Source organism: Pararobbsia silviterrae (assembly GCF_003628125.1).
Classification (GTDB): domain Bacteria; phylum Pseudomonadota; class Gammaproteobacteria; order Burkholderiales; family Burkholderiaceae; genus Pararobbsia; species Pararobbsia silviterrae.
This window is the reverse complement of sequence record NZ_RBZU01000005.1, coordinates 1-461,373: the sequence shown is the minus strand read 5'-3', so window position 1 is coordinate 461,373 and position 461,373 is coordinate 1. Positions and strand designations below refer to the sequence as shown.

The 461,373-nt window shown below is 65.0% G+C and carries 373 protein-coding genes, 10 tRNA genes, 1 other RNA gene, 10 pseudogenes and 1 riboswitch (1 of these 395 only partly in view); of the genes and pseudogenes, 146 read left to right on the top strand and 248 right to left on the bottom strand.

From position 1 onward, the window contains the following. From D7S86_RS14570 to D7S86_RS14555, 5 genes and pseudogenes are all read right to left on the bottom strand, one after another. A protein-coding gene (locus D7S86_RS14570) for an aldo/keto reductase (RefSeq protein ID WP_121087542.1) crosses the window boundary here: on the bottom strand, positions 1-295 show its 5' portion. Its footprint begins 578 nt before the window's first position; 295 of the gene's 873 nt are visible here — the first part of the coding sequence; its start codon is at positions 293-295; the stop codon falls past the left edge of the window. A 141-nt stretch (positions 296-436) separates the two neighbouring features. Then, a complete protein-coding gene (locus D7S86_RS14565) occupies positions 437-2,041 on the bottom strand; it encodes a rhodanese homology domain-containing protein (protein ID WP_240648163.1) in 1,605 nt (534 codons plus the stop codon). Between the two features lie 114 nt (positions 2,042-2,155). Continuing rightward, a pseudogene (locus tag D7S86_RS30210) lies at positions 2,156-2,617 on the bottom strand (cysteine dioxygenase family protein); the annotation flags it as partial. A 347-nt stretch (positions 2,618-2,964) separates the two neighbouring features. Then, complete coding sequence (locus D7S86_RS14560; RefSeq protein ID WP_158601955.1) at positions 2,965-3,423, bottom strand: heme-degrading domain-containing protein; 459 nt, start codon at positions 3,421-3,423, stop codon at positions 2,965-2,967. 83 nt (positions 3,424-3,506) lie between these two features. After that, positions 3,507-5,042 (bottom strand): MFS transporter, encoded by a 1,536-nt coding sequence (locus D7S86_RS14555; RefSeq protein ID WP_121087539.1) that lies wholly within the window; start codon positions 5,040-5,042, stop codon positions 3,507-3,509. A gap of 469 nt (positions 5,043-5,511) precedes the next feature. Between D7S86_RS14555 and D7S86_RS14550 the strand changes: the two genes are divergently transcribed. Further along, on the top strand, positions 5,512-5,994 hold the full coding sequence (locus D7S86_RS14550; RefSeq protein ID WP_121087538.1) for a nucleoside deaminase: 483 nt from the start codon (positions 5,512-5,514) through the stop codon (positions 5,992-5,994). Here D7S86_RS14550 and D7S86_RS14545 read toward each other — a convergent pair. Beyond that, positions 5,979-7,034, bottom strand: a complete 1,056-nt coding sequence (locus D7S86_RS14545) for an isopenicillin N synthase family dioxygenase (RefSeq protein WP_121087537.1) — start codon at positions 7,032-7,034, stop codon at positions 5,979-5,981. The two genes, D7S86_RS14550 and D7S86_RS14545, sit on opposite strands and share 16 nt — an antisense overlap. Further along, positions 7,031-7,885, bottom strand: coding sequence for a sugar phosphate isomerase/epimerase family protein (locus tag D7S86_RS14540; RefSeq protein WP_121087592.1), 855 nt, complete (start codon positions 7,883-7,885; stop codon positions 7,031-7,033). The genes D7S86_RS14545 and D7S86_RS14540 overlap by 4 nt, the downstream gene beginning before the upstream one ends. 213 nt (positions 7,886-8,098) lie before the next feature. Between D7S86_RS14540 and D7S86_RS14530 the strand changes: the two genes are divergently transcribed. The 3 genes from D7S86_RS14530 to D7S86_RS14520 all read left to right on the top strand — a co-directional run bounded on the left by D7S86_RS14530 (position 8,099) and on the right by D7S86_RS14520 (position 10,987). Continuing rightward, positions 8,099-8,467, top strand: a complete 369-nt coding sequence (locus tag D7S86_RS14530) for a MarR family transcriptional regulator (RefSeq protein WP_121087535.1) — start codon at positions 8,099-8,101, stop codon at positions 8,465-8,467. Positions 8,468-8,523: 56 nt separating this feature from the next. Further along, a riboswitch (guanidine-I (ykkC/yxkD leader) is annotated at positions 8,524-8,649 on the top strand. A 144-nt stretch (positions 8,650-8,793) separates the two neighbouring features. Next, entirely contained in the window at positions 8,794-9,813 is a 1,020-nt protein-coding gene (locus D7S86_RS14525) for an ABC transporter substrate-binding protein (RefSeq protein ID WP_121087534.1), read from the top strand. 208 nt (positions 9,814-10,021) lie between these two features. After that, the gene (locus tag D7S86_RS14520) at positions 10,022-10,987 is read left to right on the top strand and encodes a magnesium and cobalt transport protein CorA (protein WP_121087533.1); all 966 of its coding nucleotides are present in this window, start codon (positions 10,022-10,024) and stop codon (positions 10,985-10,987) included. A gap of 38 nt (positions 10,988-11,025) precedes the next feature. On the opposite strand, the gene D7S86_RS14515 is transcribed toward D7S86_RS14520, so the two are convergent. From D7S86_RS14515 to D7S86_RS14505, 3 genes are all read right to left on the bottom strand, one after another. Continuing rightward, positions 11,026-12,531, bottom strand: a complete 1,506-nt coding sequence (locus D7S86_RS14515) for a SulP family inorganic anion transporter (protein ID WP_158601954.1) — start codon at positions 12,529-12,531, stop codon at positions 11,026-11,028. Positions 12,532-12,827: 296 nt separating this feature from the next. Then, the gene (locus D7S86_RS14510) at positions 12,828-13,424 is read right to left on the bottom strand and encodes a carbonic anhydrase (protein ID WP_240648149.1); all 597 of its coding nucleotides are present in this window, start codon (positions 13,422-13,424) and stop codon (positions 12,828-12,830) included. 835 nt (positions 13,425-14,259) lie between these two features. Continuing rightward, positions 14,260-14,715 (bottom strand): hypothetical protein, encoded by a 456-nt coding sequence (locus D7S86_RS14505; protein WP_147432332.1) that lies wholly within the window; start codon positions 14,713-14,715, stop codon positions 14,260-14,262. A 371-nt stretch (positions 14,716-15,086) separates the two neighbouring features. Between D7S86_RS14505 and D7S86_RS14500 the strand changes: the two genes are divergently transcribed. After that, positions 15,087-15,599 carry a plasmid fertility inhibition factor family protein gene (locus D7S86_RS14500; protein WP_240648148.1) on the top strand — a complete coding sequence of 171 codons (513 nt, stop codon included), beginning with the start codon at positions 15,087-15,089 and terminating at the stop codon, positions 15,597-15,599. A gap of 209 nt (positions 15,600-15,808) precedes the next feature. Here the strand turns inward: D7S86_RS14500 and D7S86_RS14495 are convergent, their stop codons facing one another. Further along, complete coding sequence (locus tag D7S86_RS14495; protein ID WP_121087530.1) at positions 15,809-18,391, bottom strand: penicillin-binding protein 1A; 2,583 nt, start codon at positions 18,389-18,391, stop codon at positions 15,809-15,811. 359 nt (positions 18,392-18,750) lie between these two features. Here D7S86_RS14495 and D7S86_RS14490 point away from each other — a divergent pair, with 359 nt between their 5' ends. From D7S86_RS14490 to D7S86_RS14480, 3 genes are all read left to right on the top strand, one after another. Further along, on the top strand, positions 18,751-19,431 hold the full coding sequence (locus D7S86_RS14490; protein ID WP_121087529.1) for a PspA/IM30 family protein: 681 nt from the start codon (positions 18,751-18,753) through the stop codon (positions 19,429-19,431). Beyond that, positions 19,428-20,618: a tetratricopeptide repeat protein gene (locus D7S86_RS14485; RefSeq protein ID WP_121087528.1), complete on the top strand. Its 1,191-nt coding sequence runs from the start codon at positions 19,428-19,430 to the stop codon at positions 20,616-20,618. Before D7S86_RS14490 ends, D7S86_RS14485 begins: the two co-directional genes overlap by 4 nt. A gap of 603 nt (positions 20,619-21,221) precedes the next feature. Further along, positions 21,222-22,871 (top strand): methyl-accepting chemotaxis protein, encoded by a 1,650-nt coding sequence (locus D7S86_RS14480; protein ID WP_121087527.1) that lies wholly within the window; start codon positions 21,222-21,224, stop codon positions 22,869-22,871. Between the two features lie 183 nt (positions 22,872-23,054). On the opposite strand, the gene D7S86_RS14475 is transcribed toward D7S86_RS14480, so the two are convergent. The 3 genes and pseudogenes from D7S86_RS14475 to D7S86_RS14465 all read right to left on the bottom strand — a co-directional run. Next, complete coding sequence (locus D7S86_RS14475; protein WP_121087526.1) at positions 23,055-24,407, bottom strand: MATE family efflux transporter; 1,353 nt, start codon at positions 24,405-24,407, stop codon at positions 23,055-23,057. A gap of 376 nt (positions 24,408-24,783) precedes the next feature. Next, positions 24,784-26,949, bottom strand: a complete 2,166-nt coding sequence (gene glgX / locus D7S86_RS14470; protein ID WP_121087525.1) for a glycogen debranching protein GlgX — start codon at positions 26,947-26,949, stop codon at positions 24,784-24,786. A 321-nt stretch (positions 26,950-27,270) separates the two neighbouring features. Next, positions 27,271-28,188 (bottom strand): annotated as a pseudogene (locus D7S86_RS14465) (LysR family transcriptional regulator); the annotation flags it as partial. 340 nt (positions 28,189-28,528) lie between these two features. On the opposite strand from D7S86_RS14465, the gene mscL reads away from it, so the two are divergent. Next, positions 28,529-28,972 carry a large conductance mechanosensitive channel protein MscL gene (mscL, locus tag D7S86_RS14460; RefSeq protein WP_121087523.1) on the top strand — a complete coding sequence of 148 codons (444 nt, stop codon included), beginning with the start codon at positions 28,529-28,531 and terminating at the stop codon, positions 28,970-28,972. Positions 28,973-29,045: 73 nt separating this feature from the next. Here the strand turns inward: mscL and D7S86_RS14455 are convergent, their stop codons facing one another. From D7S86_RS14455 to D7S86_RS14445, 3 genes are all read right to left on the bottom strand, one after another. Then, a complete protein-coding gene (locus D7S86_RS14455) occupies positions 29,046-30,644 on the bottom strand; it encodes an ATP-binding response regulator (RefSeq protein WP_121087522.1) in 1,599 nt (532 codons plus the stop codon). Positions 30,645-30,734: 90 nt separating this feature from the next. Then, positions 30,735-31,184 (bottom strand): response regulator, encoded by a 450-nt coding sequence (locus tag D7S86_RS14450; RefSeq protein WP_121087521.1) that lies wholly within the window; start codon positions 31,182-31,184, stop codon positions 30,735-30,737. 19 nt (positions 31,185-31,203) lie between these two features. Further along, entirely contained in the window at positions 31,204-33,093 is a 1,890-nt protein-coding gene (locus D7S86_RS14445) for a sensor histidine kinase (RefSeq protein WP_121087520.1), read from the bottom strand. A gap of 220 nt (positions 33,094-33,313) precedes the next feature. Here D7S86_RS14445 and D7S86_RS14440 point away from each other — a divergent pair, with 220 nt between their 5' ends. Continuing rightward, positions 33,314-33,730, top strand: a complete 417-nt coding sequence (locus tag D7S86_RS14440) for a hypothetical protein (protein WP_121087519.1) — start codon at positions 33,314-33,316, stop codon at positions 33,728-33,730. Positions 33,731-33,813: 83 nt separating this feature from the next. Here the strand turns inward: D7S86_RS14440 and D7S86_RS14435 are convergent, their stop codons facing one another. Beyond that, a complete protein-coding gene (locus tag D7S86_RS14435; protein WP_158601953.1) occupies positions 33,814-34,572 on the bottom strand; it encodes a FadR/GntR family transcriptional regulator in 759 nt (252 codons plus the stop codon). A 60-nt stretch (positions 34,573-34,632) separates the two neighbouring features. Here D7S86_RS14435 and D7S86_RS29535 point away from each other — a divergent pair, with 60 nt between their 5' ends. Further along, on the top strand, positions 34,633-34,824 hold the full coding sequence (locus tag D7S86_RS29535) for a hypothetical protein (protein WP_158601952.1): 192 nt from the start codon (positions 34,633-34,635) through the stop codon (positions 34,822-34,824). A gap of 11 nt (positions 34,825-34,835) precedes the next feature. Continuing rightward, positions 34,836-35,045, top strand: coding sequence for a dodecin (locus D7S86_RS14430; protein WP_121087517.1), 210 nt, complete (start codon positions 34,836-34,838; stop codon positions 35,043-35,045). Here D7S86_RS14430 and D7S86_RS14425 read toward each other — a convergent pair. Then, positions 35,042-37,441, bottom strand: a complete 2,400-nt coding sequence (locus tag D7S86_RS14425; protein WP_121087516.1) for an AsmA family protein — start codon at positions 37,439-37,441, stop codon at positions 35,042-35,044. The two genes, D7S86_RS14430 and D7S86_RS14425, sit on opposite strands and share 4 nt — an antisense overlap. A 402-nt stretch (positions 37,442-37,843) precedes the next feature. Between D7S86_RS14425 and D7S86_RS14420 the strand changes: the two genes are divergently transcribed. Genes D7S86_RS14420 through D7S86_RS14410 form a run of 3 tightly spaced genes read left to right on the top strand, consistent with a single transcriptional unit; the run spans position 37,844 to position 41,109 of the window. Then, complete coding sequence (locus D7S86_RS14420) at positions 37,844-39,580, top strand: EAL domain-containing protein (RefSeq protein ID WP_158601951.1); 1,737 nt, start codon at positions 37,844-37,846, stop codon at positions 39,578-39,580. Then, complete coding sequence (locus D7S86_RS14415) at positions 39,573-40,238, top strand: ABC transporter ATP-binding protein (protein ID WP_121087589.1); 666 nt, start codon at positions 39,573-39,575, stop codon at positions 40,236-40,238. Before D7S86_RS14420 ends, D7S86_RS14415 begins: the two co-directional genes overlap by 8 nt. A 37-nt stretch (positions 40,239-40,275) precedes the next feature. Continuing rightward, on the top strand, positions 40,276-41,109 hold the full coding sequence (locus D7S86_RS14410) for an ABC transporter permease (protein ID WP_121087514.1): 834 nt from the start codon (positions 40,276-40,278) through the stop codon (positions 41,107-41,109). Here D7S86_RS14410 and D7S86_RS14405 read toward each other — a convergent pair. The 5 genes from D7S86_RS14405 to D7S86_RS14380 form a co-directional block, all read right to left on the bottom strand. Continuing rightward, on the bottom strand, positions 41,030-43,018 hold the full coding sequence (locus tag D7S86_RS14405; protein ID WP_121087513.1) for a hybrid sensor histidine kinase/response regulator: 1,989 nt from the start codon (positions 43,016-43,018) through the stop codon (positions 41,030-41,032). The genes D7S86_RS14410 and D7S86_RS14405 overlap by 80 nt on opposite strands. Continuing rightward, complete coding sequence (locus D7S86_RS14400) at positions 43,018-43,497, bottom strand: response regulator (protein WP_121087512.1); 480 nt, start codon at positions 43,495-43,497, stop codon at positions 43,018-43,020. Before D7S86_RS14400 ends, D7S86_RS14405 begins: the two co-directional genes overlap by 1 nt. Next, complete coding sequence (locus D7S86_RS14395) at positions 43,490-45,919, bottom strand: ATP-binding protein (protein WP_240648146.1); 2,430 nt, start codon at positions 45,917-45,919, stop codon at positions 43,490-43,492. Before D7S86_RS14395 ends, D7S86_RS14400 begins: the two co-directional genes overlap by 8 nt. Beyond that, positions 45,916-46,602 carry a biliverdin-producing heme oxygenase gene (locus D7S86_RS14390; RefSeq protein ID WP_121087511.1) on the bottom strand — a complete coding sequence of 229 codons (687 nt, stop codon included), beginning with the start codon at positions 46,600-46,602 and terminating at the stop codon, positions 45,916-45,918. The genes D7S86_RS14395 and D7S86_RS14390 overlap by 4 nt, the downstream gene beginning before the upstream one ends. Before the next feature lie 597 nt (positions 46,603-47,199). Then, complete coding sequence (locus D7S86_RS14380; protein ID WP_240648145.1) at positions 47,200-47,709, bottom strand: DUF6013 family protein; 510 nt, start codon at positions 47,707-47,709, stop codon at positions 47,200-47,202. 242 nt (positions 47,710-47,951) lie between these two features. On the opposite strand from D7S86_RS14380, the gene D7S86_RS14375 reads away from it, so the two are divergent. The 4 genes and pseudogenes from D7S86_RS14375 (at position 47,952) to serB (ending at position 54,288) form a co-directional block, all read left to right on the top strand. Next, positions 47,952-50,291 carry a hybrid sensor histidine kinase/response regulator gene (locus D7S86_RS14375; protein ID WP_158601950.1) on the top strand — a complete coding sequence of 780 codons (2,340 nt, stop codon included), beginning with the start codon at positions 47,952-47,954 and terminating at the stop codon, positions 50,289-50,291. 453 nt (positions 50,292-50,744) lie between these two features. Then, the gene (gene motA, locus D7S86_RS14370; protein ID WP_121087507.1) at positions 50,745-51,614 is read left to right on the top strand and encodes a flagellar motor stator protein MotA; all 870 of its coding nucleotides are present in this window, start codon (positions 50,745-50,747) and stop codon (positions 51,612-51,614) included. A 2-nt stretch (positions 51,615-51,616) separates the two neighbouring features. Continuing rightward, a pseudogene (motB, locus tag D7S86_RS30750) lies at positions 51,617-52,666 on the top strand (flagellar motor protein MotB); the annotation flags it as partial. Between the two features lie 782 nt (positions 52,667-53,448). Further along, a complete protein-coding gene (gene serB / locus D7S86_RS14360) occupies positions 53,449-54,288 on the top strand; it encodes a phosphoserine phosphatase SerB (protein ID WP_121087505.1) in 840 nt (279 codons plus the stop codon). A 106-nt stretch (positions 54,289-54,394) separates the two neighbouring features. Here the strand turns inward: serB and D7S86_RS14355 are convergent, their stop codons facing one another. From D7S86_RS14355 to bktB, 3 genes are all read right to left on the bottom strand, one after another. Then, complete coding sequence (locus D7S86_RS14355) at positions 54,395-55,585, bottom strand: cystathionine beta-lyase (RefSeq protein WP_121087504.1); 1,191 nt, start codon at positions 55,583-55,585, stop codon at positions 54,395-54,397. 137 nt (positions 55,586-55,722) lie between these two features. Beyond that, a complete protein-coding gene (locus D7S86_RS14350; protein WP_121087503.1) occupies positions 55,723-56,283 on the bottom strand; it encodes a hypothetical protein in 561 nt (186 codons plus the stop codon). 12 nt (positions 56,284-56,295) lie between these two features. Beyond that, positions 56,296-57,480 (bottom strand): beta-ketothiolase BktB, encoded by a 1,185-nt coding sequence (gene bktB, locus D7S86_RS14345; protein WP_121087502.1) that lies wholly within the window; start codon positions 57,478-57,480, stop codon positions 56,296-56,298. Positions 57,481-57,798: 318 nt separating this feature from the next. Here bktB and D7S86_RS14340 point away from each other — a divergent pair, with 318 nt between their 5' ends. After that, on the top strand, positions 57,799-58,125 hold the full coding sequence (locus D7S86_RS14340; protein WP_121087501.1) for a hypothetical protein: 327 nt from the start codon (positions 57,799-57,801) through the stop codon (positions 58,123-58,125). Between the two features lie 118 nt (positions 58,126-58,243). On the opposite strand, the gene rimO is transcribed toward D7S86_RS14340, so the two are convergent. From rimO to D7S86_RS14265, 14 genes are all read right to left on the bottom strand, one after another. Further along, positions 58,244-59,608, bottom strand: a complete 1,365-nt coding sequence (rimO, locus tag D7S86_RS14335) for a 30S ribosomal protein S12 methylthiotransferase RimO (protein WP_121087500.1) — start codon at positions 59,606-59,608, stop codon at positions 58,244-58,246. Positions 59,609-59,879: 271 nt separating this feature from the next. Continuing rightward, a complete protein-coding gene (locus D7S86_RS14330; protein WP_147432330.1) occupies positions 59,880-60,584 on the bottom strand; it encodes a hypothetical protein in 705 nt (234 codons plus the stop codon). 337 nt (positions 60,585-60,921) lie between these two features. Next, positions 60,922-62,076, bottom strand: coding sequence for a multiple monosaccharide ABC transporter permease (gene mmsB / locus D7S86_RS14325; protein WP_121087498.1), 1,155 nt, complete (start codon positions 62,074-62,076; stop codon positions 60,922-60,924). Positions 62,077-62,104: 28 nt separating this feature from the next. After that, positions 62,105-63,640: a multiple monosaccharide ABC transporter ATP-binding protein gene (gene mmsA, locus D7S86_RS14320; protein ID WP_121087497.1), complete on the bottom strand. Its 1,536-nt coding sequence runs from the start codon at positions 63,638-63,640 to the stop codon at positions 62,105-62,107. Positions 63,641-63,729: 89 nt separating this feature from the next. Further along, a complete protein-coding gene (chvE, locus tag D7S86_RS14315) occupies positions 63,730-64,791 on the bottom strand; it encodes a multiple monosaccharide ABC transporter substrate-binding protein (RefSeq protein WP_121087496.1) in 1,062 nt (353 codons plus the stop codon). Positions 64,792-65,500: 709 nt separating this feature from the next. Next, a complete protein-coding gene (locus D7S86_RS14305; RefSeq protein ID WP_121087494.1) occupies positions 65,501-65,968 on the bottom strand; it encodes a GNAT family N-acetyltransferase in 468 nt (155 codons plus the stop codon). Between the two features lie 237 nt (positions 65,969-66,205). Continuing rightward, positions 66,206-68,800: an ATP-dependent chaperone ClpB gene (gene clpB, locus D7S86_RS14300; protein WP_121087493.1), complete on the bottom strand. Its 2,595-nt coding sequence runs from the start codon at positions 68,798-68,800 to the stop codon at positions 66,206-66,208. A gap of 162 nt (positions 68,801-68,962) precedes the next feature. Beyond that, the gene (locus D7S86_RS14295; protein WP_121087492.1) at positions 68,963-69,478 is read right to left on the bottom strand and encodes an Rrf2 family transcriptional regulator; all 516 of its coding nucleotides are present in this window, start codon (positions 69,476-69,478) and stop codon (positions 68,963-68,965) included. 430 nt (positions 69,479-69,908) lie between these two features. Beyond that, the gene (locus D7S86_RS14290) at positions 69,909-70,391 is read right to left on the bottom strand and encodes a molybdenum cofactor biosynthesis protein MoaE (protein ID WP_121087491.1); all 483 of its coding nucleotides are present in this window, start codon (positions 70,389-70,391) and stop codon (positions 69,909-69,911) included. A 49-nt stretch (positions 70,392-70,440) separates the two neighbouring features. Beyond that, positions 70,441-70,698, bottom strand: a complete 258-nt coding sequence (gene moaD, locus D7S86_RS14285; protein ID WP_121087587.1) for a molybdopterin converting factor subunit 1 — start codon at positions 70,696-70,698, stop codon at positions 70,441-70,443. Between the two features lie 37 nt (positions 70,699-70,735). Beyond that, the gene (locus D7S86_RS14280) at positions 70,736-72,100 is read right to left on the bottom strand and encodes a molybdopterin molybdotransferase MoeA (RefSeq protein WP_121087586.1); all 1,365 of its coding nucleotides are present in this window, start codon (positions 72,098-72,100) and stop codon (positions 70,736-70,738) included. A gap of 335 nt (positions 72,101-72,435) precedes the next feature. Beyond that, positions 72,436-73,929 carry a threonine synthase gene (gene thrC, locus D7S86_RS14275; RefSeq protein ID WP_121087490.1) on the bottom strand — a complete coding sequence of 498 codons (1,494 nt, stop codon included), beginning with the start codon at positions 73,927-73,929 and terminating at the stop codon, positions 72,436-72,438. A 2-nt stretch (positions 73,930-73,931) separates the two neighbouring features. Continuing rightward, positions 73,932-75,263 (bottom strand): homoserine dehydrogenase, encoded by a 1,332-nt coding sequence (locus D7S86_RS14270; RefSeq protein ID WP_121087489.1) that lies wholly within the window; start codon positions 75,261-75,263, stop codon positions 73,932-73,934. A gap of 11 nt (positions 75,264-75,274) precedes the next feature. Continuing rightward, positions 75,275-76,531 carry a pyridoxal phosphate-dependent aminotransferase gene (locus tag D7S86_RS14265; protein ID WP_166444127.1) on the bottom strand — a complete coding sequence of 419 codons (1,257 nt, stop codon included), beginning with the start codon at positions 76,529-76,531 and terminating at the stop codon, positions 75,275-75,277. 192 nt (positions 76,532-76,723) lie between these two features. Here D7S86_RS14265 and D7S86_RS14260 point away from each other — a divergent pair, with 192 nt between their 5' ends. From D7S86_RS14260 to D7S86_RS14210, 11 genes are all read left to right on the top strand, one after another. Next, the gene (locus D7S86_RS14260; RefSeq protein WP_240648143.1) at positions 76,724-77,101 is read left to right on the top strand and encodes an Mth938-like domain-containing protein; all 378 of its coding nucleotides are present in this window, start codon (positions 76,724-76,726) and stop codon (positions 77,099-77,101) included. Positions 77,102-77,105: 4 nt separating this feature from the next. Further along, positions 77,106-78,791 (top strand): glycosyltransferase family 39 protein, encoded by a 1,686-nt coding sequence (locus D7S86_RS14255; protein ID WP_121087486.1) that lies wholly within the window; start codon positions 77,106-77,108, stop codon positions 78,789-78,791. Beyond that, positions 78,788-79,159 carry a DMT family transporter gene (locus tag D7S86_RS14250; protein ID WP_121087485.1) on the top strand — a complete coding sequence of 124 codons (372 nt, stop codon included), beginning with the start codon at positions 78,788-78,790 and terminating at the stop codon, positions 79,157-79,159. Before D7S86_RS14255 ends, D7S86_RS14250 begins: the two co-directional genes overlap by 4 nt. 58 nt (positions 79,160-79,217) lie before the next feature. Next, a complete protein-coding gene (locus D7S86_RS14245; RefSeq protein WP_121087484.1) occupies positions 79,218-80,360 on the top strand; it encodes a DegT/DnrJ/EryC1/StrS family aminotransferase in 1,143 nt (380 codons plus the stop codon). Then, positions 80,357-81,439: a glycosyltransferase gene (locus D7S86_RS14240; protein WP_121087483.1), complete on the top strand. Its 1,083-nt coding sequence runs from the start codon at positions 80,357-80,359 to the stop codon at positions 81,437-81,439. The genes D7S86_RS14245 and D7S86_RS14240 overlap by 4 nt, the downstream gene beginning before the upstream one ends. Continuing rightward, complete coding sequence (locus D7S86_RS14235; protein WP_121087482.1) at positions 81,436-82,461, top strand: formyltransferase; 1,026 nt, start codon at positions 81,436-81,438, stop codon at positions 82,459-82,461. The genes D7S86_RS14240 and D7S86_RS14235 overlap by 4 nt, the downstream gene beginning before the upstream one ends. Continuing rightward, a complete protein-coding gene (locus D7S86_RS14230; RefSeq protein WP_121087481.1) occupies positions 82,458-83,498 on the top strand; it encodes a bifunctional UDP-4-keto-pentose/UDP-xylose synthase in 1,041 nt (346 codons plus the stop codon). The genes D7S86_RS14235 and D7S86_RS14230 overlap by 4 nt, the downstream gene beginning before the upstream one ends. A gap of 7 nt (positions 83,499-83,505) precedes the next feature. Further along, on the top strand, positions 83,506-84,396 hold the full coding sequence (locus D7S86_RS14225) for a polysaccharide deacetylase family protein (protein ID WP_121087480.1): 891 nt from the start codon (positions 83,506-83,508) through the stop codon (positions 84,394-84,396). Between the two features lie 152 nt (positions 84,397-84,548). Continuing rightward, positions 84,549-85,010 (top strand): peroxiredoxin, encoded by a 462-nt coding sequence (locus D7S86_RS14220; RefSeq protein WP_121087479.1) that lies wholly within the window; start codon positions 84,549-84,551, stop codon positions 85,008-85,010. A gap of 138 nt (positions 85,011-85,148) precedes the next feature. Then, positions 85,149-85,607 (top strand): hypothetical protein, encoded by a 459-nt coding sequence (locus D7S86_RS14215; protein ID WP_147432329.1) that lies wholly within the window; start codon positions 85,149-85,151, stop codon positions 85,605-85,607. Positions 85,608-85,629: 22 nt separating this feature from the next. After that, positions 85,630-87,504 (top strand): PhoH family protein, encoded by a 1,875-nt coding sequence (locus D7S86_RS14210; protein WP_121087477.1) that lies wholly within the window; start codon positions 85,630-85,632, stop codon positions 87,502-87,504. 75 nt (positions 87,505-87,579) lie between these two features. Here D7S86_RS14210 and D7S86_RS29125 read toward each other — a convergent pair whose 3' ends face one another. After that, on the bottom strand, positions 87,580-88,692 hold the full coding sequence (locus D7S86_RS29125) for a leucine-rich repeat domain-containing protein (protein ID WP_147432328.1): 1,113 nt from the start codon (positions 88,690-88,692) through the stop codon (positions 87,580-87,582). Positions 88,693-89,114: 422 nt separating this feature from the next. Between D7S86_RS29125 and D7S86_RS14205 the strand changes: the two genes are divergently transcribed. Next, complete coding sequence (locus tag D7S86_RS14205) at positions 89,115-90,467, top strand: NlpC/P60 family protein (RefSeq protein WP_420813244.1); 1,353 nt, start codon at positions 89,115-89,117, stop codon at positions 90,465-90,467. An 18-nt stretch (positions 90,468-90,485) separates the two neighbouring features. Here the strand turns inward: D7S86_RS14205 and D7S86_RS14200 are convergent, their stop codons facing one another. Then, positions 90,486-91,868: a replicative DNA helicase gene (locus tag D7S86_RS14200; protein WP_121087475.1), complete on the bottom strand. Its 1,383-nt coding sequence runs from the start codon at positions 91,866-91,868 to the stop codon at positions 90,486-90,488. Between the two features lie 719 nt (positions 91,869-92,587). Here D7S86_RS14200 and D7S86_RS14195 point away from each other — a divergent pair. Then, on the top strand, positions 92,588-92,845 hold the full coding sequence (locus tag D7S86_RS14195; protein ID WP_121087474.1) for a hypothetical protein: 258 nt from the start codon (positions 92,588-92,590) through the stop codon (positions 92,843-92,845). Positions 92,846-92,974: 129 nt separating this feature from the next. Here the strand turns inward: D7S86_RS14195 and rplI are convergent, their stop codons facing one another. The 14 genes from rplI to D7S86_RS14125 form a co-directional block, all read right to left on the bottom strand. Then, a complete protein-coding gene (gene rplI, locus D7S86_RS14190; protein WP_121087473.1) occupies positions 92,975-93,427 on the bottom strand; it encodes a 50S ribosomal protein L9 in 453 nt (150 codons plus the stop codon). 24 nt (positions 93,428-93,451) lie between these two features. Then, the gene (rpsR, locus tag D7S86_RS14185) at positions 93,452-93,733 is read right to left on the bottom strand and encodes a 30S ribosomal protein S18 (RefSeq protein ID WP_121087472.1); all 282 of its coding nucleotides are present in this window, start codon (positions 93,731-93,733) and stop codon (positions 93,452-93,454) included. A gap of 2 nt (positions 93,734-93,735) precedes the next feature. After that, positions 93,736-94,035, bottom strand: coding sequence for a primosomal replication protein N (gene priB / locus D7S86_RS14180; protein WP_121087471.1), 300 nt, complete (start codon positions 94,033-94,035; stop codon positions 93,736-93,738). Positions 94,036-94,055: 20 nt separating this feature from the next. Beyond that, complete coding sequence (gene rpsF / locus D7S86_RS14175) at positions 94,056-94,430, bottom strand: 30S ribosomal protein S6 (RefSeq protein WP_121087470.1); 375 nt, start codon at positions 94,428-94,430, stop codon at positions 94,056-94,058. 127 nt (positions 94,431-94,557) lie between these two features. Further along, positions 94,558-95,412 (bottom strand): proteasome-type protease, encoded by an 855-nt coding sequence (locus tag D7S86_RS14170; protein ID WP_121087585.1) that lies wholly within the window; start codon positions 95,410-95,412, stop codon positions 94,558-94,560. 142 nt (positions 95,413-95,554) lie between these two features. Continuing rightward, complete coding sequence (locus D7S86_RS14165) at positions 95,555-96,355, bottom strand: transglutaminase family protein (RefSeq protein WP_121087469.1); 801 nt, start codon at positions 96,353-96,355, stop codon at positions 95,555-95,557. Positions 96,356-96,373: 18 nt separating this feature from the next. Next, the gene (locus D7S86_RS14160) at positions 96,374-97,480 is read right to left on the bottom strand and encodes an alpha-E domain-containing protein (RefSeq protein WP_121087468.1); all 1,107 of its coding nucleotides are present in this window, start codon (positions 97,478-97,480) and stop codon (positions 96,374-96,376) included. Between the two features lie 15 nt (positions 97,481-97,495). Continuing rightward, positions 97,496-98,911 carry a circularly permuted type 2 ATP-grasp protein gene (locus tag D7S86_RS14155; RefSeq protein WP_121087467.1) on the bottom strand — a complete coding sequence of 472 codons (1,416 nt, stop codon included), beginning with the start codon at positions 98,909-98,911 and terminating at the stop codon, positions 97,496-97,498. A gap of 200 nt (positions 98,912-99,111) precedes the next feature. Then, on the bottom strand, positions 99,112-100,200 hold the full coding sequence (locus D7S86_RS14150) for an asparaginase (protein ID WP_121087466.1): 1,089 nt from the start codon (positions 100,198-100,200) through the stop codon (positions 99,112-99,114). A 105-nt stretch (positions 100,201-100,305) separates the two neighbouring features. Continuing rightward, positions 100,306-101,232 carry a CysB family HTH-type transcriptional regulator gene (locus tag D7S86_RS14145; RefSeq protein ID WP_121087465.1) on the bottom strand — a complete coding sequence of 309 codons (927 nt, stop codon included), beginning with the start codon at positions 101,230-101,232 and terminating at the stop codon, positions 100,306-100,308. Between the two features lie 51 nt (positions 101,233-101,283). Beyond that, complete coding sequence (locus D7S86_RS14140; protein WP_121087464.1) at positions 101,284-102,360, bottom strand: sulfate/molybdate ABC transporter ATP-binding protein; 1,077 nt, start codon at positions 102,358-102,360, stop codon at positions 101,284-101,286. A 6-nt stretch (positions 102,361-102,366) separates the two neighbouring features. Continuing rightward, positions 102,367-103,302 (bottom strand): sulfate ABC transporter permease subunit CysW, encoded by a 936-nt coding sequence (cysW, locus tag D7S86_RS14135; RefSeq protein WP_121087463.1) that lies wholly within the window; start codon positions 103,300-103,302, stop codon positions 102,367-102,369. After that, the gene (gene cysT / locus D7S86_RS14130) at positions 103,299-104,174 is read right to left on the bottom strand and encodes a sulfate ABC transporter permease subunit CysT (protein ID WP_121087462.1); all 876 of its coding nucleotides are present in this window, start codon (positions 104,172-104,174) and stop codon (positions 103,299-103,301) included. The genes cysW and cysT overlap by 4 nt, the downstream gene beginning before the upstream one ends. 7 nt (positions 104,175-104,181) lie before the next feature. Beyond that, complete coding sequence (locus tag D7S86_RS14125) at positions 104,182-105,258, bottom strand: sulfate ABC transporter substrate-binding protein (RefSeq protein WP_121087461.1); 1,077 nt, start codon at positions 105,256-105,258, stop codon at positions 104,182-104,184. A gap of 227 nt (positions 105,259-105,485) precedes the next feature. Between D7S86_RS14125 and lexA the strand changes: the two genes are divergently transcribed. The 7 genes from lexA to D7S86_RS14090 all read left to right on the top strand — a co-directional run bounded on the left by lexA (position 105,486) and on the right by D7S86_RS14090 (position 111,086). Continuing rightward, positions 105,486-106,145 carry a transcriptional repressor LexA gene (gene lexA, locus D7S86_RS14120; protein ID WP_121087460.1) on the top strand — a complete coding sequence of 220 codons (660 nt, stop codon included), beginning with the start codon at positions 105,486-105,488 and terminating at the stop codon, positions 106,143-106,145. Positions 106,146-106,322: 177 nt separating this feature from the next. Continuing rightward, positions 106,323-106,787, top strand: a complete 465-nt coding sequence (locus tag D7S86_RS14115) for a hypothetical protein (protein ID WP_147432327.1) — start codon at positions 106,323-106,325, stop codon at positions 106,785-106,787. A gap of 860 nt (positions 106,788-107,647) precedes the next feature. Further along, positions 107,648-108,331: a biuret amidohydrolase gene (gene biuH, locus D7S86_RS14110; protein ID WP_121087458.1), complete on the top strand. Its 684-nt coding sequence runs from the start codon at positions 107,648-107,650 to the stop codon at positions 108,329-108,331. Between the two features lie 194 nt (positions 108,332-108,525). Further along, positions 108,526-109,206, top strand: coding sequence for a cysteine hydrolase family protein (locus D7S86_RS14105; RefSeq protein WP_121087456.1), 681 nt, complete (start codon positions 108,526-108,528; stop codon positions 109,204-109,206). Then, the gene (gene hpxZ / locus D7S86_RS14100) at positions 109,203-109,649 is read left to right on the top strand and encodes an oxalurate catabolism protein HpxZ (protein WP_121087454.1); all 447 of its coding nucleotides are present in this window, start codon (positions 109,203-109,205) and stop codon (positions 109,647-109,649) included. The genes D7S86_RS14105 and hpxZ overlap by 4 nt, the downstream gene beginning before the upstream one ends. A gap of 254 nt (positions 109,650-109,903) precedes the next feature. Then, positions 109,904-110,899, top strand: coding sequence for a tRNA dihydrouridine(20/20a) synthase DusA (gene dusA / locus D7S86_RS14095; protein ID WP_121087452.1), 996 nt, complete (start codon positions 109,904-109,906; stop codon positions 110,897-110,899). Between the two features lie 111 nt (positions 110,900-111,010). Beyond that, positions 111,011-111,086: transfer RNA gene (locus tag D7S86_RS14090), tRNA-His, on the top strand. Between the two features lie 117 nt (positions 111,087-111,203). On the opposite strand, the gene D7S86_RS14085 is transcribed toward D7S86_RS14090, so the two are convergent. After that, positions 111,204-111,389 carry a hypothetical protein gene (locus D7S86_RS14085; protein ID WP_121087450.1) on the bottom strand — a complete coding sequence of 62 codons (186 nt, stop codon included), beginning with the start codon at positions 111,387-111,389 and terminating at the stop codon, positions 111,204-111,206. 118 nt (positions 111,390-111,507) lie between these two features. Between D7S86_RS14085 and D7S86_RS14080 the strand changes: the two genes are divergently transcribed. Together D7S86_RS14080 and D7S86_RS14075 are read left to right on the top strand one after the other, a co-directional pair. Next, positions 111,508-112,050: a FlxA-like family protein gene (locus D7S86_RS14080; protein ID WP_121087449.1), complete on the top strand. Its 543-nt coding sequence runs from the start codon at positions 111,508-111,510 to the stop codon at positions 112,048-112,050. A 374-nt stretch (positions 112,051-112,424) separates the two neighbouring features. Continuing rightward, positions 112,425-113,522: a sensor domain-containing diguanylate cyclase gene (locus D7S86_RS14075; protein ID WP_121087447.1), complete on the top strand. Its 1,098-nt coding sequence runs from the start codon at positions 112,425-112,427 to the stop codon at positions 113,520-113,522. 324 nt (positions 113,523-113,846) lie between these two features. On the opposite strand, the gene D7S86_RS14070 is transcribed toward D7S86_RS14075, so the two are convergent. The 6 genes from D7S86_RS14070 to D7S86_RS14045 all read right to left on the bottom strand — a co-directional run bounded on the left by D7S86_RS14070 (position 113,847) and on the right by D7S86_RS14045 (position 120,587). Further along, complete coding sequence (locus D7S86_RS14070; protein WP_121087445.1) at positions 113,847-114,845, bottom strand: NADP-dependent oxidoreductase; 999 nt, start codon at positions 114,843-114,845, stop codon at positions 113,847-113,849. A 68-nt stretch (positions 114,846-114,913) separates the two neighbouring features. Beyond that, positions 114,914-115,357 carry a PaaI family thioesterase gene (locus tag D7S86_RS14065; protein ID WP_121087443.1) on the bottom strand — a complete coding sequence of 148 codons (444 nt, stop codon included), beginning with the start codon at positions 115,355-115,357 and terminating at the stop codon, positions 114,914-114,916. 10 nt (positions 115,358-115,367) lie between these two features. Further along, positions 115,368-115,670 carry a Dabb family protein gene (locus tag D7S86_RS14060; RefSeq protein WP_166444126.1) on the bottom strand — a complete coding sequence of 101 codons (303 nt, stop codon included), beginning with the start codon at positions 115,668-115,670 and terminating at the stop codon, positions 115,368-115,370. A 113-nt stretch (positions 115,671-115,783) separates the two neighbouring features. After that, on the bottom strand, positions 115,784-116,422 hold the full coding sequence (gene pncA, locus D7S86_RS14055) for a bifunctional nicotinamidase/pyrazinamidase (RefSeq protein ID WP_121087439.1): 639 nt from the start codon (positions 116,420-116,422) through the stop codon (positions 115,784-115,786). A gap of 69 nt (positions 116,423-116,491) precedes the next feature. After that, positions 116,492-118,576, bottom strand: a complete 2,085-nt coding sequence (locus tag D7S86_RS14050) for a 3-hydroxyacyl-CoA dehydrogenase NAD-binding domain-containing protein (protein WP_121087437.1) — start codon at positions 118,574-118,576, stop codon at positions 116,492-116,494. A 340-nt stretch (positions 118,577-118,916) separates the two neighbouring features. Beyond that, positions 118,917-120,587, bottom strand: coding sequence for a 3-(methylthio)propionyl-CoA ligase (locus tag D7S86_RS14045; protein ID WP_240648159.1), 1,671 nt, complete (start codon positions 120,585-120,587; stop codon positions 118,917-118,919). A gap of 166 nt (positions 120,588-120,753) precedes the next feature. Between D7S86_RS14045 and D7S86_RS14040 the strand changes: the two genes are divergently transcribed. From D7S86_RS14040 to D7S86_RS14020, 5 genes are all read left to right on the top strand, one after another. Continuing rightward, positions 120,754-122,331 carry a protein adenylyltransferase SelO gene (locus D7S86_RS14040; RefSeq protein WP_121087433.1) on the top strand — a complete coding sequence of 526 codons (1,578 nt, stop codon included), beginning with the start codon at positions 120,754-120,756 and terminating at the stop codon, positions 122,329-122,331. A 234-nt stretch (positions 122,332-122,565) separates the two neighbouring features. Then, a complete protein-coding gene (gene msrB / locus D7S86_RS14035) occupies positions 122,566-122,970 on the top strand; it encodes a peptide-methionine (R)-S-oxide reductase MsrB (protein WP_121087431.1) in 405 nt (134 codons plus the stop codon). Between the two features lie 180 nt (positions 122,971-123,150). Next, entirely contained in the window at positions 123,151-123,681 is a 531-nt protein-coding gene (locus tag D7S86_RS14030; RefSeq protein ID WP_121087429.1) for a septation protein A, read from the top strand. Next, entirely contained in the window at positions 123,678-123,968 is a 291-nt protein-coding gene (locus tag D7S86_RS14025) for a BolA family protein (RefSeq protein ID WP_121087427.1), read from the top strand. The genes D7S86_RS14030 and D7S86_RS14025 overlap by 4 nt, the downstream gene beginning before the upstream one ends. Positions 123,969-123,978: 10 nt before the next feature. After that, complete coding sequence (locus tag D7S86_RS14020) at positions 123,979-124,773, top strand: peptidylprolyl isomerase (RefSeq protein WP_121087425.1); 795 nt, start codon at positions 123,979-123,981, stop codon at positions 124,771-124,773. On the opposite strand, the gene D7S86_RS29120 is transcribed toward D7S86_RS14020, so the two are convergent. Further along, positions 124,767-124,970 carry a hypothetical protein gene (locus D7S86_RS29120; RefSeq protein ID WP_147432326.1) on the bottom strand — a complete coding sequence of 68 codons (204 nt, stop codon included), beginning with the start codon at positions 124,968-124,970 and terminating at the stop codon, positions 124,767-124,769. The two genes, D7S86_RS14020 and D7S86_RS29120, sit on opposite strands and share 7 nt — an antisense overlap. Between D7S86_RS29120 and D7S86_RS14015 the strand changes: the two genes are divergently transcribed. Next, the gene (locus D7S86_RS14015) at positions 124,969-125,493 is read left to right on the top strand and encodes a nucleoside deaminase (RefSeq protein WP_121087423.1); all 525 of its coding nucleotides are present in this window, start codon (positions 124,969-124,971) and stop codon (positions 125,491-125,493) included. The genes D7S86_RS29120 and D7S86_RS14015 overlap by 2 nt on opposite strands. Positions 125,494-125,677: 184 nt before the next feature. On the opposite strand, the gene purL is transcribed toward D7S86_RS14015, so the two are convergent. Next, positions 125,678-129,721 carry a phosphoribosylformylglycinamidine synthase gene (gene purL, locus D7S86_RS14010; RefSeq protein ID WP_121087421.1) on the bottom strand — a complete coding sequence of 1,348 codons (4,044 nt, stop codon included), beginning with the start codon at positions 129,719-129,721 and terminating at the stop codon, positions 125,678-125,680. Positions 129,722-129,990: 269 nt separating this feature from the next. Between purL and D7S86_RS14005 the strand changes: the two genes are divergently transcribed. The 3 genes from D7S86_RS14005 (at position 129,991) to pgi (ending at position 134,975) form a co-directional block, all read left to right on the top strand. Then, positions 129,991-131,307, top strand: a complete 1,317-nt coding sequence (locus D7S86_RS14005; protein ID WP_121087419.1) for an FAD-dependent oxidoreductase — start codon at positions 129,991-129,993, stop codon at positions 131,305-131,307. 63 nt (positions 131,308-131,370) lie between these two features. Further along, positions 131,371-132,984, top strand: coding sequence for an NAD(P)H-hydrate dehydratase (locus tag D7S86_RS14000; protein WP_121087417.1), 1,614 nt, complete (start codon positions 131,371-131,373; stop codon positions 132,982-132,984). A 362-nt stretch (positions 132,985-133,346) separates the two neighbouring features. Then, positions 133,347-134,975 (top strand): glucose-6-phosphate isomerase, encoded by a 1,629-nt coding sequence (pgi, locus tag D7S86_RS13995; RefSeq protein WP_121087415.1) that lies wholly within the window; start codon positions 133,347-133,349, stop codon positions 134,973-134,975. A gap of 77 nt (positions 134,976-135,052) precedes the next feature. On the opposite strand, the gene D7S86_RS13990 is transcribed toward pgi, so the two are convergent. Then, a complete protein-coding gene (locus D7S86_RS13990) occupies positions 135,053-135,742 on the bottom strand; it encodes an ABC transporter ATP-binding protein (protein WP_121087413.1) in 690 nt (229 codons plus the stop codon). 76 nt (positions 135,743-135,818) lie between these two features. Here D7S86_RS13990 and D7S86_RS13985 point away from each other — a divergent pair, with 76 nt between their 5' ends. Then, entirely contained in the window at positions 135,819-136,472 is a 654-nt protein-coding gene (locus D7S86_RS13985; RefSeq protein ID WP_420813247.1) for an arylesterase, read from the top strand. A gap of 265 nt (positions 136,473-136,737) precedes the next feature. Continuing rightward, complete coding sequence (locus D7S86_RS13980) at positions 136,738-137,091, top strand: hypothetical protein (protein ID WP_121087584.1); 354 nt, start codon at positions 136,738-136,740, stop codon at positions 137,089-137,091. Positions 137,092-137,215: 124 nt separating this feature from the next. Here D7S86_RS13980 and D7S86_RS13975 read toward each other — a convergent pair whose 3' ends face one another. From D7S86_RS13975 to D7S86_RS13965, 3 genes are all read right to left on the bottom strand, one after another. Continuing rightward, on the bottom strand, positions 137,216-139,138 hold the full coding sequence (locus tag D7S86_RS13975) for a SurA N-terminal domain-containing protein (RefSeq protein ID WP_121087409.1): 1,923 nt from the start codon (positions 139,136-139,138) through the stop codon (positions 137,216-137,218). A 181-nt stretch (positions 139,139-139,319) separates the two neighbouring features. Then, positions 139,320-141,113: an ABC transporter ATP-binding protein gene (locus tag D7S86_RS13970; protein WP_121087407.1), complete on the bottom strand. Its 1,794-nt coding sequence runs from the start codon at positions 141,111-141,113 to the stop codon at positions 139,320-139,322. Then, complete coding sequence (locus D7S86_RS13965; protein ID WP_121087406.1) at positions 141,103-142,845, bottom strand: ABC transporter ATP-binding protein; 1,743 nt, start codon at positions 142,843-142,845, stop codon at positions 141,103-141,105. Before D7S86_RS13965 ends, D7S86_RS13970 begins: the two co-directional genes overlap by 11 nt. A gap of 757 nt (positions 142,846-143,602) precedes the next feature. Here D7S86_RS13965 and D7S86_RS29530 point away from each other — a divergent pair. Further along, entirely contained in the window at positions 143,603-143,770 is a 168-nt protein-coding gene (locus D7S86_RS29530) for a hypothetical protein (protein WP_158601948.1), read from the top strand. A 138-nt stretch (positions 143,771-143,908) separates the two neighbouring features. On the opposite strand, the gene D7S86_RS13955 is transcribed toward D7S86_RS29530, so the two are convergent. The 7 genes from D7S86_RS13955 to tig form a co-directional block, all read right to left on the bottom strand. Continuing rightward, a tRNA-Asp gene (locus D7S86_RS13955) sits at positions 143,909-143,985 on the bottom strand. 78 nt (positions 143,986-144,063) lie between these two features. Further along, a tRNA-Val gene (locus tag D7S86_RS13950) sits at positions 144,064-144,139 on the bottom strand. 46 nt (positions 144,140-144,185) lie between these two features. Next, positions 144,186-144,458 (bottom strand): HU family DNA-binding protein, encoded by a 273-nt coding sequence (locus D7S86_RS13945; protein WP_121087402.1) that lies wholly within the window; start codon positions 144,456-144,458, stop codon positions 144,186-144,188. Between the two features lie 319 nt (positions 144,459-144,777). After that, complete coding sequence (lon, locus tag D7S86_RS13940; RefSeq protein ID WP_121087400.1) at positions 144,778-147,201, bottom strand: endopeptidase La; 2,424 nt, start codon at positions 147,199-147,201, stop codon at positions 144,778-144,780. Positions 147,202-147,364: 163 nt separating this feature from the next. Then, positions 147,365-148,636, bottom strand: a complete 1,272-nt coding sequence (gene clpX / locus D7S86_RS13935; RefSeq protein ID WP_121087398.1) for an ATP-dependent Clp protease ATP-binding subunit ClpX — start codon at positions 148,634-148,636, stop codon at positions 147,365-147,367. Positions 148,637-148,858: 222 nt separating this feature from the next. Beyond that, on the bottom strand, positions 148,859-149,482 hold the full coding sequence (clpP, locus tag D7S86_RS13930; RefSeq protein WP_121087583.1) for an ATP-dependent Clp endopeptidase proteolytic subunit ClpP: 624 nt from the start codon (positions 149,480-149,482) through the stop codon (positions 148,859-148,861). Positions 149,483-149,819: 337 nt separating this feature from the next. Beyond that, positions 149,820-151,175 (bottom strand): trigger factor, encoded by a 1,356-nt coding sequence (gene tig, locus D7S86_RS13925; protein WP_121087396.1) that lies wholly within the window; start codon positions 151,173-151,175, stop codon positions 149,820-149,822. A 745-nt stretch (positions 151,176-151,920) separates the two neighbouring features. Between tig and D7S86_RS13920 the strand changes: the two genes are divergently transcribed. Continuing rightward, positions 151,921-153,090, top strand: a complete 1,170-nt coding sequence (locus D7S86_RS13920) for a glycerate kinase (protein WP_121087394.1) — start codon at positions 151,921-151,923, stop codon at positions 153,088-153,090. Positions 153,091-153,323: 233 nt separating this feature from the next. On the opposite strand, the gene D7S86_RS13915 is transcribed toward D7S86_RS13920, so the two are convergent. Together D7S86_RS13915 and D7S86_RS30195 are read right to left on the bottom strand one after the other, a co-directional pair. Then, entirely contained in the window at positions 153,324-154,163 is an 840-nt protein-coding gene (locus tag D7S86_RS13915) for a squalene/phytoene synthase family protein (RefSeq protein ID WP_121087392.1), read from the bottom strand. 372 nt (positions 154,164-154,535) lie between these two features. Beyond that, a pseudogene (locus tag D7S86_RS30195) lies at positions 154,536-155,399 on the bottom strand (IS3 family transposase); the annotation flags it as partial. 68 nt (positions 155,400-155,467) lie between these two features. Between D7S86_RS30195 and D7S86_RS13900 the strand changes: the two are divergent. Beyond that, a complete protein-coding gene (locus D7S86_RS13900) occupies positions 155,468-156,517 on the top strand; it encodes an IS110 family RNA-guided transposase (RefSeq protein ID WP_121087387.1) in 1,050 nt (349 codons plus the stop codon). 206 nt (positions 156,518-156,723) lie between these two features. Here the strand turns inward: D7S86_RS13900 and D7S86_RS13895 are convergent. From D7S86_RS13895 to D7S86_RS13875, 4 genes and pseudogenes are all read right to left on the bottom strand, one after another. Next, positions 156,724-157,014, bottom strand: a pseudogene (locus D7S86_RS13895) (transposase); the annotation flags it as partial. Between the two features lie 198 nt (positions 157,015-157,212). Beyond that, complete coding sequence (locus D7S86_RS13890) at positions 157,213-158,328, bottom strand: NHL repeat-containing protein (protein ID WP_147432325.1); 1,116 nt, start codon at positions 158,326-158,328, stop codon at positions 157,213-157,215. A gap of 76 nt (positions 158,329-158,404) precedes the next feature. After that, positions 158,405-158,875 (bottom strand): NlpC/P60 family protein, encoded by a 471-nt coding sequence (locus D7S86_RS13885; protein WP_240648141.1) that lies wholly within the window; start codon positions 158,873-158,875, stop codon positions 158,405-158,407. Positions 158,876-159,191: 316 nt separating this feature from the next. After that, positions 159,192-160,601, bottom strand: a complete 1,410-nt coding sequence (locus tag D7S86_RS13875; RefSeq protein WP_121087582.1) for an MFS transporter — start codon at positions 160,599-160,601, stop codon at positions 159,192-159,194. 95 nt (positions 160,602-160,696) lie between these two features. On the opposite strand from D7S86_RS13875, the gene D7S86_RS13870 reads away from it, so the two are divergent. Next, positions 160,697-161,587, top strand: a complete 891-nt coding sequence (locus D7S86_RS13870; protein WP_121087379.1) for a LysR family transcriptional regulator — start codon at positions 160,697-160,699, stop codon at positions 161,585-161,587. A gap of 196 nt (positions 161,588-161,783) precedes the next feature. Here the strand turns inward: D7S86_RS13870 and D7S86_RS13865 are convergent, their stop codons facing one another. The 3 genes from D7S86_RS13865 to D7S86_RS30680 all read right to left on the bottom strand — a co-directional run bounded on the left by D7S86_RS13865 (position 161,784) and on the right by D7S86_RS30680 (position 163,530). Continuing rightward, complete coding sequence (locus tag D7S86_RS13865) at positions 161,784-162,524, bottom strand: tyrosine-type recombinase/integrase (RefSeq protein WP_240648140.1); 741 nt, start codon at positions 162,522-162,524, stop codon at positions 161,784-161,786. Positions 162,525-162,877: 353 nt separating this feature from the next. Then, a tRNA-Leu gene (locus D7S86_RS13860) sits at positions 162,878-162,964 on the bottom strand. A gap of 362 nt (positions 162,965-163,326) precedes the next feature. Then, positions 163,327-163,530: a hypothetical protein gene (locus D7S86_RS30680; RefSeq protein WP_420813246.1), complete on the bottom strand. Its 204-nt coding sequence runs from the start codon at positions 163,528-163,530 to the stop codon at positions 163,327-163,329. 351 nt (positions 163,531-163,881) lie between these two features. Between D7S86_RS30680 and ompR the strand changes: the two genes are divergently transcribed. After that, on the top strand, positions 163,882-164,607 hold the full coding sequence (gene ompR / locus D7S86_RS13850; protein ID WP_121087375.1) for an osmolarity response regulator transcription factor OmpR: 726 nt from the start codon (positions 163,882-163,884) through the stop codon (positions 164,605-164,607). Positions 164,608-164,640: 33 nt separating this feature from the next. Next, positions 164,641-166,044, top strand: coding sequence for an ATP-binding protein (locus tag D7S86_RS13845; RefSeq protein WP_121087373.1), 1,404 nt, complete (start codon positions 164,641-164,643; stop codon positions 166,042-166,044). A gap of 52 nt (positions 166,045-166,096) precedes the next feature. Here D7S86_RS13845 and ispF read toward each other — a convergent pair whose 3' ends face one another. Together ispF and ispD are read right to left on the bottom strand one after the other, a co-directional pair. Then, positions 166,097-166,579, bottom strand: a complete 483-nt coding sequence (ispF, locus tag D7S86_RS13840) for a 2-C-methyl-D-erythritol 2,4-cyclodiphosphate synthase (protein WP_121087371.1) — start codon at positions 166,577-166,579, stop codon at positions 166,097-166,099. Between the two features lie 64 nt (positions 166,580-166,643). Then, positions 166,644-167,450 carry a 2-C-methyl-D-erythritol 4-phosphate cytidylyltransferase gene (gene ispD / locus D7S86_RS13835; protein ID WP_121087369.1) on the bottom strand — a complete coding sequence of 269 codons (807 nt, stop codon included), beginning with the start codon at positions 167,448-167,450 and terminating at the stop codon, positions 166,644-166,646. Between the two features lie 136 nt (positions 167,451-167,586). Between ispD and mfd the strand changes: the two genes are divergently transcribed. Continuing rightward, entirely contained in the window at positions 167,587-171,132 is a 3,546-nt protein-coding gene (gene mfd / locus D7S86_RS13830; protein WP_121087367.1) for a transcription-repair coupling factor, read from the top strand. A 36-nt stretch (positions 171,133-171,168) separates the two neighbouring features. Here the strand turns inward: mfd and D7S86_RS13825 are convergent, their stop codons facing one another. Beyond that, entirely contained in the window at positions 171,169-171,912 is a 744-nt protein-coding gene (locus tag D7S86_RS13825) for a hypothetical protein (protein WP_147432324.1), read from the bottom strand. Positions 171,913-171,964: 52 nt separating this feature from the next. Between D7S86_RS13825 and D7S86_RS13820 the strand changes: the two genes are divergently transcribed. Together D7S86_RS13820 and argE are read left to right on the top strand one after the other, a co-directional pair. Continuing rightward, a complete protein-coding gene (locus tag D7S86_RS13820; RefSeq protein WP_121087364.1) occupies positions 171,965-172,204 on the top strand; it encodes a hypothetical protein in 240 nt (79 codons plus the stop codon). A gap of 307 nt (positions 172,205-172,511) precedes the next feature. Further along, positions 172,512-173,741, top strand: coding sequence for an acetylornithine deacetylase (gene argE / locus D7S86_RS13815; protein ID WP_121087362.1), 1,230 nt, complete (start codon positions 172,512-172,514; stop codon positions 173,739-173,741). 90 nt (positions 173,742-173,831) lie between these two features. On the opposite strand, the gene D7S86_RS13810 is transcribed toward argE, so the two are convergent. The 4 genes from D7S86_RS13810 to D7S86_RS13795 form a co-directional block, all read right to left on the bottom strand. Beyond that, positions 173,832-174,650, bottom strand: coding sequence for an ABC transporter permease subunit (locus D7S86_RS13810; RefSeq protein ID WP_121087581.1), 819 nt, complete (start codon positions 174,648-174,650; stop codon positions 173,832-173,834). After that, positions 174,650-175,564 (bottom strand): ABC transporter permease subunit, encoded by a 915-nt coding sequence (locus D7S86_RS13805; RefSeq protein ID WP_121087360.1) that lies wholly within the window; start codon positions 175,562-175,564, stop codon positions 174,650-174,652. The genes D7S86_RS13810 and D7S86_RS13805 overlap by 1 nt, the downstream gene beginning before the upstream one ends. Next, on the bottom strand, positions 175,561-176,712 hold the full coding sequence (locus tag D7S86_RS13800) for an ABC transporter ATP-binding protein (protein ID WP_121087358.1): 1,152 nt from the start codon (positions 176,710-176,712) through the stop codon (positions 175,561-175,563). Before D7S86_RS13800 ends, D7S86_RS13805 begins: the two co-directional genes overlap by 4 nt. 116 nt (positions 176,713-176,828) lie before the next feature. After that, complete coding sequence (locus tag D7S86_RS13795) at positions 176,829-177,926, bottom strand: polyamine ABC transporter substrate-binding protein (protein WP_121087580.1); 1,098 nt, start codon at positions 177,924-177,926, stop codon at positions 176,829-176,831. Positions 177,927-178,487: 561 nt separating this feature from the next. On the opposite strand from D7S86_RS13795, the gene D7S86_RS13790 reads away from it, so the two are divergent. The 3 genes from D7S86_RS13790 (at position 178,488) to D7S86_RS13780 (ending at position 182,129) form a co-directional block, all read left to right on the top strand. Next, positions 178,488-179,795, top strand: a complete 1,308-nt coding sequence (locus tag D7S86_RS13790) for an Nramp family divalent metal transporter (RefSeq protein WP_121087356.1) — start codon at positions 178,488-178,490, stop codon at positions 179,793-179,795. A 337-nt stretch (positions 179,796-180,132) separates the two neighbouring features. After that, complete coding sequence (locus D7S86_RS13785) at positions 180,133-181,794, top strand: phospholipase A (RefSeq protein WP_240648139.1); 1,662 nt, start codon at positions 180,133-180,135, stop codon at positions 181,792-181,794. A 119-nt stretch (positions 181,795-181,913) separates the two neighbouring features. Continuing rightward, entirely contained in the window at positions 181,914-182,129 is a 216-nt protein-coding gene (locus D7S86_RS13780) for a DUF1289 domain-containing protein (protein WP_121087354.1), read from the top strand. A gap of 35 nt (positions 182,130-182,164) precedes the next feature. Here the strand turns inward: D7S86_RS13780 and D7S86_RS13775 are convergent, their stop codons facing one another. The 4 genes from D7S86_RS13775 to D7S86_RS13760 all read right to left on the bottom strand — a co-directional run bounded on the left by D7S86_RS13775 (position 182,165) and on the right by D7S86_RS13760 (position 187,728). Beyond that, a complete protein-coding gene (locus tag D7S86_RS13775; RefSeq protein ID WP_121087352.1) occupies positions 182,165-183,757 on the bottom strand; it encodes an ABC-F family ATPase in 1,593 nt (530 codons plus the stop codon). Between the two features lie 287 nt (positions 183,758-184,044). Beyond that, complete coding sequence (locus tag D7S86_RS13770) at positions 184,045-184,974, bottom strand: ABC transporter permease (protein ID WP_121087350.1); 930 nt, start codon at positions 184,972-184,974, stop codon at positions 184,045-184,047. A gap of 67 nt (positions 184,975-185,041) precedes the next feature. Then, positions 185,042-186,148 (bottom strand): ABC transporter permease, encoded by a 1,107-nt coding sequence (locus D7S86_RS13765; protein WP_121087348.1) that lies wholly within the window; start codon positions 186,146-186,148, stop codon positions 185,042-185,044. Between the two features lie 5 nt (positions 186,149-186,153). Next, the gene (locus D7S86_RS13760; RefSeq protein ID WP_121087346.1) at positions 186,154-187,728 is read right to left on the bottom strand and encodes an ABC transporter ATP-binding protein; all 1,575 of its coding nucleotides are present in this window, start codon (positions 187,726-187,728) and stop codon (positions 186,154-186,156) included. Between the two features lie 323 nt (positions 187,729-188,051). Between D7S86_RS13760 and D7S86_RS13755 the strand changes: the two genes are divergently transcribed. Next, positions 188,052-188,993, top strand: a complete 942-nt coding sequence (locus tag D7S86_RS13755) for a LysR substrate-binding domain-containing protein (protein ID WP_121087344.1) — start codon at positions 188,052-188,054, stop codon at positions 188,991-188,993. A gap of 5 nt (positions 188,994-188,998) precedes the next feature. Here D7S86_RS13755 and D7S86_RS13750 read toward each other — a convergent pair whose 3' ends face one another. Further along, a complete protein-coding gene (locus D7S86_RS13750; RefSeq protein WP_121087342.1) occupies positions 188,999-190,393 on the bottom strand; it encodes an 8-oxoguanine deaminase in 1,395 nt (464 codons plus the stop codon). A 258-nt stretch (positions 190,394-190,651) separates the two neighbouring features. Between D7S86_RS13750 and uraH the strand changes: the two genes are divergently transcribed. Further along, entirely contained in the window at positions 190,652-191,005 is a 354-nt protein-coding gene (gene uraH / locus D7S86_RS13745) for a hydroxyisourate hydrolase (RefSeq protein ID WP_121087340.1), read from the top strand. 17 nt (positions 191,006-191,022) lie between these two features. Further along, a complete protein-coding gene (locus D7S86_RS13740) occupies positions 191,023-192,216 on the top strand; it encodes a urate hydroxylase PuuD (protein ID WP_121087338.1) in 1,194 nt (397 codons plus the stop codon). 42 nt (positions 192,217-192,258) lie between these two features. Here the strand turns inward: D7S86_RS13740 and D7S86_RS13735 are convergent, their stop codons facing one another. The 10 genes from D7S86_RS13735 to D7S86_RS29115 all read right to left on the bottom strand — a co-directional run bounded on the left by D7S86_RS13735 (position 192,259) and on the right by D7S86_RS29115 (position 200,169). Continuing rightward, complete coding sequence (locus tag D7S86_RS13735; RefSeq protein ID WP_158601945.1) at positions 192,259-193,008, bottom strand: PipA/GogA/GtgA family type III secretion system effector; 750 nt, start codon at positions 193,006-193,008, stop codon at positions 192,259-192,261. Positions 193,009-193,154: 146 nt separating this feature from the next. Continuing rightward, positions 193,155-193,703, bottom strand: coding sequence for an ureidoglycolate lyase (locus D7S86_RS13730; protein WP_121087334.1), 549 nt, complete (start codon positions 193,701-193,703; stop codon positions 193,155-193,157). Positions 193,704-193,855: 152 nt separating this feature from the next. Further along, a complete protein-coding gene (alc, locus tag D7S86_RS13725; protein ID WP_121087332.1) occupies positions 193,856-194,869 on the bottom strand; it encodes an allantoicase in 1,014 nt (337 codons plus the stop codon). Between the two features lie 133 nt (positions 194,870-195,002). Beyond that, on the bottom strand, positions 195,003-195,527 hold the full coding sequence (uraD, locus tag D7S86_RS13720) for a 2-oxo-4-hydroxy-4-carboxy-5-ureidoimidazoline decarboxylase (protein ID WP_121087330.1): 525 nt from the start codon (positions 195,525-195,527) through the stop codon (positions 195,003-195,005). After that, positions 195,524-196,477, bottom strand: coding sequence for an allantoinase PuuE (gene puuE, locus D7S86_RS13715; RefSeq protein ID WP_121087328.1), 954 nt, complete (start codon positions 196,475-196,477; stop codon positions 195,524-195,526). The genes uraD and puuE overlap by 4 nt, the downstream gene beginning before the upstream one ends. Before the next feature lie 209 nt (positions 196,478-196,686). Further along, positions 196,687-197,628: a muramoyltetrapeptide carboxypeptidase gene (gene ldcA / locus D7S86_RS13710; RefSeq protein WP_121087326.1), complete on the bottom strand. Its 942-nt coding sequence runs from the start codon at positions 197,626-197,628 to the stop codon at positions 196,687-196,689. Positions 197,629-197,698: 70 nt separating this feature from the next. Continuing rightward, entirely contained in the window at positions 197,699-198,211 is a 513-nt protein-coding gene (gene tadA / locus D7S86_RS13705) for a tRNA adenosine(34) deaminase TadA (RefSeq protein ID WP_240648137.1), read from the bottom strand. A gap of 146 nt (positions 198,212-198,357) precedes the next feature. Beyond that, positions 198,358-198,567, bottom strand: a complete 210-nt coding sequence (locus D7S86_RS13700) for a DnaJ family domain-containing protein (RefSeq protein ID WP_121087322.1) — start codon at positions 198,565-198,567, stop codon at positions 198,358-198,360. A 199-nt stretch (positions 198,568-198,766) separates the two neighbouring features. Next, complete coding sequence (locus tag D7S86_RS30190) at positions 198,767-199,924, bottom strand: NAD-dependent epimerase/dehydratase family protein (RefSeq protein WP_240648136.1); 1,158 nt, start codon at positions 199,922-199,924, stop codon at positions 198,767-198,769. Between the two features lie 65 nt (positions 199,925-199,989). After that, complete coding sequence (locus D7S86_RS29115; protein WP_147432323.1) at positions 199,990-200,169, bottom strand: hypothetical protein; 180 nt, start codon at positions 200,167-200,169, stop codon at positions 199,990-199,992. Between D7S86_RS29115 and D7S86_RS13690 the strand changes: the two genes are divergently transcribed. Next, positions 200,168-201,100, top strand: coding sequence for a LysR family transcriptional regulator (locus tag D7S86_RS13690; RefSeq protein ID WP_121087320.1), 933 nt, complete (start codon positions 200,168-200,170; stop codon positions 201,098-201,100). The two genes, D7S86_RS29115 and D7S86_RS13690, sit on opposite strands and share 2 nt — an antisense overlap. 56 nt (positions 201,101-201,156) lie before the next feature. On the opposite strand, the gene D7S86_RS13685 is transcribed toward D7S86_RS13690, so the two are convergent. Next, a complete protein-coding gene (locus D7S86_RS13685; protein WP_121087318.1) occupies positions 201,157-201,612 on the bottom strand; it encodes a PaaI family thioesterase in 456 nt (151 codons plus the stop codon). A 191-nt stretch (positions 201,613-201,803) separates the two neighbouring features. Further along, positions 201,804-202,856, bottom strand: a complete 1,053-nt coding sequence (locus D7S86_RS13680; RefSeq protein WP_147432322.1) for an acyltransferase family protein — start codon at positions 202,854-202,856, stop codon at positions 201,804-201,806. 225 nt (positions 202,857-203,081) lie between these two features. Here D7S86_RS13680 and D7S86_RS13675 point away from each other — a divergent pair, with 225 nt between their 5' ends. Beyond that, on the top strand, positions 203,082-207,578 hold the full coding sequence (locus D7S86_RS13675) for an Lhr family helicase (RefSeq protein WP_121087314.1): 4,497 nt from the start codon (positions 203,082-203,084) through the stop codon (positions 207,576-207,578). A 151-nt stretch (positions 207,579-207,729) separates the two neighbouring features. Here the strand turns inward: D7S86_RS13675 and D7S86_RS13670 are convergent, their stop codons facing one another. Continuing rightward, on the bottom strand, positions 207,730-209,031 hold the full coding sequence (locus D7S86_RS13670) for an L-fuconate dehydratase (protein WP_121087312.1): 1,302 nt from the start codon (positions 209,029-209,031) through the stop codon (positions 207,730-207,732). 173 nt (positions 209,032-209,204) lie between these two features. Here D7S86_RS13670 and D7S86_RS13665 point away from each other — a divergent pair, with 173 nt between their 5' ends. From D7S86_RS13665 to D7S86_RS13650, 4 genes are all read left to right on the top strand, one after another. Continuing rightward, positions 209,205-209,966, top strand: coding sequence for a GntR family transcriptional regulator (locus D7S86_RS13665; protein WP_121087311.1), 762 nt, complete (start codon positions 209,205-209,207; stop codon positions 209,964-209,966). Between the two features lie 217 nt (positions 209,967-210,183). Then, entirely contained in the window at positions 210,184-211,695 is a 1,512-nt protein-coding gene (locus D7S86_RS13660) for a sugar ABC transporter ATP-binding protein (protein ID WP_121087309.1), read from the top strand. Between the two features lie 19 nt (positions 211,696-211,714). Further along, complete coding sequence (locus D7S86_RS13655; RefSeq protein ID WP_121087307.1) at positions 211,715-212,740, top strand: ABC transporter permease; 1,026 nt, start codon at positions 211,715-211,717, stop codon at positions 212,738-212,740. Between the two features lie 117 nt (positions 212,741-212,857). After that, a complete protein-coding gene (locus tag D7S86_RS13650) occupies positions 212,858-213,799 on the top strand; it encodes an ABC transporter substrate-binding protein (protein WP_121087305.1) in 942 nt (313 codons plus the stop codon). Positions 213,800-214,310: 511 nt separating this feature from the next. On the opposite strand, the gene D7S86_RS13645 is transcribed toward D7S86_RS13650, so the two are convergent. Then, positions 214,311-215,960, bottom strand: coding sequence for a sensor domain-containing diguanylate cyclase (locus tag D7S86_RS13645; RefSeq protein WP_158601944.1), 1,650 nt, complete (start codon positions 215,958-215,960; stop codon positions 214,311-214,313). Between the two features lie 256 nt (positions 215,961-216,216). Then, positions 216,217-217,563, bottom strand: coding sequence for an SGNH/GDSL hydrolase family protein (locus D7S86_RS13640; protein ID WP_121087578.1), 1,347 nt, complete (start codon positions 217,561-217,563; stop codon positions 216,217-216,219). 111 nt (positions 217,564-217,674) lie between these two features. On the opposite strand from D7S86_RS13640, the gene D7S86_RS13635 reads away from it, so the two are divergent. After that, complete coding sequence (locus tag D7S86_RS13635) at positions 217,675-218,616, top strand: LysR family transcriptional regulator (protein ID WP_121087300.1); 942 nt, start codon at positions 217,675-217,677, stop codon at positions 218,614-218,616. Between the two features lie 103 nt (positions 218,617-218,719). Here the strand turns inward: D7S86_RS13635 and D7S86_RS13630 are convergent, their stop codons facing one another. Beyond that, a complete protein-coding gene (locus D7S86_RS13630; protein ID WP_121087298.1) occupies positions 218,720-219,457 on the bottom strand; it encodes a GntR family transcriptional regulator in 738 nt (245 codons plus the stop codon). A 213-nt stretch (positions 219,458-219,670) separates the two neighbouring features. Between D7S86_RS13630 and D7S86_RS13625 the strand changes: the two genes are divergently transcribed. The 6 genes and pseudogenes from D7S86_RS13625 to D7S86_RS30525 all read left to right on the top strand — a co-directional run. Continuing rightward, positions 219,671-220,078: a RidA family protein gene (locus tag D7S86_RS13625; RefSeq protein ID WP_121087296.1), complete on the top strand. Its 408-nt coding sequence runs from the start codon at positions 219,671-219,673 to the stop codon at positions 220,076-220,078. 51 nt (positions 220,079-220,129) lie between these two features. Further along, positions 220,130-221,149: a taurine ABC transporter substrate-binding protein gene (gene tauA, locus D7S86_RS13620; RefSeq protein ID WP_121087294.1), complete on the top strand. Its 1,020-nt coding sequence runs from the start codon at positions 220,130-220,132 to the stop codon at positions 221,147-221,149. Positions 221,150-221,170: 21 nt separating this feature from the next. Next, positions 221,171-221,950 (top strand): taurine ABC transporter ATP-binding protein, encoded by a 780-nt coding sequence (locus tag D7S86_RS13615; protein ID WP_121087292.1) that lies wholly within the window; start codon positions 221,171-221,173, stop codon positions 221,948-221,950. Beyond that, on the top strand, positions 221,947-222,837 hold the full coding sequence (locus D7S86_RS13610; protein WP_121087290.1) for an ABC transporter permease subunit: 891 nt from the start codon (positions 221,947-221,949) through the stop codon (positions 222,835-222,837). The genes D7S86_RS13615 and D7S86_RS13610 overlap by 4 nt, the downstream gene beginning before the upstream one ends. Continuing rightward, positions 222,834-224,396, top strand: coding sequence for an FAD-dependent oxidoreductase (locus tag D7S86_RS13605; protein ID WP_121087288.1), 1,563 nt, complete (start codon positions 222,834-222,836; stop codon positions 224,394-224,396). Before D7S86_RS13610 ends, D7S86_RS13605 begins: the two co-directional genes overlap by 4 nt. Positions 224,397-224,411: 15 nt before the next feature. Further along, a pseudogene (locus tag D7S86_RS30525) lies at positions 224,412-224,564 on the top strand (4Fe-4S dicluster domain-containing protein); the annotation flags it as partial. A gap of 12 nt (positions 224,565-224,576) precedes the next feature. On the opposite strand, the gene D7S86_RS30520 reads toward D7S86_RS30525, so the two are convergent. The 6 genes from D7S86_RS30520 to guaB all read right to left on the bottom strand — a co-directional run bounded on the left by D7S86_RS30520 (position 224,577) and on the right by guaB (position 230,936). Next, entirely contained in the window at positions 224,577-224,777 is a 201-nt protein-coding gene (locus tag D7S86_RS30520; protein WP_338069179.1) for a hypothetical protein, read from the bottom strand. Positions 224,778-224,879: 102 nt separating this feature from the next. Further along, complete coding sequence (locus D7S86_RS13595; protein ID WP_121087284.1) at positions 224,880-226,127, bottom strand: type II toxin-antitoxin system HipA family toxin; 1,248 nt, start codon at positions 226,125-226,127, stop codon at positions 224,880-224,882. Then, positions 226,120-226,524 carry a helix-turn-helix domain-containing protein gene (locus D7S86_RS13590; protein WP_240648134.1) on the bottom strand — a complete coding sequence of 135 codons (405 nt, stop codon included), beginning with the start codon at positions 226,522-226,524 and terminating at the stop codon, positions 226,120-226,122. Before D7S86_RS13590 ends, D7S86_RS13595 begins: the two co-directional genes overlap by 8 nt. A 487-nt stretch (positions 226,525-227,011) precedes the next feature. Continuing rightward, positions 227,012-228,622: a glutamine-hydrolyzing GMP synthase gene (gene guaA / locus D7S86_RS13585; protein ID WP_121087282.1), complete on the bottom strand. Its 1,611-nt coding sequence runs from the start codon at positions 228,620-228,622 to the stop codon at positions 227,012-227,014. A 33-nt stretch (positions 228,623-228,655) separates the two neighbouring features. Beyond that, entirely contained in the window at positions 228,656-229,318 is a 663-nt protein-coding gene (locus D7S86_RS13580; protein ID WP_205962805.1) for a hypothetical protein, read from the bottom strand. 157 nt (positions 229,319-229,475) lie between these two features. Continuing rightward, positions 229,476-230,936 carry an IMP dehydrogenase gene (gene guaB, locus D7S86_RS13575; RefSeq protein ID WP_121087280.1) on the bottom strand — a complete coding sequence of 487 codons (1,461 nt, stop codon included), beginning with the start codon at positions 230,934-230,936 and terminating at the stop codon, positions 229,476-229,478. 177 nt (positions 230,937-231,113) lie between these two features. On the opposite strand from guaB, the gene D7S86_RS13570 reads away from it, so the two are divergent. From D7S86_RS13570 to D7S86_RS13560, 3 genes are all read left to right on the top strand, one after another. Next, positions 231,114-232,103, top strand: coding sequence for a DMT family transporter (locus tag D7S86_RS13570; RefSeq protein WP_121087278.1), 990 nt, complete (start codon positions 231,114-231,116; stop codon positions 232,101-232,103). 186 nt (positions 232,104-232,289) lie between these two features. Next, positions 232,290-232,973: an AzlC family ABC transporter permease gene (locus D7S86_RS13565; protein WP_240648155.1), complete on the top strand. Its 684-nt coding sequence runs from the start codon at positions 232,290-232,292 to the stop codon at positions 232,971-232,973. Continuing rightward, complete coding sequence (locus tag D7S86_RS13560; RefSeq protein ID WP_121087274.1) at positions 232,970-233,299, top strand: AzlD domain-containing protein; 330 nt, start codon at positions 232,970-232,972, stop codon at positions 233,297-233,299. Before D7S86_RS13565 ends, D7S86_RS13560 begins: the two co-directional genes overlap by 4 nt. Positions 233,300-233,369: 70 nt before the next feature. Here the strand turns inward: D7S86_RS13560 and D7S86_RS13555 are convergent, their stop codons facing one another. Both D7S86_RS13555 and D7S86_RS13550 read right to left on the bottom strand, forming a co-directional pair. Next, positions 233,370-233,732 carry an RnfH family protein gene (locus D7S86_RS13555; protein ID WP_121087272.1) on the bottom strand — a complete coding sequence of 121 codons (363 nt, stop codon included), beginning with the start codon at positions 233,730-233,732 and terminating at the stop codon, positions 233,370-233,372. After that, positions 233,719-234,156: a type II toxin-antitoxin system RatA family toxin gene (locus tag D7S86_RS13550; RefSeq protein WP_121087576.1), complete on the bottom strand. Its 438-nt coding sequence runs from the start codon at positions 234,154-234,156 to the stop codon at positions 233,719-233,721. The genes D7S86_RS13555 and D7S86_RS13550 overlap by 14 nt, the downstream gene beginning before the upstream one ends. A gap of 100 nt (positions 234,157-234,256) precedes the next feature. Between D7S86_RS13550 and smpB the strand changes: the two genes are divergently transcribed. Then, the gene (gene smpB, locus D7S86_RS13545; RefSeq protein ID WP_121087270.1) at positions 234,257-234,703 is read left to right on the top strand and encodes an SsrA-binding protein SmpB; all 447 of its coding nucleotides are present in this window, start codon (positions 234,257-234,259) and stop codon (positions 234,701-234,703) included. Positions 234,704-234,916: 213 nt separating this feature from the next. Here the strand turns inward: smpB and D7S86_RS13540 are convergent, their stop codons facing one another. The 3 genes from D7S86_RS13540 to ppsA form a co-directional block, all read right to left on the bottom strand. Continuing rightward, positions 234,917-235,879 carry an SPFH domain-containing protein gene (locus D7S86_RS13540; protein ID WP_420813241.1) on the bottom strand — a complete coding sequence of 321 codons (963 nt, stop codon included), beginning with the start codon at positions 235,877-235,879 and terminating at the stop codon, positions 234,917-234,919. An 18-nt stretch (positions 235,880-235,897) separates the two neighbouring features. Then, positions 235,898-236,308 carry an NfeD family protein gene (locus D7S86_RS13535; protein WP_240648133.1) on the bottom strand — a complete coding sequence of 137 codons (411 nt, stop codon included), beginning with the start codon at positions 236,306-236,308 and terminating at the stop codon, positions 235,898-235,900. A 408-nt stretch (positions 236,309-236,716) separates the two neighbouring features. Further along, positions 236,717-239,107 (bottom strand): phosphoenolpyruvate synthase, encoded by a 2,391-nt coding sequence (gene ppsA / locus D7S86_RS13530; RefSeq protein WP_121087267.1) that lies wholly within the window; start codon positions 239,105-239,107, stop codon positions 236,717-236,719. A gap of 326 nt (positions 239,108-239,433) precedes the next feature. Here ppsA and ppsR point away from each other — a divergent pair, with 326 nt between their 5' ends. Then, positions 239,434-240,249, top strand: coding sequence for a posphoenolpyruvate synthetase regulatory kinase/phosphorylase PpsR (ppsR, locus tag D7S86_RS13525; RefSeq protein WP_121087265.1), 816 nt, complete (start codon positions 239,434-239,436; stop codon positions 240,247-240,249). Positions 240,250-240,383: 134 nt separating this feature from the next. Then, entirely contained in the window at positions 240,384-241,304 is a 921-nt protein-coding gene (locus tag D7S86_RS13520) for a LysR family transcriptional regulator (RefSeq protein ID WP_121087263.1), read from the top strand. A 44-nt stretch (positions 241,305-241,348) separates the two neighbouring features. Here D7S86_RS13520 and D7S86_RS13515 read toward each other — a convergent pair whose 3' ends face one another. The 16 genes from D7S86_RS13515 to rpsB all read right to left on the bottom strand — a co-directional run bounded on the left by D7S86_RS13515 (position 241,349) and on the right by rpsB (position 257,257). Next, complete coding sequence (locus D7S86_RS13515) at positions 241,349-242,137, bottom strand: TrmH family RNA methyltransferase (RefSeq protein ID WP_121087261.1); 789 nt, start codon at positions 242,135-242,137, stop codon at positions 241,349-241,351. Beyond that, positions 242,134-242,877, bottom strand: a complete 744-nt coding sequence (gene rnhB / locus D7S86_RS13510) for a ribonuclease HII (RefSeq protein WP_121087259.1) — start codon at positions 242,875-242,877, stop codon at positions 242,134-242,136. The genes D7S86_RS13515 and rnhB overlap by 4 nt, the downstream gene beginning before the upstream one ends. Continuing rightward, positions 242,877-244,040: a lipid-A-disaccharide synthase gene (lpxB, locus tag D7S86_RS13505; protein WP_121087257.1), complete on the bottom strand. Its 1,164-nt coding sequence runs from the start codon at positions 244,038-244,040 to the stop codon at positions 242,877-242,879. The genes rnhB and lpxB overlap by 1 nt, the downstream gene beginning before the upstream one ends. Before the next feature lie 8 nt (positions 244,041-244,048). Further along, on the bottom strand, positions 244,049-244,837 hold the full coding sequence (lpxA, locus tag D7S86_RS13500; protein WP_121087255.1) for an acyl-ACP--UDP-N-acetylglucosamine O-acyltransferase: 789 nt from the start codon (positions 244,835-244,837) through the stop codon (positions 244,049-244,051). Next, the gene (gene fabZ / locus D7S86_RS13495) at positions 244,834-245,301 is read right to left on the bottom strand and encodes a 3-hydroxyacyl-ACP dehydratase FabZ (protein ID WP_121087253.1); all 468 of its coding nucleotides are present in this window, start codon (positions 245,299-245,301) and stop codon (positions 244,834-244,836) included. Before fabZ ends, lpxA begins: the two co-directional genes overlap by 4 nt. A 14-nt stretch (positions 245,302-245,315) precedes the next feature. After that, positions 245,316-246,401, bottom strand: a complete 1,086-nt coding sequence (lpxD, locus tag D7S86_RS13490) for a UDP-3-O-(3-hydroxymyristoyl)glucosamine N-acyltransferase (RefSeq protein WP_121087251.1) — start codon at positions 246,399-246,401, stop codon at positions 245,316-245,318. Between the two features lie 91 nt (positions 246,402-246,492). Then, entirely contained in the window at positions 246,493-247,077 is a 585-nt protein-coding gene (locus tag D7S86_RS13485; protein WP_121087249.1) for an OmpH/Skp family outer membrane protein, read from the bottom strand. A 33-nt stretch (positions 247,078-247,110) separates the two neighbouring features. Continuing rightward, positions 247,111-249,459 (bottom strand): outer membrane protein assembly factor BamA, encoded by a 2,349-nt coding sequence (gene bamA / locus D7S86_RS13480; protein WP_121087247.1) that lies wholly within the window; start codon positions 249,457-249,459, stop codon positions 247,111-247,113. Between the two features lie 110 nt (positions 249,460-249,569). Beyond that, the gene (gene rseP / locus D7S86_RS13475) at positions 249,570-250,943 is read right to left on the bottom strand and encodes an RIP metalloprotease RseP (protein ID WP_121087244.1); all 1,374 of its coding nucleotides are present in this window, start codon (positions 250,941-250,943) and stop codon (positions 249,570-249,572) included. A gap of 12 nt (positions 250,944-250,955) precedes the next feature. Then, positions 250,956-252,185, bottom strand: coding sequence for a 1-deoxy-D-xylulose-5-phosphate reductoisomerase (locus D7S86_RS13470; protein ID WP_121087242.1), 1,230 nt, complete (start codon positions 252,183-252,185; stop codon positions 250,956-250,958). Positions 252,186-252,201: 16 nt separating this feature from the next. Next, complete coding sequence (locus D7S86_RS13465; protein WP_121087240.1) at positions 252,202-253,017, bottom strand: phosphatidate cytidylyltransferase; 816 nt, start codon at positions 253,015-253,017, stop codon at positions 252,202-252,204. Between the two features lie 6 nt (positions 253,018-253,023). Continuing rightward, complete coding sequence (locus tag D7S86_RS13460) at positions 253,024-253,818, bottom strand: isoprenyl transferase (RefSeq protein ID WP_121087238.1); 795 nt, start codon at positions 253,816-253,818, stop codon at positions 253,024-253,026. A 43-nt stretch (positions 253,819-253,861) separates the two neighbouring features. Then, complete coding sequence (gene frr, locus D7S86_RS13455; protein ID WP_121087236.1) at positions 253,862-254,422, bottom strand: ribosome recycling factor; 561 nt, start codon at positions 254,420-254,422, stop codon at positions 253,862-253,864. Between the two features lie 42 nt (positions 254,423-254,464). Continuing rightward, positions 254,465-255,178, bottom strand: coding sequence for a UMP kinase (gene pyrH / locus D7S86_RS13450; RefSeq protein ID WP_121087234.1), 714 nt, complete (start codon positions 255,176-255,178; stop codon positions 254,465-254,467). A gap of 214 nt (positions 255,179-255,392) precedes the next feature. After that, positions 255,393-256,274 carry a translation elongation factor Ts gene (gene tsf, locus D7S86_RS13445; protein ID WP_121087232.1) on the bottom strand — a complete coding sequence of 294 codons (882 nt, stop codon included), beginning with the start codon at positions 256,272-256,274 and terminating at the stop codon, positions 255,393-255,395. 230 nt (positions 256,275-256,504) lie between these two features. Continuing rightward, a complete protein-coding gene (rpsB, locus tag D7S86_RS13440) occupies positions 256,505-257,257 on the bottom strand; it encodes a 30S ribosomal protein S2 (RefSeq protein ID WP_121087230.1) in 753 nt (250 codons plus the stop codon). On the opposite strand from rpsB, the gene D7S86_RS29815 reads away from it, so the two are divergent. The 4 genes from D7S86_RS29815 (at position 257,207) to D7S86_RS13420 (ending at position 263,313) form a co-directional block, all read left to right on the top strand. After that, the gene (locus D7S86_RS29815) at positions 257,207-257,590 is read left to right on the top strand and encodes a hypothetical protein (protein ID WP_166444123.1); all 384 of its coding nucleotides are present in this window, start codon (positions 257,207-257,209) and stop codon (positions 257,588-257,590) included. The genes rpsB and D7S86_RS29815 overlap by 51 nt on opposite strands. A gap of 113 nt (positions 257,591-257,703) precedes the next feature. After that, positions 257,704-258,516 carry a type I methionyl aminopeptidase gene (gene map, locus D7S86_RS13435; protein ID WP_121087228.1) on the top strand — a complete coding sequence of 271 codons (813 nt, stop codon included), beginning with the start codon at positions 257,704-257,706 and terminating at the stop codon, positions 258,514-258,516. After that, the gene (locus D7S86_RS13430) at positions 258,513-261,104 is read left to right on the top strand and encodes a [protein-PII] uridylyltransferase (protein WP_121087227.1); all 2,592 of its coding nucleotides are present in this window, start codon (positions 258,513-258,515) and stop codon (positions 261,102-261,104) included. The genes map and D7S86_RS13430 overlap by 4 nt, the downstream gene beginning before the upstream one ends. Before the next feature lie 379 nt (positions 261,105-261,483). Then, a complete protein-coding gene (locus D7S86_RS13420; protein WP_121087224.1) occupies positions 261,484-263,313 on the top strand; it encodes a pseudouridine synthase in 1,830 nt (609 codons plus the stop codon). A 273-nt stretch (positions 263,314-263,586) separates the two neighbouring features. On the opposite strand, the gene def is transcribed toward D7S86_RS13420, so the two are convergent. The 4 genes from def to smc form a co-directional block, all read right to left on the bottom strand. After that, positions 263,587-264,123 (bottom strand): peptide deformylase, encoded by a 537-nt coding sequence (gene def / locus D7S86_RS13415; protein WP_121087222.1) that lies wholly within the window; start codon positions 264,121-264,123, stop codon positions 263,587-263,589. Beyond that, positions 264,120-266,174: an NAD-dependent DNA ligase LigA gene (gene ligA / locus D7S86_RS13410; RefSeq protein WP_121087220.1), complete on the bottom strand. Its 2,055-nt coding sequence runs from the start codon at positions 266,172-266,174 to the stop codon at positions 264,120-264,122. The genes def and ligA overlap by 4 nt, the downstream gene beginning before the upstream one ends. Before the next feature lie 320 nt (positions 266,175-266,494). Further along, positions 266,495-267,907 carry a cell division protein ZipA C-terminal FtsZ-binding domain-containing protein gene (locus D7S86_RS13405; RefSeq protein ID WP_121087218.1) on the bottom strand — a complete coding sequence of 471 codons (1,413 nt, stop codon included), beginning with the start codon at positions 267,905-267,907 and terminating at the stop codon, positions 266,495-266,497. Positions 267,908-268,019: 112 nt separating this feature from the next. Continuing rightward, entirely contained in the window at positions 268,020-271,538 is a 3,519-nt protein-coding gene (gene smc / locus D7S86_RS13400) for a chromosome segregation protein SMC (protein ID WP_121087216.1), read from the bottom strand. A gap of 305 nt (positions 271,539-271,843) precedes the next feature. On the opposite strand from smc, the gene dapC reads away from it, so the two are divergent. The 7 genes and pseudogenes from dapC to D7S86_RS30505 all read left to right on the top strand — a co-directional run. Continuing rightward, complete coding sequence (dapC, locus tag D7S86_RS13395) at positions 271,844-273,058, top strand: succinyldiaminopimelate transaminase (RefSeq protein ID WP_205962809.1); 1,215 nt, start codon at positions 271,844-271,846, stop codon at positions 273,056-273,058. Positions 273,059-273,276: 218 nt separating this feature from the next. Beyond that, a complete protein-coding gene (dapD, locus tag D7S86_RS13385; protein WP_121087210.1) occupies positions 273,277-274,107 on the top strand; it encodes a 2,3,4,5-tetrahydropyridine-2,6-dicarboxylate N-succinyltransferase in 831 nt (276 codons plus the stop codon). A 3-nt stretch (positions 274,108-274,110) separates the two neighbouring features. Further along, entirely contained in the window at positions 274,111-274,515 is a 405-nt protein-coding gene (locus D7S86_RS13380; protein WP_121087208.1) for an arsenate reductase, read from the top strand. A gap of 16 nt (positions 274,516-274,531) precedes the next feature. Further along, positions 274,532-275,671, top strand: a complete 1,140-nt coding sequence (gene dapE, locus D7S86_RS13375; protein ID WP_121087206.1) for a succinyl-diaminopimelate desuccinylase — start codon at positions 274,532-274,534, stop codon at positions 275,669-275,671. 24 nt (positions 275,672-275,695) lie between these two features. Then, positions 275,696-276,589: a 50S ribosomal protein L3 N(5)-glutamine methyltransferase gene (gene prmB, locus D7S86_RS13370; RefSeq protein WP_121087204.1), complete on the top strand. Its 894-nt coding sequence runs from the start codon at positions 275,696-275,698 to the stop codon at positions 276,587-276,589. Positions 276,590-276,626: 37 nt separating this feature from the next. Then, positions 276,627-277,517, top strand: a pseudogene (locus D7S86_RS30515) (phospholipase D-like domain-containing protein); the annotation flags it as partial. A gap of 372 nt (positions 277,518-277,889) precedes the next feature. Next, positions 277,890-278,423: pseudogene (locus tag D7S86_RS30505) on the top strand (phospholipase D-like domain-containing protein); the annotation flags it as partial. Positions 278,424-278,514: 91 nt separating this feature from the next. Here the strand turns inward: D7S86_RS30505 and D7S86_RS13355 are convergent. Beyond that, positions 278,515-278,994, bottom strand: a complete 480-nt coding sequence (locus tag D7S86_RS13355; RefSeq protein ID WP_121087202.1) for a glutathione peroxidase — start codon at positions 278,992-278,994, stop codon at positions 278,515-278,517. 69 nt (positions 278,995-279,063) lie between these two features. Between D7S86_RS13355 and D7S86_RS30675 the strand changes: the two genes are divergently transcribed. Then, positions 279,064-281,136 (top strand): ATP-binding cassette domain-containing protein, encoded by a 2,073-nt coding sequence (locus tag D7S86_RS30675; RefSeq protein ID WP_240648131.1) that lies wholly within the window; start codon positions 279,064-279,066, stop codon positions 281,134-281,136. A 5-nt stretch (positions 281,137-281,141) separates the two neighbouring features. Here D7S86_RS30675 and radA read toward each other — a convergent pair whose 3' ends face one another. Together radA and alr are read right to left on the bottom strand one after the other, a co-directional pair. Beyond that, positions 281,142-282,521, bottom strand: a complete 1,380-nt coding sequence (gene radA / locus D7S86_RS13345) for a DNA repair protein RadA (protein ID WP_121087200.1) — start codon at positions 282,519-282,521, stop codon at positions 281,142-281,144. 70 nt (positions 282,522-282,591) lie between these two features. Then, on the bottom strand, positions 282,592-283,662 hold the full coding sequence (gene alr / locus D7S86_RS13340; RefSeq protein WP_121087198.1) for an alanine racemase: 1,071 nt from the start codon (positions 283,660-283,662) through the stop codon (positions 282,592-282,594). A gap of 145 nt (positions 283,663-283,807) precedes the next feature. Between alr and lplT (D7S86_RS29110) the strand changes: the two genes are divergently transcribed. Both lplT (D7S86_RS29110) and thiD read left to right on the top strand, forming a co-directional pair. Beyond that, on the top strand, positions 283,808-285,115 hold the full coding sequence (lplT, locus tag D7S86_RS29110) for a lysophospholipid transporter LplT (protein ID WP_147432321.1): 1,308 nt from the start codon (positions 283,808-283,810) through the stop codon (positions 285,113-285,115). Positions 285,116-285,168: 53 nt separating this feature from the next. Then, complete coding sequence (gene thiD, locus D7S86_RS29105) at positions 285,169-285,981, top strand: bifunctional hydroxymethylpyrimidine kinase/phosphomethylpyrimidine kinase (protein ID WP_240648129.1); 813 nt, start codon at positions 285,169-285,171, stop codon at positions 285,979-285,981. A 474-nt stretch (positions 285,982-286,455) separates the two neighbouring features. Here thiD and D7S86_RS13330 read toward each other — a convergent pair whose 3' ends face one another. Genes D7S86_RS13330 through tsaB form a run of 4 tightly spaced genes read right to left on the bottom strand, consistent with a single transcriptional unit; the run spans position 286,456 to position 289,775 of the window. After that, the gene (locus tag D7S86_RS13330) at positions 286,456-287,583 is read right to left on the bottom strand and encodes a DUF1853 family protein (RefSeq protein WP_121087196.1); all 1,128 of its coding nucleotides are present in this window, start codon (positions 287,581-287,583) and stop codon (positions 286,456-286,458) included. After that, a complete protein-coding gene (locus D7S86_RS13325; protein WP_121087194.1) occupies positions 287,532-288,551 on the bottom strand; it encodes a uracil-DNA glycosylase in 1,020 nt (339 codons plus the stop codon). The genes D7S86_RS13330 and D7S86_RS13325 overlap by 52 nt, the downstream gene beginning before the upstream one ends. Further along, positions 288,538-288,993 carry a ribosomal protein S18-alanine N-acetyltransferase gene (rimI, locus tag D7S86_RS13320; RefSeq protein WP_121087193.1) on the bottom strand — a complete coding sequence of 152 codons (456 nt, stop codon included), beginning with the start codon at positions 288,991-288,993 and terminating at the stop codon, positions 288,538-288,540. The genes D7S86_RS13325 and rimI overlap by 14 nt, the downstream gene beginning before the upstream one ends. A 32-nt stretch (positions 288,994-289,025) precedes the next feature. After that, a complete protein-coding gene (gene tsaB / locus D7S86_RS13315; RefSeq protein ID WP_166444129.1) occupies positions 289,026-289,775 on the bottom strand; it encodes a tRNA (adenosine(37)-N6)-threonylcarbamoyltransferase complex dimerization subunit type 1 TsaB in 750 nt (249 codons plus the stop codon). Between the two features lie 193 nt (positions 289,776-289,968). Here tsaB and D7S86_RS13310 point away from each other — a divergent pair, with 193 nt between their 5' ends. Then, positions 289,969-290,235: an acyl-CoA-binding protein gene (locus D7S86_RS13310; protein ID WP_121087571.1), complete on the top strand. Its 267-nt coding sequence runs from the start codon at positions 289,969-289,971 to the stop codon at positions 290,233-290,235. A gap of 520 nt (positions 290,236-290,755) precedes the next feature. After that, positions 290,756-292,189, top strand: a complete 1,434-nt coding sequence (locus tag D7S86_RS13305; RefSeq protein ID WP_420813240.1) for a DEAD/DEAH box helicase — start codon at positions 290,756-290,758, stop codon at positions 292,187-292,189. Between the two features lie 410 nt (positions 292,190-292,599). Here D7S86_RS13305 and D7S86_RS29100 read toward each other — a convergent pair whose 3' ends face one another. Beyond that, complete coding sequence (locus tag D7S86_RS29100; protein ID WP_147432320.1) at positions 292,600-292,878, bottom strand: hypothetical protein; 279 nt, start codon at positions 292,876-292,878, stop codon at positions 292,600-292,602. Positions 292,879-292,928: 50 nt separating this feature from the next. On the opposite strand from D7S86_RS29100, the gene aceA reads away from it, so the two are divergent. Next, positions 292,929-294,248 carry an isocitrate lyase gene (gene aceA / locus D7S86_RS13300; protein ID WP_121087570.1) on the top strand — a complete coding sequence of 440 codons (1,320 nt, stop codon included), beginning with the start codon at positions 292,929-292,931 and terminating at the stop codon, positions 294,246-294,248. A gap of 462 nt (positions 294,249-294,710) precedes the next feature. Here aceA and D7S86_RS13295 read toward each other — a convergent pair. The 3 genes and pseudogenes from D7S86_RS13295 to D7S86_RS13290 all read right to left on the bottom strand — a co-directional run. After that, positions 294,711-295,142, bottom strand: a pseudogene (locus D7S86_RS13295) (universal stress protein); the annotation flags it as partial. A 695-nt stretch (positions 295,143-295,837) separates the two neighbouring features. Next, positions 295,838-296,005, bottom strand: coding sequence for a hypothetical protein (locus tag D7S86_RS29525; RefSeq protein ID WP_158601943.1), 168 nt, complete (start codon positions 296,003-296,005; stop codon positions 295,838-295,840). Positions 296,006-296,577: 572 nt separating this feature from the next. Continuing rightward, positions 296,578-297,003 (bottom strand): gamma-glutamylcyclotransferase family protein, encoded by a 426-nt coding sequence (locus tag D7S86_RS13290; RefSeq protein WP_121087569.1) that lies wholly within the window; start codon positions 297,001-297,003, stop codon positions 296,578-296,580. Between the two features lie 712 nt (positions 297,004-297,715). Here D7S86_RS13290 and D7S86_RS13280 point away from each other — a divergent pair. Together D7S86_RS13280 and D7S86_RS13275 are read left to right on the top strand one after the other, a co-directional pair. Beyond that, a complete protein-coding gene (locus tag D7S86_RS13280; protein WP_121087183.1) occupies positions 297,716-298,510 on the top strand; it encodes an AraC family transcriptional regulator in 795 nt (264 codons plus the stop codon). Beyond that, positions 298,510-298,767 (top strand): hypothetical protein, encoded by a 258-nt coding sequence (locus D7S86_RS13275; protein ID WP_121087181.1) that lies wholly within the window; start codon positions 298,510-298,512, stop codon positions 298,765-298,767. Before D7S86_RS13280 ends, D7S86_RS13275 begins: the two co-directional genes overlap by 1 nt. Positions 298,768-299,338: 571 nt before the next feature. Here D7S86_RS13275 and D7S86_RS13270 read toward each other — a convergent pair. The 7 genes from D7S86_RS13270 to D7S86_RS13240 all read right to left on the bottom strand — a co-directional run bounded on the left by D7S86_RS13270 (position 299,339) and on the right by D7S86_RS13240 (position 308,569). Then, positions 299,339-300,499, bottom strand: coding sequence for a porin (locus tag D7S86_RS13270; RefSeq protein WP_121087179.1), 1,161 nt, complete (start codon positions 300,497-300,499; stop codon positions 299,339-299,341). 716 nt (positions 300,500-301,215) lie between these two features. Continuing rightward, positions 301,216-301,830: a polyhydroxyalkanoate synthesis repressor PhaR gene (gene phaR / locus D7S86_RS13265; protein WP_121087177.1), complete on the bottom strand. Its 615-nt coding sequence runs from the start codon at positions 301,828-301,830 to the stop codon at positions 301,216-301,218. A 142-nt stretch (positions 301,831-301,972) separates the two neighbouring features. Continuing rightward, positions 301,973-302,722, bottom strand: coding sequence for a 3-ketoacyl-ACP reductase (locus D7S86_RS13260; protein WP_121087175.1), 750 nt, complete (start codon positions 302,720-302,722; stop codon positions 301,973-301,975). A 127-nt stretch (positions 302,723-302,849) separates the two neighbouring features. Next, a complete protein-coding gene (locus D7S86_RS13255) occupies positions 302,850-304,031 on the bottom strand; it encodes an acetyl-CoA C-acetyltransferase (protein ID WP_121087173.1) in 1,182 nt (393 codons plus the stop codon). 23 nt (positions 304,032-304,054) lie between these two features. Beyond that, on the bottom strand, positions 304,055-306,085 hold the full coding sequence (phaC, locus tag D7S86_RS13250; RefSeq protein ID WP_121087171.1) for a class I poly(R)-hydroxyalkanoic acid synthase: 2,031 nt from the start codon (positions 306,083-306,085) through the stop codon (positions 304,055-304,057). Positions 306,086-306,456: 371 nt separating this feature from the next. Further along, positions 306,457-307,272, bottom strand: coding sequence for a peptidoglycan editing factor PgeF (gene pgeF / locus D7S86_RS13245; RefSeq protein WP_121087169.1), 816 nt, complete (start codon positions 307,270-307,272; stop codon positions 306,457-306,459). Positions 307,273-307,432: 160 nt separating this feature from the next. Further along, entirely contained in the window at positions 307,433-308,569 is a 1,137-nt protein-coding gene (locus D7S86_RS13240; protein ID WP_121087167.1) for an RluA family pseudouridine synthase, read from the bottom strand. 65 nt (positions 308,570-308,634) lie between these two features. On the opposite strand from D7S86_RS13240, the gene D7S86_RS13235 reads away from it, so the two are divergent. Continuing rightward, positions 308,635-309,453, top strand: a complete 819-nt coding sequence (locus D7S86_RS13235; RefSeq protein ID WP_121087165.1) for an outer membrane protein assembly factor BamD — start codon at positions 308,635-308,637, stop codon at positions 309,451-309,453. A gap of 221 nt (positions 309,454-309,674) precedes the next feature. Here the strand turns inward: D7S86_RS13235 and D7S86_RS13230 are convergent, their stop codons facing one another. After that, positions 309,675-310,139 (bottom strand): Lrp/AsnC family transcriptional regulator, encoded by a 465-nt coding sequence (locus D7S86_RS13230; protein ID WP_121087163.1) that lies wholly within the window; start codon positions 310,137-310,139, stop codon positions 309,675-309,677. A gap of 272 nt (positions 310,140-310,411) precedes the next feature. On the opposite strand from D7S86_RS13230, the gene D7S86_RS13225 reads away from it, so the two are divergent. The 7 genes from D7S86_RS13225 (at position 310,412) to D7S86_RS13195 (ending at position 318,585) form a co-directional block, all read left to right on the top strand. Next, positions 310,412-311,041 (top strand): LysE family translocator, encoded by a 630-nt coding sequence (locus tag D7S86_RS13225; RefSeq protein WP_121087568.1) that lies wholly within the window; start codon positions 310,412-310,414, stop codon positions 311,039-311,041. 605 nt (positions 311,042-311,646) lie between these two features. After that, positions 311,647-312,729: an ABC transporter ATP-binding protein gene (locus tag D7S86_RS13220; protein ID WP_166444128.1), complete on the top strand. Its 1,083-nt coding sequence runs from the start codon at positions 311,647-311,649 to the stop codon at positions 312,727-312,729. Then, complete coding sequence (locus tag D7S86_RS13215; RefSeq protein ID WP_121087159.1) at positions 312,719-313,645, top strand: carbohydrate ABC transporter permease; 927 nt, start codon at positions 312,719-312,721, stop codon at positions 313,643-313,645. Before D7S86_RS13220 ends, D7S86_RS13215 begins: the two co-directional genes overlap by 11 nt. Further along, entirely contained in the window at positions 313,642-314,505 is an 864-nt protein-coding gene (locus tag D7S86_RS13210) for a carbohydrate ABC transporter permease (RefSeq protein WP_121087157.1), read from the top strand. The genes D7S86_RS13215 and D7S86_RS13210 overlap by 4 nt, the downstream gene beginning before the upstream one ends. A gap of 243 nt (positions 314,506-314,748) precedes the next feature. Next, the gene (locus D7S86_RS13205) at positions 314,749-316,083 is read left to right on the top strand and encodes an extracellular solute-binding protein (protein WP_121087155.1); all 1,335 of its coding nucleotides are present in this window, start codon (positions 314,749-314,751) and stop codon (positions 316,081-316,083) included. A gap of 209 nt (positions 316,084-316,292) precedes the next feature. Continuing rightward, entirely contained in the window at positions 316,293-317,804 is a 1,512-nt protein-coding gene (gene arfA / locus D7S86_RS13200) for an arabinosylfuranosidase ArfA (RefSeq protein ID WP_121087567.1), read from the top strand. A 43-nt stretch (positions 317,805-317,847) separates the two neighbouring features. Further along, a complete protein-coding gene (locus D7S86_RS13195; protein ID WP_121087566.1) occupies positions 317,848-318,585 on the top strand; it encodes a FadR/GntR family transcriptional regulator in 738 nt (245 codons plus the stop codon). Positions 318,586-318,648: 63 nt separating this feature from the next. Here D7S86_RS13195 and D7S86_RS13190 read toward each other — a convergent pair whose 3' ends face one another. The 3 genes from D7S86_RS13190 to D7S86_RS13180 all read right to left on the bottom strand — a co-directional run bounded on the left by D7S86_RS13190 (position 318,649) and on the right by D7S86_RS13180 (position 322,458). After that, positions 318,649-321,132, bottom strand: coding sequence for a DNA repair helicase YoaA (locus tag D7S86_RS13190; protein WP_121087154.1), 2,484 nt, complete (start codon positions 321,130-321,132; stop codon positions 318,649-318,651). A gap of 150 nt (positions 321,133-321,282) precedes the next feature. Next, the gene (locus D7S86_RS13185) at positions 321,283-321,498 is read right to left on the bottom strand and encodes a DUF465 domain-containing protein (protein ID WP_121087565.1); all 216 of its coding nucleotides are present in this window, start codon (positions 321,496-321,498) and stop codon (positions 321,283-321,285) included. A gap of 57 nt (positions 321,499-321,555) precedes the next feature. Continuing rightward, positions 321,556-322,458, bottom strand: coding sequence for a colicin transporter (locus D7S86_RS13180; RefSeq protein ID WP_240648128.1), 903 nt, complete (start codon positions 322,456-322,458; stop codon positions 321,556-321,558). A gap of 121 nt (positions 322,459-322,579) precedes the next feature. On the opposite strand from D7S86_RS13180, the gene D7S86_RS13175 reads away from it, so the two are divergent. Further along, entirely contained in the window at positions 322,580-324,925 is a 2,346-nt protein-coding gene (locus D7S86_RS13175) for a Tex family protein (protein WP_121087563.1), read from the top strand. 186 nt (positions 324,926-325,111) lie between these two features. Here D7S86_RS13175 and D7S86_RS13170 read toward each other — a convergent pair whose 3' ends face one another. The 19 genes and pseudogenes from D7S86_RS13170 to ndk form a co-directional block, all read right to left on the bottom strand. Continuing rightward, complete coding sequence (locus tag D7S86_RS13170) at positions 325,112-326,425, bottom strand: MFS transporter (protein ID WP_121087152.1); 1,314 nt, start codon at positions 326,423-326,425, stop codon at positions 325,112-325,114. Between the two features lie 136 nt (positions 326,426-326,561). Further along, entirely contained in the window at positions 326,562-328,460 is a 1,899-nt protein-coding gene (locus D7S86_RS13165) for a potassium transporter Kup (RefSeq protein ID WP_166444124.1), read from the bottom strand. Between the two features lie 158 nt (positions 328,461-328,618). Then, on the bottom strand, positions 328,619-329,185 hold the full coding sequence (locus tag D7S86_RS13160) for a phosphoribosyltransferase (RefSeq protein ID WP_121087150.1): 567 nt from the start codon (positions 329,183-329,185) through the stop codon (positions 328,619-328,621). 16 nt (positions 329,186-329,201) lie between these two features. After that, entirely contained in the window at positions 329,202-330,542 is a 1,341-nt protein-coding gene (locus D7S86_RS13155; RefSeq protein ID WP_121087561.1) for an adenylosuccinate synthase, read from the bottom strand. Positions 330,543-330,679: 137 nt separating this feature from the next. Next, entirely contained in the window at positions 330,680-331,828 is a 1,149-nt protein-coding gene (locus D7S86_RS13150; RefSeq protein ID WP_121087560.1) for an ATP phosphoribosyltransferase regulatory subunit, read from the bottom strand. A gap of 219 nt (positions 331,829-332,047) precedes the next feature. Further along, complete coding sequence (locus tag D7S86_RS13145; protein WP_420813239.1) at positions 332,048-332,236, bottom strand: DUF2065 domain-containing protein; 189 nt, start codon at positions 332,234-332,236, stop codon at positions 332,048-332,050. A gap of 18 nt (positions 332,237-332,254) precedes the next feature. After that, positions 332,255-333,181 (bottom strand): protease modulator HflC, encoded by a 927-nt coding sequence (hflC, locus tag D7S86_RS13140; protein ID WP_121087146.1) that lies wholly within the window; start codon positions 333,179-333,181, stop codon positions 332,255-332,257. A gap of 9 nt (positions 333,182-333,190) precedes the next feature. Beyond that, on the bottom strand, positions 333,191-334,654 hold the full coding sequence (gene hflK / locus D7S86_RS13135) for an FtsH protease activity modulator HflK (RefSeq protein WP_121087559.1): 1,464 nt from the start codon (positions 334,652-334,654) through the stop codon (positions 333,191-333,193). Between the two features lie 248 nt (positions 334,655-334,902). Further along, a pseudogene (hflX, locus tag D7S86_RS13130) lies at positions 334,903-335,973 on the bottom strand (GTPase HflX); the annotation flags it as partial. Positions 335,974-336,085: 112 nt separating this feature from the next. Continuing rightward, the gene (hfq, locus tag D7S86_RS13125) at positions 336,086-336,322 is read right to left on the bottom strand and encodes an RNA chaperone Hfq (protein WP_035930711.1); all 237 of its coding nucleotides are present in this window, start codon (positions 336,320-336,322) and stop codon (positions 336,086-336,088) included. A 194-nt stretch (positions 336,323-336,516) separates the two neighbouring features. Then, positions 336,517-337,854: a ribosome biogenesis GTPase Der gene (gene der, locus D7S86_RS13120; RefSeq protein WP_121087144.1), complete on the bottom strand. Its 1,338-nt coding sequence runs from the start codon at positions 337,852-337,854 to the stop codon at positions 336,517-336,519. 162 nt (positions 337,855-338,016) lie between these two features. Then, positions 338,017-339,189 (bottom strand): outer membrane protein assembly factor BamB, encoded by a 1,173-nt coding sequence (gene bamB / locus D7S86_RS13115; protein WP_121087142.1) that lies wholly within the window; start codon positions 339,187-339,189, stop codon positions 338,017-338,019. Positions 339,190-339,334: 145 nt separating this feature from the next. Beyond that, the gene (locus D7S86_RS13110) at positions 339,335-339,964 is read right to left on the bottom strand and encodes a YfgM family protein (protein ID WP_121087140.1); all 630 of its coding nucleotides are present in this window, start codon (positions 339,962-339,964) and stop codon (positions 339,335-339,337) included. A gap of 172 nt (positions 339,965-340,136) precedes the next feature. Next, positions 340,137-341,477 carry a histidine--tRNA ligase gene (hisS, locus tag D7S86_RS13105; protein WP_121087139.1) on the bottom strand — a complete coding sequence of 447 codons (1,341 nt, stop codon included), beginning with the start codon at positions 341,475-341,477 and terminating at the stop codon, positions 340,137-340,139. 18 nt (positions 341,478-341,495) lie between these two features. Continuing rightward, positions 341,496-342,788, bottom strand: coding sequence for a flavodoxin-dependent (E)-4-hydroxy-3-methylbut-2-enyl-diphosphate synthase (gene ispG, locus D7S86_RS13100; protein WP_121087137.1), 1,293 nt, complete (start codon positions 342,786-342,788; stop codon positions 341,496-341,498). Between the two features lie 88 nt (positions 342,789-342,876). Then, the gene (locus tag D7S86_RS13095) at positions 342,877-344,175 is read right to left on the bottom strand and encodes a helix-turn-helix domain-containing protein (RefSeq protein WP_121087135.1); all 1,299 of its coding nucleotides are present in this window, start codon (positions 344,173-344,175) and stop codon (positions 342,877-342,879) included. Next, positions 344,168-344,932 (bottom strand): hypothetical protein, encoded by a 765-nt coding sequence (locus tag D7S86_RS13090; RefSeq protein ID WP_121087133.1) that lies wholly within the window; start codon positions 344,930-344,932, stop codon positions 344,168-344,170. Before D7S86_RS13090 ends, D7S86_RS13095 begins: the two co-directional genes overlap by 8 nt. Continuing rightward, on the bottom strand, positions 344,929-346,080 hold the full coding sequence (rlmN, locus tag D7S86_RS13085) for a dual-specificity RNA methyltransferase RlmN (protein WP_121087557.1): 1,152 nt from the start codon (positions 346,078-346,080) through the stop codon (positions 344,929-344,931). The genes D7S86_RS13090 and rlmN overlap by 4 nt, the downstream gene beginning before the upstream one ends. Positions 346,081-346,207: 127 nt before the next feature. Then, positions 346,208-346,633 carry a nucleoside-diphosphate kinase gene (ndk, locus tag D7S86_RS13080; RefSeq protein WP_121087131.1) on the bottom strand — a complete coding sequence of 142 codons (426 nt, stop codon included), beginning with the start codon at positions 346,631-346,633 and terminating at the stop codon, positions 346,208-346,210. A gap of 543 nt (positions 346,634-347,176) precedes the next feature. Here ndk and D7S86_RS13075 point away from each other — a divergent pair. Continuing rightward, on the top strand, positions 347,177-347,881 hold the full coding sequence (locus tag D7S86_RS13075; protein ID WP_121087129.1) for a Bax inhibitor-1/YccA family protein: 705 nt from the start codon (positions 347,177-347,179) through the stop codon (positions 347,879-347,881). Between the two features lie 412 nt (positions 347,882-348,293). Here the strand turns inward: D7S86_RS13075 and rlmD are convergent, their stop codons facing one another. From rlmD to ffs, 11 genes are all read right to left on the bottom strand, one after another. After that, positions 348,294-349,610, bottom strand: a complete 1,317-nt coding sequence (gene rlmD, locus D7S86_RS13070) for a 23S rRNA (uracil(1939)-C(5))-methyltransferase RlmD (protein WP_121087127.1) — start codon at positions 349,608-349,610, stop codon at positions 348,294-348,296. Positions 349,611-349,904: 294 nt separating this feature from the next. Beyond that, a complete protein-coding gene (locus tag D7S86_RS13065; RefSeq protein WP_121087125.1) occupies positions 349,905-350,681 on the bottom strand; it encodes a 3'-5' exonuclease in 777 nt (258 codons plus the stop codon). After that, positions 350,678-351,754, bottom strand: coding sequence for an RNA polymerase sigma factor RpoS (gene rpoS, locus D7S86_RS13060; protein WP_121087123.1), 1,077 nt, complete (start codon positions 351,752-351,754; stop codon positions 350,678-350,680). The genes D7S86_RS13065 and rpoS overlap by 4 nt, the downstream gene beginning before the upstream one ends. A 13-nt stretch (positions 351,755-351,767) precedes the next feature. Next, positions 351,768-352,700 carry a peptidoglycan DD-metalloendopeptidase family protein gene (locus tag D7S86_RS13055; protein WP_121087121.1) on the bottom strand — a complete coding sequence of 311 codons (933 nt, stop codon included), beginning with the start codon at positions 352,698-352,700 and terminating at the stop codon, positions 351,768-351,770. Positions 352,701-352,705: 5 nt separating this feature from the next. After that, on the bottom strand, positions 352,706-353,902 hold the full coding sequence (locus D7S86_RS13050) for a protein-L-isoaspartate(D-aspartate) O-methyltransferase (protein ID WP_121087556.1): 1,197 nt from the start codon (positions 353,900-353,902) through the stop codon (positions 352,706-352,708). Further along, positions 353,899-354,657 (bottom strand): 5'/3'-nucleotidase SurE, encoded by a 759-nt coding sequence (gene surE / locus D7S86_RS13045; RefSeq protein ID WP_121087119.1) that lies wholly within the window; start codon positions 354,655-354,657, stop codon positions 353,899-353,901. Before surE ends, D7S86_RS13050 begins: the two co-directional genes overlap by 4 nt. 71 nt (positions 354,658-354,728) lie before the next feature. Further along, positions 354,729-355,952 (bottom strand): CaiB/BaiF CoA transferase family protein, encoded by a 1,224-nt coding sequence (locus D7S86_RS13040; RefSeq protein ID WP_121087116.1) that lies wholly within the window; start codon positions 355,950-355,952, stop codon positions 354,729-354,731. A 26-nt stretch (positions 355,953-355,978) separates the two neighbouring features. Continuing rightward, positions 355,979-356,575, bottom strand: coding sequence for a recombination mediator RecR (gene recR / locus D7S86_RS13035; protein ID WP_121087114.1), 597 nt, complete (start codon positions 356,573-356,575; stop codon positions 355,979-355,981). Between the two features lie 36 nt (positions 356,576-356,611). Next, positions 356,612-356,938, bottom strand: a complete 327-nt coding sequence (locus D7S86_RS13030; protein ID WP_121087112.1) for a YbaB/EbfC family nucleoid-associated protein — start codon at positions 356,936-356,938, stop codon at positions 356,612-356,614. Positions 356,939-357,006: 68 nt separating this feature from the next. After that, positions 357,007-359,649 (bottom strand): DNA polymerase III subunit gamma/tau, encoded by a 2,643-nt coding sequence (dnaX, locus tag D7S86_RS13025; protein WP_121087110.1) that lies wholly within the window; start codon positions 359,647-359,649, stop codon positions 357,007-357,009. 119 nt (positions 359,650-359,768) lie between these two features. Continuing rightward, an RNA gene (gene ffs / locus D7S86_RS13020) (signal recognition particle sRNA small type) lies at positions 359,769-359,867 on the bottom strand. 641 nt (positions 359,868-360,508) lie between these two features. Between ffs and trxA the strand changes: the two genes are divergently transcribed. From trxA to D7S86_RS12970, 9 genes are all read left to right on the top strand, one after another. Further along, positions 360,509-360,835 (top strand): thioredoxin TrxA, encoded by a 327-nt coding sequence (gene trxA, locus D7S86_RS13010; protein WP_121087106.1) that lies wholly within the window; start codon positions 360,509-360,511, stop codon positions 360,833-360,835. 183 nt (positions 360,836-361,018) lie between these two features. After that, a complete protein-coding gene (rho, locus tag D7S86_RS13005; RefSeq protein ID WP_121087104.1) occupies positions 361,019-362,281 on the top strand; it encodes a transcription termination factor Rho in 1,263 nt (420 codons plus the stop codon). 239 nt (positions 362,282-362,520) lie between these two features. Then, positions 362,521-363,363 (top strand): M90 family metallopeptidase, encoded by an 843-nt coding sequence (locus D7S86_RS13000; protein WP_121087102.1) that lies wholly within the window; start codon positions 362,521-362,523, stop codon positions 363,361-363,363. A gap of 204 nt (positions 363,364-363,567) precedes the next feature. Next, positions 363,568-363,831, top strand: coding sequence for a type B 50S ribosomal protein L31 (locus tag D7S86_RS12995; protein WP_121087100.1), 264 nt, complete (start codon positions 363,568-363,570; stop codon positions 363,829-363,831). Positions 363,832-364,070: 239 nt separating this feature from the next. Beyond that, positions 364,071-364,547, top strand: coding sequence for an RbsD/FucU family protein (locus D7S86_RS12990; protein WP_121087098.1), 477 nt, complete (start codon positions 364,071-364,073; stop codon positions 364,545-364,547). 133 nt (positions 364,548-364,680) lie between these two features. Then, entirely contained in the window at positions 364,681-366,435 is a 1,755-nt protein-coding gene (locus D7S86_RS12985) for an ArnT family glycosyltransferase (RefSeq protein WP_121087096.1), read from the top strand. A 38-nt stretch (positions 366,436-366,473) separates the two neighbouring features. After that, positions 366,474-367,898, top strand: coding sequence for an MATE family efflux transporter (locus tag D7S86_RS12980; RefSeq protein WP_121087094.1), 1,425 nt, complete (start codon positions 366,474-366,476; stop codon positions 367,896-367,898). A 202-nt stretch (positions 367,899-368,100) separates the two neighbouring features. Then, positions 368,101-368,613 (top strand): ComEA family DNA-binding protein, encoded by a 513-nt coding sequence (locus D7S86_RS12975; RefSeq protein ID WP_121087092.1) that lies wholly within the window; start codon positions 368,101-368,103, stop codon positions 368,611-368,613. Between the two features lie 65 nt (positions 368,614-368,678). After that, entirely contained in the window at positions 368,679-369,104 is a 426-nt protein-coding gene (locus D7S86_RS12970) for a YidB family protein (protein ID WP_121087090.1), read from the top strand. Positions 369,105-369,106: 2 nt separating this feature from the next. Here D7S86_RS12970 and D7S86_RS12965 read toward each other — a convergent pair whose 3' ends face one another. From D7S86_RS12965 to gltX, 7 genes are all read right to left on the bottom strand, one after another. Next, positions 369,107-370,648, bottom strand: a complete 1,542-nt coding sequence (locus D7S86_RS12965; protein ID WP_121087088.1) for a methyl-accepting chemotaxis protein — start codon at positions 370,646-370,648, stop codon at positions 369,107-369,109. Positions 370,649-370,927: 279 nt separating this feature from the next. Continuing rightward, a tRNA-Asp gene (locus D7S86_RS12960) sits at positions 370,928-371,004 on the bottom strand. 81 nt (positions 371,005-371,085) lie between these two features. Continuing rightward, positions 371,086-371,161, bottom strand: a tRNA-Glu gene (locus tag D7S86_RS12955). A gap of 52 nt (positions 371,162-371,213) precedes the next feature. Next, a tRNA-Asp gene (locus tag D7S86_RS12950) sits at positions 371,214-371,290 on the bottom strand. Between the two features lie 81 nt (positions 371,291-371,371). Then, positions 371,372-371,447: transfer RNA gene (locus D7S86_RS12945), tRNA-Glu, on the bottom strand. A 204-nt stretch (positions 371,448-371,651) separates the two neighbouring features. Further along, positions 371,652-371,727, bottom strand: a tRNA-Ala gene (locus tag D7S86_RS12940). Positions 371,728-371,853: 126 nt separating this feature from the next. Next, the gene (gene gltX, locus D7S86_RS12935; protein ID WP_121087555.1) at positions 371,854-373,248 is read right to left on the bottom strand and encodes a glutamate--tRNA ligase; all 1,395 of its coding nucleotides are present in this window, start codon (positions 373,246-373,248) and stop codon (positions 371,854-371,856) included. A 522-nt stretch (positions 373,249-373,770) separates the two neighbouring features. On the opposite strand from gltX, the gene D7S86_RS12930 reads away from it, so the two are divergent. Next, positions 373,771-374,706, top strand: coding sequence for a patatin-like phospholipase family protein (locus D7S86_RS12930; protein WP_121087086.1), 936 nt, complete (start codon positions 373,771-373,773; stop codon positions 374,704-374,706). Here the strand turns inward: D7S86_RS12930 and D7S86_RS29520 are convergent. The 12 genes from D7S86_RS29520 to D7S86_RS12865 form a co-directional block, all read right to left on the bottom strand. Next, complete coding sequence (locus tag D7S86_RS29520; protein ID WP_158601942.1) at positions 374,703-374,852, bottom strand: hypothetical protein; 150 nt, start codon at positions 374,850-374,852, stop codon at positions 374,703-374,705. The two genes, D7S86_RS12930 and D7S86_RS29520, sit on opposite strands and share 4 nt — an antisense overlap. Further along, positions 374,846-375,967: a hypothetical protein gene (locus tag D7S86_RS12925; protein ID WP_158601941.1), complete on the bottom strand. Its 1,122-nt coding sequence runs from the start codon at positions 375,965-375,967 to the stop codon at positions 374,846-374,848. Before D7S86_RS12925 ends, D7S86_RS29520 begins: the two co-directional genes overlap by 7 nt. A gap of 575 nt (positions 375,968-376,542) precedes the next feature. Next, positions 376,543-377,220 (bottom strand): C40 family peptidase, encoded by a 678-nt coding sequence (locus D7S86_RS12915; protein ID WP_121087080.1) that lies wholly within the window; start codon positions 377,218-377,220, stop codon positions 376,543-376,545. 676 nt (positions 377,221-377,896) lie between these two features. Further along, entirely contained in the window at positions 377,897-379,504 is a 1,608-nt protein-coding gene (locus D7S86_RS12905) for an ABC transporter ATP-binding protein (protein ID WP_121087078.1), read from the bottom strand. After that, a complete protein-coding gene (locus tag D7S86_RS12900) occupies positions 379,501-380,586 on the bottom strand; it encodes an ABC transporter permease (RefSeq protein ID WP_121087076.1) in 1,086 nt (361 codons plus the stop codon). Before D7S86_RS12900 ends, D7S86_RS12905 begins: the two co-directional genes overlap by 4 nt. Position 380,587: 1 nt before the next feature. Beyond that, the gene (locus D7S86_RS12895; RefSeq protein ID WP_121087074.1) at positions 380,588-381,631 is read right to left on the bottom strand and encodes a microcin C ABC transporter permease YejB; all 1,044 of its coding nucleotides are present in this window, start codon (positions 381,629-381,631) and stop codon (positions 380,588-380,590) included. A gap of 18 nt (positions 381,632-381,649) precedes the next feature. Continuing rightward, positions 381,650-383,509 (bottom strand): extracellular solute-binding protein, encoded by a 1,860-nt coding sequence (locus D7S86_RS12890; protein WP_121087072.1) that lies wholly within the window; start codon positions 383,507-383,509, stop codon positions 381,650-381,652. A 134-nt stretch (positions 383,510-383,643) separates the two neighbouring features. After that, positions 383,644-384,561, bottom strand: coding sequence for a serine O-acetyltransferase EpsC (gene epsC / locus D7S86_RS12885; RefSeq protein WP_121087071.1), 918 nt, complete (start codon positions 384,559-384,561; stop codon positions 383,644-383,646). Positions 384,562-384,806: 245 nt separating this feature from the next. Beyond that, positions 384,807-385,775, bottom strand: a complete 969-nt coding sequence (locus D7S86_RS12880; protein WP_121087069.1) for a nucleoside hydrolase — start codon at positions 385,773-385,775, stop codon at positions 384,807-384,809. Positions 385,776-385,813: 38 nt separating this feature from the next. Then, positions 385,814-387,088 carry a NupC/NupG family nucleoside CNT transporter gene (locus D7S86_RS12875; RefSeq protein WP_121087067.1) on the bottom strand — a complete coding sequence of 425 codons (1,275 nt, stop codon included), beginning with the start codon at positions 387,086-387,088 and terminating at the stop codon, positions 385,814-385,816. A 161-nt stretch (positions 387,089-387,249) separates the two neighbouring features. Then, on the bottom strand, positions 387,250-389,103 hold the full coding sequence (locus D7S86_RS12870; RefSeq protein ID WP_158601940.1) for a tannase/feruloyl esterase family alpha/beta hydrolase: 1,854 nt from the start codon (positions 389,101-389,103) through the stop codon (positions 387,250-387,252). A 193-nt stretch (positions 389,104-389,296) separates the two neighbouring features. After that, complete coding sequence (locus D7S86_RS12865) at positions 389,297-390,430, bottom strand: OpgC domain-containing protein (protein ID WP_121087063.1); 1,134 nt, start codon at positions 390,428-390,430, stop codon at positions 389,297-389,299. A 301-nt stretch (positions 390,431-390,731) separates the two neighbouring features. Here D7S86_RS12865 and D7S86_RS12860 point away from each other — a divergent pair, with 301 nt between their 5' ends. The 3 genes from D7S86_RS12860 to D7S86_RS12850 all read left to right on the top strand — a co-directional run bounded on the left by D7S86_RS12860 (position 390,732) and on the right by D7S86_RS12850 (position 394,067). Continuing rightward, positions 390,732-391,997 (top strand): type II toxin-antitoxin system HipA family toxin, encoded by a 1,266-nt coding sequence (locus tag D7S86_RS12860; RefSeq protein WP_240648121.1) that lies wholly within the window; start codon positions 390,732-390,734, stop codon positions 391,995-391,997. Between the two features lie 13 nt (positions 391,998-392,010). Beyond that, positions 392,011-392,325, top strand: coding sequence for a helix-turn-helix domain-containing protein (locus D7S86_RS12855; RefSeq protein WP_121087059.1), 315 nt, complete (start codon positions 392,011-392,013; stop codon positions 392,323-392,325). A 131-nt stretch (positions 392,326-392,456) separates the two neighbouring features. Continuing rightward, complete coding sequence (locus tag D7S86_RS12850; protein ID WP_121087057.1) at positions 392,457-394,067, top strand: FMN-binding glutamate synthase family protein; 1,611 nt, start codon at positions 392,457-392,459, stop codon at positions 394,065-394,067. A 114-nt stretch (positions 394,068-394,181) separates the two neighbouring features. On the opposite strand, the gene D7S86_RS12845 is transcribed toward D7S86_RS12850, so the two are convergent. Further along, positions 394,182-396,617 (bottom strand): phosphoketolase family protein, encoded by a 2,436-nt coding sequence (locus D7S86_RS12845; RefSeq protein ID WP_121087055.1) that lies wholly within the window; start codon positions 396,615-396,617, stop codon positions 394,182-394,184. Positions 396,618-397,144: 527 nt separating this feature from the next. Here D7S86_RS12845 and D7S86_RS12835 point away from each other — a divergent pair. Continuing rightward, positions 397,145-397,498, top strand: coding sequence for a BON domain-containing protein (locus D7S86_RS12835; protein WP_121087051.1), 354 nt, complete (start codon positions 397,145-397,147; stop codon positions 397,496-397,498). A gap of 20 nt (positions 397,499-397,518) precedes the next feature. On the opposite strand, the gene D7S86_RS12830 is transcribed toward D7S86_RS12835, so the two are convergent. Together D7S86_RS12830 and D7S86_RS12825 are read right to left on the bottom strand one after the other, a co-directional pair. Next, on the bottom strand, positions 397,519-398,838 hold the full coding sequence (locus tag D7S86_RS12830; protein WP_121087049.1) for a sensor histidine kinase: 1,320 nt from the start codon (positions 398,836-398,838) through the stop codon (positions 397,519-397,521). Positions 398,839-398,866: 28 nt separating this feature from the next. After that, a complete protein-coding gene (locus D7S86_RS12825; RefSeq protein WP_158601939.1) occupies positions 398,867-399,787 on the bottom strand; it encodes a BMP family ABC transporter substrate-binding protein in 921 nt (306 codons plus the stop codon). Between the two features lie 560 nt (positions 399,788-400,347). On the opposite strand from D7S86_RS12825, the gene D7S86_RS12820 reads away from it, so the two are divergent. Then, on the top strand, positions 400,348-400,656 hold the full coding sequence (locus tag D7S86_RS12820) for a DUF4148 domain-containing protein (protein ID WP_121087045.1): 309 nt from the start codon (positions 400,348-400,350) through the stop codon (positions 400,654-400,656). On the opposite strand, the gene D7S86_RS12815 is transcribed toward D7S86_RS12820, so the two are convergent. The 4 genes from D7S86_RS12815 to D7S86_RS12800 form a co-directional block, all read right to left on the bottom strand. Beyond that, the gene (locus D7S86_RS12815; protein WP_121087043.1) at positions 400,644-401,774 is read right to left on the bottom strand and encodes a mandelate racemase/muconate lactonizing enzyme family protein; all 1,131 of its coding nucleotides are present in this window, start codon (positions 401,772-401,774) and stop codon (positions 400,644-400,646) included. The genes D7S86_RS12820 and D7S86_RS12815 overlap by 13 nt on opposite strands. A gap of 17 nt (positions 401,775-401,791) precedes the next feature. Then, positions 401,792-402,808, bottom strand: coding sequence for a carbohydrate ABC transporter permease (locus tag D7S86_RS12810; RefSeq protein WP_240648120.1), 1,017 nt, complete (start codon positions 402,806-402,808; stop codon positions 401,792-401,794). A gap of 1 nt (position 402,809) precedes the next feature. After that, entirely contained in the window at positions 402,810-403,712 is a 903-nt protein-coding gene (locus D7S86_RS12805; protein WP_121087041.1) for a carbohydrate ABC transporter permease, read from the bottom strand. A gap of 110 nt (positions 403,713-403,822) precedes the next feature. After that, complete coding sequence (locus D7S86_RS12800) at positions 403,823-405,151, bottom strand: ABC transporter substrate-binding protein (RefSeq protein ID WP_121087553.1); 1,329 nt, start codon at positions 405,149-405,151, stop codon at positions 403,823-403,825. Positions 405,152-405,555: 404 nt separating this feature from the next. Between D7S86_RS12800 and D7S86_RS12795 the strand changes: the two genes are divergently transcribed. The 3 genes from D7S86_RS12795 (at position 405,556) to D7S86_RS12785 (ending at position 407,757) form a co-directional block, all read left to right on the top strand. Then, positions 405,556-406,320, top strand: a complete 765-nt coding sequence (locus D7S86_RS12795) for a FadR/GntR family transcriptional regulator (RefSeq protein WP_158601938.1) — start codon at positions 405,556-405,558, stop codon at positions 406,318-406,320. Positions 406,321-406,383: 63 nt separating this feature from the next. Further along, a complete protein-coding gene (locus D7S86_RS12790; protein WP_121087037.1) occupies positions 406,384-407,301 on the top strand; it encodes an IclR family transcriptional regulator in 918 nt (305 codons plus the stop codon). A 3-nt stretch (positions 407,302-407,304) separates the two neighbouring features. After that, positions 407,305-407,757, top strand: a complete 453-nt coding sequence (locus D7S86_RS12785) for a MaoC/PaaZ C-terminal domain-containing protein (RefSeq protein WP_121087035.1) — start codon at positions 407,305-407,307, stop codon at positions 407,755-407,757. A gap of 28 nt (positions 407,758-407,785) precedes the next feature. Here the strand turns inward: D7S86_RS12785 and D7S86_RS12780 are convergent, their stop codons facing one another. The 5 genes from D7S86_RS12780 to D7S86_RS12760 form a co-directional block, all read right to left on the bottom strand. Continuing rightward, entirely contained in the window at positions 407,786-408,649 is an 864-nt protein-coding gene (locus tag D7S86_RS12780) for an amidohydrolase family protein (RefSeq protein WP_121087552.1), read from the bottom strand. Positions 408,650-408,663: 14 nt separating this feature from the next. After that, positions 408,664-409,905, bottom strand: a complete 1,242-nt coding sequence (locus tag D7S86_RS12775) for a CaiB/BaiF CoA transferase family protein (protein ID WP_121087033.1) — start codon at positions 409,903-409,905, stop codon at positions 408,664-408,666. Next, the gene (locus tag D7S86_RS12770; RefSeq protein ID WP_121087031.1) at positions 409,902-411,050 is read right to left on the bottom strand and encodes an extracellular solute-binding protein; all 1,149 of its coding nucleotides are present in this window, start codon (positions 411,048-411,050) and stop codon (positions 409,902-409,904) included. The genes D7S86_RS12775 and D7S86_RS12770 overlap by 4 nt, the downstream gene beginning before the upstream one ends. Continuing rightward, a complete protein-coding gene (locus D7S86_RS12765; RefSeq protein WP_121087029.1) occupies positions 411,047-412,177 on the bottom strand; it encodes a Gfo/Idh/MocA family protein in 1,131 nt (376 codons plus the stop codon). The genes D7S86_RS12770 and D7S86_RS12765 overlap by 4 nt, the downstream gene beginning before the upstream one ends. Positions 412,178-412,351: 174 nt before the next feature. Continuing rightward, positions 412,352-412,699: an L-rhamnose mutarotase gene (locus tag D7S86_RS12760; protein ID WP_121087551.1), complete on the bottom strand. Its 348-nt coding sequence runs from the start codon at positions 412,697-412,699 to the stop codon at positions 412,352-412,354. Between the two features lie 235 nt (positions 412,700-412,934). Here D7S86_RS12760 and D7S86_RS12755 point away from each other — a divergent pair, with 235 nt between their 5' ends. Genes D7S86_RS12755 through D7S86_RS12740 form a run of 4 tightly spaced genes read left to right on the top strand, consistent with a single transcriptional unit; the run spans position 412,935 to position 419,540 of the window. Next, positions 412,935-414,443 (top strand): efflux transporter outer membrane subunit, encoded by a 1,509-nt coding sequence (locus tag D7S86_RS12755; protein ID WP_205962804.1) that lies wholly within the window; start codon positions 412,935-412,937, stop codon positions 414,441-414,443. Then, positions 414,443-415,513 (top strand): HlyD family secretion protein, encoded by a 1,071-nt coding sequence (locus D7S86_RS12750; protein ID WP_121087027.1) that lies wholly within the window; start codon positions 414,443-414,445, stop codon positions 415,511-415,513. The genes D7S86_RS12755 and D7S86_RS12750 overlap by 1 nt, the downstream gene beginning before the upstream one ends. A 47-nt stretch (positions 415,514-415,560) precedes the next feature. Further along, positions 415,561-418,416 (top strand): ribosome-associated ATPase/putative transporter RbbA, encoded by a 2,856-nt coding sequence (rbbA, locus tag D7S86_RS12745; protein ID WP_121087025.1) that lies wholly within the window; start codon positions 415,561-415,563, stop codon positions 418,414-418,416. After that, a complete protein-coding gene (locus D7S86_RS12740; protein ID WP_121087023.1) occupies positions 418,416-419,540 on the top strand; it encodes an ABC transporter permease in 1,125 nt (374 codons plus the stop codon). The genes rbbA and D7S86_RS12740 overlap by 1 nt, the downstream gene beginning before the upstream one ends. A 27-nt stretch (positions 419,541-419,567) precedes the next feature. On the opposite strand, the gene D7S86_RS12735 is transcribed toward D7S86_RS12740, so the two are convergent. The 17 genes from D7S86_RS12735 to cysS form a co-directional block, all read right to left on the bottom strand. Further along, entirely contained in the window at positions 419,568-421,289 is a 1,722-nt protein-coding gene (locus D7S86_RS12735; protein WP_240648119.1) for a glycoside hydrolase family 44 protein, read from the bottom strand. Then, on the bottom strand, positions 421,282-422,454 hold the full coding sequence (locus tag D7S86_RS12730; protein ID WP_121087020.1) for an alginate O-acetyltransferase AlgX-related protein: 1,173 nt from the start codon (positions 422,452-422,454) through the stop codon (positions 421,282-421,284). The genes D7S86_RS12735 and D7S86_RS12730 overlap by 8 nt, the downstream gene beginning before the upstream one ends. A 4-nt stretch (positions 422,455-422,458) precedes the next feature. Next, complete coding sequence (locus tag D7S86_RS12725; protein ID WP_121087018.1) at positions 422,459-423,868, bottom strand: MBOAT family O-acyltransferase; 1,410 nt, start codon at positions 423,866-423,868, stop codon at positions 422,459-422,461. A gap of 115 nt (positions 423,869-423,983) precedes the next feature. After that, positions 423,984-424,724, bottom strand: coding sequence for a cell division protein FtsQ (locus tag D7S86_RS12720; RefSeq protein ID WP_240648118.1), 741 nt, complete (start codon positions 424,722-424,724; stop codon positions 423,984-423,986). A gap of 58 nt (positions 424,725-424,782) precedes the next feature. Beyond that, a complete protein-coding gene (locus D7S86_RS12715) occupies positions 424,783-425,433 on the bottom strand; it encodes an SGNH/GDSL hydrolase family protein (protein ID WP_121087016.1) in 651 nt (216 codons plus the stop codon). 44 nt (positions 425,434-425,477) lie between these two features. Beyond that, the gene (locus D7S86_RS12710) at positions 425,478-429,587 is read right to left on the bottom strand and encodes a cellulose biosynthesis protein BcsC (protein WP_147432318.1); all 4,110 of its coding nucleotides are present in this window, start codon (positions 429,585-429,587) and stop codon (positions 425,478-425,480) included. A gap of 19 nt (positions 429,588-429,606) precedes the next feature. Beyond that, a complete protein-coding gene (bcsB, locus tag D7S86_RS12705; RefSeq protein ID WP_121087012.1) occupies positions 429,607-432,057 on the bottom strand; it encodes a cellulose biosynthesis cyclic di-GMP-binding regulatory protein BcsB in 2,451 nt (816 codons plus the stop codon). Positions 432,058-432,097: 40 nt separating this feature from the next. After that, positions 432,098-434,587, bottom strand: a complete 2,490-nt coding sequence (gene bcsB, locus D7S86_RS12700; RefSeq protein WP_147432317.1) for a cellulose biosynthesis cyclic di-GMP-binding regulatory protein BcsB — start codon at positions 434,585-434,587, stop codon at positions 432,098-432,100. Continuing rightward, the gene (gene bcsA, locus D7S86_RS12695; RefSeq protein ID WP_121087008.1) at positions 434,584-436,845 is read right to left on the bottom strand and encodes a UDP-forming cellulose synthase catalytic subunit; all 2,262 of its coding nucleotides are present in this window, start codon (positions 436,843-436,845) and stop codon (positions 434,584-434,586) included. Before bcsA ends, bcsB (D7S86_RS12700) begins: the two co-directional genes overlap by 4 nt. Before the next feature lie 156 nt (positions 436,846-437,001). Next, positions 437,002-437,811 carry a BcsR/BcsP family cellulose biosynthesis protein gene (bcsR, locus tag D7S86_RS12690; RefSeq protein WP_121087006.1) on the bottom strand — a complete coding sequence of 270 codons (810 nt, stop codon included), beginning with the start codon at positions 437,809-437,811 and terminating at the stop codon, positions 437,002-437,004. 118 nt (positions 437,812-437,929) lie between these two features. Continuing rightward, positions 437,930-438,367 carry a cellulose biosynthesis protein BcsD gene (bcsD, locus tag D7S86_RS12685; RefSeq protein WP_121087004.1) on the bottom strand — a complete coding sequence of 146 codons (438 nt, stop codon included), beginning with the start codon at positions 438,365-438,367 and terminating at the stop codon, positions 437,930-437,932. Between the two features lie 1,215 nt (positions 438,368-439,582). Continuing rightward, a tRNA-Ser gene (locus tag D7S86_RS12675) sits at positions 439,583-439,676 on the bottom strand. 227 nt (positions 439,677-439,903) lie between these two features. Next, on the bottom strand, positions 439,904-441,154 hold the full coding sequence (locus tag D7S86_RS12670; RefSeq protein WP_121087000.1) for an aspartate kinase: 1,251 nt from the start codon (positions 441,152-441,154) through the stop codon (positions 439,904-439,906). A gap of 122 nt (positions 441,155-441,276) precedes the next feature. Continuing rightward, on the bottom strand, positions 441,277-442,854 hold the full coding sequence (tilS, locus tag D7S86_RS12665; protein ID WP_420813245.1) for a tRNA lysidine(34) synthetase TilS: 1,578 nt from the start codon (positions 442,852-442,854) through the stop codon (positions 441,277-441,279). Between the two features lie 121 nt (positions 442,855-442,975). After that, positions 442,976-443,947: an acetyl-CoA carboxylase carboxyltransferase subunit alpha gene (locus D7S86_RS12660; protein WP_121086996.1), complete on the bottom strand. Its 972-nt coding sequence runs from the start codon at positions 443,945-443,947 to the stop codon at positions 442,976-442,978. Positions 443,948-444,063: 116 nt separating this feature from the next. After that, positions 444,064-444,840, bottom strand: a complete 777-nt coding sequence (locus D7S86_RS12655) for a DNA-3-methyladenine glycosylase family protein (protein ID WP_121087548.1) — start codon at positions 444,838-444,840, stop codon at positions 444,064-444,066. Positions 444,841-444,863: 23 nt separating this feature from the next. Beyond that, entirely contained in the window at positions 444,864-446,264 is a 1,401-nt protein-coding gene (cysS, locus tag D7S86_RS12650) for a cysteine--tRNA ligase (protein ID WP_121086994.1), read from the bottom strand. Between the two features lie 265 nt (positions 446,265-446,529). Here cysS and D7S86_RS12645 point away from each other — a divergent pair, with 265 nt between their 5' ends. The 4 genes from D7S86_RS12645 (at position 446,530) to D7S86_RS12630 (ending at position 449,379) form a co-directional block, all read left to right on the top strand. After that, positions 446,530-447,324 carry a tetratricopeptide repeat protein gene (locus tag D7S86_RS12645; RefSeq protein WP_240648117.1) on the top strand — a complete coding sequence of 265 codons (795 nt, stop codon included), beginning with the start codon at positions 446,530-446,532 and terminating at the stop codon, positions 447,322-447,324. Between the two features lie 54 nt (positions 447,325-447,378). Continuing rightward, on the top strand, positions 447,379-447,954 hold the full coding sequence (locus D7S86_RS12640) for a peptidylprolyl isomerase (RefSeq protein ID WP_121086992.1): 576 nt from the start codon (positions 447,379-447,381) through the stop codon (positions 447,952-447,954). Between the two features lie 86 nt (positions 447,955-448,040). Further along, complete coding sequence (locus D7S86_RS12635; RefSeq protein WP_121086990.1) at positions 448,041-448,535, top strand: peptidylprolyl isomerase; 495 nt, start codon at positions 448,041-448,043, stop codon at positions 448,533-448,535. A gap of 94 nt (positions 448,536-448,629) precedes the next feature. Further along, positions 448,630-449,379, top strand: coding sequence for a UDP-2,3-diacylglucosamine diphosphatase (locus D7S86_RS12630; protein WP_121086988.1), 750 nt, complete (start codon positions 448,630-448,632; stop codon positions 449,377-449,379). 24 nt (positions 449,380-449,403) lie between these two features. Here the strand turns inward: D7S86_RS12630 and D7S86_RS12625 are convergent, their stop codons facing one another. The 3 genes from D7S86_RS12625 to D7S86_RS12615 all read right to left on the bottom strand — a co-directional run bounded on the left by D7S86_RS12625 (position 449,404) and on the right by D7S86_RS12615 (position 457,810). Further along, a complete protein-coding gene (locus tag D7S86_RS12625) occupies positions 449,404-455,688 on the bottom strand; it encodes an NEL-type E3 ubiquitin ligase domain-containing protein (protein ID WP_158601936.1) in 6,285 nt (2,094 codons plus the stop codon). Positions 455,689-455,996: 308 nt separating this feature from the next. After that, positions 455,997-456,779: a serine O-acetyltransferase gene (gene cysE, locus D7S86_RS12620; RefSeq protein ID WP_121086984.1), complete on the bottom strand. Its 783-nt coding sequence runs from the start codon at positions 456,777-456,779 to the stop codon at positions 455,997-455,999. A gap of 227 nt (positions 456,780-457,006) precedes the next feature. Continuing rightward, positions 457,007-457,810, bottom strand: coding sequence for an RNA methyltransferase (locus D7S86_RS12615; RefSeq protein ID WP_121086981.1), 804 nt, complete (start codon positions 457,808-457,810; stop codon positions 457,007-457,009). A gap of 239 nt (positions 457,811-458,049) precedes the next feature. On the opposite strand from D7S86_RS12615, the gene D7S86_RS12610 reads away from it, so the two are divergent. From D7S86_RS12610 to D7S86_RS12595, 4 genes are all read left to right on the top strand, one after another. Then, positions 458,050-458,853 (top strand): inositol monophosphatase family protein, encoded by an 804-nt coding sequence (locus tag D7S86_RS12610; protein WP_121086979.1) that lies wholly within the window; start codon positions 458,050-458,052, stop codon positions 458,851-458,853. A 65-nt stretch (positions 458,854-458,918) separates the two neighbouring features. Next, positions 458,919-460,220 carry a lysophospholipid transporter LplT gene (gene lplT, locus D7S86_RS12605; RefSeq protein WP_121087546.1) on the top strand — a complete coding sequence of 434 codons (1,302 nt, stop codon included), beginning with the start codon at positions 458,919-458,921 and terminating at the stop codon, positions 460,218-460,220. Positions 460,221-460,415: 195 nt separating this feature from the next. Beyond that, positions 460,416-460,874, top strand: coding sequence for a hypothetical protein (locus tag D7S86_RS12600; protein WP_121086977.1), 459 nt, complete (start codon positions 460,416-460,418; stop codon positions 460,872-460,874). Between the two features lie 3 nt (positions 460,875-460,877). Next, a complete protein-coding gene (locus tag D7S86_RS12595) occupies positions 460,878-461,261 on the top strand; it encodes a hypothetical protein (protein WP_121086975.1) in 384 nt (127 codons plus the stop codon). The last annotated feature ends 112 nt before the right edge of the window (positions 461,262-461,373 follow it).

Genomic DNA, 461,373 nt, shown 5'->3' with positions numbered 1-461,373 from the left:
GACCATGACGCGTGAGCCCGCCCTTGGTCGCGATCAACAATCCGTCGTACGGATGCAAGACTTCGCGGATCAGGTCTTCGCTCGTGTTCGGGCCGTAGCTGTCGGCCGTGTCGATGAAGTTGACGCCGAGCTCGGGCAGACGCGCCAGCGTCGCGCGCGCGGCGGCCGGATCGGCCGGATCGCCCCAGATGCCCTTGCCGGTGATGCGCATGGCGCCGAAGCCGAGACGATTGACGCTGATATCGCCGCCGATCTTGAACTGCCCCGATGCGGCAGCCGAAACGGTTTGACTCATGATGCGGGCTCCTTGAACACAGTCGTGCCGCGCCGCCCCGATGGCGCGCGGCGAAGTCGGTGACACGATGCGGGCCTCGATCGTACGCGCAAAGCGCACACGCGTCAGACAGCGGCGCGCAACACTGAATTCAGCGGCGCTTCAGATCACGCGAAAGCCATGCGTGCCGTCACGTTCGAGCTGCGCGACCAGGCCGTATTCCCAGTCGAGATAGCCCTGCATGGCCTCGCGCGGATTGTCGGTGCCTTCATACGGACGCCGGTAGCGATCGATGCGCGGCGACGCGAGCCGCGTCTCGCCCGATTCGAGCGGCAGCCCCTGCGCGGCCCATGCGGACGTGCCGCCCGCGAGCACGTCGACGGGCTTGCCCGTCAACGCGGCGAGCTCAGGCGCCGCGTAGCGCGCGAGCGTGCTGCTCGCGCACGTGAGCACATAGCACCGCGCGGGTGGAATCGTCGCGAGCGCATGTTCGAGATCGGCGCGCAGCACGAACCAGGCGCCCGGAATATGCGCGCTCACGTAGCGCGCGCTGGTCGTCAGATCGAGCACGGCGATATCGCCCGGCGGGCTCGCATCGAGCAGGCGCGAGAGTTCCGCGGGCAGCACTTCGCGTACGGGCGGCGCCGGCGGCCGGGGCGCGGCGCGCGGCCCCGTTTCGCTGAAATCGCGCGCGTCGAGGCCGTCGATCACGTAGACGTCGTGGTTCATCTGCGCGAGCCACGACCCCGTCATGTTCGCGCGCACGCCATCGTCATCGACGAGCACGACGCGCGCGCCGCGCACGGGCACGACGACCTCCGTTTCCTGGACGAGTTGTCCGCCGGGCGCACTCTGCGCCTCGGGCAGATGGCCCGCCTCGAATTCCTCGGGGGTTCGGACGTCGAGCAGATACGTCGTGCGCGCATCGTCGGCGAACCACGTCTTCAGGTCGGCCGCGGACGCGCGACGCACGCCGGCCCGATTCGCGACCGTGCGCGCCGCAGCGGCGGCCGTATCGCGCGTCGCGGTTTCGACGGGTCCGAAACGGCGCGCGCTGCCGCGTTCGAGCGTCTGCCCCGCGAGTGTCCAGCCGATCGTGCCGTTACGCAGCGCCGCGACCGGGTTCGGGATGCCCGCGTTGACGAGCGATTGGGCGCCGATGATGCTGCGCGTGCGTCCCGCGCAATTGACGATCACGCGCGTCGACGGATCGGGCGCGAGCGCGCCCACGCGCAACACAAGTTCGGCGCCCGGCACCGAGATGCCGGTCGGGATGTTCATCGTCGCGTATTCGTCGAAGCGGCGCGCGTCGAGCACCACGACGTTCTCGCCGCGATCGATGAGGTCCTTGACCGCCTCGGCCGGCAGCGACGGTGTATGACGTTGCGCTTCGACGAGTTCGCCGAACGCCTTGCTCGCCGAATTGACGTCGCGAAAGAGCTCGCCGCCCGCCTGCTCCCAGCCTCGCAGACCGCCCTCGAGCGTGGCGACATCGGTATAGCCGAGTTCGACGAGCTTGCGCGCCGCGCGCTGCGCGAGCCCCTCGCCGTAGTCGAATACGACGATCGGAACGGTCAGGCGCGGCAGTCGCGTGTGGACATCGAGTTCGAGGCGCGACAGCGGCAGATTCGACGCGAACAGCGGATGGGCCTTCGCGTGCGGATCTTCCTCGCGGACATCGAGGATCGCGATCTCGTGACGCGCGACGAGCGCGGAACGTATCGATGCGTAGCTGCGCGTGCGGACCGGCGCATGATCGGTCGTGATGTTCCAGATGTTCGGCAAGGTCGTATTCGAATAGCCGGACACGAAGCGTTTCGGATGTCCGGCGAGGTCATAGGTCGAGCGCCGCACACCGCCGATGTTCGCGCCGTAGACGTGAATGCTGATCGAATCGCGGTCGTCGTAGGCGTTACGCACGAAATGGATGTCGCCGACAGACGGCGATACGGCCTCGACGTCGCCGCGTTCGAGGCGATGCGCGGCACCGGCTTCGCGCAACGTGCCGTCGGGTGCGCGCGTGTAGGGCTGCGAGAGTTCGGCGCCGCGCAGCACGCCGATCAGGCCCCAGACTGTGTGGTCGTGAATCGGCGTCTGCTGGCCCGGCCCCCAGACAAAACTCACGACGGAAAAACGCCCGCCCGTATCGGCGTGCAACAGGTATTGGCAATAGCGTGCCGGATCGGCCACCGCATAGTCGGGCGGGAGCCAGTCGTCGTCGGCGAGCAGCGCGCGCAGCAGATCGGCGCCATGACGCAGGATGTCGGACTCCGATCGCGCGTCATCGAGTAAGGCGCCGAAGCCGGTGACGAAGTGTCGGAGTCTTGCGAGATTGGAGGTCATGGCGAGTATCGCGTGGGGATCGATGCGCGTCGGTGCGCGTCGGTGCGCGCATGCCGCCGTCCGCCCGGGGACGCGGCCATGCTCAACGGCGCGCTCAGCCGCAGTGTCGCCCAGACGCACGATCGCGCAAAGCGCCAAATGCGATGACCTTAGCTCGGATCGTCATGTACGAAGGCGGCTCTCGCGTCGCGGGCTTGCACGCGCCCGTCGACGTTTGCCCTTCGCGCCTGCCTCCGCGACTCGCTGTCGGCCCCCGATCGCGCGCGTACCCTGCTCTCGCATACGCATCGCGCGCCGGACGGCCTGCGACGCCCGAGCCTGCCTGAGGCCCGACCTCGCGACGCCGCTTACGCCGGATACCGCAGGCGCGTGAGCGCCGCGATGACCGTCGCGTGATCGAGATAGCCGGGCAAGCCCGACACGGTCACCACACCGACCGGGCCCAGCCCCGCGACGAGAATCGGCACCGCGCCGCCGTGTCCCGCGAATTCCTCTTCGGGCACGGCCTTGCTGTCGTGAATCGATGTGCCGCGTTCGGCTTGCTCGCGATTGATCCGGAACGAGGACTTCGCGAAACGCCGCACGCTGTTGCGCTTGCGGCGGATCCACTCATGGTTGTCGGGCGTCGTGCCCGGCAAGGCGAGGCTGTAGACGGTCCGCTCGCCGACGAATATGTCGAACGCGATCGGCAGCTCGCGCGCCAAAGCGTCCTCGCGCAGCAGATCGCCGAGCGCGATCGCATCGCGATGCGTGAAGCGTTCGAAGGTCAGCGCGGCTTCCTGCGCCGCGACATCTTGGGAAGCCATCGTTTGGGTCGTCTCGGGAATCGTTGGAGTCATGGCAGTCGGTCGAAAAACGGCGTCGGGCGCCGGATGCGGAAAGGTTCGGATCAGTCGAGGACCTGCGGCGGCGCGGCCTTCGCATTGAGCGTCATATCGGGGATCTTGCGCACGAGCAGGATCGCGGCCGTCATCGCGACCGCGACGCAGAGCACGCCCGTATGAATCGAGCCGACGAGCAATTGCCGGCCCATGCCGAGCAGTTGCGGCCCGTCGAACCCGGCTTGCGCGAGGTCGGTCAGCAAGGAGGCGCGCGTGCCCGCATCGACGAGCACCTGCGGATCGCCGAGCCGCGCGCTCCAGTGCGCCGCATTGGCGGCGCCGGTCAGATTCGCGAAGGCATCGGCGACGCCGCTCGCGTAGCTTCGCGCGACGATCGAACCGACCGCGGCCGTGCCGATCATGCCGCCGACCATGCGGGTCGACTGCATGAGGGCGGTCGTGATGCCGAGGTTCGCGCGTCCCGCGATCTCCTGGCCGAAGATATTCATGTTGTTGAGCACGAAGCCGAGCCCGACGCCGCCGCAGGCGAGCGCGATTTCGAGCACCGCGAGCGGCGTGTAGCGATACGTCATCGCGACGCCGAGACACGCGATCAGCAGCAGCGTGAAACCCGCGCTGAGGATCGACACGGGCTTGCGCAGATGCACGACGATGCGCGTGTTGAGCAGGCTGCCGCCCGCGATGCAGACCGGCAACGGCGTCGCGAGCAGACCGGCCTGCTGCGGCGACAAGCCGAAGCCGCCCTGCAACAGCAAGGGCGCGAAGAAGATCAACGAAAACATCGAGACGCCGGCAAGCGTCGACAACGTGAACAGCACGACGAGCTTGCCGTTCTCGAACAGACTCATCGGCACGATCGGGTGCGGCGCGCGCCGCTCGCAGGCGACAAAGGCGATCGCGCTCGCGACGGTCACCGCGAGCAGCACGAGGTTGCCCGTGTCGAGGCCGCGCCGCGGCACGTTCTCGACACAGAGCTGCAGTGAGGCGAGCGCGACGGTCAGCAAGGCGGCGCCGAGCCAGTCGATGCGAACCCGTCCTTCATGCGCGCGCCGGAAGTACGGCAGGTAGCGGACCACGCAATACAGTCCCGCGAGGCCGACGGGCAGATTCACGAGGAACGTCGAGCGCCAGCCGTATTGTTCGCAGAGAAACCCGCCAAGCGACGGACCGGCGGCCGTGCCGATCCCATACGCGCCCGCGAGCACGACTTGCCAACGCACGCGCGCGCGCGGATCGGGAAACAGGTCGGGGATCGACGCGAACGCGGTGCCGACCATCATGCCGCCGCCGACGCCCTGCAAACCGCGCGCGATCACGAGCAGCAGCATCGACGGCGCGATGCCGCACAGCACCGAGGCGATCGTGAACGTCACGATCGCCGCGACGACGAACGGCTTGCGACCGAAATAGTCGCCGAGGCGGCCGAAGATCGGCACCGTCACGACCGACGCGAGCAGATAGGCGCTCGCCATCCACGCGTAGTATTCGAAGCCCTGGAGTTCGGACAGGATCGACGGCAAGGCCGTGCTGACGACGGTCTGGTCGAGCGCGACGAGCATGTTGACGAGCCCGATGCCGAGCATGGCCAGCAAGGAATCGCGGAACGGCCTGGCGTGCGCCGGGGAGGAAGACGAGGAGTCCGTCGAGGGAGGCGTCGAAGCAGTCACTGGGCCGGGTCGAAATGCGGTGAGGCGGTTACGCGGGTTGTCGGAGCGGAGGTGCGCCGGGCCGCGAGGCCCGGCGCGACGATTGTACTCAATCGGCGCACCCCGCGTCAGCGTAGGTGTCGACCCGGCGCGGCGCGCGGCCCCCGTGCAGATGCGGATCGGGCCTGAGGTTGTACACGGCGTCAACGCGGGCGTCGGCCCGGCGCCGCGCGCGATCATGCGCCTTCGTGCATCACATCGTCCGCGATCGCGCGCGCCTTTGTGAACGCTTCCCGATATTGGCGTGCGATAGTCGGACGTCCGGCGGCCCGCGCGGCGCGTGCCCCGGTCCGACCCGCTTCTATCAGACCCACTTCCGTCCGACCCACTTAAAAGGAACGTTCCGATGTTCGAACAACGATTTCTCGATCAAGCGGTACAACTCGCGGTCGACAACGTCCGCGAGCACGGCGGCCGGCCGTTCGGCGCCGTCATCGTGCGCGACGGGCAGATCGTATCGACGGGCGTCAATACCCTGCTCGCGAGCGGCGATCCGACGGCCCATGCCGAGCTGCTCGCGATTCGCGCGGCCGCGCAGGCAACGGGCGCGCTGCGCCTGACAGGCTGTACCGTCTATGCGAGCGGGCAGCCGTGTCCGATGTGCATGGGCGCGCTGCATCTCGCGGGCGTCGACGCGGTCTTCTTCGCGTACTCGAAGGAACACGGCGCGCAGTACGGCGTCGCGTCGCTCGCGCTCTACGACGAGGTCTGCAAGCCGATCGAGCGCCAGTCGTTGCCGATCGTCGAGCGTGCAGCCTCATCTGGGCTCGCCAGCCCCTACGACCTGTGGCGCGAACTTCAGGCCTCCGCCCCTCAATCGTCCGTATAGCGTGCCTGCTGCCCGAAGCTCGCGAGCGCCTTCGCGCCGTCGGGCAGCGCGAGATCGCCGCGCGCGAGCCGCGTTTTCAGATAGGTGAAGCTCTGCGCGGTCTGCGCGAACAGATGATCGCCGGCCGCGATCGGCGCATAGCGCGCGGCCGCCTCGGGGGTCGCGAACTGGGGCAACGGCGCGACGACCGTCGAGTAATCGCATGCGAAGAACAGCGGAAACGAATACCGCTCCTCGGCGACCTTGCGCACGCGATGCGAGGTCGCGACGTAGGTGCCGCCGGTCCAGACTTCGAGCATGTCGCCGATATTGACGACGAACGCATTGTCGATCGGCGGCGCGTCGATCCACGTCCCTTCCCCGTTCATGACTTCGAGGCCGGGCGCGGTCGGCATGAGGATCGTGAAGCATTCATAGTCCGTGTGCGCGCCGATGCCGGGCCGGTCTTGCGCCGATGCGTCGAACGGATAGTGGATCAGCCGGAGCTGGCTCGGCGGTTTCGTCAGATAGCGTTCAAAGTACGTCTCGGGCAAATCGAGCGCGAGCGAGAAGCCGCGGAACAAGGTTTGCCCGAGCGCGAACGCGGCCGCGTAGTACGCGTCGACGGCCGTGCGAAAACCGGTCTGGTCGGGCCAGAGATTCGGTCCGAGCATCGGCGTGCCGGCCACGACGTCGGGGTCGTCCGCGGCGAGATCGCGGCCCGTGTCGAACGCCTCCTTGCGATCGCGCTTGCCGTTCGCGAAAACTTCCTCGCCCTCGGGCACGTAACCGCGATGCGCGATCGACGCCCCGATCGAATGTTCGATGTAGTACCGCATCTTCCAGTCGTGCGGCGCCGCGAAGAAGCGCTTGGCCGCATCGACGAGCGCGGCCTGCTCGGCGCGGGTGACGCGATGGCCGGTCACATAGAAGAAACCCGCCGCGCGCGCGGCGCGATCGAGTTCGCGCGCCGTTGCAAGGCGCGTATCGAGCGCGTCGCTATAGAGTCCGCTGACGTCGACGACCGGCAGGCGGTCGAATCCCGTGTGTCGATGGTTCATGCTGCGTGACGCTCCGAAAGAAATTGCGCGAGATGGCGGCGCTCTTCGCGACCCATCCAGGTGTTGACGTCCCAGAGATCCGCGACGGGCGCGTTCGTGAACGGCAGCGTGTGCAGATAGCCGTCGGGGCCGAATTCGGGCGTCATCGTCGTGACCGTATAGCCGCGCGCGATCTGCGAGGCCCAAAGCGCTTCCCACATGCGCTGATGCGATGCGAGACACGCCGCATATTCGGGCGCGGCCGGATGCGGCACCTGCGGTCCTTGCGGATAGCCGACGCGCGCGTGGATATGGTGGGCGTGCGGCGCCAGCGCGTCGATGACGTCCCATTCGCTCTCGAGCAGCCGCTCGCAGACCGACACCCAATGACTGAAATCGCAGGTGAGCTTGAGCGTCGGCACCGCGCGCGCCACCTCGGCCGTGATCCACGGGTTGAAGAACGAGCGGCCCCGGTGCGTCTCGAAGCTGCAGACGACGTCGTGTTTTTCGGCAAGACCGACCGCGCGCTCGAAGAACGCGCGCTGCGTTTCCGCCGGCCACGCGTCGCATCCGGCCATCACGTTGAAGAAACGCGGCCGCAAGGGCTTGCCCCACACGATCTTCGCCTCGAGATCGCGCAGATGATCGTCGGGCGTCGCGGACCGCTCGGGCACATAGCTGCCGGCCGTCGTGATCTCGGCGATCAGCGGCATGCCCAGGGCCTCGATCGATCGGGCAAACCGCTCGCGCTCGGCGCCTTGCGCGGGCACGGGCGCCTCGATGCCGTCGAAGCCCGCGGCACGCACGAGCGGCGCCGCGTCGTCCGGACCGCCGTCGAAGCCCCAGAACGTTTTGTATAGTTCGAGTTTCATCGCGATTTTTTGTGTGTAAAAGTGCATGCAAGATTACATGCAAAAGAGCGCAAAGATGAAGCGTGTCAAAAATCACGAGCCGATCGACGGCCGACATCCCGCGCGGCGGATCGGATCGCGTCCGACGCGCCCCGTGTGCCGTCCGTCCACCGCGCTCGATTTTCGGGTGCGTTTGCACATAAACTGTGCGGGCTTCCTCTTGGTGGTGAATCGATGAAGAAAAAAATCGCCCGTCACAAAGGGCAAGCGATCGCGCGCGCGATCCTCGATATGGACTTGCAGTGGTCGGCCTCCTTCGAGGATCTGGGACTCCACGACCTGAACTACAGCGACTTGTTTTGCCGGATGTGGATCGACGATCAGGCGTCGTTTCCGAAGACCGCGCTCTATGAGTTCATGCCCGGCGTGAGCCGCCGCACGGCGGTGCGTTACGTGCAGGCGCTCATCGACGCGGGCCATCTTTTCGAGGCGAGCGCCGAGCACGATCGGCGCGTCAAGTTCGTCTCGCTCGCGCCCGATATCGCGCACCGCCTCGAAGGGTTCCTCGGCTATGTGCACGACCGGTTCGCGGACCTCGGCTGACGCGCATTGGCACGGTTATCGCTTAACGCTGCGGCGAGAGGTGCGGCGGAGTCGCATCTTAGGGGTGCTAGGGTTCCGGTTCGCGAGAATGTCTGGTCCGAGAGCAGCCCGGCACGGCGCGCAGTCCCGTTCGGAACGGACCGCGCAGCCGCGCTACACGGCGGGATAAAAGCCCGGGAGATCGGCGATCGCGACGGCGGTCGTGCCTCTCCATGGCTGGCTTGAGTCTCCCGCACCCCGCTCAGGATCCGGTCATGACATCGAAGCGCCCATGCGCGTCGATGCCTTTGCTACTCAAATACTCAACCGGTCTCCTGGAGAACACCATGAAACGTCTTGAATCCTCGCTTCGCCGTGCTCCGCTGCGCGCGCGTCATGCCCTCGCCGGCGTCGCGGCCGCACTCGTGCTGGGTCTGAGCGCGGCCCCGGCCAGCGCGGCCGCCCCGCTCAAGATCGGCTATAGCGACTGGCCCGGCTTCGTCGCGTTCCAAATCGCGCTCGACAAGGGCTGGTTCAAGCAGGCAGGCGTCGATGTCGATTTCGAATGGTTCGATTACTCGGCCTCGCTCGACGCATTCTCGGCCGGCAAGCTCGACGCGGTCGGCGCGACGAACGGCGATGCGCTCGTGACGGGCGCCACGGGCGCGAAGAACGTGATGGTGCTGCTCACCGACTATTCGAGCGGCAACGACATGGTCATCGCGAAGCCTTCGGTCAAGAGCGTCAAGGACCTCAAGGGCAAGAAGGTCGGCGTCGAAGTCGGACTCGTCGATCATCTGCTGCTCGACACGGCGCTCGAAAAGAACGGCCTCAAGGAGTCGGACCTCACGCTCGTCAATGCCAAGACCAACGAGCTGCCGCAGGTGCTCTCGTCGTCGAAGGACATCGCGGCCGTCGGCGCCTGGCAGCCGAACGCGGGCGAAGCACTCAAGCGCGTACCGGGCTCGAAGGCGATCTTCACGTCGGCCGACGCACCGGGGCTCATCTATGACGCGATCACGGTCAACCCGGCGAGTCTGTCGGCGCGCAAGGCCGATTGGCAGAAGGTGCTCAAGGTCTGGTACCAGTGCGTGGCCTATATCAACGACCCGAAGACGCAGCCCGATGCGGTCAAGATCATGGCAGCGCGCGTCGGCCTGACGCCCGAGCAATATCTGCCGCTGCTCAAGGGCACGCATCTGCTCGACGAAGCGGCCGCGAAGAAGGCCTACACGAAGGGCGCGGGACTCGACTCGGTCTACGGATCGAGCACGAATGCCGACAGCTTCAATGTGCGTAACGCCGTCTACAAGCAGTCGCAGGACGTCAACGCCTATCTCGATCCGTCGCTGACGAACGCGAACTGATCGTCACACGGTTCGCGCCATGCGCGACGAGGCCGAGGGTCGATGCGGGACGATCGACGCTCGGCCTCACGATCCCCCGGCCGCGCCATCCCCTTTGCTTGACGATCCCCCCTCGTCACGGCCGCCTTTGCCGGCTGTCACGCCGATGTACGCGCGGTTGGCTACAATCCGAGACGCCTGAACTCCCGCACGTCTCGAGAGCCACGACATGATCATCAATTCCGTTGCGTACCGGCATGGCAAGAAGATCGGCGATGTCCCGATCGAAGACATCAGCGAAGTGCTCAAGGAGCCCGACACCTTTGTCTGGCTCGGCGTGCTCGACCCGAAGATCGAGCAGCTCAAACAGATCCAGCAGGAGTTCTCGCTGCACGAGCTCGCGATCGAGGACGCGCTCCAGGCCCATCAGCGCCCGAAGATCGAGTCGTACGGCGACACGTTGTTCATTGTCATGAGCACGGCGCAACTCGTCGACGATCTGCCCCAGTTCGGCGAAACGCATATCTTCCTCGGCCGCAACTTCGTCGTGTCGGTCCGACATGGCGCCTCGTCGTCGTATCAGCACGTGCGTGCGCGCTGCGAGTCCCTGCCGGCGTTGATGACCAAGGGCCCCGCGTTCGTCGCGTACTCGATCATGGATTTCATCACCGATCATCTCTACGAAGTCGCGGACGAAATCCAGACGCGCTTCGAGACGATCGAGGCGTATCTGTTCACGGACCAATACGATCGCGAGACGATCAACCGTCTCTACCGGATGAAAGCCGAGATGCTGCATCTGCGCTCGGCCGCATCGCCGATCGACGAAATCTGCCGTCAGATGGAGCGTTTGCACGAAGACCTCGTGCCGAAAGACCTGCGGCCCTACTTTCGCGATATCGCGGACCACGCGCTCAAGATCGTGTCGATTCTCGACAGCGTGCGCGAAATGATGACGACCGCGATCCAGATCAATCTCGCGCTCGTCACGTTTTCGCAGAACGAGACCGTCAAGCGGCTCGCCGGCTGGGGCGCCATTCTCGCCGTCCCGACGCTTGTGTTCAGTCTCTACGGCATGAATTTCAAATGGATGCCCGAGCTCGATTTCAAGTACGGGTATCCGGTCGCGGTCGGCGGCACGATCGCCGCGTGCCTCTATCTGTTCCGCAAGCTCCGCAAATCGGGCTGGGTCTGATCGCGCGCGGCCCCGGTGCGTGCCGGGGCCGCGCGGATTCAATGCGCCGTGCCCTCGTCCCCGCTCGCCTCGAGTTCGAGGTTGCGCAATTCGACGACGATGTTGCGGTCGAGCGCGTCTTTCAGAAAAGCCGATAGCGTGCGACGGATATCGGGGTCGAGATAGCGCGCGCCTGTCGCGTCGATGATCAGCACACCGCCGTTCGGCACGCGCGCCAGATGTTGTTCGAGCGAGACCTTCGCGAGGAACGACAGGTCCTTGTGAAAGCGCAGCAGGACATGATTGCCGTGCGCGGTCATCGAGATCGATTCGCGCCGATGCGATTCGAGCGCGACGGCCGCGCTGACCGCGACGCCGATCGCAATGCCGATCAGCAGATCGGTCATGAGCACGCCGAGCGTCGTCGCGACGAACGGCAGCCAGTGCGCGACACCCGCGCGCCACGCGCCGAAGAACAGGCGCGGCGAGGCGAGCTTGTAGCCCGTGTGAATCAGAATCGCCGCGAGGCAGGCCAATGGCACGAAGTTGAGCACGTCGACGAGCAGAAACAGACTCAACAGCAGCAGGACCCCGTGAATGATCGCGGCGAGCCGTGTCGCCGCGCCCGCATGCACGTTGGCCGAGCTCCGCACGATGACCGACGTGACGGGCAACGCGCCGACAAAGCCCGCGAGCAGATTGCCGATGCCTTGCGCGCCGAGCTCGCGATTCGGGGGCGCCGTTTCGCGGCGCGGATCGAGCCGATCGACCGCGGCCAGGCTCAACAAGGTTTCGAGGCTCGCGACGATCGCGATCGTGACCGCCATTTCCCAGACTTCGGTCCGCCCGAGCGCGGCGAGCGCGGGGAGCGAGATCGCGCGCCCGAGCGCTTCGGCCGAATCGATCGCCGGCAGCACGATATGCGCTTGCGGTGCAATCGCGAGCGACGGCGCCCACGCCGAGGTGATCAGCGAGTATCCAATCCCCCAGACGACCGCGAGCAGCGGACCCGGCACCGCGCGCACGACGCGATGGCGCTGGAGCGGCGGACTCGCCCAGACGAACAGCAGCATCAGCGCCACGCCGGCGACGATCGCCGGCCCGGCGGACCCTGCGTCGAGGCCCGGCAGCGCGACGCCGGTCGCATCCGCGTGTTTGGGCACGCGTCCGAGCGCCACGGGCGTTTGCTGGAGGATCAACAGCAGACCGATCGCGGCGAGCATGCCGTTGACGACCGACGTCGGCACATAGGCGGCAAGACGGCCCAGACGCAGCACGCCGAACGCGATCTGAAGCAGGCCCGCGAGCATGACGGCCGTCATGAACGACGGAAACCCGCCCGCGAGTTCGGTCGCTTCGACGACGATGACGACGAGCCCGGCAGCCGGACCGCTGACGCTCAGACGCGAGCCGCTGAACACGGCCACGACTGTGCCGCCGATGATGCCCGCGAGCAAACCGGCTAACGGGTCGACGCCCGAGGCGCTCGAGATGCCCAGACACAACGGCAAGGCGACGAGAAATACGACGATCCCCGCGAACGCGTCGTGGCGGAGCGTCGTCATCCAATCCGCCCAGCGACGGCGGGAAAACGGCGAAGTCGACATAGGATGTTCCATGCAAGAGGGGGTGAGGAAGGACGATGCGTGCGATCCGTCGGGGCGTCGATGCGTCGCGACGTTCGTGCGGTCGCGCGGTCGTGCGTCGGGGCGTCGGTGAGTCGTGCCGTCGGAGCGTCGAGACATCGGTGAGTCGAGATATCCGTGAATTGAGATATCCGTAAATCGAGGCGCCGACGATTCGAATGCCGATCGCGTGGACGCCGATCATCCGACGTCGTCAGGACGTTGCGGCTCGGCGTTCACGGATCCGACGAGAGTTCGCGCAGCAGCCCATCGCGAAGCCCGTAGACCCAGCCGTGCAGCTTCGGCGACCGACGGGCTCGGCCGAGCACCGGGTATTGGCGAATCACGTCGACTTGAGCATGGACATTGAGCTCGACCAGGCGATTGATGCGCGCGTCGAGCGTCGGATAAGTCTCGAGATCTTTTCGATGAAAATGTGCGAGCCGCCGTAACGGTTCGATACGCGCATTGAGCTGAGGCGTCGATGCGTTTTCGGCGAGCAGCGCCGCGCGTACGCCGCCGCAGCCGTAATGGCCGCAGACGATCACATGCTTCACTTCGAGCACGCAGATCGCGTATTCGAGCGCGCTCGAACTGTTCGTTCCCGTCCCGATCATGTTCGCGATATTGCGCAACACGAAGAGTTCGCCCGGCGATGCATGCGTGACGGTTTCAGCCGGCACGCGGCTATCCGAACATCCGATCCAGAAAAAGGTCGGTTTCTGCGCATGCGCGAGTTTCTGAAAATAATCGGGATCGCGTTCGCGCGATTCGTTCGACCACGCGAGATTTTCGACAAGCAGACGTTTGGGGGAATGGTTTGAATGGGGCAATCGTCACTCCGGTATATCGATCCGCGGCATCGATCGAGGATCGAGTTAAGGCGGTCATGCGCGCATTGACATCGATCGCGATATTCGAGCGACCGGCCCATGGTCGGCGCATGACAGACACATGACAAACGAGTCCGATTAGAGAAGCCGCGCCGATCGAAGTGCCACGGCATGCGTGCGACAAATTGCCACACCCTTGCTTGAATCGATTCGCTCTGCTCAACGCATCACATACAAAATGTGCGTATGTCACGCACATTTATCGTGGCATGCGTCGGCACATACGAATTTTAAGAACGCGGCGGACCGGATATTTCCAGACATGCGCACCCATTCGCGTTGTGATTGAAAGCGCGCGCATCCGAATACGCGTAGACGCGCGAAATAGTCGAATTACGGGAATAAAGAAATCGAGCGCGACGCGGCAGGACTCAATCGCCCATGCGACGATTCAATCGCGGCACATTGAAATGAGACATGAAAATCGTGCGGGGATGCGCGGTCGATGACACGACGCAAGCACGGTGCGAGACAACGCGCGCGACGGACATCGCTTGTATTCGAACATCACGTCGATTCGAACCGTCATCGCGTTCGCGCGGCGAGCGGTGAGGCTCGCCCCGCGCTTGAGCGATTCCGCTCAATGGAAGATCAGATACAAAATCACGAGCACGATCAGCGGTACGCCGAGAAACCAGCCGAGTATGTAGGGCATGGCAAACCTCCTGCGGGTTCATGCGCCGCCTGGCTCAGGCGTGGGCGCGGTACCCTCGGTTCAGCATGCCATGTGCCCGGCCGCGCGAGTGGCGACGCGCGCGGCGTGACCGCTTCGGCCTTACTGGCGCTCCATCTTCCAACCCTGCGCCGTCTTGCAGAACAGCGGGAGCCAGCTTTGGTCCTGGCTCTTGGCCGTGACGGTCACGGTCGCATGGCGGCAATGCATGCCCTTCTCGTCGGCGTTGTCCTTGGGCGTGATCGTCGCTTTGATGGGCACGGGGTTCCCCAGCCCTTCGTTGGTCCATTCGGACGATTGCCCGTCCGCATTGTTATCGAGCGCCGTATGCAAGGCCTGCTGGAGCGAAGCGACATCCTTGTCGCGCATGAACGTGATCGGCGAACTGTGCATGAAGCCGAGGTTCTGTGCGGACGCGGTGCCCGCGAACGCAAGCGCGGCGAACGCAAGCGCGGTGACCGGTCGGGCGCTGCTTCCGGTGACCTTTTTGGCGACCTTTCCGGCGACCTGAAAAACACACGAACCGATGCGGGACGACAAGGAAAGACGGCGGGACATGACGGCTCCTGAAGGGGCCGCGCAACGCACGACAGACGTGCGGCGCGAGTGGCAAGATGGCATACCGGCAACGCCGGACATGCGCGGAGATCGATAGCGCGATCGGAACCGATGCGTCGTTCACGACATGCGCAGCCTGCCAGAAGCGCTCCGGACGAGCAACCCGGCATCGCCGCGTGGCATGCCGTGCGAGGCCGACAAGGCGGATCTTGGCCAACGCGCCGTCTATCGGCGTCATGTCACCGAATCTTCATACGATGACGCTCGCTTCGAATACGCGCTCGCGCAATAATTCGCAACGCCTGACCATCGCGGGCCTTGTCTGAACGATACTTGTCGTCAATCAACACACTTTGTCGCTGCGTACCTCGATGGATTTTGTGCACCTCAATACGCCCGAAAGCGATTCGCCGCTCGCGTCCGCCGATGCGTCGGGAATCTGGACGGTCCCCCTGCCCGAGCACCCGCCCTTCGCGTTCGTGCACCTCAAACGCGTCTTTACCTTGCCCGACAGCCGGCACGTGGTGGTGCTCGTCGATGCGAAAGCCTTGCTCGCCTGTGCCGATCGCGATCCGACCGATTACGTGCTGCCCGCGCCTCAGTATTGGCAACAGGGCAAGGTCAAAGGCCTGCGTGAATTTCTCGAACCCGGACAGACCCGCATTCCCGAGATGCCCTACGTGCTGTTCAGCACGCGCCGCGCGAAAGGGCTCGCGGGCTGGCTCGGTCTGGCCTCCGAAGGGGTCGTGTCGTTTCGAAACGGCCAGCACCGCGCGCGCTATTTGACCCACGCGGGCGCGATCTGCTTCCCCGTCGAGGTCCACGAGACCGAGGCCGAGGCACTGCGCAAATGGTGCGGATGGGTCGGCGCCGGACGGCATTGAACGGCCGCCGAGCACGGCGGCACACCGGTATCGACAGGCCTAGAAACGGTACACCCCCGGACCTTGCGGGTCGCGGGCGCGTGACCGGAAGACTGCCTCAGCGAGCGGCCAGGTAGGCCGCTCGACGCTCGCCCAAGGTGGGCCACCCGACGCGGGCCGCTCAAGGTCGGCCACCCCACTTTGGGCCTCCCAACGTGGGCCGCCCCGTCCTACCGGTGCTTGAACAGATCGAGAATCTCGTTCGTTTCGCTCGCGCTGACGGCCGGCGGCTGCTGGATCGGCTCGTCGGGGTTCGGACCGGGTTCCGCGCCGACGGGCGCGCTCGCGGCGGCTTCGGGACCCGATGCGCCGAACGGATTCGCATCGTCGAGACCGATGCTCGTGATGAAGCCATTGCCCGGCGTGAAGTTCGACAAATAGAGCTCGTCGTTCAGCGTCGACACGCCGTCGGGCGCCGGTTCGACGTACTGCGGCACGCCGCGCAGCGCGCGCCCCATGTATTGCACCCAGATCGGCAACGCAAGCTGCGCGCCGAATTCGCGCGAACCGAGGCTCTTCGGCTGGTCGTAGCCCATCCAGGCGACCGCCACGAGCGAATGCTGGAATCCGGCGAACCATCCGTCATGCGCTTCGTTCGTCGTCCCGGTCTTGCCCGCGAGGTCGGTCCGGTGCAGCGCGTTCGTGCCCGCGCCCGTGCCGGCCTGCGCGACCGAGCGCAGCAGGCTCGTCATGATGTAGTCGTTGGCCGCCGAGATCGTGCGCGGCGCGTTCTGCCCCGCCACGACCGGCTGCGCCTTCGACAGCACATTGCCATGGACGTCGCCGACGCTGCTGATCAGATAGGGATTCACGCGATAGCCGCCGTTCGCGAACACGGCATACGCCGAGGCCGACTGCAACGGCGTCACGAGACCCGCGCCCAGCGCCATCGGCAGATACGGCGGCGTCTTGTCGGCGTCGAAACCGAAGTTCCGCGTCACGTAGTCTTGCGCGTATTTCGTGCCGACGAATCCGAGCAGCCGGATCGAGACGAGATTCTTCGATTTCTCGAGCGCGAGGCGCAGCGGCATCGGGCCGTCGGGCTGATCGTCGTCCTTCGGATCCCAGGCGTCCTGACCGGGGCCGGCGGGCGGGAAATGCAGCGGCGCATCGTTGACGATCGTCGCGGGACCGACGCCCTTCTCGAGCGCCGACGAATAGATGAACGGCTTGAAACTCGAGCCCGGCTGGCGCCACGCCTGCGTCACGTGGTTGAACTTGTTCTTGTTGAAGTCGAAACCGCCGATCAAGGCGCGGATCGCGCCGTCCTGCGGCGTCAGCGACACGAGCGCGCCTTCGACCTGCGGAAGCTGCGTGATCGCGAAACCGCCCTTGCCGTCCGGCGCGAGCCGGATGATCGCGCCGGGACGCAGCTTGAGGCCCGTGCCCGCCTTCGGCGACATCGCGGCCGCCGCGAACTTGAGTCCGTCGCCCTGAACCGTGACGACGTTGCCGTCCGACAGCTCGGCGTCGACCGATTTCGGCGTCACATTCGTGACGACGGCGGCCACGAGTTCGCCGTTGTCGGGATGCGAATTGAGCGCCTCGTCGATCGCGGCGTCGCGATCGCTCGAATCCGCGCCGTTGAGCGGCGGCAAATCGATGAAGGCCTCGGGACCGCGGTAGCCGTGGCGGCGCTCGTAGTCCATGATGCCCTTGCGCACGGCTTCGTAAGCGGCTTCCTGGTCGCCCGAGTCGATCGTCGTCGTGACCGTGAGGCCGCGCGTATACGCATCTTCCTTGTACTGCGCGTACATGATCTGGCGGACCATTTCGGCGATGTACTCGGCATGCACGGTGTACTCGGTACCGGCCGTCTTCGTGTGAATCGGCTCCTTGATCGCCTGGTCGTACTGGTCCTGCGTGATGTAGCGGAGATCGAGCATGCGCTTGAGGATGTACGCCTGGCGGATCTTCGCGCGCTTCGGATTGACGATCGGGTTATAGGCCGACGGGGCCTTGGGCAGCCCGGCAAGCATCGCGGCCTGCGCAAGCGTGATGTCCTTGAGATCCTTGCCGAAATAGACGCGCGACGCCGCCGCGAAACCGTAGGCGCGTTGTCCCAGATAGATCTGGTTCATGTACAGCTCGAGAATCTGGTCCTTGCTGAGGGCCGACTCGATCTTGTACGCGAGCATCATTTCGTAGACCTTGCGCGTGTAGGTCTTTTCGCTCGACAGGAAGAAGTTGCGCGCGACCTGCATCGTGATCGTGCTCGCGCCTTGCGCGTTGCCGTGATGGAGGACGTCTTCGACACCCGCGCGCAGGATGCCGACGAAGTCGACGCCGCCATGCTCGTAGAACCGGTAGTCCTCGATCGCGAGCACCGCCTTCTTCATGACGTCGGGAATGTCGTTGAAGCGCACGATGCTGCGGCGCTCTTCGCCGAACTCGCCGATCAGCACCTGATCGGCCGTGTAGACGCGCAACGGCACTTTCGGCTGATAGTCGGTCAGCGCATCGAGCGACGGCAGGTTCGGCCGCATGACGATGAACATATATCCGACGAGCAAGGCGCCGATCGCGACGCACGCCGCGACAAGGCCGACGAATCCGACGAACAGGGTCAGCGCGAGCGGCCGCCGCGCGGGCCGTGCGCCGTCACCGCCGCGCGGGCCATTACCGTTGCCGTTGCCGTCGTGGCCGTCATCGTCGGCGCTGGGGTCTTCGATATGACGTGCGTCGCCGAGATTGCGAAAGCTCGGCTCACGCGTGCGATCGCCTCTCGAGGGCGGTTGATTCGAATTGGCCATGGGCTGTGTCGATCTCGTTCTCAGCGCAGAGCGGTGCGCGGCCCGCGCGGCGCGCGCAAAAGACGCGCACCCAGCGACACGGGCAAAGGCGCCAGTGTAATCGAAAGCGCGCCGCCCCCGTCCCGACGATGGCCGGCGACCTTCATTTTCGTTTAAGTCTGGCTTGCCTATACTGCGTTCGCATTTCGGATGACGGGACGCACGGACGGTCGGACGCCGTTGCCCGGAGGTCCGCACGCGGGAGTTCCGACACGCGATCGACATCCGGCGCAAGGGTAAGCGGCCATGCCGCGCGCGCCGCCGGACCGTCATGCCGCTGGTGTAAGATCAGTTCACAACTTGTCAATCATGGAGTCACCATGTCGCTTCTGGATACCATCTCGCGCACGGTCAAAGGTCTGCTCAACGATGCGGCCGAATCGGTTCAGGATCCGTCGCGCGATGCTCGGCAAATCGTGCGTGAACTCGATGGCAGTATTGGCACGGCCGAGAACTCGCTGATCGAAATCGAGGCCCAGGTCAGCACGCAGCAAAGCAAGCGCGATCTCGCGAACGAGAAGGCCGCGAAATACGCGGATGGCGCGAAACGCGCGCTCCAGTCCGGCAACGAAGCGCTCGCGCGCGAAGCCCTCGCGGCCCAGAGCAACGCCGAGAAGGAACGCGACGCGCTCAACGCCGAACTCTCGAAGCTCGAACCCTCGCTCGATCAGCTCAAATCGCAGATCGCCGAAATGCGCACGCGCCGCAACGACCTGCAGTCGCGCTCGAATATTCTGTCGGCGAAGCAGGAAATCGCGAAGGCCAAGGATACGGCGGCCACGGCGCTCGGCGGCATCGGCGGCAAGAATCTTGCTGACGACTTCAACAAGCTCGAAGAGAAGGTGAATCTCGCGAACGCGCGCTCGGACGCCCGCCTGAATACCGCGGACCAGTCGAGCGGCAAGGCGCTCGACGACAAACTCGCCGCGCTCGGTGGCGGCCCGTCGGTCGACGACCGGCTCGCCGCGCTCAAGAAAGAACTCAATCTCCCGTCGCAATGAAAAAGCTGATTGCCGCCGCCCTGCTCGCCGCCGCGAGCGTGACCCAGATCGCGTGGGCGGCTTCGCCATCCGTCAAGGACGTCGAGGCCGCGATTCGCGCGGGCAACTACGCACAGGCCGAGACGATGTTGTCGGATGTCGTCGACGCACATCCGAACAGCGCGCGCGCGCACTACCTCTATGGGCAGGTGCTCGATCGCAACGGCAAGGCCGCTCAGGGCCTGGCCCAGATCGAACAGGCGCGCACGCTCGATCCGTCGCTCAAGTTCACCGATGCCGCCGAGTTCCGTGCGGTCGAGCGCCACGTCCAGGCCGACGCGGACGCGACGGGCGGCTCGGTCGCCCAGCGCCCGTCGGCGGTCCAGGGCAATGCGTTCCATCGTAACGATGCCACCGCGATGCAGGACACCGGCGCGGTCGCACCGGTCGAGCATCATGGACTCGGCGCAGGGGTCTGGATGATTTTCGTGCTCGTGCTGGCCGCCGTCGCCGGCGTGCTCGTCTGGACCGTGCGCCGCGCGAAAAGCAAAGGCGACGGCGAAGCCAAGGAACAGCGTCTTGCGCAGTTGCGCCGCTCGACCGAGGTGCTCAACACGATTCGCTCGCTGAAGCTCGATCTGCGCTTGTCGACGGCGCCGGGGCATGACGTGCTGACGGGCGAGGCCGAGGCGCTCGAAGCCGAGGCGCTCGACACGGTCGCCGCGCTCAACGGCGGCAATCCGGTGCCCGACTATCGCGTCGAAGATCTCGAACGCCGGCTCGCGAGCCTCAAGGCGCGCGCCGAGGGCCGTCCCGATCCGAATGCGACGCCCGCGCCCGGTGCCTACAGCGATGCGCCGTCGCGTTATGCGCAGGAGGCCGAACGATTCGGCAACGCGCCGTATCCAGGCGGACCGGCCGGAGCGCCGCCGCAGACGGTCATCGTCCAGCAGCCGCCGAGCAACGGCGGCGGATTGCTGACGGGCGTGCTGCTGGGCAGCGTGCTCAGCGGCGGCTTCGGCGGCCGCGATCGCGTCATCGAGCGCGACGTGATCGTGGACGACGACGACGAACTGCGCCGCCGCGGTGGCAACAACGTGCCGGACCCCGGCATCGATTTCGGCCAAGGCGGCAATGACTGGGACAGCGGCGGCGGTGGGATCGATACGGGCAGCGGCGGCGACGGCGGCTGGACCGACAATAGTTGAGGCTTGCATGAGTTGAGGCTTGCATGAGGCCCCGGTGCCATCAGATCTGCGCGCGGCACCCGGGATTTCACGCGTCGCGACGTCCGTGAATACCCGACCACGACGTTGCGCAGCGTATACATAAAAGCGGCGTGAGATAGCCGGTCCGATCCGCGCAAGGCGATCGCATCCCGCTCGCAAGCCGCGCGACACCTGAACATATCCCGACGATTCCGTCGCCTGCCGCACGACGTGACGCGTCCATCGCTCCGTCCCCTGCCCGCTCCCGCGCTCGTTCTCTGCCTGTCCGGTCGATCGACCGTCTCCGAAGCTCGGTCGTTTGCGGTCGCGCGCAACGCGGACAACCGGTATCGCCCCTCGATTTCACCTCGCCACACAGACCCTGCTGTTTAGTTAAACGCCCACAGCATCTCGCGCGCGGCCAATACAGGCGCCTCAAGTCGCGCCCAAACAGTCCGTAAACACGCCTGAATGGTTGAAAAATGCGCGCAATGGTTCAGTCGAATCGCACGCATGTACGTACGGGACTATGCCGCACGATCCGCTCGGTCTTGAGGCGGTGCGGCAACCCGGCCCAGACGGCTCGAACCGCGAGACATCGAGATGCTGAAAAATCTGACGATCAAGACCCGCCTTGCTGTAGCCATCGGCGTACTCGGTGGCCTGTTGATCCTGACGGGCCTGCTCGGCATTGCCGGGATGCGCTCGGCGAACCTGGCTCAGCGCGACACCTACGAAAACGCGATGCGCTCGACGCATGAACTCGGCGTTTCGGATACCTATCTTGTTCGAGGTCGCGCCATCGTCGATCGCGCCGTGCTGCGCCCCGATTCGCCCGACGTCCCGGCGACGATCGAGCGCGCCGAGCAGATGGTCGCGAAGTCGACCGACGCATGGAATGCCTATCTGGCGCTGCCCCAATCGGCCGAGGAGAAGGCGCTGGCCGACACGATGGCCGCACGCCGGACCGAATACTTCGAAAGCGGATGGAAACCGTTGATCGCGGCGCTCAAGGCCAAGGACGGCGACGCCGCGGCCGACCTCACGCTCAAGAAACTGCCTTCGCTCTACAGCGCTGTGACGACCGCCGGCGCGGCGCTCGAACAGTATCAAGACACGTCGGCGAAGGCGAACTACGATGCGTCGCAGGCGGCGTATTTCCGCTTGCTGACGGTCTGCTCGATCAGTCTCGTGCTGGGTTCGCTCGCCGCCGTCGTGAGCGGGATCTCGTTACGGCGTTCGATCGCGCGTCCGATCGAAGACGCGCTATCGCAATGCGAGGCCATCGCGACCGGCGATCTCACGCGCGACATCGAGATTCATTCGAATGACGAAATGGGGCAATTGCTCGAGGGCTTGCGCAAGATGCAGGACGGTCTGATCTCGACGGTCAGCACCGTGCGCGGCGGAACCGAATCGATCGCATCCGCGACGGGGCAAATCGCCGCGGGGAATCGCGATCTCTCGCAGCGCACCGAGGAACAGGCGGCCTCGCTCGAGGAAACCGCCGCGAGCATGGAACAGCTGACGGCGACGGTCCGGCAAAACGCGGAGAACGCGCGCCAGGCGAGCGGGCTCGCCGATACGGCGTCGTCGGTCGCGCGGCGCGGCGGTTCGGTCGTCAACGAAGTCATCACGACCATGACCGAGATCCACCAGAGTTCGGGCAAGATGGCCGATATCATTGCCGCGATCGAAGGCATCGCGTTCCAGACCAATATCCTCGCGTTGAACGCGGCGGTCGAAGCGGCGCGCGCGGGCGAACAAGGCCGGGGTTTCGCGGTCGTGGCGAGTGAAGTCCGCAATCTCGCGCAACGCAGCGCGACGGCGGCCAAAGAGATCCGCGAGTTGATCACCGAGTCGGTCGATCGCGTCGCGACGGGTTCGGATCTCGTGTCTCAGGCCGGCGCGACGATGACCGAGATCGTGTCGGCGGTCCAGCGCGTCACCGACATCATGGGCGAAATCTCGGCGGCGTCCGACGAGCAAAGCCGCGGCATCGAACAGGTCAACCGCGCGGTCACGCAGATGGACGAAGTCACGCAACAGAACGCGGCCCTTGTCGAACAGGCGGCCGCCGCGGCCTCGTCGCTGCAGGACCAGGCCGTGCGGATGCGCGAAGTCGTCGCGGTGTTCCGGATCAACGCCGAGGCCGCGCTGGCGGCGCGGCCGGCCGGCGCGGTCGTGCGGGCCTTGCCGAACGGCGCGGCGCGTGGCCGGTACGACGCCGATCGCCCGGCGCGCGCGGCCTAGGCCGACACGCCACACGCGAGGAAAGACCGACCCCCACGCGCGCTGAGGCGCATGCGACGCATCGGGCGTTTGCATTGTGCGGATCGCGCGCTTGTGTGCCGTCGGGCCCGCTTGCGTTCACGTATTCCCGCTTGTTCCCGCTTGTTCCCGCTTGTACTTGCTTGGACTCGCTTGACGCCCCGCTCAAGCGGGCGTGGCGCCGCCCGTATCGCGGCGCAGATGCTGGCCCATCCAGCCGCGCCGATGCCAGCGGACGAAGTTGCAGCAGCCTCGCGTGCATTCCTCGACGGTCATGCCGATCCAGATGCCGAGCAAGCCGTAGCCGAGATGCACGCCGATATACCAGCACAGCGGCAGACCCACGAACCAATTGAAAATGATGCCCATCGACGCGGGGAATTTCGCGTCGCCCGCGGCGCCCAGCGATGCGGCACAGACGACGTTCGCGCAGCGGCCGATTTCGAGAACGAAGCCGATCGCGGCGATCTGCACGCCGAGATGGATGACCGCGGGGTCGGTCGTGAACAGCCCATAGAGCGTTCGCGCATTCAGATAAACGAGCGTGGTCCAGACGAGCACGCCGAGAATCGCATAACGCAGGCTCGCGAGCACGCGCGAATAGGCCTGGTCGAACGCGCGCGCGCCGATCCGGTTGGCGGTCAGGATCTGCGTCGCCTGCCCGATCGACAGCGACCAGAACATGATGCAGGTCGAGATCTGCAGCGCGTACGTGCGCGCCGCGAGCGATTCGGTGCCCATACGGACGATCATCGTCGTCAGCGCGAGCTGGAACGTGTTGAACAGCACGGGTTCGAGCGTCATCGGAATCGCGGTCGACAGCACGGGACGCAGCATTTCGCGGAAGCGTGCGCGGGTGTTCGCGTTGAGCGCGAGCCGCACGCGCATCTTCCGGTGCACGCAGTATCCGAGCACGATGACGTTGACGATGTAGTTCACGCATGCCGCCGCGAGCACGCCGTGCACGCCGAGATGCGGCGCGCCGAACCAGCCGAACGCAAACGTGCAGTTCAACGTGATGCCGAACAGATTGCCGACGGCGAACCCCATCATGCTCCAGCGCGTCATGCCGATCGACGCGGCGATCGCCGCGTATGCGACGCGAAAGCCCATCGCGAACAGCACGATCCAGTAGAGACTCAGATACTCGCGCGCATAGTCGGCCGTCTCGCCCGTGAGCCCGAGCCAGTCGCCGATCCGGTTCTGCAGTGCGAAGACCGAGCCGGCCGCCACCGCGCCGAGCCCGATATTCGTCGTCAGGATGAACATATAGGCGTCGCGCGCGCGCTTGCGATCGCCCGCGCCGACATACCGTGCCGCGACCACGCCGCCGCCCTGCGCAATCAGCTTGAGCACGAGCACCAGAATAATCAGCAAGGGATTGATGGCGCCGAATGCGCCCGCGGCCGAGTCGGAAATCCGGCTCAGAAAAAACATATCGATAAACGCCACGCCGTAAATCATCACCATTTCGGTGCCGATCGGCCAGGCGACAGACCAGAACTTCAGCTTGTTCACTTCGTTGAACCCCGTGTGGACCCGGTCTCCGCACAGACCACGTCGACGGCATGGCGCGTGGCGGTGAATCCGGCTGACGAAATTCTAGAACAAAGCTTTTAACGATTGCATGGCGATTCGAAAATAAAGGCGATTAATTCGGTTTGAATGATCGAATGATTGTTTTCGATTTATCGCGGAATCGGATTCGGCAAATCGTGAATCGCGTTAGAACTGGTCAGATCGATCTGATCATGTCGAAAGACGCCCGCATCGCGCGCCGCCCGCGCGATGCGCGGCGCGCGAGCGTGCGCGTGCGCATCAGTCCGGATGCGCGCACGTCCGCCCTCACCTCTGCCCGCGTGTCGCCCCGTAGGCCTTGCTCGGACCGCACGCACTACTCGGTCAACGCGCCTTCGAGCCGCCGGAAGATCCGTGCGGTCTCGCCGCGCGCATGGAGCGCGAACAGCAACAGCGAACGCCCCGTGACCTGGTAGACATCGCCCGCGTCGAATTCGGGCAACTCGTCGCGCACGGGTGCGTTCGTGTCGATCAGACAGGTCCATTGGTCGCTGCCGGGGATATCGGGCAACACGAAATCGACGACATCGTGGTGCGCGTTGAACACGAGCAGCAGCGTCGCATCCGAGGCGGGTTTGACGATGCCGCTCGCCTGCGCGCGGCCATCGATGACCATGCCGAAGCAGCGCATCTGCGCATCGCCCCATTGTTCGCTCGTCAGCGTCGAGCCCGTCGGGTCGAGCCATTTGACGTCGGTCACGTCGAGCCGCGCGTTGTATTCGCCGGTCAGAAAGCGATTCCGGCGCAGCACGGGCAGCGTATCGCGCAGCGTCGTGAGCTTGCGTACGAAGTCGGCGAGCGCGCGGCCGTCCTCGTCGATGCCGGCCCAATCGACCCAACTGATCGCGTTGTCCTGGCAGTACGCGTTGTTGTTGCCCTGCTGGGTGCGGCCGAATTCGTCGCCGGCAAGCAGCATCGGCGTGCCGGCCGAGAGCAGCAAGGTCGCGAGCAGGTTGCGCTTCTGACGTTCGCGCAGCGCACGGACCTCGGCGTTGTCGGTCGGTCCTTCTTCGCCGCAGTTCCACGACTTGTTGTCGGAGTGGCCGTCGCGGTTCTCCTCGCCGTTCGCCTCGTTGTGCTTGTCGTTGTACGAAACGAGATCGTTGAGTGTGAAACCGTCATGCGCACAGACAAAATTGAGGCTCGCCCAGGGTCGCCGGCCGCGCCGGTTGAACTTGTCGCCCGACGCGGTCAGCCGCGTCGCGAGATCGGCGCTCGTGCCCTCGTCGCCCTTCCAGTACGCGCGCACGGTATCGCGGAACTGGTCGTTCCATTCGGCCCATCCGGGCGGGAAGCCGCCGACCTGATAGCCGCCGGGTCCGCAGTCCCACGGCTCGGCGATCAGCTTGACGCTCGACAGGATCGGGTCCTGTCGGCAACTGTCGAGAAAGCCGCCGCCTTCGTCGAAGCCGTCGGGTTCGCGTCCGAGTATCGTCGCGAGATCGAACCGGAAACCATCGACGTTCATTTCGGTGACCCAGTAGCGCAGGCTGTCGGTCACCATCTGCAGCACGCGCGGATGCGAGAGGTTCAGCGTGTTGCCCGTGCCCGTGTCGTTGATGTAATGGCGCGGGTCGTCGGGCACGAGCCGGTAGTACGACGCGTTGTCGATGCCCTTGAACGAGAGCGTCGGACCGAGCTCATTGCCTTCGGCCGTGTGGTTGTACACGACGTCGAGGATGACTTCGAGGCCGGCTTCGTGCATCCGGTCGACCATGTGCTTGAATTCGTTGACGCTACCGTCCGAGTAGAACTGCGGATCGCTCGCGAAGAAGCCGATCGTGTTGTAGCCCCAGTAGTTCGCGAGACCGCGATCGAGCAGATGACTGTCGTTGAGAAACGAATGCACGGGCATCAGTTCGACGGTCGTCACGCCGAGGCCGCGGATATAGTCGATGACCGCCTTGTGGCCCAGGCCCGCGAACGTGCCGCGTTGCTTGACCGGCACGAGCGGATGCGCGCGCGTATAGCCGCGCGCGTGCAGTTCGTAGACGATCGTGCGGTCCCACGGGACGCGCACGCGCGCCGGGTGCTCCCACGTGAACGCGGTATCGACGACCTTGCATTTGGGCACATGGCGCGCGCTGTCGCGTTTGTCGAACGACAGATCGCCCTGCTTGTGGCCGATCGTGTAGCCGAACACGGACGGATGCCACTTGAGCGCGCCGACGTGGGCTTTCGCGTACGGATCGAGCAACAGCTTGTTCGGATTGAAGCGATGGCCGGCGCTCGGCTCGTACGGACCATGGACGCGATATCCGTAGACCGTGCCGGGCCCGAGATCGGCGACGTAGCCGTGCCAGACTTCATCGGTAAATTCGGGCAGTTCGATGCGATCCGTTTCCGTGCGTCCGTGCCGGTCGAACAAGCAAAGTTCGACTTTCGTGGCATGCGCCGAAAACAAGGCGAAATTGACGCCCTTGCCGTCCCACGTGGCGCCGAGCGGAAAAGGCAGGCCTTCTGCGAGCGTAGACAGCGGCATAGGTGAGCCCCGATGCGCGGACGAAGTGCCGCATACGCGCGTATCAAGCAGATTGCGTGCCCAAGGCAGGCGAGCGTGCTATTCGGATGCCTCGGACGACTGTGGCGTACCCGTTTCGAGGGGCGCGGATTCGGCCGCGGCAGCCGGCGTACCGGTCGTCATATCCGCCGTCGCCCCCATCATGGCACCCATCGCCGCTGCACGATGACGCGAGCCCGAACGCGCGCGGACCGCCGCACCCGGCGGCGCGCCGTCGAGCGCCGCCTCATAGGCCGCGACCGCGTTGGCGATGGCGCCGGGGCGCGCGCACGGCAGACTGCAGAGTTCGGCATCGTCCGCGATCATCGCCTCGGTGACCTCGGCACGGATCAACTCGATCCAGGCGCGGATCTTCGCATCGAGATATTGGCGCGACGGATAGAGCGCATAAACCGACAGCGCGGGCAGCGAAAAATCGGGCAACAAGCGCACGAGCGAGCCGTCGCGCAAGCTTTCGAGCGCCGTGAACGCGGGCAGCAGCCCAATGCCCATGCCGTCCTCGAGTGCGATGCGCAACGACTCGGCGCTGTTCACGCGCAAGGGCCCGCGCACCGTGACGGTCTGCTCGCCCTCGGGGCCCGTGAACGGCCAGCGATCCGTCGAGACGACCGCCGCCGATTGCAGTTGCACGCAGTCGTGATTCGCGAGATCCGCGACGCTCGCCGGCGTGCCGCGTCGCGCGAGATAGCGCGGCGACGCGCACACCACGGTCCGCGATTCGCCGAGTTTCTGCGAGATCAGCCCTGAATCGGGCAGTTGCGACGAGACGATCATCGAGACGTCGAGTCCCTCTTCGAGCAGATCGGGCATGCGCTGCGACAGCGTCAGATCGACGAAGACTTCGGGATAGCGTTCGTGATAGCGCGCGATCGCCGCCATCAGGTAATGCCGCGCGAGGCTCGACATCGCATGCAGTCGCAGCGTGCCCGCCGGGCGCGCCTGCGCATGCCGAGCCTCGGCTTCGGCCTCGTCCACGTAGGCGACGATCTGCTCGCACCGATGCAGGTACCGCTCGCCGGCTTCGGTCAGCGCGAGCCGCCGCGTGGTCCGGTTCAGCAGACGCGTGCGTAGATGGGTTTCGAGGTCGGAAATCGAACGCGAGACGTGGGCGGTCGTCGTCGCCATGAGTTGCGCCGCCGCCGTAAAGCTGCCCGTTTCAACCACGCGCATGAATACGCGCATGTTCTGCAGGGTATCCATCCCCGTGCCCTCTTCGCATCGATGTAACGCATTTTTTCAGTTTTTGTAATAACCCGCAACGCCTTATCCAGCGGACTCCGCCGGACGTCTGACCGACGCCACGCCGATCCGGGATCGCGCGCGTGGCTCGAACGGCCCGGGGCGGACCGTCGGGTGCGCTGCGCGCCGACAGCCGGGCGCGCGCGACGCCCCGCGCGAAGACCCATTTGCCTATCCGGGCGACTCGCGGCATCCTCCACTCTGAACACCACATCAGGTTGGCGGTTTTCGCTCGACGGCGAACGGCCAGGAATCGGTCCTGATCGGTCTTAAATCGGTCTTATCACACAGGGAGTTTCGAATGAGCATGCTGGAGGAGTTCAAGAGCTTTGCGATCAAGGGCAACGTCATGGATCTCGCGGTCGGCGTGATTATCGGCGGCGCGTTCTCGGGCATCGTGAACTCGGTCGTCAAGGACCTGATCATGCCGATCGTCGGCGTCGTGACCGGCGGTCTCGATTTCTCGAACAAGTTTGTCCGGCTCGGCGAGATCCCCGCGACCTTCAAGGGCAACCCGGACTCGTACAAGGATCTTCAGGCCGCCGGTATCGCCGCGCTCGGCTACGGCAGCTTCATCACCGTCGTCATCAACTTCATCATCCTCGCGTTCATTATTTTTCTGATGGTGAAGTTCATCAACAAGCTGCGCGAACCCGCACCGGCCGCGGCCGCCGCACCGGCCGCGCCGACCGAAGACGTGCTGCTGCTGCGCGAGATTCGCGACAGCCTCAAATCGCGTCCGTAACGGTTATCGGCCGCGCTTTTCAGCCACGGGTCTCAGCTGCGGGTCTCAGCCTCAGTGATCGGCCGCGCATCCCTCAACCGCGCGCCGCGGCGCTGAGCGCGGCATCCGCGAGCAACTGTTCAAGTTGCTGGATGCTCACGGGCTTGGTCAGGTGCGCGGAAAACCCCGCGTCGAGACAGCGCTGGATATCGTCGTCCATGCCGTAACCCGTCAGCGCGGCCGCCGGCGCGTCGGAACGCGAACGGTACGCGCGAATGAAATCGATCCCGCTGCCGTCGGGCAAGCCGAGGTCGCTGATCACGAGATCGAACGTGCGACGTTCACAGGCGGCGCGTGCGTCATCGAGCCGGCCGAACGTCTCCACGTCGTGACCGTAGCTCTCGAGCAATCGCGTCATGACTTCGGCGGTGTCTTCGTGATCCTCGATCAACAGAATCTGCAGCGTACGGGTTGAGGCCTGTGCGGGGTCGTCGTCGGTGTGATGCATGGTCAGGGGCTCCGGCGCGAGCGGCAGTCTCAGCGTGAAGCGCGCGCCGCGCCCCGTGCCTTCGCTGAACGCGACGACGCGGCCGCCGTGCGCATCCGCAAGCGCGCGCGTGATCGCGAGGCCAAGCCCGAGACCGCCAAACGTGCGCGAGATGGCGTCCGAGCCCTGCTCGAACGCGTTGAACAACTTCGGCAGGCGTTCGGGCTCGATCCCGATGCCCGTGTCCTCGACTTCGATCTCGATGGCCTCGCCGCGCGCCGACGGCGCGGCCTCGCGTGTGCGCAACGTCACCGCGCCCGCCTCGGGCGTGAACTTGGCCGCATTGCGCAACAGATTCCAGAGCATCTGCTGAAGCCGCGCGCGATCGGCCGTGACCCAGTGACGGCGCGCGGCGAAGTCGGTCGTCACGGTCAGACACTTGCGGTCGATCTCGTCGCGAAACAGCGCGAGCACGTCGCCGATCGTTTCATGAACGTCGACGGATTCGAGCGCGAGCAGCAGCTTGCCGTTCGCGACGCGCGTGAGGTCGAGCAGATCGTCGATGAGCCGTGCTTCGAGTTCGATATTGCGTTTGATGAGCCGCACATCCGCGCGCACATGTTCGGGCAAGCCCTCGATGCGTTCGAGCATCGTCGCGGTCGCGAGCACGGGCGATAGCGGCGTGCGGAGTTCATGCGAGAGCATTGCGAGAAACCGATCCTTCGCGCGATTGGCCTCCTCGGCCGCATGGCGCGCAACCTGCTCCGAGGCGAGCAGCCGTTCGCGCTCGTCCTCGCGCGCGCGCAGCAGTTCGGCCTGGGCGAGCGCCTCGCGCAGGCGCGTCTGGTCGAGCACGCGCGCGACGGCTTCGGGCAGATAGTCGAGAAACGCACCGGTCTTCGGTACGACATCGGCGACCCCCGCGCGCAACGCTTCGATCACGCGCGACTCGTCCGTGAATCCGGTCAGCAGGATGGCCGGCATCGGGCGCAGATGATCGACGACGCGGCGGAAGAACTCGAGCCCGGTCTCGGGGCCGCCGAGCTGATAGTCGATCAGCAGCAGATCGGGCCGATCGTCTCGCACGATCGCATAGGCCGAGTCGGAGTCGGCGACCGCGCTGACCCGATGTCCGGCACGCGCGAGGATGCGCCGGGCGAGTTCGAGCAGGCCGGCATCGTCGTCGAGCATCAGCACATGGGCCATGCCATGCGGGGCGGCGGTCAAGGTGGCGTCGGTCTGGATCACACGCTCGCTCGGGCGGCTCGGGTCGGTGGGAGACGGGGCGATGCGCGTTCAGGGGCGCACGGGCTGGGGAAGCTTGACGACCTGAAGGAAGAATCCCAGACGTCGCACGGCCTCGATGAACGCATCGTACTCGACGGGTTTGGTCACGTAGACATTGCAGCCGAGCTCGTAGCAGCGCTCGATCTCGCGCGGGTCGTCAGTCGTCGTCAACACAATGACGGGCAGCGCCGCCGTGCTGGGCGCAGCCTTGAGCCGGCGCAGCACCTCGATGCCGTCGATGCGCGGCATCTTGAGATCGAGCAGTACGACGACGTTCGAGAGCGGCCGGCCATCGGGATGGACGGGATCGTTGAAAAACCAGTCGAGCGCCTCCTGACCATCCGCGAATCGCGTAAAACCGTTCGTAATGCCGGCGCGGCGCAGATTGCGCTCGACAAGCGTCGCGTGTCCGTCATCGTCCTCGATCAGGATGATACCGACCGTCTCGCCGTTCTTCATGAATCGTTCCTCAGGTGGATTAAGCCGTACCGACACCGCCCGCGCGCCCCGGATCGCCGACGCCGGGCGCGTGCGAAGCGTCGGGCGCCGTTGCGTCGGGCGCCGTCGCGTCGGGCGTCGCGATGCGTCGCACTGCCGATGGATCGCGCGGCGCCTCGGCGGGCAACTCGACGAAGAACGTCGACCCCACATTCTCGCGCGATTCGAGCCATACGCGGCCGCCGTGTCGCTCGACCATACGGCGCACGAGCGCCAGGCCGATCCCCTCGCCCTTCGCGACATTGCCGTGCAATCGTTGAAATGCGTTAAACATCTTCGGCAAATACGCGGCGGGGATGCCGAGGCCATTATCGCTTACATAGAACACGTGAGTCAGCCGACGGGGCGAATCGAGCGCCGAATTGGGCCCTGAGTCGGATTCCGAATCGCGCTCGGGCGCGCCGCGCCCCTCCGCGGGCGATGTTTCGCGTTCGGCGGCCGATGTGGCCACATGCGGGTCGTCGAGCGCGCCCGGGTATCCGCGTGCGTGCGCCGCCGAGGGCGGACGGCCGCCCGATACGATCGGCGCGATCTGGACACCGATCTCGATACGGCCCGGCCGCTGCCGGTCGAGGTAGTTCAGCGCGTTGCCGATGAGGTTCGCGAAAATCTGCTCGATCGTCGTTTCGTCGCCCCAGACCGAGGGCAGCGGATGCACGATGATCTCCGCGTTGCGTTCCCGCATGGTCTGGCGCATCGAGTTGACGACGCGCTCGACGATCGCGTCGACGCGGACCTGCCGCCATTGATAGTCGAGACGGCCGACGCGCGACAGGCGCAGCAGCGCATCGACGATATTGGCCGCCCGCGTGACCGCATTCTGCAGAAAATGCAGCGACTCGGCGAAATCGCCCTCGACGAGATGCGCGACGCGGGCGCGTTGCGCGTCGGTCATCGACGACGTCGCGATCTGTTCGCGCAGATTCGCGCTCGATACGCGCAACTCCTTCGAGAAGCCCTGAAGATTCACGAGCGGCGAGCGCAGATCATGCGAGACGCCATAGACGAAGGTCTCGTTTTCGCTCGTCTGCGCGATCAAATGCTGATTGACCTCGACAAGCTGAGCGCCGCGCTCGCGCAACTCGCCCGACAACTCGCGATGCTCGCGTTCGACGGTGTTCAGCCGCACGCTCGTGTCGTGGACGATCGCATCGAGCGTTGCGATCTCGTCCTTGCCCGACATCGGGCGTGAGAGCGTCCGTCCGTCGGCGACCCGCTGCGCGTTGTCGCCGAGCGCCGAGAGTCGCAGGCTGATATGGCGCGTGAACAAATAGGCCGACAACACGGTGATCAGGATCGAACCGATCGCGGCCAGGATCAATCCGGACTTCTGGAGATCGCGCAAATGCTCGAGCGTGCGCCCGCGGCTATCGTGCAGCGCATCTTCCTCGGCGCTAAAGCCGTTGATCGACGTACGCATGCGGTCGAGCACCGCATCGCCTTCGTTCGCCGCGCGCAGCATCGATGCGGGCGAACTCGACGCATGCGCGCCGACGCGCGCCGCATAACCCGCCACCCACGCGCGATATTGCTTCGCCAGCGCGCCGACCGTGCTAAGCCGCGCGAGCTGGAGCGGGTCATCCGCGACAAGCGCCGAGAGACTCGTGAGCCGGCGATCGAAATCGCTCCACGGGCCCGGATCGCGTAACGCCTTCGCCGATCCCGTGACCGCCGCGCCATAGACGAGCGACGATTCACGCAGCAAGGGATCGAGCAGCGTGGCGGCCTGGTCGATGACCTGACGGCTGTGCAATTCCCAGACTTCGGTACGTGTCGCGTCTTGCTGCTTGTCGAGCAGTAACGCGAGCACGCCGAGTTCGAGCACGCTCGGAATGGCAATCAGCAGCAGACCTTTCGTCAGTAGATTCATGCAGGCGATTGACCGGAGGATGACAGATTATCGGCAATGGCCTTCAAGAGATCAATGAAGGGGTCGGGTCCGGTGCGTGCGCGCGTATCGAGGAGCGTACGCGCCCCAATACATTCGCACTCGACGCGATTTTGCTTGTGCTATAAAGAACCGGTGACGTGGCGCCCGCCCGATGCGGGCCTGATGGTGTTCTCGTTCTCTGCCGGTGCGAGGTCCAGCAATGTCGATCCCGAACAAGCGTCGGCGCGAGAGCGCCGGCGACAGTTATTGGCTCGCCGTCAAGCGCTGCGAGCCCTTTGGCCAGCTCAATTCGAAGCTCGCGCGCGCCCGCGCCCATGACGAACCGGTGCTCTACGCGCATATCCTGCCCGGGCTCGATGTCCTGCTCTGCCCGGTTCGCGGCGCGCAGCCCCCTTATCCGGAAATCGCCGAACTCCGCCGCGCCTGCCTCGACTCGATCGAACACGCGCTTGAACAGTCGATTCACGGCCTCGAAAGCGGCGGGTATTGGTATGAGTTGAACGGGCTCGGATTCCTGATTTTCGCGAGTTCGGCGCGCAAGCGCATCCTGTCGGAGTTCGGCGCGTCGGGCAGCACGGGACAACTCGCGCCGTCGGCGCCCGACGACGCACCCTGATGTGATCCTGATTCGTCCCTGATTCGGTCTCGAAGTCGCCCCGATTCGCCATGCGCGATTCGGACCCGCGCCGCAGCGCGGTCTCAGTTGTCCTGCGGGATCTGGCGTGCGGCATGCGCCGCCTCGGGATCCCAGCGCTGGACGTCGATGCCGAGCCGTTCCTCGATATTGTTGGCGGCACGGTCGACGAGCGCCCGCATCGCGGCGTCGGCTTCGACCGGGTCGCCGGCCTCGATCGCCTTGACGACGCGCTCGTGCGCGTTGACCGCGGCGAGCGTGATCCCCGGATTCGGGCTCACGATCTGGATCATCGTTGCGATCGACGCGCGCACGATGATTTCGAGCTGGATGAAAAGCTGGTTGTGGCTCGCGCGAATGATGCCGACGTGCAGATCGAGGTCGTGCGCCGAAAATTCGCGGCTCGTCGACGGCCACGCGTGCATCCCGTTGATCGCCGCGCGCAACGCGGCTTTCTCGGCGGGGGTCGCGCGCTCGGCGGCGAGCGCGGCGGCACGCGGCTCGATCACCGCGCGCAAATCGAGCAGATCGCGCAGGAATTCCTGATCGGGCGTCGCCGCGAAACACCAGTCGATGACGTCCTTGTTGAAAATCTTCCAGTCGCGCTCGGGCAGGATGCGCGTGCCGAGCCGCGGCCGCATTTCGAGCATGCCCTTGACGAGCAGCATCGACAGCGCCTCGCGCATCAACGTGCGGCTCACGCCGAAGTTCAGTGCGAGTTCTTCCTGCGGCGGAAGAATTTCGCCGTATTGACCCCCGACGATATTCATCGCGAGGCGATCGGCCACCTGCGCGACAGTGGACGTATTTTCAGCTTTACTCATATTGAAGCGGTACCGGCGAGGATTTTCGGCGAGAAGCGTTGGGCGTAAGCATAGCCGGGCATGAACATTCGCGAAATCGAGAAATACACAAAAAGACATAAATCCGACGTCGCGCTCGCCCTTTTTACCGATCGGCCGTGCCGAATGCGGCACGCGCCGTGCGGCGAAAAGCCGAATGCGGTGCCCATGGCCGCTTCCGGCGTGCGTGAGCCGCGCACGCTCAAACGCGCGTTCAAGCGCATCACTCAATAGGAGACATCGTCATGAGTGAACATGTTTATAAATCCATCGAAATCACCGGTTCGTCCGCGCACTCGATCGAGGACGCGGTTCAAACCGCGATCGCGAAAGCGAGCAAGACATTGCGCCATTTACATTGGTTCGAAGTCGTCGAAACACGCGGCAGCATCGAGCAAGGCAAAGTGGCGTTCTGGCAGGTCTCGATCAAAGTAGGCTTGCGGCTCGAGGATTAGCGGCCGGCGGCGCGCGGGAGGGCCGCCGATGCATTGCCCGCCTTGCCCTTGCCCGGCGGCGGCTCGGTCACGCCGGGCGGCGGTGCGCTCGGCGCAGTCCGCATCCGCGCGAACATCTGCGCGCACGGCGAGTCGCCGACGTTGCTCGGCGCAAGTAAAGGAATCAGCGCCGCGAACGGATTCAGCAAGGCGAGACCGACCACCGCACCGCCGCGCAACGCGAGCATCGGAATGTCGACGCCGACCTTCGGCTTTGCGAACGTCCCGCCGACATAGAGCGGCGAGCGCAACGAGAAGACACGGAAGCCCTTCGTATGCGGGTGGATCGTCAGGTCGAGCACCTCGTCGCGAAGGTCGACCTTGCCGTCGACGTTGATCAGCGCGTCGTCCGTGTCGAGCGCGAATACGCGCGGATCGACCGTGCCGTTCGTAAATACGAGATCCGCCGCCGCGCACTGGATATGTGTCGTCTTGTCACCGAACACCTTGTCGTAGACGACATTCGCGACATTGAGGCCGGCCGCTTCGAGCAGCGTATTGCTGATCTGGCCGTCGTTGACGAGGACCTTGACCTCGCCGTTCGAGGTGGCCGCCAGACGCGCGGGCGAGTTGCCCGTGGCCGATAGCGCGGCGTCGCCGTTGACTTCCCCGAGGCTCGTTTTCATCGGTTCGAACGTCGGAAACAGTTGTTTGAGCCGCAGATGGCGCGCTTCGATCGCGAACCGGCCCGCGAGCGGATCGGCCGAACCGTCGAGGTGCAACGTGCCCGCGATCGAGCCGCCCGCCACGCCGAAACGCAGCGGATCGAGCGTGAGGACGCCGTCGTCGAGCAGCAAATGCGCGTAAAGATCGTTGATCGGCAGCGCCGCGCTGCGGATGATCCTGCGCCCCGTGAAGCGGACGTCGGCATCGAGCGTTTTCCAGCGATCCGTATGGAACGCCTCGACGGGCAGCACCTTGCCGACCGGCTGCGAGGTCGTGTCGCCGCGCTGGAGCCGGCTCGCGCGCGAGTCCGCGCCGACCAGCGGTCCGAGGTCCGAGAACTGGAGCAGATTGGAGACGAGCGTGCCGGTCAGCATCGGCCGCGGCGACTGATGCCGATAGACGAGCGTGCCGTTGATGTCCGACCCGCCGATGCGGCCCGTGAAATCCTCATAGCGAAACAGCGGTTCGCCCTGGAGCCGCGCGATCAGATGGCCGTCGGTCGCGTACGGCGGCGTTTCGGGCAGCGCGACGCCCGTGATGTCGTAAAGCCGCGCGATGCTGCGGCCTTGTAGCCAGAGCCTCAGATCGAGCGCGGCGAGATGCGCGGGATCGCTGAGCGTACCGACGAGCGCGATCCGCGTGTCACCGATCGCGAGATCGACGGCGATCGGATACGGACGCCGCGCGTCCTGCAAAGCCAGAATGCCGCCGAGTTTGCCCTCGCCGTGCACCGCGTCTTTCTTGTACGTGCCCCGCACAGTCCATGCGAGTGCGTAGACCGGTTCGCCGTTTCGGCGTTGGCCGCTACGCTCGTGCGTCTCGCCGGGGCCCGCGTCGGCCGCGGAGTCCGGCATCGGCCCCTTTGCCGCCGTGGCGTCCGAGGATTGCGCCGCCGCGGCAGACGATGCCGCGGCCGCACTCGCGGTCCCGACCTCCGCGCTCGACGCCACGGCCTGAGCCGACGATGCGCCGAGCGGACCTTCGGCCGCCGACGCCGCGGAGGCTTGATCGGCGAGCTTGGCCGCGCCTTTCGCGCCGAGCACTTCGGCCGAGTGCGCGTGCGACGCCTGCGACTGTTCGCGTATCGCTTCGCCGATCGGGACCGGCTGTCCGAGCGTATCGACCGAAGCGTCGAGCTTGAGCGCATGTTGGGCGTCCGCCAGCGCAATCGTGGCGCGCGCGAACGCGATATCGTGCAAGTCGAGCTTCCACTCCGAGGGCGTGCTGTCGGACGGAAGGCGGAACGTCCAGTTGTTCGTGCCGTCCTCCTGTCGTTCGAGATCGATCGCCGGCGCGACGAGGTCGATCGTCGGCACGACGATCCTCCGCGCCAGCAAGGGCAAGACTTCGACCTCGAAATCGATCTCGTCGAGTGTCGCGAACTGCGGATGCGCGGCCCAGTCCGGATTGCCGATCGTGATCTGTTTCGCCGAGAACCGTGGCCAGGGGATCCAGGCGCGCCATCCGGTCTCGCCGACCGGTCGGCGCCAATCGAGCCGCAGGTCGCCGTGAATCGCGAACGGACGGCTGATGGCGGCCGAGACCTTGTCGTCGACCCAGGGCCGCGCGCGATTCCAGTCGAATGTGACGAACACGATGACGACCATCGCGACCAGCAGCACGAGCCCCGCGAGCGCATACGCGACCGTGCGGGTTGAAGCGTGGACGATGCGACGAACCGGCGTCGTCATGCAGACATTCCTTTGAAATAAAGCTTTAAAGCAAAACTTTGAAACAAAGCTGTTAAGTGGAGCTTTGATGCGAAGCTTTGATGCGAAGCCATGCGGCGAAACATTGAAGCGTCGACGCGATCGGGTGTCCGGCATCGCCGAACGCCGCGCCGGCCGATGTGTGCGGTCCAGCAAATCCCGGACCCACATGCGATGCGGTCCGCGCGGGTTGGATCGACGTCGGGTCCGCTTCGCATCTACTCGGGTCAGCGTCGGATCTGGAGCCGATCCGGGGCGCATCGTTTCTGAGCGCCGCGCGCCCCATGCTATGCTCGCACAGCCCGCGAACGCAATCCGTCGCGCCGGCGCGTGCCCCATGCCGGGGTCCCGCGCGCGGCGCCGTACCCGCCTCTCACAGACAGCGTGAAGTCCCAAACGTCCGATCTCGCGGCCAGCGCCGCGCACGGTAGTGCGCGGCGTTCGCGTACCCTGTTCACGATCGCGTGCGCGCTCGCCACGTTCGTCGTCTTTATCGCGCTCGGCGCCTGGCAGGCCCGGCTCGAACTGAACGCGCGCCGTTCGGACGTCGCGCACGACGTCATTTCGAGTATCGAGTCGATGGTCGATCGCGTGTCGAGCGAGCACGGTCGCCTCGTGCGGCTCGCGGGCATGCCGTGCGACGTCGCGCGGATCGAGCTCGAGACCTCGGAGACGTTCATTCCGTATATTCGCAGCGCCGCGCTCGTCAAGGATGGCGTGATCTATTGCTCGTCGTCGTTCGGTCCGAATACCGTCCACCTCAGCACGTATCTCGGCGAATTCAGACGCGACGGGCCGTCGTACCGGCTCGTACCGGGCACGGTCGCGCATCCGGGGCGCGCGACGCTGCTCGTGTTCTTTCCGTCGACGACACCCGATCCGCTCGGCGCGGGCGTGCTGTTCTATATCGACGGCGTCTATCTGTCCGACGTGCTCCGTGACGATAGCCACCTCGGCATGGACCGCATCGTGCTGCGCAACGGCCGCGCGGCGCTTACGCTCGACGGCATGACGTCGAATGTCGATGCCGAGCCGCCGACGCTGTCGTCGTCGCGCTATCCGATCGATGTCGTCGTCGACGCCGCGCCCTCGCTCACCCGCAGTGTCTATCGCCGTCAGCTCGTGATCTTCGGACCGATCGGCCTGGCCTTCGCCGCGCTGCTCGCCTGGCTCATGGCGAATTCGCTCGCGCCTCGCCGTCTGCTGCTGCGCGCGGTGCGCACGGGGCTTGCGCGCGGCGAATTCGAAGTCCGCTACCAGCCCGTGATCGACCTCGCGAACGGCGCATGCATCGGCATCGAAGCGCTCGTGCGCTGGGCGCATCCGCGCTGGGGCGACGTGGGCCCGGCGGCATTCATCGGCATCGTCGAAAACGATCCGCTGATCGTGCCGATGACGCATAGCCTCGTCGAACGCGCGCTCGACGATCTGCATACGCATCGAGTCCCGCCCCATCTGCATCTCGCGATCAATCTGTCGCCGCGCCATCTTCAGAATCGACAAGGGGTCAACGAACTCACGCGTCTGCTCCGCACGCACGCGCGCGGGCGCGGCGTGATCGCCGAGGTCACCGAACGCCAATTGTTCGACGACCGCCGCGCGGCGCTCGCGTCCTTCGAACAATTGCGCGCAATCGGCGTGCGCTTCGCGCTCGACGATTTCGGCACCGACCGCAACACCTTGAGCCCGCTGCAGGCGTTCCACTTCGACTTCCTCAAGATCGACCAGGGCTTCGTCGCCGAACTCGAATACGGCCGGACCGATCTCGTGCGCGGGATCGTCGCGCTCGCGCGGCAGATCGGGCTCACCGTGATCGCCGAAGGCATCGAGTCGACACGGCAGCACGAGCGGCTGCTCGAACTCGGCGTCGAGTTCGGTCAGGGTTATCTGCACGGCTATCCGATGACCGCGGCGCGGCTCGCCCGCTGGCTCGTCGCGGAACCGCGCGGCGATGGTGGTGATGGCGGCGACGGCCTCGATACGTCCTCGCCGACGGACGAACGCACGGTCCAACCGGATAGCGCGGCGTCGGGCGAGGCATCGGCCACGTCCACGTCCACATCCACGTCTACGACATCGATCCCGTCGGATGCCGCCCGGCGGCGCGCGCACGATGCTTGAAGCCGTCCAGCTCTCGCGCACCGACGACGTGACGGGGACCACGCTGTTGCATCCCTGCGATCTCACGCTCGCGCGCGGCGAGCGGCTCGTCGTCACGGGACCGTCGGGCTCGGGCAAGAGCGTGCTCATGCGCGCCCTCGCTTGGCTCGACCGACCGCAAGGCGTGCTGCGCTGGCATGGTCATGCGATCGACCGCGCGCGCGTGCCCGCGTTTCGCGCCGCGGTCGCCTATGTGCGCCAGCGGCCCGCGCTATTCGACGGACGCGTCGAAGACAATCTGCGCGTGCCGTTCGAGCTGCATATCCATCGGCATCGCCGTTACGAACGCGAACGCGTGCTCGCGTATCTCGCGCACGCGGGCCGTGATGCGACGTTTCTCGAACAACGCGCCGACGATCTCTCGGGCGGAGAACAGCAGCTCGTCGCGCTCGTGCGCACGTTGCAGCTCGCACCGTCCGTGCTGCTGCTCGACGAGCCGACGGCATCGCTCGATCCGCAGACGACGCTCGCCGTCGAAGCGATGATCGACGGCTGGTTCGAACATACGCCTCAGGCGGCATTCGCGTGGGTCACGCACGATCTCGCGCAAGCGCGCCGCGTCGGCCGCCGTTTCGCGACCGTTCACGCCGGCGTCTTCGCAACGTCGCCGCCGCCATGATCCGCTCGCCGGCATCGAACCCTCGCGAGGCACGCGCATGACCCCGTCGCGCTATGTCGATCTCTCCTACGCCGATGTCGCGATCGCCGCGGCCTTGATCGTATTCGACGGCGCGCTCTCGGTCTGGCTCAAGCTCGGTCTCGTGCGTACGCTCGCCGTCGCGTCGGTGCGTACCGTCGTGCAACTGCTCGCGATCGGCTTCGTGCTGAGCTGGGTGTTCGGTCATCCGCAATGGCCGATCGCCGTGGCCGTCATGATCACGATGACGGTCATCGCGGGGTGGTCGGCAAGCGGCCGCGGCGCGCGGACCTACCGCGGCCTGCGCATCGACGCGCTCGCGGCGATCGGCCTCAGCGGATGGGCGGTCGCGACGATCGGACTCGTCGTCGTGATTGGCGTGCGTCCGTGGTACACGCCGCAGTACGCGATTCCGATTCTCGGCATGATTCTCGGCAACAGCCTGAGCGCCGTGTCGCTCGGGCTCGAACGGATGACCGAAGAACTCACGGCGCGGCGCGCGCAGGTCGAAACCTTGCTCGCGCTCGGCGCGACGCGGCGCGAGGCCGCGCTCGCATCGGCGCGTATCGCGGTGCGCGCGGGCATGATGCCGACGCTGAACCAGATGACGGTCGTGGGACTCGTAAGCCTGCCGGGCATGATGACGGGTCAGGTGCTCGCGGGCCAGCACCCCGAGCAGGCGGTCCGGTATCAGATCGTCATCATGTTTCTGCTGGCGGCGGCCTCGGCGGGCGCGACCGTGCTCGCGGTCGTGTTCGCGAGCGCGCGGCTGTTCACGTCCGACCACCGCTTTGTTGCGTCGCGACTTGTCGAGCGATCGCGCGCAGCATCGCTTCGAGCCGATCGACGTTGACGGGTTTGGTCAGATGGTCGGCGAAGCCCGCGTCGCGGCATCGGCGCACGTCTTCGTCCATGCCGTAGCCCGTGACGGCCACGCCGGGCACCCCGGGTTGCCGCGCGGTCCAGGCATGCATGACATCGAGGCCCGATCCATCCGGCAGACCGATATCGCTGATCAAAAGATCGAAGGGACGATCGCCTGCGAGCTCGATCGCGCCGTGTACCGTGTCGGCGACGCTCACCTGGTGACCGAGCGCGGAAAGCAGATCGGCCATCGCGCTCGACGTGAACGCGTTGTCCTCGACGAGCAGCACGCGCAGCGACGACGACGACTCGGGCGCGGCCTCTTCGCCAGCCGCCCGATCGTCGACGGGCCCGGCATCGAGCAGCACGGGCAACGTCAACGTGAAACGCGCGCCGGCGCCGCGTCCCTCGCTATGCGCCGACAGCGTGCCGCCGTGCTTCTGGGCGAGCGTGCTGGCGATCGCGAGGCCGAGTCCCAGGCCGCCGAACCCCTTCGAAATCGTTTCGTCGGCTTGCTCGAAAGCCGAGAAGATGCGCGGCAACGCTTCGGCGCTGATGCCGATTCCCGTGTCCGATACCACGACGGACACACATTGAGGATCGGGCCGGCACACCGTCACCTCGACGCGCCCCCCCTCGGGCGTGAATTTGACGGCGTTGCGCACGAGGTTCCAGATGATCTGCTGGAGTCGCGCGGCATCGCCCGAGACGCGCGTGCCCTCGATCTCGAAGCGCGTCGAGATATGCAATCGTTTCGCATGCATATCGGCCGACGACATCTCGAGCGCCGACATCAGCACTTCGTCGAGCGAGACGGCTTGGAAGTTCAGGCTCAGCTTGCCGCGCGCGATGCTCGTGAGATCGAGCAGGTCGTCAATGAGCCGCGCTTCGAGTTCGACGTTGCGTCGAATCACATCGAGCGTCGCATTGACGCCGTCGGGCAACGGCCCTTTCATCTCGATCAGACGCACGGCCGCGAGAATCGGCGTCAGCGGCGTGCGCAGCTCGTGCGAGAGCACCGCGAGAAAATGATCCTTCGCGCGGTTCGCGGTTTCCGCCTGTTCCTTCGCGAGACGCAAGGCATCGGCGGCGAAGCGCGCCTGCGTCGCATCGCGAATGATCTTCGAAAAGCCGAGCAAGGTGCGTTCGCCGCCGGCGCGCAGGTCGTCGCTGAGAATCGCCGTCGTCGTGCCGGCCGCGAAGAACGACTTGCCGTCCTTGCGCCAGAGCCAGCGGTCGTCCGAACTCGTGCCCACGCGCCGCGCCTCGTCGAGCTCGCGTTCGAACGCACCGGCCTCGATATCCTCGCGACTGAAGAAGATGCGCGCGGACTGGCCGAGCACCTCGGCGCTCGTGTAGCCGAGAATGCGCTCGGACGCCGCATTCCATGTCCGCACGCAGCCGTGCGCGTCGAGCGTCATGACCGCATAGTCGCGCAGCGCGTCGACGAGCAGCCGGAAATGGGTCTCCGTTTCGTGCAGCGTGCGTTCGATGCGGATCCGTTCGAGCCGTACGCTGCGCTCGTTGAGCGCACGCGCGACGACCGCGGGCAAGCGCGACAGACGCTGCTTGAGCACATAGTCGGTCGCGCCGCGCTTGAGCATGTCGACCGCGTGCTCTTCGCCGAGCACGCCCGACACGAAGATGAACGGCACATCGGGCGCGCGCGCACGCGCGATCGCGAGCGCCTCGGTCCCCGAAAAGCTCGGCAATACGAAATCCGCGAGGATCAGGTCGAGCCGATCGTTGCCTATCGCTTCGTCAAGCGCGCGCGTGAAAGCCGCCTCGTTGTCGACGAGCGTCGTCTCGGCGTGATATCCGCCGCGGTCGAGCGCGCTCAACGTGAATTCGGCGTCAAGCGCGCTGTCTTCGACGAGTATCACGTGCAGCGTGGTCATCAGTCGGCGCTCGCGAACGTGTCGAAGCCGTCGCGGCGCGCGCGCGTCGAGCCCGGCGGCGGCTCGTTGACGACCGCCCAGAACACGCCGAGATCGGCGATCGCGTCGACGAACTCGCGAAACTCGACGGGCTTCACGACATACGCGTTGACGCCGAGTTCATAGCTGCGCAGCAGATCGCGCTCCTCGCGCGAGGTCGTCAGCATGACGACCGGGATGCGCTTGAGCGACTCGGTGGCGCGGATCGTCTGCAGGACTTCGAGTCCGTCGACCTTCGGCATCTTGAGATCGAGCAGGATCACGGCCGGGTTGCCGGGCGGCCGGTTCGACCATTGCGCGGTCTGGCACAGATAGTCGAGCGCCTCGGCGCCGTCGCGCAGCACGATGACTTCGTTGGCGAGCCGGCTTCGCTCGAGTGCAACGAGCGCGAGATCGAGATCGTGCGGGTTGTCTTCGACGAGCAGAATGGGCTTAAGCATGGCTGGAATAAGGTCTGAGCGATCCGATCGCGTCCGGTGACAAGGCGGCCGGATCCGCGGGGCCCGCGACCGGCAGCGAGAAAAAGAAGGTCGCGCCTTCGTCGACCTTGCCTTCGGCCCAGGTCCGGCCGTCGTGCCGCTCGACGATACGCCGCACGTTCGCGAGGCCGATCCCCGTGCCTTCGAACTCCTCGATCCGATGCAGACGCTGGAATACGCCGAACAGCTTGTCGACGTATTTCATATCGAAGCCGACGCCGTTATCGCGGACGAACACGACCTGATCGTCGCCCACGCGCTGCGCGCCGAGTTCGATGATCGCGGGCCGTCGCGTGCGCGAATATTTGAGCGCGTTCGACACGAGACTGCGCAGCACGATCTGCAGAAACGCCGCGTCGCCGTGCACATGCGGGAGCGCGGCGACGCGCCATTCGACTTCGCGGCCTTCGAGATCGCGCGCGGCTTCGGCGATCAGCGCCTCGACAAGGCTCTGAAGATCGACCTCGGTCACGCGCAAGGCCGCGCGGCCGAGTTGCGAGAAGCTCAACAGGTCGTCGACGAGCGCCCCGGCGAAACGCGCCGACGACAGCACGTTCGACAAGAAGCGCTGGCCGCGCTCGCTGAGCCGTTCGCCCTCGAATTCGCCGAGCAGGTCGCCGTAGCCGACGATATGTCTCAACGGCGCGCGCAGATCGTGCGAGACCGAGTACGAGAACGCTTCGAGCTCCTTGTTCGCGCGGCCGAGTTCGGACGCGAGCGCGGCCATCTCCTCGGCGCGGCGCAACACGAAGCCGAGCAGCGCCGTGCGGAATTCATGGGCCGTATCGATCTCGGCCGTGCGCCAGCGCGTCGAGCGTCCGCGGATCGTCTCGTGCCAGGTCGCGAAGCTGCGTCTCGGCGAGATCTTATGCGGCGCACCGCTGCCGTCGGATGCCGACGCCTCGCGCTTCACGGGCTCGCCGGCCCATGCGACGTCGAACCGCGCTTCGGGCCGGAACCAGATCACATAGTGCCGGTACATCTGAGACATCGAGACAGCGAGCATGCCGCTCGCGCGCGCGTGGATGTCGGGAAAGGTGTCAGGCAGCGCGGCGCCAAGCTCGTAGGTCGAAAACACCGGCGTCGGCGCGTGCTCGGCCAGCCAGTCGACGATCGCGAGCACGTCGCTCGCGGGCGGCGTCTGACCGAGCAGCGTCACATGGCCTTCGACGGCGATCGCCGCCCCGCCCGACGCGCCCAGCTTGAGCAACGTCTCGGCGTGGGCGGCCAGGCCGTCGGCCACGATCGTGTGCTCGGCCATCGACGCAAGCAGCTCGACAAGCGTGTGACGCAGCGTTTCGCGGTAGGCCGCGTCCTCGCTTTCCTCCTTTGCTTCGATCTGCAGCGAAAGCATGTGCCCGAGGTGCTCGCACAGCATGCGCGCGCCGAAGTCCGGATGCCGCGGCGCGCGGTCGTGACACGAAATCATGCCCCAGAGCTCGCCGCGCACGATGAGCGAGACCGACATCGACGCGATGGTCCCCATATTGCGCATGTATTCGACGTGCACGGGCGACACGCTGCGCAGCACCGACGCGCTCAGATCGGTCGGCGCGCGCGTCATGGGATTGAGCACGGGGACGAGCGGCACGGGCACGTAGTTCGCGTCGGCGATGAGCCTCAGATGCGTCTTCAGATAGAGCGCGCGCGCCTGGGCCGGGATATCCGAGGCCGGGAAATGATGATGCAGATAGCGCTCGTAGCCGTCGTCGGCGTCCTCGGCCAGCACGACACCGTGTCCGTCTTCGTCGAAGCGGTAAAGCAGCGCGCGTCCGAATCCGCTGATGCGCCGGATCTCGACGACGGCGCGCTCGGCCAGAACCTCGACCGACGGCGCATCCTGGAGGCTCGTCACGAAGCCGCGCACGAGCGGATAGATCGACGCGAACGCACCGGTCCGCGTGCCGTTGCGCCGTTCGAGCTCAAGGACGAGCGCCGTCCCGTTTCGATGCAGCACGAGTTCGAAACGCTCCGCGCCGATCAGCGCCTCGCCGAGATACAGCGGCACCGTGCCGAGCGGCACATCGGGCGCGCGACGCGCAAGCGCCGCCGTCACGCGGTCGGCGCAGTCGTGCCCGAGGATCGCGTCGAGCGGCGCGCCGAGCACGGTGTCGACCGGTGCGCCGACGAGCGCATCGAGATTGGCGCTGACCTGGATCACCCGCATCGTCGTCTCGTCGACGACCAGCAGATAGCCGTGCGGCTGGATGCCGCCCGGTGCGTGAATGGGCTCGCGCTCGCACGCGCTCAGATCGGACGCCGTCATGGGCTCGGACGTCGCATGGCCCGCGCCCGTGCGGTGCGTCTTGCGCCCCTCGCCGTCCGCATGGCCCGCATCCGGCTGCCCCACGCCATGCTGATGGCCCGCATCCTCGACCGTCATGCTGCTCCTTCGACACGCCACGATTCGTCACGCGTCACGCCCGCCTGCGCCATCCATGCGTGCAGACGCACGAACGTCTGCAGCGCCCCTTCGGCCGCATGCGCATAGGCGGCGGGATCGACGAACTCGACGAGCAACGCGCGAAACGCGTTCCACATGCTGCCGGTACGCGGCCCGTATCCGGAAAAATAGCGCACGCCGTGGTCCGGCGTGAGGCCGAAACGCGCCGAAAAATGCGGCGCGAGAAATTGGCCGCCGAGCGTGGCGCCCTCGATGACGTACCACGAACCCAGCCATGCGGCCGTGCTGTCGCGTGTCGACCGATTGTCGGCGAACGGCGCGGGCGCGGCCTCGCCCCCCGCGCTCTCCCCTGCGACCGGCGCGCCGGGGTACGTGCGCGCCAAGGTCAGCGGGTCCGCATCGGTGACCGGACGACCGAGCGCCTGCAAATCGTCGCGCAAGGCGGCGGTCTTGCAGCGCGCATCGAAGGCCGCGACCAGCGGCGCGGGAATGCGCGCGCGCGCACGATGCTCCCATGCCGCGATAAAGCCATGGAACGCCGAAATCAATGCGCCATAGTCTTCGAGCGTCAAATCGTCGCGCATCAGATCGAGCGCCGCTTCGAGGCGGCGGTGCGCGTCTGCCGTTCTGGACTTCAACAGCGGCATCAGGGTGTCGTGCATCGGCAATCCTTGATTCGCACGCTCAGCCGTGCGGTCGGCGCACAGGCGCTTCGATCGATCGGCATGCGCGCGGTACGCATGGAATCACGCCGCGCGCATGAAGGCCGACGCCACGCGGCACGGAAAAACGTGCCGGTTTCGCGTAACTTTCACCGTGCGGCGTGTCGCGTCGACCGCGCATGCGCCCCGCAAGACGACGCCGTCACCGGCGACGCTGCAGCTTCTGCGAACGCTCGCGCGCCGCGCGGACCCGCGCGGACCCGTCTACACACGGCGCGCGCAGCCCCACGCGGAACGCCATGCGCGCGACATGCCAGCGACATGCCCGCGATATGGCCTCGATATGGCCGCGCACCGTTGCATCCTCATCGCGGTCGACTTGGGATGAAGCTAAGCACGCATCGTGCCGGGAGATCGAACCGACGGAATCGGGCAACGAAACGGGACCGCGTCAAGCGAGCCGGCTCCATCAGACCGGCTCAAGCGAAGCGACGCGAGCGCAGCGATGCCCGCGGGCCGGCTCACTCGGCTCAGCGGCGGCGCGCCGACGCAATGCGGCTCGCGAGGCGCCGCTACGCGAGCCACGTATCCGTGCGCTCAGGGCTTCGCGCTGACGGTCACCTGTGTACCGTCCTTCAGCGTCAGCGTCTTGGGCTTGCTATTGAGCGCGAGCGAGAACCGGACGACATCGCTCGACGCGGTGACCGGCGGACACGCGCCCGACGCGTTGTCCTGTTTCGGCGACGCTTGCGGCGTCAGCGCATCGAAGCTCAACTGGACATTGGCCGTTCCCGAGGCGTCGACGACGGGGGCGAGACGCACGCGCGTCTGGCGCAGCAATGCGCCGTTTTCGTCGAGCGGCCAATCGTGCCCCGACGCGCACTGCCCCGGCAGCGACACCGCGCCGCCGGGCGGCGTGGTCTTCCACGTATAGTCGTCGGTCTGTCCGGACGCGATCTGTCGGGTCGCCTGACTGTTGCCGTACACCTTGGAATTGACCTTCACGGTGTACGCGACCTTGTCGTCGGGCGATGTCTTTGCGCTTGCCTGCTGGACGCCGCCCGCCAGGACGGCGAAGCACGCAAACGTCATCAGTACGGTTCTCATCCGATGTCTCCTGAGGCGGGGTCGCGAAGCGAACCACGGAGCCGATGGAATTCGCAGGATCGGACGGCAGACGGACCACGACGCGGCCGCGCGCGCGTGCCCGCGAACCGCCTCGAACGAGCCTCGAACGCTGCGAGCGGCCCGCGCCGGCGCGGACGTTCGTCCACGCGGGCCGCCACTCCGATAATATGCTCCCAGCACAAGTCGCGCCAACCCGCGCCGCGTCATCCGGATCCCGATCAGTGAAAGCCCCCATCGTTTTACGCCACGGCCTATGGCCGTATGTTCTTGCGATCCTCGCGACCGCCTTGATGGGCGCGACGCGATGGCTGCTTCAACCCGCGCTCGGCGCGCACGCGCCGTTGCTGCCGTTTCTGTTCTCGCTCGTCGTTGCCGCCTGGTTCGGCGGCCTCGAAGGCGGCCTCGCGGCCACCGTGCTCGGCGCGCTGACCGGCATGCTGCTCTTTATGGCGCCGGGCATGTCGCTGCGGCTCTCGCACGCGAACGACATCGTCTTCGTCGCGTTCTTCCTGCTGATCGGCACGGCGATCTGCATCGTCATGGATGCGCTGCGCACGACGCGCGAGCGACTGATCCGTTCGACGGCCCTGCTCGAAGAGGAAGTCCGCGAGCGACGCCGCGTCGAACTCGACGCGCGGCGCCGACGCGACTGGCTCTCGGCCACGCTCGCGAGCATCGGCGAGGCCGTCATCGTGACGGACCTCGAAGGCACGCTGCAACTGATGAATCGCGAAGCCGAGGCGCTGACGGGCTACCGCACCGACGAAGCGCTGGGCCGCGAGTTCGACGCGCTGGTGCGTTTCGTCGACGGACACACGCGCAAGACCCTGCTGAGCCCCGTCGTACGCGTGTTGTCGGGCGCCGCGCCGCGCGCGCCCGACGCGCCCCCGGCCTGGCTCGAAGCGCGCAACGGCGTGACGCTGCCGATCGAGGAGAACGCCTCGCTCGTGCTCGACGACGAAGGCCGGCCCGCCGGCGTCGTGATCGTCTTTCGCGACGTCACGCAACGTCAGCTTGCGGAAACGCGTTTGCGCCAGAGCGAAAAGGATCTCGCCGATTTCGTGGAGAACGTCGCGGTCGCCCTGCTGCGCATCGATATCGACGGCACCGTCGTGCAGGCGAATCAGGCCATGCTCGACATGTTCGGCATGCGGCGCGATGCCCTGCTCGGCCGGCCGTTCTCGGAGATCTGGGCAGACCGCGCGAGCTTCAAGGTGCTGATCGAACGCTTGATCGCCGGCGAGACCGTGCGCAATTTCGAAGGCACCTTGCGCGCGCAGAACGGCGAAGCCCGCGCGGTGCTGCTCGACGCGAATGCGCATCACGAAGGCGTGCGCTTCCAGTACGCGCGCTGCGTGATTCGCGACATCAGCGACCGCAAGCGCGCCGAGGAGGTCGCCGCGCGTCTGCTCGACAACCTGCGCACCGCCGACCGCAAGAAGGATGAATTCCTCGCGGTGCTCGCGCACGAATTGCGCAACCCGCTCGCCCCGATCCGCGCCTCGCTCGAAGTCCTCGAACGCGCCACCGAGCGCGCGACGTTCGACAAGGCACGCGCGATCATGGTCCGGCAAGTCGATCAGATGTCGCGGCTCGTCGACGATCTGCTCCAGATCTCGCGGATCACGCACAACCGTCTCGAGCTGCGCAAGGATGCGATCCGCCTGGGCGAGACGCTCGATATCGCGATCGATACGGCCCGGCCGCTGATCGACCAGCGCCAGCATCAGCTCGACGTACGGCTCGCCGATACCACGCTCGCCGTCTACGCCGACCGCGCGCGGCTGGCCCAAGTGTTCTCGAATCTGCTGAACAACGCGGCGAAATTCACGAAGCCCGGCGGCCGGATCTCGGTCGACGTCGAGCGCGATCCCGCGAATCCCGAGACGGCGACGGTCACGATCCGGGATAACGGCATCGGCATCGCCGCCGATATGCTCGCCCGCGTGTTCGAGACGTTTTCGCGCGTCGAGCCGACGAGCGACGACATCGTGCCCGGCGGCCTCGGCCTCGGCTTGTCGCTCGTCCAGCAACTCACGCGGCTGCACGGCGGCAGCGTGATGGCGCACAGCAACGGACTCGGCACGGGCAGCACGTTCGTCGTGCGGCTGCCGCTCGTCACGCCGGATGCGTTCGCGTTGCCGCGCGCGCTGCCCGGCGACGCCAGAGGGCGAACGCTTCGCGTCCTCGTCGTCGATGACAATATGGACGCCGCGCAAGCACTGGGCGCGATGCTCGAACTTGGCGGCGACACGATCGAACTCGCCTACGACGGCCAGGCCGCGCTCGAGGCGATCGAGCGCTTTCGGCCCGATGCGGTATTTCTCGATATCGGCCTGCCGCGGCTGAACGGGTATGAGGTCGCGCAGCGCACGCGCATGCGCGACTGGGGCGCGCGCGTGCTGCTGATCGCGCTCACCGGATACGGCCAGCAGAAGGACGTCCGGCTCGCCGAGGAATCGGGCTTCGACCATCACCTCGTGAAACCCGCCGATCCGGCGGCGATCGACGCCCTGCTCGCCGCCTTGCGCCGCTCGGCGCCGCGCGTCGCGGCAAGCTGACGCGTCCTTTCGTGTTGTTTCGCGTCCGCCGGCGGGCGCGATGCGCGAACATCGCGCAGTTCGCAGCGGCGCCACGCGCTCGATGCAAACGAGCGCCGCGCGCCGTTGACTTCCGGACGGACGCGTCCGTCCTTGAATCCGCCGCCTTCGAATCACACCCGTGCAATCACGCGCCCCTGAAGCGGCCGCCTCTGAAGCACGGCCGTTCACCACGGTGTCCTGAAACACCGCACCGCGCCCCGCGCCGCAGGCGGATCCGCGGGCTCGTCCCTACCGAAAAGCAGTGCATCGGCCGCGTTCGAGCAAACGTTTCCGAATGCCTGTTCGAAAAAACGCGCGAATACGTCAAAATGTCGCCCTTTCGCGGGTCCGCGACTATCAAGTCGGCCTCAAGACGACCGTAAACAGGCATAAGCGTTTCACTCAGACTTTCCATCCCTCAAGGATCATTCCATGTTCGTCATTCTTGGCTGGATCATCGTGGCCGGCTGTGTTATCGGGAGCTACGTGCTCGAAGGCGGCCACGTGCTGGCGCTGATGCAGCCGTTCGAAGTCATGTGTATCTTCGGCGCCGCCGTCGGCGCGTTCGTCGTGAGCAACCCGAAGAAGACGCTGGGCTCCACGCTCAAGGCGATTCCGACCTGCTTCAAGGGCAGCAAGTACGACAAGGAAAAGTACTTGCAGATCATCGCGCTGCTCTATGAGCTGCTGCAGAAGTCGCGCAAGGAAGGCATGCTGAGCCTTGAGGCCGACGTCGAAGCACCCGCCGAAAGCCCGATTTTCCAGAAATACCCGGTCGTGCTCGCGGACCATCATCTGCTCGACTTCATCGTCGACTACCTGCGGATGATGTCGAGCGGCAATCTCGCCGTGCACGAAGTCCAGGATCTGATGGACGCCGAATTGCAGACGCACCATGCCGAAGTCTCGGTGCCGGGCGTCGCGATCCAGACGATGGCCGACGGCCTGCCCGCGTTCGGGATCGTCGCGGCCGTCATGGGCGTGGTCCACACGATGGGCTCGATCGGCGTGCCGCCGGCCGAACTCGGCGAGATGATCGCTGCGGCGCTGGTCGGAACGTTCCTCGGGATTCTGCTTTCGTACGGCTTTATCGGACCGCTCGCGAGCGTGCTCAATGCGAAGGCCAAGGAAGCCGGCAAGCCGTTCGAATGCGTGAAGTGCGTGCTGCTCGCGTCGATGGGCGGCTATGCCCCGACGGTCGCCGTCGAATTCGGCCGCAAGGTGCTGTTCTCGTTCGACCGCCCGAGCTTTGAAGAACTCGAAGAAGCCGTGAAGGCAACGAAGACTCCGAAGGCTGCCTAACCATGCCTCCTCCGAAAAAGAAAGAAGGCGAGACCGAAAAGATCTCGCTGCTGATCCTGCGTCGGCGCGGCGGCCATGGCGATCATGGACACCACGGCGGCGCATGGAAGATCGCCTATGCCGACTTCGTGACGGCGATGATGGCGTTCTTCCTGTTGATGTGGCTGCTCAACTCGACGAACAAGAGCGACAAGCAAGGGATTGCCGACTTCTTCAACCGCCCGATTTCGGTGGCCTTCGACAAGGGCAATTCGTCGAGCGCGTCGGCCAGCATCATCAACGGCGGCGGCACCGACCTCATGTCGAAGACCTCGGCCGAAGTCAACCACGGCGACGAATCGAAGCAGCAGAACGCCGTGCTCGTGCCGAACGCGACGGTCCAGAAGTCGTCCGACGATCAGGACTCGAAGACGCCCGGCATGATCATGCCCGCGACGGATCCGAACGCGCCGAGCAAGCCGTCGGCCGACGACGCGGCCCGCCTCGCGCAACTCAAGGATCATCTCGACAAGATGATCGAGATGAACGCGAAGCTCGCTCAGTTCAAGGACCAGATCCGCATCGACATCACATCCGAAGGCCTGCGCATTCAGATCGTCGATGCGCAGAACCGGCCGATGTTCGAAACGGGGCGTGCCGAACTGCAGCCGTACGCGAAGGAAATCCTCGATCAGATCGGCCTCGCGCTCAACGACGTGCCGAACCACATTTCGATCGCCGGCCATACCGACTCGGCCGCATATGCCGGGGCGCTGTCCGGGTATTCGAACTGGGAGCTGTCGTCCGAGCGTGCGAATTCGGCGCGGCGCGAACTCGGCATCGGCGGCCTCAAGGAACTCAAGGTGCTTCAGGTTCGCGGGCTCGCCGACGCGTTGCCGCTCGACAAAAACGACCTCGCCGCGCCCGTGAACCGGCGCATCAGTATCGTCGTGTTGAACAAGAAGACCGAGGATGCGTTCTATCGCGACGGCGGCCGCCTCGATATGGCAACACCGCAAGCGCCGGGCGCCGACAAGCCGAATCCGGCTACGACCGCGTCCGAAGGTCCCGCGAAGTCGCTCGTGAACAACCATACGTCGAGCCCTGACGGCGGTTCGCCCGACAACGTCGCCGCGTCGCCCGAAGCCGTCGTCGCGCGGATCCGGGAGGCGGTCGATACGGCCGATCCGGCGCCGCGCTCGGGGATCACGCAAAAGACGGGCTCGACCGCGTCGCTGAAGTTGGTGCCGAACAACGCGGCGAACACCGGCGCGAATAACGGGACGACGAACGGAGCGGCCGGTACCGGAACGGGTACGGGCGCGAGTCACGGCGCGAACAATGGAGCCAACAACGGGGCCAACAACGGGGCCAACACCGCCACGGGTCCGAACGCGGCGCCGGGCACGAGCGGCATGAACGCGACGGCAACGTCGACAGGTGTCGCGCATTCGTCGGGGACGTCCGCGCAATCGGGCGCGGCGCCGGCGGGCACCTCGGTGTCGGCCGCGATCAAGACGAGCGCGGCCGGTGCGATCGCTCCACCCGTGCAGACGAGTGCCTCGGGACAGATCGCGTTGCATCCCGCGACCTCGACCAACGCGGCGCAAAACACGCCGCCCGCGCCAACGGATCACAATACGGCGGACTTCGGGCGCGCTCAGTAGCACTGTCGTCGCGCAGTCTCCCGAGCGCCCATCGCGTATGCGTGGGCGCTCGCCTTGTTCGATTTCCCGACTGTCCCGACCCCGTTGCGACGCGCTTCGGCGGCCCGTCCGTCGTCCGGGCGCGCCGAGCCTATACAATGACGGCCCTGACGCGTCCGCGCACTTCCGAACTCCACGCCTGACTTTCGATGAACCTCGTCATCCAGAGCGCCTCGCCGCTCGAAGCTCCGCATCTCAAGCCTCTGCTCGCGCTCGCGCGCGGCGCATCGGGCGGACTCGTCGACCCGTGCACGCTACGCATCGTCGACGCGCCCGTCTCGCAACGGCCCGATATCGCGGTCTATTGCGACACGCATCGTCTCGACTACGCGTACGTCGAACCGCGCGCGCTCAATGCGTTCGGTCTGGTGGCGATGGACATGGATTCGACGCTGATCACGATCGAATGCATCGATGAAATCGCGGATTTTTGCGGTCTGAAGGCCGAGGTCGCGGCGATCACCGAAGCGTCGATGCGCGGCGAGATCCGCGACTTCAACGAAAGCCTCACGCGCCGCGTCGCGCTGCTCAAGGGACTCGACGCGAGCGCGCTCGAAAGCGTCTATGCCGAACGTCTCGACCTTTCGCCGGGCGCCGAGCGCATGCTCGCCGGCGCGCGCGAGGCGGGCCTCAAGACGCTGCTCGTGTCGGGCGGATTCACGTTTTTCACGGAGCGGCTCAAGGCGCGTCTCGGCCTCGATTTCACGCGTGCGAACACGCTGGAAATCGTCGACGGCAAGCTCACGGGACGCGTGATCGGCGAGATCGTCAACGCGGAAGTCAAGGCCCGCACGCTGCTCGAGACCTGCGATGCGGTCGGCATCGCGCCGAGCCGGGCGATCGCAATGGGCGACGGTTCGAACGACCTCAAGATGATGGCGGCGGCCGGTCTATCGGTCGCGTTCCGCGCGAAGCCCGTGGTCCGCGAGGCGGCGTCGGTCGCGTTCAATCACGTCGGACTCGACGGTTTGCTGAACCTGTTCGTCTGATACCGAGGGGGCTGCGACCCGCCGAGCGCGGTCTCGGGACGAGGTATCGCCGGGTACCACCCCCGCTCGATCGGGAGTCGTCGCGCCCGCTCGCCGCCCGCGGCGCTCAGCCCGCGAGGTGTTGCGTCAGACTCCGTTCAATATCGTCACGCAGATCGCGCGTGTCTTCGAGACCGACGAAAAATCGCACGAGCACGCCATCGTACGGCCACGACGTCGCCGTGCGCATCGAACGGATGTCGTACGGAAGCGCGAGGCTCAGCGCCCCGCCCCAACTCCATCCGAGCTTGAAAAAGCGCAAGCCTTCGACGAAGGCATCAACCTGCGCGCTCGTATACCGCGCGTTCAGAACAATCGAGAACAAACCGCCCGCGCCCGTGAAGTCACGCGCGAAATGCGCATGGCCCGGACAGCTCGGGAGCGCCGGATGCAGCACGGCTTCGACTTCGGGACGCGTCGCGAGCCAGGTCGCGAGCGACAGCGCGCTGCGGTCGTGGGCCTCGTAGCGCAATTGCATCGTCGGCAGACTGCGCAGCACGAGCGCACAGTCGTCGGCTGACACGCCGATCCCGAACAGCATGCGCGCGCGCTTGAGTTCGGTATGCAGCGCGCTGTCGCGCGTGATCGTCGCGCCCATCATGACGTCGCTGCCGCCCGACTGATATTTCGTGAGCGCCTGAACCACGATGTCGATCCCGTGCTCGAGCGGTCGGAACGCGATGCCGGCCGCATAGGTGCTGTCGATCGCAGTGACGACGCCTTTGGCGCGCGCCACACGCGCGATCGCGGGAACGTCGGGCACCTCCATCGTGACCGAGCCCGGTGCCTCGATCCAGATCAGTTTCGTGTTCGGTTGAATCAGATCGGCGATGCGCTCGCCGATCAAGGGATCGTAGTACCGGACCGAGACGCCGAAATCGCGCGCGTACCAGTCGCCGAGATCGCGATTCGGCGAATAGACATTGTCCGGAATCAGCACGTCGTCGCCGGGACGCACGAATGCGAGATAGACGTTCGTGATCGACGACAGGCCCGACGGATGCAGCAGCGTGTATTGCCCGCCTTCGAGCGCCGCAAGCCGTTGTTGAAGCGCCATCGATGTCGGCGTCGCATGCAGGCCGTAGCGCCATTGCGAATCGTCGCGCCAATTGAGTGCGCGCATCGACGCCAGATCGGGAAACAGGATCGTCGACGCGCGCGCGACCGGCACCTGGACCGCGTTCCAGCCCGGCGTGATCCGGTCTTCAGGATGAACGGAAAGCGTTTGGGGATGGATCTTCGGACCAGCTTCGGACATGGCGCGCGCAGTGCGTAGGAGGACGGGACAGGCGTGCGAGCATAGCACAGCCCCTTCACACGGCCGTTTAGGATGCCGCGGTCGCCCCGGCGCCGCGACGTCGTTCGAGCGTCGCCGCGACCGATGCGTCGACGTCGCTATGGCGCCGCGGGCGAAACCGGGACGCGATGGAGGTCGATCGTCTCGGTGACCGATTCATCGACGTTGCTCCAGACTCCGTTGAAGCGGCCGTCGGGCGTGAGCTTGCCGACCCATTGCCCCGAGATCCGCGTGCCGTCGTCGGATTCGTCAAGTTCGACGACGCCTTCGCCCGCATCGCCCGCGACCAGCACGACCTGCCCCGTGTCGCGGAACATGTATTCGCCGTGCAGACCGCCCGCGTCGTCGGGATCGGTCTTCTGACCGAGATGAAGGACGATCGCGCGCTTGCCGAGCGTGCCTTCATAGCGCGGCAGCGAGGCGAACGCGGGGTTCGAATGCAAGGTGACGGACGGCGGCGGCAACGGCGCGCCCGGGGCATTCGCCGACGACGCCGACGCGGCACAACCGCCGAGGCCGGCGCCGAGCGCGAGTACGCCCAGCGCGATCAGGCTCGCGCCCGCGAAAACGCGGCGCGATGTCCATGCGACCCGGCGCGTTGGGGATGCCGGGGATGCGAGTCCTGCATGCGCCGGGGCGCCGTCGAGCCGTCGTGCCATCCGGGTATCCGCTCAAATGCGTTCGAAGATCGCGGCAATACCCTGCCCGCCGCCGATGCACATCGTCGCAAGTGCGTAACGGCCGCCGATACGCTCGAGTTCATGGAGCGCCTTGACCGCGATGATCGCGCCTGTCGCGCCGACCGGATGGCCGAGCGAAATGCCCGAGCCATTCGGATTGACCTTCGCAGGATCGAAACCGAGCTCCTTCGCGACCGCGCATGCTTGCGCCGCGAACGCCTCATTCGACTCGATCACGTCGATCTGGCCGATCGTCAGCCCCGCGCGTTCGAGCGCCTGCCGCGACGCGGGGACGGGACCGATGCCCATGTACTTCGGATCGACGCCGGCATGTCCATACGAGACGAGCCGCGCGAGCGGCTTCAGGCCACGCTGTTCGGCCGTCGCGCGCGCCATGAGCACGAGCGCGCCCGCGCCGTCGTTGATGCCCGATGCATTGCCCGCCGTGACCGTGCCGCCTTCCTTGCGGAACACCGGGCGCAGCTTGCCGAGATCGGCGGCCGTCGTTTCGCCGCGCACATGCTCGTCGGTATCGAACACGATGTCGCCTTTGCGGCCCTTGAGCGTGATCGGCAGGATCTGGTCCTTGAAGTAGCCCGCTTCGATCGCGCGCGCCGCGCGGCGATGCGATTCGACGGCGAGCGCGTCCTGCGCGTCGCGATCGATGCCGTAGCGTTCGGCGACGTTCTCGGCGGTCACGCCCATATGGATCTTGTCGAACGGGTCGTGGAGCGCGCCGAGCATCATGTCGACGAGCGCGGCGTCGCCCATGCGCGCGCCGAAGCGCGCGGCCGGCGCGATGTACGGTGCGCGGCTCATGCTTTCGGCGCCGCCTGCGACGGCGATCGAGGCGTCGCCGAGCATGATCGTCTGCGCGGCGCTGACGAGGGCCTGCAGACCCGAGCCGCACAGGCGATTCAGCGTGAGCGCCGGCGTTTGCTGGCTGATGCCCGCCTGAATCGCGGCCACGCGCGCGAGATACATATCGCGCGGCTCGGTGTTGATCACATGGCCGAAGACGACATGGCCGACTTCGTCGCCGTTGACCTTCGCGCGCGCGAGCGCTTCGGTGACGACGCGCGCGCCGAGTTCGGTCGGTGCGATGTCCTTGAGACTGCCGCCAAAGTCGCCGATTGCGGTACGTACGCCGCTTACCACCACCACTTCGTGTGTCATTGTGTCTCCCTGGATCGATCCGGTCGCGCGTAACGGGGTGTTTCCGTTTGCCGCTTCGGACAGATCCGCACGGTATCATCGCGCTTCCGCTTTTTGAAGTCCGGCAGGAGAATCGAGATGTCCATGCAATCGCGCGAGCGCCGTGCGCGCCCTATTTCTTGCACACGCGCGTCTTTCAGAATTCGTGCGGGCGGACTGGCCGCGCTGCCCGTGGCGCTGCTTGTCGGCGCATGCAGCAGCGCACCGGTTGTCGTCAAAACAGAGCCCGTGAGCGAGATTCGGACAAGCCTGCCCCCCACGCGGAGCACGGCTGACAACATGATCCGGCTTGACGCGCAGTTGCGCTCGGGATGCTCGACCGTCACGAATATCGACCGACCGGACGGCGAGCCCGATGCGGACACGCCGCAGACGTGGACCGCGCACACGTGCCGAGGCGATCTCGTTTATACGGTGACGAGCACGGCGGGACCCAACGGTCCGGTCGTCGCGGTCACGCCGGCGGGCGGCGCCGTCGACGTGCCGGCCAATCCGAACTTCAAACCGGCCATGCCCGATGACGCCGACGGCGGCAAGGACGCCGCAGGCAGTGCGGCGGATGCCGAGAACGATGCGCCATCGGACAACGAAAAGCCGGTCAAGTAGTTCGCTGAAAAGCGCGTGACCGGACATCGCGTGACGAGACGCCGCGTGACGGCGCACCGGACCTCGGACACAAGTGTCGAGGAGCCGCGCGCGGCTCGGCCGGCGCGGCCAAGCGAGGTTAGACCGTACCCCAGAGGTCGTGGCCGTCGGCGCCCGTGATCTTGACGGACACGAATTCGCCGGCCTTATAGCGCTTCGAGGGCTTCGACGGCGGATCGATATAGACGACGCCGTCGATTTCGGGTGCGTCGGCCGCGGAGCGCCCGACGCCGCCGTCCGCATTGACTTCATCGACGAGGACCTTGAGCGTGCGACCGACCTTGCGCTTGAGGCGTTCGGCCGACACGGCCTCGGCGACTTCCATGAAGCGCTCGCGGCGTGCTTCGCGGACTTCGTCGGGCAACGCGCCGTCGAGTTCATTGGCGGTCGCGCCTTCGACCGGCGAATACGCAAAGCATCCGACGCGATCGAGTTCGGCTTCGCGGACGAAGTCGAGCAAGGTCTCGAACTGCGCCTCGGTCTCCCCCGGAAAGCCGGCGATAAACGTGCTGCGAATCGTCAGATCGGGGCAGATCTCACGCCACGCCTTGACACGTTCCATGACTTTTTCGGCGTTCGCGGGACGCTTCATGCGCTTGAGGACATCGGGGTGCGCATGCTGGAACGGCACGTCGAGGTAAGGCACGACGTGGCCTTCGTTCATCAGCGGGATGATCTCGTCGACGTGCGGATAGGGGTAGACGTAGTGCAGACGGACCCACGCGCCATATTGCTTGGCGAGTTCACCGAGCGCCTGGACGAGTTCCGTCATGCGCGTCTTGAGCGGGCGGCCGTTCCAGAAGCCGGTTCGGTATTTGACGTCGACGCCGTAGGCGCTCGTGTCCTGCGAGATCACGAGCAGTTCCTTGACGCCCGATTTGAAGAGGTTTTCGGCTTCGAGCATCACGTCGGCGACGGGGCGCGACACGAGGTCGCCGCGCATCGACGGGATGATGCAGAACGTGCAGCGGTGATTGCAGCCTTCCGAAATCTTGAGGTAAGCGTAGTGGCGCGGCGTGAGTTTGACGCCGGCGGCCGGCACGAGATCGACGAACGGATCATGCGGCTTGGGCAAGTGCGCGTGGACGTGCTGCATGACCTCGCCCATGGCGTGAGGACCGGTCACGGCGAGCACCTTCGGGTGCACTTCCTCGATGAGACCGCCGCCGCTCGCGCTTTTCTTCGCGCCGAGACAGCCCGTCACGATGACCTTGCCGTTCTCGTTGAGCGCCTCGCCGATCGCGTCGAGGCTTTCCTGGACGGCTTCGTCGATAAAACCGCAGGTATTGACGACGACGAGGTCGGCGCCTTCATAGCTGCCATGGATCGAATACCCCTCGGCACGCAGTTGGGTAATGATCTGCTCGGAGTCGACAAGCGCTTTCGGGCAGCCGAGCGAAACAAAGCCGACCTTCGGCGCGGCGTTCGGAGGGGTCGCAGACATGGGGGACGTGCTATTCGGACTGAAACCGCGAATTGTAGCGGTTTGCGGGTCCGCGTGCGCGTAAGTCGTTGAATTCGATGGACTGATCTCGCACGGCTACCCCACCCCATATATCGGGGTCAGAGATCATGAACCGGGGCAGCGCAATCGAAGATCCGGGCCGATCACACGGGGTGCGGACCGATGTGCGCGCCCCGCTGTCCCCATTTCGCGCCGCTTCGGCGCAGGCTCGCATTCGCCCGTATCGTTGCGCGCGTAGCCGGCGTGAGCGTCATACCCCGAAATCGGTCGAGATCCATTGCCAGACGGACTTCCAGCCGAAAAGCGCCCCGACCACGATGGCGATGCCGCCCCCGGTCCACAGCACGCGATTGACGGCATCCTTGAGTTTCGATAGCCCGTCCTCCGTGACGACCATGCGACCCGTGAGCTGGGTATCGAGCTCCTTCATGCTGCTCGTAAGCCGAGTATCGAGCTCCTTCACGCTGCTCGTAAGCCGAGTATCGAGCTCCCGCATGCTGCCCGAGAGCCGGGTATCGAGCTCCCGCATGCTGCCCGAGAGCCGGGTATCGAGCTCCCACATGCTGCCTGAGAGCCGGGTATCGAGCTCCGTCATCCGATTCGACAAGTTCGTCTCGAGCCTGTCCATCCGCTCGGTCATCCGTTGTTCGGAACCGCGACAAAACTCGGTGATTCGCATCTCCGACTCACGACGCGATTCCGACATGCGAATCTCCGACTCGCGGATGAATTCCGTGAGTCGAAGCTCGGATTCGCGCGTACGGTCGTTGACGCGGACTTCGACGTCCTTGATCTGCGCTTCGAGCTTGGTGTGCCCCATCGACAATGCGCCGACGTCACGATGAAGCTGCGCGAGTTGCGTGTAGACGGCAAAAGCAAAGTCGGTCCCGACGACACCCGCCGGTTGTCGCGCGTCATCGGTTGAATCCGACGCCGAGTCAGGCATATCAGTCATCGCGTAGGCTCCCGGCGCGGTCATGAACACGTGAGCCGTGGCGGAGCGACACGGAATCGCGACGTCCAAGGCGCGGCAGCGCGGTCGGCATGGCGTGAGCTTCGCATGGTGCCGGTCGGATTTTCGATATCCGAATGGGCTAGGCAGGGGTGCGCTGACATGGGCATGAGACCACCTTGCGAGATACAGAATGATGAAGACGATCATACTGTCCGCTCGCCGCGCCCGTCTGCATCACGGGCGCGCACCCCGCGTCAGACAACGCCGTCCGATACGTCGGCCGTTGTCTGTCGGATTTGTTGCCGGGCGCGCATGGCGCGCGCCCCTTCGCGCCTCGTCAGGCGCGATTGCGGTTGTAGACGTCGAGAAACACCGCGGCCAGCAGGACCATACCCTTGATGACCTGCTGATAGTCGATGCCGATACCCATGATCGACATGCCGTTGTTCATCACGCCCATGATGAACGCGCCGATCACCGCGCCCACGACCTTGCCCACACCGCCCGACGCCGAGGCGCCGCCGATGAAGCACGCCGCGATCACGTCGAGTTCGAAGCCGAGGCCGGCCTTCGGCGTCGCCGTGTTCAGACGCGCCGCGAAAATGAGGCCCGCGACCGCCGCGAGCACGCCCATGTTCACGAACGTCAGGAACGACAGGCGCGGCGTGTTGACGCCCGACAGACGCGTCGCCTTCTCGTTGCCGCCCAGTGCGTAGATCCGGCGACCAATCGTCGTGCGATTCGTGACGAATTGATAAATCAGGATCAGCGCGGCCATCAGGATCAGCACGTCAGGCAAGCCCTTGTACGTCGAAAGCAGCCAGCACAGATACGCGACGGCCCCCGCGAACAGCACGTTCTTCAGCGCAAAGAATGCGACCGGCTCAACGTCCATGCCATGCGCGAGCGCCTTGCGGCGCTTGCGCAGGTCGGCCGCCACCAGTCCCAGCGCGAGGAGCAACCCCACGATCAAGGACAGCACGCGGAAGGTCGTGCCTCCGAACGGGTCCGGCAGAAAGCCCGTGCTGATCCGCTGGAAATTGAGCGGGAACGGACCGACCGACTGGCCCTGCAGCAGCGCGAGCGCGAGACCCTTGAACACGAGCATCCCGGCCAGCGTGACGATGAACGACGGAATCCGCGCATAGGCGACGAACCAGCCTTGAATCGCGCCGATCAATGCACCGACCAACAGCGACACGATGATCGTCGGAATCACGGGCCAGTCGTACTGCACGATGAGCACGGCGGCCAGGCCGCCGATAAACCCGCAGACCGACCCGACCGACAGATCGATATAACCGGCCACGATCACGAGCAGCATGCCCAGCGCCATGACGACGATGTAGCTGTTTTGCAGCACCAGATTCGTGATGTTCAGCGGCTGCATGAGCACGCCGCCGGTCTCGAACTGGAAGAACGCCATGATGACGACTAACGACAGCAGCAGGCCGTAGTCGCGCAGATTGGTCTTGAGAAAGCCGAGTTTCATTAATTGGCCTTGATTCGATGAAGAAATGTCACGCATGGCCGGCACTCACAATGGCGCGCATGATGCGCTCTTGACTCGCCTCGTTCCGATCGAGTTCGGCAACGAAACGCCCTTCGTTCATGACGTAGATCCGATCGCACATGCCGAGCAACTCGGGCATTTCGGAAGAAATCATCAGGATCCCTTCGCCCCTGCGCGCGAGTTCGTCGATGATCGTGTAGATCTCGTACTTGGCCCCGACGTCGATGCCGCGCGTGGGTTCATCGAGAATCAGCAAGCGCGGCTTCGTGAACAGCCATTTGCTCAGCACGACCTTCTGCTGGTTGCCGCCCGAAAGATTGACCACGCGTTGCTCGATACCCGAACTCCGGATGCGCAGCGATTCGCGATACTGACGCGCCACCTTGGCCTCGGCGTTCTCGTCGATCACACCGCGCTCGGACACGTCCGCCAGGTTGGCCAGCGTCACGTTCTTGCGGATTTCCTGCTCGAGAACCAGACCGCTTCCCTTCCGGTCTTCGGTCACGTACGCGATGCCGTGCTGGATGGCCTTGCCGATCGTCGACACGTCGACCGTCTTGCCGTCGATCAGGACCTCGCCGCTGATACGCCGGCCGTACGCGCGTCCGAAGATGCTCATCGCGAGCTCCGTGCGGCCCGAGCCCATCAGGCCCGCGATGCCGACGACTTCCCCCTTGCGCACATTGAAGTTGATGCCCTTGATGACTTCGCGCTCGCTGTACTGTTCGTGATATGCGTGCCAGTCGCGGACTTCGAAGATCACTTCGCCGATCTGCGGCTGGCGCTGCGGGTAGCGATGTTCCATATCGCGCCCGACCATGCCGCGAATGATGCGATCCTCGCTGATTTCGCCCGAGGCGCAATCGAGCGTTTCGATCGTGCTGCCGTCACGAATCACGGTGATCTGATCCGCGACCTGCGTGATCTCGTTGAGCTTGTGCGAAATCAGAATGCAGGCGATGCCTTGCGCCTGAAGTTCGAGCAGCAGCTTGAGCAGCGCCGCGCTGTCGGTCTCGTTCAGACTCGCCGTCGGTTCGTCGAGGATCAGCAGCTTCACGCGTTTGGACAGCGCCTTCGCGATTTCGACGAGCTGCTGCTTGCCGACGCCGAGCTTGCCGACGGTCGCATCGGGCGACTCGTTCAAACCCACGCGCCGCAACAATTCGCGCGTGCGCTGATGCGCGACGTGCCAGTCGATGACGCCTGCATGCGCGAGTTCATTGCCCAGAAAAATGTTCTCGGTAATCGAGAGCATCGGCACGAGCGCCAATTCCTGGTGAATGATGATGATGCCGCGTTCTTCGCTGTCGCGGATGTCCGCGAACTGCTGCAGTTGCCCTTCGAAATGGATTTCCCCCTCATAGGAGCCATGCGGATACACACCGCTGAGCACCTTCATGAGAGTGGACTTGCCCGCGCCGTTCTCACCGACGACGGCATGGATTTCTCCAGCCTTGACCGCCAGATTGACGTTATCGAGTGCTTTCACACCGGGAAACGTCTTGGTGATGTTGCGCATGGACAGGATCGTTTCGTCCGCCATGCAGTCTCCTGATTCCTGATTACAGAGTATGTCAACGGGCCCGCTCGCCAAAACGCTTGACGTCTCGGCGAGCGGGCCCGGGTGCCGATTTACTTCAGTTGCGATTCCTTGTAGTAACCGCTGTCGACGAGCACCGGCTTCCAGTTCGATGCGTCGACCAGGACCGGGCTGAGCAGATACGACGGCACGATCTTCACGCCGTTGTTATACGTCTTCGTATCGTTGACCTCGGGCTGCTTGCCTTGCATCATCGCGTCGATCATCGCGACCGTCACCTTGGCCAGGTTGCGCGTGTCCTTGAAGATCGTCGAGTATTGCTCGCCGTGCAGGATCGACTTGACCGACGGCACTTCGGCATCTTGACCGCTGACGATCGGGCACGGTTGTTGAGCCGTGCAGTAGCCGACGCCCTTGACCGACGACAGGATACCGATGCTCAGGCCGTCATACGGGCTCAGCACGGCGTCGAGCTTCGCATTGCCGTAGTAAGCGGACAGCAGGTTGTCCATACGGGCTTGCGCAACGGCGCCGTCCCAACGCAGCGTGCCGACCTTGTCCATGCCGAACTGCTTGCTGCGGACCACGAGCTTGCCGCTCTTGATATACGGGTCCAGCACGCTCATCGCGCCGTTATAGAAGAAGTAGGCGTTGTTGTCGTCGGGCGAGCCGCCGAACAGTTCGATATTGAACGGGCCCTTGCCTTCCTTGAGGCCGAGCTTGTCGACAATCGATTGCGCCTGCAGCACGCCAACCTTGAAGTTGTCGAACGTCGCGTAGTAGTCGACGTCGGGCGAGTTCTTGATCAGGCGGTCGTATGCGATGACCTTGACACCGGCGTCATGGGCCTTCTTGAGCACGTCGGTCAGCGTCGTACCGTCGATCGCGGCGATCACGAGCACCTTCGGCTTCTTCGTGACCATGTTCTCGATTTGCGCGAGCTGGTTCGGAATGTCGTCGTCGCCGTACTGCAGATCGGTCGCGTAGCCTTCCGCTTTCAGAGCCTTGACCATGTTATCGCCGTCGGCGATCCAGCGCGCCGACGACTTCGTCGGCATCGACACGGCAACCAGCCCCTTATCATCGGCATGCGCGAGACTGATCATCGGCAGTGCCATGACTGCAACGAGGGTCTTGAGGAAAAGGCGTTTCATCGGTGTGTCTCCTTTGATGTCTGCATGTGTGCCGTTCTGGCCGCAGTCCAGGCAGGCGTCTTGTTGAAAAACTGCGGTTTGATATCCACGCTCCGGTCAGGCGCGCATGTCACTCGTTTTGATGGCGGAATTGAACTCGGCCGATTCGCGTTTCTGCTCGCGGGCAATTCAAGCGCATCCCCATCTTCTATTTAAATAAATCATGCATGGACGATGCGGCATTCAGGCAGTTCGATTTCGTCGCTGGCAGCGCCATTAAACGCGATGAACCCTGAGTAGCGCACGCCATGGCGTCAATCAAAAATCGCGCTGAGGCGCGCTCGGACGCCATTGAAATGCGTCCGCGGCCGGCAAGGTCCGCTCGCCGCGGGCACGCTCGACGACGCCTTCAGGCGCGTCGAACGGAGAATGGCGATGGCCCGACGCGACGCCGTCGATCCGGCGCCCGTTAATGTCATGCGTGTCCCCCGACACGGCCTCGCTCATTTTGATAATTGTCCTCATGTGCGTTGGCGCCAAGTCTAAGGCCCGCGTCAATAGGCGTCTAATAGTGAAAAACCGGGTATTGATATCATTTTCGGTAAGGCGCATCGCGCAATCCAGACCGCTCCGGCGTTCGCGGCCCATTCGCGTCTGCAACACCTTGTATGAATTGCTACCGATCGCGCTCGAACCGTGCATATGTTGGGATTTCTTGCCGATTCTTCATTTATTCATCGACGGGGCGCGTCATCTGGCGGATCGAACCTGCGGACGTGCGCACGTTGATCGGACGATAACCGAGACGTTCGTAGAGCCGTGCCGCCGGGTTGTCGACGAAGACGCGCAGGATCAGCGTGCGGCGACGGCGCGTGCGCGCGATGTCGTGGGCCGACTGCAGGGCGAAGGTGCCCGCGCCGCGATTGCGATGCGTCGAGACGATATGGATGTCATGGACATAGAGCGCATCGGCATCCTGGTCGATCCGCAGCACGCCGATCGCCATGCCGGCCCATTCGATCACGTAGTTTTCCGAACTATTCCAACTGGCGAGAAACAGGTCGCTGCGCCAGACGAGTCCATGCCGCTTGTAGTAGCCGAGCATATTGCTGCGCGTCAGCGTATGCGCGAACTCGAAGTCCGCGGGCGTCGCGCGGCGCAAGAAGAAGTCGTTGTCGTAAGGCAGCGCGGCAAACATCGGCGGAACGCGATGAGATTCGGTTCGAGGCGGCTCGGAAACGTTCGAGATCGATGCCGGGGGGCGACTCGCACATTACAACGGCTCACACGGTCGTGCAATGGCGTGCCATCCGGCGCTCGAGGAAACCCCGGCTTAGCGCGATCACGGGAGCGCGTAAAGCGGATCCGCCAATAAAAAAGCCCCGGCGGTATGCCGGGGCTTTCGATACCCGTCGCGCGAACGCGACACATCCACTCAATGCACGACGCGCTCGAAAGCGAACTTGCCTTCGTGATAATCGACCGGAATCACATCCTTCGGGCCGAATTTGCCGGCGAGAATCAACTTCGCCACCGGATTCTCGATCTCCTGCTGAATCGCGCGCTTGAGCGGTCGTGCCCCGAATAACGGGTCGTATCCGACACGCGCGATCTGCGAAAGCGCCGACTCCGACACATCGAGCTGCATGTCCATCTTCGCGAGCCGTTCGACCAGCCGCTTGAGCTGAATCGACGCGATCGATTCGATATTCGCGCGATCGAGCCCGTGGAACACGACAACCTCGTCGATACGGTTCAGGAATTCAGGCCGGAACTGCTGCTTGACCTCTTCCCAGACCGCATCGCGAATCGCGTTCTGCGGCTCGCCGACCATCGACTGAATCATCTGCGCGCCGATATTCGACGTCATCACGATGACCGTGTTCTTGAAGTCGACCGTGCGTCCCTGCCCGTCCGTCATGCGTCCGTCGTCGAGCACCTGCAGCAGCACGTTGAAGACGTCCGGGTGCGCCTTCTCGACTTCGTCGAGCAGGATCACGCTATACGGCTTGCGACGCACGGCTTCGGTCAGATACCCGCCCTCCTCGTAACCCACGTAGCCCGGCGGCGCACCGATCAAGCGCGCGACGCTGTGCTTCTCCATGAATTCGCTCATGTCGATCCGGATCAGATGCTCTTCCGAGTCGAACAGGAACGACGCCAACGCCTTGCACAGCTCGGTCTTGCCGACGCCCGTCGGTCCGAGAAACAGGAACGAACCATACGGCCGGTTCGGATCGGACAGCCCCGCGCGCGAACGACGGATCGCATCGGCCACGGCCGTGATCGCCTCATCCTGACCGACCACGCGCTCGTGCAGCCGCTCTTCGATCTTGAGCAGCTTGTCGCGCTCGCCCTGCATCATCCGCGCGACCGGAATGCCCGTGGCGCGCGAGACGACTTCGGCAATTTCCTCGGCGCCGACCTGCGTACGCAGCAAACGCGGCTTGGCCGAATGCTGCTCCTGCGTTTCGGCGTTCGTGACGTCCTTGAGCCGCGCCTCGAGTTGCGGCAGCTTGCCGTACTGGAGCTCGGCGACCTGCTCGAGCTTGCCCTGGCGCTGCAGGCGCACGATTTCCGCGCGAACCTTCTCGATGTCTTCCTTGAGCGCCGCGCTGCCCTGCACGGCGGCCTTTTCGGCCGTCCAGATCTCCTCGAGATCCGCGTACTCGTGGTCGAGCCGATCGATCTCGTCCTCGATCAATTGCAGACGCTTTTGCGACGCTTCGTCCGTTTCCTTCCGGACGGCCTCGCGCTCGATCTTGAGCTGAATCAAGCGCCGGTCGAGCTTGTCCATCGCCTCGGGCTTCGAGTCGATTTCCATCTTGATCTTCGAGGCCGCTTCGTCGATGAGGTCGATCGCCTTGTCCGGCAGGAACCGGTCGGTGATGTACCGGTTGCTGAGCTCGGCGGCCGCCACGATCGCCGGATCGGTGATCTCGACACCGTGATGCAGCTCGTACTTCTCTTGCAGACCACGCAGGATCGCAATCGTCGCCTCGACCGACGGTTCGTCGACGAGCACCTTCTGGAAGCGGCGTTCGAGCGCGGCATCCTTTTCGATGTACTTGCGGTATTCGTCGAGGGTCGTCGCGCCGACGCAGTGAAGCTCGCCGCGCGCGAGCGCGGGCTTGAGCATATTGCCCGCGTCGAGCGCGCCCTCGGCCTTGCCCGCGCCGACCATCGTGTGAATTTCGTCGATGAAGACGATCGTCTGCCCTTCGTCCTTCGCGATGTCGTTGAGCACGGCTTTCAGGCGCTCTTCGAATTCGCCGCGGAATTTCGCGCCCGCCAGCAGCGCCGCCATGTCAAGCGAGAGCACGCGCTTGTTCTTGAGCGTCTCGGGCACTTCGCCGTTGACGATGCGCTGCGCGAGACCTTCGACGATCGCCGTCTTGCCGACGCCCGGTTCGCCGATCAGCACCGGATTGTTCTTCGTGCGGCGCTGGAGAATCTGGATCGAGCGGCGAATCTCGTCGTCGCGTCCGATCACGGGGTCGAGCTTGCCCGCGCGCGCGCGCTCGGTCAGATCGATCGTGTATTTCTTGAGCGCCTCGCGATTGCTTTCCGCGTCCTGGCTGTTGACGGGCTGGCCGCCGCGCACGGCTTGAATCGCCGCCTCGAGCGCCTTGCGCGCAAGACCATGCTGACGCGCGAGCTTGGCCGTTTCGCCCTTGTCCTCGGCGAGCGCGAGCAGGAACATCTCGCTCGAGATATAGCTGTCGCCGGCCTTCTGGGCTTCCTTGTCGGCCTGATTCAGCAGACCCGAGAGCTCGCGGCCCACCTGGACGTTGCCGTCGTTGCCCTTGACCTCGGGCAGGCGCGCGAGCGCTTCCTGGAGTCCGGCCTGCAACGCTTGAACATGCACGCCCGCACGGGCGAGCAACGACCGCGCCGCCCCGTCGGTCTGCGCGACGAGCGCGGACAGCACGTGAGCGCCTTCGATGTATGGGTGATCGCGGCCCGCCGCAAGGCTTTGCGCGTCCTGCAGTGCTTCTTGAAACTTGGTCGTCAGTTTGTCGATTCTCATGAACCCCTCCGATTCATCACTGCAATCAAATTAGGGGTTTTGGAGTGCTTTTCAAGCGATGACCGGTAAAAAAATCGGGGAACGAACAAGGCCGAGACGCGGCGGCCCGGCGCACGATCGCGCGCGCCGGGTTCCGCTCGATCCCGTATCGAAGCGCCGACGCTATCCGAGCGCGGCTTCGGCGACGGACGTCTCGGTATGCCGGATCACACGGATCGGCGTCATACCGAGCAGCGTCGAGAGGGCCGCCGACGGCTCCGAAATCTGCGCGAGCGTGTGATTGTCGAGTTCGCGCAGAAACGCGTCCCGCGCACGCGCGAACACGTCCTTGAGCTGACACGACGGCGCGATCACGCAGGTCTGCTCGACATCGCCGGCGGCGGCATCCGAGCCATGCCGCGCGAAACATGGCGCCAGCGCGAAATCCGACTCGGTTTCGCGCACGATGCGGCCGATGGTGAGATGCGTCGAGTCGGGCGCGAGGCGCAGACCGCCCTTGCGTCCGCGCACGGTTTCGATCCAGCCCAATTCGCCGAGGCGCTGGGCGATTTTCATTAAATGATTTTTGGAAACGCCATAGGCCTCGGCGATTTCCTGGATGGTTGCGAGACGGTCGCGTCGAACCGTCAGATATAAAAGGACGCGCAGCGAATAGTCTGTGTAATCGGTTAGTCGCATCGGGATCACCGTGGTTCCGACATGGGATCGCCGCGCCCCCAGCACGACGATCGCTCCGCGTATAGCACGCCGGCTGGTGGCCTGGGCGCGCGCCACGAAACCGCGGGTCGGCGGCTTCGTCGCACTACATACGCAGCATGTCAAAGTTAAGGCCGGGATTATTACGCGGATTTTGTTTTTGCGCTGCCTAAACAAAAATATGCGAATGCTTAACCTAATATTTTCACTAAACCCCAGAATAAGGGTTTTCCCGAATGGTCGACACAGATTATTTTCAGACCTTAAGACGCATTAAGGCATCATTTCCCAAATCATGAAGAAATGAATATCAAAAGTTTTCAATTAGCTTAATTGCGTCATGCGCATTGCGCATCAATCGGTGATTCGAATCGATTCAAATCGTTTGGCCCGACGCACCCGGTGCGGGCAATCAGGGCCGCGGCGGCGACGCGTTCATCGATACGACGCCCCAACGGGCAAGTGCAGCGTCGTCGGTTTCGCGCGCATCGACCCAGCGTGCGCCGGCGGACGTCGTTTCCTTTTTCCAGAACGGCGCCGCGGTCTTCAGATAATCGATGATGAACTCGCAGGCCGCGAACGCTTCGCCGCGATGCGAGGCCGTCACGGCCACGAGCACGATCGGGTCGGTCGGCAGCAATACGCCGACGCGATGGATCACGAGCGCATCGATGAGCGTCCAGCGCGTGCGCGCGGCCTCGACGATCGTCTCGATCGACGTCTCGGTCATGCCCGGGTAATGTTCGAGCTCCATCCGCGACACGTGCTCGCCGTCGTGAATGTCGCGCACGGTGCCGACAAAGCTCACGAGCGCGCCGACGGCCGCGTTCGCGCCGCGTAATGCCTGTGTTTCGACGCCAAGGTCGAATTCGGCGGTCTGGATGCGTACGGTCATCTCGATGCCTCGCTGCGCGCCAGGTTCCGTGTGTCGCCGAACATCGCGCTCAACCGCCGGTCACGGGCGGAAAAAACGCGACCTCGCAGCCTTCGGTGATTCGGGTCTGCGCGTCCGTCATCACGTGATTGCAGGCCATGCGCAACGCACGGCCCTCGGCGAGCGTCTCGCTCCACGGTTCACCGCGCGTACGCAGCCATGCGCGAACATCACCGACCGTGGCGATCGTGTCGGGCACGACCACGCGCTCGTCGCTGGTTCCGAGCGCCTCGCGCACACTGGCAAAGAATTTGAGCTGGATATGCATCGTCATGCGTGCGCGGCGGCTCGCCGCGCGCCGGTCTCTAGTAAAGGAGCTCCGCGAACGGCAAAAACCGGACGACCTCGCCGGCCTCGATTCGATGATTCGGCGGGTTATCGATCAGTCCATCGGCCCAGACCGTCGAGGTCAGCACCGCCGAACTCTGGTTCGCGAACAGATCGAGCCCGCCGTCGGCCCCGATACGCGCGCGCAGATACTCGTGCCGCCGTTCAGCCTTTTTTTGCGAAACATTGCAGCGGATCCACGCGCCGCGCGGTTCGAGCTGCGCCGCGCCCTGCAGCTTGAGCACAAACGGCCGCACGAACAGGATGAAGCCGATGAAACTCGACACCGGATTACCGGGCAGGCCGATGAAATGGACCGATCGCCCCTCGGCGTCGCGCGTCCCGTCGCTCGCATCATGGTTCGTGCCGCTCGTACTGTTCGTACTGTTCGTACTGTTCGTACTGTTCGTACTGTTCGTACTGTTCGTACTGTTCGTGCCGCTCGCCTCGCTCACGGCCTCGACGCCGGACACGGGCGCCGCGCTACGGTCCTGGATCTCGCCGAACGCGAGCGGCTTGCCGGGCTTCATCGCGATCCGCCAGAGATCGATCCGGCCCTCGGCCTCGACGGCAGCCTTGACGTGGTCCTCCTCGCCGACCGACACGCCGCCCGAGGTCAATACGAGGTCGTGCCCCCGCGCGGCCTCGCGGAGCACCGCGCGCGTCGCGTCGAGCTTGTCGGGCACGATGCCGAAGTCGGTGACCTCGCAGCCGAGATTGCGCAACAGCGTCGTCAGCGTAAAGCGGCTCGAATTGTAGATCGCACCGGCCCGCAGCGGCTCGCCGGGCATCGTGAGTTCGTCGCCGGTGAAGAAGATCGCGACTTTCGGCCGACGGTAGACCGTGAGCGTCGCGCGGCCGACCGACGCGGCGAGACCGAGCGCCTGTGCGTCGAGACGGTGCCCGGTGGTGAGAATCGCCGCGCCCGCGCGGATATCGGCGCCTTGCCGATTGATGTTCGCCCCGCTCTGCGCACGTTCCGCGAACGTGACCCAGGCGCCGTCGGTTTGCGTGTCTTCCTGAATCACGATCGTGTCGGCGCCCGCGGGCAGTTGCGCACCCGTGAAGATCCGTGCGGCCGTGCCGGGCTCGAGCGGCTGCGGCGGCTGTCCGGCCGCGATCCGCTGCGAGATCCGCACGCGCGCGCCCGCCTCGGCGACGTCGGCCGCTCGCACGGCATAGCCGTCCATCGCGCTGATATCGGCGGGCGGCACGTCGAGCGGCGATATCACATCGGCCGCGAGCACGCGCCGGTTCGCCGCCAGCGTATCGACGGTCTCGGTCGCGGCGAACGAACGCGCGGCGGCGAGCAACTGCTCGCGCGCCTGCGCGGGCGTCAGCATCGCGGCGCTGACGGAACGGTCCACGGGAGTCTCGGCATTCATGAAGTCAGGGTCATCGACAGAAGCCATTGCACACGCATGCATCAAACCATCGAGCCCGCCGCGTGCGGCTGCGGCGATTCGCGCGGCCGCGACGACGAGCCCGTTCACCGCACGCCGCCATCGGGGCCACGGCGCCCGCGACGGCTACGACGTCCGAGGCAACCACAACAACGTCCGCGGCTTCTCCAACATCGGCGGCATCCGCAAACGACACGGCCAGGAAACGCACATCTGCGCGTTCCCTGGCCGTTCGGATTCGAGGCAATCCCGCCGCGCGCGGATTGCCGTCATTGTCACGCAGTATGCGCGACGATGTAGTCCTTGACGCGCTGCGCATCGGCCGGCAAGACCTCGAAGCGCTGCGGCAAGGCCTCGAGCCCTTCAAACGCCGGCGGACGCACCGCTTCGCGATCGAGCGCTTCGCGGATCGTCTCGCCGAACTTGATCGGCTGCGCCGTTTCGAGCACGACCATCGGAATGCCGGGTTCGAGATACTGACGCGCGACCGACACGCCGTCGGCCGTATGCGTATCGATCATCGTCGCGTAGCGATCCCAGATGTCGCGAATCGTCGAGATCCGCACGGCATGCGTGCTGCGTCCCGAGACGAAACCGAACTGCGCGACGCGCGCGAAATCGCCGCTCTTCGCGAGATCAAAGCCGCCTTGCGTCTCGACATCGTGAAACAACGCGCGCACGCGCGCCGGGTCGCGCCCGAGCAAATCGTAGATGAAGCGTTCGAAGTTCGACGCCTTCGAGATGTCCATGCTCGGACTCGTCGTATGGAACGTCTCGGCCGCGCCGCGCACACGATAAACGCCCGTGCGGAAAAACTCGTCGAGCACGTCGTTCTCGTTCGTCGCGACGACGAGCCGGTGAATCGGCAGGCCCATCATGCGCGCGATATGTCCGGCGCAGACGTTGCCGAAGTTGCCCGACGGCACCGTGAACGAGACCTTCGGCCAGTCGGCGAGCGCGGTCGATGCGTCGACGTGCTGCTCGCGCGTCGCCGCGAAATAGCCGCGGAAGTAATAGACGACCTGGGCGACAACGCGCGCCCAATTGATCGAGTTGACCGTGCCGATCGCATAACGCGCCTTGAACGCATGATCGTTCGAGACGGCCTTGACGATGTCCTGCGCGTCGTCGAAGACGCCTTCGACGGCCAGATTGAAGATGTTCTCGTCCTGCAGGCTGTACATCTGCGCGGTCTGGAACGCGCTCATCTTGCGGTTCGGCGACAGCATGAACACACGCACGCCGTGCTTGCCGCGCATCGCGTACTCGGCGGCGCTGCCCGTGTCGCCCGACGTCGCGCCGAGAATATTCAGATGCTGACCGGTCTTCGCGAGCGTGTACTCGAACAGATTGCCGAGCAGTTGCATCGCCATGTCCTTGAACGCGAGCGTCGGACCGTTCGAGAGCTCGAGCAGCGACAGCGGCGCGCCGTTCTCGACGCCGAGCGCGTGCAGCGGCGTGATCTCGGCCGCGCGTCCGGCATGCGCCGCATCGCCGCCGCGCGCATTCGCGTAGACGTCGGCGCGATAGGTCCGGCGCACGAGCGCATGCAGTTCATCCTCGGGGATGTCGTCGCAGAACTTGCGCAGGACTTCGAACGCGAGATCCGCGTACGACAGCGTGCGCCAGCGCGCGAGTTCGTCCGCGCTCACGCGCGGATATTCGCTCGGCAGATAGAGTCCGCCGTCCTTCGCGAGACCGCCGAGCAGGATGTCGGAAAACGTGTGACGCTCGCCTGCCCCGGCGCCTCGGGTCGAAATGTAGTTCATGATCAGTTCATCGACTCCATGCGCAGACGCGTGACCGCGCCCTTGACCGTGTCGAGCGCCTCGATCTTCGCGATCGCGTCGTTGATGTTCTTCTCGACGGTCTCGTGCGTGAGCAGCACGATGTCCGTCTCGTTACGTCCAGCCGCGCCGACTTCCTCGGATTCCTTCTGAAGCAGCGCTTCGATCGAGATATCGCGGTCCGCGAGAATGCGCGTGATGTTCGCGAGTACGCCCGTGACGTCCGCGACGCGCAGCCGCAGGTAGTAGCTGCTCGTGATCTCGTCGATCGGCAGGATCGGCGTGTCCGACAGACTCTCGGGCTGGAACGCGAGATGCGGTACGCGATTGTGCGGGTCGGCCGTATGCAGCCGCGTGACGTCGACGAGGTCGGCCACGACGGCCGACGCCGTCGGCTCGGCGCCCGCGCCCTTGCCGTAATAGAGCGTCGAGCCGACCGCGTCGCCTTGCACGACGACCGCGTTCATCGCGCCCTCGACGTTCGCGATCAGACGCTTCGACGGAATCAGCGTCGGATGCACGCGCAGTTCGATGCCGCTCGCCGCGCGACGCGCGATACCGAGCAGCTTGATCCGGTAGCCGAGTTCCTCGGCATAGCGGATGTCGATCGAGTTCAGCGCGCTGATGCCTTCGACGTGCGCGCGGTCGAACTGCACGGGCACGCCGAACGCGATCGCGCTCATGATCGTGACCTTGTGCGCCGCGTCGACGCCTTCGATATCGAACGTCGGATCGGCTTCGGCATAGCCGAGACGCTGCGCGTCGGCCAGCGCGGTCGCGAAATCGACGCCGCGCTCGCGCATCGACGACAGGATGAAGTTCGTCGTGCCGTTGATGATGCCCGCGATCCACTGAATCCGGTTCGCCGTGAGGCCTTCGCGCAGGGCCTTGATGATCGGCACGCCGCCGGCGACGGCCGCCTCGAACGCGACCATGACGCCGCGCGTGCTTGCCGCTTCGAAAATTTCGCTGCCGTGCACGGCGAGCAGCGCCTTGTTCGCCGTCACGACATGCTTGCCGTTGCGAATCGCGCGCAGCACAAGCTCGCGCGCAATGCCCGTGCCCCCGATCGTCTCGACGACGATATCGACATTCGGATCGTCGACGAGCGCGGCGCTGTCGGCATCGACGGGCACGCGCGCCGCGTCGTCGCCGAGCCCGGCGCGCGCCTTCGCGACATCGCGCACGGCGATTCGCGTGACCTCAATGCCGCGCCCCGCGCGGCGCTTGATTTCTTCTTGATTGCGTTTGAGGACGTCATACGTCCCCTTGCCGACCGTGCCGAAACCCAGCAGGCCAATTTTGAGTGATTCCATCGAACTTGAGTCTATTGGTTTGAAGCGACGACTGCGCGCAACGGCCGGGCATGACGCTTCCGGTAACCGTCGAGGAACCGTGCGATGCGATTGATCGATTCGGTCAGGTCGTCGACATTGGGCAGGAACACGACGCGGAAATGGTCGGGACGCGTCCAGTTGAAGCCCGTGCCCTGCACGAGCAGCACGCGTTCTTCGAGCAGCAGTTCGAGGATGAATTGCTGGTCGTCCTCGATCGGGTACATGACCGGATCGAGTTTCGGGAACATATACAACGCCGCCTTCGGCTTCACGCACGTGACGCCCGGAATGGCCGTCAGCAGTTGGTGAGCCAGCTCGCGCTGCCGGTACAGGCGCCCGCCCGGAACGATCAGATCGTTGATGCTCTGGTGGCCGCCTAATGCGGTCTGTATCGCGTATTGCCCGGGTACGTTCGGACACAGCCGCATCGACGAGAGGATGTTCAGCCCCTCGATATAGTCTTTCGCGCCGCGCTTGTCGCCCGACACGATCATCCAGCCCGCGCGATAACCGCAGGACCGGTAGGCCTTCGAGAGGCCGTTGAACGTGATGGTCAGCACGTCGTCGGCGAGCGCGCCGATCGACGTATGCGTCTCGCCGTCGTAGACGATCTTGTCGTAAATCTCGTCGGCGTAAATGATCAGTTGGTTGCGGCGCGCGATCTCGATGATTTCGAGGAGCACGGACTCCGGATAAAGCGCACCGGTCGGATTGTTCGGATTGATGACGACGATCGCGCGCGTATTCGGCGTGATCTTGCGCCGGATATCGTCGAGATCGGGCAGCCAGTCGTTCGATTCGTCGCAGACGTAATGCACGGGCTTGCCCGACGACAGCGAGACGGCCGCGGTCCACAGCGGATAGTCGGGCGCCGGGATCAGGACTTCGTCGCCCTCGTTGAGCAGCGCCTGCATCGACATCACGATGAGTTCCGACGCGCCGTTGCCGATGTAGATATCGTCGAGATCGACGCCCGCGATCCGCTTCTCCTGCGCGTAATGCATGATCGCCTTGCGCGCGGCGAAGACCCCCTTCGAGTCCGAATAGCCCGACGACGCGGGCAGATTGCGGATCATGTCCTGGACGATTTCGTCAGGCGCCTCGAAGCCGAACGGCGCGAGATTGCCGATATTGAGCTTGATGATCCGGTGACCTTCTTCTTCGAGACGCTTGGCGTGGTCGAGCACGGGACCGCGGATGTCGTAGCAGACGTTGAGCAGCTTGTTCGACTTGAGGATGGGCTTCACGGGCAGGCACCGGTTAAAATCGTGGTCCGAGCGATTATGACACGCTTCGCCGCCTCGTCGGCCCGCCGCGTCGGTCCGTCCGTTTGGATCGCCTTGCTGGATCGCCTTGCTGGATCGTCTTGCCGGGTCGTCTGTTTGAGTCGTCTCGCCGGCCCGTCTTTCGCGGGTTATCGCCTCTTTGGGATTTTTGCCTTGAAACTGAGCCAGGAAACGTCACCGACGACCAACACCATCACCGCCCACGGCGACGGCTATGTCGACATCAATCTGCAGCGCCATACCGGCAGTGTGATCGTCGCGCCCGAGGGCCCCGTGCGCGCGTGGCCCGTCGAGGCATTCGAATCGCTGACGCCCGAACTCTTCGAGATGCTCGCCGACGGCGCACCCGAAGTCGTGCTGCTCGGCACGGGCTCGAAGATCCGATTTCCCCATCCGCGCCTGACGGCCGCGCTCATGAAGCGCGGCATCGGCGTCGAGGCGATGGACAGCGGCGCCGCGTGCCGCACGTACAACATCCTCATGCAGGAAGACCGCCGCGTGGTCGCCGCGATTCTCGTCGAGGCGTCCTGACCCCATGTTCGATACGACTGAACGTCAGTTCCTGTCGCGCGGGGCGCTGTTCCTGCTGCTCGTCGCCTTCGCGGTCCTCTGGTTCGCCCCGCTCGACTACCGTCATCTCGTGCCGAGCGACGAAGGCCGCTACGCCGAGATGGCGCGCGAAATGTTCGTCACGCACGACTGGATTACGCCGCGCTACAACGGACTCAAATATTTCGAAAAACCGCCGCTGCAAACCTGGGCGAATGCGCTGACGTACGCGATGTTCGGCATCGGCGCCTGGCAGGCGCGACTCTACACGGCGCTCACGGGCTTTGTCGGCATCCTCGTGCTCGGCTTCACGGGCACGCGCGTGTTCAATCGGTCGGTCGGATTCTTCGCGGCGCTCGCGCTCGCGGCCTCGCCGTACTGGTTCAGCATGGGGCACTTCGACACGCTCGACATGGGGCTGTCGTTCTGGATGCAGGTCACGCTGTGCACGCTGCTGCTCGCGCAGCGCGCGCACCTCGCGCCGTGGAAGCAGCGATTCTGGATGTGGGCGTGCTGGGCGTCGATGGCGCTCGCCGTGCTGTCGAAGGGCCTCGTCGGCGTGATCCTGCCGGGCGCGGTGCTCGTGCTCTACACGCTGATCGCGCGCGACTGGGCGCTCTGGAAACGGCTGTACCTCGGCAGCGGCCTCGTGATCTTCTTCGCGATCAGCGTGCCGTGGTTCGTGCTCGTCGAGCAGCGCAACCCCGGATTCCTGAACTTCTTCTTCATCGTTCAGCAGTTCGAGCGCTATCTGACGCCCGCGCAGAACCGGCCCGGTCCGATCTATTACTTCGTGCCCGTGCTGCTGATCGGCTTCCTGCCGTGGCTGTCGCTCACCGGGCAAAGCGTGCGATACGCCGTGCGGCTGCAGCGCCAGAACAACGGCTTCTCGCCGGTTCTGCTGCTGCTAGTCTGGGCGGCTTTCATTTTCCTTTTCTTCAGCGTTTCGCATTCGAAGCTGCTGTCGTACGTGCTGCCCGTCGCGCCCGCGATCGCGTTGCTGATCGGACTCTATCTGCCGCACGTCGAACGCCCGCAGCTCCATCGGCACTTCGTCGCCTACGCGGTGCTGCTCGTGGTCGGCTGCTTCGGCGCGCTCGCCTTGCTGCGCGCCGGCGACGCGCGCACGCCGAACGCGCTCTACCGGGCCTATCTGATCTGGGTCTACGCGGCGCTCGTCGTCGGGCTGCTCGCGATCGGACTCGCGCTCGTGCGGCTGCGCGCATCCCGCACTGGCGCAACCGGCCCGGCGCTGGTAATCTTCGCCGCCGCCTGGGTGCTGCTGATCAGCATCGCGGGCAATGGTTATGAAGTGTTTGCCGTACAACGATCGGGCGCGCAGCTTGCGCCGGCCATCCGCGCCGCGCTCGCGAAGTTGCCGGCCGACACCCCGTTCTACGCGGTCCGGGGGCTCGATCACACGATTCCGTTCTATGCGGGCCATACGACGATCATGGTCGAGAGCGCCGATGAACTGGCCTACGGCGTGTCCGTCGAACCGCAGAAGTGGGTCCCGACCGTCGACGCCTGGAAGCAGCGTTGGAACGCGGATCACGCCGCGCTTGCGCTGATGTCGCCGGAAACCTATACCGAGCTTGCAAAGGACGGTGTACCGATGACCGTGATCGCGCGCGACAGCCGGCGCGTCGTGGTCGAAAAACCGAATTCATGAACCCGATTTCCCTGACCTGTATCCTGATCGGCGTCGCGCTCAATGCCGGCGCCCAACTGCTGCTCAAGGCCGGCGTGCGCGCGGTCGGCCATTTCGACTTCACTGTCGCGAACATCGTGCCCGTCGGCTGGCGCATCGCCACGCAGTGGCCGATCATCGGCGGACTCGCCTGCTACGTGATCAGCGTCGGCGTCTGGATCGTCGGCCTGTCGCGCGTCGACGTGTCGATCGCCTACCCGATGCTGTCGCTCGGCTACGTCGTCAATGCGTTCCTCGCGTGGTATCTGTTCGGCGAAGTGCTGACGGCCCAGCGCCTCGCGGGCATTGCGATCATTCTGATCGGTGTCGTCGTGCTCACGCGCAGCTGACGCTGCGCGCGCCCCGGGCCTCGCCCGTCATTACTCATCAGAAGCAGACTCGGAAACCATGAGCGAGCCATTCATTCCTTTCGTGAAACCCGATATCGACGAGGAAACCATCGCGGGCGTCGTCGATGTGCTGCGCTCGGGCTGGATCACGACGGGTCCCCAGAATCAGAAGTTCGAGGCGGCGCTGTCCGACTACGTCGGCGGCCGCCCCGTGCGTACGTTCAACTCGGGCACGGCGACGCTCGAGATCGGCCTGCGCATTGCCGGCGTCGGTCCCGGCGACGAAGTCATCACGACGCCGCTCTCGTGGGTCTCGACGAGCAACGTGATCTATGAGGTCGGCGCGACGCCTGTGTTCGCCGACATCGACCCCGTCACGCGCAATATCGACCTCGACCGCCTCGAAGCCAGCATCACGCCGCGCACGAAGGCCGTGATCCCGGTGTTTCTCGCGGGCCTGCCCGTCGATATGGACCGCCTCTACGCGATTGCGCAACACTACCGGCTGCGCGTCATCGAGGACGCCGCCCAAGCATTCGGCGCATCGTGGGGCGGCAAGCGCATCGGCGCGCTCGGCGACATCGTGTCGTTCAGCTTCCACGCGAACAAGAACCTGACGTCGATCGAAGGCGGCGCGCTGGTCCTCAACAACGCCGACGAAGCGCGGCTCGCCGAGAAATATCGGCTCCAGGGCGTCACGCGCACGGGCTTCGACGGCATGGAAGTCGACGTGCTCGGCGGCAAATTCAATCTGACCGACGTCGCCGCGCGCGTCGGACTCGGACAGCTCGCGCGCATCGCCGAATTCACGGCGCGCCGCCGTGTCATCGCGCGCCGCTATTTCGACGGCCTGCGCGACGGCGCGGCCGTGCGCGCGGGGGTCGAACTGCCCGTCGCCGACTTCGAAAACTCGAACTGGCACATGTTCCAGATCGTGTTGCCGCTCGAGAGGCTCCGGATGACGCGCGCGGACTTCATGAGCGCGCTCAAGGATCGCGGCATCGCGAGCGGCGTGCACTATCCGCCGATCCACCTGTTCAAGCTCTACCGCGAGCGCGGTTTCGGTCCCGGCATGTTCCCGCATACCGAGCGTGTCGGCGCGTCGATCGTGACGCTGCCCTTGTTCACACAGCTCAGCGACGCCGACGTCGATCGCGTCGTCGCTGCCGTCAACGACATCTGCGAGCGCCGCACGTCATGACCGCCACTCTGCATCCCGATGTCTCGATCGTGATCCCGATCTTCAACGAAGAGGCGGGTCTGGGCGCGTTGTTCGCGCGGCTCTACCCGGCGCTCGACGCGTTGTCGTGCAGCTACGAGATCCTGTTCGTCAACGACGGCAGCCGCGACCGCTCGGCGGCGATGCTCGCCGACCAGTGCCGTGTGCGCCCCGACGTCACGCGCGTCGTGCTGCTCAACGGCAACTACGGCCAGCACATGGCGATCCTCGCGGGTTTCGAGCAATCGACGGGCGAGATCGTCGTGACGCTCGACGCGGATCTCCAGAATCCGCCCGAGGAAATCGGCAATCTGATCGCGAAGATGCGCGAAGGGTACGATTACGTCGGCACGATCCGGCGCCAGCGCCAGGACACGTTCTTCCGCCGCAAGGCCTCGCGCGCGATGAATCGCCTGCGCGAACGCATCACGCGGATCAAGATGACCGATCAAGGCTGCATGCTGCGCGCGTACAGCCGCCGCATCATCGAGACGATCAATCGCTGCGGCGAGGTCAATACGTTTATCCCGGCGCTCGCCTACACGTTCGCGCAGAATCCCGTCGAGATCGAGGTCGCGCACGAGGAGCGCTTCGCGGGCGAATCGAAGTATTCGCTCTACAGCCTGATCCGGCTGAACTTCGACCTCGTGACGGGCTTCTCGGTCGTGCCGCTCCAGTGGTTGTCGTTTATCGGCGTCGTGCTCTCGGCCGGCTCCGCGAGCCTGTTCCTGCTGTTGCTGATCCGGCGCTTCATCGTCGGCGCCGAAGTTCAGGGCGTGTTCACGCTGTTCGCGATCACGTTCTTCCTGCTCGGCGTGATCCTGTTCGCGCTCGGCTTGCTCGGCGAGTACATCGGCCGGATCTACCAGCAGGTCCGCGCGCGGCCCCGCTACCTGATCGCGGCGGTGCTCGACGAACGCGCCTCGGCGAACGCGCAGCATGGCGCGCAGGCGATGCACGACACACACGAAGCGCCCGGCGCATTCGACCCGGCCCGCCCTCGCGACGCGGATGCCGCCAACGCGCCGTTCACGTCGCCGCGCAGCGGGAGCCGCCCATGACGGCCGTCGTCGATGCTTCGGGAGCCGCGGCTTCCGAGATCGCCGCTTCCGGTGTCGCCGCGCCGCGCGCGGTCGTCTTCGCGTACCACAACGTCGGCGTGCGCTGCCTCGAGGTGCTGCTTGCGCGCGGCGTCGACGTCGCGCTTGTCGTCACGCACGAAGACAATCCGAGCGAGAACATCTGGTTCGGCAGCGTGCGCGCCGTCGCGGCCGAACATGGGATCCCGGCGATCACGCCGGCCGATCCGAAGTCGTCCGAACTGTTCGACGCCGTGCGCGACGCGCGGCCGGATTTTATTTTTTCGGCGTATTACCGGCACATGCTGCCCGTCGAACTGCTCGCGCTTGCGCCGCGCGGCGCGTACAACATGCACGGCTCGCTGCTGCCGAAGTACCGGGGCCGTGTGCCCGTCAACTGGGCCGTGCTGCACGGCGAGACCGAAACCGGCGCGACCCTGCACGAGATGACGGCCAAGCCCGACGCGGGTGCGCTGATCGGCCAGACCGCGGTGCCGATCCTGCCCGACGACACGGCGGGCCAGGTATTCGACAAGGTCACCGTCGCAGCCGAGCAGACGCTCTGGAACGTTCTGCCCGCGCTGCTGGCGGGCCACGCGCCGCGGCTGCCGAACGAACGCGAGAAAGGCAGCTATTTCGGCGGACGCAAGCCCGAGGACGGCCGCATCGACTGGGCACAGCCCGCGCAGCAGGTCTACAACCTCGTGCGCGCCGTGGCGCCGCCCTATCCGGGCGCGTTTACCGACCAACTGAGAGACGACCCGACGAGCCAAACAAACCCGCCCGGCGACGCCGGCGCGACGATGCGTTTCGTCGTGACGCGCGCGCGCCTGTCGCACGCGGACGTCCGTCATTTGCAGCCCGGCTTGCAGGTAGAGGATAATGCGCTCCTTGGCGTATGCGGCGACGGCCGTGCGATCGTGATCCACGAACTCCAGCACGCGGGCCGCGTGATCGACGCAGCCGCATTCGCCCGCCTTATTCACTCTCCTCGACATTCATGAAAAAAGTCCTGATCCTCGGCGTCAACGGCTTCATCGGCCATCATCTTTCCAAGCGGATCCTTGAAACGACCGACTGGGAAGTCTATGGCATGGACATGTTGACCGACCGCCTGGGCGATCTCGTCGAGCATGAGCGGATGCACTTTTTCGAAGGTGACATCACGATCAACAAGGAGTGGGTCGAATATCACGTGCGCAAGTGCGACGTGATCCTGCCGCTCGTCGCGATCGCCACCCCCGCGACGTACGTCAAGCAGCCGCTGCGCGTGTTCGAGCTCGATTTCGAGGCCAACCTCCCGATCGTGCGTTCGGCCGTCAAGTACGGCAAGCATCTCGTGTTTCCGTCGACGTCGGAAGTCTATGGCATGAGTCCCGATGCCGAATTCGATCCGGATTCGTCGCCGCTGACCTATGGTCCGATCAACAAGCCGCGCTGGATCTACGCGTGCTCGAAGCAGCTCATGGATCGTGTGATCTGGGGCTACGGCATGGAAGGCCTGAACTTCACGCTGTTCCGCCCGTTCAACTGGATCGGCCCGGGCCTCGATTCGATCTACACGCCGAAGGAAGGCAGCTCGCGCGTCGTCACGCAGTTCCTCGGCAATATCGTGCGCGGCAAGAACATCAGCCTCGTCGACGGCGGCAATCAGAAGCGCGCGTTCACCGATATCGACGACGGCATCAGCGCGCTGATGAAGATCATCGAGAACAAGGACGGCGTCGCGAGCGGCAAGATTTACAACATCGGCAACCCGACGAACAACTTCTCGGTCCGCGAACTCGCCGACATGATGCTCAAGCTCGCGCGCGAGATCCCCGAATACGCCGAGACGGCCGGTCAGGTGCAGCTCGTCGAAACGTCGTCGGGCGCCTACTACGGCGAGGGTTACCAGGACGTGCAGAACCGCGTCCCGAAGATCCAGAACACGATGGACGAACTTGGCTGGAAGCCCGCTTCGAGCATGGATGTCGCGCTGCGTAAGATTTTCGAGGCCTACCGCGGCCAGGTCGCGGAAGCCCGCGCGCTCGTCGACTGACGCACGCATGGCCCGCATCGCGCTCAAGATCGACGTCGACACGCTGCGCGGCACGCGCGAGGGCGTGCCGAACCTCGCCCGCATGCTCGAACGCGCGCGCGCGCGCGCGACGTTCCTGTTCAGCCTCGGCCCGGATCACACGGGCTGGGCGCTGCGCCGCGTGTTCCGTCCGGGCTTTCTGAAGAAAGTGTCGCGCACGTCCGTCGTCGAGCACTACGGGATCAAGACGCTCATGTACGGCGTGCTGCTGCCGGGCCCCGATATCGGGCGTCGCGCGGCATCGCAGATGCGCGCGATCCGCGACGCGGGTTTCGAATGCGGGATTCACACGTGGGACCACGTGCTCTGGCATGACAACGTTCGCGAGCGCGACAAGGACTGGACCGTCGATCAAATGACCGCGAGCTACCGGCGCTACGCGGAAGTATTCGGCGCGCCGCCGCCGACGCACGGCGCCGCGGGTTGGCAAATGAATCCGTACGCGTTCGAGCAGATCGATACATGGGGCATGCTCTATGCGTCCGACGGTCGCGGTCACGGTCCGTACCGGCCCTGCATCGACGGCGAGCCGCTGCGCCACATCCAGATGCCGACCACGCTGCCGACGTTCGACGAAGTGCTCGGCGTAGACGGCATCGACGAATCGAATATCGCCGATCGATTGCTCGCGCTGACGGCCGACGATCGCGATCACGTGTTTACGCTGCACGCGGAACTCGAAGGACAGAAGCTCGCGCCGTCGTTCGAGCGCCTGCTCGACGGATGGCGCGCGCAAGGTCATCAACTCGTCGCGATGGCCGACTATCATGCTGCGCTGGATCCTGCGCAAGTGCCTCACGCCGAAATCGCGTGGGGCGAAGTACCGGGCCGCTCGGGCGAACTCATCGTTCAGCCCTGAACGGCGCACGGCGGGCGCCGTTCGATGTCGCGACGCCCCGCCTCGATCGGCGCGCGCCGAGACATACGACGGCGTGCAAGCCGGTTCGCGGCCGAGCGTCGATCGCATGTCGGTGCCGCGAACGCTCAACAAGAAACGACCAGGAGACCACGGTGTCCGTTGCAGTCAACCAAGCCGTACCCGACTTCACCGCCGATGCGACCGGCGAAGCTTTTAGTCTGTCCGCGCATCGCGGCCGCGCGATCGTGCTTTATTTTTATCCGAAAGACAGCACGCCGGGCTGCACGACCGAGGCGATGGGCTTTCGCGACCGGTACGACGCCTTCGTCGACGCGGGTGCCGATATCGTCGGCGTCTCGCGCGACAGCCTGCGTTCCCACGAGAATTTCAAGTCGAAGCTCGACCTGCCGTTTACCTTGATATCGGATGCCGACGAAGCGCTGTGCGCGTTGTTCGGGGTCATCAAGATGAAAAAGATGTACGGCAAGGAAGTGCGCGGCATCGAGCGCTCGACTTTCCTCATCGACGGCAACGGGGTGCTGCGGCACGAATGGCGCGGCGTCAAGGTGGCCGGCCATATCGACGAGGTCTTCGAGAGCGTCTCGGCGTTGTAGCTGTGGTCGTGGGGTGTTGCGGGTTGTCGTGAGTTGTCGTTTTTACGCTGCGGCGGCTCGCGTACCCGCGCTGTACATCGCCGATATGGAGCGTTATAGTCGTTCGCAATGATGGACTGTCAATCCGACTCTCTCTTGATGGACCGTGGTGCAGGTGATGCCGGCACCGCCCTGACTATCCTCCGCAGCGCCGCTTTTTCCGTGACGGGAAAGCGGCGTTTTGTTTTGGCGCGGACGCCGCATCGCACGCATCGGATTCCGATCGGCACCGAACTTGCGTCTATCGTGTCGCGCGACGCGCTGCAGACCGATATCCGCTGCAAGACGGGCCACGATATCGGTCGCGATATCGATCCCCGTTGGGCTCGATATCGCGCGTCAGGCACGCGACGATGGCAACCCATTTCAACGACGTTCGAATGGCGGTATCAGGGCGCGCGTTTCGTGGCGGGAGCACGCGATTTCCGTGTCACTTTCTTGCGTAATCGAGGGGCCGATGACGAGTTAGGCGAAAAGGCGGCAACCACAAGAGCGACGCCGTTCCGGCCCGCCTTGCGCGCGACGCGCGACGGGCGACCGGTCGGTGCAACAAGCTGACCCATATTCCTGAGGGAACACCATGCCTTTGCCTACCCTGCCGAGCAAGCTCGGCGACATGCTGTCCGCGGACGAGTACACCGCCAAGGCCAAGCCTGCCGCGCGTGGTACCCGGAAGCCGAACCTGGTTGCGGTCCCGACGTCCGCGCCGCCTGAAGACGACGCGGACGCTGCGGCGCCCGTCGCGCGCGGCAGCAAGGGCAAACAGACGGCCGCGTTGCTGACCCCGGCGCCGAGTCTCGTCGATGACACGGCGCCGCGCGGCGCTCAGCGCGAAACGTCCGACGCCGATGCGTCCGATGCGTCTTCTCCACGCAGCAAGACGGCCCGGGCCCGCACGGGCCGCCCGGCCGCGCCCTCGCCCGCCACGGCCGACGACGCGTTGACGCCGGTCCACGCACGCGGCGAAAGCGCACCGGCCACCGAGCGTGCATCGGCCGCGCAGGCTCCTGCAACGACAACCGGGAAACGCGCGACGCGCGGCAAACAGGCTCAGACGTTGCCGAGCAAATTGTTCGTGCTCGATACGAACGTGCTCATGCACGATCCGTCGAGCCTCTTCCGCTTCGAGGAACACGACGTCTATCTGCCGATGATGACGCTCGAGGAACTCGACAATCACAAGAAGGGCATGTCCGAAGTCGCGCGCAATGCGCGCCAGGTCAGCCGTACGCTCGACGCGCTCGTCGCCGATTCGGGGAACTCGCTGACCGAAGGCATTCCGTTGTCGCGGCTCGGCAACCGCGAAGCGGCGGGCAGCCTGTTTTTCCAGACGACGCTCAACGACATCGCGCCCGTCGAAGGCCTGCCCGAAGGCAAGGCCGACAATCAGATTCTCGGCGTCGTGCGCGCATTGCAGGCTCAACAGCCCGAGCGCCAGGTCGTGCTCGTGTCGAAAGACATCAATATGCGGATCAAGGCCCACGCGCTGGGTCTGCCCGCCGAGGACTATTTCAACGACCAGGTTCTCGAAGACAAGGACCTGCTCTATCCGGGCGTGCTGTCGCTTCCGCTCGATTTCTGGAGCAAGCACGGCAAGGGGATGGAGAGCTGGCAGGATACGAAGACCGGCACCACGTACTACCGCGTGACCGGGCCGCTCGTGCCGTCGATGCTCGTCAACGAATTCGTCTATCTCGAACCGCGTAACGGCGAACCCGCGTTTCACGCGCAAGTCCGCGAAATCAACGGCAAGACGGCGCTGCTGCAGACGCTGCGCGACTACGGTCATCACAAGAACAACGTCTGGGGTATTACGGCGCGCAATCGCGAACAGAACTTCGCGCTGAACCTCCTGATGAATCCCGAAGTCGATTTTGTGACGCTGCTCGGCTCGGCCGGTACCGGCAAGACGCTGATGGCGCTCGCCGCAGGGCTCGCGCAAGTGCTCGATGACAAGCGCTACAACGAGATCATCGTGACGCGCGCGACCGTGCCGGTCGGCGAGGACATCGGCTTCCTGCCGGGCACCGAGGAAGAAAAGATGCAGCCATGGATGGGCGCATTCGACGATAACCTCGAAGTCCTCCAGAAGACCGACGATGCGGCCGGCGAATGGGGCCGCGCCGCGACGCAGGAGCTGATCCGTTCGCGGTTGAAGGTCAAGAGCATGAACTTCATGCGCGGCCGCACGTTCGTCGACAAGTACGTGATCATCGACGAAGCGCAGAATCTGACGCCGAAGCAAATGAAGACGCTCGTCACGCGTGCGGGTCCGGGCACGAAGATCATTTGCCTGGGCAATATCGCGCAGATCGACACGCCTTATCTGACCGAAGGCAGTTCGGGGCTGACCTATGTCGTCGATCGCTTCAAGGGTTGGCGGCACAGCGGTCACGTGACGCTCGCGCGCGGCGAACGGTCGCGGCTCGCCGACTACGCGTCCGAGATTCTCTGATCGCGAGTCGCACAAAGAGACGGCAAGATGCCGCCTCGAAGGCCGGATCGCTGACCGGTTTTCGAGGCGGCATTGTTATTTCTGACGCGCCGACGGTGCCGCGTTGACGCGTATCGTCAGCGGTCGGAGCTGCATCGGATGCGATGTGCGCCTGCGCGCGCGTCCATCGATCAACGGATTCCCATCCAAGTTGACGAGGCGGGAGATTCGCACGCGTTGAGGTCGAATCGACGTTACCCGCGAGGTCCAGGCATTCGCAATAAACGCGGGAACCTTCGCGATTTTATTGTCGCGTAGACGCATGACCTGCAAACCCACCGGCAATGTCGTCCCGATTTTTTCTATTTTATTATTATTCGCATTCAAGTATTTTAAAAATCGAGGGTAACGAGGAATCTCGGAAAGTTGATTATTCGTGACGGATAACCAACGAATGGAGTCGGGCAATCGCTCGGGCAAGCGGACCAGCGCACAATAGTTTGCACTTAGCTGCTCGAGACGGCCTGGCATTCGCTCAGGAAGCGTTTCAAGAATCTCGTTATGATCAATATAAAGACTCTTTAGTTTTCGGGGCAAACGATCGGGCAAATTCGACAGCAGATTGTTGGCGACGTTCAAAGTCGTCAATTTACTGGGAAGCACACGATCGATGCCGATTAATATATTCGACGATATATCAAGCGTTCGCAACGTATCCGGCAACGTTCGATCGACATATTGAATGAGGTTGCTTTCCAGCTTCAGCGATTCGAGGCCGTCCGGCAGGTTTCGAATGTGGCGAATGCGATTCCGCGACAAATCGAGCGTCCGCAAACTAGCGGGAAGATTGGGCGGAATCCGCGAGAACGCATTCGAAGACGCATCGAGTTCGCGAATAGAGGCGGGTAAGTGATCCGGAAGGGTTCGCAGCCGATTTCTCGCGACCTTCAACGACACGATGTGTGCCGGAAGTTGAGGAAGACCATCGATATCGAGCTCACACAAATTCAATTCGCGGAGGTTCAAAACCGAACACCAGGCGATTTTGCACGAGATAACTTGCTGTTTGCGCTGTGTCACAAATCGTTGCGCGTCCCGCGGCACGATCGCCGCGTCGCGCCCGGTCGAGATCCGTGCGATCGAGGATGGGATGGGTTGCATAGCGATCGGTAGAGGTTTTGAGACGTTTAGGCGTTGAAAGCGGCGCATGCGTGGCGCCTCGACCGCAAGGCGAACCGGTCGTGAAACCGAACGGAAGTCAGGATTCCGGACCGATGGCGTCCAATGTGTCGAGGGCCTCTCGCGCCGCTCGGATCCGTCCAATTCGCTTCGTCGAAAGCCCGCGCGGCGATCCGCGTCGAGCGCCGTGATTAGAGCTGCGCACGTATTTCCGCATTTGACTGTTCCGCTCGCGTGCATCGGGAATGCCCCGGCCGTCGCAATCGCTCAATAGATCGGGCCGGGACGCGCGACGCCATGATTCCTCAATCACGACACAGACTCACCGCCGTTCAACAAGTTAAAGTGCTTCCTGAGCTTTATGATTTAAGTCTATGATAGGCGCACTTCTTTATTCGAGGGCCGCGCATATCGGGCTGCCCTCGCCTGTCATGCTTCGAGTCTGGCCACTGTTGATCGTCGTCCTCGTACTCGCCGCATGTTCGAGTACGCCGACGCGTCGCGAAAGCGCGCCGCCGATTTCGACGTCCCATGAATGGAAGCCACCGTCGTCGCTGCCGGCCTTTATCGACCATAGCGTCGGCGAGGAAGAGATTTCGATTCAGGCCATGAGCCTCGTCGGCGTGCCGTATCGTTGGGGCGGAAATACACCCGACTCGGGCTTCGATTGCAGCGGCCTCGTCCACTATGTCGTTGCACGCGCCGCGCGCGTCGATCTACCGCGCACGACCGCCGACATGAGCCTCGTCGGCGAAGCCATTCGGCCCGATGAAGTCGCGACGGGCGATCTGATTTTCTTCAATACGACCGGACGACCGCATTCGCATGTGGGCATCTATGTCGGCGGCTATCGTTTCGTCAATGCCCCCTCGACAGGCGGCACGGTTCGCATCGACTACATTTCGAATCCCTATTGGGCCAAACGCTTTGACGGCATTCGGCGCGTGGCCGGAAACCATCGGAGCGCAACGCCGTTTGACGCGCCGCAATGGGTCGCGTCGACGGCGCCCGATCCCAATGCATCCACGTTGAAATCGGCCTCCTCCGCGCCGGCGCTCGGCGAGGATGCCCCTTCGTCGGCGAATTCGGCGCGCGCCGCCGCGACGCGCGAGTCGCCGGCCGTCGTTCAGCGACCGCTCGTCGACGTGCAGCCTGGGAGCACCGGGTATGCATCGGTCGAGCCGACGACGACTGAGGGCCACAAGATCGCGATGCCGGTCGAAACCTCCACGGCCCCCGTTGCAGACGCCCATGCGCGCCGCATCGATGCGGGCGACACAGGCGTCTCGAACGCATCACCCGAGACGAACACACAAGGCGCCGGCGTCCAGCGCGTGAGTTTCAGCGCAGCGGGCGCTGCCGCGCGTTCCTCGCATACGGCAACGGGATCGGATCCCCTCGAACCGCCCCCGCCTTCGCGTGCCGATGCGCAAACGCAGGCTGCGGCCGAGCATGCATCGCCGGTCACCGATCCGATTGCAGCATTCGCCGAGCATCCGGATGCCGTTCGACATGCGACCGAGGCCGGAACCGCCGGGAATATGGGGACCGATGACCGCGCGGAGGCAGTCGGTGTGCGGCGCGCCCCGGGATCGGCTTCGAACACAACGGTCTCGAACCCCGAGGCCTCGAACTCAGCGGCCGTGGGCGCGACGAGCGCCGAAGCGCGAGAAACCGCAGCGGGCGCCGCCTCACGCGGCGCAACGGCACGCTATGACGCGCCGGCCGGCGGGACGCGCCCGAGCGCGGAGCCGGCCGCCGCTGCCACTGACGATCCGATTGCGCGCTTCGCGAACGGAAACTGACGGGTTTCGCAGCGAAAACTATTCGGCGCCGAAGAATGCGTTCGGGCCCGCGAAATTATCGAACTTCGTGTACTGACCGAGGAAGGTCATACGCACCGTTCCGATCGGACCGTTACGCTGCTTGCCGATGATGATTTCGGCCGTGCCCTTGTCCTGCGTGTCCGGGTTGTAGACCTCATCGCGATAGATGAATAGGATCACGTCGGCATCCTGTTCGATGGCGCCCGACTCGCGCAGATCCGACATCACGGGCCGCTTGTTCGGCCGCTGTTCAAGGCTCCGATTGAGCTGCGAGAGCGCGATGACCGGCACGTTGAGCTCCTTGGCGAGCCCCTTGAGCGAACGCGAAATCTCCGAAATTTCTGTCGCGCGGTTCTCACCCGGTGAGGTGCCGCTCATGAGCTGCAGATAGTCGATCACGATCAGTCCGAGCTGCCCGCATTGCCGCGACAAGCGCCGCGCGCGCGAGCGCAACTCCATCGGATTGATACCGCCCTGCTCGTCGATAAAGATCTGCGCCTCGCTCATTTTCTGCATCGCATGCGTGAGCTTCGGCCAGTCCTCGTCGATGAGCTTGCCCGTGCGCAGCCGGTGCGCGTCGAGGCGCCCGACCGAACCCATCATCCGCATCGCAAGCTGCGTCCCGGGCATTTCCATCGAAAACACCGCGACCGGCAAGCCGTATTCGACGGCGACGTATTCCGCGATATTCATCGAAAACGACGTCTTGCCCATCGACGGCCGGCCCGCGACGATGATCAGTTCGCCGCCATGCATGCCCGACGTCATCCGATCGAGATCGACGAAGCCGGTCGGCGTGCCCGTCACATCGCTCGGATTGTCCTGGTGATAGAGCGTGTCGATGCGCTCGACGACTTGCGAGAGCAACGGCTTGATCTCGAGGAATCCCTGCGCGCCGCGCGATCCGGCCTCGGCGATCGCGAAGACCTTGGCTTCGGCTTCGTCGAGGAGTTGACGGACTTCCTTGCCCTGCGGATTGAACGCGTCGCCCGAGATTTCGTCGGCGACGGTCACGAGTTTGCGCAGCACGGCGCGGTCGTGAACGATTTCCGCGTAGCGGCGAATATTTGCCGCGCTCGGCGTGTTTTGTGCAAGCGCATTCAGGTATGCGAGGCCGCCGACGTCTTCGGCCTTGCCTGCCGAGCTCAGCGACTCAAAGACCGTGATCACGTCGGCCGGGCGCGTCGCCGCGATCAACCTGCCGATATGCTGATAGATCAACCGGTGATCGAATCGATAGAAATCGCTTTCGTGGATGAAATCCGCGACGCGGTCCCACGCTCCGTTGTCGAGCAGCAGACCGCCGAGCACCGACTGCTCGGCCTCGACCGAGTGTGGGGGAACTTTGAGCGATTCGAGTTGAGGATCTTTGGCGTTCATGGGGGTGATTATCGACGATCGAGCGGCACTTGTGAGCGCCGCGTGCATGCCATTCAGGCGAGGCGCCTACGTCGGGTTGCCCGGACCGACGTACCGATCGGCCCCCCGGCCCTATCCACGCGCGTCCGCCGGTTCTCCGGTTCTCCGGTTCTCCGGTTCGCAGGTTCCTCAATCCTCAGGCTTCTGCCTATTCGGCCACCGTGTCATCCGCCTGCCGGGCCGGCGCTGACCATCCGTTGAAATTCGAGACAAACGCTCGACCTAGACTGGGCGCACCCCTTTTTCGGAGATGCGTCATGCCCGATAGTGGCCTCACGATCGCCACCCGAAGCTTCCCCGCCCCGCCGCGACCGATCTCGACCCAGCGTGTGACGCTCAACGTGCCGTGCGAACCGAAACAGGATCGCTACAGCCAACCTGCGCCGTGCGTGCCCGTCGTCTGTACCACCGTCAACACCGCGCCACCGTGGCGCCCCGACGCGAGGCGCTCGGTGCCGGAACCGCGCCCCAGGTCCGACGAGCGAGTCAATGGCCAAGGCGAATCGGTCTCCGCGGCATCCGTCAGGCACATCCCCGCCGACACCGCGACACGCGTTACACCTCGCCGGCCTCCAAACCGAACCAACTCGGCCGCCTCGCGCGCGAACTCGGTCGCACGCGAGGCGACACACAGTCTCGAGCACGCGACCAGCCGTCATGCGCTCGGTCAAGGCGACCTCGTGTCCGTTCGTATTCCCTGGCCGGACGGCGTTCAACAAATCCTGATCAGCGCGCAAGCGACGCAGGGCCGCGCAACGGCCTCGATGATCTCGCGCAGCGGCGGCTCGACGCATTCGATTCCGTTCACGGCCGGCGTGCCCCATGTGCTCGAAATCGGCTCGCCGGGGCTCGAACGTCATCCCGAAGCGGTGCATATCCTGCTCGTCGGTCTCGAATCGGACACTGTGGTCGAGATCGATTCAGCGACATTTGCGTGATCGCATCCTGCACCTCACCGCGACTCGCGCGTGCCCAACAAAAAAACCCGCTTTCGCGGGTTTTTTTAAGTCGAAACGACGCGCGAGCGCGTCGTTTCGTCGGGCGATCCCGCCGAAAGCGGGTCTCGCTTAGGCGTGTTCGCCGGCGACTTGCACGGTGATGTCGACAACGATATCCGTGTGCAGCGCGATCTGAACGGTCTGTTCGCTGACCGTCTTGATCGGGCCGTTCGGCAGACGCACTTGCATCTTCTCGACCGCGAAGCCGTTCGCCTTCAGGGCTTCGGCGATATCGAAGTTCGTGACCGAACCGAACAGACGGCCGTCCACGCCAGCCTTCTGGCTGATCGTCACGGTCGAACCCGCGAGCTTTTCGCCTTGTGCTTGCGCTGCGGCGAGCTTCTCGGCCGCTGCCTTCACGCGCTCGGCGCGCTCGGCTTCGAACTGAGCGAGGTTTTCCTTCGTCGCGCGCTTGGCGAGACGTTGGGGGATCAGAAAGTTACGTGCGTAGCCGTCCTTGACCTTCGCGACTTCGCCGAGGTCGCCCACATTCGCGACCTTCTCCAACAAAATGACTTGCATTCGAATTCTCCGAAAGATCGACGCTTAGGCCTTGTGCAGGTCCGTGTACGGCAGCAGGGCCAGGAAACGAGCACGCTTGATGGCGGAATCAAGCTGACGCTGATAGTGCGCCTTCGTGCCCGTCAGGCGTGCCGGCGTGATCTTGCCGTTTTCGCCAATGAAATCCTTCAGCGTTTCGATGTCTTTGTAGTCGATCTGCTCGACACCAGCAGCCGTGAAACGGCAGAACTTCTTGCGCTTGAACAGCGGGTTCTGCTGCTGACGGCGACGGTCGAACTTTTTACCTTTACCAGCGGGACGCGGCATGATCAGTCCTCTTCAATCTCTAGCAATTCTGTGATGTGAAATACCAAGCTTTTGGCGTTGCGATTGCGTGGGGCCAGGAAACCCGCCAAGCGCGCCGAGTCGCCAAGTGCGAGAACCGCGATCCTTCCGCTGATCTCGCCGGCGGCCAGCGCCGCAAGCGTCATTTCAATCTGGCGCGCGACACCCGCCTCGAACACCGTACCCCGGTGCGCCAATGTGCAATTCACGATTGGCACGCCGGCCGGCGTATATCGGAGCGGCTCGCGTTCGACGAGATGCGCGTCGATCTCCAGCCTGTTCAACGCCCTGCCCGGTGCCCGGCTTACGCCGAAGCGTCGCTCGTTTGTGCCGCGGCGGCCTTCTTGGCCTCTTCGCGCGCCACTTCCTTCATCATCGGCGACGGAGCGGTTTCAGCCTTCTTCGTCTTCGTGATCAGGTGACGCAACACGGCATCGTTGAACTTGAACGCGTGTTCGAGTTCGTCCAGGGTGGCCTGGTCGCACTCGACGTTCAGGCACACGTAATGAGCCTTGGCAAGCTTGTCGATCATGTAGGCCAACTGGCGACGGCCCCAGTCTTCAACGCGGTGGATCTGACCGCCGCGCGACGTGATGGTCGTCTTGTAGCGCTCGATCATCGCGCCGACCTGCTCGCTTTGGTCGGGATGCACGATGAATACGATTTCGTAATGACGCATAACCTCTCCTTGTGGATCGTAGCCACCCGAGCGTCGGTTCGGTGTGGCAAGGGGAAAACGCGGGATTATAGCGACAAGTCGCCGGACAGGCAAGTCTGATCAACGAAGGCGCGAACGGCGCCCTATCTCAGAGCGGTCCCTGAACGCGGACCTTCGCCTGAGCCACCGATTGCACGGCGAGCGGCTCGTGAACGATGCCCGGCCACGACGCGCGCGGCGGCAGCGCGGTCACCGACGCCGAGGGCAAGGCCTCGATCGTCGACCACTCGGGATCGGGGATCTCCGAGAACACCTGGCGCAGACGCGCGCCCCAGGTCGAATGGATCATCTGGAAGTACGCGTTGTCGTTGTCCATCGAAACGAATCGCGTCACGCGCAAAGCATCGCGCTCGTAGACGAGCAGATCGAGCGGCAGCCCGACCGACAGGTTCGAGCGCAGCGTCGAATCCATCGAGATCAACGCACACTTGGCCGCCTCGTCGAGCGGCGTCGACGGCGTCAGCACGCGGTCGATGATCGGCTTGCCGTATTTGGCCTCGCCGATCTGCAAATACGGATTGACCGACGACGCCTCGATGAAATTGCCGGCCGAATAGACCTGGAACACCCGCATCGGCTGCGTGCCGATCTGGCCGCCGATAATGAAGCTGCAGTTGAATTCGACGCCGAACTGCTGGAGCGACTCCGCATCGCGCCGATAGACCTCGCGCACGGCCTCGCCGACGACGCGCGCGGCGTCGTGCATCGAGTCCACGCTCCAGAGGCTGGCCGCATGGCCGGCGGCCGGCTCGCCGAGCACCTGGCACACCGCCTGGGAAATCGCGAGATTGCCGGCCGACATCAATACAATCACACGCTCGCCGGGATTCTCGAACACCGACATTTTCCGGAACGTGCTGATCTGGTCGACGCCTGCATTCGTGCGGGTGTCCGACAAAAACACCAGACCGTCGTTCACGCGCATTGCCACGCAGTAGGTCATGTCCTTCGCCTTCGTATAGCTTGATTCGAATCCCGGATTGTAGCCGCAGGCCGGCGCGCGTCTGTCGCGCGCGCGCCTCAATCGACGATACGCGCTTTGCGCACGCACGCGTGCGACGGTTGCCGGGCGAACGACTCGCGCCCTACTGAAGCGTGTCGGCGTTGACCCGGACCGAAACCTGCAGACGCTCTTCGCGACCGCCGATGCGCGTGCCGCGCACGGGTGCGGCCGCTTCGTAATCGCGGCCCTGCGCAACGCGGCAATACCGCCCGCCCGCGAACTCGCTGCGCGCCGCGTCGATGCTGATCCAGCCGATCTTGTCGAGCCACACATCGACCCATGCGTGACTTGCCGCCTGCGGCGTATCGCCGCCGTCGATATAGCCGCTCACATAGCGTGCGGGAATCCCGCGCGCACGGCAGCACGCGATCATCAGATGCGCGTGATCCTGGCTGACCCCCTTGCCGGCCGATAGCGCATCCGCGGCCGTGCTCGCGACGTCCGACGTGCCGGGCTCATAGGCCACGCGCGCGCGGATCCGGTCGGCAAGCTCGATGAGTCCCGCCGGCCGGTCAAGCGCACCCGTCTCCTGCGCGAGCGAGCGGATCGCCTCGTTCGCTTCGGTCAGCCGCGTCGCGCACGTGAAGTGTTCGAGCGGCACGGCGCCGACGACATCGCCAAGCCGCCCGTCGTGCAGCGGCATCGTATCGACCTCGCCGCTCACGCGCAGCCGAATCTCGCGATGCGGCCGCGTGAGTACGAGCGTGTGCAAGGTGTTGCCGTACGCGTCGACCGACGTATCGAGCTTGCCCGGCGCTTCGACGTGCCAATGCAAGATCAATTGCGCGTTCGCGTTCGCGGGAGTCAAGCGCAATTGCTGGATCGAATACTGAACCGGCGATTCATACCGGTAGGTCGTTTCGTGTTGAATAGCCAGACGCATGGACGCCTCCCTCAATATTCAATAGACCGGCAGCATCAGGAAAGTACGGGAAATCGCGTTGCCGAGTTCGTAGACGCGCGCGAGAAACTGCGTCAGATAGGCATGCAGGCCCGACTCGAGAATCTGGTCGATATCGGCGTACAGCAATTCGGCGCGCAACTTGCCCGCCGAGCGCTCGCACGCGTTCGACGCCTCGGTGCGCAACAAGGCGAGGTTGCTGCACACCGCGTCGAGCGAGGCGAGCAGCGAGCGCGGCATGTTCGGGTTCAACATCAGCAATTCGACGACGCGCTCGGGCGTCACGACATCGCGATAGACCTTGCGATAGATCTCGAGCGCCGACACCGAACTGAGCACCGAGGTCCAGTAATAGAAGTCCTCGAGCTGGCCCTCGCGCTGGACGTCGCGCGCGACATCCCTGCGCTCGTGGCCGACTTGCGTCTGGACCTGAACATCGCCCGCTTGCGTGTCGAACTGCGCCTGGGTCTGCGCCTGCACTTGAGCCAGCACTTGCGCGGCATGCTGGCTCGCCTGAGCCTGCATTTGCGCCTCGGCGTTTTCCGCGTCGAGGAACCGCACGTCGAGGATCCGCGCCGTGTTGTCGGCACGTTCAAGCACGGTGCCGAGCTGCGTGAACACGAACGCATCGTCCTGCAACGCCGTGCCGAGCGTGACGCCGCGCGACAGATGCGAGCGGAACTTGACCCACTCGAACAACGAGTTCGCGTCCGACGACAGCTCGCCGTTCGCGAGGCGCTCGACGTATTCGAGCCACGTGAAATTGATCGTCTCCCAGGCCTCGGTCGTCAGCACGCCGCGTACGGCGCGTGCGTTCTCACGCGCGGCCTGCAGACAGGCGTAGATGCTCGACGGGTTGTCGGGCGCGGCGGCCAGGAAATCGAGGACGTTCTCGCGCGTCGGCCCGCCCTTGTCCGCATAACGCGCGTCGAACGCGGGTTCGAGTTCCGAGATCCGGAGCACCGCGCGTTGCGCGCGCTCCTCATGCTTTGCGCTCTGCGGCAACAGCAGCGTCTTCAGATTGATGTCGAGCATGCGCGCGGTGTTCTCCGCGCGCTCCATATATCGCGCCATCCAGAACAGATGGTCGGCCGTGCGGCTCAGCATGGTGCGCCCTCGTCGTTATTCGATCATCCAGGTGTCTTTGGTGCCGCCGCCTTGCGAGGAGTTGACGACGAGCGATCCCTCCTGCAACGCGACGCGCGTGAGGCCGCCTTGCGCCATCGTGACCGTCTTGCCCGAGAGCACGAAGGGCCGAAGGTCGATATGGCGCGGCGCGATGCCCGACTCGACGAAGGTCGGACAAGCCGACAGCGCGAGCGTGGGTTGCGCGATATAACCGGCCGGCCGCGCAAGCAGCCGCTGCCGGAAGTTCTCGATCTCCGCGCGTGTCGACGCGGGGCCGACGAGCATGCCGTAGCCCCCCGCGCCATGCACTTCCTTCACGACGAGCTCGGGCAGATGATCGAGCACGTACGCGAGATCGTCGCGCTTGCGGCACTGATAGGTCGGCACGTTGTTGAGGATCGGCTTCTCGCCGAGATAGAACTCGATCATGTCCGGCACGTACGGATAGATCGACTTGTCGTCGGCCACCCCGGTGCCCACGGCATTCGCGAGCGTCACGCGGCCCGCGCGATAGACCGACATCAGGCCCGGGATGCCGAGCGCCGAATCGCCGCGGAACGCGAGCGGATCGAGGAAGTCGTCGTCGATACGCCGATAGATCACGTCCACGCGGCGCGGTCCGTGCGTCGTGCGCATGAACACGGCGTTGTCGTCGACGAACAGATCCTTGCCTTCGACGAGCTCGACGCCCATCTGCTGCGCGAGGAACGTGTGTTCGAAGTACGCCGAGTTGTACATGCCCGGCGTCATCACGACGACGGTCGGGTCGTCGACGCCGGCCGGCGCGACCGAGCGCAGCGTGTCGAGCAGCAGATCCGGGTAGTGCGCGACCGGCGCAATCTTGTTCTGCACGAACAGCTCGGGAAACAGCCGCATCATCATCTTGCGGTTCTCGAGCATGTACGAGACGCCCGAGGGCACGCGCAGATTGTCCTCGAGCACATAGAAGTCGCCGTTGTCGCCGGCCCGCACGACATCGACGCCCGCGATATGCGCGTAGATATCGAGCGGCACGTCGACGCCCTGCATCTCGGCACGATACTGCGCGTTCGTATAGACCTGGTCCGCCGGTATCACGTTGGCCCGCACGATGTTGCGATCGTGATAGACGTCGTGAATGAACATATTGAGCGCCTTGACGCGCTGCCGGAGCCCTTCCTCGAGCACGGTCCACTCGTGCCTCGGAATGATCCGCGGGATCATGTCGAACGGGATCAGCCGCTCGGTCCCGGAGTCCGCGCCGTAGACGGCGAACGTGATGCCGACTCGCCGAAACACGAGATCGGCCTCTGCTCGCTTGCGGGCCATGGTCGCGTCGGACTGTCGTTTAAGCCAGTCGTCGAAGCGCCGGTAATGCGGCCGCACACCCAGGGCCGCGTCGTTCTCTTGCATCTCGTCGTAGAACCGCATGGAGTCCTTCCTGCGCCGTTGCGTCACAAGGAAAAAGCAAACCGTATGCCAATACGTCGAGCGATGTTTCGGTGCAGATCATTGTGATGCAACGCACCGAAAACGAACAGTCCTTTGAACTCAGGGTTACCTTGCAGTGCATGACGATGCGCGACGGTGCGGCACGCGCCGCGTGCCGTCGGGTTTGCCGGCGCGATGCACTAGAACGTGTCGAACGCGCCCTGCAGTTCGTCGACGCCGCGCAGGCCGCTCGCCAGCGCGACCATGAGTAATACGCGCGCCTTGAACGGCGACAGCGAGCCGGCGCTCACGAATCCGAGCCGGTCGTCCGACGCGGCCCCGTTATGCAGCACATGCCCCGCGCCGACGCGCGATGCGCGCACCACGGCGACGCCTTGGTCCGCGGCGTCGGACAATCCCGCGAGCAGACGATGATGGATCGACCCGCCGCCCGTCCCCGCGACGACGATGCCGTTCGCGCCGCTCGCCACGAGCGCATCGACCGCAATCCGTGTGACACCCGCGTAACTTGTCACGATATCGACATCGGGCAGCGCGCCGTCGATCGCATAGGGCGCGACCTGGATCTCGCCCGGCGATGACGCGGACGACGCGGCCCGAGCCGCGTCCGCCTCGCGCACGCCGAGACGAAACGGCGTGGCCACCGTATGCAGACGTTCGCCGCGCCGCTCGAACTCGATCTGGGCGTCGTGGATCCAGCCGAGCGGTCCGGTCTCGGGCGAGGCGAATGCATCGATCGAAAACGTGCTCGTCTTCGCGACCTCGCGCGCCGAGTGAATCCGTCCCGCGAACACAACGAGCACGCCGCGTCCGTGCGCGGCGGGCGAGCCCGCGACCCGCACGGCTTGCAGCAGATTCAGCGGGCCGTCGGCCGAGATCGCCGTCGCAGGCCGCATCGCGGCGGTCATCACGACGGGTTTCGGCGACTTGACCAGCAAATGCAGGAAATACGCGGTTTCTTCGAGCGTGTCGGTGCCGTGCGTGACGACGACGCCGTCGACGTCGTCGCGCGCGAGCAGCGCGTCGATGCGCTGCGCGAGCGCGAGCCAGAGCGCGGTGCTCATGTCCTTGCTGTCGATGGAGGCGACGGGTTCGCTTTCGATGCGCGCGAACGTGTCGAGTCCGGGCACGGCCTCGAGCAGTTGCGAGACGGGCAGCGCGCCGGCCTGATAACCGGTCGTCTGGGTCGCCGTGGGCGCCGCGCCGGCGATCGTCCCGCCGGTACCGACCACGACGATGCGTGGCAATGGGAAGGTCGAGGAGGTCATGCGCGGGATTCTATCGAAGGCGACTCCGAAAATCCCCGCGCGAGCAAAATTTCGCGTTGCGCGCACGCGGGCTCGCGTGCGCGCCGTCCGGCGATGTCAGCTCAATCAAGCCGCTTCGCGAAGCTGCAAGGCGATGTCCGATTCCTTGAGTTGCGGCGCGAACATCTCGATGAGCTTGTACGCGTAGGCGCGCAGGAACGCGCCCTTGCGCAGCCCCACGCGCGTCGTGTTCGCCTCGAACAGGTCGCCCGTCTCGAGCCGCACGAGCTCGGAATCCTTGCGCTCGTCGAACGCCATGGCGGCAACGATGCCGATGCCCATGCCGACCTCGACGTAGGTCTTGATCACGTCGGCGTCGATCGCGGTCAGCACGACGTCGGGCACGAGGCCCGCGGCGGCGAACGCGGCGTCGATATGCGAGCGCCCCGTTAGATCCTGGTCATACGTGATGATCGGAAACGCCGCGAGATCCTCGATCGTGACGGCCTCGAGCGAAGCGAGCTTGTGGCCCTTCGGCACGACGACCTCGTGATGCCACGAATAGCACGGGAACGTCACGATATCGGGGTAGCGATCAAGTGCTTCGGTCGAGATCCCGATGTCGGCCTCGCCGTCGACGATCATCTGGGCGATCTGCTGCGGCGTGCCCTGACGCAGCGCAAGGTGCACCTTCGGGAACACCTGCTTGAACTCACGAATCACGCGCGGCAGCGCGTAACGCGCCTGCGTGTGCGTCGTGGCGAGCACGAGGTGACCCGCATCGTGTTCGGAGAACTGACGCGCGACGCGGCGCAGATTCTCGGCGTCGAGCAACATGCGCTCGATCGTCTTGTGGACCGCCTTGCCCGGTTCCGTGAGACCCGTGAGGCGCTTGCCGCGACGCACGAAAATATCGACACCGAGTTCGTCCTCGAGATCCTTGATCTGTTTGGATACGCCCGACTGCGACGTGTAGAGCACGTTCGCGACCTCGGTCAGATTCATGTTCTGACGCACGGCCTCGCGAACAAAGCGCAATTGCTGGAAGTTCATGACGACGTCCTTGCGTTTGAGTAATTGTGAGGGTTCGGTTGTCGTCGCGCGTCAGCCGCGCGCCGATGCCGGAAAAACACGCAGCTCGCGCGGCACGGCCGTAACGCCGTCGCCCACCCCAAGCTGCAATCCATGCCACGTCTGCCGGTCGAGCTCGGCTTCGAGCACGCCGCCGGCCGGCGTGCGGAGTTCGATCCGGACCTGGCCCCCGAGCGGCAGCACGCGCTGCACGTCGACGACGATGCCGTCGGCATGCGTGGTGTCCGCGTCGCCGCGCGGGAACAGCAGCAGATCGTGCGGACGGACGTACGCCAGCGCGGGGCCCTCGAACGCCGCATCGGCCGCGATCGCACGATGCGCGCCGTCGGCAATGAAGCCGCTGCGTTCGACATGTCCCTTGAGCTGGTTCGCGGCGCCGAGGAATTCGTAGACGAACGGCGTCTGCGGCCGATCGTAGACGTCCTGCGGGCTGCCGACCTGCTCGACCGCGCCGCGATTGAGCACGACGATCCGGTCCGCGACTTCGAGCGCCTCTTCCTGATCGTGCGTGACGAACAGCGTCGAGATATGGAGTTCGTCATGCAGACGACGCAGCCACGAACGCAGCTCCTTGCGGACCTTCGCGTCGAGCGCGCCGAACGGCTCGTCGAGCAGCAGCACCTTCGGTTCGACCGCGAGCGCGCGCGCCAGCGCAATACGCTGCCGCTGCCCGCCCGACAGCTCGGACGGATAACGCTCGGCCAGCCAGTCGAGCTGCACGAGTTCGAGCAGTTCGTGAACCTTCGCGCGGATCGTCTGCTCGGACGGCCGCTCCTTGCGCGGCTTCACGCGCAGGCCGAATGCGACGTTCTCGAAGACCGTCATATGGCGAAACAAGGCGTAGTGCTGGAAGACGAAGCCGACCTCGCGCTCGCGCGCGCCGACATCGACGACGTCGCTGCCGTTGAGCACGACCTGTCCGGCGTCGGCGTGTTCGAGCCCGGCGATCACGCGCAGCAACGTCGTCTTGCCGCAGCCCGACGGTCCGAGCAATGCCACGAGTTCGCCCGCGGGAAAATCGAGCGACACGTCATTGAGCGCGACGAAGTTGCCGAACTGCTTGCGTAGATTGCGAACCTTGATGCTCATCTGGACTTACTCCGGAACGGCAGGCGAAGCCGCGCGCGGCGCGGCGCTTTCGCCGGATTGCTGATCGAGCTTGCGCTCGGCGAGCAGCTTCAGGCCGAGCGTCACGAGCGCAAGCAGCGCGAGCAGCGACGCCACGGCGAACGCGGCCGCGAAGTTGTACTCGTTGTAAAGAATTTCGACATGCAGCGGCATGGTGTTCGTCGAGCCGCGGATATGACCCGAGACGACCGACACCGCACCGAATTCACCCATCGCGCGCGCGTTGCAGAGAATCACGCCGTAGAGCAGCCCCCACTTGACGTTGGGCAACGTGACGCGCCGGAAAATCTGCCAGCCCGAGGCGCCGAGCACGCGCGCGGCCTCTTCCTCGTCGGCGCCCTGCGCCTGCATGAGCGGAATCAGCTCGCGCGCGACGAACGGAAACGTGACGAACACCGTCGCGAGCACGATGCCCGGCACGGCGAAGATGATCTGCACGTTGTGGCTGTCGAGCCAGGGTCCGAGCCAGCCTTGCGCGCCGAACAGCAGCACGTAGACGAGCCCCGCGATGACGGGCGACACCGAAAACGGCAGATCGATCAGCGTGATCAGCAGGCTCTTGCCGCGAAACTCGAACTTCGCGATGGCCCACGACGCCGCGAGTCCGAACACGACGTTGAGCGGCACCGCGATCGCCGCGGTCAGCAGCGTGAGCTCGATCGCCGACACGGCGTCCGGGTCCGCGAGCGCGCTCAGATAGAACGCGACGCCCTTCGAAAATGCCTGCACGAACACCGACACGAGCGGAACGACGAGAAAGCCCGCGAGAAACAGCAAGGCGACCGTGATCAGCGTATAGCGGACCCAGCGCGGCTCGGTCGTCGGATGCAGACGCTCGGCGCGCGCTCGCGCGGCCGAGGCGTCGAAAGCGCGCTTGTCGCGCGCGGCCAGATCGCCGTTCATGCCTGAAGAACCTCCACACGGCGGGTGGCGCCGGCGGCGCGGCTGACGCGATGCTGAAGCCACCATTGCAGGGTATTGATGCCGAGCAGCAGCACGAACGCGACGAGCAGCATGACGACGGCGAGCGCGGTCGCGCCCGCGTAATCGTATTGCTCGAGCTTCGTGATGATCAGCAGCGACGTGATTTCCGACTTCATCGGTACGTTGCCGGCGATGAAGATGACCGAGCCGTACTCGCCGAGCGCCCGCGCGAACGCGAGCGCGAAGCCGGTCAGCAGCGCCGGCGTCAACGCCGGCAGGATCACGCGCCGGAACGTTTGCGCGCGGGTCGCGCCGAGGCACGCGGCCGCCTCTTCCTGCTCGCGTTCGAAATCTTCGAGGATCGGCTGCACCGTGCGCACGACGAACGGCAAGCCGATGAACGTCAATGCAATCAGCACGCCGAGCGGTGTAAACGCGATCTTGATGCCCAGCGGCGCGAACCACTGTCCGATCCAGCCGTTCTGCGCGTAGATCGCCGCGAGCGACACGCCCGCAACGGCCGTCGGCAACGCGAACGGCAGATCGACGATCGCGTCGATCGCGCGCTTGAACGGGAATTCGTAGCGCACGAGAACCCACGCGACGAGAAAACCGAACACCGCATTGATCACCGCGCCGATCAGCGCCGCGCCGAACGTCAGCCGGTACGACGCGATCACGCGCGGCGACCAGACCGCCGCCGCGAACTGCGACCATTCGAGCGTCGCCGCCTTCGCGAACATCGCGGCGAGCGGAATCAGCACGATCAGACTCAGATACACGATCGTGACCCCGAGCGTGAGCCCGAAGCCGGGCAACGCGCTGGGTTTGCGGAATGTCAGGCTGGCCATCGCGAACTTACTTCGGTAGGTAAATCGAGTCGAACACGCCGCCGTCCGCGAAATGCACCTTCTGCGCGTTGGCCCAGCCGCCGAACGTATCGTCGACCGTGTAGAGCTTGAGCTTCGGGAACTGCTTGGTCAGCTCGGCGGGCACTTTGTCCGAACGCGGACGATAGAAGTTGCGCGCGGCGATTTCCTGGCCTTCCTCGCTATACAGATATTGCAGATAGGCTTCGGCGACCTTGCGCGTGCCGCGCTTGTCGACGACCTTGTCGACGACCGCGACGGGCGGCTCGGCGAGAATGCTCGCCGACGGCACGACGATCTCGAACTTGTCCGAGCCGAATTCCTTGAGCGCGAGGAACGCTTCGTTTTCCCAGGCGATCAGCACGTCGCCGAGATCGCGCTGAACAAAGCTCGTCGTCGCGCCGCGCGCGCCCGAATCGAGCACGCCCGCGTTCTTGTAGAGCGCGCCGACGAAGGCCTTGGCCGTGTCGGCATTGCCGCCCGGCTTATGCAGCGCATACGCCCATGCCGCCAGATAGTTCCAGCGTGCGCCGCCCGACGTCTTCGGGTTCGGCGTGACGATCGACACGCCCGGCTTGATCAGGTCGTCCCAATCCTTGATGTGCTTCGGGTTGCCCTTGCGCACGAGGAACACGATCGTCGACGTATAGGGCGCCGCATTGTCGGGCAGCTTCTTCTGCCAGCCCGGATCGATCGAGCCTTTGGCGGCGATCGCATCGATGTCATAAGCCAGCGCGAGCGTGACGACGTCCGCCTGCAGGCCATCGATGACCGAGCGCGCCTGCGCGCCCGAGCCGCCGTGCGACTGACGGAACGTGACCGTCTCGCCGGTCGTCTGCTTCCAGTGCTTCGCGAACGCCTGGTCGAATTCCTGGTAGAGCTCGCGCGTCGGGTCGTACGAAACGTTCAGCAGTGTCGTGTCGGCATGTGCGGGAACCATCGCCAACGCACCGCATGACGCGACGAGCAGCGCGGCGGCCGTCTTCTTGATTGCCCCGCGAACGGATTGCCACCGGCCGGCGATCCCGTGACCGATCTCTCGTGCGTGCCCCAGCGTGTCGACCATCGATGCCCTCTTATGGTTGTGAATGCGAGGGCTGAGTGTATCGATGCCTACAAATAGCTAAAACGAATTATTGATTATTCTTTTATGGCCATTTTGATATATAGAAAAAATATAGCGATATTCGAAGAGAAAGCTTGATATCTTTTCGACACTGTATAAAACTACAGCCATCTGTTCATCCATACAGTGCCACGCAACGCCTGCCTGGCAGTGCTTTCATTGACACCATGGTCAAATTAACCGCACGACAACAGCAGGTATTCGATCTCGTCCGCCGGGCGATCGAGCGTTCAGGTTTTCCGCCGACGCGGGCCGAGATCGCGGCGGAACTCGGATTCAGCTCGGCGAACTCGGCCGAGGAGCATCTTCGAGCGCTGGCCCGCAAGGGCGTGCTCGAACTCGCGGCCGGCGCCTCGCGCGGGATCCGGATCAAGCCCGAGGCGCTCGACGATTTCGACAGTCCTCATCAGTTCACGCTGCCCCATCCCGCGATTCAGCAACTGTCGCTGCCGCTGATCGGGCGCGTCGCCGCCGGCAGTCCGATCCTTGCTCAAGAGCATGTGCAGCAGCATTACGCGGTGGATCCGAGTTTGTTCAGCGCGACGCCCGACTATCTGCTCAAGGTCCGTGGGATGTCGATGCGCGACGCGGGCATTCTCGACGGCGACCTGCTGGCCGTGCAGCGCAAAAACGAGGCGCGCGACGGCCAAGTCGTCGTTGCGCGTCTGGGTGACGAAGTGACGGTCAAGCGCTTGCGCCGTCATCCGAGCGGCATCGAGCTCGTCGCCGAAAATCCCGACTTCCCGTCGATCATGGTTGCGGCCGGACGCGAAGATTTCGAACTCGAAGGCATTGCCGTCGGGCTTATCCGTTCGGGCGACTTTTAACCCACTTTCGAGCGAACGATCATGATGATCATCCCTACATCGCTGCACACCGATACCGCACCGAACCGCGCTCCGCGCATCGTGCGTGGCACGCGGCTCGTGCAGTCGCTCGTTCGCTCGCTGGTCCGGACATGCATACGCACGACGCGCCGGTCCCAACGTTCACCGATCGCGCGGATGGCATCGACGCGCGCACGTGCCGCACGCTCGGCCGTTCAGGCGGCCGTGCGCTCGGTCGTGTCGCCGACCGCTGCGCTGTCGAGTCTCGGACGCGAACCCCGTGACGGGCTGCACGAGCCGCGCATCGAAAGCATTCATGGCGGGGCGCGGCGCGCGCGGGTCGCCAATGTCGATCACGTCGTGAGTCGCGACACGCGTGCGCCGATCGACGCGCGCACGACGGGCACGGGCCGCGGCCTGTCGGGTCTCGCAGGCGCGAGCCGGGCACGCGCAACGACGGCACCGCCCCCCCGACACGCGTCGATGCCACGGGCGCCCGCCAGCATGGCCAAGCTCCAACACCCGGTTCGCATCTATTCGACGCCGTCGCGGACTGTCATGGTCGGCACACTCGCCGAAGTCGCGCGCATGCTCGATATCTCGATCGAGCGCGAACGCGCACGCCTCGCGCCGCAGAGCTAGGGCACGACGGCGGATACACGGAACACACCCGCGACACCGAATGACCTCCTTGATCGGCAACGTTTCTTTTGCACATTCCCGAAGAGTCTGAGTGAGAGGTTCGCCTGGCGGGCTGCCTGAACGGCTCGCTTGAGGGCCAGCCTGAGAGGTCCACCTGAGGGCCTGCGCTCGAGGTCTAGCGCCTGCGTGGGAGGTCTGCCGGGGGGCTACATGAGCGCGCCTGCGTGAAAGTCCTGTCTCGGGGCCCACCTGAGCGCCTGCGTGAGAGATCTGTCTGTGGGCTTGCCTGAGGGGGCTTGCCTGAGGGGGCTGTTTGAGGGGGCTGTTTGAGGGGACTGCCTGCTGCATACGCGTGATCTGCGTTCCCGATCGATGTTCCACATGTAACGCCCATTCCGTAACGGCCCTCCCGGTCCGCGGTTTTTCGCCGCGCGCCACCCTCTGCGTCCCGCTATCCCTCCATCGATCTGCGCCGTTGCTGTGCGCACGGCACCAATCGGTATCCATCGCGATTCGGGACGGCACCATGAAGTCCCATGGATCGGCCGTGCACGCGCGTGCTTGCGTGTGATCCGCATCCGTCGGCGACGGGTCGCGACACGCTGTGCACGGGCTCGAATCTCAGGCGTGGCCGGGGTTGTGCCCGATTCGCCGTCGCCGCGTACCCGCCCGTCACGCATCGCGCATCGCCGTTGGCATATGCCTTGCATCGGATGCGCGCAATCTTGTACACAACTTTTGCACCACGATGCAGCAGACTTCGCGTCTTGCCGCGTGCGCGAGCGTGTCGCGCACGCTCGACACGACTGGCCTGCCCGAGCCGAGCCCAACCCATCATCACTAACGAAGGAGTGTTGTCGATGCCTCTCGCACCGGTCGCTGCCGACCCCTACGCCTGGCCATACGACGGCGAGTTCGCGCCCCATGACACCGCGCTGATCGTGATCGATATGCAGACCGACTTTTGCGGCGTCGGTGGCTACGTCGACTCGATGGGCTACGACATCGCGCTCACGCGCGCGCCGATCGAGCCGATTCGCGCTGTGCTTTCGCGCATGCGGACGCTCGGATTCACGATCATTCACACACGCGAAGGCCATCGGCCGGATCTGTCGGATCTGCCCGAAAACAAGCGCTGGCGTTCGCGGCGCATCGGCGCCGGCATCGGCGACGCCGGTCCGTGCGGAAAGATTCTCGTGCGCGGCGAACCCGGCTGGGAAATCATTCCCGAGCTCGCGCCGCTTCCGGGAGAAATCGTGCTCGACAAGCCCGGCAAGGGTTCGTTCTGCGCGACCGATCTCGAACTGATCCTGCGGACCAAGGGAATTCGCAATCTGATTTTGAGCGGCATCACGACCGACGTCTGCGTTCATACGACGATGCGCGAAGCCAATGATCGCGGCTTCGAATGTCTGTTGCTCGCGGACTGCTGCGCGGCCACCGACCCGTCGAATCACGCGGCGGCGCTCCATATGGTCAAGATGCAAGGCGGCGTGTTCGGTACCGTATCGGATTCGCACGCATTGCTGGGATCGCTCGGTTGAGCGCCGGTTTGCCGGCATGACACGCAACACGCATGTCGCGGCGTTTGCCGCGCCTATCGCGAAAGCAAGGCCGTAGCCAGATGGACGGCACGCGGGCGCCGGCTGTAGCGGCACTCATCGTCACGCGCGCCGTCAAACCGATTTCTGTCCGTGGACCGCTTCGGCGGTCCGGTTATCGCCAGAGGAGCCGCGCCATGATCACCATCGACGCCCTGCCGTACGAATTCCGCTTTGAACCCGAATCGACTGCCATTGTGTCGATCGATATGCAGCGCGATTTCATCGAACCCGGCGGGTTCGGCGCCACGCTCGGCAACGATATTCGCCATGTCGCCGCGATCGTGCCCAAAGTCGCCGCGCTGCTGGCCTGGGGCCGCGCGCTCGGCCTCACGATCGTTCATACGCGCGAAGCGCATCTGCCCGATCTGTCGGACTGTCCGCCCGCCAAGCGATTGCGCGGCAATCCGAAGATCCGCATCGGCGATCCGGGGCCGATGGGACGTCTGCTCGTGCGCGGCGAACCCGGCAATCAGATCGTGCCGCAGGTCGCGCCGCTGCCCGGCGAACTCGTCGTCGACAAACCCGGCAAAGGCGCGTTCTACGCGACCGCGCTCGGGGCGATGCTCGAAGCGCATGGCATCAAACGGCTCATCGTTTGCGGCGTGACGACCGAAGTCTGTGTTCAGACGACGTTGCGCGAAGCGAATGACCGCGGTTATGAATGCCTGCTCGTCGAGGATGCCGCGGCGAGTTACTTTCCGCAGTTCCATGCACAGACGCTCGAGATGCTGCGCTCGCAAGGCGGCATCGTCTGCTGGACGGCCCCGCTCTCGACGCTGTTGCCCGTCACACTTGAAATGGAGGTTCGTTCATGAATTCGACCGTTGAGCCCGTATCGGCGTCCGATCGCGCCGTCGGCGCGGGCAGCGTCGATCTCGCCCAAGTCGCGGCCGAAGTGCGCGCGGCGTTCGACGCCTACGAGGCCGCCCTCGTGCGGCACGACAACGCCACGGTTTGCGGGTTCTTCTGGGAGAGCCCCCAGACGATCCGCTACGGTGTCTCCGAACATTCGCACGGCATCGAAGCGATCCGCGCATATCGCGCCGATGCGGCGCCCGTCCACCCGCAGCGCCGGCTTCGCCAGACGACGGTCGTCGCCTATAGCGCGGACAGCGCAAGCGCCTGCACCCAGTTCCTGGCCCCCGACACGACGCTGATCGGACGCCAGTCGCAGATGTGGATCCGTTTTCCCGAAGGATGGAAGATCGTGTCCGCACACGTCAGCAATGTGAAGCCGGACCGGTTGACGGTCTACTGACACGCGCCGCGCGCAGTTGAACGCCTGCCGAACAACGACCCGTGGCGACCGCGTTCGGGGGCCTGCGGTCGCGGTACTCACCGGGCGCGTTGTCACTGGGCGCCTTGTGGTCATCTCGTTGCGGTCATCTCGTTGCGGTCACTGAGACCACGCTGGACCACACGGAATCGCAATGGCCCGCGCGGAGCGGGCGCTGGACATATCCCGTATACTGTCGGGTTCGCGCGTCCCGCGCCCGTTTCGACTTGTTAGGTATGACCTCAAACCCGCGGCTCAGTCCCCGGCGCGTCACCGTTGCGCCGATGATGGACTGGACGGATCGCCACTGCCGCTATTTCCATCGCCTGATCACGCGGCACACGTGGCTCTACACCGAGATGGTGACGACCGGCGCGCTGCTGCACGGCGACGTGCCGCGTCATCTCGCGTTCAACGACGAAGAGCATCCGCTTGCGCTGCAGCTCGGCGGCAGCGAACCCGCCGATCTCGCGAAATGCGCGGCCCTGGCCGAACAATGGGGCTACGACGAAGTCAATCTGAACTGCGGCTGCCCGTCCGAGCGCGTGCAGCGCGGCGCGTTCGGCGCCTGTCTGATGGCTGAACCGCAACTCGTCGCCGATTGCGTCAAGGCCATGCGCGATGCCGTGTCGATTCCGGTCACGGTCAAGCATCGAATCGGCATCGACGAGGTCAGCGAATACGCCTTCGTGCGCGACTTCGTCGGGACCATCGCGCAGGCCGGCTGCGACGTCTTCATCGTCCATGCGCGCAACGCGATTCTCAAAGGCCTGAGCCCCAAGGAAAACCGCGAAATCCCGCCGCTTAAATACGACTACGCGTATGCCCTCAAGCGCGACTTTCCGTCGCTCGAGATTCATATCAACGGCGGCGTCCAGACGCTTGACGAGGTCGAACAGCATCTCGCGCATGTCGACGGCGTGATGCTCGGACGCGAGGCCTATCACAACCCGTGGCTGCTCGCGGATGTCGATCGGCGCTTCTACGGCGCGCCCCCGACGACGCTCACGCGCGCGGATGTCGAGACCGAGATGGCCGCGTATGCTGGAAGGCGGCTTGCCGAAGGGCAATACATCGGCGGCATTACGCGTCATATGCTCGGGCTGCACAAGGGCGAATCGGGCGCGCGCGGCTGGCGTCGTACGCTGTCCGATAACAAGCGGCTCTCGAAAGGCGACCTGTCGGTGTTCGACGAAGCACGCCGTTTTCTCGGCGCCGACATGCCCGCGTAAAAAATTTCGCGATCGATTGCAAAGAGCACTAGCAAAACCTCAATCGAGTTTGTATAATCGCTTTCTCTTTGACGAGCCCTACCCGGGATCGCAAAGAAACGTAGGACAGTGGTGGCCGTAGCTCAGTTGGTAGAGTCCTGGATTGTGATTCCAGTCGTCGTGGGTTCGAGTCCCATCGGTCACCCCATCAGATACAGTTCTCCGTGAGAGTGGATGCTCCTGTTTCCAAGGAAATCGGGATTTTTCCAGCGAAGGCAGAGAACGCGATACCCGCAAGGCCCAAACGCCTCGCGGGTTTTTGCGTTTACAGCCCCATTTTTTGATAACAGGTTCGGAAACCGATATCGGCGTTCAGCATCCGCTCATCGGACTGCCCCTCTCGGAGCTTTTTTCGCCCGTCACGCGCGCGTGCGCGGCACCCGCTTGCCCACATCGCCAGCCGATCGAACGGTTTCTCGCGCACAGCCCGCTTCATCTGCATCTCGTGCATCTCGCGCTTCCCACGTGCATCCCGTGCATCCTGCGCAATTACCGAGCCTTACCGATTCGCTTCGATTCAATACACACTGTTACGATCGCCCCAAAGACCAAACATACGGGGTGTCCGAATGACTTCATCGATCAGTTCGACCAGCAACTCGACCAGCAGCTCGACCACGACGACAAAACCGGCGTCGAGTTCGAGCGGCGTCCAATCGCAAATCGCCACGCTTCAGAAACAGTTGCAGACGTATGAGAAGCAACTGACCGAAGCCGAACAATCGTCGTCGTCCTCATCGGAAACCGGCAACGTTCAAGTGCAATTGCTGACCAGCGAGATCGCGAGCACCGAAGCGCAGATCGCGCAACTCCAAAGCCAGGCCACACAAGCCGCCCAGGTCAGCCAGACCAGCGCGTCGAGTCAGTCCGGCCAGATCAATGCCGCGCGATCGGGCTCACAAGGGTCGTCGTCGAGCGCGCAACAGGGGCAGTCCGTCAACGGATCGAGCGCGGCGAACGCACTCAAGCAGTCGCAGCAAAGCGACGCATCGAAAAACAAAACCGCATCGGACAGCACGCAGAGCAGCGACGCGAACAGCTCATCCGATACGTCGAAGAAAAAACCCAACGACGTCACCCTGCTCGGCAACTCGATCGACACGACCGCGTAACGGAATCATGGCTGCCTCGCACCGTGCGAGGCATCGATCGTCCGCCGCCATCGTGTGCCGATGCGCACGCCGCGCGCCCGATGCCGTGACTCCGCCTTCAGTCGGTTTTGATTCGGCCTCGACTCGATCTTGAGCCCGCCTTGAGACGACCTTGAGTCGGCTTTGACCCGACCTTGAGCCGGCCACCCGGCCGTCTTCGCCCCATCTTCGAAACCGCGCCTCAATTTGCGCGCAGACCTGCCGTTAACCTCTTCAACAGCACGCGTGTGCCGGCCGCGCCAGCCCCAAGCGCAGGCCAGCAACGGGGTCACAGAACATAGATAGCGCCATTCCGCGGGGCATTGCAGCCCCTGCGTCAGGCGAATGCTCGAGCCATGAACGAACCCACGGAATCGGTGTTGGCCGACAGGCTGAGGCTGCTGGTCCAGACGGTCCAGCGCAACGAGACGACGCTCAAACGTTTTCAGCGCATCGAACTCGCACTGATCAGCGCACAAGGGATCGACGCTTACTTCGACACCCTGTTCGGTCGTCTGCCCGTGGACTTCGCCTTGTCATGGGTCGGCCTCTGGCTCGATGAAAACACCAAGCTCGTCAGCGAATTGTTCGGACAGGATGCGTTGCGCGACGTCGCGAATCAGTGCCTGAAACTGGGCAACCGGCGCGACCCGGGCCTCGTCGACGCGCTCGATCGCGGCGAACCGTGGCTCGGCATGCCCGACCACGGCAATCTCGGCGGGACGCTGCTGTCGATGTTCACCCCGGCCAACGTCGAAAGCATGATCGTGCTGCCGCTGCTGCACCAAGACGCGACGCTCGGCTTTCTCTGCCTCGCGAGCGACGACCCCGACCGTTTCGCGCGCGGCATGGCGACCGATCTGCTCGAACGCTTTGCGACGGTCGCCGCGGCCAGTCTCGACAATGTGGGCCATCGCGAACGTCTGAAGCGCATCGGCCTGACCGATCCGCTGACCGATCTCGCGAACCGCCGGTACTTCGACGAACGGCTGCGCGGCGAAGTCATGCGTTCGGCGCGCCATGGCGCGCCGCTCGCGTGCATCTTCTTCGATATCGATCACTTCAAGCACATCAACGATCTGCACGGCCACTCGGCCGGCGATCGCGCGCTGATTGCCGTGGCGCGCGCGGCGCGTCGCCAGATGCGGCTCGCCGACACCCTGTCGCGCTACGGCGGCGAAGAGTTCGCCGGCCTGCTGCTGCATGCGGATCGAACCGGCGCGCTCGCGGCGGCCGAACGCATTCGCAAGGCCGTCCAGGAACTCGACGTCCTCGACGATCAGGGCGGCCGCATGGTCTTGACGGTGTCGGTCGGCATCGCGATGCTGCGCGCCGTCGACGGCGCCAACTCGATGAGCAGCGCGGTCGCGCTCGTCGCGGCCGCCGATCGCGCGATGTATCTCGCGAAACACAATGGCCGCAATCGCGTCGAGATCGTCGATATCGCGCCTTGAGGCGCGTTAGCGGTCAGGTCGCCTTCACGGCCTTCGTGGCCTTCACACCTTCGCGCGGCAATCTCGCCGCGGCGGTCCACGGCGTCCATTCGACAGCCACGCGGCCGCACGGCGACACGTAACGGCTTCCAAGGCACGGCCCCGCGACCGCAACGCGCGCGCGTGACGACTTCCGAACCACACCCACTCCGCCTCAACGCCCGCGCGTGACGACCTCCGAACCACGACCCCGCGACCTCAACGCCCGCGCGTGTCGACTTCCGAGCCAAGACCGCGGGCCCGCACACGCCGCTCCTGCCAACGCCCCGGCCTTGCGCGCGGCCCTCAGATCAGCTTGACGAGCTGCTTGCCGAAGTTGCGTCCCTTGAGCAGGCCGATAAACGCCTCGGGCGCACGTTCGATCCCTTGGGCGATCGACTCGCGATATTTGAGCGTCTTCTGCGCGACCTGCGTGCCGAGATCCTTGAGCGCCTCGGGCCACACTTCCATGTGTTCGCTGACGATGAACCCTTCGAGCTTGAGCCGCGAAACGAGCAGCAACTGCGGCTGCTTGATCGGCACGGGTTCGCCGTCATACCCGGCGATCATCCCGCACAACGCGATCCGGCCGAATGCATTCATGCGCGCGAGCACGGCATCGAGCACCGCGCCGCCGACGTTCTCGAAGTAGCCGTCGATGCCTTTGGGCGCCGCGGCCTTGAGATCGTCGCGCAGATTGTTCTGCTTGTAGTCGATGCACGCATCGAAGCCGAGTTCGTCGACGACGTAGCGGCATTTCTCCTCGCCGCCCGCGATGCCGATCACGCGGCAGCCCTGCGCTTTCGCAAGCTGCCCGACCGCGCCGCCGACGGCGCCTGCGGCCGAACTCACGGCGACCGTATCGCCGGCCTTCGGCACGATGATGCGGTTCAGGCCGTACCATGCCGTCACGCCCGGCATGCCGACCGCGCCGAGGTAGGCCGAAAGCGGCACGTGCGTCGTGTCGACCTTCTTGAGCGCGGTGCCGTCCGACGTTCCGTACTCCTGCCAGCCGAACATGCCGACGACCTTGTCGCCGACGGCGAAGCGCGGATGCTTCGTTTCGACGACCTCGCCGACCGTGCCGCCGATCATGACTTCATCGAGCGGCTGCGGCTGCGCATACGACTTGCTCTCGCTCATGCGCCCGCGCATATACGGGTCGAGCGACAGATAGTGATTGCGCACGCGGACCTGTCCGTCGGCGAGCGGCGCAAGCGGCGTCTCGACAAGTCTGAAGTGGCGCGGCTCGACTTCCCCTTCGGGGCGCGCGGCGAGCACGATCTGGCGATTGATCTCGGTCATCGGTGTCTCCCTGTCCTTGCTTGAAGAAAGGTGTGTTGTTGTTCTGTACCCGCGGCGCGCGTCGTCGATCAGGGCGCGTCTCCGCCGGGTTCGGCCTGCTCGACGATCGTGCGGCCGACCGCGAGCTTGCGCAGATATTTGAAGGTGCCGAGCGCCTTCGCGACGAACGCGCCCGACGCATCGCGGACCTCGCCCTCGCAGAACGCCATCGTGCTCGACTGATGCATGACGCGCCCGTGCGCGCGCAATTCGCCGCGTCCGGGCTGCATGAAGCTCGTATTGAGCTCGACGGTCACGACGCCCGACGGCTCGCCCGCGCTGCGCGCCGCGAGCGACAGCGCGACATCGAGCAGCGTCATCGTCAGGCCGCCGTGCGCGACGCCCCAGGTATTCGTATGCATCGGCTCGAGCGACAGCATGACTTCGCTGACGCCGTTGTCGGCGCGCACGAGCTTGAGTCCGAGCGCGTCGATAAAGGGACTACGGACCGGAAATTCCACGAACTGTGTCATCGGCGCTTACTCAGATCACGTAGTCGACGCATTGGCGCGACTCGCGCACCTTGCCGATAAACGCCTTGGCCTTCTCGTGTTCGGGATGCACTTGATAGGCGTCGAGCGCGGTCTGATCGTCGAACGTCGACACGAGCACGACGTCGTAGGTCGATTCCTCGCCGGGCGCCGCGAGGCCGACTTCGAACTCGCGCGTCCCCGGTGCGACGTCGCGACAGTTCTCGAGCAACTCGCGCATCTTCTTTGCGTTCTGCGCGCGCGTGCCGCCCTCTGCCTCGTCTTTAAGCTTCCACATCACGATATGCCGAATCAATCTGTCACCCTCTCCATGCATTGGATCGACGTTGCCGGCCTCGGCCGGCAACCCACGGCGCGAACGCGAGGTCCGCGCGCGACCGCTAGCCTATCAAACTCCGCGCGACGCCCTCATGCGAGCGCATGCCCGAGCACTTCATCGACAAGCAATCGCTCGACGCCGAGATCGGTCAACTGAAGCCATGCGGCTTCGAGCGATCCGTCGAGATCGATCGGCCGGCTCGCATCCTCGATCACGAATGCTTCGAACCCGCACGCGCGCGCATCCAGCGCGGTCCAGGCCACGCAGTAATCGGTCGCGAGACCGCAGCAATAGACGCGCTTGACACCCGTCTCGCGCAAATAGCCGGTCAGACCGGTCGGCGTCGTCCGATCCGCCTCGACGAATGCCGAATAGCTGTCGACGTTCGCATGATGGCCCTTGCGGATGACGAGTCGCGCATGCGCGATATCGAGCGCCTCGTGCAGTTGCGCGCCCTGCGTGCCCTGCACGCAATGCGCGGGCCACAGCACCTGCTCGCCGTACGGCATATGCGCGCGCGAGAAAGGCTGGCCGCCCGGATGATTGACGGCAAACGACGCATGGTTCGCCGGGTGCCAGTCCTGCGTGAGCACGACATGCGAAAAATGGGCGGCAAGCCGGTTGATCGGCGCAATCACTTCATCGCCGTACGGCACGGCCAGCGCGCCGCCCGGCATGAAGTCGTACTGCACGTCGACGACCAGCAACACATCGCTCGACGGTCGCATCGGCACTCCTTGGATCGGTGGAAAACGGGTCGGATCTTCGCGCCGCGCAGTCGACCCGGATCGTTCCGATCAACCGTTGAACCGGCGCCCCTGCGCCGCGAGTTCAGTCAGCAGCGTCGCGGGCTTCGACCAGAAGGTGTCGCCCGTAGCCGCAGCATACCGCTCCATGGCCTGTTTGACATGACCGAGCCCGACCATGTCGGCATAGAGCATCGGGCCGCCGCGGAACAGCGGAAAGCCATAACCCGTCAGATAGACCATGTCGATATCGGAGGCCTTCGACGCGATGCCTTCCTCGAGAATCTTCGCGCCTTCGTTGACGAGCGCGAACACGAGGCGCTCGACGATCTCCGCATCCGCGAGCGTGCGCCGCGCTTTGCCGGTCTCGGCCGAGTACGCGACGATCATGTCGTCGACGCGCTTGGACGGATGCGCGGTGCGGTCGCCCGCCTGGTAGTCGTACCAGCCGCCGCCGGTCTTCTGCCCGAAACGGCCGTCCTCGCACAGACGATCCGCGATCTTCGAGTAGACGAGACTCGGGTTCTCGATCGAACGGCGCTTGCGGATCGCCCAGCCGATGTCGTTGCCCGCGAGATCGCTCATGCGGAACGGGCCCATCGCGAAGCCGAACTGCTCGATCGCCTTGTCGATCTGCTCGGGCAAACCGCCCTCTTCAAGCATTTCGAGCGCCTGGCGCACGTACTGCTCGACCATCCGATTGCCGATAAAGCCGTCGCAGACGCCCGACACGACGGCCGTCTTGCGAATCTTCTTCGCGAGCACCATGACCGTGGCCAGCACGTCCTTCGCCGTCTTCTCGCCGCGCACGACTTCAAGCAGCTTCATGACGTTCGCCGGGCTGAAGAAATGCATGCCGACGACGTCTTCGGGCCGCTTCGTGAACGCCGCGATCTTGTCGACGTCGAGCGTCGATGTGTTCGACGCGAGAATCGCGCCGGCCTTCGCGATCGCATCGATCTTCTCGAACACCTGCTTCTTGACCGACAGTTCCTCGAACACGGCTTCGATGATCAGATCGGCCGATTTGAGATCGTCGAACGACAGCGACGAGCGAATCAGCGCCATGCGCGATTCGAGTTGCTCCGCCGTGAGCTTGCCGCTCTTGACGTTGCGTTCGTAGTTCTTGCGGATCGTTGCGAGACCGCGATCGAGCGCGTCCTGCTTCGTCTCGACGAGGACGACGGGCAGGCCCGCGTTGATGAAATTCATCGTGATGCCGCCGCCCATCGTGCCCGCGCCGATGACGCCGACCTCGCGAATCGGGCGTGCCGGCGTATTCGACGGCACGTCGGGGATCTTCGATGCCGCGCGCTCGCCGAAGAACGCATGCCGCAACGCACGGCTTTCCGGCGATTCGAGCAGTTCCGCGAAGCATTCGCGCTCACGCACGAGACCCGCGTCGAAACCATGCTGCTGCCCATGTTCGACGGATTCGATGCACTTGCCCGGCGCCGGAAAATGCTTGGCCGCCTGCGCGATCTGCTCACGTGCTTGCGCGAAGACGGCATGCGCGTCGCCCGCGGCGATCTCTCGCTCGCGCACGCGCGGCAGCGCACCGCGCGCGGCGGCCTGGCGCGCGAACGCGACGGCGCCCGCGATGAAATCGCCTTCGACGATCTCATCGAACAATTGGCCGCCCGCGAGCTTCGACGCCGCGACCGGCTCGCCGCCGACGATCATCTTGAGCGCGATCCCGAGGCCGATCGCGCGCGGCAGGCGTTGCGTGCCGCCGGCGCCCGGCAAGAGACCGATCTTGACTTCGGGCAGCGCGACCTGCGCGTCGGGCGTCGCGACACGATAGTGCGCCCCGAGCGCGAGTTCGAGGCCGCCGCCCATCGCGAGCTTGTTCACCGCCGCGACGACCGGCTTCGTGCTCGATTCGACCGCCGCGATGACGGTATGGAGATTCGGTTCCGCGATCGCGGCCGGCGTATTGAACTCGGTGATGTCGGCGCCGCCCGAGAACACCGAACCGCCGCCGGTCAGCACGATCGCGACGACCTGCGCGTCGTCCTGCGCGCGGCGCACCGCCTCGACGATGCCGCTGCGCGTCGCATGATTGAGGCCGTTGACCGGCGGGTTTTCGAACGTGACAAGCGCAACGCCATCCTGGACTGCATACGACACGGCCATCTGTCTTCCTCCATGCCCCTTAGGCACAAGATCCCGCCCGGCGGCGGGTGAATTCGCATTCGATGATGGACCGCGGATCTCCGCCCGCTTGGCCGCCTCCCTGAACGCCTTATTGAACGGGGCCAAGCATAACCAGAAAAGCACGATCGTTCAATTGCCATTTTCCCCCGGGGTGTTCGTATGGCATCGACCGGTCACCCGGCGCATGCTCGCCTGGCGACCACGCGCCGCCGCGCGGCGTCCGAGTCGGCCTTGCCGGCGATATCGGCGCGCCGCGGCTCAGAGGCCGGCCCCGCCTAACGCCGCCTCGCTGCGGCGCTCGATCGCACCGCCCGCGCGATCACTGCGCCGCACCCGCGTGCTGGACCAGGTAGTCGGCGAACCGTTCGCGCAGCTTGAGTTTGAGGATCTTGCCGGTCGCCGTATGCGGAATCTCGTCGATAAAGACGACCTCGTCGGGAATCCACCATTTCGCGACCTTGCCCTCGTAGAAGCGCAGCAATTCGTCGCGCGTGACGGTCGCGCCGGCCCGCCGCACGACGACCAGCAGCGGACGTTCGGCCCATTTGACATGATGGGCCGCGATGCAGGCCGCCTCGGCGACGTCGGGGTGCGCGATCGCGATGTTCTCGACATCGATCGAGCTGATCCATTCGCCGCCCGACTTGATGACGTCCTTGCTGCGATCGGTGATCTGCATATAGCCGTCGGGATCGATCGTCGCGACGTCCCCGGTCGGAAACCAGCCGTCGCGCAACGCCGATGCATCGTGGTTCATGTATTGCGAGCAGACCCAGTAGCCGCGCACATAGAGGTCGCCGAACGCCTGGCCGTCCCAGGGCAATTCGCGGCCGTCGCCGTCGACGATCTTCATATCGATGCCGAAGATCGTATGGCCCTGCTTGCGCAAGGTCGCGCGCTGTTCGTCGGGCGAGCGCGCGGCAATGCTTGCATTGAGCTTGCAGACCGTCGCGAGCGGCGACGTCTCCGACATGCCCCAGGCATGGATCGCCTGCACGCCGTACTGCTGCTCGAAGGTATCCTGCATCGCGGGCGGCAGCGCCGAACCGCCGACGAGCGTGCGCTGGAGCGTCGAGAAGCGCAGGCCCGAGCGCTCCATATGCATGAGCAGCGCGAGCCAGACCGTCGGCACGCCTGCGGTAAACGTCACGCGCTCGCCTTCGATGAGTTCGTAGATCGACGCACCGTCGAGCGCGCGTCCGGGCAGCACGAGCTTGGCCCCGACCATCGCGCCCGAGTACGGAATGCCCCACGCGTTGACGTGGAACATCGGCACCACGGGCAGGATCACATCGCGCGACGAGAAACCGAGTCCGTCGGGCGTCGCGCTGCCCATCGCGTGCAGCACGTTGGAGCGATGCGAATAGAGCACGCCCTTCGGATGTCCGGTCGTGCCCGACGTATAGCAGAGCCCGCAAGCCGAACGCTCGTCGAGTTCGGGCCATGCATAGTCGCCGTCTTCGGCGTCGAGCAGGTCCTCGTAGCAGAGCGTCGGCGTTTTCATCGGGGGCACGAACGCACGCTCGGACATCGCCACCCAGTGCCGCACCGACGGACACTGCGGCGCGAGTGTGTCGACGAGTTCCGCGAACGTGACGTCGAACAGCACGACGACGTCCTGTGCATCGTTGACGATAAAGGTCAACTGCTCGCAAAACAGGCGCGGGTTGATCGTATGCACGACGGCGCCGCTGCCCGAGACGCCGTAATACGCCTCGAGATGGCGATACGTATTCCACGCGAGCGTGCCCACGCGATCGCCGGTCCGCACGCCGAGCCGCGCGAGCGCCTGCGCGAGCCGGCGCGCGCGATGCTCGCAATCGCGCCACGTGTAGCGATGAATCGCGTTGTCTTCGACGCGGCGCGTCACGATCTCGGCATCGCCCGAATGCCGCGCCGTATGTTTGAGGATTTCGGAGACCAACAGCGGCAGATCCATCATCCGGCCCGCGAGCGGGTTCAGGGTCTGCGGGCGGTCCATCGAGGGCATCGTTGTCATCGTTGTGGTCTCGGTCAGATCCGCGCAGCCGGCGACCCGGCTCCGCGGCGGTCCGGTTCTCCGGACCTGGGGCCCGCGCGGCGTCGGCACGCGCGGGACAAGCGACTTACAATAGCCAGTCCGTTGTCGCCGCTTGAATACTCGTTTTCCCGAAGCCATGTCCGCTCAGTCCGCCGCTCCGTCCTCCTCCGGTTTCGATCTCGGCCATGATGCGCGCAAGACCGCGCACGCCGAAACCGCCGTTTCACCGTCGCTCGACTGGGCGCCTCACGCCGCGCACGGATTCGCGAGTCTCGGCACGGCGTTCTCTACGCGGCTGCCCGCGACGCCCTTGCCCGCGCCCTACCTCGTGGGCTTTTCGCGCGAGGCCGCGGCGCTGATCGGCCTCGGCGCCGATGCGGCCGACCGGCCCGACTTCGTCGAGACGATGACGGGCAATCGCACGCGCGACCTTGCGCCTGAGGCGTTGCCGCTCGCGTCGGTCTACTCGGGTCATCAGTTCGGCGTCTGGGCCGGACAGCTCGGCGACGGCCGCGCGCTGCTGCTCGGCGAGCGCACCGGCCCCGACGGCATCCAGGAAATCCAGCTCAAGGGCGCGGGGCTCACGCCGTATTCGCGCATGGGCGACGGACGCGCGGTGCTCCGCTCGTCGATCCGCGAATTCCTCTGCTCGGAAGCCATGCACCATCTCGGGATCCCGACGACGCGCGCGCTCTGCGTGACGGGATCGGATGCGCCCGTGCGGCGCGAGACGATCGAAACCGCGGCGGTCGTCACGCGCCTGGCGCCGAGCTTCATCCGGTTCGGCCATTTCGAACACTGGTTCGCGGACGACCGGCCCGATCGCATTCGCGCGCTCGCCGATCACGTGATCGATCGTCACTACCCCGCGTGCCGCGACACGGCCCAGCCCTATCTCGCGATGCTCGGCGAAGTCGTCGAACGCACGGCGCGCATGATCGCGCACTGGCAATCGGTCGGCTTTTGCCACGGCGTCATGAACACGGACAATATGTCGATCCTCGGCCTCACGATCGACTATGGCCCCTACGGCTTCATCGACGGCTTCGACGCCAACCACGTCTGCAATCACAGCGATGCGCAAGGGCGTTACGCGTATCAGGCGCAACCGCAGGTCGCCTACTGGAATCTGTTCTGCCTGGCTCAGGCCATGCTGCCGTTGTTCGGCGAAGGCCAGCACGCCGTCGAGGCGGCCCAGCAGGTGCTCGAAACGTACCGGACCCACTTTCCGCGCGCGCTCGACGCGCTGCTGCGCGCCAAGCTCGGTCTGCACGCCGTACGCGACGACGACAACACGCTCGTCAACGATCTGTTCAAGGTCATGCACGAGAATCGCGCGGATTTCACGCTGACATTCCGCCATCTGTCGCGCGTATCGCGTGACGATGCAAGTCAGGATGCGTCCGTGCGCGATCTGTTCATCGATCGCGCAGCGATCGATCGCTGGCTCGACGCCTACCGGCTGCGCCTGCGACTCGAAACGCAGGACGATGCGGCGCGCGCGGCCGCGATGGATCGCGTGAACCCCAAGTTCGTGCTGCGCAATCATCTCGCCGAAACGGCGATTCGCCACGCGCGCGAAAAGGACTTCAGCGAAGTCGCGCGGCTGCTCGATGTGCTTCGGCATCCGTTCGACGAACAACCGCAGTACGAAGCCTATGCGGCACTGCCACCGTCGTGGGCGAGCACGCTCGAAGTGAGTTGCTCGTCGTGAGGCGTGAGGCGCGCGGTCCTGCCATGGTCGCATTGCGCACGCGTGGTGCTCGGGTCCCTGGCTGTCTTGTTATTTCGACGCGCAGCCCGCACATAGGCACGACGTGCGCCGCACACGCGATAGACAGACAGCCGATCGACGCCCATGCGCCGCACGCCATCAAGCATCCGATGAAGCACACCGTCAACCGCGCGACGCACGACGCGCGGCCATGCCCCTAACGAGAGACCCATCATGAGCCAGACACCGATCAAGACCGACGCCGACTACAAGCGCGACCTGTCGGACATCGAATACCAGGTCACGCGTCACGCGGCGACCGAGCGCGCGTTCACGGGCCGCTATTGGGATCACTGGGAAAACGGGGTCTACAAATGCGTGTGCTGTGGCGCGGCGCTGTTCGAATCGAATCATAAATTCGATGCGGGCTGCGGCTGGCCGAGCTTCGATCGTCCGCTGAACGGCGAGCTCATCGACGAGCATCGCGACGTGTCGCACGGCATGGTCCGCGTCGAAGTCCGCTGCAAAGTCTGCGACGCGCATCTCGGCCATGTGTTCCCCGACGGCCCGACCGATACGGGCGACCGCTATTGCATCAATTCGGCTGCGCTACAATTCGAGCCCGGCAGCCAGAAATAAGATCGTCGCGCACAGCCCCGAGGCCGGCGCGTGACGATCGCGCCGGCGTGGGACGGATCCGCGCCGGCGTCCCGATTGCGGGACCCGCGACCTGCGTGTCGTCCGGTCCCGGCTCGGCGCGCAGGACATCGCGCGTCGGACCGATCCCCCGGACGTCTGGCCGCCGTTACCGGACACTGCATGAAACTTCTATTCGATTTCTTCCCGATCATCCTGTTCTTCGTCGCGTACAAGCTGACGAACATCTACACCGCCACGGCCATCGCGATCGTCGCTTCGCTCGCGCTCATCGGCTGGGTCGCGTTCCGGCACCGCAAGGTCGATCCGCTCCAGTGGGTCAGTCTGATCGTGATCGTCGTGCTCGGCGGCGCAACGCTCGTGCTGCACGACGACGTCTTCATCAAATGGAAACCGACCGTCGCGTACTGGCTGTTCGCGATCGCGCTCGGCGTTTCGCGATTCGGCTTCGGCAAGGACCTGCTCAAGACGACGATGGGCAAGGAACTCGTGCTGCCCGAACCCGTCTGGACGCAACTGACGATCGCATGGGTCGCGTTCTTCGCGCTGCTCGGCGTCGTCAATCTCGTGATCCTTTATCACTTCTCGACGGACGTCTGGGTCAATTTCAAGTTGTTCGGCGGCATCGGGTGTATGGTCGTGTTCATCATTGCGCAGAGCTTCTGGCTCGCGCGCTATCTGAAGGAAGAATGACCATGCCCGCGATCTCAGCCGACGTCATCGAAGCGCGCCTGAAGGCCGCGCTGACCCCGTTGCACATCGAAGTCGAGGACGACGGCGCGCGTCACGCGGGCCATGCGGGCGCGGCCTCGGGCGGTCACTTCAATGTCACGATCGTGACAGGCGCGTTCGCCGGCAAGACCCGCGTGGCGCGACATCGCCTCGTGTATGATGCGCTGGCCGATGCGATGCGCAACGGGATTCATGCGCTCGCGATCGCTGCATACACCCCCGAAGAATTCAACAATCTGCCTCGTTAGGAATCACGTCATGAGCTTCAAGAATGTCCGGCTGTGGATCGGCACGGCCGCTGTCGTCATCGCCGCGGGTGCTGCCACGTCCGCGTTCGCGCAAAACATCGCCGTCGTCAACGGCAAAGCCATTCCGAAGGAACGTGTCGACGCGCTCGTCGCCGAACTCGTGCGTCAAGGCCAGACGGATTCGCCCCAACTGCAGGCCGCCGTGCGCGAAGAGCTCGTCAATCGTGAAGTGATGATGCAGGAAGCCGAGAAGCGCGGCATTCCGAACGACCCGAGCGTCAAGGCCCAGATGGCGCTCGCCTCGCAAAGCGTCGCGATCCGCGCGCTGATTCAGGACTTCGTCAAGAACAACGCGCCGACCGACGCTGAACTCAAGGCCAAGTACGACGAAGCGATCAAGCAAGTGCAAGGCAAGGAATACCATCTGCACCATATCCTCGTCGACAACGAACAGCAGGCGAAGGACATCATCGCGAAGCTCAAGGCCGGCGGCAGCTTCGAAGACCTCGCGAAGCAATACTCGAAGGACACGGGTTCGGCCGAGCATGGCGGCGATCTCGACTGGGCGAATCTGCAGAGCTACGTGCCGGAATTCGGCGACGCCGCGCAGAAGCTCCAGAAAGGCCAGATCACCGACACGCCCGTGCACTCGCAATTCGGTTGGCACGTGATCCGACTCGACGACGTGCGTGACGTCAAGGTTCCGTCGTTCGACGAAGTCAAGACGCAGCTCGCCCAGCAAGTGCAACAGGAACGGTTGCAGCAGTGGGAACAAAGCCTGCGCGCGAAGGCCAAGATTCAGTAAAGCGCACCGGATGGCCCGGCGATGTCCGGGCAACCGAAGAAAGGCAGCGGCCATCCGGCGCGCTGCTTTTTTTTCGCCAGCGCGATGCGTCGGATCGCGGCCCTCTGATGACCACCATATGCGCCGCTCGCGCGCAGTGCGCGCAAAGCGTTGGACAATGGCGCTTTTCCGACTTCGATCTCGCGAAGGCTCATCATGACCGCTTCCCCCGCTCACGCGCGCCCCACGCCGGCCGGCCCCGATCCGACGCATGAACAGATGATCCGGCACCTGCGGCGCACCGGCGAGATCGCCGAACGCGCGGTGCGCTTCGGCCACCATCCGTTCGGCGCGATCCTCGTCGCGCCCGACCATGAAACCGTGCTCATCGAACAAGGCAATGTCGACACGGTCAATCACGCCGAATCGGTGCTCGCGCGCGCGGCCGCGGCGAGTTTCTCGGAAGCCTTTCTTTGGGAATGCACGCTCTACACGAACGTGGAGCCGTGCTGCATGTGTTCGGGCACGCTCTATTGGGCGAATATCGGCCGGCTCGTCTATGGCGCCGACGAGAAGGATCTGCTCGCGGCGACCGGCGATCACGACGAGAACCCGACGATGTCGCTGCCGTGCCGGACCGTCTTCGATCACAGCCAGAAGGCGATCAAGGTCTTCGGCCCGTTCCCCGAACTGCGCGACGAGATCGCGCGGATGCAGGACGCGTTCTGGGGCGATCGTTAAGCGCCGTGCGAGGGGCGACACGCGTCATGCGATAACCCGGTGTCGGCCCCCGTGATCCGGCGCCTCTACTTCACGGTCAGCGCCGAAGGCCCGGCGCCACGTATCGAACCCGCATGCGCCGGCCTTCATGACCGGCACATGCGCTCAGCCGCGCTTAACCGTGCTCAGCCGTACCTAGGCGTACTTAGCCGACCCACTTCCGCGCGTTGCGATAGATGCGCATCCACGGGCTGTCGCCGTTCCAGTCGGCCGGATGCCAGCTCATCTGCGCGGTCCGGAACACGCGCTCGGGGTGCGGCATCAGCGCCGTGAAGCGGCCGTCGGGCGTCGTCACGCCCGTGAGGCCCTTGGCCGAGCCGTTCGGATTGAACGGATAACGCTCGGTGATCGCGCCGCGATTGTCGACATACCGCAGCGCGGCCGCGACGTGCGCCGCATCGCCTTGCGCCGAGAAGTTCGCATACCCTTCGCCGTGCGAGACGACGACCGGGATCTCCGAACCGGCCATGCCGTCGAAGAAAATCGACGGCGACTTCTCGACGACGACCATCGACACGCGCGCCTCGAACTGCTCGGACTGATTGCGCGTGAACTTCGGCCACGCCTCGGCACCCGGAATCATCGACGCGAGATTGCTCATCATCTGGCAGCCGTTGCAGACGCCGAGCGCGAACGTATCGGGCCGCGCGAAGAACGCGGCGAACATGTCCGCGAGCACGGCGTTGAAACGGATCGTCTTCGCCCAGCCCTCGCCCGCGCCGAGCACGTCGCCGTACGAGAACCCGCCGCACGCGACAAAGCCCGCGAACTCCGAGAGATTCGCGCGGCCGTTGAGCAGATCGCTCATATGGACGTCGCGCGCCTCGAAGCCCGCGCGATCGAACGCATAGGCCTTCTCGATATGCGAATTGACGCCCTGCTCGCGCAGGATCGCGACCTTCGGCCGCTTGCCCGTCGCGATGAACGGCGCCGCGATATCGGCCGTCATGTCGAACGAGAGCTTCGGCGTCATGCCCGGATCCGCCGCGTCGACGAGCGACTCGAACTCGCTGTCCGCGCAGGCCGGGTTGTCGCGCAGGCGCGCGATGCGCCACGAGACTTCGGACCACGCCTGCTGAAGCTCGACGCGCGTGGCCGAGTAGATCTTCTTCGCATCGCGATAGATCTCGATGTCGTCGGCCTCGTTCGGCTTGCCGATCACATGGCTGCAGGTGCTGAGGCCATGTTCGCGGAGCACGCCGAGCACGGCGTCGCGATCGGCCGCGCGAACCTGGATCACCGCGCCGAGTTCTTCATTGAACAGCGCGCGGATCGTGCGGTCGTCGCGGCGGCCCGAGGTCTGCTTGGCCCAGTCTTTCGCGTCGCCGTAGTCGGACTCGTGCGTCGCGTCGAGCGTCAGCATATCGACGTTCAGCGAGACGCCGACACGCCCCGCGAACGCCATTTCCGCCACGGTCGCGAACAGGCCGCCGTCCGAGCGATCGTGATAGGCAAGCAGCTTGCCGTCGCGATTGAGCGACTGGATCGCGTTGAAGAAGCGTTTGAGATCTTCGGGATCGTCGACGTCGGGCGTCGTGTCGCCGACTTGCTGCGTCACGTGCGCGAGGATGCTGCCGCCGAGCCGATGCTTGCCGCGGCCGAGGTCGATCGCGATCAGGACCGTGTCGAGCTCGCGGCTCAATTGCGGCGTCAGGTGGCGGCGCACGTCGGCGACCGGCGCGAACGCCGAGATGATCAGCGACACCGGCGAGACGACTTCCTTCGCCACGCCCTCGTCGTTCCACTTCGTGCGCATCGACAACGAATCCTTGCCGACCGGGATGCTGATCCCGAGCGCCGGACACAATTCGAGGCCCACGGCCTTGACGGTGTCGAACAGCGCGGCGTCTTCGCCGGGGCTCCCGCAGGCGGCCATCCAGTTCGCCGACAGCTTGAGCTTGTCGAGCGACGCGATCGGCGCCGACGCGATATTCGTGATCGCCTCGCCGACGGCCATGCGGCCCGACGCGGGCGCATCGATGACCGCGAGCGGCGTGCGCTCGGCGATCGTCATCGCTTCGCCGCGATAGCCGCTGAAGTCGAGCGACGTGATCGCGCAGTCGGCCACCGGCACCTGCCACGGCCCGACCATCTGATCGCGCACCGACAGCCCGCCGACCGCGCGATCGCCGATGGTGATCAGGAACGACTTGCTCGCGACCGTCGGATGGCGAAGCACGGCAAGCGCCGTATCGTGCAGCGAGAGGCCCGTGACATCGACCGGCCCGAAATTCGGCCGGATGCGCTTGACGTCGCGGTGCATGCGCGGAGTCTTGCCGAGCAGCACGTCCATCGGCATATCGACGGGATCGTTGCCGTCGGGGCTCACCAGCTTGAGCTGCTGCGCGTCGGTCGCGACGCCGACGACCGCGACCGGGCATCGCTCGCGCGCGCAGATCGCCTCGAACGTGGCCAGACTGTCGGGCGCGATCGCAAGCACATAGCGTTCTTGCGCTTCATTACTCCAGATTTCACGCGGCGCCAGACCCGATTCCTCGAGCGGCACGCGCGTGAGCTCGAAACGCGCGCCCTTGCCGGCGCCGTCGACGAGTTCGGGGAACGCGTTCGAGAGCCCGCCCGCGCCGACGTCGTGGATGCTCAGAATCGGGTTGGCCGCGCCCATCTGCCAGCAGACGTTGATGACTTCCTGCGCGCGACGCTCGATCTCGGGGTTGCCGCGCTGCACGGAGTCGAAATCGAGCTCGGCCGTGTTCGCGCCGGTCGCCATCGAACTCGCGGCGCCGCCGCCCATGCCGATGCGCATGCCCGGGCCGCCGATCTGGATCAGCAGCGTGCCGTCCGGCAGATCGTTCTTATGCGTGAGGCCCTCGGCGATATTGCCGATGCCGCCCGCGATCATGATCGGCTTGTGATACCCGCGCACGGTGCCCGCGACGTTCTGTTCGTAGACACGGAAATACCCGCCGAGATTGGGCCGGCCGAATTCGTTGTTGAACGCGGCGCCACCGAGCGGCCCGTCGATCATGATCGACAAGGGCGACGCGATGCGGTCCGGGCGTCCGTAGGGCTTGGCCGCGGCCTGCGCGCTCGGGTTGCGCTGCGCGAGCGGGATCGACGCGTCGAACGCCGATTCCCATGCGTTGTTGAGCTCCGACAGCGCGAGGTTCGACACCGAGAAGCCGACGAGCCCCGCCTTCGGTTTCGCGCCGCGGCCCGTCGCGCCTTCGTCGCGGATTTCGCCGCCCGCGCCCGTCGAGGCGCCGGGGAACGGCGAGATCGCGGTCGGGTGATTATGCGTCTCGACCTTCATCAGCGTGTGCAGCACGCCGTCGGCGCGCGCATACGCGCGGCCATGCTCGGCCGCGCCGGCCGGATACCAATGCTCGGCCGGCCCGCCTTCCATGACGGCCGCGTTGTCCGAGTAAGCGACGATCGTGCCCTGCGGGTGCTGCTCGTGCGTGTACTTGATCATGCCGAACAGCGACGTCGATTGCGGCTCGCCGTCGATCGTCCATTGGGCATTGAAGATCTTGTGGCGGCAGTGTTCGCTGTTCGCTTGCGCGAACATCATGAGTTCGACGTCGGTCGGATTGCGCCGCAGTTGCGTGAACGCGTCGACGAGATAGTCGATTTCATCGTCGGCGAGTGCGAGGCCCAGTTCGACGTTGGCCTGTTCGAGCGCCGCGCGGCCCTTGCCCACGACGTCGACCGTTTCCATCGGCCGGCCCGGCAGCGCATCGAACAGATGCGCGGCTTCGTCGCGGCTCGCGATGACCGACTCGGTCATGCGGTCGTGGAGCGCCGCGGCGAGCACCGCGCGCGTTTCGGCCGGCACGGCCTTGGTCTTGCCGATCAGCTTGCCGAGGCCGGCCTTCAGCGTGATCGTGTATTCGACGCCGCGCTCGATGCGGCGCACGTTCGACAGCCCGCTGTTGTGCGCGATATCGCTGGCCTTGCTCGCCCACGGCGAGATCGTCCCGAGACGCGGCACGACGAGAAACGACTCGCCGCCCTTCAGATGCGGCACGAACGGCGTGCCGTACGACAGCAAGGCATTCAGGCGGTCGCGCTCGGCGTCCGAAATCGGCGTCGCGCTGCTCACGAAGTGCACATAGCGGCCCTCGACGTCCGCGACTTCGGGATCGAGGGCTTGCAGCGTCGCCAACAGGCGGGTCTTGCGGAATTCGGAGAGGGCGGATGCGCCGGCGAAGTACGAGAAGTGAGCCATGGGGTGCGAGCTGGGTCGATGCGGCTGAAAAGACGGGCGCCCTGTCGCAGCGCGGCGAAGCGCCGTGCGCGGCAGTCTGAAGAGACCGCGATTATACCGTGTGATATGTAACAGGGTGACCCCGGCCTGCGCGCGCGGGTGCGGCGCGCGTTTGCGCAACGCTTCCGGCAAAGCGGCTTCCGCGCTATGATTGCGCGCTTTGCTGCGGTGTCCCGACGCCCGGCCGGGTCATCGAACGCACTGCCGAATTCCGGCTTCCCAGACTCTCCATGGACGTAATCGTTATCGGCGGCGGCTTGACCGGCGTCACCACTGCCTATCAGCTGCGCGCCGCGGGGCACCGCGTCTGCGTGATCGAGCGGCACGCGACGGTTGCGCAGGAGGCGAGCTTCGGCCAGGGCGGCCTCGTGCTGCCGACCCCGCTCGACGTCTGGTTCGGTCCGGGACTCGGCTTCGGCATGCGCCAGATGCTGTTCGGCTCGCGCAACGGGATGATCTATCAGCCGGGCCTCAGCGCGAGCGCGCGCGGTTTCGTGCGCCAGCTCAACCTCGCGCGCGATCCCGAACGATTCGCGATGCAATGCGGCCGGCTGCGCCCGCTCGTCGACCTCTCGCGGCGCACGCTCGCCGAAATGGAAGCCCGCCACGCGATGGACTTCGAGCAACGCGACGGCGTGCTGCATCTGTTCCGCACGCCGCGCGAGCTCAAGCAGGCCGCACCGGCGCTCGCGCTGCTCGCGCAGTTCGACTATCCGCACCAGATCCTCGACGGCGAGACGTGCCGCACGATCGAACCGTCGGTGCCGCCCGGAGAGGCGCTGGCGGGCGGCGTGTTCTTCCCGTACGAACGCAGCGCGAATTGCCCGCTGTTCGCCAAACAGATCAAGACGCTGCTCGACGAACACGACGTCGAGTTCGCGCTCGGCCGCTCGGCCGAGTCGATCCGCGTCGAGGCCGGCCGCGTCGTCGTCGAACTCGCGTCGCGGACCGATGAGACGTCGGGCGCGCGCGGCGGCGTCGAGTCGATTGCGGGCGATGCGCTCGTGCTCGCGGCCGGCGCGAATACGCAGACCTTGCTCGGCCAGGTCGGCATCCGCGTGCCGCTGTATCCGGCGCGCGTGCACGCGTTGACCGCGCCGATCGGCTACGAAGAGCACGCGCCGCACGTCACCGTCGTCGATTACGAAAGCCGCGTGACGATTTCGCGCCTGCACAACCGCATGCGCTTCGCGAGCGCACCGCTGCTCCAGGGCCGCGGCAAGACCGCGCGTCCGACGCCGCCGAAGCTGCGCCGGCGCGCGATCGATACGCTCGGTCAAGCCGGCCACACCTGGGTGCCCGGCGCGGCCAAGCTGTCGGCCATGCGCGAGTGGGACGGCATCGCGCTGATGTCGCCCGACGGCCTGCCTATCACGGGTGCGACCACGCACCCGCGGTTGTTCGTCAATGCGGGACACGGCCCGGCCGGCTGGGGACTCGCGTGCGGCACGGCGAAGATCGTCGCCGACCTCGTCAGCGGACGCGCGTCCGACGTCGATTCCGACAGCCTCGCCGCGCTGTCGCCCACGCGCTTCCAGCACGGCTGAGCTCGCGCGGATCTTGCGCGGCGCGGCCGATACAATGCGCGCACGCCCTTCGATCCGCCGACCATGACCGATCTCTACGTTTCGACGCGCGATCGCGCGCTGCCGCTCTACACCGTCGAGGCGCTGCGCGCGGCCGAACGCGATGCGCTCGCGCAGCTGCCGCCGCACACGTTGATGGCGCGCGCGGGCGCCGCCGCCGCGCAGTTCCTCGCGCAGCGGCTGGCCGCCGTCGATGCACGGCATCGCAGCGTCTGGTTCGCCGCGGGACCGGGCAACAACGGCGGCGATGCCCTGATCGCGGCCGCCGAACTCAAGCGGCAAGGCTTTGCGGTCGGTGTCGCGCTGCCTGTCGAATCGAAACCCGACGATGCGCGCTGGGCGCTCGCAAGCGCGCGCGCGGCCGGCGTGCGTATCGACACGGCGCTGCCCGCCTCGCTCGACGAATGCGCGTGGCTCGTCGACGGCGTGCTCGGCATCGGTGTCGAGCGCGCGTTTCCGGGTGACGACGCCTCGCCGTTCAACGCGCTCGCGCACCGGCTCGAGTCGGCGCGTACACGCGGTCTGCCGATCCTTGCGCTCGATGTCCCGAGCGGACTCGACAGCGATACGGGGCAGGCCGTCGGCGGCGGCACGCCCGTCATCGCGACGCACACGCTGACGTTCATCGCCGCGAAGCCCGGACTCTTCACGGGCCGCGGACGCGACTACGCGGGCGAGGTCAGCGTCGCGCCGATCGGCCTCGACGCATGGCGGCGCACACCCGCCCCCGGTCCGGATCGCGCCCCCGATGCCGACGCGGATTTCGCCGCGCCCGGCACCTTCCTGAATGCGCCCGAGCGCTTCGCGCCGCATCTGCCGCGGCGCCATGCGAGCGCACACAAGGGCACGTTCGGCACGCTCGCGGTCGTCGGCGGCGCGAGCGGCATGATGGGGGCGCCGATTCTCGCCGCGCGCGCGGCGCTCTATGCGGGATCCGGCAAGATTCACGTCGCGTTTCTGGGGCCGGACTTCCCGCCTTACGACCCGCCCCACCCCGAGCTCATGCTCGGCGAATTCGATGCGCTCGCGCTCGAACGCATGAGCGCGATTGCGATCGGCTGCGGCATGGGATCCGGCGACCTTGCGCATCGCGCACTGCTGCGCGTGCTTGCGCTCGATATCGCGAAGGTCGTCGACGCCGACGCGCTCAACGGCATCGCGCAGCACGCCGACGCCGCGACGCGGCTTCGCGAACACGCGACGCACGCGGTCCTCACGCCGCATCCGCTCGAAGCCGCCCGGCTGCTCGGGACCGACGTCGCGAACATCGAACGCGACCGGGTACGGTCGGCCCGCACGCTCGCGACGCGGTTCGGCACGACGGTCGTCCTCAAGGGCTCGGGCACGGTCATCGCGTCGGGCGACGCGCGCCGCGTCGCGATCAATCCGACCGGCAACGCGGGCCTGGCGACGGGCGGCTCGGGCGATACGCTCGGCGGCATGATCGGCGCGCTGCTCGCGCAACGCATGCCGGCGTTCGAAGCCGCCTGCGCGGGCGTGTTCCTTCACGGACGCGCGGCCGATGCCTTGACCGAGGAAGGCCAAGGCCCCGCGGGCCTCACGGCCGGCGAACTCGCACCCGCCTTCCGCCGGCTGTTCAATACGATGCTCGCGGCGCCGGTGCGCGATCCCGGCTAAGCGCCCGCATCTGCCGCGCCGGTATTCGACACGACTGGCCACAGCGCACCGTCGTGCCCGGCACATTTGCGCGACATCCGTTAACGTGGCGGACGTGGCCGATGCGCGTCGTCCCGGGCTCCCGCTATTCGGGTCGGATTCGCTGGAGGCTGTCATCCACCCTCGCTATACTCCATGACTTATCGCCCGCTTCACTCCGGACTGTCCGCATGGATGCACCGGTCGGCGCCGCCAGGACCGCGCTTCGTCGCGCGGTGCGCGGATCGCGCTCCGACCCCGGAAATGCCTGTCGTTGCCCAAGCGGTGATGCGCACGGCCGGCATGAAGCCTTCCTTCGTTGTGTCTTGTCTGACTGAGCTGCCATGACTCTGAAATCACTGCCCGCCTGGACCGCGCTCGAAGCGCACTATCAACAGATCCGCGACAAGCATCTTCGTGAGTGGTTCGCAGAAGACAAGCAAGGCGGCGCCTCGCGCGCCGAACGCTTCACGATCTCGGGCGCGGGGCTCGGTTTCGATTTCTCGAAGCACCGGATCGACGACACGACGCTGTCGCTGCTCGTCGATCTCGCGCGCGCGACCGGCGTCGAAGCGCGTCGCGATGCGATGTTCGCCGGCGATATCGTGAACCCGACCGAACATCGCGCGGTCCTCCATACCGCGCTGCGCTCGCACGACGTGAACGCGCCGTTCGCGAAGGAGATCCAGGCCGAGCGCGCGAAGATGGCCGTGTTCGCGGACAAGGTCCGCAGCGGCGCGTGGACCGGCCACACGGGCAAGCCGATCCGCCATATCGTCAATATCGGCATCGGCGGCTCGGATCTCGGCCCGAAGATGGTCGTGCACGCCCTCCATCAGTTCGCCGACCCGAAGATCAAGACCTATTTCGTCTCGAACGTCGACGGCGCCGATCTGCAACGCGTGCTCGAACAGATCGATCCCGAAACGACGCTCGCGGTCATCGTCTCGAAGACGTTCACGACGCAGGAAACCCTGACCAACGCGATCTCGCTGCGCGACTGGTTCACGAAAAACGGCGTCAAACAGGCCGATCTCGCCAAGCATTTCGTGGGCGTCTCGTCGAACGTCGCCGAAGTCGTCAAGTTCGGTATCGCCGAAGACAACATCTTCCAGATGTGGGACTGGGTCGGCGGCCGCTATTCGCTGTGGTCGGCCGTCGGTCTGTCGATCATGCTCGCGGTCGGGCCGAACCATTTCGACCATCTGCTCGCGGGCGCCGAGCGCATGGACCAGCATTTCCGCGAAGCGCCGCTCGAACGCAATCTGCCCGTCATCATGGGCCTGCTCGGCGTCTGGTATCGCGACTTCTTCGGCTCGCAAAGCCAGCTCGTCGCTCCGTACTCGGAATCGTTACATTTCCTGCCCTCGTATCTCCAGCAGCTCGAGATGGAAAGCAACGGCAAATCGGCCCAGTTGAACGGCGATACCGTCGACTATCCGACGGCGGCCGTGATCTGGGGCGAGCCCGGCACGAACGGTCAGCACGCGTTCTTCCAGATGATCCATCAAGGACCGACGCTGATCCCGATCGACTTCATCGCATTGCTGACGGCCGAGCATCCGCTGCCGCACCATCACGATCGCCTGCTCGCGAATTGCTTCGCGCAGAGCGAAGCGCTGATGCTCGGCCGCACGTTCGAGGAAGCGCAGAAGATCGCGGGTCCCGACAAGCCCGAACTCGTGCCGCACATCGTGTTCCCGGGCAATCGTCCGAGCACGACGATCCTGCTCGACGAACTCAATCCGCAGGCGCTTGGCGCGCTGATCGCGCTTTACGAGCACAAGGTGCTCGTGCAAGGCTCGATCTGGAACGTCAACTCGTTCGATCAATGGGGCGTCGAACTCGGCAAGATTCTCGGCAAGGTCGTCGAGGCCGACCTGATCGCCGACGCGCCCGTCGATCCGGCCAAGCATGATTCGTCGACGACCGCGCTGATCGCACGGGCGCGCGCGAAAGCGGGCCGCAAGTAAGACGTCCTTGGGCCGCTTCAAGCGGCCCTAAACGACTGGGCGACTGGGCGACTGAGCGGCTTGGCGGCTTTGTCGGCTCAGCTCGCGCGATGCACGCGGCCGGCCTCGATCGTGATCGTCGTCTCGCAGCGGCGCGCGAGGTCGGTGTCGTGCGTGACGAGCACGAGCGTCGCGCCCGTCGCGCGATTGAGTTCGAACATGAGATCGATGACGGCCTCGCCGTTCGCGGCATCGAGGCTGCCGGTCGGCTCGTCGGCGAACAGAATCGCGGGCCGCGTCACGAAGGCGCGCGCGAGTGCGACGCGCTGTTGTTCCCCGCCCGATAGATGCTTCGGATAGTGCGACATCCGCGTGCCGAGGCCGACGCGCTCGAGCCCGTCGCGCGCACGCGCGACCGCATCCTGCGTCTCGCCGCGCAATTCGAGCGGCAGCATGACGTTTTCGAGCGCCGTCAGATGCGGCATCAACTGAAACGACTGAAACACGAAGCCCACGCGACCGCTGCGCAGCGCCGCGCGGCGATCCTCGTCGAGACGCGTGAGATCCTCGCCGAACAGGCGGACCGTGCCGGCCGTCGCCGTATCGAGTCCCGCGAGCAAGCCGAGCAAGGTCGACTTCCCCGACCCGGAAGCGCCGACGATCGCTACACTGCTTCCTGGCATCACGACAAAGCCGATGTCGTCGAGGATCGTCAGTTCACCGTCGGCATCGCGGACAACCTTACGCAAACCTTCTACTGCAATGATTGGATCGAACGTGTTGTGCATGGTGTCGAATCGGTGGACCGCGTTGCGGCGCGGCGTCCGCCAGGACGCTCCGGCGTATCGGGCGTATCGGGCAGGCATGCGCCTGGCCGCGCGGGTTGCCTGGATCGTACTCGCATGTCTGTCGGGCCATGCCCTCGCCGCCAATACGGCAGCCGCGGCATCGGCCGCATCGCCGTCGATCGTCGTGCTCGGCGACAGTCTGTCCGCCGAATACGGCATCGATCGCGACACGGGGTGGGTCGCCTTGATGCGCAAACGGCTTGCCCAGTCGGCGCTGAATTATAGCGTCGTCAATGCGAGCATCAGCGGCGAGACGACCGAAGGCGGCTTGTCGCGACTGCCCGCCGTGCTCGCGCGCGCGAAGCCGTCGCTCGTCATCGTCGAACTCGGCGCGAATGACGCGCTACGCGGCGTGCCGCTCGCCACGACGACCGACAATCTGCGCAAGATCATCGAGGCCTCGCAAGCCATCGGCGCAAAGGTCGTCGTCATCGGCATGCGGATCCCGCCGAATTTCGGTCCCGACTACGCGCAGAAGTTCTACGACACGTTCGGCGCGCTCGCGAAGCAGTATCACGCGGGGTACGTCCCGTTCCTGCTCGACGGCATCGCGGACCAGCCGAGCCTGTTCCAGGCCGATCAGATCCATCCGACCGCCGCGGCCCAGCCGCGCCTGCTCGACAATATCTGGCCGTCGGTCAAACCCCTGCTCGACGGACGTCCGTCGTAAGCCGTCGCACGCATGCGAGCCGGCGGACCCTCGATCCGTCGGCTCGTTCATGCGCAAGCCATTCACATCGACGTCGTCTCTTGCGCGTGCGCGCCGTTCGGGCACCCCGTTTGCTGAACAGTGGCGCTTGGAAAGCACAAGTCCCGATACCGTGCCCGTCTGCGTGAACGCTGCCTCGCCTGTCGAGGCCCGCGCCATGCTGGGCGCCACGTACGGTCCCTGGAACGGCGCGACGTCCTCGCCGCGCTCCGATGAAGGAGATGATGTGAAATATTTACCACTACTCGCAACGACTACAGCCGCCGCCTTGCTCGCGGCCTGCGCGGGCCAGCCGATGCAGCCCGGCGTCCAGAGCGTCGGAACCAGCCAGAAGACGCCGCCCGTCGTCACTCAATGCATTGCCCAGGCCTGGGCGGACAAGACCCAGCAGCCGATCACGACACAATCGGTGCTCGCGAACAACGCGGCGGCCGACGTGCTGTTGCCCGGGCAGCCTCCGGGTGGTGCGGGCGCGGTCGTTCGACCCGCCTGGAGCGGAAGCGGCACGTGGGTCGGCTTGCGTCAGGGCAATGGCGCCGATACGAGCGCCGCGTCCAGCGATATCCAAGCCTGCCTCTGACCCCGTCTGCGCTCCGCTGCGCGACGCGCCGCGCAAACAAAAAGCCCCCGGCACACGGTCGGGGGCTTTGTTCTATTCGATCGCGGGCCACACGCTCGGCACGTCGTCGTGCGAGCGTCCCGGCTTAGTTCGAGTCGTCCGATGCGGCCGGCAATTTGTAGATCTTGACGTCCGAACGCGTGCGCAGCGACGCGAGATAGGCCTGCACATCGGCCTGCCCCGAAACCTGCGACAACTGCTGCTCGGCCGCCGCGAGACGTTGCGTATCGGGCGCCGGCGGCGTATTGACCGCATTCAGGCGATAGATCGCATAGCCGTCCTTGCCGAGATCGACGCCGACATAGCCCGGCGTCTTGTTCGGATCGAGCTTGAAGATCGCGTCGATGGCCGCGGGCGGCAGGCCTTGCGCGTCGCCGCGCGAGACATTGACCGGCGTGCCGAAGCCATCCGCCGACTTCGATTTCTCGAACTCCGCGAGCTTCGCCGCACCGTCCTGCTTCGCGAGCTCGGCCGTCTTCTGCGCGACGACCTTGTCGCGAACCGCATCCTTGACCTTGTCGAAGTCCGGCGTGGCGACCGGCGCGTACTGCGTGATCCGCGCCGAGATCAAGGTGTTGTCGCCGACATCGACCGCCTGCGTGTTGTGTTTCTTCACGAGCGAGTCGTCCGCGAACAAAGCCGTCAAAAACTTCGGATTGTTCAGCGGATCGGTCGGCTGCAGCGCGGGGTTCGGCGTGCGCGTCACCGTGGCCGTCTTGATCGTCAGATGGAATTTGTCGGCCGCCGGCTGCAGGCTGTCGGCCTTCTCGTAGACCATATTCGTGAACGGCTCCGCATCCTGCGAGTAGAGCTTTTGCGCCTGCTGGGCCTTGAGCGTCGCGAGGATCGAAGCCTTGACCTCGTCGAACGACTTCGTGCCGGCGGGCTTCGCGTCGGTCACCTTGATGATGTGGTAACCGAAGTCGCTCTGCACGAGATCGCTGATCTGATTTGGCTTGAGCGCGAACGCCGCGTCCTCGAACGGCTTGACCATCGCGCCGTGACCGAACCAGCCGAGATCGCCGCCCTTGTCGGCCGAGCCCGGATCCTGCGAATTCTGCTTCGCGAGATCGGCGAACTGGTCGGGATGCGCGCGCACTTGCGCGAGGATCTGCTCGGCCTTGGCCTTGGCTTTCGCGCGATCGGCTTCGCTCGCATCCTTGGCGACCGTGATCAGGATATGGCTTGCGCGAATCTGGTCGTCGGTCTTGTAGTTCTTGATGTTGTCATCGTAGAACTGCTTCGCGTCGGCGTCGCTCGGCTGCGTCGCCGCGGCGAGCGCGTCGCCGTTGAGCACGACGTACTGGATCTGAGCCGACTCGGGCGTCTGGAACTCGAGCTTGTGCGCGTCGTAGTACTGCTTGAGTTCGTCGTCGCTCGGCTGCGCCTTCTGCTGATAGCTGATCGGATGGAACGCGAGGCCCTGGACCGTGCGCGTCTGTTCGGACAGCGCGGTCAGATGCGTGGCGAGCGCCTTCGGCGTGAAGGCCGACTTGCTGATGCTCTCCGAGATTTGCGAGTTCGCGAGTTCGAAGCGCACGCGCGCATCGAGCTGATCGGGCGTCATGCCTTGCGCGGCGAGCAGCTTCACGTACGCGTCGGTATCGACACGGCCGTCGGGGCCGCGCAGTTGCGCGATCGCCGGAATGTTGAACAGCGCGCGCTGAACGGCCGCGTCGGGCACCGTCAGGTTTTCGCGGCGCGTTTCATCGGTCGTGATGCGTTGCTGTACGAGGCTGTCGATCAGCGAGGCGCGCATCGCCTCGGTGTCGAACATCTTCGGATCGAAGCTCGAACCGAGCATCTGCCGCATGCGGTCGAGCTGTTCGCGCTGCGCGCCGTCGAATTCCTGAATCGTGATCTTGCGGCCGTTGACGCTCGCGACGTTCGCGCTGTTGTCAAAGAAGCCGCGAAACCCCTGAATGCCGACCAGCCCCAACCCCGGGAGGATGAACAGCGCGAGGAACACCTGCATCAAACGCTTGTGGTTACGTATGAAATCCAGCATGGATTGCGAAATGGACTCGTCGGAAAAACGCAGATTCTACCGCACGCGAACTTCAAAATCGGCAACGCGGCGGACCGGGATTCACCCGATATCGAAACCGCGCTGCGCCGTGCCCATGCGCGGCCGCCTAAACCCTTGATCAGACGACGATTTGCGGGTTTGCGCGCGCAGCGCGCAAACCTTATTCCTGAAGTTGCTGAAGCAAATAGAGACGCTGGTAGATGCCCTGCTCGATCGTCATCAGCGCGTCATGCGACCCGGCTTCGGCGATGCGGCCGTGATTGAGCACGATGATCCGGTCCGCGTTGCGGATCGTCGACAGCCGGTGCGCGATCGAAATCAACGTGACCTTGCCGCGCAGCGCATCGAGCGCGCGCTGGACGATCTGTTCGGTTTCGCTGTCGATGTGCGAGGTCGCCTCGTCGAGCAGAAGGATCCGCGGCTTGCCCGCGAGCGCCCGCGCGATCGCGATCAATTGCTTCTGGCCGCTCGACAGACGCGTGCCGCTCTCGCCCATGTCCGTGTCGTAACCGCGCTCGAGCGACAGGATCAGATCGTGCGCATGCGCGGCGCGCGCGGCGTCTTCGATCGCCTCGTCCGAGAGCCCGCGCCCCATGTCGATGTTCTCGCGCGCCGACGCGGCGAGCAGAAACGGGTCCTGCGGCACGAGTCCGACGCCCGCGCGAAACGCGGCGTCGCCGATCGTCGAGAGCGGCGCGCCGTCGATCTCGATGCGGCCGGCCTGCGGCGTATAGAAACGCAGCAGCAGCGCAAGCAAGGTCGATTTGCCGCTGCCCGTATGGCCGACGATGCCGTGAAAGCTCCCTGGCGCGATATCGAGCGTCAGATCGTGGAGGATCGGCAGCGCCGCGTCGTAGCCGAAACGCACGTGCGAGAAATGCACCTCGCCGCGCGAAATGACGGCGTCGCCGTCGGGCATCGGGCCGCGTGACTCCTTGAGCAAGGCATTCACGCGCGCCGCCGCGACGACAGCCTGCTGCAATTGACTGAATTGCAGCGTGATCTGGATCAGCGGCTCGACGACGCGCGCCACATAGCTGACGAACGCATAGAGCACGCCGACCTCGAGGCCCGCGAACCGGTTCGTGCCGAAGGCGTAGATCACGACCGTCAGGATCGCGACGTTGAGCAGATCGAGCGCGGGCCGCAACAGCCATGCGTTGACCCGGAGCTCGGCGAGCCGTGCACGGTAGTGCGTGCGGTTGGTCTGCGCGAAGCGCTCGCCGAAGCGTCGTTGCGCATTGCTCGCCTGGAGCACGCTCATGCCCGCGATCGATTCGGCGATCTGCGCGTTGATCTCGCTGCGCAGTTCGCGTGCGCGCGCGACCGACGGCGCGCTCCATCGCTGATAGACGAACACGATGACGACGACGGCCGGAAACAGCGTGAGCACGACGAGCATCAGACGCCAGTCGAGCCACGTCATCGCGATCATGGCGCCCGCGACGACGATGCAGCTGTCGAGCATCACAAACAGCACCTGCACGTAGAGGGCCTTGACCGATTCCGTGTCGTTCGTCACGCGGCTCACGAGTTGCCCCGTGATCGCCTTGTCGAAGAACGCCATCGGCAGGCGGATCACGTGCGCATAGACCGCTTCGCGCAGGCGCTGCACCGAGCGCATCGCGACGCCCGCCAGACGCGTGAGCTGCAGATACCGAAGCGTGGCGGCCGTCCATCCGACACTCAGGGCGAGCGCGAGCAGACCGACCATCGCGGGCCAATCGAGGCGGTGCGGCAGCAAGTAGCGGTCGATAAACGTTTTGCCGAGCAGCGGCGACATCGCTTCGAGCAGCGCCGCGACGATCAGCCAGACCGTTCCGCGGATCAGGTGGGCATGTTCGGGCGCGGCGGCCGTGCGCAGCAGCGCGAACGCATCGCGGCGCTCGGCGTGCGCGCGCTCGGCCGGCGGCGGCGCATTGCGGTCGTCGGTCAGCGTCGAATCAGAGGGCATCGAGGCTGGCCTCCAGTTGCTGATAACGCCATTGACTCGCGTACCAGCCGCTGTGCGCGACGAGTTCGCGATGCGTGCCCTGCTCCGCGACGCGGCCTTCGCGAAGCACGGCGATCTGATCGGCGTCGGCGACAGCCGACAAGCGGTGGCTCACGATGACCACCGAGCGGCCACGGCGCGCCTCGCGCAGATGATCGAGGATCTGCGCCTCGGTATGCGTGTCGACGGCCGAGAGCGCGTCGTCGAGCAACAGCAGCGGCGTATCGGCGAGCAAGGCGCGCGCGATCGCGACGCGCTGACGCTGACCGCCCGACAACGCCACGCCTTTTTCGCCGACCGGCGTGTCGTAGCCGAGCGGCAAGCGCAGGATGTCGTCGTGAACCGCCGCGAGTCGCGCGACGCGCTCGATTTCGGCGCGCGTCGCATCCGGCTTGACGAGCGAGATGTTGTCCGCGACCGATGCCGAAAACAGAAACGGCTCCTGGGGCACCCAGCTCATGACACCGCGCAAGGTCTCGAGCGTGTATTCGTCGATCGACACCCCGTCCCAGGCGATCATCCCCATCGTCAACGGATACTGCCGCAGTAACAGACGCAACAGCGTCGACTTGCCCGAACCGGTCGGTCCCACGAGACCGATCGTCTGGCCGGGCGGCAAGGCGAGCGACACCTCGACCAATGCGGGCGCGGCCTGTTCGGGATAGGTGAAGCTCACGCGGTCGAACGCGAGCGCATCGGCGCCGATCGACGCACGCGTGCCGCGATCCTCGACGCTCGGCGGCTCGGCCAGAATGGGACCGAGCCGCCCCCAGGCCGCGCGGCCGCGTTCGAGCAACGACAACACCCAGCCCGCCGCGAACATCGGCCAGATCAGTTGCCCGAGGTACATGCTGAAGCTCGTCATCGAGCCGATCGTGAGCCTGTCGTGCCAGACGAGATACCCGCCGAATCCGAGCGTGATGACGGTCGACGCCGTCAGCGAGAGACCGACGACAGGCTCGAACGCGGCTTCCCAGCGCTGGGCGTGAAGACTGCTGCGGGCCGCGCCCGCGGCGAGGCGCGCGAGTTCGCGGCTATTGCGATCTTGAAGACCGAGGGCGCGCATCGTCCGCACGCCGCTGAGCGTCTCCTGAACATGATTGTTCAGGGCGCTGAAGCGGCCCAGCGAATCGTGCCACGCGTGGTGAATATGGTTCGAAATGCGCCAGAACCCGAACGCCATGAACGGGAACGGCACGAGCGCCGCGAGACCGAGCCGCCAATCGATGCCGGCGGTCATCATCGTGACGACGAGGATCAGCGTCATGCTGCCGTCGAATCCGGCGAGCAGCGCTTCGCCGGCCGCCATTTCGATCGCATCGATATCGTTGGTCGCGCGCGCCATCAGATCGCCGGTGCGGCGGCCGTGATAGAAGCCTGCACCCTGGTTCGCGAGCGTGTCGTAGAGCCGCGTGCGCAACGTCACGCCGAGCCGGTAGGCTGCGGTGAACAAATGCAGCCGCCAGCCGACGCGCAGGAAATAGATCGCGAGCCCCATGCCGAAGAGCCACGCGAGTTCGGGCAACAGCGCGGTGCCGCTCAGACGATGCGCGATGAGCTGATCGATGATGTGTCCGACGCGGCGCGGAATCAGCACGCTCAAGACCGCGACGCCGGACAGCATGATCGCCGACAGCAGGTAGGACCGCCAATGCTCGCGCACAAAGCCCGCCAGCAAGCGAGATAAGCTCATCGATAAACCCGCCTTGTTTCGCAGAGTGTATTCGCCGCACGCGCACGCGCGGTATGCACGATCTGCACGCACGATAGGCATGCAGCTCGCGATGATATCGCGCGGCGCACGAAGGCGGTGTGCAGCTTGCGCTGCCGACTCGCGCGCACCCGCATCAGGTCATCGGATTGATCCGCGTCGCCGCGACGATCGCCTCTCTGATTCATTTTCATTGAGATTCAATCATCCCTCTTCGCTCGCGATTCAAGTCGTTGCGAAATACGATGACCGTGCCGCACTTGACCGAACGCGGCTCGCTGAAGCGCGCCCCATGCAATTCGCGCAGGTCCGATTCAAGCAGGTCATGCGGGTCGACGGATTTCCGCCGCATCCGGACATTGTGTTGTGCTGCGTGTGCGAGATCGCCTTGTCAGACCGCGCGCGTCGCTTGTTCGCCGAGGATGGGGCAGCCGCTCGGGATCAAATGGCATTGCATCGTTTTGTTATATCGCACTCTATTTTCACGACTGAAAGATGATATATGGCCAGCAAAAAACCGAACGAAACCACAACGAAACGCGTCGCGACAACGGCGAGCAAGTTACTGCGCGATCCGAAAAGCGCCCCCGGCGTCAAATCGATCGCCGGCTCCGCGTTGACGCAAAAGGTCACGCAGCGCGCGGAAAGCGCGGCACTCTTCTTCGTTGAATATGATTTGCGAAAGGAGCGGAATTATCAACCGCTGCTCGACGAGCTGGCGCGATTCAATGCCCGTCGCATGCTGAAGTCGAGTTGGTGCTTGCGCCGCGCCGACACGACGTGCGCCCACCTTCGCGAACACTTCGCGCGCTTCGTCGACGGCGATGACGGCTTGATCGTGTCGCAAGTGTCGGACTGGGCCGCGCTCCAGGCGCTCGATACGCCGAACGCGCTCGCGAGCCGGTAGGACATCACCGAACGGCCTCGGTCGAGGTCGAGATGGCCGATGCATGCGTGTCGCGTGCCCGACTCGAGTCATCGTCCATACGCGCTGCGTTCGCGCAAAAGAAAAGACCCGTTGAAACTCAACGGGTCTTCATATTTTTGGCGGAGTGGACGGGGCTCGAACCCGCGACCCCCGGCGTGACAGGCCGGTATTCTAACCAACTGAACTACCACTCCCCGCATACTCGAACGCTCGCCGTCACGTTCGCGGCGCGCAGAGAAGACGGCGCACGCATGATCGGCAATCGACAGAACTGGTGGGCGCTGAGAGGCTCGAACTCCCGACCTAAGCCTTGTAAGGGCTCCGCTCTACCAACTGAGCTAAGCGCCCGTTCCGTCGCTTTTCCGGCGCACATGCATCGGCGCCGAAGAGCTCGCTAGTTTAGCGCATCCTTCAATGCTTTGCCAGGACGAAACTTCGGGACCTTCGCGGCCTTGATCTTGATGGTCTCACCCGTGCGCGGATTGCGACCCGCGCGCGCCGTGCGCTTACCGACTGCAAACGTGCCAAACCCCACGAGCGTCACGGTGCCGCCTTTCTTCAAGGTCGACGTCACGCCCACGATCACCGCATCCAGCGCACGCCCCGCCGCAGCCTTCGAAATATCGGCTTGCGATGCGATGTGATCGATCAACTCGGTCTTATTCATTTAAAGCCCTCTCAATCTGTTTATTGGGCAGTTCGGTTTATATAAAAACACACTGGTCCGGTGTGTCGAAGTATGGTCCGGCGATAGTAAGCCGGCCGATCAATTAGACAAGTCTGAAACCGCTTGTGTCAAGCGGGTTTCCGCCTAGATCGAGGCCGCATGCGGCTTCCGGGAGACTGTCCTATTACGTTTCTTTTCGCGCATTCTTGACGCATTATTTTTGATCGGATGACGCAAATGGATATGTCATGCGTAAGACAGCGTAAAAAGAAAAACCGCGCAGAAGCGCGGTTTTGTATGACTGCGGGAGCGTCCCGAATCAGTGCTTGATGAAGTCGGACGCCGCCGTCCCGGATTCGGCGACGGGTGCCGCCTTCGCCTCTTCCTTGACCTCGTCTTCGGGCAGCGGCTCGGGCAGACGTTCGAGCGCGAGCTCGAGCACCTTGTCGATCCAGCGGACCGGCACGATTTCCATCGCGTTCTTGACGTTGTCCGGAATCTCGGCGAGATCCTTGACGTTCTCTTCAGGAATCAGCACGAGCTTGATACCGCCACGGTGCGCGGCCAGCAGCTTTTCCTTGAGACCGCCGATCGGCAGCACTTCGCCGCGCAGCGTGATTTCGCCGGTCATCGCGACATCCGCCCGCACGGGGATCCCCGAGAGGGCCGACACGAGCGCCGTCGTCATCGCGATACCCGCCGACGGACCGTCCTTCGGCGTCGCGCCTTCGGGCACGTGGATGTGGATGTCCTTCTTCTCGAACGCCTCATCCGCGATACCGAGCCGGCGCGCACGCGAACGCACGACCGACCGCGCCGCCTCGACCGATTCCTTCATCACGTCGCCGAGCGAACCCGTACGCGTAATGCTGCCCTTACCCGGCATGACCGCCGCTTCGATCGTCAGCAGATCGCCGCCGACCTCCGTCCATGCGAGACCCGTGACCTGTCCGACCTGGTTTTGCTTCGCAGCGAGACCGAAGTCGTACTTGCGCACGCCGAGGAAGGTGTCGAGATTGCCGCCGTCGACCGTGATCGAACCGTCGGCCTTCTTGAGCAGCAGCATCTTCACGACCTTGCGGCAGATCTTCGACACTTCGCGTTCGAGCGAACGCACACCCGCTTCGCGCGTGTAGTAGCGAATGATGTCGCGGACCGCTTCTTCGGTGACGTCGATCTCGCCATCCTTGAGGCCGTTGTTACGCTTCTGCTTCGGCAGCAGATACCGCTGCGCGATGCTGACCTTCTCGTCCTCGGTATAGCCCGAGAGGCGAATGACTTCCATCCGGTCGAGCAGCGGCGGCGGAATATCGAGCGAGTTCGACGTCGCCACGAACATCACGTCCGACAGATCGAAGTCGACTTCGACATAGTGATCGGCGAACGTATGGTTCTGTTCGGGATCGAGCACCTCGAGCAGCGCCGACGACGGATCGCCGCGGAAATCCTGTCCCATCTTGTCGACTTCGTCGAGCAGGAACAGCGGATTGCGCACGCCGACCTTCGTGAGGCTCTGCAGGATCTTGCCGGGCATCGACCCGATATAGGTCCGGCGATGGCCGCGAATCTCCGCTTCGTCGCGCACGCCGCCGAGCGCCATGCGCACGAACTTGCGGTTCGTCGCACGCGCGATCGACTGGCCGAGCGAGGTCTTGCCGACGCCCGGAGGCCCGACGAGGCACAGAATCGGCGCCTTGACCTTGTCGACGCGTTGTTGGACCGCGAGATATTCGAGGATCCGTTCCTTGACCTTCTCGAGACCGAAGTGGTCCTCGTCGAGCACCTTCTCGGCGTTCGACAGATCGTTGTTGACCTTGCTCTTCTTGCGCCACGGCAAGCCGATCAGCGTGTCGATGTAGTTGCGCACGACCGTCGCTTCGGCCGACATCGGCGACATCAGCTTGAGCTTCTTGAGCTCCGAATCGGCCTTCTTCTTGGCTTCCTTCGGCATGCGCGCGGCCGTGATGCGCTTCTCGAGTTCTTCGAGATCGGCACCGTCCTCGCCCTCGCCAAGCTCCTTCTGGATCGCCTTGACCTGCTCGTTGAGGTAGTACTCGCGCTGGCTCTTCTCCATCTGGCGCTTGACGCGGCCGCGGATGCGCTTCTCGACCTGAAGGATGTCGATTTCCGCTTCGAGTTGCGCGAGCAGATGTTCGAGACGCTCGATAACCGGCAGCATCTCGAGGATGTGTTGCTTCTGATCGAGCTTGAGCGGCAGATGCGCGGCAATCGTATCGGCCAGACGACCCGCTTCATCGATGCCCGACAGCGACGTCAGGATCTCGGGCGGAATCTTCTTGTTGAGTTTGACGTACTGGTCGAACTGCGAAACGATCGCACGGCGCAGCGCCTCGGTCTCGGCGCTGTCGGCCTGATCGGGTTCGAGCGGCATGACTTCGCACGAGAACTGCGACTCCTGGTCCTCGATCGACAGCGTACGCGCGCGCTGCAGCCCTTCGACGAGCACTTTGACCGTGCCGTCGGGCAGCTTGAGCATCTGGAGAATGTTCGCGACGCAACCGACTTCGTACATGTCCTTGTCGGTCGGTTCATCCTTGGCGGCCGTTTTCTGCGCGACAAGCATGATGTGCTTGCCGCCTTCCATCGCGGTCTCGAGGGCCTTGATCGACTTGGGGCGACCGACGAACAGAGGAATCACCATGTGCGGAAAAACAACCACATCGCGCAGCGGCAGCAGCGGCAAGGTGATGCGTTCCGGCGGCAAAAGTTGGGTTCCTGACATTTTCATTTCCCCATGAAGTGGAATCTGTTTGTGACCAAGTGAGGCCATCCCTATGGAGTTCAAGCACCCAATTGATAAAAATCTATCGACAAAAATATTTCGACCTAAGGAAAAAGCCGTTCACGTCACCATGAACGGCTTTTCCGACAAGCTCGCTGACGTGTCAATTCGACCCGGAGACCTTCGGGGCCTCCTCATAAATCAGCAGCGGCTTACCGTCGCCGTCAATCGCGTTCTCGTCGATCGTGACTTTGCTGACCCCCTTCATCGTGGGTAATTCATACATCACATCAAGCAGCGCCTGTTCGAGAATCGAGCGCAAACCGCGTGCCCCCGTCTTGCGGCGGATGGCCTTGCGCGCGATCGCCTGCAACGCCGCCGGCCGAATCTCGAGTTCGACATGCTCCATCGCAAACAGCTTGTGATACTGCTTGACGACGGCATTCTTCGGCTCGATCAAAATCTTCACGAGTGCCGCCTCGTCGAGCTTGCCCAGCGTCGCGACGACGGGCAGACGACCGATCAGTTCGGGAATCAGGCCGAACTTGATCAAATCCTCGGGCTCGACATCGCGCAGCACCTCGCCTGAATCGCGCTCCTGCCGGCTCTTCACCGTCGCGCCGAAACCGATCCCGGTCTTCTCGGTGCGGTCGATGATGACCTTTTCGAGACCGTCGAACGCGCCGCCGCAAATGAACAGGATATTGGTCGTATCGACCTGGATGAAATCCTGATTCGGATGCTTGCGGCCGCCCTGCGGCGGCACCGACGCCATCGTGCCTTCGACCAGCTTGAGCAGCGCCTGCTGGACGCCTTCGCCCGACACGTCGCGCGTGATCGAGGGGTTGTCCGACTTGCGGCTGATCTTGTCGATCTCGTCGATGTAGACGATGCCCTTTTGTGCTTTATCGACCTCGTAATTGCAGTTCTGAAGCAATTTTTGAATGATGTTCTCGACGTCCTCGCCGACATAGCCGGCTTCGGTCAGCGTCGTTGCATCGGCAATCACGAACGGAACGTTGAGCAAACGCGCGAGCGTTTGGGCGAGCAGCGTCTTGCCCGAACCGGTGGGTCCGATCAGCAGGATATTGCTCTTCGAAAGCTCGACTTCGTCCTTGCGATCGAGGTGTTTGAGTCGCTTGTAGTGGTTATAGACGGCCACCGCGAGGATCTTTTTCGCGCGCTCTTGCCCGATCACGTATTGATCGAGAATCTCGCGAATCTCCTGCGGGCTCGGCAGATCCGATTTCGCTATGGCAGCCTCGGCCCCCGCGCTCACCGCCTCGTCGCGAATAATCTCATTGCAGAGGTCGATACACTCGTCGCAGATAAACACCGAAGGGCCCGCAATGAGTTTTTTGACCTCATGCTGGCTCTTGCCGCAAAACGAGCAATACAGCAGCTTTTCACTGCCGGAAGTTTTTTTGTCCGCCATAAATATTTACGCCTCAGGACGCTCGTCTACATCATACGCCGATTCATTGAACGCACACATTCAAGGCCGGCCGGCCCGTGCGGTCATCGTGACACGCATGGGCCATGCGAATAAGGGCGCAATACAGGGCATCGCGATCGCATCGGCGCCGCCGATGCGTCGCACAGTCAGGCCCGCAAGGCAGACATCGTTGCCCGGCAAGCCGCTGCGCGATATCCGCGATCAGGCCCGCTTATTGATGACCTGGTCGATCAGACCGTATGCGGCCGCGTCGTCGCCCGACATGAAATTGTCGCGGTCCGTGTCGCGCGCGATACGCTCGACCGGCTGCCCCGTATGGTGCGAGAGCAACTGATTGAGCCGCTCGCGCAGATACAGAATTTCGCGCGCTTGAATCTCGATGTCCGAGGCCTGCCCGCGTGCGCCGCCGAGCGGCTGGTGAATCATGATCCGCGAGTTCGGCAGCGCGAAGCGCTTGCCCTTTTCTCCAGCCGCGAGCAGGAATGCGCCCATGCTTGCCGCGAGACCCATGCAGAGCGTCGACACGTGCGGCTTGATGAACTGCATCGTGTCGTAGATCGCCAGACCCGCCGACACCGAGCCGCCCGGGCTGTTGATATAGAAATTGATGTCCTTGTCGGGATTCTCGCTCTCGAGGAACAACAACTGCGCGACGACGAGATTGGCCGTCTGATCGTTGACTTCGCCAACGAGAAACACGATGCGCTCTTTGAGCAGGCGCGAATAAATGTCATACGCGCGTTCGCCGCGACCGCTCGTCTCGACCACCATCGGCACGAGGCCGAGCGTCGTGGGATCAGGCGTTTCGTCGGAGGGGCGATTCATCGAGTGCGGAAAACCGGATGCGAAATCGGCGCGGAACGTCATGCAGGCAGTCCTTGGTTGTCTAGTTACATCGCTACGTTACACGACAAATTTGCCGTGCGCATAAGTTACGGACGCGCCGCACTGCCCGGCACGCCGCAGGCATTCACACGCCTATATGCGCCGCGGCCCGGCAAAATCAAGCCATTCACCGCTTGCGTCCGAATGCGACGGGCCGGAACGACACGTCTGATACAACCGTTTACGGCAGCCACTTAAAAATAATGCGCCGGAGAACATCCGGCGCATGACAGGGGTGCGCGCCAAAACACGGCGCGCACGAAGCAACTCAGGGCGATTAAGCCTGTTGCGCCGCGGCGGCGCTCGCGAGCTCTTCGAACGCGACTTGCTTGTCGGTCACCTTCGCCTTCGCCGTCACGAATTCAACGACGTTGTTTTCGACGACGAATGCTTCCATTTCCGACAGGCGCTGCTTGTCCGAATAGTACCAACGCACGACTTCCTTCGGATCTTCGTAGCTCTTCGCGAATTCATCGACTTCCGCGCGGATCTGCTCGGGCTTCGCTTGAAGATTGTTCTGTTGAACGACTTCGGCGATTACGAGACCGAGCTTCACGCGACGCTCGGCTTGCTCGCGGAACATTTCGGCGGGAATCGGCGCTTGCGCGGCGTTCGGCACGCCACGTTGCTCGAGGTCGCGACGCGCCATCTCGACGAGGCGCTCTTGATCCTGTTCGACGAGCGCCTTCGGCACGTCGAGTTCGCTGATCTTGAGCAGCGCGTCCATGACCTGGTTCTTCAGCAGGGCTTGCGTGCGACGCTTGGCTTCGCGCTCGAGGTTTTCCTTGATCTCGCCGCGCATCTTCGTGATGTCGCCGTCGGCGATGCCGAGCGACTTCGCGAATTCAGCGTCGACTTCCGGCAGATGGGCCCACTCGACCTTCTTGAGCGTGACCGTGAATTGCGCGGTCTTACCTGCGACGTCCTTGCCGTGATAGTCCTCGGGGAACGCGAGATCGAATTCGCGCGATTCGCCGAGCTTGAGGCCGAGCGCGGCCTTTTCGAATTCGGGCAGCATGCGGCCTTCGCCGAGCACGAACACGAAGTCTTCCGCCGTACCGCCGGCGAACGCCACGCCGTCGATCTTGCCGACGAAGTCGACCGTCACGCGATCGCCTTCCTTCGCTTCAAGGTCCGTGCCGCCGTCGCCGTGTTCACCGGCTTCGCCGCGCACGTGGTAGTGCACGCGCTGCTTGCGCAGGATGTCGAGCGTGCGGTCGATTTCCGCGTCGGAAATATCGGTCGTCGTGCGGCTGACTTCGGCCGTCGCGATGTCGCCGATCTTGACTTCGGGGTAGATCTCGAACGTCGCATCGAATGCGTACGCGTCGGGCGATTGTTCGCCTTCCTTCGACGCGAAACGCGGCGAGCCTGCGACCTTGAGGTTCTCGGCGCGGCTGATATCGAAGAATTCACGGCCGACCTTGTCGCTGAGGACTTCAGCCTCGACCTGGCCCGCATATTGTTGCGCGACCATCTTGAGCGGCACCTTGCCCGGACGGAAACCCGGCATCTTCACATTCTTCGCGAGCTGCTTGATGCGATTGTCGATTTCCTTCTGCACGCCTTCCTTGGGGAGGGAAATCGTGACGCGCCGTTCGAGTTTGCCGAGATTTTCTACAACGTTAGCCATGGATGCATCCAGTCTGAAAGTTCTTGTCCGAGCACATGCGGCGAGATTGCAGGCCGTCGGCTCAGCGCAAAGCGCAGTGGTCGAATGAAGCCGGGTATTCTAGCAAACTCTTTTCGACGCAGCGAAAAAAGGCGCGTTTGCCGGGTTTTTGACTATAGCGGCGCATACCGGCGCAGTAAACCGGGGGTCGCCCGAACGCCGTTGCACATGACGAGTGAAGCGTGCGATACGCATGTCACCGAGCCGTTGCGCTCGATCGTTTGGTCCCGTCGTTTGGCCGCGTCGTTTGGCCGCGTCGCTTGATCCCATCGCTTGATCCCATCGCTTGATCCCATCGCTTGGCTGCGTCGTCTGCCTGCATCGCTTGGCCATGTCGTTTTGCCGCCTGCGTCGCTTTGCTGCATGGCTTTACTGCATCGATCGAGAGCCCGTGGCTCGAACCGCTTGGGGCGTGACCGCGCCGCCGTCCGATCATGTCGCGCGCGGTGCGCTGAACCGCGTCGTCCATGCAATGCGCGCTTGCGCTTGCGTTCGCACGCGCGGACAATCGGCGCGCCGCGATGGGCCGGTGCATGCAATCGGCATATGCAGTCGGAGCATGCGGTCGACATGTCGCGACACGCGCATGCCGCGCGCCCCATGTGGTCACCACCGCATCGCCACGCGCATTCGGCGATCAACGCGTGCAAAGACACGCGCGATTGCGCTGGCGCGTGCCCTCGCCCTCGAACCCCAATCACACACCATGCCCAACACCGCTGCCCCCGTCGTCGTGATCGCCCCGGATTCCTTCAAAGGCTCGCTCAGCGCCGAGCAGGTCGCGCATGCGATCGCTACCGGCGTACGCCGGGTCTGGCATGCCGCCGACATCCGGATGCGCCCGCTCGCCGACGGCGGCGAGGGCACGCTCGACGCACTGCTGACGCGCGGCGGCCGGCGTGTTCGCGTGCATGTGCGCAACGCCGCGGGCGAACCCTTCGAAGCGGCATCGGGCGTGCTCGACGACCGGACATCGATCGTCGAAAGCGCGGAGATCGTCGGACTCACCGATGCGGCAGGAATGCGCGTACCCATCGAACGTCGCAGCACACTCGGCCTCGGCGATGCGATCCGCGCGCACCTGGATCAGGGCGCGCGCCGCATCCTCATCGCACTCGGCGGCAGCAGCACGAACGACGGCGGCGCCGGATTGCTCAGCGCGCTCGGCATGCGTCTGCTTGATGAAGACGGTGTGCCCCTCCCTCCGACACCCGACTCGCTCGACCGGCTTGCAGGCATCGATGCAAGCGGGATTGACGCGCGACTGCGTCAATGCGAGTTGGTCGCCATGACCGATGTCGACAATCCGCTGTGCGGACCGCATGGCGCGACCGCGATGTTCGGTCCGCAAAAGGGCGCGAAGCCCGCGCAAATCGCGACGCTCGACCGTACGCTTTCGCATTTCGCGGATCTCGTCGAAGCCGCCCTCGGCAAGCGCGTGCGCGACTTGCCCGGCGCGGGCGCCGCGGGCGGCCTCGGATTCGCGCTCCATGCGCTCGGCGCCACGTTCGAACCGGGCGCGGAGATCGTCGCGGCGGAAGTCGGGCTCGATGCCGCGCTGGAGGGCGCGGATTGGTTGATCACGGGCGAAGGCCGCAGCGACGAGCAAACCTTGCGCGGCAAGACGCCCTTCGTCGCGTGCAGTCACGCGCGCAAGGCCGGCATCCCCGCGACGCTGCTGTCGGGGGGCATCGTGCCCGATGCACTGCCCGCGCTCGGCGCGCATTTCTCGGGCTGCTTCTCGCCGATACCGGGTCCGATGACGCTCGACGCCGCCATCGCGGGCGCCGAAACATTGCTTGCCGACGGCGCCGAGCAGCTCGCTCGCCTGTTCGATGCGGCGCGCGGCGTGGCGCGCCTCGAAACGCGCGCGTGACAAACGCTCGCCTGACGCGCGATGCTCGCCACGGCGCACCGCCGAGCGCCATGACGGCGTAGCTCGATGATCGATACGGGGCGACTTGGAAACGACGAGGCGACTCAGTCAGAGATGACTGAGTCGTAGGTGCTGAGTCGTAGGCGACTTAGAAACGTCAGATCGGCGGCCAACGCGCCAGGACGGCCCCTACCCGGCGCCGATCCTGAGCGCAGGATATCCCGACGACCCGGTCAGATGCCGAGACGCGTCGCGCGGAACGCGACCCAAAGCTTGCGCACGGGCGTCAGCGCGATTCGCTGATGTAGCACCTGGTACTGCTCGCCTTCGATCTCATCGAGCAGTGCGAGCGCGATCGCGATTTGTGCGCGAATCACGGGCTGCCGCTTGAGCGTCGCGCGCGACGCGGCTGCGAGCGCGGCACGCAAGCCGTCGCGCGCGCGATCCAGTTGAAAGCGCATCAGCGCGGTGAAGTGATCAGAGTAGCGGCGGTTAATGATATCGGCCGCCGTCACGTTGAACTGCTGCATCTCGCTGATCGGAATATAGATTCGGCCGCGACGCGCGTCGTCGCCGATATCGCGGACGATTTCAGCGAAGATCAGCGCGACGCCCGCCGAAAATGCCCACTCGCGGTCGTCGGCGCCGTCCTTCGATTGGGCGGCGAGCAACGCGGAAAACGTGCCGCCGATCTTGCGCACGTATTGCTGGAGTCCGGGCAAGTCGAGGTAGCGCGCCTGGGCCAGGTCCATCGCGAATCCCTCGGCGATGTCGGCGAATGCGATGACGGTCTGCTCGGCCTGTGTTGCGTCGAGCGCGCCGCGCAACTCGATGGCGACCGGATGGGTCGGCTGGCCGTCGGCGATCGTGGCCAGTTCGCGTTGCCACCAGGCCAGTTTCGCGTGGCCGACCGCGGTGTCAGACGATTGCTCGACCGTTTCCTCGAGTTCGCGCCGCAGGGCAAACAAGGCGGTCAATGCGCGCCGCCGCGATGCGGGCGCGCGAAGGACGGCGTAATACGCGCTCGAACCGAGCGGCGCGCCTTTTTCCTGCGTGTATTGATCAGGCTTCACGGATGACTATTCAAGCCCAGGGAAGGCACAGGACCGGCAACCGGGACCGATCCGCGCGAAGCACAATGTTGCAAAGAAAGCGCCTGCCGAGCCAAGCGAAAGCTGGCTCGACGAGACTGGATTCCTGACAGCGCGCGACGGGCTTTCGACAGCACTCGAAAACGCCGCTGTTAAGAATCAACTACTGAGTGGTGCGAGGAGCGGGACACCCGCACGCCCATCCAGAAAGGCTCCCAGCGACTTATGCGTAATAAATGCGTAGCCATCGAAAACATTTGGCGCCCCTCACTCACCGCGCGAGGCCGGATAGTAGCAAAAATAGCGGTCTTCCGTCTAACTCAGCCGATATGAAACACTGACCTGCCCGGTTTCCTAAGACCACGCGATTCCAGAAATAACGGCTGTTGGTAGTCGTTGTTCGTGTGCCCGACGAAACTCGTCGGGCGTCTGGTAATTCAAGCTCGAATGTGGCCGTACCTTGTTGTAGTGCACACGCCAGTCTTCGATCACGATCTTTGCTTCGATTCGATTGCGGAACCACTCCATTGCCAAGCACTCGTCCCTGAACTTGCCGTTGAAGCTTTCGTTCGTTCCGTTTTGCCACGGCTTGCCTGGATCGATAAAGACCGTTTCGATGCGTTCCCCGCAAGCCCAACCAAGTAGCCGCGCACTCACGAACTCAGGGCCGTTGTCCGACCGAATTTATCGGGGTGCTCCGTGCACGCTGATCAGTCGCCCCAGTATGTCGATCACGCGGTGCGAGCGGATCGAACCGGCTACATCGATCGCGAGGCACTCTCGCGTGTATTCGTCGACCACCGTCAAGCACTTCAGCTGTTGCCCGTTTGCGCAGGCATCAAACACAAAGTCGTAGCTCCACACGACGTTTCTCGCCGACGGCGTTGGAACACGCGGCCGGCTGTTCGCAAGCCTGCGTCGACGTCGCATTTTAGGCGCTTGTAGGTCTGCTTGTGCCCACAGCCGGGCGCAGCGCTCCTTGCCGATCTCGAATCCGTCTCGTCCGAGCAAGACTCGGATACGACGCAAACCAAAGCGCGGATAAATCCCCGAAAGCGCGCGCATTGCCTCCATCACCGAGGCGTTCTTCGCCGGCATGCGCGACACGTATCGCAAGCTCGATCGACTGACCTGAAGCAGCGCACACGCCCGTCGCTGACTGATCTTGCGTGATATCGCGTACCACGCCGCCTCGCGACGAACCTGTGCGCTCACCATTAATGGTCCGCCCCTCCCACAGTCGCATAATTCCGGCTGACGCCGATCACCACCGAAGGAGGTGTGTCATGAGTCAGCATTGCCCTTCAACCGTAGCCCGGATGGGCATCGATATTGGAAAGTCCGTGTTCCTTGTAGTTGGCCTTGATACGAAGGGCAAACCGGTGTGCCGTAGCCGGCTGACCCGCGAGCGGCTGCTGGAATTCCTGGCGCGAGCGTCGCCGACGATTGTCGGTATGGAAGCTTGTCCAGGTAGCAACTGGTTAGCACGCAAAGCGGCAGCTCTGGGGCACGACGTACGAATCGTTCCCGCTCAATTCGTTAAGCCTTTCGTCAAGTCGAATAAGACGGATATTGTCGACGCGGAAGCGATCGCTGAAGCTATCTCTCGTCCGACCATGCGCTTCGCGCAACCAAAGACAGAGGCCCAACTGGATCTGCAGGCACTTCATCGGGTCCGGCAACGGTTGGTGTCATGCAAGACTGCAATCATCAATCAAGCCCGCGCGTTTCTCCTCGAATATGGTCTGACCATCGGTGCTGGCCCAGCCTTCTTCGTACACGACATGCCCGACATTCTCGCCGCCGATGACAATGGACTGACGACAGCGATGCGTGACCTTCTGCAGGAGCAGTGGCAAGAATATCGCTCTGTCGAGATACGGCTGGAACAACTGCGTCGCCGGATTGAAGCAATCTCTGGCGCTGACGATGTCGCCACGCGCCTCACTTCGGTGCCAGGCATCGCGCATCTGACCGCAACGGCCATCACGGCTTTCGCTGGCACTGGTCGTCAGTTCAAATCGGGACGCCACTTTGCATCTTGGCTCGGGCTTGTACCAGGTGAGTATTCCACCGGTGGGAAGCAGCATCTGCTGGGAATCAGTAAGCGAGGTAATCCGTATCTGCGCAAGCTGTTGGTGCACGGCGCCCGAACCTGTGTACTTCATCTGGATCGCACCAAAGATCGACTAGGTCAATGGATCTCGGTGATGGAATCAAACGGAGTGCATCGAAACAAGATTGTCGTCGCGCTCGCCAACAAGCTTGCTCGGATCGCATGGACCATTCTTACAAGGCAAGGAACGTTTTATCTACGGCAGCCGCGCATTCAATAGGTTGCTGCAGCAGCCCTCAAGGTTTGCAGACGTGAATTGATGACGAAACAGAGCACTGGCGTTTGGTAAGCCCGGGACAAAAAATCGGCCCTTGAGGTCTGACCATTTGTTGGGAACCGGACGCGCACATCCCATCATGGCCTTGCTGTCAAAAGCAGCTCACTCGCGAGAGGCCGGATACATTTACGCAAACTGTCTCGTCAAACAACGCTCGCTTGCAAAGCCGGGGCGGACCATACATTTTTTGTGGCGATCTCCTTCATCACTTCGATCTCGAGATCGCGATCCGCCACCAGCTTCTTGAGCCGCGCATTCTCGGCTTCCAGTGCCTTGAGTCGTTTGACGTCGTCGCTCACCATCTCGCCGAAGCGCTTGCGCCACGCGTAGATCGACGCTTCGCTCACGCCATTGCGCTTAGCCACATCGGCGATCGAATCTCGATCCGCCTCGCGCAAAATCCGAACGATCTGCTCGTCGCTGTATCGGCTCTTCTTCATGACGCCCTCCGTTGCCGGATGCGCCATTATCTCCAGATTCTCGTGGTGCTCAATTACCGGGGCAGGTCAAGGCGGATGGTTCGAATTTTTTCGGTCATTGTTTAGACGAAAAAAAACCCGCAGAGGCGGGCTTAGTTTTCACAGTTTGAGAAGGCTCTCGCCAACGCGCAGGCATGCCGAACTAACCTTCTTCAAAGGTCACGGGCTGACGACTTCGATAAGGTTCGTAGCCTGAGAGTCTGTAATAAAAAGATGTCCACTGCTGTCGATGGCCATACCGCCCGGAAAACCGAGACTTGCCGTACCTAACGAAACGAGCGTTGGATTGGAGGAGCCAGGCGGAATTTTATAGATCGTGATGTTATTGTCAGTGAGTCCTGCGGCCACGTAAATGGTTCCATCACCTCCGACCACTGCTTCGGATATTTGCAAGTGAGCAGTCGGTGGAAACACAACCGGTGTCGATGTGCCCACCGGTATCTCGTAAAGCGTTCCTGACACCGATACCACAAAAAGATTGCCCGACAAATCAACTGTGACGTCGACAGGGTCAGCGATTGCTTCCGTCACCAACGATGCGCTCGACGAACCGGCGGCAATTTTGTAGACAGTGTTATAGCCATAACCCACCACAAAAACGTCGCCCGCCGCGTCGGCGGTTATGTTATCTGCGTGGAGCGCAGTTGTCGGTGCCAATTGCGTTGTGACTCCCGAAGAAAGCTCATAGACATTTCCGTTGTCTAATTCGCTGATGTATAAGTTGTTGCCGGAATCAATACCTAAACCCGCCGGAGCCGACACCCCGGTCGCAACACTCAGGAGGCCGGTCGCCCCCGCCGCCTTCTCATACAAGCCAACCGTGCTGCCAGCCGTTATGAAAAGGTTGTCCGCCGAATCAACAACTATCCCCGCAGCATCGAAAGGCAAGCTGAACTGATCGATCTGCGGAACGCTACATTGAACCGCAATGCTTGTGATGGCCGCCGTCACATTTGAGCCGCTACCGGATATCACTTTGCAACTCAAATCGGTCGGTTCAGCACTTACGGTAACATCGTAGTGCCCTCCCGAAGCCACTTCAGAATCGAATTTGAATGCGCCATCTGCGCCGATGACAATCGGGTCGGCACCGTTGTTCGCGAGCGTGAGCGATCCGCCTGTGAGACCCGACACCGTGCCACCAACCGAATACGAAGCTGCTGTCGCGGGCGGGCTTGGCGCAGTTGCAGACGCGGTAGTGGCGTCACTGCCTCCGCACCCGGATAAAACCCCCGCCATTGCCAACGGCAAAAATGTCCGGATTATCGTATTCATGTTCTCCCCGAAGATTCTAGTCACGCGTCGTTAGCGCAAAAAATTGAGTTCTCTTTCAAAAATCTTTCGTTAAAAATCACGAAAACGAGCAGAAATATACCTGTTTACGATCGAATATTGTCCGGTCGCTCTGAAAATCCCTCGGAGTGGGCTCTCGCGGATCGAAGGGCGTGCTCAACCGAGCGTGCCGTGCAACAAAACGAGTCGCCTGCCGCCAATAGCCGCCGTACACGTCCCGCGACGAAAGCCGCCCGTACAGGTGATGCAGAATGTGCGTGTCTCCGAGGTACACCGCCGCATGATTCGGAACGCCGTTAGTCGACCGGATCTGCATCAAAATCACATCACCCGTTTGCAGCTCCGCGTGCTCGGGCAGCACGATGCCCCCACGCTGCTCTAGCCCCGCCGTATATAAGTCACTTTGCCCGTCGTTCCACCAGCCATCAGGACGAAAAGCGTCCTCAAGCGCGATGCCCAGCTCGCGCGCGTAGTAATCGCGCACGAGCGACCAGAAGTCGAGGACGCCGTGCACGAACTGACGGCCCACGAGCGGCGCGATATACCTTCAGCGCCCTCAACAAGTCGTGCGCGAGCGCGTAGTCACACTGCCGGGATTTCCCTCAGCAATTCGCCTGCCAAGCGAAGGCGGTGGTAAATCATTCCCGCGATGGAAGGCCGTCGAGGTGATCGCGTGGGTCGAGTCGCATCAAGGAGGCAGGAAAGCGACGGGCGGGCGTCCGCGAAAGGGAGACTAGTGGAGGCGGCTGTCCGCTTCGGGCCGAAGTCTGCTCAACACAACGTACAGAGTTCGGCCAATAGCTGACCCTCGCGTACGACGACATCACGACACTCGACCGTCTGCTTCAGGACGGTAAGCGGGCATTCCGCTTTCGAGCTCGATAACCTAGCTCCGGTCCATGACCCAGAGTTCGCCAGGCGGTTGCGGCGCCGACAATCAGAAGCACCGCCGAAACGGTCAACGCGAGCTTCATCCCTCGGATAAACGACACCGCATCGGGCTGCCGAACAAAGAAGCCGAATAGCGCAACGCCCACTACGCCGCCTACCTGACGGGCGGTATTCAGCAAACCGGACGCAATCCCAGACTGCGCGCTACCCACAGCGGCGAGCGTCGCAGCAGTGATGGTCGGAATCGTTAGCGCAATGCCACTGCCTGCGAGCAGCATCGGTATCGCTAGCAGCGAGAAAGAATGCGCGGCGATCGCCGGCCGCATCGCGAGATAGCCGACCGCGGAAATTAAAAGCCCAACCGTTGCTAACCCGCGTGCGCCGACCCGGCTCGCCAGTCGCCCGGCAACGATGTTCATGATCATCAGGATGCCCATCATCGGCAGGAATGCCACGCCGGTGCGTACCGGCGACATATGCCAGACCGACTGGAAGAGTAGGCTCAGCGTGAAGACAATGCCGTAAAAAACCAGGTTCGCAATCATGCCGATCAAGGTCGCATTGCGGACTATGCGGTCCTGCCACAATGAGGCAGGCAACATCGCGTCAGGATTGCGGGCTTCCAGCCAGACGAACGCAATACTCAGCCCGACGCAGAGTGCAAACGCGCCCTCGATGATCGGGCTGCGCCAGCCCAGCGCGCTGACTTCAGTCGATGCGAACGTCAGTGTTGCCAGCGCGAGGGCCCCGGTGAGTTGCCCGGGTAGATCCAGACTCCTGCCAGATTGTGCTTCCGTATCAGGCGCGAATCGCCATGTCATCCAGATCCCTGCGATGCCGACAGGAACGTTGACCAGAAAGATGCCGCGCCATCCGAGCGCCGCAACAAGCAGCCCCCCTGCCAGCGGTCCTGCGGCCAAAGCAATGCCGCCGCCTGCGCCCCACCATCCGATCGCCCGGTTGCGCTGCGTCGCGTCCTGGAATGCCAAGCGCAAGACAGCCAACGAGTTCGGCACCAGCAGCGCCGCTCCCACGCCTTGAACGAGACGCCAGACGATCAACACCTGGATGGATTGTGCCGTTCCGCAGCCGATCGACGACAGCGTGAATATCGCGTAGCCCACGATGAACACACGCTTTGCACCCAGCCGGTCGCCCAATGTGCCTGCGATCAGCAGCGACGACGCGAAGACCAGCGCATAGGCATTGACAACCCATTGAAGGCCCGTGATACCTGCGCCAAAGACGGTTCGCAACGTATCGAGCGCGACGTTGACAACGCTGACGTCGATCAGGACGACGACAAAGCCGAGGCAGGCCGCCACCTGAACGAGCGATGGGTGATGTTTGGATGGTGTTTGCATCGGCAGTCCTCTGAATGGAGAAACTGAAGCGTAGAAGATCGCCTTCTGTGCGAATATTCCGAAAAAGTGCACGACTGACCGGAGAAAATGCACAGATGTTCGATTGGGAAAACCTTCGCTGCTTCGTTGCCGTGGCGCAAACAGGCAGTCTCTCGGCGGCGGCAAGGCGACTCAATGTCGACCACGCAACGGTAAGCCGTCGCGTGAGCGCGCTCGAAGCCGAGCTAAAGATGCGAGTGATCGACAGGTTGCCTCGCGCGTGCCGACCGACGCCGGCGGGTAGGCAGATTCTGGTGTTCGCGGAGCAAATGGAGGAGCGCGCATTCGCGATCGAGCGCCTCGCACTCGCGCAACAGATGCCGCTGCAAGGCGTGGTGACCGTCAGCGTGCCGCCGGTGCTCGCGAACAATCTCTTTGCGAATCATTTTCATGAGTTCACTCGTTTGCACCCGGGAATCCGGCTAGCGATCGCCAGTCAGGCCCACCGCGTTTCCCTCGGACGCCGGGAGGCGGATCTAGCTGTGCGCCTTATTCGCCCCGAGGAACCGCAAAACGTCACCCGCAAGCTTGGTGAGATGACGTTCGGGCTCTATGCGAGCCGCAGCTATGTGCACGCGTCAGCGCCGGCCAATTGGGAATTCATTGGCTACGAAACGCAATTCGCGGAAATGCCGCATCAGCACTGGCTCCAATCGATCGCTCAAGGACGACGTATCGTCTGCGAAGTCAGTGACATCACGACGCAGCAGGTGGCGGCCCGGACGGGAGTCGGAGTGGCGGGGCTGCCAGTGTTCATGGGTGACAGCGATCCCGAATTGCAACGCCTGCCGTTTGAAGGGCAACGATTCTCTCGCGAAATCTGGCTGGTCGTGCATACAGATCTCAGAAATTCGCCGCCGATTCGTGCCGTGATCGACTTTATCTCGGGCGTTACAGGCAGGACCTTCAGTCAAGATTTTGGGTTGTCGGAACAGCTACGACGCTGACTGGCCCTGGCGAGAGGAGGCGTCGTCCGATTGCCACTTCAAAGCGGCCTCCGACGGCGCCGGCAGGTGAACGGCAGACACGGGTCGATAAGAGACTGCCACATGGCGTCCTTCGACAACTAGCCGAGCCGAGTCGCGATGTCCGCCGCGCTCTCGTTGTAGTACGTCATTAGCTCTTTGATGTTCGTGTGCCCCGTCATTCGCGCCAGGTCGAGGACAGGGATTTTTTTGCCAGCCGAGTAATCGCCTTGTGCCGAGTGTCGTGAAACGTAAATCTCGCCTGCTCAGGCATGTCAGGAAACGCCTTGTCGCGGGCGCGCCGAAACAGTTGGTCGCGACTCTTGTCGTTGACGTTGAACAGCGGCTGGCCGGCATCGACCTTCGGGAGAATGCCCAGCAGTTCGATGGCGCGCGTGGACAGCGGCACGTCGCGCGCACTGCCATTCTTGGTCAGCGGAAGATGGGCCACACGGCTGGCAAAATCGACGGTCATGCCGGTGAGCCCAAGGATCTCGCCTGATCGCATTGCAGTCTCGATGGCGAACAAGAATGCGACCGCCACGCGCTGCGACGTATACCGCACCTCTTTGCCCTCTTGATACCCAAGCGCGAGCAACGTCGCCTCAATCTCGCCTGGCGCGATCCGCCGAAAGCGCGGAGGCCCGTCGGCCGGGCGCGTAACGTCCCTCATCGGATCGGTCGCGAGCCAGCCCCATTCCTTTCGTGCCACATCGAAGGCGTGCGAGATCAGAGACATCTCACGCGAAACGCTCGCCGGCGCAACTTCGCGTAAGCGGCCGTCGCGCCAGGCCGCAATGTGCCGAGGCTGAAGGTCTGCCAGTTTGATTTCGGAGAACGGCCGACCGTCAATCTTCTTCTGGCCAATGAGTTTGAGGCGGAGGATTTCCCACCGCGAGCCGCGCTTTGAGGGGCTCACCTTGTCCGCGTAGTCGGTGAGTACGTCGCCGACCGTGTGCGTCTTACTACCCTGGCCGCTCGCTATTGACCGGAGCTCGGTCTCCCGCTTCGCCGCCCATGCTTGGGCCTCAGCCTTCGTGTCGCGGACGGCGGAATCGCGGACGCCCTTTACATAGACCTCCGCTCGTCACCCACCGGCGGCCTTTCGAAACGATGCCATGCGTAGCCCCGTGCGTAAATTCTGCGTAACGGTGCGTAGTTTAGCGTGGTTTCGATTGGCTTTCTTACAAAGTTGGGCGACCTTAATCTCCGCTCAACCCCTTGATTTTACGTGCCTTGTGGTGCCTTTTTGCTGCATGCGCTTCTGTCTGTTGGTGCGAGGAGCGGGACTCGAACCCGCACACCATTGCTGGCGTCAGGACCTAAACCTGGTGCGTCTACCAATTTCGCCATCCTCGCGCCCGAGCCTCGATCCAGCTGACGCGCCGTTCGACGTTGCCGCACAAATCCGTGTGGCACGCCGTAGACGCCGCCCGGTCGAGCCGGTCTGTATGCATCAGGTCGCCCTGTCGCCGAACGCGGCGCGGCCTGGGCCGTGCGCTGCGAAGTCCGGTAGTTTAGCCGATCGGCCAACCCTTGTCTTGCGCGATTTAAGACGCCCGACATGACCCGCGTGCACCATCCAATTTGTTACAGGATGCGACGTCTTTCGGAAAAGTCCCAATGGCTGAGAATGGATTTTGCGTGCGGGAGGATGCATCGCGCGGGACACGACGATCCGATCGAGCACACGCGGGCCGCCCGAACTGTGCAAGCCGCCGTTACCGTTTGTAAAGGTCGCGCACCGCGTCTTCGATATGCTGACGCAGAAGTCGGCGCTCGTCAGGGCTCATATGGCCGTCATGACGATGCTCCGAGATTTCGGGAGGAACAGGATCGGGCGTGGGCGGCGGCGGTGGAATGACAATGCGCGAAAACCGGTGGGGAGACCTGTGAGGCGGATGATCCGCGGCATCGACGGACATGCTCTGCGCCTGAACACTCGACACGATGCCGAGTAGGAGCCCCGCCAGTCCGATCTTCGCGTATCGCCTCACCGCCCCCGTCATTGCTTGCCTTTGGTTACCTTCGTCTGCCATTCATGCATGCGCTTGGCGACCGCGGGCGGATCCACGATCACCTCCAGAGCGCGTTTATCGGCGCGTACCTCGAACGACGCGTCATTTTGAGATTGTTAACACCAATTTCAATATCGAGCCAGAGTGTACGCAACGCGACTTGTCGTCGTGCCACGGGCGCAGTAAATTTTGTAACGCTTTGTAAGTCGCTTTCGACGCCAAACGCGCGCGAAAAACGAATCACGATAAGATCACGACATGGAAACCAAAAACCCGTCAAAAATCCTCGTTGTCGACGACGATCCCCGCTTGCGTGACTTGTTGCGCCGCTATCTCGGCGAGCAAGGGTTCAATGTGTACGTCGCCGAAAATGCGCCGGCAATGAACAAGCTGTGGGTCCGCGAACGTTTCGACCTGCTCGTGCTCGATCTCATGCTGCCCGGCGAAGACGGCCTCTCGATCTGCCGCCGCCTGCGCGGCAGCAACGACCGCACGCCGATCATCATGCTGACGGCCAAGGGCGAAGACGTCGACCGCATCGTCGGCCTCGAAATGGGCGCGGACGACTATCTGCCCAAGCCCTTCAATCCGCGCGAACTCGTGGCGCGGATTCACGCCGTGCTGCGGCGCCAGACCCCGACCGAACTGCCCGGCGCACCGTCCGAAACCACCGAGGTCTTCGAATTCGGCGAATTCGCGCTGAATCTCGCGACGCGCACGCTGACGAAGAACGGCCAGGAAATGCCGCTCACGACGGGCGAGTTTTCCGTGCTCAAGGTCTTCGCGCGCCATCCGCGCCAGCCGCTGTCTCGCGAAAAGCTCATGGAGCTCGCGCGCGGACGCGAATACGAAGTGTTCGACCGCAGTCTCGATGTGCAGATCTCGCGCTTGCGCAAGCTGATCGAGCCGGATCCGAGCAGCCCTCGCTTTATCCAGACGGTATGGGGACTCGGTTACGTCTTCATTCCCGACGGAGCGGCCTGAGCGTTGCGCGGAGCCTTTTGAAGAGGCGCTGCCATGAGAATCGACCGGCGCCTTCTGACGCTCGCATTCGGCGGACTGTTCTGGCGAACCTTCGCGCTGATCGCCTTGCTGATCGCCGTAAGCCTTGCCGCGTGGTTCCAGAGCTTCCGCGTGATCGAGCGCGAACCGCGCGCGCAACGCGTGGCGCTTCAACTCGTCGCCATCGTCAAGCTCACGCGGACCGCGCTGCTCTACTCGGACCCCGACCTACGGCGCGCGCTGCTGCAGGACCTTGAAAGCAACGAAGGCGTGCGCGTCTATCCGCGCGAGCCGTCCGACAAGTTCCAGCTCCAGCCCGACGAATCGCTGAACCGCCTGATCGAGTCGGATGTCCGCGGCCGCCTCGGCAACGATACGGTCATCGCGCAATCGGTCAACGATATCCCCGGCGTCTGGATCAGCTTCAAGATCGACGACGACGACTACTGGGTCGCGCTCGATCGCGACCAACTCGATAACGTCACGGGTCTCCAGTGGCTCGGCTGGGGGATTTTCGCGCTCGCGCTGTCGCTGTTCGGCGCCGCGTTCATCACGAGTCTCGTGAACCGGCCGTTCGCGCGGCTTGCGCTCGCGGCGCGCAAGCTCGGCGCCGGACAAGTACCGGACCCCTTGCCCGAGCGCGGCATGGGCGTCGCGGCCGAGACGAATCGAAGCTTCAATCAGATGGTCCGCGATCTCGAACAACTCGAGGCCGATCGGGCCGTCATGCTCGCGGGCATCTCGCACGATTTACGCACGCCGCTCGCGCGCCTGCGACTCGAAACGGAAATGAGCCCCGCCGACGCGGCGACCAAGGACGCGATGGTCGACGACATCGAGCAGATGGACAAGATCATCGGCCGCTTCCTCGACTATGCACGGCCGACGCAGCGCACGGCCGAAGTCGTCGATCTCTCGTATCTGACGCGTGAAATCGCCGGGCGCATGGCAAGCGAAGACGGCGTCGAGATCACGCTCGAACTCGCAGAACGCGCGACGATCGAGGGCGATTCGACCGATATGCGGCGCGTGATCGCCAATCTGCTCGAAAACGCGCGCAAGTACGGCAGGCATTCGGATGAAGAGATCCCGCAGATCCATGTCTCGACCGTGGCTCAGCACGGTCAGATCGATCTCGTCGTGCGCGATCTCGGACCGGGCATTCCCGAGGATCAGATCGCGCTCGTCACGCGGCCGTTCTACCGCGTCGATACCGCGCGGACGCAAGCCGACGGCACCGGGCTCGGCATGGCGATCGTGCAGCGGCTCGTCTCACGGCATCGCGGTTCGCTGCGGCTGCGCAACCGGCAGCCGGGACCGGGGCTCGAAGTCTCGCTGAGCTTTCCCGAGTACCGTGCGGCATCGCGCGGCACCGATGCCGCGCGCGATATGCTGCGCGACCTCAAGCGCGAAGCCTGAGGGACTGCGGTACGCGCATCTGTCCCGTACGTCCGGCCCGCTTCGAATCCGCTCAGCGCTTCTCGAGCAATACGATCGCCTGCGCCTCGATACCTTCCTCGCGGCCGAGATAGCCGAGCTTTTCATTGGTCTTGGCCTTGACGTTGACCGCGTCGGTTGCGAGCCCGAGATCCTCCGCGATCGTCGCGCACATCGCGCCGATATGCGGCGCGAGCTTCGGCTTCTGCGCAATGACCGTCGTGTCGACGTTGACGATCGAGAACCCCGCTTCGCGCACGCGCTTCGCGGCCTCGCGCAGCAGCACGCGGCTGTCGGCGCCGTGGAATGCATCGTCCGTATCGGGAAAATGGCGGCCGATGTCGCCCATGGCCGCCGCGCCGAACAGCGCGTCCGTCACCGCATGAAGCAGCACGTCCGCGTCGGAATGTCCGAGCAGCCCGCGATCGAACGGAATCGTGACCCCGCCGATGATCAACGGACGTCCCGTCACCAGTGCGTGCACGTCATACCCCTGGCCGATTCGCAAAGCCGTCATCTGTCCTGTCCTGTTCGAATAAACCGTAATAAAAAGCGCGACGCCGCCGCTGCCGGCACGTCGCCTAGATCGCGCGGCCGAGCAGAATCGCCTCGGCCATCGCGAAGTCTTCGGGATACGTGACCTTGAAGTTGCGCATCGTGCCCGTCACGAGCCGCGGACGATGGCCGAGCCGTTCGAGCGCGCTCGCCTCGTCGGTGACCGCGAACCCCGCCTGCTGCGCTTCGACCAAGGCATGACGCAGCAAGCCGATCCGGAACATCTGCGGCGTCTGCGCGAGCCAGAGGCCGTCACGCGGCTCGGTCCGGCCGATGCGCGCCGATTCGAGATCGTGCGCAGCGCGTTTGAGCGTATCGGCGAGCGGCATCGCAATGATGCCGCCGACCTCGTCGTCGCGCACCGCCTCGACGAGTTGGCGAATCAGCGCTGGCGTCACGCCGGGGCGCGCCGCATCGTGCACAAGCACCCAGTCATGGTCGGCCGCGCCGAGTTCGGCGAGCGCGCCGAGTCCGTTGAGCACGCTCTCGTGGCGCGTCGCGCCGCCGCATCGCCGCGACGTGAAACGCAAGCCCGAAAACTGCGCGGCGTCGAACAGCGCATCATCAGGCGACAGCACGACGAGCGTCTGCGCGAGCTCATCGCACGCATCGAATGCCGCCAATGTGTAGTGAAGCAGCGCGCGGTCACCGATCGCCCGATATTGCTTGGGCATGTTGGCGCCGGCGCGGGCGCCGACCCCGGCACACGGGATCAAGGCGAAGAGCCGATCATTCTGGCGAGCGTTCACGCGAAAAAACGACGAGTCTGGAGAAGGAGCGAATTCTATAATATTGCGTTTGATCCGGTGCGCGGCATCGTGGATACCCTGCATGCATCACGCACCGTGAGCCGCGTCACGCGCGTATTTCGTGTTGGTATCGCGCTGCGCACGCAGCATCCCGGTTGGCGAAGCCCCGGCCCGCATGCGGGCCGGGGCGTTGTCGTTTGAATAGTCTGAAGAATCGTTCATGTCCGATCAGTCCGCCGTCCCTACGTCCACGCCCCTGCCTACCGCCGCGCCCCCGGTGCCGCCGGTCCCCGCCCCCGTCCCGTTCGCGAAGGCCGGTACGCGATTCGCGTTCGACGGCACGCACGGTTCATCGGACGCGCTGCTGATCGCCCGTTATTTCAGACAACATCACGCAAAACTGCCCGTGCTCGGCGTGATCTGCGCGAGCGCGGTCGACGCGCAACGGCTGTTCGCCGAGATCGGCTACTTCGCGCCCGAGGCCCGCGTGCGTTTGCTGCCCGACTGGGAAACGCTGCCCTACGATTCGTTCTCGCCGCATCAGGACCTGATCTCGGAACGCCTGGCCACGCTGCACGATCTCGACGCGGGCCGATGCGACATCCTGATCGTGCCCGCGACGACGGCGCTCTACCGGATGCCGCCCGCCTCGTTCATGGCGGCCTACACGTTCGAATTCAAGCAGGGGCAACGGCTCGACGAAGCACGGCTCAAATCGCAGCTCACGCTCGCCAGCTACGAACATGTGAGCCAGGTCATGCGGCCCGGCGAATACTGCGTGCGCGGCGGGCTGATCGATCTGTTCCCGATGGGATCGCCTTTGCCGTACCGGATCGACCTGTTCGACGATCAGGTCGAGACGATTCGCGCGTTCGATCCCGATACGCAACGCAGCCTCTACCCCGTGCATGAAGTGCGTCTGCTGCCGGGTCGCGAATTTCCGTTCGACGAAGCGGCCCGTACCGCGTTTCGCGGCCGCTGGCGCGAAACGTTCGAAGGCGATCCGAGCCGCTCGCCGATCTACAAGGACATCGGCGCCGGCGTGCCCTCGGCGGGTATCGAGTACTACCTGCCGCTGTTCTTCGACGAGACGGCGACGCTGTTTCACTATTTGCCCGCCGACACGCACCTCGTGATGGTCGGCGATCTCGAAGGCGCGATCCGGCGCTTCACGAACGATACGAAGCAACGCTATGCGTTCATGTCGCACGATCGCGAGCGTCCGATTCTCGAACCCTCGAAGCTGTTCCTGACCGACGAGGATCTGTTCATTCTCGCCAAGCCGTTCGCCCGGCTCGCGCTGCCCGCCGCGGCCGATGCGGGCAGCGGCGACTGGGCCGCCGCGCTGCCGAACCTCGCGGTCGACCGGCATGCGGACGACCCGGTCATGGCGTTGCGCAGCTTCGTCGGCACCGCGAGCGCACAGGGACAGCGCGTGGTCCTGTTCGCCGAATCGCCGGGACGGCGCGAGACGATCGCGCAACTGATGGCCGATAACGGCCTGCGCCCGCAACTCGTCGACAGCTTCGATTCGTTCGTCGCGGCGGCGAGTGCAACGAGCGCGCCCGCGTTCGCGCTCGCCGTGGGCCCGCTCGCGAGCGGCTTCCTGCTGCGCCCCGACGGCGTCGCGCTCGTGACCGAAAACGAGCTCTACGGCAAACTCGCGCGCCGCGCGGGACGCCGGCGCCAGGAACAGGCGAGCAATGTCGACTCGATGGTCCGCGACCTGTCCGAGCTCAAGGTCGGCGATCCCGTCGTGCACGCACAGCACGGCATCGGACGTTATCTGGGCCTCGTGACGATGGACCTCGGCGAAGGCGACACGGAGTTCCTTCACCTCGAATACGCGGGCGACAGCAAACTGTATGTGCCGGTCGCACAGTTGCACGTCATCTCGCGATACAGCGGCGCGGATCCGGATACCGCCCCGCTGCACGCGCTCGGCTCCGGTCAATGGGACAAGGCGCGGCGCAAGGCGGCCCAGCAGATTCGCGACACGGCCGCCGAATTGCTGAATCTCTATGCACGCCGGGCCTTGCGGCAAGGTCATGCGTTCACGCTCGAACCGCGCGACTACGACAAGTTCGCCGACAGTTTCGGTTTCGAGGAGACCCCGGATCAGGCCGCGGCAATCGCGTCGGTCATCGCCGACATGACGAGCGGCAAGCCGATGGACCGGCTCGTATGCGGCGACGTCGGCTTCGGCAAGACCGAGGTCGCGTTGCGCGCGGCGTTCATCGCCGTGCTCGGCGGCAAGCAGGTGGCGATCCTCTCGCCGACGACGCTGCTCGCCGAACAGCATTTCCAGACGTTTTCGGACCGGTTCGCCGACTGGCCCGTGCGGATTGCCGAGCTCTCGCGCTTCAAGACGACAAAAGAAGTGTCCTCGTCGATCCAGGCGCTCAACGAGGGCACCGTCGACATCGTCATCGGCACGCACAAATTGCTCTCGCCCGACGTCAAGTTCAAGCGACTCGGTCTGGTGATCATCGACGAGGAACACCGCTTCGGCGTTCGGCAAAAGGAAGCGCTCAAGGCGCTGCGCGCCGAAGTCGACGTGCTCACGCTGACCGCGACGCCGATCCCGCGCACGCTCGGCATGGCGCTCGAAGGCCTGCGCGATTTCTCCGTCATCGCAACAGCGCCGCAAAAGCGGCTCGCGATCAAGACCTTCGTGCGTCGCGAGGAAGACAGCGTCGTGCGCGAAGCGATGCTGCGCGAGCTCAAACGCGGCGGCCAGGTCTACTACCTGCATAACGAAGTCGAAACAATCGAGAACCGCAAGGCGCATCTCGAACAGCTCGTGCCCGAAGCACGCATCGTGATCGCGCATGGACAAATGCACGAGCGCGAACTCGAACGCGTGATGCGCGACTTCGTCTCGCAGCGCGCGAACGTCCTGCTCTGCACGACGATCATCGAGACCGGCATCGACGTGCCGAGCGCGAACACGATCCTGCTGCACCGCGCCGACAAGTTCGGCCTCGCGCAATTGCATCAGTTGCGCGGCCGCGTCGGACGTTCGCATCACCAGGCGTATGCGTATCTGATGGTCCACGATCCGAGCGCGCTGACCAAGCAAGCTCAACGGCGCCTCGAAGCGATTCAGCAGATGGAGGAACTCGGTTCGGGCTTCTATCTCGCGATGCACGACCTTGAAATTCGCGGCACGGGTGAAGTGCTCGGCGACAAGCAATCGGGCGAGATTCACGAGATCGGCTTCCAGCTCTACACCGATATGCTCAACGACGCCGTCAAGGCGCTCAAGGCCGGCAAGGAACCCGATCTGCTCGCGCCGCTCGCGGCCACGACCGAGATCAATCTGCACATTCCCGCGATTCTGCCGTCCGACTATTGCGGCGACGTCCAGGAGCGGCTCTCGCTCTATAAGCGGCTTGCGAATTGCGAAACGAGCGATGCGATCGACGACGTCCACGAGGAACTCGTCGATCGTTTCGGCAAGCTCCCGCCGCAGGCGCAGGCGCTCATCGAGACCCACCGGCTGCGGCTCGCGGCCAAGCCGCTCGGCGTCGCGAAGATCGATGCATCGGAAGACGCGATCGCGTTCCAGTTCACGCCGAATCCGCCGATCGACGCGATGCGCATCATCGAGATGGTCCAGAAGAATCGGCATATCAAGCTTGCCGGCCAGGACAAGCTGCGCATCGAAACACGCAGTCCCGATCTGCCGGTGCGCGTCGCGACGATCAAGGAAACCCTTCGAGCGCTCGGCGCACCCGCGAAACAAGCGACTGCGTCGCGCTGAGGGCGGTCCGACGGATACGCTCAGGTGCAGGCGCGACTACGCTCGCCTGCACCTCGACTCGATGGCCGCACAAAATCGTTCGGCGCGATCGAGATCGGTCGCGAGCGGCATCATGTCCATCCGATCGACGTCCATCAGAAACGCGCGCAGGCATTCGCATTCGCTTGGCGGTAGATACGATTGACCGCGCGTGACGCAATCGGGCGCGCGACCGGCGTCACTGACCGCGTATTGATCGAACAACGCCTCGATACGCGCGCCTGACGCTTCTCGCGCGGCACCGCCGGCACCACCGGCACCACCGGCACCACCGGCACCATGATGCATGGCATCGAGTTCGTCGGACCACGGCGCTAGCGCAATGGCGAGCATCGTGAGCCGAAGCACATCGTCATATCGAGGAACCTGCAGATTCGCGGTGGTACGCCACCGCACGGGGCGAAACGCGATATCGAACGGCGTTCCCGCATCGAAGCTTTCGACGACGGTTTGCACGGCGGCGCGCGCTTCCGCGAAAATCACGATCGATCTCGCCCGCTCAGGTAGAGAGCGCACCGACAACAAAATGCACCCCCAGTGAGCCCGCATCCGCACGACGACAAGCGCCTGCAATGGGCAACGCATGAGCACCTCGCTGAGCGAATCGCCCCGGCAGCAGACAATCACATCGCGCGGATACCACCCTGCATGCGTCGCGACGCCGGTGACACGCGTGCAGGCGCTATACACCGCCGCGAGATTGGTCGCCCAGACCTGAAAACGCCCGCCCACGCTATTCATGGACTCCATGACGCGCGCTGAGACTTGGTTATGACAATTCCACGCCTGCGCCATGTTCCGCTCGAATCGGGTCAGGGCGCCATACATTCGACTTGCCGACGGACGGCTCGTCACGCTGAGCGCGACGCGAGGCCCGGCGTCGACGCACGCGGGCACGCACCAGACGCGCTGCTGCGTCGTGCGCAGCAGTTCGGACCTCGACATCGTTGGCGAAGGGGCGGCGCAAGCCCGCGCGGCCCGAGGCGACACGATCACCGGCGATGCGCCCGCGCAGGCGACCGCGCGCTCGTGATGACGCCTGTGCGCGCCGGAGGAAATCGAACCCGTTGCACTCACCGAAAACATAGCGGAATCCCGAATAAGAATGACAAGCCCGGCACACGATTGATGCACGTCCGCAAGATCGCAAGGTCCCGCGATCGCACGACACACCACGACGCAACGGCGCACGGCCCCCGCGGTTTGGCCGAGCCGTTCGCGGACAGGCGAGACCATACGACGGATGGCACGAAACACGCTTGCACGCCTCGCTCCGGCATGCCCGCGCCCGGCTGCATGAGTTGCGCTATGATCGGGCATCGTCTCCACGGAGAGTCTCCATGTCCGATATCGCCGAAAGCGCGCGCGTCGTGGGCGAATCCGACGCAGCGCCGCAGTCGCATGCCCGCCCCGCCTCACTCGACTGGATCGAGCGTCTGATCGCATTCAACACGGTCAGCCGCGAGTCGAATCTCGGGCTCATCGAAACCGTTCGAGACCATCTTTCCAAACATGGCATCGCCTCGACGCTGACCTACGATGCGGGTCGCAACAAGGCCAATCTGTTTGCGACGATCGCGGCCGCGCACGGCGCGCAGCAAGGCGGCATCGTGCTATCGGGTCATACCGACGTCGTCCCGGTCGACGGACAGCAATGGGATACCGATCCGTTCGCGCCCGTCGTGCGCGACGGCAAGCTCTACGGCCGCGGCAGTTGCGATATGAAGGGCTTTATCGGCGTCGCGCTCTCGGCGCTGCCCGACCTGCTGAACACGCGGCTCGACAAGCCCGTGCATCTCGCGCTGTCGTATGACGAAGAAATCGGCTGCGTCGGCGCGCCTTCGATGATTGCCGAACTGCAGGCGCGCGGCGTGCATCCCGAGGGCTGCATCGTCGGCGAACCCACGAATATGCGCCCGATCGTCGCGCACAAGAGCATCAGCTCCTATCGCTGCTGCGTACGCGGCCATGCGGTGCACTCGTCGTTGACGCCGCAAGGCGTCAACGCGATCGAATACGCGGCCCGGCTCATTTGCCAGATTCGCGACATCGCCGATACGCTCAAGCAGCAAGGCCCGTTCGATGAAGCCTTCGACGTCCCGTTCTCGACCGCATCGACGGGCCTGATCGAAGGCGGCATCGCGGTCAACACGGTGCCCGCGCGCTGCGATTTCGTCTTCGAATATCGAACGCTGCCCGGCGTCGATGCATCGAAGATCATCGAACGCATCGAGACGTACGCGCGCACCGTGCTCGAACCCGAAATGCGCAAGGTATCGCCGAACGCGTCGATCGAATTCACGCGACGTTCGGCATCTCCCGCGCTCGAAGCGTCCGAACAGGATGCGATCACGCAACTGGTCCGCGCACTCACGGCGAACCGCGAAACGCACAAGGTCGCCTATGGCACCGAGGCCGGCCTCTTTCAACGCGCCGGTATTCCAAGCGTCATCTGCGGCCCCGGCAGCATCGAGCAGGCGCACAAGCCCAACGAATTCGTGACGCTCGATCAGATCGCGCTCTGCGAGACCTTTATCCAGAAACTGATCCGCAGCATGACGCTCGCCTGAATCGGCCCGCCCGGCGATCGATCAGGCGACCCGCATCCGGCGAGCGATTCAGGTAAGCAATGTCAGGCGAGCGATTGCCGACGAGCGGCTTCAGGCGACCGGCTTCAAGCGCCGCTTCTCGGCACGTTGCATCACGTAGTTCGCGATGACGACGCCGATCGTCACGACCGTGATGAACAGCGTGGCGAGCGCGTTCATTTCAGGATTCAGGCCGAGGCGCACACGCGAGAAGACCACGAGCGGCAAGGTCGTCGATCCTGGGCCCGACAGGAACGCCGAGAGCACGAGATCGTCGATCGACAGCGTGAACGAAAGCAGCCAGCCCGCCATGAGCGCCTGAGAGATCAGCGGCAGCGTAATCGCGAAGAACACCTTGAGCGGCGTCGCGCCGAGATCGAGCGCGGCCTCTTCAAGCTGCGGATTGAGTTCCCGCACGCGCGATTGAACGATGATCGCGACATACGAAATGCAGAGCATCACGTGGCCGATCCAGATCGTCATGATGCCGCGCTCCGCGGGCCAGCCGATCAGATTGCCCATTTCGACGAACAGCAGCAGCAGCGAAATCCCCTGGATCACCTCAGGGATCACGAGCGGCGCGTTGATCATGCCCGAGAACAGCGTGAAACCGCGGAACCGGCCGAATCGCGCGAGCACGAAGCCCGCCCAGGTGCCGATCACGACCGACGCGAACGCGGTGAGCACCGCGATGCGCAGCGACAGCCAAGCCGCCGAAATCAGCTCGTCGTCGTCGACGAGCGCCGCGTACCATTTGAACGAAAAATTCGTCCAGATCGTCACGAGCTTCGACTCGTTGAACGAAAAGACGATCAGGCTCAGGATCGGGATATAGAGAAACGCGAACCCGACGCCGAGCATCGACACCTGCAACGCGCGATTGGGGCGGATCATCGACGCTTCTCCAATTCCTGATTCTGAAAGTATTGGAACAGCGCCATCGGCACGAGCAGCAACACGACCATCGCACACGTGACCGCCGACGCCATCGGCCAGTCCGCGTTATTGAAGAATTCGTCCCACATGACGCGCCCGATCATCAGCGTATCGGCGCCGCCGAGCAGTTCCGGGATCACGTATTCGCCGACCGCGGGAATGAACACGAGCAGGCAGCCCGCGATGATGCCGTTCTTCGACAAGGGCACGGTCACGCGCCAAAACGCAACCCACGGCCGCGCGCCGAGATCGTAGGCCGCTTCGAGCAGCCGCAGATCCATCTTGACGAGATGCGCGTACAGCGGCATCACGAGAAACGGCAGGTACGAATAGACCATGCCGATATAGACGCCGATATTCGTGTGATAGAGCTCGATCGGATCGTGGATGATGCCCGTCCAGATCAGAAACTGATTGAGCAGGCCGTTGTTCTTGAGAATGCCGATCCATGCGTAGACGCGAATCAGGAACGACGTCCAGAACGGCAGCATGACCGCCATCATCAGCACATTGCGCGTGCCCGGATTCGAGCGCGCGATGTAATAGGCCATCGGATAGCCGATGAGCAGGCACAGCAGCGTCGTGATCGCCGCGACCTTGACCGAATTGACATAGGTCGCGAAGTACAGCGAATCGGTCACCAGGAACACATAGTGGCCGAGCTGCAGCGTGATATTGACGACACCGTCCTTGAGCGTCGCGAGTTCGGTGTACGGCGGAATGCCGAGCTGCTGGTCCGCGAAGCTGATCTTGACGACCAGGATGAACGGCACGAGAAAGAACAGCAGCAGCCAGACGAACGGGCCGCCGATCACGAGCGTGCGGCCCGACGGGCGCACGCGATCGATCCATCTGCGCAGCGTGCTCATTTGACGAGCACCACGCCCGAACCGGCGCTCCACGACACGTAGATCCGCGCGTCGGCATCGACCTCGCCGAGCTCGGACAAAGCCAGGCTCGCGACGTTGGCAACGACCTTGTGACCCGAATCGAGCACGACGTGCACGAGCGTGTAGCCGCCCATATACGCGAGATTCGTGACGGTACCCGCCGCCCAGTTATACGGTTGGTTCGGCTGCGTGCGCGAGACCGCGACGCGCTCGGGCCGCACCGACACGCTGACGTTCATGCCGAGCGTGCCCGAAATGCCGTGGCTCACATAGATACGCGACGGCAATGCGGCGCTCTCGATATGCACATGGTCGGCCTCGTCCTCGACGATCGCGCCGTCGAACAGATTCGTCGAACCGATGAATTCGGCCGAGAACCGCGAGTTCGGAAATTCGTAGACCTCGTGCGGCGTGCCGACCTGCACGATGCGGCCCTCGCTCATCACCGCGAGCCGATGCGCCATCGTCATCGCCTCTTCCTGATCGTGCGTGACCATGATGCACGTGACGCCGACCGACGACAGGATGTTCGTCACTTCGATCTGCGTACGCTGGCGGATCTGCTTGTCGAGCGCGGACATCGGTTCGTCGAGCAGCAGAACCTTCGGACGCTTGACTAGGCTGCGCGCGAGCGCGACGCGCTGTTGCTGACCGCCCGAGAGCTGGTGCGGCTTGCGCTTCGCGTAGCGCGACATCTGCACGAGTTCGAGCACCTGCGCGACGCGTTCGCGGATTTCGGCCTTCGGCGTCTTCTCCTGCTGGAGCCCGAACGCGACGTTGCCCTCGACCGTCATATGCGGAAACAAGGCATAGGACTGGAACATCATGTTGACCGGCCGGCGATACGGCGGCATCGACGCGAGATCTTCGCCGTCGATCAGGATCTTGCCGCTCGTCGCCGTTTCGAGTCCGGCGAGCATACGCAGCAGCGTCGATTTCCCGCTGCCCGAACTACCGAGCAAGGCGAAGATCTCGCCTTTGCGAATCGAGAGGCTTACGGCGTCGACGGCGATCGTGCCGCCGCCGAAATCCTTGACGACATCGACGATCTCGACAAACCGTTCGGGATCGGCGCCTGCGCGGGCGCCGCCGGCGCCTGCCGCTCGCGCGTTCGACAGCTCACTCATGATGATTCGGGTCTCTCCTTCCTTAAAACAAAGCCCCCGACCGGTCGGGGGCTTCGACAACGTGAACGCGGGATCGGGAGCTCAAGCGCCGCGCCGATCCCGAGCGAGGCGTTGACTCAGTGACCGGTCTTGAACTCGGTCCACAGACGCGTCTCGAGCCGGTTGATGTCCGCCGGCAACGGCTTGAGCAGGAACAGCGTCTTCAACACCTCGGGCGGCGGATAGACGCCCGGATCGTTCGCAACGTCCTTCGCGACGAACTGACGCGAGGCCGCGTTCGCGCTCGGATAGAAGACTTCGTTCGTGATCGCCGCATGGACTTCGGGCGTCTCGATGTAGTTGATCCACTGCAGCGCGGCGTCCTTATGCGCCGCGTCCTTCGGGATGACCATCACGTCGAACCAGATCGGCGCGCCGCCCTGGGGAATCACGTAATTGATCGAGAACGCCTTCTTCGCTTCCTGCGCGCGTTTCTTCGCGATGATCACGTCGCCCGAGAAGCCGTACGCGAAGCAGATGTCGCCGCCCGCGAGATCGTTGATGTAGCCCGATGAATTGAACTGCGTGATGTACGGGCGGATCTTCTTGAGCATCTCGAGCGCGGTCCGGTAATCGGCCGGGTTCGTGCTGTTCGGATCCTTGCCGATATAGTGGAGCGCCGCCGCGAACACCTGGTCGGGCGCGTCGAGCACCGACACGCCGCAGCTCTTGAGCTTCGAGAGATTTTCGGGCTTGAACAGCACGTCCCAGCTATCGAGCGGCACGCTGCCGCCGAGCGCGGCCTTCGCCTTCTCGACGTTATAGCCGAGACCCGTCGTGCCATAGGCCCAGGGCACCGCGAACTTGTTGCCCGGATCGGCGCCCGCGACGAGCGCCATGAGATTCGGATCGAGGTTCTTGAGATTCGGGATCTTCGACTTGTCGAGCGGTTCGAAAATGCCCGCCGCGATCTGCTTGCCCGCGTAGTTCGTCGTCGGCACGACGATGTCGTAGCCCGAATGCCCCGTGAGCAGCTTCGCCTGGAGCGTGTCGTCGCTGTCGTAGTTGTCGTACTTGACCTTGATGCCGGACTGCTTCTCGAAGTTCGGAATCGTATCCTTCGCGATATAGTCGGACCAGTTGTAGACGTTGAGCTGCGTGTCTTTTGCGGCAGCCGTTCCCACTGCGGCGATCGACATCACCATCGCGGCGACGCGAACCAGGCGCGTACGCATTTTCCCGTTCATCATGTGTTCTCCGTCAGATCACGATCGTGCGATCGCGCTCCCAGTCGTCTCGATGAAGATCGTCGGATCTTCACGGCTCCTTTCGTCTTTCTTTCCAACCGGTTACGCGTGCTGCACGAACCGGCCGCACCACACCGACGGTGCTCAAAGTACACGAGTCGGCCGCCCGTCAAAATGATTTGTCGCGCCCCGATCAAGCCGTCGCGAACCGGGCGTCATTATTGTTGAAAACTTTGCGAGATCAAAGCGCTTATGCGTGATTTTTTTGCGCTTTGCGCGTTTACGAGACCGTAAGGCGCACGAACGCCGGATAGCGCGGCAGGGATACGCGCGACGCATGTGCGGCCTCGATCCGCGGAGATCCCGAGTCGTTCAAAGCGGAACCGTCGACCGCCCGGCGCCGCTTCAATACACTCGTGAAGCCGATACATCGAACAAACCTATTAGGTCAATCAGGTCAATCAAATGGCATCCCGTAATGCGAATTACTATCATCTTCATGAACATCGGTTGAAACGCCGGCTTCAGGCCCGGCAAGAGAGATCAGTCATGGATGCGCATTCCGTCGCCCCCGAATCGCCCTTGGTACCGGCGCCCGCCCCGTCCGGCGCGCCGCGGCGCCCCGCTCGCGCGTGGTTCAGCTTTATCGGCGCGGGTGCGCTGATCGCGGTCGGCTATATGGATCCGGGCAACTGGGCGACCTCGCTCGCGGGCGGCGCGCAATTCGGCTATACGCTGCTTGGCGTCGTCGCGGCGGCGAGCCTGATGGCCATGCTGCTCCAGTGGTTGTCGTCGCGGATCGGCGTCGTCACGGGACGGGATCTCGCCGAGTTGTCGCGCGCGCACTATTCGCGTCGAACCGCGAAGATCCTCTGGCTCGCGAGCGAGGTCGCGATCATCGCCACGGACGTCGCGGAGGTCGTCGGGAGCGCCGTCGCGCTTCAGTTGCTGCTTGGCGTATCGTTGACCGTCGGCGTGTTGCTCGCGGCCGTCGGGAGCTTCGTGATGCTCTTGTTGCCGCGGCGCGGGGCGACGTCGCTCGAGACCGTCGTCACGGCGTTGATCCTCTTCGTCGCCTTGTGCTTCGTCGTACAGCTCGCGCTCGCGCGTCCCGACTGGCATGCGGCGCTCGCGGGCTTCCAGCCGTCGCCGAAGCTCGTGACCGACGTCGGCATGCTCTGGGTCGCGACCGGCATCATCGGCGCGACCGTGATGCCGCACAACCTCTATCTCCACTCGGCGCTCGTCAAGGAGCACGGCGGTTCGCGGCGCTCGTCCGAAATCCGCGCGGCGTTGCGCGGCGTGAACGCCGACACGATCGGATCGTTGAGCTTCGCCTTCGTGATCAATGCCGCGTTGCTGATCCTCGCCGCCGCGATCTTCCATGCATCGGGACACACGTCGGTCACCGATCTTGCCGATGCCCAGCGCTTGATCGAGCCGCTGCTCGGCCATCACTGGGCGGGTGTCCTGTTTGCCGCCGCGTTGTTGGCCTGCGGCCTGAACTCGACGGTGACGGGCACGCTCGCCGGCCAGGTCGTCATGGAAGGCTTCCTGAACTTCAAGGTCAAGGCGTGGCAGCGCACGATCATGACGCGGCTCGTGGCGATCGGACCGGCGCTCGGCGCGGTCGCCTTGTTCGGCGAACACGGATCGAATCAATTGCTCGTCGCGAGTCAGGTCGTGCTGAGCCTTCAATTGCCGCTCGCGGTGATCCCTCTCGTGCGGTTCGCGACCGATCGCGGGTTGATGGGCAAATGGCGCATCGGCGGCGTCGCGATGTTCGCCGCATGGGTTTGCACGGCCGTCATCTTGTTGATGAACGGTGCCTTGCTCTGGCAAGCCGCATTCGGTTGATCCGCGACGACACGGGCACGGATGCGGCGCGCGAACGGGCCCCGCCCAGCCCGCGTCAAGCCGCGCTGCCTATGCGGCCTATGGCTTGACGCGCGGCGCATGCCCGCTGCGCCGCCCGCGCCTTGTCGCTCATGTGGGCGATAACAAGATGCACACTCGTCATTAGGGCGATTTCCCACGCGCATTCAGGCCCCATCCGAGTGTGATTCACGGAAAATTCCGTGCCATCACATTCGGACAGACTTGCATTTTCCGATCAAAAATCGAGTGGCTTCCGCGCGCGTCGACCCGGCTCGATCGCGCGGGGTTCCGTTCGCCGATCGGCAAGGAGGACATCTTGGCGCTACGCCCGCAACGGCCGATCTTCGGCCTCTATGCCACCCCATCCCGACCCATTGCCCGCCTCTGCGGGATACGCGGCCTGCCTCGCGGCAGTCCGGCGCGCAACGGCCTGCTCCGACTGCGCGCGCTCGCGCACGCGGCGCTGTTCGCCACGTGCGCCGCGGCCGCCGGTACGGTGCATGCGACGGTCACGCTGCTTCAGCCGCCGCGCGAACTCGCCGGCGAGCGTCCGCTCGAATTGACGCTGCTGCTTCTGCAGGACACGGCCGGCAAACAACGCTACGCCGTCCCCGATACGATCGAGGTCGAGATTCTGACCTCCGACGGTCTCGCGCCCCGGCGTCTGACCTTGCGCCACGCACGCACGATTCGCGCCGCGGTCACCTTGACGACCGGTCAGTTCCGCAAGGTCGTCTATTCGGCGCAATGGCCCAGAAACGTCCGCGGCATCGTTCAGATCGTGCCGCAAGGTTTCAATGCGGCATCGAGCGTCGTCGCGCTCAATTGGGCGAGCAGCGCGGCCGATCTGACCGCATCGGTCGCGACGACGACCACACAGGTGATGGCGGCCGCAGCGCCGCCGGGAACCGTAGCGGCGGCGCCGGGGACTCCATCGCCATCGCCGTCACCTGACACATCGACCGCATCGACCGCATCGACGACATCGACGACATCGACAGCGGCGGCAGCGGCGGCGGCTACGACTGAGGCTACAGCGACGGCCCCCGGCGGCGGCGCACCGGCCGCGCCCGGCACGCCACCCGCCTCGACGGCGCAGGCGTCGACATCGGGATCAGGGTCGGTATCGACTCGCGCATCGACGTCCGAAAGCGCCGCCGGAGGTACACCGACCGCCGCGTCCGCCACTTCCCCGACCGGCGCGCCGACGACCGTCGCCATCGTGCCTACGGCACAGAACGCATCGACCACGCCGCTGACCGATACGAGCCGCATTTCGTTTAATGAGCCGTTTTATTTCGGCGTCGGCCCAAGCGACGGCGGCACCACGGCGCGGTTTCAGTTGAGCTTCAAATACCGGCTCTTCGAGCCGGCCGATCCGCGTTCGCGCACCTTGCTCGACAATCTGTACTTCGGCTACACACAGTTGTCGATCTGGGATCTCAGCGAGGATTCGAAGCCGTTCAAGGATACGAATTTCCGGCCGTCGCTGTTCTACTACCTGCCGGATACCGGCGCGCGCGCGAGCTGGTTCACGACGCTCGGCATCCAGGCCGGCATCGAACACGAATCGAACGGCAAGGGCGGCAGCGACTCGCGCAGCGTCAATATGGTCTTCGTCAAGCCGATCTTCACGTGGGACAACGTGTTCGGCAATCAGCTCGTCGTGGCGCCGAAGATCTACGACTACTTCGAAAAGAGCGACAACCCCGATATCCAGCACTATCGCGGGTATGTCGATCTGCTGATCAAGTACGGCGACCCGAGCGGCCTCCAACTCGCGACGACGCTGCGCAAGGGGACTGTCGGCCACTACGGCAGCGTCGAGGCGGAACTCACGTATCCGCTGCAGAAGCTGTTCGGCGCGGGCTTCGGCGGCTATCTCTGGGTAGGCGCGTTCACCGGATACGGCGAAACGATGATCGACTACAACCAGCATTCGAATGCGCTGCGCATCGGCTACAGCATCGCGCGGTAGTCGCGTAAAGGTGGGGGAACGTTAGGGGTGGCGAAACGTCGCGAAGCGACTTACGTATAATCGACCGGACTCGCGCACGCATGTCGCGTGCCGGTGACCTTGCCCCGCTACACCGATTCATGACGACCCTCAACGATCCCCCCGACAGCCCCTGCATTGGCGTGTGTTCCACGCTGTTCGACGAAGTCTGCAAGGGCTGCGGCCGCACGGCGGCCGAGGTATCGAACTGGGTCTTTCTGAGTCCGGAAGAGAAACGTGCGATCTGGGAGCGCATCACGCGCGAAGGCACCGCGATGCGTTTTGTCCGCGAGAAAAGCCCGGCGACGCGCGACTGAGGCCGCGCCCGGCCGGGCCTGCTACACGAGCCGGATCAGACGATCCCCTGGCTCGCGAGATACTCCTCGTACGTGCCGCGATAGTCGTTGACCGTGCCGTCGTTGCGCACTTCGATGATCCGCGACGCGAGGCCGCTGACGAATTCGCGGTCGTGCGAAACGAACACGAGCGTGCCGTTGAAGCGTTCGAGCGCGATCTGCAGCGACTCGATCGACTCCATGTCCATGTGGTTCGTCGGCTCGTCCATCATGAGCACGTTGTGACGGCCCAGCATGAGCTTGCCGAAGATCATCCGGCCCTTCTCTCCGCCCGACAGCACCTTGACCGACTTGCGCACGTCGTCGCCGCCGAACAGCAGGCGGCCCAAGGTCCCGCGCACGACCTGGTCGTCGTCGCCTTCCTGCGTGAAGCGCTGGATCCAGTCGGTCAACGTCACATCGTCGGGAAACTCTTCGTACGTGTCCTGCGGCATATAACCGACGTTCGCATTCTCGGCCCACTTGATCGAGCCGCCGTCCATCGGCGTCGCGCCCGACAGCGAGCGCAACAGCGTCGTCTTGCCCGCGCCGTTCTCGCCGATGATCGCGATCTTCTCGCCCGCCTGCACGGTCAGGTCGAGATTGCGGAAAATCGTCCGTTCATAGGTCTTCGTCATCGCCTCGCCCGTCACGGCGAGGTTGTGCAGCTTCTTCTCGTACTCGAAACGAATGAACGGGTTCTGGCGCGACGACGGCTTGACGTCCTCGACCTTGATCTTCTCGATCTGCTTCGCACGGCTCGTCGCCTGACGCGCCTTCGACTTGTTCGCCGAGAACCGACGCACGAAATCCTGCAGCTCGGCCACGCGCTCCTTCGCCTTCGCATTGGCCGCGATCTGACGCTCGCGCGCCTGGGCCGACGCGAGCATGTAGTCGTCGTAGTTGCCCGGATAAACCTTCAGCGTCCCATAGTCCATGTCGGCCATATGGGTGCAGACCTGGTTCAGAAAGTGCCGGTCGTGCGAGATGATGATCATCGTCGAGTTGCGCTGATTCAGCACGTCCTCGAGCCAGCGGATCGTATTGATGTCGAGGTTGTTCGTCGGTTCGTCGAGCAGCAGCACGTCCGGATTCGAGAACAGCGCCTGCGCGAGCAGCACGCGCAGCTTCCAGCCCGGCGCGACACCGCTCATCGGGCCATTGTGCTGATCGATCGGAATGCCGACGCCGAGCAGCAGCTCGCCCGCGCGCGCCTCGGCCGTATAGCCGTCGTACTCGGCGAACTTCGCCTCGAGCTCGGCCGCGTGCATATAGTCGTCGTCGGTGGCTTCGGGGTTCGCGTAGATCGCGTCGCGCTCGGTCATCGCCTGCCACATCTCGGTGTGGCCCATCATGACCACGTCGAGCACGCGCATCTCCTCGTAGCCGAACTGGTCCTGCTTGAGCTTGCCGAGGCGAACGTTCGGATCGAGCATCACGTTGCCGCCCGACGGCTCGAGATCGCTGCCGAGAATCTTCATGAACGTCGACTTGCCGCACCCGTTCGCGCCGATCAGCCCGTAGCGGTTGCCCTCGCCGAACTTGACGGAAATGTTTTCGAACAGGGGCTTGGCCCCGAACTGCATCGTGATATTGGCGGTAGACAGCACTGCGCGCGCCCTTTGAGAAGAGAACCTGGAAAGCTCGCGATTCTAACATTTCGGCGTGACCAACCGCAGATGGCGCGTCCATGCCCCCACCGACGGTGCGGCACACAGCGCGTCCGCCCCCATTCGACCCCGATTGACGCGCCATGCGAGAGACAAGCCGATACGGGCCGATTTGAGCCCCTACGTGCGCCTAGGCACGCCACACGCGCGCCGACCGCGTTCCGCGCGACCGAACCGGCCCCCGCCGGCCCAAATCACGCATCTGTGTCACGCGTCCGTGTCCTGCGTCAGTTCCCCGCGAAGAACGGCTTGCCGAGCGCCGCGGGCGAATTGAGCTTGATCGTGCTCGGATTGCGCGAGATCACGACGAGCACGATGACCGTCGCCAGATACGGCAACATCGCGAGCCATTGCGTCGGTATCGCGATACCCAGCCCCTGCGCGAAGAACTGCAGCGCCATGACGATGCCGAACAGCAGCGCGCCGACGATCAGGCGTCCCGGACGCCACGTCGCGAACACCACGAGCGCGAGCGCGATCCAGCCCCGGCCGGCCGTAATGTTTTCCTGCCAGATATGGAGATTGATGATCGTGTAGTAACCGCCCGCGAGTCCCGCCATCGCGCCGCCGAACAGCGTCGCGCCGAAGCGGACCGCGAGCACCGGATGGCCGACCGAGTGCGCGACGCCCGGCGACTCGCCGACCGCGCGCAACACGAGCCCCGCACGCGTGCGGTACAGACACCATCCGACAACGGCGAACAGGACGAACGTCAGGTAATCGACGGGCGTCAGCGAGAACAAGGCCGGCCCGACAATGGGGATCTGACTCAAGCCCGGAATCGGCATCGGCGCGACCGTGACGGGAATCGAGGCCGACGTATACGGCTTGCCGATATACGCGGAAAGCCCGATGCCGAAGATCGTCAACGAGAGCCCCGTCGCGACCTGGTTGGCGAGCAGCAGCAGCGTCAGCACGCCGAACAACGCCGACATCAGCAGTCCCGCGATAGCGCCCGCGCCGAGTCCGAGCCACGGATTGCCCGTGATCGTCGTGACCGCGTAGCCTGTCACGGCGCCCATGAGCATCATGCCCTCGACGCCGAGATTGAGCACGCCGGACTTCTCGGTGATCAATTCGCCGAGGCCGGCCTGCATCAATGGAATCGCGGCAACGACGGCGCTTGCGCAGAGCGCGGTGATCGGACCTAGATTCATACCCTTCCCTTTTTCTTCTCGACGCGCGACGCCGCGCTCACCGTGGAATGATTCGAAGCGAATCCGCTCATCGCGCCGGCTCGGCCGCGGCGCGCAGGCGCACGCGATAGTTGACGAGCAGATCGCAGCCCAGCAGCGAGAACAGCAACAGGCCCTGGAACACGCCGCTGATCGCTTGCGGCAACTGGAGCGAGATCTGCACCGATTCGCCGCCGAGATAAAGCAGCGCCATCAGCAGACTCGCGAGCACGATGCCGACCGGATGCAGACGGCCGACGAACACGCAGATGATCGCCGTGAAGCCGTACCCGGGCGACCACGTCGACTGCAGTTGTCCGATCGGACCCGCGATTTCCGTCACGCCCGCCAGGCCCGCGGTCGCCCCGCTGATCAGCAACGACGACCAGATCGTGCGCGCGTCCGAGAAACCCGCATACCGCGCGGCGAGCGGCGCGAGGCCGCCGACGTTCATGCGGAAGCCCGCGAAGCTCTTCTTCATATACGCCCACGCGAGCGGAATCGCGATGATCGTCAGAATGACCGACGCATTGATCCGCGTGCCCTTCCAGAAGGCCCAATGGAACCCCGCATACAGCCGCGGAAACAGCGCATCGTCGGTGAACGACTGCGAGAGCGGGAAGTTCATCCCGTTCGGATCGCGCCACGGACCGCTGACGAGGTAGATCAGCAATTGCGTCGCGACGTACGTCAGCATGAGGCTCACGAGCGTTTCGTTCGTATTGAAGCGCGTCTTCAGATACGCGGGCACGGCCGCCCAGAGCATGCCGCCGACGATGCCCGCGACCATCATGAGCGGCAGCAGCCACCAGCCCGCGTCGTTGTCGATATAGATCGCGACGCCCGCCGCGCAGATCCCGCCGACGAGCATCTGCCCTTCGGCCCCGATGTTCCAGACGTTCGCGCGATAGCCGATCGCGAGTCCGAGCCCGATCAGGCAGAGCGGCGACGCCTTGAGCAACAGTTCGGCGAGGCCGCTGCGCGTCGAGATCGGATCGATGAAGAACGCCTTCATCGCGATGCCCGGGTCGCGCCCGACGAGACCGAAGATCATCCAGCCGATGACCAGCGTCAGAACGAGCGCGACAATCGGCACGGCCAGTTGCATCGTGCGGGACGGCGCGACGCGCGCCTCGAGTTGGAAAGGAAGATTCATGGCGTTCAGGCGTTGGCCGCGACAGGTTGAGCGTCGACGATCGATCCGGACGGCGCGTCGAACAGCCCCGCCATCCAGAGGCCGATCTGCTCGGCGTTGGTTTCATGCGTCTCGCGGATCGGAGACAGCTTGCCGCGTGCGATGACCGCGATGCGGTCGCTGATCTCGAACAGCTCGTCGAGTTCTTCCGAGATCACGAGAATCGCGGCGCCGCGCGCCGACATATCGAGCAACTGCTGGCGGATGAACGACGCCGCGCCGACGTCGACACCCCAGGTCGGCTGCGCGACGACAAGGACCTTCGGCGCCTGCAGCAGCTCGCGGCCGACGATGAACTTCTGCAGATTGCCGCCCGACAGGCTCTGCGCGATCGCTTCGGTGCCCCCGCAGCGGACGTCGAACGCTTCGATGCAGCGTTTGGCGAAAGCCTTCATCGCCTTGTGATTGAGCCAGCCGTTGCGGACCATGCCCTGGCGGTGCGCGGTCAACAGCGCGTTGTCCGACAACGGCAGCGACGGCACCGCGCCGCGGCCCAGACGTTCCTCGGGCACGAACGCGAACCCGAGCGCGCGCCGTTCGTTCGCGCCGATCTTGCCGACCGGTTTGCCGAGCAGCCGGATCGCCTGCGCGTTCGACGCGCGCGCCTCGCCCGACAGCGCCGACAGCAGTTCCGCCTGGCCGTTGCCCGAGACGCCCGCGATGCCGAGGATCTCGCCCGCCTTCAATTCGAACGACACGTCGAGCAGCGAGGTGCCGAACGGATCGGCGCTCGCGATCGTAAGCTTGTCGACGGCGAGCAGCGTCTCGCCCTTTTCGTGACGCTTGCGCTGATATTCGGGCAGCGCATGACCGACCATCAGAGTCGCAAGCGACGCCGGCGTCTCGCCGCGCGGATCGACGTGCCCCGTGACCCGGCCGCCGCGCATGACCGTCGCGTTCGTGCAGAGCTCCTGGATTTCGTCGAGCTTGTGGCTGATGTAGAGAATGCTGCGGCCCTCGGCGGCGAGACGCTTGAGCGTCTCGAACAGCTTGCGCACGGCCTGCGGCGTCAGCACCGACGTCGGCTCGTCCATGATCAGCAAGCGCGGATCCTGGAGCAGGCATCGCACGATCTCGACGCGCTGACGCTCGCCGACCGTCAGGCTGTGTACATGCCGCTGCGGATCGACGTCGAGACCGTATTCGGCCGATACGTCCCGCACGCGGCGCGCGAGCGCCTTGAGGTCGAACGGCTCGTCGAGCGCGAGCGCGATGTTTTCGGCCACCGTCAGCGTCTCGAACAGCGCAAAGTGCTGAAAGACCATGCCGATGCCGAGCCGTCGCGCGGCCGACGGCGTCGGAATCGTCACGCGCTGGCCTTCCCACTCGATGTCGCCCGCGTCGGGGTGCACGGCGCCGTAGATGATCTTCATCAACGTGCTCTTGCCCGCGCCGTTCTCGCCGAGCACGGCATGAATCTCGCCGGGCTTCACGGTCAGCGACACGTTGTCGTTGGCCAGAACGGCCGGATATTGCTTCGTGATACCGGTCAGCACGAGACGCGCCGACTCGGATGCGCGGTGTTCGACGGGTGGATTCATGTGCTTCTCGTTCGCTATTGCTGCGTGTTCGTTCGCCGCGCCCCAACCGCTGTCGCGCTTATCTTGCCGAGTGCCGCGACGTGTTCGAAGCGCGCCCGACACCGGTCATGTGCGACCGACGATACCCAAAACGGGGCATGGCGTCGAGCGCGTCAAAATCCATGCGCGCGGCGGCTTCAACGCCGATGCGACAGTCTGACCCTTTGGAAAGGTTCGTCGACATCGGAAGCTTGACGCTCGCTTTTCGGCATAATAGAAACAATATAGCGACCCCTATCTTTCATCAGCCAGATCGTATAAACCCGAAGCACGCGGAGATTCCGATGAGCCAGCAACGCGAAGCCATCGACACTTATTTGCTACGCGTGATGAACACGCTGCTGACCGAACGCAGCGTGACGCGCGCAGCGGTCAAGCTCAACCAGTCCCAGCCCGCGATCAGCGCGGCGCTGCGGCGCCTGCGCGAAATCACGGGCGATCCCTTGCTCGTGCGCGGCAAGTCGGGCATGGTGCCGACCGAATACGGCCTGCAATTGCTCGACCCCGTGCAGAACGCCTTGCGCGAAATCGAGCGCATCCGCTTCCAGCAGCACAACTTCGATCCCGCGACGTCGATCCGCGTCTACCGGATCGGCTGTCCCGACTACCTGAACGCGCTGTTCGTGCCGACCGTCGTCGAACGGTTCCGCGAGGCCGCGCCGACCGCGATGCTCGAGTTCCACTCGCTCGGACCGTCGTTCGACTACGAACTCGCGCTCGAGGAAGGCAAGCTCGATATCGTGATCGGCAACTGGCCCGAGCCGCCCGAGCAGCTCCACCTGTCGAACCTGTTCGTCGACGAAATCGTCTGCCTCATGTGCAAGACGCACCCGCTCGCGCGACGCGGCGCGCTGACGCTCGAACAATACTTGAGCGCCCCGCACCTCGCGCCGACGCCCTACTCGGTCGGTCAGCGCGGCGCGATCGACGTCCACCTCGCGCGCGAGCGTCTCAAACGCAATGTCACCGTGACGCTGCCGTACTTCAACGTCGCGCCGTACGTGCTCGCCAAATCGGACCTCATCTTCACCACGACGCGCTCGTTCGCCGAACACTTCGCGCGGCTGCTTCCGTTGAGCGTGCTGCCCGCGCCGACGAACTTCCCGCCGATGCAGTACTACCAGCTCTGGCATGAGCGCAGCCACTACTCCGACGAGGTCAAGTGGCTGCGCGGACTCGTCGCCGACGCGATGAAGACGATCAGCGAGATCGCGCCCGCGGTCTGAGCCGCTCACGCCGCTTCGACGAGCTGCCGCGACAACGCGTTGTGCCGCTCGACGATCGCGCCGAGATCGATCGTCTCGAGATGTCCGTTGCGCACGACGACGCGGCCGTTGACGACCGTCCACGCGGCCCGCTCGCTCGCGCAGAACACGAGCGCCGCGAGCGGATCGTGGCGCGCGCCCGCGAACGCGAGCCCGCGCAGGTCGAATGCGGCGAAATCGGCCGCCATGCCCGGCGCGAGCGCGCCGATATCGTCACGCCCGAGCACGCGCGCGCCGCCGAGCGTCGCGATCTCGAGCGCATCGCGCGCGCTCAGCGCGTCGGGGCCGAAGCCGACGCGCTGCAGCAGCAGCGCCTGCCGCATCTCGCCGACCATCTGCGCGCCGTCGTTCGACGCCGACCCGTCGACGCCCAGACCGACCGGCACGCCGGCGTCGCGCATGCGGCGCACGGGCGCGATCCCCGACGCGAGCCGCATATTCGAGCACGGACAATGCGCGACGCCCGTTCCCGTGCGCGCAAACATATCGATGCCGGCCGCGTCGAGCTGGACGCAGTGAGCGTGCCAGACGTCGTCGCCGACCCAGCCCGTGTCCTGCGCATACTCGGCCGGCGTCATGCCGAACTTTTCGCGGCTGTACGCCACGTCGTTGACGTTCTCGGCCAGATGCGTATGGAGCCGCACGCCATAGCTTCTCGCGAGCGCGGCCGACTCGCGCATGAGCGCGCGACTCACGGAAAACGGCGAGCACGGCGCGACGCCGACGCGCAGCATCGCGTAGCGCCCGTCGTCATGGTAGGTCTCGATCAGACGGCGCGTGTCGGCCAGAATCGCGTCCTCGCGCTCGACGACCGCGTCGGGCGGCAGCCCGCCCTGGCTCTGACCGATGCTCATGCTGCCGCGCGTCGCATGGAAGCGCATGCCGATGCGGCCGGCCGCCTCGATGCTGTCGTCGAGCCGGCAGCCGTTCGGATAGATGTAGAGATGGTCGCTCGACGTCGTGCAGCCCGACATCAGCAGCTCGGCCATCGCGGTCAGCGTCGAAACCGAAATCATCTCGGGCGTCAGATGCGCCCAGACTCCATACAGCGCCGTCAGCCAGCCGAACAGCTCGGCGTCCTGCGCGGCGGGCAGCACGCGCGTGAGGCTCTGGTACATATGGTGGTGCGTGTTGACGAGGCCCGGAATGACCACGTGGCCGCTCAGATCGACGATCTCGTCGGCGCTGTCGGGCAGCGCATCCGACGCGCCGACCGCGACGATCCGGTTGTCCTCGATATAGAGGCCGCCGCCGCGGATCTCGCGCCGTGCGGCATCCATGGTCACGAGCAGGTCGGCGTTGCGCGCGAGCAGCGTGCGGCCCCGGCCGCGCCTCGAATCGAAGGAAGGGACATCGGACATGCGAACCTCGCCGGAAACTGAGCCGCTACCGTACCGAAGCGCCCGGACACGCGCAATCGGATCATCGACATAATCCCTATTCGCGCGTGCGCATGTCAGCGCCCGCGGGCCGCAGCGCGCGTACGCGGCGCGCGGTATGTCGCCCGTCTTATTTTCACGATTGCACGCGCATCCAATATTGTTCGTCCATACAATGCCGCAAGCACGGGAATTGCATGCGGCGCGATGCTGCGCCGCGCCCACAATACAGGACCTCGCATGGGAAAACTGACGACGCACGTACTCGACACCGCACACGGACGCCCGGGCGCCGGCATGCGGGTCGAGCTCTTTCGCATCGACGCCGGCGCGCGTACACGGCTCGTCGACACGGTCACCAACGCCGACGGCCGCTGCGATGCGCCATTGCTCGACGGCGCCGCGCTTGTCGCGGGCCGCTACGAACTCGTGTTCGCGGCCGGCGCCTACTTCGCGGCCGCGGGCGTCGCCCTGCCCGACCCGCCGTTCGTCGATGACGTCGTGCTGCGCTTCGGCATCGCCGACGCCGCCTCGCACTATCACGTTCCACTGCTCGTCTCGCCGTGGAGCTATAGCACCTATCGCGGAAGCTGAACGGGGAATCTAACACGATGGAAGGCTTTATTACGGACTGGCTCAGTCTTGTCGCGCGCTGGTTTCATGTGATCGTCGCGATCGCCTGGATCGGCGAATCGTTCTATTTCGTCGCGCTCGACAACGGCCTGCGGCCCGCGAAGGATCCCGCGCAGATGCCCAAGGGCGTATTCGGCGAGTTCTGGCACGTGCATGGCGGCGGGTTCTATCACATGCAGAAGTACACGGTCGCGCCGGCGAACATGCCCGAGAAGCTGCATTGGTCGTTCTGGCCGTCGTATACGACCTGGATCACGGGCTTCACGCTGTTCTGCATCGTCTATCTGTCGAGTCCGAATACCTATCTGATCGACAAGAACGTGCTCGATATGGGACCGGTCGTCGCGATCTCGTCCGCGATCGGCTTTCTGATCGTCGGATGGATCGTCTATGACTCGCTGTGCCGGCTGCTCGGCAAACGCGACACGCTGCTCGGTGTCGCGGTCGGCCTCTATGTGCTGCTCGCGAGCTACGTCGCCTGTCACGTGTTCGCCGGACGCGCGGCCTACCTGATCATCGGCGCGATGCTCGCGACGATGATGACGGCCAACGTGCTGATGATCATCATCCCGGGCCAGCGCAAGATGGTCGCGGCAATGCTGCGAGGCGAGGCGCCGAACCCGATCTACGGCAAGCGCGGCAAGCAACGCTCGGTGCACAACACGTATGTGACGCTGCCCGTCGTGTTCGCGATGCTGTCGAACCACTACGCGATGACCTACACGCATCCGTACAACTGGGCCGTGCTGGCGCTGATCATGCTCGCGGGCGCATTGATCCGGCAATTCTTCGTCATGAGGCATCGCGATCAGACGCTCTGGTATCTGCCGCTGATCGGCATCGCGCTGATCCTCGGCGCGTTCGCGTGGACGTTTCCGAAGCCGGCGCCGGCCGTGACGCTGCCGCAGGGACATGCGGCGCTCAAGATCGGCGACATCGAGCCCATCATCGCGCAGCGATGCGTGCAGTGCCATGCCGCGCATCCGACGCTCATGGGCAGCGCGCCCGCGGGCGTGTTGCTCGATACGCCCGACGGCATCGCGCTCAACGCACAACGGATCTACCAGCAGGCCGTGCAGCTCAAAGCCATGCCGCTGGGCAACGTCACGCACATCACCGACGACGAGCGCACGCGGCTCGGACAATGGTTCAACGAGGGCGCGCAACGCTGAGGCGTGTGGTTCCATGCGCCCCAGGCCTGCATCGGGTGCGCATCACTCGCATGCGTACGTGATGCGGGCCGGCGAAGGATCGCCGATCTCCTTGAGCACGATGTTTTCGTACTCGACGATCGGCCCGCGCACATGCAGGCCATCGGCGTCGGGCAATTCCGTCAACACGTGAATGACCTCGTGCAGGAACGAACGGTCGAGCCCGAAACGTTGCACGCCGAGCTCGCTCGCGTAGTACTCGTTGTCGTCGCAGTACGCGTTGCCGTCATTCTCATCCGGATCGGCGGGATCGAGATTCAACGCCATGACGGCCCGATCGCCCGCCGCCCAACGTTGGGCGTCGCCGATTGTCGTACCGAACGCATCATCGGGCGAGAGATGCCAGCGCCGATAGGGCAAGGTCGTCTGAGCCGCGTGATTGAACAAGCGCCGGAACGTTTCGCTCTGCGTATAGGCGTTCATCAGCAACGCCGCAAGCGCCGTATGCACGGCGAGGTATGTGGCGCGATCGACGGGTGCATCAGGGTCCATCGCGCCGGGACCGAAAATCATGATGCTCACGAGCGCGTCGACAGCATAGTGATGTCCTCCGTCCTGCGCCATCGCATCGTGCAAGCGTCGCGCGGGAGACGGGTTGACGACTTGCGGCCACAAATCGGGAAATCGACTCGCAAGCGCCTCGTTCGCTGCATGGAACGCAAGGTCCGCCGGCGATAGGCACGCCACGAGCGCATCCCGTACTCGACCGCGGATGCCCGACGGCCCCGGCGCCGGCAAATCGACGTGGTTCATGACGCCTCCCATGCATCGAACGATGCGATACCGGCAAGCGCGGTCGAATCACGCGTCCCGTGCGCCCGACAAGCGCGCGATGCGCGGCGCGCAGCGCATCAGGAGTACGGCATTCGGCCGCGCGACCCGCGCGGCCTTGTCGAGCCTCATTCGGCAAGCGAGGCAGAAGGCAATGCGTGAGCCGGCAAAATGAACGGATACGGCAAGGTCTGCTCGTTGAGATTGAGCCCCCCGCCGCCTCGATCGACCACGATGAAGTCGCTGACCTCGCCGCATGCGATCAGCGGATGATGCCAGACGCCCTTTGCAAAATTCACGCCTTGCCAGCCACGTGTGACAAACGCGCGGATCGCGTCCGGTTCGAGATCGCCCGCACGCGCGACGACCACGAGATACGGACGCGTATGCAAGGGAATGAACGCCTGACTCCCGAGCGGATGCCGCTCCATCATCGTGATCTCGAACGGCAGCGTGCGCGGTTGCCCGCGAAACACATTGACGAGCGTGCGTCCGCCTTGATCGGCCGTGTCGACGTTCGCGAGATCGTGATAGCGCTCGGTCGTGCCGAGATTGATCGGATAGTGCCGCGCGCCTTCGAGTTCGATCACCTCGCCGAACGGCGCGAACGCCTCGCGTGTCAACGCTTCGACGACGAGCGTACGAGGTGCTGCGGTTTGCTTGTCATCGATCGCCATCGTCGCCTCTTCTCTTCTCTGATCCACCGACGGATCCCCTCATTGCCCCATGCGTCGACCCGCGCGCCTACGTACCCGCGCACGCATCGATCGGCTCATCGATCCACCCCTCGCGCGCGGCGCGATACGCACGCGCGCGATCCGCGCTCGCCTCAGGCGATCTGCCCGAACAGGCGCAGGCGCGATACGCCGCCGTCCGGGAAGATATTGAAGCGCACGTGCGTGACGGGTCCGAGCGCCGCGAGCGCGGCCTCGAACGTGTGTTCGTGATCCATTTGCAGTTTCTGCTCGTCGAGCAAGGTCGGCCAGAACATCGACTGTGTGATCAGCGAGCTGTCGGTGCCGCCCGTCACGTGCGCGGCCTGCAAGGCGCAGCGATCGGGGAAATTGCCCTTGAAATGCGCGGTGTCGACGACCACGCGCTTGATCACGCCCGGATGCGCGAGCGCGACGATGCACCAGTCGTTGCCCGGTTCGCGGCGCCGCCGCGTCTCCCATCCGTCGCCCATGTTCACGCCGCGGCCGGGCATCAACAAGGTCGACGCGAGGCCGAAATGCTGATTGTTCGTGCCGACGATATAGGCGCCGTTCTCCATCGACGCGAGATCGATCAGCGCGCTCCGATCGGCATGCGTCCAATCGACGAGCGGCTGGCCGTAGACGCGCAGCCGCGCGATCCCACCGTCGGGGTAGATATTGACCCGAAGATGCGTGAACGCGTCCGGCGCGTCGACCTCGACGTAGTGATGGCTGTTGCCCTGCAGGCCGCGCGACGGCACGATCTCGGTCCACGGCGTGCTCGCGTCGGGCGTCTGTCCGTCGGCGAGCCGGCAGGCCTCGATCGACGCGGCGGGCGGATAGTTGCCCGTGAAATGACTCGTGTCGATGTCGAAGCCCTTGACGATGCCCGCCCGCGCGAGCTTGACGATGCACCAGTCGTAACCCGCGACGCGTTTGCGGCGCGACTCCCAACCGTCCATCCACTTGCCGTGATCGTCGTATTTGCCCGGGATGAAAACCGCGGGCTCCGGGTTGAGCATGCGCGACATCGGCGCGAAGAAATCGTCGCTCGTCGCGATCGCCTCCGCACCGAGGCGCGGATCGGCAAGGTTCACGTAACGGCGCGTGAATTCGGGTGCGTTCGGGTCAAGCGTGGGCAAGGCCATGGGACAGTCCTTAATCGAGAATCAAATCGCGAGAATCAAATCGCGAGAATCAAAGCGCGCGGATCGATGCGCCAAGATCATTGCGCGGAAAACGATGCGCCGAGCACCCTGCGCCGACATCGGCGCTCGGAGGTCAATGCTCGGAGATCAATGCTTCAAGACGGAATCGCGCGATCCGGTAAATCTGCGCGAGACTCTCGCGCAACTCGGTGGGCCGGTCGTGATCGATACGGCGGCGCATCTGCGCGAGGATGCCCGCACGATCGTAGCCCTTGACCGCGAGAATGAACGGGAACCCGAACCGCTCGCGATACGCGTGATTCAGCGCCTGCAGCTCGGCGAACTCCTCGGGCGTACATTGATCGAGTCCCGCGCCGCTTTGCTCGCGTGTCGATTCGGCCGTCAGCTCGCCGCGGATCGCGGCCTTGCCCGCGAGTTCGGGGTGCGCGTTGATCAGCGCGAGCTGCAATGCGGGATCGGCCGCGTCGACGATCCCGCACATCGTCTGGTGCAAGGCGTCGAGCGTCGCGAAGGGCCGCTTGTCCCATGCGCGTTCCGCGACCCAGGCCGAGTGCTCGAAGATGCTGCCGAGCGCGCCGACAAACGTGTCGCGCGACGACGCGCCCAGCGCGTCGATCTGCCAAGTCGTGATCATCATGCGCGCGCTCCGATCTGTACCGAACCCGGATACGGATGCGTCGCGATCCAATGATTGGCGATATCAATGCGACGCGTGACCCAAACGCGATCGTGCTGCTCGATATGGTCGAGGAAACGCTGAAGCGCGCGGATCCGTCCGGGCCGCCCGAGCAGCCGACAATGCATGCCGATCGACAACATCTTCGGCGCTTCGTCGCCCTCTTCGTACAGCACGTCGAACGCATCGCGCAGATACGTGAAGAAGTGATCGGCCGTATTGAAACCCTGCGGCGTCGCGAACCGCATATCGTTCGTGTCGAGCGTGTACGGCACGACGAGTTGCGGACGAATCTCGCCGCCCGTGACTTCGACGTCGCTCCAGAACGGGAGATCGTCGCCGTAGTAGTCCGATTGATACGTGAACCCGCCGTACTCGGCGACGAGTCGCGCGGTATTCGGGCTGTCGCGTCCCGTGTACCAGCCGAGCGGCCGCACGCCCGTCACGCGTTCGATGATCTCCATGCCGACGCGCATATGCGCGGCCTCGACTTCGGCGGGCACGTCCTGATAGTGAATCCAGCGCCATCCGTGGCACGCGATCTCGTGCCCTGCCTCGACGAACGCACGCGCGACCTCGGGGTGACGTTCAAGCGCCATCGATACGCCGAACACCGTCAGCGGTAGACCCCGCTTCTCGAACTCGCGCAGGATCCGCCAGACGCCGACACGCGAGCCGTATTCGTAGATCGACTCCATGCTCAAGTGACGCGCCGGATAGGCGGCCGCACCGACAATCTCCGAGAGAAACTGCTCGGAAGCGGGATCGCCGTGAAGCACACAGTTCTCGCCGCCTTCCTCGTAATTGAGCACGAACTGAACGGCCACGCGGGCCTTGCCCGGCCACTGGGCCTGCACGGGATGCCGGCCGTAGCCGACGAGGTCACGCGGGTAGTGCTTGTCGATGGGCATCGTATGGAGATCTCGTTGAGCCGGGCTCACGGCGCGGCGTGCCGACGAGTGTAGCGAAATCCCTCGATGCCGCCCATATGACGGGCGAGATAGTCGGCGTCAGATCATAAATATGGGCCCTTGTCGGACCCTGATCCCGATCCTGATCCCGACGCCGACTCCGGCCTCGGTCCCGATCACGACGCGCATGCGCGCGCACGTCCTTCGATTCATGCCGCCCGTGCGCGTCCGACGCACGGATAGCCGCTGACTTCGAGCACGAAGCCGTCGGGGTCGCTCATGAGTCGCGCGGAAGCGCCGACGGGCAACGTCACGATGTCGTCGCAGTGTCCGAACTGAAGTCCCGTCAGGATCGGCACACCGGTCTGCGCGCGGATCTGCGCGACGGCGTCGGCGACGTCGTAGCCGTTGTCGTAGGGCACCGGATCGCTCTGCGAGAAATCGCCGAGCACGATGGCCTGCTGCCGCGCGAGGATGCCGGCCTGATGCAACTGATACAGCATGCGTTCGATCCGATACGGGCGCTCGCCGATGTCTTCGAGAAACAGGATGCCGCCGTCGATCCGCGGCAGATACGGCGTGCCGACGAGCGACGCGATCATCGCGAGATTGCCGCCCCAGAGCGTGCCGCGGACATTGAGCGTATGGACCTGCGGCCGTGTCGACTCGACGTTGATCACGGGCCCGCGCACCGCGTTCCAGAAATGCGCGTGCATGAACGCGCTATAGCTTGCGTCGGCCACGCCGAAGTTGCCGCACAGCATCGGACCGCCGAACGTCACGAGCCCCGACTTCGCGAGCAAGGCCAACTGAATCGCCGTGAAATCGCTGTGTCCGACGATCATCGTCGACGTCCCTTCGAACCGGCGTCTCAGGCCTGCATAGTCGATCCGGTCGAGCAAACGGCTCGCGCCGTAGCCGCCGCGCACGGCCATCACGATATCGGCAAGCGGACGGCGCGGATCCGCGAGCCGGTTGATGTCGGCCAGCCGTTCGTCGTCGGTGCCCGCGAACCGTTCGAGACGCCGCGTCGCAACCTCGGCGCCACGCACCGTCGCCCCCTCGCGCTCGAGTCGCGCGATGCCGCGCGCGACGGCAGCGGGATCCTTCGGATATCCCGACGGCGCGATGAGTTCGATGGCAAGCGACATGCACAATCTCCGGCTTTCACTGACGAAAGGCAGAAGGATAACGGAGACCGCGCGGTTCGCGTACCGCGCGCTACGCCTGCGTCGGTCGATTCGACGCGCGCTCGATACGGATCGCTTCACGGCGATCAGCGAAGAACTGCTTGAGCTGGGTCGCGCACTCGGTTTCGAGCACGCCGCCGACGACCGTCGCGTGATGATTGAGCCGAAGCTCGGCGAACGCGTCGACGACGCTGCCGCATGCGCCCGTCTTCGGGTCGCGCGCGCCGTAGACGACGCGTGAAATGCGCGAATGCATGATGACGCCGGCGCACATGAGGCAGGGTTCGAGCGTCACGTAGAGTTCGCAGCCCGGCAGCCGATAGTTGCCGAGCACGCGCGCGGCATGGCGCAGCGCGACCATTTCGGCGTGCGCCGAGGGATCATGGGTGCCGATCGGCTGATTGAAACCCGTCGCGATGACTTCGCCGTCGCGCACGACGACCGCGCCGACCGGCACTTCGCCGGCCGCCTGCGCCTGTCGCGCCGCGTCGATCGCGAGCTGCATCCAGCCGGCATCGCGATCGTGATTGAATTCCTCAGACATAGTGATGTGCGCGAAATCAAGCCGCCCAGGGGGCCTGACGCGATCGACCCCGAACATCCCAGCTTATGGGAACGTGGGGATCATTGTGAACGTCGTTCCGACTTGGCAGGACCGACGTCGAGGAAGCGGCCCGGCTCACGCCGGCTTCATGCGTCGCCGTGAGACAAGGCGGCGCGGCGTTCCTTGACGCGCTCGGCGATACGCTGCGCGATCACGCTGCAGTGTTCCTGCTGGCCGAGCAGCGCGGGCTGCCCACCGAACACCGACTCGACGGCCGCCTCAAGCGAGCCGTCGAACTCGCCACGCGCAATGGCGGCCTCGATCCGCTGTTCGATCAGTGCATCCAGAAGCTTCACAGATTTTCCACCCATTTGACCGGGCCTTCGAAGCCCCGTTTGTGGTGCGTCGGGCGCCGACCTCGAAAGCAACGGCGCTATTCTCGCACAGGATGTGATCGCACTGCGGAAACGAAAATTAGATGACTTCCTCGCGACACGATGATGGGGGCCGCGAAAACGCGTGTTCGATCGGGCTCGTACGCGAAAACCGCGACGGCTAAAGCGCGAGCGGCGTCGCGCGCAGCCCGCGCCGGGGCCGATGCGCATCGAGGCAGCCGAGACTTTCGAGGGTCGCGCGGACCGCATCGTCGAGCGATGTATGCGGCTCTGCACCAAGACATTCGACGAGCCGAGTGTTGCGCATCCGCAGCGGTTCGCGCCAGAGGTATCGCATCTCGCGCATTTCGTGGAAGAGCGTGACGAACGGCGACGCGAGCATCACGAGCGCCCAGGGAAATGCGCGGACTTTCGGCATCCGCGCCGAGGTCGCGAGGCGCGTCGGGTCGGTCGGGTTCGCGCGTGCGCCGGATCGGGGCGCGTTTTCGTCGCGCGCCCGATCGGCCTCCCGAGCCCGATCAAGCGGATCCTCCGCCCTCGCGATCTCGGCCGATCGATGATCCGCGGCGACCGCGCGTTGAATCGCGCGAATCATCTGCATGCCGTCTTCGTCCCAGTGCCCGTCCATGTGAAACGTCGCAAACGGCTCGAGTTCGACCTCGCGCTCGATCAGACGGACCATCGTTTCGGCGACGTCCGGCACATAGGCCCACTGATGCCCCGTCGCGCGGCGCCCCGGATTCAGAATCGTCGTCACGGGCTTGCCCGCTTTGACGAGCCCCTGGGCAAACCAATTGCTCGCGGCCCGCGGACCGAAAAAGTCGCCGGCCCGCACGATCAGCGTCCGCACGCCATCGCGGCTCGCCGCGCGCAGCCGCGCTTCGAGCTCCACCCGGATGCGGCCCTTGCGCGTCTGCGGCCGTTGGGGCGACGTTTCGATCAGCTCGGGCCACGCATCCGGCCCGTAGTTGTAGACCGTGCCAGGCAACACGATGCGTGCGCCCGAGGCGCGCGCGGCCCGTATCGTGTTGTCGATCATCGGCAGCACGAGCCGCCCCCAATTCCGATATCCAGGCGGATTGACCGCGTGAACGATCAGCGACACGCCCTGCGCCGCGCGCACGACATCCGCCTCATGCATCGCATCGCCGCGCACCCATTCGAACCGCTCGCCGCGCGAGCTCAATCCGTCAGGGTTCCGATGCAGCGCGCGGACCGCCCAGCCACCGCGCTGCAGCCGCGCAGCGACCTCGCCGCCGATCCCGCCTGTCGCGCCGAGCACCAGTGCGATCTTGCCGTCGTGCTTGCCTTCGCTCATCTCACGCTCCGTTCGTGTCGTTCAATGAAGCCAGTGTCACGCAGGCCGGATAAAAACAAAATTGTCTATTCTTGAACTGTAGCTATACTTTTTTGAATATCGTGACACGCCGGATGCACCATACCGACTTGATCGACTTGATCGACTTGATCGACTTGATCGACGTGGTCGACGTAAGCGATGAGAGCGATATGAGCGATGTAATCAACGCGCAGCGCACCGACGCGTCTCAGGGATGCAAACATGACTGAATCGACATCGGCCGGCGAGCCGAGCTGGGACCTCTATCGCTCGTTCCTCGGTGTGCTCGACGAAGGGTCGCTGTCGGGCGCGGCGCGCGCGCTGGGTCTCACGCAGCCCACCTTGGGCCGGCATATCGACGCGCTCGAAGCCACGCTCGGACTCACGTTGTTCACGCGCTCCCAAAGCGGGTTCATCCCGACCGACGCCGCGCTCGCGCTCGGCCCCTACGCGCGCACGCTGGCCTCGACCGCCACGGCGTTGCTGCGCGCCGCGTCCGGTCATGGCGAAGGCGTGCGCGGCACGGTGCGCGTGTCGGCGAGCGAGATCGTCGGCGTCGAGGTCTTGCCGCCGATTCTGGCCGCGCTGCGCGCGCGCCATCCCGAACTCGTGATCGAGCTCACGCTGTCGAGTCGAATCGAAGATCTGTTACGCCGCGAGGCCGATATCGCCGTGCGCATGTTCCGTCCGAGCCAGGACGCGCTGATCGCGCGCCGGGTCGGCACGATCGGCTTGGGTCTCCATGCGCGGCGCGACTATCTCGAACGCCACGGCACGCCCGAGAACTGGGCCGCATTGCAGGACCACGCGCTGATCGGATTCGATACCGAAACCGCGTATATCCGCCAGGCACGCCGCGCGATCGGCGGTCTCACGCGCGAGCAGTTCGCGCTGCGCACGGACAGCGATATCGCGCAACTCGCCGCGATTCGCGCGGGGTTCGGCATCGGCATCTGTCAGGTGCGCCTCGCCGAGCGCGATCCCGCGCTCGTTCGCCTGCTGCCCGAGGCGTTCGATCTCGGCTTGGACACATGGATCGCCATGCACGAAGATCTGCGCGACAGCCCGCGATGTCGCGCGACGTTGAGTGCGCTCGTCGAAGGACTCGAACGGTATATCGGCGCGCCCGACGGCGCGCACGTTGACAACGCTTAGCTAACAACGCTTAGCGACGCTCAAGCCGCGCGCACATTCGCAACGCTCGACGACGCTCAAGCGTCGCGCTCGAACACGAGCAGCGTCGAGGTCGCCGACGCGTAGAGCCGGCCCGCCGCGTCGGTCAGCGTCGCTTCGGCGAATGCCACGCGGCGCCCGATGGTCACGATATTGCCGACCGCGCGCACGAGACCCGTGTCGCGCGTCATGGCCTTGTGATACGCGATCTTGAGCTCGAGCGTCGTATAGCCTTGCGTGGCCGAGAGCTTCGAATGCACGGCGCAACCGCATGCGGAATCGAGCAAGGTCGCCGCATAACCGCCGTGAATCGTGCCGATCGGGTTATACGCATGATTGCCCGGCTGGCCCGCGAATACCGCCATGCCCGGTTCGACCTCGACAAGCTCGAAACCGAGCGACTCCGCAATGCCCGCCCGCCGGCCCTGCGCCATCATCGCGCGCAGCTGACCGATGCCGTCGAGTCCCGCGCCCACCTCGTTGACCAAGCTCATTGCCCTGCCTCCACGCGTCTACGTTCAAAGGTGCGCGACGCCATCCGATCCGGCGACCCGGCGACCGCGCGCACAGTCGTTTTAAGATGATGGTCATCATACTGATTTTTACGCACGACCGTTCTAAAAAATAGTGATAAGGCGACGCGTCTTGAGCGGCAATCCGGTGGGTTCAACGCCGCGACACGCCGTCAAACGGCCGGATCGACGCTGCCGGTCAAGCGTGTCTTGAGCCATGCAAAGCGCGGTCGGACCGACTTCAGCGCGAGCGCGCGCTTTTCGACGAGATGCCACGAAAGCCACGCGCACAATCCCGTGACGAGCAGGCTCGCAAGCAGATGCCATGCAAACGGCCCCTGTACGCCGAGTTTCCAAACCAGGGTTTGCTGGACCAGAAACGCGTAGATATACGCGCCGTATGAAATATCGCCGCCGCGACCGAACGACCGAAGAACGGGCGTTGACGATTCTCCGATAAAAATAATCGGACCCGGCAATCCGATCAGCATCGCAAGCATCGAATGACCGGCGAGCGCGCCTATCCCGCCGAACAATATGCATAGCGCACCGACCGCCATTCGGCGTTCGGACCATACGTCGCGAAACAATTGCAACAAGGCGCCGGAAAGAAAAAACAAGCCATATTGATTCGACCAGTGATGAACCGGGTTCGTCTCGGCGCGATAGATCCCGAAGTGATAGGCCGCGAGACTCAAGAACGCCGCAAGCGCGAGCCAGCGGCGGCGCAAGACGCCGCACACGCCGGCGACCGCGAGCACGAGATACCAACGGACTTCGAGCGGAATCGTCCACAGCGATCCGTTGACCGCGCGCGGGAACGGATTATTCTCGAATACACCCGGCAATTCGAATGCCACGGTGGTCAATCTCAAACTCTTAAAAAATCCTTGGAATTGCGGAGAGGAATAATAGTCCTTGAAACCAAGCGTCGAAACGTAGGGTCCGACCACGCATGCCGCAATGCATGTCACGACCGCCAGCGCGGGCCATATTCTCAGCCATCGCCGGACGAGAAACCGGAATAGATGCGGATCGCGGATCCAGCTCTGCGTGATTAAATATCCGCTGATCACGAAGAAAATACACACCGCCAAACTACCGAATGAAAGACGTCCGCCGATCCCGTATTCGGTACGCCCCATTAATACATATTGATGACTGACCAGCACCATGACGGCCGCAGCGAGCCTGAGGCAATCGAAGTTATTCTTTGGGTAATTCAAGACCGACCTTTTATGTCTATTTTTTGACAGCGGCCGCGATCATACCTTACGTTTGGTTACAACAAGCCCGATCGTCTGATTTTTGCGGCCCGAGCCGCTCGGCTCACGGCCGACACCGCGCGAACACGCACAAAGCGAGTACGCTGACGCGCATGGATCCGCTCCGGACAACACGCTTGCAGCGCCATGATTGAGATCGCCACGCGCGGCCCCACCTATCGCGCCATGACCGATACGCACCCGACCGGCACGGATGTCTGGGACGATTTTCATCCGGCCGTTTCCACGTGGTTTCACGAGACGTTCGCGTCGGCGACGCCCGCCCAGCAACGCGCGTGGCCCGCGATTCATCGCGGCCGTTCGACGTTGATCGCCGCGCCGACGGGCTCGGGCAAGACGCTGACCGCCTTTCTCGCCGCGATCGACGGACTCGTGCGCGAATCGCTCGCGCACGGCGGCACGCTGCCCGATGCGACGACCATCGTCTACGTCTCGCCGCTCAAGGCGCTGTCGAACGACATCCGCCTGAATCTCGACGCGCCGCTCGAAGGCATCGGCGACGCGCTCGCGCGCATGGGACTGCCCGCGCACGGCATCCGGACCGCCGTGCGCACGGGCGATTCGACGGCGCACGAACGTCAGGCCATGCGCAAACGCGCACCGCACATCCTCGTGACGACGCCCGAGTCGCTCTACGTGCTGCTCGGCTCCGACAGCGGCCGAGCGATGCTGAGCACGACGCGCACGGTCATCGTCGACGAAATCCATGCGATCGCGGGCGTGAAGCGCGGCAGTCATCTCGCCTTGAGCCTCGAACGGCTCGATGCGCTCTGCGCGCGCCGCCCGACGCGCATCGGCCTGTCCGCGACACAGAAGCCGCTCGACGCCGTCGCGCGCTTTCTCGTCGGCGAGACCGAGCACGGCGACTGCGAGATCGTCGACGTCGGCCATACGCGTGCGCGCGATCTCGCACTCGAGATGCCGCCCGTGCCGCTCGACGCCGTCATGTCGAACGATGCATGGGAGCGCGTCTACGACCGCATCGCCGAACTCGCGATCGCGCATCGCACGACGCTCGTGTTCGTCAACACGCGCCGCATGGCCGAACGCGCGGCACGGCATCTCGCCGATCGTCTCGGCGCCGACGCCGTCGCGGCACATCACGGATCCCTCGCGAAGGAACACCGGTTCGACGCCGAGCAACGCCTCAAACGCGGCGAACTGCGCGTGCTGATCGCCACCGCGTCGCTCGAACTCGGCATCGATATCGGCGAGATCGACCTCGTGTGCCAGGTCGGCAGTCCGCGCAGCATCGCGGCGTTTTTGCAGCGTGTCGGGCGCGCCGGACATCAGGTCGGCGGCACGTCGAAGGGCCGGCTCTTTCCGAATTCGCGCGACGACCTCGTCGAGTGCGCCGCGTTGCTCGATTGCATCCGGCGCGGCGAGCTCGATACCTTGCGCGTGCCGCATGCGCCGCTCGACGTGCTCGCGCAGCAGATCGTCGCCGAGGTCGCGCTGCGCGAATGGTCGGAAGACGCGTTATACGACCGGTATCGGCGCGCCTCGCCGTATGCCGATCTGCCGCGCGAACGCTACGACGCGATCGTCGAGATGCTCGCGCAAGGCTATACGACACGGCATGGCGTACGCGGCGCCTATATCCATCGCGACACCGTGAGCCGCACGCTGCGCGCGCGCCGCGGCGGCAAACTGACCGCCGTGACGTCGGGCGGCACGATCCCCGACAATGCCGACTACGCGGTCGTGCTCGAACCGCAGGGCCAGACGATCGGCACGGTCAACGAAGACTTCGCGGTCGAGAGTCTCGCGGGCGACGTGTTCCAGCTCGGCAATACGTCGTACCGGATCTTGCGTATCGAATCGGGTCGCGTGCGCGTCGAAGACGCGCATGGCGCCGCGCCGAACATTCCGTTCTGGCTCGGCGAAGCGCCAGGGCGCAGCGATGCCCTCTCGGCCGGCGTCGCACGTCTGCGCGCGACAATCGACACGCTGCTCGACGCACGGACCGGTAGCGCGTCGGATCCGATCGGCGCCGCGCTCGCGTGGCTGACCGACACGGTCGGCCTCGATGCGCCGGCCGCGCGTCAGATCGTCGACTATCTCGCACGCTCGCGCGCCGCGCTCGGTCATCTGCCCACGCAGGACACGCTCGTGCTCGAACGCTTCTTCGACGAGTCGGGCGGCATGCAACTCGTGTTGCACGCGCCGTTCGGCAGCCGCGTCAATCGCGCATGGGGGCTTACGCTGCGCAAACGCTTCTGTCGCACGTTCAACTTCGAACTGCAGGCGGCCGCGACCGAGGACGCCCTGATCCTCTCGCTGACGGCCGGCCATAGCTTCGTACTCGACGAGGTCTGGAAATATCTGCACTCGAACAGCGCCGAGCATCTGCTGATCCAGGCGCTGCTCGATGCGCCGCTGTTCAATGTGCGCTGGCGCTGGACCTCGACGACGTCGCTCGCGCTGCCGCGCTACGTCGGCGGCCGCAAGGTGCCGCCGCAATGGATGCGCATGCGCAGCGACGATCTGCTCGCATCCGTGTTTCCGGATCAGGCCGCGTGCCTCGAGAACGTCGTCGGCGAACGCGAGATCCCGTCGCATCCGCTTGTCGATCAGACCCTCGACGATTGCCTGCACGAGGCGATGGACACCGATGCATGGCTGGCGATCCTGCGTCGCATCGAAGCGGCCGATGTGCGCCTCGTCGCGCGTGACCTGCCCGCGCCCTCGCCGCTCGCGATGGAAATCCTGAGCGCGCGTCCGTATGCGTATCTCGACGACGCCCCGATCGAGGAACGCCGCACGCAGGCCGTGCTGAGTCGGCGATGGAGCGATCCCGAATCGAGTGACGATTTGAGCGCGCTCGACGCCGCCGCGATCGAGCGCGTGCGCGAGGAGGCCTGGCCCGACGTGAGCAGCGCCGACGAAATGCATGAGGCCTTGATGAGCCTCGCGTGCGTGAGCGGCGGCGAAGCGTCGGTCGAGCCATCATGGTCCGCGTGGCTCGCGACGCTTGCGGCGCAGGGTCGTGCAGTGCAACGCGCGGCCGGATCGGCGGGCGTGCTCTGGGTACCTGTCGAACGCCTCGATACGTGGCGCGCGGTCTATGGCGACGGCGATCGTGACGGCGACGGTCACGACCACGGCCACGGCCACGGCCACGACGATAACGATCGCGATCACGCCCTCGTCGAGATCGTGCGTTCGCGCATGACGGGGTTCGGGCCGCTGACCGTCGATCAGATCGCCGCGCCGCTCGGTCTCCCCGTATCGGCGATTTCGATGGCGCTCATGCAGCTCGAACGCGAGGGCTATGTGTTGCGCGGGCGCTTCGAGCCCGGCGCGCAACACGAGCAATGGTGCGAACGTCATCTGCTCGCGCGCATCCATCGGTACACGATCCGCACGCTGCGTCGCGAGATCGAACCCGTCGAACGTCAGGACTTCATGCGCTTCCTGCTTGATTGGCAACACGTGTCGCCGTCGACGCGCCGTCGCGGCAGCGATGCGCTGCCCGATGTCCTCGCGCAACTCGAAGGCTACGAGGCCGCCGCCAGCGCATGGGAGAGCGACCTGCTGCCCGCGCGCATCGGCGACTACGCGCCGCCATGGCTCGACACGCTGTGCCGCGCGGGCAAGATGGTCTGGACGCGTTTCGAGGAGCCTGCGCACGCGAGCACGGGCGGCCCGGTGCGATCCACGCCGATCGTGCTGATCGAACGCCGCCATTTACCGATCTGGTCGGCCTTGCCGCATCTCGATGCGGCGCCCGCGATGTCCGCGCGCGCCGAACGCGCCCATGCGGCGCTCGCGCGCGAAGGCGCGATGTTCTTCGACGAACTGCTCGCGCAGACGCGCCTGCTGCCGACCGAGCTCGAACAGGCGCTCGGCGAACTCGTGTCGATGGGCCTCGTCAACGCGGATGGATTCGCGGGTCTGCGCGCGTTGCTCTTGCCCGCGTCGAAACGCGCGATGCACGCGCGTCGCCGCTCAGGCCGCGGCATGCCCGTGGGGATGGACGACGCGGGCCGATGGGCGTTGATCCGCCGCCCGCGGGCGCCGCTGGACGACACGCCGTCAGCCGGCATGCCGGCCGACGCGTCGGCGCGACCGACGTCATCGTCGTCGCCCTGCGCCTCGCCATCGCCGTCGACCACACTGCAGACTTCGGCCACGGCCCCGCGGCCGCGCTCGACCGCCGCATCGACCTCGCGCTCAAGGCCCGCCCGTGGCGCGCCGATCGACCCGGCGACGCTCGACCATATCGCGCGTGTCCTGTTGCGCCGCTATGGGGTCGTGTTCTGGCGGCTACTCGAACGCGAAGCCGCTTGGCTGCCGCCCTGGCGCGACATGCTGCGTGTGTTTCATCGGCTCGAAGCGCGCGGCGAAATCCGCGGCGGACGTTTCGTCGCGGGCATCGCGGGCGAACAGTTCGCCTTGCCCGAAGCGATTCCGGTGCTGCGCGAAGTCCGTCGCCGCGCGCACGATCACAGCTGCACGGCGATCTCCGGCGTCGATCCGCTCAATCTGTGCGGGACGCTCTTGCCGGGCGACAAGGTGCCGGCGATCGCGGGCAACCGCATCGTGCTGCGCGACGGCTTGCCGGTCGCGACGTCGATCGCGGGCAAAACACACTGGCTCGTCGACGTGACGCCGATCGAGCGCGACGCGATCCGCGAGGCGCTCGTGATCCGCTCGTGACCCCCATCCCCAACCCCGCCCGCGCGACGCGACAAGCGCCTCGCGCAAGACGGCGGGCGAAGCGCGCGATTCAACGCACGACGCATGCGACGAACCGCGCATGCCGTCTCGCAAGCGACGCACGCGTCCGACGCTTCCCGCACGCGCCGCGTCAGCTCGACCGCCGCCAGGCTTCGCCGTCGGGAAAGTGATAGGTATCGAGCGACGCCCCGAGCATCTCGATGCTGTAGCCGGCCCGTTGCGGCGGCATGTAATGCCCGTTGCGGATCACGACGGGATCGATGAAATGCTCGTGCAGATGGTCGACGTATTCGAGCACGCGGTTCTCGAGCGAGGCCGAGACACAGATGTAGTCGAACAGCGAAATGTGCTGGACGTACTCGCACAAGCCGACGCCGCCCGCGTGCGGGCAAACCGGCACGCCGAACTTCGCGGCCATCAGGAGCACGACGATGACCTCGTTGAGTCCGCCGAGACGACAACTGTCGATCTGACAGAAGTCGATCGCGTTGGCCTGAAGCAATTGCTTGAACATCACGCGATTGTGGCAATGCTCGCCCGTCGCGACGCCGATCGAACCGAGCCGCCGCCGAATCGCCGCATGGCCGAGCACATCGTCGGGGCTTGTCGGCTCTTCGATCCACCAGGGATCGAATTCCGCGAGACGCCGCATGTTCGCGACGGCCTCATCGACATCCCAGACCTGATTCGCGTCCATCATGAGCTTGAGGTTTTCGCCGATCTCCTCGCGCAGAATCCGCGCACGGCGCACGTCCTCTTCGAGATTGCCGCCGACCTTCTGCTTGAAATGGGTCCACCCCTGAGCGACGCCTTCGCGCGCGAGACGCCGGATCTTGTCATCGTCGTAACCGAGCCAGCCGGCCGACGTCGTGTACGCGGGATACCCGTGATCGAGCATTTCCTTCTCGCGCAGCGACTTGGTCTTCGCATGACGATGGAGCATCGCGAGCGCTTCGTACGGCGTGATCGCATCGGTCACGTAGCGGAAATCCAGGCACCGCACGAGTTCCTCGGGACTCATGTCGACCAGCAGCTTCCAGACCGGCTTGCCGACCGACTTCGCCCAGAGATCCCAGACCGCGTTGATGACGGCCGCGGTCGCGAGATGGATCGCGCCCTTGTCGGGACCGATCCAGCGCAATTGGCTGTCCGACGTAAACGCGCGCCAGAACGCCCCCATGTCCGCGACGATCGCTTCGAGCGTCTTGCCGACGATCAGCGGCTTGAGCGCATTGACCGCCGTCACGCAAATTTCATTGCCGCGGCCGATCGTAAACGTGAGCCCGTGCCCCGTGAGTCCGGGCGCGTCGGTTTCAAGCGTCACATAGGTGGCCGAGTAATCCGGCGAGGCATTCATCGCGTCGGAACCATCGAGCGAACGCGAGGTGGGAAAGCGAATGTCGCGCACGGACAGCGTGGTGATTGTCGTCATCAGGGCTCTCTCTCCAGGAGCGATAGCGATCGGTCTTCCGGCGCGCAACAGGCCCGGATCCCATCGATGCAGGCGGCGGCGCGTCGGGTCCCGCGAAGTGGGATCGGCACGGATACCGATCGCCCTTCGATCCGCATTTGCACGCGTTGACAACATCGATTGCAGTTCCTAGCATGCTAGCATGTCTTCTCAAAATCAAGCCTACAGTGAGTACCCCAACCGAGGTCACGAGCGTCGCCGGCGATCCGTATGCCGCACTGCAAAAAATCAAGAGCGGCGACCGCGGCAGCCTGACGGACGCCGTTGAGCAAGCGCTTCGGGAAGCGATCGTGACGCTCGCGTTCGAGCCCGGCATGATGATCGACAAGATCGCCGTCTGCGAACGCATGGGCGTGTCGCGCTTCCCGGTTTCGGCTGCGCTGGCCAAGCTCGCGCATGCGGGACTCGTCGAGGTTTTGCCGCAGCGCGGCACGCGCGTCAAACCGATCGCGCTCGACGACATCCGGCAGCATCTGTTTATCCGCAGCGCGCTTGAAGTCGAGACCGTGCGCACCGTGGCCCGCCTGCGCGATCGCGCGATCGTCGACGCCTTGGCCGCGAATCTCGACGCGCAGCGCGCCTTGGCGGGCGACGGCGATCGTCTCGCGTTTCACGTGCTCGACCTCGCGTTCCACGAGATCCTGCTCGACGCGGTCAAGCTGCCGCGCGTCAAGGAAGTCGTCGCGGTCTCGCGTCATGCGCTCGACCGCGCGCGGCAATTGCTCGCGAGCCGCGAACGGCTCGCGCACACGCTCGACGAGCACGAACGCATTTTCAAGGCGATTCGCGACGCCGACGCCGATGCGGCCGCGCGCGCGATGCATACGCATCTGGATGAAGTCGTGGCCGAACTTCACCGGTCCGCGCAAGCGCGGCCCGATCTGTTCGCGCCTTGACGACACGGAACGACGCAAGACGGGCGGCACAGACTTCGACTTTGTGGGCATGGCATCACCCAACATCACCCAACGCTGGACATTCGATCAGAGGGGTTTCGGGCATGGGCATGGCATCACGTAGTGCGTGTTCTCCGGCGAGGCGGCGGGCCCTCCGCCGTCCCGCTCGCGGCGCCGACGCAAGCGATCGCGCCGCCGCGTTCGCGGGATCCGTATCATGAGCGCGCTCATTTCGGTCAATCGGCTCTGCAAGAGCTTTCCGGGCGTGCGCGCGCTCCACGAGATCCAGTTCGAGCTGCTGGCCGGCGAAGTGCATGCGCTCATGGGCGAGAACGGCGCCGGGAAGTCGACGCTCATGAAAATCCTCGCGGGCGTCTATACGCGCGATTCGGGCGACATCCTCCATAACGGCCAGCCCGTCGAATACCGGAGTCCGCGCGAAGCACAGGCGCTCGGCATCGGCATCATTCATCAGGAACTCCAACTGATGAATCATCTGAGCGTCGCGCAGAACATCTTCATCGGACGCGAGCCGCGCAAGGGCTTCGGCGTGTTTCTCGACGAAGACACGCTCAACGCGCAGGCGCGCGCGATCCTCGAACGCATGCACGTGAACCTCGATCCGCGAACCATCGTCGGCACGCTGACGGTCGCGAGTCAGCAGATGGTCGAGATCGCGAAGGCGCTCTCGTTCGATTCGCGCGTGCTGATCATGGACGAGCCCACGTCGGCGCTCAACGACGCGGAAATCGCCGAACTGTTCCGCATCATTCGCGAACTCAAGGAACGCGGCGTCGGCATCGTCTATATCTCGCACAAGATGGACGAACTCAAGCAGATCTCGGACCGCGTGACCGTCATGCGCGACGGCGAATATATCGGCACCGTCGTCACGAAAGACACGCGCGTCGAGACGATCATCAGCATGATGGTCGGCCGCACGCTGACCGATGTCGCGCGCGCCGACACCACGGCGTCGCATGGCGAGGTCGCGCTCGAAGTCCGGCATCTGCACGCGGGACCGCTTGTGCGCGATATCAGTTTCACGCTGCGCAAAGGCGAAATCCTGGGCTTTGCGGGATTGATGGGCGCGGGGCGCACCGAGGTCGCGCGCGCCGTGTTCGGCGCCGATCCCGTCGAGTCGGGCGAGATCCTCGTCAAGGGCGCCGCGGTCTCGATCAAGCGCCCGAGCGATGCGGTCCGGCACGGCATCGGCTACCTGTCCGAAGATCGAAAGCGCTTCGGACTGGCCACCGGCATGGATGTCGAGTCGAACATCGTGATGGCCGATCTCGGCAAGTTCCTTTCCTTGCATATGTTCTTGCGGCGCGCACAGATACGCGAACGCGCCGCGCATTTCATCCGCCTGCTCACGATCCGCACGCCGTCCGCGACACAGCCGGTCCGTCTGCTGTCGGGCGGCAATCAGCAAAAGATCGTGATTGCGAAATGGCTCGAACGCGACTGCGACGTGCTGTTCTTCGACGAGCCGACGCGGGGAATCGATATCGGCGCCAAGAGCGAGATCTACAAATTGCTGAGATCGCTCGCGGCGCAAGGCAAGGCCATCGTGATGATTTCGTCGGAGCTTCCGGAAGTCCTGCGGATGAGCGACCGCGTCGTCGTCATGTGCGAAGGCCGAATCACGGGCGAACTGAGCGCGCACGAAGCGACGCAGGAAAGCATCATGCATCTCGCGACGCAGCGCGACACCTTGAAAGCAGCTTGAGTCTCACGAGGTCCACAACATGACATTGCGATCGGATACCGCAGCACTCGACAACGACGGACGCGCCACGGGACTCAGAGCCCGCCTCTTCACGCCGACGGCCCTGCAGAAGCTGCTGGCCTTCGCGAGCCTGATCCTGTTGCTGATCTTCTTCAGCTTCGCATCGCCGGCGTTCATGCAGATCGACAACATCCTCGGCATTCTGCAGGCGACCGCGGTCAACGGCGTGCTCGCGATCGCGTGTACGTTCGTGATCATCACGGGCGGCATCGATCTCTCGGTCGGCACGTTGATGACGTTCACCGCCGTGATCTGCGGCGTGTTCCTGACCTACTGGCACTTTCCGATGTGGATCGGCGTCATCGCGGCGATCGCGACCGGTGCGATCTGCGGAACGGTCTCGGGCACCTTGACGGCCAAGATGAAGATCCCGCCGTTCATCGCGACGCTCGGCATGATGATGTTGCTCAAGGGCCTCTCGCTCGTCGTCTCGGCGGACAAGCCGATCTATTTCACGGACACCGACAATTTCTCGATGATCTCGCAGGATTCGATCATCGGCGCCTTGTTGCCGAGCGTGCCGATTCCCAACGCGGTGCTGATCCTGTTCGTGCTCGCGATCGTGAGTTCGATCACCTTGAATCGCACGGCGCTCGGCCGCTATACGTTCGCGCTGGGCAGCAATGAGGAAGCCGTGCGCTTGTCGGGCGTCAACGTCGATCGCTGGAAGATCGCGATCTACGGCGTGGGCGGCGCGATTTGCGGCATCGCGGGTCTGCTCATCGCCTCGCGTCTGAATTCCGCGCAGCCCGCGCTCGGCCAAGGCTATGAACTCGAGGCGATCGCCGCCGTCGTGATCGGCGGAACATCACTCAGCGGCGGCTCGGGCACGATCCTCGGCACGATCATCGGCGCCTTCATCATGAGCGTGCTGACCAATGGCCTGCGCATCATGTCGGTCGCACAGGAGTGGCAAATCGTCGTCACCGGGCTGATCATCATTCTCGCGGTCTATGCCGATATTTTGCGGCGCAGGAGGATCTGACACCGGACACATGTGCGCGTCACACGCAACGCGCATGTCAACAGAGCAAGAACCGGGAGCACACCGATGCTCCCATTACGGCTGCAATCGGAAGGCCAACCTTTGGAGGAGATCGATATGTTGAAGAGAACACTCATCAGTATCGCCGTCGGTATCAGCGCGCTGGTCGGCGGCAGCAGTCTCGCGGTCGCGGACGAAATCTATATTCCGCTGATTTCGAAGGGGTTCCAGCATCAGTTCTGGCAAGCGGTCAAGGCCGGCGCCGAACAATCCGCGAAGGAGAACAATGTGCGGATCACGTTCGAAGGTCCGGAAACGGAAGCGATGGTCGACAAACAGATCGACATGCTGTCGGCCGCGCTCGCGAAGAATCCGCAAGCGCTCGGCATCGCGGCGCTCGATAGCAAGGCGGCGATTCCGCTGCTCAAGAAGGCGCAGAGCAACAAGATCCCGGTCATCGCGTTCGACTCGGGCGTCGACAGCGACATTCCCTTGACGACATGTTCGACCGACAATCTCGCGGCGGCGGCGCTTGCAGCCGACAAAATGGCCGACCTGATCGGCAATTCGGGCGAAGTCGGCGTGATCGTCCATGACCAGACGAGCCGCACGGGCGTCGACCGTCGCGATGGCTTCGTCAACGAGATCAAGGCGAAGCACCCGAACATCAAGATCGTCTCGATCCAGTACGGCGCGGGCGATCACTTGAAGTCCGCCGAAATCGCGAAGGCGATGATTCAGGCCAACCCGAATCTCAAGGGAATCTTCGGCGCGAACGAAGGCTCGGCCGAAGGCGCGGCGATCGGCGTCAAGGAATCGGGCAAGAAGCTCGTGCTGATCGGCTTCGACTCGGGCAAGGAGCAGAAGGACGATATCAACTCGGGGCTCATGGCCGGCGCGATTACGCAAAACCCCGTCGGCATCGGCAAGTGTGTCGTCGATTCGGCCGTCAAGGCGCTCAAGGGGCAGACGTTGCCGAAGAAGGTCGATACGGGCTTCTACTGGTACGACAAGACCAATATGAGCGATCCGAAGATTGCGGCCGTGCTGTATGACTAAGCGTGAATCGGAATGCGAGCGGAGATGCGCTTAGCGAGAGCGCGTTCATGACGTGAACGTCGTGCTTTTCAAGTCCGCCTCGCGTCCGATGCCTAGAGAAGCGTAATAAAGATGCGTCAAGCCTGGCCTTCGGCCAGGCTTTTTTCTTTGTGCCGCCGTCGATGCGATTCACATCATCTGCGATACCGCGCCGTATTGCATGATGCGTAGCATAAGGCGTCATATGGCATGGCCTCGCACTGCACCGCACGATTCCCTGCGTGTCGCGTTCGATCGGCCCAATCCGATTCGCGTGACAGTTTTTGTGAGTCTGCGCTTGCGCATTATTCAGGCGTCATGTCGGCAAGCCTGCCGTTACACGCCCTTGCGGCGCGCCCCGCGCACGGACCGCGCACGGACCGCTACATCACGTCACAACGATGCGCAGGGCCGCGCAACGTCGCAGCGAAGTCGAGGGTCGCGTTGCATGCGCGCGTCATTGCCGCCGATCCGCATGCGCCCTCGCCCGCCTTCAGCGACCGATCTCGCGCACGACGTATCGGTTTCGCCCAAGCGACTTCGCCTCGTACAGCGCCTCGTCGCTTTGCTGAATGAGCCACGCGGCCGATAAATTCGGATGCGTCGCATCGAACACCGCGCATCCGCAACTGACCGTGATCTGTCCGGTCGGCGATGCGTCATGCGCGATGTCGAGCCGCCGAATCGCATTGCCGACGCTTTCAAGCAGCGGAACCGGATTCTTGATGTCCTGCCAGACGATCATGAATTCCTCGCCGCCGTAGCGCGCCACGAAATCCGACTGTCGGCAGCATGCCTGCAACGCCGTCGCCACGAGCCGGAGCGCGCGATCCCCCGCGGGATGTCCGTACCGGTCGTTGTAACGCTTGAAATAATCGATGTCGATCAACGTGATGCCGATGCGCGTACCCGAACGCGCTTCGCCGCGGCAGATCCGATCGAGCGCCTCGTTGAGATGCCGGCGATTGGCAATGCCCGTCAGCGAATCCTCGAGACTCTGGCGACGCCACGATGCCTTCTCGTCTTCGAGCAGGCGATTCTCGTCGCGCAGCGCAAGTTCGGCGCGGCGCGCATCGGTAATGTCGACCATAAAGCCGACCGCGCGCCTGGCGACCCCGTCTTCCTGCTGGAGATACGCGACGGATCGTACCCATCGAATCTCGCCGCTCGGACGCACGACACGAAATTCGATGCCGTAGTCCTGCCCCGATGCGATGAGCTCCTTCGCGGTCTTTTCGACCTCGGTGGCCTTGTCGACGTCGTCGGGGTGAATCAACGGGCGAAACGCGTCGATCGAGACGATCGGCGTATTCGGATCGCGACCGACGATCCGATACCAGTTCTCGTCGCAATGAAGGACGTCGAGCGCGATATCGTAGTCCCAGACGCCGAGCCCTCCCACGCGGGCGGCAATCGCAAGCCGTTCCTCGCTGCGTTGAACGGAATCGAGCGCCGCGCGTTCGCGTGTGACTTCCCTGGACACACACATGATCGCCGTCGTATTCCCCGTGGCGCTCAAAATCGGCGTCAGCATATTGTCCCAGTACTGGGGCGGCTGGCCGGGCACCACGCTGCGCCCCGGGAATCGGCTGAATTGCCCCGTGCGCGCGATATTCAACGCGGCTTCGCCTTGCACCCAGATATCCTCGGGCAGCAAGGGCAGCCAGGGCATGCCGAAGCCCGAATCCTCGCCGACGCCCAAGGCCAGGCATCCGGCGCGATTCATATGGAGGAGCGTTCCGTTCGGCGCGATCAATTTGATGCAATCGACGCTGACATTGAGCATGTCCGTCTGCATCGACGCGCGATGTTCGAGCTCGCGCGTGTTGGCCATCAGATCGTGAATGTCCGTGCACGTGCAAAGCCAAGCCGCATCCAGGCGATGGAGATGGACGACGAACCAGCGCGCCTCCGCATGGCGTGTGTCAAGCCGGCACTTGATTTCGGTCCGATCGGAGAACGCAGGCACCGCGCGAAGCGCCGACAGCGCATCGTATCGATGCTCGGCTTCGATCAGTTCGATCCATTGACGTTGGCTCAAAGCCTCGCCCGAAAGACCCGCGTACGTGACCCATGCGTCGTTGATGCTGATGACGTCGCCCGCTTGATCGAAGCAGCACGCGGGGATCTGCAACGCGCTCACGAGCGGCGCCGGCGAAACCCGGTCGTGATCCGAGCCACGCGAAGACTCGGCCGATCGCGTCGTCGCATCGGCGGTCGACTCCGCAGCATACCTATGAAATGGCTCGACCATGCAACCTCCCCGTCAATGCTGACTTTATAAAGATTCAATCCTTCGTTTTGCTTTCGATTCGCGTGCAATCGGATTGGATTCAGCCTGACAGAGATCGAGGAAAGGTTCTACGCGCCGCATTTGACGTTTTATTTCCGTTACCGCGTCATGGATTCGGTATCGGATGACGTATCGGATTAGGTATCAGACCCCGTAACGAATCGCGTCCCGGCGCCACGGCATCGAGATCAACGTATTCGGCCATCGCGCGATTGCCTTCATCGCCGGGATGCAGATGGTCGCCCGAGTCGTAGCGCGCGTCGATTCGAGCGGGATGCGCCGGATCGCGCAAGGCCGCATCGAAGTCGATCACCGCGTCGAACACGCCGCTGCGGCGAATCCAGTCATTCACGCGTTCGCGCAGCGCGTCCTTGTCCATGTCGTAGTAGTTGCTCAGCGGCGTACCCGGCAACGCGCCCTCGAACGGCGTCAGCGTGGCGCCGATCACACGCACGCCATGACGATGCGCGCGTTCGACGAGCCGACGGTAACCCGTCGTCAGATCGTCGAGCGACGGACGGCGCGCCTGCGGGGCGAACGCCGTGCCGGGCCATGCGATATCGTTGATGCCCAGCATCACGATGACGCTGCGCACCCCGGGCTGCTCAAGTACGTCTCGATCCCAACGCGCGAGCGCGCGCACGCCCATGCCGTCGGACAACAAGCGCGCGCCCGAGATGCCCGCGTTGACGACCGCCACATTGCGCGGCGCGAAGCGCGCGGCCAGGAAGTCGGGCCAGCGGCTGTCTCGATCGAGGGTCGCCGTCGCACCGTCGGTGATCGAATCGCCGATCACGACGACCGTGCGCGCCGCGGGTTCGGTTTCGACCTGAATGCCGGTCAACAGCACGCGGACCGTCGTCGTGACGATCGCGCCGTTTCCGTTCGATAGCGTCGGCATCGACGTCTGATCGCCGGGCGCGATCCAGCTCGTCTGTCGGCCGTCCCAATGAAATGTATTCACCATCGTTTCATTTGGCACATAAATGCTGATCGCAAGCTGCGCACGCGTGGGGACCGACAAGGCCACGGGGTCGCTCGTCACCGATGCGCCGGGCGGAATGCTCACGCCGTCGCGGCCGGCGAACGTCACGGCGCGCAGCCGATCCGCGCGCACCGCGCCATCTCCTTGCGTCCCCGCGGCCGTCACCTTTCCGACGATCAATGGCTGACTGCCATACGCGTTTGACAGCACAACACGCAGGCGCGGCCCGCCCAGGCTGACGCGCGCGAGAGACCGCACGGTCTGGTCCTGCAGGATCGGCGGCACATGCGTCGGAAACAGGAACTCAGATCCCCAGACGGGCTGCGGACTCGCCTGCCAAGTCGCGACCCACGCGGGCGACGCCGCCATCGCAAAGGGCACGGGCACGGGCGCGACAGCGACGGCCGCGGTCAACGCCAGGATGCGCGCGGCGCACGCATACGAGAGAGAGGGGGTGATTCGTTTCATATCGATGAATTCAATAGCCATGAACGAGCAAATGGTGAATTCAACGACTCAATTGAACTAGACTTGCCGAAGGAACAGCGCTTATGCCGTGAATTCACTGAGGAGCCCGTCATGGCCCGTCTCGACGTCAATCGATCCGGCGAACTGGAAGTCTTCGTGCGCGTGATCGAACTCGGCGGTTTCTCCGCTGCCGCGCGCGCGTGCGACATGACGCCCTCGGCAGTCAGCAAGCTCGTCGCGCGGCTCGAACAGCGTTTGGGCACGCGCCTCGTGAACCGCTCGACGCGGCAAATCCAGTTGACGTCCGAAGGCTGTGCGTTTTACGAGCGCGGCGTGCGCATCCTCGCCGATCTCGAAGAAGCCGAACGCTGCGTCAGCGAACGCACCGTACCGCGCGGCCGTCTGCGCGTGAACGCGAACGTGCCGTTCGGGCATCACGTCCTGCTTCCGCTCGCACCCGAGTTCCTCGAGCGTCATCCCGATGTCGAACTGGATATCGTGCTGACCGATGAGGTCGTCGACATTCTCGAACAGCGCACCGACGTCGCCGTGCGCGCGGGTCCGATGAAGAGCTCGAATCTCATCGCACGCAAACTCGGCGGCACGCGCATGGTGATCGTCGGCGCGCCGCGCTATCTCGCGCGTCACGGTACGCCTGCGACACCGGAACACGTGCTCGACCACAATCGCCTGGGCGCGAACTACGTGCGCGCGCAAGCCGGATGGCCGCTGCGACAGGCGGGTGAGGACCGCGTATTTCCCGTGACAGGCAACGCGCAAGCGAGCGACGGCGAAGCGCTGCGCCGTCTGGCGCTCGCGGGTCTGGGGCTCGCGCGCCTCGCGGCGTTTCAGGTGCGTGACGATATCGCCGCCGGCCGGTTGCAACCTGTGCTCGAGGACTGCAATCCGGGCGACGTCGAGGACATCCATGCCGTCTATGTGGGCCAGGGCGGCCACTTGCCGCTGCGCGTGCGCGCGTTTCTCGACTTTCTCGCCGAGCGCGTCGACATCCGCCCCGACGCGACACCGTGGATCGTGCCGAACCCGCGTTAAGTCGCTGGGGTATCGATGGAAACCGTGATGAGCGGCATCGATGCGATCGTATGCGCCGCATGCATCGCACACCGCCGTTGCGCAGGCGTCGCGCGATCGCGCATTACCGCTTCGCGCGTTCGATTCTCAACTGATACTGGAACGCGTCCCCGCGATAATGGAGGGCCTCGAACAGCACGGGCGCGCCGTCGCGGCTGTACACGACGCGCTCGATGCATAGCAATGAACTGCCCGGCTCGACCTCGAGTCCGGACGCCACCGCACCGCTCGCGGGCATCGATCGGATCGACAAATCCGCATGACCGATGCGCACGCCGCAGTCCTGCTCGATCACATGAAAAATATCGCGGTTCGCGAGATCGGCGATCAGCAACTGCGCGCCGATCTCATGGGCCGCATACGTGACTTCGAACGACACGGCCGCGCCGTCCAACATCCGCACGCGCTGGATTTCGGTCACTTGCGCTTGTGCGTCCAATCGCAAGCGATCCAATAACTGACTGTTGGCCTCGACGATCCGCGCGCTTTCCACGCGATTCGACACGCGATGTCCGAACGGCGTCATCGCCTCCGAGAAGCTTTGCAGCGCGCTGACGTTCTGCACGGCACGCGATCGTTGCACGAAGGTGCCCTGCCCATGAATCTTCTCGACCCATCCTTCCTGGCGTAAACGCTCAAGCGCCTGACGGATCGTAATTCGACTCACGCCGTGCGACTCGCAGAGCGCGTGCTCGGTCGGCAGCCGCGAACCCGGCGGATACGTGCCGTCGAGAATGCGCGCATGCAGCGCATCGCGAATGCGGTCGTATAACGTGGCGGCAGCGTGTCTGGCTTTTCCCATCGATCGTTGAACCCTTAGTGCGGCAACGCGCCGCCGAGTGCGTGATTGTGCACGACATGCGCGGCACGCAAATCGGACGCCGGCATAAGCATGTCAGAAATCATCGTTTTGACCGCGACCGGCGCAACCCTATACTCGCCTCACCCTGTCGTTGTTATAACAACGACACACCGATTCGATGCGTGCATCCCGCTCCTGGAGAGCCCAGACGTCATGTCTTCCATCGTGTTCCATCGAGCCCCCTCTGCCGCTCCGCCGCCGCCCTCGGCACGCTATAGCCATGCAGTCGAAGCCGGCGGCTGGCTGTATGTCACGGGACAACTGCCCGTCGATCCCGACGCGCCGGATCATCCGTTGCCCGAAGGCATCGAGGCGCAGGCGCAGCTGTGTTTTCGCAATCTCGAACGGATCGTCGAACACGCGGGCTTTGCGCTGTCGAACACGGTGTTCGTGCGCATCTACTTGCGCGAATTCGACGCCGACTACACGGATTTCAATCGCGTCTACGACCGCTATTTCGACGATGCGGCGCGGCTTCCCGCGCGCACCACGATCGGCGTGGCGCAGTTGGGCCGCAACGCGCGCGTGGAAATCGACGCCGTGCTGCATGCCGTACGTTAAGCGCCGCCCGGCGCCTTCCTCTATTCGCGCTATCCCTTCAGAGTCCATGCAATGAACACACGCTTACTCCTTCGGCTGCTTGCTCTGTCGTTCGCCGGCGCGATCGCCAGCGCAATCGTCGGCGCATCGGTCGCGCAAGCCGCCGACAAGATCGTGACCATCGGCTATCAGACGGATATCGAGCCGTCCAAGATCGCGCAGGCCAAGGGTCTTTACGAAAAGGACAGCGGCTATCAGATCAACTGGCGCAAGTTCAACACGGGCGCCGATGTGATCGCCGCAATGGCTTCGGGCGACGTGCAGGTCGGCTTCACGGGCAGCAGTCCGCTCGCCGCGGGCGTCACGCGCGGCCTGCCGATCGAGACGTTTTTCGTCGCAGCCGAAATCGGTTCGGCGGAAGCCCTCGTTGTGCGTAACGGCAGCCACATCAATTCGCCGCAGGACCTGATCGGCAAGAAGATCGCCGTGCCCTTCGTGTCCACCACGCACTACAGCCTGCTGGCCGCGCTCAAGCACTGGAACGTGCCGGCCGATCGCGTGACGATCCTCAATCTCGCGCCGCCCGAAATCGCCGCCGCATGGGAGCGCGGCGACATCGACGGCGCCTATGTATGGGAACCCGCGCTGGGCAAGATCCAGAAGACGGGCAAGATCTTCACGACCTCGGCCGACGTGCGCAAATGGGGCTCGCCGACATTCCTCGCATGGGTGACGCGCAAGGACTTCGCGCAATCGCATCCCGACTTTCTGGTGAGCTTCGCGAAGGTGACGGGTCAGGTGAATGACGACTATCGCAAGAACGGCGCGAACTGGACGGCGAGTTCGCCGGAAGTCGAGGCGATCGCGCGCGTGAGCGGCTCCGATCCGGCCGACGTGCCCCCGTTGCTGCGCGGCACGAGCTATCCGCTTTTGAGCGAGCAACCGGGCAGCACGCTGCTGGGCGGCGGCACGGCCGCGGCGCTCGCGGATACATCGAAATTCCTCGAAGAGCAGAAGCGCCTCGATACGCTGTTGCCCGACTATGGTCCGACGGTCACTGCCGCCTATGTGCAGCAGGCGATCAAGCAGTAAATCGACGCGACAGGTCAGACGATGATTCGCGTCGAATCGGTCCACGTCGCCTTCGAAACGGGCTCGCGGCGCCATACCGTGCTCTCGGACATCGATCTCGATCTGCGCGACGGCAGCTTCACGGTGGTCCTGGGCCCTTCGGGATGCGGCAAGACGACGCTGCTCAACGTGATCGCGGGATTCGTCGCGCCCACCGCCGGCAAGGTCACGCTCGATGGCGTAACCGTCACCGGACCGGGCGCGGAACGCGGTGTCGTCTCGCAGGACGATACCTTGCTGCCGTGGCAGAACGTCGCGCAGAACGTCGGCTTCGGTTTGAAGCTGCTCGGCTTGCCGCGCGACGCGTGGCGCGACAAGGTCGATTCCCTGCTCGCGTTGACGGGCTTGAGCGAGTACGCGAGCTATCCGCTCTGGAAGATCTCGGGCGGCATGCGTCAGCGCGTGAATCTCGCGCGTTCGCTGGCCGTCGATCCGCGGTATCTGCTGCTTGACGAACCGCTCGGCGCGCTCGACGCGTTCACGCGTCAACGCATGCAGGAATATCTGCTCCAGCTCTGGACGCGCTATGACAAGGCCATGTTGATGATTACGCACGACATCACGGAAGCCCTCTTCATGGCCACCGATCTCGTGCTCATGCGAGGCGGCCCGGGCCGTATCGACACCGTGCGCGCACTGGACTTCGGACGACGTTTCGCGGCGGGTGAAAGCGCGCGCGCGATTCGCAACGACCCGGCCTTCGTCGGACTGCGCGACGAACTCGAAACGAAGTTCTTCGCCGATGAAGGAGAAACGATATGAGCGCGGTCGATCACTCCGTGCGGGCGGCCAGCGGCTCGCCGAAAGCCCTTGAAATATTGGACGCACGCGAAGCGCCGGTCCATATCGGCTCGAACGACGCGGTACGCACGCCGCACGGGGCGTGGATCAGTTCGCGCCAGATCAGCGCGGCGACGTTAGCCGTCCTGATCGCGGCGTGGGCCGTCGCCGCCCATCTCCAACTGGTCAGTCCGGTGTTCCTGCCGTCGCCCGCGGCCGTCGCGCACAAATTCGTCGTCGTGGCCACGACCGGCTCCAGCGACGCCACGCTGCTCGAACACACGCTCGCGAGCCTGCACCGCATGCTCGCGGCGCTGTTGCTGGCGATCGTCACGGCGATTCCGATCGGCATTCTGACGGGGATGAATCGCGTCGCGCAGGCGATCGTCGATCCGCTGATCGAGTTCTATCGTCCGATTCCGCCGCTCGCCTATTTGCCGCTCATCGTGATCTGGTTCGGGATCGGCGAGCCGTCGAAGGTCGTACTGATCTGGCTCGCCATCTTCGCGCCGCTCGCGATCGCGACGCGGCAAGGCGTGAAGCGCGTGAAGCCGGGACGGGTCCGTGCGGCGCGCGCGCTCGGCGCAACGAATGGGCAGATCGTGCGTTACGTGGTGATTCCTTCCGCCGCGCCGGACGTGCTGACGGGCATCCGCATCGGCCTGGGCGTGGGCTGGTCGGTGCTGGTCGCAGCGGAACTGATCGCGTCCACGCGAGGGCTTGGCTTCATGATCCAGTCCGCCGGACAGTTCTTGGAGACCGACGTGGTCATCATGGGCATCATCGTGATCGCGCTGATCGCCGCCGCGATCGAATGGGGTTTGCGGCGCGTGCAAAAGGCGCTCGTGCCGTGGGATGGGCACGCATGAGCGCGCGACACGATCCGAGCGACATCGCGCTGCGAGCGGACGTGTTCGTCGCGGGCGGTGGCCCGGCGGGGACGTGGGCCGCGCTGATGGCGGCACGCAGCGGCGCGCGCGTCGTGCTCGCGGACAAGGGCTATTGCGGCACGTCGGGTGCGGCGGCGGCCTCGAACAACAACGTCTGGTACGTACCCGACCCGAAAGACTACGCACGTCATTTCGAAGAACGTTTTCGCAGCGGCGGCGAACTGAGTGAGGCGGCGTGGACGTCGAGCGTGCTCGAAGCGTCGGTGCGTCAATTGCATTTGCTCGAGACGCTCGGCTATCCGTTCCCGCGCAAGGACGACGGCACACCGAATCGCGCCACGCTGCGCGGCCCCGACTATATGCGCTTCATGCGGCAGCAGATCCGGCGCGCGGGCGTGACCCTTCTCGACCATGCGCCGCTGCTCGGCCTTGTACGGGACGAACGCGAAGGCCGCGTCACGGCCGCGTTCGGCGAGCGCCGTGACGGCTCGCGCTGGCAGGTCGATGCGAATGCGTGCGTGATCGCCACGGGCGGCTGCGCGTTTCTGGGCGGTGCGCTGGGCACCGACGTCTGCACGGGCGACGGGCATCTGGCGGCGGCCGAAGCGGGCGCCCTGTTCTCGGGGATGGAGTTCTCGAGCCAGTATGGGCTCGCGGCAGCCTTCTCGTCGGTCACCAAGGGCTTGCCGTTCGTCTGGGCGAGTTACTCGACACAGGACGGCAAAGCGCTGCATATCGACGAGGACGACGCCTTCATTCCCGTCGCGAAGACGCTGATCCGCGAGCCCGTGTTCGCCGTCTTCGATCGTGCGACGTCCGAGATCGAACGATGGCTGCGCTCGGGTCAGGCCAATGCGTTCCTGCCCTTCGATCGGATGGGTATCGACCCGTTCCGGACGCGCTTCCCCGTCGGCCTGCGACTTGAAGGCACGGTCCGCGGCACGGGCGGCATCGATCTTGTCGGCCTCGACGGCAGCACGAACGTGCCCGGCCTCTATGCGGCGGGGGATGCGGCATCGCGCGAAGTGATTGTCGGCGCGCGCACGGGCGGCGGTTCGCCGAACGCGGCGTGGGCCATCGCCACGGGAAGCGCGTCGGGTGAGGCGGCGAGCCGCTTCGCGAAAGCCTACGGCAGCGTGCCGGCGGCCGATGTCGACATCGACGCACACCGTGCGCGGCTTGCTACGAGCGACCCGCATGCGGCCGCCGAAGCGCTGGAACGCGATGTGCGTCCGCCGGAGGTACAGTTGTTCCGCGGCGAACCTCGGCTGACTGCGGCTCTGCGGACGATCGACGCTGCGCTTGCGACGCGCGCGGGCACCGATGCGTCACATGCGGCGAGCCGCAGTGCGTATGCGCTGATGTATGTCGCGAAGCTGTCGTACACGAGTGCGCTCGCGCGTCGCGAAACGCGCGGCATGCATCGGCGTGACGACTATCCGTCGCAAGGCGGCGTCGCTTCTCGTCTGCTGATCGGCGGCGTCAACGGTGAGCTCGCGCTGCGCCGGCGGGCTGTCGCCGAATCCGCCCTTCCCTGACAGGACAAATCCGCTTTGATCGAACTCATCAGCCCGTCGCGCTGCACTGCCTGCGACCGTTGTGTCGATGTCTGCCCGACCCATGTATTCGATACCGTCAAGGGCGGCATTCCCGTCATCGCGCGACCAGACGCGTGCCAAACCTGCTTCATGTGCGAGCTGTATTGCCCCGCCGATGCGCTATACGTGCATCCGTTCGCGGACGAGCACGTCGCGGTCGATGAAGCGCAGCTTATCGAGAACGGTGCGCTCGGCGCCTACGGCCGCGCGCTCGGCTGGAAACGAGCCCGCGCGGGCGGCACCGAGCGCGATGAAACGCATCGCTTGTTTGAGATCGGGGTGACCTAAGACGATCGCCCCAACCGAATCGGAGCCGTCCATCGTCCTCGGTCATGGGCTCGGCATTCACCCATCCTGAGTTCAACCTCATCGGCGATGCCGAGCGGCACGACCGGCCTTGCTCGAACGCAATGCTCAATACCGTCACAACCGCAACGCGGCCTCAAGGTCATCGTGCTCGAACGCACTTGCCATGCGAGCGATCTCCGAGCGCCTGCACTCGACTTCCTGAGCCACCGCCTGCCATGTCCGTGTCACGGCGGCCACCTCGCGGATCGTGGCCCGAGCCTGTTTCAGCGACAAGCCGAAAAATGCCGCCGCGCTCTCAAGGAGGCCGACCGAACACGTGCCTTCGTCGAGATCGATATTGGTCGTCAGAATGCGCGCTCTGACGTCGGTTGGCGTGGGATTGAGGTCATATGCCGGTGACAGTACCCAACCGTTTCGACCGGTCCAGAGGAATCCGTGGTTGCGCAAATGATCATCGACATTCGAGACCAGTACGTTGAAGGTCACGCGACGATATAGCTGTGCAGCATCGGCTCGCGCCGTCGCGCCATGCTGTGTCAATGCGTCGACGAGTTCCGGATAACTGCCGCGTTGGCCGTCACGCGATCCCGTCATCGACATTGCAGAGAGAAACGGAATGCGAATGCTCCCAGCGCGATCGAAGCGGCGCGACAACAGCACAGACTTGCCCGCTACCTGAAGCAGTTCGTGATGCGGGGTGGAAATGCCGGCGCGTTCGGCCAATCGAAGGGCCACTTCCTCCCAGGTCTCGATGCTGTATTCGTCGGCCTCCTTCGGAAATTTGGCGATCGACAAGTGGCCGTACTGGTCGATGACCGAAGCCTTGGGACGTGCGCCGCCGAGTGACGATCCAGGCGCGAAGATCAGTTGCAGATCCTCGTCCGTTTCTTCGTCCCGCAGAATGCGCTCGGTGATTTGAAGCAGCCGCCCCAATTCGATGATCGCCGGAACACCGGTGGGAGCGGGCGCCTGAAATTCCACGTCTCCACTTCGGCGAAAACGCAACGCACCCAGTCGAGTTTCATCGGCTACCCCCAACAGATAGTCGAGTTCACCGAGCGTGCGGACCCGTCGTCCTTCGCGTTCGGCTTGTCGACGCTCGGCACGCTGCATAAGACGGCGTCCCCAGGTATCCGGCGCCGAATCGCCGATCGAGCCGAAGATGGGTTGATCGGCCGGCGGTGGGAACAGGCCTCGCGTCAAGGCCAGCGCCGGCTCGATCGAAAAGCGCTCGTCGGCGGCCAGCCAGGTCTCGTCATATTCGAACGTGACTGTTTCTTCGCGGCGTGACGCATGGCGCCTGAGCAGCCCGACGGGTCGCGACGTGCCGTCGAGATCGATATACGCCTCGACGTCAGCCATGGTCGCTCTTCTCGCGGCTACGCGGCAGCCGGACGCGCTGCGGCAGTGCCGCAGTGGCTAACGATTGCCCCACGGTATCGTGGGCGGCATCGGCAACCTCTTGCAGTCCGCCCAAAAGCCCAAGCGCCAGCAGCACGGCCGCATAGATGCCCATGCTCACGCCTGGATCACCCGCCTCGACCCGCTGCACAGTCGCTCGCGAAGTGAAAGCGCGCTCGGCGATCACCGCCATGGTCAATCGGCGGCGGCGGCGCGCGTCGTGAATATCGGCGCCCAATTGACGGAGTGCCCGCCGGACGGCTGAAGACGGTGCATGGGGGGTCGGCATTTTGCCACCTTCATGGTACGTAAAACCCAGATAATGTAACACGAAGATGACATTGTTACCTCGAGCCATCCGAAATCGCGAGCTGCGTGAAGTCGGCGGCGAGGGTGTAGAAGGGAGCGCGCACCGGTCCCGCACCACCGCGGTTGCCGGCACCAAGACGGCTTATCAGATACTGGAGCTTCGACGAATGGAACGGGGCCACGCGACGATACACGGCAGCCCTATGGGGAGGTGAGAACTTCAGACTGATGGCAAGCAATGCAGGAAGCCGCTATGTCTTCAGCGGCGTCCTTCGGCGGCCTGAACCTGAAGGCATGGCTAACAGGTCAGGCAAGTCGCGGGCATCGCAGACGGGCTCAAGCCAGCCTATCCGCACGTTGCCCGCGCCTACCGCCAAATGGCGGTAGGTCGGACTTCACGCGAAGCGCAGTCGGCATCTCCTAGCGATCTAGGACTTACGGACCTGCGCTCCGGCATTTGGAGTCAGAGTCGTGCATGCATGATCGAGTGTCGATCATCGCTACACATGGATTCAAACGGGCGCTAAAAGAACCCCTCACTCCCACTCAATCGTCGCCGGCGGCTTCCCCGAGATGTCATAGACAACCCGATTGAACCCGCGCACTTCGTTGATGATCCGGTTCGACACATGGCCGAGCAGATCATGCGGCAGATGCGCCCAATGTGCGGTCATGAAGTCCTGCGTCTGCACCGCGCGCAGCGCGACGACGAACTCGTAGGTCCGGCCGTCGCCCATCACGCCGACGCTGCGCACCGGCAGAAACACCGCGAACGCCTGGCTCGTGAGCTCGTACCACGACTTGCCGCTCGTCGGATCGATCATCTCGCGCAAGGCTTCGATAAAGATCGCATCCGCGCGGCGCAGCAGGTCCGCATACTCGCGCTTGACCTCACCGAGAATCCGCACGCCGAGACCCGGGCCCGGGAACGGATGACGATAGACCATCGCCGGCGGCAAACCGAGCGCGACGCCCAACTCGCGAACCTCATCCTTGAACAACTCGCGCAAGGGCTCGAGCAGCTTGAGATTGAGCGTCTCGGGCAGCCCGCCGACGTTGTGATGGCTCTTGATCGTCTGCGCAGCCTTCTTGCCCTTGCCCGCCGACTCGATCACGTCGGGATAGATCGTGCCCTGCGCAAGCCACTTTGCATCGCTGAGCTTGCCGGCCTCGGCCTGGAAAACTTCGACGAACTCGGCGCCGATGATCTTGCGCTTCGCCTCGGGATCGGTCACCCCCTTGAGCTTGCCGAGAAACTGCTCGCTCGCGTCGATATGGATGACCTTGACGCCCAGGTGGCTCGCGAACGTCTCCATGACCTGCTCGGCTTCATTGAGCCGCAACAAACCATGATCGACGAACACGCACGTCAATTGGTCGCCGATCGCACGATGCAACAACGCGGCCGCGACCGACGAATCGACGCCGCCCGAGAGCCCCAGAATCACATGCTCGTCGCCGACCTGCGCGCGAATCTGTTCGACCGCCTCGTCGATGTAATGCCCCATCTCCCAGTCGGGACGCGCCTTGCAAAGCTCGAGCACGAAGCGATTGAGAATCGTGCGCCCCTGGACCGTGTGCGTGACCTCAGGGTGAAACTGCACCGCATAAAAACCGCGATCCTCGTCGGCCATGCCCGCGATCGGGCACGACGGCGTCGACGCCATGAGCTTGAAGCCCGACGGCAATTCGGTGACCTTGTCGCCGTGGCTCATCCAGACCTTCAGCATGCCGTGCCCTTCCGGCGTCACGAAGTCCTGAATGCCGCTGAACAGCTTCGTATGCCCATGCGCGCGAATCTCGGCATAGCCGAACTCGCGCGTATGTCCGCCCTCGACCTTGCCGCCGAGCTGCTCGGCCATCGCCTGCATCCCGTAGCAGATACCCAGCACCGGCACGCCAAGCTCGAACACGACCTGCGGGACGCGCGGCGTGTCGTCCTCGGTCACCGAGTTCGGACCGCCCGACAGGATGATGCCCTTCGGCGCGAAATGACGCACAAATTCGGCATCCACGTCGTGCGGATGAATCTCCGAGTAGACATGCGCCTCGCGAACGCGACGCGCGATGAGCTGCGTCACCTGCGAGCCGAAATCGAGAATCAGGATGCGGTCGTGCGGAACAGTGTGGGTGGGTGCGGTCGACATAGGTTCAAGAGTGACTGACTGCTGTGTGGATCTTCATAGCGGCCTGCGAATATCGTCAGGCGGCAACGCGACACGCGGGTCGCGTACATCGTTTTCATGAGCGCCGTGCTGTCCCGATACCGACGACGACGGCGACGGCGACGCATCGGCAACAGGTTCGGCCGCGACGCGATGCCCGCGCGCGAACGCGGGTTCGACCGGGCTCGCCGCTTCACGGTCCCGCTCGCGGATACGCGCGCGATCGCGCTGCTCGGCCTCGTCGGCGAATACAGACGGATCGGCCGACGCGCGCGCGCGACGACGGATCGCATCCGCAAGCCGCACGAGCCCGACTCCGATCACGAGCAGCACGAGCGCGATCACCGGCCCCGAAAATACGATCGCGCGACTCGCCTCGACGGACGGGTCATGCAGCGCGATCAGCCAGGCCAGCAACACGACCCCGCTGATCCAGTTCACATGTCCCGTCACGCGTGCGACCGCAACCGTGAGCTGGCCGTCATAGGCCGCGTGCCACTGCAGCCACGCAAACCCGAGCAAGGCAATGCCGAACAACTGTCCGAGCGCGGGCGGCTTGGGTGCGACCGCCTGCAACGCGACGATCGTGTTCGCCCACGGCGACGCAACGAGCGCGAGCCCAAGCACAAGCGTGAGCACGCCATCGACGACGAGTAATGCGCGCAAGATCGGTTTCATCGCTGTCTCCCTGTTGGCGCGAGCACGCCCGGTATCCGCGCATCCGCGCACACGTCAGCGCGCACATCGTAGCGTGCGGCTGACCCGCGACATGCAGCATGCAACGCGCCCGGCCCCCGCAACCCTCGCGTGGCGCACGGCCCTGACGCGCAAGCGCTTAATCGACGTGGTAATTCGGCGCTTCCTTCGTGATCTGCACGTCGTGCACATGCGACTCGCGCATGCCCGCCGTCGTGATCTCGACGAAACCCGCCTTTTCGTGGAATTCCTCGATCGTGCTGCAGCCGCAATAGCCCATGCTCGCGCGCACGCCGCCGGTCAACTGGAACAGGATCGCATTGACGCTGCCCTTGTACGCGACACGGCCCTCGATGCCTTCCGGCACGAGCTTGTCGATATTCGCCGAGTTGTCCTGGAAGTAGCGATCGGCCGCGCCGTCCTTCATCGCGCCGACCGAACCCATGCCGCGATACGCCTTGTACGTGCGGCCCTGGAACAGGAATTCCTCGCCGGGCGCCTCTTCCGTGCCCGCGAACATGCTGCCCATCATGACCGTGTCGGCGCCCGCCGCGAGCGCCTTGGCGACGTCGCCCGAAAAGCGGATCCCGCCGTCGCCGATGCACGGCACGCCCGTGCCCTTGAGTGCTTCGGATACGTTCGCGATCGCCGTGATCTGCGGCACGCCGACGCCCGCGACGATCCGCGTCGTGCAGATCGAACCCGGACCGATCCCGATCTTGACGCCGTCCGCGCCATATTCGACGAGCGCGCGCGCCGCGTCGGCCGTCGCGATGTTGCCGCCGATCACGTCGACCTGCGGGAAATGCTTCTTGACCCAGCTCACGCGATCGAGCACGCCCTGGCTGTGGCCGTGCGCCGTATCGACGACGATGACGTCGACACCCGCGCGCACGAGCAGCTCGACGCGCTCTTCATTGTCGGGACCGACGCCGACCGCCGCGCCGACGCGCAGCTTGCCGTGCTGATCCTTCGCCGCCAGCGGATGCTCGGTGGCCTTCAGAATGTCCTTGACCGTGATCAGGCCGCGCAACTCGAACGCATCGTTGACGACGAGCACGCGTTCGAGCCGGTGATGGTGCATCAGCGCCTTCGCCTCGGCGAGCGGCGTGCCTTCCTTGACCGTGATCAGGCGTTCGCGCGGCGTCATGATCGCGCGCACGGGTTCGTCGAGGCGCGGCTCGAAGCGCAGGTCGCGGTTCGTCACGATCCCGATGAGCTGCGGCCCCTCGACAACGGGAAAACCGGAAATGCCATGCTGTTGCGACAACTCGATCACGTCGCGCACCTTCATATGCGCGGGCACCGTGATCGGATCGCGCAATACGCCCGACTCGAAACGCTTGACCTTCGCGACTTCGCGTGCCTGATCGGCCGGCGTCAGATTCTTGTGGACGATGCCGATCCCGCCCTGCTGCGCCATCGCGATCGCCAGGCGACCTTCGGTCACCGTATCCATGGCGGCGGAGACGAGCGGGATATTCAGCGAGATATTGCGGGACAGGCGGGTCTGGAGGCGAGTGTCACGCGGAAGGACACTGGAAAACGCGGGCACGAGCAGCACGTCATCGAACGTGAGTGCTTTTTGGATAAGACGCATAGCAAATCCTATAGGCGCAAAAGCGGATTATACGCGAAGCTTGCCGATTCGTTGTCGCAGCCCCTTGAAACTGCAGGTTTTACCGCCCGGTCTGCAGAATTTCACAAGACGGCGCGCGACCGCGGGCTCTAGTCTGTGCGCTCTTCAACGACACGCATATGAACGAGGACACGTCGAATGCAGCGCGGAGTGATCTACGGAATCCTGGCCGGCGCCCTCTGGGGCACGGTCTTTCTGGCCCCGCGCCTGCTCGCCGATTTCTCGCCGTGGCTGCTCTCGGCGGGCCGCTACATGATGTACGGCGCGGTGTCGCTGCTCGCGTTCGTCCCGATTGCGCGCACGGTCTGGCCGAAACTGACGATGCGCGACGCGCTCACATTGCTGCGGCTCGCGCTGACCGGCAATCTCGCCTACTACGTGTTTCTCGCCGAAGCCGTCCACCGGGTCGGGATCGCTCCGACCTCGCTGATCATCGGCGTGCTGCCCGTGACCGTCACGCTCGTCGGACGCCGAGATCACGGTGCGGTGCCGCTCGCGCGGCTCGCGCTGCCGCTTGGGCTCGTGCTCGCGGGCATCGCATGCATCAATGCGGACGTGTTTTTCGGCGCGGCCGGCGCGCCGAGCGCGTCGGGCACCACGAGCACCGGCTCGCAGATCGTCGGCGTGCTCTGCGCCGTGGGCGCCCTCGTAAGCTGGACAGGCTTTGCCGTCGAAAATGCGCGCTACCTGCAGCGCAACCCGCAATTCACGGGTCACGAGTGGTCGACGCTCTGGGGCATCGCCACGGGCCTGCTCGGCCTCGTGCTGGCGTTGATCGTCGCCGCGCTGCCCGCGGGCATGGTGCAGCCGGCGCTGCCCGATGCGCGCTGGCATCAGTTCTGGACGCTGAACCTCGTGCTCGCGGTCGGCGCGTCGTGGCTCGGCAACGGCCTCTGGAACGCCGCCGCGAAGCGGCTGCCGCTCACGCTCTCGGGGCAGATGATCGTGTTCGAAACCTTGTTCGCGCTCATCTACGGATTCGCCTACGACGCGCGCTGGCCGCGCGGACTCGAAGTCGCCGCGATCGCCCTGCTCGTCGTGGGCGTCAGTTGGTCGGTACGGCTCCACGCGGCCGAGGACCCGATGCCGCACCGGATCGAGGACGAAGCCGAGATCTCGACTCATTGACCACGCGCCCGAATCACGCACTCACGCACGATGACGACCCGAACAACCCACCCGATGAGAACGGCCCCGCGGCCGACGCCCACGCGCGATGCGCGCGCGTCGCACGCGGCCTCCGCGCCGACGCCTTCGGCCGACCCCGCGGGCGCGCCGCCGGCCCATGCGCGTCGCGCCGCGTTCATCGCCGGCATGCGTGACACGATCCCGATGCTCGTCGGCGCCGCGCCGTTCGGCATCATTTTCGGCGCGCTCGTCATGACGCTGCCGAACCACGCGCTCGGCCCCTGGCTCGGTCAATGGATGTCGCTCGCCGTCTTCGCGGGATCGAGCCAGTTCATCGCCGTGGGACTCGTCGCGAGCCATGCGGCGCTGCCGGTCATCTGGTTCACGACGCTGATCGTCAACGGCCGCCATCTGCTCTACGCGGCATCGCTGTCGCCGCGGCTCGCGCACCTGCCGCTGCGCTGGCGCGCGTTGCTCGGCATGCTGCTCGTCGACGAGACATTCGCGGTGGCGATCGACTACGAACGCCGCGCGCCAGGCTCGCCCGTCGCGCACTGGCACTTTCTGGGCTCGGGCATCGCGATGTATCTGAACTGGCAGGCGTTCACGCTGATCGGGCTCTGGTTCGGCGCGGCGTTTCCCGGCCTCCAGTCGCTCGGACTCGATTTCGCGATGGTCGCGACCTTCATCGCGATCGTGATGCCCCAGGCACGCGTCGCGCGCTTCGCGCTCGCCGCGATCGTGGCGGGAGGACTCGCCTACGCATGGCGGCATCTGCCCTATCAGCTCGGGCTGCTCGCGGCCGTCCTCGCGGGCGTCGCGGTCGGGACCATCGTCACGCTCTGGCAACAACGGAGGACCGCATCATGAGCACGACGTCGGGCATTTTGATGATCGTCGGCATGGCGATCGTCACGTATTGCGTCAAGGCGTCCGTGTTGCTGCTCGGCCATCGCATCCGTTTCGCCCCGATCGTCCGGACCGCGCTCGGCTTCGTACCCGTCACCGTCTTGACGGCGATCGTCGTCCCGATCGTGATCGCGCCGCATCACGGCGACGCCGAGCTGAGCTGGCGCAATCCGCAACTCGTCGCCGCGCTCGGCACCGCGATCGTGGGTTTCACGACGCGTCACGCGCTCGCGACGATCGGCTTCGGACTCGCATTGTTCTTCGCGTGGCAATACGCGGTCGCCTGAGCGCCGGGTGATCGTTGCGGCGCGATTTCGGTCACCCCATCGCCCGCCCCACCGCCCGCCCGCGACGACCTTAGCGGCGGCGTTCCTTGGCGACCCACCGGCGCCCCTCGACGGACGTCGCGCGTGTTTTCTCGACTCGGCGCTGGCGCGCCATTTTCGGATCGGCCTTGAGCGGCCGGTAGATTTCGACACGATCGCCCGCCGAAACGACGGCGTCGAGCGCGACGATCTTGCCGAACACGCCGACGGCCAACGTGCTCAGATCGATCTCGGGATGGCGCGCAATGATGCCCGAGCGCTCGATCGCCTGCCGCACGGTCGAACCGGCCTCGACTTCGATCGCCAAGAGGGTCTGCGCATCCGGCAAGGCGTAGCAGATTTCGATGGGAACGGTCCCGGGCGGCGTTGCGCCGAGCGGCTCACGACTTGCCATAGCGCGTATTGGCCCGCTTGATGAACGATTCGACGAAGGTGTTCGCGATATGACTGAAGACCGGCCCGATCAGTTTTTCGAGGATCACGCTCGAAAATTCGTAATGCAGCGCAAATTCGATCTTGCACGCATCCGCGCGCAGCGGTGTAAACGCCCAAAATCCCGTGAACTTCTTGAAAGGCCCGTCGGTGAACTCCATATCGATCCGTGTCGGGCGTTCCTGCCGGTTACGCGTGGCGAAGTGCTGCTTGATGCCCTTGAAATGGATGTCGATACGCGCTTCGACGCCCGTTTCGCTTTGATGGCGAATGTCGACCCCTCCACACCAGGGCAGAAAGTTCGGATAATCGGCCACATCGGTGACCAAATCGAACATCTGTTCCGCCGAGTGCCGGATCAGGACAGTTTTTTGTACGTCTGCCATATCAAGAATGCGCGTCAATGTGACGCATGCGCGTGCCAGCAAAGCGACGGTCACCCGGGCGCCGCTTTGTTAAAATCGCGATTTTATCAGGCCCGACTCCATGAGCATTGTCGATAACAAAAAGGCCTTCTTCGATTACTTCATCGAAGAACGCCATGAGGCCGGCCTCGTGCTCGAAGGGTGGGAGGTCAAGGCCATCCGCGCGGGACGCTCTCAGATCAAGGAAGCCTACGTCGTCATCAAGGGCGCCGAAATCTTTCTGATTGGAGCACATATCAGCCCGCTTCTCAGTGCGTCGACGCATATCAAGCCCGACCCGCTGCGCACGCGCAAACTGCTGCTCCACGGCGACGAGATCAGCAAACTGATCGGCAAGGTCGAACAGCGCGGCTACACGCTCGTGCCGCTGAATCTTCACTATACGAAAGGCCGCGTCAAATGCGAGATCGGCCTCGCGAAAGGCAAGAAGCTTCATGACAAGCGCGAAACCGAGAAGAACCGCGACTGGCAGCGCGAGAAGGCCCAACTGATGAAAACGGCGCGCTGACGACGGCGCATCGTGCGCGGCGGGACGATCCGCGGACCGGAAGCGAACCCGAAGCGCACGGATCGCGGACGAAACGCGTGCGCTCGCTCGTGCGCGCTCTGACCGCCGCTCTCGCACCCGATCGACACCGGAGGCTGCTCGGAACGGCGCTAGAGCGGCGCCGGAGCCTGTCTGCCCAAGCCCATCTGCCCGAGCCCCCTCGGCCCGCCCCCTCTAACGCAGCGACTTCGCCGATTCGCCGCCGAGCGGCCCTGAGTTCGCTCCGCCCTGTTTGACGATCGTCAGCGCCGACGCGATCATCGAGCTCATATCGCTCATATCGGCCGGCACGATCAGCGTGTTGCCCGTCTTCGCGAGATTGCCGAACGCCGTCACATATTGCTCGGCGACCTTCAGGTTGACCGCCTCCATGCCGCCCGCGGCCTGGATCGACAGCGCGATCTTCTGAATCGCCTGCGCATTCGCTTCGGCGACCGCGAGAATCGCCGAGGCCTCGCCCTGCGCCTTGTTGATCGCCGCCTGCCGCTCGCCCTCGGATTTCTGGATCGCGGCTTCGCGCGCACCGGCGGCCAGGTTGATCTGCTCCTGACGACGCCCCTCGGACGCCGCGATCAGCGCACGCTTTTCGCGCTCGGCCGTGATCTGCGACTGCATCGCATGAAGAATTTCCTTGGGCGGCGTCAGATCCTTGATCTCATAGCGCAGCACCTTGACGCCCCAGTTCTGCGCGGCCTCGTCGAGCGCCGTCACGACGCTGTGATTGATGACGTCGCGCTCCTCGAACGTCTTGTCGAGCTCGAGCTTGCCGATGACCGAACGCAGCGTCGTCTGCGCGAGCTGCGTGATCGCGATCAGATAATTGCTCGTGCCGTACGACGCCTTCATCGGATCGGTGATTTGAAAATAGAGCACGCCGTCGACCTGCAACTGTGTGTTATCGCGCGTGATACAGATCTGGCTCGGCACTTCGAGCGGCACTTCCTTGAGCGAATGCTTGTACGCAATACGATCGACGAACGGCAAGACGATCGTGAGTCCCGGTGCGAGCACCGCATGGAATCGTCCGACGCGTTCGAGCACGAACGCATGCTGCTGCGGCACGATCTTGACGGTCTGCACGATCAATGCGACGACGACGACGAACAATACGACAACGATGACCCCTGAATCGATCATAGGGACTCCCAGTAGGTTTCAAGTGGCGTCGCGTACGACGAGACGGCTGCCGCGTACCGCGACGATACGAAAACGCCCCGCATGCTCGGATTCGCCCGGCGCGAGTTCGACATCCCACTCGGCGCCGCGATACATCGCGCGCGCGGCGCCGTCGCGCCAGCCGGCGACATCGAGCGTGGCGCCGATATCGAGGTTGATGTCGGGATTGTGTTCGGGATTGACGCGCACCGCACGGCCGCGCCGCGAGCGCTGAAGCAGATAGACCGCGAGCGCGGCGACCAGCGCGGCGATCGCCCACTGCAGCTCGACGGAACCGCCCGCGACGCGGACTAAGCCGCCCGCGATGCAGCCGCACGCGACCATCAACAAATAGAACGTCCCAGTCAGGAGCTCGCCGATCAGCAGCGCGCCGACTGCGATCCACCACATTCCGCTGACCCAGTGCATCTGGTCCCCGCATGTCGTTGTGTTGTGTTCGGGTTTTATAGCACAACGCCCCATAGGCATCCATCATCGCCCCATGCGCCTATCGACGCGGTCGGGTGGTTCGACGACGCGCCTCTAAGGCGTCGACGCATCGATGCGCCGCATAAAACAAAACCGCCGCGCCTTTCGGCGCGGCGGTTTGAATGGGTCCGGTCGACCGCCGTGCTGCGCTCGGCGAAGCGAAGCAACGGTCCACCGGGATCTCGTCACGATGCCGGCTGCGGATCTGTCCGACTCGATCCACGAAGCGATCCCAACGGATCAGCGCGTTCGATACCCCGACGCGACATCACACCCCGAGGCTCGTACATGACGCACGAGCCTCGGATCGCCATGCCGGATCTTTACTCACTAAGCCGACTTCGCGAGCGCCTGCCACGTATCGATGACCGAATCGGGATTCAGCGAAATCGATTCGATCCCTTCATCCGCGAGCCACTTCGCGAAATCCGGATGATCCGAGGGACCCTGACCGCAAATACCGACGTACTTGTTCTGCTTGCGGCACTCGGCGATCGCGCGGCTCAACATGAAACGCACGGCCGGATCGCGCTCGTCGAAGTCGACCGCGAGCAGTTCCATGCCGGAGTCGCGATCGAGGCCGAGCGTGAGCTGCGTGAGGTCGTTCGACCCGATCGAAAAGCCGTCGAAGTGTTCGAGGAACTTGTCGGCCAGGATCGCATTCGACGGCACTTCGCACATCATGATCAGGCGCAGGCCATGCGTGCCGCGCTTGAGCCCGAACTTCTCGAGCAGCCCGACCACGCGTTCGGCCTGACCCACCGTGCGCACGAACGGCACCATGATCTCGACGTTCGTGAGGCCCATCTCTTCACGCACACGGCGCAGCGCGATGCACTCCATTTCGAACGCCGCCGCGAAATCCTCGGCGATATACCGCGATGCGCCGCGGAACCCGAGCATCGGATTTTCCTCGTCGGGCTCGAAGCGCGAACCGCCGATCAGCTTCTTGTACTCGTTCGACTTGAAGTCGGACAAGCGCACGATGACGGGCTTCGGATAGAACGCGGCCGCAATCGTCGCGATCCCTTCGGCGAGCTTGTCGACATAGAACGCACGCGGCGACGCATGGCCGCGCGCAATGCTTTCGACCGCTTTCTTGAGATCCTGATCGACGTTCGGATATTCGAGGATCGCGCGCGGATGCACGCCGATATTGTTGTTGATGATGAACTCGAGACGCGCGAGCCCCACCCCTGCATTCGGCAACTGGCTGAAGTCGAACGCGAGCTGCGGATTGCCGATGTTCATCATGATCTTGACGGGCGGCGTGGGCAGTTCGCCGCGCTGGACCTCGGTCACCTCGGTCTCGATGAGGCCGTCGTAGATCTTGCCCTCGTCGCCCTCGACGCACGACACCGTCACGAGCGCGCCGTCCTTGAGCAGCTCGGTCGCGTCGCCGCATCCGACGACGGCCGGCACGCCGAGTTCACGCGCGATGATCGCCGCATGGCAGGTCCGTCCGCCGCGATTCGTCACGATCGCCGACGCGCGCTTCATGACCGGCTCCCAGTTCGGGTCCGTCATATCGGCCACGAGCACGTCGCCCGGCTGCACGCGTTCCATCTCCGACGGATCGCGAATCACGCGCACGGGGCCCGCGCCGACCTTCTGCCCGATCGCGCGCCCCGTTGCGAGCAACGGCGCGCTGCCGCGCAGCTTGTAGCGATGTTCGGCCTTGCCGTTCGCCTGGCTCTTGACCGTTTCGGGACGTGCCTGAAGGATGTAGAGCTTGCCGTCGCGACCGTCCTTGCCCCACTCGATGTCCATCGGACGACCGTAGTGCTTTTCGATGATGACCGCGTACTTCGCGAGTTCGATCACGTCATCGTCGTTGAGCGAATAGCGATTGCGCAGTTCGGGCGCGACATCAAGCGTCTTCACGCGACCCGGTTCGCCGGGCTTCGTGAATTCCATCTTGATGAGCTTCGAGCCGATCGTGCGGCGAATGATCGGATAGTGGCCTTGCGCGAGCGTCGGCTTGAACACATAGAACTCGTCGGGGTTCACGGCCCCTTGCACGACGGTTTCGCCGAGACCGTAGCTCGACGTGATGAAGACGGCGTCCTTGAACCCGGTTTCCGTATCGAGCGTGAACATGACGCCGGCCGAACCGACATCGGAACGGACCATGCGCTGCACACCGGCCGACAACGCGACTTCGGCATGCGTAAAGCCCTTGTGCACGCGATAAGAGATCGCGCGATCGTTGTATAGCGACGCGAACACGTGCTTCATGCGATCGAGCACGTCGTCGATGCCGACCACGTTCAGATAGGACTCCTGCTGCCCCGCGAACGAAGCATCGGGCAGATCTTCGGCAGTCGCGGACGAACGCACGGCAAACGACAACTCGGACGGCGAAGCCGCTTCGAGGCGCTTGAAGTGGTCGCGGATCTCTTGCTCGAGGCGTGCCTGAAACGGCGCGTCGACGATCCATTGACGGATGTCCGCGCCGGCTTCGGCGAGGGCTTTCACGTCATCGATATTCAGGGAATCGAGCCGTTGCGCGATCCGTTCGGTGAGGGCGTTGTGATGGAGAAAGTCACGGAATGCGAGCGCGGTCGTCGCAAACCCACCCGGCACCCGTACACCGGCGCCAGCGAGCTGACTGATCATTTCTCCGAGTGATGCGTTCTTGCCTCCTACGACTTCGACGTCGTTCATACGCAAGTTTTCGAACGGAACGACATAGGCGCCGTCGTGTTCTGCGTGGTTCATAAAAGCCCCTAACAGTGTAGAAAAAACACGGTCACGCGATTGGGGCTTTGCAAGCGCCGCACTATTGAGCACGACGATCACACCGCACAACCTGTCGGATAAGCCATCGCGTGTACAGAACGCCCGAGACACGTCAAGTGTGCCGGTTCGATCCGGCGGCGCTGTGGACGCGGCGCCGCGCGCCCCGCCCCGCAATTGCTTACCCCACAAGTTTCCCGCTATTCTACCCACAGATAGGTGCATTGCGCGTACGCCGTGTCACATTTGAGTGCATGCGGACGCCGCGCACGTGCCGCCGCCTCGTTTTCCAATCCGGATAAGCCTTCATGCCGCCGACCGTATTCATCGTCTCGGACGGGACAGGTATCACTGCCGAAACGTTTGCGCATTCGATCCTCTCTCAATTTGACCTCAAGTTCCGTCTAGTTCGCGTTCCCTTCGTCGATTCCTACGACAAGGCGTATGCGACGGCCGAAAAAATCAACGCGGCGGCGATTCAGGAGCAGCGGCGTCCGATCGTCTTCACGACGCTCGTCGACACGGGCTCGAACGAGATCCTCAAGGGCACGCAAGCGCTCGTGATGGATATGTTCCAGAGCTTCATCCAGCCGCTCGAGCTCGAGCTCGACACGAAGTCGAACCACGCGATGGGACGGGGTCACGGCAACGCCGATACCGAGGAATACAAGAACCGGATCGAGGCGATCAACTTCTCGCTCGCGCACGACGACGGCCAGTCCAATCGAAGCCTGGCCGAGGCCGACGTGATCTTCGTCGGCGTCTCGCGCAGCGGCAAGACGCCGACGAGCCTCTACCTCGCGATGCAGTACGGCGTGAAGGCCGCGAACTACCCGTTGATTCCCGACGACTTCGAGCGCGGCAAATTGCCCACGGCGCTCTACGATCACCGGAGCAAACTGTTCGGACTCACGATCGATCCGACCCGGCTCTCGGAGATACGCAACGAGCGGCGGCCGGGCAGCAAATACGCGGCGCCCGAAAATTGCCGGTACGAAGTCAACGAGGCCGAGGCGATGATGCGCCGCGAGGGCATCAAGTGGCTGTCGTCGACGCACAAGTCGATCGAGGAAATCGCAACGACCGTGCTGCAGGAAATCCGGCTCGATCGCTCGCCGTACTGAACGCCGCGCGTCGAAGCTGACGTCGAAGTCGAAGGCGGCGTCATGATCGGCGCCGCGAGGCCGGCATGTGCGCCGCCTTTCGCGCCTCGCGTCGTGCATGCCGCACGCTTTAGGATACGGAGGACCCCTAGTCCATGAATCAGCTTGAAGCGATGCGCATCTTCGCGAAGATCGTCGACGCGGGCAGCTTCGCCGCGGCAGCGCGTTCGCTCGATCTGTCCAAGGCCGTCGTCACGCGTCAGGTCGCGATGCTTGAAGCGCATCTGAACACGCGATTGCTGAACCGCACGACGCGCAAGCTCTCGCTGACCGAAGCCGGCGAGACCTATCTCGAAGCCTGCCGCCTGCTCGTCGAACATCTCGACGATATCGAGGCGCAGATTTCAAACTCGGCGCGCGAACCCGTCGGCACCCTACGCATCGCCACCTCGGCATCGTTCGCGCTCGCCGCAGGCACGCCGCTCTTCACCGAATTCCGCAAACGTTATCCGAAGGTCCATCTCCGCGTTTCGCTGCTTGACCGGATGGTCGATCTCGTCGAGGAGGGATTCGACGTCGGCATCATGACGCACGGCATGTACCAGAGCGACTCGATGATCCGACGTCCGCTGCTCGGCGGCGAGATCGCGATCGTCGCATCGCCCGACTATCTCGAAGCGCATGGCACGCCCCAGACACCGGCCGATTTGCTCGAACGCGCCTTCGTCGCGCTCAACGGCTGGTCGTCGTCGCATACGTACGTGTTCGAAAACACGAGCGGCGAAACCGAGACGCTCGTGCTGCGCCCGGTCTATGAGGTCAACAATGCGATGATGGTCCGCGACGCGGCGATCGCCGGCATCGGCTTCTCGACCGTCGTCACGTCGCTCGCGCAGTCGGCGCTCGAAAGCGGCGCGCTCGTGCGGCTGCTGCCCGATCATGCGATCACGAACGTGCCGGTCGGCGTCTCGCTCGTCTATCCGGGACGCCAGCATATTTCCGCGAAGACGCGCGCGTTCATCGACTTCACCGTCGCCTATTGTCGCGAGGTATTCGGCGTCGTTCAGCCGGGCTGAGCGCGGTGCGCGACGGCCGCCATCGGACGCCGTCAAGCACGACATCAGCCCTGATGCGCGCGCCGCTGACGTCCCTGCTCGAACAAACAGATCGCCGCGGCCGCCGCGACATTGAGCGACTCCATGCCGCCGGGCTGCGGAATCGTCACGCGCAAATGCGGCGCATCGCGCCAAGCGGCCGATACGCCGGCCCCTTCGTTGCCGAACACCCATGCGACCGGACCGCCGAGATCGATCCGGTCGATCGGCTGCGCGCCGTGAGAATCGGTCAAGGCCAGCGGCACACGCAAGCGCGAAAGTACGTCGGCCGGCTCGACATGCTCGTGAATGTCGAGATGCCAGTGCGCCCCCATGCCCGATCGCAACACCTTCGACGACCATGCATACGCGGTGCCCGACACGCAAAAGACATCGCGCACACCCGCTGCAGCGGCGCTGCGCAGAATCGATCCGACATTGCCGGCGTCCTGCAATCCGTCGAGCACGACGCAATCGCGTTCGATCGCATCGGGCAGCACGGGCGTCGCGCGGTCGAGCAGCAACAACAGGCCGACGCCCTGAACGACGGTCGATACCTGCCGGAACAAGGCATCGGGCAACATCGTCACGCGGTGATCGTCGATGCGCCGCAAGACGGCCTGTGCTTCGACATCGTCGAGCGCGCTCTCGCTGATCACACATTGATGCGGTACGCCGCCCGCGTCGAGAAACGCGGTCGCGAGATGGATGCCCTCGGCCAGCACATGATCGGCGCGCCGTTGCTGCGACGTCGACGCCGCCATCGCATGGAGCCGCTTGACGAGTGCGTTATCGCGCGAAGTCACGACTTTCATGCGGCCCCTCCACCGAACGAACCGCCGCGCAACAACACACCGCCCTGATCGAGCGTGTCGGCCTGATTCGGCACGGCGCTCGCGTACTCGCGAACCGCGATGCCGAACGTCCGGCACGCCGCGCGAACGGGCTCGAATGAATGCCGATGATGGAGACACGGGCCGTGCTGTCGCAACGCGTCCATATGCTGCCGCGTGCCGTAGCCCGCGTGTGCGTCGAATCCATACTCGGGATGCAGCGCATGCATGTCGACGAGCATGCGATCGCGCGTGACCTTCGCGAGGATCGACGCGGCCGAAATCAAAGGCACCGTCGCATCGCCGCCGATCACGGCTTCCGAGCGCATCGGCAACACCGGGCAGCGATTGCCGTCGATCCTGACGAGACCCGGCGCGACCGCGAGACCCGCGACCGCGCGCTGCATCGCGAGCATCGTCGCGTGCAGGATATTGAGGCGATCGATCTCTTCGACCGACGCCGACGCGACACAGAACGCTAGCGCACGCGCAACGATCTTGTCGTAGAGCACCTCGCGCTTTGCGGCGCTGAGCGCCTTCGAATCCGCGAGTCCTCGAATCGCGGGCCGCGATGCGTCGAAGATCACCGCCGCCGCGACGACCGGTCCCGCGAGCGGGCCCCGGCCGACTTCGTCGACGCCGCAGACCAGCGCATCCGGATCGTCGAAATCGAACGGCGTCTGCGTGAGCGTCGAGGCTGTCGACGTCGTTGAGCGCGCCATCAGACCTGCCCTCCGCGCTTCGCATGCGTCGCGATGATCTCGGCGATCGCGGCCGCCGCGGTCTCGGCCGTGTTCCGGCGCAGACTCTCGTGCATCCGCGTGAATTCGGCGATCAGGTCCGCGCGATGCGTTTCGTTGTTCAATTGTTCGAGCATCGCGTCGGCCAATGTCTCGGGCGTCGCGAACTCCTGCAGGAGTTCGGGCACGAGGAAACGCCGCGCGAGGATGTTCGGCAAACCGACCCAGGGCAGATACCCTTGCCGGCGCATGATCTGCCCCGTCAGCCAGGGCACCTTGTACGAGATCACCATCGGCTTCTTGTAGAGCGCCGCTTCGAGCGTGGACGTGCCGCTCTTGATCAGCATCGCATCGGAGGCTTCGAGCACGTCGTGCGAACGACCGTCGATGATCGTCAACGGCAAGGCCGGGTACGCGTCGACGAGCGGCTGCAGCAGCGCACGCGTGGTCGGCGACGCGGCCGGCAGCAGAAAGCGGATGCCCGGCTCGCGCCGATGGATCCGATCCATCGCGGCGAAGAACACGGGACCGATCAACGCGATTTCCGAACGCCGCGAGCCCGGCATCACGCCGATGATCTTGCCCGCTACGTCAATGCCGAGGCGAGTACGCGCCGCGCCCGGGTCGGGCGTCATCGGGATCGTATCGGCGAGCGGATGCCCGACGTACGTCGCGGGCACCTGGGCCTTCGCGTAGATCTCCGTTTCGAACGGAAACACGCAGAGCATATGATCGACCGATCGCGCGATCGAATGGATGCGGCCGCCTCGCCATGCCCAGATCGACGGGCTCACGAAATGAATCGTCGGAATGCCCGCCTTGCGCAGCGGCGCTTCGAGTCCGAAATTGAAATCGGGCGCATCGACGCCGATGAATGCCGACGGCGGATCGGCGAGCAACGCGCGCTTGAGCGCGTTGCGGATCCCCAGGATCTCGGGAATATGACGCAGGGCTTCGACATAGCCGCGCACGGACAGCTTGTCCATCGGCCACTGCGCGTCGAACCCCTCGGCCGCCATGCGCGGACCGCCGATCCCGTAGTAACGCGTGTCGGCCGGCAAATGACGGTGCAGTCCGCCGAGCAGCGACGCGGCGAGCAAATCGCCGGACGCTTCGCCGGCGACCATCGCAAGTCGCATCGACATCGCAGCGCTCAGCGGATGATGCCGCGCTGCGAGGCGTCGACGAAATCGGTCAACAATTTGACCGGTGCGTCGCCGTCGCCGCCCTGGCGTTCGAGTTCGCGCAATTGCACCTTGGCTTCCTCGAGCGTCAGGCCGTTCTTGTAGAGCAGCCGGTAGGCGGAGCGCAGCGTCGAGATCGCCTCGGCCGAGAAGCCGCGACGGCGCAATCCTTCGACATTGATGCCGTGCGGCTCCGCTTTGTTGCCCGCGGCGATCACGAACGGCGGAATATCCTGCACGAGCGCCGACGCGCCGCCGAGCATCGCGTGCGCACCGATCCGCACGAACTGGTGCACGCCCGACATCCCGCCGATGATCGCGTGATCGTCGACCTGCACGTGCCCCGCAAGCTGCGCATTCGACGACATGATGATGTTGCTGCCGAGATAGCAGTCATGACCGATATGCACGTAGGCCATGATCCAGTTGTCGTTGCCGATCGTCGTTACGCCGCGATCCTGCGTCGTGCCCGTGTGCAGCGTCGTGAACTCGCGGATCGTGTTGCGATCGCCGATCACGAGTTGCGTCGGCTCGCCGCGGTACTTCATGTCCTGGGGCTGGCCGCCGATCGACGCATAGTGGCCGATCACGTTGTCTTCGCCGAGCGTCGTATGGCCTTCGACGACCGTGTGCGAACCGATCCGCGTACGCGCGCCGATTTTGACGTGCGCGCCGATGATCGCGTAAGGCGCGACCTCGACCGTCTCGTGCAGTTGCGCACCCGGCTCGACGATCGCCGTCGGATGAATAGTCGTCATTTCGCAGCGCCCTCGCCGCCCTGAATGACCGTGCACATCAGATTCGCCTCGGCGGCGAGCACGCCGTCGACTTCGGCATGCGCCTTGAACTTCCAGATATGCCGCATGCGGCGCTCGAACGTCACATTCAGGATCAGTTGATCGCCAGGCTCGACCACGCGCTTGAAGCGCGCGTCATCGATGCCGGCGAAGTAGTACAGCGTGTTCTCGTCGTGGCGTTCCTCGGTGAACGTCAGCAGCGCCGCGGTCTGCGCGAGCGCTTCGAGAATCAGCACACCCGGCATGACCGGGCGCTTCGGAAAATGGCCCTGAAAATAGGGCTCGTTGATCGACACGTTCTTGAGTGCCTTGATCCGCGTATGCGGCTCGATCTCGAGCACGCGATCGACGAGCAGGATCGGATACCGATGCGGCAGCAGATCGAGGATCTTGTGAATGTCCAGCGTAATCGGCGTTTGACTCATATTGTTTGACACGCTTATTCGGGCGCGCCCTTGGATTGGATGTTAGCTTCAAGCGCCTTGATGCGATCGCGCAGCTTGTCGATGTTGCGCAGCAGCGCGGCACTACGGTTCCATTCGGCATGATCGACGGCCGGAAACGCGCTCGTGTACATGCCGGCCTTCGGAAGCGACTTCGAAACGCCCGATTTGGCCGTCACGATCACGAAATCGCCGATCTTCAGATGGCCCGCGATACCCACGGCCCCGCCGATCATGCAATGGCGTCCGATCGTCGTGCTGCCCGCGATGCCGGCGCACCCGGCGATCACCGTGTACGCGCCGATGCGGCAGTTGTGCGCGATCTGGACCAGATTGTCGATCTTGACGTCATGCTCGATCACGGTATCCGCCATCGCACCGCGATCGATCGTCGTGTTCGCGCCAATTTCGACATCGGCGCCGATTTTAACCCCACCGACCTGCGGAATCTTTACCCATTCACCCGTACGCGCATCGCCTTCGCCTGTGAAATCCGGTGCGAATCCGAACCCGTCGGACCCGATGACGGCGCCCGACTGGACGATCACACGCGCTTCGAGCGCACAGCCATGGTAGATCGTCACATTCGGGTAAATCCGGCTGCCTTCGCCGATCGCCGTGCCCCGCCCGATAAAGACGTGCGCATCGATCCGAACATGCTCGCCGATCACCGCGCCGGCCTCGACGACCACAAAGGGCCCGATCGTCGCCGTCTCGGCGACACGGGCGCTCGGATCGACGCTCGCGCTCGGATGAATCCCCGCGCTCACGCGCGGCGCGGCCGCGGCGACGAAGACCTGTGCGACGCGCGCGAAATAAGCATACGGATTCGGCGTGACAACAAATGCACGCTCGGCGAGCGCATCGCCGCGCCCCTTGAGTTCGGCCAGCGCCTCTTCGGTGATCAACACCGCCGCCGCACGCGTCGTCTCGACCTGCGGCAAATACTTCGGATTCGCGAGGAACGCCAGATGGCCGGGCCCCGCTTGATCGAGCGGCGCCAGGCCGCCGACCTCACGCGCGGGATCGCCTTCGATGCGTCCGCCGAAACGCGCGGTCAATTGTTCGAGCGTGAATGGCATGCTGTCCCCCTGGAATGCGTGAATGCCGCAAATGAGGAAAAACCGGGCCCGCGACCATGCGCGGGACCCGGTTTTTCGCGGCATCCGACTGTTACTGAGTCGCCGATGCGCCTGCGGGCGCGCTGGCGTTCGCGCCGAGCACCTTGATCACTTGGTCCGTGATATCGATTCGAGGGCTGACGTAGACCGCTTCCTGAAGAATCAGATCGTAGTGTTCCTGCTCGGCAATCTGCTTGATGACCTTGTTCGCACGATCGAGCACGGCTGCGAGCTCTTCGTTGCGACGCTGGTTCAAGTCTTCGCGAAACTCGCGCTGTTTGCGCTGAAAATCGGCATCGAGCTGCGCGATCTGCGTCTGCTTGAGCGAACGATCGGCCGTCGACATCGTCGGGCCGGCCTTGTCGAGCTGGTCCGACATGGCCTTGAGCTTGGCGGCCATGTCCTGCAGATCGTGATCGCGCTTCGAGAATTCCTGTTCGAGCTTCGATTGCGCGAGCTTGGCCGGGATCGACTCTCGCAGGATACGCTCCGAGTTGACCACCGCGATGCGCGTCGCCTGCGGTGCTGCAGCCGCGCTCGCGGGCTGCTGCGCCTGGGCTTGCGCGTGCGCCGCCGTGGCGCCGCACAAGGCCGCGAACGCGAGCCACCGCAAGCCATGCTGTTTAAACGATTTCATGTGCTAGATCGACCTCGCGACGTAGTACCGGCGTCAGAATGCTGTACCGATCTGGAACTGGAACTTCTGATACTGGTCGCCCGCATGCTTGACGACCGGGAAGCCCATGCTGAGCTTGAGCGGACCGATCGGCGAAATCCATGCGAGACCCGCACCATAGCTGTAACGCAAGCCGTCGCCGCCGTTGTTGATCGCCGACGTATCGTCGCCCCAGACGTTACCCATATCGAAGAACGTGAACACGCGCAGCGTCTTCTCGTAACCGCTGCCCGGAATCGGAATCGTCATTTCGATGTTGCTGACGAACATCCGCGAACCGCCGATCGGATCGTTCGTCGTCGCATCGCGCGGACCCAGCGAACTCGGCTCATAGCCGCGCACCGAACCGATACCGCCCGCGTAGTAGTTCTTGAAGATCGGGAACGGCGCGTCGCCCAGCGACTTGCCGTAGCCGCCCTGGACGTTGAAGCCCAGGATGAAGCCGCGCGCGAACGAGTAGTAGTACTGCTGCTGCAAGTCGATCTTGTAGTACGACGTGTTGCCGAGCGGCGTACCGACTTCGGTATTCACCTTCGACAGATAGCCGCGGCTCGGGATCAACGAGCTGTCACGCGCATCGCGCGACCAACCGACCGTGATCGGGAAGTTGTTGACGACCTGACCGACGCCGCCGCTGCGCAGCCCGGTCGCCGGATTCACGGGACCGTAAATGTAATCGAGGTAGTACGCCGGCGTGTAAACGTCGGTCCGGAAGCGGTCCTGCTCGAAGCCGATCCCGAAGAACACCGTATCCGTTTCCGAGAACGGGATCCCGAACTTGAGGTCGCCGCCCGCGCTGATGATCGTGAACGTACTGTCGGTCGAGTAATAGAGCGGCTCGTAGGTCCGGTAGTACGCGTCGGTGATGCGCTGAATGCCGTCGACCGTGAAATACGGATCGACCTGCGTGACCGTCAACGTCCGATAGGCCTTCGCCGTGTTCACGTTGACCGACAGGCTGGTCCCCGAACCGAACACGTTGTCCTGCGACACGCCGGCCGACAGAATGACCTTGTCGGTCGACGAGAAACCCGCACCGAGCTGAATCGACCCGGTCGGCTTTTCGGTGACCTTCACATCGACGTCGACCTGGTCGGGCGTGCCTTCGACAGGCGTCGTATTGACCTGGACGTCGGTGAAGTAACCGAGCCGGTTCAAGCGGTCCTTCGAGAGCTTCAGACGTTCGCCGTCGAACCACGAGCTCTCGAACTGACGCATTTCGCGCCGGATGACCTCGTCGCGCGTCTTGTTGTTGCCCGTGATGTTGATGTGACGCACATAGACGCGCCGGCCCGGCGTAACCTGAAGATTCAGGTTGACCGTATGGTCCTTCTGATTGATCTGCGGCTGCGCGTTGACGTTCGCGAATGCATAGCCGTAGTCGCCGAGACGATCGACGATCGCCTTCGTCGACGCCGTGAGCTTCGCGGCCGAGAAGCGGTCGCCGACCTTGAGCTGCACGAGCTTGCGCAGCTCCTCGGTCTTGTCCAGCGTGTCGCCCGAGACGTCGATGCCCGTGATCGTGTACGGCTCGCCTTCATGCAGCGAGATCGTCAGGTACATGTCCTTCTTGTCGGGCGAAATCGAGACCTGCGTCGATTCGATATTGAATTCGAGGTAGCCGCGATCGAGATAGTACGAGCGGATGTTCTCGAGGTCGCCCGTGAGCTTTTCCTTCGAATACAGATCGTTCTTCGTGTACCACGAGAACCAGTTCGGCGTCGAAAGCTGCATCTCGTCTTCGAGCGTGCCCGCCGAGAAGATCTTGTTGCCGATGAAGTTGACCTGGCGAATCTTCGCGCTCGGACCTTCGATGACCGAGAACAGGATCGTCACGCGATTGCGGTCGACCGGCGTCACGGTCGTCGTGATTTCGGCCGCGTAGTAGCCGCGCGTCAGGTATTGCCGTTTGAGTTCCTGTTCGGACTTGTCGACGAGGCTCTTGTCGTAGAACCGGCCGTCGGACAGGCCCACGGAACCGAGCGCCTTGTTCAGCGCATCCTTTTCGAATTCGTGCGTGCCGGCGAAATCGATCGACGCGATCGCGGGGCGTTCGAGCACCGTCACGACGACGACGCCGTCGCCTTGCGTGCCGATCTTCACATCGTTGAAGAACCCGGTCGCGTAGAGCTTGCGGATGGCCTCGGTCGCCTTGTCGTCCGTGAACGTATCGCCCTGCTTGATCGGCAGGTAGGCGAAGACGGTGCCGGGCTCGACGCGTTGCAGCCCTTCGATCCGAATGTCCTTGACGACGAACGACGCGGCAGCGTGAGCAGCCACGCTATAGGCGGCAACCGCCGCGACCACGACTGACCTACGAACGAAGCGATGAGGTTCGAACAACGTGTATCCCCAGGAATTTTTAGCTATGTGGTGTCGCGACTCGACGCAGCATCGATGCCGCGCCAGGCGCGACGCCGATGCGCGGGTTCGGGAACCGCACGATGTGCACTTCAGGAGTGAAGCAAGCGTGCAAGATCATTGAACAGCGCGATCGCCGACAACACGAGAATGCAGACAATGCCCGCACGCTGGAAAACAAGCTGCCAGCGTTCGGGTACGGCTTTTCCGGTCACGGCTTCGACCGAATAATATAACAGATGCCCCCCGTCCAATATCGGAATTGGCAATAGATTCAACACGCCAAGGCTGATACTGATCAAAGCGAGGAACGAAACGAAGCTCGCCAGACCAAGGCTCGCGCTCTTGCCCGCATAGTCGGCGATCGTCACGGGACCCGACAAATTCTTCAACGACGCCTCGCCGACAATCATCTTGCCGAACATGCGCACGGAAAAAGCGGAAATGTCCCATGTTCGCCGCACACCCAGCGTCACCGCGTCGATCGGCCCGTAGCGGACGTCGACCATCGGCATCTGCGCACCCAGCGCGGCGCCGATACGGCCGACCGTCTTCGCTTGACCGTCGACGTCGATCGACGTCGGCTTCGCGAAAACCGGCACCGTTTCGACCTTCCCGTCGCGCTCGATCGCCAGCGTCAGCGTCTGGCCCGCGCGCGACTGAACCCGCGTGATGAAATCGTTGACGTCGACGACCTTGGCGTCGTCGATGCCGACCAGCCGGTCCCCCTCGCGCAACCCCGCGGCAGCGGCCGGCGACCCCGGTTCGACGCTCGCCACGACGGCTTTCGCGCCGCCGGGCGTGAAGCCGATCCGGTCGAGCAGATTATCGTCGACCTCGGTCGCCTGAACATGAGAAAGGTCGACCGGATAGTCGAAAGTTCGATTACCCATCGTTGCGCGCAGCACGATCGGCTTGTGCGCGAGCGCGGCGTCGACGAGTTTCCAGCGCAGTTCGGTCCATGAACGCACGGCGTGCTCGCCGCCGGCTTCGGCATCACGCACGGCAACGACCGTCTCGCCGCCCGCGAAGCCGGCACGGGCCGCAACCGTACCCGCGGCAGGCACACCGAGCATCGGCACGGGCTCGCTGACGCCCGTCGCGTACAAGCCCGCGAACAGCACGATCGCGAGCAGGAAATTCGCGATCGGGCCCGCGGCGACGATCGCAAAGCGACGCGCGACCGACTTGCGATTGAACGCGTGCGGCAAATCTTCGGCGGGAATCGGTTCGTCCGACTCGCGCTCGTCGAGCATCTTCACGTAGCCGCCGAGCGGCAACGGCCCGATCGACCACTCCGTGCCCGACTTGCCGCGCCACGTCGCGATGGGCTTGCCGAACCCGATCGAGAAACGCAGCACCTTGACGCCGCACAGCCGTGCAACCGCGTAATGGCCATACTCATGGGCCACCACGAGGATGCCGATCGCGACGGCAAACGCCAGCACCGCGGTCAGGAACGTCATCGCGTGCGCCTGTCAGCGAACCGCCGCGGCGAGCGGCTGGTCAGCGCCTGCACCGATACCCGCGCCGGCACCCGCGCCGAGCAGGCTCGACGCGAGCGCGCGCGCTTCGCGGTCGATCTCGAGCACGTCGTCGAGCGTGCGCGCCGCGCGATGGCCGATCGTATCGACCACGCGCGCGACGGTCTCCGCGATCGACGTATATCGCGCGCGCCCCGCGAGAAAGGCCTCGACGGCGATTTCGTTGGCCGCGTTGAGCGCGGCGCTCGCCGTGCCGCCCGCGCGCAATGCATCGAACGCGAGTTTCAGGCACGGAAAGCGCGCCTCGTCGGGCTTCTCGAACGTCAAGGTCGCGATCGCCGCGAGATCGAGCGGCCGCACGCCGGCGTCGACGCGGTCCGGATACGCGAGCGCATGCGCGATCGGCGTACGCATATCGGGGTTGCCGAGCTGTGCGAGCACCGAGCCGTCCTTGTACGCGACCATCGAGTGAATCACGCTCTGCGGATGGATCAGCACGTCGATGCGATCGGCCGGCAAGCCGAACAGCCAGTGCGCCTCGATGACTTCGAGGCCCTTGTTCATCATCGTCGCGGAGTCGACCGAGATCTTGCGCCCCATCGACCAGTTCGGATGCTTGACCGCCTGCTCGGGCGTGATGTCGCCGAGCGTCTTCGGATCGCGCGTGCGGAACGGACCGCCCGACGCCGTCAGGATGATCTTCTCGACGCCGCCATGCGGCACACTGCCCGCCGCGTGCGGCGGCAGGCATTGGTAGATCGCGTTGTGTTCGGAGTCGAGCGGCAGCAGCGTCGCGCCATGTTCGCGGACCGCATCGAGAAACAGCGCGCCCGACATGACGAGCGCTTCCTTGTTCGCGAGCAGAATGGTCTTGCCCGCGCGCGCGGCCGCGAGCGTCGGCGCGAGGCCGGCCGCGCCCACGATCGCCGCGACGACCGTATCGGCGCCCGCGTCCGACGCGACGGCGACCAGCGCCTGCGGGCCATACCCGACGCGTGTCGGCGACCCTGCCGCGCGCAAGCGCGCCTCGAGCTGCGCGGCGCCCTCGGCGCTGCCGACGACGGCCCATTCGGGCCGGAACGCGAGACACTGCTCGGCGAGCTTCTCGTGGTTCGAGTGCGCCGTCAGCGCGAAGATCGAAAACCGGTCGGGATGACGCGCGACGACATCGAGCGTACTCGCGCCGATCGAGCCCGTCGAACCCAGCAAAGTCAGACGTTTCATTGCATTCCCCATGCGCTCACGTGAGCAACAGCATCGCGAGCGGCAGCACGGGCAGCATCGCATCGATGCGGTCCAGTACACCACCGTGCCCCGGCAGCAGATGACTGGAATCCTTGACCCCGGCCTGCCGCTTGAGCAACGACTCGAACAGGTCGCCGAGGACGCTGAACGCGACCAGGCATGCGACCCACACCAGCATTCGGGCCGTGCCGTACACCGCGGCATCGACCGTGAAGTAATTCGGCTGCGCCGCATGCGTGACCTGCAACGCGACCGCGACGACGAGCACGAGCGCGAGGCCGCCGATCGCGCCCTCCCACGTCTTGCCGGGACTGATCGACGGCGCGAGCTTGTGACGGCCGAGCGCCTTGCCCGCGAAATACGCGCCGACGTCGGCGATCCAGACGATCAGCAGCAACGTCAGCACGAAGCGTACGCCGATTGTGCGCGCCTGCACCAGGGCATGCCAGGCCGCGAGCAGCACGACGATACCGGCCAAAAGCAGGAACGTACGCCACGCGCCCTCGGCCAGCACGGGCTTGCGCACCAGCGCGAACGGACTGACGAGAACCCAGAAAATCGCCGCGGCGAGATAGAGTCCGGGAATCGCGAGACCGAAGCGCGACGTCGTCGCGACGAGAACCGCCCCCGTCACGCCCGCGTAGAGCACCGGCCCGAGGCCCGTGACCTTGAGCAGACGCGCCCATTCCCACGCCGCGAACACGACGATGAACGCGATCAGCGCGCCGAACGCCGCAATCGGCGCGAACAGCGTGACCGGCACCAGCACCGCCAACAGGATCACTGCGGTGATCACGCGGGTCTTGAGCATCGATTCTCAATAGGAGAGAGAGTCCGCCGCGTCGCGCGGCACGACGTTTTCCTCGACCTGAGCGCTCGTGCGGCCGAAACGGCGCTCGCGCGTCTGATACGAGGCGATGGCCGCATCGAGCGCCGCCGCGTCGAAGTCGGGCCAGAACAAATCGGTGAAATACAGCTCCGCGTACGCGAGCTGCCAGAGCAGAAAATTGCTGATGCGCTGCTCGCCGCCCGTGCGAATGAACAGATCGGGCTCGGGCGCGTAGGCCATCGCGAGATGCCGCGCGAACGCGGCCTCTTCGATCGGCTCGTCGAGCTGGCCCGTCGCCGCGCGTTCGGCGTTGAGCTTCGTAATCGCCTGGAGGATGTCCCAGCGGCCGCCGTAGTTCGCCGCGATCGTCAGCGTCAGGCCGCGATTCTTCGCGGTCTTCGCCTCGGCGCGCTTGACGAGCTCCTGAATCCGCGGCTCGAACATCGACAGGTCGCCGACCACGCGCATGCGGATGCCGTTCGCGTGCATCTTGCCGACTTCGCGTTCGAGCGCCGTGACGAACAGGCGCATCAGAAACGACACTTCTTCGTTCGGGCGACGCCAGTTTTCCGAGCTGAACGCGAAGAGCGTCAGGTACTCGACCCCGCGGCGCGCGCACGCCTCGACGATCGCGCGCACGGCATCGACGCCCTTCGTATGGCCGGCCACGCGCGGCAAACGCCGCGCGGTCGCCCAGCGGCCATTGCCGTCCATGATGACGGCGACGTGCCGGGGCACGGCAGCCGTTTCGGGGACGCGCACGGTTGAACTGGTATAGGTCATATTCGCCTTATGGAACGACGGGACTGCTCGTGCACGACGGTCCTCAAACCGTCATGATCTCGCCTTCCTTCGCCTGGACGAGCTTGTCGATCTCGGCGACGAACTTGTCCGTGAGCTTCTGGACGTCGTCGGCGGCGCGACGCTCTTCGTCCTCGGACAGCTCCTTGTCCTTGACGGCCTTCTTGAGCTGCTCGTTGGCGTCGCGGCGCAGGTTGCGCACGGCGATCTTCGCGTCTTCGGCTTCGGTCTTGACGACCTTCACGAGCTCCTTGCGGCGCTCTTCAGTCAGCGCGGGCATCGGCACGCGAATCAGGTCGCCCGTCGTCGACGGATTCAAGCCCAGATCCGAATCGCGAATCGCCTTTTCGACGGCCTGGACCATCTTCTTTTCCCACGGCTGCGCGCCGATCGTGCGCGCGTCGATCAGCGTGAGGTTCGCGACCTGCGAAATGGGCACGTTCGAGCCGTAGTAGTCGACTTGCACGTGGTCGAGCAGGCCCGTATGGGCGCGGCCCGTGCGAATCTTCGCCAGGTCCGTCTTGAACGCTTCGATCGACTTCTGCATCTTCTGATCGACGCCCTTCTTGATATCTGCGGCACTCATGTTTTTCTCCACAAACCTAGATGTCGGTGCTAACCCTTAATCTTACACGTGCACCAGCGTGCCCTCGTCTTCGCCCGCGACAATGCGCTTGAGCGCGCCGGGCTTGTTGATCGAGAACACACGAATGGGGAGCTTCTGGTCGCGGCACAGGGCGAACGCGGTCGCGTCCATGACCTGAAGATTGCGCGTGATCGCCTCGTCGAACGAGATCGAGGCATAGCGCGTCGCCGACGGGTCCTTCTTCGGATCGGCCGAGTACACGCCGTCGACCTTCGTCGCCTTGAGCACGACTTCGGCGCCGACCTCGGCGCCACGCAGCGCGGCGGCCGTATCGGTCGTGAAGAACGGATTACCCGTGCCCGCCGCGAAGATCACGACGCGGCCCTCTTCGAGCTGGCGGATCGCGCGCGGCCGGATATACGGCTCGACGACCTGATCCATGCGCAGCGCCGACTGCACGCGCGCTTCGATGCCCGCGTGGCGCATCGCGTCCTGCAGCGCGAGCGCGTTCATCATCGTCGCGAGCATGCCCATATAGTCGGCCGTCGCGCGGTCCATACCCGCCGCGCCGCCGGCCACGCCGCGGAAAATGTTACCGCCGCCGATCACAACGGCAAGCTCGGTACCCATGCGCACGACTTCGGCCATATCGGCCACCATGCGCTCGATAGTCTGGCGATTGATGCCGAAAGCATCGTCGCCCATCAGTGCTTCGCCGGAAAGTTTGAGGAGGATGCGCTTGTAGGCTGTTGGCATGTAGATGTCCGATGGGCGTCGAGGGATCTTGAAACTCAATCAGGCAAGCCGTTCAACAACACAGAACTGTAGAAGTGAATGGCGGTGCCGGGCAAGCGTTTGCAGCCCTGATAGGGCCGCCGCCTGTAAATACGCCCGCATCGGCGGTTCGCGCCTTGGCGGGCGTTGCGATCCGACACCCCGGCGAGGCGTCGGACCTGGCGGATCGGGGCGATCAGCCCTTTTGCGCGGCGGCGACTTGCGCGGCGACTTCGGCGGCGAAGTCGTCCTGGCGCTTTTCGATGCCTTCGCCGACGACGTACAGCGCGAATGCGTTGACCTTCGCGCCGGCGGCCTTGAGCACCTGCTCGACCGTTTCCTTGTCGTTACGAACGAACGGCTGGTTCAGCAGCGAAACTTCCTTGAGGAACTTCTGCACGCTGCCTTCGACCATCTTCGCGACGATTTCAGCCGGCTTGCCCGACTCGGCGGCCTTCTGCGACGCGATGCTGCGTTCCTTTTCGATCAGATCGGCCGGCACGTCCGCCGACGACACCGACACCGGCTTCATCGCCGCAATATGCATCGCGACATCCTTGCCGACCTGAGCGTCGCCGCCCGTGTAGTCGACGATCACGCCGATCCGCGTGCCGTGCAGATAGGTCGCGATCTGACCCGCGGTTTCGTAGCGCACGAAACGACGGATCGAGAGGTTTTCGCCGATCTTGCCGACGAGCGCCGTACGCACGGCGTCGACCGTCGCGCTTTCGAGCGGCAGCGCGGACAGCGCCGCGACGTCGGCCGGGTTCTGCTTCGCGATGACTTCAGCGACGCCCGCGCCGAACGCGAGGAAATCGTCGTTCTTCGAGACGAAGTCGGTTTCGCAATTCAGCTCGACGAGCACGCCGACGTTGCCGGCGACGTATTGCGCCACGATCCCTTCAGCCGTCACGCGCGACGCGGCCTTGCTGGCCTTGTTGCCGAGCTTGACGCGGAGGATTTCCTCGGCACGAACGATATCGCCGTCGGCTTCGGTCAGTGCCTTCTTGCATTCCATCATCGGCGCGTCGGTCTTCGCGCGCAGTTCGCCCACCAGGGCTGCGGTAATTGCCGCCATCGTCTGCTCCTCAATCAGGATTTCACGTCTTCGTCCGGATCGATCCGGACGAAACAAATTCGGTGCTGCGTTGCTTCGCCACCGGCCGGCGCCTATCGAAGCACGGCCGCGCGACATCCCGGTGACTCCCCGGGCAATCGCGCGACGCCGCGCCGCGCGGAGTCTAAAAAAAGGGGGCTCACAGCCCCCTCTTGTTCAGACCGGTCTGCGCGCCGGCTGGCCATCGAGGATCAGCCCTCGTTGACTTCGACGAACTCGTCGCCGTCTTCGTTGTTGCGCACGGCTTCGACGACGTCCTTGACGGCGTTCGCACGGCCTTCGAGGATCGCATCGGCGATACCTTGCACGTACAGCGCGACAGCCTTGCTCGCGTCGTCGTTACCCGGGATCACGTAGTCGACGCCTTCGGGCGAGTGGTTCGTATCGACCACGGCGATCACGGGCACGCCGAGCTTGTTCGCTTCGGTGATCGCAATCTTGTGGTAGCCGACGTCGACCACGAAAATCGCGTCCGGAATGCCGCCCATGTCCTTGACGCCGCCGATCGACTTCTCGAGCTTGGCCATTTCGCGTTCGAACATGAGCGCTTCCTTCTTGCTCATGCGTTCGGTTTCGCCGGCTTCGAGCGCCGTTTCCATGTCCTTGAGCTTCTTGATCGACGACTTCAGCGTCTTGAAGTTCGTCAGCATGCCGCCGAGCCAGCGCGTATTGACATACGGCATGCCGGCGCGGGCCGCTTCAGCGGCGATCGTGTCGCGCGACTGACGCTTCGTGCCGACCAGCAGGATCGTGCCCCGGTTCGCTGCGAGTTGACGCACGTACTTCAGTGCGTCGTTGTACATCGGCAGCGTCTTTTCGAGGTTGATGATGTGAATCTTGTTGCGGTGGCCGAAAATGAACGGAGCCATCTTCGGGTTCCAGAAGCGCGTTTGGTGACCAAAGTGGACACCGGCTTCCAACATCTGACGCATCGTTACTGCCATTCGAATTCTCCGAAAGGGTTAGGGTCTGAAGCCGGCTGCGACATCCGCGGATCGCGATCTCGGGCGCTGCGCACAACGCAACGCGCCCGGAACGCGGATCCGGCAGACACCCTGGGTGCGCCGGCTCGGGTATTCGGCCTCGCAAGTCGAGCCCGGCCGATCGTGCCCCGTTTCTCGTTCGCTTTCGCGATCAGCCTCGCTTTCCAATCGACCCCGCATTCTCAAAATGTGGGAAAAATCGATCAAAACACGATGACTGAGCGGTTGCCGCGCGCACATGACACGCAGATCCCGCCGAATGAGGACGGCCAAGGCATTTCCTACAAAGCCTAGCCCGAGAGTATAGCATCGGCTGGTTTGGGGCCTCAAGCCGCCCGAATATGAAAAATCATCGGGCAAGGTGCGATAATCGCCGGATCACGATTCTCTGCCGAACGCCCGCCGCCATGACCGCCACACCGAAAACCGCCACCGATATCGAGAAAATGCGCGTGGCCTGCCGCTTGGGCGCAGAAGTGCTCGACTACATCACGCCGTTCGTCAAGCCCGGCATCTCGACGGGCGAACTCGACCGCCTCTGCCACGAGTACATGCTGACGGTCCAGGGCACGACCCCCGCGCCGCTCAACTATCAGCCGCCCGGTTACCCGCCCTACCCGAAGGCGATCTGCACGTCGGTCAACGACGTGATCTGCCACGGCATTCCGGGCGACAAGGTCCTGAAGAACGGCGACATCGTCAATCTCGACATTACGGTCATCAAGGACGGCTACTACGGCGACACGAGCCGGATGTTCATCGTCGGCGAAGGCTCGATCCTCGCGAAGCGGCTGGTCCAAACGACGTTCGAATGCATGTGGCTCGGTATCGCGCAGGTTCGCGCGGGCGCGCATCTCGGCGACATCGGCCACGCGATCCAGAAACATGCCGAAGCGCAGAATTTCAGCGTCGTGCGCGAATACTGCGGCCACGGGATCGGCACCGTATTCCACGACGAACCGCAGGTGCTCCACTATGGCCGCGCGGGCACGGGCATCGAGCTCGAAGCCGGCATGATCTTCACGATCGAACCGATGATCAACGCGGGCAAGCGCGAAATCCGCACGATGCCCGACCAATGGACGGTCAAGACGCGCGACCGGAGTCTGTCCGCGCAGTGGGAGCACACCGTGCTCGTGACCGAGACCGGCTACGAGGTGCTGACCGTATCGGCCGGCGTACAGGCCAAACCCGACTCTTTGCTGACCGCCGCCGCGTGAACGCCTCGCTCGCCCCCGACTCGATCCCGCATACGGCCGATACGGCCGCGATGCGCGCGGAACTCAAGACCGCCAAGGCCCAACTCATCGAGACCTTTCTCGCGAAGGGCCACGTGGAGACCCTCACGCACGGCCTCGCGCGACATGTCGATCGCGTGCTCGCGAGCGCCTGGGCAAGCTGCGCGTTGCCGGCCACCGCGGCGCTCGTGGCCGTCGGCGGCTACGGCCGCGGAGAGCTCGCGCCCTACTCCGATATCGACATCCTCGTGCTGCTCGACACGGCGCCCGACGAGGAGACGGAACGGCGCGTCGAGCGCTTTATCGGCATGGGATGGGATCTCGGACTCGACGTCGGCAGCAGCGTGCGCACCGTCGAGCAATGCCTCGACGAGGCGGCCAACGATGTGACCGTGCGGACCTCGCTGCTCGAATCGCGGCGCATCACGGGCGACGATGCGACCTATGCGCGCTTCGCCGCGCAGTTCCGCGAGGCGCTCGATCCGCGCGCGTTCTTCACGGCCAAGCTGCTCGAAATGCGCCAGCGCCATGCGAAGTACCAGGACTCGCCGTACAGCCTCGAACCGAACTGCAAGGAGAGCCCCGGCGGCTTGCGCGATCTCCAGTTGATCATCTGGATCACGCGCGCGGCGGAGTTCGGCAACAGTTGGTCGGAACTCGAGGCGCGCGGCCTGATCACCGAGCGCGAGGCGCGCGAGCTCGCGCGCAACGAGGGTTTTCTCAAGCGGCTGCGCACGCATCTGCACGTGCTCGCGGGACGGCGTCAGGACATTCTCGTGTTCGACCTGCAGACCGCGCTCGCCGAGCGCCTCGGCTTCAAGGCGAAGCCGACCAAGCGCGTCAGCGAGCAGATGATGCGCCATTACTACTGGGCGGCGAAGGCGGTCACCCAGCTCGCGACGATCCTGCTGCAGAACATCGAAGCGCAGCTGTTCCCGTCGACGAGCAAGATCACGCGCGTGTTCTCGGAGCATTTCGTCGAGAAGCAAGGGATGATCGAGATCGTCTCGGACGACGTGTTCGTGCGCGAACCGAACACGATTCTCGAACCGTTCCTGCTTTACGAGCAGACGCCGGGCATCAAGGGCCTGTCGGCGCGCACGCTGCGCGCGCTCTACAACGCGCGCGAGAAGATGGATGTGCATTGGCGCCGCGATCCGGTCAACCGCAAGCTGTTCATGCAGATCATCAAGCAGCCGGCCGGCATCACGCACGCGATGCGCCTGCTGAACCAGACGAGCGTGCTCGGCCGCTACCTGCTCAATTTCCGGCGCATCGTCGGACAGATGCAGCACGACCTCTATCACGTCTACACGGTCGATCAGCACATCCTCATGGTGTTGCGCAATATCCGGCGCTTTCTCGTGCCCGAGCATGCGCATGAATACCCGTTCTGCAGCCAGTTGAGCGCGGATTTCGAGCGTCCCTGGGTGCTCTACGTCGCGGCGCTGTTCCATGACATCGCGAAGGGACGCGGCGGCGATCATTCGACGCTCGGCATGGCCGACGCGCGACGATTCTGCCGCGACCACGACATCGACGAAGAGGACACGGAGCTCGTCGTCTGGCTCGTCCAGCATCATCTGACGATGAGCCAGATCGCGCAAAAGCAGGACATGAGCGATCCGGAAGTCATCAAGCGGTTCGCGAGCCTCGTGCGCAACGAGCGCCGTCTGACCGCGCTCTATCTGCTGACGGTCGCCGATATTCGCGGCACGAGTCCGAAGGTCTGGAACGCGTGGAAGGGCAAGCTGCTCGAGGACCTGTACCGGATCACGCTGCGCGTGCTCGGCGGCGCGAAGCCCGATGCCCATGCCGCGCTCAAGACGCGTCAGGAAGAAGCGCTCACGCTGTTGCGCCTCGAGGCGCAGCCCGAAGGCGCGCATCTCGCGCTCTGGAAGCAGCTCGACGTCGCCTATTTCCTGCGGCAGGATGCGTCGGAAATCGCCTGGCAGACGCGCGAACTCATGCGTCACGTCGAAACGCCCACGCCGATCGTGCGCGCGCGTCCGGCGGCGATCAGCAACAGTCTCCAGGTGCTCGTCTACGTCAAGGACCGGCCCGATCTGTTCGCGTCGATCTGCAGCTATTTCGACCATTCGGGATTGTCGGTGCTCGATGCGCAGATCAATACGACGCGTCACGGATACGCGCTCGATAACTTCCTCATCGAGCACAGCGACCCCGAGCTGCATGCGCGCGACATCGCGAATCTCGTCGAGCGTCAGCTCGCGGACGCGCTGAGTCAGCATGACGCCGCGTTGCCCGAGCCGTCGAAGGGCCGTCTTTCACGCCTGTCGCGCACGTTCCCGGCGACGCCGCGTGTGGATCTGCGCGCCGACGAACGCGGGCAGTATTACATCCTGTCGGTCTCGGCCAACGATCGGCCGGGCTTGCTGTATTCGATCGCGCGCGTGCTCGCGCAACATCGGATCGGGCTGCACGCGGCGCGCATCAACACGCTCGGCGAACGTGTCGAGGACGTGTTCTTGCTCCATGGCAGCGCGCTCAACGACGGCAAGCTGCAGATCAAGCTCGAAACGGAGCTGCTCAAGGCGATCGCGGTCTGAAGCGACGCGCATGTGGATGTCTGCACGTGGCGGGATCGCGACTCAGATGTCCGCGTGATCGTGGGTGACCGCGCTGCCGGATGACCGCTCCGTTTGCGGCTCGCCGGAGACAGTAAAGACGGCCGGGTGGTGATCGATATGCATCGAGGCGCATCGACGTCGGGTGGCGGCCACGAACCGAGGCCGTACGCGGGACGCCGAACCGATCGCTGTGTGCGCTGCCGGCGCGCCTCGCGGCGCGTGCGTCACGAGGCGCCGGGCTGGTCGAATCTGTACCGGCTTCTACAATTCATCTCAAGCGCCGAAGCCTGCTTCGGCGCAATCGAATAACTCGAGGCTCGACGCGTTGCATCGCGCCTCCCCGTATTGAACACAGATCATGCGTGAAAAACTCACTGCGAAACATCCGCGGACCTCTGATGCGCGCCGCGCGCCCGTGCGGCCCGGCGCGCCGCGCAAACCGCTCGCGACACCCGAACGCGCGGGCGGCGGTCCGCGCACACGCAGTGCGGACGCGGCGCCCGGCTCGCGCAAGCCGCGCACCGACAGCGACGCGCCGCGTCGTCCGCGTGCCGATGGCGATGCTCCTCGCAAGCCGCGTTTCGACGCTGACGCACCGCGCCGCCCGCGTGCCGACGGCGATGCCCCGCGCAAGCCGCGTTTCGATGCTGACGCACCGCGTCGTCCGCGTGCCGACGGCGATGCCCCGCGCAAGCCGCGTTTCGATGCCGACGCACCGCGTCGTCCGCGTGCCGATGGCGATGCCCCGCGCAAGCCGCGTTTCGATGCTGACGCACCGCGTCGTCCGCGCGCCGATGGCGATGCCCCGCGCAAGCCGCGTTTCGATGCTGACGCACCGCGTCGTCCGCGCACTGATGGCGATGCTCCGCGCAAGCCGCGTTTCGATGCTGACGCACCGCGCCGTCCGCGCGCCGATGGCGATGCCCCGCGCAAGCCACGTTTCGACGCTGACGCACCGCGTCGTCCGCGCGCCGATGGCGATGCCCCGCGCAAGCCGCGTTTCGATGCCGACGCACCGCGTCGTCCGCGTGCCGATGGCGATGCCCCGCGCAAGCCACGTTTCGATGCTGACGCACCGCGTCGTCCGCGCGCCGATGGCGACGCCCCGCGCAAACCGCGTTTCGATGCTGACGCACCGCGTCGTCCGCGCGCCGACGGCGATGCGCCTCGCAAGCCGCGTTTCGATACCGACGCACCGCGTCGTCCGCGTGCCGACGGCGATGCCCCGCGCCGCCCTCGCCTTGAAGGCGAGACGCCGCGCCGTGTCGTCACGAACACGGCCGGCGCACCGCGCCGCTCCCATGTCCCGAGTCCGCGCGGCGATGCATCGCACGGCGCGCCGTCGCCGCGCGCACGCACAACAGCACCCGCCGATCGCGACGCCGACCGCGACGCCGCCACAGACTTCGGCGAAGAAACCGGCATGCTACGGCTGTCGAAGCGCATGTCCGAACTCGGCCTTTGCTCACGACGCGAAGCCGACGAATGGATCGAAAAGGGTTGGGTCCTCGTCGACGGCAAACGTGTCGATACGCTCGGCACGAAGGTCCGCCCCGACCAGCAGATCGAGATCCTGCCCGCCGCGCGCCAACAGCAGGCCGACCAGGTCACGATCCTGATCCACAAGCCGGTCGGCTATGTGTCGGGTCAACCCGAGGACGACTACCTGCCGGCCGCCGCGCTGATCACGGCCGAAACGCAATGGGCCGACGATGCATCCGGGACGCGCTTCCGCGCCTCGCACCTGCGCTCGCTCGCGCCCGCGGGCCGGCTCGATATCGACTCGACGGGCCTGCTCGTGATGACCCAGGACGGACGCGTCGCGCGGCAGTTGATCGGCGCGGATTCCGAGGTCGACAAGGAATATCTCGTGCGCGTGACGTACAACGGCCTCGACCGCGACGTTCAATCGGCCTTCCCGGCCGAGCGGCTTGCGCTGCTCTGCCACGGTCTGTCGCTCGACGACCAGCCGCTGCGGCCTGCCGAGGTCGAATGGCAGAACCCCGAACAGCTCCGCTTCGTGCTTCGTGAAGGGAAAAAGCGGCAGATCCGCCGGATGTGCGAACTCGTCGGTCTTGAGGTCGTGGGGCTCAAGCGCGTACGTATCGGCAAGGTCATGCTCGGCGCGCTGCCGGCCGGACAATGGCGCTATCTGCGCGCCGACGAATCGTTCGGCGATATCGCCTGAAGCGCCGTCGACGACACGCACGTCATGCCCGGGCCGCGCCGCCCGGCATGACGCGCATCCCGAACGCCCCGCGCATGCGTCGCCTTACGGGTGCGCGCGCCGCGCGGACGGCGCGGCTCAAACGACACGACACACCGTCCTCGGGAACGGTTTCGCGGCGGCCCGGTCCCCGACGCCACGTCGGAATGCCGATGCCGATGCCGATGCCGATGCCGATGCCGATGCCGATGCCGACATCGATAACGACACGCATCGCGCGGCGGCCGCGCTCAGTCAGTCGTCGGCGGCCGCCGGATCCAGATCGGGAAACAGCACGCTCGTGAACCCGAACTTCGCAAAATCGGTCACGCGCATCGGATAGAGCTTGCCGATCAGGTGATCGCACTCGTGCTGGACCACGCGCGCATGAAATCCCTCGGCGACGCGGTCGATCGGCTGCCCGTACTGGTCGAATCCCTCGTAGCGCAGCATCGAATACCGGTTCACGGCCCCGCGCATGCCGGGCACGGACAGACAGCCTTCCCAGCCCTCCTCCATATCCTGCGACACGGGCGTGATCGTCGGATTGATCAGCACGGTCTCGGGCACCGTCGGCGCATCGGGATACCGGGCATTCTGGCCGAATCCGAAAATCACGACCTGCAGGTCGACGCCGATCTGAGGGGCCGCAAGCCCGGCGCCGCTGGCCGCGCGCATCGTGTCGAACATGTCCTCGACCAGCGCATGAAGCTCCGGCGTATCGAAGTGTTCAACAGGCGCGGCGATGCGCAGCAGACGCGGATCGCCCATCTTCAGAATCTCACGAATCATGTCGATTCTCCCTCCAGGAGCTTTCGCATGCCATCTTCATCGAGAACCGCGATGCCGAGTTCCTCGGCCTTCGCGAGCTTGCTGCCAGCTTCGGCGCCGGCCACGACATAGTCTGTCTTCTTCGACACGGAGCCCGCGACTTTGGCTCCCGCGGCTTCGAGCATCGCCTTGGCGTCGTCGCGCGAGAGCGTCGGCAAGGTCCCCGTGAGCACGACGGTCTTGCCCGCGAGCACGCCGAGCGGCGCGCGCGGCGCGGGCGGCCCCTCGGTCCACGTGAGCCGATTCGGCGCACGCAGCTGGTCGATGACGGTCCGGTTATGCGGCTCCGCAAAAAAATGCCGCGTCGCTTCGGCCACGATCGGCCCGACGTCGGGCACTTCGAGCAACTGCTCGACGCTTGCGTCCATCAGCGGATCGAGCGCGCCGAAAAAGCGTGCGTATTCCTTCGCCGTGCTCTCGCCGACATGGCGGATGCCGAGCGCGTAGATAACGCGCGCGAGCGTCGTCTGCTTCGCCTTGTCGAGCGCGTCGAGCAGGTTCTGCGCCGACTTCTCGCCGAGCCGTTCAAGCCCGACGAGCGTCGCGAATCCGAGACCGAACAGATCGGCCGGCGTGCGCACGAGCTTCTCGTCGACGAGCTGATCGATGATCTTGTCGCCGAGGCCGTCGATATCGATCGCGCGGCGCTGCGCGAAATGCCAGATCGCCTGCTTGACCTGCGCGGGGCAGATCAGTCCGCCCGTGCAGCGCGCGATCGCCTCGTCAGGCAAGCGCTCGATCGCCGAGCCGCACGCCGGACACTGCGTGGGCATCACGAACTCGCGCGCATCGGCGGGCCGCCGGTCGAGCACCGCGCCGACGACCTCGGGTATCACGTCGCCCGCGCGCCGGATGATGACCGTATCGCCGATCCGGATGTCCTTGCGGCGGACTTCGTCCTCGTTGTGCAGCGTCGCGTTCGTCACCGTCGCGCCGCCGACGAACACGGGCTCGAGCCGCGCAACGGGCGTGATCGCGCCCGTGCGGCCCACCTGCACGTCGATCGCGACGAGCCGCGTCAAGGCCTCCTGCGCGGGGAATTTGTGCGCGAGCGCAAAGCGCGGCGCGCGCGAAACGAAGCCGAGCGCGTCCTGCTCGTCGCGGCGATTGACCTTGTAGACGACCCCGTCGATATCGTAGGCAAGCGATTCGCGTTTCTGCCCCATCGCGCGGAAGAACGCCAGCAGACCGTCCGCGCCTTCGACGACCGCGCGCTCGGGACAGACGGGGATGCCGAGCGCCGTGTACCAGGCCAGCAGCGCCTCGTGCGTGTCGGGCATCGCCGCGCCTTCGAGCACGCCGATCCCATACGCGAAAAACGACAGGGGCCGCGACGCCGTGATCTTCGAATCGAGCTGGCGCAGACTGCCGGCCGCCGCGTTGCGCGGATTCGCGAACTCTTTCTGCTCGGCCGCGCGCTGGCGTTCGTTGAGCTTCGCGAAATCGCGCTTGAACATCAGCACTTCGCCGCGCACCTCGAGCACGGCCGGCACCTGCGCGCCCTTGAGCCGCAACGGCAGCGAGCGGATCGTGCGAACGTTGGCCGTGACATCCTCGCCCGTCGCGCCATCGCCGCGCGTCGCGGCCTGCTCGAAGACGCCGTTCACGTAGCGCAGCGAAATCGCGAGTCCGTCGAACTTGAGTTCGGCCGAATACTCGACGGGCGTGCCCTCATGCTTGAGCCCTTCCGCGCAACGCCGATCGAACGCGACGATGTCCTCGTCCTCGAAGCCATTGTTGAGCGACAACATCGGCACCGCATGCGTGACCGGCGTAAAGCCCGCCGCCGCCTGACCGCCGACGCGCTGCGTCGGCGAATCCGGCGTCACGAGTTCGGGATGCTCGGCCTCGATATGCTCGAGTTCGCGATACAGCGCATCGAATGCCGAATCGGGCAGCTCGGGCGCATCGAGCACGTAATACGCGTAGTTGTTGCGCTCGATCTCCGCGCGCAGCCATTGCACACGCTCGTCGGGGCGCTCGGCCGGCGGAATGGAGGGGGACTCGTTCATCGGTCAGTGAAGGTGGATTTCGCGCGCGCGCGGCGCGCACCATGCAGTGCATCCTACCGCTTTGCGTCTCTTTTGCCAGTTGGCACAACGACCGATCCGGACACGGCGCCGCAGGGCGCCCGGATGTCGGCGACACGCCTGCGCGCCGCGTCGTCCTGGGTGCGACGACACGCAGCATCCGGTCCGCGCCGACGCGCTTCAGGTCTCCAAGCAGCCGCTCGCGCGCCGGGCACCGCCGTGCATGGCCCCGATCGGGGGCTCCGGTCAGTCGCCGAACCTCGGTCGCCGAACGTCGGCCGCCGAATCTCAGTGCCCGAATCTCAATTGCTGAACAAACGGCGCGCCGCCGCGGACCCTGCCGGGATCCCCGCGTGTTCGAGTTTCGCGTAGAGCGTGAGCAACTGCTTCTCGATCGCTTCGAGCGCCGACTCGGGCAGCGTGCGGCGCTGATCGTCGACGACGCGCGCTCCGATGCGCTGCGAAAGCGAAGCGGCGTAGTCGCACATGAGCCGGAACGGCAGGATGTCTTCGTCGGCGACCGGCACGTCGAGCAGCAGCGTGATCATCTGCCCGCCCTTGAACGTAAGGTCGTCGCGCAGGAAGTTCGTCTCGCCGAACTGCAGCATGAAGATCGGGCTTTGCCGGACGTCGAGCTTGACGAAGCGCGTGCCGTCGCGCGACAGCAGCAGCCCGTCCTGCGCCGCGACCGCCTGCACGTAATTCGCCGACCACGGCGCACCGTCCGACATCACATTGATCGAGAGCTGCGCATCGCATTGCGCGGCGAACGCGTCGAGCTCGCGCGCCATCGCGACGGTCTCGATCATGTCGGGAAACTCGGGCGCCGCATCGATCGCATCCGCGAGCGACTGCACCCCCGTCACGAACTCCGAGAACTCAAGCTCATTGAGCGCGCCCGAACGATTCGCGAGCTGAACGGCCGCGCGCAGTTCGCGATAGCGCGTGCCCGACTGCAGGCTCTCCCATCCGTCGTCGCTCTCGCGCTGACCTTCGATATAGACGGGCTTGCTGCCCGCGCGGCGAATGCGCTGCGCGAGCGGAATTACCTTGTCGCCCATGACCGACATCGGAATGCGCAGCAGCACGACGCAATCGATCCGGTGATCGACCCAGCCCGGCTGGGCCGAAGCGGCGGGTTGCGGATTCGGCGTGCTCGACGAGTTCGACGCGTTCGAATGAGCGGGGTCGGCCTCGGCATCCGCGGCAGTCCCGGCGGCGGTCGCGTCCGCGGCGTGCGGCGCAGGGGCCGATTCGCCATGCGCCTGCGCACCCGCTTCGGCAGTCGCATCGCCCGTCACGCTGTCCATCACGCCGTCCGTCGCGTCGCCGGCGGCCTGCGGCTCCTGCGCGAGCGCGGCCTCGGCCGGATCCATTTCACCGAAGGTATCGCCGCCTAGCGTCGGCTCGCGCCGTTCGTCGAGCGCGTCCGGGCCGAACGTCGGTTCGCGCCGGTCCGGCGCACCGCTTGCCGGCGGCGGCGCAGCCGGCACCGCGGGCGACCCGGGCTGCGGACGCGGCGCGGTATACGCGGGCTCGATAAACGGGCGGTCATCGGAGATATCGGGAACCGCGCGCGTCTGCTCGGCGACTTCGGGCGGCATCGGACGCGGCATCCGGCGACGCACGCGCGCCCCCTGCCAGGCGTTGTAAAGCACGACGCCGATCACGATCACGGCCCCCGCACCGATCAATCCGAGTTGCAACTCGTTCATGCACGCTCCATCTTCATTGCTATTGCGCAGGCATCGGTGCGATGCCCTACTGCGTCATTCGTTGTTCTGCGTGTCGCGGCGCGAGTCGGGCCGCACACGAGCGGATCTGCGCTCAGGCGGCCTGCTGCACGAATCCGGCCGCGGTCTCCATATCGACGGCCACGATCCGCGACACGCCCTGTTCCTGCATCGTCACGCCGATCAGCTGCTGCGCCATTTCCATCGCGATCTTGTTATGCGAGATGAACAGGAACTGCGTCTTGTCCGACATCGACCGCACGAGGTTCGCGAAGCGCTCCGTGTTCGCGTCGTCGAGCGGCGCATCGACCTCGTCGAGCAAGCAAAACGGCGCGGGATTGAGCTGGAACATCGCGAACACGAGCGCCGTCGCGGTCAGCGCCTTTTCGCCGCCCGACAGCAGGTGAATCGTCGAGTTCTTCTTGCCCGGCGGCTGCGCCATGACCTGCACGCCCGCGTCGAGCACTTCGTCGCCCGTCATGATGAGCTTCGCCTGGCCGCCGCCGAACAGCTTGGGGAACAGCTCGCCGAAGTGATGATTGACCTCGTTGAACGTCCCCTGAAGCAATTCGCGCGTTTCCTGATCGATCTTGTGAATCGCGTCTTCAAGCGTGCCGATCGCGGACGTCAGGTCTTCGAGTTGCGAATCGAGGAAGGTCTTGCGTTCGCGCGCGGCCGTCAGTTCGTCGAGCGCGGCCATATTGACGGGACCCAGCGCGACGATCGCGTTGTTCAGGCGCGTGACTTCGCCCTGCAGGTACGACGGCTTCAGATCCGCCGTGAGCTTGGTCGCGAGCGCGGCTTCGTCGACCTCGGCCTGCTGAAGTTGTTCGTCGAACTGCTCGCGGTTGAGCCGCGCGGCCTGTTCCTTGAGCTGAAGTTCGGTGATGCGGTCGCGCAGCGGCTGCAGCGAGCGCTCGATCGTCAGCCGGTTTTCATCGGCTTGCCGCAACTGATGCGTGAGCGCGTCGAGTTCCGTGCGCGCGGCGGCCAGCGCCGCTTCGCGCGCGGCGCGAATTTCAAGCGCGTCCTGCAGGCCCGTATGCGCGGTCTGCTCGTTGATCGTCTCGAGTTCGGCGCGCGCGTCCTCGAGCGTCGCCTCGAGGCGTTCGCGCTGGTCGTGCGCCATCTGGATCGAGCGCTTGAGCTCGTCGATGCGCGCAAGCACGTTGCGCTCCTCGTACTGCGCCTGCTGCGCCGCGCGTTCGAGTTCGCGCGCCTGATGACGCGCCTGTCCGAGCGCCTCGTCGAGCGCTTCGAACGCGAGCTGCTGATCCTCGAAACGCGCCTGCACCTCGGCGAGCCGCGCGTCGGCCTGCTCGAACTGCGCTTCCGATTCCGCGCGCAACGCGCGCTGATCTTCGATCTGCGCGGTAATCTCGGCGAGTTCCTCGCCGATCTGCGTGCTGCGCGCGACATAGCGCTCGTGGGCTTGCGCGAGCTTGAGCACATCGAGCTGCAGCGCATGCACGCGTTGCGTCGCGCGCTCGGACGCGCCGCGCAGTTCGCCGAGCGCCTGCGTCGCGTGCGAGTGCGCGGCTTCGGCGCGAATCGCGAGCGTCTTCGCCTCGTCGGCGAGCAGCGCCTGCGCGCGCACTTCGCGCGTGAGGTTTTCGATCTCCTGCTGGCGGGCGAGCATGCCGGCCTGCTCCGTGTCCGCCGCATAGAGCTGAACGCCGACGCGCGTCACCTGATGGCCCGACTTGACGACGAACAGACCGTTCTCGGGCAATTGCGCGCGCATCGACAGCGCCTGCGCGAGGTCGTCGGCGATGAACACCGCGCTCAGCCATTCGTTGAGCACGGCGCGCAGACCCGGCTCGTCGATGCGCAACAGCGCCAGCAGCGGACGCAGGCCGTTCGGCGTCGCCACCGGCGCGCCGGCCGGCGGCGGCGAGAAAAACGCGAGCTTCGCGGGCGGCGCATCGGCCGCGAACGCCTTGACCCAGTCGAGGTTCGAGATTTCGAGCGCGGCCAGACGTTCGCGCAGCACGGCTTCAAGCGCCGTTTCCCAACCCTGCTCGATATGCAGTTTCTTCCAGAGCCGCGGCAGCGCGCCGAGTTCGTGCTTGTCGAGCCACGGCTGGATTTTGCCGTCGGTCTGGACGTTCTCCTGGAGCGCCTTGAGCGCGCTCAGGCGCGCTTCGATCTGATGGATCCGCGCGGACTCGGCCTGCACGCGCGCCTGCGCGTCCCGGCGTTCATCCTCGAGACGCGGCAACGCCTCCTGCGCCTCGGCAAGGCGGCCCTGCGCGTCGGCGAGGATTTCTTCGTGCTCGGCGAGTTGCATGCGCATCTCTTCGAGCTGCGCCTCGTCGGGCGCATCGAGGCCCTTCGATTCGGCGCGCAAGCGTTCGTCGCGCTGTTGCAATTGCTGAAGCTGCTGATCCGCATTGCGTTGATGCGCGGCTTCGAGCTTGATCGCCTGTTCGGCTTGCGAGATTTCCGCGCGCTGATCGTTGAGCTCGGACTGCGCATCGCGCCAGCGCGCTTCGAGCGCGGGCAGCGCATCGTTCTGCGCATGGGCGCTGTCATGCGCGAGCGCGTTTTTCTCCTGCGCGGTCGCGAGCGATTCCTCGGCCGCTTCGAGATCGCCGCGCGCGACTTCGGCCTGCGCATGCCATTGCTCGCGCTGGGCCGTCAGCGCGGCGATCTGGGCCTGCGCGCGGTTACGCGATTCGACGATGAACTTGATCTCGGCCTCGAGGCGGCTGACCTCGGCGTTCGCCTCGTAGAGCCCGCCTTGCGCGCCCTGCATCGCGTCGGACGCCGCATAGTGCGCGACGCGCATCGTCTCGAGTTCGGCCTCGACTTCGCGCAGCTTCGCGGTCTGCGCTTCGAGATCGATTTGCGCGCCCTCGATCGCGCGCTGCTGACGCGCCTGCTCGTCGAGGGCGTCGTTACGGCGCAGCAGCCAGAGCAAGCGCTGCTTTTCCTCGCCCTCGGACTGCAGTTCCTTGAATTTCTGCGCGACGACGGCCTGCCCTTCGAGCTTTTCGAGGTTCGTGCCGAGTTCGCGCAGGATGTCCTCTACGCGCGTCAGGTTCTCGCGCGTGTCGTTGAGGCGGTTTTCCGTTTCGCGGCGGCGCTCCTTGTACTTCGAGACGCCCGCGGCTTCTTCGAGGAACACGCGCAGATCCTCGGGCTTGGCCTCGATGATCCGCGAGATCATGCCCTGGCCGATGATCGCGTAGGCGCGCGGCCCGAGACCCGTGCCGAGGAAGATGTCCTGGATATCGCGGCGCCGCGCCGCCATGTTGTTGATGAAGTAGCTCGACGTGCCGTCGCGCGTGAGCACGCGTTTGACCGCGATCTCGGCGTAGGCGCCCCATTGACCCGACGCGCGTCCGTCGGCGTTGTCGAACACGAGCTCGACGCTCGCGCGGCTGCCGGGCTTGCGATTCGTCGATCCGTTGAAAATCACGTCCTGCATCGATTCGCCGCGCAGCTCCGAGGCGCGCGACTCGCCGAGCACCCAACGCACGGCGTCGATGATGTTCGATTTGCCGCACCCGTTCGGTCCGACCACGCCGACGAGCTGGCCCGGGACCTGGAATTGCGTGGGATCGACGAAAGATTTGAATCCAGCGAGTTTGATCGAGTTCAGACGCACGGCGAATTCGCTGATTGAAAAGGGAAAATCGAAGCCGGCCTTACCGCGTGCATCGAGGCGGCGAGCCGCCGGGCCCGGGTTCGGGGGTCAATCATACCATCGGGCATCGGCCAGCCGGCACGCTTCGGGCCCGCTTCGGGCACGCGCGCACCGGCCCGACGGGCCCCGCGCGGCGCTGCCGTCCGGCTCGACCGGCCCGGCTTCGAATCGAAGCATCGCACGGGTATAATTGCCGACCTGGCATGCCCCGCGACGGCGCACCGCGCCCGAGCGTTCCGACGACCCTATTCGACTCCGCCGACCTCGTGAATCCGCTGCTCGACACGCTGCAAACGTATCCGTTCGAAAAACTCCGCGTCCTGTTCGCGGGTGTCACGCCGACGGCAGCGCTCAAACCGATCAGCTTCGGCATCGGCGAACCCAAGCACGCGACGCCCGCGCTCATCAAGGACGCGATCGTCGGCTCGCTCGACGGCCTCGCCTCGTATCCGGCGACCGCGGGCACCGAAGCGCTGCGCACGGCGATCGCGGGCTGGATCGCGCGCCGCTACGGCGTCACGCTCGACGCGGCCACCGAGGTGCTGCCGGTCTCGGGCTCGCGCGAGGCGCTGTTCGCGCTCGCACAAACGGTTGTCGACGGCAGCCGGCCCGGCGCGGTCGTCGTCTGTCCGAATCCGTTCTACCAGATCTATGAGGGTGCGGCCCTGCTCGCCGGCGCCACGCCCTATTTCGCGAACAGCGATCCGGCGCGCAATTTCGCCTGCGATTACGCAGCCATTCCCGAAGACGTCTGGGCGCGCACGCAACTGCTCTACGTCTGCAGCCCCGGCAATCCGACGGGCGCGGTCATCACGCTCGACGACTGGCGCGAGCTGTTCGCGCTCTCGGACAAGTACGGCTTCGTCATCGCGTCCGACGAGTGCTACTCCGAAATCTATTTCGACGAAGACCGCGTGCCGCTCGGCAGCCTCGAGGCCGCTCGCGCGCTCGGACGCGACGCGACGCGTCTGGTCGTGCTGTCGAGCCTGTCCAAGCGCTCGAACGTGCCCGGCATGCGCTCGGGCTTCGTGGCCGGCGACGCGGCCATCCTCAAGCGTTTCCTGCTGTACCGGACTTACCACGGCTGCGCGCTGAGCCCGGTTTGGCAGAGTGCGAGCGTCGCGGCATGGGGCGACGAAGCCCACGTCGTCGAGAACCGCGCGATGTATGCCGCGAAGTTCAAGACCGTCACGCCGATGATCGCGAGCGTGCTCGACGTCAAGCTGCCCGACGCCGCGTTCTACCTGTGGGTCGACGTCCGGCGCTCGGGACTCTCGGACACCGAGTTCGCGAAGCGCCTCTACGCTGACTACAATGTGACGGTGCTGCCCGGCTCGTACCTTGCGCGCGACGCGCACGGTCTGAACCCCGGCAGCGGCTTCGTGCGGATCGCGCTCGTCGCGGAAGTCGCCGAATGTACGGAAGGCGCGCAGCGCATCGTCGATTTTTGCCACGGTCTCGCGAAAGCGCGCGCCGCTTGAGCGCGGCGTGGCACGACGCGGCGCATGGCTCGGCGCACGAGCCGCCGCATCACCGGAAACATGAGCCCGTGCGCGCGACGGCGGATCCCCGCCCGGCGGCGGGCGCGGGCACAGACTCGAATACGCCCTTGCATCAGGCTTGCCGTGCGGCGCATCGCCGCTCCGGCATCGCCGCCTCACCCTGCTGAACCCTTTTTTCAACACACCAGGCCGAACTCATGTCGCAACAACAACTGCAAACGATCATCGACCATGCGTGGGACAACCGCGCCGAACTGTCGCCGAAGGCCGCGCCCGGCGAAATCCGCGAAGCCGTCTCGCATGTGATCGCAGAACTCGACAAGGGCACGCTGCGCACGGCCGAAAAGAAGGACGGCGACTGGGTCGTCAATCAATGGGTCAAGAAGGCCGTGCTGCTGTCGTTCCGTCTCGAAGACAACGAAGCGATGCCGGCCGGCGGCTATTCGCAGTTCTACGACAAGGTGCCGAGCAAGTTCGCGTCGTACACCGAAGCCGACTTCGCCGCGGGCGGCTTTCGCGTCGTGCCGCCCGCGATCGCGCGCCGCGGCTCATTCATCGGCCGCAACGTCGTGCTGATGCCTTCGTTCACGAACATCGGCGCCTATGTCGACGAAGGCACGATGGTCGATACCTGGGCCACCGTCGGCTCGTGCGCGCAGATCGGCAAGAACGTCCACCTGTCGGGCGGCGTCGGCATCGGCGGCGTGCTCGAGCCGCTGCAGGCCAACCCCGTCATCATCGAAGACAACTGCTTTATCGGCGCGCGCTCCGAAGTCGTCGAAGGCGTGATCGTCGGTGAAAACTCGGTGATTTCGATGGGCGTGTTCCTCGGTCAAAGCACGAAGATCTACGACCGCGAAACGGGCGAGATCCACTACGGCCGCGTGCCGCCGGGTTCGGTCGTCGTCGCGGGCAGCCTGCCGAGCAAGGACGGCAAGTACAGCCTCTACGCGGCGATCATCGTCAAGAAGGTCGATGCACAAACGCGCGCGAAGACCGGCCTCAACGAACTGCTGCGGGGCGACTGAGCGATGGCCGCGACGCGTGCCGTCCGATCCGCCGCGCACGCGGCGAGCGCCTCCGAGGCACGCATCGTCGTGCATGGGATTCCGAACTGCGACACCGTCAAGAAGGCGCGCGTCTGGCTCGAATCCCACGGCATCGACTTCGCGTTCCACGACTACAAGAAAACCGGCATCGACGCGCCGACGCTCGAACGCTGGTTGCGCGACGTCCCGCTCGACACGCTGCTGAACCGGCGCGGCACGACGTGGCGCGGCCTGCCCGACGCCGCCAAGGATCGCGCGAGCGAGCCGGCCGGCGCCGTCGCGGTCATGATCGAGCATCCGTCGGTCATCAAGCGCCCCGTGCTCGTCGTCGACGGCGCCGTCAAGGCCGTCGGCTTCTCGCCGGACGTCTACGCGTCCCTGTTCTGACCTCACTCGATTGACCATGTCCGCCACGCTTGCCCTTACCGAACACCTGATCGCCCGCGCATCGGTCACCCCCGACGACGTCGACTGCCAGGCGATCATCGTGCGTCGCCTTGAAGCCGCGGGCTTCGCTTGCGAAACGATCGTCTCCCGCGACGTCACGAATCTCTGGGCCGTCAAGCGCGGCACGGCGGGTCGCGAGGGCAAGCTGCTCGTGTTCGCGGGCCACACCGACGTCGTGCCGACCGGCCCGGTCGACGCCTGGCAATCGGCGCCGTTCGTGCCGACGCATCGCGACGGCAAGCTTTACGGCCGCGGCGCGGCCGACATGAAGACCTCGCTCGCGGGCTTTGTCGTCGCGAGCGAGGAATTCCTCGCCGCGCATCCCGACCATGCGGGCTCGATCGCGCTGCTGCTCACGAGCGACGAGGAAGGCCCCGCGACCGACGGCACGGTGAAGGTCGTCGAAGCGCTGAAGGCGCGCGGCGAGCGGCTCGACTACTGCGTCGTCGGCGAACCGACGTCGGTCGACACGCTCGGCGACATGGTCAAGAACGGCCGCCGCGGCTCGCTATCGGGCAAGCTCGTCGTCAAGGGCATCCAGGGCCATATCGCGTACCCGCATCTCGCGCGCAATCCGATTCACCTCGCCGCGCCCGCGCTCGCCGATCTCGCGCGTGTCGAGTGGGACCAGGGCAATGAATATTTCCCGCCGACGAGCTGGCAGATGTCGAATATCCACGCCGGGACCGGCGCGACGAACGTGATCCCCGGCACCGCGACGATCGACTTCAACTTCCGCTTCTCGACGGCGAGCACCGTCGCGAGTCTCAAGCAGCGCGTGCAGACGATACTCGACGCGCACGGCTTCGACTACGACCTCGACTGGACGCTCGGCGGCGAACCGTTCCTCACGCCGCGCGGTGAACTCTCGACCGCGCTCGGCGACGCGATCCGCGACGAGGTCGGCGTCGAAACCGAACTCTCGACGACGGGCGGCACGTCGGACGGCCGCTTCATCGCGAAGATCTGCCCGCAGGTCATCGAATTCGGTCCGCCGAATGCAACGATTCACAAGATCGACGAACATGTCGAAGTCGCGTTCATCGACCCCCTGAAGAATATTTACCGGCGTGTGCTCGAAAAGCTCGTCGCGTAGTCGCCCCAGCCCAACGAGAGTGCCATGACGAACCCGTCCCATCCGTTTTCGACCGTGCGCGACCTGCTTCGCTACGCGACGTCGCGCTTCAATCAGGCCGAGATCTTCTTCGGCCACGGCACGACCAACGCGTACGACGAAGCCGCGTATCTGATCCTCCATACGCTGCATCTGCCGCTCGACACGCTCGATCCCTTCCTCGACGCGCGACTGATGGACGATGAGATCGCGTCGATCCTGAATCTGATCGAACGCCGCGCGACCGAGCGCATGCCCGCCGCTTATCTGACGCACGAGGCCTGGATGCACGGCTTTCGCTTCTATGTCGACGAGCGCGTCATCGTGCCGCGCTCGCTGATCGGCGAACTGCTCCAGGACCGGCTCACGCCGTGGGTCGACGATCCCGATCAGGTCACGGCCGTGCTCGAACTCTGCACGGGCTCGGGATGTCTCGCGATCCTGTCGGCCGCGGCGTTCGAGAACGCCGATGTCGATGCGGTCGACATTTCGCACGCGGCGCTCGAAGTCGCCCATCGCAACGTCAGCGACTATCAGCTCGACGACCGGATCGCGCTGTTCGAAGGCGATCTCTACGAGCCGCTGCCCGAGCGTCAGTACGACGTGATCATCACGAACCCGCCGTACGTGAACCAGGCGTCGATGGATGCCCTGCCGCCCGAATACCGCCACGAGCCCGAGATCGCGCTCGCCGGCGGCGCCGACGGCATGACGATCGTCCAGCGCATCATCGCGCACGCCAAACGATGGCTGTCGCCCGACGGTGTGCTCGTGGTCGAGATCGGCAACGAACGCGACCATGTCGAAGCCGCCTTCGGCGGTCTCGAACTGAACTGGCTCACGACGAGCGCGGGCGACGACAGCGTGTTCCTGCTTCGCGCGGCCGACCTGCCGGACTGACGCGGAGCGCGAGGCGCCTATCGTGTTCGCCCACTGGATCCCGCTCGATGCGCTGCATGTCGGTTCGCTGATCGCGCTCGCGCATCTGCTCGGGGTCGCGATGGCGTTTCACGCGGTCGCGAACACGCGCACGTCGCAAGGTGCGATCGCCTGGGCGGTCGCCTTGATCGCGATGCCTTATCTGACGGTCATCCCGTATCTGTTTCTGGGCAGCAGCCGGTTTGCGGGGTATGTCGACGCGCGGCGCCTCGGCAACCAGCGCATGCGCACGCAGACGCGCGGCGCACATGCGTCGCGCCATATGGACGACGGCGGCTACGCGGCCGCGCAGCTCGGCGCGAACACGACGCGCGCGCTGACCTATCTTGCGGATATGCCGTTCGTCGCGGGCAATGCGCTGCGGCTGCTCGTGAACGGCCGCGCGACCTTCGATGCGATCTTCGACGCCATCGACTCGGCGCAGCACTTCATCGCGATCCAGTTCTTTATCGTGCGCGACGATGCGCTCGGACGCGCGCTGCGCGACCGGCTGCTTGCGCGCGCGGCGGCCGGCGTCAAGGTCTACTTTCTCTATGACGGCATCGGCTCGTACGATCTGCCGCGCAGCTACGTCGAGCGTCTGCACGCAGGCGGCGTCGAGATCCGCGCGTTCGCGACGCGCAAGTTCATCAATCGGTTTCAGCTCAACTTCCGCAATCACCGCAAGATCGTTGTCGTCGACGGGCAGCGTGCGTACGTCGGCGGCTTGAACGTCGGCGTCGAATATCTCGGCGAGAAGCCGCGGCTCTCGCCATGGCGCGACACGCATCTCGAACTGCGCGGCCCCATCGTCGCGAACGTACAGTTCGCTTTTCTCGAAGACTGGTACTGGGTCACGCAGCGGCTGCCCGACTTTCGCGTACCGAGCGCCGATGCCCAGGCCGGCGACGCCCGCGAAGCATGGGCGAGCGTCGATCCGACGATCGCGCGCGATGTCGCGCTCAGCGATCTCGCGCTCGACGAAGGCGTCGAGCCGGGCCGCGACGTCGCGCTGCAATCGGGCGCGCAGATCGTGCCGCAAGCGCAGGCGTCGCCCGCCGAGGGACACGCTGCGGTAAGCGAGACCCGACACGACGCGCCGGCGCCTCAATCCGGCGCGCACGCCGCGGACGAAACGAACGACCTCGACCAGGCGCTCGATGTCGTGCCGTTGCCGCCGCCCGTGCCGCCGCTTGAGCCGCCCGAGCTGCTCCATCCTTTCAGGCCGGGCGATCCGCGCGTGCCCGGGCGCCGGCCCGGCACGCCGGACGTGCGATGCCAGGTCATCGCGACGGGCCCCGCCGACCGGCAGGAAACGGCGTCGCTGTTCTTTGTCGAGGCGATCAACGCGGCACGGCATCGCGTCTGGATCACGACGCCGTATCTGATTCCCGACGAAGCGGTGTTCGCCGCGCTGCGGCTGGCCGTCATGCGCGGCGTCGACGTCCGGATCATGATTCCGTCGCGCCGCGACCACTTCGTCGTCTTCGAAGCGTCGACGCGGCATGCGCACGATGCGCTCAAGGCCGGCATCCGGATCTATCGCTACCGGCCGGGCTTCCTTCATCAGAAAGTCATGCTGATCGACGATCGCGCGGCTTCGGTCGGCACGGCGAATCTCGACAATCGCTCGTTCCGGCTCAACTTCGAAATGATCGTGCTCGCCGTCGATCGCGATTTCGCGGGCAAGGTCGAAGCGATGCTCGTCGAGGATTTCGCGCACTGCTTCGAGATCGACGCGTCCGAATACACGCGCGCGCCCGCGTGGCGTCGTCTGACGATGACGATCGCGCGGCTCTTCTCGCCGATCCTTTAGCGAACGGCCGCGCTGCGTCCTGGGTCCTTAGCGCCTTAGCGCCTTAGCGCCTTAGCGCCTTAGCGCCTTAGCGCCTTAGCGCCTTAGCGCCTCAGAGTATCGCCTCGATATCGCGCTCGAGCGCGTCGGGCTTCGTCATCGGCGCATAGCGCTCGCTGACCTTGCCGCTGCGATCGACGAGAAACTTCGTGAAGTTCCACTTGATCGCCTCGGTGCCGAGCACGCCGGGCGCCTGATCCTTCAGATACGCATAGAGCGGATGCGCCGCGTCGCCGTTGACGTCGATCTTGTCGAACATCTGGAACGTGACGCCGAAGTTCTTCTCGCAGAACGCCCCGATCTGCTCGGCGTCGCCGGGTTCCTGCTTGCCGAACTGATTGCACGGAAAGCCGAGCACTTCAAGGCCGCGCGCGCCGTATTTCTCATGAAGCTTCTGCAAACCCTCGTATTGCGGCGTGAAGCCGCATTCGCTCGCGGTATTGACGATGAGCAGCACCTTGCCGCGATAGCGTTCGAAGTCGATCGGCGTGCCGTCGAGCGCCGTGGCGGAAAACGAGTAGATTGGATCCATCGATGCGTCCTGGTCGGTGAGGGTTCGCGAAGCCCCTACAATAGCGGTTTTCGCATTCTCCTAGACGTCGTGATCCGGTTCAATCAGGTTTCCCTCGCACGCGGCACGAAGCCGCTGTTCGACAACGCCAGCTTTACGCTGAATCCCGCGGAAAAGGCCGGACTCGTCGGCGCGAACGGCGCCGGCAAATCGACGCTGTTCGCGATGCTGCGCGATCAGTTGCATCCCGATGCGGGGGATCTGCAGTTTCCGCCGACATGGCGCGTCGCGCATGTCGCGCAGGACACACCGGCTGTCGAACGCAGCGCGCTCGACTACACGCTCGACGGCGACACCGTGCTGCGCGACGCGCAAACGCGCATCGCCGCGGCCTCGGCCGCGCACGACGGCCATGCCGAGGCCGAGGCGCACGCCGCGTTCGCCGACGCCGACGGCTACACCGCGCCCGCGCGCGCCGAAGCGCTCTTGCTCGGTCTCGGGTTCACGCTCGAACAAACGCGCGCGAGCGTCGCCTCGTTTTCGGGCGGATGGCGCATGCGCCTGAACCTCGCGCAGGCGCTCATGTGCCCGTCCGATCTGCTGCTGCTCGACGAACCGACGAACCACCTCGACCTCGACGCGATCGTCTGGCTCGAAGACTGGCTGCGGCGGTATCCGGGCACGCTCGTCGTGATCTCGCACGATCGCGAGTTCCTCGATGCGGTCTGCAACGTCACGCTGCACATCGAGAACCAGCAGGTCAAACGTTACGGCGGCAATTACACACAGTTCGAGATCCTGCGCGCGCAGCAACTCGCGCTCCAGCAAAACGCCTACGAGAAACAGCAACGCTCGATCGCGCATCTGCAAAGCTTCGTCGACCGCTTCAAGGCCCAGGCCACGAAGGCCCGTCAGGCGCAAAGCCGCGTCAAGGCCCTCGAACGCATGGAATTGATCGCACCCGCGCACGTCGCGTCGCCGTTCACGTTCGAATTTCGCGCGCCCGATGCCGCGCCGAATCCGATGCTCACGCTCGATCGCGTGCAATGCGGGTACCGTCCCGGCGGCCCTTCGGGCGAGCCCGAAGGCACCGAGGACGCGACCGTCCATGCCGACGGTCACGGCGGCGGCGGCGGCGGCGCGCAAAGCGCGACGCACGCCGATCGCCGGCAGCCCGACACGCGGCCCGGCGATATCGTGATCGTCGACAAGGTGACGCTCTCGGTGCAAAACGGGCAGCGCATCGGCCTGCTCGGCGCAAACGGCCAGGGGAAATCCACGCTGATCAAGACGCTCGCGGGCGTGCTGCCCGCGCTGTCGGGCACGGTCCGCACCGGCAAGGGACTTCAGATCGGCTATTTCGCGCAACATCAGGTCGAAACGCTGCGTCCCGACGATTCGCCGCTCGCGCATCTCGCGCGCCTGTCTCCCGACGTCCGCGAACAGGAACTGCGCGACTTCCTCGGCAGCTTCAATTTCCGCGGCGACATGGCGAGCGCGCCGATCGCGCCGTTTTCGGGCGGCGAAAAGGCGCGTCTCGCGCTCGCCCTGATCATCTGGCAGAAGCCGAATCTGCTGCTGCTCGACGAGCCGACGAACCACCTCGATCTCGAAACGCGTCATGCCTTGACGATGGCGCTCGCCCAGTTCGAAGGCACGCTGATCGTCGTCTCGCACGATCGGCATCTGTTGCGCGCGACGACCGATCAGTTCCTGCTTGTCGCGCACCACGCGCTCCAACCCTTCGACGGCGATCTCGACGATTATCGGGACTGGCTGCTCGAGCATGCGGCGAACCAGCGCGCGCAGGCCGCGAGCGGAAACGCGGCGGGCGACGCGGACGGATCGGCCGGCGGCGCATCGAGCGTCGTCGACCGCAAGGAACAGAAGCGCCTCGAGGCCGAGGCACGGCAAAAGCTCGCGCAGCAGCGCAAGCCCCTGCAAAACAAGATCAAGAAGCTCGAAGCCGAACTCGACACGCTCAACGACGAGAAAACGCGCCTCGACGCCTTTGTCGCCGATCCGGCCAGCTACGAGGCCGCGCGCAAGGCGGAACTGACCGAGGCCTTGCGCAAGCAGGCCGACGTCAGCGCGAAGCTTGCGCAGGTCGAAGCCGACTGGCTCGACACGCAGGAGCAACTCGAAGCGCTCGGCGCGGGCTGAGGGGCTTATTCGAGTTCGCGAACACGGTCGATTGCCTGCTCGATGCGGTCGACCGCGACGACGTTGAGCCCGTCGATCGGCTGCTTCGGCGCGTTCGCCTTCGGAATCAATGCCGCGCTGAAGCCGAGCTTGGCGGCTTCCTTGAGACGCTCCTGTCCGCGCGGCGATGGCCGGATTTCGCCCGCGAGACCGACTTCGCCGAATACGACGAGCCCCTTCGGCAAGGGCTTGTTGCGCATCGACGAATGGATCGCGAGCAGGACCGCGAGATCCGCCGCGGGCTCGGCGATCTTGACGCCGCCGACCGCGTTGAGGAACACGTCCTGATCGAAGCACCCGATCCCCGCGTGCCGATGCAGGACCGCGAGCAACATCGCAAGCCGGTTCTGTTCGAGACCGACCGCGAGCCGGCGCGGATTCGGCACCTGCGCCGCGTCGACGAGCGCCTGGACTTCGACGAGCAAGGGCCGCGTGCCCTCCTGCGTGACGAGCACGCACGAGCCCGCGACCTGCTGCTCGTGCTGCGACAGGAACAAGGCCGACGGATTCGCGACGCCGCGCAGTCCCTTGTCGGTCATCGCGAACACGCCGAGTTCATTGACGGCGCCGAAGCGGTTCTTGATCGCGCGCACGAGCCGATATGACGAGTGCGTGTCGCCTTCGAAATACAGCACGGTATCGACGATGTGTTCGAGCACGCGCGGTCCGGCGAGCGCGCCCTCCTTCGTCACATGGCCGACCATGATGATCGTCACGCCGAGTTGTTTGGCGATGCGCGTGAGTTGCGCCGCGCATTCGCGGACCTGGGCGACCGAACCCGGCGCCGACGTCAGCGCATCCGAATAGACCGTCTGGATCGAATCGATGACGGCAATCTCGGGACGTTCGGCGTCGATCGTCGCCTGAATGCGTTCGAGCTGGATTTCGGCGAGCAAGGCCAGTTCCGACGCGCCCGATGCCGCCTCGGTCAGGCCCAGCCGCTGCGCGCGCAGCGCGATCTGCGCGCCCGACTCCTCGCCGCTCACGTAGAGCGCCTTTCGATCGCGCGCCATCGCGGCGAGCGACTGGAGCAGCAACGTCGATTTGCCGATCCCCGGATCGCCGCCGATCAGCACGACCCCGCCGGGCACGAGACCGCCGCCGAGCACGCGGTCGAATTCGCCGATGCCCGTCGTAAAGCGCGGCACGTCGGCCGCCTCGATCTGTCCGAGCATGCGTACGGGCGAACGCTGGGCGAGCGATTGGAACCGGTGTCCGCTCGACGCCGCTTCGGCAACCGTCTCGACGATCGTGTTCCATTCATTGCACGAGGCGCATTGCCCCGACCACTTCGCGGACTGCGCGCCACAGGCGCTGCAGACATAAACGGTCTTGCTCTTGGCCATCGACTGTGTCTTTGTTCGTCTTCGAGTGCGTTGTATTCGTTGTGTTCGTCGTGTCCTGTCGGCGCGCGCGTCAGTCCGCGCGGACCGGCACGCGCGTGGTCACCGCGCACATGAGTTCATAGCCGATCGTCTCGCTTGCCGCGGCGACGTCGTCGATCGAAATGGTCGGACCCCATAGTTCGACATGCGCGCCGATGCCCGCATCGGGAACCGGCGTCAGATCGACGGCGATCATGTCCATCGACACGCGGCCGATCGTGCGCGTGCGCACGCCGTTGACGGCGACCGGCGTGCCCGTGCGCGCATGACGCGGATAACCGTCGGCGTAGCCGCACGCGATGACGCCGATACGCATCGGCCCTTCGGCCGTGAAACGCGAGCCATAGCCGACGGTATCGCCCGAGCCGAGCATCTGCGTCGCGATGATCTCGGTGCTCAGCGTCATCGTCGCCTGCAGTCCCGATGTCGCGATATCGGCGTGCACGCCCGTCGGCGATCCGCCATAGAGCATGATGCCGGGTCGAACCCAGTCGAAATGAGTCGCCGGATGCCAGAGCGTCGCGGCCGAGTTCGCGAGACTGCGCATGCCCGCGATGCCGTCGGCGCCGCGCTCGAAAGCCGCGACCTGGTGTTCGACGCCGCGTTCGCCGTCGGCATCCGAGAAATGCGTCATCAGGACGATCTGCCCGACGCCCGTCGAACTGCGCGCGCGTTCCCACGCGACGCGGTATTTGTCGGGCGTATAGCCGAGGCGGTTCATGCCCGTATTCATCTTGAGCTGGACATTGAGCGGACGCGAGAGCCGCGCCAGCTCGATCATCCGCAGTTGCTCGTCGCAATGCACGGTCGTCGTCAGGCTGTATCGATCGACGATATCGAGATCCGACGGCTTGAAAAAGCCTTCGAGCAGCAGGATCGGTCCGGCCCAGCCGAGTTCGCGCAGCCGCACCGCCTCGTCAAGATCGAGCAAGCCGAAGCCGTCCGTCGCGCGCAAACCCGGGAACGCGCGCGCCAGACCGTGGCCATAGGCATTGGCCTTCACGACGGCCCAGACTTTCGAGCGGGGAGCGAAACGGCGCACGACGGCAAGATTGTTCGCGAGCGCGGCGGTATGGACGGTGGCGGAGATTGGACGCGGCATGAACGGCTTATGAATTAAAGGCTTTCGCTAGTCGGAACTTCTCTATTTTCATGTTATAAAGCCGGGCACACAACCCTTCCGGACAGGATATGCCGCTTGCCGGTGGAGACCGAACGCCGGCCCCCGTGGATCGCACACGCACAGGATGAAAAAAGGCTTTTACACCATTATGGCGGCGCAGTTTTTTTCCTCGCTCGCCGACAATGCGTTGCTCATCGCCGCGATTGCGCTTCTGTTGGATCTGCAGTCCCCGCAGTGGATGACTCCGCTGCTGAAGCTGTTCTTCGTGCTGTCCTACGTCGTGCTCGCCGCCTTCGTCGGCGCCTTCGCCGACTCGCGGCCGAAGGGACGCGTGATGTTCCTGACGAACACGATCAAAGTCGTCGGCTGCCTGACGATGCTCGCGGGCGCGCATCCGCTGATCGCCTATGGCATCGTCGGGTTCGGCGCCGCGGCCTACTCGCCCGCCAAATACGGCATTCTGACCGAGCTGCTGCCGCCCGAACGCCTCGTCGCCGCGAATAGCTGGATCGAAGGCACGACCGTGAGTTCGATCATTCTCGGCACCGTATGCGGCGGCGCACTCATCAGTCCGCACGTCGCGCATCGGCTGCTGCTGCCGCATCTGCCCGAGGGCTTCACGCCCGCGCATGCCGCGATCATCGTGATCACGGGGATGTACGTGATCGCCGCGCTGTTCAATCTCGGGATCCCCGACACCGGCGCGCGCTATCCGCGCCAGCAACATGGTCCGATGCGGCTGATCTCGGACTTTGCCGATTGTTTCAACGCGCTCTGGCGCGACCGTCTCGGACAGATCTCGCTCGCGGTCACGACGCTGCTATGGGGCGCCGGCGCGACGCTGCAATTCATCGTGCTCGAATGGGCCAAGAGCTCGCTCGGCCTCTCGCTGTCCGAAGGCACCGTGCTGCAGGCGTTCGTCGCGGTCGGCGTCGCGATCGGCGCCGTCGTCGCGGCGGCCAAGGTACCGCTCAAGCGTTCGTTGACGGTGCTGCCCGCGGGCGTCGTGATGGGCGCGGCCGTCATGCTCATGGCGTTTTACAGCAAGGATCTGTTCCCGCCCGAGTGGGTCGTGCATATCGGCCGTTTCAGCGAACCCGTCTACATGCTGATCGCCTATGCGTTCCTGACCTTCATCGGCGCGCTGTCGGGCTTCTTTGTCGTGCCGATGAACGCGCTGCTCCAGCACCGCGGCCATCTGCTGCTGTCGGCCGGACACTCGATCGCGGTCCAGAACTTCAACGAGAATCTGTCGATCCTCGTGATGCTCTGCCTCTATACGCTGCTCGTGCGGCTCAATGTCTCCGTGACGATCGTCATCGTGCTGTTCAGTCTGTTCGTGATGATCACGATGGGACTGATCATGCGGCTGCATCGCCACAACCAGCGCCAAGGCGACGCATTGTCGCTGCTCGGCGACGAATTCCGCTAATCGTCGCGCGTGAAACCGCTTGCGTTTCGCGCGCTCCTTCCGCAGCCACTCGCTTGACGACCCACGCCGTGATTCCGAACGTTCTGACCATTGCAGGCTCCGATTCCGGAGGCGGCGCGGGCATTCAGGCCGATCTCAAGGCCTTCTCTGCGCTCGGCGCATTCGGCGCCTCGGCCATCACCGCGCTGACTGCGCAGAACACGCATGGCGTGACCGCGGTCCATGCGCCGCCGGCTGCATTCATGACCGCGCAGCTCGACGCGGTGTTCGGCGACCTGCGCATCGATGCCGTCAAGCTCGGCATGCTCGCGAACGCCGAGATCGTGCGCGCCGTCGCGGCGGCGCTGCGCCGATATCAGCCCCGCTACGTCGTGCTCGACACCGTCATGATTTCGAAGAGCGGACACGCGCTGCTCCTGCCCGACGCCGTGGCCGCGCTGCGCGACGAACTGTTGCCGCTCGCCACGCTCATCACGCCGAATCTGCCCGAAGCCGCCGCGCTGCTCGGCGAGCCCGAAGCCCGCGACGAGGACGCGATGCGTCGTCAGGCGAGCGCCTTGCGCGCGCTCGGCGCGAACGGCGTGCTGATCAAGGGCGGTCATCTCGGCGGCGACGAAAGCCCCGACTGGCTGTTCGACGCGAACGGCGAGACGCGCATCAGCGCGCGACGCGTCGCCACGCGCCATACGCACGGAACCGGATGCACGCTGTCGGCCGCAATCGCCGCGCTGATCCCGCGCACCGGCAATGTCGAGGAAGCCGTGCGCGGCGCGAAGGACTACCTCGTCGGCGCGCTCGAACAGGCCGACCGGCTCAGCGTCGGCACAGGCATCGGCCCCGTGCACCATTTTCATCGCTGGTGGTGAGCCGCGTCGGCGGCGCCGAGTGCGTTCGTCTGCGTTTGTTCGCGTTCGCGTGGAGGGACTGATGCGTTCCGCTTGTCCGGTCTCGATGTTCACGTCATGACGCGCGTGCGCGCATCATCACAGACAGTCGAAAATCACTACGCAATCCGCGCCGGCTGAATGTCGATATGGTGCGGGTGCGAAAAACCGATTTTTCGAAATTCGAACACGAATATCGAATTCGATAAAACAACGCCGATGCGCGCATGGTGCGCGACTTAAAACCCGCCGGGAACCCGCTTTACGTCCGCTTTACGTCCGCTCCACGCCCCATTCAAGCCCCATTCAAGCTCAATTCAAGCCCATTCGAATAAACACGGGTTTTCGACGGATTTCGGCATGAGGATCGGTCGACCCGGATTTCCAAACGACCTCGCCGATCAGACTTTCACCGCTGAAAGTCAATAAAATCAGCGCCGCCATCGACACGACGACTTAAGACGACACGCCCGCGGACGCCGCAAAAGCGCGCGCGCGATTCTCCCAATCGTCGGCGACGATAAAGCCCCGCGCGCACTCACGCCAGCGGCCGTCGGGATCGCGCTTCCAGGCCGCGATGGCAAACGGATCGTCGCGTGGTCTTGAACGCACTGCCGCCGGTGTTGCATCGATGTGTTGGACTGTGTCGGCCGGCCCCGCGCGACCGGTATCGGTCGGCGCGATCGCGTCTGGTTCGTGCTCCGGAAACGCGTCGGCGATCCGCTGCGTCAGGGTCGCCGCATCGCACCATGTCGAGTCGGGCTCCGCGAGCGGCGCGATCCATCGCAGACGCGGCAAGCGCGTCCACGCGTGCGCGCCGATCGCATCCGCGAGTTCGGGCCAGCGCGCGACCGATGTCCAGAAACCCGTCGGCACATCGCGCGCGAGTCGCGGATCGATATCCATCGCGCGATGCGCGCGCCAATGATCGAAGCGATCGAACAGCCAGCCGCTGACCCACATCTGCGCATGCCACGGACCGCGCGGCAGCAACGCCGCATAGTCCTCGCGCGCCGTGAGCGGCAGTTGATGTTCGAGCAGCCGCGCAAGCTTGATGTCGAGCCGATCGCCGAGTGCCGGCCCGACCAAAGCGGCAAGGGGATCGGCGAGATCCTCGACGTCCACGCGCAGATAGCATTTGACCGCGAGTTCCCAGTGCAAGCGCAGACCCGCGGGATCTTCGAGCAAAAAATCGCACTCGCCGACTGTCTGCTTCTGCACGCGCAGCGGCAGGTTCGCGGCGATCAGCGTATAGGCCGACAGATGCGTCAGCGCATAGTGCACGAGACGTTCGGCATAGTGGCCGACACGCCGCGTCGTCAGCGGCGCGAGGCTCGCATGGAGCGGCGACGGATCGATATCGAGCGCATGGAGTGCGTGAACAAGCGTCGCGGGCTCGTCGACAGGCGGCGCGAGCAGCGAGCCGAACGCCGTGGCGCACAGCACACGCGGCGCGAACAGCAGCCACGCCAGATCGCGCACGCACGGATCGCGTAGACGGGTCAACGCGTCGGCGAGCGCCGACGCGTGGCTCAGTCGAGCACGTTGCGATAGGTCGCTTGCGCGAGGCAGAGATCGGTCCATGCCTTGCTCTTCTCGGGCAGGCTGCGCAATAGATAGGCCGGGTGATAGCTGACGATGACCGGCACGCCTTCATACGTGTGAACACGGCCGCGCATCGACGAAATCGTCGCGTCGGTCTTGAGCAACGTCTTGGCCGCGAACCGGCCGAGCGCGACGATGACCTTGGGCTGGACCAGCGCGACCTGACGCTTGAGGAACGGCTCGCATTGCGCGACTTCGTCGGGCTGCGGATCGCGATTGCCGGGCGGACGGCATTTGATCACGTTCGCGATATAGACGTTGTGCGCGCGGTCGAGACCGAGCGCGCGCAGCATATTGTCGAGGAGCTTGCCCGCCTGGCCGACGAACGGTTCGCCGAGACGGTCTTCGTTCTCGCCGGGCGCTTCGCCGACGATCATCCAATCGGCATGCTCGTCGCCGACCCCGAATACGGTTTGCGTGCGCTTCTCGCAGAGACGGCACGCCGTGCACGCCGTCACGCGTGCCTTGAGCGCCGTGAAGTCGAGATCGGATACGTGCACGCGTTCGAGCACGCCGGACTCGGCCGCGTCGAACGCGTCGGCGCGCGACTCGCGCGCGGGCGAATCGGTTTCGAAATCGCGTGCGTTCGGCACGGCTTCGCCGTCCTCCGCCGAACCCGCGGAAGCCGCTGAACCTGTCGAAGCCGTCGAAGCCGTCGAAGCCGTCGAAGCCGTCGAAGCCGTCGAAGCCGTCGATTCGATGGCCTCGGATGCCACGGGTTCCTCGGCGAAGCGCGCGTGCGTCTCGGGCTCGATCACCGGGCGGTCCGGCACTCGCGCGGGCATCTCGGACGGCTCGATCGCCGCGCCGCGCGCCTCGATCGCGGGGGCGCGTGGCACCGCGACGGGATCCCCCGCGGATGCGCGCTCGAGCGTCGCCCCACGCTCGCGCCGCACCCACAACGGCGCGAGACCGAGCTCGTCGAGCAACGAATCAGGCAGCGACATGGCTCGTCTCCTGTGGGAACGTCAGGCGCATGACGATCGCGTCTTCGCGTTTGCGTTGCGCGGCCGGGTAGTAGTTCCGCCGACGCCCGATCGCGACGAAACCAAACCGCTCGTAAAGCCGCACCGCGCGCTGGTTCGAAGGCCGGACTTCGAGCAGCATGCTGAACAGCTTCTCGGTCCGCGTCACGCGGACCGCTTCCTGAAGCAGCGCGAGCCCGACGCCGCGTCCCTGCGATGCGGGCGCCACACAGAGGTTCAACAAATGCATTTCGTCGACGACAGGCATCAGCACGCAATATCCGATCAGTACGCCCTGGACGTCGCGCATGCACAGGCCGAGATAGCCGTTGCGCAGCGCGTCTTCGAAGTTGCCGCGCGTCCAGGGGAATTCATAGGCGACGGCCTCGACCGCCGAGACCTCGGCGAGGTCGGCCGGCGTCATTCTCGAGACGTATCGGTAGCTCAGGTCTGCGCTCACGTGGACTCCGCTCGGGCCGCCTCGCGCTCGGCCGTGGTTTGCGCCACTTTGTCACGAATATATTCGGGTGCGGCGAGCGCGGGATCGATTGCGGCGCCGCGCCGCCACGCACGCAGCGCGATCGACGCGATCGACGCCGCATGCGGCAGCGCCTCGGCGTCAATCGATGCGGCCTGCGCCGCGGCGCCGAGCCGCGCGCCGAACGCGGCATAGGCATTGCCGGCAAGCGTGAAGCGCGTGTCGGGCGCGACGATCGCATCGGCGCGCGCGAGCGCAGGCGCCGAAACGACACGCCAGTCGCCGTCGTCGTCGGACCACGCGTAGATCGCCCAATACGCCTCGTCCATGCGCGCATCCATCGCGACGAGCACGCATGCGGCGCCCGTATCGCGTGTCCGCGCCGCTTCGGCGCACGCCATCAGCGTGCTGACCGGGATGACCGGGCGCGCGGCGCCGAATGCGAGCCCCTGCGCCGCCCCCGTCGCGGTCCGCAAGCCGGTAAACGAGCCCGGCCCCGCGCCGAATGCGATGGCGTCGCAATCGGCGAGCATCACGCCGGCTTCGTCGAGCACCTCGCCCACGGCCGGCAACAGACGCGTGCTGGACACCGAGCCGGTCGCCTCATGGCGGACGTGGACACTCGAAAACGCCGTCGCGTCGCGATGCGGCGCGACGCCGAGCGCCACGGAACAGAATTCGGTCGAGGTATCGAGGGCAAGCAGGATCGTGCGTTTCATGGCGGCTATTGTAATGCCCGAACCGATTGACCCGAATGCCGGGCACGCAGAAATCACGCCAGTCCGAGCGCGGCGTCCGCGCCCGGCGATCCTCCGCCTGCCCCGCCCGCGCGGCGCGTTTGGAAGGTTCGCTCCACCCGGGCGCCGATTCGGCTTGCTACCATCGATCGCGATTTCGATCCTGCCCCCACTGGAAATGACGATGAGCGAACTGCAATCCCAATTCGAACAAGCCCAGACCGATGTGACGAAGCTCAGCGAGCGGCCCGGCAACCTGACCTTGCTGCGCCTGTACGCGCTGTTCAAGCAGGCGACCGAAGGCGACGCGGGCGGCGACAAGCCCGGGCTCACCGATATCGTCGGACGTTATAAGCACGACGCCTGGGCCGCGCTGAAGGGAACGTCGCAGGACACGGCGAAGACGCAATACGTCGAACTCGTCGAATCGCTGAAAGCCGGCGCCGAATAACCGCGATCGCCGCGACGCCGCAATCTCGTGCAATCGCCCGCGTCGCGCACGTCTGCCCGCCCCCGCGCACACGGATGCACCTGGGTGCGCAAAGAAAAATTAACCGTCTGGCGGATGGCGCGACGCAGCAAAGCACGGTACAATTCGCTCCGCGCTGTAGACGACCTGCCCTCGACGGGTGATGACGTCTCTCGCGACATCGCGTTTTGCTCCAATCCTTAGAAACTGTCCCTTCCTGCCCCAGCGCAGGCTGCACCGAGTGCGGTCTGATGGTCCATCCGGACACATGTGCTGGCGACGGTCTTTGCGGTTCTCCGCGCCGTTGTGCATCCGTTACAGGTTCTAGATCTTCTCCGCGAGGCTTGATCGCCGATCGCGGGGGTGCCCGTGCCGTGTCGATTTGAAGATCGACGCGCGGCTGGGTATCGATTGGCGCCGACGCCCTTTTTGCGCTAGTCGCTGATCTATCTGGAAGCTGTTGATGACTCAAGATCTCTCCCCCCTGAATTCGATTGCTGCAATGGCATTTGGCGAAGATGAACGCGCCGCTGCGGCAGTCGAAGCTGCGCCCGCGCCCGCGAGCGGACCGACATTCGCCGATCTCGGCCTGTCGTCCGACATCGTGTCGGCGCTGACCGCGACGGGTTACCTCGCACCGACGCAGGTCCAAGCGCGTGCGATTCCGGCCGCGCTCGCGGGCCGTGACCTGCTCGTCTCGAGCCCGACGGGCTCGGGCAAGACCGCGGCGTTCATGCTGCCGGCCATCGAGCGTTTTGCTGAAAACCAGCGCAACGGCGTCAAGCGCGCCGGACAGATGCCCGCGCAAAGCGCCGGCACCTATCCCGACGGCCGCCCGCGCCGCCCGGCGCCCCAGCCTGCGCGTCCGAATCTGCTCGTGCTCACGCCGACGCGTGAACTCGCGATGCAGGTCTCGACGGCGGCCGCGACGTACGGCCGTCATCTGCGTCGCCTGCGTTGCGTGAGCATCCTGGGCGGCGTGCCGTATCGCCAGCAGCTCGAATTGCTGTCGAAGAATCCCGAGATTCTCGTCGCGACGCCGGGCCGTCTGCTCGATCATCTCGAACGCGGCAAGATCGACCTGTCGTATCTTCAGATGCTCGTGCTCGACGAAGCCGACCGCATGCTCGACATGGGTTTCGTCGACGACATCGAAGCCATCGTGGCGCAAACGCCTGCCGATCGTCAGACGATGCTGTTTTCCGCGACGCTCGACGGCAAGATCGGCTCGCTGACCGAGCGCCTGCTGCGCAATCCCGAGCGGATCGAGATCACGCGCGCCGTCGGCACGCCGGCCAACATCACACAGTCGATCCATTGGGTCGACGACCGCGCGCACAAGGATCGTCTGCTTGAGCACCTGCTCTCGGACCAGGGCCTCGATCAAGCGATCGTGTTCACGGCGACGAAGAGCGAAGCCGACCAGCTCGCCGGCCGTCTGTCCGACGCGGGTTTCGCGTCGGCCGCGCTGCACGGCGATCTGCCGCAAGGTGCGCGCAATCGGACGCTGCGTGCGCTGCGCGAGCGCAAGGTTCGCGTGCTCGTGGCGACGGACGTCGCGGCGCGCGGGATCGACGTGCCGGGCATCACGCACGTGTTCAATTACGATCTGCCGAAGTTCGCCGAAGACTACGTGCACCGGATCGGCCGCACGGGTCGTGCGGGCCGTACGGGTACGGCCGTGAGCCTCGTGCATCACGCCGAGTTCCAGGCCGTCAAGCGGATCGAACGCTTCACGCGTCAGCCTCTGCCGGTCAACGTCGTCGCGGGCTTCGAGCCGCGCCGTGCACCGCCGGCCGGTAACGGCGGCCGTCCGGGTCATCGTCCCGGCAACCGCGGCGGTTTCGGCAAGCCGCGTTCGTCGAACGGCGGTCCGCGTCGCCACGGCGGCGGCAACGGGAGCAGCAGCCGCGGCGGCTATTCGCGCCAAAGCTAAACGGCATACGCCGTACGGCACGGTCGAACGCCGAGCCGACTTGATCGACACCGGCCGAGGCGCTCGCCTCGGCCATCGAATGGCGCCTTCGGGCGCCATTTTCTTTGGGCCCGTACAACGCGCGTGACGATCGAACGCCCAGCGTGTGAACGATGTGGGGCGCCACGGAAGCTTATTCGAGAGTCCGCGGGAAGCGTCTGGGCCCCTTGGCCCCTTGGCCCCTTGGTCTCTTGGTCTCTTGGTCTCTTGGTCTCTTGGTCTCTTGGTGTCGGGGTAGCCGGATGGCTGGCTGCCTGGGTAGCCGAATAGCCGGCTGCCCGCATGCCCCGCGGCATTGAAGCCTCAACGGACGCTCAGCAGCGGCTTGTCGGAGGCGCGTACGCGAGCCCGATGGGAGGGTCGCCTGCGATTCATCCGCGACGGAATTCGGCGCGATGCTCTCGCCATGTCGGATGCAATATCGGCCGCCCTGGATATTCCACAATGCGGAAAGATCTTTTATGGCACAAAAAATCGTGCTGCGTGGCACAACCTTGATATTGCGCGATAAAGAAGGCCCCTCCACATCGCGAAACGAACACCGTAATTAATTGTTTTAAAAAGATAATATTTTCACCAATCTCCTTGATATCGACTGCTTGTCGATCCGGATCGGCGCATAGACTCTTATACAAGAGTTCGCGATACATCGAAGACGCGACCGGACACCGATCTACATCACTTGATCAAGGAGAGCATGATGACCCGTCAACAAGAAGCCCAACGTCTGCAGCAACAGTGGAACGAAGATCCGCGCTGGAAGGGTATCCAACGCGGCTATAGCGCCGACGACGTGGTTCGCCTTCGCGGTTCCGTGCAGATCGAACACACGCTTGCGAAGCGCGGCGCTGAAAAGCTCTGGCAGTTGCTCAACACCGAGCCGTTCACGAACGCGCTCGGCGCGCTGACGGGCAATCAGGCGATGCAGCAGGTCAAGGCGGGGCTCAAGGCGATTTATCTCTCGGGTTGGCAAGTGGCGGGCGATGCGAATCTGGCCGGCGAGATGTATCCCGATCAGTCGCTCTACCCCGCGAACTCCGTGCCGCTCGTCGTCAAGAAAATCAACAACACGTTCACGCGCGCGGACCAGATCCAGTGGCAGGAAGGCAAGAATCCCGGCGACGACGGTTATCTCGACTACTTCGCGCCGATCGTCGCCGACGCGGAAGCCGGTTTCGGCGGTGTGCTCAACGCGTTCGAACTGATGAAGGCGATGATCGAAGCAGGCGCCGCGGGCGTGCACTTCGAAGATCAGCTCGCCTCGGTCAAGAAGTGCGGTCATATGGGCGGCAAGGTGCTCGTTCCGACGCGCGAGCAAGTGGCCAAGCTTGTCGCCGCGCGGCTTGCGGCCGACGTCAGTGGTACGTCGACGCTCGTCGTCGCGCGGACGGACGCCGAAGCGGCCGATCTGATTACGTCGGATATCGACGACAACGACAAGCCGTTTCTCACGGGCGAACGCACGGTCGAGGGCTTTTATCGGACGCGTCCGGGTCTGCAACAGGCCATCTCGCGCGGCCTCGCGTACGCGCCGTATGCCGATCTGATCTGGTGTGAAACGGGCAAGCCGGACCTTGCTTACGCAAAGCAATTCGCCGAGGCCATTCATCGCACGTTCCCGGGCAAAATGCTCGCGTACAACTGCTCGCCGTCGTTCAACTGGAAGAAGAACCTCGACGACGCGACGATTGCGAAATTCCAGCGCGAGCTCGGCGCGATGGGCTACAAATTCCAGTTCATCACGCTGGCTGGGTTCCATAGCTTGAACTACTCGATGTTCAATCTTGCGCACGGCTATGCGCGCCATCAGATGAGCGCGTTCGTCGAGCTCCAGCAGGCCGAATTCGCCGCGGCGGAAAAGGGCTTCACGGCGGTCAAGCATCAGCGCGAAGTCGGCACGGGGTACTTCGATGCCGTCACGCAGACCGTCGAGCGCGACGCGTCGACGACAGCGCTCCACGGCTCGACGGAGAACGAACAGTTCTTCGAGAAGCAGGTTGCCGAAAAGCGCGTCGCTTGACCTTAACCGCGATCGGTATGCGACGCGGGGCCCAATTGAGCGGCCTGCGTCGCGACAGCATTCACGTCGGGCAGTTGGCAGGGAGGAGGCATCGCGAAGCATCGAGATCCGACACAGGGTCGTGCATCGCGACGTTTTGCATCAGGGAGGGCGGCGCGTTTCGCTAAACGAACGCGTCCGCAACCGGCGCCCGCCGAAGTCGCGGAGCCCGGATGGAAGAAGGCCATGTCCGTTATCGCGGGCATGGCCTTTTTGCATGGCGGCTCGGGCAGATCAGCATGTACTGCGTCCCCCGCGGCTCAGCTCCGACTACGCGACATATCTCGGCGTCCCGCTCCGAAACTCCGGCACGCGCGGCCTATGTCCCGGCCCGACTCGAATCACGCCGCGCATCGTGGCGCCCTAACCTGACGCTTCGATCTTGGCGACGCGTGCTTTCCGAGCCGCTCGCGACAGCGACTCACGGTAGACGATGACTGGAATCTGCGTATGGGTCAGCACACGCTGAGTCTCGCTTCCGATCAACAAGCCGCTCAAGCCTCGGCGGCCGTGAGAAGCCATGAAGATGAGATCGCATCCGTATTTTTCGGCCGTATCGATGATCCCTTGATACGGCGTCGAGTGAACCGAAACGACAGCGGTGCACGGAACGCCAGCCGCTTCGCACGCCAATTCGATGGTCCGCAAGTGCTCGCGTGCCTCGAGTTCAGCGCGTTCCTGGTATTCGGCCGGGGGTTCGACAACAACTTCGGAAAATGGCGTATAGGGATACGGCGGCAGACACGCATAAGCGGTGACGTTCGCGCGGAGGGCTTGCGCGAGATCGATCCCACCGTCGATGGCGAGCTGCGATAGATGAGAACCGTCCGTCGGAATCAGGATGTGCCGGAACATATCGCCCTCCTCTGAGCGCGATTCACGCGCCTGCTTGCAGCATAGATGCTGCTGAGGCAAGTGCAATCCGATCTACTGCGGACCGGCGATTCCGGATAAGGGACGAGCGCTGAAGATATGCGACGCACCGTGGCGCGGCGACAACCGACAGACTGGACTTAACCACGCTTTCGCGCGTGGAAACGTCGCATGCATGCGTTTTCGTGCGTCACCCTGCCACGCATCGACACGACGCGCTCAGCGGGTGCGACGTGCATCAGACATTGCGAGCCCCCGAACGTCGGTGGTGTGCAATACGTCACGCTTCACAAAACCGAGCCGCAGCGCCTAAGCGCGTGAATGCGGATTTCGATCGCCGGCAGGACTTCGCCGCGCCATCCTGCGTTCACGCGACGCCGCGGTAGCGTACCGATGGGACGCTCGCTTTGGACTGATCCAACTCATACAACCGTCCGATAAGGACGGCGATGCATTCGGTTGTCGCAACCGAACGACTTTTGAAATCGCGCGTGACAACGCCACGCTGATTTTCAATGGAAATCGAACACGCTTTCGAGCCGATATCGCTGCAACATCTCCGCGATACGACTTCGCGATCGAGTCGATTTCGATTTCACGCGGATCGAACGAAGGCCATCCGGCACGACAACGTGCCACTGCGCTTCATTCCAATATGCGTGATTTCGATACGGCGATTAGAGACCGAGCAGACGGGACGCTTGCGCGTTACGGCGGCGTGCGGCTTCGCGTTGACGGGCTTCGTACGAGTAGTCCGAATCCATCGGGAGGTACGGGCCTTCGAAACCTTCACGAACCGACTTGAGGTACGAAACGATGGCTTGATAGATAACGAGGATTTGCATTTTCTGGCTCCGGCGGTCTAGGGTTTTCCCTTAAGAACGAATTATAAGGGTTTTCCCTTGAATGTCTAGTGCGCCGCACAAATTCGTGGAGTTTCACTACATCCGTCGTCTGTCGGCAACGGGTGTTTTGACGAGATGGCCATGTCATATTGGCGCTGCTAGCTCGGTGCACAGGGCCTCCGCCCGAGTTCGCGGTCGTCGGCCACGACGAAGGTCATAGGCCACGACTCCGCCCCGTGCGACCGCACGCCCGCGATGCCGTGCCCTATGTCCGCCCGCACTGACACCCATATCGACGCTGAGCTAGGTTAATCGGCTTACCCGAGGCACAAGACGGGATGGGCTCGTCTGCCCGTCGGGTGATCGGGTGATCGGGTGATCGGGTGATCGGGTGATCGGGTGATCGGGTGATCGGGTGATCGGGTGGTCGGGTGATCGGGTGGTCGGGTGGTCGGGTGGTCGGGTGGTCGGGAGCCTGGGAGCCTGGGAGCCAGGTGGCTTCGGTGCCTCAGTGCCTTGGTGCCTGACAGGCTGGTGAGCTGAGCAAAATCTGAGGACCGGAATGGGCTAAGTCATTGCGTAGAGCGTTCACGACGCACGCGATCGTGATCGACCCAATCGCCGCTCTCGATCCGCGGCAGGCCCGTCGCACGATCGGCGTGAATCGGATAATAAAAACAAGACAGACGTCGGCCATCGACCTCGATTTCGCAAACCTCGCGGACGAACAAGCCCACCTCGCCGGGATAGACTTCCTCGATTTCGTCGAGCACGGGCAACAGCGCCTGCACCATTTCGTAGACCTCACCACGCACGGGTTGCGCCGTGTCGTCACGCACGAGTCCCGGATACGCACCGAAATCATATAAATGGCCCCGCAATGTCGCCTCGCCGATCAAACGCGGCTGCGCGATCGCGCGCGCCTCGGCCGCCCGTGCGACGTCGTTCGACTCGCCAGCGCGCAAGGTTCCATAGACAAAAACATAAATAGTCAGCATGTCGGCCATCGTCCGATCCTATCTCGTCAAAACGTCATTCGCGCCAGGGCGGCGTGGCCCTACCCGTCGACACGCGGCGAGCAGACTCGCCTGTCCGCCACGCCGATGGGCTTGACGTCGGCCCGCTCCGTCGTATGCGGCTTCGTGTGCCCTGACGCCCCAGCGGCAAGCCAGCCAAGTTCGCGCGGCGCCAGCTCACTCGATCACGGATGAAGTGTATCGGCCGATACGGCACTAGGCGGACCTTGTTCGATGCGGCGGCCTGCTTCATCCGTCCTCGACAGTCATCGCGCCGCAATACGCGGTTGGCTGTCGCGAGCTGAGGAACACGTCGCTCGCAAGGAGATGGCGTGAACGGGTCGGTGGACTAGTAGATCGGCGCCTTAGCCGGTCGGCAGCTCGGTGCTCGGTGCTCGGTGCTCGGTGCTCGGTGCTCGGTGCTCGGTGCTCGGTGCTCGGTGCTCGGTGGGCGAGTTGGCGAGTTGGCGGGCTGGCGGGCTGGCGGGCTGGCGGGTCAGCGGGCTGGCGGGTCAGCGGGTCAGCGGGTCAGCGGGTCAGCGGGTCAGCGGGTCAGCGGGTCAGCGGGTCAGCGGGTCAGCGGGTCAGCGGGTCAGCAGGTCAGCAGGTCAGCAGGTCAGCAGGTCAGCAGGTCAGCAGGTCAGCAGGTCCCTGAGGATGCTACACGCCCGCGACAGCGTGTAGAGTGACGAACATGGAAGCCGCCACGCACGCCCCACATCTCGACATTCCCGAACGCTACGCGCCGACGCTCGAGCATCCGGTCCGTGTGCGCAGCCGTCCCATGGACGCGGATACGGCCTTCGGCTACCACCAGCACCCATGGGCGCAAGTCGCCTATACGTCCGAAGGCGTCATCCGGATCGAAGTCCAGGACACGACCTGGATCGTGCCGCCGTCCCGCGCCATCTGGATCCCGGCCCGCATCGAACACGATGCGCAAATTGTCGAACCGGCCTACCTCCGCACCCTCTATATCGACGAATCCGTCATCCCGCCCGCGCTCGATCAGTGCCGCGTGCTCGAAGTCTCGCCGCTGTTACGCGAACTCATCGTCGCGCTCGATACGCGCGCCCCCGTCGATCCCGCACGCGAGCGCCTGCTCGGCAGGCTCATCCTCGATGAAATCATGCGATCCGAACCCCTGCCGCTCGGTGTCCCCCTTCCCAGCGACAAACGGCTGCGCGCGCTCTGCGAATCGATCATCGCGAACCCTGCGGCGGGCGACTCGCTCGAGCAACTCGCGGTCGACGTCGGCGCGAGCGTACGCACGATCGCGCGGCTGTTCCGAAGCGAACTCGGAAGCAGCTTCTCGGAATGGCGACAGCAAGCGGTGCTCGCCCACGCGATCCCGCTGCTCAGTCAGGGACTCCCCCTCTCGCACGTCGCGAACGAACTCGGATACACGAGCCAAAGTGCATTTACGGCCATGTTCCGGCGAGCGTTTGGCAAAAGCCCACGCGCGTTTTTCGCAAAGGACTCCAGCTAATGCGTTCCACCAAAGCCATCCACGCTGTCGAGCGTCTGCGCAAACGCAGCGCTCACCCGGACTTCGCGGCCGTGAGTCTGCCTGGCGGCCTGTTCTACCTGATCGACCGCCACGACCCTGACACGCCCAAGCTCTGCCCTCCGCTGCCCGTCGAGGCCTTCGTCGATTTCGTCGATGGCCTCTCGCCCGAGAAACCCCGCAAAACCAGCAAGCTCGACGTCGAATTCGAGGAACAGATTCGGAAAAGCCGCGGGTGATGCGGCATCGGTCGCTTGATGAACGATTGCCCGGTTGACCGCTTGAACACCGAGCCGCTCGCACGAGCGGTCGACTGTTCGATCGAGAGGTTCGTCGGCCGGCCAGACAGGCCAATGGATCGGCCTATGTGAAAGCACCCACGCAAGCGTCGATCGAGACGCGCGCGAAATGGCGGAAGCTCGCGTGATTCGCCGCTTAGACGATGACGCGATCGGTCAGCTCGCCATTCGACCGATTCGCTGGTCGGCCAGTCAATGGACCCACGGCTTGGTCGCCGTACGGAAAAAAAACATCGCAAGCGCCTCTCGATACGCGTGCGGAACGGCGAAAGCTCGGGAGACTCGCCGCTTAGATGATGGATCGATCGGTCATCCACTTGACCAAGGGGTTGGCCAGTCGATCAGCCGACTGATCGGCTAATCGATCGCCCCACGGAAAGAACCCGTCCGCGTACCGATCGCACAGCGCACGAAACGGCACAGCACGGCAGCAAGGCCGAAACGCCCCGCGCTTGCCGCGAAGACCGACGGACCCCGATCGGTGTCCGTCGGTCGCCGTACCCGAGGCAAATCAGAACTTCGTGCGAATGCCCACGCGCGCCGATACCTGATTGTTCGTCGATGAGGCGTTGCCCGGGAATCCTGTGTAGATCGATGCCGACAATGGCTGGCCCGTCAAAGGATCCGACGTATAGGCGCGTTGCCAAATGCCCTGAAAATAGACGTCCGTGCGCTTGGACAACGAATAATCGGCCATGAAGTTGACCTGACCGTATTTCGGCACCGTGTCCGAGTAAATCGCGTCCTGATGAACACGCGTGTACGTATAGCCGGCCACCAAGGTCGCTGCCGGCGTCAGTTGATATTGGCCCCAAAGCTCGTAGTTATCGAACGACGCGGTCGCCCCGCCGAGCGCATCGTCATACCGCGAGTTCGTATAGTCGGCACCAAACAGCGCCGGACCGAACTGATACGTCCCGCCGCCGCCGACCACCTGCATATTCGACGGCGAACTCGCCGAATTACCGAGCAATCCGAAGAACGGATCGCCGCCGAATGCGGACCAATTGCCGTCGTTGAACTGCGCGACCGGGTTCCGCGCGTAGAGATAGCCGACACCGATATAGAGCGGCCCCCCCGTATAACTCGCGCCCGCTGCGACCGTGCTGTCGGTTCCGAAACTGCCCGCGACACCCCCCAACGCATACAGGCCGCCGAACTGCAGGCCCGAAATCGTCGGGCTCGTGTACTTGATGGCGTTATCGACGCGGAAACCGTTGTCGCTGTTGTCGATATCGCCCGCGTGCGAGAACATCGCGCCCCAGTACCCGTTCATCGTCGTCGGCTGCACGTAGTCGACCACGGAATCGTACTGGCGACCGAGCGTCACCGCGCCCCAGCTATCGGACTGCAGACCCACGAATGCTTGCCGGCCGAACAAACGGTCATGCTGAAGACTGTTGCCGGAACTGACGTCGAAGCCGCTTTCGAGCTGAAAAATGGTCTTGAGGCCACCGCCCAGATCCTCGGTGCCCTTGAGGCCCCAGCGACTTCCCTGCAACACGCCGCTTTGCATGGCCAGAAGCCCATGCCCCTGACCGTCGGCACCGACCACGTTATTCAGATAGGTCACGCCCTCGTCGAGCACGCCATAAAGCTCGACGCTGTTTTGCGCGGACGCCGAGCCGACGGCGACACACCCGATTGCAAACGCAACGAGCGACTTCTTCATCAATGCAACCTCCCGATTATTCTGATTTTGAGTCCCCGCAAGGGAGGCCTGCGCCATATCGGCGCGGCAACGAGATGCCGTCATCACGGTCTCGCGTCTCGATCCCCGCCGGCTCACGCGCCTCGTCCGATCCAGTCGTCGCCGGACCTCCCCGGAGGAATACGCATGAGACCAAACCCGCCACGACACGACGAACCGGAACATCCGCCCGGCTGCCGGCCCGTGCCGTCAGGCTCTGGTGAATTGAATCGTAGGAAACGCCGCGCTCAGGAAGGATTAGGGTAAATACTCATTTCTTGCCCAATCGCGCGATCCCGCGAGACTCGCGCGCCAGGCATCCGTCGTCCGGCTTCGTTCCGGCTTGCCAGGCATGCCTCGCGCCGCGACCGCCTTGGCCCCGGCGTGCCACCCTCGATCGACGCGCGTGCTTGCGCATGCCGCGCGCACGAATCCGAGTGTTGCTTGCCGGGTACAAGATCAAGGCGTGACGCGGACGAGCGGCCGGTCACCGTCATCGCCATGCGTCGCAATTGAAAGAAGACCGTAACTTCAACGTCAGATTGATCGGAATTGAACGGACCATTTGCCGACACGCATCGACGCGCGAATCGTCGATTCAATAAAAAACGCGCATTCGCTCCATCGCGAATGCGCGTTCCTCGCCAGCTCGATTCCCATCCGATCCGAAATCGGATCCGGAAAGCCGACCGATCGGCTTACGCGTCCTCTTCGTTGTCGTCGTCGGGCGGCGGTTCGGCCGCGGGCTTCGCGGCCGATTTCGGGGCAGCCCCCGGCGTACCGGGAAACGGGAAATTCGAGAACATCGACTTCGCCTGATTCTGCATCTGGTCCTGCATCTGCACGAACATGTTCTTCGACTGCTCGATGTAGCTGGTCATCATGCCCTGCATCATCGGCGCCTGCATATTCATGAACTGCGACCACATGTCGCTGTTGCCCGCCGTGTCGTAGAGGCCCTTCGACTGCTCGGTGAGCTTGTTCTGGATGTCGATGAACGCCTGGATATTCTTCTCGAGATAGGTGCCCATCATGCCCTGCATCGCATGTCCGTAGAAGCGGATGATTTGCGAGAGCATCGAGCTCGAGAACATCGGCACACCGCCGCTCTCCTCCTCGAGAATGATCTGCAGCAGAATGCTGCGCGTCAGATCCTCGGACGATTTGGCGTCCACCACGCGGAAGTTCTCCTGTTCAAGCACCAGTTGCTTGACGTCCGTGAGCGTGATGTAGGTGCTGGTCTCGGTGTCGTAAAGTCGGCGATTCGGATACTTCTTGATCAACCGCTCGCCCGTTTTCTTTGTCGTCGTCATTCGAAGCCTTTCGGCGCAGCCCGTGGTCGTCTGGCCGCGCAAGTTGTCGGGGTCCGCAGATCGCGCGCGACGGCTCGCCGCGTACGATCGTCCGGCACAGTCGGCCACTCGCGCGGACGACATGCACCGGCTCAGACGGGCATCAGCCCATATGCAGACCGCCGTTCAATGAAAAGTCCGCCCCAGTCGCAAAGCCCGACTCGTCGGACGCCAGCCATGCACAGATCGAGGCGATTTCGTCGGGCGACCCAAGACGCCGGACGGGAATCGTCGCGATGATCTTTTCAAGCACGTCAGGACGGATCGAACGCACCATGTCCGTCCCGATGTAACCGGGCGACACCGTGTTGGCCGTCACGCCCTTCGTCGCGACTTCCTGAGCCAGCGCCATCGTAAAGCCATGGATACCGGCCTTGGCCGTCGAATAGTTCGTCTGGCCGAACTGGCCCTTCTGGCCATTGACCGACGAAATATTGATGATACGGCCCCACCCGCGTTCGACCATGCCGTCGATGACCTGCTTGGTCACGTTGAACAGGCTCGTGAGGTTCGTATCGATGACCGCGTTCCAGTCCTCGACCGTCATCTTGCGGAACACGACGTCGCGCGTAATGCCCGCATTGTTGACGAGCACATCGACCTCGCCGATCTCCGACTTGACCTTGTCGAATGCGGTCTTGGTCGACTCCCAGTCCGCGACATTGCCTTCCGATGCGTGGATATCGAATCCGAGCGCCTTCTGGTCGGCCATCCATTTGACCCGGCGCGGCGAGTTCGGACCACACCCGGCGACCACGACGAAGCCGGCCTTGTACAACCGCTGGCAGATCGCGGTCCCGATACCACCCATCCCACCTGTCACATAAGCAATGCGTTTTGGTGTGTCGCTCATACTGACTCCAATATGTCTCGCTGGTTGTTCTTGGATACCGCGAACGGGCCCAAGGGCCCGCATGTCTCATCCTCGAGCGGATGCGCCGCGTGCGGCGTCCGCCCGTTCGCCCGACGCCGTATCGGGCTTAGAAGCGCTCGACCGCGAGCGCCACGCCCATCCCGCCGCCGATACACAGCGAAGCGAGACCGCGCTTGGCGTCGCGCTTCTTCATTTCATAGAGCAGCGTCGTCAGGATCCGTGCGCCCGACGCGCCGATCGGATGGCCGATCGCGATCGCGCCGCCGTTGACGTTGATCTTCGACACGTCCCACCCCATCTTCTTGTGCACGGCGAGCGCCTGCGCCGCGAACGCTTCGTTGATCTCCATGAGGTCGAGATCGGAGACCTTCCAGCCCGCGCGCTCGAGGCAACGTTGCGATGCCGGCACCGGGCCGATCCCCATCACGCTCGGATCCACGCCTGCATTCGCGTAGGACTTGATACGCGCGAGCGGTGTGAGCCCAAGCGCCTCAGCCTTCTTGAGCGACATGACGACGAGCGCGGCCGCGCCGTCGTTGATGCCCGACGCATTGGCCGCCGTCACCGTGCCGTCCTTCGCGAACGCGGGCTTGAGCCCCGCAAGCGATTCGGCCGTCACGCCGTGACGCACGAACTCGTCGGTCGCGAACCGGATCGGATCGCCCTTGCGTTGCGGGATCTCGACCGGCGCGATCTCGTCGTCGAAACGGCCCGACTTCTGCGCAGCCTCGGCCTTGTTCTGCGACTCGGCGGCGAACCGGTCCTGCGCGTCGCGCGTGATGCCGTGCTCTTTCGCGACGTTCTCGGCCGTGATCCCCATGTGGTACTGGTTGTACACGTCCCACAGGCCGTCGACGATCATCGTGTCGATGAGTTTCGCATCGCCCATCCGGAAGCCATCACGCGAGCCAGGCAGCACGTGCGGCGCCGCGCTCATGTTTTCCTGCCCGCCCGCGACGACGATTTCCGCGTCGCCCGAAATGATCGCGTTCGCCGCGAGCATGACGGCCTTGAGCCCCGATCCGCACACCTTGTTGATCGTCATCGCGGGCACGGCGGTCGGCAGACCCGCCTTGATCGACGACTGGCGCGCGGGGTTCTGGCCCGAGCCGGCGGCCAACACCTGCCCCATGATGACTTCGCTGACCTGGTCGGGCTTGACGCCCGCACGCTCGAGCGCCGCCTTGATCGCGATAGCGCCGAGCTCGGGCGCGGGAATCTTCGCGAGCGAGCCGTTGAACTTGCCGACACCCGTACGGGCCGCGGAAACGATGACGACATCAGTCATAACCAACCTCTCAAGTTACAGAATCAATTCATCACATAGGTGCCCGGCGCCGGCTCGATGACCGGATAGTCGCCCGAGCCGAGCTTGGCGCGCGGCTTCACGCGCTTACCCGAATACTGTGCGAGCCACGCCGACCAACTCGGCCACCAACTGCCCGGATGCTCGGTCGCGGCCTCGAACCAGTCGTCAGCCCCCGACGGCAGCGCGCGCGGCGCGTGCGTCACGTCGTCGCCGATCTGCCAGAAACTGCGCTTCTTTTTCGCGGGCGGATTGATCACGCCCGCGATATGGCCCGACGCGCCGAGCACAAAGGTCTGCGGACCGCTGAGCAGACGCGTCGACGCAAACGCCGACTTCCACGGGACGATATGGTCATCGCGCGACCCGTAGACGAAACTCGGAACGTCGATCTTGCCGAGGTCGATCTTTTCGCCGCATGTCGTCAGCGCATTCGGAATCCGCAGCTTGTTTTCAAGGTACGTATTGCGCAGATACCACGCGTACATCGGTCCCGGCAGATTCGTGCAGTCGCCGTTCCAGAACAGCAAATCGAACGGCGGCGGCGTATGCCCTTTCAGATAGTTCTCGACGACGTAGTTCCAGACGAGATCGTTGGGTCTCAGGAACGAGAATGTATTCGCAAACTCGACGCCGCGCATCAGTCCCGGCGGCGCCCCGCGATGACCGCCGATCGTCGATTCGCGCATCTGGACGTGGGCCTCGTCGACGAACACGTCGAGAATGCCCGTGTCCGCGAAATCGAGCATCGACGTCAGCAGCGTCATCGAGGCGGCCGGATGTTCGCCGCGCGCGGCCAGCACGGCCAGCGCCGTCGCGAGCATCGTGCCGCCGATGCAAAAGCCGAGCGTGTTGATCTGCTCTCGGCCCGAGATCGCGCGAACCGCGGCGATCGCGGCCAGGACGCCCTCGTCGATGTATTCGTCCCAGGTCTTCGCGGCCAGCGTCGCATCGGGATTGCGCCACGACACGATGAATACGGGGTGTCCTTCGTCGAGCGCATAGCGCACGAGCGAATTGTCGGGCCGCAGATCGAGGATGTAGTACTTGTTGATGCACGGCGGCACGACCAGCAACGGCCGTTCATAGACCGTATCGGCGCGCGGCTTGTATTGGATCAGCTGAATCAGATCGTTCTGGAAGACGACCGCGCCTTCCGTATTCGCGAGGTTGTCGCCGACCTTGAAATCCGCCTCGTCGCTTTGCATGATCTTGCCGCGCGACATATCGGTCAGCAGATTCATGATCCCCTGGCGCAAGCTTTCGCCGCGCGTTTCGATCAACGCATGCTGCGCCTCGGGATTCAAGGCGAGAAAGTTCGACGGCGACGCCGCAGCCGTCCACTGCTGGACGAAAAAGCGAATCCGCTCCTGCGTCTTCGCATCGGCATCGACGGCTTCAGCAAGCTGGCTCAAATAGCGAGAATTGAGCAGATACCACGCGGCCGCGAATCCATAAGCCGGCGTCTTCGACCACGCATCGGCCGAAAAGCGGCGATCGGCGAGCGCGCCCGTCAGCGGCTCGTTCGCCGAGATTCGCTTGAGGAGTTCGGTGCTGTCCCGGACGTAGTCGTTCTGCAATTGCGCGAGCTTGTCGGGCGCGATCTTGAACGCCGGCACGCCCGGCACCGCGCCGAGTTGTTGAAGATCCGGCAACCCCGGAAACCCCGTGCCGAACGGCATGCTCGGAAACGCATTCGCGAACGGCGCCGCCATCGATGCGGTCAGCGCGGACGGCATCTGCGCAAGCGCGGGCATCGGGGGAAATCCGCCCGCCGGCCAGCCCGGTCCGGGTGAACCCGCCGCGGGCCAGGCTGCGGGCCAACCATTGGGCGCGCCTGCGGCGCTGTTGCCCGAAGCGTGCTCGGCACCGGCGACACCCGGCGGCGTAAAGAGCGCGCCCCATTGCGAGAACCATTGCTCGACGGCGCGCGTGAACTCTGCAGTGCCGGGAATCGCATTCGGAGAGGTCGATGCACCTGATGCGGAATAGCTGGACGAGGCCGCTGAACTGCCGGCATTTTTCGAGGCTGTCATGCGTACGGTCGACCCTTACATGCGCTCAACGATGGCGGAGATTTAGCGTGTCGTCTGATGCGGTGATCCCGGGCGAAGTCCCGATCAGACATGGGTTCGCGGGTCGAACGGATCAGCGCTCGTGAACTCACAGCATACAGCCTGGACGCGCTACCGTTCAGGCATTCTTCCTCTGGGGAGAACCCATGTCAATGCTTTGCAGGCAGATTTTGACGCGCCGCGTCAGCTTGTTGATAGGCATTTTCCCCGAGAATTGCGCGCCTTATGACGCGCTCGTCGCGGAATGCCCATGCCTATCCGCGATTACCCGGACACGCCCTGACGCCCTGCCCGACACACGTCTTCATCCGTTCGCATCGCGCGCCCCGCATTCACCGCCCCTCGATCCAGATCATGCCGGCGAAACGCCCGGTCACGCGATCGCGGCGATACGAGAAGAAGCGTGCGGGATCGGACACCGTGCATCGATCGCCGCCCGTCATCGCCACGACATCCGCGCGTGCAAGCCTGAGTCGCGCAAGCGCCGCAAGGTCCGCGAGGTATTTGCCCGGCGCGCACGCGACGAACGCCGCGCCCGTCCGGTCGCGTTCGGCGGCCGTCGCGGCATCGACGAACACCTCGAAGACGTCGGTCCCGACTTCGAAGACATCGGGACCGATCGCGGGACCGAGATACGCATCGAGACGCGCGCCCACGCCCGCTTTGCGCGCGACCGCGTGCGCGGTCCGTTCGAGCACGCCCGCCGCGAGGCCGCGCCATCCCGCATGCGCGGCGCCGACGGCGCGGCCGTGCACATCACGTAACAGGACAGGCATGCAGTCCGCGACCATCACGATGCAGGCGACGCCCGGCACATCGGTCACGCTCGCATCCGCGCGCGGTGCGGCATCTCCGGCATCGAGACGCTCGACGACCGCATGTGCGTCCACGACATCATGACCATGCACCTGTTCGAGCCACGCGAACCGCGCGCCGCCCGCGAGTTCGGCGAGCGCATGCCGATTGGCGAGCACATGCTCGCGGTCATCCCCCGTATGCAAACCGAGATTCAGCGCATCGTAGGGCGCCCGGCTCACGCCGCCTGCCCGGGTCGTCACGAGCGCGCGTACGCCATCGACAGCGGGCCACCCGGGTTCGAGGCACGCATCGCGCGTCAGCCGCGGCGCAGCCATCCGTTCCGTCGTCATCGATTCATTCCGTTGTCATCTTTGTCGTCGTCGATCGAAGCCGTGGCGTCGCGACTCGGCGCGCTCGGATCACGCATCGATCACACATCGATCACGCAGTTCGATCGTGTCTCGACCACGCCTCAGTCACGCCCCGAAGCACGCGGCACGCGCATAACCGTTACTGCCGCGAGAACAGATCGAGATCGAGTTCCTGATCGAACCCGCATGCCTGCGCAAGCGCAACGATATCGGCCGGCAGCGCCGCGCGGAACTCGACATCGTCATCGGTCTCGGGGTCGCGAAATCCGAGCTGCCACGCGTGCAGCGCCTGCCGCGCGAACCCGCCCGGCAAGGCCTGATTCGCGTGCTGCCCCTTGATGCGGCCATAGAGCGGATCACCGAGCAAACGGTGATTGATATGAGCCATGTGCACGCGGATCTGATGGGTGCGACCCGTCTCGAGATCGCAGATCACGGCCGACACGGGCTTGCCGTCGAGTTCGCCGTGCGCGATCGCGCGATAGTGCGTGACCGCGGGCTTGCCGGCCGCGCCGGGTACGACCGCGATCTTCACGCGGTCGCGCGGATCGCGGCCCAGCGGCGCGTCGACCGTGCCGTGCCCCGCGCGGCCCCAGACCAGCGCGAGATAACGCCGGTGCACGGTGCGCGCCTGCAACTGGCGGATCAGATCGGTCTGCGCTTCGACCGTGCGGGCGACGACCATCAGGCCCGACGTATCCTTGTCCAGCCGGTGCACGATGCCCGCGCGCGGCAACGCGAGCGCCGCGTCGCCGTACCGGTGCAGCAGACCGTTCAGCAGCGTCCCGCTCCAATTGCCGACCGCCGGGTGTACGACGAGCCCGGCGGGTTTGTCGACCACGACATACGAACGCGCTTCCGCAACGATCGGTAAGGCGATCGGTTCGGCCTGAAACGCGAGCATTTCCGGCGCCACGGCCGGGGTGACTTCGACATCGGTATCGGCGAGCGCGCTTTGCTTGGGCTTCGCCACCTCGCCGTCGACGGTCACGCGGCCCTCGTCGAGCCACGCCTGCAAACGACTGCGCGAATACTGCGGAAACAGCCGTGCGAGCGCCTTGTCGAGGCGTTCGCCCGCGTATTCGGCGGGCATGCGCGCCTGGCGCGGCGTGTCGTCGACGGCGCCGGCATGCGGCAAGCCGACCGCGTCCGGCGTCTCCGACATATCGAAATCGCCCTTGGAATCGGCTGAAAAATCGTCGTCGAGCCCGGACGCGTCGAGCGCGTCGGGGACTTTGTTTGATGGGCTATAATTCGCGGTTAGATCAGGGGCCATCAGTCAGGGCCATGAGTGGCGGCCGTCGAAACGGCCTTGAAGGATTCGGAACAGACACCCGGGAAATGCAAGCGTTGAGCACAATCAAACTGGTAACGCTGACCCTCGCGGCAAGCACGGCCGTTCTTCTCGCGGGCTGCGGCGGCCTGCCGCAAAAGACCGACGAGACGGCTGCCTGGACAACCAACAAATTATACTCGGAGGCCCAGGACGCCATGTCGAACAACGACTGGGCGAAATGCGCGAAATACTTCGAGCAAGTCCAGGGTCGCGATCCGTTTGGTCCGCACGCGCAGCAATCGCAGCTCAATGTCGCGTATTGCCACTATCGCGACAGCGAACAGGGCGACGCGAACACCGCGATCGACCGCTTCATCAAGCTGCACCCCGATCACCCCGATATCGCGTACGCCTATTACCTGAAAGGCCTGATCAACTTCAACGACGATCTGGGTCTGTTCGGGAAATGGGGCAACCAGGATATGAGCGAGCGCGATCCGAAGGCGCTGCTCGACTCGTACGACGCGTTCAAGACCGTCGTCGACAAGTACCCGCAGAGCAAGTACGCGCCCGATGCCGCGCAACGCATGCGCTACATCATCAACGCGCTCGCGTCGCATGAAGTCCACTCGGCGCAGTACTACTACAATCGCGGCGCCTACCTCGCCGCGATCAATCGCTCGCAGGCCGCGATCCAGCAGTACAAGAACGCGCCCGCGACCGAAGACGCGCTGCACGTGATGGTCCTCTCGTATCGCGCGCTCGGCGATCCGAAACTCGCCGACGACACGCAGCGCGTGCTTGCCGCGACGTTCCCCGACAGCCCGTATGTGACGGGTCATCCGCGCAAGACCGACACCAAGCCCTGGTGGCAACTCTGGTAAATCCGGCGTCGCGCTGACGCGACCCGCGCATCACGCACAACGCCTCGCATCGCCCCGCCGGCGCCGGATTTCGATCCGGCACAGCAGGAACGATGCGAGGCGTTGTGCCGTTTACGTCTCGGATCACGTCTCGGATCACGTCTCGGATCACGTCTCGGATCACGTCTCGGATCACGTCTCGGATGCGGCCCGGATAAGCGATTCACCCTGAATCCGCGGACTCAGGGCAGCGGCAATCCGACATAGCGCTTGACTTCGTTAAGCGACAGGATCGATTCGACCGACGTGACCCCCGGCAGCGCGCGCACGACGTCGCGCATGAAGACGCCATAGTCGTCGAGATCGCGCGAGACGATCTGCAGCAGGTAGTCGGCCGTGCCCGACACGTTATGACACGCGACGATCCGCGGCAGTCCCTGCACGTCGCGCTCGAATCGATTCGCGAGCGAGCGGTCGTGCAGCGAAAAGCGCACCAGGCAGAACGCAACGACGCCGAGCCCGAGCGCCGTGCGCGACAACACAGCGCGATATCCCTCGATATATCCGTCCGCTTCGAGCCGCTTGAGACGACGCGCGCACGGCGTCTCGCTGAGCCCGACGCGTTCGGCAAGCCGCGCGTTCGAGATACGGCCGTCGCGCTGGATTTCGGCCAGAATCGCGCGATCGGTCCGATCGAGATCGCTCATCGGATTTCCCCTTCAGTTCTGATGAATCGCAGTGTAATCCTCCACGCATTCGGGTTCGAGCTCAAATAAACGCCAGCGATCGCTCTGCAACGCGCGGCAAGATAGCTGCTATGCCTGCGCGCTTCGAAGCCTGCTTCGGATGCCTGCTTCGAGCCCCTCGCTTCGAAAGCCGCCTCGAATCCCGCTTCGAATCCGACTTCGAATGCGGCATCGAAGCCGCCACGATCGACGCTGCGCGAGCGCCCTCAAGTCTCACCGGAGCCCCGAACATCATGGTCTCGATGAATCTCATGCTGGTCTTCGTCAGCGCGCTCGCGCTCGTCTATGCATTGCCGGGCCCCGACATGGCGCTCGTGCTCCAGACCAGCACATCGCACGGCCTGCGCCACGGACTCGCGACGGCGCTCGGCCTCGCCATCGCGCGCGCCACGCACGTGACGCTCTCCGCCTGCGGCGTCGCGGCGTTGTTACGCAGCGCACCCTGGCTCTACACCGGTGTGCGCGTCGCGGGGGCCCTCTATCTCGCCTATCTTGCGATCCAGATCTTCCGCTCGCCCGCCTTCGGTCTTGCCGCGCGCGACGGCAGCCGCACGCCGCCGCGTACCTGGCGAACCTCGATCGGCAAGGGCATGTTGAGTTCGATACTGAATCCGAAGGCGCTGCTGTTCTGTTCGGTGCTGCTGCCCCAGTTCATCGTGCCCGCACAGGGACAGGTCTGGCTGCAGGTGCTTGAACTCGGCGTCGTCCTCGTCTTGTGCGGTGCGGTGTTCGATACGACGCTCGCTTTCGGCGCGTCGCGCATCTCGAACTGGCTGCGCCATCATCCACGTGCGCAGCGCATGCAGCGCTGGACGTTTTCCGCGGCGCTCCTCGCGTTTGCCCTGCATCTGTCGATCGACTGAGCGAGTCACGGGCCCATCGGCCGAACGATGGGGCCGCATTGCCGCCATGCGATTTCACCGCTTAGCGTCCTAATGTTCCCGTGCCGTATCGCATCGGCGGCTTGTCCCATCAGCGCCATAACACCTCAACGTCCCAACGTCCTGACGGCTTAACACCTTAGCGCCCTAACGCCTTAGCGCCTTTGCGCCTTTGCGCCTTTGCGCCTTTGCGCCTTTGCGCCTTTGCGCCTTAGCGGCTTAGCGGCTTAGCGGCTTAGCGGCTTAGCGGCTTAGCGGCCACGATACGCAACCCGCGCCGATACGTAATTCCGACCGTTACACATCGGTGACACACCCTCGCCGGACCGTCGTTTGCGGCCATGCCTGCATGCATCGGTGTATACACCGATCCCCGCCAGGGCCTGCACGAACCGTCGCGCGCCAATGCCGCGCGAGCCCCATCCAGTCTCGCCGCGCGCCGATTTTGCGTGAACCGGGCGCTCAAAATCCGGATCAATCCATACCAAAAGTGAGATTGGACACGCCGAAAACCCCGTTGATACGATGTTTTCATCATATCAAAGCAGTCAAAAACAGCAGTTCGAGACATGTCCAGAGGAGGCACCTTGACCGGTATTCGGCTCAACGGCGTAACAAAACGGTATGGCGAGACGGAAGTCATCACAGGTCTCGACCTCGATATCCACGAAGGCGAATTCCTCGTCTTCCTCGGCCCGTCGGGCTGCGGCAAATCGACGCTCCTGCGCATGATCGCGGGACTCGAGTCCGTCAGCGACGGCCAGATCACGATCGGCGACCGCGAGGTCAACGACCTTCCGCCGGGCAAGCGCGGCGTGGCCATGGTGTTCCAGCACTATGCGCTCTACCCGCACATGACCGTCTACGACAATATGGCGTTCGGCCTGCGCAACTCGGGCGTCGTGTCGGACGACATCGATCGCCGGATCAAGGAAGCGGCCCGCATGCTCGAACTCGATGCGCTGCTGCAGCGCCGTCCGTCGCAGCTCTCGGGCGGCCAGCGTCAGCGCGTCGCGATCGGCCGCGCGGTCGTCAAGGAACCTGAAGCGTTCCTGTTCGACGAACCGTTGTCGAATCTCGACGCCGCGCTGCGCACACGCACGCGTGTCGAGCTCGCGCGGATCCATCAGCGCCTGAACTCGACGATGGTGTTCGTCACGCACGATCAGATCGAAGCGATGACGCTCGCCACGCGCATCGTCGTCATGAATCGCGGCCGCATCGAGCAGATCGGCGCCCCGCTCGAGATCTACAAGCGCCCCGCGACGCGCTTCGTCGCAGGCTTCATCGGCGCGCCCGCGATGAACTTCATCGACGTCGAACGCGCGGGCGATCAAGGCGGCCGGCTCGTCGTCGCGCTGCCCGGCGCGCAGATCAAGATCCCGACGGCCGTCGCCGCATCGAGCCTGCCCGCCGGCAAGCTCACGCTCGGCGTGCGCGCCGAGCACGTGATCCTCGACGCGTCGGGTCCGCTCGAAGGCCGCGCCGAAGTCATCGAACGCCTGGGCGACCGCTCGCTCGCGCACGTGAGCCTGCCGAACCTTCCGCTGCTCGTCGCCGAAGTACCGCGCGATCTCGAACTCGAAGTCGGCGCACGCGTGCGCATGAGTCTCGATGCGGCCCATCTCCATCTGTTCGACGAAGCAGGCAAGGCCCATCATGGCGTCTGACCGTTCACTCGCGATCGATACGCCCAAGGCCCGCAAGCGCCGTCATCGCAATCCGAATTCGCGCTGGACGAACACCTTGTTCGTCGTGCCGTTCGTGATCGTCTACGTGCTGCTGCTCATCGTGCCGCTCGGACTCGGGTGGTGGCTGAGCCTGCAGAACGTCGATCTGCTCGCGGGCACGAGCGAATTCATCGGCATCAAGAACTATCTCGATCTCGTCTTCGATCCGATCTTTCGCGGCGCCGTACGCAACACGTTCTATTTCGTGATTCTCACGGTGCCCGTGTTCGTCGTGATCGGACTCGCGCTCGCGCTCGTGCTCAATCGTCCGGGCCGCTTCGGCGCCGCGTTGCGCGCGATCTTCTTCGGATCGTCGGTGCTGTCGGTCACGATCGTCACGCTCGTCTGGAAGCTCGTGCTGATGCCGGGCCACGGTTTGCTCGCCGACGTCAGCCACGCGATGGGCATTCCCGAATACGTGCCGCTGCTGCACGAAGCCACCGCGCTGCCGACGATCGCGGTCGTCACGGTCTGGTGGATTGCCGGTCTGCCGATGATGCTGTTCCTCGCGGCGCTCCAGCAAATTCCGCAGGAGCTTTACGAGGCCGCCGCGCTCGATAACGCGACCCGGTGGCGCACGTTCACGAAGATCACGCTCCCGTCGATCTGGCGAACCGTTGCGCTCGTGGCCGTCATCGAAGCCGTGTTCCAGTTTCAGTTGTTCGGTCAGGCCCAGTTGCTGACCGACGGCGGTCCGAACAATTCGACGCGGCCGCTGGTCCAGTTCATCTACGAGACCGGCTTCCGTCAATGGACGTTCGGCTATTCCGCAGCGGCCGCGCAAGTCCTGTTCGCGTTCATGCTGATCGGTGTCGTCGTACAAGCCTGGCTTCTCCGCAAGAAGGAATCCGCATGAGCACGCTCGCAATCGAAACCCGTCCGCGCGGCTCGCTCGCGGGACGCCTTGGCGACCGCCTCATGCTCGGCGCGGTCGTGCTGTTCGCGCTGATCTGGATCGCCCCGCTCATCTGGGTGTTCTGCCTGTCGTTCAAGCCCAATGTATTTCTCGAGCAACACACCGACGTCCTGTTCTCGCCGCCGTTCACGCTGCAGAACTACACGAACATCATCCATACGTCGGCGGTCGGCGGCTGGCTGCTCAACAGCGTGATCGTCTCGCTCGGCCAGACGATCCTCACGCTCGTGATCGCCTCGCTCGCGGGATACGGATTCGCGCGGACCGAGTTTCCGGGCAAGCGCTATCTGTACGTGATCTGCCTGTGCGGCCTCGCCGTGCCCGACCAGGCGCTCGTGATTCCGCTCCACCATATCTTCGCGGACCTCGACTGGCACAACACGTATGGCGCGCTGATCATGCCGAAGCTCGCTTCGCCGTTCGGCGTCTATCTGATGACGCAGTACTTCAAGGCCGTGCCCGTCGACATCGAGGAAGCGGCGCTGCTCGACAACGCGTCGCGTTTCAAGGTGTTCTGGCGCATCGTGCTGCCGCTGTCGATGCCCGCGCAGGCGACGCTCGCGATCTTCACGTTCCTCGGCGCATGGAACGATTACCTGTGGCCGCTCGTGTCCGCCTCGAAGCCTGAGATGTACACGCTGACGATCGGGCTCGCGTCGACGCAGGGCAATTTCGCGCAGTCCGAAGGCATCGGCTATCTGATGGCCCAGGCGATCTTCGCCGGATTTCCGATCTTCGTGCTGTATCTGTTCTTCCAGAAGTACATCGTGGCCGCCGTCGCGGGCACCACGGTCCGCTGATCCGCTCTTCGAGCGATCGCCGACGTCATGCCGCAGTTGTCGAACGTGTCGGTCAATATGTAATAGACATACGTACATTTTGACCGACACGACGAAGAATCGAGCCCATACCGATTTTGTTTCACATGTCGTGCATCGCAACACCCTCGCAACAAGAAAGCGATTGATCGCTTCAAGCATAACCAGGACACCGCGCGACCTTGGAGGCGATGCGGTCCAACGAGTATCCAACAGGAGATAGACATGAAGAGATCGCTGTCCCGCGGCCTGCTTTCGGTAGCCGCGTTGAGTCTGGCCGCCACGCTGGCGACGCCCGCGTCCGCGAAGACGGAAATCACGCTGTCGCGTTTCTTCGGCGCGTGCGATGCCGAATACGGCAACGTCAACGACGTGAGCAAGGCATCCGGCGAATGCGGGATCATCACGACGCTCGTGAACCAGTTCAACGCGACGAACAAGGAAGACATCGTCGTCAAGCCGCAGATCATCGAATGGGGTCCGTACTACACCCAGATCGATGCGCGCATTCTGAGCCACGACGTGCCGACGATTTCGGTCATGCACGAGGCCGTGCTCGGCGACTACGTGAAGCGCAATCTCGTCGAACCGCTCGACGACGGCTTCAAGTCGGTCGGCATCGACAAGAACGACTTCACGGGCCACGCGCATCGCGGCGTCACGTTCGGCGACAAGACCTATGCGCTGCCGTTCGATACGCACTCGTGGCTCTGGCACATCAACGTGAACCTGTTCAAGAAGGCGGGTCTCGTCGACGCGAACGGCAAGCCGATCCTGCCGAAGACGCCCGACGAACTGCTCGCGCAGGCCAAGCAGTTCAAGGACAAGACGGGACTGCCCTACTTCACGGTGCCGATCGCCAACGAAGCCGCCGCGCAAACGCGTTCGTTCGATACGTGGGTCTATCAGCAGAACGGCACGCTGTTCCCGAGCGGCCCGACGAAGATCGACATGCATAGCCCGGCGGCGACCAATGCGCTGTCGCTCTACGACAAGCTCATGAAGGCCGGCGACATCACGCCCGGACTCGACTACGGCGCGGCGAACCAGGCATTCGAGAACGGCAAGGCGGGCGTGCTCATGTGCGGTACGTGGGTCATCGAAGACTTCACGAACCTCGCGAAGAAGCCCGACTCGACGCTCGCGAACGACGGCTATGAAGTCGTGCCGTTCCCGAACCTGTTCCAGAAGAAGGCGGTCTGGGCCGACGGTCACTCGTGGATCATGCTCAAGGGCGGCGCCAAGGACGAGAAGACGCGTCATGCCGCGCTCGTGTTCCTGAAGTTCCTCTACGACCACGATGGCGACTGGGCACGCACGGGTCACCTGCCCGCACGTCAGTCGATCATCGACAGCGCCGCATTCAACGCGCTGCCGCATCGTTCGGACATCAAGGAAATCTCGTCGACCGGCTACTCGCTGCCGAACACGGTGCCGCGCCAGTTCGCGATTCAGCAGATCGTCGGCGAAGAAATCAGCAACATGCTGTCGACAGGCAAGCCGCTCGCCGACGTCCAGAAGGACGCCGAGGACCGGACCAACAAGCTGCTCGCGAAGTAATCGGACGCACGACGGCGTGCCTGCCGCACGCATGAGCCACGCGGCACGCCGTCGGCCCCTCCGACGACCTCCGACGTTGCACGGGCGTCGCGCGATGCGGCTCGCGACGCCTCCGACACCCTTCATCGACGCGCCGGAATTCGCCGTGCGCGTGACTCGCCGTGCCGTACCGCAGCGGCACGCACTTTTTTCCGCCACAGGACCAGAACATGATTGCCACCCGCCTCGTCGTCGATCGCGACTTTGTCGTTGGGGACCTTGACCGACGCGTTTTCGGCACGTTTGTCGAACATATGGGCCGATGTGTCTACACCGGCATCTATGAGCCGGATCACCCGGACGCCGACGCGCGCGGATATCGCAAGGACGTCATGGAACTCACGCGCGAACTCGGCCCGACGATCGTGCGCTACCCGGGCGGCAACTTCCTGTCGGGCTACAACTGGGAAGACGGCGTCGGTCCGCGCGACAAGCGTCCGCGCCGGCTCGATCTCGCCTGGTATTCGACCGAGACGAACCAGTTCGGCACGAACGAATTCATCGACTGGTGCCGCGAACTCGGCATCGAACCGATGTACGGCGTCAACCTCGGCACGCGCGGTCCCGACCATGCGCGCCATTTCATCGAGTATTGCAATCACCCGAGCGGCACCGCGCTGTCCGATCTGCGTCGCGAACACGGCTATGAAAAGCCGCACGACATCAAGTTCTGGTGTCTGGGCAACGAGATGGACGGTCCCTGGCAGATCTGCCGCAAGACGGCCGACGAATACGGCCGCGCCGCGCTCGAAACCGCGAAGCTCATGCGCATGGTCGACCCGACGATCCAGCTCGCCGCGTGCGGCTCGTCGACGCACGACATGGCCACCTACGGCGCATGGGAAGACCGCGTGCTCGATCATTGCTTCGAACAGGTCGATTTCATCTCGCTGCACACGTATTTCGAAAACCGCAAGGATTCGACCGCGGAATTCTTCGGCAACATCGAAATCATGAATCTCTTCATCAAGGAGATCGTGGCCGTCGCCGACAGCGTCGCGGCGCGCAAGCATTCGTCCAAGCGCATCATGCTGTCGTTCGACGAATGGAACGTATGGTATAAGGCTCGCTCGATCAACGATCTGCGCAAGCCCGGCTGGCCCGAGGCGCCGCGGCTCATCGAAGAGGTCTATAACCACGAGGATGCACTCGTCGTCGGCGGCGCGCTGATCACGATGATGAATAACGCGGATCGCGTGAAGACGGCCTGCCTCGCGCAGCTCGTCAACGTGATCGGGCCGATCATGACCGAACCCGGCGGCAAGGCATGGCGCCAGACGATCTTCTACCCGTTCTCGCAAGCGTCGAAGTTCGGTCACGGCCGCGTGCTCCAGCCGATCATCGAGTCGCCGTCGTACGAAGCCGAGACGTTCCCGGAGATCCCGTATCTGTGCGCCGCGGTCGTCGACGATCGTGCGAGCGGCACCACGACGATCTTCGCGCTGAACCGGCATCTGACCGATGAAATGACGCTCGACATCGAGCTGCGCGGCCTGGGTACGACGCGTACGCTGGATCACGCGATCGAGCTGCATCATACGAATATGAAGGCGGTCAACACGGTCGATGCGCCGCTGACGGTGGCGCCGTCGGCCAACACGAACGTATCGGTCGACGGAGAACGGATCCGCGCGGTGTTCAAGCCGGGTTCGTGGAACGTGATCGTGACGACCGCGCGATAGCCCGGCGCCGCACGCCGTGCAAGACGTCTACGAAGGGGGCGTGATGTTTGAGCGGGAACCGATCGTCGGCACCATGACGGCACAGGTTGCCAAGATTGTCGGCATGCGCATCGTCTCGGGCGAGTTCGCCCCGGGCGATGTGCTGCCCGTCGAAAGCGAACTCTGCGCAGCCTATGGCGTGAGCCGCACGACGATTCGCGAAGCGATCAAACAGCTCGCGAGCAAACGGCTCATCGAGGTCACGCCGAAGATCGGCACGCGCGTGCTGCCCTTCTCGGACTGGAACCTGCTCGATCGCGACGTGCTCGCGTGGCGGCTCCACGCGCAGTTCGACTCGAAGATCGTCGAGGACATCTTCGAAATGCGCATCTGCTTCGAGCCGCGCGCGAGTTTTCTCGCCGCGCGGCACGGCAGCGACGAAGCGTTCGAACACATCGAGCGGCGCTACCGCGAGCTTGCGACGGCGTATACGCAAAGCGCCGAGCGCGGTACCTACGATATCCGCGCGGCCGCGGACGCGAATCTCGAGTTTCATCTCGCGATCATCGCGGTCTCGCAAAACGGGATGTTCATCACGATCGGCAACGCGATCAAGGCCGCGCTGCGCGTGTCGTCGGAGATGATGCAACGCCAGGCCGCCGAACCGAGCGAGGATCTCGCGCTCCACGACGCGGTCCGGCATCACATCGTCTCGCGTCAGGCCGACGCCGCGGCCGCCGCGATGACGCGCCTGCTTCAATCCTCGCGCGACCGCATGCTGCGTTACACGGTCAAGCCCTGAGCGAAGGACGCGCGCGAGCGCATATCGATCGGCGCGTATCCGCGCATCGCCGCAACGCTCGGATCAGCGCTGGCGATGTTCGTCGAAAAACGCGTGGACCATTTCGACGTCGCGCGTGCGCTTGAACGGCGGCAGGCTCTGCCAGATCCGACGGCCGTACGGTTTGTCGACGATGCGCGAATCGCAGATCATGAGCACGCCGCGATCGGTCTCGGCGCGAATCAAACGCCCCGCGCCCTGCTTGAGCGTGATGACGGCCTGCGGCAACTGGTGGACCGCGAACGGGCTCAGCCCTTTCTTCGTCAACGCATCGAGCCGTGCGGCGAGCACGGGATCATCGGGCGGCGCGAACGGCAGCTTGTCGATGACGACGAGCCGCAAGGCATCGCCGCGCACGTCGACGCCCTCCCAGAAGCTCTGACTGCCGATCAGGATCGCATTGCCGTGCGCGCGAAAACGGTCGAGCAGTTCCGTGCGGCTCGCATCGCCCTGCACGAGCACCGGATAGTCCCAACCGCGCGCGGCGCAGACGTCGCGCAGCTTCGACGCCATCCGATCGACGGCCCGCAGCGTCGTGCAGAGCACGAACGTACCGCCGCGCGCCGATTCGATCGCGGGCAGCGCGGCGTTGAAAACCGCATCCGTGAACGCCGGCGATTGCGGCTGCGGCATATCGCGCGGGACATACAGCAGCCCCTGCTCGTCGTAATCGAACGGACTCGGCAACGTCATCGAACGCTTGGCGCTGAGTCCCATCTGCGCCGCATAGTGATTGAAGTCGCCCTTGACCGACAGCGTCGCCGACGTGAAGATCCACGCGCGCGGCGTGCCGGCACGCTGCTTCGCGAAGATCGGCGCGACCGACAACGGCGTCTCGTGCAATTGCACGGTGTGCGAAAACACTTCGACCCAGCGGACCTTTTCGTTCGGATCGGCGCTCGCCGGCTTGCCCGCCTCGGGCGCCCGCGACGGCCGATCGTCACGCGCATCTCGCTCGGCGCGCGCCTGCGCGGCCTGTGCCGTCGCATCGTCAGGCAGATCGATCCAGCCATCGAGCGTCTCGCGCAATTCACGCGCGCGGCGCAGGCAGTTCGCGATCGACTCCGCGCGCTCGGACGCGCCGCCGAGCGCGCGCGACAACGCGTCGAGTTCGTCGCGGACGTGTTCGAGCGCGTCGAACAACGGATGCACGTCGCCGAGCTGCGCGATCGACATGCGCGCGATCTCGGGACCGAACACGAGCCGCACATCGCGTGTCGCGCGTTCGAGCGCGGCGCCGAGCGTCACCCAGTCGGTCGCGTCGCGCGCATGCTTGAGGCCCTCGGCCACGCAATCGCGCGCGAGTTCGAGAAATTGCGTCGTCGACAAGGTATCGCCGAAAAACAGCGTCGCGGTCTCGGGCAATTGATGCGCTTCGTCGAAGATCACGGTGTTCGCGGTCGGCAGCAGCTCGGCCATGCCGGTATCGCGCAGCATGATGTCCGCGAAGAACAGATGGTGATTGACGACGACGATATCGGCCTGCTGCGCTTCCTTGCGCGCCTTCATGACGAAGCAGTCCTTATATTGCGGACACTCCTGCCCAAGACAGTTGTCGCGCGTCGAGGTCACCATGCCCCAGACCGGCGACGTCTCGGGCACGCTCGCGAGCTCGGCCTTGTCGCCCGTGCGCGTGACGCGCGAGAAGCGGACGATCTCCTGCAGATGCGCGGCGTCCTGGCGCGACGGCAGCCGTCCGTTATCGGTCGCGCGCTGCAAATAGTAGTGGCAGAGGTAGTTCGCGCGCCCTTTGAGCATCGCGACCGAAACCGGCACGACGAGCGTGTCGCGCACGGTCGGGATATCGCGCTGGAACAACTGGTCCTGCAAATGCTTGGTGCCGGTCGAGACGATGACCTTGCCGCCCCAGAGCATCGCGGGCACGAGATACGCGTACGTTTTACCGGTCCCCGTGCCGGCCTCGACGATCAGCGTGTTGCCGCCGTCTTCGATCGAGATCGCGTCGTCCGACGCGCCGTCGCGCGGCTTGGCCCGCGCGTCGGCGTGATCGGCCCGTTCGCCGCGGTCGTCACGACGCGGCGTCCGCGCATCGGCCGCATCGAGCGCACGCGCGGGCCGTTCGAGATCGCCGAGTCCGGCGCGCGCCTGCGCCTGACTGCTCGCCTCCATCGCGGCCGCGACCGCACGCGCCATTTCGAGTTGCGACGCGCGCACGCGATAGCCGTCGATGCGCCGCGCAAGCAGTCCCGTATCCGAGAAGATCCGTTCGAGTTCGGCCTCGTGCGCGGGCTGAAGCTGACCGAGCACGGCCGATGCGAGGCCGCTCACGCGACTCGTCGGCCCTTTGGGCAAGGCGGGCGACGCGTGCCCGGCATCGCCGGGCTCCGCGGCGTCGTGCGACGCCGTCTCGCCGAGCGCGACGACCTTGCCGTGCGCGCCCGCGACACCCGCGTCATTGGCCGCGGGAATGGCGAGATGACGCTCGTCGGCGTGCAGCTCGGGCGCGTGCGGGTCGGATGCGCGTGGATCGGGATGGGGCTCGGACATGGAAGAACGGACTTCGGACGGTGAATTCAAAACGTCAAACGGATTCGGAAAAACAGGCGCCGCCGGTCGCCTGTCGCGATCCGGCACGCGGGTATGTCGCGCGGCATTCACGCCCGGGCGCGGCGCTCGGCATCGAACGCCGCGTTCGAGCTACGCACCGCGCTCGTGGTCGATCTGGAGCTTGAGCAGGAGGATCGTATCCTTGACCTTGAGCTTGCGCTTCTTGAGCCGCTGAAGCTCGAAGTCGTTGACGCCGGGAATGTCTGCGAGCTTCGCGATCAATCCGTTCAGGCCATGGTGCTCGGCCTCCAGTTCGGCGATCCGCGCGCGCACCGCGCTTTCGTCGATCGTGGGCGTGATATGCATGCTCGCCTCCTGTTGGACGCTCGTTGCATCGCGATCGCGAAACACGCGCGAGCGCGACTATTTCTGCGGGTTCTGCTGTTGCTGCTGATTCTGCTCTTGCTGCTGACGGTCCTGCTCTTCCTGCTGCTTCTGTTTGTCGGCCGCGGTTTTCTGGCGCTGCTCGACGTCGGCCTTGTGCTGCGCCGCGGCCTGCTGCTTGTCGGCGAATTTCTGGGCATTGTCGGCGCGCTGCTGCGCATCGGCCGCCGCATTGTCGTGCGCCTGTTTGAGCTTCGTCTGGTAGTCGGCCTGCTTCTGGCGATAGCTCGCCTCGTTGGACGCGCGCTGCTGCGCATCGAGCGCGCCCTGCTGACGCGCGGCGTCGAGCTTGCGCTGCATCTCCGCGTCATGCTCGGCATCACTCGGTGCGTTCGCGGCGCGATCCGACGCCGCGGCGTCGCGCTGTGCCTTGTCGAGCACCGCCTGCCGCTGCTTCTCGTCGTACTGCTTCTGATTGGCCTGCTCGTTGACCGCGCGCTGCGGCGCATCGGCCTGGTTCTGCGCGGCCTTGATCGCCGCGTTCTGATTACGCTGGGCGGCGCGCTGCGCGCGGATCTCGTCGTCGAGCGCGAGCTGCTGCGAGCGGATCGCCGCGCGTTCCTCGCGCATCGCGTCACGCGCCTTGTCGAGGCAGTGATTGACGAAGAACGTGCTGTAGCAATTGTGCTGCTCGACCGCGTAGCGGTAATTGAGGTCGTCGGTCAGCCCGTTCAGACGGTCCTGACGCGCTTGCGTGTCATTCGGGTCCGACGTTCGCGCACCGCTCGCGGGCACATAGGGTTGCGCGACAACGGGCTTGGACGCCGCATCGTCGTCGGCATGGGCCAGCGCGCCGGCACAGAGCAGCCATACGGCGGCGATTACGCGGACAGGCCGGGAAGTCGTCCGATGAAGCGTTCGATGGAGCGTTCGATTGAGCATGGGGCAAATTCTAGCATTGCGTGTCGCGCGCCCGCGTCCGCTCGCGAATCGGACGCATGCCTGCGGAACGCCGCGCGCGTTGTGGCAAAATCCTCGGCTCCCGTCACTCGAAGTCAGCACCATGCCGGAAAACGTAGCTCTCAAGATCGTCCAGCGCATCGCCACCGAACTCGCGGTGCAGCCGCGTCAGGTTGCGGCCACCGTCGAACTGCTCGACGAAGGCGCAACGGTGCCGTTTATTGCCCGCTACCGCAAGGAAGTCACCGGCGACCTCGACGACACGCAGCTCCGCACGCTCGAGGAACGCCTGATTTATCTGCGCGAACTCGAAGAACGCCGCGCCGCGATCCTCCAGAGCATCCACGAACAAGGCAAACTGACCGACGCGCTCGCCGAGGCGATCAGCGCCGCGGACAGCAAACAGACGCTCGAAGACCTCTACCTGCCCTACAAACCCAAGCGGCGCACGCGCGCGCAGATCGCGCGCGAGGCCGGTCTCGAACCGCTCGCGCAGGCGCTGCTCGCCGATCCGACCCTCGACCCGCAAAGCGAAGCCGCGAAATTCGTCGATGCCGAGAAAGGCGTCGCCGATACGAAGGCCGCGCTCGACGGCGCGCGCGACATCCTGTCCGAACAATTCGGCGAGACGGCCGAGCTGCTCGGCAAGCTGCGCGAATGGCTCTGGAACGAAGGCGTCGTGACGTCGAAGGTCGTCGAGGGCAAGGAACTCGAGGAAGGCGAGAAATTCCGCGACTACTACGACTACGAGGAACCGATCCGCACGATTCCGTCGCATCGCGCGCTCGCCTTGTTCCGCGGCCGCAATGCGGGCGTCGTGCTCGTCAAGCTCGGCCTCGGCGAAGCGCTCGACACGCAGACGCCGCATCCGGGCGAACTCCGCATCGCCTCGCACGCCGGCATCCGCCAGCAAGGCCGCGCGGCCGACAAGTGGCTCGGCGACGTCTGCCGCTGGTGCTGGCGCGTGAAGGTCCAGCCGCACCTCGAGAACGACCTGCTCACGCAGTTGCGCGAAACCGCCGAATCCGAGGCGATTCACGTGTTCGCGCGCAATCTGAAGGACCTGCTGCTCGCCGCGCCCGCCGGCCCCAAGGCCGTCATCGGACTCGATCCGGGCCTGCGCACGGGCGTCAAGGTCGCGACCGTCGATCGCACGGGCAAGGTGCTCGCGACCGATGCCATCTTCCCGCACGAGCCGCGCCGCGACTGGGACGGCTCGATCGCGAAGCTCGCGCGCATGGCGCTCGCGACGCAGGCCGAGCTCATCAGCATCGGCAACGGCACGGCATCGCGTGAAACCGACAAGCTCGCGAGCGAACTGATCGCGAAACATCCGGAGCTCAAGCTCCAGAAAATCGTCGTATCCGAAGCCGGCGCGTCGGTCTACTCGGCCTCGGAGCTTGCCGCGAAGGAGTTCCCGGACCTCGATGTGACGCTGCGCGGCGCGGTGTCGATCGCACGCCGTCTCCAGGATCCGCTCGCCGAACTCGTCAAGATCGAGCCGAAGGCGATCGGGGTCGGCCAGTATCAGCACGACGTCAATCAGCGCGAACTCGCGCGCTCGCTCGACGCCGTCGTCGAAGACTGCGTGAACGCGGTCGGCGTCGATCTCAACACGGCGTCGGTCGCGCTGCTCTCGCGCGTGTCGGGACTCAACGCGACGCTCGCGCGCAATATCGTCGACTATCGCGATGCGCACGGCGCGTTCGCGAACCGCGAGCATCTGAAGAAGGTGCCCCGGCTCGGCGACAAGACATTCGAACAGGCCGCGGGCTTCCTGCGCATCAACAACGGCGACAATCCGCTCGACCGTTCGTCGGTGCACCCCGAGGCTTACCCGGTCGTCGAGCGGATCGTGTCGAAGGTCAAGAAGGACGTCGCGGCGCTGATCGGCAATCGCGACGTGCTCAAGGGGCTGTCGGCGTCGGAGTTCGTCGATGAACGGTTCGGCTTGCCGACCGTGCGCGACATCCTCTCGGAACTCGAAAAGCCGGGCCGCGACCCGCGTCCCGAGTTCAAGACGGCCACGTTCCGCGACGGCGTCGAGAAGATCGCCGATCTCGAACCCGGCATGCTGCTCGAAGGCGTCGTCACGAACGTGGCCGCGTTCGGCGCGTTCGTCGATATCGGCGTTCATCAGGACGGGCTCGTCCACGTCTCGGCGATGTCGAACCGCTTTATCAAGGACCCGCACGAAGTCGTCAAGGCGGGTCAGGTCGTGCAGGTCAAGGTGCTCGAAGTCGACGTCAAGCGCCAGCGGATTGCGTTGACGATGCGTCTGAGCGATGAAGTCGTCGCGAATGGCGGCCGCGGCGCGGGCGCTGCGGCGCAAGGCGGCGCCGGCAACGGCGGCGCGCGCGGCGGTGCACCGCGCGCGAACGCCCCGCGTCAGCGCGAGACCGAGACGCAGGGCGCGATGGCCGCCGCGTTCGCGAAGCTCAAGCGATAAACGTCAAGCGCTAAACGTCGAGCGATCCACGTCGAACGATAGGCGCCCATCAATCGGCGCCTCGACGCGAGACATTGAGGCCAGCCGAGGCATTCGACACACGCGATGCCTCGGCTTCGCACGTCGCGCCGGCCGGCCCCTCGGTCCGGCAGCGCGCCGACGCGCTCGCCCCCGCTCGATGCCCCTCTACCGGATCCGTTCGAGATCGTCGTCGCGCGTCTCGCGCATCGTGACGACGCCGAGCAGGCTGATCAGCGCGGCGACCGACACATAGCCCCCGACCCAGCTCAAGCCGCCGCGATTCGCGAGCAGCTGTGCGATATACGGCGCGACCGACGCGCCGAGAATGCCGCCGAGGTTATACGCGACGCCGGCTCCGCTATAGCGGACGTTCGTCGGAAACAGCTCGGGCAACAAGGCGCCCATCGGCGCGAATGTCGCTCCCATCAAAAACAACTCGATCGTCAGGAACAGCGCGACGCGCACGGGATCGCCGCTGCCGAGCAAAGGCAGCATCGCGAAGCCCGATGCGAACGCCGCGATACACCCGACCATCAGCACGGGCCGCCGCCCGAACCGGTCGCTCGCCAGTGCCGAGATCGGCGTCGCGAGCGCCATGAACACGACCGCGATACACAGGAGTCCGAGAAAACTCTGGCGGCTCATATGGAGCGTGCCCACGCCGTACGACAGCGAAAACACCGTCGAGATATAGAACAGCGTGTAGCAGACGACCATCGCGAGCGCGCCCTGGACCATCGGCCACGCATGCCGCCGCAGCAATTGCGCGATCGGCGCCTTGACGCGTTCGTGCCGCTCGATCGCCGCGCGGAACGCGGGCGTTTCCGCGATCTTGAGCCGCACATAGAGCCCGAGCACGACGAGCACCGCGCTGACGAGGAACGGCACGCGCCAGCCCCAGCTCCGGAATTGCGCATCCGAGAGGCTCAGCGCAAGACCGAAGAACAGGCCGTTCGACGCGAGAAAGCCGATCGACGGGCCCAACTGCGGAAACATGCCGAACCAGCCGCGCTTGCCTTCGGGCGCATGTTCGGTCGCGAGCAAGGCCGCGCCGCCCCACTCGCCGCCGAGACCGATGCCTTGGCCGAAGCGCAGCACGCAGAGCAGCACGGGCGCGAGATCGCCGATCGTGTCGTAGCCGGGCACGCATCCGATCAGCGTCGTCGAGCCGCCCATGACGAGCAGCGATGCGACGAGCGTCGCCTTGCGCCCGATACGGTCGCCGAAATGCCCGAACACGAACGCGCCGATCGGACGCGCGATAAACGCGATGCCGAACGTCACGAAGGCCGAGAGCGCCTGCGCGGCCGGCGAGCTGTGCGGGAAGAAGACCGGCCCGATCACGAGCGCGGCTGCCGTCGCATAGACGTAGAAATCGTAGAACTCGATCGCGGTACCGATGAAGCTCGCGAAAACGATGCGTGCGCGGCTCGCCTGATCACGCGGCGCCGCCACGTGAGCCGGGGTCGAGGTGGACATGGTGTCTCCTGCTTGTCTTGTGTGTTCGCGCGCCGCATCGGAGGCGGCGCGAGCGGTACGCGCGCGATGCGATCGAGCCGCGCGCGTCGCGCGCAAGGACGCGCCGGGATCGGCCGCCCTTGCCTGTCGCCCGTCGTCAGATCTCGATCTTCGTGCCGAGCTCGACGACGCGGTTTGCCGGAATGCTGAAGAAGTCGGTCGGCTTCGCGGCGTTCTGGTGCATCCACGCGAAGATCCGTTCGCGCCAGACCGACATGCCGGGCAACTTCGTCGGCACGACCGTTTCGCGCGCGACGAAGAACGACGTATCCATGAGCTCGAACGAGATGTCGTGCCGGTCCTCGATCATGCGCAGGATCGAATGGACATCGGGCGTCTCGTTGAACCCGAAGCGCGCCTTGACCGCATAGACGCCGCAGGTCAGATCGCGCGTTTCGAGGCGGTCGGCGTCGTCGACATACGGGACGTCGAGCGTCTGGAAGTTCATGAAGACCGTGACCTCGTGCAGCACCTTGTTGTGCTTGAGGTTGTGCAGCAGGCTCACGGGCACGAGCGTATCGCTGCCCGACAGATAGATCGCCGTGCCCGAAACGCGATGCGGCGGGTGCGCGAGCAGGCTTTCGAGGAACGGTTCGAGCGGGATACCGTCGGCCGCCGTGCGTTCCTTGACGATATGGCGTCCCTTGGCCCAGGTCGTGAGCAGGAAGAACAGAATCGCGCCGATCGTCAGCGGCAACCAGCCGCCTTCGGCGACCTTGAGCAGATTCGAGCCGAAAAACGCGAGATCGACGATCAGGAAGAGCGAGATGATCGGCACGATGAACGCCTTGCGCCAGCGCCAGACGCCCGACATCGCATAGGCGACGAGCACGGTCGTGATGATCATCGTCGTCGTGACGGCGATCCCGTACGCGGCGGCCAGATTGTCCGACGAGCGGAAGCCCATGACGACGCAGAGGATGATGAACAGCAGCATCCAGTTGACGACCGGAATATAGATCTGACCGATCGCCTGCGCCGACGTATGCGTGATCTTCATGCGCGGCACATAGCCGAGCTGGATCGCCTGCGAGGTCAGCGAAAACGCGCCCGAGATCACGGCCTGCGACGCGATGACCGTCGCGACGGTCGACAGGATCACGAGCGGCAGCAAGGCCCAATCGGGCGCCATCAGGAAAAACGGGTTTTCGATCGCCTTCGGATCGGCGAGCAGCAGCGCGCCCTGTCCGAAGTAGTTGAGCACGAGCGACGGCATCACGAGCCCGTACCAGGCGAACCGGATCGGCTTCGCGCCGAAGTGGCCCATATCCGCATAGAGCGCTTCGGCGCCCGTGAGCACGAGAAACACGGAACCCATGACGACGTACGCCTGGAGCACGTGGGTCTCCATGAACTTGTACGCGTAGTACGGGCTCAACGCGGCGATGATGCGGGGCTCACGGAAGATATGCGAAATGCCCATGATCGCGAGCACGACGAACCACGTGATCATGATCGGCCCGAACAAGCGGCCGACCGAGTCGGTACCGTGCCGCTGAATGTAGAACAGGCAGATCAGGATCACGATCGTGATCGGCACGACGTACTGACTCAGATGAGGCGCCGCGATTTCGAGGCCTTCGACCGCGGAAATCACCGAGATCGCAGGCGTGATGACGGCATCGCCATAGAACATGCACGCGCCGAACACGCCGAGCGCGATCAGCACGTGTGCGACGGTCGCGCGGCGATCGAGCGGACGGATGGCCATCGCCATCAACGCGAGAATGCCGCCCTCGCCGTTGTTGTCGGCGCGCATCACGAACATCACGTATTTAAGGGACACGACGACGATGATCGCCCAGAACAGCAGTGAGATCACGCCGAGGATCGTCGAGGGCCCGAGCGGGATACCGTGGGCCGGACTGAAAGCTTCCTTGAGCGAGTACAGCGGGCTCGTGCCGATGTCGCCGAAGACCACGCCGATGGCGGCCGCCATCAGTGGCGCCAGGCCTTGCTTGCGCACCGGGTAGTGCACGTCGATGGTGTGGCTCATGAAAACGCTTGCTCAACCGTTGTAATCGATCGGGATGCACACCGGCGCGTCAGCCGGGCCAGGCGTCTCGAGAACGGATTGACCGTTTTCGTCTCGAACCGTTCAGGCCGCGGCCGCCGCGCGCAGCGGCTCTGGATGCATTGAGACTGCTTTCAGACCTAAGCGTCCGCGCCCGAGGCACGGCCTGCCGCGCTACCGCGCTTCAGCCATGCCGCGAGGTTATGCGGGCGTAGCGTATCCCATTCTTCGAACGGTTGGTGAATCCACGGGTTCGTCGGCAGATGCTGGACGAAGTAGTCGGGCTTGACAGACGAGCACGCCTTGTACCAGAGCACCGCCGAGCGCACCGACTCGATGGCCGGATACCGGTCCTTCAGATGCTGCTGGACACGCGCGAGCGTGACACCCGAATCCACGAGATCGTCGACGAGCAGCACGTTGCCGTGCAGTTCGCCGCGCGTCATCGTGATGTACTGCGCGATGTCGAGGTCGCCGCGTTGCGTCCCGGCCGCTTCGCGATACGAACTCGTCGCGAGGATCGCGAGCGGCAGGTCGAAAATCCGCGAGAGCTGATCCCCGACACGCAGGCCGCCGCGCGCGAGACACAGAATCTTGTCGAATTTCCACTTCGATTCGTGAACCGCCAGCCCGAGGCGCTCGATGAGCTGGTGATACTCGTCCCAGCTGACCCACAGATGCTGATCGTCGTTTTTCGGCAAAGACATGTGCGCAGGCCCCGGATCAGTGCTTGAACGGATGACGACGCAGGATCGTCTCGTCGCGATCGGGGCCGGTCGACACCATGTCGATCGGCACGCCCGCGACTTCCTCGACGCGCTCGAGATACGCGCGCGCGTTGGCAGGCAGCTTGTCCCATTCGCAGACGCCGACCGTGCTTTCGCTCCAGCCCGGGAACGTCTCGTAGACCGGCTCGCAGCGCGACACCGACACGGCGCCCGGCGGCAGGATGTCGACATCGCGCCCGTCGACCTTGTAGCCGACGCACAGACGCACTTCGTCGAGTCCGTCGAGCACATCGAGCTTGGTCATGCACAGGCCCGAGATGCCGTTGATCTGCAGCGAGCGCTTGAGCGCGGCGGCATCGAGCCAGCCCGTGCGGCGCGGACGGCCCGTGACCGAGCCGAATTCCTTGCCGACCGTCGCGAGACGAAGACCGACCGGATCCTGACGCGCCGCGTTGTCGGCATCGTAGAGTTCGCTCGGGAACGGGCCCGCGCCGACGCGCGTGCAGTACGCCTTCGTGATCCCGAGGATGTAATGCAGTTGTTGCGGTCCGACGCCCGCGCCCGCGGTCGCCGCGCCCGCGACGCAGTTGCTGCTCGTCACGAACGGATAGGTGCCGTGATCGATATCGAGCAGCGTGCCTTGCGCGCCTTCGAACAGCAGATTGCGGCCCGCGCGATTTTCGGCATAGAGCGTCGCCGAGACGTCGCCGACCATCGGCTTGAGCTGCTCGGCATAGCCGAGCATCGCGTCGAGCGTCTGCTGGAAGTCGACGGCTTCGGCGCCGAGGTACTGCGTGAGCACGAAATTATGGAAGTCGAGGCTTTCGCGCAAGCGGTCGGCGAAGCTCTTCGCGTCGAACAGATCCTGGACGCGCAGACCGCGGCGGCCGACCTTGTCTTCGTAGGCGGGCCCGATGCCGCGGCCCGTCGTGCCGATCTTGTCCGCGCCGCGGCGGCGCTCGCGCGCCTGGTCGATCGCGACGTGATACGGCAGGATCAGCGTCGTGGCTTCGGAAATCCGCAGGCGGCTGCGCACATCGAGGCCCGCGCTCTCGAGCTCGCCGATTTCCTTGAACAGTGCTTCGGGCGACAGCACGACGCCATTGCCGATATAGCAGTGAACGCCGTCACGCATGATGCCCGACGGGATCAACCGCAGGATCGTCTTGCGGCCGCCGATGATCAGCGTGTGACCGGCGTTATGACCACCCTGGAAGCGGACGACGCCTTGGGCGTGATCGGTAAGCCAGTCGACGATCTTGCCCTTGCCTTCGTCGCCCCATTGGGTGCCGACGACGACAACATTGCGTCCCTCTTTCACTGCGTTGCCAGACATGTTGTTCATTAAGCGGGTTAAAAACGTATTTTACCTGTGTTGAACCGGCGCTCCGCGATTTCAACCGCGAGTGGGTGCGCTTTGCGTTTTGCGCACTCTGCGAGCATGCCGCCCTGTTCGTTCGCGCGTCGGCGCGCCTAGCGTGATTCGACGCGCCACGTCCCGTCGCGCTGGACCAGCACGCGATCGAAATCGAATTCGTCGACCGTGTGTTCGTGACCGGGCAAGGCCTGGATCACGACTTCACCCGCATCGCGCAGCGCCGCCACACGTTCGCGCACCGCGGCGTCATGCGTCCACGGGGCGAGAATCGCGCTGCTGCGCGCTTCGATCGGTGAAATCCGGCCGACCTCGCGCAGATCGAGCGAAAAGCCCGTCGCCGCGCGCGCGCGCCCATAGATTTCGCCGATATGGTCGTAGCGGCCCCCGCGCGCGACGGCATTCGGCACGCCGTCGATGTACGCCGAGAACATCACGCCGCTGTGATACTGGTAGCCGCGCAGATCGGCCAGATCGATACTGACCTCGACACCCTCGACCTGCGCCGCGAGAAACGCGAGCTCGTCGAGCGCGCGCGTGACGGCCGGACTCGACGGCAGCGTCGCACGCGCGCGTTCGAGGACGGCCGCATCGCCGTAGAGCGTCGGCAACGCCAGCAGTGCGGCGCGCGTGGCCTCGGGCAGGTCGGCCGTCAACTCGCGCAGCAGCGAGACGTCCTTGCCCGCGAGCGCCGCGAACAACGGATACTCGCGCGCCTGCGCGTCGGGCACACCGGCGAGCAAAGCGCCGAGCACGCCCGCATGGCAAAGATCGAGACGCACGTCGGTCAGGCCGATCAACGCAAGCGTGTCGAGCATCAGTTGCTGGACTTCGAGATCGGCTTCGAGACCCGCGTGACCATAGATTTCCGCGCCGATCTGGTAGGGCTCGCGCGTCGCGTGCATGCCGCGCGGGCGCGTCTGCAGCACGCTGCCCGCGTAGCACAGGCGCGTCACGCCCTGCCGATTGAGCAGGTGCGCATCGATCCGCGAGACCTGCGGCGTGATATCGGCGCGCAGCCCCATCGAGCGGCCCGAAAGCTGATCGACGAGCTTGAAGGTGCGCAGATCGAGATCGGAACCCGATGCGGTGAGCAGCGACTCGAGATACTCGAGCATCGGCGGCATCACGAGTTCATAGCCATAGCACCGGAACCGATCGAGCACGCGGCGGCGCAGCTCTTCGAGCTTGCGCGCCTCGGACGGCAGCACGTCGGCGATATTCTCAGGCAGCAGCCAGGTAGACAACTGGGTGGTCATTTCACTTACGGTCCTCAAACCATCGCGCGGCGTGCGCCGCGCGAACGATGTCCGGATAATTCGCGCGCCGTCGCGCAGCCCCACATGGACCGCCGCTCGGCACGCTTCGATTCAGGTTTTGCGCCGCGCGTCGAACCGGGCGACGCCGCGGCCTCGTCACCGCGAAGGCTTCACGCGATCCGGCGGCGCAACGCGCCGTCCGCGCATTCAACCCAGGATCACGAGGAGCAGGATAAGCCCCAGGACCATGGATATCAGCCCGCCGATCCGGATGCGGTTCGACGGCATTTGGGCAATCTTCTTGAAGGTGTTGCTCCACGCATCCGGCGCGACGAACGGAAGAATGCCTTCAAGCACCAGCATCAGTGCGAACGCCGCACCCAGCGACTCGAACATGCTCACGATCGTCTTCGTTCAATGTTTGGCGCGCGTCGTCACGACGCTCGGCGCGGCATCGCCGGCTGCACCCAGCGCCGCCGCGGGATCGCGCATGAAGCGGAAAAATGCGCTCGACGGATCGACGACGATCACGTCGCGCGGATTGGCGAAGCTCGCGCGGTACGCCTCGAGGCTTCGATAGAACGCATAGAACTTCGGGTCGCGGCCGTACGCGTCCGCGTAGAGCGTGCCGGCTTCGTCGTCGCCCTTGCCCTTGATCGTCTGCGCTTGCGCCTGGCCGTCCGCGAGAATCGCCGTGCGTTGATCCTCGGCCTCGGTCCGGATCGTCTCGGCCTGCGCGAGCCCCTCGGCGCGAATCTGCTGCGCGCGCGCCTGCACGCTCGCCGACATCTTGCGGTAGACGTCGCCGCTTTCCTCGGCAAGCAGATCGAGCCGCTCGAAACGCACGTCGACGAGTTCGACGCCTTGCGGACCGAGCGTGGCGGCCGCCTTCGCGCGCGCCGCGTCGAGCGTCGCGTCGCGCTGATCCGCGATCAGATCGCCGAGCGTGTGCTGTGCGACGACCGCATTCAAACCTTCACGCACCTGCGTGGCCACCTTCTCGGGTCCGACCGACAGATCGGTGCCGAACGCCGACATGAAGGCGCGCGGATCGGCGATCCGCCATTTGACGAGCACGTCGGCAAGCACGACCTTGTTGTCGGACGTCGCGAAACGATCGCCATCGGGGTTGTCGACCGACTGAACGCGCCGGTCGAGCAGCACGACGCTCTGGAACGGCGGCGGCGCCTTCAGATGCAGGCCCGGCGTGTCGACGACCTGCACGACCTGCCCGCCCGCGACGATCACGGCATATTTGCGCTGATCGACGGTGTACAGCGTCGACGAGCCGACGAGCAGCAGCACGATCAGCGCCACAATCAATGCGACGATACGGTTCATCGCGGGCCCCTAGCGAATATCTTTGCTCGCATCGCGGCTGCGGAACAGCTGCGAGCGGTCTTCGGTCGACGCGCCGGTATCGGGCGCGGCGGGCGATACGGTGACAGGCGGCGGCACGGTCGCGGCCGAGGCCGCGGCGGCGCTGTCCGAAGCCGGTTCGGCTGCGCCTGCACCCGATCCGGACGAAGCACCGGTGCCCGACGTATCGGATCCCGACGCGCCCGTGCCCGATGCATCGGCGCCCGGCGCCGCGGGGTTCGCGCCCGACGCGGGCGGAACGACCGTCGCACCGGCCGCCGCCCCGGTCGTCTTAGTCGGCGCGCCGTTCGCGGCGAGCAGCTTGTCGAGCGGCAGATACACGGTGCTATTGCCCGAATGCGTATCGACCAGCACCTTCGTCGCGTGCGTGTAAATGTCCTGCATCGTATCGATATACATGCGCTCGCGGACGACGGCCGGCGCCTTCTGATAGTCGGCCAGCGCCTGCGCGAAGCGTTGGGTCTGCGCCTTCGCCTCGGTGACCACGTTCACGCTGTACTCGCCGGCGGCCTGGACCGCGCTTGCGGCGTCGAGGCGCGCTTTCGGAAGAATCGAATCGGCATACGCGCGCGCATCGGCCTTGAGCTTGTCGCTGTCCGACTGCGCCTTGGTCGCGTCGGCGTAGGCGGCCTGGACCTGGTCGGGCGCCTGCACGCCCTGCACGGTCACGCCGATGATCGCGATGCCGGCCTCGTAGCGGTCGAGGCTCGCCTGAATCGACGCCTGGAGCTGGGTCGCGAGTTCGCCATGCGCGCCGCCGACGAGCGCATCGAGCGTCTGGCCGCCGACCGTTGCGCGCACGGCGACTTGCGCCGCCTGCGTCACCGCGGTTTCGGGATCGACGTCGTTGAACAGGAAAGCGCGCGCATCGCTGATACGGAACTGCACGGTAAAGCGCACGTCGACGATATCGCCGTCGCGCGTGAGCATCGACGCGTCCTTCATATCGGTCGACGGCACGACGTTCGCGCGGCCGATATCGACCGAGCGCACTTGGGAGACATTGACGATTTCGTCCGACTCGATCGGATAGGGCAAGCGCCATTGGACGCCGGCCGCCGTCGTGTGCCGGAATTGTCCGAACCGCATGACGACCCCCGCCTGTCCATCGGGCACGACGAACACGCCGTTGCCGAGCCAGACCGCGATCACGAGACCCACGACGATCAGCGACGCATTGCGTCCCGTATGCCCACGGCGAGGCGACGGCGCACTGCCGCCACCGCCGCGACGTCCGAAGACGCGCGACAAACGCCGGTTGAAATCCCGCCAGAGTTCCTCGAGATCGGGCGGTCCGCCCTGGGGATCCCGCGGGCCCTGCCCGCCTCCGTCGCGACCGCCTCGCGGATCATTCATGGCGAACACGGCCGTCGACTGGCGCGTCTGACGGCCCGGCACTCGCGTCCACCTGTTGCGTTGCTCGTTGTTCAACATTAGCTGCCGGTTTTCCCGAATCGAAAGGGGTGCGTTCAGACCGTCGATCGCATCGAACGTGTCGCGCGGCGTCTTCATTCGTCTCCGTCTGACGCCGCCGAGCACCGAACGCCTCAGGCGCCGTGTTCGTGGATCGGCTCGTGATGGTCGGGGTGATCCGGATCGTTGCGCGTCAAGCCCGCGAGCCGCGGGTCGTGCGCATCAGGCGCCTCGTTCGGATCCGTATCCGCCTGCGACTCAGAGATCCACTCCGTAATTGCAGCGCGCAGCGCATCGAGGCCGAGACCTTCGCGCGCGCTCAAAAAAACGCGGCTGATCTTACCATACTCGTCCCGCTCGACCTCGCCGCCGCGGCCTGTGAGTTCGGGCACCGCGTCGATCTTGTTCCAGACGAAAATCTGCGGCACGTCGAGCGCGCCGATCTCGCGCAGCACGATGTTGACCTGCTCGATCTGCGCGAGCTTGACGGGGCTCGAAGCGTCGACGACATGCACGAGCAGGTCCGCATGGACCGTTTCCTCGAGCGTCGCGCGGAAGGCCGCGACGAGCTGGTGAGGCAATTCGCGGATAAAGCCGACCGTGTCGGACAGCACGATATTGCCGGCCTGCTCGCCGAGATACACGCGCCGCGACGTCGTATCGAGCGTCGCGAACAACTGGTCGGCCGCGTACGCATTGGCTTTCGTCAGTGCGTTGAACAGCGTCGACTTGCCCGCGTTCGTGTAGCCGACGAGCGATACCGAGACGGCCTGGGTCCGCTCGCGCTGACGGCGTTGCGTGCCGTGCTGGCGACGCAGCCGGTCGAGACGAAGCTTGAGTTGCTTGATGCGCTCGCCGATCAGGCGACGGTCGGTTTCGAGCTGCGTTTCACCGGGTCCGCGCAGACCGATACCGCCCTTCTGGCGTTCAAGGTGAGTCCACGCGCGCACGAGGCGCGTCGAGAGATAGGTCAGCTGCGCGAGTTCGACCTGCAGCTTGCCTTCATGGCTGCGCGCGCGCTGCGCGAAGATATCGAGAATGAGGCTCGTGCGGTCGATGACGCGGCATTTGAGCGCGCCTTCGAGATTGCGCTGTTGGCCGGGCGTCAGTGCGTGATTGAAGATGACGAGTTCGACGCCGTTCGCCTCGACGGCGAGACGAAGCTCTTCGGCTTTGCCGCTGCCGATGAACATTTTCGGGTCGGGGCTCGAACGTTTGCCGGTCAGCGTGACGACGGCATCCGCGCCCGCGCTTTTGGCCAGCAGGACCAGTTCTTCGAGGCTGGCGTCGAAGTCGATCTTGCCGAAGTCGATACTGACGAGTGCTGCGTGAGTGGTCAAAGGATCAGGAATCTTCAAAAAGGGCCGGCGCCTCGATTCGAACGGCAGCGGTCCGGTACGGACCGTCGCGCTTCGTCAAACGGGGCGCGCGGCATTCAGGAGCGTGCGCGCCTCAGGATGTTTCGGCATCCGGATGGAAGTTGACCGGACGCGCCGGCACGACCGTCGAGATTGCGTGCTTGTACACCATCTGAGTCACCGTATTGCGGAGCAGAACGACGTACTGGTCGAACGATTCAATGTTGCCTTGCAACTTGATCCCGTTGACGAGGTAGATCGACACGGGCACATGTTCTTTTCGCAGTGCGTTCAGGAACGGGTCTTGTAGTAGTTGCCCTTTATTGCTCATAGCAGGCTCCGTTTTGTTTTTTGCGGGTTGAAATAACTGCGGGACGAAGAAAAAGAAATCCGACCCAGTGACACTATAGCCGATTTTCCCCGCCCCACGCCTCGCTCCGGGCGCGCCCGAAAGTCCCGCTCAAGCAGACGGGACGCCGCTTCGCGGTACTTTTCGCGGGGCGCAGCACCCCGCGCGCGAAGGGCTTAGTCCTTGTCCGCGTACGGGTTCTGGCTCGAGCGAAACTCGATGCGCAATGGAGTGCCCGTCAGGCCGAAAGTTTCCCGGAAGCGACCTTCGAGATAGCGCTTGTACGCATCCGTAATCGCGTCGAGCGCATTGCCGTGCACGACGATGATCGGCGGATTCTGCCCGCCCTGGTGCGCGTAGCGCAGCTTCGGCCGCACCGGTCCCTTGCGCCGCGGCTGCTGGAATTGCACGGCGTCGATGAGCGCGCGCGTGAGTCTGGGCGTCGGCAGCTTGGCCATCGCGGCCGCGTAGGCCTCGTCGACCGAGCGCATCAGCGCGCCGATGCCCGTGTTTTCCTTGGCCGAGACGAAATGAAATTTCGCGAAATCGAGGAATTTGAGCTTGCGCTGCATATCGTGCTTGATTCGATCGCGCGCATGCGAATCGAGCCCGTCCCACTTGTTGACGCCCACCACGAGCGCGCGCCCCTGCTCGACGACAAAGCCCGCGATATGCGCGTCTTGCTCGCTGACGTCCTGCTGCGCGTCGAGCAAGAGGATCACGACGTTCGCGTCCGAGATCGACTGCAGCGTCTTGACGACCGAGAACTTCTCGATCGCCTCGAACACCCTGCCGCGCCGGCGCAAACCGGCCGTGTCGATCAGCGTGTACGGCCGACCCTGGCGTTCGAACTCGACGTGAATCGAATCGCGCGTGGTGCCGGGCATGTCGAACGCGATCACGCGCTCTTCGCCGATCAGCGTGTTCACGAGCGTCGATTTGCCGACGTTCGGACGGCCGACGATCGCGATCTTCGTGCCGCGCGTATTCGCCGCTTCGTCGTCTTCCTCGGGACGGCCCGCATACGCGATCGCGAGCGCGTCATCGATCGTTTCGGTCACGCCGTCGCCGTGCGCCGACGAAATCGCGCGCGGATCGCCGAGGCCGAGTTCGTAGAAATCGGCGGCAACCGCGCTATAGCGCATGCCTTCAGCCTTGTTGACGACGAGCACGATCGGCCGGCCCGACTTTCGCAGGTAGTCGGCGATGGTCTTGTCCTGCGGCGCGAGCCCGTTTCGGCCGTCGACGATAAACACGATCACGTCCGACTCCTCGACGGCCTGACGCGTTTGCCGCGCCATTTCATGGAGGATGCCGTCCTTCGCGACCGGCTCGAAACCGCCCGTGTCGACCACGAGATACGGCCGGGATCCGACGCGCCCCTCGCCGTAATGGCGGTCGCGCGTGAGCCCCGGCAAATCCGCGACAAGCGCGTCACGCGTGCGCGTCAGACGGTTGAACAGGGTCGATTTGCCGACATTCGGCCGCCCCACGAGGGCGATTACGGGTTTCATATTTTCGATACCAAAAAGCGCATGCGGCCGGCATGAACGCCGGCCGCATGAATGCGATGGGTCGTGCGATCGGAATCGGACCTCGACGCCGCTTCATCGCGCGCGTCGTCCGGGCTCGCAATCGCATCGGACCGCGCTGCGCAGCGCGGTCCCGACTCTGAATTACTGTGCGCGATAGGCGTAGAGATCGCCGTCCCGCGCTTGCACGACGAGCGTGTCGCCGGCCACGACCGGTGCCGCGGACACGCCGCTGCCGTTGGTTTTCACGCGCGCGACGAGCACACCGGAGTCGCGCGACAGGAAATGCACATAGCCTTCGAAATCGCCGACGGCGATCGCGTTGCCGATGATCGTCGGGACCGTCAGCGTGCGGCTCTTCAGCGCCGAATTCTGCCAGACGCGCGTGCCGTTGGCCGCATCGTAGAGCGAGACTTCGGACCAGTCGTTCGTCGATACGACGACGTTCTGGTCGGCGGTCAGGCCGCCGTAGCTCGAAAACGGCTGCTCCCAGACCGGACGGCCGCTCTCGGCTTCGAAACAGCCGATCCGACCCTGGAACGTCACCGCGCACGTTTCACGGCCGACGAGCGTCGGCGAGCCCGCGACGTCGTTGATCCGCTCGACCTCGGTCACGCCGGTCGGGTAGGACACCGGCGTCTGCCAGTATGCATCGCCGGTCTCGAGATTGAGCGCCGCGAGCGCGCCGCCGGGGAAGCCTGCGAGCACGGCGGTCGGACCCGCGAAGATCATGCCCACGGTCGTGCGCAGGTTCAGCGGCACGGCGCGGTTGCGATAGCTCCACTTCTGCTCGCCCGTATTCGCGTTGAATGCCGTGATCCGGCCGTCGATCGTCCGCACGAGCACATAGCCGTTGCCGACGAGCGGCGGCGTCACGATTTCGCCGCTTGCGTTCGCCTTCCAGAGTTGCTTGCCGTCGTTCCCGAGCACGTAGACCGTGCCGTCGAGACCACCGACCGCGACGAGCGTGCCGTCGCTGCCGACGCCGGCCGACAGGTCGTCCTCGACCTTGACCGACCATTCCGTCTTGCCCGACGCGCCGTCGATCTTGATCACGCTGCCGTTCTGACCGGCCGCATAGACGTCGTTACCGACGGCGATCGGCTGAAACAGGTATTTCCCGGCCTTGCCGACGCTCGAGGTCCAGACCGGCTTGACGTCAAGCGTCGGCTTGAAATCGGACAGCGGCGTCGGTTCGCGACGCGGATCCTCATGCGAGGTGCATGCCGCGAGCACGGATGCGAGCGAAACCGTGACAACCACACTGCCAAGCCACTGCGCTGCGCGCGCGATCGAAACCTTCGTTGGGTAACGCATTCTCTTTAAGAAGCCCTTGAATATTCGCGGAAACCTGTCCGGCGACCGAATGCCGCCGACGATGCGTGCAACTTGCGACGGGACCGCCGTACGCCTCACGTTCGCGCGAGGCATCGGCCGCCGCTCGCCGCCGCCCGGATGGCCGTCAGCCGCCGAGCGCGTCGAGCTTGAATTGAATCAATTGCTTCTGGCTCGGATCCATGTCACCGACGGTCGCGAGCGCAGTCTTGTAGGCCGCGCGGGCGTCGTCGCTCTTGCCTTGCGCCGCGAGCAGATCGCCGCGCCGATCGGCGAACAGGCCCTTGAACGCAGCGGGCGGATCGTCGGCCAGCAGCTTGAGGCCCGCGTCATAGGCCTTCTCGTCAAGCAGCACGCCCGCGAGACGCAGCTTCGCGATTTCGCGATACTCGTCATCCTTCGCGTGGTCGATCGCCCATTGGAGCTGCGCCTTCGCGCCATCCGTGTCCGATGCGAGATACAACGCCTTCGCGGCCTGAAGCGCGGTCATCTGCGCGTATGGCGCGTGACCGTAATCGTCTTCCATGCGCTTGGCGATATCGGCAATGCGCGCCTTGTCGCCGCCGGCGATCGTTTGCTGCACGGTCTCATACAACTCCGATGCCTTGGCCGTCTGCTTGCGCTGCCAGAAGTTCCAGCCGTTGAAGCTCGCGGCGATCAGCAGCGCGATCAGCACGATCCACGTGACCGCATTGCCCCAACGCGCCCACCACGCCTTCAGTTCGTCCAGTGTTTCCTGCTCTTCGTGATAACTCATGCGCTACGTTCCGTGGCTACTTTCGGTGAGTCGGTCTGTTGGTTTCGCGTCAGGGCGGATTCGCGTCTGCCGCGAACCCGGACGACGGCGCATGGCCATCGCGTATCGCCCCTCTGCTTCTTGCTTTCGTGCATCGCACGGATGCCGTCGGGCATCGTGCTCGTCGACGGTCTTACTCGTCGTCGACGGTCGCCACCATCGCGTCGATCAAGAACTCCGTCAGTTGCTCGATCGGCACTTCGGCTTGCTTGTCTTCCTGGCCCGCGGCATCCCCGTGCGCACCGCGCAGCGGTTTGACGCCAACGACCCCCGCCTCGACTTCGCGGTCGCCAATGATAACCGCATAGGCTGCCCCGCTTGCGTCGGCGCGCTTCATCTGCGACTTGAAGCTCGCGGTCGCCCCGTCGGCGCTGCAATGGAAAATCACGTCGAGGCCCGCGTCGCGCAGCCGCTCGGCCGCGACGAGGCCCTGCACGCGCGCGTTGTCGCCCTGATGCACGACGTAGATGTCGCAGCCTTCGGGCGCGGGACCGAGATCGCTCTCCTTGAGCAATTCGATGATCCGCTCGACGCCGAGCGCCCAACCGCACGCGGGCGTCGGCTTGCCGCCGAGCTGCTCGATCAGCGGATCATAACGGCCGCCGCCGGCGATCGTGCCCTGTGCGCCAAGCTTGTCGGTGATCCACTCGAAGACCGTGAGGTTGTAGTAATCGAGGCCACGCACGAGGCGCGGATTGATCGTGAACGGGATGTTGTTGGCCTTGAGCAGTTGCTGCACGCCGTTGAAATGCGCCAGCGACGCTTCGCCGAGAAAATCGATGAGCTTCGGCGCCTGATTCGCGATCTCCTGCAGCGCGGGATTCTTCGTATCGAGCACGCGCAGCGGATTCGTGTAGAGACGGCGCTTGCCGTCTTCGTCGAGCTTGTCCTGATGCTGTTCGAGATACGCGATCAGATGTTCGCGGTGCGCCGCGCGCTCGGCCGGCTGACCCAGCGAATTGATCTCGAGGCGCACGCCCGTGAGGCCCAGATCGTCCCACAGCCGTTGGCACATCAGGATGATTTCGGCATCCGCATCGGGTCCCGCGAAGCCGAGCGCCTCGACGCCGACCTGATGGAACTGGCGATAGCGCCCGCGCTGCGGACGTTCGTGGCGGAACATCGGCCCCGTGTACCAGAGACGCTTCGGGCCGTCATACAGCAGGCTGTGCTCGATGGCCGCGCGCACGACGGCGGCGGTGTTTTCGGGACGCAGCGTCAGGTTCTCGCCATTGAGCGCATCCGTGAAGCTGTACATCTCCTTCTCGACGATATCGGTGACTTCGCCGATGCCCCGCGTAAAGAGCTGCGTATGCTCGACGATCGGCGTGCGCACGTTCTGATAGCCGTACGCGCGCAGCATCGAGCGCACCGTCGCTTCGAGGTACTCCCACAACACGGATTCCTGCGGAAGGATGTCGTTCATCCCCTTCACGCCGGACAGCTTGGCTAACTTTTTATTCGAATCTGACATGACACTCAGCGTGGAAACTCAGGCCGCGGGGGCGGTTTGATCGGCGACGCTTTCTTCGGACGGCGCGCCATAGGTACGGACGACGTAGTCGCTGACGATCGCCTGGAAATCGCGAGCGATATGCTCGCCGCGCAAGGTCATCGCCTTGACGCCGTCGATGAACACGGGCGCGGCGGGATTCTCGCCCGTGCCCGGCAGGCTGATCCCGATATTCGCGTGCTTCGACTCGCCCGGACCGTTGACGATGCATCCCATGACGGCCACGTTCATGTCGGCCACGCGCGGGTACTGCGTGCGCCAGATCGGCATCTGGCTACGCAGATATTCTTGGATCTGGGACGCGAGTTCCTGGAACACGGTGCTCGTCGTGCGGCCGCATCCGGGGCATGCGATGACCATCGGCGTAAACGCGCGCAAGCCCATGGTCTGCAGAATCTCCTGGCCGACGATGACCTCACCCGTGCGCGATGCGCCGGGTTCGGGCGTCAGCGAGATCCGGATCGTGTCGCCGATCCCTTCCTGCAGCAGCACCGATAGCGCGGCCGTCGACGCGACGATGCCCTTCGATCCCATGCCGGCTTCGGTCAGACCCAGGTGCAGCGCGTATTCGCAGCGGCGCGAGAGCTCGCGGTAGACGGCGATCAGGTCCTGCACGCCGCTGACCTTGCACGACAGGATGATCCGGTCGCGTCCGAGACCGAGTTCGACCGCGCGCTCGGCCGACGAAATCGCGGACTGGATCAGCGCCTCGTACATGACGCTCGACGCGCCCCACGGCTCGCTCCGCTTGCCGTTCTCGTCCATCATGCGCGCGAGCAGATCCTGGTCGAGGCTCCCCCAGTTGACGCCGATGCGAACCGGCTTGTCGTACCGGATCGCGGCCTCGATCATTTGCGCGAACTGCGTGTCGCGCTTCGCGCCCTGCCCGACATTGCCCGGATTGATCCGGTACTTCGACAGCGCCTGCGCGCATTCGGGATAGTCGCGCAGCAGCAGATGGCCGTTGTAGTGGAAATCGCCGACGAGCGGTACGGGCACGCCCATGCGGTCGAGTTGCTCGCGCACCGCGGGCACGGCCGCGGCGGCCTCGGGCGTATTGACCGTGATACGGACGAGTTCGGATCCGGCTTGGGCCAGTTCCTTGATCTGGATTGCCGTGCCGATCGCATCGGCCGTATCCGTGTTGGTCATCGACTGGACGCGCACGGGCGCGTCGCCACCGACCATCACGACGTTATCGCCCCATCGAATCGGGACGCCGTGCGACTTGCGACGCGGCAGCGAGCCACCCAAAACCGGTTCTTGCGACATTACGAGACTTCTCCCTATTCATGCGCCCCGGCGCCGTCGAACGGCGCTCGCGGACACAGGGCCGCCACCCGGCGGCCTCAAAACCCAATCAAGGCAGCGTAAACCGCGCGACGTTGCCCTTCGCATTCGCGTATTTTGACGGATCGACGGGCGCGCCGTTGACCTCGAGCGCGTCGACGCCACGGTTGTTGCCGATGACGAATTGCAACGGCGGCTTACCGACCGCGTCCTTTGCATCGCCGGCATGCAACAGGCCCGACATGACTTCCTTGCCGCCGGCCTCACGCACACTAACCCATGTGTCCGCGCTCACGCTGACATGAATGGATTGCTGACCGTCGACGGGCTCCGGTACATCGCTCGCCGGTTCGGCATCGGCCGCCTTCGCCGCCGCATCCGCCGCATCCGCCGCCTTCGACGCGGCAGACGCGGCCTTCGGCGCCGATGCCGCAGGCGACGATCCCGCCGCGGCGACCGCCGCAAGCGTCTGCGCGGCCGGCGACGAGGCAGCCGGAGCGGCCGGCGCCGTCTGCGGTGCGGCTTGCGGCGCGGTATCCGCCGCCGCGGCGACGGTCGGCGCCGAAGCGCTCGCGTTCGTATCGGCCGGCGCCTGCGTATCGGAGGCCGCGCCCGGTGCGTCGCCCGACGCCTCGGCCGGCGCGTCCGCGCTGGTCGAAGCCGACGTCGACGCCGCGCTCGCGGCGCCTGCGGTGGACGTGGCGGCCATCGGCTTGAATCGCGCGAGCCAAGCGGACGGCTCGGTCCCGCTGCGATACAGCAGCAGCACGACGACCGCGAGCACGACGGCGCCGATCCCCCAGACCCACGGACGACGCTTGGCCGGCCCGCTCAGCGACACGGTCGACATCTTGCCCGAGCGCGGCAAACCGCCTCCGCGCGACGCGGGCATCGTCAGGTCCTGTTCGATCGGCCCCGTCGATTGCCGCATCGCGGCGGTCAGGGGGGCCGCATCGACACCCAGGAGCTTAGCGTATGCGCGAATCACGCCGAGCGTGAATGTCATATCCGGTAAGGCGGACAGGTCGCCCGCCTCGATCGCGCGCAGCTTGTTCGGGGGGACTTTCAGACGCGTCGAGACATCCTCGATCGACCAGCGACGCGCCTCGCGCAGTTGCGTGAGACGCGCGCCGACGCCGGCCGCCGACGTCAGCGGCGCCTCGACCGGCGCGGTCGGCAGCGCCGACGATCCATGATCCTGCGCGTCGTCCACGTGAGCCGGCCCTTCGGCCGTGGGATCCGCCGCGTCGCCCGCAGGCGTCACCGGGCCCGTCGCGTCGGCACGATCCGTCTCGTGCGCGTCGTTGGCGGCCAGTCGCTGCGACTCGGCGACGGCGTCGTGTGACGCCGAATGCGGCTTGTTACTCATCCCGATTTTCCTCGCTCGAATATTCTTGTCTGGTCCGACGATCCATCGTGCCGCCAGTCGCTTGTTGCGACTGCCCCGTGCGGCCGTCGTTCAATTGCTTCCGATTCCGGTCGGAAGCAGCCGAATTGTCTATCGCAATGCTTTGCGCGTGCAACTGCCCGATTTCGGGGCGCGCGGACCCTGTCTCTCCCGGCGCCCGTCGGAGGTCATCCGCGCTCCCGTCCGGCTCAGCGCTACGAGCGGCGTTCAGCTCGTGTGCGCCCCCCGTGGCACGGGCGTCTCGGGCCGGCGCGGCGCCCGCCGACGGCCGGCTGGCAACCGGCGCGCGCGACGCGGCCGAACCGCAGTTCGCGGCGCGCACGTATTGGAATCGCGCGGCATTCGCCGACAACGCGCGATCGGCCCGGGCCCCCGGCGTCGCGAGCGCGCGAGCAAAATAATCAGCGGCGCGCGCGCAATCGCCTCGCTCCAGCGCAATCAGCGCAACCATATGCAAGGCATCGCGATGGGCTGGATCGATATCGAGCGTCCGCCGCGCCTCGTCCTCCGCAATCTCCAACGCCGCGCCCTGCAGGTAGATTCGTCCGAGTTCCGCGTGCACCGAGGCGCGCCAGGGCTGCCGCGATTCGCTCAGCGCTGGCGTCCACGAGTCGTATGCACAACCGCCCGTCACCAGCAGCGCGATCGCCGCCGCGCACCGCGTGCGCGCGCCCGTCGCGCCGGTTGGCCGTTCCGCCGGGCAGCGCGCAAACGTCATACCGCACGCACCTCGATGACCTTTGCGCCATCCTTGGCTTGGCGATGCGTACGCTGCGCCAGGCGCGTGCGATCCTTGACCTCGCCCGCAAGCTGACCGCACGCGGCGTCGATATCGTCGCCGCGTGTCTTGCGGATCGTCGTCACAAGCCCGGCATCCATCAAAATCTGCGCAAAAGCCTTGATCCGATCGTTCTTCGAGCGCAACAGACCCGACTCGGGGAACGGATTGAACGGAATCAGGTTGAGTTTGCACGGCACATCGCGCGTCAACGCGATGAGTTCGCGCGCATGCGCATCGGTGTCGTTGACGCCGTCGAGCATGCAGTATTCGAACGTAATGAAGTCGCGCGGCGCGACCTTCAGATAGCGCTGACACGCGGCCATCAGCTCGCGCAGCGGGTACTTTCGATTGAGCGGCACGAGGTCGTCGCGCAACGCATCGTTGGGTGCGTGCAGCGACACGGCCAGCGCGACGGGGACTTCGGCGCCGAGGCGATCCATCATCGGCACGACGCCCGAGGTCGACACGGTCACGCGCCGGCGCGACAGTCCGTAGGCGTTGTCGTCGAGCATGAGGCGCAAGGCGGGCACCAGCGCATCGAAGTTGAGCAACGGCTCGCCCATGCCCATCATCACGACATTCGTGATCACGCGCTGATCCGCGTCGCCGCGCCCGCCTCCCGCGCCGAGCGAGCGCCGGAGCATATGTTCGGCCATCCAAAGCTGGCCGATGATCTCGCCCGTCGTCAGATTGCGGTTGAAGCCCTGCTTGCCCGTCGAGCAAAAGCGGCAATTGACCGCGCAGCCCGCCTGGGACGACACACAGAGCGTCCCGCGCGTTTCTTCGGGAATGAAAACAGTCTCGACCGCGTTGCCGTTGCCGACGTCGACGAGCCATTTGCGCGTCCCATCGGCCGACACGTGGTCGCTGACGATAGCCGGCGCGACAATGTGCGCGCGGGTCTGGAGTTTCTCTCGCAAGGACTTCGCGAGATCGGTCATGCCATCGAAGCCCGTCGCGCCGAACTGGTGGATCCAGCGTTGCAACTGCTTCGCGCGAAACGGCTTCTCGTTCAGGCTCGCGCAGTATGCGACCAGCCCGGCCGCATCGAAATCCAGCAAATTCACGGTTTCAGCGTTCGCCATATCGATCACCTGCGTGTTTCGCGAATCCGCCGCGCGCACTTCGCGCGCGACCGATTCCATTTCCGTCATGACAGGCCGGCTTGCCCGGCGATCGCACCGCCCGGCAGGCCTGCCGACATCTCGCGGATTAACGCGAGTAGATATTCGCTTCCGGGAAGAAGAAAGCGATTTCGACCTTCGCCGTTTCCACCGCATCCGAGCCGTGCACCGCATTGGCGTCGATGCTGTCCGCGAAATCGGCGCGGATCGTACCCTTTTCAGCCTTCTTCGGATCGGTCGCGCCCATCAGGTCGCGGTTCTTGGCGATTGCGCCTTCGCCTTCGAGCACCGACACGACGACCGGGCCGGAAACCATGAAATCGACGAGGTCCTTGAAGAACGGGCGCTGTGCGTGCACGCCGTAGAACTTCTCGGCTTCCGCACGCGACAGTTGAGCCATCTTGGTCGCGACGACCTTCAGGCCCGCGCCTTCGAAGCGGCTCAGAATCTGGCCAACCACGTTCTTCGCGACAGCGTCAGGCTTGATGATCGACAGGGTGCGTTCGAGCGCCATTAAAAGCTCCAAATAAATAAGAAGTTACGTTCCTAAACGAACCCGGTATTCTAACACTAAGGCCGGTTGCACCGTGAAGGATCGCTGCAGTCATTTTGGCGAAGACGCCCGCGCGTGCGCAGTCGGCCGAATGGCCAACGTTGAGCCCTGCCCGCGGGCCTGTCCTCGAGCCTTGCTTTGACCCTATTGCCAGCTCGGCAATCGGCGCACCCATGCTTACGGTTTCTTTACGCGCCTTTAAGTCCGATTTAAGTAAGATCTGCGCATGATGCGTTCACGCTGAACGCATGTGCATGCTGCGCTCAGCGGTGCGGCACGATACGCACGGCGACCGGGATGTCGATCGACGGGGCTGCGGCGCAACAAGCGGCGCCGGGCGAGTTACACTGCTCACAACGCGCACGGCATGCCCGCTTCCGCAGTTCGCCGAATGCATGCGCCGCGGCGGGTTCCGCGTCCTGCAGGCGCGGAACGCGGCCGGCGGGCACGGGTCCAACGCGCAGAAAACAGACAACATTGGTGGTACAACCTGGAGTACACCTCATGAGCGACTTTCGAACCTACGATCTGAGCCGTACGGGCGCGAGCTCGGTTGCGCTGCGCAACCGCGTGCTGCGCAACACGTACTGGCTGCTCGCGCTGTCGATGATCCCGACCGTGCTGGGCGCGTGGATTGGCATCGTGACGGGCTTCGGCATGTTTGCCGGCGCGTCGCCCGCGATGACCTTCATCCTGTTCTTCGCCGTCGCGATGGGCCTGATCTTCGCGATCGAACGCTTCCGCAACAGCGGGGTCGGCGTCGTGCTACTGCTGGCGTTCACGTTCTTCATGGGCCTGATGCTGTCGCGTCTGCTGAGCTTCGTGCTCGGCCTCGTGAACGGTCCGGCGCTGATCATGATGGCGTTCGGCGGCACGGCCGTGATCTTCGCGGCGATGGCCACCGTCGCGACGGTCAGCAAGCGCAACTTCGCGGGCCTCGGCCAGTGGCTTTTCATGGGCGTCATCGTGCTGCTGCTCGCGAGCTTCGCGAACATCTTCCTGCACCTGCCGGCGCTGATGCTCACGGTATCGGTCCTCGCCATCGTGATCTTCTCGGCCTACATCCTGTTCGATGTGCAGAGCGTCGTGAACGGCGGTGAAACGAGCTATGTGAGCGCGACGTTGCGGATCTATCTCGATCTCTACAACGTGTTCACGAACCTGCTTGCGATCCTTTCGATCTTTGGCGGCGGCGGAAATCGCAACTGATCGATCGACATGGCCGTGCCGCACGTCGCGGCGCGCGTCACAAACAAAAACGGCCACAGGTTTGAACCTGTGGCCGTTTTTTATTGCCTGCCGCACCCGCAGCACCCACTCCGTTCGATCAGCCGCTCCGCAGCGCCGCAAAGGGCCGCCATTCCGAGAGGCGCAGCCGGATGGCCCGGATCACCCGGATCGCTGGATCCCTGACGCCGAACGCTGGGGCGCTGGGGCGCTGGGGCGCTGGGTCGTTGGGTCGTTGGGTCGTTGGGTCGTTGGGTCGTTGGGTCGTTGGGTCGTTGGGTCGTTGGGTCAACGGGTCAACGGGTCAACGGGTCAACGGGTCAACGGGTCAACGGGTCAGCGGGTCACTAGATCAGCGGAACGCAGCATCGGCCAACCGCACTGCCGCGTTCGGTCAAATCGATTCGCGCTCGAACAGCGCAATCGATTCGACGTGCGACGTATGCGGGAACATATTGACCACGCCGGCGCCGCGCAAACGATACCCCGCCTCATGCACGAGCAAGCCCGCGTCGCGCGCGAGTGTCGACGGATTGCACGACACGTAGACGATCCGCTTGGGTAGCAAAGCCTCGCGGCCTTGCTGGTGAAGCTCCGCCAGCGCCTTGGCGACCGCGAGCGCGCCTTCGCGCGGCGGATCGACGAGGTACTTGTCGAACGGTCCGAGTGCGGCGAGGTCGTCCGCCGTGACCTCGAACAGATTGCGCGACGCGAACGACGTCCGTTCGCCCACGCCATTTGCGACGGCGTTGTCCATCGCGCGCTGCGTGAGCGTCTCGCTTCCCTCGATGCCCATGACGGTGCCCGAGATTCTGGCAAGCGGCAGCGTAAAGTTACCGATTCCGCAGAACAAATCGAGCACGCGGTCTGTCCGCTCGGGCGCGAGCAAGCGCAATGCGCGGTGGACCAGCACACGATTGATCTTGTGATTGACCTGCGTGAAATCGGTCGGCCGGAACGGCATCCGAATGTCGTATTCAGGCAGCCGGTACGCGAGTTCGAGATCGACGGGATAAAACGGATGAACCGTATCGGGGCCTTTCGGCTGGAGCCAGAACTGGACGCCATGTCGATCGGCGAACGCGCGCAGCAACGCTTCGTCATCGGCATTCAACGGTTCGAGCACCCGCAGCACGAGCGCGGTCACGCCTTCGCCGATCGCGAGTTCGATCTGCGGCAAGCGATCGAAAATCGACAACGCGCCGACGAGATCGCGCAACGGACGCAACAGGGCCGACACATGCGGCGGCAGCACTTCGCACGAGGTCATATCGACGACGTAGCTGCTCTTGCGCTCGTGAAACCCGACGAGCACCCCGCCCTTCGCCGCGACGTGGCGCACGGTCAAACGCGCACGGAATCGATATCCGCTCGACGGCCCGTGAATCGGCCGGAACATCATGTCCGGACGCAACTTCGCGAGATGCAGGAGATTGTCCTCAAGCACGCGCTGTTTGACCGCGATCTGGGCGCGCATCTCGAGATGCTGCATCGAGCATCCGCCGCACCGATCGTAGACCGGGCACGCGGGTTTGGCCCGCAGCGCGCTGCCGCGCAGCAACTCGACCATCGTCGCCTGCTCGAATTTCGGCTTGCGCCGATACGTCGCATACCGCACCCGCTCACCCGGCAGCGCCCCCTCGACGAAGACGACCTTGCCCGGCGTACCGTCCTCGTTCGTCGGTTGGCGACCGACGCCGCGCGCCTCCATATCCAGCGAGACGATGTCGATGATGGGGTAACTCGAAATGGGCTGCGGCTTCTGAGGCCTTTGAGACTTGTGCGGCACGATGAACGTTCTGTGTCAGACGGCGGGAAGGCCGCATTGTAGACCAACCACGCCGTGCCGCTCCGCACGCTTCGAATATCCGGTGTCGCGACGCGCGCACGCCCGTACACGGCCGCACACGGGCCGGCCTATCCGACCCGGCAGATCCCGCTACACCGGCTGCGGAGACCGGTCGTCCGATGCACACGCTTCATGCAAAACGCGATCGATCGCACGCTACGCCGCAAACGCGGCGAGATATTCCTGCCACTGCGGTCCGCGCTCGCTCGCGAGCGCGCGTTTGACGACGTCGATTTCCGTCTCGTAGTCGTCCTGCGTCAAGGCGCCCCGCATGAGCTGAAAACGCGCATAGAGCAGATACGTGTTCACGACATCCGTTTCGCAGTAGTTCCGGATCTCTTCGATGCGTCCTTCCTGAAACGCTTGCCAGACCTGCGAGCCGTCCATGCCCATCTTGCCCGGAAAACCGCACATCTTCGCGAGCGCGTCGAGCGGCGCGTTCGCGCGCGGCTGGTACATCGCGAGCACGTCCATCAGATCGGTATGCCGCATGTGATACCGCGCGATGTAGTTATTCCATTTGAAATCGCGATCGTCCTCGCCCATGTCCCAGTACTTCGCCGCGGCGATGCCGTGCACGAGCGCGCGATAGTTGAGCACCGGCAGATCGAAGGCCCCGCCGTTCCACGACACGAGCGTCGGGGTATACCGTTCGATGACCTTGAAGAACGACTGGATCAGCGTCGTCTCGGGATCGTCGGGCGCACCGAGCGAGCGCACGCGAAACCCTTCCCGGTCGCGAAACGCGCATGAAATCGCCACAATGCGATGCACATGATGGGGCAGAAAATCGGAGCCCGTTTTCTCGCGACGCGCCGCGAAAGCCCGCTCGGCGACCTCCGCATCGGTCAGCGCCGCCGTCTCGTCGTCGAGCCGGCGCAGCCCCGCCACATCTGGAACCGTTTCAATATCAAAAACCAGCACCGGCGTCACAACACCGCGTCCTTTCTCACACCGTTCGATGCGAAGTATCGTTTGAGGCGCACGAGCGCTTCTTGTTGTATCTGCCTGACGCGCTCGCGCGTCAGCCCCATTTCGTCGGCCAGTTCCTCGAGGGTCGCCGGCTCGACATTGTTCAGGCCGAAGCGGCGTTCGATCACGTGGCGATGTTTGTCCGACAGCCGGGAAAGCCAGGCCCGCGTCAATTGTTCGAGTTCGCGATGCTGGACTTCCGAGTCCGGCGACTCGCTCTGCTCGTCCGACAGCAAGTCGAGCAGGCTGCTCGTCGGATCGAGTTCAAGCGGCGCGTCGAGCGACGCCGTATGTTCGTTGAGCGCGAGGATATCGGTCACTTCCTCGGGCGTCTTGCCGGTCAGGTGCGCGATATCCTCGACGCTCGCGTCGCGGCGCTCGCCCGCATGCTCCGAATTCGCGGAGCTCTTCTCGAGGTGACGCTTCGCGCGGAGGACCTGATTGAGTTCGCGGATCACGTGGACCGGCAGGCGCACCGTGCGCGCCTGATTCATGATGGCGCGCTCGATGCTCTGACGGATCCACCATGTCGCATAGGTCGAGAATCGAAAACCGCGTTGCGGGTCGAATTTCTCAATCGCATGCATGAGACCGAGATTGCCTTCCTCGATCAGATCGAGCAACGGCACCCCGCGGTTCAGATAACCCTTGGCAATACTGACGACCAGGCGCAAGTTGCGCTCGATCATGACCTGGCGCGCCGGGAATTCGCCGTTCTTCGCAAGCGTCGAGTAATGCTGCTCTTCACTGACGGTCAGCAAGGGTTTGACGCTGATCCGGTTCAGATAATGCTGGATCGTATCGGCGGTCAGTTCCGCCTTGAGCACTGCCTTAAAGTCGTCGGGATCGGGCTCCGGCGTGCTCGCCGTGCCCGAGAGACGCTCGCCGCTGTCACCGAACTCCTGCTCGGCGCCGTCGGCCTCGTCGTCTTCCGATTCGGCGCGCGCGCCGCGCTCCTCATCCGAATCTGCGGCGTCTTGCTCGCGGGTGTCATCGGACATACCTGCGTGTTGGCGTCGCTTCACTTTCGGCATGGTGCTCCCTAGCCTATTGAGGCGGTAGGTACTGTAGCGGATCGACCGGTTTGCCCTGCTTGCGAACTTCGAAATGCAACATCACGGTATCGGCGTCGGTGTTGCCCATCTCGGCGATCTTTTGCCCCTTCGTCACGGCATCGCCTTCCTTGACCAGCAACGCGCGATTATGCGCATACGCGGTCAAAAACGTCGCGTCGTGCTTGATGATAATCAGGTTGCCGTAGCCACGGAGACCGTTCCCCGCATAAACAACACGTCCTTCCGACGAGGCCCGCACGGCGTCGCCCGGCGCGCCGCCGATGTCGACCCCCTTATCCTGCGCATCGAAGTTATGCAGGATCGGACCCTTCGCCGGCCACGCGAACGAGACGGCACCATTCGACACCGGCGTGTTCGCGCTCGTCGACGGCGCGGCCACGACCGGCGGCGGCGCATTCGATGCCGGCGCGCCGTTTTGCGCAACCGGTGCGGGCGGCGTCACGCCGTTATTCGCGGGGCCGTACGGCGAAGGAGGCGCGGGAATCGCGCCCGGCGCGGTCGCGATCATCGGCGGATTCGATCCCGGCGGCGCCACACGCAAGAGTTGATCGACCTCGATCTGATTCGGATTCGTAATGTTGTTCCACGCTGCGACGTCACGATAGTTGCGTCCGTTGACGAGCGCAATCCGGTAAAGCGTGTCACCGGGTTTCACACGATAGTAGCCCGGCGGCGCAGGTGGCAAAGGCGCGGCGACTTCGGGCGCGGGCGCGGTTTGCAACGTGCCTGGAGGCGGCATCTGCGTCGTCGGGGCGCCGATCCCGGCCGACGGTGATCGATCGATGACCGGGGCATTGTCGAGTCGCGTCGAACACGCGACGAGCGTCGACAACACGCTGACGATTGCGATCCGCTGAGCCATCGACGTCGTGGAATTCACGCTCTGTCTCCGCAACTTACTCATCGCTTTTAAATCACTCCAGATTTTAAGGGCACAAAGAAAACACGATCAAGCTGCGATTCGTGCCATTGATGCTCGGCGACGCGCTCAACAAGCGTCAGCACCTGAGACTCGGCGCCCACGGGCGCGACGAGCCGGCCGCCAATCTGCAACTGTTCGAGCAACGCTTGCGGCACGTCGAGCCCCGCCGCCGCAATCACGATCGCATCGAACGGTGCAACGTTTGGCATGCCAAGCCGACCGTCGCCGTAATGCAAACGAATGTTCGGGATCCTCAAAGGCCGCAGATTGTGTTTCGCGCGCTCATATAACGGACGAATCCGCTCGATCGAATACACGTCGCGCGCGACGCCCGACAGCACGGCGGCCTGATAGCCGCACCCCGTGCCGATCTCGAGCACGTTCTCAAGCACGCGGCCGTTCGCGGCCAGTTCGATCATCCGCGCGACGACCGACGGTTTCGAAATCGTCTGGTGATGCCCGATCGGCAGCGCGGCTTCTTCATAGGCCTGCGTCGCGAATCCCGGATCGACGAACAGATGGCGCGGCACGGCCGCCATCGCCGCGAGTACGCGCGGGTCGCTGACGCCGTTCGCGCGAACGCGTTCGACCATGCGCTCGCGCACGCGTTCAGACGTCAACGAAAAATGCGCGGGCGCGACGGACGACGGCGATACGCGCAGTGGATTCGGCGCCGCGGCGGGTTTGACGGACGCCGTCACGGTGTTGACCGTGGCGACGGCGCGCGGCGGCGTCGGCGGCGCAGCACGCGCGGGGGTCTGGGCGCGCGCGCGTTCCGCGGGCCGCGCGTGTTCGGTCGCGAGCACGGCCGCGCGGGTGCGCTGTTCGGTCGAGATACGCGGCGTGGACGCACGCGCATCGGAAGGCGTACGGGCTTGCGCGGGCACCGGCGGCCGAACCGTCGAATCGATCGGCGCGCGCGCGCTCGCCGCCCCCGCTACCGAGCGCGGCGCGGCCGGCGGCGCGCTCGGAGCCGACGATCGCGGCGCGGGTCCGGCTGCGCGCTTTTTCGAATCGAATCCGGCATGCGCGACCGTGGCCTTGGTCGCCGTCTTCACGCCGATGTTCGCCTTCTCATTGCCGCCCTGCGCGCTCGTCTTGCCTGCCGGTTTGCCATGCTTCGATGCCGGGGCGCGGACGAGATCGTCAAGGCCGAGCGGAAAACGCTTCGGCGCTGTCGTCATGAGCGAGGCTCCGCGAGCGCCGTCCACTCGCGCAGACTGTCGAGCGTCGCCACATCGGTCAAATCGAGCTGCAACGGCGTGATCGAGACCTCGCCCGACGCGACCGCATGAAAATCGGTACCCGCGCTCGCCTCGCGCGCCTCGCCGCTCGCACCGATCCAGTAGATCGCCTCGCCGCGCGGATTCTGTTGCCGGATCACCGGCTGCGACGGATGCCGTTTGCCGAGCCGCGTAATGCGCCAGCGGTCGAGTTCCGCATACGGGCGATTCGGTATATTGACGTTGAGCAGGAACGGCGCGGGCAAAGGATGCCGCAGATAGTGCTCGACGATGTCGACCGCCGCACGCGCCGCATCGCCGACATGCTGCCAATCCTTTCCGGCGAGCGAGAACGCGAACGACGGCAGACCGAACAGAAATCCTTCGGTCGCCGCCGCGACGGTGCCCGAATAGAGCGTGTCCTCGCCCATGTTCTGCCCGTTGTTGATGCCCGAGACGACGATGTCCGGCCGGTAGTCGAGCACGCCCGTCAACGCGATGTGGACGCAATCGGTTGGCGTGCCGTTGACATAGCGGAAACCGCTCGGCGCCTCGAACAGCGAAAGCGGTCGCGAGAGCGTCAGGGAGTTCGACGCCGCGCTGCAGTTTTGTTCGGGCGCGACGACTTCCACGTCGCCCAGCCGCGTCAATTCATGGTGGAGCGCCGCCAGTCCGGGCGCCAGATAGCCGTCGTCGTTGCTGAGCAGAATTCGCATGCGGGCGATTGTAACCGAGTCTATTCGGCGCTCTCGCGCCACCCTGCCTTTTTACCCGAAGGACATCGAATTCAGATGACACCGTCCGCGCGCAGCCGCGCGATGCGCGCGTCGTCGTAGCCGAGCCCGCGCAGCACGCTGTCCGTATGCTCGCCGAGCTCGGGGCCGAGCCAGCGCGTCGAACCCGGCGTCTCGGACAGTTTGGGCGTAATCGTCGGCAACGCGAGGCGTTGACCGTCGGGCAGCGTGAAACGCTCGATCATCTGCCGCGCGATAAAGTGCGGATCCGAGAACATGTCGGCCACGCTGTAGATACGCCCGGCCGGCACATCGGCCGCGTGAAGCACGGCCAGCGCTTCGTCGAGCGTGCGCGGCGCGAGCCACGCGCCGATCGCGGCATCGAGCTCCGCGGTGCGCGGCACGCGGCCGTCGTTGCTCGCGAGCCCGGGATCGTTGGCGAGATCGTCGCGGTCGATCGCGATCATCAGGCGCCGGAAGATCGGATCGCTGTTACCGCCAATGACAATGCTGCCGTCTCGGCACGCATAGGTGTTCGACGGCACGATGCCCGGCAGCGACGCGCCCGTGCGCTCGCGCACGAGACCATAGGCGTCGTATTCGGGCACGACGCTTTCCATCATGTTGAAGACCGCTTCGTAAAGCGCGACGTCGACGACCTGCCCCTTGCCATGCATCCTGCCGCCCGTCGCATCGCGATGATGCAAGGCCATCAGTGCGCCGATCACGCCGTGCAACGAGGCAATCGAATCGCCGATCGAAATGCCGATACGCGGCGGCGGCAGCTCGGGATAGCCCGTGATGTGGCGCAATCCGCCCATCGATTCGCCGATCGCGCCGAAGCCCGGCCGGTCGCGATACGGACCGGTCTGCCCGAAGCCCGACAGCCGGACCATCACGAGCCCGGGATTCGCGCGCGACAGCACGTCATAGCCGAGTCCGAGCTTCTCGAGACCGCCCGGACGGAAATTCTCGATCACGATGTCGGCCTCGGCGGCGAGCGCGCGCACGATCTCGCGGCCCTCGTCCGACTTGAGGTTGATCGTCACCGACTGCTTGTTGCGCGCCTGGACGTACCACCAGAGCGACGTGCCGCCTTGCTCGGGATAAAGCTTGCGCCACTTGCGCAGCGGGTCGCCGCCGCGCGGATCCTCGATCTTGATGACCTGCGCGCCGAATTCGGCAAACAGCCGCGCCGCGAACGGTCCGGCGATCAACGTGCCGAGTTCGAGTACCTTGACGCCCGCCATCGGGCCTGCCGTCGATGTCGCATCCATGATCCATGCACCGCCATTCTGAGCGTTCAGACAGAGCGCCGATCGAGCACCGCGCGCGCGATCGTGCCCGCGTCGACATATTCGAGTTCGCCACCGACCGGCACGCCGCGCGCGAGCCGGCTCACCGCGAGTCCGCGTGCCTTGAGCGCCTGCGCGATATAGTGCGCGGTGGCCTCGCCTTCATTCGTAAAGTTCGTCGCCAGCACGACCTCGCGCACGGCGCCGTCGGTCGCGCGCTTCATCAAGCGATCGAAATGAATTTCGCGCGGACCGATTCCATCGAGCGGACTCAAGCGGCCCATGAGCACGAAATAGAAACCCTTGTAGGTCATCGTCTGCTCGAGCATCGCCTGATCGGCGGGCGTTTCGACGACGCACAGCAAGCTCGCGTCGCGCTCCTCGTCGGCGCAGGTCTCGCAGATGTCCGCTTCGGTGAACGTATTGCACTTCGCGCAGTGATGCAGGCTCGACGTCGCGTTCAACAAGGCATTGCCGAGCCGCTCGGCGCCCGGGCGATCGTGCTGCATCAGGTGATAGGCGATGCGATGCGCGGATTTCGGGCCGACGCCCGGCAGCGCGCGCAACGCGTCGATCAGGGTGGCCAATGCGGAAGGTGGCTTCAACGTGTGCTCCGCGCGCGCTGGTGTCTCACCGTGTCGTCAAAACGGCATCTTGAACCCGGGCGGCATCGGCATGCCCGCGGTCAGCGAACCCATCTTTTCCTGCGTCGTCGCTTCGGCCTTGCGCACGGCGTCGTTGAACGCGGCCGCCACGAGATCCTCGAGCATGTCCTTGTCGTCGGCGAGCAGGCTCGGATCGATCGCCACGCGGCGGACCTCGTTCTTGCACGTCATCGTGACCTTGACCAGGCCCGCGCCCGATTGGCCTTCGACTTCGATGAGCGCAAGCTGGTCCTGCATCTTCTTCATGTTGTCCTGCATCTGCTGGGCTTGCTTCATCAACCCGGCCAGTTGGTTCTTCATCATGGCGACAGCTCCTTCAAGAATCGTGTGATCGGTGAAAACGGCCGCGCGGACGTTCGCGGCGCGTTCGCTCAGGCGGTCGGCGCGGGCCCCGCGCCGCTTGGTACGGGACGGATCGATCCGGGAATGATCGATGCGCCGAAGTCGCGGATCAGCGTCTGGACGAACGGATCGCGCTCGATCGCGCGCTCGGCGTCGAGCTGGCGTCGCGCGCGGCTCGCGTCGTCGATCGCCGCCGCCGTGTAGTGCACGGCGCCGTTGACGATCGACAGTTCGACGGCGCGGCCAAGCTGCGTATCGAGTTCGGCCTTGAGCTTGTCGACATGCGCCCGGTCGCCCAGTTGCGGAACCGCGACGCGCAATTCGAGCGTCGTGCCGCGGATCGCGCTGAGTTCGCTTCGGAACGCGAGTTCGCGCGCGAACCCGCGTAATGCCAGGCGCGTGACGAACGCCGGCCAGTCGAGATCGTGACCGAATTCGGTCAGGCGGACCGGCGGTTCCTTCGGGACCACCTCGGTCACGGGCGCGACGCCGGCATCCGCGCGCGCGCCGACGCCGGCGTTCGGCGCCGATCGCATGGACGCGCCTCGCATCGAATCGAGATCGTCGGACGGCATCGCAGACGCGCGCGCATCGCCGGTGTAACCGGTGTCGCCGGCATCGCCGGCGTCGCGATATTCGCCGCCGTAGAAGTCGTCGTCCGTCGCGTAACCGCCTTCATAGGCGGCATCCGGCAGCGCCTCCCACGGTGGGGTATCCACGGCGCGCGCAGCCGAGGCATGTTGCGCGAGAGCGGGCTCGCCCTGCTCGGCCGTCCCGCGCGGGCGCTCGGTCGACATCGATCGATCCGCACCGGCCGGCGACGCGGGGCGACGCGGCGTCGGCACCGTCACCGGCGCCGAAGGCGCGGACGAAGCCGGACGACGCGGCGCGACAGGCGCGCTTGCGCGACTCTTGTCGGTCGGCACGCGCAGCCCCGCGAGCCGCAGCGCCTCGAGTGCCGCGCGCGCGGGCGACACGGGCCGCGTGTCGGCCACGGCGGGTTCGGCTTGCTCGGCCGACGGCGGCGCGGACGCCGTGCGCGGCGCGTTCGACTCGCGCGATTCACGCGACGTGTCCGACGCAGCCGATGCGTCCGATGCGTCGACGCTTGGGGCCGCCGTATCGCCTCGATCAGCGGACGCCACCGCTTGAGTCGCACGATCCGACGCCTGCTCCGCGCCGTGCTCCAGACCCTGCGCCGATTCGTGGTGTGTTGATTCGTGCGCCCATGCCTGCACCGATTCCTGCGCGTGCACCGGCGAGCGCTCACGCGTATCGGCCGCGGCGGGGTGCACGGCCTCGGGCGGGCGACGGTCACCGACCGCATCGCCGCGCTCGCGCAGTGGCGCGCGCTCGGCCGATCCCACAGCAACCGCGGCCGCACCGGACGCCGACTCGCGCAGATCCGCGGCGCGCTTCGACGACGGCGCCGCGCCCTGCGACGCGTCCGCCGACCCGCTCGACGCCAGCGCCGCGCGGGCGGCGCCCGCTCCGGCGCGCCCCATGCCGCCGGAACCCGCAGACGGTACCGACGATGCGCCACCGGTCGACGCGCCACCCGATGGCGGCAACCCGCCGAGCCGATCGCCAAGCGGCCGGAATGCGAGCATGCGCAACAGGGTCATCGAGAAGCCCGCGTACTCGTCGGGCGCCAGCCCGAGTTCTGCGCGGCCGATCGTCGCAATCTGGTACAAAAGCTGGACCTGCTCGGCGCCGAGCGCCGACGCGAAACGACGCACGTCGCCCGCCTCGGGCCATTCGTCGAGCACCGAGGCCGGCGCGACCTGCGCCCACGCGATCCGATGGAGCAACCCTGCGAGATCGGCGAGCGCCGTCGAAAACGACAAACTGCGCGACGCCATCTCGTCGGCAATCGCGAGCACGGTCGTGCCTTCGCCCTCGACGATCGCGTCGAGCAAACGAATCAGATAACTCTGATCGAGCGCGCCGAGCATGCCGCGCACGGCCTCTTCGCCGACCACGCCCGCGGAATAGGCGATCGCCTGATCGGTCAGCGACAACGCGTCGCGCATGCTGCCGTCGGCGGCCTTCGCGAGCAGCCGCAGAGCCTGCGCGTCATACCCGATGTGCTCGGCCGACAGAATGTTTTCGAGGTGCCCGACGATGTGCGTCGCGGGCATCTGCTTGAGATTGAACTGGAGACACCGCGACAGCACGGTGACGGGAATCTTTTGCGGATCGGTCGTCGCGAGAATGAACTTCACATGCGCGGGCGGCTCTTCGAGCGTCTTGAGCATCGCGTTGAACGCATGATTCGTGAGCATGTGCACTTCGTCGATCATATAGACCTTGAAGCGCGCATCGACGGGCGCGTAGATCGCGCGCTCGAGCAGCGACGCCATCTCCTCGACGCCGCGATTCGACGCGGCATCCATCTCGACGTAATCGACGAAACGCCCTTCATCGATCGCGCGGCATGCGCTGCAGACGCCGCATGGCGTCGCGGTGACGCCCGTCTCGCAATTCAGCGCCTTCGCGAGAATCCGCGACAGCGTCGTCTTGCCGATGCCGCGCGTACCCGTGAACAGATAAGCGTGATGCAACCGTTGCGAGTCGAGTGCGTGAGTCAATGCGCGGACCACGTGGTCCTGGCCCACCAGCGACGCAAAATCCTTCGGGCGCCACTTGCGCGCGAGAACTTGGTAAGTCATCGAGATCGTTCGGTCTGTTTGCCAGAGTCCAGGATGCCGGAACCGCCTGCGATCTGCCTGCGGGCAGCGCGGCGATCGGATGCGTGGCGCAGGATGATCCAGGGGATCCAGAGAAGAGGGGTGACGAGCCCGACCCTCGGCACTAGCGGAAAACGGCTGTGGCTGCTTCGTTCCCGACCTGACCAGGTTGGCCGCGCCGCCATGCGAGGAGGCCCGTCACGCCGCATTCTAACATCGCCGCCCCCGGTCCCGACAAGCGACATTGCTGATCGTGCGCATACGCGCCCTTCGGCGCGTCCGTCCGCGCGCCTGTCGGCAAGCTTCGCGACGCGCCTCCCGACGGCCGTCGGTACGTTGCGCGCCGGGTCTCCGATGCGCCTTCGATGCACCTTCGATGCACGCCTCGACGCACGTATTGGTGAGCGTCTTGGCGCGTCTCGACGTGTCTTTCGGCATGCCTGTTTCGCGCACGCGTCCGCCCTTTTCAAGCGTCGTCGTCAATCCGTCGAACCACGACGCCTTCAACACCGTATTCGATGCGACGCGCGCGCACCGCCCCCTTGATTCGGCGCGTTCGGCCCTCATGTGGGGAGCGTAAGACGCCGTTCGGCCGATCGCGGTAACCGGCCGAACGGTAAGCAGTTTGTTCACGTCACGCGAAAAGACTGTACAGAGCAGGTTCTCACGCGTGTGCGGGAATTGGGCTAAGATCAACCGCAATTCGTGCCACAACGCCCCTGGCGTCGAAGACTGCCCATCCCGGACAGCCGTGGCGGCGACGGATTTTTTTTGCGTTTTGGTGTATGGTGGCGGCCATTTGGAACCCCGCCCGACCCCGGCGCGACGAGGTAATCAGACAATGAGCGAACAAATCAAGCATATCAGCGACGCATCGTTCGAAGAGGATGTCGTCAAGGCAGACAAACCGGTGCTGCTCGACTTCTGGGCCGAATGGTGCGGTCCGTGCAAGATGATTGCACCGATCCTCGACGAAGTCGCGAGCGAATACACCGATCGCCTGCAGATCGCGAAGCTGAATGTCGACGAGAACCAGTCGACCCCCGCCAAGTTCGGCGTGCGCGGCATCCCGACGCTGATCCTCTTCAAGAACGGCGCCGTCGCGGCGCAGAAGGTCGGCGCGCTGTCCAAGTCGCAACTCGCGGCGTTCCTTGACAGCCACCTCTGATCCCGCTTGAATGACCCCATGTTGCCGACCGGCAACATGGGCGCGCGCACGCGCCTAGCGGAACCGCGCGCATGCTGTGCTAAGATTCGCCCCATCCTTTTCGAACACGTCTTCGAACGCTTTTTCGAGCGTTTGCCCGCCCCTCCCAATTCGTAGCACATCTCTCCCTGCCGGGATTCCTGTATGCATTTATCCGAACTCAAGTCGCAACACGTCTCCGCGTTGATCGAAATGGCGAACGGTCTCGAGATCGAGAACGCGAACCGCCTGCGCAAACAGGAGCTCATGTTCGCCATTCTCAAGAAGCGCGCGAAAACGGGCGAAACGATTTTCGGCGACGGCACGCTCGAAGTGCTGCCCGACGGGTTCGGTTTTCTGCGTTCGCCCGAGACGTCGTATCTCGCGAGTACGGACGATATCTACATCAGTCCTTCGCAGATCCGCCGCTTCAATCTGCATACGGGCGACACGATCGAAGGCGAAGTGCGCACGCCGAAGGACGGCGAGCGGTATTTCGCGCTCGTCAAGGTCGACAAAGTCAACGGGCAAGCGCCCGAGGCCTCGAAACACAAGATCATGTTCGAGAACCTCACGCCGCTGCACCCGAACAAGCCGCTGCATCTCGAGCGTGAAATGCGCGGCGAAGAAAACGTCACGGGCCGGATCATCGATATGATCTCGCCGATCGGCAAAGGCCAGCGCGGCTTGCTCGTCGCCTCGCCGAAGTCGGGCAAGACGGTCATGCTCCAGCACATCGCGCACGCGATCAAGGCGAACCACCCCGATGTCACGCTGTTCGTGCTGCTCATCGACGAACGGCCCGAAGAAGTCACCGAAATGCAGCGCTCGGTCGCCGGCGAAGTCATCGCGTCGACGTTCGACGAACCCGCTGCGCGTCACGTGCAAGTCGCGGAAATGGTCAGCGAAAAGGCCAAGCGTCTCGTCGAAATGAAGCAGGACGTCGTCATTCTGCTCGACTCGATCACGCGTCTCGCGCGCGCCTACAACACGGTCGTGCCCGCGTCGGGCAAAGTGCTCACGGGCGGTGTCGACGCGAACGCGCTCCAGCGTCCGAAGCGCTTCTTCGGCGCGGCGCGCAACGTCGAGGAAGGCGGTTCGCTGACGATCATCGGCACCGCGCTGATCGAAACCGGCAGCCGCATGGACGACGTGATCTACGAAGAATTCAAGGGCACGGGCAATATGGAAGTGCACCTCGAACGCCGTCTCGCCGAAAAACGCGTCTACCCGTCGATCAATCTGAACAAGTCGGGCACGCGTCGCGAAGAACTGCTGATCAAGCCCGATATCCTTCAGAAAATCTGGGTGCTGCGCAAATTCATCCACGACATGGATGAAATCGAAGCGATGGAATTCCTGCTCGACAAGATCAAGCAAACCAAGAGCAATTCGGAGTTCTTCGATCTGATGCGTCGCGGCGGTTAATCCGCGCATCGATTCCGATATGCCGGACGGGCCTCGCGCGCGACACTTCGCGCGCGAGGCCCCTGTCGTTTCGGCGGCGTCATTCCGGCGGTGGTGTGTGCCCCGTGTCGTTGACCGCCATCGTTTGTGCGGCGTCGTTTGTGCGGCGTCGTTTGGTCCGCGTCGTTTGCGCCGCCTCGTTTGAGCGGCGTGGCACAATCGAACACTCGCACGCCCTGCCGCGACCCGATCGCCCTTCGATGCTGACTTCGCTGACCCGCTGGTTCGATTCCCGTAAGCGCGAACGCGCCTTACGCCGTCATGCGATACCCGACGCGCTCTGGGCGCGCACGCTCGCGAATCTCCCGTTCCTCGACTGGCTCGACGATGCCGGTCGCGCGCGGCTGCGCGACATGAGCAGTCTGTTCCTCGCGCAGAAACAGTTCTCGACCGCGCACGATCTCGAACTCACCGATGAAATCTGTGTCGCGGTCGCGGCGCAGGCGGCCTTGCCCGTCCTCAATCTCGGACTCGATTTCTATCGCGGCTGGGTCGGCGTCGTGATCTATCCGGGCGAGTTCGTGATCCGCAAGACGGTCGAGGACGAGGACGGCGTGGTCCATGAAATCGTCCAGGACGCGAGCGGCGAAGCGTGGGAAGGCGGCCCCGTGCTGCTGTCGTGGGAAGATGTCCGGATGGGCTCGGGCGGCGATGCGTACAACGTCGTGATCCACGAGTTCGCGCACAAGATCGATATGCTCGGCGGCGAGGCCGACGGTCGCCCGCCGTTGTTCAAGCGCCTGCACCCCGATCTGAAACCCCAGGAATGGGCCGACGTCTTCGACCATGCCTATGACCGCTTCTGCCGGCGCGTCGACGGCATCTCCGACCGCCGATGGCAGCAGTTCGCCGAGACGTCGTTGATCGATCCCTATGCGGCTGACCATCCTTCCGAATTCTTCGCGGTCTGCAGCGAGGCGCTCTTCGTGACGCCGCGCCCGTTCGAGGCGGCCTATCCCGAACTCTATCGCCTGCTTGCGCGCTACTACCGGCAGGACCCGGCGCAGGTGTTCGACCCGCCGCTCGCGCCCGAGATCGATTAAGGCGCATCGCCCGATCGAGCGGGTGCCGACAAGCGGGAGCCGACGCCCGCGGATTTCCGGCCCATTGCACAAAACACTGGCAAAGGTCTGATTCTCTGGCATAATTCCGCTTTTCCCACTTGGCAAGTGGCTCCCGCTTGGGCTATCGAAGCCCGAACAACGCAGTGCGGCGAGCTGGCTACCGCTCGATACCAAGGAAGTGACATGAAAGAAGGCATTCACCCGAATTACCGCGAAGTCCTGTTCATCGATGTCTCGAACGACTTCAAGTTCGTGACGCGCTCGACGATCCAGACGAAGGAAACGGCCGTCTTCGAAGGCAAGGAATACCCGCTCGCGAAGATCGAAGTGTCGTCGGAATCGCATCCGTTCTACACGGGTCAGCAAAAGATCATGGACACGGCCGGCCGTGTCGAGAAGTTCCGTCAGAAGTTCGGTGCACGCGCCGCCGGCAAGGCCGCGAAGTAAGACCGCGCAGCACACCGCTTCGACACCCCAAAAAAGGCAGCTTCGGCTGCCTTTTTTGTTTTCGGCGCCCGGCGACGGCACATCCGCGCGCGCCTGGCTTCGTCTGCGCGAACACCGGTGTTAGGATCGCGACAGCGATGTCACGCGCGACACGACACCCCTTCCGGTCTCACGCGCGCCCCTCGACGCGCTGACGACACGCGTCGCCAAGAACACGCTTTCGAACGCAAGGAGACGATGTGCTGAAGAACCTCGACCCCCTGTTGAACGCAGACGTCCTGCATGCGCTGCACTCGATGGGCCATGGCGACGAACTCGTGATCTGCGACGCCAACTTCCCGGCCGACGCGATCGCGCGCAAGACGGTCATCGGCACGTTGCTGCGCATCGATGCGGTGTCGTCGCCGCGCGCGCTCAAGGCCGTGCTCTCGGTGATCCCGCTCGATACCTTCGTCGACGCGCCCGCCTTGCGCATGGAAGTCGTCGGCGCGCCGCAGGAGTTGCCCGCCGCGCAACGCGAAGCGATCCTCGAACTCGAAGCGAGCGGCGAGAAGACCGTGTTCGCGCCGCTCGAACGTATGGCCTTCTACGAGCGCGCCAAGCAGGCCTACTGCGTGATCATGACAGGCGAACAACGCGGATACGGCTGCTTCATCCTCAAGAAGGGCGTCCTGATTGCAGCCGACGCGGAGTCGCGTCCTGGCGCCGTGCAATAAGGCATGGCCCGGTGTTGATACGGAATATTCCGTGTCGCCGCCAAACGACGATGCCGCGCTTTCCGATCCGGGCCCGGCTAAAATGCCAGATTCATTTCGGCGGGGCTCGCGAGCCCACAGACTCATTCCACGCATGCGATCGACCGTCCGTCTCACTGCCTCCGCAACGAGCGCCCTCCCGCGCTGGCTGCTGTTTGCGATCTGCATCGTCTATGCGGCCTCCGGATTGTTCGGCCGGGACCCCTGGAAGAACGAAGACGCCGCGTCGTTCGGCGTCATGTGGACACTCGCCAACGGCGGCGCGCACGACTGGCTGCTCCCCAATCTCGTCGGCAAGGTGATCACGGCGACCGGCCCGCTGCCGTTCTGGCTCGGCGCGCTCTGCATCCGCGCGTTCGGACCGTGGCTCGCGCCGAGCAACGCCGCGCATGTGCTCACGGGCCTCATGTTTTATGGCGTCTGTGCGTTCGTCTGGTACGGGACGTATCTGCTCGGACGCCGGCCCGAAGTCCAGCCGTTCAAATATGCATTCGGCGGCGAGCCCTCGCCGCGCGACTATGGCCGCACGCTCGCCGACGGCGCGCTGCTGATCCTGCTCGCCTCGTTCGGCCTGGCCGAACGAGGCCACGAAGCGACGCCGCAAGTCGGCCAGCTCGTCTGTACGGCCATGTTTCTCTACGGGCTCGTGCGCGCGCTCGACAAGCCGTTGCAAGGCGCGCTCTGGACCGGTATCGCGCTCGGCGCGTTCGCATTGTGCGCAAACCCGCCGCTGATCCTCGCGCTCTTCGCCGCGCTGCTGGCGGTCGTCGTCGTCGTGCGCGCGCTCGACACGCGCAAGCTGCTCGGCGTCGCGATTCCGCTGGGGCTCGTGATCGCGGCGAGCTGGCCCATCGCCGCGTACCTCGCCTATCCCGACGAAGCGCGACACTTTCTCGGCGACTGGGTCGGATCGAACATCGCGTACTTCCGCGGCTCGCCGAAGCCCGCGCTGTTCTATGCGGCCAAAAATCTGCCGCTGTTTACGTGGCCCGCCTGGCCGCTCGCGATCTGGACCTGGTTGAGTTGGCCCGATCTGCGGCGCGCCCCGCATATCGCGATCCCGCTGTCGATCGTCGTGCCGCTACTCGTGCTCGTCGTGCTTCAGCAACATGAGACGAATCTGCTGTTCCTGTTGCTGCTGCCGCCGCTCGCGGTCATGGCAAGTTTCGGGCTGCCGACGCTCAAGCGCGAAGTCATCAACGCATTCGACTGGTTTGCGGTGCTGAGCTTCACGATCGTCGGCGGATTCGTGTGGATCGTCTGGATCGCATCGGAAACCGGCTTTCCGGCCCCGATCGCACGCAACCTGAGCCGGCTCGTGCCGGGGTACCGGCCCGAGTTCAATATCCTGTCGCTGATCGCCGCGCTCGTCGTCACGGGCTGCTGGATCGCACTCGTGCGCTGGCGCCTGTCGCGGCACCCGAAGGTGCTCTGGCGCAGCGTCGTGCTGTCCGGCGCGGGCACGACGCTCATGTGGGTCCTGCTGATGACGCTCTGGCTGCCGCTCGTGAACTTCAGCCGGACCTATCGCGACGTCGCGACGCAAATCGCGGCGCGGCTGCCGAGCGACTACACGTGTATCTCGCCGGTCCGGCTCGGCGATGCGCAACTCGCGTCGTTTGCGTATTTCGGCAAGATGCATTTCGCATTCGACGGCGCGGATTGCGACGTCCTGCTGCGTCAGGACACGCAGGACTACAATCCGCCCGCCTCGCTGTCGCCCTATACCTGGAAGCTCGTCTGGGAAGGCCGCCGCGCGGCCGACCGCGACGAACGCTTCCGCCTCTACGTGCGCGTCGAGCGGCCGGTTCGGACGACGCCAGCGGCGCGTCACGACACCGCGCATTGACCCCGCGGACACCCTCGCCGCCCCTCCACGCTGCCTTCATGTTCGAACACCTCAAGCGCATCGCGACGCTCGCCTGGCCCGTCCTGATCGGACAACTCGCGATCATCGCGTTCGGTGTGCTCGATACGGCCATGGTCGGGCGCTACTCGGCGCTCGACCTCGCGTCGCTCGGCCTCGGCAACTCGATCTTCATCTCGGTGTATCTCGGACTCAGCGGGATCCTGATCGCGCTGATGCCGATCGCCGGGCACCTGTTCGGCGCGGGCCGCGCCGACGAGATCGGTCATGAGGTCCGTCAGGCCTTGTGGCTCGCGGCCGGCCTCTCGGTCATCGGGGTCGCGGTGCTCGCCTGGCCAAACGCATTGCTGCGGCTCGCCGACGCGCCGCCCGAACTCGCGGGCCGCACGGCCGCCTATCTTCGAATTCTCGCGATCGGCGTGCCCGCGGGCCTCGTGTTTCGCGTCTTCAATTCGCTGTCGACGGCCATTTCGCGCCCCCGCATGGTCATGACCCTGCAGCTCGTCGATCTCGCGATCAAGGTGCCGCTCAACACGTGGTTCATCTTCGGCGGATTCGGCGTGCCCGCGCTCGGCGGCCCCGGCAGCGCGCTCGCGACGACGCTGATCAACTACGGCTCGGCCGCGCTCGGCTTGTATTTGATCGCGCGTCATGCCGAGTATCGCGCGCTCGGCGTGTTCGAACGCTTCTGCTGGCCCCAGATCAAGCATCAGATCGCCTTGCTCAAGCTCGGCGTGCCGATGGGACTCTCGTACCTGATCGAGGTCACGAGCTACACGTTCATGGCGATCTTCATCACGCACTTCGGCACGCGCGTGCTCGCGGGCCATCAGATCGCCGCGAATCTCGGCGCGGTGCTCTATATGACGCCGCTCTCGATCGGCATCGCGACCTCGACGCTCGTCTCGCAGAAACTCGGCGCACGCGAACCCGTGCAGGCGCGCGCGCTCGGCTTGCACGGCATCCAGTTGGCCGGCGTGATGGCGGTCGTCCTGACGACGCTCGTGCTGACGCTGCGCAGACAGATCGTCAGCGCGTACACGCCCGACGCATCCGTCATCGCCGCCGCATTGCCGCTCGTGACGATCGTCGCGTTCTACCATCTGTTCGACGCGATCCAGTGCTCGACGGCCTTCGCGCTGCGCGGCTACAAGATCACGACCGTGCCGACGATCATCTATGCGGTCGCACTCTGGGGCGTCGGGCTCGGCGGCGGTTATGTGCTCGGCTTCAATGTGCCGGGCACGCTGCCCGCGTTTTTCACGGGCGCGCGCGGCTTCTGGTTCGCGAATCTCGCGAGCCTTGCGATCGCGGCCGTCGCGCTGCTCGTCTATTGGCTGCGTATCAGCCATCCCGCGCATCGTTATGCGTCGGGTCATCCCTCGCTTCAGTCCGCCGAGCCTCACGTCGCCGAGCCTCACGTCGCCGAACGTCACGTCGACTAAATATCGGCATGCGACACTCGGCGCGCAATCCGCTCCGTACCGGTGCGCGCCGTACGCCCCTATCGCATTCCCGCCGGCCTTGAATTTCATGAGGGCCGGATCGCCGTCACCATTTTTGCGACGGCGACGCGGTTTGTTTTATGCTTAGGCGGCCGGCTTGCGTTTTCCTCTCTATCCATCCCCGTTCAAGACGGAGCTCTCGATGATCAAGAAGCTGCTGGTGGTGCTGTTGGCATGGTGCGCATTCGCGATCCATGCATTCGCGGTTGAAGTCAACTCGGCGACCCAAGCCGAACTCGAAGCCCTCAAAGGCATCGGTCCCGTCAAGTCCAAGGCGATTATCGACGAGCGCACGAAAAACGGCCCGTTCAAGGACGCGGACGATCTCGCGACACGCGTCAAGGGCATCGGCGACAAAACCGTCGTCAGTCTCGAATCGCAGGGCCTGACGATCAACGGATCGAATGCCGGTCCCAAGGGCGCCGCGACGTCCGCGGCCACGACGACGAGCAAGAAGACGCCTGTGGCGAACGTCAAGAGCGCCCCGGCGCCCGCACCGGCCACGGCGATGACGGCCGCGGCACCGGCGCCCGCCGCAGCGTCGGCACCCGCCGCGGCATCCGGCGCCGCCTCGTCGGCGACAGGCAAGAAGTCGAAAAAAGCATCGAAGAAAGCGGCCGCAAGCGCGGCGAGCGCCGCATCGGCCGCCAAGTAAGCGCACGTTCGAGACACCGATTTCCCCCTGTACTCACCCCGCAAATTGATTTGATGGAGGCCACCATGGGCTTACTCGACTCCCTGACTTCGGCGCTCGGCTCGGGCGACGCCACGCAAGGCAGCGCGCACGCATCGGTGCTCGCCGCCGCGATGGAATACGTGAACCAGCAGCCGGGCGGTCTCGGCGGCGTCGTTCAGTCGTTCGAACAAAACGGACTCGGCGGCGTGATCGGTTCGTGGATCGGCAATGGCGAAAACCAGCCGATCTCGTCCGATCAGATCGAAAGCACGCTGGGAAGCGATGCCGTCAGCGCGATCGCGCAGAAAGCCGGCGTGCCGGCCGACCAGGTCTCGGGCATTCTGAGTCAGGTGCTGCCGCATCTCGTCGACAAGGCGACGCCGAACGGCGAAGTGCCGCAAGGCGGCGGGTTCGATGCGTCGAGCTTGCTCGGCGCGCTCGGCGGACTGCTCGGCAAGCGCGAAGGCTGAGTTCAGGCGGGCAGCGAGAAGATCGCGATCGCGTCGCGCAATACACCGACCTGGTCCTTGAGCGAGTGCGCGGCGGCTGCCGCTTGCTCGACGAGCGCCGCGTTCTGTTGCGTGACGTGATCCATCTCGCCGATCGCGCGATTGACCTGCTCGATGCCCGTGCTTTGCTCGTGCGACGCGCGACTGATCTCTTCGAGAATCTGCGTCACGCGCCGCACCGAATTCACGATCTCCGTCATCGTCTCGCCCGCATTCGAGACTTGCGCGGCGCCCGTCTCGACCGATTGCGTCGACGATTCGATCAAGACCTTGATCTCCTTCGCCGCGGACGCCGAGCGCTGCGCGAGACTGCGCACCTCCGAGGCGACGACCGCGAAGCCCCGCCCCTGCTCGCCCGCGCGCGCCGATTCGACGGCGGCGTTGAGCGCGAGGATGTTCGTCTGAAATGCAATCGCGTCGATCACACTGATGATGTCGCCGATCTTGCGTGAGCGCGCGGTGATTTCGGCCATCGTCTGCACGACGTCGCCGACCACCCCGCTGCCGCGCGTCGCGACGGCCGCGGCCTCCTCGGCGAGTCGCGCGGCCTGCGATGCGCTGTCGGCGTTGTGCTTCACGTTCGCGGTCATCTGCTCCATGCTCGTCGATGTCTCGACGAGCGCCGACGCTTGCTGCTCCGTGCGCTGCGACAGATCGGAGTTGCCGGCCGCGATCTCGGTCGCGCCGACATTGATGTTGTCCGTCCCCTGACGCACACGCGAGACCGTGGCGACCAATGAGGCCTGCATGGTCCGCAACGCGCCGAGCAGACTGCGTTCGTCGCCGTGCGTGGCCGGCACGGCGGTCGCGAGATCGCCTTCGGCGATGCGCCGCGCGGTTTCGACCGCGAACTCGAGCTCGCCGCCGAGATGACGACGCACGCTGCGCACGATGACGAGCATCACGCCCGTCGAAATCGCGCCGAGCACGGCCGTCATCGCGAGCCATCGGAGCGCGCTCGAGATGAAGGCGCTTTCGACATCGTCCATATACATGCCGGTCACGATGTACCAGTCCCAGGGTTCGAAGCGGCGCGAATAGCTCGTCTTCGGAACGGGGTTGTCGCTACCGGGTTTCGGCCAGAGATAATCGACGAAGCCGCCGCCGTCGTGATTGCCTGCCGTCACGATGTCGCGAAACAGATAATGGCCGGCGGGATCCTTCATCTCGCTGACGTCCTGGCCGTTCAGCGCGGGCTTGATCGGATGCATGATGATGACGGGATGCGAGTCGTTGACCGACACATAGCCGTCCTTACCGTAGCGCAACGCGGCCAACGTATCGATCGCGTTTTTCTTGGCCTGCTCTTCGGTGATCGCATGCTGCTCGGCGAGCGCATGTTGATGCGCGACGATACTGTGCGCCTGGTCGACGAGCGCGACGAGCTGCGCGCGGCGGTCCGCGGTCATCGACACGCGGTTTTGCCACGCCCCGAGTACGCCGATCACGATAAGCCCGAGCCAGAGCACGGCAATCATCGCGCGGAGTTTGTTATTGAGCGTCATCGTGCATGCACCGTCGGTCGTCATCGGGCCGTATGGCCATCGGCGCGTCGCTTGTCGCAGCGAGGCCGCGCCGTCTCAGTATGCGATTACGACGGGAATGGGACGCCCCAATAGCAGGGAAAACCCTAGGCATCAGTCGGGATTCCTATTCATCGGACGAAAAAAAACCGGCCTAGTGGTCGGTTTTTTCAGTGGAATCTCATGATCCCGATGACAACTCGATGCACGCGATTCGGACTTGATCTGAACGTCCTTGAAACGAACGGGCTTCGAAAAGGTTGGCGGAGTGGACGGGACTCGAACCCGCGACCCCCGGCGTGACAGGCCGGTATTCTAACCAACTGAACTACCACTCCATACTGCTGACCGCTTTCTGATTCGCGCATGACGCAATCAGAATTGGCATACATCGCCGTAACTCGATGACACCGATATCTTGGCGTCCCCTAGGGGATTCGAACCCCTGTACTCACCGTGAAAGGGTGATGTCCTAGGCCTCTAGACGAAGGGGACTCACACTTTAATAAAAAAGCCGCTCAAATTCGCCGAGCGGCTTTTTCGTGTTTGGCGGAGTGGACGGGACTCGAACCCGCGACCCCCGGCGTGACAGGCCGGTATTCTAACCAACTGAACTACCACTCCATACTGCTGACCGCTTTCTGATTCGCGCATAGCGCAATCAGAATTGGCACACATCGCTGTAATTCGATGACGCCGGTATCTTGGCGTCCCCTAGGGGATTCGAACCCCTGTACTCACCGTGAAAGGGTGATGTCCTAGGCCTCTAGACGAAGGGGACATGATCTTTTGGATCCGTCTGAACTGCGCTTTTTGCCACTCGCTGCAGCGTTTTTCGCTGCGCCGACAGAAGCAAGAAGTATATCTGCCTCGGTACTACCTGGGAAGCTTTTTTTTCGTCAGAGCCTTATTTCATGCGGCTTAGCGACCGATATCGAATCTTTCGCGCAACCCTGAAAACCGACTCAAGCTTCCCTCTGAATCTTGGTGGAGGTAAGCGGGATCGAACCGCTGACCTCTTGCATGCCATGCAAGCGCTCTCCCAGCTGAGCTATACCCCCCGTGCAGAGAAGAGAGATATTAAAGAACGCTTCGAACCTTGTAAATACCCTTTGCACACAAAATAGGTAAATATCTTCCGGCGCACGCGACCGTGTCCGTCGCGCGCGCCGTTTCGGCGTCCGCGATCAGGCCTGCGCGAGGCGCGCGAGCACCGTCTCGCGGCCGAACAACTGCAGCACCGCGTCGATCGACGGCGTATGCGTCGTGCCCGCGACGAGCAAACGCACGGGCATCGCGAGCTGCGGCATCTTGAGCTTGTGCGCGCCGAGCGTCGCCTTGAACGCGGCGTTGATCGCTTCCTTGGTCCATTCGACATCGCGCAAGGCCTGCGCGAGTTCCGCGATGACGGGCTTGATCGCATCGCTCAGATGCTGCTCGCGCGACGCGGCATCGGGCGCCGGTGTCGCGTAGAACATCAAGGCGTTCTCGGCGAGTTCCTTGACCGTATGCGCACGGTCCTTGAAGAGCGCGACGACCTGTTCGAGCGCGGGCCCCTTCGCGAGATCCGCGCCGTGCTGCGCGAGGAACGGTTCCGCCAGCGCCGCCAGCCGCGCGTTGTCGGCTTCCTTCAGGTAGTGCGCATTGAGCCACTTGAGCTTGTCGGAATCGTAGGCGGCCGGCGACGTGCCCAGGTGCTCGAGATCGAACCACGCGACGAACTGATCGCGCGAGAAGATCTCGGCGTCGCCGTGCGCCCAACCCAGACGCGCGAGGTAGTTGACGACCGCCTCGGGCAAGAAACCCTCGTCGCGATACTGCATGACGCTCATCGCGCCATTGCGCTTCGACATCTTCTCGCCCGCCTCGTTGAGCACCGTCGGCAAGTGCGCATAGACCGGCGGTTCCTGGCCGAGCGCGCGCAGAATGTTGATCTGGCGCGGCGTGTTGTTCACATGATCGTCGCCGCGGATCACATGCGTGATCCGCATGTCGAGATCGTCGATGACGACGCAGAAGTTGTACGTCGGCGTGCCGTCGGGACGCGCGATCACGAGATCGTCGAGCTCGTCGTTCGAGATCTCGATGCGGCCCTTGACTGCGTCGTCCCACGCGACGACGCCCGTCAGCGGATTGCGGAAACGGATCACGGGCTGCACGCCCTCGGGCGGCGTCGGCAAGACCTTGCCGGGTTCGGGACGCCACGTGCCGTCATAGCGCGGCTTCTCGCCGCGCAGGCGCTGCGCCTCGCGCAGCGCATCGAGTTCCTCGGTCGACATGTAGCACGGATAGGCGAGCCCCTTGTCGAGCATGTCCTTGAGCGCGGCGCGATACCGGTCCATACGCTGCATCTGGTAGAACGGGCCCTCGTCGATATCGAGGCCGAGCCACGCCATGCCCTCGAGAATCACATCGACCGCTTCCTGGCTCGAACGCTCGACGTCGGTGTCCTCGATACGCAGCACGAACGTGCCCTGGTTGTGACGCGCGAACGCCCACGGATACAAGGCGGAGCGAATATTGCCGAGATGGATGAAGCCAGTCGGACTGGGGGCGAAACGGGTGCGAACGGGTGTGGTCATGAGCTTCGGCGGGCAAATCGGCCGCGGGAGTCGGCGCGGACTCGCGACGGACGCATGGCGGAAAGAATGCGTGAACGGAAAACGCGGAATTATAGCCCGCCCCCCCGTGAACCACGCGCACGCCTCGCCTCTCATCGCCTCTCGCACTGCGCATTCGACGAACCCGCCGTACGGTTCGCCCCGATCGGCGCGCGATTCGACGCGTGCGCCCGATGGGCGGTGCGACCGGCTCCATACCGTCGATCGGCCGCGCCATGTCATCGCATGCGATATCGAACACCGATCGCCCGCCCTGTGTCCTGCCCCGGATTCCCGACCCGTATAATTGGCCCGCCTTGCAGTTGGAGAAGTGGCATGCCCATCCCCTGTTTCACTGTTCATCGCGACGCGACCTCCCCCGCGCGCCGCGCACGTCCGTTCACGTGGTTACGCGCAGGGACCTTTGCGCTGAGCCTGATCCTCGCCGCCTGCGCGAGTACGCCGCCGATCAAGACGAGCACGGGGTCCGCGCCGATCATCGGCATGCCGGGCTCGGGCGCACCCGGTACGGGCACCGAGGGCGATGCGGGCCGCGCCGGCCTGCCGCCCGGCACGGCGTCGCAGTCGGCGCCGCCGCTCTCGCCGCCTGCCGCGCAGGTCGCGCCGCATCCGGTCCGGATCGGACTCGCGCTCGGCGGCGGCGCGGCGCGCGGCTTCGCGCACATTGGCGTGATCAAGGCACTCGAAGCACACGGGATCCATGCCGATCTCGTCGCGGGCACGAGCGCCGGGTCCGTGGTCGCGGCGCTCTATGCGTCGGGCATGAACGGGCTGCAAATGAACAAGGCGGCCCTCAAGCTCGACGAGGCGTCGATCAGCGACTGGGCGATGCCGTTCCGTTCGCGCGGCCTGCTCAAGGGCGCCGCGCTGGAAAACTATCTGAACACCACGCTCGGCAGCCGCAAGATCGAGCAAATGCGCATGCCGCTGGGCATCGTCGCGACCGATCTTCAAACGGGCGAACCGATCCTGTTCCAGCGCGGCAATACGGGCCAGGCCGTGCGCGCGTCGTGCAGCGTGCCGTCGATCTTCGAGCCCGTCAAAATCGGCGGGCACGAGTACGTCGACGGCGGCCTCGTGAGCCCGGTGCCCGCGGCGTTCGCGCACAAAATGGGCGCCGACTTCGTGATCGCGGTCGATATCTCGTCGCGTCCCGAGAGCGGCGTCACGTCGAGCTCGTTCGACATGCTCATGCAGACGTTCACGATCATGGGCCAGACGATCAAGGCCTACGAGCTCGACAAATACGCAGACGTCGTCATCCGGCCGAATCTCGCGAAGATGGGCGGCGCGGATTTCGCGGATCGCAACGCCGCGATTCTCGCCGGCGAGGAAGCCGTGCAAGCCGCGTGGCCCGAGATCCAGCGCAAGCTCGCGGCCGCGCGCGTCGCGCCCGTGGATCTGACGAGCGCGCGCTAAGCCGGGGAGACGGGCTTCAGTTTGATCGCCATCGTCTGCGTCCCGCGGCGCACGGTCACATCGGCCGTCGCGGGGTCGTCAAGCCGATCGTAGAGCACCCGGCTTTCGAGCTTGGCGACCGCACCTCGATCGATGTGCGTCAGCACGTCTTCTGCTTGGACGCCGCTACGCGCGAGCCGCCCGTCCGGCGCGACCGCGAGCACACGATAGGATAGCCGTCTTGCGCCCGTACAAGCGCCGCGCCGACCCATGACACCTTGCTATCGACCGGCTTGGCGGGCATGTCGAAACAGAAACGGAAATGACGGAAATCGAGCTCGACGCGATCCATCTTGGATAGCAACCCGAGGCCGACATGCTGAGGGAACGGATCGACCGGCGTCACCTCGAGCTTCGGCATCATGCGTTGGCCGATCGAAACACCGGACAGCAAACCACTCGGTTCGTGACGAATTTGACTCGACGCGTCCGAACTCGAAGCCAGGCCCATGGCACTGAAGCGCCTGCCCGCCCGAAGCCATTCGAACGCTTCGCGGCCAAGCTGGAGGTCGGCCGAATCGCCCGTGTCGATACCGAGCTGCCCGGCTTCTCCGCCGTCGAGCCCCGCATCGATCATGGGCAGACCTGCGTCCGACCCGAATGTCATGAAAACGCACTGCTGCCAGTCATGCGCGGGCGCTTCGTCGCCATACGCACTGAGCGTCCCGCTCACGTAATCGGCTCGCCAGGTCAACGCACGCATGCTCTCGATACCGACAACACCGTCGAACCGGACATCGGTCGCCGAGGCGAACTGTCCGATATCGGCCTGCAATGCGGGTTGGCCGGCCGCGATCCGCCATTTCTGGATCTGCACGCCGGGGAACACGCCGACCTTGAGCACGCGATCCTGACTCGGCATCGAGACGGACATCGCGCCATCCGCGGTCGGCGCGCGAATCACGCCGCGCTTGAGCCAACCCGCTTCGACCTCGGGCGTCAGCGGCCGCGGCGTCAAGCCCCCCTCATGACCCAAGATGGCGAACGCCGCGCCCGTGTCGAGCAGCATCGAATACGAATGGCCATCGTCGGTCGTGGCCTCGGCAATCCAGTGCTTGCCGCGCTCGATCGGAATCGTCAGCAGGGCCGAAGGCCCATTCGGCGCAGGCGCGTCCGCTTGTATGGATGACCTCGTGTCGCACCCTTGCAGCAGCGCGCACGCCATCAGGCTCGTCAGGCTCATCAGGCTCATCAGGCTCGTCACCCAGTGCTTTGCTTTCATCGACGTCACGACTCCGGTTCGTGCGCGCATTCGGCGCCCATGCGCGCGAACGACGAGTCACGGAGTGTAGGTTTCGGTCTATCGATGAATTCAACCGCGCGCGTGGGCCTCGCAACCCGCAAAGCGAGCGCTTCGTGGCCCGCGCGAACGAGCCCAGGGGTCTGGAGTCTGGAGTCTGGAGTCTGGGGTCTGGGGTCTGGAGTCTGGAGTCTGGAGTCTGGAGTCTGGAGTCTGGAGTCTGGAGTCTGGAGTCTGGGGTCTGGGGTCTGGGGTCTGGGTCCGGGGTCCGGGGTCCGGGGTCTGGGGTCCGGGGTCCGGGGTCCGGGGTCCGGGGTCCGGGGTCCGGGGTCTGGGGTCCGAGCCCGAGTCTGCGGGGCGGGCGGCGGGCGGCAGCCAGTGGACCTCGGCGACGCAATGCCAAGGCGTGGCATGTCGTGAGGTATCGTGCCGTGCGGCGCCGTACCATGCAGCAGCTCGACGTCCATGCAAAAAGCCCCTTGCGGCACGGCGGCCGTCAAGGGGCTTTTTGCACGTACGGAACCCGGTCGGAACCGAGATCCGCTGGATCGTTTCGCTTATTCCGCGTCGGGTGTCGCGGTCAGGCGGCTCACGCTCGCCTTCAGATCGTCGCCCGAGAACGTTGTCTCGACACGGCGTGCGCCCGTAAAGCGCTTTTCCCAGTAGCTGTCATCGAGCTCGTCGACACGGATCTTGCTGCCCGTCGACGGCGAATGCACGAATTTGTTGTCGCCGATATAGATGCCGACGTGAGAGAACGTCCGGCGCATCGTATTGAAGAACACGAGATCGCCCGGCTTGAGATCGGTCATCTTGACCTTCTCACCCATTTGGCTCATTTCTTCGGCACGGCGCGGCAAGGTCATGCCGAGCGTATCGCGAAACACATATCGCACGAAACCCGAGCAATCGAGGCCCGAGTCCGGCGAATTGCCGCCCCACTGATAGCGGACGCCGATCATGTTCAGCGCGCCCACGACGACCGAACCGGCCTTCGACGCAACGCCGGACAGGAAGGACTGCGTGTTCTTGGATCCCGGCGCGCCGGTCGTATCGTCTTGCGACACGGCGGCTGCGGCCGGATTGCCGAAGGCATTTGCACTGATCGTGCTGCCAACGGCGGGGACTGTGTTCGCATCGTCCGCGAACGCCGAACTCGAACCGGCGATCATCGCACCTGTGAATGCGATTGCCAGCGCGCGCTCACAAATCTTTCTCGTTGTTCGGTTGGACATCGGTCGGTAAAAGTCGCTCGGCTTGTGGGGCCTCGCCCCACGTTTGCGTAAAGTTTGGGGGATACTAAACAGATAGTATTTGCCTGTCAAAGCAATTAACCGGAAACGATCACCGATTTGGTGCTTCATTTTCGCTAACCCCTTGTGCGACAACGCTTTTGGGTCCTCCCTGGGTATACGCCCAGAAAAATTGACCGCACAACGAATCGCAGATCCCAAACCCCGATTGCAAGCACGCTACGCAACAATCATCGCGTGCCCGGCACCGTCTTGGCGCACAACCGCTGGGTCGATCGCACTTCCAACCCCATGCGCGTGAGCGGGTACTCCTGTCATAACGGCCTCCGGATGCGGGACTTGAGTCATTTGCACCATAAAAAAATCAAAGCGGTATTTTTTACGTATACCGACGCCTTATCCGACGGTGCTCAACTGCGCCGTTAGTGGTCTGGGCTTGGGCTTGGGCTTGGGCTGAGTCGGGCTGAGTCGGGCTGAGTCGGACTGCGTCGGACTGCGTCGGGCTGGGTCAGGCTGGGTCAGGCTGGGTCGGGCTGGGTCGGGCTGGGTCGGGCTGGGTCGGGCTGGGTCGGGCTGGGTCGGGCTGGGCCGAGGCTGAAGCCGGCGCAGGCGTGGCGAACGGCGGCCACGCCTACCAGCCGCCCGCCTTCGGTCGCCTCTACGCAGCGCGTCCGAACGCCGCTTCGAGCAGCCGGCGCGTATACGGATGCTCGGGCGCATCGATCACCCGTTCGGCGTCGCCCTGCTCGACGATCTCCCCGGCACGCATGACCGCAATCCGGTGCGCCATCGCGCGAATCACCTCGAGATCGTGCGTGATGAACACATACGCGAGGTTGTGCTTCGCTTGCAGCTCGGTCAGCAGCCCGAGCACCTGCTGCTGGATCGACACGTCGAGCGCGCTCGTCGGCTCGTCGAGCACCAGCACGCGCGGCTCGACAATAAGCGCGCGCGCAATCGCAATCCGCTGCCGCTGCCCGCCCGAGAATTCGTGCGGATAGCGTTGAAGCACGGTTCGGTCGAGTCCGACCTCGCGCAAGGTCGCCATCACGCGGTCGCGTCGTTCCGTCTGGCTCAAGTCCGGCCGATGCAGCGCCAGCCCCTCGCCGACGATCGACTCGACCGTCTGCCGCGGCGACAGCGAACTATACGGATCCTGGAACACGACCTGCATCCGCGCACGCAAGGCCTTGCGACGCGCGCCACGCCATGCGTCGAGCGGCGCGTCCTCGAAGACGACCTGGCCCTGCGTCGCCGACTGAAGCCCCAGCATCGCCATCGCGAGCGTCGATTTGCCGCTGCCCGATTCACCGACGATGCCGACCGTCTCGCCTTCGCGCAACGCGAGGCTCACGCGCTTGACCGCATCGAAGCGCTCGCGTCCGAACCAGCCCGCGAAACCGGGCCGCGGCGACGTATACGTGACCGTCACGTCCGACGCGGCCAGCACGACCGGTGCGAGCGGCAGCACCGGCACGACCGCACGGCGCGGCCGGCTCTCGATCAACCGTTTCGTGTACGGATGCTCGGGCTGCGCGAAAACCCGCTCGACCTCGCCGACCTCGACGAGCCGGCCGCGCTCCATGACCGCGACGCGATCCGCGAATCGCCGCACGAGATTCAGATCGTGCGTGATCATGAGCACGGCCATGCCGCGCTGCCGCGCGGCTTCACGCTGCAAATCGAGCAACAGATCGAGGATCTGCGCGCGCACCGTGACATCGAGCGCCGTCGTCGGTTCGTCGGCGATCAGCAAGCGCGGCCGGCATGCCAGCGCCATCGCGATCGTCGCGCGCTGGCGCTGCCCGCCCGAAAGCTGGTGCGCATAGTGATCGACACGCCGCTCGGCCGCCTCGATGCCCGTGCGATCGAGCAGCTTGATCGCGCGCAAGCGCGCCTCGGCACGCGACACGTCCTCATGCTGGATCACGGCCTCGGCAATCTGTTCGCCGATCGTGAGCAGCGGATTGAGGGCCGTCATCGGCTCCTGAAACACCATCGCGATATCGGCGCCGCGCACCCCGCGCATCGCACGCTCGGACTTGGCGAGCAGATCCTCACCCGCGAAGCGGATCGCACCCGAAATCTGCGCATCGGCGAGCAAGCGCAGCACCGCGAGCGCCGTCACGCTCTTGCCCGACCCCGACTCGCCGACGAGCGCGACGCGCTCGCCGTTGCGAATCGCGAGATCGAGCGCACTGACCGCGGGCACGCCGTCGAATGCGACGGTGAGCTGCTCGATCGACAGCAAGGTATCGTCGCTCATTGCCCGCCTCCCGCGCGCGCGGACTCGGACACGCGCGTATCGAGCGCGGCGCGCAGCGCGTCGCCGATAAACGTCAGCAGCATCAACGTGACGACGAGCACAAGAAACGTCGACAGCGAAATCCACCACGCGTCGAGATTGGCCTTGCCCTGCGCGAGCAGCTCGCCGAGCGACGCGGTCGAGGTCGGCACGCCGAGCCCGAGAAAATCGAGGCTCGTCAGCGCGAGAATCGCGCCGCTCATGCGGAACGGCAGGAACGTGATCACCGGCGTCAGGCTATTGGGCAGGATATGACGCCACATGATCTGCGCGTTCGAGAGCCCGATCGCGCGCGCGGCCTTCACATAGTCCTGCGCGCGGTTTCGATAGAACTCGGCGCGCACATAGTCGGCGAGCCCCATCCAGCCGAACAGCGACAGCAACACGACGAGCAACAGCAGGCTCGGCTCGAAGACCGACGCGAAGATGATCAGCAAATAGAGCTCGGGCAACGCACCCCAGATCTCGATCAGGCGCTGGGCCGTGATGTCGAGACGACCGCCGAAATACCCCTGGATCGCACCGGCGAGAATGCCCACCGCCGTACCGATGACGGTCAGCACGAGCGCGAACAGCACCGAGATCTGAAAGCCGTAGACGAGCCGCGCGAACACGTCGCGCCCGCGGTCGTCGGTGCCGAGCCAGTTCTCGCGCGACGGCGCGGCCGGATTCGGCGCTTGCGCGAAATAGCTGATCGTGTCGTACGAATGCGGATTCAGCGCATACACCGCGAGATTGCCGTTCGTCGTGATCCGGTCCTTGATAAACGGATCCGAATAGTCGGCGGGTGTCGGAAAGTCGCCGCCGAACGTCGTCTCCGCATACGTATGAAACATCGGGAAGTACCACGTACCCTGATAGCGGACGGCCAGCGGCTTGTCGTTGCACCAGACCACGGCAAGCAGGCTGATGCCGAACCAGACGACAAAGACGATCAGGCTCCAGTAACCGAGCTTGCGCTGCTTGAAGCGGCGCCACGCGCGCTGACGCGGCGTGGACGATGCGAGCGGGGCCTCGGCCCCGACGTCGTACGCGAGGCTCATGTCATGACTCCATGCTTTCGAAGCGAATCCGCGGATCGACCCACACGTAGCAGAGATCCGAGAGCAGCCGCGTCGCCAGACCGATCAACGTGAACAGATAGAGCGTGCCGAGCACGACCGGATAGTCGCGCCGGATCACGGACTCGTACGACAGCTGGCCGAGCCCTTCGAGCGAGAACAGCGTCTCGATGAGCAGGCTCCCCGCGAAGAACGCGCCGATAAACGCGGACGGAAAGCCGACGACGAGCGGCAGCATCGCGTTGCGAAACACATGGCGGAACAGCACGCGACGCTCGGTGAGCCCCTTCGCGCGCGCGGTCAGCACGTACTGGCGCCGGATCTGGTCGAGAAACGCGTGCTTGGTCAGCATCGTGACGACCGCGAAGCTGCCGACCACCGACGCGAGTACAGGCAAGGTGATATGCCAGAGATAATCCGCGATCTTCGCGCCGAGGCTCAACTGGTCGAAGTTGTCCGAAACGAGGTGGCGCAGCGGGAACAGATGCCAGAACGAACCGCCGCCGAACAGCACGAGCAGCGCGACGCCGAGCACGAAACCGGGAATCGCGTACCCGACGAGCACGACGATGCTCGTCACGAGATCGAACGTCGATCCCTCCCAGAGCGCCTTCGCGACGCCGAGCGGCACCGAGATCAGATACGTGATCAAGAAGGTCCAGACGCCGATGCTGATCGACACCGGCAGCCGCGATACGACGAGCGACCAGACGCTCTGATGCCAGAAGTAGCTTTCGCCGAGATCGAACCGTGCGAACTGGCCGAGCATCGACACGTATCGCGTGAGCGGCGGTTTGTCGAAGCCGTATTGCGCGCGCAGCTGCGCGATCTGCTGGGGATCGATGCCCGAGCTGCCGCGATAGGTCATGCCGGCGACGGCGCCCTGCTCGCTCGCCTTGCGCAGATCGTGGACCGCCTGCTCGACGGGACCGCCGGGCACGAACTGGATCACGACGAACGTGACGGTCAGCACGCCGATCAGCGTCGGGATCATCAACAGTAGCCGCTTGAGGATATAGCTGAACATGAGGGCTCCAGAGTCGGCTCAGTGCGACGCGGCGCGTGCGCCCGCGTCGGGTGTCCCGCGCCACCAGGTCGAAATGATCCAGCCGTCGGGCGCGTAGTACAGCGGCAATGTCGCGGGCCGCGCGAGTTCGCGGCGATAGGCGACAAGATAATTCGGCGAGTACCAGTGCGGCACGATGTACCACCCGCTCGTCAACGCGCGGTCGAGCGCATGCGTCGCCGCAAGCAGATCGCCCTGCGTATGCGCCGACGCGACCGCGTCGGCGAGCGCGTCGATCGCGGGCGACTTGATGCCGATCATATTGTCCGAGCCCGGCGTATCGGCCGCCTTGCTGCCCCACCGTTCGATCTGCTCGGAACCCGGCACCTGGACGGCCGGCATCACGAGCGTCGTCATATCGAAGTCGAAGCTGTCGAGCCGCTGCTGATAGAGCGCCGCATCGGTCTTGCGAAACACCAGCGTGATGCCAAGCTTCTGGAGATTGCGCGCGTAAACCGACGACACCTGTTCGAGCAGCGCCGCGCCCGAGTCGAGCATCTCGAAGCGAAACGGCTGCCCCGCCGCATTGCGCAACGCGCCGTCGCGGTACGTCCATCCGGCCTGCGCGAGCAGCGCGCGCGCCTTGCGCAGATTCTCGCGCAGCGAATCAGGCGGCGTCGTCTTGGGCTGCACGATCATCGGGCCGAACGCCGACGCGTCGAGTTCGCCGCGCCACGGTTCGAGCAGCTTGAGCTCGGCCGCGCTCGGCATGCCCTTCGCCTGAAAGTCCGTGTTCATGAAAAAGCTCTCGGTCCGATCGTAGAGCCGATAGAACATCATGCGGTCGGCCCATTCGAAATCGAACGCGAGATTGAGCGCCTCGCGCACGCGGCGATCCTGGAACAACGGCCGCCGCAGATTCATGTAGAACCCCTGGATATTCGCGCCGTTGTGATTCGGGAACGCCTGCTTGATGATGTCGCCGCGCTCGAAGCGCTCGCCCGTATACGACCGGACCCACGAGCGCGCGCGATTTTCGGCGATCGCATCGAATTCGCCGGCCTTGAACGCTTCGAGCCGCGCGACGTCGTCGCCATAGAGCTTGAACACGATGCGGTCGAAGTTGTACATGCCGCGCCGCGTCGGCAGATGCGCGCCCCAGTAGTTCGGATCGCGCTTATAGCTGATATCGCGGCCGGGTTCGAAGCGATCGATCAGGTACGGACCCGAGGCGATCGGCGGCTCGAAGGCGAGCTTGTCGAACGCGATATGCGATCCGTCGGGCCGCTGGCCCCACTTCGGCGAGAACACGGGCAACTCGCCGACGACATACGGAAGGTCCGCGCGCGGCTTCGAGAACGTGAAGCGCACGGTCGACGCATCGACGACCTCGGCCCCCTTGACCTCGGCGAGCGCGACGCGAAACGCGGGATTCGCCTGCTTGCTGAGGAGCATCTCGAACGAATACCGGACATCGGCGGGCGTCACGCGATCGCCGTTCGAAAAGCGCGCGACGGGGTTCAGATGAAAGTCGACCGACAGGCCGTCGGGCGCGAGGCGGATATCGTCGGCGAGCAAGCCATAGGCGCTGTTCGGCTCGTCATTGCTGTTCGTGATCAGCGTCTCGAACATCAGATCGCCGACGTGCGGCGCGGCGATCCCGCGCAGCGTCATCGGATTGAATTTGTCGAAGCTCGAACCGAAATTCGCGAGCGTCAGCGTGCCGCCCTTCGGCGCATCAGGGTTCACGTAGTCGAAATGCGTGAACCCGGCCGCGTACTTCGGCGCGCCGTATTGCGCGATGCCGCTCACGGCGCGGGCCGCGGGCGATCCGAGCGCCGCGCCAAGCGCGCATGCGACGGCCAGCAGCGATGTGAAACAACGCAGGCGTGCGTTCATGGATCCCCGAGGTCGACGGTCCGCATGGATGAGGTCCGGCGATTCTAACCGTCACCCGCGCAATCCAGAAATTCGCGGTTCGACGGACCCGGCTCGCGCGCGACGCCCGTCGGCCGCGCGCGATCGGTTCGACGTCAGTTCGACGTCATCTGCGCCTGCGACACGTTGCTGCCCGGCGGCACGTCGTGCGTGAGCCAGACGTTGCCGCCGATCGTCGAGCCCTTGCCGATCGTGATGCGGCCGAGCACGGTCGCGCCCGCGTAGATCACGACGTCGTCCTCGACGATCGGATGCCGCGGCACGCCCTTGGTCAGCGCGCCGTCGGGTTCGACCGGGAAGCGTTTCGCGCCGAGCGTCACGGCCTGATAGAGACGCACGCCGCGTCCGATGATCGCGGTCTCGCCGATCACGACGCCCGTGCCGTGATCGATGAAGAAGCGGTTGCCGATCGTCGCGGCCGGGTGGATGTCGATGCCCGTCAACGAATGCGCGATGTCCGCGATCAGGCGCGGCAGCAGCGGCACGCCGAGCTGGTAAAGCGCATGCGCGAGCCGGTGATGGATGACGGCGACGCAGCCCGGATAGCAGAGCAGCACTTCGGAGATGCTCGTCGCAGCCGGATCGCCCTGATACGCGGCATAGAGATCGCTCACGAGGACCGCGCGGATCTCGGGCAGCGCGTCGGCGAAGCGCGCGGTCAAGGCATGCGCGTTGTCGGCGAGCGTCGGATCGGCCGCATCGCGTTCGTCGGCCGCAAACAGCAGCGCGCGCCGGATCTGGTCGGCCAATGCGCTCAAGGCGGCCGACAGCGTGTCGCCGACATAGAAGTCGATGTTCGCGTCCTGCAGATCGGGCCGGCCGTAGTGCGTCGGAAACAAGACGGCCGAGAGCATCTCGACGATATGCCGCATGCCCTGGCGCGACGGCAGCTCGCGAATATGTCCGCGGTGGCGGACCTTGTGGGTGACCTCGCGGGATTCGCGCAGGCGCGCGACGACGCTGTGGAGATTGTCGAACAGCGCGGAAGAATCCGGTTCTCGTTGTGTCTGCATAAGTTCGGTCTGGACGGAAACGGAGCGATCCGGCGATCCGGCGTTCCGGCGGCCCGGCGGTCCGCCGGTTCGCGCACTTCGCGCGCGGCGACGACACGCGTATGAACGACCGGCATCAGACGCCCGACCGGACGCCCGCACGCGAACCCGCTCCGCAATCAACATGGACAGCCCGAAGTATCGCCGAATCCGGGCGCGTCGGTCGCGTTGCGCGACGACGGCCCGTTTCGATGCCGCGTTCCGGCCTAGCCGCGCACGATCGTCGCGCGATAGAGATCGAGCACGCCCGGCGCATTGACGTCGATGCAGACCGAGATCGCGGGCCGGCCGTCCCAGGCGGGATTCGGCACCGGCATCGTCGACGGCTTCTGGATCGTCTGGCCGATCGCGAGCCCGTCGGTCAGCACGCGGACCGGGCCGCTGCGCGTCGTATAGAGATCGGGCCGGACGAGATACGCGACGGCCGACGCATCATGCGTGAAGATGCCGTCGAGCCCTTCGCTCGACAGATGGAACGCGTGATAGACGCGCGAGACATCCCAGAGAAACTGTCCGTCGGCCGCGCCGGCATCGCGCAGATCGGCCAGATAGGCCGCGTTCATGATCGTGCGCTCGGTCACGTCGAGCCCGACGATCGCGAGCGGCCACGCGGCGTTGAAGATCTGGTCGGCCGCATGCGGGTCGTTGAAGATGTTCGCCTCGGCCGCGGGCGACACGTTGCCGAGTATCCCGTGAAAACCGAACGCGCCGCCCATGATGACGACCTGCTTGACGAGGCCCGCGATATCGGGCGCCTCGGCAAGCGCGAGCGCGAGATTCGTCATCGGACCGACGGCGAGCAGCGTGACCTCGCCCGGATGCGCGCGCACGGTATCGATGATGAAGCGATGCGCGGGACGCGGATCGAGCGTGCCGCCGAGCTGATCGTCGGCGGGCAAGGCGATGTCGCCGACGCCGTTATGGCCGTGGATGAACGGCAAAGGCCCCGGCGCCTCGCGCACGAGCGGCGCGCCCGCGCCGCGCGCGACCGGCACGTGCGGCGCGAACTTGCCCGTCAGATAGAGCGCGTTGCGCGTCGTCGTCTCGATCGTGCCGTTGCCGAACACGCTCGTGACGCCGAGCAGCTCGATGTCGGGATGACGCACCTGGAACAACAGCGCCATCGCGTCGTCGACACCGGGATCGGTGTCGTAAATGACTTTGTGTTTGCTCATGGCCCACGCGCCGCCGCGCGGCGGCGCATTCGAAAAGATCAGAACGACAGAAACAGACCCGCGATCGTCGCGCTCATGAGATTCGACAGCGTCGCGGCGATCACGACGCGCACGCCGTAGCGCGCGACTTCCGAGCGGCGCTCGGGCGCGACGGCGCTGAACGCGCCCGTGAGCACCGCGATCGACGCGAAGTTCGCGAAGCCGCAGAGCGCGAACGACACGATCGCGATCGTCCGCGGATCGAGGGCGGTCAGCCCCGCCGCCGCGACCGACGCGGCATCCTTGAGGTAGGGCGAGAGTCCGACGTACGCGACGAACTCGTTGAGGATCATCTTCTGCCCGATGAAATTGCCCGCGACGGCCGCGTCCTGCCAGGGCACGCCCATCATGTACGCGAGCGGCGAGAAGATCACGCCGAGAATCGACTGCAGCGTGATGTCGGGATGGCCGAACCAGCCGCCGACGCCGCCGACGATGCCGTTGACGAGTGCGATGAGCCCGATGAACGCGATCAGCATCGCGCCGACCATGACGGCGATCTTGAGCCCGATCGTCGCGCCCGAACCGGCGGCTTCGATGACGTTCGCGGGACGCTTCTCGTCGAACTCGAGCGAACCCTCGACCTCGACCGGCTTCACCTCGCCCGTCGGGCAGACGATCTTCGCGAACAGCAGACCGCCGGGCACGGCCATGAACGAGGCCGCGAGCAGGTATTCCATCTTGACGCCCAGACCCGCATAGCCCGCGAGCACCGAGCCCGCGATCGCGGCCATGCCGCTCGTCATGACCGCGAACAGCTCGGGGCCGCTCATCTGGTAGACGAAGGGCTTGATCAGCGCGGGCAGCTCGTTCTGACCGAGGAAGATCGTCGTGACCGCCGAGAACGATTCGAGCTTGCCGACGCCGATGATCCGCTGAAAGATCGTGCCGAGGATCGAGACGATCCAGCGCATGATCCCGAGGTAATAGAGCACCGAGATCAGCGACGTCACGAAGATGATGATCGGCAGCACGCGCACGGCGAAGATGAAGCCGCCGCCGCCGAACAGCTCGAACATCTTGTTGCCGTTGAGGCCGCCGAACAGGAACGAGACCCCTTCGTTGCCGTAGCTCAGCACGTGATTGATGCCGTTGGCCGCGGCGGCGAGGATCAGCTTGCCGATCGGCACGAACAGCACGAACGCCCCGATCGCGATCTGGCACAGCAGCGCCGAGATCACCACACGCGGACGGATATTGCGCCGGTCCGTCGAGACGAGAAACGCGATGAACAGCAGCAACACCATGCCTAGAAGGCTACGCACGATAATCATTCGACGGCACCCGAGTTCTTGTTGAAATGATGGTGGAACGTTTGCGCGATGCCCCACAATCGCCGCGCACGCGACGCGGATCCTGACCGATCGAAAAGAAAATCGCAATCAGGGCCGCGCCTAGGTGCCGATCGCGCGCGAATCTGCGTGCGGCCGATTTGTTACGGCGGCGTACACACAAAACTCGCCGCGCTGTCGATGTCGCCACGCCCGGTATACCGCGGATAGCTCGGGTATCGGCACAGCGGACGCGAGCGGCCGTGCGTGGCCGCCGCCGTATCGACCGCGACGAGTCCCTCGGGCGCCACGCCGTGGGTCGACCACTCGTCGAGCGCGCGCAAGCCGTCCCAGATCGGAATGAACACGCCGTTGCCGTGCTGGTAGCCGGGCACCATATAGAGCCGCATGAAGCTGTCGACGCGCGACTGCCCGTATCGCTGCGCAAGCGTCTTGTAGAACGCGATGGTCTGGTTCGGACTGATGACCTCGTCGGCAAGGCCCTGCATCGTGATCAGCTTGCCGCCGCGCACGATGTACTCGGAGATGTCGGGGTCCATCGCGCCGACCGTCGCCGACAGATCGACGAGACGCTGCGCATAGCGTCCCGGCGTAAGCGGATTGAAATGAATGCCGGCCGCGTGCGCGTCACGCGTGACGAAGTACTTGAAATAGGCATCGCCTTGCGAAAACAGGTACCCGTTGGCCGCGAACGTCGGCGGATCGCTGAGCACCGGCGAGCCGCCGAGCCCCAGCATGCCCGACATGTCGGTGCCCTCGAGGACGTTGTAGCCGGGATAGGTCTGCACGCCGTGGGCCAGCGCATAGGGCAGCGTCATGCCGTCGCGCAGCGTCGTCAGCGTTTCGATCTGGCTGTCGGTCAGGCACGGCAGCCCCGTGGACGGGCGATGCGCGGGGCCGGCCTGCGACGCGGCGGCCGCCGCGACGGCCTGCGCGGCCGGCGTCGAATCGTTCAGGCTCAGATCGGGCACGGCCGCGGAAGCGACATCGGCCGGCGCTCCGGAGGCCGACGCGGGCGCGGGCGGCGGCGCGGGCACGATCGCGGGCGCGGGACGCGGCACGCTGCCCGCGCGCCCGGCCGCGCTCCCGCCCCCACCCTCGCAGCGCAGCGACGCGATCGTCTGCGCCTCGCGCGCGCGGCAGGCCTCGACATTGCTGATGATGCCGTCGGTCGCGCCGTCGAGCGCGTCGCACTCGGCGAGCACGCGCGCATGCACGAGCTTCTGCTTGTCGGGCGGCAGGAAGCCGTCGGTGCCGAGGTAGATCGAACGCCCGACCATGAGTCCGAACAGCCGCACGCCCGAGAAATTCAAGGCGGGCGCATTCGCGATCACGCCGTCGTAGTCGATCGGGTAGCGCTCGATCGCCGTGTAGCCCTCGCGTCCGCCCGTCGAGCCGCCCGCGTAGTACATCTTTTGCGGATCGCGCCCGTAGACGAAGCGGATCAGCGCGATCGCGACATCGTGCGTCTTCTTGATGTGGCCATAGCCGAAGTTTTCGACGGCTTCGTCGTTGAGCGCGAAATCGGCGCGCGCGGCGTTGCCGACATGACCCGTGTCCGAGCCGAGCGTCACATAGCCGAGACTCAGCGGCGCACGGCCGCTCGCATAGCTGACGGTCCCCGTCGCGCGCTGGACTTCGCCGCTGTAACCGCCCCCGCCCATCTGCAACGCGCGCCCGTTCCATTGCGCGGGCAGGTTCACTTCGAAACGGATATCGGGCGTATCGGTCGCGAGCGCCTTGATCGCACCGGTGATCCGGCAATACGTGCCGTTCGTATTGCCGGGCTCGGACGCCTCGACGATCGATGCCGATTCGACGACCGCACCCTGCGTCGGCAAGCCGATCGCGCCGGGCGGCACGATATGCGTGCGCAGCGCCGTGCAGCGTGCGATCGATGCGGGCGCGCCGGCCGGCTGCGCGGACGGCGCGGCAGACGAGGACGGCGGCACCGGCGCGGGCGCGCGGCATCCCGCCGCGCATGCGGCGGCAGCCACCGCAACGCACGCGCCGCCTTGTGCGACACGATGGGCGACACGACAGGCGACACGATGGGCGACGTCATAGGCGACGCCGGCGACACCCTCTGCGAAGCGCGCGCGAAGACATCGGACGATGGAAGACCAGGCGGGAAAGGCATGCGTCATGCGCGACATCTATACGCGATCGCGCCATCGCGCGCAAACGATCCTATGCGCGCAGCATCCGGCGCACGGCCTGCCGCGCATGCGAGCCGAGGCGCTGGCCGCGCTCGCGCACGGCCATGCGCTGCCAGAGCAGCGCAACGCCGATCACGGCCGCGATCGTCGCGGCATCGCCGGCGCACGCGACGACGAGACCGCGCGCACCGTGAAGCGTGCCGTGCCGCGACACCGCATCGACCGTGACCGAGATCACCGTGCCGGCGACGAAACAGACGAGTCCCGTGCGCCCGACGGTCACGACGCTCGTGCACCGCGCGGCGATCGCGCGAATCCAGCCCGCGCGGACCGCGACCGAGACGAGCCAGGCCATCGCGGCGAAATCGACGATCCGCACGAGCGACAACTGCTGCTTCATGACGCCCGGCAGCGGGTCCTTGAAGACGACGAGCCGCGCGACGGCGAACGCGACGAAGGCGACGAGCGCCACGGCCGTGAGCCATCGCGCCGAACGCGACCGCGCGAATTCGGCGCGCACCGGATAAAGCCGCGCGAGCACGCCGCCGACGAACATCGCCTGCCAGGCGAACGGATTGAAGCCCCAGTCCTGCGTATGCACGACGGGCACGAGAAACGCGAGCCACGGCGCGAGCACCCAGACGAGCACGCTCGTCGCGAGCGCGGTCGAAAACGAACGCTGCGCGAGCGGAACGACGAGCGGCACGCACAAGGCGAACGCGACGTACATCGGCAAGACGCTCGCGAGGTAGGGCTGACGCTTGAACAACACGATGTCGCCGAGCACATCGAACGGCTGGGTCACGAAGTGCCGCCACTCGGTCATATCGAGCATCGCGGGGTTCGGATCGAACAGCGCGAGCATGCCGCCGCAGAGCAGCATCAGCAGCGCCGTGAACAGATAGGCTCGATAGATCTCGGCCGAGCGGCGCGCGAAGCGCCACACCGCCGCCTGCTCGCCGCGATGCGAAGCAACGGCGCAATACGCGGCGGCCGAGGCATAGCCGCCAAGGAAGACGAACACCTCCGCGGAATCGCAGAACGCGTACGTATGGAGCATGAAGCGGGACAGGACACTGCCGGTCACGTGATCGAGCGCGATCACGATCAGCACCAGTCCTCGAAAAAAATCCACGTCGAGCGAACGACCTGCCACTGAGTTCATCACGATGACTCACTGTGCTAGAGGATCTACGAATGACGGCGCAACGCCCCCAAAAATTCCCGGCCCGCGAGCGCGCGCGTGTTGCCGGCCGTTACATCGGACGATCCGTCCGTCATGCCGCGATGACGACACCCGTCACGGCAGCCATAACCGTGCCAGCCTCGCGCCGGAATCGAGCGTAGCGCGTCAAAAATCGGCGCCGCAATGAATCAGAAATATCGGCGTTGGTGCTTCGTATACGAGGCAGGATCGGTGTGTTTGGGCTTGATGTGCTACATTTATGCGGCAAATGGAGCACATCATGGACTGCACGCTGCAGATATTCCTCGACGACCGCTGGATCGATTGCGCCGAGATCGAGCAGGATGGCGCCCTCTTTCATTGGAACTACCCGGTGCACTATGCGATCGAGCATACGCATGCCCCGGTGTCGCTCGTCGAGCCGGTCGATATCGATATCCGCAGCGCGCGAACGCTGCCGGCCTTTCTCTACGATCTCGTCCCTCAGGGCGCGGGCCGCCGCTTCCTGCTCGGCGAACTCAAGCTCGCGGACGGCCCCGATGCGGACTTCGCGCTGATCCGCGCGGGCGCGTTCAATCCGGTCGGACGGCTGCGCGTCGCCGAAGCCGTGCGTTACTTCGACGCTCACGTCACGCGTCATCCCGATGCACGCGGCCTGCCGGGACTGACGATCGACGACATCGTCATGCGCAGCGAAGCCTTCAAGGAGCGCATGTTCCTGCACGGGATGCTCGGCACCGGGACGACGGGCGTTCAGGGCGCCGCGCCGAAATACCTGTTGAGCCGCGATCGCAAAGGCCTGCTGCACGGCGATGCCGTCGTGTCCGATGCCGACGCCACGGCGCACTTCATCGCGAAACTGCCGCGCGGCAGCGGCGCGGCCGACGCGAAAGTCCTGCGCAATGAGGCGCCCTATATGCACGTCGCCGCCGCGCTCGGCATACGCACGCATGCCGACCTGCCGACCCTGCATGGCGATGTGCTGCTCGTACCGCGCTTCGACCGAATCGCGCACGACGGCCGGGTCGAACGTCTTCACCAGGAAAGCATCGCATCGATCCTGCGCTTGTCCGGCTTCGACCAACGCCCGAGCCTGTTCGAGGTCGTGAGCGGCATTCGCGCGATCGCGAGCGACCCGACAGCCGAAACACTCGAGTTCCTCAAACGCGACGTGCTCAATCTGGCCATGCGCAACACGGACAATCACGCGCGCAACACGGCGGTTCAGTCCATCGGCGGCACGGTGCGGCTCACGCCGCTGTTCGACTTCGCGCCGATGTACCTCGACCCCGACCTGATTCCGCGCGCGCTCCGGTGGTACCGGCCCGATACGCAGGTCGAACTCACGGACTGGGCCGACGTGCTCGCGACGCTGCCCGTGCGCGCCGACGAGCGCCGGACGCTCGCCCTCGAATTGAACCGGTTCGCCCGACGGATCGAACGCCTGCCCGATGTCATGAACGAACACGGCGTCGATCGCGACATCATCGAATTTCTGACACAGCCGATCGACACGCAGGTCCGGCAACTCAGCGCCCTGCACTAGCCGGAGCCCCAACATGCCGCGTCGGAACGCCCCCACCCGTGAAGAGCAGAACGCCCTGCGCCGCGCCTTCTATGAAGACCTCGAACGCGGCGACATGACGATTCCGCAAGCCTTGAAAGCCATGCGCAAGATGACCGGCCTGACCCAGGCGGAATTCGCCGCGCATCGCGGCGTGAGCCGCCGCGTCATCCAGGACATCGAACGCGGTACCGGCAATCCCACCGTCGAATCGCTCAACAGCATCGCCAAGCTGTTCGGTCTGCAAGTCGGCTTCGTGCCGATCCGGCGACGCGAACGCGAGGCCCGTTCCCCTGCCGCATCGCCTTGATCTTGTTTGGCACGCGCGCGGCGTCCGTCGCATCGACAACGTTCCGCATTTATCGCGTCTTGAAGCTGTGCTAGTGTCCCGTAGGAAAAAATTGCGTATCCCCGCAACCTGCTCGAGTCGAGACGGCACCTATGTTCTATCGGCGTTATCTGGCCTTCTGGGGCGCGCTCATCGCCCTTTTCGTCTGTCTCTGGCTTGCCGGCACACAGTGGATATCCTGGGCGTGGTCGCTGATCCCCGCGCTCGCCGTCGCGCTCGGCATCTTCGATCTGCTTCAGCGCCGTCACAGCATCCTGCGCAATTACCCGATCTGGGGCCATCTGCGCTTTCTGTTCGAATTCATCCGGCCCGAGATCCGGCAATACTTCGTCGAATCCGATACCGAAGAGCGTCCGTTCTCGCGCGCGCAGCGCAGCATCGTCTACCAGCGCGCCAAGAACGACCCCGATAGCCGCCCCTACGGCACCGAACTCGACGTCAAGGCCGTCTCGCACGAGTGGATCAGCCACTCGATCGCGCCGACCCATGTCGATTCCGCGGATTTCCGCATCGTCGTCGGCCCGCAACGCGCGCAGCCGTATTCGATGTCGATCTTCAACATCTCGGCGATGAGCTTCGGCGCGCTCTCGGCCAACGCGATCCTCGCGCTGAACCTCGGCGCGAAGAAAGGCAACTTCGCGCACGACACGGGCGAAGGCTCGATGTCGACCTACCACCGCACGCACGGCGGCGACATCATCTGGGAAATCGGTTCGGGCTATTTCGGCTGCCGCCACGACGACGGGTCGTTCAACGCCGAGGCATTCACGCGGCAAGCCGCCGAGCCGCAGGTCAAGATGATCGAGATCAAGCTCTCGCAAGGCGCGAAGCCCGGCCACGGCGGCGTGCTGCCCGCGGCGAAGATCACGGCCGAAATCTCGGCGACGCGCGGCGTGCCGATGGGTCGCGACTGCGTCTCGCCGGCCTCGCACTCGGCGTTCTCGACGCCGTGCGAACTCCTCGAATTCGTCGAACGGCTGCGTAACCTCTCGGGCGGCAAGCCGACGGGATTCAAGCTCTGCGTCGGCCATCCGTGGGAATTCTTCGGCATCGCGAAGGCCATGCTCGAAACGGGCATCCTGCCCGACTTCATCGTCGTCGACGGCGCCGAAGGCGGCACGGGCGCCGCGCCGCTCGAATTCACCGACCATATCGGCGTGCCGCTCCAGGAAGGCCTGCTGCTCGTGCACAACACGCTCGTCGGCGTCGGCCTGCGCGAGAAGATCCGCATCGGCGCGAGCGGCAAGATCATCACGGCCTTCGATATCGCGCGCACGCTCGCGATCGGCGCCGACTGGGTCAATTCGGCGCGCGGCTTCATGTTCGCCGTCGGCTGCATTCAGGCGCAAACCTGTCACTCGGGCCGCTGCCCGACGGGCGTCGCGACGCAAGACCCCGTGCGCCAGCGCGCGCTCGTGCCCGAAGACAAGTCCGACCGCGTGCACCGCTTTCACGACAACACGCTCAAGGCCCTCAAGGAAATCATCCAGGCCGCGGGCCTGCAGCACCCGGCCGAACTTCGCGCGCATCACATCGTGCAGCGCGTGTCGTCGCACGAGGTCAAGCTGCTGTCGGACCTGCTCAAGTTCCTCGAACCCGGCGACCTGCTCAGCGGCACCTATCGCTACCGGCTCTACGAGCAATGGTGGCCGATCGCGAGCGCCTACTCGTTTTCGCCGCGCGCCGAACTCGCGACCGTCTGACCGGGCGCGGCGATCGGGCGCGTCCGCCAGGGTCGCGCTTGTGCGTCCCTTCGTCGCATCCCTTCGTCGCATCCCTTTGTTGCGCCCCTGCGTTGCCGTCCTTCTTCGACCTCTCTACTGCGCCGTGCGTCCCCACGTCCACTGCGTGATCGCGTCGGGATCGGCGCCTTCCGCATGCGCATAGGCCACGCTGCGCACGATCTGATCCTTGAGCCACTCCTTCACATGGGCGCCCGTCTCGCGCAGACACGGCGTGCGGTCGATCGCATCGATCGCGAGACTGAAACGATCGATGCGATTGATGATCGCGAGTTCGAGCGGCGTGTTGATGCTGCCCTGCTCGCGGTATCCATGGACATGGAAATTGCGGTGATTCGCGCGGTTGTAGATGAATTTATGGATCAGCGTCGGATACGAGTGGAAGTTGAAGATCACGGGCTTGTCCTGCGTGAACAGCGAATCGAAATCGCGATCCGAGAGCCCGTGCGGATGCCCGGTCTCGGGCATGAGCCGGAACAGATCGACGACGTTGACGAAGCGCAGCCTGAGATCCGCGAAATGCTGCGTGAGGATCTCCGCGGCCGCGAGCGCTTCCATCGTCGGCACGTCGCCCGCGCACGCGACGACGAGATCGGGCGTCTGGCCCTGATCGGTCGAGGCCCAGTCCCAGATGCCGATGCCCTTCGCGCAATGCGTCGCCGCGCTCGCCATGTCGAGATACTGGAGATGGGGCTGCTTGTCGGCGACGATCACGTTGACATAGTCGCGCGAGCGCAGACAGTGATCGGCGACGCTGAGCAGGCAATTCGCATCGGGCGGTAGATAGATCCGCACGACGTCGGGCGTCTTGTTCGCGACGACGTCGAGGAAGCCCGGATCCTGGTGCGTGAAGCCGTTATGGTCCTGCCGCCAGACGAGCGACGTGATCAGCATGTTCAGCGAGGGAATCGGCGCGCGCCAGCCGAGGTCGTGCTTCGACTTCTCGAGCCACTTCGCATGCTGGTTGAACATCGAGTCGATCACGTGGACGAAGGCCTCGTACGTCGCGAACAGGCCGTGCCGCCCCGTCAACGTATAGCCCTCGAACCAGCCTTCGAGCGTATGTTCGCTGAGCATCTCCATGACGCGGCCATCGGGCGCGAGCGCGCCGCCGTCGTCGTCCTGCGGCACGCGCTCGCCGAGCCACGTCTTCGGCGAGGCGTCGTAGATCGCCGTGAGCTTGTTGCTTGACGCTTCATCGGGACTGAACACGCGGAACTGCGTCATATTGCGCTTCATCACGTCGCGCAGGAACACGCCGAGCGCCTGCGTCGAACTCGCATAATGGGCGCCCGGCGCCGGGACCTCGACCGCGTAGTCGGCGAAGTCGGGCATCTCGAGCGGCCTGCGCAGCAGACCGCCGTTCGCATGCGGGTTCGCGCCGATACGCCGCGCCCCGACGGGCGCGAGCGCACGCAAGGCGGGAATCAGCGTGCCGTGCGCATCGAACAGCTCGTCAGGCGCATAGCTGCGCAGCCATGCCTCGACGAGGCGCAGATGCGCCGCGTTCGTCGCGGGATCGGCGATCGGCACCTGATGCGAGCGCCACGATCCTTCGACGCGATGTCCGTCGACTTCGGCGGGCCCCGTCCAGCCCTTCGGCGTGCGCAGCACGATCATCGGCCAACGCGGCCGCGCGAGATCGTTCGACGATCGCGCGTGATGCTGAATCGCACGAATCCGCGCGACGCACGCATCGATCGTGCGAGCCATCCGCTGGTGCATCGCGGCCGGCTCATGCCCCTCGACAAAGTGCGGCTCGTATCCATAGCCGACGAACAGCGCGGCAAGCTCCTCGTGCGGGATCCGCGCGAGTATCGTCGGGTTCGCGATCTTGTATCCGTTCAAATGCAGGATCGGCAACACGGCGCCGTCGGTGACGGGATTGAGGAATTTATTCGAATGCCACGACGTCGCGAGCGGCCCGGTCTCGGCCTCGCCGTCGCCGACCATCGCGGCGACGATCAGGTCCGGGTTGTCGAACGCGGCGCCGAACGCGTGCGAGAGGCTGTAGCCGAGCTCGCCGCCCTCGTGAATCGACCCCGGCGTTTCGGGCGTGCAATGCGAACCGATGCCGCCCGGAAACGAGAACTGCCTGAAAAACCGCAGCATGCCCGCTTCGTCGAGCGTGCGGTCCGGATAGACCTCCGTGTAACAGCCTTCGAGATACGCATGCGCGAGCGTCGCGGGCGCGCCATGCCCGGGCCCCGAGACGAACAGCACATTGAGATCCTGCGCGCGAATCGCGCGGCTCAGATGCGTGAGCACGAAGCTTTGTCCGGGATCGGAACCCCAATGGCCGAGCAGACGGCGCTTGAAGTGCTCGGGTTTCAGCGGCTCACGCAACAAAGGATTCGCGCGCAAATAAAGCATGCCCGCGCTCAGGTAGTTGCAGGCGCGCCAGAATGCGTCGATTTTCCATAACGCGTCCGGGCTCAACGGACCCGCTTCGGTAGGAATTGCACGGTCTCCTGCGTCCGCCTGCACCGCGGAATCGTCATTGCGCTCCATGGTCGCTCCATTCGGTTGGGTCTTCCGGGACAGCCGCCTCGCGCTCGGCGAAATCGGTCAATGCGACCGTGATGCGTCGATCGTCAGCGCACTAAGCATTCGCGTCGGCATCGATGCGAATCCGTACGCGTTCAAGATACAGATCGATTCGCGTCGATTCCATGACATCGCTCAAGACTTCGGGATATCGAAAGTCCCTTGAAAATAGGGTTCGAAAGCGGGATCGAATGCACACGATCGGATGCACACGAGGCGATGCGATCGCGCGGTGTCGATCATGCAGCGATTGCCGGCGGATGTCAGTGCGGCCACGCGAACGCGGTATCTGAGTTCGCAGCGCTAGACTCATTGATCGCCTTAGTCGCGCTGGTCGTCCTAGTCGCCTTGGTCGCGTCGGTCGCGTCGGTCGCATCGATCAGGTTCGCTGCAAGCCGGCACGTGGATCGCTATGCTGGAGGCATCCTCGACGTTGCCGTGCCCCGACCGCGACGGGACGAGGTCACGATGCCCCCGCGAGGCCCCCGATCATGTTCATCCGACGTTTCGCTCCCGTGCTCGGCGCAGCCCTGCTCGCGCTTCCCGTCTGCACCGTCCACGCACAGGCCTCCGATACGAATGCCGCGCCGCAGGCAAGCGCCGCGGCCGCGCCGTCATCGAGCCGCGCGGCGAACCACGCGCTCGCGCGCCGCGTGCGCAAGGCGCTCTACTCGACGAAGGGTCTCGCCGCGCACGACATCACGGTCGTGGCGCGCAACGGCGTCGTGACGCTGACGGGCACCGTCCCCGAACAATCGCAGGTCGATCTGGCGGGCAGCACCGCGCAGCACGTCGCGGGCGTTCAGTCCGTGACGAACCACGTTCAGCTGTATCAGAAGAATTGACGCGCCGCGCGCACGCGTCGTCAGGTCGCGCTCGCGGGCAAGACGATCGTGGCGATCAAGCCGCTATGCCCGTCGCGGCGATTCTCGAGCCTGACCGTGCCGCGATACTTCGCGACGACCGAGCGCACGATCGACAGGCCGAGGCCCGTGCCGTCGCCGTTGCCCGATTGAAGCCGGAAAAAGCGGTCGAAAACGCGTTCGAGCGACGCGTCGGGAATGCCGGGCCCCGTATCGATGACACGCACGTACGCATCGGGACCGTCGGTGAACACTTCGACATCGACGCAGCCGCCCTCGGGCGTATAGCGCAACGCGTTCTCGACGAGATTGCGCACGGCCATCCGAAGCTCGCTGTCGCGCGCATCGACGCGCGCGGGCTCGAATCGCTGGACGCCGAGATCGATCGACCGCGCATCGGCGACCGGCAACAGATCGGCGACGAGCCACTGCATCAATTCGCGCAGGTCGACGATCTGCGTGGCGTTCGGATCGAGCTGCGCATCGGCGCGCGCGAGCGCGAGCAGTTGCCGGATCATCGTCGCGGCGCGCACGGCCGCTTCGCGCAACGCGACGAGCCGCTCGCGACGCTCGGCCTCGTTCGACGCATTCGCAAGATTGTCGATCCGCAGTTGCAAGGCCGTGATCGGCGTGCGCAATTCATGCGCGGCGTCGGCGACGAAGCGCTTCTCGGTATCGATACCGACCTGCAGCCGAGCGATCATCCGGTTCACCGAGTCCGCGAACGGACGCACCTCCTGCGGCGCATGCGAGACGTCGAGCGGCGTCAGACGGCTGATGCCGATCGTCTCGGCCTCGGCGCTCGCGGCATCGAGCGACGCGAAGGCCGCGTTGACGATCAACGGGATCGCGAGCCAGATCAGCGGAATCAGCACGAGCATCGGCAGCAGGCTTTCGAGCGCCGCGCGCCCCGCCGTCTGTTCGCGGAACGCGACGGGCTGCCCGACCTGATACGTGAGCTCGCCGCCGCGCCTGAGCGTATAGATCCGATAGCGCTGCCCGTTGATCGTCTCGAACCCATACCCGTCGCGCGCGGTACGGTCGAACAGGACCTCGGAGTCGGTGTTGTCGGTCGGTGTCGAGCGGCCCTGCTGCCAGATCTGCCCGACGAAACCGTCGATCGAATGTTGGGGCGGCCCGCTCGTGCCGATCGCGCCGACCTTGCCGGCCGACAGCCAGACCGCGGCGCCTTGCAGATGCACGTCGAGCAGCTCGCCGATGTGCTTGCGCGAGAGCCAGTACGATGCGCAGGCGTCGGCGAGCGCGACCACGATCGACAGCGCAATCAACGTTCCGATGATTCGACTCTTGAGTGTTCGCATGGGACGAGCTCGATTCGTTGCACTCGATTCACGGACGACGGGGCCAGACGACCCGCCAGACGCGATCCGATTCGACAATGACGACATCGCCGCTCGCAAAGCGTCCGCTCGATGCCGCAGCGACGAAGCGGCGGAACACGACGCCCATGTCGACGACGACGCTGGCCAGCGTATTCGCATAGCGCCGCGAGGCATCCGTCATCCACCCGATCACGCGCGCATGCGGATGCGCGCTCGCCCCTACGAACACGCCGTCGTTCGCATCGGCGACGACGATGTCCGCACCCGCGCGGATCTGCTGCTGCGCGAGTCGCGCAGCGCCGCTGCGATCGCCCCACGCGCCGGTCCAGTCGATCCGCACGGCCGCGCCCGGCGACGCGTCGAGCACGGCTTGCTTGAAGCGCTGCGCTTCGGAGCCGTCGACCGCTTCGACGCCGCCGACGAAACCGACCGTCTTCGTCGCGCTCGCGCGGGCGGCGACGGCGCCCGCGAGCGCGCCGCCGAGCTGCCGGCAATCGAGACAATAGTTGACGACGTTCGCCCCTTGCGCATGGCCCGCGAGCGTCGCGAAGTATGCATCGGGGTGCCGCGCGGCGGACGACGTCGCGACCGCGCTGAATTCGGCGCCGACGAAGATAAATCCGCGTACGCCTCGCGCGTAGCGCGCATCGACGATCGCGCGCATCCGCTCGGGACTCAGCGTCTCTGCGTTGCGCACGAGCGCGGCGGACGCGCCGGTGTCGCGCAGCGCGACATAGCCGTCATACGCGGCCTCGCTGAAACCGAGGTCATGCTCGTCGAACGGAATGAAGACGACCGTCGAAAACGCGTGAGACGCGGCATGGCCTTGCGCCGCATGCGCGACGCTCGCCGTCAGCGACGGCGCCAGACAGGCCGCAAGACACGTCCCAAGACACACGCTCAAACACGCGCTCAGACACGTCCTCATCGATCTCTTCATCGATGCCTTTGGAGACATCGCACCGGACGTCGCGCAACACGCCACGCCCCTGCGCGACACGTGTCCGCGGTGGGCAGCGCGCGATGCGATCGAGAAAGACCAACGGAAACGGCCGTGCATGGGACGTCCGATAAGCGAGGAACCGCACGCGGAAACGGCCGGGGCCCGTCAATGCGCCGCGCGACCGCATGGAAACTGTCGCCGCGTAGTGTACTCGTCCCGGAAGATCGCCCGGCCGACGCCGCCGAGATCGGCGTGTGCGCGATGTCATAGCCGTGAAAATAGATTCACTTGAACATCGCTGCGGAACACCGACACGCGATTCGGCACGACGCGCATCGCCAGCGTCAAATGTTCCGATCAGGAATACAGATTGCTCGGAGGGCCCCGATGTGTGCGCCGCCCGATCTCGCACGCGCGTCGTCGAGCCACCTGGCATGAATAATCATTCGTCGAAACGACACCGGTGTTTCAGTGTGTCGATCCTAAGATGGAATCGACCCGCGCACTGCACTGCGCGCCGATTCATCCACGAGAAGGAGGTCACCATGGATCGTCGATCGACCCTTGTTTTCATCGCGCTCTGCGCGTTCGCAAGCACCGCGTTCGCGGACCTGCACCTGACGCCGCAGCAATGCAACGCCTATCCGTTCAAGCCCGTCGCGCACGTCACGCGGCGCGGCCTGCAACGTGAACTCGCCGAACTCGAAGCCGTCGGCTATCGCCCGCAGCAAACCGATGTCGACTACCCGGCGGACATCGAACGCGCCGAGCACGCGCTGCGCGTCGTGTATCGCCGAGATTGCGGCGGCGTCGCGCCCGTGCTGCCCGCGCAAAACGCGATTCAAACGCCTTGAGCGACGGGGCGGCCGTGTCCGATACGGTGCCGCACGCGCGCGCGCTGTTCGACCGCGGCCCAGTCCCACGCAATGCCGAGTCCGGGTTCGGTCGGCGCCTGCGCATGGCCGTCGACGATCGCGAGACGTTCGGTCGTGACCGCGTCGAGCTGCGGAATGTACTCGACCCAGGCCGAGTTCGGTACCGCGCAGCATAGGCTCACATGCAGTTCCATGAGGAAATGCGGACTGACCGAGACGTTCATGCATTCGGCCAGATGCGCGACCTTGAGCCACGGCGTGATGCCGCCGACGCGCGCGACGTCGACCTGCACGATCGAACACGCGCCCAGACGCAGATAGTCGCCGAACTGCCCCGGGCTATAGAGCGACTCGCCGACCGCGACCGGAATCCGGCTTTGTGCGGCGAGCCGCGCATGACCGCCGAGATCGTCGGCAGGCAGCGGTTCTTCGATCCACGCGAGCCCGAGATCCGCCAACGCATCGGCGCGCCGCAGCGCCTCGCTGATCGAGAACGCCTGATTCGCATCGACCATCAGTTCGAACGCGGGGCCGACGGCCTCGCGCACGGCCGACAGCCGCGCGACGTCTTCGGCGCCGCGCGGCTTGCCGATCTTGAGTTTCGCGCCGAGAAAGCCCTGATCGCGCGCTTCGACGGTCTGCCTGACGAGCGTCTCGACGGGCAACTGCAGCCAGCCGCCCTCGGTCGTATACGTCGGCACGGCCGACTTCGCGCCGCCGAGCAAGCGCCATAACGGCAAACCCGCGTGCTTCGCGCGCCAGTCCCAGAGTGCCGTATCGATCGCCGCGAGCGCGAGGCTCGTGATCGCGCCGACCGCCGTCGCATGCGTATGGAACAGCATCGCGCGCCACAGCCCTTCGACATCGACGGGCGACTTGCCGATCAGCATCGGCGCGAGATGATCGTTGAGCAGCGCCATGACCGACGAACCGCCCGTGCCGATCGTGTAGCTATAGCCGATCCCCTCGCTGCCGTCGTCGCAGACGATGCGCACGAGCGGCGTCTCCTGCGTGACGAACGACTGGATCGCGTCCTGACGCGTGGTCTTCGGCGCGAGGTCTACCTGAAACAGTTCGATGCGTTCGATGATCGGCATGGTCGATAAGGGGCACGTCAGCCTTTGACGCCGCCGAGCGTGAGCCCGGCGATCAGATGCTTCTGGACGATGAAGGTCAGGATCAGCGCGGGCACGATGATGATGACGGCCATCGCGCACATGCCGGCCCAATCGATCGTGAACTGGGCCGTGAAGTCCATGAGGCCGACCGGCAACGTCTTCGTGTCGGTGCTGCGCGTGAGTTGCGAAGCGAGCGCGTATTCGTTCCACGACGTCAGGAACGCGAAGATCGCGGCCGATGCGACACCCGACGTCGCAAGCGGGAACTCGACGTACCAGAACGCCTGCCAGCGCGTGCAGCCGTCGATTTCGGCGGCCTCGGCGAGCTCGCGCGGAATCTGCCGGAAGAAGCCGTCGATCAGCCAGACCGAGAACGGCACGTTCATCGCGACATAGACGAGGATCGTGCCGATCTTCGTATCGATCAGACCGAGCCACGACCAGAGAATGAACACGGGCAGCGACAGCGCGATGCCGGGCACCGCGCGCGAGAGCATGAGCCCGACGAACAGCGCGTTCTTCGCGCGGAACCGGTAACGCGCGAAGGCATAGCCGCCCGCGAGTCCGACGAGGATCGCGATGACCGTGCTCGATACGGAAATGATCACCGAGTTCGTGAAGTACGCGCGGACCGGAATCGCGGCCGCGTCGCCGACGCCGAAGATGTGGCGGAAATTGTCGAGCGTATAGGTCGACGCCGAGAACACGTCGTCGCGCGCGAGAATCGCGACGTTCGTGCGGAACGCGTTGAGCACGACCCAAAGCCCCGGCAGCAAGATGATGCAGAGCGCGACGAACACACCCGCGCGCACGGCCCACCGCGTGAGCGCGGCACGCGAGAGCCAGGGCTTGCGCCCCGCTTGGAGTGCGTATATGCGCTCGACAGCGCGTCCGTCGGTGCGTCCGTCTGCGCGTGCATCCGCGCGTCCATGATCGCGGCCCGGCCGCGTCGCGGACGTCGGCGCCATCGCGGGCGCGTCGCGCGACGCGCGGGAGGAAATCGGATCGGTCATCTCAGGCGTCCGCTTCGTCGAGGAATTGCCGCGCAGCCGTGAGCTTGCGGAAGAAATAGAGCGTGAACGCAATCGACAGCAGCACGGCGATATACGACATCGCATTCGCATAGCCCATGCGCGCATCCTCGTAGCCGGCGCGCGCCGAGAGCGTCCAGATCAGCTCCGTGCGCCCCGCGGGGCCGCCGTCGGTCATGATCTTCACGATATCGAACGCGCGCCCGACGTCGAGCGAGCGGATCGTCATCGCGATATAGATGAACGGCATCAGAAACGGCAGCGTCACGTGACGGAACGCCTGCCACGACGTGCAGCCGTCGACCTTGGCGGCCTCGATCGGATCCTGCGGCATCGCCATGAGCCCCGCGAGCAGCAGGATCGCGAACACCGCCGTCGAATTCCAGATCTCGGCGAGCGCGAGCGACACGAACGCGAGACGTCCGTCGACCAGCCACGGGATCGCCTGCGTGACGCCGAAGACACGCTGAAGGATGTGGTTCACGATGCCGATGTTGTCGTTGAACATGAACTTGAACTGAAAGCCCACGAGGATCGGCGAAAACATCATCGGGAACATGATGATCGTGCGGATCGCGCGCTGGCCGCGCGTGACCTGATTGACGAGCAGCGCGATGCCGAGGCCGAACAGCATCTCGAGATTCAACACCACCGTCAGGAATGCGATCGTGCGCAGCAGCGCGGCCCAGAACTCGGCCGAGCCGAACAGCCGCACATAGTTCTTGAAGCCGATCACGTTGAGGATCGAATCGGGCCGCGTGAGGCGGTAGCTCGTGAAGCTCGTATAGAACGAGAACACGAGCGGCACCGCGACGACGACGAGAATCACGACGAACGCGGGCAACAGCAGCCGGAATACCGGGGACACCTTATGCGACACAGTCATGCATTCACTCTCGAAGAGACGGACCCGGCACCGTGCCGGGTCCTCCTGAGCGCGGCGCCGCGCGACGATCCGGCGCGCGACGCGCGCTCGACCGTCACGCCGCCTGCGCGTTACTTGTAGTACCCCGCGTCGTCCATCATGGCCTCGACCTGCTTGGCCGCATCGTCAAGCGCCTGCTGCGCGGTCTTGTCGCCGACGATCGCCTTCTGCAGCTGCGGCCAGATCAGATTCGACGCCTGGATCCACTCGGGAATCAGCGGCGGCGTGAACGACTCGTCGCGCATGGCCTTCGAGAACGTCGTGAAGACGTCGGCCATATACGTATCGTTCTTCGCCTTGAACTCGGCGAGCGCCGCCTGTTGCGCATCGATGCGCGTCGGGATCAGCCCGCGCCGCGCTTCGAGCATCTGGGCGTCGAAGCTCGTCAGATACTCGATGAAGTCGGCCGCGGCCTTCGGGTTGTCGCACGCCGTCGTGATCGAGAACGAATGCGAGCCCGACCAGCCCGTGCGCACGCCCGCCGATCCCTTCGGCGCCGGCGCGATGCCGACCTCGCCCGCGATCTTGCTGCTCTTCGGATCGTTGAAGAACGCCGCCCAGCCGCTCCAGTCGAGATCGAACGCGACGGTGCCGCTCGCGAAGCCGTTGCCGAGATCGTCCCAGACGTAGTTCGGCGAGCCCTTCGGCACCGCGCCCGACTTGTAGAGATCGACGAACCAGTTCAGCGACTTGACGCCCGCCGGCGAGTTGAAGGTCGGCTTCCAGTTCTTGTCGAACAGCTGACCGCCGTTCGCGCGCAGCATTTCATAGAAGCGTCCGGTGATCGCCTCGTCCTTGCCCGCGAACTGCGTGCCGTAGACCTGCGGCGGCTTCGCGAAGAACTTCGCCTGCTGATCGGCCTCGTCCCAGGTCGTCGGCGGCGCGAGATCCTTGCCGAACTTGGCCTTGTACGCGGCCTGGTTGCCCGCGTCCGAGTAGAACTTCTTGTTGTAGTAGAGCTCGCTGATGTCCGAGTGACGCGGCAGTTGCACGAGCTTGCCGCCGACCGTCGATTGCTCGATCACGCGCGGGCTGAAGTGCGCGATGTAGTCGGCCGGCACAAGGCCCTTGAGATCGCGGAACAGGCCCGGATACTGCGGCGCGAAGCTCGTGTGATTCGAGCCGACGCAGTAGTCGATCTTGCGCGCCGCGATGTCCTGCTTGTACTCGCGATCGAGGTCGAAGTAGTTCTTGCTCGAAATGATCTCGACCTTCGCGCCGGTCTTCTTCTCCCATTCGGGAATGATCGTGTAGAGCGGCTCGTACTGCGCGCCGCCGATCAGCTTGACGCGCAAGGTATAGCCGTCATAGGGGCCGGCGAAGGCCGGCGTGGCCGGCGCGAGCAGAACGCCGACGAGCGCCGACGACAGGACAGCGGCGGACAGAAAGCGGGCTTTCATGATCTGTGTCTCCTGGTGTTGCATTTCTGGTTTTGGACAGACGTGCGTCCGCGCGTCCGGCATGCAGGCTGACGTCGCGCGATCGAACCGATATTGCGGGGCAGGCTCTCGGAGAAGCCCAACACGCGACTTGCAAAAAACCGTAAAGCGAGCGATAAATCCGATCTAAAGGTCCAGTGGCCTGACCATTGGACCGAAAGATAGGGTTCGGAGACGGCCCTTGTCAAGCAAATCGCCACCGGGTTTACCTTGGTCCGATGCCCAAACGATCTGAGCCGAACAACACCGCGCGCACCGACCGACGCCTGTTCGCCGCGCCCATGGATAGCGTAAGCTCGCGGGTTGGCGTGCGCGCGTCCGATGGGACGGCCGCGCACGCCGGCAATCCGACAAGAGAGATCAAGATGGTTCAAGCGCTTCCGCAAATCGAGTCGCGCAGGCTGTACCGGCAGATCGCCGAGTTGATCGGCGGCTATATCGACAGCGGCCACTACCCGCCCGGCACGCTGCTGCCGGCCGAGCGCGAACTCGCGCAACAACTTGGCGTGAGCCGCGCATCGGTGCGCGAGGCGCTGATCGCGCTCGAAGTCGAAGGCCGCGTCTCGGTCAAGGTCGGCAACGGCGTGACCGTGCTCGATGCGCCGCGCCCCGACGACGGCGCGGCCGACGCCGCGCCCGCCTCCGCGCCGCGCTACTGGGACGACGTGGGCCCGCTCGAATTGCTCGATGCGCGCATCCTCATCGAATCCGAAAATGCCGCGCTCGCCGCGCGCCACGCGACCGCCGGCGATATCGCCGAACTCGAGGCGCACCTCGCCGCCCTCGCCGTCGAGCACCGCGAGCTGCATCACGACCAGCCCGCCGACCGGCGCTTCCATCTGAAGATCGCCGAGATGACGGGCAATCCCGCGATGGTCCGCATGGTCGCGATGCTGCTCGACCAGCGCGACAGTCCGGTTTTCGCGCGCTTCGAAGATCACTTCGTGACGCCGCGCCTGTTCGAGGACATCAACCAGAATCACCGCGGGATCCTCGATGCGATCCGCGCCGCGGACGCCCCGGGCGCGCGTGCCGCGATGAAGCGCCATCTGCGCGCGCTCAAGCAGGAATTCACGCGCGCGTTGTCGAGCTTTTCGGCGCAGGCCGGGGCGGACGACGACGCCACTTAGGGCAAGCCCGAGGAGGCCGTGTTTTTCATATACAAAATCGAGTTTCTCCGATAAATTTTGCGCATGAGCACACGTTCCGTTTCCCCTCCTGCCGCCGCGGCCGACCTCGACGACGATCGGCCCAAGTACAGCGTGCCGGCGCTTGAAAAAGGCCTCGACATCCTCGAACTGCTCGCGACGCAAGGCGACGGGCTCACGCAGTCGGCCGTCGCCACCGCGCTCGATCGCTCGACGAACGAGATCTTCCGGATGCTCAACTGCCTCGAACGCCGCGGCTGGATCGTGCGCAAGCGCCCCGACGACACGTACACGCTGTCGCTCAAGCTGTTCCATCTCGCGAATCACCATCCGCCCGCGCGGCGGCTGCTCGACGTCGCGCTCACGCATATGCGGCAGCTCGCGTTGTCGATCCAGCAGTCGTGTCATCTCGGCGTCTACAGCGAAGGCGCGCTGCTCGTGATCGCGCAGGTCGAGAGCCCGATCCCGGTCGGGCTCTCGGTGCGTCAGGGCGTGCGCTTTCCGCTCATCGAGACGTCGTCGGGCCGCGTGCTGCTCGCGTTCCAGCGTCCCGAGGTCCAGGCGCAATGGCTGCGCGAAGCGGGCGCGCCGCAACCCGGCACGATCGCGCACAGCAAGCTCATGCAGCGGCTGCTGCACTGCCGTCACGAGGCCTTCGAAACGGTCTCGGACGAAACGCTCGACGGCGTCACCGATGTCTGCTTCCCCGTGTTCGACGCCGCGGGCGACGCATGTGCGGGGCTGACCGTGCCCTATCTCGCCGCGCACAAGACCGACGTCACGCTCGCCGACGTCTGCGAGCAACTCGCGATCCACGCGGCGGCCATCACCGAGGCGATCGGCGGCTTCAGCCCGGTCCAGTACGCGAGCGCCGAAAGCCCGGCCCGAACCGGCGCGGGCGCATCCCGAGCCAAAACACCCAACACGCCCAACACGCCCAACACGCCCGCCAAGGGAAGCTGAACGATGCCTGCGATCTACTACGAAGACTATGCCGACGGCGAGGTCCGCGAGACCTACGGCCGCACGATCACCGAGACCGATTTCGTCGTGCACGCGGGCCATACGGGCGATTTCTTCCCGCATCACATGGACGCCGAATTCGCGAAGACGCTGCCCGGCGGCCAGCGCATCGCGCACGGCACGATGGTGTTCGCGATCGGCGTCGGCCTCACGGCGACGCTGATCAATCCGGTCGCGTTCAGCTACGGATACGATGGGCTGCGCTTTATCAAGCCCGTCCATATCGGCGACACGATCCGCACGCGCGTGACGATTTCCGCGCGGCTGCCCGACAAGCGTCCGGGCTTCGGGCGCGTGATCGAGCACTGCGAAATCCTCAATCAGCGCGATGAAATCGTGCTCGTCTGCGACCACATCCTGCTCGTCGAAAAGAAAGAGGCGGCCGCGCACGCGTGAGTGCGCGCGCGCGTGCATGCGCGTGGCGTCAGACGCCGGACGCGCTGCCGAGGCGATAGAGCCGCTGCGCATTGCGATTGAGCAACGCCGCCTGTTCGTCGGCGCTGCATCCGTGAAGCAAGGCGTGCGTCGCATCGACCCAGCGCGCGAGATCGCCGCCGAGCCGGCAGACCGGCCAGTCGCTGCCCCAGACGACACGCTCCCACCCGAAGCACGCGATCACGTGCTCGAAATACGGCCGCAACGTCTCGACCGTCCAGCCCGCGCCCGCATACGCGACGATCCCCGATATCTTGCAGCTCACGTTCGGCAGCGCAGCGATCGCGCGGAGATCGGCGCGCCAGGCATCGAGCGCACCGCCCGCGATATCGGGCACGCCGCAGTGATCGAGCACGATCGAGAGATCCGGACAGCGCTGCGCGAGCGGCACGGCGACGCCGCGCAACTGGCGCGCGAGCACGCAGAGATCGAAGCTCAAGCCCTGCGCGGCGAGACGATTCAGATTGTCCGAGAACGTCTGCGACGCGCTGAGCGTATCGGGCGACGTATGGAGCACGCGCCGCACGCCCTTGACGTGCGGCCGCGCGGCCAGGCGCTCGACGAACGCCGCGAACGCCGTGCCCGGCCGCTCGGGACGACAGGCCGCGATCATGCCTTCCACGCACGTATCCGTGCGCGCGACAAGCGCGCCGACCACGTCGATTTCGGCTTCGATATCGGGTTCGTCGACATCGACCTCCATCATGAGCGCCCGCTCGATGCCGAGCGGGCGCGCGAGCGTTTCGAACATCTCGACCGTGGCCGCGCCCTGCAGTTCGGGCACGCTCGCGGCCCACGCGTAGCGCAGCGTGTCGGGGTACATCAGGTGCAAATGCGTGTCGATGATCTGCATGGCGCGTGTCGATTTCATCCGTGCGTCGCGCGATCGAGCGCGAACTCGCGATCGATCGCCGCATTGTGTTCGCCGATCTTCGGCGAGCCGCGTGAAGCCTTGAGCACCTGACCGTCGATCCGGATCGGACACCGCGTGGTCAGCATCGACGCGCCGTTGTCGCGCACGACGTCCTGCACGAAATCGAGCACCTTGAAGCCCTCGTGTTCGAGCAGCGTGTTCCAGTCCATGACGGGCGCACACCAGTAGTCGGCGGGTTCGAGAATCGCGAGCCACGCCGCGGTCGGGCGCGTCGCGATATGGTCGACGAGCACCTGCTTGATCTCGTCGCGCCGCTCGAACCAGCTCTTCGGATCCGAGAACGCGGCGAGCGCGTCGCAGCCGAGCAAGGTCCCCAGGCGCGTGACCGACCCCATCGCGAGCGCGAGGTAACCGTCCTGCGTCTTGTAGATCCCGTACGGCGCGCCGAGATACGCGTGCGCGTTGTTGACCGTACTGCGCGACGGATGCTGACGGCCGTCGTTCAGGTGGGTCGTGAGCACCTCGAACTGGAAGTCGAGCGTCGATTCGAGCAGGCTCACCTCGACGAGTCCGCCGCGGCCCGTCACGCCGCGCCGCAGCAGCGCGGCGAGCAGGCCCTGGACCAGATGCGCGCCCGCGAGCATGTCCGCGACCGCGAGACCGAACGGAACCGGTCCCTGCTCGGCGTCGCCATTGAGCCAGACAAGGCCCGAGCGGCTCTGCACGAGCAAGTCCTGCCCCGGCAGTCCGACCCACGGCCCGGCCGTGCCGTAGCCCGTCACGACGCCGTAGACGATGCGCGGATTGATCTCGCGGACCTTCGCGTAGTCGAGCCCGATGCCTTCCATGACGCCCGGCCGGAAGTTCTGGATCAGCACGTCGGCGCGCGCGATGAGCGCGCGGATCTTGTCGAGATCGGCGGGCTGCTTGAGATCGGCTGCGTAACTACGCTTGTTACGGTTGATCGTGTGAAACAGCGTGCTGTCGCCGTCGAGTTCGAGATTCGAAATGTAGAGATGGCGGCACAGATCGCCTTGCCCGGGCCGTTCGACCTTGATGACGTCGGCGCCGAGGTCCGCGAGCCGCAACGCGGCCGACGGCCCCGACAGAAACTGGCTCATGTCGACGACGAGCAGACCCGCGAGCGGCAGCGCGAGATCGTCCTGATCGTTCTGGTCCTCCCGCCCGTCCTCATCGCCTTGCGCGCGGGCGGCCGGATCGAAGCGTGCCGTCATGCGCACACCTCGCTGACGTACTGCCGATGCAGCCGGTTCAACGCATCGAGCGTCGCCTGCACGGTCGCCTCGCCGCGCAGCCAGGCGTGGACCACATGACCCGCATCGTTCTGGAACGCGATATAGCCCGGATATCGCGGCCGCTGCCAGGCTTCGTCGAGCGTGCGCAGCGTCGACGTGAAATAGCCGTCGGTCAGGCGGTTCGCCTCGGCGTCCTGCCAGGCTTCGCGATGGCCGGGCTGTCCGCCCGCCTGCACGTAGATCCCTTTCTGAATCGACGGCTCGGACATGAACCGTGCGTAGTCGGCCGCGATCTCGCGATGCGCGGACTTCGCCGAGACCGCGACGCCCGCGCCGCCAAGCGTCGAACGCAAACGCTCGCCATGCCGCGTGACGAGGTTGGCATACGCGAGCGGCTTTGCCGCATAGCCGGGACGCGAATAGTTCGAATACCCGTAGGCGAACGGGCAGTACGCGATCGCGTCGGTGCGCGACATCGCCTCATAGGTCTGGATCGGATTGCGCGTGAGACAGACGGGATCGCACGCCGATACGAGTTCGCGCAACGCGTTCAACGCGCGCTCGCCGACGTCGTTCGAGCCGAAACGCTCGGGCGTCGCGCACGGCGTCTCCCCTTCGTTGAGCCAGAACATATAGAGATTCATGAGGCTGTCGATCGGGATCGCGGGCACCGCGACGTGCCCCGCGCGCGCGAGCCGCAGGACGTCGTCCCAGGTCTGCGGCACCGCTTCGCCGAGCCGGTCGAGCACGTCCGCGCGCAGACTCGCGACGGGTGTCGCCGCGTCGCACGCGAGCGCCCATTGATGACCCTCGTATTCATAGCTCGGATGCGACGAACCGACCGAGTGCGCGGCCTGATCGTCGAGAAACGCGCGCGGCAGCACGGTGTCGAGCGGCACGAACAGTTGATGCGCGGCCGCTTCGCCGATCGACGGATGATCGATGACGAGCAGGTCGAACTGCTCGGCGAGATCGGCGATCGAGTAGTCGGCGAACGCCTGCAGCGAACGCGTCTGCCAGCGGATTTCAACGTCGGGATGCAGCTCGTGATAGCGCTGCGCCGTGGCGACGTTCGGCACGAAGCCGCGCGTGTGATTCCAGGTAATGCCTTGCAAAGTGATCATGCGTGTTGTTCGCTCCGTGAAGGTAAGTCACCGGTGTGTTCGGGCCGTACGCCGCCCTGCGCGCTCGATCGCGCGCACGCGTCGACGAGCGCCATCGTGCGCAACGCGTCGCGCACGCTCGTGTGAAGCACGGGGTCTTCGCCCGCGGCGAAGCGCTGAAGATTCGACATGGTTCCGATAAAGGCATGCGGAAACCAGCGGCCTTCGAGCGGGATCGCGGTCCATGCGCTCGGCGACGCGTTTGCCGCATGCCGCGCGGCCGCATCGGCGACGAGACGCAAGGTCTCGGGCTCGCCGTTCGGATAGTTGAGCAAGAGTCCCAGACCGACCTCGGCCGCCCCGCGCGTGCCTTCGACGCGGATCGTCGCCGACTCGCCGTCGGGACCGAAGCGATACGTATGGTTCAGCGAGAGACAGCACCGGATCGGCGCGTCGAAGTCGAGAATCGTGCTCGTGCGCGCGTCGCGCAACGCCGGATAGTCGGGATGCGCGACCGATCGCGACAGCGCCGAACGCGGCTCGCCGAACAGGCTGCGGATCAGATCGAGATAGTGGATCGAGTGCATCGGCACCTCGACCTGCGCGAGATTCGACATGAACGGCCAGAGCTCCCACGGCGTGCGGCATGCGAGGCGCACCTCGACGTCGAGCACCTCGCCGAGCAGGCCGCGTTCGAGCGCGTCGCGCAGCGCGAGCATCATCGGCGAGAAACGCAGCTGGAAATTGACGGCCGCGCTGAGGCTCCGGCGTTCGCAGACCTCGACGATCGCCCGCGCCTCCGCGAGCGAGCGGCCCATCGGCTTCTGGATCAGCACGGCGGCGCCGGGCGGCAGATGCGCGAGCACGTCGGCATTCGCTTCGGGCACGACGGCGATATCGAAGACCGCATCCGGCGTCGCCGCGAGTTCGTCGAGCGAATCGCAGACGGTCGCGATGCCGTGCGCGTCCGCCAGCGCGCGCGCCTTCGCGCGATCGCGATCGTGAATCGCGACGACCTCGAAGCCCGCGAGCCGATAGGCCGGCAGGTGCGCGTCGCGCACGATCGCGCCCGCGCCGACGATCGCGATCGGCCGGGGCCGCGCCGGCAACGGCCAGCGCTGGCGCAAGCCTTCGAATCGGGAATCCATGCGAATGCGCTCCTCCAGTGTCAGGGCGTGCATCGAAACATCGCCCGACTTGTCATTTGTTAGTGAAATTCATTTTCACGAACGAAATTAGCACACAAAGGCGCGCGGCGATTGGGTGTTAACCCGAGCGCCGGGATGAATCGAGGGTCAATCAGGATCCGCGCGGCCGCGGCCTCAGGGCCGCGCGATCTGCTCGCTCATGCGGAACACTTCGCGCATCGGCTGCCAGACGCCGACGAAGTCCGCATCGGCCAGCGGCTTGAAGAACGTGCCCATCAGTTGCCCCCACGCCTTGACGCGCGGGTGGCTGTCAGGCGAGCCCGCGAGCTTGCGGAGGTCGAAATCGTCGGGCGTCTCGATCAACATGACCATCCGCGTCCCACGCCGCCAGATGGTCATATCGTCGATGCCGATCTCGCGCAGATCCGCGAGCACCTCGGGCCAGACATCCGCGTGATAGCGATCGTACGATTCGATCGCGACGGGATCGTCCTTGAGGTCCAGCGTCAGGCAATGTCGCATCGTCGTGTCTCCCATGCATTCGAATAATCGGCCGGATCGGACCAATGGATCGGGCACGCCAAGCGAGCCCGCGCGACCGCTCGCGAGCGTTCGCACTATCCCACCGATTCGGCTCGCGCGCGAATCGACAGCGCACACATCAAAAACCCTCTTTTTCCGGAGCAACTTAAATGGAAACCCTGGCGCATGTCGCATGATGCGGGCCACAGCCGCGTTGAATGAGGTGGTGGCGCCGATGAGCGGATTTCGTGACAGCCCGGACGAACGCGCGCGCGGCGCGCTTGCGACGCGCTTGACGCTTGTGACGCGATCAATCGCCGCCCTCGCGCTCGGCGCGGCCGGCTGCCTGGCCGCCTGTGTGTCGTTCACCCCGCCGTACGAAGCGCCGCCCTTGCCGGTTGCGCCACAGTATCCGCCAGGGACCGCGACCGGCGAAACCGAGGCGCCGCGCGCCGCCGAACTCGACTGGCGCCACTATTTCGCCGACCCCGAACTCCAGCGCCTCATCGACACCGCGCTGGACAACAACCGCGACCTGCGCATCGCGATCGCGCGTGTCGAGGAAGCGCGCGCAACCTACGGCATCCGCCGCGCCGACGCGTTCCCGACGATCGGCGTCCAGGCCGATCTGTCGCGCGCGCGGGTGCCCGCGGACCTCAGCGGCATCGGCGTTCCCGTGACGGCCACGCAATACCAGGCGGGGATCGGTCTGTCGACGTGGGAACTCGATTTCTGGGGACGCGTCGCGAGCCTCAACGACGCCGCGCTGCAGACCTATCTCGCGACCGACGCCGCGCGGCGCGCGACAGAGCTCACGATCGTCGCGCAGGTCGCCGAGAACTACCTGAACCTCTGCGAGCTCGACGAACGCCTCGCGCTCACGCAAGCCACGATCGACAGCCGCGCGCACTCGTACCGGCTCTACCGGCATCGCTACGAGGTCGGTGCGACCTCGCGGCTCGATCTCACCCAGGTCGAAACGCTGCTGCATCAGGCCCAGACGCTCGGCGCGCAGCTCAAGCAAGCGCGCGCGACGCAAGCCCATGCGCTCGCGCTCGTCGTCGGCGCGCCGGTCGAACTCCCGGACAGCGGGCTGCGGCTCGACGACGGCGTGATGCCGCAGGAAGTCTTCGCGGGCCTGCCCTCGGATCTGCTCATCGATCGGCCCGACATCGTCTCGGCCGAATTCGAGTTGCGCGCCGCGAATGCGAATATCGGCGCCGCGCGCGCCGATTTTTTTCCGCGCATCACGCTGACCGGGCAACTCGGCACCGCGAGCGCGTCGCTCGATTCGCTGTTCACCGGGCCGAGTCGCGCGTGGTCGTTCGGCCCGTCGGTCTCGCTGCCGATCTTCGACATGGGTCGCCGCCAAGCGCAGCTCGAAGTCACCCAGGCGCGCCAGGAGCAAGCCGTCGCATCGTATGAAAAAGCGGTCCAGTCCGCGTTTCGCGACGTCGCCGACGCGATCACCGCACGGACCTGGCTCGCCGAGCAACTCGACGTGCTGCGCGCGAGCGTCGCCACGCAGGCCGAGCGGAGCGCGCTCGCGCAACAGCGCTACGACCACGGCGCGGCGCCGTTTCTCGAAGTGCTCGACGCGCAGCGCGACCAGCTCTCGGCGCAACAACAGCTCGTGCAAACCCACCGCGCGCTGCTTTCGAGCCGCGTGACGCTGTTCACCGCGCTCGGCGGCGGCTCGCGCGCGGCGGCCGCCTCCTCCGCATCCGAACCTGTCGCGAGGTAATGCCCGTGCGAATCAGCAAACGAACCTCGATCGTCGTCGTCGTGATCGCCGTGCTCGCGGCCGGCGCTTTCGCGTGGCGAAGCTACGTCAATCGAAACGCCGACGAGGGACTCGTCAAGGGCAACGGCCGCATCGAAGCGACCGAGATCGATATCGCGACCAAGCTCGCGGGGCGCGTCCAGGATGTCCTCGTCAAGGACGGCGATTTCGTCGACGCGGGGCAGACGCTCGCGCACATGCAGGTCCAGACGCTCGACGCGCAGCGCGCCGAGGCGGCCGCGCAGCATCAGCAGGCCGTCAACAGCGCCGCGAGCACGCAGGCCCAGGCCGCGGCGCGCGAGAGCGACCAGCACGCGTTCGAGGCCACCGTCGCACAGCGTCAGAGCGAACTCGACGCGGCGCGCAAGCGTCTCGCGCGGTCGGAGCAATTGTCGAAATCGGGCGCCTCGTCGATGCAGGAACTCGACGACGACCGCGCCCGCGTGACGAACGCACAGGCCGCGCTGCGCGCCGCGCAGGCGCAGGTGACCGCCGCGCAGGCGGCGGTGATCGCGGCACAGGCGCAGGTCACGGGCGCGCAATCGGCGATCCAGGCCGCGCAGGCGAGCATCGACCGCATCGACGCCGATATCGCCGACAGCGACCTCAAGGCGCCGCGCGCGGGCCGTGTCCAGTACCGGATCGCGCAGCCCGGCGAAGTCCTCGGCGCGGGCGGCAAGGTGCTCAACATGATCGATCTCGCCGACGTCTACATGACGTTCTTTCTGCCCGAGCAGGCCGCGGGACGCGTCGCGCTCGGCCAGGACGTGCGCATCGTGCTCGACGCGGCGCCCGAGTACGTGATCCCCGCGAAGGTCACGTTCGTCGCGAGCAGCGCGCAGTTCACGCCGAAGACGGTCGAAACCGAAAGCGAACGCCAGAAACTCATGTTTCGCGTCAAGGCGCAGATCGATCCCGCGCTGATGCGCGAGCATCTCGCGCGCGTGAAGACGGGTCTGCCCGGCGTCGCGTGGATCAAACTCGACAGTCAAGCCGAGTGGCCCTCGCGTCTCGAGGTCAAGGTGCCCTGATGGGAGCACGGACGGGAGCACGGACGGCAGCGCCGACGGCGGCACGGATGACGGCATCGCCCGACGATCCCTGCGTCGTCGTCGTGCGCGACGTACACGTGCGCTACGGCGCCACGCATGCGCTGCGCGGCGTGAGCCTCGACGTCCCGCGCGCGTGCATGGTCGGATTGATCGGCCCCGACGGCGTCGGCAAATCGAGCCTGCTCGCCCTGGTCTCGGGATCGAAGGCGATCACGCAGGGCACGGTCACCGTACTCGGCGGCGAGATGTCCGATGTCCGCCATCGCGAACACGTCTGCACGCGCATCGCGTATATGCCGCAAGGGCTCGGCAAGAACCTCTATCCGACGCTGTCGGTCGAGGAGAATCTGCAGTTCTTCGGGCGGCTCTTCGGCCACGATGCCGACGAGCGGCGCCGCCGCATCGACGCGCTCACGCTGAGCACGGGGCTCGGCGCGTTTCTGGGCCGGCCGGCGGGCAAGCTCTCGGGCGGCATGAAACAGAAACTCGGCCTCTGTTGCGCGCTGATCCACGATCCCGATCTGCTGATCCTCGACGAACCGACGACCGGCGTCGATCCGCTCGCGCGCGCGCAGTTCTGGGATCTGATCAATCGCATCCGCGTCGAGCGCCCCGACATGAGCGTGATCGTCGCGACCGCGTATATGGACGAGGCTCAGCGCTTCGACTGGCTCGTCGCGATGGACGACGGCGATGTCCTCGCGACGGGCACGCCCGCCGAACTGCTCGAACGCACGCAGACGCCCTCGCTCGAGGACGCGTTTATCGCGATGCTGCCCGAGTCGCGCAAGCAAGGCTATGAACCCGTGCCGGTCTCGCCGTTCGTCGACGACGACGAGGACGGCGAACACACGCCGCCCGCGATCGAAGCGCACGGCCTGACGATGCGCTTCGGCGACTTCGTCGCGGTCGACCACGTGAGCTTCCGGATCCGGCGCGGCGAGATCTTCGGCTTTCTCGGTTCGAACGGCTGCGGCAAATCGACGACGATGAAGATGCTCACGGGCCTGCTGCCCGCCTCCGACGGCCGCGCGCTGCTGTTCGGCAAGCAAGTCGACGCGAACGACATCGATACGCGGCGGCGCGTGGGCTATATGTCTCAAGCGTTCTCGCTCTACGGCGAACTCACGGTCAGGCAGAACCTCGTGCTGCATGCGCGGCTCTTTCATCTGCCGGCCGGCGAGATCGAGCCGCGCACGATGGAGATGGCCGAACGCTTCGGGCTCGTCGACGTCCTCGACGCGCTGCCTGACGGACTTGCGCTGGGCGTGCGCCAGCGCCTGTCGCTCGCGGTCGCGATGGTCCATCGGCCCGATCTGCTGATCCTCGACGAGCCGACCTCGGGTGTCGATCCCGTCGCGCGTGACGGCTTCTGGCGATTGCTGATCGAACTCGCGCGCGAGGACCGCGTGACGATCTTCATCTCGACGCACTTCATGAACGAAGCGATGCGCTGCGACCGCATCTCGCTGATGCACGCGGGCCGCGTGCTCGTCAGCGATACGCCGGCCGGCATCATGCGCACGCGGCAATCGGCGACGCTCGAGGACGCGTTCATCGCGTATCTCGTCGACGCGGGCGCGGCCGACGGCGTGCCGGTCCAAACGACGCCCGACGCGCGGAACGCGACGGATACGGCCCGCGCGTCCGACGCGGGATCCGACATCACCGCCCACGTCACGTCCGACATCACGTCCGACGCCACGTCTCACGCGACATCCCACGCCGCGCATGCGCACGCGAGCGCGCGCCGCCGGCGCTTCAGCGTCCAGCGCGCATGGAGCTATATGTGGCGCGAATCGCTCGAACTCCAGCGCGATCCGATCCGCGCGACGCTCGCGCTCGTGGGTTCGCTGCTGCTGTTGTTCGTCATGGGCTACGGCATCAGCATGGATGTCGAGGACCTGCGCTACGCGGTGCTCGACCTCGACCAGACAACGCTCTCGCATAACTACGATCTCAATCTGTCGGGCTCGCGCTATTTCATCGAGCAGCCTCCGATCCGCGACTACGCGGACATGGACCGGCGCATGCGCAGCGGCGAACTCGCGCTCGCGATCGAGATTCCGCCGGGCTTCGCGCGCGATGTCGCGCGCAACGCGTCCGTGCAGCTCGGCGTCTGGATCGATGGCGCGATGCCGCAGCGCGCCGAGACCGTGCGCGGCTATGTGCAGGGCATGCATCAGGGATGGCTCGCGCAGCAGGCGCGCGAGCGGCTCGGCGCGGTCGCGACGCCGACCGTCTCGATCGAGACGCGCTTTCGCTACAACCCCGACATGAAGAGCCTGCCCGCGATGGTGCCGGGTGTGATCCCGCTGTTGCTGATCATGATTCCGGCCATGCTGACCGCGCTCGCGATCGTGCGCGAAAAGGAGCTCGGGTCGATCATCAATCTGTACGTGACGCCCGTCACGCGGCTCGAATTCCTGCTCGGCAAGCAAGCGCCCTATCTCGTGCTCGCGATCGTCAACTTTCTGCTCATGACGCTCGTCGCGGTCACGATCTTCAAGGTGCCGATACGCGGCGGCTTCGGCGTGCTGCTGCTGGCGACCGTGCTCTATTGCTTCTGCGCGACCGCGATCGGCCTGCTCGCCTCGACGTTCACGCGCAGCCAGATCGCGGCGCTGTTCTTCACGATGATCGGCACGATGATTCCCGCCGTGCAGTTCGCGGGCATGACCGATCCCGTCTCGTCGCTCGAAGGCGCGGGCAAGTTCATCGGGCAGATCTATCCGGCGACCTACATGCTGATGATCAGCCGCGGCGTGTTCAACAAGGCGCTCCATTTCGCCGATCTGCGCGACGCGTTATGGCCGCTGCTCTGGGCCGGCCCGATCATCATGGGCCTGACGTGGACGCTGCTTCGCAAGCAGGAGCGCTGATGCGAACGCTCGCCAATATCTACCGTCTCGGCGTCAAGGAACTCTGGAGTCTCGCGCGCGATCCCGCGATGCTGATCCTCATCGTGTTCACGTTCACGGTGATGGTCTATTCGTCGGCGAAGTCGTCGCCCGAGACGCTGCACCATGCGCCGATCGCAGTCATCGACGACGACCGCTCGGCGCTCTCGGCGCGCATCATCTCGGCGTTTTTCCGGCCGCATTTCCTCGAACCCGTGATCGTCACGCCGGCCGAGGCCGACGCGGGCATGGATCAGGGACGCTACACGTTCGCGCTCGACATCCCGCCTCGGCTCCAGTCGGACGTGCTCGCGGGACGGCCCGCCGAGATCCAGCTCAACGTCGATGCGACGCGCATGAGCCAGGCTTTCACGGGCAGCGGATACATCCAGCAGATGGTGACCGACGAGGTCGGCGAATTCGTCGAGCGGTATCGCGCCCCGACGGCGTCGCCCGTCGATCTCGCGGTGCGCATGCGCTTCAATCCGAATCTCACGCGATCATGGTTCGGCGCGCTCATGCAGGTCATCAACAATCTGACCATGCTGTCGATCATCCTGACCGGCGCCGCGCTGATCCGCGAACGCGAACACGGCACGATCGAGCATCTGCTCGTGATGCCCGTGACGCCGACCGAAATCATGCTCGCGAAGGTCTGGTCGATGGGACTCGTGGTCTTCGTGGCGGCGCTCGCGTCGCTCGTGTTCGTCGTACAGGGCGCGCTGCATGTGCCCGTCGAAGGCTCGATCGCCCTCTTCGCGGCCGCCGCGGCGCTGCATGTCTTCGCGACGACCTCGATGGGCATCTTCATGGCGACGCTCGCGCGCAGCATGCCGCAATTCGGCATGCTGCTCGTGCTCGTGCTGCTGCCGCTGCAGATGCTGTCGGGCGGCAACACGCCGCGCGAGAGCATGCCCCAGATCGTGCAGGACATCATGCTCGCCGCGCCGACGACGCACTTCATCGAGCTCGGACAAGCGATCCTGTTTCGCGGCGCGGGGTTCGCGCTCGTCTGGCGCTCGTTCGCCGCGCTCGCGGTCGTCGGCGCCGTGATGTTCGCGCTGTCGCTGCTGCGTTTTCGCAAGGCGCTCGGGCAGATGGCCTGAGCGATGCGCCGGGCGAACGCGCGCGGGCTATCGCGCGACGCCGCGCAGCACGAACAGCGTCACCGATTTCGGCGGCAGCGTCGCGCGGAGCTGGCCGCCCGCGAGATCGGCGTCGAGCACGCGCGCGAGCGCGTTGTCCGCGAGCTGCCACGTCTCGGCCTTGCCTTGCGCGGCGAAGTGCTCGACGGCGATCGTCGCGTCCGCGGGCCGATCGCGCTGCTTGTTGATCACGACGATCGTCAACACGCTGTCGTGATCGCGCAAGGCCGCGAACGACGACACCTGATCGGGATCGGTCTGCATCCCCGTCGCGGCGACGCTCGTCGTGCCGAAGCCCGAGCCCTGGCCGTCGTAGTTCCGATAGAGCGCGAACGCCTTGTAGACCGGCATATCGGGCGTCAGCGTCCCCCATCGCGCCGCGATGTCGAGACCCTCGCGGCCGAAGATGCCGAGCACGTCGGCCTGCGCGGTCGCGCCGTTCATCGTCGTGTCGCCGCCCCAGCTGTATTCGGTGATCGCGATCGGCGTGCCCGCGTCGTAATACGTGTCGACCCACTGGCGCATCAACGGGATCAACGCGATGACGCTATGGATCCACGTCGGGTCCTGATAAGTCGGATCCCAGAGATCGCGCGTCGAACGGTTGCGCAGGAGTTCGATGGCCGGCGCGTCCGCAACAGCGGGGTTCGCGCCCTGCGTCTCCTTGAACTCGCCGCCCTGCGGATAGAAGTGCAGGCTCACGACGTCGACCGGATGCCCGGCCTGCTTCCATTGCGTGAGCAGCCACGGCACGTAGTCCATGCCGTGCGTTTCGCCGAGCTTGTCGGGCGCGGTCTCGGGACCGCCGTGCCCGGCCGCGAGATATTGCTGATCGAAGCCGCTGTACCGGTACCCGTTCCACCCCCACTCTTCGGGCGCGACGACGCGCGCGCCCGGATCGACGGCCTTCACCGCGCGCGCGTAGGTGACGACGCGGCTCGCGATCTCGCTCGCGTGCGCGCCGACCGGATGGACGTCGCGGTGTCCGACGTGCCAGAGGCTCGGCTCGTTGTCCATCAGGTAGTACCGCACGCCGCCCGCGTTCGCGTTGCCGAACGTCTGCACGAGTCGCTTGATGCGTGCCTGCTGGCTCTGCGGATCGTCAGGGACCGACGCGTCATCGGGGTCGTTCTTGATCGGCGTGCCGTCGAGCGCGATGCCGTTGCCCGCATCGGGCCATCCGCTCGGGTCGGCACCTTGCTGCTTGCCGTACTTGGCGACCGAGAAGCTCGCGAGCGGCTTGCCGTCCTTGTCGAGCTTCGCGACGCGGCCGATCATCGGAATCGTCAGCATCGGGGTCGCGTGTCCATCGCGCGCCGACGACACGAAGCGGTCGTTGTACTGATACACGGCCTTCGGATCGACCGGCAGACTCTCGAAGAACCAGTCGACCCCCGTGTTGTGCGCATCGAGCCGCCAGTTGTAGGTCGACGCGCTGTTGCCGCCCGAGCGATCGATCGGCACGCGCAGCGCGCGCAGCGTGTCGGCCGTGGCGTAGTTCAAGCCGTAGATCAGCGGACTGATCGGATGGCGGCGGGCCGCGGCATCGACCACGATGTTCGCGGGCAGCGGTGCCGTCCCGTTCACAGGCAACGTCGCGGCCGCGTTCGGTGACGACGTCGCGGCCACACTCAGGGACGACGTCGCCGCCAGGCCGACCTTCATCGCGAGCCACGCGCGGGCGACGCTTGGGCGCCAGGAGTTAGCCATGCGCGGCCCCCGCATCGGTCGCGTGATCATTCGCATGCGGCGCGGGCACGACGACTGCATCGTCGGCTTCGAGCGGCGACTGCAGATCGCGCTCGTCGAGTTCCCAGACGACGAGCTTCGGCGGCGTCTGTGCAAAAGCCGCGCTCGTGAAATACGCGCGCGCCGCGCCGCCGAACTTGCCGCCCTCGCGCGCGAAATTGCCGACGCCCGTGCCGAGCGCGAGCGCGAGCTGCGGCACGAAATCGGACGTCGTCGAATACGAGGTGCCGATCACCGCGAGATTCGGCAGATCCGCATCGCCGAACAGCGCATCGGCCGACGACGCTTCCTCGGCTTCATGAACGTAGCCGCGACGCGCGACGATCTCGGGCGCCGGTTGCCACGAGAGCGGCAGATCGTCGAGACCGGCCAGACGCACGAGATCGCCGGGCCGGCGCGCGGCCGGCAGGTCGGCGACGCGATAGCCGGGCTTGCTCGATCCGAGCGCGACATCCATCGCGCGGATACGCTGCGCGACCGCCTGCGCGGCGGCGGCCGCGCCGTCCTGGGTCCAATGCGTGTCGGTGCGGAAAAACGCGTCGCCCGGCACGCCGCGCAACGCCGGACGCAAGTCGAGCACGGCCACGCCCTCGCCCGCGAGCCGCGACGTCCAGGCATCGAGCCGCGCGCTCAGCGACGCCGGCCGATCGAGCCCGCAGAGGTGCTGAGGTTCGATGCGCGACTTGTCGGGCACGACGACCACGAGCAACGCGATGCCGCGCCGCGCGAGCGCGCGCTGCGCGTCGGCGACCGTGACCGCGCGCGTGTCGAGATGACGGTCGCCGTCCGCGTAGACGTTCAGCTCGTCGCGCAGGAACAGCCACCCCGGACAGCCCTGCCGCACACGCGGTCCCAGATCGCGCAGCGTGAGCCAGCCGAGCGCGCGCTGCACGCGCGCCGCGTCGGCCGCGATCGGCGTATCGCCCATGCGGCTCGCGAGTTCCTTGGACACGGTGCCGTCGAGCACGCTCGCGCGCGTCGCGGCCTGCGGCAACAGCGATCCCGTCGTCCACGCGAACCGGACGTCGAAGACGAGGCCCGCGAACAGAAAGACCATCAGCGCGACGGCGGCGATCTTGCCGGCCCGCGTGGCGCGTAACTGAGGCAGCGGCTTCGGATCTTCCATGGCGTCAGAACTGGAAGTAGAGGAAAGGCACCGCGCCGCGCGCGGCGATCAGCCCGAACGACAGCAAAAAGCCCGCGAGGGGCCAGCATGCCTGCCAGATTCTGCGCGCCGCCGTATCGGGCAGCCTATCCCAACGCGCCTGCCAGAGCGGCAGCACGACACAGACGACGCCGAGCGCCGCGGCCAACGCATGCGCGGGCCGCAGCAGCACGAGCGTCGCGTCGCTCAAGCCGATGCCGTTCAAGCCGAACTGGCCGCGATACATCGCGAGCGCCGCGTGAAATCCGACCGCGCGGAACAGCGTCCACGCGAGCATGACGAAGACCAGCGTCAGCACGCGCGAGACCCATGCCGGCACGGCGGGCAGCGCGCCGCGGCGCCAGACGCGCGCGATCGTCAGCGCGACTCCGTGCGCGGTGCCCCAGAGCAGGAAATTCCAGCTGTCGCCGCCATGCCAGAGCCCCGCGATCGCCATCGTCAGCAGCAGATTGCGGCAGGCCTTCCACTCGCCGTGCCGGTTGCCGCCGAGCGGGATATAGAGGTAGTCGCGGATCCAGCTCGACAGCGACAGATGCCAGCGCCGCCAGAAGTCCTGGATGCTGCTCGCGAGATACGGATGGTTGAAATTCTCGGGAAAGCGAAAGCCGAGGATCTGTCCGAGCCCGATCGCCATCGCGCTGTAGCCCGCGAAGTCGAAGAACAGTTGCAGCGTATAGAAGCCGCAGCCAAGCCATGCATCGGCGAGCGTCGGCGCATGCAGCGAGAAGATCGCGTCGATCATCGGCGACAGCGTATCGGCCACGAGCACCTTCATGCTCATGCCGATCATGAGGCGCCGCGCGCCGGCCGTGAAACCGTCCCAATCGACCTCGCGCGAGACGAGCTCGCGCTTGACCCACGCATAGCGAATGATCGGACCGGCGATCAGATGCACGAACATCCCCTGGTAGGCGCCGTACCGGATGGCGCTGCGATCGGCGGGCACGGTGCCGCGCTGTACGTCGATCAGATAGGAGATCGATTGCAGCACGATGAACGACAGCCCGATCGGCAAGGCGACGTGCCGCCACGGAATCGGGGCGGCATGGCCGAGCGCGAGCAGATTGTCGAGGCTCTCGACGACGATGTTCGCGTACTTGTACCAGCACAGCGTCAGCACGTTGACCGCGATAAAGAGCGCGAGCCAGACGCCGCGTGCGCGCGGCGTCGGCGCGCGGTCGATGACGATGCCGCCGAGCCAGCCCCAGAACGTCAGCGCGATGAACAGCAGCAGGAAGACGGGGCTCCACCAGCCGTAGAAAAACCAGCTGCAGACGAGCAGCACCGCGTTGCGCCAACGCGCGGGCGACGCGACATAGACCGCGAGGAAAGCCGGCAGAAACAGCGTCAGGAATTCGAGGGACGCGAAAACCATGCAGGATGATCAGTCGAAAACACGCGCCGCACACCCGGCGCCGTCGAGACGCGGACCGGCCCCCGAGGTCTCCCGGTCACACCGGGAAAACGCACGCGCGGGCCGGCGGCCGCGCTCAGGGGTTGACCGCGTCGTTCGCGAAGAAGATGCGCGAATGCGCGCCGGCCGGCACGAGAAACACCGTATAGCGCTGCCCAGCGACGAGCGTGCCGAGGTTCAGCGGCTCGCCCGCGGACTGGCCGCCGCATACGAGCTGGACCGACAGCGCGACCGGATTGACCGAACGCCGCTTGGTCTGCCCGACGCTCACGCCGTCGAGCAGCACGATGTCGCGGCCCGGTACCTTGAGCGTCGGCGCCGCGCAGCGCGCATCGAGGTTGTAGAACGCGACCGAGGCCTTGAGCGCGTTGAAGTCGTCGGGCTTCTCGCGGATCGTCACGACGTGCAGGGCGCCGCCCTTGTCGCTCCCTTTATCGCCGCCTTTGCCAGTCCCTTTATCGGCCCCGTCCGCCCCGTCAAGCGCGACGATGCTGACGAACTCGCCGGGCAGCACCGTCGCCGAGACGTCCTGATGCGCGCCGCCGCGCGTCAGCGTGCCCGCGATCGGCTTGCGCGCGGCGATCGGGAAGAAGCGCGTCGCCGGTTGAGCGGCGTCAAGCGTCAGGCGCGCTTTCGATTCGGCCGCGGTGACCTCGACCGGCTTCGCGCCGCCGTCGACGAAGCGTACGAACGACGCATCCTCCGCGGGCCCGGTCGGGTACAGCGGAATATCGGCGGCGCAGGCCCCGTGCGCGAACAGGCCGAGACCCGACAGCGCCAGGCCCGACACGAACAGGCGAGAGAGAAAGTGGTTCATTTCGTGTTCAAGCTGAAAACCGGGAGCGCCGGTCAGCGCCCCCGCGATGCACGGCGTCTTACTTCGGCTGCACGGCGGGCAGCTTGACGAGCGCCTGCATGATGTCCGCGCCCCAGGCCTTGTAGCCCGTCGTCGTCAAGTGCTGTCCGTCGACCGTCGCCCATTCGCCGGGCTTCGAGAACGTCAGCGAGTCGATGTACTGGCACGGCGCGACATTCGTCGCGAGGAACGACGACAGCATCTTCACGCGTGCGAACGTCTTCTGGTATTTGCCGCCCTCGGTGCCCCAGGCGGGCCCGACCCAGACGCACGCCGTCTTGTTCGCGGCGAGATCCTGCGTGAGCGCCGTGACCTGCTGCCATGCCCAGGCCTTCGGGAAATCGTCCTTGCCGTAGCCGCCGATCGTGTCGCCCTCGACGATGATGACGAGGTTCGCCTTGTTCGCGGCGATCAGCTGATCGACGGGCTGCGTCTTCGCGTTGTGATCGATGACGAGCGGCGCCTTGCCGTTGCGCTCGGCGCCGCCGCACGTGCCCTGGACCGACTTGACCCAATCGCCCGGCGTGCTCCCGCAGACGCTGTACGTGTGAACCTGCGCACCCGCGGCGATCAGGCGGTCGTGGAGGGTATCGATGAGATAGCCGGGTTCGCTCAGATGGCTATCGCCGATCACGAGGATGCTGAGACCCGCAAGTACGGAAGCAAGCATGAATCTTCACTCCAAAAAAAACGGTCGACGTCCGATCGACCACGCTACTGATCGTTGTAATGCGACTGATACGGCACCACGGGCAGGTCCATCGTCTTCGTCTGCGGATCGATGCTGTAACGCACGTAAAGGCCCGCGACCCACTGCCGGTAGCTCGATGCGTTGTTCGCGCCGATCGTGCCGCCGCCCGTCAGGTGATTCGTGAAACGATACTCGGCCGCGGCCAGCAGGTTATAGCCGAAGCCCGTCGACGACTGGCCCGGATGAACCGCGCCGTCGGCCAGACCGATCGACGCCGCGGCCGCGACGGCCGACGTCTGCAGCGCGCTGTCGGTCGGGAAATACGGCACACCCGCCTGGTGGAAGTACTGCACGCCCGCCGAGCCCTGGAACTTGTACGTCCAGCGGTCCGAACGCTGCGCCCACGTGACCGGAATGTCGAAGGCATAGAAGCGTTGCGGACTGAAATAGCCGCCGTTGCCGTACGTAAAGTTGTTCTCGTTGTGATCGTAGAACATGGCGCTCATGTTCATGCCCGCGCTCAGCATCGTGTCGTCGGTGCGCAGCAGATACCAGTACGCGCCCGCGCCGGCTTCGACGCCCGTATTCGATTCGACGTTGTGACCGTCGAGATACTTCCACGATCCGTACGCGTAGACGCCGTAATCCTGGTTGTCGACCCCGAGCGCGCCATGCAGGCCCGTCGCGACGACGCCGCCCCAGCTCAGGCCCGAACGCGGATCGTGCGATCCCGCGAACGACGTGATGCTGTCGGTCACGGCCCGCCGCGACGCGCCGACGTTGAACCAGCTTCCCTGCCCCGGATCGATCGCGTTCTTGTACGTCAGGCCGCCCACGACGTTCGTGTATTCGAAGCCCAGCGGCGTCGAGCCGATATCGGCCATCCAGTTGCGCGTCTGGTAGCCGAAGCCCAGACCGACGCCGTACGCGGTCTGGTTGCCCGGGCTGCCGGACTTGGCGACCGCGGGGCCGCCGCCGAACTGGCTGCTGCTGTAGGTATCCGTGCCGAGCGTGCCGCTTTCGAGCTCGACCGGCGTCACGCGCACCGACAGCTTGCCGTCGCCGACGGGCAGCACGCCTTCGAGCGGTTGCTGCACGTTCGTCAACTGACTCGCGCCGGACGCGCCGTTGTTCGCCGAGACGAAGAGGCCGCCGATGACTTGCGGCGAACGGTCGGCGCGCAAGTCGCCGAGTTCGCGACGCATATCGTCGAGCGACGCCGCGCCGTCCTGCGCGTCGTTCGCCGCGACGTCGTCCTGCACGCCTTGCGCGCCGATCGGCGTGCCCGCGACCGAGGGCACGGTCGGCGACGACACGCGCGCGGACGCGCGCTCGCGCGTGCTTGTCGATGACGTCTCGCTCGGCGATGCCGTCGCGGCGGCCAAGGTTGCCGCGCTCGACGATGTCGCCGACGTCGCCGATCCCGCGCTCGACCGGGTGGCCGCCGGCATCGCCGTGGACCCCGTCGCGAAACCCGCGGCCGCGGCATCGTCAGTCCATGCGCCGTCCGCCGACGCGGGCGCGGCGGCCAGCGCCGTGGCGCTCGCCTGCCGCTTGGCCGCGACGCGGCGGCGATAGGCGTCATCGTCGTGCACGAACGGATTGCCCGCGACGTGAACGCCCGAGGCCTGCATGCCGAGCCGTTTCTCCTTCGCGGCGATGGCCGATTCGAGCAGCGTCTGCGCCTCGCGCGTCTTGCCCTGCATCGCATAGATGCGCGCCGCGCCGGCCAGCACGTCGGGATCGTTCGGCGCCTTCGCGACGGCCTGCTTGAGCGCCGTGTCCGCGACGCCGCCCTGCCCGGCCTGCACCGCCGCCATCGCGACGCCGAGCTGCAGACCCGGATTGTCGGGATCGCTCGCCAGCGCCTTCTGATAAAGCGTGAGCGCCGTGTCGTACTTGCCGTCGGCCGCGTACATGCGCGCAAGCGCCGCCGTCGCCAGACTGTCGTTGGGCCGTCGCGCGAGCACCGGCGCGAGCGTGTCGTAGGCCTGCGCGAGATCGCCCTGCGCGCGCTGCTGATCGGCGAGCCGCACGGCATACAGATAGTCGAGCTCGTCGAGTTCCGCGCGCTGATCGGCCGTCAGCGTCTCGGTCCGCAAGACGCTCATCACGTCCTGCGCGGGGCCGTTCTGGCCGATCTTGAACAGCAGACCCGCGTAGGCCAGTTGCACGTCGGGGCCGGCGCTCTTCAGCCCCTTGGGCATCAGCGCGCGCATCAGGCTCATGGCGCGCGGCACGTCGCCCGCGTCGACATACGCCTGCGCGAGCGGGCCGACACGCGCGGGATTCTGCCCGGCCGACGGTTCGAGCCGCGCGAGCGTATTGCGCGCGTCCTCGATCTGGCCGTCGCGCGCGAGCGCGGAGGCCTGTGCGACGAGCGCCTCGAATTCGATCTGCTGGCTCGTCGCGACCATGGCCGGCGTGCGCTTGCGCTCGGGGATGCGCGCCATCGTGTCCTGCGCGCGCGTCCAGTCGCTCATCTGCATCGCGAGCAGCGCGCTCGCGTAGAGCGCGTCGGGATCGTCGGGGTTCGACTCGAGCAGACCGTCGACGAGCTGCCGCGCCGCATCCGCATGACCTTGTTTCAGATCGAAGCGCGCGAGTTCGAGACGGATCCACGGATTGTCGGGATCGGCATGCTGCGCGTCTTCGAGGATCTGCTGCGCCGCGGCCGGATCGCCGCGCTGCTCGGCCGCCGCGGCGCGCCCCGATGCGACGGCCGCATGCAGGTGCGCGAGACCGCCGATGCCCGCGCGCTGCTCGGCCGACATGCCGTCGACCCATTGCTGCGCTTCGTCCGCGCGTCCGGTCTGGGCCAGGATGTCGATGAGCCCGCTGACCGCCTCGCGATTGTTCGGGTCCGTGACGAGCACGTCGCGGTAGATCTTCTCGGCCTGCGTCAGATCGCCTTGCGCCGCATCGAGCCGGCCCAGCGCGTTGTGCGCGCCGGGCTCCTTCGGATCGAGCCGCAGCGCCTGATCGAGCTGGCGCCGCGCGGCCGCGTAATCGCCCGCGTTCTGCGCGCCTTCGGCCTGATTGACGAGCAGCCAGTAGCGCGCCGAATTGAGTGCCTTGCTCCAGTTGGCCCCGGCATTCGGACGCGCGACGGCGCGCGACAACAGATCCTGCGCCTGCGCGAGATCGCCCTGCTGCATGCGCACGAGCCCGAGTCCGCCGAGCGCGTCGGTGTCGTTGGGCTTGTCGCGCAGCACGTCGGAAAACGACTGCTCGGCGGTCGCGATGTCGCCCGCCTTGAACGCCGCGAAACCGCGCGTGAGGCGCGGATCCATGACCGGATAGACCGGCGCGCCGGGTCCCGCCGCCGGGCGCGGCGCGAGCATCTGATGACGGATCTCCTCGTCGTCGGGATGCGCCTTCAGATAGTCCTCGAACCACGGCCGCGTCTTCGGCGTCGGCGGCACCCAGGTCAGCACGTTGCGCCAGACTTCGGTGGCCGCGCCGCCGATGTCGGGCCGCGTCGCGAGTTTTTCGAGCAGCGCGATGCCGGCCCCGCGATCCTGCTCGTCGCGCACGAGGTGCTGGGCGAGCGCGAGCTGGATCGACGGGTCGTTCGGCGTCTCGGCGTTCAGGCGTTGGAGACCCTCGATCGCCTGCGCAAGCCCGCCGTCGGTATAGCCGAGATAGCCGTAGTACTCGCGCGCGACGTTGCCCTGCGGCGGCTTGCCGCCCAGGGCCTTGTTGTACTCCGCCATCGCGGCCGACAGCGCCGCCAGATCGTTCTGGTTGACGGCGTCCTGCGCCATCTGGCGCGCCTTGGCGAAGGTCGACTTGCCGGGCTCGACCGCGAGCCGCAGATCCTGTTCGAGCAGCGGCACGAAGCGGCTGTCGGGCGCGGCCGCGCGCAAGCGCGCGAGATAGTCGTTGGCCTGCGCGAACTGCTGCCGGCCGACCGCGATGAGCCCCATGCCGTACAACGCTTCGGGCTGCTTCGGATCGGTCAGCAGCAGTTTCGACCAGCTCTGCGCGGCCAGATCGGGCTTGTCGTGCGCCTGCCAATAGCGGCCCTGTTCGAGCAGGATCCGCGACGGATCCTGCTGCGCCCACCCCGGATGACTGACCGAGGCGACCAACAATCCCAGAGCCCACGCCCGGCGACGGCTGACTTGCATGAGGTTTCCCTGAAGAGGATTACGGTTGCCGCGCCGCCTGCAGCCGCGCGCGGTCGCGCCGCGCCTGACGGCGGCGCAGGGCCACGAACGCACCCAGCACGAGCAGCACGAGCACGACGACGCCGAGCGCCTTCAGCACGCCGATCAGCGAGAGACCGAACGACGCGAGCCACCAGTCGATCGCGCGCCAGATGCCGAGATGCCCGAGGTAGTAGGTCTGCGCGCTCACGAGCGAATCGACCTCCTTGCCGCGAATCGACACCACGCTGCCCTGGATCGGCTGCTTGTCGTAGGTCGGCACCCCGAGCAGCGCCGTCACCGCATCCTTGAGCCCGTCGGGCTGATTGCTCGCGAGCAGCACCACGCTGCGGCCCGGCGCCTTCGGCGATTCGAAGCCGGCGAGCACGGCGCTCACGCCCGAGCCCGTATAGGCGAGCGACGCGCGGCTGGGTTCGCTATCGAGACGCGGATTCGAATGGAACCAGCCGAGCACGCGCGTGGGCAGATCCGACAACGAGAACTGCGCGTCGCGGTCATAGGCCGCGGGCATGTACTGCGCCCAGTCCTTGAGCCAGGCCTGATCGGCGCCCGAGGCGATCACGAACAGATCCTTGTCGGACGGCACGGCGTCGATGCGCTGACCGCGCAGCACCGTGACGCCGCGCGCCGGATACCCGGTCGAGTCGCCCATGCGGCCCATGACGGCCAGGTATGCGCTGTATTCGGCCGGCCCGGCGTTCGCGCCGAGCACGACGTCGGTGTCCGACAAATCGGCCATGCGCGTGAACGGGAAGCCCGCCTGCGCGAACGCGGCGAGATTCGGCATCGCGATGTAGCGCGGATATCGCGTCAGATCGATCGTCGACTCCGGATCGATCGCGCCGCGCACGTTGTCGATGATGATGTCGCGACACTCGCCCTGTTTGATGTAGTCGTACATGTACCGGAACTGCAGCTGGCTGTTCGGCTCCAGCAAGGTTTCGAGCGGCACTTCGAGCTTCGCCTGGCGCGGCAGGCTGCTGTCGGGCAGCACTTCGGCGCGCAGCTTCTCGCCGCCTTCGAGGCGTTCGAGCGCGAGCAGCGGAATCGACTTCATGAACTGGTCGTTCGCGCTGAACAGCAGCGACGAATTGACCATGTACGACTGCGGCGTATAGCGGTAATGCAGGTCGATCGGCACCTTCGGCTCATGCCAGCCGAACAGATCGGGCGGCACGCGCAGATTGATGCGGATCAGATCGGGGCTGTAGCCCGACACGGTCAGCTGCTTCGCGTCGATCAGCTCGCCGAACGAGACGGGCCGGTCCGTGCGCACCCAGCGCGGCGCGTCGTCGGGCTTGCGCGGCACGAGATCCGAGAACTGCGTGATCAGCGCGCTCGGACCCGAGAGCGTCTGGCTGCCCGTGACGAGCGCATCGGCGGCCTGCTTGAGTTCCTTGCCGTCGCGGCCCATGACGAGCAGCAGCTTGCCGTTCGGATCGTTCGGATTCGTCACGACGGCGAGCGTCGGCCCCTGCAACGGCGACGGCGCAAGCGCGGCCTGCGCCGCGCCTTCGACGATGACCACCGCATTGCCCTGGGCCGGCACGGTCGAGACCGACACCGGGAAGTTCGCGGTCCGATAGCTCGCGAGCGCGCCGAACCACGACGACACGGCGCCCGCGGCTTCGAGCGAAGCCTCGTCGGGCGTGCCCGCGAATACGAACGGCAGGTTCAGACGACGAATGTCGTGCGCGTCGAAAAACGGCCGTGGCAGACGCGCGAGGTCGTTCGTCTGCGACAGCGGCTGCGTGTCGATGCTCAGCGTGCTGTAGTTGCTGATGTTGGCCCACAGGCTCGAATGCAGCGGGTCTTCGCACTGCGTCGTGTAATGGCCGATCAGTTGCAGACGCAGCTTGCTGTCCGACGTGAACAGATACGCCGGCAGCGCGATCGTGCGCTGCAGGCTCGTGCCGGACGTGTCCTTCGGCACGGCGATCGAGGCCGCGACCTGATCGTTGATCAGCACGTTGATATGCGAGAGGTCGGGCAGCAGCGCGGGCGAATACGCGTAACGCAGGTTCAGGCGCGCGCCCGTGACGACTTGATCGTCGCGCACGCCGATCGGCACCGTGTTGCTGCCGTCGACGCCGCGCAGATTGAGCGCGTATTGCGCGCCGAGCTGCTGGAGCGAATACGTCGTCGTCGTGGAAGACGCGGCAGCGGCCGGCGCGGCAGCGGCCGGCGCGGCAACGGCCGGCGCGGTAACGACCGCCGCAGCATCCGCGTTCGCGCCCGCGGGCGCGGTCGCGGCGTTGTCCCCCGCGGCGGCCGCGCCCGCGTTAGGCGCGGCATGCGCACCCGCAGCGCTCGCCGTGGTCGGCGCGCCCGCAGACGCATGCGCGCTGGCCGGCTGCGCAGCCTGAGCCGGCAAGGCCGTGACAGACACGCCGCCCAGCAGCAGTGCGAGCCATAGCGGCCGCAGGGCCATGCCACGCGCGACGCGCGCCCGGGAGATGTCAGGCCTTCTTTTATGCATGAGAACCTCGTCTTCCTTCTTCACGTTGCGATGTCTGGGAAACGTTCAGGTCGAGCCGCTCGAGCGCACGGCGGTGCAGGAACACGCCGCCGAGCAGACCGATGAGCACGACGCTAACGAGCGTCGCCGCGAGCAGCAGCAGGATGTGGCTCGCGAAGAACCACTCGATCGCGAGCCACAGCGGCAAGCGGCCGATGTAATAGTGGGTGTCGGTGTCGAGCGTCGTCAGCACGCCGTCGTGGGCGACGATGAGGCTGCCGCCGATCTTGTCGTCGAGCGTCTTGCCGATCACATACCGATTGGCCTGGAGCACGTCGACGACCGAGGCCAGCCCCGCCGGCGTATTGCCCGAGACCACGACGACGCTGCGCCCGCGCGCGAGCGGCGACTCGAAGCCCGCGATCATGCCGTCGTCGTCGTTGCTTCGATACAGCCCGGCAATCTCGGCCTCGCGTGCCGCGCGCGCATGGCCGCCCGTGAGCCGGTCCCACGTGTCCTCGAACCAGCCGCCCGAACGCGCGTCGGGCCCGAAAAACCCGCGCGGCACGTCGCGGCGCCACGTCTGGATCAGCGGCTGGTTATCGCCCGACGCGAGCACGAGCAGATCCTTGCCGCGCAGCGTGGCAACCTGGTCCGGCGCGCCGACCGTGACGCCGAGCACCGGGTAGCCCGTGGCCTGTCCCATGCTGCCCATCAAGGTCAGATAAGCCGAATAGTCGTCGGCCGCGGGCTGCACGGGCAGGATCACGGCGGTCTCGGACAGGTCCGCGAGGCGCGTAAACGGGAAGCCCGCATCGCCGAACGCGCGCAGATCCGGCATGGCCGCATAGCGCGGCAGGCTCGAAATATCGATCGTCGAGGCCGGATCGATCGCGCTCTGCAGCGGGCCGCCCGGCACGTCCTGCCAACGGTCTTTCGTTTTCACGCGTTCGTAGTCAAAGGCGAACTGGAGCGTCGTCAGCGGCGGCAGCAGATAGGTCGGCACACGCATGACCGCATGGCCTTCCGAGGTATCGCCGGGCAGCGGCAAGGTCTGGATCGGCGTGTTGCCGGCGAGCACGCGAAGCTCGGAACGCGTCGACTCGGGACGCGCCGTATAGCGGTAACGCAGATCGAGCACGGCGCCATCGTTGTCGAAACCGAACAGGCCCGGCGGCAAACGCAGACCGACCTGGACGGCTTCGGGCTGGAAACCCTGGACCGTGAAACGGTCGGCGGCGAGCAGCTCGCCCAACTGAACGGGGCGGTCGCTCGGCAGCCAGTTCGGCGCGTCGTAGGGCTTGCGCGGCGCAAGCGAAATCGGCGCGCGGATCTGTCCGAGCGTGCCCGACAGGCCGCGCGCGCCCGTCACGAGCGCCGTGGCCGCCGCGCGAAGTTGCGCTTCGTCGCGGCCCGTGACGAGCAACAACCGGCCCGCGGGATCGGTGGGATTGGCCACGATCGCGAGCGTCGGACCGTCGGTGTCGGGCAGCGTCAGACCCGGCAACTCGCCGCGCAGCGCGAGCACGACCGCGTGGCCGCGGGCGGGAATCGCACCCGGACTCGCCGTGAAATGCGCGCCGCGATAGCCCGCTTGCGCGCCGAGCCACGAGGTCACGATGCCCGCCGATTCGAGGCGCTGCGGGCCGGGAACGCTTGGCATCACGACGGGCAGATTCACGCGGCGGACGTCGCGCGGATCGACGAACGGCGCGGGCAGTTGCGAGAGATCGCTCGGCAGGCCCGACGGCACGACGGTCAGTTCGAGCGCGCTGTTTGCATCCGCCTTGAGCCAGAGATCGGGGCTCAAGGGATTGTTGCCGTCGTCGCTCGCCTTGCTGTGCGCGATCAGCTCGAGATTCAGATGGTTGAACTCCGACAGCAGCGACACGGGCAGCTCGACCGTCGCACGCACGGGCGCGTTCGGCGCGGGCGCGGGCAAACGAATCGTCGCGCCGACCACACTGTTGAGCAGCACGTTCAGATGCGAGAGCGTGGGCAGCAAGGTCGGCGAGTAACGGTATTCGAGCACGAGCCGCGCGCCGACCACGCGCTCGTCGCGGCGCAGGCCGAAATCCATGCCCGCATACGCATCCTCGCCGAGCAGGGTCAGTCCTTGCTCCGGATACTGCCGCAACAGCGGGATCCGATAGGTGTATGCGTTCGCCGGCAAATCGGCCGCCGAGTCGGACGGCGGCTGGCTTGACTCGGCGCTCGCCTGGGCCTGGCCTTGAGCCTCGGCCTGAGCCGCAGGCGCGCCCGGCGACGCCGCGATCGAAGCAGAAGACGCCGGCGCGGACGCGGCCGGCGCCGCCACCGCGGGCGCCGCATGCGCCGCGGCCTGCGGCGCGACGCTCGACGCGGACGCCGCCAAAGCGACGGACACGACGGACGACGCGGCCAGCGCGACGCCGGCCCCGCTCAGCAGCGCCGCATACCCGAACGCGCCAAGCTGGCGCTTGCCCATCCCACGGCACAAGGACAACGCGTAGCGGAAACTCACGATTGCTTGGTTCCCAACTCGCCCGCCGGCGCCACGTTCGAACGGCTCAGGCGGTCGCGGCCGCCGAGAAACAGATGTCTGAACAACTCGCGCAGGCCGCGCACGCCGACCCCGAGCACCTCGAACAGGCTGCGCAGCGGCACGTCGGGACGATACCGGCCCCACGACGCGATCCAGCTGTCGGCACGCGAGAACGTCACGCGCATGAGATCGCGTTCCTGGTCGATCGTCAGCGCCGGGAAACTGACCCCGAGCATGCGTCCGCGGCAGACCTGGACTTCCGCGGGGAAGCGGGCCTCGTAGTCGTCGCGGAACACCGACACCATGACGGCGTCGCCGCGCTGCGGCAGCGGCGCGTCGTCGGGCAGCAGCAGCCCCAGCCCGCCCTGCGAATAGTCGCTCGTCTGGCACCGGACCTCGCGTCCGTCGGCAAGACGCACCGCGGCCGGCAATTCGATCTGCACACGCGGCGTGAGGCGCAGTTGTCTCGACTCGCTCGCGACGCCCGCGGCCGCGCTGAGATTCATGATGTTGTAGAGCACCCAGGCCAGGTTGAACAGCAGGCTCATCGCTTCGGGCCAGCCCGGGCCGCGCGCGAGCCCCACGACGGCCACCACGAAACCGGCGAGGTTGATCAGCAGCAAGACGATATACGGCCGCGCCATCGCCCAGTCGAGAAACGACTGCCGGATCACCCCGCCCTTGGACGTCACGTTGAAGCCCTTGCGGCCGGGGAAAAACACGGCCTGGAGCGCGGGCAGGATCACGTACCAGGCCAGCACCGTTTCGTAGACTTCGCTCCAGAACGAATGGCGGAAGCGCCCCTGGATACGCGACGCGCCCGTGCTCGAAATAACGAGGTGCGGCACGGCATAGGCGAGCACCATCGTCGCCGACGCGTGGAACACGTGCGCGCCGAAGAACAGATACGTCATCGGCGTGATCAGGAACACGATCCGCGGCAGGCCGAAGAAGAAGTGCATGATCGCGCTGAGATAGCAGAGCCGCTGCGGCAACGAGAGGCCCGAGATCAGCAGCGGGTTATAGCGGCGGAAGATCTCCGCCATGCCGCGCGCCCAGCGGATGCGCTGGCCGACGTGCCGGCCCAGGCTCTCGGTGGCGAGACCGGCCGCCTGAGGGATCGGCAGATAGCCCGTGTTGTAGCCCTTCATGCTCATCTTGAGCGCGGTCAACGCGTCTTCCGTGACGCTCTCGGTCGCGACGCCGCCGACCGCATCGAGCGCGGAACGCCGCAGCACCGCGCACGAGCCGCAGAAGAACGCGGCATTCCAGAGATCGTTGCCGTTCTGGAGCACGCCGTAGAACAGATCGCCTTCGTTGGGCACCTTGCGGAAGGTTTCGAGATTGCGTTCGAAGGGATCGGGCGAATAGAACACGTGGGGCGTCTGCACCATCGCCATCTTCGGGTCCTTGAGGAACCACCCCATGCAGACCTGCAGGAACGAGCGCGTCGTGACGTGATCGCAGTCGAACACCGCGACGTATTCGCCGGACGTCCGCGCGAGCGCCGCGTTGAGGTTGCCCGCCTTCGCGTGCGTGTTATCGGGCCGCGTCAGATAGTCGACGCCCGCCTGCTCGCAGAACTGGCGGAATGCATCGCGACGGCCGTCGTCGAGCACGTAGATGCGCAGCTTGTCGGCCGGCCAGTCGAGCAGCGTCGCGGCCAGCACCGACTGCCGCACGACGTCGAGCGGCTCGTTGAAGGTCGGGATCAGCACATCGACCGTCGGCCAGACCGACGTATCGGCCGGCAGCGGCGTGGGCCGGCGATGCAGCGGCCAGAGCGTCTGGAAGTAGCTGCACAGCAGCATCAGCACGGCATACCCTTCGGCGAGCAGCAGCAGATAGCCGAACACGCGGTCGAGCGGGTTCGTGAACGACAGCGTCTGCGTCACGCGCCAGTGCAGATAGCGCAACGAGACGAAGACCGACAGCGTGACCAGCGACACGGTAATGATCCGGCCGCGAATGCGGCTCAGCACGAAGGCGACGCCCATGCACATGATGCCGAACACCCACTGCTGCGAAACGGCGAGATTGACCGTCATCGAGGACGTGAACAGCAGCGCGGCCACGAGCATCACGAGCACGCGCCACCAGCTCGGGGACAACAGCGAGGCGCCGGCCTCGAGGAGCTTGTCGTCCCACTCGCCCAGATCGTCGCTTTGTTCCGCCTCGGGCGGCGGCGATGTCGGTTTCGGTTGCGTCGGTGCGCGTCTCAGCTTGATCAGTGCCATCGTCCGTCCCTTGTCCCTATCCCTGTGCCTATGCCTGTGCCTTACCGTGCCGCGAGCGCGCGCACGGCATCCGATCGTCGCGGCCGACACGGTCCATCGAGGTTTCGACCACGGCCCGACTCGCGTCGTCGTGGGCGGCATTGCCGGTGGTGAGGATCATGGCGTGCGTTCTTGTGGACCGTCCGCGTGCGGCTCGTCGCGTTGGAGCAGGCGGGCGAACACGGTGTTCAGGGCCGGTTCGGACTCGGGGGCGGCCGCCGGGGCGGCGGACTCGGCTGCCGGACGAACCGTCGGTTCCGATGCGGCATGGACGACGGATCCGAAGACGGACGGCGCCTCAAGCGGGAACGGAGACGCCGCGTCATGCGGCGAGGCGGATTGCACGGGCGACGCGTGCGCGGACTGGAACGTCGGCTCGATGCGCGATCCGACAGCCGCTCCGGCAAGCGCGCCCACCACGGCGGCGGTGACGCCGGCGCCAGCGGCTTCGGCTTGCGCCGTAGCAGATCCGGCCTCACGGGTGGGAACGCCGGTGTGAGCGGCAGCAACGCCTGCCTCAGAGGCGGCAACGCCGGCTTGAGCGGCAGCAGCGCCTGCCTCAGGGACGGCGACGCCGCCGGTCACGGCACGGTCTGCCCCGGTCACGTCGGCGGCGCCAAGGGACACGGCCGTGACGTCGCCGGACGCGGCGCGAGCTTCCGCTGAAGCCGCCCCAGCGGGTATCGCCCCGACATGCGTTGCCTCGACGCGAGTCGCCTCGACATGCGTCGCCGCGGTCGCAGCCGCGCCGACCGGCACCGCTGCGACGCTCGGCTCACCCGCACGGGCCGTCCCGACCGGGACGGGCTGGGCGGCCCACCGCCCGCGCGAGCCGCGCTGCTGCTCTTCGCGTTCCACTTCGCGATAGAGCGCGGGATTCCCTCCCGCCACGCCGAAGAGATTCGAAATATCTGATGCGCCACTCATGCGTCATCCCCATCCAATTGTCTGCGAACCCACACCGAGGCCCGCACCCCAAGCCGCGACAGAACGGCGCTTTGTTTCCGCCTCTTTCTGCCGCTATGTCTTGTTAACGCTTTTTTATTTATTTTCCAAAAAGGAACACCATCGTGCCCGACGGATCCGCCGGATCGACCGAGCCCGCCGCCGTCACGCGAAGGTGCGAATCAGCGCCCAATTGATGCATCCATGCTTCGTAGACGCCTTCGAGAAAGGCGCCGGCCCACGTCAGATTGTCCGGACCGAATACCGTGCGCAACGGCGCGCGGTGGTGCGTGAGCACGAGCCAGCTTTGCGCGTCGCGAATCTCGACCCTACCCCAACCCAGCTCGCGCCAGACGTCATTCATGCCCTTCTGCATATCGGCAACCGTGCCCGCGAAATGAAGGGTATGTTGGCGAGAGAATTGTGTCCCCACACTGCGCATGAGCTGGGTCAGAAGCTTGGGCGTCAGGTTTTGCGTCAGCTCCTGCGCGAAAAGCGACAAAAACGGAGGCCATTGCGGTGTTGCCGTGTCAGTCATGGATCATCCACGCGCCCTCGACATGGCGGCGCCTAGTGTAACGACAGAAAATACAGAGCCGACCTCGACTCCATTCGCACCACGCCGGCCCCATCGACATTCGATCCTCGCCGGCGCGAAGAGAAACGCGGCGTGAAGCCTGGAATGACGAACGCACAAAGCCCGCATTCCACGCAAAGAAACCGCAGCCTACTCAACAGAGCGGACTCATGTATGTCGCCTGACCCACATTGCGCGACATGCATGACATCGATTTCGGACACATGACGATGGCGTCATGATTCGCCATCCATTCGCCTCGCCGGCATCATGTCCATTCGAACACGCGTGTCGCTCGCGCAAAAGCGCACGTCGCAGACGCGCATGTCGCAGACGCGCATGTCATCCCTTCAGGTGCGGTATGCGATGCGTGAAATCGCCGCGCGCCGAGACCCGATGATGCCGACCCTCGATTCGTTATTGCGCGATATTACTATCGAAACCCCGCCTCTTGCGACACCCACGGCCCGAATCAAACAGAGCGGCAAAAATGACCGGACGATATTTGCGTCCCATGAGACAGGTTGAATAGGCGATGCCGCCTTCGATGATAAGGAAGACACATCGCGCAGCCGCGTGAATCACGCATATCCATTCGAATATGCGAGGCCGATTACGGGATTCGCCGGGGATATCGACGAAGATATCGTTGAAGATAAGCAGCGCACGTCGAACACCAATTCATGTCTCGCGCGAATCACGCCGCGAAATGCGATTGAATCTGACACATTTCATTCATCGCACATGCATGATGCGAAAGCCGAGCCGTCCCACGCAGGCCGGCGACGTCGACATGCGCGGCGTCGACATGCGCGGCGTCGATAGGCACGCGATCGCCGGACCGTCTCGCGATGGACGCCGGATCACACCGCACGCGACACGCAGCCACCGCGCATGCCGCATGCGAGCCTCGACATCTCGCCCACCGTGCTTCGACGCGCGAACCCTTCTTTCGACGCGCGTGGGCGCGAGATCCAAATCGCGCCGTGACGGACAACGACAGGCGCGCCAGCCCACGAGGCCACCGTGCCGCGCGCGAACGCGCGGCCGCATCCCCCGGATCGGCTTGACGACAGACCGCGCGACGGATGACTGCCTCGCTCGAATCGCCGATTTCGGCCCCAAAAAACAAAAACCCCGTAGAGCCGCGACTCTACGGGGTTTCGCCGCCATTGCTGGCGGAGACGAAGGGATTCGAACCCTTGATCCAGGTTTTGGCCCAGATGCTCCCTTAGCAGGGGAGTGCCTTCGACCTCTCGGCCACGTCTCCCAAACTTGTCTCGTCGCGGCGGAAGCCTTTCGCAACGAGACGTGAATCATAGCGGCAAAGCGCGGACGGGTCAAATGCGCGGCGCGTTTTTTGCGTGACACACGACGGCGCACGTTTTTCGCCCCTGATCCCACGCCGGTCCGGCTCGATCCGACACCGATTCACCGCCGCCGACGCGCGTCACACCGCGGTGCCGCCGCGCGCCGTCACTTCGACTCCACCGATATTCAGGCTTGTTCGAGTTCGAATGCCTTATGCAGCGCGCGCACGGCGAGCTCCATATACTTTTCGTCGATCAGCACCGAGATCTTGATTTCCGACGTCGAGATCATCTGGATGTTGATGCCCTCTTCCGACAGCGTGCGGAACATCTTGCTCGCGATGCCGACGTGCGAACGCATGCCGACGCCGACCACCGAGACTTTCGAGACCTTCGCGTCGCCGAGCACCTTGCCCGCGCCGACATGACCCTTGACGTGTTGCGTCAGGATCTCGGTCGCGCGCTGGAAATCGCCGCGGCCGACCGTAAAGGTGAAATCGGTCAGGCCGTCGACGCTCTGGTTCTGGATGATCATGTCGACGTCGATATTCGCGTCGGCGATCGGGCCGAGGATCTGATAAGCGATGCCGGGCTTGTCGGGCACGTCCGCGACAATGATCCGCGCTTCGTCGCGCTGGAAGGCAATGCCCGAAATAACCGCTTGTTCCATGGTGTCGTCTTCTTCAAAAGTAATCAGGGTGCCCGAGTGCATTTCGACGTCGAGCGGGATCAGCGGATCGGTCAGGCTCGAGAGCACGCGCGTCTTGACGCGGTACTTGCCCGCGAATTCGACCGAGCGGATCTGCAACACCTTCGAGCCGAGACTCGCCATCTCGAGCATCTCTTCGAACGTGATCTTGTCGAGACGACGCGCATCGTCGACGACGCGCGGATCGGTCGTATACACGCCGTCGACGTCCGTGAAGATCAGGCATTCCTCAGCCTTGAGCGCGGCTGCGACGGCAACGGCCGACGTGTCCGAACCGCCGCGGCCGAGCGTCGTGATGTGGCCGTCGGGATCGACGCCTTGAAAACCCGTGATCACGACGACCTTGCCCGCGTCGAGATCCGCCATGACGCGCTTATCGTCGATGCTTGAAATACGCGCCTTCGTGAAGGCGCTGTCGGTCGCGATCGGCACCTGCCAGCCCGCGTAGCTGACGGCGTCGACACCGGCCTCCTGCAACGCGATCGCGAGCAGGCCGACGCTGACTTGCTCGCCGGTCGCGGCGATCAGATCGAGTTCGCGCGGGCTCGGCTGCGCCGCGATTTCTTTCGCGAGACCGAGCAAGCGATTGGTTTCGCCGGACATCGCCGACGGCACGACGACCATCTTGTGACCGGCGCGATGCCATTTGGCAACGCGTGCTGCGACATTCTTGATGCGCTCGACGGAGCCCATCGACGTGCCGCCGTATTTATGTACGATCAGAGCCATATTATTCGAAACAGCGTGGTTCAGAGCTTTTGGGCAAGCTATCGAAAATATACGATGCAGGCCGAAAAAACAAGGGGTTAGCGCGGATCAAATCGCAATGAGACGACACCGCGCGAGATCGATCACGCGATGAGCAGGTCACCGCGCCACTCGAGTCGGCACCAGTCCGCGTCGAACGCATCGCGATCGAACGCCGCGAAGTCGCTCGGCCGATCCGGCTCGGCCGACGCATCGGGATCGACATCCGGATCAAGATCGGGATCGCGATTCAGACCGATCCCCGGCACGTAGAGCAAGCGATCGCCCAGAAAGATCAGCGGCACGTCACGCCGCCATGCGGGCCATGCGGCCTCCTGAAACAGATGCTTGAGACTGCGCGACGGTCGCCCCGCCGCGATGCGCATGCGTTCGCCGCCGCGCCGCGCGACCGCATGCAACACATGCCGGCGCAACTGCGCGACGCTCAGGCGATCAGGGTCGTCGGAGTGCGTCGGCACGAACACCAGCGTGCCGCGCCACGCGGGCAGCCGCCAGACCGCATGGCCTGCCCAGCCGAGACTCTCGGCGCGCGACGCCGGCTCGGTCATGGCCTCGGTCCTTGCCGCGCTCCAATCGAGCACGTCGCGATACTGACGCAAGGTCGCGCCTTCATGCACGATCGACAAGGTGCGATCGACGACCGCGGTCCGCAGCTTCGCGAGCAGATCATCGAAGCGCGCGACGCTCATCGCGCGTAGCCCGTTCGCTCGAATCCAATAGCGCAGCACGTTGGCCGCGCGGCGCGCGCTGCGCGCATCGAGCTCGCGCCACGCCGACAGCGAAAGCGGCGTCGACCCTTCGCCGGACTTCGACGCATCCGACAGCGACGTACCCGAGATCGATGCGCGGGACGTCGAGTCGCCACCCATTTCAGTGCGCCCGTCCATCTGTACCTTCAACGATTGCAGATCGGCATCCGCCACTTCGTCGAGCAACGCTTGCGCGTCGGCCGCATGACGCGCGCTGCGCGCGAGGCCCTCGCGATACGAAGCAAAGTGCGCCGAGAGCGGGACCAGCACGGCATGCCGCAAGGCATTGCGCGCGTAGCGCGGATCGTCGTTCGACTCGTCGTCGATCCATGACAGGCCGCGGCGCAGCGCATACGCATGCAGCGCGGCGCGCGGCAGATCGAGCAAGGGACGCACGATCGAGCATCGATGCGCGACGGCATCGGCGCGCGCCATCCGGAATTCGGCGACCGCGGGCATCGATGCGAGGCCGCGCAGCCCCGCGCCGCGCAAGGCCTGAAGCAGGAACGTCTCGGCCTGATCGTCGGCATGATGCGCGAGCATCAACGTATCGGCACGGTGCCGCTCGCCGAGCTCGAACAACGCGCGATACCGCGCATCGCGCGCGGCCGCTTCGATACCCGTGCCGCGATAAGCGGACAGATCGACGCGACGCGCATCGAACGTCACGCCGAGCCGCGTCGCGCATGCGCGCGCATGATCGAGCCAGGCATCCGCGTTCGCGCTCAAGCCGTGATGCACGTGCAAAGCGACGCATCGCGACGGACCGGCCACGCGCACGACCGCATCGAGCAGCACCGTCGAATCGAGTCCGCCGCTCAATGCAATCGCGACTCGACGCGAATCGGCGTGCGTCGCGCGCGAAGTCCACCACAGGGATTGGGAATCGAAGACCGCGCGAACGGCGGTCAGAACGGCATCGACATCGGCCTCGGCGCGTGCCTCTGCATCGGACGCCGGCTCCGATCCCGCTTCCCCGTGCGCCGCGCGGCGAGAAGGCGTCGATCGAAGGCCGGAACGACCGGCCCCGGGCTTATTGCCCCGGGTGGCTTTCCTTGAACTTGCCATAGCTCATGAGCCGCTCGAGCCGGCGCTCGCGCAGTTCCTTCGTGCTCATGCCCTGGAACTGGCGCACCGAGTCCGCGAGCGCGCGGCGCAGCATCGCCGCCATGCCCTTCATATCGCGATGCGCGCCGCCGAGCGGCTCGTTGACGATCTTGTCGATCAGGCCCAGCGCCTTGAGACGATGCGCAGTCAGGCCCAGGGCCTCGGCGGCCTCGGGCGCCTTCGTCGCGCTCTTCCAGAGAATCGACGCGCACCCTTCGGGCGAAATCACCGAGTACGTCGCGAACTGGAGCATCAGCACCGAATCGGCGACCGCGACCGCGAGCGCCCCGCCCGAACCGCCTTCGCCGATGATCGTCGCGATGATCGGCACCTTGAGTTCGGCCATCACGTAAAGGTTATGACCGATCGCTTCGGACTGGCCGCGCTCTTCCGCGTCGATGCCCGGATACGCGCCCGGCGTATCGATGAACGTGAACAGCGGCAAGCCGAATTTCTCGGCCAGGCGCATGAAGCGCTCGGCCTTGCGATAGCCTTCGGGCTTGGGCATCCCGAAGTTGCGCATCGCGCGCTCCTTCGTATCGCGCCCCTTCTGCTGACCGATGACCATGCAGGCCTGACCGTTGAATCGCGCGAGTCCGCCGATGATCGATTGATCGTCGGCGAAGTTGCGGTCGCCGTGCAGCTCGTGGAAGTCCGTGAACATCTCGTTCACGTAGTCGAACGTATACGGACGTTGCGGATGACGCGCGATCTGCGACACCTGCCAGGGCGACAGATTCGCGTATAGATCCTTCGTCAGTTGCTGACTCTTCTTCGACAGACGGTCGATCTCTTCCGAAATATCGACAGCCGAATCGTCCTGCACAAACCGCAGTTCGTCGATCTTCGCCTCGAGCTCAGCGATCGGCTGCTCGAAATCCAGAAAAGTGGTCTTCATTGTTCAATCCTTCGGTCTTGCCGGAAGCGCGTATTCTAAATCAGTCGGCGCGCCTTGCGAAAAAACGGCCGCATGCGGTCAATCCGACCGGCCCGGGCCGCGCCTCGGACGCAGACTCATACCGCGAGATCGTCGAGACTGCGCCACATATACCAGGTCGCCACCGTGCGCCACGGTTCCCAGTTCGCCGCGACCTCGCGCGCCTCGCTGCGCGTGACGGGTTCACCGCTGAAGTAATTGACGCTGATCGCCTGAATCAGGCCCGGATCGTCGAGCGGCAGAACATCGGGCCGCATCAGGTTGAAGATCAGGAACATCTCGGCCGTCCATCGGCCGATGCCGCGAATCTGCGTGAGCTCCGCGACGACCGCTTCATCGTCCATCGTCGCCCAGGTGTCGACGTGCAAGGCCCCCGACACGAAGTGCGCGGCCAGATCGAGGATGTAATCGGCCTTGCGCTTCGAGAGTCCGCATCCGATGAGCTTGTCCTGCCCGAGCTTCGTGAGTTTCGCGGGCGCGAGCGACGGACACGCGAGCTTGACGCGCTCCCACGCCGCCTGCGCGGCCTTGACCGATACCTGCTGACCGACGACCGAGCGCGCGAGCGTCACGAACGGATCGTGACGCGCCGCCAGATGCACGGGCCCGAACTGCGGAATCAGCTTCTTGAGAATCCGGTCGCGCCGCACGAGGTCCGCGCAGGCGCGATCCCAGTAGTCGGGACGCGTCAACGCCGGCTCGACGAGACTCGCCGGCCTCGCATGCCCTGCCGCGCCATTGGACGCGCGAGTCGAATCCGCCTTCGCGGGGCTCTTGCGCGCGGCCGTGCGCGCGACCGCATCCGTGCCCGCGCCGACCGTCCCTGCACCGACGGTCTTGCTCGCCGTTGCCATCTCGCCTCCCGGTTGTCGCCCGGTCATGCGCGGCGCCATTCGGTCGCGCCGCCAGGTTTATCTTCGAGTACAACACCCGCGGCCAGCAACGCGCCACGAATCCGATCGGCCTCGGCATAGTTCTTTGCACGCTTGGCTGCGGCACGCGCCTCGATCGACGCCTCGATCGCCTGCGCGTCGAGTCCCTCGCCCGCTCCTTGCGCACCTGCCGCCGACTGGAGAAACGCGCGCGGATCGCGCTCGAGCAAGCCCAGCAGATTGCCGAGCCCGCGCAACTGCCGCGCCAGCGCAGGCTCGCGCGTGCGGTTCACTTCGCTCGCCAGCTCGAACAACGCCGACACCGCGACGACCGTGTTGAAGTCGTCGTTCATCGCCGCGCGGAAGCGCGCCGCGAACGCCTCGTTCCAGTCGAGCGCGCCCGTGTCGGGCTCGACATCCTTGAGCGCCGTATAGAGCCGCGTGAGTCCCGCGCGCGCGTCGTCGAGATGAACATCACTGTAGTTCAACGGGCTCCGATAGTGCGCGCGCAGGATAAAAAAGCGCAGCACTTCGGCATCGAATCGTTCGAGCACTTCACGAATCGTGAAGAAGTTGCCCAGCGATTTCGACATCTTCTCGTTGTCGATCTGGATGTATCCGTTGTGCATCCAGTAGTTGACGAAATGCGCGCCGCTCGCGCCTTCGCTTTGCGCAATTTCATTCTCATGGTGCGGGAACTGCAGGTCCTGCCCGCCTCCATGAATGTCGAAACGTTCGCCGAGCAACTCGCACGCCATCGCCGAGCATTCGATGTGCCAACCGGGCCGCCCATGCCCCCAGCGCGAATCCCACTTCGACTCGGGCGGCTCGTCCGCCTTGGCTTGTTTCCAAAGGACGAAGTCGAGCGGATCGGCTTTCGCTTCGTTGGTCGTCACGCGTTCGCCCGCGCGGAGATCCTCGAGCGACTTGCCCGACAGTTGACCGTAGTTCGCAAACTTTCGGACCGCGAAATTGACGTCGCCGTCCGTGCCCTGGTACGCATACCCGTTGTGTTCGAGCCGGTCGATCATCGACAGCATCTGCGGGATATAGCGTGTCGCGCGCGGTTCGTGATCGGGCCGCGCGACACCCAGCGCATCGGCATCCTCGTGCATCGCGCGAATGAATCGATCCGTGAGCGCGCCAATCGTCTCGCCGTTCTCGACCGCGCGACGAATGATCTTGTCGTCGATGTCGGTGATGTTGCGCACATAGGTCACACGGTACCCGAGCGCGCGCAGCCAGCGCTGCACGAGATCGAACGCGACCATCACGCGCGCATGACCGATGTGGCAGTAGTCGTACACGGTCATCCCGCACACGTACATGCGCACCTCGCCCGGCGTGAGCGGCACAAACGTCTCTTTTTCACGCGAGAGCGTGTTGTAAATTCGGAGTGAATCCATAGAACGGTACGAGGCCCGGAAAGTCAGCGCAATGCCGGCGACAACGGGTTGGGGGACACGGCCGGAGGCGATGTGGCGTCGCCCTCGCGGCGGCTGTCCGATCGTTCGGGGAACGCGCGGACATTTTGTTAGAATGCCGGCGAGTATACCATTCACGATTTGGCCTATGAAGATCATGCGCGGCGCATCCGCTGTCCCTATGCGGCATCGTCGGTCGGGCGTCCGTCCCGAGACAACCCAAGCCGCGACAACGGTTCACACGCGCATGCCGTCGATCGGCGCGCATGCGTCGCGTCGCATGGATGCGGCGTCGGCCGCCGCGCGCCTGATGGGCGCGGGCGGCGCGCTCTGGCTGCTGCTCGCGGCGTCGGGCACGCTTCCGCTGCCGGCGCCTGTCGCGCCCGTGATCGACGCGCAGGCCCAAGCCGGCCGCGCGCCGCCCGTCAAGAACCCGGTGCTCGACGGCACGCCCGAGATCGATGCCTCGATCGCGAACCACAATTGGTCGCAGGCGCTCAGCCAGCTCGACGAGCATCTGAAGACGCACCCGCTCGATGCGCAGGCGAAATTCAAACGCGCGACGGTGCTCGCGCGCATGGGCCGCGACGACGATGCGATCACCGCGTTTCAGGCGCTCACGCAGCAATACCCCGAACTTCCCGAGCCTTATAACAATCTCGCCGCGCTCTATGCGAAGCACGGCCAGTACGACAGCGCGCGCGCGACGCTTGAAACCGCGATCACCGCGAACCCCGGCTTCGCGCTCGGCTACCAGAACCTCGGCAGCCTCTATCTGAAGCTCGCGCAAGACGCCTATACGCACGCGTCGACGCTCAACAAGCGCGATGCCGATTCGCGTAGCCGCGCGACGAAGATCGGCGCGATCCTCTCGCCCGCGAGCGCGACGGCCGCCGCGCCGGCCACGCCCGCATCCGCATCCGCGTCCGCGCCTGCGTCCGAGGCCACGACCGAGCCCGCGCTGCCGGGCCTGCCGGCGCCGGAAATCCTGCCGTCGGAGCCCAGCACGGGCGGCATGCCCGTTTCGCCGTCGCGCAATTGATGCGTCGCTTATCCTGAGTCCGCTTACCCCGAGTCCGCTTAGCAAGGAACCTTCATGAAGCGCTTTTTCCCGGCCCTCGCGTCGTGCGCCGTCGCCGTGTCGTTCGCCCTGTCGTCCGTGGCGGCTCAGGCGAATCCGGACGTGCTGTTCAAGACATCGCTCGGCGACTTCACCGTCGAACTCGATCCTGCAAGAGCGCCGAAGACCGTCGACAACTTCCTCACGTACGTCAAGGAAGGCCACTACAACGGCACCGTGTTTCATCGCGTGATCCCGGGCTTCATGGTCCAGGGCGGCGGCTTCACCACCGATCTCAAGGAAAAGCCGACGCATGCGCCGATCGCAATCGAAAGCCGCAACGGGCTCAAGAACCTGACGGGCACGATCGCGATGGCGCGCACGAACGACCCGAACTCGGCAACGTCGCAATTTTTCATCAACGTCGTCGATAATGCGAGCCTCGACTTCCCGCAACCCGACGGCTACGGCTATGCGGTGTTCGGCAAGGTCGTGAGCGGCATGGATGTCGTGAAGAAGATCGAGATCGTACCCACGCACACCGAAAACATGATGCAGGACGTGCCTCGCGTGCCTGTCGTCATCGAGTCGGCGACGGTGGTCGGCCACTGATGCAAGGTCGCGGCACGCGTCATGCGTCGGCAGTCTTGCGCGACGTGCCGCTCTCTCCCACCCAGACACCTTAAAAGGAATTTCTCATGGTCGAACTTCATACAAACCACGGCGTCATCAAGATCGAACTCAACGCCGAGAAGGCGCCGAAGACGGTCGAAAATTTTCTGAACTACGTCAAGTCCGGCCACTATGACGGCACGGTGTTCCACCGCGTCATCGACGGCTTCATGATTCAAGGCGGCGGCTTCGCACAAGGCATGGATCAGAAGCCGACGGAAGCGCCCGTCGCGAACGAAGCCGACAACGGCCTCAAGAACGAACGCGGCACGCTCGCGATGGCGCGCACGAACGATCCGCACTCGGCCACGGCCCAGTTCTTCATCAACGTGAAGGACAACGATTTCCTGAACTTCAGCTCGCCGACGCCGCAAGGCTGGGGCTACTGCGTGTTCGGCAAGATCGTCGAAGGCCTCGACGTCGTCGACGCGATCAAGAAGGTCAAGACCGGCAACAAGGGCTTCCATCAGGACGTGCCCGTCGAAGACGTCGTGATCGAGAAGGCCGTCGTCGTCGAATAAGACCACGGCCGCGACACGTGCTGCACCGGCGCGCGCCGGCGCCGCACGTCGTCGCACGTCGTCGCCCTTGCCGCGCCCCCCGACGCCGCCCACCATGCCCGCCTCGCGCCCGCTGCTGTTCATCTCCGATCTCCATCTCAGCGAATCGATCCCGAAGACCGTCGCGGCGTTCGAACGCTTTATCGCGGTCACCGCATCGGATGCGGGCGCGGTCTATATCCTCGGCGATCTGTTCGAATACTGGATCGGCGACGACATGCTCGGCACGCCGTTCGCGCAACACGTCGCGGCGACGCTGCGCTCGCTGTCGTCGCGCGGCATCGCGCTCTATCTGATGCAAGGCAACCGCGACTTTCTGCTCGGCGAACGCTTTGCGCGCGCGGCGGGCGGCACCCTGCTTCCGGATCCGTTCGTGCTCGACGCGTTCGAGCGGCGCATCGTGCTCGCGCATGGCGACGCGCTCTGCACGGCCGATATCGGTTATCAGCGATTCCGGCGGGTTTCGCATAGCGCCGCGGGACGGTGTTTTTTTCTGAGCTGGCCGCTCAAGTGGCGACTCGCACTCGCCGCGCGCATGCGGGATCGCAGTCAAACGACATGGACGCCCGAACGCATGGCCATCGCCGACGTGACGCCCGACGCCGTCGCGAAGCTGTTCGCGTCGAGCGGCGCGACGACGATGATCCACGGCCATACGCATCTGCCGGCCACGCATCGGATGCATATCGATCGCGTGCCGATCGAACGCTGGGTGATTCCCGACTGGGACCTCGATCACGGCGCGCCGCGCGGCGGTTATCTGCGGCTCGATGCGCACGGGCTTGCGCAACGGCCGCTCGACTGAAGCGTCGTCGAGACCGCCTCGAACCTAGTCCCTCCGCTCGAAAAGCGCGTGCTCGTGGATCAGGCGGTTCGTCGTGTCCAGCCTCCATCGATCGATCGCGTGCTTGCGCTGCTCGCCCCATTCGGCGGCTTCGGACTCAAACGCGCTCACGATCTCCGGCTCGCTGCTGTCGGGCGGCATCGGTATGCGGTCGTCGAACGTCTGGCAAACGGCCTCGTATTCAGCGCGGAAATGACGTTCCAGATAGCTGCGCCAGGCATCGCGCTCCACCATATACGCACTGAGATGAAGACGTTCCGCGGCTCGAATATCGATCGCCACGCGCGCGATCGACGCGCGCGCAACGTCCGCATATCGCACGAACATCATCCGCTGCGCTTCGTCGATCAAATGGATACCGTACTCCCCGATGCCCGTCAAATAGGCCAGTTCGATTTCAACGAGATCCTGCGACGGCGGTTGCCGGCCACTCGACGGCCCCGCCCCCGATTGAATCTGTTCGATACGCTGTTGCAGATCGCTTTGGGCAGCGTTCGCAATGTGCTCGCGACGGAACGTGTCGCGCATACGCAGCAACGCGGTGCCGGCCGACAGCCCCCCCTCGGATTCGATCCGATGGAGCGCGACCGTCGTGCGGATCGAATCGAAGCAGAGCTGGACTCGATCGACGCAGGTCTCCACACCGTCGGTGGCGAGCGCGACGACCGACGCACGCAATTCCGGCGCGTCTTCCAGGCTGTCCAGCATGTCGTTGACACGACGGATCATCGCACTGCGCATCACTTGCCCGCCGGACCGATAGGCGGCGGTATGAGCCAGACGACGCAAGAGCAGCGCGAAGTCCATTGTGCCCTTGGAGGCGAGGTCCTGCCGCCAGAAGCGTCGCGCGGCACTACTCACGGGTAAGCGCGCGCGCGAGCGCCAGGCCTCGACCTCCAAGTCGAGGTCGGCGTCATTGAACGCCGGCTCGTTAGTGAGGCGCGCACCGGACGCCGGACGCCAGTCCGACCGGCCCGTGTTCCGCGCCTCGATCGTGGCCAACGCGTTGTTGCTCAGCGGATTGCCGTTGAGTCGCGCAATGGTGTTCGGCCTCATGCCTGCGAGCACGGGCGGCAACTCGACCAAGCCGCAGCGTTCGATCTGTAACTCGCGAAGGTTCACAAGACGCGTCAGATCGTCAGGCAGCGCGTCGAGTCGCGGATTGCCGTCGATCTCGATCACGTCGAGCCGAGTATGGTGGCCGATCCCCTGCGGCAGCGACGCAATCCCTGTTCTCGATATCGCCAGATACTCGAGATCAGGCAGCGAGGGCTGTCCCGATCTCGTGTGCGCGCGCAATAACGGCGCGGGCACGCCGTCGAGCGGGTTGTCATCAAGACAGAGACGTTCGAGCGGAAGATCGTCAATCCGATCCGGCAGGACGCGAATATGGTTGGCGGCGAGATCGAGATCGCGAAGCTGACGCAGCGTCGTCAGGTGTGAAGGCACGTCGAACAGATCGTTCACGGCAAGATCGAGCATCTGCAGATGCGGCAACGTGCCGATGCTCGGCGGCAATGTGACGAGTCGATTGTACGAAACGTCGAGCGACTGGAGATTCCTGCACGATCCGATTGCGTCCGGCAGCACGCCGATCCGATTGCTCGATAAATCGAGCGTCTGCAGATGCCGGAACGCGCCAATGTCTGCATCCACTTCGTCGAAGTCGTTTGCCGCCAGCAGGTAGGTCTTCAATGTGTCTCGCGACGCGAGATACACCGGCACATGCTGCAGTGCGTTGCGACGGAGATCCAACGTCGAGATGGACGCCAGATGTTCGAGCGATTCGACGTCCGTCAAGCGATTGTCGCTCAGCAACACGGCATCCAGCCTCGGAGCGTTCAATCTCGGCAGCGACGTCAGCGCGTTTCTCGACAGGTCCAGCGTATCGAGCGCGGGGAACGCATGCGTATCCTTGACACGAAGCGCGGTGAGCCGGTTGTCCTTCAAATCGAGGATCTCCAGGTGTCTCATATCCGGCAGATCGAAGGTCTCGAGCGCGCCCCATTCACAGATCAGACGCCTGACATGATCCACATCGCGAAGATCCAGTGTGTGAATCTTCCACGCATGAAGCGAAATTTCCCGGAGCCTGTCGCCGCCGACGAGGTCGAGTCGCGCAAGCGGCGCCGCCTCGATGTTGTTCATCACGTCAGCCCTCCTGGGCATGATCACGACGGACGCCGCGTCGCCCGCGAAGAGTCTGAGACGTTCGATCTCGCCGAATGCGTGCGGCGTCGCCGTGAACGTCTCTACCGCCGCAATGCGCAAACTCAATGCTTTAACGCCGGGCGTCGTACGCAGAAAATTCGGGACGCTTGTCACCGGAATCGCGCTCAGATCGAGTTCGGCCGCACCGGTCTCGATAGCGAGACGGATCCGCTTCGCATCGTCATCCGGCACGCCATGATGTGTCACCCATTGTTCGAACATGGTCTGCGGATCGCCGGTCTGCCCGACCATCTGAGCGTGGACCTGATCGGCCCGCACCGAATTCACGGGAGCGGCCGACTCGACCCTCGGCGCGTCCGGATTGACGCCGCCCGGCAGATTCGGACTCGAGCGCACAGCCCACTGGTTCGTCGCCGCATCGAATGCGATCGGCAAGCCGGGTTTCCAACGCGCTCGCTCGTGACACACACGCCACGTGCCCTCTTCGAAGACCACAAAATAGTCGTGCTCGCCGATCCGCACATAGCGGCGTCCGTCCACGGCGATCATGCCGACCCGGTTCGGCTGTGCGTGAGCCGGCAATCGAGGGCTTGCGCGGTACCGCTCGAGCGCCTGCGCCGACTGCGCGTCGAGGGAGACGGGCTCGCCCGCCACGGCGTCGCCGCGTGAGCGCGTCACGCGCAGCATCGGCGCTTCGGCGCTTCCGTCGAGCTCGATGTCGACGGATGCGCCGCGTGTCGCCGACACCGCGTCGGGCGCACGACCCACGCTCAGCACGGCCCCATCGTCGACACGTCTCAGACAAGGCGACCGCTTGCGAAGATGAACCGTATAAAACGCATCGTCGATCCGCAGCACGGCATGGTCGCCGGCCTGCGCACGCAGATACGGCCACACTTCGACGCGCGTCCCCGCCGGCAATGCTGTTTCGAACCGATGGCTCATGTCGATTCGACGCAATGGAATCGCCTTGCGCAAGGCGGCCGCCTCGGCGACGCGACCGTGCGCATCGATCGCGAGTCTCGGGCCATAAGGCAATCCCGAGTGAGGGTCGACCGCATGGACGATGACGCCGCCATCCGTGCGAGACGCGATCGCCTTGACCGGTATGGCGTGGCCTTCGAGATCGATGACCGGAAAGACACGACCGCGGATCGAAGCCGTGCGCGTGTTGGGCTCGCGCATCGGCAACCGATGGACGGCCGCGCCGATCGTCGCATCGAGCGCGAGCGCGAATCGCCCGAGCCGAGTCGACGCCCATCGTGCGCCCGACACCGCGAGCCGGCCCGCGCCGAGCGCGAGTTCGAACCCCGGATCGAACAGCAACACTGCCTCGCGCGCGACACCGCGCGCGATCTTGAGCGCGGACAGGCGCAGCGCCGCCGCCGAGGCGGACGTCGCCGTGCCTCGCGTGATCGCGCCGGCCGCATTCGCCGATCCGGCCCGCGCCGTTGCGCCCCCGATCCGCGCGAGCCGCGTCAGACCCGTGACGCCCTTGCCGATCGCCCGCGCAAGCGGAATCAGCGCAATCACATCGCGTCCGAGCGCACCGACCGCTTCGGAGGACTGCCCGGCCCGCACGTGTTGGATGAAGTCGTGAAAAGGCACGAGCGACTTCAGGAAATCGACGAGCGCGGCATTGCGCTTCTGGATCGCCGTCGCTTCATAACCGGCCTCGCGCGCATGCGCGCGATAGACATCCGCGAAGTAGTACCCGATCTGCGCGGCGGCCGACATCTGCGGACGCGGCGCGGACCAGGTTTCGACACCCCAGCGTGCCTCATCCCCCCATCGGACATCGCGGTTCGCCTCGTCGAGGAAGAGCTGCCCGCGCGCCTCGCCGAGTTTCTGCGCAAGCAGACGCTCATCCGATACGAACGGCCGGAGCAGCGCCTCCGACGCGGTCGTACCGTTCAACAGATCCGGCAGGTTGATCGAATACAGCGCCTCGTCGCGGCCTGTACGCCACGCGACGATCAACACGTCATCGCGGCCGCGATGATGGAGGGTGCGCGCGGGCTCGAACCCGACGTCGCCCGGGCTCGCCGCCCATTGCGCGTGCTTCGTGATCTCGACATGCGGCATGAGCAGGCGGATCGACGCCGAGGACGACGCATCTCCCGAACCCGGCATCCCCATCGCGTCGAGCGCGTCGCGCGCGACATGCGTGAAGACCGGCTCGATGCGCGCGCGATAGGTGTCGAGATAACTGCCGTAGAGCGCGTCGAGCGAGAGCTCGCCGTTGCGCGTCTCGATGACGTCGTGTGACATCAGGTGTTCGATCATCGCGTCGGTCGGCTCGTAGGGAAGGCTCTTGCGCAACATCCGCTGCGTGAACGTACGACGGGTCATCGGGGGCTTGGCCTCGAACTTCGCGAGTGCCTCGGTACGCGCAAGCAGACGCCCCACCTTGTCGTAGCGCAGATCGCGCGCCACGGCGAGCGCATGCCAAACCGTATCGTTCGTTCGATGCGCGTAAGCGACTTCGTGCAAGGGCCCCGTGTCCTCCTGCGGCGCACGCCACCCGCCGTGCAAGGCGAAAAGCGTCCGTTCGAGCATGCCCTCCATACGCAGATGCGCAGGCAACGTGCCGTTACGCTGCGCGACTTCGACCGTCTGCGCGTACGACAGAAGCGCAGCGTAAGACAGGTCGAACGGATCCGCATCGAGCGACTCGGCAAGGGCCATGCCGTTCTGAACATCGACCCACTCGAGGCTGCCGAGCACGAGGTCGCCCGGCACGCCCGGGTGAACGCAGACGGGGAGATGCGCGGCGAACAGGCACGTGGCGGCCCAGTCCGCCGTCGACTCGGACACGCCGAGTTCGCGCGAGATACGGCTTACGCACGCGTCCTTAACCTCGCGTGTCGTCTGTTTGGCGCGCGCGGCTTCGGCAAGCGAGAGGCCCCCGAGCGTCAACGGCGGCGCCTCGGCGGACCCGGACGCCAGAAACTCGATCATGCGCGAGAGCAACATCTGACGGTACGCGCTCGCCATCGTCTCGCCTCGACGCGCGCCGTAGCTCCGCTCGTGTCGCGCGAGCGCGCGCGCCCAGGTGTCCGACATGTCCGTCGCGTTGCGCCGCGCTTGTTGCGCGTGCCGCGCATGATCGGCAAAGAGCGCGGACAGCCAGGTCGCACGGTTTGCCGCAGACGGCGCTGGTCCGCCCTTCGATGCGCGGGCCAGCGCCCGCGCGGCCGCCCGCGCGATGCGCACGTCGTTCTGCTTCGGCAGCGGCTTCGCGGCGGGCTTGAGAATCGGCTTTGATATCGGCTTTGATATCGGCTCAGATATCGCGTTGGAAGTCGCCCTCGCATGGAACCCGGTGCCGGCATGCATCCCGCCCTCATAGGACGGACCACGCGCCACCCACTGCGGCGGCTGAGCCGCCGCGGCATGCATCGATGGGACATCGACCGTCGACGCCCCCTCGGCACCCCTCGCCAAACGCCGTGCGTGCGGCGCACCCCTCACACCCGTCAGCCACGACATCAGCAACGCGAACACGCCCGCGGGCTTGGATATCGTCGGCACGGCCAGCATCGCACACTGCGCGTCGAACGCGTCGCGGTGCGCCGCGTAGTCGACGCCGGCGGACTCGAGATCGCCGGCGCGCGCGAGCATCGTGCGATCCTGCGCGAGCGCCGGCGCATGCGTCATTAAATATTCCGACACGGCGTCGCGTACCCAGGTCACCGGATCAAAACCCGGCGCATCGGCAATCACGGCGGCATCCTCGAACCATCGCGCGCGATGGCGCGCGTCGAGCGTATCGAGCGCGTCGAGCACGTCGGAAAGGAAAGCGTCGAGCGCGTCGCGTCGCGGGTCGTCGCGAGGTCCGGGTGCGGCGCGCGTGTATCGCTCGATCGCGTCGATCGGGATCGTCGCACCGTACCGGCGCGCCGCCTCGCGTCCGACTTCGATCACGCGTGCCACGCCGCCGTCCGGATTGCGCGAGATCAGCGCGAGACGCACATCGGCAGGCCATGCGGGCAACCGCGTGAGGATCTCCGCGATACATTCGGGACGGATCGTCCGGCACGCCCCCGGTGTCGCGAGACGCTCGGCCAAGCGCCGGAAATGATCGGCGTCCGGCACTGCGCGAGGCCGCACCGTGTCCGGACGTGTCGCGTAACGCGATCGATCGGTCTCGCGCGGACCAACGCCTGCGATGTGCGCCATGCCTCGCGAGCGATCGGGCGACCGCGTTTCGCGTTCTCGGCGCGGCGCGGTGCGGTGCGTGCGAATCGACGCGGACGGATTCAAGGATCGTGTGCCGGGCATCGCGCGCCTCCGTGTCTTCGAGACACGCACCATAGCGGCGACGCGCTATCCCCCTTTATCCCTAACGATCAGGATGCGCGATCCATGTGAAACCGACGCACGCCCCGTCGTCCGCGGCGCGGTCAGCGCCCTTCGACGACTTCCGCGAGACGCTTGAGCCGGGCGACGTTTTCGCTGCATGCGGGCTCGTTCGCGAGATGCGCGCCGAGGCGATCGAGCGCTTCGACGATTTCGTCGACACGGCTTGCCTGACGGCTCACGTGCTCGATGAGCCCGTTGATCGCGAGCGAGGTCGGATCATCGAGGTTCGGCGTCACGCCGTAGGCGGCGAACGCACGCGCGACCGGATGCAGCGTGTCGAGCGCGGCCGCGGGCGCATGCTCCGCGGTGCGCGCCGCGATGATCCGCGCCGGATTGCCGAGCGCCGTCGCGCCCGCGGGCACGGGTTTGACGACGACGGCATTCGAGCCGATCTTCGCGCCTTCGCCGACCGTGAAGCCGCCGAGCACTTGCGCGCCCGCGCCGACGATGACGCCCGCGCCGAGCGTCGGATGCCGCTTCGCGCCGCGCGTGAGCGAGGTCCCGCCCAGCGTGACGCCCTGGTAGATCGTGCAGTCGTCTCCGACCTCGGCGGTCTGGCCGATCACGACACCCATGCCGTGGTCGATGAACACGCGGCGTCCGATGCGCGCGGCCGGATGAATCTCGATGCCGGTCCAGAACCGGCCCCACTGCGAGATAAAACGCGCGAGCCAGCGCAGGCCGACACCCCAGCATGCGTGCGCGACCCGATGGAACATCAAGGCATGCACGCCCGGGTAGCACGTCAGGACTTCCCACGTGCTGCGGGCCGCCGGATCCTTTGCGCGGATCGCGGCAATGTCTTCGCGGAGTCTCGAGAACATGATTCGTATTCGATGGAGCCGACGCGGCGCGCCGGGGCGCCCGAACGGGGCACGCGAACATCGTGCATCGGCGCTATGGGGGCACCGCTTGAGCGACGTGAGCGACGTGGGGTCTACGTTCAGGCCATGCCGCAAATTGTAGGGGATTCGCCGCACGCATTGGCATAGCCCCTTGGCGTCTATGGGCAACACGTCGACGAGGCGACACGACGCAATAAGCGCCGCGCCTATCGATGCGCCTTGAGCAGAATATGCTTCGCGATGCCGCGCAGGATATGGACTTCTTCGCGTTCGAGGCCCGTGCGCGAAAACAGTCTGCGCAGACGCGGCATCAGCTTCTTCGGGTTGGCCGGATCGAGAAAGTCGATCGCGACGAGCGCGTTCTCGAGATGCACGAACATGCGTTCGACATCGTCGTTCGCGGCGAGCGGCGACGCGTCGAGGTCGCCCGAGCCGGTCGCCGCGTGCGCGACGGGGCCGTGCATCTGGAACGCCGTGCGCAACTCGTAGGCGAGCACCTGCACGGCCTGCGCGAGATTCAGCGAGCTATACGCGGGATTCGCGGGGATATGGACGATCGCGCTGCAGCGCTCGACGTCGGCATTCGACAGGCCCACGCGCTCGTTGCCGAACACGAGCGCGATCTCGTGCTGCCCGCCCGCGACGATCGGCACGGCGCGTTCGGCCGCGGCGCGCGGGGTCATGACCGGGGGGCCGTATTCGCGCGTGCGCGCCGAGAGCGCGAGCGACCAGTGCACGCCGCTGAGCGCTTCGTCGAGCGAGTCGACGAGATGCGTGCTCGCGAGCACGTCGTCGGCGCCGCTGGCCATCGCGCGCGCATCGGGGTCTTCGTGCACGTGCGCGACGCGCGGGCGGACCACGACGAGGCGCGCGAAACCCATGGTCTTGAGCGCACGCGCGGCCGCCCCGACGTTGCCGGGGTGGCTCGGCTCGACGAGCACGAAGCGCGTCGAGGTAAAACCGCCGGCCACGGCGGGTTCGGCGTCGGCGGGACGCAGGGTATCGGTCATCGGCGAATTCGGTGGATTGCAGCGGGGACGGACGCAAATGTTACCTGCGTCGAGGCGGCAAGCGCAGCCCCTCTCGGATAGAATGTCGACTTTGCGTGCCCGAACGGCCCGTTCCGCGCCGGCACCCCGCTCTTTTTCCGTTCGAACGATCCCGCGCCGCGCGCGCCGGCCGTTCGAGGTATTCCGTCTGCCGGCCCGGCTTCGGCCATCGCCTTTCATCGCCACAAGGATTTCGTCTCATGCATCCGATGCTCAACATCGCCGTCAAGGCCGCGCGCCGCGCCGGACAGATCATCAATCGCGCGTCGCTCGATCTCGACCTCGTCAAGGTCAGCAAGAAGCAGCACAACGACTTCGTGACCGAGGTCGACAAGGCTTCCGAAGCCGCGATCATCGAGACGATTTCGACGGCCTACCCCGATCACGCGATCCTCGCCGAGGAATCGGGCCGCAGCGAGCACACGTCGGAGTTCGAATGGATCATCGATCCGCTCGACGGCACGACGAACTTCATTCATGGATTCCCGTACTACTGTGTGTCGATCGCGCTGGCGCACAACGGCATCGTGACGCAGGCCGTCGTCTTCGATCCGAATCGCAACGACCTGTTCGTCGCATCGCGCGGACGCGGCGCGTTCCTCAACGATCGGCGCATTCGCGTCGGCAAGCGCGACCGTCTGGCGGACGCGCTGCTCTGCACGGGCTTTCCGTTCCGTGATCTCCAGGGTCTCGACCGTTACAAGAACCTGTTCGGCGAAATGACCGAGGCGTGCGCGGGTCTGCGCCGGCCGGGCGCCGCCGCGCTCGATCTCGCGAACGTCGCGGCCGGACGCATGGACGGCTTCTTCGAACAAGGCATCAAGGCGTGGGACGTCGCCGCGGGCAGCCTGCTGATCACCGAGGCCGGCGGCCTCGTCGGCAATTACACGGGCGAAGCCGATTTCCTGCATATGAGCGAGATCATCGCGGCGAATCCGAAGCTCTACGCGCAGATGATTCCGCTGCTGAACCCGTACAGCAAGGTGCATGAAGCCGCGGCCTGAGCACAGGGCTTGAGATGGTCGCGCGCATGCCGGCGACGGCGTGCGCGCCCCGGATGCCAGGACGGATGAAGAAAGGCTTTTACACGATCATCGCCGCGCAGTTCGTATCGTCGCTCGCCGACAATGCGTTACTGATCGCCGCCATCGCGCTGCTGCGCGATATCCACGCGGAACCCTGGGTCACGCCGCTGCTCCAGATCCTGTTCACGATCTCGTACATCGTGCTCGCGCCGTTTGTCGGCGCGTTCGCGGATGCGATGCAGAAGCGCCATGTGATGTTCGTCTCGAACGCGCTCAAGGCATGCGGCTGCGTGCTGATGCTCGCGAACGTGCATCCGATGCTCGCCTACGGGCTCATCGGATTCGGCGCCGCCGCGTATTCGCCCGCGAAATACGGCATCCTGACCGAGTTGCTGCCGGCGCGTCAGCTCGTCGCCGCGAACGCGTGGCTCGAATCGGCGACCGTGCTGTCGACGATCGTCGGCACGATGGCCGGCGGCGCGCTCGTGAGTCAGGGCGTCGCGCAGTGGCTCAGCGCGCACACCGTGCCGCTCGTGCATACGGCCGCGCAATGCGCGATGGCCGTGATGTTCCTTGTCTATGCACTTGCGGGCGTGCTCAACATCGATATCCCCGACACGGGCGCGCGATACGAGAACCGCTTGCGCGAGCCGCTCAAGCTCGTGCGCGATTTCCGTCACTGCTTCTACGTCCTCTGGCACGACAAGCTCGCGCAGATCGCGCTCTGGGTCACGACGCTGTTGTGGGGCAGCGCGGTCACGCTGCAATTGATCGTGCTCAAATGGGCGAACGTGCGGCTCGGCATGTCGCTATCGGCGGCCGCGACGCTCCAAGGGGTCACGGGGCTGGGCATTGCCGCGGGGGCGGCATGGGCGGCGGCGCGCGTGCCGATGCGCGATGCGTTCAAGGTCTTGCCCGTCGGGCCGCTCGTGGGCGCGGTCACGATCTGCATGGCGTTCTATTCGCGCGGACTCTTTCCGGAAGGCGCCGCATGGCGGATCGGCGCGCTGCATCTGCCGTACTACCTCGTGTTCGCGTTCGTCGAGATGCTCGTCGTCGGCGGGCTGGCCGGGTTCTTCGTCGTGCCGATGAACGCCGTGCTTCAGCATCGCGGCGCGCAACTCTTGTCGGCGGGTCACTCGATCGCCGTGCAGAACTTCAACCAGAACATCGCCGTACTCGTGATGCTCGGGCTTTATGCGCTGCTGCTCAAGATCGATCTGCCGATACAGTGGATCATCGTGCTGTTCGGCACGAGCGTGGTCGTGCTGATGGTGTGGGCGATCGTGCGGCACGCGTCGAATCAGCGCGAACACGATCACGTTGAGGCGGTGCTCGGAGAGTAAGGGGCATGCGTGGCCGCACGCCAGGCGCACGCCCATGATGCAGCAGTGCCTGTTCGCCACGCTGCGGGGCACGGCCGGGTCGCCTACGCCAAAAGCTACGCAGAACGGCACAGAAAGGGATCGACGGAGTCGAATATTTGACGATCTGATGCACGGTCGCGCCGCAAACGAAGGTCATTCGATCGGGACGGCGTTTTGACAAGCTATTTTCCGCAATGGGTCCAGGATCTCAATACCGCGCTGTCATTGTTCGGGGTCGCGATCACCACAGCTGGATTCGTGTTGACGCTGTATGTTACGTATCAGGTAAGCCACATAAGGAAGCACTACCTCGCTCGCGGGCGACTGCCGGACGTCATCAAAGACATCGAGAAGATTGGCTCCACTTTGAGCGCTCATCTGGACGACTGGCCTAAGAACGAACGCGACTTTGCGGGTCAACTTCAATTGGCCAACCCGCTCCTAATGACGGCGAGCAAAATGGTTAAACGCGCAGACGGGCTAGAGGCTCGAAGACTTGCTCAAAGGCTGGCGAAAAGCAAGAAGAGCTCTCAGGGTTCCAAGACAATCGATGAAGCGTGGGCGCTGTACTATGAAATGCAAAAGACTGTCATCGCGCTGAAACAAGTCGAAAAAAACATGAATTGGGAATAGAACATGCAAGCCGATGCGAAGATTTTGAAACTCGTAGTAACCCTAAATCGGTTGACTTCACTCGGCACTCTAAAATGGGCTGTGGCAGAGCCGCCTTGGCGGTTGACTACAGGCGCCGATGTGACCGTCCCTCTGTATCTAGAGGTCCATCATAAGGGGCAGCGCTATGCCCTGTATCAGGAACGACGTCGACGCTACGATGGCGACAGGGACCAATTCTACGGCGTCGAAGATCTAGTCCTGGTTGTGATCGATCTCGATGGTCACGTACTGCTTGAAGTCCGAGAACCGTACTCCGCACTGGATGACTTGTTTAAGCGAGCCCGTGCCGGTCTGGTGGACCTCGATTCGATTTTGAATGACTTGGGAGATCCAGATGGCGAGTGATCGTCCGCGGCGCTATGAGAGTGTCAGAGATTTTGTGTTCGAGGCATAACATGTACCAAAAGGAGCATGTATGCCACGCAAACCGAAATCGGGGTCCGAGATCCCAAGCGAG

What these genes read in the sequence shown, in the direction of transcription:
- D7S86_RS14560 (WP_158601955.1), bottom strand. Translation starts at nt 3,423, where the DNA reads ATGGCTTCCCAAGATGTCGCGGCGCAGGAAGCCGCGCTGACCTTCGAA.
- D7S86_RS14555 (WP_121087539.1), bottom strand. Translation starts at nt 5,042, where the DNA reads ATGCTCGGCATCGGGCTCGTCAACATGCTCGTCGCGCTCGACCAGACC.
- D7S86_RS14550 (WP_121087538.1), top strand. Translation starts at nt 5,512, where the DNA reads ATGTTCGAACAACGATTTCTCGATCAAGCGGTACAACTCGCGGTCGAC.
- D7S86_RS14545 (WP_121087537.1), bottom strand. Translation starts at nt 7,034, where the DNA reads ATGAACCATCGACACACGGGATTCGACCGCCTGCCGGTCGTCGACGTC.
- D7S86_RS14540 (WP_121087592.1), bottom strand. Translation starts at nt 7,885, where the DNA reads ATGAAACTCGAACTATACAAAACGTTCTGGGGCTTCGACGGCGGTCCG.
- D7S86_RS14530 (WP_121087535.1), top strand. Translation starts at nt 8,099, where the DNA reads ATGAAGAAAAAAATCGCCCGTCACAAAGGGCAAGCGATCGCGCGCGCG.
- D7S86_RS14525 (WP_121087534.1), top strand. Translation starts at nt 8,794, where the DNA reads ATGAAACGTCTTGAATCCTCGCTTCGCCGTGCTCCGCTGCGCGCGCGT.
- D7S86_RS14520 (WP_121087533.1), top strand. Translation starts at nt 10,022, where the DNA reads ATGATCATCAATTCCGTTGCGTACCGGCATGGCAAGAAGATCGGCGAT.
- D7S86_RS14515 (WP_158601954.1), bottom strand. Translation starts at nt 12,531, where the DNA reads ATGACGACGCTCCGCCACGACGCGTTCGCGGGGATCGTCGTATTTCTC.
- D7S86_RS14505 (WP_147432332.1), bottom strand. Translation starts at nt 14,715, where the DNA reads ATGTCCCGCCGTCTTTCCTTGTCGTCCCGCATCGGTTCGTGTGTTTTT.
- D7S86_RS14500 (WP_240648148.1), top strand. Translation starts at nt 15,087, where the DNA reads ATGGATTTTGTGCACCTCAATACGCCCGAAAGCGATTCGCCGCTCGCG.
- D7S86_RS14495 (WP_121087530.1), bottom strand. Translation starts at nt 18,391, where the DNA reads ATGGCCAATTCGAATCAACCGCCCTCGAGAGGCGATCGCACGCGTGAG.
- D7S86_RS14490 (WP_121087529.1), top strand. Translation starts at nt 18,751, where the DNA reads ATGTCGCTTCTGGATACCATCTCGCGCACGGTCAAAGGTCTGCTCAAC.
- D7S86_RS14485 (WP_121087528.1), top strand. Translation starts at nt 19,428, where the DNA reads ATGAAAAAGCTGATTGCCGCCGCCCTGCTCGCCGCCGCGAGCGTGACC.
- D7S86_RS14480 (WP_121087527.1), top strand. Translation starts at nt 21,222, where the DNA reads ATGCTGAAAAATCTGACGATCAAGACCCGCCTTGCTGTAGCCATCGGC.
- glgX (WP_121087525.1), bottom strand. Translation starts at nt 26,949, where the DNA reads ATGCCGCTGTCTACGCTCGCAGAAGGCCTGCCTTTTCCGCTCGGCGCC.
- mscL (WP_121087523.1), top strand. Translation starts at nt 28,529, where the DNA reads ATGAGCATGCTGGAGGAGTTCAAGAGCTTTGCGATCAAGGGCAACGTC.
- D7S86_RS14455 (WP_121087522.1), bottom strand. Translation starts at nt 30,644, where the DNA reads ATGGCCCATGTGCTGATGCTCGACGACGATGCCGGCCTGCTCGAACTC.
- D7S86_RS14450 (WP_121087521.1), bottom strand. Translation starts at nt 31,184, where the DNA reads ATGAAGAACGGCGAGACGGTCGGTATCATCCTGATCGAGGACGATGAC.
- D7S86_RS14445 (WP_121087520.1), bottom strand. Translation starts at nt 33,093, where the DNA reads ATGAATCTACTGACGAAAGGTCTGCTGCTGATTGCCATTCCGAGCGTG.
- D7S86_RS14440 (WP_121087519.1), top strand. Translation starts at nt 33,314, where the DNA reads ATGTCGATCCCGAACAAGCGTCGGCGCGAGAGCGCCGGCGACAGTTAT.
- D7S86_RS14435 (WP_158601953.1), bottom strand. Translation starts at nt 34,572, where the DNA reads ATGAGTAAAGCTGAAAATACGTCCACTGTCGCGCAGGTGGCCGATCGC.
- D7S86_RS29535 (WP_158601952.1), top strand. Translation starts at nt 34,633, where the DNA reads ATGAACATTCGCGAAATCGAGAAATACACAAAAAGACATAAATCCGAC.
- D7S86_RS14430 (WP_121087517.1), top strand. Translation starts at nt 34,836, where the DNA reads ATGAGTGAACATGTTTATAAATCCATCGAAATCACCGGTTCGTCCGCG.
- D7S86_RS14425 (WP_121087516.1), bottom strand. Translation starts at nt 37,441, where the DNA reads ATGACGACGCCGGTTCGTCGCATCGTCCACGCTTCAACCCGCACGGTC.
- D7S86_RS14415 (WP_121087589.1), top strand. Translation starts at nt 39,573, where the DNA reads ATGCTTGAAGCCGTCCAGCTCTCGCGCACCGACGACGTGACGGGGACC.
- D7S86_RS14410 (WP_121087514.1), top strand. Translation starts at nt 40,276, where the DNA reads ATGACCCCGTCGCGCTATGTCGATCTCTCCTACGCCGATGTCGCGATC.
- D7S86_RS14405 (WP_121087513.1), bottom strand. Translation starts at nt 43,018, where the DNA reads ATGACCACGCTGCACGTGATACTCGTCGAAGACAGCGCGCTTGACGCC.
- D7S86_RS14400 (WP_121087512.1), bottom strand. Translation starts at nt 43,497, where the DNA reads ATGCTTAAGCCCATTCTGCTCGTCGAAGACAACCCGCACGATCTCGAT.
- D7S86_RS14395 (WP_240648146.1), bottom strand. Translation starts at nt 45,919, where the DNA reads ATGACGGTCGAGGATGCGGGCCATCAGCATGGCGTGGGGCAGCCGGAT.
- D7S86_RS14390 (WP_121087511.1), bottom strand. Translation starts at nt 46,602, where the DNA reads ATGCACGACACCCTGATGCCGCTGTTGAAGTCCAGAACGGCAGACGCG.
- D7S86_RS14380 (WP_240648145.1), bottom strand. Translation starts at nt 47,709, where the DNA reads ATGAGAACCGTACTGATGACGTTTGCGTGCTTCGCCGTCCTGGCGGGC.
- motA (WP_121087507.1), top strand. Translation starts at nt 50,745, where the DNA reads ATGTTCGTCATTCTTGGCTGGATCATCGTGGCCGGCTGTGTTATCGGG.
- serB (WP_121087505.1), top strand. Translation starts at nt 53,449, where the DNA reads ATGAACCTCGTCATCCAGAGCGCCTCGCCGCTCGAAGCTCCGCATCTC.
- D7S86_RS14355 (WP_121087504.1), bottom strand. Translation starts at nt 55,585, where the DNA reads ATGTCCGAAGCTGGTCCGAAGATCCATCCCCAAACGCTTTCCGTTCAT.
- D7S86_RS14350 (WP_121087503.1), bottom strand. Translation starts at nt 56,283, where the DNA reads ATGGCACGACGGCTCGACGGCGCCCCGGCGCATGCAGGACTCGCATCC.
- bktB (WP_121087502.1), bottom strand. Translation starts at nt 57,480, where the DNA reads ATGACACACGAAGTGGTGGTGGTAAGCGGCGTACGTACCGCAATCGGC.
- D7S86_RS14340 (WP_121087501.1), top strand. Translation starts at nt 57,799, where the DNA reads ATGATCCGGCTTGACGCGCAGTTGCGCTCGGGATGCTCGACCGTCACG.
- rimO (WP_121087500.1), bottom strand. Translation starts at nt 59,608, where the DNA reads ATGTCTGCGACCCCTCCGAACGCCGCGCCGAAGGTCGGCTTTGTTTCG.
- D7S86_RS14330 (WP_147432330.1), bottom strand. Translation starts at nt 60,584, where the DNA reads ATGACTGATATGCCTGACTCGGCGTCGGATTCAACCGATGACGCGCGA.
- mmsB (WP_121087498.1), bottom strand. Translation starts at nt 62,076, where the DNA reads ATGAAACTCGGCTTTCTCAAGACCAATCTGCGCGACTACGGCCTGCTG.
- mmsA (WP_121087497.1), bottom strand. Translation starts at nt 63,640, where the DNA reads ATGGCGGACGAAACGATCCTGTCCATGCGCAACATCACCAAGACGTTT.
- chvE (WP_121087496.1), bottom strand. Translation starts at nt 64,791, where the DNA reads ATGAAACGCCTTTTCCTCAAGACCCTCGTTGCAGTCATGGCACTGCCG.
- D7S86_RS14305 (WP_121087494.1), bottom strand. Translation starts at nt 65,968, where the DNA reads ATGTTTGCCGCGCTGCCTTACGACAACGACTTCTTCTTGCGCCGCGCG.
- clpB (WP_121087493.1), bottom strand. Translation starts at nt 68,800, where the DNA reads ATGAGAATCGACAAACTGACGACCAAGTTTCAAGAAGCACTGCAGGAC.
- D7S86_RS14295 (WP_121087492.1), bottom strand. Translation starts at nt 69,478, where the DNA reads ATGCGACTAACCGATTACACAGACTATTCGCTGCGCGTCCTTTTATAT.
- D7S86_RS14290 (WP_121087491.1), bottom strand. Translation starts at nt 70,391, where the DNA reads ATGACCGTACGCATCCAGACCGCCGAATTCGACCTTGGCGTCGAAACA.
- moaD (WP_121087587.1), bottom strand. Translation starts at nt 70,698, where the DNA reads ATGCATATCCAGCTCAAATTCTTTGCCAGTGTGCGCGAGGCGCTCGGA.
- D7S86_RS14280 (WP_121087586.1), bottom strand. Translation starts at nt 72,100, where the DNA reads ATGCTGACGCCCGCGCAGGCGCGCGAGCAGTTGCTCGCCGCCGCGCGT.
- thrC (WP_121087490.1), bottom strand. Translation starts at nt 73,929, where the DNA reads ATGAACTACATTTCGACCCGAGGCGCCGGGGCAGGCGAGCGTCACACG.
- D7S86_RS14270 (WP_121087489.1), bottom strand. Translation starts at nt 75,263, where the DNA reads ATGGAATCACTCAAAATTGGCCTGCTGGGTTTCGGCACGGTCGGCAAG.
- D7S86_RS14255 (WP_121087486.1), top strand. Translation starts at nt 77,106, where the DNA reads ATGTTCGATACGACTGAACGTCAGTTCCTGTCGCGCGGGGCGCTGTTC.
- D7S86_RS14250 (WP_121087485.1), top strand. Translation starts at nt 78,788, where the DNA reads ATGAACCCGATTTCCCTGACCTGTATCCTGATCGGCGTCGCGCTCAAT.
- D7S86_RS14245 (WP_121087484.1), top strand. Translation starts at nt 79,218, where the DNA reads ATGAGCGAGCCATTCATTCCTTTCGTGAAACCCGATATCGACGAGGAA.
- D7S86_RS14240 (WP_121087483.1), top strand. Translation starts at nt 80,357, where the DNA reads ATGACCGCCACTCTGCATCCCGATGTCTCGATCGTGATCCCGATCTTC.
- D7S86_RS14235 (WP_121087482.1), top strand. Translation starts at nt 81,436, where the DNA reads ATGACGGCCGTCGTCGATGCTTCGGGAGCCGCGGCTTCCGAGATCGCC.
- D7S86_RS14230 (WP_121087481.1), top strand. Translation starts at nt 82,458, where the DNA reads ATGAAAAAAGTCCTGATCCTCGGCGTCAACGGCTTCATCGGCCATCAT.
- D7S86_RS14225 (WP_121087480.1), top strand. Translation starts at nt 83,506, where the DNA reads ATGGCCCGCATCGCGCTCAAGATCGACGTCGACACGCTGCGCGGCACG.
- D7S86_RS14215 (WP_147432329.1), top strand. Translation starts at nt 85,149, where the DNA reads ATGGACCGTGGTGCAGGTGATGCCGGCACCGCCCTGACTATCCTCCGC.
- D7S86_RS14210 (WP_121087477.1), top strand. Translation starts at nt 85,630, where the DNA reads ATGCCTTTGCCTACCCTGCCGAGCAAGCTCGGCGACATGCTGTCCGCG.
- D7S86_RS29125 (WP_147432328.1), bottom strand. Translation starts at nt 88,692, where the DNA reads ATGCGCCGCTTTCAACGCCTAAACGTCTCAAAACCTCTACCGATCGCT.
- D7S86_RS14200 (WP_121087475.1), bottom strand. Translation starts at nt 91,868, where the DNA reads ATGAACGCCAAAGATCCTCAACTCGAATCGCTCAAAGTTCCCCCACAC.
- rplI (WP_121087473.1), bottom strand. Translation starts at nt 93,427, where the DNA reads ATGCAAGTCATTTTGTTGGAGAAGGTCGCGAATGTGGGCGACCTCGGC.
- rpsR (WP_121087472.1), bottom strand. Translation starts at nt 93,733, where the DNA reads ATGCCGCGTCCCGCTGGTAAAGGTAAAAAGTTCGACCGTCGCCGTCAG.
- rpsF (WP_121087470.1), bottom strand. Translation starts at nt 94,430, where the DNA reads ATGCGTCATTACGAAATCGTATTCATCGTGCATCCCGACCAAAGCGAG.
- D7S86_RS14170 (WP_121087585.1), bottom strand. Translation starts at nt 95,412, where the DNA reads ATGACCTACTGCGTGGCAATGCGCGTGAACGACGGTCTGGTGTTTTTG.
- D7S86_RS14165 (WP_121087469.1), bottom strand. Translation starts at nt 96,355, where the DNA reads ATGCGTCTGGCTATTCAACACGAAACGACCTACCGGTATGAATCGCCG.
- D7S86_RS14160 (WP_121087468.1), bottom strand. Translation starts at nt 97,480, where the DNA reads ATGCTGAGCCGCACGGCCGACCATCTGTTCTGGATGGCGCGATATATG.
- D7S86_RS14155 (WP_121087467.1), bottom strand. Translation starts at nt 98,911, where the DNA reads ATGCGGTTCTACGACGAGATGCAAGAGAACGACGCGGCCCTGGGTGTG.
- D7S86_RS14150 (WP_121087466.1), bottom strand. Translation starts at nt 100,200, where the DNA reads ATGACCTCCTCGACCTTCCCATTGCCACGCATCGTCGTGGTCGGTACC.
- D7S86_RS14145 (WP_121087465.1), bottom strand. Translation starts at nt 101,232, where the DNA reads ATGAACTTCCAGCAATTGCGCTTTGTTCGCGAGGCCGTGCGTCAGAAC.
- D7S86_RS14140 (WP_121087464.1), bottom strand. Translation starts at nt 102,360, where the DNA reads ATGAGCATCAAGGTTCGCAATCTACGCAAGCAGTTCGGCAACTTCGTC.
- cysW (WP_121087463.1), bottom strand. Translation starts at nt 103,302, where the DNA reads ATGAACGGCGATCTGGCCGCGCGCGACAAGCGCGCTTTCGACGCCTCG.
- cysT (WP_121087462.1), bottom strand. Translation starts at nt 104,174, where the DNA reads ATGGCCAGCCTGACATTCCGCAAACCCAGCGCGTTGCCCGGCTTCGGG.
- D7S86_RS14125 (WP_121087461.1), bottom strand. Translation starts at nt 105,258, where the DNA reads ATGGTCGACACGCTGGGGCACGCACGAGAGATCGGTCACGGGATCGCC.
- lexA (WP_121087460.1), top strand. Translation starts at nt 105,486, where the DNA reads ATGGTCAAATTAACCGCACGACAACAGCAGGTATTCGATCTCGTCCGC.
- D7S86_RS14115 (WP_147432327.1), top strand. Translation starts at nt 106,323, where the DNA reads ATGGCATCGACGCGCGCACGTGCCGCACGCTCGGCCGTTCAGGCGGCC.
- biuH (WP_121087458.1), top strand. Translation starts at nt 107,648, where the DNA reads ATGCCTCTCGCACCGGTCGCTGCCGACCCCTACGCCTGGCCATACGAC.
- D7S86_RS14105 (WP_121087456.1), top strand. Translation starts at nt 108,526, where the DNA reads ATGATCACCATCGACGCCCTGCCGTACGAATTCCGCTTTGAACCCGAA.
- hpxZ (WP_121087454.1), top strand. Translation starts at nt 109,203, where the DNA reads ATGAATTCGACCGTTGAGCCCGTATCGGCGTCCGATCGCGCCGTCGGC.
- dusA (WP_121087452.1), top strand. Translation starts at nt 109,904, where the DNA reads ATGACCTCAAACCCGCGGCTCAGTCCCCGGCGCGTCACCGTTGCGCCG.
- D7S86_RS14085 (WP_121087450.1), bottom strand. Translation starts at nt 111,389, where the DNA reads ATGCACGAGATGCAGATGAAGCGGGCTGTGCGCGAGAAACCGTTCGAT.
- D7S86_RS14080 (WP_121087449.1), top strand. Translation starts at nt 111,508, where the DNA reads ATGACTTCATCGATCAGTTCGACCAGCAACTCGACCAGCAGCTCGACC.
- D7S86_RS14075 (WP_121087447.1), top strand. Translation starts at nt 112,425, where the DNA reads ATGAACGAACCCACGGAATCGGTGTTGGCCGACAGGCTGAGGCTGCTG.
- D7S86_RS14070 (WP_121087445.1), bottom strand. Translation starts at nt 114,845, where the DNA reads ATGACCGAGATCAATCGCCAGATCGTGCTCGCCGCGCGCCCCGAAGGG.
- D7S86_RS14065 (WP_121087443.1), bottom strand. Translation starts at nt 115,357, where the DNA reads ATGACACAGTTCGTGGAATTTCCGGTCCGTAGTCCCTTTATCGACGCG.
- pncA (WP_121087439.1), bottom strand. Translation starts at nt 116,422, where the DNA reads ATGCGACCGTCGAGCGATGTGTTGCTGGTCGTCGACGTGCAGTACGAC.
- D7S86_RS14050 (WP_121087437.1), bottom strand. Translation starts at nt 118,576, where the DNA reads ATGGCCGTGTCGTATGCAGTCCAGGATGGCGTTGCGCTTGTCACGTTC.
- D7S86_RS14045 (WP_240648159.1), bottom strand. Translation starts at nt 120,587, where the DNA reads ATGCCCTCGATGGACCGCCCGCAGACCCTGAACCCGCTCGCGGGCCGG.
- D7S86_RS14040 (WP_121087433.1), top strand. Translation starts at nt 120,754, where the DNA reads ATGTCCGCTCAGTCCGCCGCTCCGTCCTCCTCCGGTTTCGATCTCGGC.
- msrB (WP_121087431.1), top strand. Translation starts at nt 122,566, where the DNA reads ATGAGCCAGACACCGATCAAGACCGACGCCGACTACAAGCGCGACCTG.
- D7S86_RS14030 (WP_121087429.1), top strand. Translation starts at nt 123,151, where the DNA reads ATGAAACTTCTATTCGATTTCTTCCCGATCATCCTGTTCTTCGTCGCG.
- D7S86_RS14025 (WP_121087427.1), top strand. Translation starts at nt 123,678, where the DNA reads ATGACCATGCCCGCGATCTCAGCCGACGTCATCGAAGCGCGCCTGAAG.
- D7S86_RS14020 (WP_121087425.1), top strand. Translation starts at nt 123,979, where the DNA reads ATGAGCTTCAAGAATGTCCGGCTGTGGATCGGCACGGCCGCTGTCGTC.
- D7S86_RS14015 (WP_121087423.1), top strand. Translation starts at nt 124,969, where the DNA reads ATGACCGCTTCCCCCGCTCACGCGCGCCCCACGCCGGCCGGCCCCGAT.
- D7S86_RS29120 (WP_147432326.1), bottom strand. Translation starts at nt 124,970, where the DNA reads ATGATGAGCCTTCGCGAGATCGAAGTCGGAAAAGCGCCATTGTCCAAC.
- purL (WP_121087421.1), bottom strand. Translation starts at nt 129,721, where the DNA reads ATGGCTCACTTCTCGTACTTCGCCGGCGCATCCGCCCTCTCCGAATTC.
- D7S86_RS14005 (WP_121087419.1), top strand. Translation starts at nt 129,991, where the DNA reads ATGGACGTAATCGTTATCGGCGGCGGCTTGACCGGCGTCACCACTGCC.
- D7S86_RS14000 (WP_121087417.1), top strand. Translation starts at nt 131,371, where the DNA reads ATGACCGATCTCTACGTTTCGACGCGCGATCGCGCGCTGCCGCTCTAC.
- pgi (WP_121087415.1), top strand. Translation starts at nt 133,347, where the DNA reads ATGACTCTGAAATCACTGCCCGCCTGGACCGCGCTCGAAGCGCACTAT.
- D7S86_RS13990 (WP_121087413.1), bottom strand. Translation starts at nt 135,742, where the DNA reads ATGCACAACACGTTCGATCCAATCATTGCAGTAGAAGGTTTGCGTAAG.
- D7S86_RS13985 (WP_420813247.1), top strand. Translation starts at nt 135,819, where the DNA reads ATGCGCCTGGCCGCGCGGGTTGCCTGGATCGTACTCGCATGTCTGTCG.
- D7S86_RS13975 (WP_121087409.1), bottom strand. Translation starts at nt 139,138, where the DNA reads ATGCTGGATTTCATACGTAACCACAAGCGTTTGATGCAGGTGTTCCTC.
- D7S86_RS13970 (WP_121087407.1), bottom strand. Translation starts at nt 141,113, where the DNA reads ATGCCCTCTGATTCGACGCTGACCGACGACCGCAATGCGCCGCCGCCG.
- D7S86_RS13965 (WP_121087406.1), bottom strand. Translation starts at nt 142,845, where the DNA reads ATGAGCTTATCTCGCTTGCTGGCGGGCTTTGTGCGCGAGCATTGGCGG.
- D7S86_RS29530 (WP_158601948.1), top strand. Translation starts at nt 143,603, where the DNA reads ATGCTGAAGTCGAGTTGGTGCTTGCGCCGCGCCGACACGACGTGCGCC.
- D7S86_RS13945 (WP_121087402.1), bottom strand. Translation starts at nt 144,458, where the DNA reads ATGAATAAGACCGAGTTGATCGATCACATCGCATCGCAAGCCGATATT.
- lon (WP_121087400.1), bottom strand. Translation starts at nt 147,201, where the DNA reads ATGTCAGGAACCCAACTTTTGCCGCCGGAACGCATCACCTTGCCGCTG.
- clpX (WP_121087398.1), bottom strand. Translation starts at nt 148,636, where the DNA reads ATGGCGGACAAAAAAACTTCCGGCAGTGAAAAGCTGCTGTATTGCTCG.
- clpP (WP_121087583.1), bottom strand. Translation starts at nt 149,482, where the DNA reads ATGAATCGCCCCTCCGACGAAACGCCTGATCCCACGACGCTCGGCCTC.
- tig (WP_121087396.1), bottom strand. Translation starts at nt 151,175, where the DNA reads ATGGCTAACGTTGTAGAAAATCTCGGCAAACTCGAACGGCGCGTCACG.
- D7S86_RS13920 (WP_121087394.1), top strand. Translation starts at nt 151,921, where the DNA reads ATGCCCAACACCGCTGCCCCCGTCGTCGTGATCGCCCCGGATTCCTTC.
- D7S86_RS13900 (WP_121087387.1), top strand. Translation starts at nt 155,468, where the DNA reads ATGAGTCAGCATTGCCCTTCAACCGTAGCCCGGATGGGCATCGATATT.
- D7S86_RS13890 (WP_147432325.1), bottom strand. Translation starts at nt 158,328, where the DNA reads ATGAATACGATAATCCGGACATTTTTGCCGTTGGCAATGGCGGGGGTT.
- D7S86_RS13875 (WP_121087582.1), bottom strand. Translation starts at nt 160,601, where the DNA reads ATGCAAACACCATCCAAACATCACCCATCGCTCGTTCAGGTGGCGGCC.
- D7S86_RS13870 (WP_121087379.1), top strand. Translation starts at nt 160,697, where the DNA reads ATGTTCGATTGGGAAAACCTTCGCTGCTTCGTTGCCGTGGCGCAAACA.
- D7S86_RS30680 (WP_420813246.1), bottom strand. Translation starts at nt 163,530, where the DNA reads ATGTCCGTCGATGCCGCGGATCATCCGCCTCACAGGTCTCCCCACCGG.
- ompR (WP_121087375.1), top strand. Translation starts at nt 163,882, where the DNA reads ATGGAAACCAAAAACCCGTCAAAAATCCTCGTTGTCGACGACGATCCC.
- D7S86_RS13845 (WP_121087373.1), top strand. Translation starts at nt 164,641, where the DNA reads ATGAGAATCGACCGGCGCCTTCTGACGCTCGCATTCGGCGGACTGTTC.
- ispF (WP_121087371.1), bottom strand. Translation starts at nt 166,579, where the DNA reads ATGACGGCTTTGCGAATCGGCCAGGGGTATGACGTGCACGCACTGGTG.
- ispD (WP_121087369.1), bottom strand. Translation starts at nt 167,450, where the DNA reads ATGCAGGGTATCCACGATGCCGCGCACCGGATCAAACGCAATATTATA.
- mfd (WP_121087367.1), top strand. Translation starts at nt 167,587, where the DNA reads ATGTCCGATCAGTCCGCCGTCCCTACGTCCACGCCCCTGCCTACCGCC.
- D7S86_RS13825 (WP_147432324.1), bottom strand. Translation starts at nt 171,912, where the DNA reads ATGAATAGCGTGGGCGGGCGTTTTCAGGTCTGGGCGACCAATCTCGCG.
- D7S86_RS13820 (WP_121087364.1), top strand. Translation starts at nt 171,965, where the DNA reads ATGTTCCGCTCGAATCGGGTCAGGGCGCCATACATTCGACTTGCCGAC.
- argE (WP_121087362.1), top strand. Translation starts at nt 172,512, where the DNA reads ATGTCCGATATCGCCGAAAGCGCGCGCGTCGTGGGCGAATCCGACGCA.
- D7S86_RS13805 (WP_121087360.1), bottom strand. Translation starts at nt 175,564, where the DNA reads ATGAGCACGCTGCGCAGATGGATCGATCGCGTGCGCCCGTCGGGCCGC.
- D7S86_RS13800 (WP_121087358.1), bottom strand. Translation starts at nt 176,712, where the DNA reads ATGAGTGAGCTGTCGAACGCGCGAGCGGCAGGCGCCGGCGGCGCCCGC.
- D7S86_RS13795 (WP_121087580.1), bottom strand. Translation starts at nt 177,926, where the DNA reads ATGCGTACGCGCCTGGTTCGCGTCGCCGCGATGGTGATGTCGATCGCC.
- D7S86_RS13790 (WP_121087356.1), top strand. Translation starts at nt 178,488, where the DNA reads ATGGATGCGCATTCCGTCGCCCCCGAATCGCCCTTGGTACCGGCGCCC.
- D7S86_RS13780 (WP_121087354.1), top strand. Translation starts at nt 181,914, where the DNA reads ATGACGACCCTCAACGATCCCCCCGACAGCCCCTGCATTGGCGTGTGT.
- D7S86_RS13770 (WP_121087350.1), bottom strand. Translation starts at nt 184,974, where the DNA reads ATGAATCTAGGTCCGATCACCGCGCTCTGCGCAAGCGCCGTCGTTGCC.
- D7S86_RS13765 (WP_121087348.1), bottom strand. Translation starts at nt 186,148, where the DNA reads ATGAATCTTCCTTTCCAACTCGAGGCGCGCGTCGCGCCGTCCCGCACG.
- D7S86_RS13760 (WP_121087346.1), bottom strand. Translation starts at nt 187,728, where the DNA reads ATGAATCCACCCGTCGAACACCGCGCATCCGAGTCGGCGCGTCTCGTG.
- D7S86_RS13755 (WP_121087344.1), top strand. Translation starts at nt 188,052, where the DNA reads ATGAGCCAGCAACGCGAAGCCATCGACACTTATTTGCTACGCGTGATG.
- D7S86_RS13750 (WP_121087342.1), bottom strand. Translation starts at nt 190,393, where the DNA reads ATGTCCGATGTCCCTTCCTTCGATTCGAGGCGCGGCCGGGGCCGCACG.
- uraH (WP_121087340.1), top strand. Translation starts at nt 190,652, where the DNA reads ATGGGAAAACTGACGACGCACGTACTCGACACCGCACACGGACGCCCG.
- D7S86_RS13740 (WP_121087338.1), top strand. Translation starts at nt 191,023, where the DNA reads ATGGAAGGCTTTATTACGGACTGGCTCAGTCTTGTCGCGCGCTGGTTT.
- D7S86_RS13735 (WP_158601945.1), bottom strand. Translation starts at nt 193,008, where the DNA reads ATGAACCACGTCGATTTGCCGGCGCCGGGGCCGTCGGGCATCCGCGGT.
- D7S86_RS13730 (WP_121087334.1), bottom strand. Translation starts at nt 193,703, where the DNA reads ATGGCGATCGATGACAAGCAAACCGCAGCACCTCGTACGCTCGTCGTC.
- alc (WP_121087332.1), bottom strand. Translation starts at nt 194,869, where the DNA reads ATGGCCTTGCCCACGCTTGACCCGAACGCACCCGAATTCACGCGCCGT.
- uraD (WP_121087330.1), bottom strand. Translation starts at nt 195,527, where the DNA reads ATGATGATCACGACTTGGCAGATCGACGCGCTGGGCGCGTCGTCGCGC.
- puuE (WP_121087328.1), bottom strand. Translation starts at nt 196,477, where the DNA reads ATGCCCATCGACAAGCACTACCCGCGTGACCTCGTCGGCTACGGCCGG.
- ldcA (WP_121087326.1), bottom strand. Translation starts at nt 197,628, where the DNA reads ATGTCGCTTGCCATCGAACTCATCGCGCCGTCGGGATATCCGAAGGAT.
- tadA (WP_240648137.1), bottom strand. Translation starts at nt 198,211, where the DNA reads ATGTCTGAGGAATTCAATCACGATCGCGATGCCGGCTGGATGCAGCTC.
- D7S86_RS30190 (WP_240648136.1), bottom strand. Translation starts at nt 199,924, where the DNA reads ATGAGCGAAGGCAAGCACGACGGCAAGATCGCACTGGTGCTCGGCGCG.
- D7S86_RS13690 (WP_121087320.1), top strand. Translation starts at nt 200,168, where the DNA reads ATGACTGAATCGACATCGGCCGGCGAGCCGAGCTGGGACCTCTATCGC.
- D7S86_RS29115 (WP_147432323.1), bottom strand. Translation starts at nt 200,169, where the DNA reads ATGTTTGCATCCCTGAGACGCGTCGGTGCGCTGCGCGTTGATTACATC.
- D7S86_RS13685 (WP_121087318.1), bottom strand. Translation starts at nt 201,612, where the DNA reads ATGAGCTTGGTCAACGAGGTGGGCGCGGGACTCGACGGCATCGGTCAG.
- D7S86_RS13675 (WP_121087314.1), top strand. Translation starts at nt 203,082, where the DNA reads ATGACCGATACGCACCCGACCGGCACGGATGTCTGGGACGATTTTCAT.
- D7S86_RS13670 (WP_121087312.1), bottom strand. Translation starts at nt 209,031, where the DNA reads ATGACGACAATCACCACGCTGTCCGTGCGCGACATTCGCTTTCCCACC.
- D7S86_RS13665 (WP_121087311.1), top strand. Translation starts at nt 209,205, where the DNA reads ATGCTAGCATGTCTTCTCAAAATCAAGCCTACAGTGAGTACCCCAACC.
- D7S86_RS13660 (WP_121087309.1), top strand. Translation starts at nt 210,184, where the DNA reads ATGAGCGCGCTCATTTCGGTCAATCGGCTCTGCAAGAGCTTTCCGGGC.
- D7S86_RS13655 (WP_121087307.1), top strand. Translation starts at nt 211,715, where the DNA reads ATGACATTGCGATCGGATACCGCAGCACTCGACAACGACGGACGCGCC.
- D7S86_RS13650 (WP_121087305.1), top strand. Translation starts at nt 212,858, where the DNA reads ATGTTGAAGAGAACACTCATCAGTATCGCCGTCGGTATCAGCGCGCTG.
- D7S86_RS13640 (WP_121087578.1), bottom strand. Translation starts at nt 217,563, where the DNA reads ATGAAACGAATCACCCCCTCTCTCTCGTATGCGTGCGCCGCGCGCATC.
- D7S86_RS13635 (WP_121087300.1), top strand. Translation starts at nt 217,675, where the DNA reads ATGGCCCGTCTCGACGTCAATCGATCCGGCGAACTGGAAGTCTTCGTG.
- D7S86_RS13630 (WP_121087298.1), bottom strand. Translation starts at nt 219,457, where the DNA reads ATGGGAAAAGCCAGACACGCTGCCGCCACGTTATACGACCGCATTCGC.
- D7S86_RS13625 (WP_121087296.1), top strand. Translation starts at nt 219,671, where the DNA reads ATGTCTTCCATCGTGTTCCATCGAGCCCCCTCTGCCGCTCCGCCGCCG.
- tauA (WP_121087294.1), top strand. Translation starts at nt 220,130, where the DNA reads ATGAACACACGCTTACTCCTTCGGCTGCTTGCTCTGTCGTTCGCCGGC.
- D7S86_RS13615 (WP_121087292.1), top strand. Translation starts at nt 221,171, where the DNA reads ATGATTCGCGTCGAATCGGTCCACGTCGCCTTCGAAACGGGCTCGCGG.
- D7S86_RS13610 (WP_121087290.1), top strand. Translation starts at nt 221,947, where the DNA reads ATGAGCGCGGTCGATCACTCCGTGCGGGCGGCCAGCGGCTCGCCGAAA.
- D7S86_RS13605 (WP_121087288.1), top strand. Translation starts at nt 222,834, where the DNA reads ATGAGCGCGCGACACGATCCGAGCGACATCGCGCTGCGAGCGGACGTG.
- D7S86_RS30520 (WP_338069179.1), bottom strand. Translation starts at nt 224,777, where the DNA reads ATGGACGGCTCCGATTCGGTTGGGGCGATCGTCTTAGGTCACCCCGAT.
- D7S86_RS13595 (WP_121087284.1), bottom strand. Translation starts at nt 226,127, where the DNA reads ATGGCTGACGTCGAGGCGTATATCGATCTCGACGGCACGTCGCGACCC.
- D7S86_RS13590 (WP_240648134.1), bottom strand. Translation starts at nt 226,524, where the DNA reads ATGGCTCGAGGTAACAATGTCATCTTCGTGTTACATTATCTGGGTTTT.
- guaA (WP_121087282.1), bottom strand. Translation starts at nt 228,622, where the DNA reads ATGTCGACCGCACCCACCCACACTGTTCCGCACGACCGCATCCTGATT.
- D7S86_RS13580 (WP_205962805.1), bottom strand. Translation starts at nt 229,318, where the DNA reads ATGAAACCGATCTTGCGCGCATTACTCGTCGTCGATGGCGTGCTCACG.
- guaB (WP_121087280.1), bottom strand. Translation starts at nt 230,936, where the DNA reads ATGCGTCTTATCCAAAAAGCACTCACGTTCGATGACGTGCTGCTCGTG.
- D7S86_RS13570 (WP_121087278.1), top strand. Translation starts at nt 231,114, where the DNA reads ATGCAGCGCGGAGTGATCTACGGAATCCTGGCCGGCGCCCTCTGGGGC.
- D7S86_RS13565 (WP_240648155.1), top strand. Translation starts at nt 232,290, where the DNA reads ATGCGTGACACGATCCCGATGCTCGTCGGCGCCGCGCCGTTCGGCATC.
- D7S86_RS13560 (WP_121087274.1), top strand. Translation starts at nt 232,970, where the DNA reads ATGAGCACGACGTCGGGCATTTTGATGATCGTCGGCATGGCGATCGTC.
- D7S86_RS13555 (WP_121087272.1), bottom strand. Translation starts at nt 233,732, where the DNA reads ATGGCAAGTCGTGAGCCGCTCGGCGCAACGCCGCCCGGGACCGTTCCC.
- D7S86_RS13550 (WP_121087576.1), bottom strand. Translation starts at nt 234,156, where the DNA reads ATGGCAGACGTACAAAAAACTGTCCTGATCCGGCACTCGGCGGAACAG.
- smpB (WP_121087270.1), top strand. Translation starts at nt 234,257, where the DNA reads ATGAGCATTGTCGATAACAAAAAGGCCTTCTTCGATTACTTCATCGAA.
- D7S86_RS13540 (WP_420813241.1), bottom strand. Translation starts at nt 235,879, where the DNA reads ATGATCGATTCAGGGGTCATCGTTGTCGTATTGTTCGTCGTCGTCGTC.
- D7S86_RS13535 (WP_240648133.1), bottom strand. Translation starts at nt 236,308, where the DNA reads ATGTGGTGGATCGCAGTCGGCGCGCTGCTGATCGGCGAGCTCCTGACT.
- ppsA (WP_121087267.1), bottom strand. Translation starts at nt 239,107, where the DNA reads ATGAACCACGCAGAACACGACGGCGCCTATGTCGTTCCGTTCGAAAAC.
- ppsR (WP_121087265.1), top strand. Translation starts at nt 239,434, where the DNA reads ATGCCGCCGACCGTATTCATCGTCTCGGACGGGACAGGTATCACTGCC.
- D7S86_RS13520 (WP_121087263.1), top strand. Translation starts at nt 240,384, where the DNA reads ATGAATCAGCTTGAAGCGATGCGCATCTTCGCGAAGATCGTCGACGCG.
- D7S86_RS13515 (WP_121087261.1), bottom strand. Translation starts at nt 242,137, where the DNA reads ATGAAAGTCGTGACTTCGCGCGATAACGCACTCGTCAAGCGGCTCCAT.
- rnhB (WP_121087259.1), bottom strand. Translation starts at nt 242,877, where the DNA reads ATGGCGCGCTCAACGACGTCGACAGCCTCGACGCTCACGCAGACGCCG.
- lpxB (WP_121087257.1), bottom strand. Translation starts at nt 244,040, where the DNA reads ATGTCGATGCGACTTGCGATGGTCGCCGGCGAAGCGTCCGGCGATTTG.
- lpxA (WP_121087255.1), bottom strand. Translation starts at nt 244,837, where the DNA reads ATGACGACTATTCATCCGACGGCGATCGTCGAGCCGGGTGCGCAACTG.
- fabZ (WP_121087253.1), bottom strand. Translation starts at nt 245,301, where the DNA reads ATGAGTCAAACGCCGATTACGCTGGACATTCACAAGATCCTCGATCTG.
- lpxD (WP_121087251.1), bottom strand. Translation starts at nt 246,401, where the DNA reads ATGCCATTCACGCTCGAACAATTGACCGCGCGTTTCGGCGGACGCATC.
- D7S86_RS13485 (WP_121087249.1), bottom strand. Translation starts at nt 247,077, where the DNA reads ATGAAATCGTTTAAACAGCATGGCTTGCGGTGGCTCGCGTTCGCGGCC.
- rseP (WP_121087244.1), bottom strand. Translation starts at nt 250,943, where the DNA reads ATGACGTTCCTGACCGCGGTGCTGGCGTTTGCCGTCGCGATCGGCATC.
- D7S86_RS13470 (WP_121087242.1), bottom strand. Translation starts at nt 252,185, where the DNA reads ATGAAACGTCTGACTTTGCTGGGTTCGACGGGCTCGATCGGCGCGAGT.
- D7S86_RS13465 (WP_121087240.1), bottom strand. Translation starts at nt 253,017, where the DNA reads ATGCTCAAGACCCGCGTGATCACCGCAGTGATCCTGTTGGCGGTGCTG.
- D7S86_RS13460 (WP_121087238.1), bottom strand. Translation starts at nt 253,818, where the DNA reads ATGACCTATACCAGTTCAACCGTGCGCGTCCCCGAAACGGCTGCCGTG.
- frr (WP_121087236.1), bottom strand. Translation starts at nt 254,422, where the DNA reads ATGAGTGCCGCAGATATCAAGAAGGGCGTCGATCAGAAGATGCAGAAG.
- pyrH (WP_121087234.1), bottom strand. Translation starts at nt 255,178, where the DNA reads ATGCCAACAGCCTACAAGCGCATCCTCCTCAAACTTTCCGGCGAAGCA.
- tsf (WP_121087232.1), bottom strand. Translation starts at nt 256,274, where the DNA reads ATGGCGGCAATTACCGCAGCCCTGGTGGGCGAACTGCGCGCGAAGACC.
- rpsB (WP_121087230.1), bottom strand. Translation starts at nt 257,257, where the DNA reads ATGGCAGTAACGATGCGTCAGATGTTGGAAGCCGGTGTCCACTTTGGT.
- map (WP_121087228.1), top strand. Translation starts at nt 257,704, where the DNA reads ATGACCGCCACACCGAAAACCGCCACCGATATCGAGAAAATGCGCGTG.
- D7S86_RS13420 (WP_121087224.1), top strand. Translation starts at nt 261,484, where the DNA reads ATGCGTGAAAAACTCACTGCGAAACATCCGCGGACCTCTGATGCGCGC.
- def (WP_121087222.1), bottom strand. Translation starts at nt 264,123, where the DNA reads ATGATTCGTGAGATTCTGAAGATGGGCGATCCGCGTCTGCTGCGCATC.
- ligA (WP_121087220.1), bottom strand. Translation starts at nt 266,174, where the DNA reads ATGAACGAGTCCCCCTCCATTCCGCCGGCCGAGCGCCCCGACGAGCGT.
- D7S86_RS13405 (WP_121087218.1), bottom strand. Translation starts at nt 267,907, where the DNA reads ATGAACGAGTTGCAACTCGGATTGATCGGTGCGGGGGCCGTGATCGTG.
- dapD (WP_121087210.1), top strand. Translation starts at nt 273,277, where the DNA reads ATGTCGCAACAACAACTGCAAACGATCATCGACCATGCGTGGGACAAC.
- D7S86_RS13380 (WP_121087208.1), top strand. Translation starts at nt 274,111, where the DNA reads ATGGCCGCGACGCGTGCCGTCCGATCCGCCGCGCACGCGGCGAGCGCC.
- dapE (WP_121087206.1), top strand. Translation starts at nt 274,532, where the DNA reads ATGTCCGCCACGCTTGCCCTTACCGAACACCTGATCGCCCGCGCATCG.
- prmB (WP_121087204.1), top strand. Translation starts at nt 275,696, where the DNA reads ATGACGAACCCGTCCCATCCGTTTTCGACCGTGCGCGACCTGCTTCGC.
- D7S86_RS13355 (WP_121087202.1), bottom strand. Translation starts at nt 278,994, where the DNA reads ATGGATCCAATCTACTCGTTTTCCGCCACGGCGCTCGACGGCACGCCG.
- radA (WP_121087200.1), bottom strand. Translation starts at nt 282,521, where the DNA reads ATGGCCAAGAGCAAGACCGTTTATGTCTGCAGCGCCTGTGGCGCGCAG.
- alr (WP_121087198.1), bottom strand. Translation starts at nt 283,662, where the DNA reads ATGCCGCGTCCAATCTCCGCCACCGTCCATACCGCCGCGCTCGCGAAC.
- lplT (WP_147432321.1), top strand. Translation starts at nt 283,808, where the DNA reads ATGAAAAAAGGCTTTTACACCATTATGGCGGCGCAGTTTTTTTCCTCG.
- D7S86_RS13330 (WP_121087196.1), bottom strand. Translation starts at nt 287,583, where the DNA reads ATGGACCGATCTCTGCCTCGCGCAAGCGACCTATCGCAACGTGCTCGA.
- D7S86_RS13325 (WP_121087194.1), bottom strand. Translation starts at nt 288,551, where the DNA reads ATGTCGCTGCCTGATTCGTTGCTCGACGAGCTCGGTCTCGCGCCGTTG.
- rimI (WP_121087193.1), bottom strand. Translation starts at nt 288,993, where the DNA reads ATGACGCCGGCCGACCTCGCCGAGGTCTCGGCGGTCGAGGCCGTCGCC.
- D7S86_RS13310 (WP_121087571.1), top strand. Translation starts at nt 289,969, where the DNA reads ATGAGCGAACTGCAATCCCAATTCGAACAAGCCCAGACCGATGTGACG.
- D7S86_RS13305 (WP_420813240.1), top strand. Translation starts at nt 290,756, where the DNA reads ATGGCATTTGGCGAAGATGAACGCGCCGCTGCGGCAGTCGAAGCTGCG.
- D7S86_RS29100 (WP_147432320.1), bottom strand. Translation starts at nt 292,878, where the DNA reads ATGTATCGCGAACTCTTGTATAAGAGTCTATGCGCCGATCCGGATCGA.
- aceA (WP_121087570.1), top strand. Translation starts at nt 292,929, where the DNA reads ATGACCCGTCAACAAGAAGCCCAACGTCTGCAGCAACAGTGGAACGAA.
- D7S86_RS29525 (WP_158601943.1), bottom strand. Translation starts at nt 296,005, where the DNA reads ATGCAAATCCTCGTTATCTATCAAGCCATCGTTTCGTACCTCAAGTCG.
- D7S86_RS13290 (WP_121087569.1), bottom strand. Translation starts at nt 297,003, where the DNA reads ATGCTGACTATTTATGTTTTTGTCTATGGAACCTTGCGCGCTGGCGAG.
- D7S86_RS13280 (WP_121087183.1), top strand. Translation starts at nt 297,716, where the DNA reads ATGGAAGCCGCCACGCACGCCCCACATCTCGACATTCCCGAACGCTAC.
- D7S86_RS13275 (WP_121087181.1), top strand. Translation starts at nt 298,510, where the DNA reads ATGCGTTCCACCAAAGCCATCCACGCTGTCGAGCGTCTGCGCAAACGC.
- D7S86_RS13270 (WP_121087179.1), bottom strand. Translation starts at nt 300,499, where the DNA reads ATGAAGAAGTCGCTCGTTGCGTTTGCAATCGGGTGTGTCGCCGTCGGC.
- phaR (WP_121087177.1), bottom strand. Translation starts at nt 301,830, where the DNA reads ATGACGACGACAAAGAAAACGGGCGAGCGGTTGATCAAGAAGTATCCG.
- D7S86_RS13260 (WP_121087175.1), bottom strand. Translation starts at nt 302,722, where the DNA reads ATGAGCGACACACCAAAACGCATTGCTTATGTGACAGGTGGGATGGGT.
- D7S86_RS13255 (WP_121087173.1), bottom strand. Translation starts at nt 304,031, where the DNA reads ATGACTGATGTCGTCATCGTTTCCGCGGCCCGTACGGGTGTCGGCAAG.
- phaC (WP_121087171.1), bottom strand. Translation starts at nt 306,085, where the DNA reads ATGACAGCCTCGAAAAATGCCGGCAGTTCAGCGGCCTCGTCCAGCTAT.
- pgeF (WP_121087169.1), bottom strand. Translation starts at nt 307,272, where the DNA reads ATGACGACGGAACGGATGGCTGCGCCGCGGCTGACGCGCGATGCGTGC.
- D7S86_RS13240 (WP_121087167.1), bottom strand. Translation starts at nt 308,569, where the DNA reads ATGGCCCCTGATCTAACCGCGAATTATAGCCCATCAAACAAAGTCCCC.
- D7S86_RS13235 (WP_121087165.1), top strand. Translation starts at nt 308,635, where the DNA reads ATGCAAGCGTTGAGCACAATCAAACTGGTAACGCTGACCCTCGCGGCA.
- D7S86_RS13230 (WP_121087163.1), bottom strand. Translation starts at nt 310,139, where the DNA reads ATGAGCGATCTCGATCGGACCGATCGCGCGATTCTGGCCGAAATCCAG.
- D7S86_RS13225 (WP_121087568.1), top strand. Translation starts at nt 310,412, where the DNA reads ATGGTCTCGATGAATCTCATGCTGGTCTTCGTCAGCGCGCTCGCGCTC.
- D7S86_RS13215 (WP_121087159.1), top strand. Translation starts at nt 312,719, where the DNA reads ATGGCGTCTGACCGTTCACTCGCGATCGATACGCCCAAGGCCCGCAAG.
- D7S86_RS13210 (WP_121087157.1), top strand. Translation starts at nt 313,642, where the DNA reads ATGAGCACGCTCGCAATCGAAACCCGTCCGCGCGGCTCGCTCGCGGGA.
- D7S86_RS13205 (WP_121087155.1), top strand. Translation starts at nt 314,749, where the DNA reads ATGAAGAGATCGCTGTCCCGCGGCCTGCTTTCGGTAGCCGCGTTGAGT.
- arfA (WP_121087567.1), top strand. Translation starts at nt 316,293, where the DNA reads ATGATTGCCACCCGCCTCGTCGTCGATCGCGACTTTGTCGTTGGGGAC.
- D7S86_RS13195 (WP_121087566.1), top strand. Translation starts at nt 317,848, where the DNA reads ATGTTTGAGCGGGAACCGATCGTCGGCACCATGACGGCACAGGTTGCC.
- D7S86_RS13190 (WP_121087154.1), bottom strand. Translation starts at nt 321,132, where the DNA reads ATGTCCGAGCCCCATCCCGATCCACGCGCATCCGACCCGCACGCGCCC.
- D7S86_RS13185 (WP_121087565.1), bottom strand. Translation starts at nt 321,498, where the DNA reads ATGCATATCACGCCCACGATCGACGAAAGCGCGGTGCGCGCGCGGATC.
- D7S86_RS13180 (WP_240648128.1), bottom strand. Translation starts at nt 322,458, where the DNA reads ATGCTCAATCGAACGCTCCATCGAACGCTTCATCGGACGACTTCCCGG.
- D7S86_RS13175 (WP_121087563.1), top strand. Translation starts at nt 322,580, where the DNA reads ATGCCGGAAAACGTAGCTCTCAAGATCGTCCAGCGCATCGCCACCGAA.
- D7S86_RS13170 (WP_121087152.1), bottom strand. Translation starts at nt 326,425, where the DNA reads ATGTCCACCTCGACCCCGGCTCACGTGGCGGCGCCGCGTGATCAGGCG.
- D7S86_RS13165 (WP_166444124.1), bottom strand. Translation starts at nt 328,460, where the DNA reads ATGAGCCACACCATCGACGTGCACTACCCGGTGCGCAAGCAAGGCCTG.
- D7S86_RS13160 (WP_121087150.1), bottom strand. Translation starts at nt 329,185, where the DNA reads ATGTCTTTGCCGAAAAACGACGATCAGCATCTGTGGGTCAGCTGGGAC.
- D7S86_RS13155 (WP_121087561.1), bottom strand. Translation starts at nt 330,542, where the DNA reads ATGTCTGGCAACGCAGTGAAAGAGGGACGCAATGTTGTCGTCGTCGGC.
- D7S86_RS13145 (WP_420813239.1), bottom strand. Translation starts at nt 332,236, where the DNA reads ATGTTCGAGTCGCTGGGTGCGGCGTTCGCACTGATGCTGGTGCTTGAA.
- hflC (WP_121087146.1), bottom strand. Translation starts at nt 333,181, where the DNA reads ATGAACCGTATCGTCGCATTGATTGTGGCGCTGATCGTGCTGCTGCTC.
- hflK (WP_121087559.1), bottom strand. Translation starts at nt 334,654, where the DNA reads ATGTTGAACAACGAGCAACGCAACAGGTGGACGCGAGTGCCGGGCCGT.
- hfq (WP_035930711.1), bottom strand. Translation starts at nt 336,322, where the DNA reads ATGAGCAATAAAGGGCAACTACTACAAGACCCGTTCCTGAACGCACTG.
- der (WP_121087144.1), bottom strand. Translation starts at nt 337,854, where the DNA reads ATGAAACCCGTAATCGCCCTCGTGGGGCGGCCGAATGTCGGCAAATCG.
- bamB (WP_121087142.1), bottom strand. Translation starts at nt 339,189, where the DNA reads ATGCGTTACCCAACGAAGGTTTCGATCGCGCGCGCAGCGCAGTGGCTT.
- D7S86_RS13110 (WP_121087140.1), bottom strand. Translation starts at nt 339,964, where the DNA reads ATGAGTTATCACGAAGAGCAGGAAACACTGGACGAACTGAAGGCGTGG.
- hisS (WP_121087139.1), bottom strand. Translation starts at nt 341,477, where the DNA reads ATGTCAGATTCGAATAAAAAGTTAGCCAAGCTGTCCGGCGTGAAGGGG.
- ispG (WP_121087137.1), bottom strand. Translation starts at nt 342,788, where the DNA reads ATGTCGCAAGAACCGGTTTTGGGTGGCTCGCTGCCGCGTCGCAAGTCG.
- D7S86_RS13095 (WP_121087135.1), bottom strand. Translation starts at nt 344,175, where the DNA reads ATGAGTAACAAGCCGCATTCGGCGTCACACGACGCCGTCGCCGAGTCG.
- D7S86_RS13090 (WP_121087133.1), bottom strand. Translation starts at nt 344,932, where the DNA reads ATGACGTTTGCGCGCTGCCCGGCGGAACGGCCAACCGGCGCGACGGGC.
- rlmN (WP_121087557.1), bottom strand. Translation starts at nt 346,080, where the DNA reads ATGGCGAACGCTGAAACCGTGAATTTGCTGGATTTCGATGCGGCCGGG.
- ndk (WP_121087131.1), bottom strand. Translation starts at nt 346,633, where the DNA reads ATGGCGCTCGAACGCACCCTGTCGATCATCAAGCCTGACGCTGTCGCG.
- D7S86_RS13075 (WP_121087129.1), top strand. Translation starts at nt 347,177, where the DNA reads ATGAGCGACTTTCGAACCTACGATCTGAGCCGTACGGGCGCGAGCTCG.
- rlmD (WP_121087127.1), bottom strand. Translation starts at nt 349,610, where the DNA reads ATGGAGGCGCGCGGCGTCGGTCGCCAACCGACGAACGAGGACGGTACG.
- rpoS (WP_121087123.1), bottom strand. Translation starts at nt 351,754, where the DNA reads ATGCCGAAAGTGAAGCGACGCCAACACGCAGGTATGTCCGATGACACC.
- D7S86_RS13055 (WP_121087121.1), bottom strand. Translation starts at nt 352,700, where the DNA reads ATGAGTAAGTTGCGGAGACAGAGCGTGAATTCCACGACGTCGATGGCT.
- D7S86_RS13050 (WP_121087556.1), bottom strand. Translation starts at nt 353,902, where the DNA reads ATGACGACAGCGCCGAAGCGTTTTCCGCTCGGCCTTGACGATCTCGTC.
- surE (WP_121087119.1), bottom strand. Translation starts at nt 354,657, where the DNA reads ATGCGAATTCTGCTCAGCAACGACGACGGCTATCTGGCGCCCGGACTG.
- D7S86_RS13040 (WP_121087116.1), bottom strand. Translation starts at nt 355,952, where the DNA reads ATGGATGCGACATCGACGGCAGGCCCGATGGCGGGCGTCAAGGTACTC.
- D7S86_RS13030 (WP_121087112.1), bottom strand. Translation starts at nt 356,938, where the DNA reads ATGATGAAGAACCAACTGGCCGGGTTGATGAAGCAAGCCCAGCAGATG.
- dnaX (WP_121087110.1), bottom strand. Translation starts at nt 359,649, where the DNA reads ATGACTTACCAAGTTCTCGCGCGCAAGTGGCGCCCGAAGGATTTTGCG.
- trxA (WP_121087106.1), top strand. Translation starts at nt 360,509, where the DNA reads ATGAGCGAACAAATCAAGCATATCAGCGACGCATCGTTCGAAGAGGAT.
- rho (WP_121087104.1), top strand. Translation starts at nt 361,019, where the DNA reads ATGCATTTATCCGAACTCAAGTCGCAACACGTCTCCGCGTTGATCGAA.
- D7S86_RS13000 (WP_121087102.1), top strand. Translation starts at nt 362,521, where the DNA reads ATGCTGACTTCGCTGACCCGCTGGTTCGATTCCCGTAAGCGCGAACGC.
- D7S86_RS12995 (WP_121087100.1), top strand. Translation starts at nt 363,568, where the DNA reads ATGAAAGAAGGCATTCACCCGAATTACCGCGAAGTCCTGTTCATCGAT.
- D7S86_RS12985 (WP_121087096.1), top strand. Translation starts at nt 364,681, where the DNA reads ATGCGATCGACCGTCCGTCTCACTGCCTCCGCAACGAGCGCCCTCCCG.
- D7S86_RS12980 (WP_121087094.1), top strand. Translation starts at nt 366,474, where the DNA reads ATGTTCGAACACCTCAAGCGCATCGCGACGCTCGCCTGGCCCGTCCTG.
- D7S86_RS12975 (WP_121087092.1), top strand. Translation starts at nt 368,101, where the DNA reads ATGATCAAGAAGCTGCTGGTGGTGCTGTTGGCATGGTGCGCATTCGCG.
- D7S86_RS12970 (WP_121087090.1), top strand. Translation starts at nt 368,679, where the DNA reads ATGGGCTTACTCGACTCCCTGACTTCGGCGCTCGGCTCGGGCGACGCC.
- D7S86_RS12965 (WP_121087088.1), bottom strand. Translation starts at nt 370,648, where the DNA reads ATGACGCTCAATAACAAACTCCGCGCGATGATTGCCGTGCTCTGGCTC.
- gltX (WP_121087555.1), bottom strand. Translation starts at nt 373,248, where the DNA reads ATGACCACACCCGTTCGCACCCGTTTCGCCCCCAGTCCGACTGGCTTC.
- D7S86_RS12930 (WP_121087086.1), top strand. Translation starts at nt 373,771, where the DNA reads ATGCCGGGCTCGGGCGCACCCGGTACGGGCACCGAGGGCGATGCGGGC.
- D7S86_RS12925 (WP_158601941.1), bottom strand. Translation starts at nt 375,967, where the DNA reads ATGAAAGCAAAGCACTGGGTGACGAGCCTGATGAGCCTGATGAGCCTG.
- D7S86_RS12915 (WP_121087080.1), bottom strand. Translation starts at nt 377,220, where the DNA reads ATGTCCAACCGAACAACGAGAAAGATTTGTGAGCGCGCGCTGGCAATC.
- D7S86_RS12905 (WP_121087078.1), bottom strand. Translation starts at nt 379,504, where the DNA reads ATGAGCGACGATACCTTGCTGTCGATCGAGCAGCTCACCGTCGCATTC.
- D7S86_RS12900 (WP_121087076.1), bottom strand. Translation starts at nt 380,586, where the DNA reads ATGAGCCTCGCGTACGACGTCGGGGCCGAGGCCCCGCTCGCATCGTCC.
- D7S86_RS12895 (WP_121087074.1), bottom strand. Translation starts at nt 381,631, where the DNA reads ATGTTCAGCTATATCCTCAAGCGGCTACTGTTGATGATCCCGACGCTG.
- D7S86_RS12890 (WP_121087072.1), bottom strand. Translation starts at nt 383,509, where the DNA reads ATGAACGCACGCCTGCGTTGTTTCACATCGCTGCTGGCCGTCGCATGC.
- epsC (WP_121087071.1), bottom strand. Translation starts at nt 384,561, where the DNA reads ATGCAGACACAACGAGAACCGGATTCTTCCGCGCTGTTCGACAATCTC.
- D7S86_RS12880 (WP_121087069.1), bottom strand. Translation starts at nt 385,775, where the DNA reads ATGAGCAAACACAAAGTCATTTACGACACCGATCCCGGTGTCGACGAC.
- D7S86_RS12875 (WP_121087067.1), bottom strand. Translation starts at nt 387,088, where the DNA reads ATGATTATCGTGCGTAGCCTTCTAGGCATGGTGTTGCTGCTGTTCATC.
- D7S86_RS12865 (WP_121087063.1), bottom strand. Translation starts at nt 390,430, where the DNA reads ATGAACTCAGTGGCAGGTCGTTCGCTCGACGTGGATTTTTTTCGAGGA.
- D7S86_RS12860 (WP_240648121.1), top strand. Translation starts at nt 390,732, where the DNA reads ATGGACTGCACGCTGCAGATATTCCTCGACGACCGCTGGATCGATTGC.
- D7S86_RS12855 (WP_121087059.1), top strand. Translation starts at nt 392,011, where the DNA reads ATGCCGCGTCGGAACGCCCCCACCCGTGAAGAGCAGAACGCCCTGCGC.
- D7S86_RS12850 (WP_121087057.1), top strand. Translation starts at nt 392,457, where the DNA reads ATGTTCTATCGGCGTTATCTGGCCTTCTGGGGCGCGCTCATCGCCCTT.
- D7S86_RS12845 (WP_121087055.1), bottom strand. Translation starts at nt 396,617, where the DNA reads ATGGAGCGCAATGACGATTCCGCGGTGCAGGCGGACGCAGGAGACCGT.
- D7S86_RS12835 (WP_121087051.1), top strand. Translation starts at nt 397,145, where the DNA reads ATGTTCATCCGACGTTTCGCTCCCGTGCTCGGCGCAGCCCTGCTCGCG.
- D7S86_RS12830 (WP_121087049.1), bottom strand. Translation starts at nt 398,838, where the DNA reads ATGCGAACACTCAAGAGTCGAATCATCGGAACGTTGATTGCGCTGTCG.
- D7S86_RS12825 (WP_158601939.1), bottom strand. Translation starts at nt 399,787, where the DNA reads ATGAGGACGTGTCTGAGCGCGTGTTTGAGCGTGTGTCTTGGGACGTGT.
- D7S86_RS12820 (WP_121087045.1), top strand. Translation starts at nt 400,348, where the DNA reads ATGGATCGTCGATCGACCCTTGTTTTCATCGCGCTCTGCGCGTTCGCA.
- D7S86_RS12815 (WP_121087043.1), bottom strand. Translation starts at nt 401,774, where the DNA reads ATGCCGATCATCGAACGCATCGAACTGTTTCAGGTAGACCTCGCGCCG.
- D7S86_RS12810 (WP_240648120.1), bottom strand. Translation starts at nt 402,808, where the DNA reads ATGACCGATCCGATTTCCTCCCGCGCGTCGCGCGACGCGCCCGCGATG.
- D7S86_RS12805 (WP_121087041.1), bottom strand. Translation starts at nt 403,712, where the DNA reads ATGACTGTGTCGCATAAGGTGTCCCCGGTATTCCGGCTGCTGTTGCCC.
- D7S86_RS12800 (WP_121087553.1), bottom strand. Translation starts at nt 405,151, where the DNA reads ATGAAAGCCCGCTTTCTGTCCGCCGCTGTCCTGTCGTCGGCGCTCGTC.
- D7S86_RS12795 (WP_158601938.1), top strand. Translation starts at nt 405,556, where the DNA reads ATGGTTCAAGCGCTTCCGCAAATCGAGTCGCGCAGGCTGTACCGGCAG.
- D7S86_RS12790 (WP_121087037.1), top strand. Translation starts at nt 406,384, where the DNA reads ATGAGCACACGTTCCGTTTCCCCTCCTGCCGCCGCGGCCGACCTCGAC.
- D7S86_RS12785 (WP_121087035.1), top strand. Translation starts at nt 407,305, where the DNA reads ATGCCTGCGATCTACTACGAAGACTATGCCGACGGCGAGGTCCGCGAG.
- D7S86_RS12780 (WP_121087552.1), bottom strand. Translation starts at nt 408,649, where the DNA reads ATGCAGATCATCGACACGCATTTGCACCTGATGTACCCCGACACGCTG.
- D7S86_RS12775 (WP_121087033.1), bottom strand. Translation starts at nt 409,905, where the DNA reads ATGACGGCACGCTTCGATCCGGCCGCCCGCGCGCAAGGCGATGAGGAC.
- D7S86_RS12770 (WP_121087031.1), bottom strand. Translation starts at nt 411,050, where the DNA reads ATGATCACTTTGCAAGGCATTACCTGGAATCACACGCGCGGCTTCGTG.
- D7S86_RS12765 (WP_121087029.1), bottom strand. Translation starts at nt 412,177, where the DNA reads ATGGATTCCCGATTCGAAGGCTTGCGCCAGCGCTGGCCGTTGCCGGCG.
- D7S86_RS12760 (WP_121087551.1), bottom strand. Translation starts at nt 412,699, where the DNA reads ATGCGACATTGCCTGACGCTGGACCTCAAGGACGATCCCGTCGCGATC.
- D7S86_RS12755 (WP_205962804.1), top strand. Translation starts at nt 412,935, where the DNA reads ATGAGCGGATTTCGTGACAGCCCGGACGAACGCGCGCGCGGCGCGCTT.
- D7S86_RS12750 (WP_121087027.1), top strand. Translation starts at nt 414,443, where the DNA reads ATGCCCGTGCGAATCAGCAAACGAACCTCGATCGTCGTCGTCGTGATC.
- rbbA (WP_121087025.1), top strand. Translation starts at nt 415,561, where the DNA reads ATGACGGCATCGCCCGACGATCCCTGCGTCGTCGTCGTGCGCGACGTA.
- D7S86_RS12740 (WP_121087023.1), top strand. Translation starts at nt 418,416, where the DNA reads ATGCGAACGCTCGCCAATATCTACCGTCTCGGCGTCAAGGAACTCTGG.
- D7S86_RS12735 (WP_240648119.1), bottom strand. Translation starts at nt 421,289, where the DNA reads ATGGCTAACTCCTGGCGCCCAAGCGTCGCCCGCGCGTGGCTCGCGATG.
- D7S86_RS12730 (WP_121087020.1), bottom strand. Translation starts at nt 422,454, where the DNA reads ATGGAAGATCCGAAGCCGCTGCCTCAGTTACGCGCCACGCGGGCCGGC.
- D7S86_RS12725 (WP_121087018.1), bottom strand. Translation starts at nt 423,868, where the DNA reads ATGGTTTTCGCGTCCCTCGAATTCCTGACGCTGTTTCTGCCGGCTTTC.
- D7S86_RS12720 (WP_240648118.1), bottom strand. Translation starts at nt 424,724, where the DNA reads ATGAACCACTTTCTCTCTCGCCTGTTCGTGTCGGGCCTGGCGCTGTCG.
- D7S86_RS12715 (WP_121087016.1), bottom strand. Translation starts at nt 425,433, where the DNA reads ATGCTTGCTTCCGTACTTGCGGGTCTCAGCATCCTCGTGATCGGCGAT.
- D7S86_RS12710 (WP_147432318.1), bottom strand. Translation starts at nt 429,587, where the DNA reads ATGCAAGTCAGCCGTCGCCGGGCGTGGGCTCTGGGATTGTTGGTCGCC.
- bcsB (WP_121087012.1), bottom strand. Translation starts at nt 432,057, where the DNA reads ATGGCCCTGCGGCCGCTATGGCTCGCACTGCTGCTGGGCGGCGTGTCT.
- bcsA (WP_121087008.1), bottom strand. Translation starts at nt 436,845, where the DNA reads ATGGCACTGATCAAGCTGAGACGCGCACCGACGCAACCGAAACCGACA.
- bcsR (WP_121087006.1), bottom strand. Translation starts at nt 437,811, where the DNA reads ATGAGTGGCGCATCAGATATTTCGAATCTCTTCGGCGTGGCGGGAGGG.
- bcsD (WP_121087004.1), bottom strand. Translation starts at nt 438,367, where the DNA reads ATGACTGACACGGCAACACCGCAATGGCCTCCGTTTTTGTCGCTTTTC.
- D7S86_RS12670 (WP_121087000.1), bottom strand. Translation starts at nt 441,154, where the DNA reads ATGGCTCTGATCGTACATAAATACGGCGGCACGTCGATGGGCTCCGTC.
- D7S86_RS12660 (WP_121086996.1), bottom strand. Translation starts at nt 443,947, where the DNA reads ATGAAGACCACTTTTCTGGATTTCGAGCAGCCGATCGCTGAGCTCGAG.
- D7S86_RS12655 (WP_121087548.1), bottom strand. Translation starts at nt 444,840, where the DNA reads ATGGCAACGGCGAGCAAGACCGTCGGTGCAGGGACGGTCGGCGCGGGC.
- cysS (WP_121086994.1), bottom strand. Translation starts at nt 446,264, where the DNA reads ATGGATTCACTCCGAATTTACAACACGCTCTCGCGTGAAAAAGAGACG.
- D7S86_RS12645 (WP_240648117.1), top strand. Translation starts at nt 446,530, where the DNA reads ATGCCGTCGATCGGCGCGCATGCGTCGCGTCGCATGGATGCGGCGTCG.
- D7S86_RS12640 (WP_121086992.1), top strand. Translation starts at nt 447,379, where the DNA reads ATGAAGCGCTTTTTCCCGGCCCTCGCGTCGTGCGCCGTCGCCGTGTCG.
- D7S86_RS12635 (WP_121086990.1), top strand. Translation starts at nt 448,041, where the DNA reads ATGGTCGAACTTCATACAAACCACGGCGTCATCAAGATCGAACTCAAC.
- D7S86_RS12630 (WP_121086988.1), top strand. Translation starts at nt 448,630, where the DNA reads ATGCCCGCCTCGCGCCCGCTGCTGTTCATCTCCGATCTCCATCTCAGC.
- cysE (WP_121086984.1), bottom strand. Translation starts at nt 456,779, where the DNA reads ATGTTCTCGAGACTCCGCGAAGACATTGCCGCGATCCGCGCAAAGGAT.
- D7S86_RS12615 (WP_121086981.1), bottom strand. Translation starts at nt 457,810, where the DNA reads ATGACCGATACCCTGCGTCCCGCCGACGCCGAACCCGCCGTGGCCGGC.
- D7S86_RS12610 (WP_121086979.1), top strand. Translation starts at nt 458,050, where the DNA reads ATGCATCCGATGCTCAACATCGCCGTCAAGGCCGCGCGCCGCGCCGGA.
- lplT (WP_121087546.1), top strand. Translation starts at nt 458,919, where the DNA reads ATGAAGAAAGGCTTTTACACGATCATCGCCGCGCAGTTCGTATCGTCG.
- D7S86_RS12595 (WP_121086975.1), top strand. Translation starts at nt 460,878, where the DNA reads ATGCAAGCCGATGCGAAGATTTTGAAACTCGTAGTAACCCTAAATCGG.